We start from the raw sequence: 459,553 nt of genomic DNA, 5'->3' as shown, positions 1-459,553 counted from the left end.
ACAAAACCATAACTTCAGTGATCACTACATTGAAGAACCGTATGATCTATCGAAAGTTATGTTTGTAGCAACTGCGAATACACTTTCAAGTGTTCCAGGTCCGTTGCTTGACCGTATGGAAATTATTTCAATTGCTGGCTATACAGAACTTGAAAAAGTTCACATTGCCCGTGAACATTTATTGCCGAAACAATTAAAAGAGCATGGCTTACGAAAAGGTAATTTACAAGTACGTGATGAAGCGCTTCTTGAAATTATTCGTTATTATACACGTGAGGCCGGTGTTCGTACGCTAGAGCGTCAAATTGCAAAAGTTTGTCGTAAAGCAGCAAAAATTATCGTTACAGCAGAACGTAAGCGTATTGTAGTAACAGAGAAAAACATTGTTGATTTACTTGGTAAGCACATATTCCGTTATGGGCAAGCTGAAAAAACAGACCAAGTTGGTATGGCAACAGGGTTAGCGTATACAGCAGCAGGCGGTGATACACTTGCGATTGAAGTGTCTGTAGCGCCAGGTAAAGGGAAATTAATTTTAACAGGGAAACTTGGGGATGTTATGAAAGAATCCGCACAAGCAGCGTTTAGCTATATTCGTTCTCGTGCAGAAGAACTTCAGATTGATCCGAATTTCCATGAGAAAAATGATATTCATATTCATGTTCCAGAAGGAGCAGTTCCAAAAGATGGACCGTCAGCAGGTATTACGATGGCAACGGCACTTATTTCTGCACTAACAGGTATTCCTGTAAGTAAAGAAGTGGGGATGACAGGTGAAATTACACTTCGTGGTCGTGTATTACCAATTGGTGGTTTAAAAGAAAAAACATTAAGTGCTCACCGCGCAGGCTTAACAAAAATTATTTTGCCAGCAGAAAACGAGAAAGATTTAGATGATATTCCAGAAAGCGTAAAAGAAAACCTTACGTTTGTGCTTGCATCTCATTTAGATGAAGTATTGGAGCACGCATTAGTAGGAGTGAAACAATGAAAGTAACAAAAGCAGATATTGTAATTAGTGCTGTTAAACCAGAACAATATCCAGACAGTGATTTACCAGAAATTGCATTAGCAGGTCGTTCAAATGTCGGGAAGTCTTCCTTTATTAATAAAATTTTAAATCGTAAAAAGTTAGTACGTATTTCTTCTAAACCAGGGAAAACGCAAACGTTGAACTTTTTCTTGATCAATGAGATGATGCATTTTGTTGACGTTCCAGGTTATGGATATGCGAAAGTATCTAAAACAGAGCGCGCAGCATGGGGCAAGATGATTGAGACTTACTTTACAACACGTGAGCAATTAGACGCAGCTGTATTAGTAGTTGATTTACGTCATCAACCAACAAATGATGACGTGATGATGTATGATTTCTTAAAGCATTATGAAATCCCAACAATTATTATTGCGACGAAAGCCGATAAAATTCCGAAAGGGAAATGGCAAAAGCATTTAAAAGTTGTAAAAGAAACGCTTGCTGTTGAAATTGGCGATGAAATCGTTCTATTCTCTTCTGAAACAGGACTTGGAAAAGAAGAAGCGTGGAAGGCAATTCATAGAATGACAAAAACAAAAAACGCGTGACGAATGTCGCGCGTTTTTTTTATTTACTAAATTTTTTTATCGTACGTTTAATGTAACCTCAATATTACCTCTTGTTGCTTTTGAATAAGGACATACACCGTGAGCGGCTTCTACAAGTTCTTGTGCTTCGTCATGAGAGACGCCAGCAACATGTACATCAAGTACAGCAGATAGGCCGAAACCACCATCTGTATCTTTTCCGATAGAAACGTGAGCAGTTACTTCTGTACTTTCTACTTTCACACGTTTTGTACGAATGACAAGTTGTAATGCACTATCAAAACAAGCGGCATAGCCAGCAGCAAATAGTTGTTCTGGATTCGTTGCCTCTCCGCCTGCACCACCTAGTGCTTTCGGCATTTTTACATCAAGATTTAATATGCCATCATCTGAAATTACTTTTCCGTTTCTTCCACCTGTAGCAGTTACTGAAGCAGTATATAATTTATCCATGTTTATTCCCCTTTTCTATCATTAATTGTTTTCATTGTTTCAATTAGTTTATTTAATTGAATTAATAAAGAACGATATTCTTGTTCTGTAATTCCTAAATTTGTTGCCATTGTTGTCGGCAATGAACAAGCCTTTTCTTTTAAATCTTTACCTTGTTCTGTTAATTTAATATAAACTTTGCGCTCATCTTCTTTGGAACGAACGCGTTTTACAAGTTTTAATGATTCCATTCGTTTTAACATAGGTGTTAATGTACCGGAATCTAAAAATAGACGTTCTCCAATTTCTTTTACTGTTAGTCCATCTTGCTCCCATAGTACGAGTAAAGTAATGTACTGAGGGTACGTAATACCCATCTCTTCTAAATATGGTCGATAAAAGCGGGTAACTTCTTTAGAACAGGCGTAAATAGAAAAACAAAGTTGGTTATCTAGATGTAAAGAATTCTCTGTCATACATAACTCCTTTCTAATTAAGTTGTGCACAATTTAATTTTATAAAATCAATATAACGAAAAAGAAATACAATGTCAAATACATTGTATTGAGAAAGTTTGTGCTACAATTTGGAACAATCATACATATTTTTCTTCATGATGAAAGAAGATAGGAAAGATGATGTTATAATTCATATGGAATAGTTTCCATCACTTGATTATGAGTGCTTTTTTTGGTAACGTACAAATAGAGTTATTAATTTATAATCATTATAAAGTAGAAAGTCTTTATTAGTTTTACTGAATCTCCTTTATTACATACGGAGAATAAATAAAAAATAATCGGTTGTTCACACGATTGTCAGATTCATAAGAGGAAAGTTGTATTATGATAGTAGATAAAGTGATAAAACGGGTGAAGGGGGACATGCTGCGTGCATATTCTTGTTGTTAGTGTAAATTATCGAACAGCCCCTGTAGAATTTCGTGAGAAACTCACATTTCAGGCAGCAGAGCTAGAGCAAGCAATGACTACATTACAAAATCAAAAGAGCGTGTTAGAGAATGTCATTGTATCAACTTGTAATCGCACTGAGATTTACGCTGTTGTCGATCAATTACACACGGGACGGTATTATATTAAGAAGTTTTTAGCTGATTGGTTTCAGCTTGAAATAGAAGAAGTCGCACCATATTTAACTATTTTTGAACAAGACGGTGCAATAGATCATTTATTCCGCGTGACGTGCGGTTTAGATTCTATGGTAGTTGGAGAAACACAGATTTTAGGCCAAATAAAAGATAGCTTTTTAGAAGCGCAACAAGTAAAAGCGACAGGCACAATTTTTAATGAGTTGTTTAAGCAGGTGGTTACGTTAGCGAAACGTGCGCACTCAGAAACGACGATTGGTGAAAGTGCGATGTCTGTTAGCTATGCTGCTGTTGAGCTCGGAAAGAAAATATTTGGTGAGTTAACAGATTGTCATGTGCTTATTCTTGGTGCTGGTAAGATGGGTGAACTGGCACTGCAAAACTTATATGGAAGCGGTGCTCGAAAAGTAACCGTCATGAATAGGACGTTTACGAAAGCGGAAGTAATGGCTGAGAAATATATGGGACATGCAAAGCCTTTAAGTGAATTGCAATGTGCATTATTAGAAGCAGATATTTTAATTAGTTCAACTGGTGCATCTGAATATGTCATTACGAAAGAGATGATGACAAAGGTAGAGAGAATGCGCTCTGGTCGTCCGTTATTTATGGTGGATATTGCAGTGCCACGTGATATTGATCCAGCGATTGATGAACTAGAAGGTTCTTTCTTATATGACATTGATGATTTGCAAGGAGTAGTGGAAGCGAATCGTGCTGAGCGTTTGAAAGAAGCAGAGAAAATTCAATTTATGATTGAAGAGGAAATTGTTTTATTTAAAACGTGGTTAAGTACACTTGGTGTTGTTCCGTTAATAGCAGCTCTTCGTGATAAGGCACTTGCTATCCAAAGTGAAACGATGGAAAGCTTGGAACGAAAAATACCGAATCTTAGTGATCGTGAGAGAAAAGTAATTAGTAAGCATACGAAAAGTATTATTAATCAATTATTAAAAGACCCAATTTTAGTAGCGAAAGAAATTGCTGCTGAAGAGGGAGCAGACGAAAAATTAGCGTTATTTGCAAAGATTTTCGACTTAGAAATGGAAGATGTAGAGAGTTGTGCGGAAGAAGTAGAACATAAAAGAGCGTGGACACCATCCGTTCCATCTTTATAATTTGGAAGGATGATCGGATGAGTTTTTTAAATAACAGTATTATTTATCATATTGCAATTATTTTATATGCTTGTAGCATTAGTTTATATTTTATAGATTATTTCCAAAGTAACCGAAAGGCGAACCGATTTGCTTTTTGGTTACTTTCGATTGTATGGGTTCTGCAGTCTATCTTTATGTTACTTAGGGCTACAGATTCAGAAACGAACCCTATATTAACTTTATTATCAGGGATTTATTTTTATGTTTGGCTATTGATTACGATGTCGTTAGTCATTAATCGATTTATGAGAATTGACTTTCTAGTCTTTTTTACAAATGTTGTTGCATTTGGCGTAAGCGCTTTTTCTATTTTTACACCGCTCGGAAAGATGTCGCCGGTACTGGCAGAGCAATTAGTTTCAGAACTTGTATATGTACATGTCGGTATGGCTATTATTTCTTATGCAACTTTCACTGTATCGTTCATTTTTTCTATTATGTATTTATTGCAATATCGCCTATTAAAAAAGAAAAAATGGAATGCGAGATTAAGAAGGTTAGGGAATTTACCGAAGCTAGAATCGATGTCTTACGGATTAAATTTATTTTCTGTTCCATTTTTCTTATTAGCTATTTTATTAGGATGCATATGGGGATATACGAAATTGGACAATTTCCATTGGTATGATACGAAAGTGATTGGGTCTTTTGTCGTTCTATTTGTATATTGTGCTGGCCTATATTTACGAGTGGCAGATGTGTTGCAAGGGAAGAAAATCGTGCAGTGGAACATCGGAGCATTTCTCGTAATGCTAATCAATATTTTTCTATTAAGCAGTTTATCCAACTTCCACTTTTGGTATTTATAATGAGGAGAGAGAATTATGCGCAAAATTATTGTAGGGTCACGAAAGAGTAAATTAGCATTAACGCAAACAAACTGGTTTATTGATCAGTTAAAAGCACTAGGTTTACCATATGAATTTGAAGTGAAAGAAATCGTCACAAAAGGTGATGTTATTTTAGATGTTACTCTTTCAAAAGTAGGCGGAAAAGGCTTGTTTGTTAAAGAGATTGAACATGCGTTACTTACGAAAGAAATTGATATGGCTGTACATAGTATGAAAGATATGCCGGCCGTACTTCCAGAAGGATTAATGATTGGTTGTACACCGAAGCGTGTTGACCCTCGTGATGCTTTTATCTCAAAAAGCGGAGCAGCGTTTGAAGAGTTAGCAGAAGGCGCTATTTTAGGTACGAGTAGTTTAAGACGCAGTGCACAATTATTAGCTGCGAGACCAGATTTACAAGTGAAGTGGATTCGAGGAAATATCGATACACGTTTACGTAAATTACAAGAAGAGGATTACGATGCAATCATTTTAGCAACAGCTGGATTACAAAGAATGGGCTGGGATAATGAAGTTATTACAGAACATTTAGATGAGACGTTATGTGTACCTGCTGTAGGACAAGGTGCATTAGCGATTGAATGCCGTGAGGATGATAAGGATTTACTACAGTTGTTAGCGCATATGAATGATGCAGTAACAGAAAGAACAGTGGCGGCAGAACGAGTATTTCTTCATAAACTTGAAGGTGGCTGCCAAGTTCCGATCGCTGGATATGCAACTCTTACAGAAAATGATGCAATCGAATTAACAGCTCTTGTCGGTTCTATGGACGGTTCTATTTTATTGAAAGAGACAGTAGTAGGAACTAATCCAGAGGAAGTAGGATTAGAGGCTGCGGACCGCTTAATTAAACAAGGCGCCAAAGAACTCATTCTTGCTGCAAATAAGGGGCAACAATAAATATGAACGCTCTCGCTGGCAAAACGGTATTAATTACACGTGCCCAGCATCAAGCGAAACAAATGAGTGTAGCGGTGAAAGAAAAGAGCGGAATTCCATTGGAAATTCCGCTTTTGCGTATGGAAGGTATGTCTCATAGGCAAATTCAACATATAGCAGGGCAACTGCATTCGTATGACTGGGTTATTTTTACGAGTAAAAATGGAGTAGCTTTTTTTCTAGATAGTTTGAGAAAGAAGCTACCCGCAAAGACTAAAATTGCTGCAGTAGGCGTGAAAACAAGGTTAGAGTTAGAAAAGCGGGGCTATCAAGTGGACTTCGTTCCAACTGCATTTGTTGCAGAAGTATTTGCAGAAGAGTTTGTAAAAAGACTAAGTGGAAACGAGTGCATTTTATTTCCGAAAGGGAATTTAGCAAGAGATGTAATTCCAGTTGCACTTCGCGAAATTGGTGTTTCTCTAGATGAGCTAATCGTATATGGTACGAAAGAGAATGTAGGGAAAAGGCAAGAGCTTATAGTAGCGTTAGAAGTAGGGAAAGTAGACATTATTACATTTACAAGCCCTTCAACTGTTACTAGTTTTGTTCGTTTACTTGAGGGTACAAACTGGAGAGAATGGACAAAAAACTGTACAATTGCTTGTATAGGGCCTATTACGGAAAAAGAGGCGATCCTTTATTTTCCACATGTTATTATGCCGAAAGAGTACACTGTAGAAGCATTACTACAATGCATTTGTGAATCTATAAAATAAAAGAATGGGGATAGAAATCTATGAACTCTTTACAATTTAATCGTCATCGTCGCTTAAGACAAAGCGGTAATATGCGTGCGCTTGTGCGTGAAACGTTTTTACATACGGAAGATTTTATTTACCCTATTTTTGTATTAGAAGGAGAAAATGTTCGTAATGAAGTGCCTTCTATGCCAGGCGTATATCAAATATCTTTAGATTTATTGCAAGCTGAAATGCAAGAGGTTGTTGATTTAGGTATTCGTTCTGTTATTGTATTTGGTTTACCTGCTGAAAAAGATGAAGTTGGATCATCAGCATATTGTGATCATGGAATTGTGCAACGTGCAATTAAGCAAATTAAAGGTGAATTCCCTGAGCTAGTAGTAGTTGCAGATACATGTTTATGTCAATTCACAAGCCATGGTCATTGCGGTGTAATTGAAGATGGTATTATTTTAAATGACGAGTCTCTTGCAGTTCTTGCGAAAACAGCTGTAAGCCAAGCGAAAGCAGGAGCGGACATTATTGCGCCATCAAACATGATGGACGGATTCGTAACAGCAATTCGCCATGCATTAGATGAAAATGGTTTTGGACACGTACCAGTAATGTCGTACGCTGTGAAATATTCATCAGCATTTTACGGACCATTCCGTGATGCGGCGCACGGTGCTCCGCAATTTGGTGATCGTAAAACATATCAAATGGATCCAGCGAACCGTATGGAAGCATTCCGTGAAGCAGAATCAGATGTAATGGAAGGGGCAGATTTCTTAATTGTAAAGCCAGCTCTTTCTTACTTAGATATCATTCGTGATGTGAAAAATAACTTTAATTTACCAGTCGTTGCTTATAACGTAAGTGGTGAATATTCGATGATTAAAGCAGCAGCGCAAAATGGTTGGATTAATGAAAAAGAAGTTGTACTTGAAAAATTAATTAGCATGAAACGTGCAGGAGCAGATTTAATTATTACGTATCATGCAAAAGATGCAGCAAGATGGTTACAAGAAGGAGGCGCTAAATAATGAAAAAGTTTGATAAGTCGATTGCGGCGTTTGAAGAGGCGCAAGATTTAATGCCTGGTGGCGTAAATAGTCCCGTTCGTGCTTTTAAGTCTGTTGGTATGAATCCGTTGTTTATGGAGCGCGGAAAAGGCTCTAAAGTATATGATATCGATGGAAATGAATACATCGATTACGTATTATCATGGGGTCCTTTAATTCATGGTCATGCGAATGATCGTGTTGTTGAAGCTTTAAAATCTGTTGCTGAAAGAGGAACAAGCTTCGGTGCCCCAACGGAAATTGAGAATAAATTAGCGAAACTTGTTATTGAGCGCGTACCATCAATTGAGATTGTACGTATGGTTAACTCTGGAACAGAAGCGACAATGAGTGCGCTACGTTTAGCTCGTGGTTATACAGGACGTAATAAAATTTTGAAATTCATCGGTTGTTACCACGGTCATGGTGATTCGTTATTAATTAAAGCGGGTTCTGGTGTGGCGACGCTAGGTTTACCAGATAGCCCAGGTGTACCAGAAGGTGTAGCGAAAAATACGATTACCGTAGCGTATAACGATTTAGAAAGTGTGAAATACGCTTTCGAACAATTTGGTGATGATATTGCTTGTATAATTGTAGAACCAGTAGCAGGAAATATGGGTGTTGTTCCTCCGCAACCAGGATTTTTAGAAGGTCTTCGTGAAGTAACAGAGCAAAATGGTGCATTGCTTATTTTTGATGAAGTCATGACAGGATTCCGAGTTGCTTATAATTGCGGACAAGGTTATTACGGTGTAACACCTGATTTAACTTGTTTAGGTAAAGTAATCGGTGGTGGCTTACCAGTAGGAGCATACGGTGGTAAAGCAGAAATTATGCGCCAAGTTGCACCGAGCGGACCGATTTACCAAGCAGGTACTTTATCAGGTAACCCACTTGCAATGGCAGCAGGTTATGAAACGTTAGTACAGTTAACGCCAGAATCATATGTAGAATTTGAGCGTAAAGCTGAAATGTTAGAAGCTGGCTTACGTAAAGCGGCTGAAAAACATGGCATTCCGCATCATATTAACCGTGCGGGTTCTATGATTGGTATCTTCTTTACAGATGAACAAGTTATTAATTACGATGCAGCAAAATCTTCAAACTTAGAATTCTTTGCGGCTTACTATCGTGAAATGGTAGAACAAGGTGTATTCTTGCCACCATCTCAATTCGAAGGCCTATTCTTATCGACAGCACATAGTGATGCAGATATTGAAGCGACGATTGCAGCAGCTGAAATTGCAATGTCAAAATTAAAAGCTTAATTGTTGAAAGAAAATCGCTCTCCATAAGGGGAGCGATTTTTTTTATTCATAAAGTCAGCTTTCCATACATAAATCTGTAATGACATATAGTTTGGGAGGGGGAAAAGAAGTGGCAACAGATCATTCATTACGTTTTTCATTAAAAGAATCTGTTTGGTTCCAAAAAGGACAGGAAGTCGAAGAACTTTTGTCAATTTCGTTAGATCCAGACGTTGAGATAGAAGAGCTTGATCATGAAGTTATCGTGAGAGGGCAATTAGATTTAACGGGAGAGTACGTTGCGCGGCAAGATGATTCGGCTTATTCATTAAGAGATTTATCGCCAGCGAAGTCGATTGATTATGTAGAAACAAGGGAAGATGGGGTTAATGAACTTGTTCATTCCTTTCCGCTTGAAATATCAATTCCGAGAAACCGTGTGAAAGTAATTGAAGAACTATATGTATCTATTGAGGAGTTTGATTATGAATTAAAGGAAAATGGTTGCTTACAATTATTAGCGGATATATCTATCACTGGTTTATGTGATGAAGAAAGAATCGAGGATGAAGAGGAAGAAACAGCGTATGCTGAGTTAGAGGCTGATTCCGCACAAGAAGATGAAAATAGACCCGCCATGCACGTAGAAGAACCAGTCTATAAGGAATCAGATGAGTGGGAAGATTACGCATTTGAACCGTTTCAACTAGAGGAAAGAAAAGAGCAGGAAGTAGAGGAAGAGGAAATAGAAGAACATGAATTTGTGGAGCGTGAAGAGGAGAAAGAATCAACGCCACAATTTGAATTGTTCGGAAGAAAAGATTTCAAGAAAGAAAAAGCGAAAAAACAAGAAGAGCAAGAAGAAGAAACGTATTCACAGCGAGATGAAAATGCACTTTATTTAACGAAAATATTTACGAAAGAACCGGAAGAAGAATTTACAAAGTTAAGAATGTATTTCGTGCAAGAAGGGGATACAATCGAATCTGTTGCAGACCGTTATGAAACGTCTGTACAAAACTTATATCGTGTCAATCAAACAGAAGATATATATTTAACTGCGGGACAAATTATTTATATTCCTGTTTCAAGGGCAAAAGCGAAATAAGTGAGTGTTTTCACTCACTTATTTTCCTAAAGGCAATGTTTTGAATAGAAAGGGTTATTCGTATGGATATTGAATTACGAAATCGCTATGAACCCATTGTAAGGCAATATAGATTGGATACACAGCATATGGAAGAGCACGGAAGTGTAACGAAAATTTACACGAATCAAGGTCCGTATGCGCTCAAGAAAATAGAAGACGGGAAGTTAGAGCGGAATAACTTTTTGCACCATATTCAATATTTGAAGGAGAACGGTTTTTCAAATTATGTACCTATATACCATGCGACGGATGGAAATTATATTTTAAGTGACGGGACGTATAATTATTATTTAATGCCTTGGTTAGAACGTGCGGAAGGCAATGGCGAGGATAATGATCAATACCATAAAATGTTTCAAACTCTCGGGACGTTACATCAAAAAACGGTGAAAGAAGAAACGTATACAGAAGAAGATTTAGAAAAACATTATACAAATATATCCGATCGCTGGGAGAATGATGGTGAGATGTTAGAAGAGTTTCTCGTAGAATCTGAAGCGAAGTGGTATATGTCTCCGTTTGAATTGCAATATTGTACGTACTATCATCATGTAATGAGGGCGCGTGAGTTTGCAATGAAGCAATTAACTGAGTGGAACGATGCGATGAAAGAAAAAGAAAAAACACGTATTACTTTTGTACATGGTAACGTATCGCTTAATCATTTCTTATTTGATTATGAACGGAATGGCTATTTTATTAGTTTAGAAAAATCGAAGTTTGCCACACCGGTGCAAGATATAGTAGGGTTTTATTCTCGGTCTTTAAATACGTATCCAATTGCGCGAAGTGATCGGTTTGAATGGTATCAAATGTACCAAAAAAATTTCCCTTTTACGAAAGAAGAGCAACTACTCATGTTTGCGTATATGACGTATCCATCGCAATTTATTCGGCAAATCCAGTCTTATAAGAAAAGAAGAGGGAGTCGCAATAAGGAAAATGAACTTCTCGGAGTAAAGAGCTTACAACAATCGCATTGGCTCGTTAGCAATATAGAATATTTCCTTTCGCAATTACAAGCTGCCCAGCAAGGGAACGGATAAAGTGAAACTTTAATCAGTGGGGGTCTTACTGCCCGCAAATAGCGGGATAAAGAAGATAAGTAGAGGATGCTACTTATCTTCTTTTTTTGCCCAAAAAGCCGTAGTATTAAATTTATCTTGACGAATAGGGTTTCGTTTTTTACACTATTGTATATAATAATTAACAATCATATAAATGCCTTGAAGGGGAAGAGTATAACAAGAAACGTCTTCAGAGAGGAGAATCATTAGCTGGGAGATTCTCTAGATAGTTATGTTAGAAGGTAGCCCTGGAGCATCTTTTCTGAACGGAATAGTTCTTATTAGGAAAAGACGGATTTGTCCGTTATCAAATTAAGAGTATAAGCAAATTCCTGAATTTGTTTGTAAATAAAGGTGGTACCGCGATGTCCCTCGTCCTTTTTGGATGAGGGGCATTTTTTATTTTAAGGAGGGAAAATAATGTCAAATACGGAAAAGAATTTACCAACTAAATATGATCATATGTCCGTTGAAGAAGGCCTTTATCAATGGTGGCTTGAAGGCAAATATTTCGAAGCAACAGGAGATGAGAAGAAACAACCATACACAATTGTAATTCCACCTCCGAACGTAACTGGTAAGTTACACTTAGGTCATGCTTGGGATACAACTCTTCAAGATATTTTAACTCGTACGAAGCGTATGCAAGGTTACGATGTATTATGGCTTCCAGGAATGGACCATGCGGGTATCGCAACACAAGCGAAAGTAGAAGGAAAACTTCGTGAAGAAGGTATTTCACGTTACGATCTTGGCCGTGAGAAATTCCTTGAAAAAGCTTGGGAATGGAAAGAGGAATACGCGTCTCACATTCGTCAACAATGGGGGAAAGTTGGTTTAGGACTAGACTATTCTCGCGAACGTTTCACATTAGATGAAGGTTTATCTGATGCGGTTAATAAAGTATTCGTTCAATTATACGAAAAAGGCTTAATTTACCGCGGTGAATATATTATCAACTGGGACCCAGCGACACGCACAGCTCTTTCTGATATTGAAGTAATTCATAAAGAAGTTCAAGGTGCATTCTACCATATGAACTATCCGTTAACAGATGGTTCTGGTCATATTCGTCTTGCGACTACTCGTCCAGAAACGATGCTTGGTGATACAGCAGTAGCGGTTCATCCAGAAGACGATCGTTACAAACATTTAATCGGAAAAACAGTTACACTTCCAATCGTAGGCCGTGAGATTCCGATTATTGCTGATGAGTACGTAGAAAAAGATTTCGGAACAGGCGTTGTAAAAATTACACCAGCTCATGACCCGAATGACTTTGAAGTAGGTAACCGTCATGACTTACCACGTATCTTAGTAATGAACGAAGACGGATCAATGAACGAAAAAGCTGGTAAGTATAACGGTATGGATCGTTTCGAATGCCGTAAAGCGTTAGTGAAGGACTTACAAGAAGCGGGCGTATTAGTAGAAATTGAGCCTCATATGCATTCAGTAGGTCATAGTGAGCGTAGTGGTGCAGTTGTTGAGCCTTACTTATCAACACAATGGTTCGTAAAAATGGCTCCACTTGCTGAGAAGGCAGTAGAGCTTCAACAAAAAGAAGAAGAGAAAGTAACGTTCGTACCAGAGCGTTTCGAAAACACATATTTACGCTGGATGGAAAACATTCACGACTGGTGTATTTCTCGTCAATTATGGTGGGGACACCGCATTCCAGCTTGGTATCATAAAGAAACTGGTGAAGTATACGTAGGTACAGAAGAGCCAGCAGATATTGAAAACTGGAATCAAGATAACGACGTACTGGATACATGGTTCAGTTCAGCGTTATGGCCGTTCTCAACACTTGGCTGGCCGGATGAAGATTCAGCAGACTTCAAACGTTACTATTCAACAGATGCACTAGTAACGGGTTATGACATCATCTTCTTCTGGGTATCTCGTATGATTTTCCAAGGTTTAGAGTTTACAGGCGAGCGTCCGTTTAAAGATGTATTAATTCACGGTTTAGTTCGTGATGAGCAAGGACGTAAAATGAGTAAATCTCTTGGTAACGGTATTGATCCAATGGATGTTATCGAGAAGTACGGTGCAGATGCAATGCGCTATTTCTTATCAACAGGAAGCGCACCAGGTCAAGATTTACGTTTCAGTATGGAAAAAGTAGAGTCTACTTGGAACTTCATTAATAAAATTTGGAACGCATCACGTTTCGTATTAATGAACATGGATGATATGAAGTATGAAGAAATCGATTTAACTGGGGAAAAATCAGTTGCGGATAAGTGGATTTTAACTCGCTTAAACGAAACAATCGAAAGCGTAACGCGTAACATGGATAAATATGAGTTCGGTGAAGCTGGTCGTTCATTATACAACTTCATTTGGGACGATTTCTGTGACTGGTACATTGAAATGGCGAAACTGCCACTATATGGTGAAGATGAAGCAGCTAAGAAAACAACTCGTTCTATTTTAGCTTACGTATTAGACCAAACAATGCGTCTATTACACCCATTCATGCCATTCGTAACAGAGAAGATTTGGCAACATTTACCGCATGAAGGCGAATCTATTACAGTAGCAGCATGGCCAACAGTTCGCGAAGATTTACAAGATACAGAAGCTGCGGCAGAAATGCACCTTCTAGTTGATATCATTCGCTCTGTTCGTAACATCCGTGCAGAAGTTAATACGCCAATGAGCAAAAAAGTTCAAATGCAAATTAAAGCAAAAGATGAGGCTGTACTTGCTCAACTTACGAAAAACAGCTCTTACATTGAGCGTTTCTGTAACCCAAGCGAATTAATAATTCAAACGGATTTACAAGCACCAGAAAAAGCAATGACTGCAATCGTATCAGGTGCAGAGTTATTCTTACCGTTAGCTGATCTTATCAATCTTGATGAAGAGAGAGCACGTCTTGAGAAAGAATTTGAGAAGTTCGACAAAGAAGTAGAACGTGTACAGAAGAAACTTTCAAACCAAGGTTTCGTAGCGAAAGCTCCTGCAGCAGTTATTGACGGAGAGCGTGCGAAAGAGCAAGACTACCTAGAAAAACGTGAAGCAGTTCGCCAACGTCTAGCAGATCTTGAAAAGTAAAATATTTTTTAGAGACTCACTATATTGGTGAGTCTCTTTTCTTTGCGTATAATAGGAGTATGAAGGTTGTCTTTTGAAAGGGGAAAGCATACGTGATACATACATACGAAGAAGCGATAGGGTGGATTCATAGCCGATTGAAGTTTGGTATTAAACCAGGATTAGAAAGAATGAGATGGATGCTAGAAGAGCTCGGAAATCCAGAGCGTCACATAAAATGTGTTCATCTTGCTGGTACAAATGGAAAAGGTTCAACGTTAACATATATGCGCTACATGTTAGAAGATGCAAAATATAAGGTAGGAACATTTACTTCTCCATATATTGAAACATTTAACGAACGTATTAGTGTGAACGGGACACCAATTGCAGATGAAGAGATTACTGAACTTGTAAAGATGGTAAAGCCAGTCGTTGAAAAACTAGATGGGACAGATTTAGGGGAAGCGACTGAGTTTGAAATTATTACTGTTATGGCAATTTGTTATTTCGGTAAAGTTAATTTCTGTGATGTTGTTTTATTTGAAACAGGGCTTGGAGGGCGTTTTGATTCTACGAATGTTATTCATCCTGTTCTCACGATTATTACAAATATCGGCCACGATCATATGCATATTTTAGGGAATACACTAGGAGAAATTGCATATGAAAAGGCGGGGATTATTAAGTCTGGTGTTCCGGTTATTACTGGTGTACGAGATGAGGAAGCATTGCAAGTCATTCAAAAAGTTGCAAAGGAAAATCATGCAAACTTATACGAGATGGGCAAGCATTTTACAGTGTTACATAAACAGTCTGGCGAAGATGGAGAACAGTTCGATTTCATTTGTCCTTTCGCCACCTTTGAAGATGTGCGAATCTCAATGAAAGGTGTTCACCAAGTAGGAAACGCAGCACTTGCACTTATGGCAGTCATGTATGTCAAAACATACTTATCATTTTTAATTGAGGAAGAAGAAATAAGAACTGGATTACAGGAAGCGTATTGGATTGGGCGATTTGAAAAACTGCAAAGCAATCCGGATATTATTATAGATGGTGCCCATAACCCAGAAGGTATCGAAAGTCTTGTGAAAACAGTAGAATCACATTACAAAAATAAAAATGTAATAGTTTTATTTACTGCCCTAGGTGATAAACAATTGCATAATATGGTAGATCAATTAGAAACCATTGCCGATGAAATTATTTTTACAACATTCGCCTTTGATCGTGCTATTTCTGCTGATAAGCTTGCATCGTATTCAAAGAAAGAGTCAAAACTAGTTTTTGAAAATTGGAAAGAGGCAATTGATACGAAGGTTGAAATGATTGGAGAAAATGATGTTTTTATCATAACAGGTTCTCTTTATTTCATTTCGGAAGTTCGAAAATATATTTGCGAGAAAAACTAGATAGTCTTTGCTATCTAGTTTTTTTGTTCTACAAATGAAGTCAAATGCATACATATAAGATAAATATATAGGGTTATTTGGCGAATTCCTCTGACAAATATCTCGTTTTTTTGTGAAATGAATATGATATGATGCGGACAACGATAAGAGGTGAGGTGTGAGTGTATGGACAAGCAATCACGAACGATCTCAGTGAAAGTGAATGGAACCGAAGCGAAATATGAGGAGAAGAAGAAAGATGAATTTGAATGGATGGTAGTAGAAAGTGAAAGACCGAAAAACGTTGTTCCGTTTCAAAAAGCGAAATTGGTGTCTAAGGAAAAAAAACGAAAGAAGTGGAGCAATACGTTAATTGCAATCGTTGCAACTGCGATTGTTATTGGTACGGCTTTTGGGATGGGAATGCTACAGTTACTTAAAGGACAAGGTGCGACAGGGGGAAGCGAAGTAACAGCTTCGAAGCAGATGCGAAATGAAGAATCAAAGGTGGGCGGAACGGCAGAACAAACACCGGCACCAAAAGAGGAAAAACAAAAAGAACAGACAGGAACGTCATTAGATCCAATGAAATTATTTTTTGTGCAAGGAGGGGTTTATTCTTCCGAAGAAAAGGGACAGGCCGCTCTTGAAGAGTGGAAAGGTAATGGAGGCGTTGCAGCTTTAAAACTGAGCGGTGATAAGTATGCATTAGTTGTTGGTATTGCTAGCGATGAACAAGGCATAAATCAATTAATGATGCAGTATAAAAATGATAATGTCTCCGTATTGAAAAAGAACTGGGATATAACAGATAAAGCATTACTTAAAGATGATAAAGAAGTTGGGGCATTTTTAACAAAAGTACAGCCATTATATACTCATTTAGCAAAATATGCTTCCAGCGTACAAGCTAGTGGAAAAAGTAATGCAAAAGATATAGGTGCGATTGAAAAAGAGTGGAAAGCAATTGAAAAAGAAGGGAAAAGTATGAAGCAGGAAGAAGCAAAGAAATTGTATATGTATACGTCAATAGCTGTGCAAACAGTGAAGGATGGAAAAGGTGATAAGGAATCTTTGGCGAAATTAAATCAAGTTATTATTGATGGTATACTTTCATATGAAAAAATTGTTTCCCAAAAGGTGAAATAATAGGATAATGAAGTGACGAAGGAAGAAGTATAGGTACTTCTTTCTTTTCTTTTGAATTTAGAGCAAAGTGCTTTCTCTATGGTAGGAATATAATCGTATTTTAGTAAAAAGTATTATTTTATTTAGAGAAAATAATACTTCTTTCATTTGTGGACAAACTATTCCTTTGATACAATTGATGTAAATGATTCTGCTTCATGTGAGAAAGGAAGGAGAAAATATGAGAAAAATTATTTTAGCATCAGGATCACCTCGCAGGAAGGAACTGCTTGAGTTAGCGGATGTACCATTTGAAATCATTGTAAGTGAAGTAGAAGAGACGATTGGTGCGTACTCATCACCTTCTGATATTGTTATGTCCCTCGCCCTGCAAAAAGCATCTGCGGTAGCAGAAAAGAATAGTGATTACATTGTGTTAGGTGCAGACACAATTGTTACATATGAATCGCGTATTCTTGGAAAGCCTTCTAATGAGGCTGAGGCGAAAGAAATGTTGCAATTATTATCAGGGAAAACACATGAAGTGTATACTGGTGTTGCAATTATAGCAAAAGACAAAACAGTCACTTTTTACGAGCGTACAGAAGTTACGTTTTGGGAATTAACAGAAGAGGAAATTGACGTATATGTTGCATCAAAAGAACCTCTTGATAAAGCAGGAAGTTATGGAATTCAAGGTAAAGGATCTATTTTTGTTCAACATATTCAAGGGGACTACTATAGTGTAGTCGGGTTACCAATTTCACGTCTTGTTCGGGAATTAAAACAATTTAATATTGATGTAACCCATGCGTAAAATTGCATGGGATTTTCTTTGAGAGAACAAATAAAAGGGGTGGAGAAATGAACGGTATTCGTGATGTTGTCAAAGAAGAACAGCCACGGGAGCGTTTATTGTTAGAAGGAGCTGGAAGTTTATCGAATCGGGAGCTTCTTGCTGTGTTACTTAGAACAGGTTCTAAAGAAGAAACAGTTTTAAAGTTATCAGATAAAATTTTACATCACTTTGATGGTTTACGTATGTTGAAAGATGCAACGTTAGAAGAGCTTGTCAGTATACATGGTGTTGGGATTGCAAAGGCAGCCCAGCTTATAGCTGCTTTTGAACTTGGTAGAAGAATGGTACGTTTAGAATATCAAAATAGATACAGCATTCGAAGCCCAGAAGATTGTGCGAGATATATGATGGAAGAAATGCGCTTCCTGCAACAGGAGCATTTTGTATGTTTATATTTGAACACAAAAAATCAAGTTATACATAGGCAAACGGTTTTCATTGGAAGTTTAAACACATCAATTGTACATCCAAGAGAAGTTTTTAAAGAAGCGTTCCGCCGCGCAGCAGCCTCTATCATATGTCTTCATAACCACCCTTCAGGAGACCCCACGCCGAGCCGAGAGGATATTGAAGTAACGAAACGCTTAGTAGAATGCGGCCAGATTATCGGAATTGAAGTGCTTGACCATATTATAATAGGTGACCATAAATTCGTGAGTTTAAAGGAAAAAGGTCATATTTAAGACTATGCTTTTTACTTATTTTGTTTTATAATGTGATTTATGAGTTTTTTGTAGAAATTTATCTACAAAAAGGATAAAGATATAAAAAACGTACTGTTTTTATAATATAAAGTAAGAAAAAATGAGTCCGTGAAAACAAGAAAGGAAGATAAATAATATGTTTGGATTTGGTGGCTTTACTCGCGATCTTGGAATAGATTTAGGAACTGCGAACACGCTTGTATATGTAAAAGGAAAAGGTGTAGTTTTACGTGAACCCTCAGTAGTAGCGTTACAAACTGATACGAAACAAATCGTTGCTGTAGGTAGCGATGCAAAACAAATGATTGGTCGTACACCAGGAAACGTTGTGGCACTTCGCCCGATGAAAGACGGTGTAATTGCTGATTACGAAACGACAGCAACAATGATGAAATATTACATTCAACAAGCTCAAAAATCAAATGGATTCTTCTCACGTAAGCCTTACGTAATGGTATGTGTACCTTCTGGTATTACAGCTGTAGAAAGACGTGCAGTAATCGATGCGACTCGTCAAGCGGGTGCTCGTGATGCTTATCCAATCGAAGAACCATTTGCAGCAGCAATTGGTGCGAACTTACCTGTTTGGGAACCAACTGGTAGTATGGTTGTTGATATCGGTGGCGGTACAACAGAAGTTGCAATCATTTCTTTAGGTGGTATTGTAACAAGTCAATCAGTTCGTGTTGCTGGTGATGATATGGACGATTCAATCATTCAGTACATTAAGAAAAGCTATAACTTAATGATTGGTGAAAGAACGGCTGAAGCATTAAAATTAGAAATCGGTTCTGCAGGCGAGCCAGAAGGTATCGAGCCTATGGAAATTCGCGGTCGTGATTTAGTAAGTGGTTTACCAAAAACAGTACTAATTCAGCCAGAAGAAATTGCAGATGCATTAAAAGATACAGTAGATGCAATTGTAGAATCTGTTAAAAATACGTTAGAGAAAACTCCACCTGAATTAGCGGCAGACATTATGGACCGTGGTATCGTATTAACAGGCGGTGGAGCATTACTACGTAATTTAGATAAAGTGATTAGTGAAGAAACAAATATGCCAGTCCTTGTTGCAGAAGACCCATTAGATTGCGTAGCAATTGGAACGGGTAAAGCATTAGACAATATCGATCTTTTCAAAACTGCTGCTCGATAATATTGCAAAATAAAAATCAATGAAATTAAGAGGGTGTGAACGTGCCACAGTTTTTCTTAAACAAAAGATTAATTGTTTTGTTAGTTAGTATTATTCTTCTCGTGGCATTGATTGGAATCTCATTGAAAGAACGGAACAGTTTAACATGGCCAGAGCAGTTTGTTAAAGACACTGTCGGTGTTGTAGAACGTGTATTCCAAAAGCCAGCGAAATACGTAGCTGGATTCTTCGAAAATGTAGAGGATGTAAAGCGCACGTATGAAGAGAATAAAGAATTAAAAGCAAAATTAGATAATTATGCAGGTCTATCAGGGAAAGTAAAACAATTAGAAGATGATAAAAAGAAGTTACAAGAGTTAACGGGTAAAAAAGAGTTGCCTAGTGATTATACTGAAATTCCAGCTACTGTCGGTTCTCGTAACCCGGATAAATGGTACGATCTAGTTGGAATTGATAAAGGGGCACAGCAAGGAATTAAAAAAGATATGGCTGTAGTAACTTCACAAGGTTTAGTTGGACGAGTGAAAAGTGTATCTCAGTTTACATCATCAGTAGAATTGCTAAGCTCTATGAGCCGAACAAATCGTGTTTCTGCTATCGTACAAGGTGATGAGAAAATCTTCGGATTGATTGAAGGTTACGACAAAGAAAAGCACTTACTTCTTTTTACAAAGATCGGCTCTGATGCTCAGGTAGCGAAAGATCAATTAGTTGTAACATCTGGACTGGGTGATATTTTCCCGAAAGGTCTTGTAATTGGAACAATCGTTGATGTTCAGCCGGATCCATACGGTTTAACAAAAACAGCTTATGTAAAACCTGCCGCTGATTTGAATGACGTAGAGCATGTTATGGTTGCGAAACGTGCAATACCTTCAGCGCCATTAGAATAGGAGGGGGAGAAGAGATGATGAAGATTTTAAAAAGAGCAGCTCTTCCTCTTTTGCTCCTTTTTGTTTTTCTATTTGAAAATATGTTTGCTACTATTGTTCCGACAGAGGTTTTTTGGAAAGACGGTATAGCAGCACCTCATTTCTTTATAATTGTATTATGTTTTATTACTGTGTACTATAGTCCGGTTCAAGGGATTTATTACGGACTCTTATTTGGTTTCTTATTTGATACCGTATACACAGAACTTGTCGGTATATATATATTTGCGTATCCGATTTTAGCTTATTTAGTTTATAGTGTGATGAAGATACTACAATTGAATTTATTTATTGTTGCTTCTATTGTACTAGCTAGCATTGTAGCACTAGAGTATTATGTGTATGGATTTTTAACTTTGTTAGGACGTACTCATATGTCAGCGTATGTCTTTTTCACAGATCGTCTCCTGTCTACTTTATTGCTAAATGCAATTTTCTTATTGATAGTTTGTTTCCCACTGAGACGATATTTAGTGCGTCTTTCAAAAGCGATGGAAGAAAAAGAAAAAAGGATTTTCTAATTTTATGTCGAATTGAATCGGTGGGGTGAACTTTAGTGGAAGAAAAAAAGCAACAAAATGTAACAATAAAAGGGACAAAAGACGGAATAACGCTTCATTTAGATGATTGTTGTTCATTCTCTGAATTACTGGAGGAACTGGATGAAAAGCTTTCTACACATTACTATGATGGTGATGGGCGCTCTTTAATTGAAGTGCATGTGAAAGTGGGAAATCGTTATTTAACAGAAGTCCAACAAGAAGAGATTCGTACGTTAATTCGTAATAAAAAGAATCTTGTTGTGGATTCAATTGAAAGTGATGTTATAACGAAAGCAGAAGCAATAGCTTGGAAAGAAGAAACAGAAATTGTCCCTATTTCCAAAATTGTTCGCTCTGGACAAGTTTTACATGTAAAAGGAAATTTATTGTTAATTGGAGATGTTAATCCAGGCGGAACGGTTATCGCTGGGGGGAATATTTTTGTCGTAGGATCATTAAGAGGAATTGCGCATGCTGGGTATTATGGGGATTCGGATGCCGTAATCGCTGCATCTGATATGAACCCGATGCAACTTCGAATTAGTGATGTGGCAATGCGGGCTCCGGAAGAGAAAGAAGACGGAGCGGAGGCGGCAGAATGTGCGTATATTAATGAGAACAATCACATTGTTGTCGATCGACTGCAACTTCTCACTCATCTTAGACCTAATTTAACAAAGTTAGAAAGGGGAATTGTATAGCTGTGGGAGAGGCAATAGTAATTACATCTGGAAAAGGCGGAGTAGGTAAAACTACAACGTCTGCGAACATTGGTACAGCCCTGGCGTTATCTGGAAAGAAAGTGTGCTTAATTGACACAGATATCGGTCTTCGAAACTTAGACGTAGTAATGGGGCTGGAAAATCGTATTGTATTTGATCTTGTTGATGTCGTTGAAGGGCGTTGCCGTTTACCTCAGGCGCTTATTAAAGATAAGCGTTTTGATGATCTTTATTTATTACCTGCAGCACAAACGAGTGATAAATCAGCGGTAACACCTGAACAAATGGATGAATTAATACAAGTATTACGTCAAGATTATGATTACATATTAATTGATTGTCCTGCGGGGATTGAGCAGGGATTTAAAAATGCGGTAGCTGGTGCGGATAAAGCAATCGTTGTTACGACGCCAGAAGTATCCTCAATGCGCGATGCGGATCGTATTATCGGGCTTTTAGAAAAAGAGGATATTGAACCACCAAAACTTGTTATTAATCGTGTGCGTAGTCATATGCTTCATGAGCAGGATATGTTAGATGTTGATGAAATCGTACGTACATTGTCAATCGAGCTTCTTGGTGTTGTCGAGGATGATGATGAAGTTATTCGTGCTACAAATACAGGTGAACCTGTAGCGTTGCAACCGAGCGGAAAAGCAGCGTTAGCTTATCGTAATATTGCAAGACGCTTGTTGGGTGAGAATGTACCATTGCAAGCATTTGGACAAGAAAAGGTATCGGTATTTACAAAGATGAAAAACTTCTTTGGAATCCGTTAAAAGCACTTCGCACATATGCGAAGTGCTTTCTTTTTTCTTCACACGAATATCTTCCTTTCTTAGCTCATACATATGTACAAACTGTATACAACTGTTTCTATTTAAATTAGCTTAACGAAAGAAAGGAGACAGTATGAAGAATAGTCGTGTAGAAGAAATTAAAAAACGGATTGCGAAAAGGAAGGCAGAGCAGGAAAGGATGGAGGAAGAGCAGTATTTTGCTGGAGGGAATTTTGATAGTGAAACAGTATTTATTGAAGAAGGAGAAAAGGAAATTCATCCTTTATTTAGAAAAGAAGTATTTTTCTTCAAATTTTTGTTATCAGCAATATTAGTTCTTTCTGTCGCTATTTTATATAAGAATGCACCCTCTTCTTTCGACGGTGCTAAAGCTGTTACAGAAAAAGTGATGAAAGAAGAATTTCAGTTTGCTACTGTAGCGAAATGGTACGAAAAGCAGTTTGGAAAACCGCTCGTATTTTATTCACCTACTGAGAAAAAAGAAGGAACTATTCAGCAAAAAGATTATGCCATCCCTGCTTCTGGAAAGGTGATGCAAGGGTTTCAAAAAAATGGCCAAGGTGTATTTGTTCAAACAGCTATAAATGCAACTGTTGAGTCAGTGAATGAAGGGCTAGTTGTTTTTGCAGGCAAGAAAGAGGAACTTGGTAATACGGTTCAAATTCAGCATGCAGATGGAACAGAATCGTGGTATGCGAATTTAAATGACATGACAGTGAAATTATATGATTACGTTTCAAAGAAACAAAAAATTGGAACGGTGAATAATGATGCGAATAATAAAAATGGTAAGTTTTATTTCGCGATAAAAAAGAATGAAAAATTTATTGACCCGATTCAGGTGATTTCATTTGATTAAATATAGAGAAGTTTTAACGAAGATTTCAGTGCATCCGTTGTTTTGGGTTATTATTGTCATTGGTATTTTTACGGCACGTTTTAAAGAGTTACTACTGTTATTTTGTATCGTTCTTATCCATGAACTTGGGCATGCCTTTGCGGCGGCACACTACAATTGGCGTATTAAAAAGATTCAACTTTTACCGTTTGGTGGTGTGGCTGAGCTTGAGGAGCATGGGAATAAGTCATTGATAGAGGAGCTTGTTGTTGTAATTGCAGGGCCTATACAACATATTTGGATGATGGTGGTAGGTTATATAGTCTTTGAAGCTGGTTGGCTGGGTGCGGATTTATATTATTTCTTTATATGGAATAATATAATTATTTTAGCATTTAATTTACTACCTATTTGGCCGCTTGATGGTGGAAAAGTATTGTTTAACGTATTATCATATCGTTTTCCTTATTTACAAGCACATGAAAAGATGATGAAATTATCATGTGTTTTTTTTAGTGTAATACTAGTGTGGCAGTTACTTTGGAATAGTAACAATATTATGATGTGGGTACTACTCATATTTTTAGCGGTGTCGTTATATCAAGAGTGGAAACAAAGACAGTATGCCTTTATGCGTTTTTTATTAGAACGTTATTATGGGAACAAAAGAGGAATTGAAAAGATTGCACCTATTGAAGTGCAATCAGAAGATCATTTATATAAGATATTCACAAAATTTCGTAGAGGGTATAAGCACTCTATTATCGTCCATGGAAAATATAAAGAACATTACACATTGGATGAAAATGAATTACTCTATGCGTATTTTACTGAAAAACGAACAACTTCATCTGTTGAAGAATTAATCGGTTAGTGTTGACGATAGCACTAACCTTTTATTATTGTAAAAGCAAAGAAGATTATAAAGTGAGGAAAGAATTTTGAAAACGTTATATATGAACTATGCAGGATCGGAAAAACGCGTTGCAATTGAAGAGAAGAAAAAAATTGTTGAGTTTTTATGGAAACGAAATGAAGAACAAGAGATTGTTGGGCATATTTATGTTGGACGTATCGTAAGAACGATTGCTGGAATGAACGCAGCTTTTGTAAACATCGGTTTAGAAAAACATGCGTACCTTTCATACGATGATGTACCATCTTCTTATCGTATACATGAAGGGCAAGCAGTACTCGTGCAAGTTGTGAAAGAGGCAATTGATACGAAAGGGCCGAAATTGACGGCGAACGTAGAATTTACCGGGAAATATGTCGTTTATATGCCATATGATGAAATGCGTGCGGTTTCTCGGAAAATAAAAAACAATAAAAGAAGGCAACAGCTACTCCAAATTGAGGTAGAAGGGACAGGAGGTTATATTTTCCGCTCTGCTTCTGAAAAAGGAGAAATTGAAGAAATACAAGCTGAAATGCAAAGTTTACAGCAGTTATATGAAGAGCTAAAAAGAAAAGAGGGCCAAGGAAAGGCACCGTTACTACTTCATCGACCGGCGACCTTTTTAGATCGTGTATTCCAAGAGAATCCGATTGAAACGATTGAAAAAGTAGTTGTAGATACAAGAAGTATAGTAAAAGAATTAGAAGAAAAGGTCGGAAAAGAAAAAGTATCTTTTTATAATGAAAGATCTTCAATGTTTAACCATTTTGGAATAGAACGTGAGATCGAGAAAGCACTTCAAAAAATTGTGTGGCTCCCGAATGGTGCTTATTTAATTGTGGAACAAATGGAGACGATGACTGTAATTGATGTGAATACGGGCAAGTTTACTGGAAAACAGAATTTACAAGATACAGTCCTTCGTACAAATGAAGTGGCAGCTGAAGAGATTGCACGTCAATTAAGACTGCGTGATATCGGTGGTATGATATTAATTGATTTCATTAATATGAAAAGAAGAGAAGATAAAGAAAAGGTAAGAGAATGTCTGATGGCTGCTATGCAAAATGATCGCACATATACAAGAGTGCTCGGTTTTACAGAGTTAGGGATTTTGGAGATGACACGTAAACGTAAGAAACATTCTTTACGCGACGTATTACTAGAAGAGTGTGTACCTTGCAAAGCGACGGGGTATGTAATGTCATATGAAACAATTGCGTATGAGTTAGAGAGAGAGCTAATCACATATGGAAATATAGAGGATGAGGCAGTATTAATCGCTGCGCCTAAAAATTTGCAAAAACAATTTTTGCAAAAAGAATTACAAAAAAATATTCCATTTGAAATTTATTTCAAAGATGATATGATCGAAAAGTACGCAATTATTCGTTTTGGAAGTAAAACAGAAATTGTAGAACGGAAAAAATAGTTAGCAGAACATTTATTGACAACCGTCTATGATTCATGATAACATCTTTATGTTATAGTTTATAGCACCTAAACGGCTATATGCTACAACCGCACAAGACAGGTTCCCTAAAGACATTTATGTCTACCTCGTTTTTGGCGAGTCTTAGTAATTAAGAGGAGGTGCAAGTATGTACGCAATTATCGAAACAGGTGGAAAACAAATTAAAGTTGAAGCTGGTCAAGCAATCTACATTGAAAAATTAGATGTTGAAGCTGGTGAAACTGTTACTTTTGACAAAGTTCTTTTCGTTGGTGGCGAAAACGTTAAAGTTGGTAGCCCAGTTGTAGAAGGTGCAACAGTTACTGCGAAAGTTGAAAAACAAGGTCGCGCTAAGAAAATTATCGTTTTCAAATACAAAGCGAAAAAGAACAATCGTAAGAAACAAGGTCATCGTCAACCTTACACTAAGCTAGTTGTTGAAGCTATCAACGCTTAATCCAGGTTAACATGATTAAAATTACGATAAGTCGCACGAAATTAGGAAGTATCCAATCATTTAAAATGACTGGACATGCCGATTATGCGCCACATGGACAAGATCTTGTCTGTGCTGGAACTACAGCGGTTGTGTTTGGTTCTATAAATGCAGTGGAAGAACTTTGTAATGTGCAGGCAACTATTGAACTCGGAAGTGATGGCGGATTCTTAACGTATGAATTGCCTAATGATTTAGACGTTCATGCAGCAGAAAAAGCACAAACGCTTTTAGAAGGATTGGTTGTTTCGCTTAAGACGATCGAACTTGATTACGGAAAGTATATCCGTTTAATAGAAAAAGTGCAGGAGGTGTAACGTATGTTAAGATTAGATCTTCAGTTTTTCGCATCTAAGAAAGGTGTAGGTAGTACAAAGAACGGTCGTGACTCTCAGTCAAAACGTCTTGGTGCTAAACGCGCAGATGGTCAAACGGTTTCAGGTGGTTCAATTCTTTACCGTCAACGCGGTACAAAAATTTATCCAGGTGTTAACGTTGGTCGTGGTGGCGATGACACTTTATACGCGAAAGTTGACGGCGTAGTACGCTTTGAGCGTCTTGGCCGTGACCGCAAACAAGTGAGCGTATATCCTGTTGCTCAAGAAGCATAAGAACTCACGGAAAACTCTAACCTGAGTGCAGGTTAGAGTTTTTCTATATTAAGGGGTATCTAAATGAATGAAAAATGGACAATTATAGATGCATTGCGTCATTCAAGACATGATTGGCTCAATCGTATGCAGATGGTGAAAGGAAACCTTTCCCTTGGAAAAGTGGAAGAGATTCATAGTCTCATCGATCGTTTTGTCCAAGAAGCGAGACAAGAATCCAATCTGATAGGGCTATCAATGCCTTTATTTTCAGAGTGGATTTTAACATATAATTGGAAACAGCAGCCGTGCTTATTGGAGTACGAAGTATTAGGGAAATTACATAACTTATCTCACTTAGATGAGACTGTATGTATATGGACGAATCAATTTTTCTCAATACTTCAGCATAGTTTAGACGTATATGTTGAAAATTATGTTTGTATCACAATTGAATGTGACGCGGAGAATGCTCGTTTCTTTTTTGATTTTCGTGGTAAGCTAACGAGTGTAGAAGAACTACAGAATTGGCTTGCGAACCAAAACAATAAATGGTATTCCATTTCTTATACAGTACGAGACGAAGAAGTCTCAGTTATATTACAACCAATCGAAAAAAGTGTGGTGAAATAATGTTTGTAGATCAGGTCAAGATATATGTAAAAGGCGGCGACGGTGGTAACGGAATGGTTGCGTATCGTCGTGAGAAGTATGTACCTAAAGGTGGCCCAGCAGGTGGCGACGGTGGTAAAGGTGCAGATGTTGTTTTTGTTGTTGAGGAAGGCTTACGTACATTAATGGACTTCCGCTACCAACGTCATTTCAAAGCTGATCGTGGTCAGCATGGAATGAGTAAAGGTCAGCATGGTCGTAAATCTGAAGATTTAATCGTAAAGGTTCCACCGGGAACAATAGTAAAAGATGAAAAAACAGGTGAAATTCTTGCCGATTTAGTAACGCATGGACAAACAGCTGTAATCGCAAAGGGTGGCCGCGGTGGTCGTGGTAACTCACGTTTCGCAACACCGACGAACCCAGCGCCAGAAATCGCTGAGAACGGTGAACCAGGTCAAGAACGTGATGTCACGCTAGAACTTAAAGTGCTAGCAGATGTTGGACTTGTTGGATTCCCAAGTGTAGGTAAATCTACATTATTATCTGTTGTATCATCAGCGCGTCCGAAAATTGCAGAGTATCACTTTACAACAATCGTTCCGAATCTTGGTGTTGTTGAAACTGGTGATAACCGCAGCTTCGTTATGGCTGACCTTCCTGGACTAATTGAAGGTGCACATGCCGGCGTCGGACTTGGACACCAATTCTTACGTCATATTGAGCGTACGCGTGTAATCGTGCATGTTATCGATATGTCTGGTTTAGAAGGCCGTGAGCCATATGAAGATTATGTAACAATCAATAGTGAACTAAAAGAATACAATATGCGTTTAACTGAGCGTCCACAAGTTGTTGTTGCAAACAAAATGGATATGCCAGGTGCAGAAGAAAACTTACAAGCATTTAAAGCAAAATTGGGAGACGAAGTGAAAATTTTCCCAATCTCAGCTGTAACGAAACAAGGTGTTCGTGACTTACTATTTGAAGTAGCGAACTTATTAGAAACAACACCAGAATTCCCAATGTACGATGATGTAGAAGAATCTGAAGCAAGTGTAATGTACAAATTTGAATCTGAATCTAATTTTGAAATTACACGCGAAAGTGATGGCACATTTGTTATTTCTGGTTATGATATTGAGAAAACATTCAAAATGACAGACTTCTCACGTGATGAATCTGTACGCCGATTTGCTCGTCAAATGCGTGGAATGGGTATTGATGAAGCCCTTCGTGCACGTGGTGCAGTAGACGGAGATATTGTAAAAATTCTTGAATATCAATTTGAATTTATCGATTAAGACTGCCGAAATATGGCAGTTTTTTTTTATTGTAAATGTCTGATTCATATAGGGAAAAATACCCACTAATTAAATTTTCAATTTATAATAGAACAAGGAGTAGCTTTGGAAGAATTTTTTATGGGGAGAAAACGAACATGTATAAAATATTAATTGTAGAAGACGATGAAAAAATAGCGGGAATATTAGAGGAGCATTTAGAAAGGTATGGCTATCAATCATTTAGAGCAAGTGATTTACGTCATATAAAAGATGAGTTCGTGAAAATAAATCCTCATCTCGTATTACTGGATATTAATTTACCATATTTTGATGGTTTTTATTGGTGTCGTCAAATTCGTACTGTATCGAATGCGCCGATTATTTTTGTTTCTGCAAGAACAGGGGAAATGGATCAAGTAATGGCGATCGAGAATGGCGGAGATGATTACATTACGAAGCCATTCCATTTAGATATTGTAATGGCTAAGGTGAAAAGTGCACTTCGCCGTGGCTATGGTGAGTATGCCTCTGTTGCTGAGAGTGATTGTTTAGGTGTAAATGGACTGTTGTTATTTCCGTCCCAGCACATTGTTGAGTGGCAGGGGCAACAAACGGAGCTGACAAAAAATGAATTTTACTTATTAGAATGTTTAATGAAACAAGCAAATCAATATGTAACGCGTGAAGAACTGTTAGAAGCCCTGTGGGACGAGGTAGCTTTTGTTGATGATAATACATTAACCGTAAATGTAAAACGCGTAAGGAAGAAACTAGAGGAGCTAGGCATTCAAAATGCAATTGTAACGAAACGCGGATATGGTTATGCGCTTCTTACAGAGTGGGGCGAAGGGCATGAAGGTTAAAAATTACCTCATGGACCGTTTTTCTTTACTTCTTTCTTATATTATTAGCCTTTGTTTATTTGGGCTCGTTTTGCAGTTGCAAAGTTTTTTAGAAAAAAAATCCATTGATTGGAGTACGTGGTTATATGGGCTTTTATTAGGGACAGTTGTATTTACTGTATACCTCATTTACGATTATCGAAAAAGAAGTGTATTTTTAAAAAGAATCGAAAAATATGTTGCTAGCGGAAATACATTACACGACTCTTTACTTATTGATACTTCTTATACGTCAGAGCAAGAGATGGTTGTTGAATCGTTTACGCTATTAAGACAGCAATATATGAATGAAGTTCATAAACAACATGCGAAAGAACAACAGCAAATGATATTTATGAACCAATGGATTCATCAAATGAAAACACCAGTATCGGTTATAGAATTGCTATTACAAAAGTTTGGTAAAGAGCATCGTGAAGCAAGAGCAACAGTTGAAAGTATTCGTGAAGAAAATAACCGCATACTAAATGGTTTAGATTTAGCGTTACATATGGCAAGGTTAGAGCAGTTTGCGAAAGATTATAAAGTAGAAGTAGTAAATGTGATAGATATCATTAGGGGTATTATTAATGAAAATAGAAAATCTTTCATTCAATCGTCTGTATTTCCGAAAGTGATGTTTGAGGAAGATACTTGTATGGTTGCATCTGATAGAAAATGGCTCAGTATTGCTATAGGTCAAATTGTTGTAAATGCAATTAAGTATACGAAAATTTCAGAAGCAGAGAAAAAGGAAATCCAATTTCAAATTGAAGAGAAAGATCAAAAAGTGTTACTACATATTATGGACAATGGAATCGGTATTCCAGAGCAAGATGTAAAGCGTATATTTGATCCATTTTTTACGGGGATAAATGGCCGTAAAACGAGAGAAGCGACTGGAATGGGTTTATATATTACGAAGGAAATTTGCGATAATTTACATCATGGAATGTATGTGCAATCGGCTGAAGGGGAAGGTACAACATTCACGTTCCAATTTGCAAAAGATGAAGAATATCATACCTTAATGAGAAAAATGACAAAACTGTAAGATAACAAAACGTTTTGTAAGGGAAATCACTCGTTTCTTTTTCTTATTTTTCTTATAGTAAGTGTAAGAAGAAAACACATAGGGGGACTAGAAATGAGTGTTCTTGAAGTAAAAGGATTAACAAAAGTGTACCAATCAAAAGGTTCAGTAGCGACGACTGCTTTAAACGATATAAATTTTAAAATAGAAGAAGGCGAATTTGTAGGAATTATGGGGCCTTCAGGGAGCGGGAAAACAACGCTTTTAAACTTATTAGCAACAATTGATAAGCAAACTTCAGGTCATGTGCTTGTAAATGGTGAAGAAATTAATCAAATGCGTGCTGCAAAATTAGCGGAGTTTCGTCGTACACATTTAGGATTCATCTTCCAGGATTTTAACTTACTTGATACGTTATCGATTAAAGAAAATATCATTTTACCACTTGTAATGGCGAAGAAATCTGTAAATGAAATCGATGCGAAAGTGCTTGAGATTGCAAAGTTTTTAAACATCGAAGAAATTTTAAATAAAAAAGTATATGAAGTGTCAGGCGGACAACAACAACGTGCAGCAGCAGCGAGAGCGATCATTCATGAACCTACGCTAATTTTAGCGGATGAGCCAACTGGAAACTTAGATTCGAAGTCAGCAAAATCATTAATGAGTGCGTTGCAAGATTTACATGAACAAAAGAAAGTGACAATTGCAATGGTAACGCATGATCCAGTAGCGGCGAGTTATTGCGAACGTATTCTTTTCATTCGCGACGGAGAAATTTTCTCGGAAATACATAAAGGAAGAACGAAACAAGCCTTTTTCCAAGAAATTCTGGACGTACTTGCGATGCTAGGAGGAGAATATCATGAACTTTCGCCAGCTCGCGCTTAATAACGTAAAAGGAAATTGGCGTAATTATAAAGCTTTCCTTATTAGTAGCTGTTTATCGATTGTCGTATTTTTCATGTATGCTTCCTTTATTTATCATCCAGATGTCGTAAGTGGTAATATTAGTATGAGAGAGATGATTTCAAAAGGGCTAGAATCGATGAATTATATTGTAGTCATCTTCTCAGCGCTCTTTATTTTATATGCAAATTCAACATTTTTACGAGCAAGAAAAAAAGAGTTTGGTCTATTAACATTAATAGGTGGAACAAAATCTCAACTTGGCCGAATGATTATATTAGAACAGCTTATGTTAGGTAGCATTGCAATTGTAGTAGGTATTGGGCTTGGCATGCTTTGTTCAAAGTTATTTTTCCAAGCATTAAGCGTAATATTGAAAATAGATAAAACACTTCCACTCGTATGGAATAGTAAAGCAGTTTTGATTACAGTAGGTGTATACTTTATTCTATTTTTAATCCTATCATTGTTTAGTGTTTGGACAGTAGGGCGCTTGCAAATTATTGATTTATTAAGAGAAGCAAGAAAACAAAAAGTAGAACCTTTTGCATTTACATCGTTATGTGTAGTTGGTATAGGATGTATTATTGTTGCATATGTACTGAGCTTCCAAGTGACATTTATGAATTTTATCATTCTGTTTTTACCGATTGTAGGGCTGACGATAGGCGGAACTTATTTACTGTTTACACAAGGTAGTACAGTCGTATTAAAAGCATTGCAAAAAAGAAAAAGATCTTTTTATACATATCCAAATATGTTCGTACTTAGCAATCTTATTTATAAAATGAAAGATAATGCTCGTTTTCTATTTGTAATTTCTATCATTACGGCCGTTGTATCTTCAGCAGTTGGTACACTGTACGTATTTTTTGAGGATATGAGTTATAAGGCAGTAACTAGTACCCCGCATGCTATTTCGTATGAGGAAAAGGGAATAAATACGCATAATGTCATAAAAGAAGGAAAGGCAAAAGAATTAATAAAAAAACACGGATTTGAAGAAGCGCGAGAAGTAATGTACGTAAAACTTCCTGGAACTCAAAAAATCACGATGTTTAAGAGTGAACATGAAGTACCGATGGCGATTGTTTCAGAAAAAGAATATAATGCTGAAGTACGTAAACAAAAGAGAGAGCAAGTTAGAGAAGTTCATAATGCACCAGGTAGTGCAACGATGGTCGTAATGGATATGGCGAACGATATGATGAAGATAGATCGTACGAAACCGTATGAAATTAAAATTAACGGACAAACGCAGTCTGTTCAATTAAATGATCCAACTTCATTTTCTGTTTTTAATGATAGTGAATATCTCATTGTGAATGATCAAGATTTTGAGAAATACGCAAAGCTCGTACCAGATGAAGAAAAGACGAAATATTACGGTTATTATATAGAAGACTGGAAAAGTACGGAAGAACTTGTGTTAGATTTGAAAAAGGAAATTGCACCAGATAAGCAAGGGGAATTAAATAACTCGGTGTTTGCTTATAAAAATATAAGGGAATCAGGAGCAATTACGATGTTTATCGGTTTCTTCGTAGCTGTACTGTTCTTCTTTTTCGCTTGTAGTATGACATACTTTAAATGGTTTAACGATAAAGAACAAGATCGTATTCAATTTAAATCGTTAAAGAGAATCGGTATGACAGATAAAGAAATTCGTAAAATTGCGATTCGACAAATGGGCGTTATCTTCTTTATCCCAATTTTGATCGGTGCAATTCATAGTGGATTTGCTCTTCATACGTTAGGGAAAATGCTTTATATTGATTTATGGAAATCAGGTGCGATTGTAATTGGAGCATACATTGTAGCTTCTGCGATTTACTTTATGATCGCGCAAAGGGGATATTTGAAACACGTGCAAAGCTAGAGAAACCTCTAGCTTTTTGCCTATGTAGTAAGTTATAGGGGGACGATAGATGAACATTCGGCAACTAGCGCTGCAAAATATAAAAGGAAATTGGCGTAATTATAAAGTGTTTTTCTTAAGTAGTTGTTTTGCGATATTTGCGTCTTTTGCATACATGTCTGTCATTGTACATCCGTATATGCAAGAGACGATGTGGTATCAAAACGTACGCTGGGGACTTATCATATGTAATGTTATAATTATTTCTTTTTTCGTCATATTTATTTTGTACGCTACTTCTATTTTCATAGAGGCACGTAAGAAAGAATTAGGATTATATATGTTAATGGGAGCAACGAAATCTAACGTAATAGGAGTGATTATGACCGAGCAAATATTGATCGGGGTATTTGCTAATATTTTCGGTATTGGGCTTGGTATGATCTTTTTAAAGCTCTTTTTCATGGTGTTTAGTATGTTATTGGGGCTTCCGAAAGAACTCCCTGTCATATTTGATGTGAGAGCAATTGGGGGAACGTTTATTACGTATATGTTCGTATTTGTTGTCTTATCTTTTATAAGTGCTTTACGAATATGGAATATAAAAATCATTCGGTTATTGAAAGAATTTCGAGCAGATAAAAAAGAGAAGAAAACATCAATGTGGCTTTGTATATTCGGCTTTATTTGTTTAGGGATAGGATATGCGTTAGCGTTACAAGCGACGGTGACAACGATAGCATTCTATTTTTTCCCTGTGTCTATACTTGTCTTTTTCGGAACGTATTTTTCTTTTACACACGGCACTGCTCAAATATTAGAAATGATAAAACGAAATAAAAAGATTATGTATACATACCCGTATTTATTTATAGTGAATCAATTGTCACATCGAATGAAGGAAAATGGTCGTTTTTTCTTTCTAATGTCAATGGCAACGACGTTTGTAGTTACGGCAACAGGTACGGTATTTTTATATTTTTCTGGTATGCAAGATATGTGGCGGGGCGGGGGAGTACACTCATTTTCTTACATAGAAAAAGGTACTTCTTCTCATGAAGTCTTTGCGGAAGGTGCGGTTGAACAATTATTGCATCAATATGGGTATAATGATTTTCAAACTATGAGTTTTGTTGGAGTGTATGCATCTTTTCAGTCCAATAAGGGAGAAACAGAAGTAGCGCCGCTCATTAAAGAAAGTGAATACAATCAAGAGGCAAGAAAACAAAAACAAAAAACGTATCATCCTAAAAAAGGAACAGTTACACTCGTTTATTATAGTAAATACAATTATCCGTATATGTATGATCAAAAAGAAATCCAACTACAAGTAATAAATCAAACATATTCATTCGTATTTAACGGTCAGAAGGAAGGGGTTCAATTTAACCATCATCCTTCGCACATTAATGGTCTGTTCTTCGTCATGCATGATGAAGACTTTGACAGTATAGCAAATCAGGTTCCTGATTCTGAAAAAATGATATATAGAGGCTATACATTACCAAATATCGAAAATACGAAGAAATTAAATGAAGATTTACGGAAACATATGAAACAAGATAATAATGCATTTCGAAGCAATATGGAGTTATATGTAAATATGAAAGAAGGCGGCGATATTACTCTATTTTTAGGCTCATTTATTAGTATATTATTCTTTCTTACTTCATGTAGCATCGTATATTTTAAATGGTTTCATAACATTTCATCGGATCGTAAAGGGTACGGGGCGCTCTCTAAGCTTGGAATGACGAAAGAAGAAGTGTGGAAAATTTCCCGTTGGCAATTGTGTATGCTATTTTTTACGCCAATTATAGTAGGAAGTATGCATAGTGCAGTTGCGCTATATGCGTTTCATAATACGATCTTTATGGATGGTTCATTAAGAAAAGTAGGCTTGTTTATTCTGTGTTATATCGCTGCATGCATCGTTTATTTCTTTTTCGCTCAAAGAGAATATAGGAAACATTTAGACTAGCGAATGCTAGTCTTTTTTAAATATTCGAAATTTACATAGAAGAATATAAAAAAGTATGGTATAACAGTAAGAAAACGAAAAAGAGGGGAAAAGACGATGATTCGAGTAGGATATTTAGGACCGGAAGCAACATTTACAAATATGGCGGTGAGTCGTTTTTTTCCGGAAGCAGAGCATGTACCGTATCGCACGATTCCAGACTGTATTGATGCAGCTGCAAATGGAAATGTAGACTTCGCAGTTGTACCGTTAGAAAATGCGATAGAAGGTTCAGTGAATATAACGGTTGATTATCTTGTACATGAGCAGCCGCTCTCCATTGTAGGAGAAATTACAGTACCGATTCAGCAACATTTACTTGTACATCCGCAGTATGCAGAAGTGTGGGAAGAAGTATATGCAGTGCATTCTCATCCGCACGCTATTGCACAATGTCATAAGTTTTTAAATGAAGAATTAAAAGGGGTAACCGTCCGAGATATGACATCAACAAGTGCCGCTGCGCAATATGTGAAAGAACACCCTGAAGAAAAAATCGCTGCCATTGCAAATGAAGCAGCCGCAGAAAAATACGGATTAACGATCGTAAGAAGTAGCATTCATACGCATAAAAATAATCATACACGCTTCCTCGTTCTCCATAAGAAAAAGAGAGCAATACTCCCGGATAACGGAGAAAACCGAGGAGAGAAAACGACGCTTATGATAACGTTACCTGCTGATTATGCAGGGGCGCTATATCAAGTGTTATCAGCTTTCGCATGGAGAAAATTAAACTTATCAAAAATCGAATCGCGTCCGATGAAAACAGGTCTTGGAAATTACTTTTTCTTAATCGATGTAGATAAAGCATACGATGATGTATTATTACCAGGCGTAACGATGGAACTTGAAGCACTCGGCTTTTCTGTGACTGTGCTTGGGAGTTATTCTTCTTATTGGTTGTAAGAGAGGTGGATGAACTGTCGACATTTCCCTTCTAATTGCTGGTATAATTTCATCGGATAATACATTTTGTGATAGATAAATAGAATCCCACCTATAAATGGTGGGATTCTATTTATTTTAACTTCGCAAGACGATCCTCTAACTGCCCACGCCAAATATCGGCTAGTTCTGGAACAGCAAGAATCTTTTCGATGCCATCTTTATCTTTTCTATTATGAAAATAAATTTCGTTAGAGAACAATACAGAAACATTGCGCGGTTGACGTTCTAGTAATGTAATTTTAGAATCTTTACGTACAGTACCTTCTTGAAGAACGCGACATAGATAACCAGTAAATCCAGTTGCTACAATGCGCGGCAGTATGCCAGGAATACCAAGGCGTTTTGAAATTGTGCTACAAGGTACTCTCGCTTGTGTCACTTGAATGATTGCTTCACCTAGTTGATATGTATCTCCGATGCAAACATCACGTTCTAACATATTTGTTACGGTAATGTTTTCGCCAAATGTGGAAGCTGGAAGCGTAGTTTGAAATTCTTCTTCCCATAGTGCGTAATGTTCGTGTGGGTACACACAAACTGCGCGGTCAGGTCCTCCGTGGTGTTTTAAATCCGCCACATCATCACCACGAAATCCATCTTTTGAGAGAAAAGCTTCTTCTGCAAGTTCTTTACATATACCAGTAATCATTTCTTTATCTTCGCTATATTTCATTTGTTTTGGTTTGCCAATGCTAAAGTGAACGAGTTCAATTCCCATGTTTGATCCCCTTTACAATTGATTACAATATTATATCACTAAAAAAGCACAGAGAATGATAAAAACTCTGTGCTTTACATGAATTAATAAACGAGAAATCCTGCTTTATCTAGTGCCTCGCAAGCAGCGTCTAATTTCTCTTTTGAATCTGCCTCAATTGTATGTAAGTGAATACCATCTGTTAGTTGCGAAAGATAGGAAGCATTCGTGTTTTCAATTTTTTGTAAATATTGCTCTACATCAAAGCGATTACTTACCATGATGGACGCTGTTAAGTCACCGTATACAGGATGCTCAACTTTTACATCTTTAATCGTAACGCCGTGGTCAACAAGCATTGTAAGTTCTTGACGTACTTCCGCTGGTTTATGTTGGCATACAATTACGCGTTCGAAAGCTTGTTGTTTCTCTTGTGGTTTTAAATATAAATACCCTTGAGCAGTCGCAATAATTGGTTCGTTTCGTGCTTTAAGCAAGGAAATATCTTGCACGATAACTTGTCTACTTACATTTGTCTTTTTCGATAGTTCATTCCCAGATAACGGTTCATTTGCAGCGAGAAGCCACTGAAGGATAAGTTGTCGTCTTTCTTCACCTAAAATCTTTTTTTGTTCATTTTGTTTCATTATGATTTAACACCTCTATAAAATTGATTTCCAATTGTGTGTAGTGCATGAATAGTAGTATCAATTTGATCTTTCGTTGTTTGTTGTCCGAAAGAGAAGCGAACATATTGTTTTGCCTCTTCATACGTTTTTCCAATTGCAAGCATTGTTTTCGAAGGTTCTTGTTTACCGACTTGGCAAGCACTTCCAGTGGAAATGGCAATACCATGGCGATTACATTCTAGCATTGTATATTGACCTTCTATTCCTTTTATTGTAACCCCAACAATATGTGGTAAACAAGAAGTAGAATGACCTTCTACTTGAATTTCTAGAGGAAGCGCTTGTAAATGTCTTAAAAAGTAGGATCGTAACTCTTTAAAACGTAAGCTCTCTTCTTGTTGATTTTTTAATATATTCTCAGCAGCTGTTAAAAAAGATGCGATGCCAGGAACGTTTACTGTACCTGGGCGAAATCCTTTTTCGTGAGAAGTTCCCGGAAATATTTGTGCCCAGCGAACTTGGGGATTTATATAGCAAGCGCCAACACCCTTTGGTCCGTATATTTTATGTGCTGAAACAGAGAGACTATCAATTCCCATCTCAAAAACATTGATAGGAAGTTTACCAAATGTTTGTACACAATCTGAATGAAATAAAACGTTATGTTTTTTTAAAAGTGCCCCGATCTCTGTGATGTTTTGAACGGTTCCGATTTCAGAGTTTCCATGCTGTATGCTTGCTAGAACAGTATTTTCTGTAATGGCTGTTTCTAAATCATCTAAATGAATTAGCCCACCTTCATCAACAGGAATTTCAGTAATGGTATACCCTTCTGATTGTAAGGATTGAAAATAACTTCGAATGGATGCATGTTCCATAGGTGTCGTAATAATGTGCTTCTTATTTCGAGCATTGAGAAGGGATTGAATCGCAAGGTAGTTGGATTCCGAGCCGCCGCTTGTGAAGAATACCCCTTGTTCCTTTCCGCCAATCATTTCAGCAAATGTTTTTCGGCAAACTTGTAATAAAGAAGAGGCTGTTCCTCCAATATCATGTAAACTTTGTTCATTTCCGAAGTATTGCGATGCTGCTTTTATATATGTGTGTAATGCTTCTTCACTCATAGGTGTAGTAGCTGCATAGTCAAGATATATCATCATGTAAGTTCCTCTCCCTAGTAAGAGTTACATTTCTTGTATTTTTTAAATGGTAGTGAAAATAAGAATTATAAAAAACTCTTGTCATTATTTTAAAACTATGTAAATATAGGTGTCAAGACAGTTGAAAAGTGTAAAGTAGGAGGCAACAATTATGCCAAGTGCAGATGTCTTAATTATTGGAAGTGGCGTTGCGGCACTTCGTGTTGCGAAAGAGATTTGTCACGAAAAGAATGTGATTATTATCACAAAGGGAACAAATCGTAATAATAATACATATTTAGCGCAAGGTGGAATTGCCGCAGCAGTTGCAACATATGACAATCCAAATGATCATTTTGAAGATACGTTAGTAGCAGGATGTCATTATAACAATGAAGATGTGGTCCGTTATTTAGTCGAGGAAGGACCGAAAGAAATGAATAATCTCATTGAAAATGGAATGAAATTTGATGGAGATGAAATGGGTCCTCATCTTGGAAAAGAAGGCGCACATCGAAAGCGTCGTATTTTACATGCAGGTGGCGATGCAACAGGAAAGAATTTATTAGAGCATTTCATTCAAGAAGTAGCTCCGCACGTTACGGTAGTGGAACAGGAAATGGTGCTCGATTTTATTATAGAAAATGATAAATGTGTTGGAGTTTTAACAAGAACTAGTGAAGGGAAGTTGAAGCGTTACGTTGCAGATTATACGGTGTTAGCAACAGGTGGGATTGGCGGTTTATACGCCTTTACTTCTAACGATAAGACAATTACGGGTGATGGACTTGCGATGGTGTACCGCGCAGGCGGGGAGCTCGTAGATTTAGAGTTTGTACAGTTTCATCCAACAATGTTATACGCGAACGGGCGATGCTGCGGCCTCGTCTCTGAAGCTGTCCGTGGTGAAGGAGCTATCCTTATGAATGGAAAAGGGCAGCGTTTTATGATGAATATACACCCTGATCACGATCTCGCACCACGTGATGTAGTAGCAAGAGCGATTCATGAGCAGCTTTTGGCGGGTGAACAAGTGTATGTAAATATCGAGTCTATCCAAAATTTCGAAGAACGTTTTCCGACTGTATCATCATTGTGTAAAAAGAATGGTGTCGATATAAATGAAAAACGCATTCCAGTCGTACCCGGTGCTCATTTTCATATGGGCGGCGTGAAAACGAACTGTGATGGAGAGACGTCCATTCCAAATTTATATGCGGTCGGTGAAGTAGCTTGTAATGGTGTTCATGGAGCAAATAGATTAGCAAGTAATTCATTATTAGAAGGTCTTGTGTTTGGAAAAAGAATAGGACAACATATTTTAACGAAAGCGACAAAAGAAAGCTGGAACAACGTGGCTGAGAAGGAAAAGAAGTTTATCGTTCTGAATCATTTGCCGGCGAAAGAAGAAATACAAGAATGCATGATGAAATATGTTGGGATTGTGCGAACAGAGCAAAGTTTATCTTATGCAAAGAGATGGCTTAGTAAGTACGGTGTTCGAAATATGATATTACAACATAATGCTCTTACAAATGAAGAGATAACAATTATTAATATGTTAACAGCCTGTGAGCTTATAGTCGTGTCAGCTTTGCAAAGAGAAGAAAGTATTGGTGGCCATTATCGAAATGACTATCCAGATAGAAATAGCGTAAAAAAAGAGATCGTTCGAGTGAGAAGAAAACTACAACTTGTGTGATGAAGGGAAGAGGGGCTCTATGAACACGATAAAAGTGAAAGAAGCATTAAATCGATTTTTTCTAGAAGATATAGGAGAAAGAGATGTAACATCTCAGCTTATTTTTCCAGACAATTTACTTTCAAAAGGAACGTTTCTTGCGAAGGATACAGGTGTCTTTGCGGGGCGTTTAGTAATTGAAGAAGGATTTAAATTAATTGATGAAAGAATTGAAGTGGCGCTTCATAAAAAAGATGGAGATCTTGTAGAAAAAGGCGAAATAATAGCAACTGCGCAAGGACCAATTGCTTCGTTATTGACGGCAGAGCGCGTTATATTAAACGTTATCCAGCGTATGAGCGGGATAGCTACGATGACACATAAAGCTGTTCTTGCTTTAGATAGCGGCCATACACGTATTTGCGATACGCGAAAAACGATGCCAGGGCTACGCATGTTTGATAAGTATGCAGTTGTGTGCGGAGGCGGATTTAATCACCGTTTCGGTTTATATGACGGTGTCATGATTAAAGACAATCATATTGCTTTTGCTGGTTCTATTACGAAAGCTGTTACATCGGTGAAAGAAAAATTAGGACATATGGTGAAAGTAGAAGTGGAAACAGAAACGGAGGAGCAAGTGAGAGAGGCTGTAGCTGCTGGTGCAGATATTATTATGTTTGATAACCGTAAGCCAGATGAGATCCGGGAGTTTTCAAAGATTGTACCAAGTGCCATCGTTACGGAAGCATCAGGAGGCATTACAATTGAAGATTTATCGAAATATGGAAAAACAGGGGTCGATTATATTTCACTTGGAGCGTTAACACATTCAGTGAAAGCACTTGATATTAGTTTCAATATTGAGGCGTAAGGAAAGTGGCTTAGAGGGGGAGAAAGGAATATGAGTATTTTAGAAAAAGTGCAACCGATTGAAACGATGTTACCAGAGCGTTATTACACGATGACAACAGAAGAAATGGAAAAGCGTGTTCGTGAAATTAAAGAAAAAATGGGGGAAACATTATTTATTCCAGGACATCATTACCAAAAAGATGAAGTGGTACAATTTTCTGATGCAGCAGGAGATTCACTTCAGCTTGCACAAGTTGCAGCGAGCAATAAAGAAGCGAAATATATTGTATTTTGCGGTGTACACTTTATGGCAGAAACAGCAGATATGTTAACGACAGATAATCAAATCGTTATTTTGCCAGATATGCGTGCAGGTTGTTCGATGGCAGATATGGCAGATATTGAACAAACAGAAAGGGCATGGAAAGAGCTCGCAAAATTATTTGGAGATACGATGATTCCGTTAACATATGTTAACTCTACAGCTGCAATTAAAGCGTTTTGTGGTCGTAATGGCGGAGCAACAGTAACTTCTTCTAATGCAAAACAAATGGTGTCTTGGGCATTTACACAAAAAGAGCGTCTTGTCTTTTTACCGGATCAACATTTAGGAAGAAATACAGCATACGATTTAGGTATCCCATTAGATAAAATGGCAGTATGGGACCCACATACAGATTCATTAGAGTACGATGGAGATATAGAAGGAATTCAAGTGATTTTATGGAAAGGGCATTGTTCGGTTCATCAAAACTTTACAGTGAAAAACATTGAGAATGTACGGAAAAATCATCCGGATATGAATATTATTGTACATCCAGAATGTTGTTATGAGGTCGTTGATGCTTCGGATTACGCAGGATCAACGAAATATATTATTGATATGATTGAAGCAGCGCCACCTGGAAGTAAATGGGCAATTGGTACAGAGATGAATTTAGTGAACCGAATTATTCAGCAACATCCAGATAAAGAGATTGTTTCACTTAATCCATTTATGTGTCCGTGTTTAACGATGAACCGAATTGATCTGCCGCACTTATTATGGGTGCTTGAAACGGTAGAAAGAGGAGAAGAAATTAACGTTATTAGCGTAGATAAACAAGTGACTGAAGAAGCGGTTCTTGCATTAAATCGTATGTTAGAGCGTGTGTAAAGCAACGGTATTTCTGTTGCTTTTTTTCATGCATATAATCATAACGAGAACGAAATGGGCATACATTGTTTTGAAGAAATCAATGCGATTTTTTTATACTTATTCCACTTCGAACTATATTGGAAATAGAAGAAGTGTTAAAAGTGAAAAGAAGTTCATGTTATTTAGAAGGTGTTACTTCATGAGATTTGTTACTTATAGATAAGTTATACAGGAGGGGGAAAATTTGAAAATTCATATCGTGCAAAAAGGGGATACCCTTTGGAAAATTGCGAAAAAGTACGGAGTGGATTTTGATACGTTGAAAAATACAAATACACAACTTAGTAATCCAGATTTAATCATGCCAGGTATGAAAATTAAAGTACCATCAAACAGCGTTCACGTGAAACAACATGCTGGAGCAGGTTCATCACCTCCAAAACAATACGTAAAAGAAGTACAACAAAAAGAATTTGCAGCAACGCCAACTCCGCTTGGAATAGAGGATGAGGAAGAAGTTACGTATCAATCAGCGCCAATTACACAGCAACCTGCTATGCAACAAACACAAAAAGAATTGCAAGTAAAACCACAAAAAGAAGTACAGGTAAAACCACAGAAGGAAGTGCAAGTGAAACAGCAAAAAGAAGTACAGGTAAAGCCACAAAAAGAGGTGCAAAAAGAAAAGCCAATTCAAATAGAAAAACCAGTTGAAAAACCATCTGTTATTCAAAAACCACCTGTTATAGAAAAACAAAAACCAGCAGAAAAAGAAAACACGAAGTTTTCGATAAATGTATTACCACAGCCGCCGCAACCACCAATAAAAGCAAAAAAAGAATATAAAATTTCAGATGTAATTAAAAAAGGAAGCGAGTTAATTGCTCCTCAAATTACTAAAATGAAACCTAATAACATCATTTCTCCGCAAACGAAAAAAGATAACATAGTGTCACCACAAGTGAAGAAAGAGAACGTAGGAAATATAGTATCACCGCAAGTGAAGAAAGAGAATGTAGGAAATATAATATCACCGCAAGTAAAGAAAGAAAATATAGGAAACATAGTATCACCACAAGTAAAGAAAGAAAATGTAGGAAACATAGTATCACCACAAGTAAAGAAAGAAAATATAGGAAACATAGTATCACCACAAGTAAAGAAAGAAAATGTAGGAAATATAGTGTCACCACAAGTAAAGAAAGAAAATGTAGGAAATATAGTGTCACCAAATGTATCGAAAGAGAATGTAGTCATTCCGCAAGTAATACCGCCAAATATTCAAGTACCAAACATCATGCCAATGTTGGATAACAATCAGTCACCAAATATGATGCCAATGTTGGATAACAATCAACCACCAAATATGATGCCAATGTTGGATAATAATCAACCACCAAATATGATGCCAATCATGGATAATAACCCAATACCAAACATCATGCCAATGTTGGATAATAATCAACCACCAAATACGATGCCAATCATGGATAACAACCAAATGCCAAATACGATGCCAATCATGGATAACAACCAAATGCCAAATATGATGCCGATAATGGATAACAACCAAATGCCAAACATGATGCCAATCATGGATAATAATCAAATGCCAAACATGATGCCAATCATGGATAATAATCAAATGCCAAATATGATGCCGATAATGGATAATAATCAAATGCCGAATATGATGCCGATAATGGATAATAATCAAATGCCAAATATGATGCCGATAATGGATAACAATCAAATGCCAAATATGATGCCGATAATGGATAATAATCAACCACCGAATATGATGCCATATCAAATGCCATACCAACAGCCTATGATGCCACCTAATCCGTATTATCAACAACAAAATCCATATCAAATGCCATATCAGCAAGGAGCACCGTTTGGACCGCAATATACGTCTATGCCGAATCCAAATATGATGCCAATGGATAATAATATGCCGCCGCTCGTACAAGGTGAGGAAGATTGTGGATGCGGAGGAGAGAGTAGGTTATATAGTCCTCAACCTGGAGGACCGCAATACGCAAATCCTTTATATTATCAACCAACTCAATCGGCATATGCGCCACAGCCAGGAACGATGTATTATCAACCAGATCCACCAAATGTATTTGGAGATCCAGTTTCAGAAGAAGAGGACGAAGAGGAAGTTTAAAAAAGGTGGGATTATTCCCGCCTTTTTTTTTATGTAGAGTCGTTCTGAAAATGGAAGATTTACATCAAATGTTAGAAAATCCCCAGTGAAATATTAACAGTGTAAAAACCTTCTCTGTTACTCATCATAAGAGGGAGCTTTTCAGAAGAGAAGCTCATTCTAACAGAGGGGGTTTTTGTATTGAATACGAAAGTAAAAGTGATTGCTGCTTCTTTGTTAGTTACCAGTGCATTAGCTGCATGTGGTACACCAAAAGATAACAATGCAATGGATGGACGTAACTACAATTACGAGCGTACATCTTATAACGATACACACCAGTACCGTGATAATGTAACGCGTAATGATCGTTATACAGATTATGTAACATATAGAAATGGTCGTAACGATACAGGATATAACAATTATTACCGTGATGTAAATTACAACGGTCAAATTGCTAACCCGCATCCAACACGTAATATTACAATGAACAATTCATACATTAACAATGATGGTAAAACAGCAGAAAAAATAACAAATCGTGTAAAGCGTATGAATAACGTAGACCGCGTGTCTACAGTTGTATATGGAAACGATGTGGCGATTGCGGTAAAACCGCGTAATCCAGTATCGAATGAAACGGCACTTGCAAACGAAGTTCGTCAAGCCGTTGCAAATGAAGTTGGAAACAGAAATGTATATGTTTCTGTAAGAAATGACATGTTTACTCGTGTCGATGCAATGAGTACACGCCTACGTAATGGTACAGTTACAAACGATTTTAATCGTGATATAGGGAATATGTTCCGAGACATTCGTTACGGTTTAACTGGTACTACTGGTACTATGCGATAGCAAAATAAAAGAGGAAGGGGGAGCCCTTCCTCTTTATTCATCATTGTCTTGTAAACGACGTTTTTTAATGAAATAACTAATGGAATAAGAAATTAAAAAACATATAAAGAAAATACTACCTGTTAGAATAGCCTCAAAGAGAGGTCTTTCTGGACTGAAAATAATATAAATAATGGCTATAATAGTTCCTACAATAAGAGAGCGTAAAATAATTTTGTAATAAGGAGTTAACTTTATATCCTTTTCGCCTTCTTCTACATCGATAGAAACGCTTAACTGTAAATAACTAAGTACAATACTTGTAAGGATAAATAATAACCATAATGGAGATTTCGTAATTTGATCCATTCCTTCAGTGAATCCGATATATCCTAAAATGCCAATTATACCAAGCGATTGAAAAAGAAAAGCAATACGTATGTTTTTTAATGTTTTCAGAATGAGACGTTCATCCTTTATTTTTTTCACAATATCCATCTCCTGTTTATTATGATTTCGCTGTTATATTAATTGTAACATATATATTGCATTTATCAATTTATAATTTACATAAAGTTTGTTTGGTTGAAAGAGGAAATAAAATATTTTTATAAACATGTTGCACTTATACTTTATTAATGTTATATTAGCAAAGCGATGAGCTAATTTACGTAAGACGAGAGATATGCTTAAGTGCTAAACACGCGAATGTGGTCGCCTGGTCTCTCGCCGTAAACGCATCAAGACGCCTGCTTTGCAGGCGTCTTTCATTTTATATGAATGTAATGGGAAGAATGGAGGAATCCAATCTTCCCTTTTTTATTGAAATGAAAGTCGGAAAATAAAGTTATTTACAAGTGTATATGAAAGAGTTACTATTTGATGGTAATATATTACATGTTTTTTAGATATAAAAGGTTGGGATGAATAGGATATGGAGAATTTTGAATGTAGAAATACAGAAGTTGTATTAGAGAAATTTCAGGTCGTAACACCTATATTTCAGGCGTTAGGAGATGAGAATCGTCAGCAAATTATTATGTTTCTATTAGAAAACAAGCAGATGAATGTAACACAAATAACAGATAAAATGGGGATTTCTAGACCGGCTGTTTCACACCATTTGAAAATTTTAAAACAAGCAGAATTAATTGTAGCGGATCGAAATGGAAAAGAAATTTTTTATTCTATAATAGCAGGAGAATTTTTAAAACAGGTGAAGGATTTACTTCAAGTAATAGAGTCAAATTATTAATTTTTTTTAAATAACAAGTAAACAAGTTTAAACTTTTAAACCTATTTGCTTAAAAGGGGTAATAAAAATGAAAAGAATAAACCGTATGTATGTAATTATGTTACTTGTTCCTTTGTTTTGGGGTGGATCTTTTGCAACAGCAGAGCATGTTATTACTGAAATTCCACCGATTACTGCAGCAACAATTCGTTTTGGTTTAGCTAGTTTTATTTTAATAGGCATAATTTTTATGAAATCTGAGTGGAATACAAGTTTGTTATTAAAGAATTGGAAAGGGCTGTTATTTGTATCGCTAACAGGTATTTTTGGTTATAATGTTTTTTTCTTTATGGGACTTAACTATACTTCCAGCCTGAATGGCTCGCTTATTATTGCTACAATGCCCGTTTTTGTAACATTGGGAGCAATATTATTTTTTAAAGAGTCTTGGAGTATAAAAGTGGGAATAAGTTTAATGTTGTCCCTTATAGGTGTAATAGTTGTTATTACGAGTGGTTCAATGAATATACTTATGTCTTTGTCATTTAATAAGGGAGATCTTTTATTTATAGCTGCTTTAATCTGTGGGGTGTTATATAGCTTAACAGGGAAAAAAGTTATGAGTGGTGTATCACCTTTGTTAACTACAATGAGTATGACGGTATTAGGAACCGTTTTTTTAGCAGGATTTTCTCTATATGAAGATGGGTGGGGAAAGGTTTTAACGCTTTCTTTACAAGGATGGCTAGAAATGTTGTATATGGTCATATGCGGGACGTTAATTGGGTATATCGTGTTTAATAAAGGAGTAGAAGAGTTAGGTGCAAGTAAAGCGAGTATGTATTTGAATTTAACCCCCATCGTAGCTACTGGCATAGCAGTTATAGTATATGGAGCAGTTGTTACATGGCAACAAGTAGTCGGAATGATAATTGTACTAATCGGGGTTTATATAGCTACGGTACAATCAAATAAAGATATAAAAAAGCTTTCACATAATCAATACGTTTCGAAATAGGTAGAAATAATTGGACTCTATAAGTCTTAATGAGAACAATCTATGAATTAGGGATAAAACCCCCATTTCCGGAAAAACTACTAATGAAAGTTTGATCTTGCCTAAAAGAGGTGAACGGAAATGAAATGGATACTGATTGCGATGCAAGCTTTCGTTATGATGTTTTGTTTCGCTTATGAAACGAATGTGAAGGCGGAAGGACCAGTACCAGAAGTAACGGAAAAAGAGCCTGAAGTTACAATTTTATTAGAGCGAATGTATGTTGATGGAGAAGTAAGCGAGGAAATATTTACAGAAAAAGTAGCGGACTTAGAAAAGTTTTTACAGCAGTATAAAGAATGGCAGCTCGTTGATCGTGATGATGTACAAATTGTATTACAAAAGAAAGTTGATGATATTTCTCCGTTATTAAAGACGAGCGGTTATTTCGGTGTGTCAGAGGAAGGGATATTACAAATTTTCAAAGGTGTACCGAAAAGTGATAATGCGATTCATTCCTTCTTTCAAATTGATATGAAAAAGCTTGAGAGTTATGAGCGTGCGAAATTGAAGCGTGGTATTCGCATTAAATCAAAAGAAGGTTTTGTGAAGACGATTGAAAAAATGAAGCAATACGCAGTGCAAAGTAAGAAAAAAAGCAGCTCGTGGTGAGCTGCTTTTTTTCTTACTTGTTTTTATCTAAAATTTGTTTTGCGATTTCATCGATTAGCATATCTTTTCCAATTGGATTGAAAGCTTTCGTATTGAAGATTTCATTCGATACTTCATATACGTGATTGTTTTTAACTGCTTTATTGTCTTTCCAAACGGCACTGTTTTTATAGTCTTCGTAAACTTTATCAGCTTCGCCGCCGAAGTTTACAATAAACATTTGGTCAGGATGGAATGCAACAAGACCTTCTAACGATACTTGTGCCATCGTTTGTTTTAAATCTGTACCTTTTGTTGCTGGAAGTTTTAAGTCATTAAAGATGATGTCACCGTATCCGAAGCTACCGTATACACGGAAGTTTTGTGGTGTAACTGCGACGAACATAAAGTTCTCATCTTTTGTTTTTTCTTTAATTTTTTTAGATAAAGAGTCTGCTTTTTTATCGTAGTCTGCAATCCATTTGTCTGCTTTCTTTTCTTCGTCAAATAGTTTACCTACTTCTTTAAACTTACCGCGCCAGTCTTCTAAGTTTGTTTCTAAAACAACTGTTGGTGCAACCTTTTCTAATTGATCATAGATCTTCAATTGACGATTATTTAAAATAATTAAGTCTGGTTTTAATGCAGTAACAGCTTCCAGATCAACTTTAGGTGCCCAGTACCACCCTACTGCTTTTACTCCGTCTAATTTTTCTGTTAAATGATTTTGGATTTTATCTTTATATGTGTTTGCTGTACCAACAGGTTTGTGTCCAAGAAGTAATAATTCTTCTGTTGATCCAGAAAGGTCAACAATTCTCTTTGGATTTACTGGAATTGTAGCTTCTCCTTTAGCGTGTTTTACAACTTTTGTTTTCAGTTGTTCTTTCGCTTTCGATTCTTCTTTTTGAGAAGAACAGCCAACGATAGAAAGAACAACTAGCATAATAGTAAATAAAATAAATAGCTTCTGTTTCATCCTGATGTAACCCCTTTAATTAATATTGATAATCATTATCGACTTCTGTATATTAAGGTGCTTCATACTTTCTGTCAATGGAAAATAACAGAAGTTTCAAATAGGGAACATTTGTTGGGGTAGTCTCGCTTTTCTATCATTAAATATGTTAAAATGGAATACATGATTTAAGAGGGAGAGATCGTATTTTGTTTGAATATGTTACAGGTTACGTGGAGTATGTAGGACCGGAATATGTCGTAATTGACCATAATGGAATTGGTTATCAAATTTTCACACCAAATCCGTATGTATTTCAAAGAAGTAAGCAAGAAATCCGTGTCTATACATATCATTATGTGAGAGAAGATATTATGGCACTTTACGGGTTTAAAACACGTGAAGAGCGTTTATTATTTACAAAGTTGTTAGGTGTGTCTGGTATTGGACCAAAAGGCGCTCTTGCAATTTTAGCGTCTGGTCAAACAGGACAGGTCGTTCAAGCGATTGAACACGAAGACGAGAAGTTTTTAGTGAAGTTCCCGGGCGTCGGAAAGAAAACAGCACGCCAAATGATTTTAGATTTAAAAGGAAAACTAGCTGATGTCGTGCCAGATGCATTTGTTGATTTATTCTCAGACACAGAACGTTTTGATGAGAAGAAAGGTTCATCAGCTGAGCTTGATGAGGCGCTGGAAGCTCTGCGCGCACTTGGATACGCAGAACGAGAAGTTTCTCGCGTTGTACCAGAGTTATTAAAAGAATCATTAACGACGGATCAGTATATTAAAAAGGCACTTAGTCTTTTACTAAATGGTAAGAGGTGAGTATAATGGACGAACGTCTCCTTTCAGGGGAATCTGCATATGAAGATTCGGATTTAGAATATTCATTACGGCCACAGACGCTCCGTCAGTATATTGGCCAAGATAAAGCGAAACACAATTTAGAAGTGTTTATTGAAGCAGCGAAAATGCGTGAAGAAACGTTGGATCATGTGCTTCTATATGGACCACCAGGACTTGGTAAAACGACGCTTGCCAATATTATTGCCAATGAAATGGGCGTAAATGTTAGAACAACTTCAGGTCCAGCAATTGAAAGGCCGGGAGATTTAGCAGCTGTATTAACAGCACTTCAGCCGGGTGATGTATTATTTATTGATGAAATTCATCGTTTGCATAGGTCAATTGAAGAAGTGTTATATCCTGCGATGGAAGATTTTTGCCTTGATATCGTAATTGGAAAAGGGCCATCAGCACGGTCTGTACGTTTAGATTTACCGCCATTTACATTAGTTGGAGCAACGACCCGTGCGGGGGCATTATCAGCGCCGCTTCGTGACCGTTTCGGTGTACTTTCAAGATTAGAGTATTACACAGTAGATCAGCTTTCTGAGATTGTTGAACGTACAGCAGAAGTATTCGAAGTTGAAATTGATTCGTTAGCCGCACTAGAAATTGCAAGACGTGCTCGTGGTACACCTCGTATTGCGAATCGTTTATTACGACGTGTACGAGATTTCGCACAAGTTCGTGGTAACGGAACGGTTACGATGGAAATTACACAAATGGCGTTAGAACTACTGCAAGTAGATAAATTAGGTCTAGATCATATCGATCATAAATTATTGCTTGGTATTATTGAGAAATTCCGTGGTGGCCCAGTCGGATTAGAAACGGTTTCGGCAACGATTGGAGAAGAATCTCATACGATTGAAGATGTATATGAGCCATATTTATTACAAATTGGCTTTTTACAACGAACGCCAAGAGGCCGAATCGTAACGCCGCTTGCATATGAGCATTTCGGAATGGAGATGCCAAAAGTATGACGGAGATGCCAAAGCTGCTTATTACAGCTGGTATTTTGCTCATTGTTGTTGGATTAGCTTGGAAGTTCATAGGAAGGCTTCCAGGCGATATTTTTGTGAAAAAAGGTAACGTTACCTTTTATTTTCCTGTCATTACATGTATTGTGTTAAGTATTGTATTATCTTTTATTATGTATATAATAAATCGATTTAAATAAGAAATAGGTGGATATATTTATGGATATTAATCTGTTTGATTTTCATTTACCAGAAGAACTTATTGCACAAATCCCATTAGAAGATCGTGAAACATCAAGATTAATGGTGTTAGATCGTGAAACAGGCGATATTGAGCATAAACATTTTACAGACATTCTTTCTTACTTACATGAGGGGGATTGCTTAGTTTTAAATGAAACGAAAGTTATGCCTGCTCGTTTGCACGGTGTGAAAGAAGATACAGGCGCGCACATTGAAGTACTTCTTCTAAAACAAGAAGAAGGCGATAAGTGGGAAACGCTTGTTAAGCCAGCGAAACGTGTAAAAGAAGGAACTGTTATCTCTTTTGGCGAAGGGAAATTAAAAGCAACTTGCATAGGAACTGCAGATCAAGGTGGACGTCATCTTGAATTTTCATATGACGGCATCTTCTATGAAATTTTAGATGAACTTGGGGAAATGCCACTTCCTCCATATATTAAAGAGACGCTAGAAGATCGCGATCGCTATCAAACAGTATATGCGAAAGAAATCGGTTCAGCAGCAGCGCCGACTGCGGGACTTCACTTTACAGAAGAGTTACTGGAGAAGTTAAAACAAAAAGGCGTCGGGTTAGCTTTCATTACACTTCACGTAGGACTTGGAACATTTAGACCAGTTTCTGCAGATACGATTGAAGAACACCATATGCACGCAGAATATTACCATATGTCTGAAGAGACAGCGGCGTTATTAAATCGCGTGAAAGAGAATGGTGGACGTATTATTACGGTAGGTACGACTTCAACTCGTACGTTAGAAACAATTGCGACAGATCATAACGGTAAGCTTTGTGCTGCTTCTGGATGGACAGACATTTTTATGTACCCAGGTTATGAATTTAAAGCAATTGATGGTTTAATTACAAACTTCCATTTACCGAAATCAACATTAATTATGCTTGTAAGTGCATTTGCAAATAGAGATAATGTACTTCATGCTTATAATGAAGCAGTAAAAGAAAAATATCGTTTCTTTAGCTTCGGTGATGCAATGTTCGTTGCATCTCACGCTAAAATGGGAAACAAATAAAAGGAGTAAATTATGACAGCAATTCGTTATGAATTTATTAAAACTTGTAAACAAACAGGTGCCCGTTTAGGACGTGTACATACGCCGCACGGTTCATTTGATACACCAACATTTATGCCAGTTGGTACACTTGCAACAGTTAAGACAATGTCACCAGAAGAATTAAAAGCAATGGATTCTGGCATTATTTTAAGTAATACGTATCATTTATGGCTACGCCCAGGTCACGAAATTATTCGTGAAGCAGGTGGTTTGCATAAATTTATGAACTGGGATCGTGCGATCTTAACGGACTCTGGTGGTTTCCAAGTATTCAGTTTAAGTGACTTCCGTCGCATTGAAGAGGAAGGCGTTCACTTCCGTAACCACTTAAATGGAGATAAATTATTCTTATCACCAGAAAAAGCGATGGAAATTCAAAATGCATTAGGATCTGATATTATGATGGCATTTGATGAGTGTCCACCTTTCCCGGCTACTTTTGAATATATGAAGAAATCTGTAGAACGTACAAGCCGCTGGGCAGAACGTTGTTTAAAAGCGCATGAACGTCCACAAGATCAAGGTTTATTCGGTATTGTACAAGGCGGAGAGTTCGAAGAGCTTCGTCGTCAAAGTGCAAAAGACCTTGTTTCAATGGACTTCCCTGGTTACGCTGTAGGTGGTTTATCTGTAGGTGAACCGAAAGATATTATGAACCGTGTACTTGAGTTTACAACACCACTTCTTCCAGATAATAAGCCACGTTACTTAATGGGAGTAGGTTCTCCTGACTCGTTAATCGATGGTGCAATTCGTGGTATTGATATGTTTGACTGCGTACTTCCAACTCGTATCGCTCGAAATGGTACATGTATGACAAGTGAAGGCCGTCTAGTTGTAAAAAATGCGAAATTTGCAAGAGACTTCGGTCCGCTTGATCCAAATTGTGATTGCTATACATGTAAAAATTACTCTCGTGCGTACATTCGTCACTTAATGAAATGTGATGAAACGTTTGGAATTCGTTTAACGTCTTATCACAACCTTCATTTTCTGTTAAACTTAATGGAGCAGGTGAGACAAGCTATTCGTGAAGACCGTCTTGGCGATTTCCGCGAAGAATTCTTTGAACAGTATGGCTTTAATAAACCGAATGCTAAAAACTTCTAATACATAATTTAAAAGGAGGAACAAAAGATGAATCCAGGTATGATGAATATCGTTATGATCGTTGCGATGTTTGCGATTTTCTATTTCTTATTAATTCGCCCGCAACAAAAGCGTCAAAAAGCAGTTGCTCAAATGCAAAATGAGTTAGCAAAAGGTGATGCTATCGTAACAATCGGTGGCTTACACGGTACAATCGAATCAGTAGATGAGACGAAAATCGTTATTAAATCTGGTGGTTCACACTTAACTTTCGATCGTAATGCGATTCGTGAAGTTGTGAAAAACTAATGAGAAAGGCCCTGCATGAAATGTGCAGGGCCTTTTTTAGTTATTTTGTTTTGACATATTTACCCCGAAAATACCACCGAGTGTACTCGCGCCCATTAATGCTAATTGATAAAGTAACTGGGAGTTCGATAAAGTTTGAGAGAAGCCTAAATAGTTAACTAGAAAAACAAGTATAGCGAATGTAAGACCTGTTGTGAAACCTACTAGCCAACCTTTCCCTTGTGCTTTTTTGCCGGCAGTAAATCCGGATATAAGCATAGATAAAAGAGCTAGTATAAAAATAGTAACGGCTAATGTCTCTTCAGTCATATCTGTAAACTTTAATAAAAGAGCCATAACCATGCTAATAATTGATGCGAAAATTAATAAGGTAATGATACCAAAGCCAATTGCGGTTGATAATTTTTTCGTTCCATCCATTTATACATTCCCCCTTTTTAATACAAGCATATTTTCTTTTTGCCCAAGTTAGACTAGTTTATTTTTTATAGGGGAGTCTATACGTAAAAAAGGAGATGTAGAAATGGAATGGGTATCAATCATTGGCCGGACGATGCTTTTGTATATCATCATATTAATTATTTTTCGTCTTATGGGTAAACGTGAAATTGGAGAGTTAAGTGTATTAGATTTAGTCGTATTCATTATGCTTGGGGAAATGGCTGTAGTCGCAATTGAAAATACCGATAAATCACTTTGGCACCAATTAGTTCCGATGACTTTTCTTATGTGTATACAGATTATTTTGTCAGTCATTTCATTAAAGTTTCAACGATTTCGGCATTTAATAGAAGGTGAGCCGGCTATTCTTGTAAATGCGGGGAAAATTGATGAAAAGAAGATGAGAAAGCAGCGTTATAATATAGATGATTTATTGATGCAATTAAGGGAGCAAGGAGTTGGAGATATCCGAGATGTAGAATACGCTATTTTAGAACCATCTGGGAAGTTATCTGTCTTTCAAAAACAAAAAGGCGGGCAGGATACATTGCATTTTACTCTTCCTCTTATTATTGATGGAGAAATTCAATTGAATCATTTACAAATGATTGAACATACAGACGAATGGCTCATTGGAAAATTAAAAAACTTAGGTTATAACGATATCACACAAATTTTATACTGCAGCTTTCAAAACGGACAATTTTTTGTTGATTTGAAAGAAAACTAGAGGCTTACTATATGAAATAGTAAGCCCGTTTACTTCAAAAATGAAAGTTTTCGAATGATTGGAAGTCGACTTAACTCTTCTTTTCGAATGAGTTTGAAAGTGAAGAGGAGGATAATATAAACGATTGTTGTTAAAGTGATTTCCCATAATGTTTGTACGCCGAGTGAATGCGAGAAAATTATATATTTATGAAGGTAAAAACCGAAAGCGCCTGCAATACCGATAGCAAGTCCGCCAAAAATGTAGTCTTTTGCGTAAATGGTAAATGTAATTTTCTTTAAAACAGTAGCGTAATGAAGGAATGTTACCGTCACTATATTTGCTGCAATTGCAAGGGCAACCCCCATCATTTGAAAATCTGGCCTTGAAGCTAGTACAAAAATAACGATTAATTTCACGATGGCGCCAATAAATGTATTCATCATTGCAGCTCTTGCTAAGTTTAAAGCTTGTAAAACAGAGGTAAGTGGACTTTGAAAGTAATGAAATAAAAAGCAAGGTGCAAGAAGCTGGATAAATGCTGTTGCACTATCCGATCCATACATAAGAGTTAAAATAGGAGAAGCGAATACGTATAATATAACGACTGACCACCCACCAGTAATTAATGAGATTCGAAGAGCTTGTTGGAGGCGGTGTTCCACTAATTTATGCTGTCTTTTAGCCATCGCTTCACTAATAGATGGAACGAGTGCTGTAGAAAGAGCGTATGTAATAAAGGCTGGCAGTGATAGAAGTGGGAATGCATAACCGTTTAATATACCGTATTGCTGGGTTGCGACAGAGGCAGCAACTCCGGCAATCGCTAAGCTTTGCATAACAACGATAGGTTCAAAAAAATATGAAACGGAACCGATTAAACGACTTCCTGTAGTTGGAAGGGCAATATCCATAAGAGAATAAAATGTACCCTTGCTCTCCTTTACAGTAGTGAAAAATCCAGAGCGTATAGATAAATGTTTTTCGCGCTGGAATAAAGTGAGTAAAAATAATAACGATGCAACTTCACCGAGAACGGCTGATAACATAGCGCCAGCTGCAGCATATTCTACACCGTAAGGTAAAAATAACTGAATGCATATAGCGATAATTGTAATGCGGACAACTTGTTCTATAACTTGAGCATAAGCGCTAGGTTTCATATTTTGTTTCCCTTGGAAATAACCGCGTAAAACAGAAGAAACAGCAATAACAGGAACGACAGGTAAAATGGCCATTAATGGATAGTACGTTCGTTCATCAGTTAATAATGTTTTTGCTAAAATAGGTGTGAGGAGCATAATTCCGATTGTTAAAATGATACTAATAACGGATGTAACAGCTAATGATACTGTTAATATTTTTTTAACTCTTTGTTTATCGTTCACAGCTTCCGCTTCTGCTACAAATTTTGCGATTGCGACAGGAAGGCCGATTTGTGTTAATGTAATTGCTAGAATAAATGTAGGAACGGCCATCATATAAAGGCCAACACCTTCTTCCCCTAAAATACGTGCCATTACAATCCGGTTAATAAATCCAAGGATTTTGGTAATAAAGCCGGCTATCATTAAAATAAATGCACCTTTTAAAAAGCTTTGTCTCGTCATGGTCTTCTCCTACCTTCTCAAAATCAGTGGAATGATTTACAATAATTTATATGCACGTATGAGACAAGAATGACAAGCATTTAAGAGAGTGAAGTATGAGAGTGCTCTTGAAAGTAGTTATTGCTGTCCATTAGAGCGGGATTAAAAGCGACTTTTCGTGCTGAAATAAGAAGGAGATGTTTATGTATGTTAGAAAAAGAGGCTTTGGTAGAATCATACCGCGGACAGTTACAAGTCGTTTTAGAAAGCAAAGTAGAAGAGTTTCACATGTTCGGTTATGACCGAGTAACAGATGATGATATTTGGAAGTTTCTTAAAGTGAAGAAGTGGAAAAAAATAAACAGTGATGTTAGATTATATGAATTAGTAAATGATGTATTAAGAGTAAGTACTAATGAATATATGAATTATTTAACTGTTGAAGCATATCAAGCGCCACTTTGGTCATTTGATGAATATGAAAATAAATAACCGACTGCAATTGGTTTGTTCTTCCTTTTGCAGTATAATGATAGGTATTGATAATGAGGAAATAATTATGTCTAAGATTATATATAAAGGGGGTAGTGAAGAGAAAAAATAAATAATGAAAGTGTAGGTATTGTGAAAAACTTACCGACACAGCTAGTGAGGAACTAGCAAAATTATAGAAAGGAAGTCTACTAACTAGGCGTATGCACACGTGTAAAAGTGAATCGTAAGAGATTTATTTAAAATGTTAGTAGCAGAAAGAGGGTACATATGGCAAAGCGTGGTACGAGAATTGCCGCCTTTTTCCTCATCGTTTTATTAATCGGTGGAGTAATTGGTGCGGCAGGAAAAGACATAGCAAAAGGAATTAGTCTAGGACTAGACCTTCGCGGTGGTTTTGAAATTCTGTATGAAGTAAAACCAGCCAAAAAAGGTGATAAAATTGACCGAGAGGCACTTGTAAGTACAGTAGGTGCTCTTGAAAACCGTGTCAATGCACTCGGTGTAAGTGAGCCGAACATTCAAATTGAAGGGCAAGATCGAATTCGCGTACAGCTTGCTGGTGTACAAGATCAGCAAAAGGCACGTGAAATGTTATCAACACAAGCAAAATTAACATTCCGTGATGTAGATGACAATCTTCTTATGGATGGGGCGGATTTAAAAGGCGGCGGAGCGAAGCAAACATTTGATGATAAAGGTCGTCCAAGTGTTGGACTTACGTTAAAAAGCGCTGAAAAATTCCGTGGAGTAACAGAAAAGATTTCAAAAATGCCACCACCAACGAATTTAATGGTAATTTGGCTTGATTTTGAAGAAGGAAAAGATTCGTATAAAGCAGAATCAGCAAAACCGAATCCGAAGTTTTTATCAGCAGCAACAGTAGAACAAGTATTTAACCAAGCTGAAGTATCTATCGTAGGTGGAAACTTCACAGTTGAAAGTGCGAAAGAACTTTCATCTTTATTAAATGCAGGTGCACTTCCTGTTGATTTAAAAGAAATGTATTCAACATCTGTTGGAGCAAAATTTGGTCAACAAGCGTTAGAGCAAACGATTTTCGCTAGTGCGATTGGTATCGCTCTTATTTTCTTATTTATGCTTGTATTCTACCGTTTACCAGGACTTGTAGCGGTTATTATGTTAGGTTTATACATTTTCGTTACATTACTTGTCTTTAACTGGATGCATGCAGTTCTTACGTTGCCAGGTATTGCGGCGTTAGTGCTCGGGGTGGGTATCGCCGTTGATGCGAATATTATTACGTACGAGAGACTGAAAGAAGAGCTGAAAATTGGTAAGTCAATGATGTCAGCATTCCGTGCTGGTAACCATCGTTCATTAGCAACAATTTTAGATGCAAACGTTACGACTCTTGCAGCAGCTGGTGTATTATTCGTTTATGGTAATAGTTCTGTAAAAGGGTTCGCAACAAGTTTAATCGTAAGTATTTTAGTCGGTTTTATTACGAACGTATTCGGTACGCGTTTCTTACTAGGTTTACTTGTAAAGAGCCGTTACTTCGATAAAAAACCAGGATACTTTGGTGTTAAGGAAAAGGATATTATTCCATTAACAAAAGGTGTAGTACATCCACCGACAAGATTTGATCGTATTAACTTCGTAAATATCGGTCATAAATTCCTTGTTTTCTCGATTGTAGTTGTAATTGCAGGTGCAATTATACTACCAATTTTCAAATTGAATCTTGGTATTGACTTTGCGAGTGGTACACGTATCGACTTGCAATCAAAACAAACAGTTACTGTGTCTGATGTTCATAAAGATTTTAAAGAATTGAAAATTGATGTGAAGGAAGAAAATATTGTACCGACTGGAGATGACAATAAAGGATTCGCAGTTCGTACATTAGGTGTTCTATCAAAAGATGAAATTGCGAAAACAAAAACATTCTTCCATGATAAATACGGTACAGATCCAAACGTAAGTACAGTTTCACCGACAATCGGTAAAGAGATTGCACGAAATGCATTTATCGCAGTATTAATTGCTTCTGCGGTTATCATTTTATACGTAAGTATTCGATTCCGATTTACGTACGCATTATCTGCAGTACTTGCATTATTACATGATGCGTTCGTTATGATTGTTATATTTAGTATTTTCCAATTAGAGGTAGACTTAACGTTTATCGCTGCGGTATTAACAATCATCGGTTATTCTATTAATGACTCGATTGTTACATTTGATAGAAACCGTGAATTATACAAACAGAAAAAACGAGTTCGCGATATAAAAGACTTAGAAGAAATCGTAAATGCAAGTATTCGCCAAACGCTTGGTCGTTCAATTAACACCGTATTAACAGTGTTATTCCCAGTAATTGCGTTACTTATCTTCGGTAGTGAGTCATTACGTAACTTCTCGTTTGCGTTACTTGTTGGATTAGTTGTAGGTACGTACTCTTCTGTTTTCGTTGCTTCTCAAATTTGGTTAATGCTTGAAAACCGTCGTTTGAAAAAGGGAAAAAATAAGAAAAAGGTTGAGAAAGTAGAATCTGAACCGCAAGTATGAAAAAGATGATGTCTCTTTATGAGGCATCTCTTTTTTCGTTTGTGGATACAATAAGATAGCAACTTTTTAACAGAAGGGATATGGGAAAAACTGGTGTTTTTATCACTGTTTTTGTTACAATAAAAAGATAGGTTAAGAAAAGAAGGGATTTTAATTATGGAAAAAGATGAACGTTTTAAACAGGCCGAGTTTGGTGCTATTGTCGGGATCGTTGGTAATATTATATTAGCGATTGTAAAGGCGGTAATTGGTTATATTGGGAACAGTAAAGCGCTATTAGCGGATGCCGTGCATTCTGCATCAGATGTAATTGGTTCACTAGCTGTATTGTTTGGATTGCGAGCAGCGAAGCAACCGCCCGATGAAGATCACCCGTACGGTCATGGTAAAGCGGAATCGATTTCAGCGATTATTGTTGCAGTATTATTATTTATTGTGGGAATCGAGATAGCGATTTCGTCTATAAAAGCTTTTTCGCAGGAACTAGAACCACCGAAGGGAATTACGATTTTTGCTGTTGTTCTTTCAATTATCGTGAAAGAAGGAATGTTTCAATATAAATTCCGATTAGGGAAGAGGGTAAATAGTGATGCAATTATTGCAAATGCATATGAACATCGTTCGGATGTATTTTCTTCAATTGCAGCTTTAATCGGTATTTGTGCAGCGATTATTGGTGGTAAGCTCGGGTTAGATTGGCTTGTATATGCCGATCCAATTGCAGGATTATTTGTTTCACTTCTTGTTGCAAAAATGGCATGGAGTATTGGGGCAGAAGCAATTCATGCAACGCTTGATCATGTTCTTCATGAGGAAGATGTTGTTCCGCTTAGAGAAGCAGTACTTCAAATAGACGGTGTGAAAAAAATCGGTTCTTTATATGCAAGGGAGCATGGCCATTACGTTATTGTCGATATTAAAGTTTCTGTAGATCCATACATTACTGTAGAAGAAGGGCACCGCATTGGAAAGCATGTGAAAGAAACGCTTATGGAACAAGATAACGTACAAAATGTGTTTGTACATATAAATCCGTATTCTCCAAATTAAACATTATTAACATTTTAGTATATAGATATTGCAGCGTAGTTTGCATTATATTGTCACCCCTTAATCTGTCTTGTATAATGAACAGGTTAAGGGGTGATTTCGTGTTACAACCGAAGACGCGTTGGAAAGAAAAAGAATATAATGACGAGCGAGTGAGTGAATTAGCAAGTAAATTAAAATTATCACCACTTGTCGTTTCGTTATTCCTCGGTAGAGGACTAGATACAGAAGATAAGATTTTAGATTTTTTAAATACAGAAAATCAAGAATTTCATGATCCATTTTTATTAGAAGGAATGGATAGAACGGTAGAACGTGTCAAAAAGGCGATTCAAAATGGAGAGCAAATATTAATATTTGGTGACTACGATGCGGACGGAGTAAGTAGTACGACTGTGTTATATCTTGCTTTGCAAGAATTAGGTGCAAATGTAGAATTTTATATCCCAAACCGTTTCACAGAAGGTTATGGACCAAACGAAGAAGCATTTCGTTGGGCGCATAGCGCAGGATTCTCACTAATTATTACTGTCGATACTGGTATCGCAGCAGTACATGAAGCGAAGGTAGCGAAGGAGCTTGGAATAGATCTTATTATTACAGATCACCATGAGCCACCACCAGAATTGCCAGAAGCACTTGCGATTATTCATCCGAAATTAGATGGCGGTGTATATCCGTTTCACTATTTAGCTGGTGTAGGTGTTGCATTTAAAGTTGCACATGCACTACTAGGTCGTGTACCAGAACATTTATTAGAAATTGCAGTAATTGGTACAGTAGCCGATTTAGTGTCACTTCATGGTGAGAATAGATTGCTAGTGAAGCGCGGTTTAAAACATATGCGCATGACGAAAAATATCGGACTAAAGGCGCTATTTAAAGTTGCTAACGTTTCGCAAAGTGAAATTACAGAAGAGAGCATTGGATTCTCACTCGCACCACGTATTAATGCAGTTGGCCGTTTAGAAGATGCTACGCCGGCTGTACATCTTTTATTATCAGATGATCCAGAAGAAGCGAAAGAGCTAGCTGAAGAAATTGATGAGCTGAACAAACTGCGAAAAGATATTGTAAAGCAAATTACAGAAGAAGCTATCGCTGAAGTGGAAAATAATTTCCCGCCAGAAGACAATAAAGTACTAGTACTGGCAAAAGAAGGCTGGAATCCAGGTGTAATTGGAATTGTCGCATCTAAATTAGTGGAACGTTTTTATCGTCCAACGATTGTATTATGCATTGATCCTGTAAAAGAAACAGCAAAAGGTTCAGCACGTAGTATTGCAGGATTTGATTTGTTTGCAAACTTGTCAGATTGTAGAGAGTTATTGCCACACTTCGGAGGGCATCCGATGGCAGCGGGAATGACGCTACATATGAATGATGTAGATGAATTGCGCCGCCGCTTAAATGAACAAGCAGAGGTAATTTTAACAGAAGAAGATTTTATTCCAATTACAGCTGTTGATGTCTTTTGTAAAGTGGAGGATGTAACACTGGCAGCAATTGAAGACATGCAAAAGTTAGCGCCATTTGGTGTTGGGAATCCAAAACCGCGTATTGCAGTGAAGGATGCAGAGTTAGAAAGTATTCGTGCAATCGGATCAGATGGCTCTCATTTGAAAATGGCTCTTCGCGATGGACAAGCGACACTGGATACAATCGGATTTGGATTTGGTGCGTATGCGAAAGAAATTTCTCCAGTTGCAAAGGTATCTGTAATAGGAGAAGCATCTATCAATGAATGGAATAATTTTAAGAAGCCGCAATTAATGGTACAAGATATTGCTGTAGAGGCATGGCAATTATTTGATTGGCGTAGTATGCGTAACGTAGAAGCGAATGTATCAGAACTTCCGAAAGAAAAAATAACGATGGTGTATTTTTCTGAAGAGGTATTGAATAAATTTTCTTTAGAAGACTATAAAGAGCATATGATGCATGCATCAGAAGTGACTCATTTAGACGATCAATACATCGTGTTACTTGATTTGCCAAAAGGAACAGATGAATTACGAGATTTATTTAAAGTGGGGTTCCCGTCGCGAATTTATACGCTATTTTATCAAGAGAATAATCATTTATTTAGTACTGTTCCAACGAGGGAACATTTTAAATGGTACTATTCTTTCTTGAGCCAAAAAGCACCATTTTCTTTAAGACAATATGGAGAACAACTATGTCGACATAAAGGTTGGTCAAAAGATACAGTAAATTTCATGACACAGGTGTTTTTTGAGTTAGAATTTGTTACAATAAAAGATGGCGTCATTTTTATGGCAGACAAAAAACAAAAGCGTGATTTAATTGAATCGAACACATATCGTGAGAAAATGAACCACTTACAATTAGAAAAAGAATTGGTTTATAGCACATATCAGCAACTATATACATGGTTTGAAACGATTCGTAATCATAAAGAAGTAGAACAGTTAGGGTAAAGGATTTGTATTTACAAACCTTTTAGATCTGAGGAGGATTCAGAAATATGGATTTCAAGCAACATATCGCAATTGTACCGGATTATCCAAAAGAAGGTATTGTATTTAAAGACATTACACCGTTAATGAACGACGGTAAAGCATACAAAGCAGCAACAGATGCAATCGTTGAGTATGCAAAGAAAAGAGACATTGACGTTGTAGTAGGGCCAGAAGCACGTGGCTTTATTATCGGTTGCCCAGTTTCTTATGCGTTAGAAGTAGGTTTTGCACCAGTTCGTAAATTAGGGAAATTACCACGTGAAGTAATTACAGTTGACTACGGTAAAGAATATGGTAAAGATGTTTTAACAATCCATAAAGATGCAATTAAGCCAGGTCAACGCGTATTGATTACAGATGATCTATTAGCTACAGGTGGAACAATTGAAGCGACAATTAAGCTAGTTGAAGAACTTGGCGGAGTTGTAGCAGGAATTGCATTCTTAGTAGAGCTTACTTACTTAGATGGTCGTAAAATGTTAGATGGTTACGATGTATTAGTATTAGAAAAATACTAATCACTATATAGGTAAAACTACGGTGATAAAAAGTACCCGTGAATCTCTTGGAGAGGAGCGGGTACTTTTGTATAATTGCACAAAAAAATAAGGTGAAATGTCAGTAAAATCTTTTCCTTTTCACAATTCACAATCATTAGGTTATAATGATAGAATATAATTTATTCTACTTAATTAAGATAAAGTCAATTTTCAATAAAAGGTGATTCGATGGCAAATGAGCAGGTACTAACAGCTGAACAGGTACTCGAGAAAGCAAGTCAATATTTAGCAGATGAAGATATTGAGCTAGTGGCACGTGCCTATGAATATGCACGTGATGCGCATAGCGAACAATACAGAAAATCGGGTGAACCGTACATTATTCATCCAATTCAAGTTGCAGGTATTTTAGTTGATTTACACATGGATCCAGCTACAGTATCAGCAGGTTTCTTACATGATGTAGTGGAAGATACAGAAATTACATTAGAAGATATTGAACGGGAATTTAATAAAGAAATTGCTATGCTTGTCGATGGTGTAACAAAGCTCGGAAAGATTAAATATAAATCTCATGAGCAACAACAAGCAGAAAACCATCGCAAAATGTTTATTGCAATGGCTCAAGATATTCGAGTTATTTTAATTAAACTAGCTGATCGTCTTCATAACATGCGTACATTGAAACATTTGCCTCAAGAGAAGCAGCGTCGCATTGCAAATGAAACGTTAGAAATCTTTGCACCTTTAGCACATAGACTCGGAATTAGTACTATTAAATGGGAGCTAGAGGATACGTCACTTCGCTATTTAAATCCACAGCAATACTATCGTATCGTAAATTTAATGAAGCGTAAACGTGCAGAGCGTGAAGAATATTTAGACGAAGTAATGACTGGTATTCGTGAGAAATTAAAAGAAGTTGCAATTCAACCTGAGATTTCTGGAAGACCAAAGCATATTTACAGTATTTATCGTAAAATGGCACTGCAAAATAAACAGTTCAATGAAATTTACGATTTATTAGCTGTACGTGTCGTTGTAAATAGTATTAAAGATTGTTATGCAGTACTTGGAATTATTCATACGTGCTGGAAGCCGATGCCAGGTCGTTTTAAAGATTATATTGCGATGCCGAAAGCAAATCTATATCAATCTCTTCATACGACTGTAATTGGGCCGAAAGGTGATCCGCTTGAAGTGCAAATTCGTACGAAAGAAATGCATGAGATTGCAGAATTCGGGATCGCGGCGCACTGGGCGTATAAAGAAGGAAAAACAGCAGAAACAACAGGTACATTAGAGAAGAAACTTACATGGTTCCGTCAAATATTAGAATGGCAAAATGAAGCTTCTAATGCAGAAGAGTTTATGGAGTCATTAAAAATTGATTTATTCTCTGACATGGTATTCGTCTTTACACCGAAAGGCGACGTGATGGAATTGCCACTTGGATCTGTTCCGATTGACTTTTCGTATCGTGTCCATTCGGAGATTGGAAATAAAACAATTGGTGCAAAAGTAAACGGCAAAATGGTGACGCTTGATTATAAATTAAAAACTGGTGACATCATTGAAATTTTAACATCGAAACATTCGTATGGGCCAAGTCAAGACTGGGTGAAACTTGCTCAAACATCTCATGCGAAAAACAAAATACGTCAATTCTTTAAGAAGCAACGTAGAGATGAAAATATTGAAAAAGGCCGTGAACTTGTTGAAAAAGAAGTGCGTAGCCTAGAGTATGAGATGAAAGAAGTGTTAGCTCCTGACAATTTAAAACGTGTTGCCGAGAAGTTCAATTTTGCAAATGAAGAAGATATGTTTGCAGCAGTTGGATATAGCGGGATTACAGCGTCGCAAATTGTTACGCGACTAACGGACAAATTCCGTAAGCAACGTGAAGAAGAAGAAATCGTTGAAGTTAAAGAAGTTCGTAAACCGATGAAAATTCGAAAATGGGATTCTGGCGTTAAAGTAAGTGGTGCGGATAATTTGTTAATTCGTTTATCTAAATGCTGTAACCCGGTTCCAGGTGATGATATCGTTGGGTATATTACGAAAGGCCGAGGTGTATCGATTCACCGCCGTGATTGTGTAAATGTTCATACAGAAGAAGCTATAGAACGTTTATTGGAAGTAGAGTGGGAAGGTAGTCCTGAAAAAGAAATTGAGTATAACGTTGATATTGAAATTTCAGGTTACGATCGCCGTGGCTTATTAAATGAAGTATTACAAGCTGTTACAGAGACGAAAACGTATATTTCGGCAGTTTCTGGTAGAAGTGACCGTAATAAGATGGCGACAATTAATATGTCAATCTCTATTCGTAACTTACAGCACTTGAAAAAAGTAGTAGAACGCATTAAACGTGTTCCAGAAATTTATGCAGTACGACGCATGATGCATTAATAGGGAGTGTAGAAAAGATGAGAGTTGTTTTACAACGATCAAAAGAAGCGTCTGTCACAGTAGACGGTGAGATCGTAGGACAAATTCCGTTCGGTTTAACATTACTAGTTGGCATTACGCATGAAGATACAGAAAAAGATGCAACTTACATTGCAGAAAAAATTGCGAACTTACGTATTTTTGAAGATGAGAATGGAAAGATGAACCATTCTGTACTTGATGTAGAAGGACAAGTTCTATCAATTTCGCAATTCACATTATACGGAGATTGCCGCAAGGGAAGACGTCCCAACTTTATGGATGCTGCCAAACCTGATTATGCAGAGCGTTTATATGATTTCTTTAATGAGGAAGTTCGTAAGCAAGGATTGCATGTAGAAACAGGAAAGTTCGGAGCAATGATGGATGTTTCTTTAATCAATGATGGTCCGGTGACCTTAATTGTGGATAGTAAATAGTATTGCTTAAGAAGAGGGGATTACATAATCCCCTCTTTTTTATACATTGTTGTATGTTTTGTTCATTTATCTCGCTATTTGTGGGAGATCCACTGCCCGTCGAAGCCTGATAAGTGAGGGCTAATAATGAGTGGCAATGGACAAAACCCTTATTCATTAAAGTTTCACTTTATTTGGAATCAATAGCTGTTTCAGTTATGTATAACTCTTTCATCAATATGGAACAATAAAAAGTAAAACATCTATATTGAATGTGAGGGATATACGTATGCGTATGAATGAAAAAGGGCATTCTGTTACAAATGGTGCAAATCAACTGTTTAACGTAAATTTTCATGATTTTATTTCAAAAGAGCAAAACAATACTTCAATGGAACTTGCTTCTGAGTTTGGGATTTCTCTTCAAGATGTAAAGCGTCTAAAGAAGCAGATTGAACGCTCTTAGAGTACTTGACAATCCTACTCAACAAACGTATAGTAATTTTATATTTACATATGAATATAACCGTTGATAGAGAAGAGTAAATGAGACACACATGGAAAGAGAAGAAATGTCTTAGGCTGAAAACATTTCTGCATGATGACTGATTGAATGACACTCTAGAGGTTTCAACTTGAACGGCATATATGCTTAGTAGGGATGAACGCACATTTAAGCGTTATTAAAAAAGTGGAAGCATACGTGCTTCAATTAGGGTGGCACCACGGGTATAATACTCTCGTCCCTACTGTTCAAACAGTAGAGGCGGGAGTTTTTTTATTTTTATTAAGATTAAAACAATTTGAGGAGGAACTGAATATGTCTATTCAAATCCCACGCGGAACGCAAGATATTCTTCCAGGTAGCGTTGAGTTATGGCAGTATATCGAAGGGCAAGCACGCGAAATTTGCCGTCGTTACAACTATAAAGAAATTCGTACACCAATTTTTGAACACACTGAGCTATTTTTACGTGGTGTTGGTGATACGACAGATATCGTACAAAAAGAAATGTACTCATTCCAAGATCGTGGAGAGCGCAGTTTAACATTACGTCCAGAAGGTACTGCACCTGTTGTACGTTCTTACGTTGAAAACAAAATGTTCGGTGATGCAACACAACCAACGAAATTATACTATATTGGTCAAATGTTCCGTTACGAAAGACCACAAGCAGGTCGCTATCGTCAATTCGTACAATTCGGTATTGAAGCAATCGGTAGTAACGATCCTGCGATTGATGCAGAAGTAATTGCACTTGCTGTAGAGTTTTACCGCGGCATGGGCTTAAAAAATATTAAAGTTGTATTAAACAGTTTAGGTGATGCGGCGAGCCGTCAAGCGCACCGCGATGCGTTAATCGCACACTTTGAGCCACGTATCGGCGAGTTCTGTTCTGACTGTCAATCTCGTCTAGAAAAGAACCCTCTTCGTATTTTAGATTGTAAGAAGGACCGTAACCATGAATTAATGGGAACAGCACCATCTATTACAGAATACTTAAACGAAGATTCAGCAGTATACTACGACAAAGTTCAAGGACTATTAACGATGATGGATGTTCCGTTTGAAAAAGATCCGAACTTAGTACGTGGTTTAGACTACTATCAACACACTGTTTTTGAAATTATGAGTGAGGCAGAAGGTTTCGGTGCTATCACTACATTAAGCGGTGGTGGCCGTTACAACGGACTTGTACAAGAAATCGGTGGACCAGAAATGCCAGGTATCGGTTTTGCGATGAGTATCGAACGTTTAATTATGGCGCTAAAAGCTGAAAACATCGAATTACCAATTGAACATAGTATTGATTGTTATGTTGTAGCGCTTGGTGAAAAAGCGAAAGACCATGCTGCGAAAGTTGCGTTTGATCTTCGTAAAGCTGGATTATCAGTTGAAAAAGATTATTTAGACCGTAAAATGAAAGCACAATTTAAATCAGCAGATCGTCTAAAGGCGAAATTTGTAGCTGTATTAGGGGAAGATGAGCTAGATAAAGGCATCATTAACTTAAAAGATATGGCAACAGGCGAACAAGAAGAAGTAGCATTAGATGTATTTGCTTCATACGTAGCAGAGAAATTAATATAGGGGGAACTTACAGTGGCTGAAAGAACACATGCATGTGGAAAAGTAACAGTAGAAGCAGTTGGACAAACAGTTCAATTAAAAGGTTGGGTACAAAAACGCCGTGATTTAGGTGGATTAATCTTTATCGACTTACGTGACCGTACAGGCATCGTGCAAGTTGTATTTAATCCAGAAACATCAAAAGAAGCGTTAGAAATAGCAGAAACTATTCGTAGTGAATACGTATTGCACGTAGAAGGTACAGTTGTTGAGCGTGGTGAAGGCGCAATTAATGACAATATGGCAACGGGTCGTATTGAAGTACAAGCAACGAAAGTAAACGTATTAAATGCAGCAAAAACAACGCCAATCATTATTGCTGATGATACAGATGCATCAGAAGATGTGCGTTTAAAATATCGTTATTTAGACTTACGTCGTCCTGCAATGTTTAACACATTCAAAATGCGTCACGACGTAACGAAAACAATTCGTAACTTCTTAGACACAGAAGAGTTCTTAGAAGTGGAAACACCAATTTTAACGAAGAGTACACCAGAAGGAGCTCGTGACTATTTAGTACCAAGTCGTGTACATGATGGTGAATTCTATGCGTTACCACAGTCTCCACAATTATTTAAACAGCTTCTTATGGTCGGCGGATTTGAGCGTTATTATCAAGTAGCACGTTGTTTCCGTGACGAAGATTTACGTGCAGACCGTCAACCAGAATTCACGCAAATCGATATCGAAGCTTCATTCTTAACACAAGATGAAATTTTAGATATGATGGAGCGCATGATGACGAAAGTTATGAAGGATGCAAAAGGTGTAGAAGTGAGTGCGCCATTCCCTCGTATGAAATATGCTGATGCAATGGCTCGTTACGGTTCTGATAAGCCAGATACACGCTTTGAAATGGAACTAACAGATCTATCTGAATTTGCAGTAGGTTGTGGTTTTAAAGTATTTACAAGTGCTGTAGAAAGTGGCGGACAAGTAAAAGCAATTAATGCAAAAGGTGCTGCGAGCAAATACTCTCGTAAAGATATCGATGCATTAACTGAATTCGTAAAAGTATACGGTGCAAAAGGTCTAGCTTGGCTTAAAGTGGAAGAGGACGGCTTAAAAGGACCGATTGCGAAATTCTTCGGTGAAGAAGAAGCAAACGCGTTAATGGCTACATTAGAAGCTACTGCTGGCGACTTATTACTATTCGTAGCAGATAAGAAGAGCGTTGTCGCAGATAGCTTAGGTGCACTTCGTTTACGTCTAGGCAAAGAGCTTGAGTTAATCGATGAAAGTAAATTTAACTTCCTATGGGTAACGGATTGGCCACTTCTTGAGTACGATGAAGATGCAGATCGTTACTTCGCAGCTCACCACCCATTCACAATGCCATTCCGTGAAGATGTTGAGCTATTAGAAACAGCACCAGAAAAAGCACGTGCACAAGCATATGACCTTGTATTAAATGGTTATGAGCTTGGCGGTGGATCACTTCGTATTTACGAGCGTGACGTACAAGAAAAAATGTTCAAAGCACTTGGATTCTCACAAGAAGAAGCACAAGAGCAATTCGGATTCTTATTAGAAGCATTCGAATACGGTACTCCACCACATGGTGGTATCGCATTAGGTTTAGACCGTCTTGTTATGTTACTTGCAGGCCGTACGAACCTTCGTGATACAATTGCATTCCCGAAAACAGCAAGCGCAAGCTGCTTATTAACAGAAGCTCCAAGCCCAGTTGCAGAAGCACAGCTTGAAGAGTTAAACTTAAAATTAAGCTTAAAAGAAGAGAAGTAAGAATAAAGTCTAGATGGTTATACTATAGCCGTCTAGACTTTTTTTTGAGAGGTTGTTTAAAAAGTCCGGTTTAGATAACTGTCGCATCTCATCGTTACGTATGCTAGTCCGGTGCTCGAGTAGTACTTCTACACTGCGCTCCTCCTAGCACACGTGCCTCGATCTGCTCGGTTCTCTTAAGCGTATATTGAAAGGGTTGTTTAAAAAGTCCGGTTTACACTATGTTTTTATTCTCGAAATATGTATTTTTAGGAATTCTATAACTTTTTCTATACAAATAGTCGGAAAAACGCTAGAATACATGATAGACCATTTTTGTAATAGGAGTGTAGAGCTGAATGTTACATCAATTTTCACGTAATGAATTAGCCTTCGGTAAAGAAGGACTTGAAATATTAAAAAATAGTACAGTCGGTATTTTAGGAATTGGCGGCGTAGGGTCATTTTCGGCAGAGGCGTTAGCACGCTCTGGCGTAGGACGTCTCGTATTAGTCGATAAAGACGTTGTAGATATTACAAACGTAAACCGTCAAATTCACGCGTTAGTATCTACTGTAGGACGTTCAAAAGTAGAATTAATGAAAGAGCGTATCGCAGACATTAATCCAGAGTGTGAAGTAATTGGACTAGAAATGTTTTATACTGATGAAACATATGAAGAGTTCTTCAAACATGGATTGGATTTCGTAGTAGATGCATCTGATACGATTACGTTCAAAATTCATTTAATTAAACAATGCTTACGTCGAAAAATTAAAATTATCTCATGCATGGGTGCAGCAAATAAAATGGACCCAACTCGTTTCCGTATTGCGGACATCTCTAAAACACATACAGATCCAATTGCGAAAGTAATTCGTACGAAGCTTCGTAAAGATGGTATTAAAAAAGGTGTAAAAGTTGTCTTCTCTGACGAAAACCCAATCGTAATTCGTGAAGAAGTACGTAAAGAAATCGTACCAGACGAAAATGCAAAAATTCGTAAAGCGAAATTACCACCTTCATCAAATGCATTCGTACCATCTGTGGCAGGCCTAATTATGGCAAGTCACGTTGTACGTGAACGTATTAAAAACGTTGAAGTGAAGCGTGTAGGGCAAGAATAAAAAGAAAGCATATATCCGTCTAGGGTATATGCTTTTTCTAATTATGTTTTAAAGAATCGCAGATATTTGCAATACTAATAATTCGAATGTAAGTAATCCTAATAAAGAATAATCGTATTTATCCGACTTATAGGCGGAAGTCTTTTTTAAACTCTGAATGGTAAAAACTCCTAATGTTAGAACGAGAATACCGAGTGTTATTTTGAAGACTACTAATGAAATGGCAATCAGCTCCTTTCAATCGTATATGTTTATAGTAACATTTAAGTTAAATATATCTAATTAACCCTATAAATTTCCTTTTATGACAAATCGACTTGTTTTGTCAATATTTGTTGGTAAATCGATATCTCTTGTCGAATAGTTGATATAATTAAAAAAATCGTTGATATATTGTAAGTTACGATAGATATATTTGAAAAATCGTCGATATAATTTCATTTACCAATATATCATTCACAGAAAAAATAAACAGGGATGTCACTTAGTCAAAAAAGTGACATCCCTGTTTTTAATTCTCTGCAGAATAAATAATATCTAAATTTCCATTTTGATCTGTTTTGAAAATGGGAGCGATCTGTTCTTCTTGTTCTTCAACCGAAACGAGTTTTCGAGCACGGTCCATAATTCTAACAAGCATTGCATAATCTTCTTCGATTGCTTGTTGTTTTTTTGAGAGTACCGCTAATTTTGCTTCCAGTTCATGATTCGTTTTTTTCAAAGTCGTGAGCTGAGCTTGTAATACTTCATTTTCAGTTTGTAACTTTGCGAGTGAAGGGTTGGTATGCTCTAAGTTTTGCAAAAACGAGATGACATGTTGCATTGTAAGATCCTGTTTGTTTGGCATAATATCTTCTGAGAACTCGGCATCAATTACGAGTTGTTTCGTTTGCGTGAAATGCTCTTTTTCTATTTTAGCTTCAGAGCGTTTTAATTCTTTACGTTGTTTTTTTGCAAGTTGCACCGCATCTTCGTAATTCGGTCTTACTTCAGCATTCCATCTAAATCCGCAAGCTGCGGAAGTGCGGTTCAATGTATCGCCGACTTCATCGAATGCTTTTATTTGTGTGCTACCGCTGCGAATATGTCGTAAAACAGTTTCTGCTAAAAGGAGATCGTCTTCTTTTGTCCATGCATCTTGACGTGTTTTCATAAGCGAAGCCTCCATAATGGTGACGTTTTCGCTTAGGTTACCCTTTATTTTTCGTTTTATTCGAACTTTGTAATCTTTCATATACAGTAGAAAGTGCTTGCTCAAATTTTCCTGTCGTTTTCGGTTTATAATATTGTTTGTTTTTTATTTTATCAGGTAAGTATTGTTGTTGTACCCATCCATTTGGATGGTCGTGTGGATACAAGTATCCAATGCCTCTTCCAAGTGATTCTGCGCCTTTGTAATGACTATCTTTTAAATGACTTGGAATGTCGCCTGTTTGACCGTTACGTAAATCGTGTAATGCAGTATCAAGTGCTTTGTAAGCTGAGTTTGATTTTGGTGATAAGCAAAGCTCGATAACAGCATTTGCAAGTGGTATGCGTGCCTCCGGGAATCCAACTCGTTCAGCGGATTCTATAGCTGCTAGTGTACGAGGTCCGGCTTGCGGGCTAGCAAGTCCGATATCTTCATATGCCATAATAAGAAGACGTCTACCAATGCTTTGTAAATCACCAGCTTCAATAAGACGTGCTAAATAGTGAAGTGCTGCATTTACATCACTTCCGCGTACCGATTTTTGAAATGCCGATAATACGTCATAATGAGCATCACCGCCTTTGTCGTGAACGAAGCTCTTTTTTTGCAAGCATTCTTCTGCAATTTCTAGCGTAATTACCGCAGCTTTTTCGTCCGTTGTAAAGCTAGATAAAACAGCTAGTTCAAGTGCATTATAAGCAGAACGCATATCTCCACCAGATGCATTTGCAAAGTGATGTAATGCTTCCGGCGTAACCGTTACATCATATTCCCCAAGACCTTTTTCTTTATCTTCAAGTGCTCGTTTTAAGCCAATTAAAAGATCATCTTCTGTTAATGCGTGTAATTCGAAGATTTGACAACGACTTCGAATAGCAGAATTAATAGCATGGAACGGATTACTCGTTGTTGCACCGATTAAGGTAAGGAGTCCGCTTTCTAAATGAGGTAATAGAAAATCCTGTTTTGCTTTATCTAGACGGTGTACTTCATCTAAAATTAAAACGAGGTGTCGATGCATCTTTGCTTCTTGTACGACAACTTCCATATCTTTTTTATTATGAGTAACAGCGTTTAATAGGCGAAAAGGGGTTCCAGTACTTCCTGCAATTGCGCTCGCAATGGATGTTTTTCCTGTGCCTGGAGGGCCGTATAAAATCATAGATTGAAAATGATTTGCTTGGACCATTCGCCATAAAATTTTTCCTTCACCAACTAAATGTTGTTGTCCGATAATTTCTTGAATATTTGTAGGGCGCATTCGATGTGCGAGTGGTTGTTTCATTTTTACCGTCTCCCTTAATGTATAATCTCTTTCTATCGTATCATTTTTTTTAGTGGAATTTGAAATAGGATGCTGTTTTGTGGAAAAAATGAATATAAATATTTTCATTTTTCTTTCAATTGTAATAATTTCCGAGTTTTTCAATGTGATTTTATGTTATCATTTTGATACACAAGTTGAAATTTCTTATAATACTATATTATGCTATAATTTCATAGGATTTTAAATTGTGTTCTTTTATAAATAAGATATAACCAATAGAAGTGAAAATTTGAAAAGAGGTGCAAAATAGATGAAGATTTCAACGAAAGGCCGCTACGGCTTAACAATTATGATCGATCTTGCAAAAAAGTTTGGTGAAGGTCCAATTTCCTTAAAATCAATTGCGCAGGCACATGATTTATCGGAACATTACTTAGAGCAATTAATTTCACCACTTCGTAACGCTCGTCTAGTAAAGAGTACGCGCGGGGCATATGGCGGATATGTATTGTCTGATCAGCCAGCTAACATTACAGCTGGGGATGTAATCCGTGTATTAGAGGGTCCGATTAGTGTTGTAGAAATGATAGAAGAAGAGGAACCGGCACAACGCCAATTATGGATGCGTGTTCGTGATGCGGTGCAAGAAGTGTTAGATAGTACAACGTTAGAAGATTTAGTACGTTATGAGGAAGAAAATCACGGGGGCTATATGTTTTACATTTAATTCCTTGTGAAACGATTTGGAAAGAAGGAGATTTAATGGAACGCATTTACTTAGATCATGCTGCGACATCTCCGACTCACCCAGAAGTGGTCGAAAAGATGATTCCATATATGACAGAAACATTCGGAAATCCGTCTAGTATTCACTTTTATGGACGTCAAACGCGCCATGCAGTAGATGAGGCGAGACGCGCGTGTGCACGTAGCATTCATGCGAATCCGAATGAAATTATATTTACGAGCGGTGGTACAGAAGCTGATAATTTAGCACTTATCGGTGTAGCACGTGCAAACCGTCATAAAGGTAACCATATTATAACGACGCAAATTGAACATCATGCAATTTTGCATACGTGTGAACTGTTAGAGCGTGAAGGGTTTGAAGTGACATATTTACCTGTCGATGAAACAGGACGCGTTCAAGTTTCTGACATAAAAAAGGCATTAACAGAAGAGACAATTCTCGTATCTGTTATGTTTGGGAATAATGAAGTTGGGACGATGCAGCCAATTGCGGAAATAGGTAAGTTGTTAAAAGAGCATCAAGCTTATTTCCATACAGATGCGGTACAGGCATACGGTTTAGTAGAAATAGATGTGAAAGAGTTTGGTATTGATTTATTATCAATTTCAGCTCATAAAATTAACGGGCCAAAAGGTGTCGGGTTCCTATACGCTGGTGCAAATGTGAAATTTGAACCGTTATTAATAGGCGGGGAGCAAGAAAGAAAACGCCGTGCTGGTACTGAAAATGTACCGAGTATTGCCGGGCTTCAGCATGCGATTTTGTTAGCTGAAAAAACTCGTGAGCAAAAAAATGCCCAATATGAAGAGTTTAAAGATATAATGGTATCTGTCTTCAAAAATGAAGGCATTACTTTCGAGGTAAACGGAAACTTAGAATATCGCTTACCACATGTGTTTAATATTAGTTTTACAGGAATGAACATTGAACCGTTTCTTGTGAACTTAGATTTAGCTGGCATTGCAGTATCAAGTGGTTCGGCTTGTACAGCTGGTTCGATTGATCCATCACATGTATTAGTAGCGATGTTCGGAAAAGACTCCGATCAAATACGTTCATCCGTACGCTTTAGTTTCGGACTTGGAAATACGAAAGAGCAAATTGAGAAAGCGGCGTACGAAACAGTGAAAATCGTGAAGCGATTAACACAAAATTAGCATGGGAGGTGACATGATGAACAAACTACCTCAAGAAACACGCGTTGTCATCGGGATGTCCGGTGGCGTCGATTCATCTGTAGCAGCTCTTTTATTAAAAGAGCAAGGTTATGATGTAATCGGAATTTTTATGAAAAACTGGGATGATACAGATGAGAATGGTGTCTGCACAGCAACAGAAGATTACAATGATGTAATTGAAGTGTGTAACCAAATTGGCATTCCGTATTATGCAGTAAACTTTGAAAAACAATACTGGGATAAAGTATTTACGTACTTCTTAGATGAGTACCGAGCTGGTCGTACACCAAACCCAGATGTAATGTGTAACAAAGAAATTAAATTTAAAGCATTTTTAGAGCATGCGATTGCGCTTGGTGCTGATTATGTAGCGACAGGTCATTATGCACGCGTTGCTTATATGGACGGCGAATATAAAATGCTTCGCGGCGTTGATGATAATAAAGACCAAACGTATTTCTTGAATCAATTAAGCCAAGAGCAATTATCAAAAACAATGTTCCCATTAGGTGAATTAAAGAAACCGCAAATTCGTGAAATGGCGACAGAAGCTGGTTTAGCGACAGCGGCGAAGAAAGATAGTACTGGTATTTGCTTTATCGGTGAGCGTAACTTTAAAGATTTCTTAAGCAACTATTTACCAGCGCAACCAGGTGTGATGCAAACATTATCTGGTGAAGTGAAAGGGAAGCATGACGGTTTAATGTACTATACAATTGGACAACGTCATGGCCTTGGTATTGGTGGTAACGGTGATCCGTGGTTTGCTGTTGGGAAAAACTTGAAAGAAAACATTTTATATGTTGATCAAGGATTCCATAACGAGCTTCTATATGGTGATGAAGTTATTGCTACGAATATCGGCTGGGTAAGTAATGAAGCGAAAGAAAAAGAATTTAAGTGCACAGCGAAATTCCGTTATCGTCAAGAAGACAATAAAGTAACGGTTCAAATCGTTGATGAAAATACAGTTCGTATTCTTTGTGATGAGCCAATTCGTGCAATTACACCAGGACAAGCAGTTGTTTTCTATGATGGAGATGAGTGCTTAGGCGGTGCTACAATTGATGAAGTATATCGTAGTGGTAAGAAATTGGAATATTTAGGATAAAATGAGAAGCCTCTGCCGATTAGCGGTTAGAGGTTTCTTTTACATAAAGCGAATTTTCGTTCGCTTGGAAAATACATTCTTTGTTATAATTTGTTGTAGAGGTGAAGGACATGTCAAACAAACTTGAAACAGGTATTCAATATATGCAAGAAGGAAACTGGGAAGAAGCTGCTAAAAATTTCACAGAAGCAATCGAAGAAAATCCGAAAGATGCGCTTGGATACATTAATTTTGCGAACTTATTAGATGTACTAGGTGATAGTGAAAGAGCAATTTTATTTTATAAACGTGCATTAGAATTAGATGATAAATCTGCGGCTGCTTATTATGGATTAGGAAATGTATATTACGGTCAAGAGCAATTTGCGGAGGCAAAGGCTGTATTTGAACAAGCGATGCAAGCGGGATTACAATCAGCTGATGTAACATTTATGTTAGGTATTACACATGTGCAGCTTGGAAATGATCGTCTTGCACTTCCATTTTTACAAAGAGCAACAGAATTAGATGAAAACGATGTAGAAGCTGTGTTCCAGTGCGGACTTTGCTTTGCACGTTTAGAACATATTCAAGAGGCGAAACCTTATTTTGAAAAGGTATTAAAAATGGATGAAGAGCATGCAGATGCGTATTATAATTTAGGTGTTGCGTACGTATTTGAAGAAAATAACGAGAAGGCTCTTACTTTATTTAAGAAAGCAACTGAAATTCAGCCAGATCACTTTTTAGCTGGTAATGGTGTTCGTTTATTGGAGCAAGAAGCTGAATAAGATGAAAATATAGTTTAATGGGTAGTTATCCCTCATCTAAATAGGTGGGGGATGTACTGCTCATTAAAGTGAAACGAACCGGAAAGGAGAGGAAAGATGGGAAATCAACATGCAATGGATTTGTTTGAGGAAGATAAAAAGTTTATAAAAGCGCAAGTTCTTCATACCATTTTCCACAACGAAGAAAACCTCTATTCCGTTGTCAGTATGAAAGTCATTGAGACGAATGAAACGTACGACGAAAAAAAAGTGATGATAAACGGTCATTTTCCCCGCATGCATGAAGATGAAGTATTTACATTGACAGGGCATTTTAAAGACCATCCGAAGTATGGGAAACAATATTTAGTTGAAACATTTAAGAAAGAATTGCCGCAAACAAAAGCTGGTATGGTGCAATATTTAGCGAGTGATTTATTTAAAGGGATAGGAAAGCGTACAGCTGAAAAAATTGTGGATCATCTTGGGGAACATGCCATCTCTAAAATTATGGATGATCCGGATGCGTTAAATGGTGTTGTCAATAAGCAAAAAGCTCAAGAAATATATGAGACAATTGTTGAACATCAAGGACTAGAGAAAGTAATGAGTTTTTTAAATGGTTACGGTTTTGGAACGAAGCTTTCTATTAAGATTTACCAGCAATATAAAGAGATGACATTAGAAGTGATTCGTAATAATCCGTATAAGCTTATTGAAGAAGTGGACGGGATTGGATTTGGAAGAGCGGATGATATAGGACGTGCGTTAGGTATATCGGGTAATCATAATGACCGTGTACGTGCGGGTTGTTTTTATACGTTAGAGAATGTTTCATTGCAACTTGGTCATGTTTATATGGGGAAAAATCAACTTGTAAGAGAAACGATGTCACTTTTAAATAATCAAGAAGGAAGAGTGACCGAGGAAGACATTGTAGCTTGCGTTGAAATGATGCAAAGTGAAGGGAAAGTTATCATAGAAGAAGAACGAGTGTATTTAGCATCGTTATTCTACTCAGAAAAAGGTGTTGTAAAGTCTATTCGCAGGCTTATGAATCAGGAGGAAACACCCTCATTTCCTGAAGCAGAAGTGTTAAAGACGTTAGGTCAAATTGAAGAACAACTGAATGTACAGTATGCACCGTTTCAGCAAGAAGCGATTCAAACGGCACTTCATAAACCGATGATGTTATTGACAGGTGGACCAGGAACAGGGAAAACAACAGTTATTAAAGGAATTGTTGAAATGTATGCGTCACTTCACGGGCTATCGTTAAATCCGAATGAATACAGTGACGATAATCCATTTCCGATATTATTAACGGCCCCAACAGGAAGAGCAGCGAAGCGAATGAGTGAATCAACAGGGCTTCCAGCTTGTACAATTCACCGTTTACTTGGCTGGACCCCAGAAGGGTCTTTCCAGCGTAATGAAACGGATCCGGTACAAGGGAAATTGCTTATTATTGATGAATTTTCAATGGTTGATATTTGGCTTGCAAATCAGCTGTTTAAATCATTGCCGACTAACATTCAAGTTATCGTTGTAGGTGATGAAGATCAATTACCATCTGTAGGACCTGGACAAGTGTTGAAAGATTTATTGAATGCAGGTGCAGTTCCAACAGTGAAGCTTACTGAAATTTATCGTCAAGCGGAAGGCTCATCTGTTATTCAACTCGCCCATGCGATAAAAAATGGAACGCTCCCACCAGATTTAGCGCAAAATCAAAAAGATCGTTCATTTATCGGCTGTACAGGAGCTCAAATTGTTGAGGTTGTTAAGAAGGTTTGTGAAAATGCTAAGACAAAAGGGTTTAGCGCAAGAGATGTACAAGTACTGGCCCCGATGTATCGTGGCCCTGCCGGTATTAATGTACTAAACGAAGCGTTGCAAGAAGTGTTTAATCCGAAAAGGGAAAAGAGTAAAGAAATTGCTTACGGTGATGTTGTATACCGAAGAGGCGATAAAGTACTGCAACTCGTTAATCAACCGGAGAGTCAAGTGTTTAATGGTGATATCGGAGAAATTGTTTCGGTGTTTTATGCGAAAGAGAACGTTGAACAACAAGATATGATTATCGTTTCATTTGATGGAATTGAGGTAACGTATACAAAGCCAGACTTAAATCAAATTACACATGCCTATTGCTGTTCGATTCATAAATCGCAAGGTAGTGAGTTTCCGATTGTGATTATGCCGATAGTGAAAAGTTACAATCGTATGTTACGTCGTAATTTAATTTACACTGGTATTACAAGAAGTAAAAAGTTCCTCATTATTTGCGGGGAGGAAGCAGCTTTCCAATCTGGTGTAAATCGCCTTGATGATGCAATGCGTCAAACGACTTTAGCGAATCGTTTGCAAGAATCGCAAGGAGAAGTACAGATGGTAACAGTTAATGGCGAAGAAATGGACGTGGAAAACATTTCACCGTATGATTTCATGTAACAAGGTGAAATTATATAGTGAAACTTTCAAACGTATATCGTTGAAAGGCTCCAGTAATGTATAAATGAATGCGGTTTGGACATAATGGCGAATAGAATCTGGGAGACTGTAAGGAGATGAAAGCCATATGTTCATTTGTCCAAATTGCAAAGGGAAAGACATTGGAAAAATAGGTGTCAACCAATTTTATTGCTGGAATTGTTATATCGAATTATCGGTTTCAAAAGGGAAAATCCATACGCATCAAGTAGAGGAAGATGGTTCATTAAGCTCTCTTGATGATTTATTTGATGAGAACGAAAGAACGATCGGATAACGAAAAGGGGGATTTACTTTGAATCTACGCAATTCATTAATCGCATTAGGTGTTGGAGCGGCAGCATATCAATATGCTCGCAAGCAAGATGTATTTTCAAAACGCAATATGAAAAAAGCACGTAAGATGATTAAATCTTATTTATAAGCGCAAAAAACTCCCTTCATAATAAGGGAGTTTTTTTATGCACTTGTATGTAAATATAAAAGTCCAATTTCAGAGAAGAGATAAGATAGGCCGTAACATCCAACGCCAAGCATTCCGTAATGAAATAACTGCTTCGCCCTTTCTTTTCGCGAGGAACGAATAAAGAAACCTTTCCAAATCCCAAACCCGATACAAACCCATTCAAGAATCATAAAAAGTGCTGATAATACGAGCATAAATAAAACCATTGTTAGCCCTCCTGATTATATTGTTTCATGCTGCATTCTCAGGGGTGGTTGTCCTTGTTATGTTATGTATATGTATGTCTTTACAAAACAGTATGGTCTGCACGAAAAGATTTTAAAACTTTTGCACATAACCTACCCTGTTTATTTTCAAAATAAAGGTGGAGGAGGTTTTTCATGTGAAGAATCTTAAAATCATTTGGATATATCGTTTAGGGTTATTGTTACTTGTATTTCTTTGTTTACTTGTCTTTTTAAAAATTAAGCCGCTATGGGCACCGATTATTTTTGTATTTAAAGTGGCAATTACACCGTTTCTTATTGCATGCTTTATTGCGTATTTATTGCATCCTTTAATTGAAAAAATTCATAAAGAAGGGATGCCACGTACACTTGCTATCTTGCTTATTTACATCCTTTTCTTTGGCGGAATTGGTTATGGGATTTATAAAGGAACGCCAGTTGTTATTAAACAGTTACAAGAGATTAATGAACAATTTCCGCAGTTTACAAAAATGTATGATTCTTGGATGGATGGCGTCACAGAACAAACAGCAAATTTCCCATCATTTATTCATGAAAAGGTGAAACAAATTTTTGTTGGTGTAGAAACGAAGATACAATCACTTTTAAATAAAGTGATGAGTACGGCTCGTGGCGTACTGGATTCGTTGCTTATTATTTTCTTAATACCGTTCATTGTATTTTACATATTAAAAGATTACGGTGAATTTTATCACATCTTTTGGAAACTAGTCCCAAGTAAGTGGCGTAGTACAGGGCAAATGCTGGCGAAAGAAATTGATAAGTCACTCGGAAGTTATATTCGAGGACAGTTGTTTGTTTGCTTAGTATTAGGGGGAGTATCTGTTCTTTCCTTTTGGTTTATCGGTATGAAATATCCACTATTACTCGGCATTATTATTGGGGTAACGGATATAATCCCGTACTTCGGTCCTATTTTAGGGGCGATTCCGACATTGATGATTGCGGCAACGGTATCAACGAGTTTACTCATTAAGGCGGGAATTACGATTGCTATTTTGCAGTTTTTGGAAAGTAACATTTTATCACCTTACATCGTTGGTAAGTCACTTCGTATGCATCCTGTTATTATTATGCTTGCATTACTAGTTGGAGGAGAGATAGCTGGGATTGTAGGATTATTAATATCAGTTCCAATTTTAGCGGTTATTCGTACAGTGATTGTTCATGTAAGACCTCTTTGGAAAAAAGAAGATGTGTAATATGAAAGCCCTCTACTTATAAAAGTAGAGGGCTTTCATTATGTAGAGAGTTGCTCGTGTATTTGTTGAACGAGAGAGCTTACATCATTTGTTTGAATATGCTTTATTTTTTTCCATTCATTATCGTACATAAATATAATTTGATTGCTGAAAAGCCGCTTTTGCTCTTTTAGATTAGAAATGTTTGCAAAAGAGTACTCTTCAAATATTGGGTTCTTACTTACATCTGGTCCATAAAAGAAGAGCCGTTTGTTCGTTAAAATTAACAGTCCTGGTCTTGCAACGGAACGATAAATAAATATATCTAATGAACAGGCAGTGTAAAATAATATCGTTTCGTCAGTCGTTAATATGTTTTTAGCCTTGTTCAATAAAGTTGTCATTTTGCTCACTCCTTTATTATTGATAATTTAATTATAACAAAAAAATAATATTCTGAAAAAAATATAGAGGTAGTACAATTTATTAATAAATGCATAATATATTGAAAGGCTGTTAAGAATGAATAGTAGAATAACTATGGTTAATGCAATATAAATGATTATCTACATTGACAAACTTAAGAGAATTCTATTATATTTAGTCATATAATACATTAAATCAATGACGGAAAAAGTACGTTACAGTCCATTTATAGAGAGAAGCTTCCATATGGCTGAAAGAAGCTTTAAATGAAGGGTAACAGAAAGCTAATCCTGAGAGCAGCTAATCACTGCCGTCTTGCCACGTTACGGCACCATGAGGTGATGAATTGATTGTTATAATAATCAATTCATAATTAGGGTGGTATCGCGAGTTAACTCTCGTCCCTTTTATAGGGGCGGGAGTTTTTTATATTTAAGGAGGAAAATACAATGAAACAACTAACAGGCGCACAAATTCGTCAAATGTTTTTAGACTTTTTCCAAGAAAAAGGACATGCAGTAGAACCTAGTGCATCACTAGTTCCGCATGAAGATCCATCTCTGTTATGGATTAACAGTGGTGTAGCGACATTAAAAAAATATTTTGATGGACGTGTAATCCCGCAAAATCCACGTATTACAAATGCCCAAAAATCAATTCGTACAAACGATATTGAAAACGTAGGGAAAACAGCTCGTCACCATACATTCTTTGAAATGTTAGGAAACTTCTCAATCGGTGATTACTTTAAAGAAGAAGCAATTACTTGGGCTTGGGAATTCTTAACGAGCGACAAATGGATCGGATTCGATAAAGAATTACTATCAGTTACAATCCATCCAGAAGATGAAGAAGCATTCACAATTTGGAATGAAAAAATGGGTGTTCCAAAAGAGCGCATCATCCGTTTAGAAGAAAACTTCTGGGATATCGGTGAAGGACCAAGCGGACCGAATACAGAGATTTTCTATGACCGCGGAGAAGCTTATGGTAATGACTTTAGTGACCCAGAATTATATCCAGGCGGAGAAAACGAGCGTTACTTAGAAGTATGGAACCTTGTATTCTCTCAATTTAACCATAATCCAGACGGATCATATACACCGCTTCCTAAGAAAAACATCGATACAGGGATGGGTCTAGAGCGTATGACATCTATCGTTCAAGATGTGCCTACAAACTTTGATACAGACTTATTCATGCCGATGATTGGCGCAACAGAATCAATTTCTGGTGAGAAGTATCGTAATGGTGACTTAGAAAAAGATATGGCGTTTAAAGTAATTGCTGACCATATCCGTACAGTAACATTTGCTGTAGGTGACGGTGCTCTTCCATCTAACGAAGGCCGTGGTTATGTATTACGTCGTTTATTACGCCGCGCGGTTCGTTATTCGAAAAAATTAAACATCAACCGTCCATTCATGTTTGAATTAGTGCCGGTTGTTGGAGAGGTAATGAAAGACTTCTACCCAGAAGTACTTGAAAAGAAAGATTTCATAGCAAAAGTTGTGAAAAATGAAGAAGAGCGTTTCCATGAAACACTTCATGATGGGGAAGCAATTTTAGCTGAAGTTATCACAAAAGCAAAAGAAGAAAAAACAACTGTTATTTCTGGAGTAGATGCGTTCCGTCTATATGACACATATGGTTTCCCGATTGAATTAACAGAAGAATATGCAGAAGAAGCTGGTATGACAGTTGATCAGGAAGGCTTTGAAAGTGAAATGGAAAAACAACGTGAGCGCGCACGTGCTGCTCGTCAAGACGTTGATTCTATGCAAGTTCAAGGCGGTGTCCTTGGAGAAGTGAAAGTAGCGAGCGAGTTCGTTGGTTACGGTACAGTTGCAACAGAAAGTAACGTTGTTGCACTTGTGAAAAACGGCGAATACACAGATAGCTTACAAGCTGGTGAAGAAGGGCAATTAATGCTTGATGTAACACCATTCTATGCTGAGAGCGGTGGACAAATTGCAGACCGTGGTTACCTTCTTGCTGACGGCGTGAAAGTACTTGTAAAAGACGTACAAAAAGCACCAAATGGTCAAAACTTACACAAAGTTGTTGTTGAAGAAGGTACATTAACGAAAGATGCGGCTGTGAAAGCTATTATCGACACGAAAAACCGTAGTAGCGTTGTGAAAAACCATACAGCAACTCACTTACTACACCAAGCATTAAAAGACGTACTTGGAACGCATGTTAACCAAGCAGGTTCTCTTGTAACTTCTGAACGTTTACGCTTTGATTTCTCTCACTTCGGTCAAGTACAAGCTGACGAATTAGAAAAAATTGAGCGTATCGTAAACGAGAAAATTTGGGAAAGTATTGATGTTGAGATTTCTCAAAAAGCAATTGAAGAAGCGAAAGAAATGGGCGCAATGGCATTATTCGGTGAAAAATACGGTGATGTTGTACGCGTTGTACAAGTAGGCGATTATAGCTTAGAGCTTTGCGGTGGTTGTCACGTTGATAACACAGCTTCAATTGGTATTTTCAAAATCGTTGCTGAGTCTGGTATCGGTGCAGGAACGCGTCGTATTGAAGCAGTAACTGGTAAATCTGCATACGAATTAATGAACGATCAAGTAGGTTTATTAAAAGAAGCAGCAGGAAAAATGAAAACAAACCCGAAAGATATTTTAACAAGAGTGGATGGTTTATTTGCTGAAGTAAAACAACTTCAAAAAGAAAACGAATCTCTTGCTGCAAAATTAAGCAATATTGAAGCTGGAAACTTAACTGATTCAGTAATGACAGTTGATGGCGTAAACGTATTAGCAGCGAAAGTAAACGTTGCAGATATGAACAACTTACGTACGATGATGGATGACCTGAAAAATAAATTAGAGTCTGCAGTTGTCGTATTAGCGTCTGTAAATGATGATAAAGTAAACATCTTAGCTGGCGTAACGAAAGATTTAATTAGCCAAGGTTACCATGCTGGTAAACTTGTGAAAGAAGTAGCTTCTCGTTGTGGCGGCGGTGGTGGTGGCCGTCCTGACATGGCTCAAGCAGGCGGTAAAAACCCAGCGCAAGTTGAGGAAGCTTTAGCATTTGTACAAGAGTACGTTAAATCTGTTTCAAAATAAAGAGATAGTAGTGTACAATGGTAGGGAGAGGAGAAGTTCTTCTCCCTATACTTACTATATAAGTGAGGTGCTTGAAATGGACGGTTTTGATAAAACAATGAAGTTTAGCATTCAAGATGAAAAACAGAGTGTCCATGTAAATGATGTACTTTTAACTGTGTATGATGCACTTCAAGAAAAAGGCTATAATCCGATTAACCAAATCGTCGGTTATTTATTAAGTGGAGACCCAGCATACATACCTCGCCATAAAGATGCACGAAGCATCATTCGCAAGCTTGAACGTGATGAGTTAATTGAAGAGCTTGTGAAGTCGTACTTGAAACATCATCGTGAGGAGTAGTTTATGCGGATATTAGGTTTAGATGTAGGTACAAAAACAGTCGGAGTTGCAATGAGCGACGAAATGGGCTGGACAGCGCAAGGGCTGGAAACAATCAGGATTAACGAAGAACGAGGTCACTTTGGTTTTGATCGTATTTCTGAGTTAGTAAAGCAGTACAATGTGGACAAAATAGTAGTAGGTTTACCTAAAAATATGAATGGTACAATTGGCCCACGTGGTGAAGCGTGCCAGCAATTTGCAGAAAACCTGCGAAATCTGTTACAATTAGAAGTTGTAATGTGGGACGAGCGTTTGTCAACGATGGCAGCGGAACGTCTGCTCATTTCAGCTGATGTGAGTCGTAAGAAGCGAAAACAGGTAATTGATAAGATGGCTGCAGTCGTAATCTTACAAGGATTTTTAGATAGTAAATAAGAGGTGACCAAAATGGAAGAAAATCAAATTACAATTGTAGACGAAAAAGGTAACGAACATTTATGTGAAATTATTTTCACTTTTGATGCTGAAAAATTTGGCAAAAAATCATACGTAGTCTTCTCTCCAATCGGTGAAGTAGACGAAGATGGAGACCAAATTTATGATGCAATGGCTTATGAGCAAAATGAAGAAGAGGGCGGAAGTTTACTTCCAATCGAATCTGAAGAAGAGTGGGAAATGGTACAAGAAATGTTCAACACTCTAGCTGATGAGCAAGAAGCTGAATAATAAGTACTGAAAAGGTGGACGACATATAGTCCACCTTTTTTTATATGTAAAATGAAAGATTTTTTGTCGAAACCGTGTAATCCTTTGTAGTATAATGAGACGGATTGTAGAAAAATAAAATGTCTATCTAAAAAAAGATAAATAAATTTATTGTGTTTTTATATCGTGTTGTATAGAAAGATATACATACGGTCTACAATTTAATTAAGGAGGAAGAGTGTTGATAGAGAATCAAGTGAAAAAAAAGCGTAGACGTCTTTTTTTATTTTCGATTATTGCACTGCTTTTAGTTTGTGGTTCAGTCTATGCGTATATTTCATCCGCATTAGGACCAGTTGATAGCGGGAATAAAAAAGAGATTGAAGTAGAAATTCCAAAAGGATCATCTACTAGTAAAATTGGTGAGATTTTAGAAGAAAAAGGTACTGTGAAAAACGGTACAGTTTTTAGTTTTTATACAAAGGCTAAATCTAAAAATTTACAAGCGGGTACATATTTATTAAATCCTTCAATGAGTGCCTCAGATGTTATTGAACAAATGTCATCTGGTAATGTACATCGTCCAGCTCTTTATAAAGTGACGATAAAAGAAGGTGCACAAGTAACTGAAATTGCAGAAACGGTTGCAAACGAATTAAAGTGGAATAAAGATGATGTCGTACGTCAATTAAACGATAAGGCATTTATTCAAAAAATGCAGCAAAAGTATCCGAAGTTGTTAACGGATAAAATCTTTGATAGCAATATTAAATATCCATTAGAAGGTTATTTATATCCTGCGACGTACTCTTTCTATAAAAAAGATACGACGTTAGAAGAAATTGTAATTCCAATGCTTGAGAAAACGAATGCAATCATTGTTCAAAACGAGGCAAAAATGAAAGCGAAAAACTGGGATGTTCATCAGCTTTTAACATTGTCTTCACTTATTGAAGAAGAGGCAACAGGCTTTACAGATCGTCAAAAAATCTCTAGTGTCTTTTATAATCGTTTGGAAAAAGGTATGCCCCTGCAAACTGATCCAACGGTATTATATGCACTTGGAAAGCATAAACAACGTGTATTATACGAAGATTTAAAGGTAAACTCACCGTACAATACGTATGTTGTGAAAGGATTGCCGGTTGGTCCGATTGCAAACTCTGGTAAACATTCAGTGGAAGCGGCGTTAGAGCCTGCACAAACAGATTATTATTATTTCTTAGCTGCACCAACTGGTGAAGTGTACTATGCGAAAACATTGGAAGAGCATAATGCATTAAAGCAAAAATATATTACGAAAAAACAGTGAAATGGGGAGGGATAGCGAAAAATGTCGCACATCCCTCTTTTTTGTGGTAAAATATATCGGGTTAAAAACTGGCAGAAGAATCGTTTTTAATATCAAAACGGGACGTACAAGCTAAGGATGAAGCTGGCTTGTATTTTTATTGCATTCTATGTGTGAAAAGACGTCATAGAGGCACTTCTCCATGTAAATAAGGAGGACCATTATGGAGGATGCAGTTAACGAGTACCTATTATCATTTATTGATCCGAAAGATAAATTAATTCTTGAAATGGAAGATTATGCGAAAGAAAATCATGTGCCGATTATGGATCGACTTGGAATGGAATTTATGTTGCAATTTTTACGTTTAATTGGACCAAAAAGCATTTTAGAGCTTGGTACAGCAATTGGTTATTCTAGTATTCGTATGATGCAAGCTATTCCAAATTCTCGCATTGTGACAGTTGAACGCAATCGTGAGCGATATGAAAAAGCACTTGAATATATAGAACGTTCATCAGTTAAAGAGCGTATTTCTGTTATTTACGGTGATGCGTTAGAAACAGGTGAGCAAGTAGAAGAACATGGAACGTTTGACGTTATTTTTATTGATGCAGCAAAAGGACAATATCGTCGCTTTTTTGACTTATATGAACCGTTATTAAACCCTGGTGGCGTAATTATTTCAGATAATGTTATGTACCATGGCCTTGTAACGACAAAAGAGAAAATTGAAAACAGACGTACACGTGGTTTAATCCGTCGTATTAAGACGTACAATGAATGGCTTATGAACCATGAAGGATATGATACAACGATTTTCCCAATTGGTGATGGAGTAGCTGTTAGTAAAAAGAGAGGGTGACCAAGGTATGAAGAAACCTGAATTGTTAGTAACGCCAAAAGCAGTAGTGGATATCGAACCTCTTGCGAAAGCAGGAGCAGATGCGGTAATGATCGGTGAGCAAAAGTTCGGTTTACGTTTAGCAGGGGAATTTTCACGTGAAGATGTGAAACAAGCTGTGAAGATTGCGCATGAAAATGGTGTGAAAGTATACGTAGCAATGAACGCTATGTTCCACAATGATAAAGTAGACGAATTAACAGATTATGTTGCATTTTTAAACGAAGTAAGTGTAGATGCAATTGTTTTCGGAGACCCAGCAGTATTAATGGCGGTCCGAGAAGTAGCGCCAAATATGCAATTGCACTGGAATACAGAAACAACAGCAACAAACTGGTTTACTTGTAACTACTGGGGACAAAGAGGAGCAAAACGCGCTGTATTAGCTCGTGAGCTTAGCTTAGATGAGATTGTTGAATTAAAAGAAAATGCTGAAGTGGAACTTGAAGTACAAATTCACGGTATGACTTGTATGTTCCAATCGAAGCGTTCCTTAGTAGGAAACTACTTTGAGTATCAAGGACGTAATCTTGACATTGAAAAGAAAAAATATGAAGAGAATATGTTCTTATATGACCCAGAGCGTAACAATAAATATCCAATTTATGAAGATGAAAATGGTACTCACATTATGAGTCCAAACGATATTTGTTTCATCGATGAGTTAGAAGAACTAATTGACGCTGAAGTCGCTAGCTTAAAAGTTGATGGTGTACTAAAAAGCTCTGCATACATTATTGAGGTAACGAAGAAATATCGTAAAGCAATTGATTTATGTGTAGAAGATCGTGATGCGTATTATGACGTGAAAGACGATTTATATAAAGAGATAGAAGAAATGCAACCAGTAAATCGTCCGTTAGATACAGGATTCTTCTTTAAAGAGACGGTTTACTAAACGAGGAGGGTGTAGGAAATGACTGTACAAGAAATTTCACGAGTAATCGATGGCAAACGCGTTATTGTGAAGAAACCTGAACTGTTAATCCCTGCGGGTAACTTAGAAAAATTAAAAGTAGCTATCCATTATGGGGCAGATGCTGTATATTTAGGTGGACAAGAATTTGGTCTTCGTTCGAATGCAGGTAACTTTACACTGGAAGAAATGGCAGAAGGTGTTGAATTTGCAAAGAAATATGGAGCAAAAATATATGTAACAACAAATATCTTTGCACATAATGAAAATATGGACGGGCTAGAGGAATATTTAAAAGGGATTGAAAAAGCTGGCGTAACGGGAATTATCGTTGCTGATCCGCTTATTATTGAGACTTGTAAACGTGTAGCGCCTTCTGTTGAAGTGCATTTAAGTACACAACAATCACTATCCAACTGGAAAGCAGCACAGTATTGGAAAGAAGAAGGTTTACATCGTCTTGTATTAGCTCGTGAAGCAAGCTATGAAGAAATGAAAGAAATTAAAGAAAAAGTGGATATTGAAATTGAAGCATTCGTCCATGGTGCAATGTGTATCGCATATTCAGGCAGATGTACGTTAAGTAACCATATGACAGCACGTGACTCTAACCGTGGTGGTTGTTGTCAATCTTGCCGTTGGGACTATGATTTAGTTCAAACAGTATCACAACATAAAGATGCAAAAGAGCTTCCTCTATTCCAAGAAGAAGATGCTCACTTTGCAATGAGTCCAAAAGACTTAAATTTAATTTTATCAATTCCGAAAATGATTGAAATTGGAATTGATAGCTTAAAAGTTGAAGGACGTATGAAATCAATCCATTACGTAGCAACTGTAGCAACGGTATACCGTAAAGTAATTGATGCGTATTGTGCGGATCCGGATAATTTTGAGTTTAAACAAGAATGGTTAGATGAGCTTGATAAATGTGCAAATCGTGATACAGCTCCCGCATTCTTTGAAGGGGTTCCAGGACATCAAGAGCAAATGTTTGGAAATCATAGTAAGAAAACAACGTATGATTTCGCTGGTTTAGTGTTAGATTATAATGAAGAAACAGGCATCGTAACGATTGAGCAACGTAATCATTTCAAACCAGGACATGAAGTGGAGTTCTTTGGGCCAGAAATAGAAAACTTTACGCAGACGGTGGAGAAAATTTGGGATGAGGATGGAAACGAATTAGATGCAGCGAGACATCCGCTGCAAATCGTGAAATTCAAAGTGGATCAACCAGTGTATGTGAATAATATGATGCGCAAAAGCATACTTCAATAAGAAAGAGTTGATAGTCGAATGGGGACGAATAAGCCTGTTGTAATTGGAATTGCTGGTGGTTCGGGATCAGGTAAAACGAGTGTAACGAAAGCGATTTTTGACCATTTTAAAGGTCATTCTATTTTAATCTTAGAGCAAGATTATTATTACAAAGATCAAAGCCATTTACCAATGGAAGAGCGTTTAAAAACAAATTATGATCATCCGCTTGCGTTTGATAATGATCTGTTAATTGAACATTTGCAGCAGTTACTTGCATATGAGCAAATTGATAAGCCTGTATATGACTATACATTGCATACGCGTTCAGAAGAAGTTATTCCAGTTGAGCCGAAAGATGTAATCATTTTAGAAGGAATTCTTATTTTAGAAGACCCACGTCTTTGTGAGTTAATGGACATTAAGCTATTCGTTGATACAGATGCAGATCTTCGTATTTTACGCCGCATGCAGCGTGATATTAAGGAACGCGGCCGTACGATGGATTCAGTTATTGATCAATACGTAAGTGTTGTACGTCCAATGCACAATCAATTTATTGAGCCTTCTAAGAAATTTGCGGATATTATTATCCCTGAAGGTGGACAAAACCATGTTGCAATTGATATTATGGTGACAAAAATTGCAACAATTCTTGAACAAAAAGTAAATTTGTAATAGCATAGTAAAAGATATACGATAGGAAGGGATTTTTTCCCTTCCTATCGAATACAATGAAACATGCAACCTCATCTATATATAGGTGAGGGCATATTTATATCAACTTTCCATACATATCTTCTTTATATAAAGAGGAATTGGGAATACGGGGTTGTATGTGACAACTCCGCTAGTACAGGCGTGCTAGAAACCTCCGCTATACATATAAGTGGGGGAGTTTTCATATGGAACTCCTCTTTTTTTTCGGGGGATTGGTATATAAAAGGAGTGGAAAATATGGCAACAGAAAAAACATACCCTATGACGCAAGAGGGTAAGCAAAAGCTAGAGAACGAACTTGAAGATTTAAAAACGGTAAAACGTAAAGAGGTTGTAGAGCGAATTAAGATTGCACGTAGCTTCGGAGATCTTTCTGAGAACTCTGAGTACGATGCAGCGAAAGATGAGCAAGCGTTCGTAGAAGGACGTATTACACAATTAGAAAACATGATTCGTAACGCAGTTATCATCACAGATAACGGCGAAGAGTCTACAGTTGTTACATTAGGTAAAACAGTAACATTTAAAGAGTTACCAGGTGGAGATGAAGAATCTTACACAATCGTAGGTAGCGCAGAAGCAGATCCATTTGAAGGAAGAATTTCTAACGATTCTCCAATTGCAAAAAGCTTATTAGGTAAGCAAATTGGTGAGAAGGTAGCAATCCAAACTCCAGGTGGAGAAATGCAAGTAGAGATTATCTCTGTAAAATAATAAAAAATCACTCGTGTAAAAGCGAGTGATTTTTTTATTTGTATAAAAGATGAAACACTCCGTCCAAACTATAATAGACGAGGTGTTTTTTATGAAAATAAAACGGAGAATTACAATTGTTTTAATTTGTTTTATATGTATCATGTTTATTTTACTTTGTCGTTTAATTCAAATACAAATTATAGATACAGAATCATTTACAGATCGTAAGATAAATTTAATTGAAAAAAGTGTTACACAACGGACGCAGTCCATTACGGTAGATGATGGACGAGGCCATTTTATAGATCGGAACGGTAAGGAAATAGGTGAGAAAAAGTATCCTGTTTTAATTATTTTTCCATTTCTACAAATAAAAAATGACATGTTAGAGAAAATTGCGCATATCATTGGTGTGTCGAGACAAGAGATTGAAAGTCAAATGAAAGACAAGAAAAGTGCATTTATCATGCAAAGGGGAAATGGTCCATTTCGCTTGGCACGAGAGCAGATGGAGAAGGTAAATCAATTAAAGGTATTAGGTATTGTAGCAGCTGAAGTTCGTTTACGGCAAACTGGCAGGGTGAATCATTTAATTGGCGATGTGGGGGAGAATGAACGAGAATTTCAAAAACGATACGGAGAAGTAAGAAAAATTTCAAGGCAAACGCCAATTGGTATTTCAGGATTGCAGCAATCATTTGATGAATTTCTTTTGACCGATGGAGAGGCAAAAGTATTGTATCAAGTGGACCGACAAGGGGAACCGATTTTTGGAAAACAAGCAAAATATACTGCTCCTGGAAATCCGTTTTATCCAGTGACGATTCAAACAACTTTACATAACAGGTTACAGCAAAAAGCAGAAGAAGTGGTTGAAGCAAGCGAAATAAAGAAGGGGGGATTAGTATTACTTGATGTAAAGACAAATGAAATTTTAGCGATGGTCAGTAAACCATCTGTGCAGGTGAAGGATGCGCGTTTATATACAACTACACTTGAAAATCAAATGTTGACACCACATTTTCCCGGTTCTGTTTTTAAAACAATAGTTGCAGCGGCAGTGATTGATCAAAATGAAAATGTGTTTAATCGTACATTTAATTGTAATCAAGATTTATATGGTGAAGACCATCCACAAGTTATGATGGGTACACTTAGTTTTAAAGAGAGCTTTGCTAGAAGCTGTAATAGGACATTTTCGGAGTTAGGTAATGAGCTAATACAAAAGGATAAGATGGTGTTAGAAACTTACGTAGCAGCGTTAGGAGCCGCTAGTAAGGTTGGATGGAAAGGTTCTGTATTTCATACAACTCATTTTGAGCAAATGCCAGAGGAGAAGAGGGTTACGATTTGGGGTAGTGAAGGAAATAAGAATAGTAAAAAGGCGGTAGCGCAAACAGCAATTGGACAGAAAGATGTCCGCATGTCACCTCTAGCGATTGCAAATATAATGGCGACGATTGGTAGGGATGGAGAAAAGATGGAAGTGAAAGCTGTTGAAAAGATAATGTATAAAAATGGAACGGACTTTTATACATTTGAAGACCATACAATAGGCGGGAAACAGCTTTCGTATGAAACAGTGAAAACATTACAAGAGTTATTAAGGGGCGTTGTAACAACGGAGAAAGGAACAGGAGCAGCATTCAGGTCGTTACCACTAAGTGTCGCCGGAAAATCTGGGACAGCACAAACAGGAAAAGGGACGAAAGTGAATCGTTGGTTTGCAGGTTATTTTCCATATGAAAATCCAAGATATGCTTTAGTTGTCGTGGATATAGAAACGAATAGTAATGTAAATGAAGTTACACCTATTTTCAAAGCTATCGTAGAATCAATCTATCGATTAGAGAATGAAAAGTAATCTTGCAATTCATAGTGAAATGTTTTCATTTCGTGAAAATATTATTGTAAATGTTCAACCTTTCTAGATTTAATGTTACAATAGCAAGTATGAAAAACTGCATGGAGGTTTGAAGAATGGCAGGAGGATCTAGATTCCAACAGAAACAACAAAAACGTCGTCAAAACGGTGTTTTAAATATTGCAATTGCAATTGTATTAATATTAGTAGCTATTGTATCATATCAATTGTTTGTTCCTGAAAGAAAAGAACAAGCGTCTTCTAGTGATAAAAAAGTAGCTCAGCAAACAACAAAAGAGAATAAGTCTGAGAAAGCTAAAGGCAAAGAAGAGACGAAGAAGAACGAGCAAGATAAGGCAGAGGCTAAGAAGAAGGAAGAAGAAGAGAAGCAAAAGGCTGAGGAAGAACAGAAAAAAGCTGAAGAAGAAGCGAAAGCTAACGAGAAAGCACCAGCTGAAAAAACACAGTCACAGGCAACAGATGCTTATACGAAATCTTCTTGGAAGCCAGTAGGTACAGAGCAAGGTGCAACACCTGCGATGACGTTTAAAAAAGGTACAGCAGATTGGAATGAGATGAACCAAGCAATTTCAGCTGCAATTGACGTTCCAGTAGAGCAATTAGTTATTCATCGAATCGGAAATAACGGTAAAAATAAAGCTTACGGTAACGTACAAGATAAACAATCAGGTAAAAAATATTATGTGAATATTGATTGGGTAGAAAATGAGGGCTGGAAACCAGTACTTGTTCAAACTCTAAACTAAAAAAGAGAGGCTCCTTAGGAGCTTCTCTTTTTTAGTTAGCGTAATTTCTTTAATTTAAAATGAACAACCGCGCTATAATATGGTCTTTTGCTTTCGGGATCCATAACCATTTGATGCGAGATGTGATGAACTTCAAGCATAAGTGCTTTATTATTATCGATTTGTTCGCTAATTTTTCGTTCTAAAGAAGCTAAGTCTCCTGCTTCGAAAAACTCTACTTTATCTTCTAACATTTCAAAGGTAAATGACACGAAGACGACCCCTCTCCTATGTAATCAACTATAGTGTAACAAAGAAAAGAATGAAATACCATGTACATTTCAATTGACATTTTTAGCAAGAGGGCATATCATACTGATAAAACCGATAAGAAAAAGGGGAATTTTTATGGGGACAGAATTTAATGGTTTATTTGATGAGTGGGCTCATACGTACGACTCATTCGTACAAGGCGAAGATATACAATATAAAGAAGTTTTCGCTCGTTATGAGGATATTCTAGAGGATGTAGTTAACAAGTCATTTGGTAATGTATTAGAATTTGGTGTTGGTACTGGCAATTTAACAAATAAATTATTGTTTGCTGGACGCACAGTTTACGGTATAGAACCGTCACGTGAAATGCGCATGATTGCAAAAGAGAAATTGCCGCAAGAGTTTTCCATTACAGAAGGTGATTTTCTTTCGTTTGAAGTCCCAACTTCAATTGATACCATAGTAAGCACCTACGCATTTCATCATTTAACAGATGATGAAAAAAATGTAGCGATTGCGAAGTATAGTCAATTGCTAAACAAAGGTGGTAAAATAGTGTTTGCTGATACGATATTTGCAGATCAAGATGCATATGATAAAACTGTTGAAACAGCAAAACAAAGAGGTTTCCATCAGTTAGCAAACGATTTGCAAACGGAATACTATACACGTATTCCAGTCATGCAGTCTATTTTTGAAAACAATGGCTTCCATGTAACGTTTACGAGATTAAATCATTTCGTTTGGGTAATGGAAGCAACTAAGCAATAGAAAGAGGGATTAGATTGAGAATTGCTGTAATTGGAGCAATGGAAGAAGAAGTACGTATTTTACGTGACAAATTAGAACAAGCAGAGACAGAAACAGTTGCAGGTTGTGAATTTACGAAAGGGCTATTAGCAGGGCATGAAGTAATCTTGTTAAAGTCTGGTATTGGTAAAGTAAATGCAGCGATGTCAACGACAATTTTATTAGAAAGATATAAGCCAGAAAAAGTAATTAATACTGGTTCAGCTGGTGGCTTCCATCATTCTCTAAACGTTGGAGATGTAGTTATTTCAACAGAAGTTCGTCATCATGACGTAGATGTAACAGCATTTAACTATGAGTATGGTCAAGTACCAGGAATGCCTCCTGGATTCAAGGCTGATGAAGCATTAGTTGCATTAGCTGAGAAATGTATGCAGGCAGAAGAAAATATTCAAGTTGTAAAAGGTATGATTGCAACAGGTGATTCATTTATGAGTGATCCGAACCGCGTTGCAGCAATCCGTGATAAATTTGAAGACCTTTATGCAGTAGAAATGGAAGCAGCAGCTGTTGCACAAGTATGCCACCAATATGAAGTTCCGTTTGTTATTATTCGTGCACTTTCTGATATTGCTGGTAAAGAATCAAATGTTTCATTTGATCAATTTTTAGATCAAGCAGCTCTTCATTCTACAAACTTTATCGTAAAAGTACTAGAAGAGTTAAAGTAATGTAACAAAAAGGCAACTGTCTCATATAAAGAAAATACATACAGTTGCCTTTTCTTTATTGGCAAATAAGGGGGAGAACACGATGAATGTATATCGTGGAGTTCATGAGTTGATTGGTCATACACCAATTGTAGAAATTACTCGTTTTTCACTTCCAGAAGGGGTCCGTTTATTTGCAAAGCTTGAATTTTATAACCCAGGTGGAAGCGTTAAGGACCGTTTAGGAAGAGAATTAATCGAAGATGCGCTAGAAAAAGGGCTTGTTACCCAGGGTGGAACAATTATTGAACCAACTGCTGGAAATACTGGTATTGGACTGGCACTTGCAGCGTTACAACATGATTTACGCGTTATTGTTTGTGTACCAGAGAAATTTAGTATTGAAAAACAAGAATTAATGAAAGCACTAGGCGCAACGGTCGTGCATACACCGACTGAGCAAGGAATGACCGGCGCAATTGCAAAAGCAAAAGAATTAGTAAATGAAATACCGAATTCATACTCTCCAAGTCAGTTTGCGAATGAAGCAAACCCGCGTGCGTATTTCAAAACACTAGGTCCTGAACTTTGGTCGGCACTTAACGGAGAGATTAACATATTTGTTGCAGGAGCAGGAACTGGTGGTACATTCATGGGGACTGCATCTTATTTGAAAGAAAAAAATATAGATATAAAAACGGTTATTGTCGAACCAGAAGGATCTATTTTAAATGGTGGTAAAGCTGGTTCGCATGAAACAGAAGGGATCGGCCTTGAATTCATCCCGCCATTTTTGAAAACATCTTATTTTGATGAAATTCATACAATTTCTGATCGAAATGCATTTTTACGAGTAAAGGAATTAGCGCAAAAAGAAGGACTGCTTGTTGGGAGCTCTTCCGGAGCAGCATTTCATGCAAGTTTACTTGAAGCAGAGCAAGCGGCACCAGGTACAAATATTGTAACGATTTTTCCTGATAGTAGTGAGCGTTATTTAAGTAAAGACATATACAAAGGATGGGAATAAAAAATGAGAGCAAAGACAAAGTTAATTCATGGTATTCGCATAGGAGAACCTTCAACTGGATCTGTAAATGTACCGATTTATCAAACAAGTACGTACAAACAAGAAGCAGTTGGTAAGCATCAAGGATATGAATATTCACGTACAGGCAACCCAACACGTGCAGCTTTAGAAGAAATGATTGCAGTATTAGAAAACGGTCATGCTGGTTTTGCATTTGGTTCAGGAATGGCTGCTATTACAGCTACAATTATGTTGTTCTCAAAAGGTGACCACGTTATTTTAACAGATGATGTGTATGGTGGAACGTACCGCGTTATCACGAAAGTATTAAATCGCTTCGGTATTGAGCATACATTTGTAGATACAACCAACTTAGAGGAAGTTGTAGAAGCAATTCGTCCGAATACGAAAGCGATTTATGTGGAAACACCAACGAACCCATTACTGAAAATTACTGATATTAAGAAAATATCTACTCTTGCTAAAGAGAAAGATTTATTAACAATTATCGATAACACATTCATGACGCCATATTGGCAGTCGCCGATTACTTTAGGAGCAGACATTGTACTTCATAGTGCAACGAAATATTTAGGAGGTCATAGTGACGTAGTTGCAGGCCTAGTAGTTGTAAATAGCCCGCAATTAGCAGAAGACCTTCACTTTGTACAAAACTCAACAGGAGGCATTCTTGGCCCACAAGATAGCTTCTTACTACTTCGTGGTTTAAAAACATTAGGAATTCGAATGGAAGAGCATGAGACGAATTCACACGCAATTGCCGAGTTTTTAAATAACCATCCAAAAGTAAATAAAGTATATTACCCAGGTCTTGCATCACATCAAAACCATGAACTAGCGACAGAACAAGCAAATGGATTTGGTGCTATTATCTCATTTGATGTAGATAGTGAAGAAACATTAAATAAAGTACTAGAGAACTTACAATACTTTACACTTGCTGAAAGTTTAGGGGCAGTAGAAAGTTTAATTTCTATCCCATCTCAAATGACACATGCATCAATCCCAGCAGATCGTCGTAAAGAGCTAGGAATTACAGATACATTAATTCGTATTTCTGTCGGTATTGAAGACGGTGAAGATTTAATTGAAGATCTAGCACAAGCGTTAGCATAGTAAAAATGCACTGCTCAGGCAGTGCATTTTTACTACATCTATTTTGTGAAAAACTTCACAAAATAGACATACACAAATGAAATAATTTCATGTATATTAAGTTCATGAAGTGTTACTCACGAACATACTTGTGAAATATTTCACAAAGAATGAGGTTCATGTAGGAAAGCAACTCTATTTTTTTGCGCTAATCGGGACTCATTATGACCTATAGGGTCTTATTCAGTCCACGATAGCAGAATAGGAGGAATTTACATGGTAGTCAAAGAGAAAGTTGTAAATGAAATGCAGGAAGTAAAAGAGATGATTGATACGTTAGTGAATAACGGTCGAAAGGCTTTACAAGCATTAGAAAGTTTTACACAAGAGCAAATTGACAAAATTGTTCATGAAATGGCATTAGCAGGTGTTGATCAACATATGCCGCTTGCGAAGTTGGCTGTTGAAGAAACAGGTCGTGGTGTATATGAAGATAAATGTATTAAAAATATTTTTGCTACTGAATATATTTGGCATAGCATAAAAAAAGATAAAACAGTAGGGATTATTCACGAAGATCCTCATGAAGAAATAATAGAAATTGCGGAACCTGTCGGTGTAGTAGCTGGGGTAACGCCAGTAACGAATCCAACGTCGACAACAATGTTTAAAGCATTAATCGCGATGAAAACGAGAAATCCAATTATTTTCGCATTTCATCCTTCAGCACAAAACTGTTCCATTGCAGCGGCGAAAACAGTATATGATGCAGCGGTGAAGGCCGGGGCACCAAAACATTGTATTCAGTGGATTGAAAGACCTTCTGTCGAAGCAACGAAACAATTAATGAACCATGAAGGTGTTGCGCTTGTTTTGGCAACTGGAGGAGCAGGTATGGTGAAATCAGCTTATTCTACTGGAAAACCAGCGCTAGGTGTAGGTCCTGGTAATGTACCATGCTATATAGAGAAATCAGCGCATATAAAACGAGCTGTTAATGATTTAATTTTATCAAAAACATTTGATAACGGTATGATTTGTGCATCAGAACAAGCAATCATTGTAGACAAGGAAATTTATGATGATGTGAAAAAAGAAATGATTGCAAACAATTGTTACTTTGTAACAGAAGAAGAGAGAAGAAAATTAGAAAAGCTTGTTATTAATGAAAATACATGTGCAGTAAATAGTGATATTGTAGGGAAATCAGCACAGTACATCGCCGCATTAGTTGGAATTACTGTGCCTGAAAATACAAAAATGCTTGTAGCTGAAATACAAGGTATCGGAGGAGCATATCCACTATCACGTGAGAAACTGAGTCCAGTATTAGCTTGTGTAAAAGCAAATTCACTAGAAGAGGGACTTACATATTGCGAAGACATGTTAGACCTTGGTGGTTTAGGACATTCAGCAGTCATTCATTCCACAAATAAAGAAGTACAAAAACAATTTGGATTACGTATGAAAGCTTGCCGTCTTATTGTAAATGCCCCTTCATCACAAGGTGGAATCGGTGATATATATAATGGATTTATTCCATCACTTACGCTCGGTTGCGGCTCGTATGGGAAAAACTCAGTTTCTCAAAACGTAACAGCGACGCATTTATTAAATATAAAAAGGTTGGCAAATAGAAAAAAGAATATGCAGTGGTTCAAATTACCACCAAAAATTTATTTTGAAAAACATGCGACAGCATATTTAGCAAATATGCCTAACATTTCACGTGCATTTATTGTAACGGATCCAGGAATGGTTGAGCACGGATATGTAGATACGGTTACGCATTATTTACGTAAACATGCAAATGATGTAAAAGTCGAAGTTTTCTTTGAGGTCGAGCCAGATCCATCAGATGAAACTGTGTTTAAAGGTGCGGAAATGATGAGAAGTTTTAAGCCAGATGTAATTATCGCACTTGGTGGTGGTTCAGCTATGGATGCAGCGAAAGGGATGTGGCTTTTCTATGAGCATCCAGAAACAACATTCTATGAAATTAAACAGAAGTTTTTAGATATAAGAAAACGTACATGTAAATATCCGGAATTAGGAAGTAAGGCGCAGTTTGTTGCCATTCCAACAACATCAGGAACAGGATCAGAAGTAACACCATTTGCGGTTATTACAGATAAGAAAAATAATATAAAGTATCCGCTCGCGGATTATGAATTAACACCAGATGTAGCAATTGTTGATCCACAGTTTGTAATGACAGTACCACCACATGTAACAGCAGACACTGGTATGGACGTATTAACGCATGCAATCGAGGCGTATGTGTCTGTTCTAGCAAATGACTATACAGATGGATTAGCATTAAAGGCCATTGATCTCGTATTTAAATATTTACCAAGAGCATTTAAAGATGGAAATGACGAAGAAGCACGAGAAAAAATGCATAATGCTTCTGCAATCGCAGGGATGGCATTTGCAAATGCTTTCTTAGGTATTAATCACAGCTTAGCACATAAAATTGGACCGGAATTTCATATTCCGCATGGGCGTGCGAATGCAATTCTTATGCCGCACGTAGTTCGCTATAATGCTATTAAGCCAAGAAAACACGCATTGTTCGCAAAATATGAGCACTTTGTGGCTGATGAACGCTATGCACATATTGCGAGAATGCTCGGGCTTCCAGCAGGCTCGACAGCAGAAGGTGTGGAATCCCTCGTCCAAGCAATTATTGAGCTTGGAAAAAGCTTAAATATAAATATGAGTATTGCAGGACAAGGAGTTGCTAAAGACCAATTTGAAGAGGTTGTTGGATTATTAGCAGAAAGAGCTTTTGAAGATCAATGTACAACAGCTAATCCGAAATTACCTCTCATTTCAGAGTTGAAAGAAATTTATATGGAAGCATATAAAGGGGAGTAATGGGTATGAAAGAGTCGCAATAAAGCGGCTCTTTTTCATTTGGAAAACATCTCCCAGAATGGCTGTATTTACTGGTCTTTAAGTTTAATAGAATATGATACAGTGAAATAGAGGAGTGAGAATATAATGAAAGAATTACAAGGAAAAATAGAAGATTATACTCGGTTCGGACAAATCCTTCTCGCTGTAAGTACATTGTTAATGGTTGGCTTATTGATTCCGAATGGAGCAAAAGAAGCAATACAATCTTTTGTTATGATGGGGAGTACCGTTATATTTTTAAGTTTATCATTCTTTTTCTTTCAGCGTGTGAAAGTGATGCGAGAACAGTTAGAAGGAAACGAATGTGAGTAATATTATGAAATAGAGCACTACGAAAAGAACGAATCTTTTTGTAGTGCTTTTTGTTTTTGTAAAAAATGTATGCGGTTTATATTGACAATGATAATCCTTATCAATTAAAGTAGAATAGTAGTTAATGATTATCATTATCAGTTAGAGGTGAAAGAATGAAAAAATCTATTACGCTATTCACAGCGATTTTATCTATTTTTTTCTTGTTAATAGGTTGCAATGCAAAGGGAGACGAAAAAGCATCTGCAACAAAAACAGAAAAAGGAAAAGAGAAAATCGAAGTTACCGACCTATCAGGAAGAAAGGTAACATTCGATAAAGTGCCAGAGAGTTTTGCAACATTAAGTATGGGGGACATGAATATTATTCATGCTTTAGGCGGAAAAATAGTAGGTCGTCCGGATGCAAAAATAACTCTTCCAGAGGATGTAAAGAAAGTACAAGTAATCGGGAATGCACATCAACCGAATTTTGAGCAAATCGCTAGTTTAAAACCGGATGTACTTATTGCTAACAATGGGTTTCAAAAGAATGTTCCAACGGTTGAAGGACAAGGAACGAAAGTAATGATTTCTTCTGCGAATTCTGTACAAGATATTCAAAAGAATATTGAACTATATGGAACGATAATGAAGAAAGAAGATAAAGCAAAAGAACTTAATCAAAAAATTAATGATCAAATGAAGACATATGAGAAAAAGAGTGATGTGAAAGCACTGTTAGTATACGGAGCACCAGGTACTTATTTAGCAGCATTACCAACATCTTTATCAGGTAATATTTTAGAAAAAACAGGCGGAAAAAATATTGCAGCTGATTTTCCGGAAATGAAGGAATATCCGCAATATGCGCAGCTAAGTGTAGAACGTATTATTGAGGCAAATCCAGATGTGATTTATTTAATTACACATGGAGATCCAAATAGCGTTAAAAAAGCATTTGAAGGCGAAATGATGAAAAATGAAGCGTGGAAAAATTTAGATGCAGTAAAACAAAATCGTGTAGTTATTTTGCCACCAGACTTATTTGGATCAAATCCTGGAACAAAAGTTACAGAAGCAATGGACTTTATGTATAAAAGTATACAAGATGTAAGGAAATGATAAGTATGGAAAGTAGTGAAGTAGTAAGGGAAAAGGAACATCCTTTTGCGAAAAAAAGATGGATAATAGCAGTTACTTTAGTTGTATTAACGATTCTAGGTCTTTTTTACGGTCTTTTCGCAGGAAGCCTATCCTTTTCTTTACGAGAAATTCTAACAGGGATACAAGATGAAGGTTCGACGGTTCATCGAATTGTATGGGACCTTCGTATACCGAGAGTGCTCGTTGGATTTATAGTAGGAACATGTTTAGCAGCATCTGGTGCACTGCTGCAAGGGGTTATGAGAAATCCTCTTGCAGACCCTGGTATTATCGGGGTTTCATCTGGAGCAGGCCTTGTAGCAATTGTAATTATGATTTTATTCCCTCAGCATATGGCATTTTTACCGCTCGGGGCGTTTATAGGAGCTTTCATAACGGCGATGGTCATTTATGCTTTGTCATGGCAAAAAGGGGCGCCGCCTTCAAGGATTGTCTTAGTAGGTGTATCAATCAATGCATTAATTGGTGCAGCGACGTCAGCGTTAATGTTATTACATAGTGACAAAGTACAATCGGTGTTACCCTGGTTAGCAGGTGGCATTGGTGGTGTAAGTTGGGCACATTTAAACATGATTATTTATTATGCAATATTCGCTATTATATTAGCCTTCTTTGGTATAAAGCATATTCGAGTATTAATGCTTGGAGATGAAATGGCGAAATTATTAGGTCATAACGTGGAGAAAAGCCGGTTTTATTTAATAGTAGTAAGTACACTATTAGCTGGAATTGCAGTTAGTGTTTCTGGTCTTATTGGATTTGTCGGACTTGTTGTACCACATATGTTACGTTTATTAGTTGGAAATGACTATAAATATTTACTTCCATTATCATGCCTTGGCGGAGGTATATTACTTGTTTTCGCGGATGCGATAGCTCGAAGTTGGTTCGATCCAATTGAATTGCCTGTTGGTATTTTATTATCCTTCTTAGGCGGTCCGTTCTTCTTATATTTAATTCATAGAGGAGGAAGACAACGTGATTTCCGTTAATAAAGTGTTTTACGCACATTCTGAAAGATTTCAAATGCAAAATATGAATGTACATATTAAAGCTGGAGAGGTCGTTAGTTTAATTGGACCGAATGGATCGGGGAAATCTACTTTGCTTCGTTTAATGGCAAGACTACTTAAACAAAGCGAAGGGGATATCATTTTAGATGGAAAAAGTATTCATACGATGAAAAGTGCCGATGTAGCGAAGCAATTAGCGATGTTACCACAAATGCATGATCATAAATTAGATTTAACAGTGAAAGAATTAATCGAATTTGGAAGGGGACCTCATAAATCATGGAGAGATCGCTTAAATAAAGACGATGAAGAAATTGTTGATTGGGCATTGTCTGTTACAAATCTTGAAGGGTATGAATATCGTCTTTTACAATCTTTATCAGGAGGAGAAAGACAACGTGCCTGGATTGCAATGACGCTAGCACAACGTACAAATGTCTTATTATTAGATGAGCCAACAACCTTTTTAGATATCGTTCATCAGTTGGAAGTAATGGAACTTGTGAAACGGTTAAACGAGGAGTTTGGCATGACAATTGTAATGGTTTTACATGATATTAATCAAGCGGCTCAATATAGTGATCGTTTACTCGTATTAAAGCGAGGGCAGCTTCAGTATGACGGTATACCAGAAGAAGTGTTATGTCATGAAATGTTTCAACGTGTGTTCGGCATAGAGGTAGATATTTTTCAAGGAAGTGACAAGCCATTTTTTACACCAAAACGAATTTCTAAAAAAGGAGGAGCAAGATGCGAACAGAAGAATGTATTACCACTGAGTTAGTAAGAGAATTTGTTATGGCAGCTCACGGAGATTTAGAAAAAGTACAAGAACTGTTGGCTGAATCGCCAAGCTTACTTCATGCCTCTTACAATTGGGGCGGATCAGGTTGGGAAAGTGCGTTAGGAGCGGCGGCACATGTAGGTCGTAAAGATATTGCTCTCTATTTACTAGAAAAGGGTGCTCGAATGGACATTTTTGCGGCCGCGATGCTTGGAGAATTAGAAGTTGTACAAGCTATTTTAGTAGCACAACCAGAGGCATTGCGTGCATCGGGTCCACATGGTATTTCCCTTCTTCAACATGCACGAATGGGTGGAGAACAAGCACAGCGTGTATTTGAGTACTTAACGGTGATCTCTTAATGACCGCAAAGGTTCTTATGTGCGGTAAACTTTTCACTTTCATATAATTGAAAAGTTTACCGCCCGTTAGAGCGGGATAAGTATCTAGTATATTTGAAAATCCTACACCCCCTCAATTGTAGTTTTCTTTATGCTAGTTATGATATGGATGCAGTAGACAATATTTGTCTACTGCCTTTTTTAGATTCTTGAGAGATTGAATATTCTGTATTTTATTCTTGGTTCATTTATAATAGATAGTAACATTTTAGTATACATACAAAACATGATCGTGTAGTTAAGTACAAATTCGTGGGAAGGAGTGCAGAGATGTTTCATACAGATCATTTACAAATTCGCAAATATACAATGGATGACTTGCAGTTCTATGCTTCGCTATGGGGAAATGAGAAGGTAATGCGCTATATTGGAAATGGGACGTTAAAAACATATATGCAATGTAAAAAAAGTTTGGAGGAGTGGGTGATTCCTAGCTATAAAAATGGTCTTGGTTTATTTGTATTGATTGAAAAGGAAACGGGAATACGAATTGGTCATGCAGGGTTAGTAAAGCAGCAGATAGATGGAAAAGAAGAAATTGAAATTGGTTATTGGTTATTACCTCAGTATTGGGGAAAAGGGTATGCGAAAGAAGCAGCGGCAGCATTTCGAGACTATGGTTTCCAAGCGTTACGAATGAATAAATTAATTTCTCTTATTAATCCGGATCACCCCGCCTCAATCTTTGTTGCTAGAAAAACAGGGCTTAGTTATGAGAAAACAACTTCATTTCATGGGATGGACGTTCTTGTTTATTCCATTAAACGCGTTGGATGAAAAAAGGTAAATTTCATCTTTTGAAGAATGGTATATAAAAATAAAGGGGGGATTACATGTATATTTATCATAATGGCCTTATTATTCGTGAGGGAACGAATGGTGTGCCAGCATATGCAATTAAAACTTTATTCGAAGATGCTGGTTGGGGTAATGATGATATCCCTTCTTGGCAAATTGAAAAATTCACGATAGCATTTGAAAATTCAACATGGGCATTCACAATTTGGGATGAAGAAGAGATGATTGCGATGGTTAGAGTCATTTCTGATGGAATCATGATCGCGAACATAGTAAATTTAGTTGTGAAATGTGAATATAGAGGGAAGGGATTAGGTAAGAAACTTGTCGCTCTTTGTTTGCAAAAGTTGCCACATGGAGACTGGTTTGCACATACATCGGCGAGTAATTTTGATTTTTATAGAAGTTGTGGTTTTGAGGTGAGAGAGTTATCGAGAAATGGAACATGTGCGTACTACGGGTATCAAGTAGCAAAAAAAGATGGGCACCGATAAAAGTAAGATGGTGTAGAAAAAGGATCGCTATTTTAATAATAGAAACTGAACTGAGACTCATTTTATGATAAAATAAAAGAAAATTCTGTTTATTAAACGGGGGATAAAAATGAATGTAAAAGTTGGGGATGTATTTAAATACGAAAGAAGATTTACTGAGGAAGAGGTTTTTGAATTTGCAAATATTACAGGAGATAAAGGTAGGCATCATATGGAATATGATGAAAAAGGACGTTTAATGGTTCATGGTTTATTAACCGCTAGTATTGGAACGAAAGTAGGAGAAGAATTACATTACATAGCAAGAGAATTAGTAAGTGAGTTTATTAGACCGGTTTTTACAGGAGATACGATCACTTGTGAATTAACTTTAACAAATATTGAACAGATGGAAGGATATAAAAAGGTTTCAATCGAGTCAGTTTATCGCAATCAACATGAAAAGACTGTACTAGTTGGGACAAGTTATGGCGTTATAAGGGGATAAAAAAGAAGCCTGATTTACAGGCTTCTTTTTTATTTAATAAACACGTTTTCGATTTTCTGCATGACTAGAGATGAGTAATAATGCAGTTTCTTCTCCTATATTACGAACGATATGAGGAACACATGCATTCCAAGAGAAAGAATCACCCTCTTCTACAATTGCAATATCTTCTCCATGTTGAACTTCTAGTTTTCCGCGTAATACAAGGTGACATTCTTCCCCTTCATGGGCATTTGGTATATTTTCTTTCGGAAACCCAGCAGGAATTTCCACGAGGTTTAGGCGGAGGCCACCTTGCTCTGCAACATGTTCAATTCTTTGTTCATCTTTTCCGTATACACTGTATTTACGCTCTACCTTTTTGACAACTTTCAACCGATCTTTTTGTTCTAATAATAAATAGGGAAGGGGAACGTTTAAAAAATTGGAGATTGTTTCTAAAGTTGAGATAGATGGTGATGTTTTATTATTTTCAACCTGACTCATAAATCCTTTAGAAAGACCTGTTCCCTCACAAATTTGTGCGATTGTTATGCCTCTACGTTGACGAATTTCACGTATTGCAGAACCAATATTCATAAAATCAAGCTCCTTTTTGTAAACAACTATTTGTATCATAGCAAAAAAAATATATTTTTTCCCAGTGAAAATGAATTGACGAATAAAAAAATTTAGTGTATGTTTTGTATTATAAATAAAAGTTTTGTATAAGGAAACTATAAAGGAGAGAATGAAATGAATCAACATATCGGTAACTTAATTATTCGTATCGTGTTAGGGGTAACATTCTTTATGCACGGTTTAACAAAATTCCAATCGGGGATTGACAATATTGCAGGGTGGTTTACAAGCATTGGTTTACCAGGAGGTCTTGCATACGGTGTAGCAACAGCGGAAGTAGTTGGTGGTATATTGTTAATTCTAGGTTTAGGTGTAAGATATATTGGATTATTATTTGCACTTGTAATGGTTGGAGCAATTGTAAAAGTAAAATGGTCAGCTGGTTTATTAGGAGATGGAAAAAATCCTGGCTTCGAATTAGAACTTGCATTGTTAGCAATGGGTGCGTACTTATTTGTTGCGAAAGCAGACGGTTTTGTAGATAATTTCTTAAAAGAGAGAATGTTAAAGAAGAACTAAATTAAATGGGGGGCTAACAAGATGAGTTTTCAACTTCATCCCGACACAACACTTGATGTTGTTCATTTATATGTATCAAATATAAAGAAATCACTAGAGTTTTATACAGAAGTACTAAGTATGAAAGTACTAAAAGAAGATGAAATGGTTGTTACATTTGGGAATGAAAATAACGAACCACTCCTTATCATTGAAGAAAAGAAAGAAGCTCTACCAAAGCAAAGAGGGAGAACGGGGTTATATCATTACGCAATCTTATTACCAAGCAGACAGGATTTAGCGAATATTCTTCGTCATCTTGTAGAAATGGTATATCCACTGCACGGCGGAGCCGACCATTACTTTAGTGAGGCCCTTTATTTAGCTGATCCAGATGGAAACGGGATTGAAATTTATCATGATCGCCAAAAAGAAGTTTGGCGTGATGAGAATGGAGAACTACCATTTGTTAGTAACCCGTTAGCTGGTGAAGAACTATTACAGCAAGGAAGTACATGGAATGGATTTCCGGCGGGTACTGTGATGGGACATATTCATCTCCATGTAGCTGATTTGGAAGAAGCGAAACGTTTCTATGTGGATGGTCTTGGTTTTGAAGTAACAATCCCAGCTCGTAATGGAGCGTTGTTCGTATCGGCAGGTGGCTATCATCACCATATCGGTTTAAATACGTGGCAAGGTGAAGAAATACCGCCGCAAATGCCAAATTCCGTCGGCTTGAAATATTTCACAATTGTACTAGCGGATGAAAAACAAAAAGAGCAAGTATGTAAAAGCTTAAAAAATATTGGCAAAGTCGCTACGTACAAAGATGGAATATTACAAGCCCAGGATCCATTTGGACATTGTATTCATTTCAAAATAAAAGGAGAAGCCTAAAAAAGGCTTCTCTTTTTTTACTTTCTTATAATTGCTTTTTCGTTTTGTAAAAATAGTTCATCAAACTGCTTTGCAAGCTCAAAATCTAGTTTCGTTAAACCTTTTGCATTCCAAGATGACAAAGTAATAATGACTGCTTTATACTGGATAAGGATAAATGGATGGTGATTACGTTCTTCTGATAGTTTGGCGGCTTCAGAGACAAATTCGACTCCTTTTAAATAGTCGGAAAACATATATTTTCGTTCAATCCATTTTTCATCTTTTACTATCCATTTATCCACCTTGAATAATTCCCCTTGAACTTCTTCTTCAGTTAATCGCAGCATCATTTTTCACATCCTTTACATGCAGTAGTGCAAGACCATTGTTAATAAGGCGTGTTACAGCTTCGTCAGTTGTGAAAGTAGAAAGTTGTTGTAATAATGCTGCTGATGTTTCGTGCCCTTTGTTATGCTCTAAAAGTAATTCTAATATTTCAAGGCGAAGCAGCCATTCTTTCGGATAAAATTTATTTAATACCTCTTGAATTGCTACTAATTGATCGACATGTGCGTCGTGTAAAATACCTCCACCTCGAATATCACGAACTGTTTGATACATACGATCCAGCTCAGTTAATGCAAGAGGTGCTGGAGTTTCCTCTGTTTCTTCATCAATTGGGAAAAATGATGCTGCATCTGCGGCACCTGGGAATACGGAAGTAATTGTTGAACCAACAGCCATATCAAATGCGCCCCATGAAGCATCAAATAAAACACGGTCGTTATAAGTAACTGTGCAATTGATAAAGGAAATAAGCGCAATTTTCTTATTGTTTTTTATAATATCTGTTACTTTTCCTTTTACATGAATACCACTTGCAAAAGTGAATGCTGCTTCATTTCCGATTGTAATTCCTAATGATTGTAGTTGTTCATCTGTACAATTTTCTAATGCAATATTTTCAGTGAGTAATCCAATTGGTGTTCCAAAGCCGTCACTGTGTACAGACGTAGAATGATTCGCTAGCTGTTTATTGTGAATTGCTAATGCTGTTGGTGAATTTGTTCGCATGTAAATCACTTTACCTGCATCGTTTTCAATTGTCTCGCTGAATGTACCTGTAATCTGTAATCCACTAGTTAGTTCAGCAGTTGCATAGTTTTCAGAGCGAATCGCTTTTTCTAAACCTTCCTTTCCACCTGTTTTAAAGGCCATCGTTTCAGCAAATGTCTCAAGTGCTTCAGTCAGCTCTTCAAATGATTCACAAACAAATAGTTGAGGTTGCATTTTTGTTACGTCATAAGTTGTTCCAGTACATGCTTCTATAGAAAATGGAACCTTTTCTACAGCGTCTGTTAAGCAATGTTTGCTTTCGCCAACAGAGGAAAGGAGACCAGCGCCATATATTTTTGGAGCGTCTATACTTCCGATTAAGCCATATTCTACTGTCCACCAGAAAAGACGCGAAATTTGTTCCGCTTCTGATAAGCCAGAAACTAAGTTTTGTTTTTCAATTACATTATTTTCAGCAGTTGTAACTTCATCAGGCGTAGAAGTAGGGCTTTCTTTTACAATCGTTAATGTACGAACAGCTTCGAATGCATCATGTTCTTCTTTTGTAGAGAAAGCTTTTGCACCAATTTGCCCAAATCGTTTCACATATTTTGCATATGTAGGATCAAGTAAAATAGGTGCGTGTCCTGCTGCTTCGTGTACGATATCTGGAGCAGGTGTATACTCGATGTTTTCTACTTTGCGAATATCTGTTGCGATTGGTAATAATCCGTGTCCTTGAAAATCAAAGAAGGCTACGCCAGGAATAAGCCCGTCAATCGTTACAGCGCCCCAGCCGCTTGGTGCTAAACACTCATTCATTTCTTCTACCTTTGGAATTGCATCTATATTAATACCAGATGATTGTAATCCGTTCACATAGGCTGGATGAGCAACGTCTTTTAAGAAACTATGATTTTGTCTCATAATGTAACGCCACACAGCGTGATTCACCGGTGTGTATTGATCATAATGCTGCGTGGATACGAATGGTTTTAAATGTGATGGAATTTCTGTTTTCTTTGTCATTTAGACATCCTCCTTTTTTTTAATAAAATTAAGTATCGGTTTTGTATAGCTTGTATCACCCCCTTTCAAAATTGTAAGCGCTTATAAAATTTTATCATAAGATTCGGAATTATTTAATATTTGTTTCTGTGAGAAATAGAAAAAGCCCCTATCGGAAAATCCGATAGGGGCGAAAGAATCGCGGTACCACCCTATTTGTAAGTGAAAATATACTTACATCTCAATTAATGATAACGGAAAAACTCCGTCTTTTCCTTCATGCCTATAAGCACTACGAAAAAGAAGCTCCAGAATTGTAATTCATACTTATATATGTGCTAATTTCCACCGACCATTAGCTCTCTGTAACAGGGATATAAGATACTACTGCGATTCTTTCAACGCGTATATTATGAAATTATGTAAAAGGATGGACGCAAAAAAGTCCCTATCGGAAAATCCGATAGGGACGATAAAAATCGCGGTACCACCCTATTTGTAAACAAGTAATTGTTTACCACTCACTTTAAGATAACGGAAAAATCCGTCTTTCTCTTCATGCATAAAAAGCATTACGGGAAAGAAGCTCCAGAATTGTAATTCACGCTTGTATATGTACTGATTCGCACCAACCATCAGTTCTCTGAGACAGGGATATAAGTCGCTACTAGTATTCCTTCAAAGCCGATATATAATTCGTTCAACTAAACTATGTTTTGTATTATAAAACTATATTTAAAAAATTGTCAACAATAATTTTTTATTTTACATTTAAATCAACATTTAAATTAGATGTATTTCCAGCTGCATCTGTTGCTACAATGTGAATTGTATTCTTTCCTTGTTGTAATTGATTACGATCGAAATAAATTTCGTAGTTTTTCTCCCATGTGTTTAAGAATGCACTCTCCCATACACCATTTCCGTTAATCTCATATTGTATTCCCACTGGAATACCAGGTGCAATCCAACCAGATTCTGTCATCCAATCTAGTAGAATATCATCAACGTTTCCTCTAATAATAAGATTTTCTTGATCAATTTCGTGAGTTAACTTAGGGGCTGTTCGATCGATAAATACAGCTCCTGTTTGCTTTGTTTCTCCACCAGAGTTAGAAGCAACGGCTTCAATTTGGTATAAGCCATCAGGCAACGGAGATCCGTCTGCTCTTGTACCATTCCATTTGAAAGATTTATAACCTGGTGTTTCGTTTTTACCTTGATATACCTTACCTTGATATGTCACACGGTCTTTCGTGATTAAATTGGCATGAAACGCTATATCTTCAACTGGTGTAACTAAATAGTAATTGATTAGGTTGTCATCTAATATTTTGTCATTATTTGGACTGAAAGTAGAATTAACGATTTCAAGGCCATCAATACGCTTGTATTCTTTCGGATCGATACTAAATGTAAATGGAATACGCATTTCTTCCGTTTTCCCTTGCTCTTTTACATACAGATTCCCTGTATATACGCCTTGCGGTAAGGAGCTATCTACAGTAATAGTAAAAGGTTTTTCAATGTTACTATTCGGTTTCATACTAATAGAAGAAGGAAAAGAAGTTTGGATTTTTGTTTTTGTATCTAGTAATTCAATACGAGTTGAAAAGTTTTTCTTTTTGTTAGAAAGATTTTGTAACGTAATATTTTGTGTTAGTTTCACTTTGCCGCTATTCGGTTTAATAAGACCGAAACTTACATTGTTCGGTTTCACTAACGCATCCGTTTGAGCTGCTTTCGGAATGTTAATTAAACCTGATCCTTGTGCCATAACAGGATATGTATTTTCATTGACATCCTTTAATGTTTTTGCAGTGTTGGCAAGAGCAGATTTCAATTGTTCTGTCGTCCAATCAGGATGCATTTGACGTAGTAAGGCAACGGCTCCTGCTACTTGTGGCGCAGCCATACTTGTTCCGTTGTGAGATTCATAGCCACCCCTTGGTACCGTACTAGTAATTTGTACTCCAGGTGCAACAACATCAGGTTTTATGAGCCAACTTCCTTGTGATGGTCCTCTGGAACTAAAGTTACCAATAAGTTCTGTTTTGTTCGGTTGTCCAATTTTTATATTTTTCTTTCTTTTTGTAATTAAATTTTTCAACTCTTCACCATTTGTATTTGATAGTTGCATAACTGGAAGAGCTATCTCTTCACGGCCAAAATATTCAGGCATAATATTAATTTCTTTTTCATTAGAAATTAGTAGCACCCCGATAGCTCCAGCTTGTTTCGCTTGTTCTGCCTTTACTAACGTGCTTGAAGTTCCTTGTAAAACAAGGACGAACTTCCCTTTCACATCTTGTTTAGCGTAATCACTTGAATTACCGTAGCCAACATAGACAAGCTGAGCATCGTTTCCTACTTGGAAATCTGCTTTTGATAACGGTAATCCTTGGTAAGATTTATTAGAACCAGCTACTTGGAATGCTGGGAACGGAATAGAAACAGTTGATGCGCCAACAGAGATGACACTACTTGCGTTACCAGGAGCATCAACAGACCAAGGTTTTGGTCCATCATTTCCATTTGAAACAACTGCAGTAACACCAAGTTTTGCTGCGCGTTCTAACGTCATTGTTACAGGTTGATCAGGGACATTCAAATCTTGACCGAGAGATAAATTTAAAACGTCAGCACCATCTTGAATAGCGCGCTCAATACCTTGAATAATATCATCGGTCGTACCAGTTCCACCATCGTTCATGACACGGTAAGCGAGTATAGAAGCATTCGGAGCAACGCCTTTAATTTTTCCGTTACCAGCAATAATACCAGCTACATGAGTACCGTGTACGTTACCATCCATCGGATCGTTATCCTCATCGACTGTATCGTATCCACCGATATAGTTTGCTTGTAAGTCGGGGTGTGTGTAGTCTACGCCAGAATCAATAATAGCGACTTTCATACCTTTTCCATCAAGCGGTTTGCCAGATGGATCTTTTAAATTCCATGCTTCAGGTGCACCGATTGTCGGTCCGCCAATATTTGGCGCTTCTTCTTTAGTAGCGCTTTTTGCTGTTTCATGCAATTTATATGTTAAGTTCGGATAAACAGCTTTTACTTCGGGTAAAGAAGCTAAAGCAGCAACTTGATCTCCTGGGATAGAAATAGAGAATCCAGAAAATAATGTGCTATACGTTTCTTTTATCTTTGCTTTTGGTGCTTTTTCTCTAATTTTCTTTGTTGTATCCTCTTGCGCCTTTTTTAGTTGTGCATGGTATGATTGCACATTTCCATTTTTTAAATCTGGAGCATGCTGAATGTTACTTTGTGAAGCGAGCGGAGCATGTTGCAATTCTACAATGACTGAAATTTCTTTTGATGTTTTTGTTTCAACATTTTGCGCGATTTTGTTTTCTCCCCATTGCTCAATATTCGCTTTTAACTGTGGACTAAATTGCTTCTCCTTTTGCAGCGATTCAGCATGCGCGCTTAAAGCTCCAAAACTAGAAAAGACAAGCGCCATACTTAATAGTGCAGATGTAGTTTTTTTCATTGAAACTCCCCCTAATAAAAAGTGCTAATATTCCGAAAAGTTATCTTACATTTTTGTTCTGAAATATAAAATCGAATGTTGGCTAAACTATACTTTCGACATAATTCATACCAATCCTCTTTGAATTAAAAATTTTTCGGGAAATTTTTTGGGATTATGTCGAATGGCTAATATTCAGCGAGGAAAGCCCATTCTTATTGGGGATAAATCCACAATAATTCTGCAATTAATAAGGAGTGAAATTCGCATATAGTAAGTGGAATATGAGGAATGCTATAAGAAAATGGAGGAACGTATGAAAAAAATTATCGTGAGTAGTAGTGTGGTTTTTTTTATTTTTTTATCTTCAATTTTTAGTACTAGTGCGGAACATAATGGGGTGAAGGTTGCTTTTATTCGTCATCATGATCTTTGGGTTAAAATTGATGGAAAAGAAAAACAAATAACAAAAGGCGAGTACATAACAGGGCCGAAATGGTCTCATGATGGAGAATGGATTTCTTATGCTAAAGGAAAGAAGCAAAACACCTTGGAGTTGTACCGACTGGAAGATGGAAAAAAAGTTAGGCCATTGCAATCTGAGGTATCGAATTATCAATGGTCACCGAAAGAGAATATAATTGCATTTGTATTTGCAAATACATTAAATACGTTTGATGTCAAAAATAAGAATACAGATTTTGAAAATGTGTCAGCTGGTGTAGGTGATTATGCATGGTACCCTGATGGAAAGAAGTTTCTTGTATCTTCTGAAGCACACTTACTTCCAACAGGATGGACAGGAGCTCAGCTATATGAAGTGCAAAAAGATGCACATATGAATCCTCACAAAATGAAGCATTTGTATGCATTACCAAATGAACATGATGATTTTCTAGCGCTAGTTGCAAGTGGATTTGAGTGGTCACCGGATCAAAGGTGGATTTCATTTTTAGCGGTACCGACAGCTTCGTGGTCAGCTGATAGTAATACGCTTTGCTTAGTTCGAGCAGATGGCAGTCGCTTTGAAAAGGTAGATCAAATGTTATTAAACATGCAATGGTTCAAATGGGCGCCATCCAAGAATATTTTAGCTTATATTGAAGGAAGCGGAAGAGTTGCGTTAGAGAATAAACATTTAAAAGTAAAAGAGTTGCCGGCACTTCAGCAGAACACCTTTACGCCGAAAGGATATGTCGATTGGGATTTTGTATGGAAGAACGATAAAGTAATGATCGTTTCACGAGCAAAAGAGGCAGGGATAGAAACTCCGCCAGAAAAAAGGCCACTGCCATCCTTATATGAGATCGATAGTACAAGCGACGAACAACATCAAATCACAAAGCCACCCCATAAGCAAGGTGACTATCATCCCATCTTTATGAAGAAGAACAATCAATTAATATGGATACGTTCAGACCGTAAGAAAGCCAATGTATGGCTTTCCAGTAGTGATGGAAAACAGGAAAAGAAGTGGATTGAAAATATAGATGTACCAGAATGGTATTATGAGAAATGGAACTGGGAAAATGTCATATCGGTAAAAGAAGAATAAAAAACCTGCCTAAAAGATAATTTTAGGCAGGTTTTTTATTGTTATTTATGTGTTTTATTTGGCTTTTTTTTCGCGGGGTTTCCGTTTCCCTGACGCTTTCTATTTTGTTCATCTTTTGCTTGCTTTTCATGTAGTGTATCTAAAAAGTCATTCGAGTTACTCATTTTTATATCGCTCCTTTCATTTCGTCCTAATTACTATAACCATTTAGGAGGATAATCATGAGATAAAAGTTAAGCGCTTAATTTTCTTCGATAGTATACGTAAAATATGCCATACGTAATAAATAGCATAAGTAAAACTTGTAACTCTACATTTTCTTTTAAAATAGTTGCGACAGAAGATGGTAAGTAAGGTGATGTATTACTCGTTCCTAAACCTAACCATTTGTTTAAGAGGTTAATGATACAAAACATGAAAACACCAGACCAGCTTGCAATAATTGCCTTCTGCTTAATTTTTGTTTCACGTTCATCATCTGTAATCCAAGGATTAGCAGTTTTATCACTATTAAAAAATCCATTTATGTATCCCCATATGATCATTCCGATAAAGGCGATAATCCATTTCATATTTGTGATTCACCTCTCTCTTGTAAAAAGTATTTTACATATTATAATTGTAATGTTTTTCAATTAATTATGTCAAATGTTTTTTACACACCAGTTTTTCATATAGCAGGAATAAAGAATGAGATAGGGAAGAAATATGTAAGAAGATTTCATAGAGAGAGGAGGCTGGGTATGAAGCTTGTCTTTGTTCGGCACGGAGAAGGTGAACATACAAAGGATTTTCCTTCAAGTTTACAAGTGCTTCATCCTCCATTAACGGATGAGGGAAAGAATCAGGCTAAATTACTTCAATGCAATGTGCCATTACAAGAAACGGATATATTAATTGTTAGTCCTACACGTAGAACTTTACAAACAGCGGCAATATGGAGTGCGAAAGTAGTTTGTCAAAAAATCGTCCATCCATATGTATCCCCACGTATTTTTCCTTATCGAGAAGGAGCGAAAACATTACCATGTGATGACATAATAGATCAGGAAATGATAGCAAATTTATTTCCACATTTTTCGATAGAGAAAAGTACAAATAAGAAGTTATGGACGGAAGGTATAAATACTATTTCAGAAAATCGTTTTCAGCAAATAGTAGATGAATTTCTTCTTTGGTGTTATGAGCTAGGTGCTGAAAGAATTTGCATTGTATCTCACGACGGGACAATTACAGCGTATAGGCAATATGTACAGAAAGTCGTTTTAACTAGATCTGATTTTTTGCAAGAAACGGGTATATATGAAATGGATGTATCTTTTAAAAGTCTGATTGATGAGATCTAATTATAGGATGGAAGGTGTATGTTGAATGTTGCATTAGTAGTTGGTTTCAATTCGGATTTAGAGGCGCAATCAATCCGAGCATCGCTTGAATATTTTGGGGCAAAAGTTGTAACATACTGGATTGGTAGACCGAGAAAGTTCATTAATATTCTTTCTGGAAAGGGTTTATATAATGATATCAATTATGTTATTTTTTGCTTTCATGGTGAGGAAGGAGAGTTTGTCATGGAAGAGTTAGGTGAAGATATATATGAGCAAGATGAACCGAGGGGATACTTTGGTGCAGCAGAAATTTATCCCGCGTTAACGGACAGTAAAACTCCCACCTCAAAATTCAGTTGGAGCAAAGAAGTTAGGTGGGAGATCAACTGTCCGTTAACGTCCGATTGGTTCAACTAATAATCAGTGGGGGATGAACAAAACCCCCACTGATTAAAGTTTCACTTTATAAATATGCAAAATTGCATAATACACATATTGTAAATAGCGGGTGTACGTTAGGGGAGCGAAAACTAGCAGAATCTTTCTTACATAGTGGGGCGAAATCGTATATTGGATCGATAGATTATGTAGATGGGAATGCAGCACTTATGTTTACAATACGCTTATTTTATGGGCTTATTAGCCATGAAAAAACGTTAGAAGATGCTTTTCAAGAGGCGAAATTAATCGATGAGGAGACACGTACATTTCAATTCTATAAATAGTGAAAATGCATTTATTCTATATTTGAATAAATGCGTTTCACATTTAACTCACATTTTTTTTACATTTTCTTCAATGAAAATGATTATCACCTATGGTATGATATGTTCAAGTTTTTACAGGTAATAAAAGTTACTATATAAACGTTAGTTTTTAATGTTTCATACACATGTCACGAATTATTCATAATTAACGTTTGAAAAATAAGTAACTAATGTTATTATATTATCTGTAACTAACTTAATTACAACTTTAGGAGGAAGATATGGTTATTCAATTTTTAAGAGAAAACAAAGCAGTTTCTTTTGTGTTAGCAGTAATTCGAGTGTATCTTGGTTATACATGGTTAATGGCTGGAATCGGTAAACTACAAGGAAAAGGGTTCGATGCAACGGGTTATTTACAAGGTGCAATTGAAAAAGCTAAAGGAGCACAACCGGCTGTTCAATCTTGGTGGGCATCATTTTTACAAGATTTTGCAATTCCAAACGTTGATCTATTTAATACACTTGTAACGTGGGGAGAAATTTTAGTCGGAATTGGTTTAATTGTAGGCTGTTTAACAAAAACAGCGGTCTTTTTCGGTCTTGTAATGAACTTTTCCTATATGCTTAGTGGGTCAATTGGTGTAAATCCTGAAATGGTTATTCTATCAATGTTCGTTCTAGTCTCTGGTATGAATGCTGGTAAATTTGGAATAGATGGTTTCGTTATTCCGAAAGTATTAGGATCAAAAACTCAAAAGCGCCAAAAGCAAGCTGCTTAATATATGAAAGCGGGTATCTCAAAATGAGATACCCGCTTATGTTATTTTTCAACTTTATTGTTCTTAAAGAATTCTTTTACATAACCTACAAATTCTTGTGGCTCTTGACGAAATGGTGCATGATAACCTTTTTCGATAATATGGAAAGTACTATTTTTTAAGAATTGATGATACGTTTCTCCTTCTTTCCAAGAAACGCTACTATCATTTCTTCCCCATATAATTAAGGTTGGTTGTTTAATTTCATTTGCATTGATTTGAAGACGTCTAGGCCATAATTTCATTTTATTGTAATGCTCTTCATCATTACGCTTGGATTTAACTTTGTTTTCATCATAATCTGCAATAGTAGAAACAGTATTTAAATCAGTCGACAACTGTGGTTTTGGTGAACCTTGTTTATTAACGAATGTATGAGGACCGCCTGTAGCATCAGTTAAAATAAGGTGGGTAACGGCTTCAGGATATAAATACGTTAAATTAAGAGAAATTTCTCCGCCCATTGAGTGTCCTAGTATTGCAAACGAATCATAACCTAGTTTTTTCATTAATTTATAATACAAATTTGCATGGTTTGGGAAAGAATAGTAAAAATCCATTGGCTTAGATGAGCGCCCGAATCCTAAAGCATCTACAGAAATAATTGTATGATCTTTTGCTAAGTCTGAGTAAATCTTTTGAAAACCATCTGACGATCCTCCAAATCCATGGATCATAAGTAAAGGTGGTTTTTCATTACCAATCTTTTTAAAGTAAATGGTTTGACCATCTATTTCTACCATTTTTTCCTCGGTAGCTAGTTTCGCTGTAAGTGTATTTTTCACTTGTTTTACTTGCTCTACTGGCTTTTCTGCTGCACTACATCCTACTAATAGTGTAAGAGTAAGACAACCTACCATAAAATAGCTAAATCGCGTCAATTAGGTGTCCCCTTTCTAACATAAGGCTGTGTCTATCATAGCAAATAGCATATTACGATTTCCAGGAAGTTGGCTACCATTTTTCATCATAAGAGGTGAAAGGAGCGTTTCTTGGAAATTTTCTGTTTGAAGAAATTTACGAAATGAAAATTGTGAATGTGGGACATCAATCCTTACTGTGCCATTCCAACATTCACAGATTCTCTTGAATAATTGAATAGCATCCTTCTCTTGTTTTGCGATAAGTGGAGTGACGCATAATATATTCCCTTTTTGTATACATAAGGAAAAAGCTTCTATACAGTTATTTCTCTCAATTTTAAAAGAGTGGCTCGTTCTTGGTAATAGTAATGAATAAAGTAAAGAACGATCGGCACCAGTTGTAATTTGATCGAGAGAAATAAGTGAGATAAGGTCTTTTTCTTTTACTTGTTGTGTATGAGTGATATTTGTCTTAGTAGTTTGTTTTTCAAAACGATGAATCGTCGTTACTGTTTGAAATTTGCATGATGTATAAAGAGGCTCGCCAGCTTTTGTTGCAATAAGTGCAATTGGTTGCTTTGGATGAGTGTGTTCTAAGCAACAATTTAGCAAAATACGTCCGATGCCTTGGCCTTGAAAATTAGGATGGACGATTAACATGCCAATAGTAGAAAAACTATCTTTAAAAGGAAATACTCCTCCAGCTGCAATCAGTTTATTTTCATGCATATAACCGATAAGTGTGCCGAGAGAAAGATACATTTCGAATTGTTTTTTCATAAATTCTTTATCTTGTAACCATCCAATAGCTTTACAAAGGTCGAGTAAATCAAAAATAAAAGATTCATCTAGCTTTATTGTTTTCATAAATACGCCCCACATTTCTATTAATTTTCATAAAAGTAGATTGAAAATGTTAAATAAGAGATTTACGTTACATGAAATCCAACTTGTTTATATTTTAATTGTAAAGGGGAAGAAGGTTGATACGAACAGACAAACTTATACAAATTATAACTGATATTTACATAAGTTAACAAAAAATTTACATATAACTAATTTTCTCTTAATAGTCTTCTATTAAATTTGATAGTGGGAAATGAATAACCTAATTAGGGGGACAAGACAGTGAAAAAGTTTGTGAAAAAAGCATGGCCATTTGCAGTTGTGGCGTCGTTAGCAGTTACTTCGGTGGCAACATGGAATTTTACACGTTCTAGTGAAGTAAATGCAGATGAGAGCGGAAGCAATGCAAAGATTAAAAATGTTATTGTGTTAATTGGAGATGGTATGGGTCCTTCATACATGACGGCTCATCGTTATATGAAAGATAATCCAAAAACATTCGAGATGGAATCTACAGAGTTTGATAAGCATCTTGTAGGAACACAAAAAACATATCCGGAAGATGAACATGAAAATATCACAGACTCTGCATCAGCAGCAACAGCTATGTCAGCGGGAATTAAAACATATAACGCGGCAATTGCAGTTGATAATGATAAAGCAGAAGTGAAAACTGTTCTTGAACAAGCGAAAGAAAAAGGGAAATCAACGGGACTCGTTGCTACTTCTGAAATTACACATGCAACACCAGCTGCTTTCGGTGCGCATGACATTAGTCGTAAAAATATGGATGCAATTGCAAATGATTATTTTGATGAAAAAATTAAAGGGAAGCATAAAGTAGATGTTATGCTTGGCGGCGGTGTAAAAAACTTTGTTAGAAAAGATCGTAATCTTACAGAAGAGTTTAAGAAATCTGGTTATAGCTACGTAACAGATCGAGATCAATTGTTAAATGATAAAAACGATCAAATTTTAGGTTTATTTGCACCAGGCGGTTTAGATAAAATGATTGACCGTAATGAGAAGACACCTTCATTAGAAGAAATGACAAATGCAGCAATTGAGCGTTTGAACAAAAATAAAAATGGTTTCTTCTTAATGGTTGAAGGAAGTCAAATCGACTGGGCTGGACACGATAATGATATCGTAGGTGCAATGAGTGAAATGGAAGACTTTGAAAAAGCATTTAAAGCAGCGATTGAGTTTGCGAAAAAAGATAAAAATACGTTAGTCGTTGCAACGGCAGACCACGCTACTGGCGGATTATCTTTAGGTGCGAATGGTGAGTATAACTTTAAAGTAGATCCAATTAAAGCTGCAAAACGCACACCAGACTTCATGGCAAATGAGATTGCAAAAGGTGCAAATGTAGAAGAGACATTAAAAAAATATATTGATTTACAATTAACACCAGAAGAAATTAAAGCGGTAAATGATATTGCTCCTTCAAAAGATGTAACAAAGATTGATAATGCGATTGAGGATATTTTCAATAAGCGTTCGGTTACAGGATGGACAACAGGTGGACATACGGGGGAAGATGTAAACGTATATGCATTTGGCCCTGGTAAATACTTGTTCTCTGGCGTTCAAGAGAATACAAATATCGCTAAACGTGTCTTTGATATTGTTGGCGGTGGCGATCCGAATAAAGGAAGACGCTAATTATCAAGAAAAGTGAGGCGAAATGCCTCACTTTTCTTTTTAGGAGATGGGAATGATGAGGACTTTTTTCAGAGGGATAGGAGCCCTTCTAATAGGTGTATTATTGCTAGTTGGATGTCAATCCAAGGAGAATTATATAGAACAAAAATCTACTACTAAAAAAATTGAGGAGAAGGTACAAATAACGAAAGAAGAAGAAAAATCGATTCAAGATGTTATGGAGAAATTTGTACGGACGACAAATGAAAAAAATCTTGCTGAACATATGGAGTTATTCTCAAAGAAGCTGCCTAGTGCTGAAGACTTAAAAACACAAAAAGAAGCCGCTTTTCAAAAGGGGAATAAGAAAATTGAATTGGAACATATAGACATGAAAGCTAGTAAAGCAGGGTATGTTGTAGTTGAAACAAAGGAAAAGGAAATAGATGGGGAGGTCACTCTTCAGAAAAATGTACAGTATGCACTTGGAAAAGAAGAGGATGGATGGAAAATTGAAGAGGTTCGCACGATAGGGAAGAAATAAAGTGAAACTTTAATCAGGGAGTCTTACTGCCCATAAATAGCGAAATAAAAAAGGTTCTCATTGGAGAGAACCTTTTTATAGTGGTAATAGAATTTGATTTGAACATGCTTCGATATCATCAATATCTTGGCGAATTGTTGCCATTTTATTATCAAGATCTTCAGCCTTCATTGCCGCATCATGTAGTTCATCTTTTAAATACTCAGGTATTTTCCCTTCATATTTATAATAAAGTTTATGTTCTAAACTTGCCCAAAAGTCCATAGCAAGTGTACGTAACTGGATTTCTGCAAATACATCTTTTGTACCAGAATTCAGTGATAAAGGATACTTAATGATCATGTGTAAACTTTTATATCCGTTTCCCTTTGGATTAGCGATATAATCTTTTACTTCTATGATTTCCATATCCTCACGCTTTTGAATGACTTCTTTTAAATGATAAATATCTTCTACGAAGCAACATGTAATACGAATGCCGATGATATCTTGTAAATGTGTTTGTGCATTCTCAACTGTCGGTAATAAATTTTTACGTTCAAGCTTTTTAATAATACTTTCAGGTTGTTTTAATCTTGTTTTTATATGTTCAAACGGGTTGTAATCCTCTAAAAATTGAGCTTCCCGGTTCATAATTTCAAATTTAGTTTTTAACTCTTCTAAAGCAAATGTATATGGTAGTACAAAAGCTTTCCAGTAGTTAACTGTTGATTGGTTATATTCCATTTATATACACACCTTTTCCTATTTACAAGTGAGGTTGTTATTATACTAAATACCAAAGCATATAAGCGCAAGCAGCAAATGAGGAGATCATAAAACGATATTTAGTTTTCATACTTTCAACTCCTTTCGAGTAAGATTCTATATGAATAAACGTGATTGTTAATAAATTCACTATGTACAATTCTTATAGTAATAGATTCGTGTGAATTTCGTATGAACTAATTGTTTCAGATTTTTGTCTTTTTTTGTAAAGCATCATTATCCATAATTTAAAGTGTTTTCATTTGATTTATTTAATTATATAAATTAATGTATATTTGAATTTATGGTTATTAAGGAGGCTATACGGTGAACTTTGAAGAATTAGCAATTGCTAGACGTTCCGCAATGAAATTTGTACAAGGAATAGAAATCCCTGATGAGGATTTTAAAAAAATATTTGAGCTAACAAAGCTTTCGCCATCTTGTTACAATTTGCAACATACACATTATGTTGTAATTCGTGATCAAGAGCGAAAAGAAAGATTAAAAGAGTTAGCTTTCAGACAATATAAAGTTTCGAGTGCATCTGCGGTAATACTTGTTTGTGGTGATAAGAGAGCATACCCAAATGTCGAAAATATTTATTTTGGTATGAAGGTTTTAAAGATTATTGATGAATGTGAATATGAAGATACAATTAAGCAAACGAAAGGGCTATATGAAGGAAAAGGAGAACGCTTCATGGAAGAGGAAGCGATTAGAAATGCATCGTTAAGTGCGATGACTTTTATGTATGCAGCTAAATATTACGGCTATGATACGTGCCCAATGATCGGTTTCGATGAAAAAGCAATGCAAAGTGAATTAAATATGCCGGAGCATGTAGTACCTGTTTTAATGATTACGATAGGAAAAAGCGATACTACTAAAATTCGTCCACGAGGATATCGAAAGCCGATTAGTGAGTTTGTTACATATGAAACATTTTAAAAAAAGGTATAGATTACTTAAACAAAAGGGTTCTATTTAGATCCCTTTTGTTTTGTAATTGACAAATAGAATGAATTTATATAACATATAAATCGTAATCATTACGTTTTAGTTTGCGATCTTTGAAAGAAAGGAGAATTACATATGCGTGTAAATATTACATTGGCTTGTACAGAGTGCGGTGATCGTAATTATATTTCTAAAAAAAATAAACGAAACAATCCAGAGCGCATCGAACTAAAAAAATATTGTCCACGATTAAAGCGAGTAACGCTACATCGTGAGACGAAGTAGAAGACTAGAGATATCTCTAGTCTTTTTTGTTTATAGCCATTTAGTTTTATTTGTTATAATTACCTTAAATTGTAATGAAGGAGAGGTATGATGAATCAAAAAGATAAAGAAAGAAAAGAGCAAGTGGCTCATATGATTGATATTCCAGATGATTATAGGCTTGTCGTAGATGATCAAGAAGGTGTGGATGACCCATATCATCTATTATGGTGGGAACATAAAGAGGATGAGGAGAGAACGATACAAATTACGCTGAATAGACATACTGGTAATTTAATCGAATTTAGTATAGATGATAAAAAATATTTTTCGAGTGGTAAGGAAGCGCTAGAGGAGAATAAAGCAAGAGAGATTGCAAATGTATTTTTAAAAAAATATACAAAAGAAGGTTATGAATGTTATACATATGTAACGGTTAAGGACGACAGAAGTGGTTGGAAAGAAGTAAATTATATGCAAGAAGTGAATGGCTATCCACTGCCGAATACAGGATGTGTCGTGCAAGTTTGTCCTTCAGGTAATGTTGTGCATTTTCGTTATAATGGACAAAAAGCTATCGAGAAAAAAACGGTATGGCCAAGTGAAATTGTTGAGGAGAACGTCGTCTTAGAAAATTTGAAAGCTAGACAAGATATGAGACTTGTATTTGTGGATTTAACACACTCTTCATGTGAGTATGAAAATGGAGAGGAAGTAAAAGGGTACCATCTTGTATATGAACCAGAACCTAGCCATGCGTTTATTGATGCCAGTACGGGAGAAGATTTATTTGAACCGGAACACTATAAATTAGCTCCTACAGTACCTGTTGAAAAAACGGTAAAAAGTAGGCAGAAAAAAGATGTTTTCGATTTATTAGATTGGGACGTAGAAAAGTTTATAAAAGTAGATGAAAAAGAAGATGAGTATGAAGTCCAAATGAAATTTGCATTGAAAGAAGCAGTGCAAAAAGAAATAGAAGTGAAGGATCCATATTCAATGAATGAGTTCTATAAAAAGAATTTTCCTATGTTGCAGCATGATAAATTCGTTGTAATTACTGTAGATAAAAGAACAAATCAATTGATCTCCTGTTTAATGTGGACGGACGAGAAGGACAGGAAATCAATATTGTCAAGAGAGCAATGTTTAGAAAAAGCACTTCAATTTTTAGAGGTAATTATTCCAAACGCAACAAAGTATGTTCAGCTTTGGGATGATTATGAATCGGAAGAGGGGGTAGAGAGATTTTCCTTTTCGATATATGTAAATGGCTTTTGTGTAGCGGGAAAATATATCATGCTCAACATTAATACAGAAAATGGTGCTGTGATGCACTACTCTGGAGAATCTAGCAATTTTATAAAAGAATTGCTTACATATGAAACAACACCAAAAGTTACAAAAGAAAAAGCGTTACAAATATACAAAGAGGCCATCCGAGTTAATTTAGAATGGGACATAGATAATGATGCAGAAGAAACGGTATATAAATTATTGTATAAACAAACGACAGATGAAAATTGTAAAGAACCTTTCGAGTGTAGTCGAGAAATTCGTTATATTGATGCACATACTGGGGAGAAAATTTGGAGTGAGTATTAGTAAAAGCCAATCGATACGTATCGATTGGCTTTTACTATGTTCTTAGAATCATTTATTAATTGCCGTTAAGTGGTTGAAGAATACCATCTTGAGCTTTTGACCAATCATATAGGTTTCCATCAGATCCCACTGCAAAATTTAGCGTACGAGAGTTTTCAGGAGATTCGCGTCCGTATAATACGTCGTATAGCTTAATACCATTTATTGTGCCAATTAGTTTGTCTTCGCTGGAGCCGTAACGAATTTCATTTGAGCGAGCTCCCATTCTTTTTTCTAGAACTTTTATAGCATCTTCACTTGTGAATGTAATAGTATCAGTTTGTTTATTTGGTTGCTTAGATGGTTGTTGCTCTTTTTGTGTGTTTTTAGATTCTGCTTCAGGTTTCGTATTATTTTCAGTTTTTGTGTTGTTCTCAGTTTTTGCATTGTTTTTAGTTGTTGTGTTGTTATCAGCTTTTGCGTTGTTCTCAGTCTTTGCGTTGTTCTCGGTTTTTGCGTTGTTTTCAGCTTTTGTGTTGTTCTCAGTCTTTGCGTTGTTCTCGGTTTTTGCGTTGTTCTCAGCTTTTGCACTGTCTTCAGTTTTTTGGCTATCTTCAGTTTTTGTACTGTCTTTTGATACGGCAGTATCTTGTTTAGTAGCTTCAGTTTTTGTAGGAGACGTTTGTTGTCCACAAGCTGAAAGTAAGAAAAATGATGATGTGAGTATTACAAAGTTTCTGATTTGTGATGTAGCGTATCGCATGAAAACACCTCTTTCAAAATTTTGGAATCTTACATATTGTAATACATTGGAAAATTTATTCAAGATATGAAAGACGTATTTCGTTCGACAAAAAGCTAAGGATTCCATATTTATATCGTACAGACACAAACAACCTCACGCCCACATACACTTAGTAAAGACCACTATTTTGGCGGAGGTGAAAGGTTTGAGTCTATTCGCCGCAATTGGATATATGGTTCGAGAAGTGTTTGTCTTTGTTTCTTATGTAAAGAATAATGCGTTTCCGCAGCCGTTATCATCAGACGATGAGAGAAAGTACTTAGAGTTAATGGAGCAAGGTGATGCTCAAGCGAGGAATTTGTTAATTGAACATAATTTACGGCTTGTAGCTCATATCGTTAAGAAATTTGAAAACACAGGGGAAGATGCAGAAGATTTAATTTCAATTGGTACAATCGGGCTTATTAAAGCGATCGAGAGCTATTCGGCAGGAAAAGGCACAAAACTTGCGACGTATGCAGCACGCTGTATTGAAAATGAAATTTTGATGCATTTACGTGTACTAAAGAAAACGAAAAAGGACGTTTCACTTCATGACCCGATCGGGCAAGATAAAGAGGGGAATGAAATATCGCTTATTGATATATTAAAATCAGAGTCTGAAGATGTAATTGATATGATTCAGCTTAGTATGGAGTTAGAAAAGATTAAAGAGTATATCGATATTTTAGACGAACGGGAGAAAGAAGTAATCGTGAAGCGTTTTGGACTGGGGCTTGATAAGGAGAAAACGCAACGAGAGATCGCAAAGGCACTCGGTATTTCCAGAAGCTACGTATCAAGAATTGAAAAGCGTGCTTTAATGAAAATGTTCCATGAATTTGTAAGAGCAGAGAAAGAGAAAAAAGCGAAAGAATAATGTACATTGCAAGCAGCCATATTTTAAAATGGGCTGCTTTTCTTTTTGTAAATAAGGAAAGAAAAAGAGTTGTGTTCAGAAGAAATCTATGTTCACTGTTGAAAATGACGGATTCTATCTGTAATATTAGAGGGTGCTAAACAATTTAAGAATAATACCATACTTAGTTTTCCGCATGTATAATGAAACAGTTCTATATGATATGTGGGAATAAGAACCAATTTTACATATGATATAGAAGGAAAAGAAGGGGAAGCTAAAGTTATAGACTGATTAGGAGGTTTCGCAATTTGCGACGTACATTATATCGACTTATGATCGAACTTACAAATGGTCGTTTTACTTCTTATATATTACGTAAATTTGCACAATCTCGTTTGAGCTCTATCATTATTCCATCGTATGCGAAAGTTTTTCAAATTAACCAAGGTGAGATGGAAAAGGGTTTGAAGGAATATAGAACATTGCATGAATTATTTACGCGTAAGCTAAAAGAAGGAAAGCGTAGTGTTGATACAGATGCATCGAGTATCGTTAGTCCTGTTGATGGTGTTTTTGCTGATCACGGTCCTATTGAGGACACAAAAACATTTGATATTAAAGGTAAGCGTTATTCAATCGTGGATATGCTAGGTAATGAAGAACGTGCAAAGCGATATGCAGGTGGTACATACATGGTTATTTATTTAAGCCCAAGTCATTATCATCGTATTCATAGTCCGCTTTCTGGTTCTGTGACTGAAAGGTTTGTACTTGGTAGAAAGTCATATCCGGTAAATGCAGCTGGTATGGAATATGGGAAAGAGCCATTGTCAAAAAATTATCGCTCTGTTACAGAAGTAAATAGTGACGGTGAACATATGGCACTTGTAAAAGTAGGAGCTATGTTTGTTAATAGTATTGAGCTGTTGCATGAAAGAGACACTGTTCAAAAAGGTGAAGAAATGGCATACTTTACATTTGGCTCAACAGTTGTGTTATTGTTTGAAAAAGATATGATAGAAGTAGTGCAGGAATTGAAGAGTGGACAAGAGCTTCGTCTTGGTGAAAAAATTGCTACTCGTTCGGCTCATAAGTAAAGAAAACATTTTATAACTGTAAGCAAGAGTTATGGACAAAGATGCTTAATGATGAAATTCCCTAGATGGGAGTACTTGTTTATTCGAGAGCCATCGCAGGATGGCTCTTTTTACAAGTTAGCTCATTAAAATTTCACTTTATATGTAATCAAGACGATTTGACAAGCTTGTCCTCTAATGAGCGTCTAATCATTTCTTGTTTTATAAGTAAAATGAAGTCGGGATTTAATTTTAGTTCTTTTGCTTTATAATAAGACTCAGTGAGTAACTCAGTAGACAACTGTTCCATATATTTTGTTTTCAAGGTGAGTCACCTCCTAATAATTTAAGGGTTGATTCGTTGTTGCATTTAATGTACCAAAAAAATATGACAGTCACAAACGAGTGGTTATCCACATATCTAGGTGGATAAAATGTGTATAGATTGTTAGTAAATTCCAAATTAGCTGAAAAATTAATGTGGAAAATGTGTACAATTTTATCCACAGGTCATATATCGAAATATGTTGTCGAAAAATTTTTATGAAAACTCCTCAAAGAGGTGAAAGAAATTGAAGCTATTTTTACCAAATGAATATGTGAAAAATGTATATCATGTTCAACCAGAAGATTTGAAAAAACGTGGAATTAAAGGTGTCATTACTGATTTAGATAACACGTTAATTGAATGGGATCGTCCAAATGCAACGCCACAACTTGAAGAATGGTTTTTGAAAATGAAAGAGCAAGGTATTCAAGTAACGGTCGTTTCAAATAATAATGAGCAACGTGTGAAAGACTTTGCTGATCCATTAGGTATTCCATTTATTCATAGTGCGCGTAAACCATTTGTTCGCGCGTTTAAGCGTGCGATACAAGAGATGCACCTGCAACCAGATGAAGTTGTAGTAATTGGAGATCAGTTACTAACGGATGTTTTAGGTGGAAACCGAGTGGGGCTTCATACAATTTTAGTTGTACCGGTAGCACAAACCGACGGATTAGTAACGCGCTTTAATCGGAAAATTGAACGAAAAATTATGAGAAATATGAAGAAAAAAGGTTTAATTAACTGGGAGGAATAAAGTTTGACTGAAACAATTAAATGTATTGGTTGCGGTGTAGAAATTCAAACAGAAGATAAAAACGAAGTGGGATATGCTCCTACCTCATCTTTAGAGAAAGAACAAGTAATTTGTCAACGCTGTTTTCGCTTGAAACATTATAACGAAATTCAAGATGTATCATTAACAGATGATGACTTCCTACGCATTTTAAATGGAATTGGAAAATCGGATGCGTTAGTAGTTAAAATTGTAGATATTTTTGATTTTAATGGTAGCTGGTTACCTGGCCTACATCGTTTCGTGGGAAATAATAAAGTATTACTTGTTGGAAATAAAGCTGATTTAATTCCTAAGTCAGTAAAACATGATAAAGTAAAGCATTGGATGCGCTATAGTGCAAAGCAGCTAGGATTAAAGCCAGAAGATGTCTTTTTAATTAGTGCAGCAAAGGGACAAGGGATTGCTGAGTTGGCAGATGCTATTGAGTATTACCGCGGCGGAAAAGATGTTTACGTTGTTGGATGTACGAATGTAGGAAAATCAACATTTATTAATCGTATGATTAAAGAATTCAGTGATGAGACTGAAAATGTAATTACAACATCTCATTTCCCAGGAACAACACTTGATTTAATTGATATTCCGTTAGACGAAGAATCTTCTTTATATGATACGCCAGGTATTATTAACCACCATCAAATGGCTCATTATGTTGGAAAAGAAAGCTTAAAGCTTATTACACCAACAAAAGAAATTAAGCCAATGGTGTTCCAATTAAATGAAGAACAAACATTATTCTTCAGTGGATTGGCACGTTTTGATTATGTAAGTGGTGGTCGTCGTGCATTTACTTGTCACTTCTCGAATCGTTTAACAATCCATCGTACAAAGCTTGAGAAAGCAGATGAATTGTATAAAAATCATGCTGGGGATTTACTAAGCCCGCCAACACCAGAAGAATTAGAAAATATGCCAGAGTTAGTGAAATACGAATTTAATATTCGTGAACCAAAAACGGATGTTGTATTCTCTGGATTAGGATGGGTTACGGTAAACGAACCGGGAGCAAAAATTGTTGCACACGTACCAAAAGGAGTAAGTGTTTCGCTACGTAAATCTTTAATTTAATATGGAGAGGGATTTATGAAACAATTATATGGTGTAATCGGAAATCCAATTGGACATTCATTATCGCCTGTTATGCATAACGATGCATTTGAACACTTGAATATGGATGCCCATTATCATGCATTTCTTGTTAAAGAGGAAGTGCTAGGGGAAGCAGTAAGAGGTTTAAAAGCATTAGGTATTTCAGGATTTAATGTAACCACTCCGCACAAAGTTGCTATTATGGATTATTTGGATGAGATTGACCCGCTAGCAAAACAAATTGGTGCAGTAAATACAGTGGTTCATAAGGATGGGAAATTGATTGGCTACAATACAGATGGAATTGGTTTTGTCCGAGCGCTGCAGTCAATTAGTAGTGAACCACTTCAGGAGAAACGTATTTTATTGCTTGGCGCAGGTGGTGCTAGTCGAGCTATTTATTTTTCTCTTGCTGATGTAGGTGTGAAAGAGATTGATGTAGCTAATCGTACAGTAGATAAGGCGAAAGAACTTATTGCTGCATGTACAGCTACTGTTAATTCTGTTGCTTTATCACTAGAAAAAGCAACAGAAGAACAAGGGAATTATGATATTATCATTCAGACGACAACAATAGGTATGCATCCACGCGTCGAATATACGCCATTACAAATTTCTTCGTTAAAAAAAGGGACGATTGTATCAGATATAATTTATAATCCATTTGAAACGAAAATTTTATATGAGGCAAAAGAGCAAGGTGCAATGATTCAAAATGGTATTGATATGTTTGTTTATCAAGGTGCACTTGCATTTGAAATGTGGACAGGGCGTGTACCGAATATCGATAGAATGAAACAATTAGTTATAAGAAAGCTTGGAGGCTAACATATATGTTAACAGGAAAACAAAAAAGATTTTTACGTGCACAAGCACATCATTTAACACCAATTTTTCAAGTAGGAAAAGGCGGAGTAAATGAAAATATGATTAAACAAATCGCAGATACTTTAGAAGTTCGTGAACTATTTAAAGTAAGTGTGCTACAAAACTGTGAATTCGATCGTCGTGAAGTTGCAGAAGAACTTGCAAAAGGCGCACGTGCTGAAATCGTTCAAGTAATTGGAAGTACAATCGTTTTATACAAAGAATCTAGAGAAAATAAACAAATTAAACTTCCTCGATCAAAAGACTAGCATATGCTATTTTTTATCGTTAGTGCGTAATGATGTAGAGAGCGAAACCAATTGAACTTTTATTAACAGTGAACTCTCTTCGGATAGGAATGAAGAGAGTTACTGTAGGTAAAAGGAAGGGGCGTTTCTTTTGAGAAAAATTGGCATCATTGGCGGTACATTTGATCCGCCACATTATGGGCATTTGCTAATTGCAAATGAAGTATATCATGCTTTGAATTTAGAAGAAGTATGGTTCTTACCGAACCAAATTCCACCGCATAAACAAGGACGGAATATTACAAGTGTAGAAAATCGCTTACAAATGTTAGAGCTTGCGACTGAGGCGGAGGAACATTTTTCTATTTGTTTAGAAGAGCTAAGCAGGAAGGGCCCATCTTATACGTATGACACTATGTTACAATTGACGAAGAAGTATCCGGATGTGCAGTTTCACTTTATTATTGGTGGAGATATGGTTGAGTATTTACCGAAGTGGTATAACATTGAAGCGTTACTCGATCTTGTGACGTTTGTTGGGGTTGCAAGACCTGGTTATACATTGCGTACGCCTTATCCTATCACCACTGTGGAAATTCCGGAGTTTGCAGTTTCTTCATCTTTATTGCGTGATAGATATAAAGAGAAGCGAACATGTAAATATTTACTTCCTGAAAAAGTACAGGTGTATATCGAGAGGAATGGGTTGTATGAATCGTGAGAAAGCACTTCATATTGTCAAACAACAAATGCATGAAAAACGTTATATACACACAATAGGTGTAATGGAGACAGCAATTGAACTTGCTAAGTTATACGGTGTGGATGAAAAAAAGGCTGAAGTTGCAGCTATATTCCATGATTATGCGAAGTGTAGAGCGATTTCTGAGATGGAAGAGATTATTAAAAGTGAAGATTTGCCGAAAGATTTACTTTGTTATAACAAAGAGTTATGGCATGCGCCTGTTGGGGCATACTTAGTAGAAAAAGAAGTAGGCATTACGGATCATGAAATCCTGCAAGCTATTACATATCATACAAGTGGTCATGAGAAAATGACGATGTTAGATAAAGTAATTTATGTAGCTGATTACATTGAGCCTGGGCGAAAGTTTCCAGGGGTGGAGGAAGCTCGTAAACTCGCATATACGGATATAAATCAAGCTTTATTATTTGCGTTAAAGCGAACAATTCAATTTTTAATGGAAAAAAATCAAACGATTTATCCATTAACATTCCAAACATACAACGCAGTTATCAAGGAGGAAATTAGTAAATGAAAGATAAAGAGTTATTAGTATTAGCAGCAAAAGCAGCTGATGATAAGAGAGCAGAAGATATGGTTGTCCTAAATATGCAAGGTATTTCACCAATTGCAGATTATTTCATTATTTGTCACGGTAACTCAGATAAGCAAGTGCAAGCAATTGCGCGTGAAATTAAATCAAAAGCACATGAGTTCCAAATCGACGTACAACGTATGGAAGGTTTTGACGAAGCACGCTGGGTACTAGTTGACCTTGGAGATGTAGTTGCTCATGTATTCCATAAAGATGAGCGTAATCACTATAATTTAGAGCGTCTTTGGGGCGATGTGCCACGTGAGGATATTACAGACGAGCTAGACCAATGAAATACGAACAATTTGCATTGTTGTACGACGAACTAATGAATGATGTTCCTTATGATAAATGGGTGGAATTTACAGAGGAGAGTTTACAGCAAGCGGATATGAAAGAGGCGAAAATTCTTGATGTAGCATGCGGTACTGGTAATGTAACACTTCCGCTTGTACAAAAGGGTTACGATTTAATCGGTGTCGATCTTTCAGAAGAAATGTTAACGGTCGCTCAGCAAAAACTAGGCGGAGAAGGATACTTTATTCCTTTTTACCAACAAGACATGCGAGAGCTTGACGTTCCAGGTGAGTTTGACTGTGTAACGATCTTTTGTGATTCGTTAAACTATGTATTGCAAGAAGATGGAGTGCAAGAAACATTTCGAAGAGTGTTTCACCATTTACGTCAAGATGGTTTATTTTTATTTGATGTACATTCTTTATATAAAATACATCATGTATTTCAAAATGAAACATACACAGTGAATGGAGAAGAAATATCTCTTATTTGGAATTGCTTCCCTGGTGAAGAATCAAATAGTGTAGAACATGATTTAACATTCTTTGTTCAAGACCCAGAAGAAGATGTGTACCATCGTTTTGACGAATGTCACGTGCAACGTGCATATCAGGTCGAAGAGTTAACGAAATGGCTTGAAGAAGCTGGTTTTACCGTGCTTCGCGTCACTGGTGACTTTGAGCGACTTGAAGTTACAGAACAAACAGAGCGTATTTTCTTCATGGCGAAGAAAAACGGGTAAAACAAAAGCAACCGAGAAGGTTGCTTTTGTTTTGTAAAGAAGTTGTAATTTTAGTTCTAGCATAATAAGAAGATGATATACGTGAAGTGTGAAAATACTAGTTTAAGTGAAAATGTAATGTAAAAAAGTAAGTATTTATAAAAAGGATTTGGAATGACGATGACGTATTTATTATGTGTGTTTATTGAATTGTTGATCGACGCATTTTAAATCTTCATCAAATTTCTCATGTGTCCGCTCAATTAATTTATGAAACATATCCCCAACATGTTCTTCTAAAACACGAATGCCTTCTCCTGTAACGCCGCCTTTAACACATACTTTTTCTTGTAAAGTAGGCAATGTGAAAATCTCTTTTTCAAGTAGTTTCCCCATTCCAACGACCATTTCACTTACTAAAGTAGTGGCTTCTTCATGTGTAATATTTGTTTTATCTACAGCAGCGTTAATGAAACATTGTAATAAATAACTAAAGAATGCAGGGCCGCAGCTTGCTATATCAGATGAAACGCGCGTTATATCTTCTTCTATCATAAGGGGAGTAGAAATGTTTTTGAATAGGCGAAATAGCTTTTGTTGCCACTCTTCAGAGCATTTACTTCCAAATGTAAATAGTGATGCACCAGACAGGGCGCGGTTTGTAATGCTTGGAATGATACGTGCAACGTGGCAAGGTACAAGTGTCTCTAATTGTGACGGAGATATTGGACTTGTGATAGAAACTAAGCACTTTTCATCAGTAAAATGTTCAGCGTATTTTTGTAGGATCGGGTATATATCTATCGGCTTTACACAAATAAAAATAAGATGTGATCGTTCGATTACCTCATCGATAGTTTTGGCTATATGAACAGAAGGGTATTTTTCCTTTATATGATATGCTTTGGCGGGCGTTCGATTAATGATTGTAAGGCACGAAGGTTTGACAGCACGGGTTTCTAAAAATGCGTCGATTAGTATATTCCCCATGTTCCCTGTCCCTATAATTCCTATGTTCAATGTTTCATCCCTCCTTCGTAACAGCTTTCTCCTAAACAATATGAATGATGTTATAAATTTATGATTAGAGGTGTAAAATGATGTGGGATTTTCCAAAGAAATGGTTAGGGTTAGTAGCTATTATTGGAACTGTACTTTTTCTTCTTTTTTGGAAAACGAACCAGCATACAGAGCGAACGGTCGTTGCAACGGATGTGCAAGCGAAAGAGATAGAGAAAAAAAGTAAACCGAAAATATCGGATACAAAGCAGCAGAAAAAAATAATTGTAATTGATATGAAAGGGGCTGTTGTTAAAGAAGGGGTGTATGAAATGAAAGAAGGGGACCGGGTCAAGGATGCTATTGAAAAGGCAGGTGGTTTTTTACCCGAGGCAGATAGGAAGAAGGTGAATTTAGCACAAATGGTACAAGACCAAATGATCCTTTATGTACCGAATGAAAATGAACAAGTGCAAGAGGTAGCTGCTATTTTAAAGGGGGAGGGGAAAGTTCAAATAAATGCGGCTTCTAAAGAACAACTTGAAAAAATTACAGGCATTGGTTCTCGGAAAGCAGAAAGTATTTTGAAATATCGAGAAGAACATGGTCCTTTTCAGAAAATAGAAGATTTGTTAGAGATTGATGGGATTGGTGTGAAGTCATTGGAAAAAATAAAAGATCAAATTATTATTCCGTAAAAGATTGACGAAGTTTTTCTTCATTCGCTACACTACAAGTAGACAAAAAAGTAGGTGAAAAATATGGAACGAATTTCATGGGATCAATATTTTATGACGCAAAGCCATCTGCTATCTTTACGTAGTACATGTACAAGGCTTGCAGTAGGAGCGACAATCGTTCGTGATAAACGAATTATTGCTGGTGGATATAATGGTTCAATTAAAGGTGGCGTACATTGTATAGATGATGGATGCTACGTTATTGATAATCATTGTGTTCGTACAATTCACGCAGAAATGAATGCTTTATTACAGTGTGCAAAATTCGGTGTGAAAACGGAGGAAGCGGAAATTTATGTTACGCATTTCCCTTGTTTACAATGCTGTAAGGCGATTATTCAAAGTGGTATTACAGCAGTTTACTATGCGCAGGATTATAAAAATCATCCATATGCCGTAGAGTTATTTGAAAAAGCGAATGTAACAGTGAAACACGTTCCGCTAGAATATAATATTGCAGCATTAGAGGATCAAAAGCGTCATATGGAGTTAAAAGAACTATTTGCATCTTTAGAAAAAGAAAACTTATCAATGGAAGAATTACAGCATGTATTCACGAAAGCAAAAATGATGCTATAAGGAGTGAGTATGAGTTGTATGGACAATGGGGCTATGTTGCAATCTCGTTTATCATAGGGATTGCAAGTGCCTTTTCCACTTCAGTTTTATTGCTGACTTGTTGTCTCGTTTTGTATGTTTTCTATTGTTTATACCGTGCTTCGCGTAAAACCTTCTTTTTTTGTATGTTAGCGTGTTTTAGTGGCGCTATGTACACTACGTATATTCAAGGGCAAAACAAGCCTCTAGGAGGATCTTACGAAGTTACAAGGGGATTAATACAAAATACACCTCTTATTAACGGGGATCGCCTAACATTTCAAGTTGAAGATCAGAATAAAAATATAGTGCAGTTAAGTTATAAAATTAAATCGGCCTTGGAAAAGAAACAACTGCGACAATTACATGCAGGAGTATCATGTGTATTCGAAGGTGAGAGGAAAGAACCACCAATAGCTCGGAATTTTCATGGTTTTAATTATCGTGATTATTTGTATAAGCAAAATATTCATTTCATATTGGAGGCTACATATATTTCTGAATGCCAAAAAACATCGTTGTCACTCGTGCAATGGATTCTTCTTTTGAGACAGCAAGCAATCTTGGGCGTTACAGAAATGTTTCCAGCGCAATCAGGTGCTTTTATGAATGCATTAGTATTCGGTGATAGACAACAAATGACATTTGAAGTTGAAGAGCAATATCAGCAATTTGGTCTTGTACATTTGTTGGCGATTTCAGGATCGCATATCGTATTGTTAATGGTGATTGTGTATTTTATTTTGCTAAGAAGTGGTGTAACGAGGGAGGTAGCGACAGTATGTCTTATCTTTTGTATTCCTCTATATATGATTTTAGCAGGAGCATCACCGTCTGTTATAAGAGCTTCTATAACAGGAGTTTTGATGTTGATTGCTTTCATATGTTCTATTCGTTTATCTAGCTTAGATGCTTTAAGCGTTACAGCTATATGCATGCTTATATTTGATCCGTATCTTGTTTTTAATATTGGCTTTCAGTTTTCGTTCGTTGGTAGTTTCGCCTTGCTTTTGTCAGCCCCGCTTTTACTAGATAGTAGTAATGGAGTAATCCGAAATTCCATTTATATTTCTTTTATTTCACAACTCGTTAGTACTCCGATTTTGTTATATCACTTCGGTTATTTTTCTCCATATAGTATTTTTCTTAATATCCTATACGTTCCGTTTTTATCTCTTATTGTATTGCCGGGTAGTATTATCGTTTTGGTATGTATACCGATCGTCCCGTTTCTTGCAAAAGGACTTGCGAATGTACTATCAATAGGTTTGAATCTTTCTAATGATTTTCTAAGTTATTGTGAAAATTTACCGTTTATCCGCCTTGTTTTCGGGCAAACATCTATACTTCTTGTAGCTCTATATTACGCGAGTATTGTTAGTATATTGATGGTTTGGGAAAGGCGGGTGTCGAAGAAAATTATGTTCGTAGCTTCGGGTATATTTCTTTTTGTTTGTACATGTCATTATGTATATCCGTATTTTCGAGAAAGTGGGAGTGTTACATTTCTTGATGTTGGACAGGGAGACGCAATTTTAATTCGCCTCCCGTACGATAAAGGGATTTACCTCATTGATACCGGTGGCACAATGCGTGCAAATAAGGAAGAATGGCAACGGAAAAAGCATGAATTTTCTGTTGGAAATGATATTTTAATCCCTTATTTACAAAAGGAAGGGATTAAAACAATTGATAAATTAATTGTAACGCATGGAGATGCGGATCATATAGGTGCTGCGCAAGAGTTATTATCAAATATAATCGTAAAAGAAGTTGTATTTGGCCGAAAAGAACAAGATGCGGTATTAGAAAAATTATTAAAGAAACAGGCATTAGAAAAGGCAGTGAAAATAAGTGAAGTGGGGGAAGGAGAGAGTTGGAGCGTAAATGAAGCAGAATTTTTTGTGTTAGCTCCAACAGGAAAAGCAAGAAGTGAAAATAATGCTTCAATTGTAATATGGGCAAAATTAGGAGGGGCAACGTGGCTGTTTACAGGTGATTTAGAAGAAGAAGGAGAGAAATTTTTAATAGCTACGTATCCAGATTTACGGGCGGATGTTTTAAAGGTTGCTCATCATGGGAGTAATACGTCATCTATAGTGCCTTTTTTGAGCGCTGTACAGCCTGATGTAGCGATTATTTCTGTCGGTGAGCGTAATAGGTATGGGCATCCTCATAAGGAAGTGATAGAGCGTTTGGAGAAGATGGGGATTGAAATATGGCGTACGGATAAGCAAGGCGCTATTTCCTATGTGTTTAAAGTGGAACACGGAACCTTTCGTAGCAAAATCACATATGATGAAACACATGATAGATAAAAAAGAAGACTGCCAGTAAGCAGCAGTCTTTAAGAACCGATAAATTTAATAACAGTTGCAATGATGAAAAGTGTTGCGAAAAAACCAAATGAGACGATAAATCCTACCCCTGAATCAATAGCGTCATTGCGTTTACTTTGAACGTTCTGTTCAAAATCATTCATTTAGAATCCCTCCCCAACATTCCACTTTAGTATAAAATATTGTCAGAAAAAAATCTACAATTTCCATATGAAGAGAAATCGAGCGTTTTTACTACTTTAGATCATTAAGGAACGCGAGTTTTTTGTTTCCAAGCATGTTAACAGTTGGCACTTATACTCGAATTTTTATTGTGAATAATAAAGGGAAGGTGATTACCGCACACCAATAAGAAACCCGGGGCTTATTGCGTGGCGTTTAATATAAATAAAGGAACGGGTCATAAAGCCTGTTCCTTTGTACTTGTAAAACGAAAGCTAGGGCATTAGTATAAATATATATTGCCAAGTTAGGGAGTAGGAAAAAGTATGAGTGATATACATAAAAAGATTAAAAAGAAGCAGTTTGCTCCAGTGTATTTACTGTATGGAACGGAAGCGTTTTTTATAAATGAAACGATAAAGCTTATTACAACAGAAGCGCTTGAAGAGGAAGATCGCGAGTTTAATGTTGTGACATATGATTTAGAAGAAGCGTATTTAGAAGATGTGGTTGAGGATGCACGTACACTTCCTTTTTTCGGGGAACGTAAAGTGATATTAATAAAATCACCACTATTTTTAACTTCACAAAAAGAAAAATTAGAGCAAAATATAAAAATTTTAGAAGAATATATTGGGGAGCCTTCTCCATTTTCTATTCTTGTTTTTGTTGCGCCTTACGAAAAACTTGATGAACGAAAAAAAATTACAAAACTATTAAAGAAAACAGCGGATGTAGTAGAAGCGAATGCGATGCAAGTGCAGGATGTTCAGAAGTGGATTGTTGCTCGTGCAGATGAAGTACATGTGCATATAGATAATGCAGCTGTTAGTTTGTTGTTAGAGCTTGTGGGAAGTAATGTAACGATGTTGGCGAAGGAAATGGACAAGTTAACGTTATACGTCGGTATGGGCGGAGAGATTACACCGAAACTCGTTGGGGAGCTTGTACCAAAATCGGTTGAACAAAATGTGTTTGCTTTGACAGAAAAAGTGGTAAAAAAAGATATTGCGGGTGCGATGCAAATTTTGGATGGATTATTTACGCAGCAAGAGGAACCAATTAAACTGCTTGCGTTATTAGTAAGTCAATTCCGCTTGCTCTATCAAGTGAAAGAGTTACAGCAACGTGGTTATGGACAAAATCAAATTGCGTCTCATATTGGTGTGCATCCATATCGTGTAAAGTTAGCGATGAATCAAACGAAGTTTTTCTCTTTTGAAGAATTAAAAAAAGTGATTATAGAATTAGCGGAAGCTGATTATAGTATGAAGACCGGAAAAATGGATAAGAAACTTGTACTTGAGTTTTTCTTAATGCGGTTAAATCATATGTGATGAAACAAAAAGTTCACGTGCTTAGCACGTGAACTTTTTGTATATAAAAAAACGATCCAAATGGATCGTTTTTTAAACGCCTTACGCGTTTACTTGTTTCGCTAAGCGAGATTTTTGACGAGCTGCAGCGTTTTGGTGGATAAGACCTTTACGAGCTGCTTTGTCAAGTTTTTTAGAAGCAGTTTTGAAAGCTTCTTTAGCATTTTCAAGATCGTTATTAGTAACTAAAGCTTCTACAGTTTTAACAGCAGAACGCATGTCAGACTTGATAGAAGCGTTATGTGAACGACGCTCTTCGCTAAGTTTAGCGCGTTTGATAGCAGATTTGATGTTTGCCATACTTTTCACCTCCCTGGTGCAATCGAATGACTCGATTCTTAACATAGAACAAGTGATATTCTATCAAACGGTGAAGAGAATTGCAATAGTATATCAATGAAATTTCACGTAAAGGAAAGAATGACCTTATATAACTTTGGGAAATCTAACGATATTTACTATGAATTACGGAGGAGATACGATGAGAGAACCATTAGATTTAAGTAAATATAGTGTTAGAACGGACCTTGCTGTCGAGGCACATGAAATGCTGCAAGAGAGTCAAGAAGAGCAAAAAGGGATACAAGGAGTTATTGTCAAAGAGAGGGAAGAAGAAGGTATTACCATTACAAAAGTAACGATTGATGAAATTGCCTCTGAATCGATGGGTAAAAAACCTGGGAGTTATTTAACGCTTGAAGTACAAGGCATACGTCAACAAGATACGGAACTGCAACAAAAAGTAGAGCGCATTTTTGCAAAAGAATTTTCTTATTTCTTAGAAGAGGTTGGCGTTACGAAAGAAGCGAGTTGTTTAATTGTTGGTCTTGGGAATTGGAATGTAACGCCAGATGCGCTTGGACCAATCGTTGTAGAAAATGTATTGGTAACGAGACATTTGTTTCAATTGCAGCCTGAAAGTGTAGAAGAAGGGTTTAGGCCTGTTAGTGCAATTCGGCCGGGGGTAATGGGAATTACAGGAATCGAAACGAGCGATGTCATTTATGGAATCATTGAGAAGACGAAGCCAGACTTTGTCATTGCAATTGATGCATTAGCTGCCCGCTCTATTGAACGAGTAAATAGTACGATACAAATTTCTGATACGGGAATTCATCCTGGATCGGGTGTTGGGAATAAGCGTAAGGAACTTAGTAAAGAAACATTGGGTATTCCTGTTATCGCGATTGGTGTTCCGACTGTGGTTGATGCAGTTTCGATTACAAGCGATACAATTGATTTTATTTTGAAACATTTTGGAAGGGAGATGAAAGAAGGAAACAAACCTTCCCGTTCTTTGTTGCCAGCCGGTTTTACATTTGGAGAAAAGAAAAAATTAACAGAAGAAGATATGCCGGATGAAAAGAGTCGGAATATGTTTTTAGGTGCTGTAGGTACACTGGAAGATGAAGAGAAGAGAAAATTAATTTATGAAGTGTTATCTCCTCTTGGTCATAATTTAATGGTGACTCCGAAAGAAGTGGATGCTTTCATAGAGGATATGGCGAATGTAATAGCGAGTGGTTTAAATGCAGCCTTGCATCATCAAATTGACCAAGATAATACAGGAGCATATACACATTGATGGGAAGAGACGATAATCGTTTAAGCCGTTTTTCGCTTTTATGTATATGTAGTGCGGCCTTATGTTTACTTATGATAATAGCAGGGGTGGCACTTGCTAATCATGGTTTGAAAAGTATGAAAGGTTATCAGCAAATGTCGTATGAACAAATCGCTCATATGACAGGAACAGAGGGTGCGGGTGCTGAATCAGAAATTTTGGAGGGTTCATTTTCCGCTACTGAAAAACAAAAACAATTAGAAAGCTTAAAAAGCTTTAATGTTGTAGAAGGAATTGGTATGGCAATAGCAAGTGCTACTTATGAAGTAACAAAGTTCGGAACGGATATAGTTGTTGGGAAAGTGAGAGAGATTTTTAGTTAAGGGTAGCAGGAAGAACGGTTGTCTTACCATTTTGTACGACAGCCGTTTTTAAATTTGAAAAAAGTTTGTCTCTTATGGTTTGTTCGCATAAGATATAGATAGAATGATTTGTATTGTAAGCAGCACGAGTTTTCATTGAATCTTTGCTGCTCTATTGATATAATCAGTGCTAGTGTATATTGGCGAGACTATTAGGAGTTGAGAACATAGATGAACAAAGAAGAAAGAGCAAAAAGACAGTCCAAAATCCGTAATTTCTCTATCATTGCTCATATTGACCACGGAAAATCAACGTTAGCAGACCGTATTTTAGAGAAAACAAACGCGTTAACACAACGTGAAATGAAAGCTCAATTGCTTGACTCTATGGATTTAGAGCGTGAGCGCGGTATTACAATTAAATTAAATGCAGTACAACTAACGTATAAAGCGAAAGACGGTGAAGAGTATATTCTTCACTTAATCGATACTCCAGGACACGTCGACTTTACGTACGAAGTATCTCGTAGTTTAGCGGCTTGTGAAGGTGCGATTCTTGTTGTGGATGCAGCACAAGGGATTGAGGCGCAAACATTAGCGAACGTATATTTAGCGCTTGATAATAATTTAGAAATATTACCAGTTATTAATAAGATCGACTTACCAAGTGCGGACCCAGAACGTGTACGTCAAGAGGTAGAAGATGTAATTGGTTTAGATGCATCGGAAGCTGTACTTGCTTCAGCGAAAGCTGGTATTGGTATTGAAGATATTTTAGAACAAATCGTTGAAAAGGTACCAGCTCCAACAGGGGATTCAGAAGAGCCTTTACAATGTATGATTTTCGATTCTTTATATGACCCGTACCGCGGTGTAATTGCATATATCCGTGTTGTAAATGGAACGGTAAAAGTTGGCGATAAAGTACGTATGATGGCAACTGGAAAAGAATTTGAAGTAACAGAAGTAGGTGTGTTTACACCGAAAACAACGCAACGTGACGAGTTAACAGTAGGTGATGTAGGTTTCTTAGCAGCATCTATTAAAAACGTAGGTGATACACGCGTAGGTGATACAATCACACATGCAAAACGTCCGGCTGCAGAGGCGTTAGCAGGTTATCGTAAATTAAACCCGATGGTATTCTGTGGTTTATATCCAATCGATTCTGCACGTTACAACGACTTACGTGATGCGTTAGAAAAATTAGAGTTAAACGATTCTGCTCTTGAGTTTGAACCAGAAACATCTCAAGCGCTAGGATTTGGTTTCCGTTGTGGTTTCTTAGGACTTCTTCACATGGAAATCATTCAAGAACGTATTGAACGTGAATTTAAAATCGATTTAATTACAACAGCACCAAGTGTTATTTATAAAGTTTATTTAACGAACGGTGAAGATGTTATTGTTGATAATCCATCTAATATGCCGGATCCACAATCTATTGATCGTGTAGAAGAGCCGTTTGTGAAGGCTTCAATTATGGTTCCGAATGACTATGTTGGAGCTGTAATGGAAATTTGCCAAGGTAAACGTGGAACGTTTATTGATATGCAATATTTAGATGAAACACGTGTTACACTAACATACGAAATCCCGTTATCAGAAATCGTATATGACTTCTTCGATCAGTTGAAATCAAATACGAAAGGATATGCATCGTTTGACTACGAGTTAATTGGTTACAAACCATCGAAACTTGTGAAAATGGATATTCTTTTAAATAACGAACAAGTCGATGCTCTATCATTTATCGTACACCGTGATTCAGCGTATGATCGTGGTAAAGTAATCGTAGATAAATTAAAAGAATTAATTCCAAGACAACAGTTCGAAGTACCAATTCAGGCGACTATCGGAAACAAGGTTGTAGCACGTTCTACAATTAAGGCGATGCGTAAAAACGTACTTGCGAAATGTTACGGTGGTGACATTTCTCGTAAGCGTAAACTTCTTGATAAGCAAAAAGAAGGTAAAAAACGTATGAAGTCTGTTGGTTCTGTAGAAGTACCGCAAGAAGCATTCATGGCTGTACTGAAAATGGATGACAACTAATAATGGATTGTTATTTCATGCGGATTGAGATAAAAAAGAAGTCGTTTATACGGCTTCTTTTTTTATGTATAATTACTTTTTAGACAACGTAGCTTCTCTCATTTACAATAGTGAGGTGGCTATATTTATGAATGATTGATATAGAGTTAGGAGACTATTAATGTCCGAAAATATTCGAAAAGATATTCACGAAAAAATACAAAATGGCAATTTTAATTGTGAAAAGGAATTGACGCTTTCTATTATTAGCGGGAAGTGGAAAGTTGTGATACTGTGGCATCTTGGTGTGGAAGGGCCTCATCGTTTTAGTGAATTACAACGATTATTCCCAAGCATTTCTCATAAAGTTTTGTCGAACCAATTAAAAGAGTTAATGGAAGATGGGATTGTTGACCGAACGGTATACCCAGAAATTCCTCCGCGAGTAGAGTATTATATGACGGAATTAGGCATGTCGCTTTTACCGATCGTTGAAATGATGTATGATTGGGGAAAAATGCGAATGGAGCAAATTCGTAATACGTTAGAGAAGTGAAGATTCCTCCGGAGTGCGGAGGTTTTCTTTTTAGAAAGGTAGGAGTTATATTTGGTTCAAGCTGCATATATTCATATTCCATTTTGTCAGCATATTTGTCACTATTGTGATTTTAATAAAGTGTTTATTGAACGCCAACCGGTCGATCAATATTTAGAGTATTTAGAGAAAGAAATAATAAATACAGTTCAAAAAGTACCGTTTGATAGTATGAAAACGATTTTTGTTGGTGGAGGAACTCCGACAGCTTTAAATATGGAACAGACAAAAAAGTTGCTAGATATTATAAACCGTCGCTTACGTCCGTTTGCCCCAAATTGTGAATTAACATTTGAAGCGAATCCAGGTGATTTACCAAAAGAGAAGTTAAATGTATTGCTAGAAGGTGGAGTGAACCGAATTAGTTTTGGTGTGCAAACATTTCGGGATGAGTTGCTTGAGAAAATTGGGCGTAAGCATACGAGGAAAGATGCATTTGTAGCAATTAGAGAAGCGCAGGAAGTGGGCTTTAAAAATATAAATGTAGATATTATTTATGCTCTGCCAGGGCAGACGATAGAAGATGTAAAAGAAACATTAGACATTGCTTTTACGCTTGGTGTACAACATTTCTCAGCATATTCATTAATTGTGGAACCGAAAACTGTGTTTTATAACTTAATGAATAAAGGGAAATTAAGACTTCCAGGTGAAGATCATGAAGCGAAAATGTATGAAATGGTAATGGATGAAATGGAGAAACACGGCTATAGCCAGTATGAAATTAGCAATTTCTCAAAAGGTGATAATGAAAGTAGACACAATCTCACATACTGGAATAATGAGGAGTATTATGGATTTGGAGCTGGAGCGCATAGTTATGTAAATGGAGAACGTATCCAAAATGTAGGGCCGCTCAAGCAATATTTCAATAAAATCGATGAAACTGGATTTCCGTATTTAGATGTTCACGCGGTGACGGAGAAAGAAAGAATGGAAGAAGAGTTGTTCTTAGGACTTCGAAAAACACAAGGTGTATCTAAAATATTGTTTCAAAAGAAATTTAATATGGAGATGAATCAAGTTTTCGCGAAGCAGTTGCAAAAAAATCAAGAACAAGGATTGCTTGAAGAGAAAGATGGATATGTTCGTTTAACGCGAAAAGGAAAATTATTAGGGAATGAAGTATTCCAATCATTTTTGATTGACTAATTAAATGTTCCATAAACGTGAAAAAGTTTCATTATTTCGTGACGTTTCCGTTGACAATTGAATGTCAATTTTGGTAAGTTATTAATAGATTTAGCACTCGAAGACAAAGAGTGCTAACAGAGGTGATGATGAGATGCTTACGGAACGTCAGCTCTTAATTTTACAAACAATTATTGATGACTTTATTGGATCAGCGCAACCTGTTGGGTCGAGGACGTTGGCTAAGAAAGATGAAATTACGTTTAGTTCAGCTACTATTCGAAATGAAATGGCTGATTTAGAGGAACTAGGATTTATTGAGAAAACGCATAGTTCTTCAGGACGTGTTCCTTCTGAAAAAGGATATCGTTTTTATGTAGACCATCTTTTAGCGCCGCAAAACTTACCGAACGATGAAATTGTACAAATTAAAGATTTATTTGCTGAAAGAATTTTTGAAGCGGAAAAGATTGCACAGCAATCGGCTCAAATTTTATCAGAGCTTACGAATTATACGGCCATTGTTCTTGGACCTAAGTTAAGCACAAATAAACTTAAAAACGTACAAATTGTACCGCTTGATCGTCAAACTGCAGTCGCTATTATTGTAACGGATACAGGGCATGTACAAAGCAAAACGATTACCGTTCCGGAATCTGTTGATTTATCAGATTTAGAAAAAATGGTTAATATTTTAAATGAAAAGCTGTCGGGTGTACCAATGGCAGAACTGCATAACAAAATCTTTAAAGAGATTGTTACAGTTTTACGTGGATATGTTCATAATTACGATAGTGCAATAAAAATGTTAGATGGTACATTTCAAGTTCCTTTATCGGAAAAGATATACTTTGGAGGTAAAGCAAATATGCTTTCGCAACCAGAGTTCCATGACATTCACAAAGTAAGATCCTTGCTGACGATGATCGATAATGAAGCCGAATTTTATGACATTTTGCGTCATAAACAAGTAGGTATTCAAGTGAACATTGGTAGGGAAAACTCTGCGACGGCCATGGAAGATTGTAGTTTAATTTCTGCAACATATTCGATTGGAGAAGAACAGCTTGGAACAATTGCTATTTTAGGTCCGACAAGAATGCAATACTCTCGGGTAATTAGTTTGTTACAGTTATTTACGAGGCAATTTACTGATGGACTTAAAAAGTAAATGAGAGTAATACATTCGCTCAAGTAATGAAATTTTCATTGCTGTGTGTAATATATAATGCTTAAGGAATTGTGTTCAGCATAATACCTAATACCTTTTAAGGAGGTGAATATTGTGGAAGAGCGTAACGAACAAGTGGTAGAAGAAGTAAAAGAAGCGCAAGTTGAAGAAGCTGTCACGACAGAAAACAGTGAAAAAACTGTAGAAGAAAAAAGTGAGGCTGCTCTTTTACAAGAAAAAGTAGATGAGTTACAAGCGAAGCTAACGGAAACGGAAGGTCGCACATTACGTCTACAAGCTGATTTTGAAAATTATAAGCGTCGTGTCCAAATGGATAAACAGGCTGCTGAAAAATATAGAGCACAAAGTCTAGTTTCAGATATTTTGCCAGCTCTTGATAATTTTGAAAGAGCGATGCAAGTGGAAGCAACTGATGAGCAAACGAAATCCTTGTTACAAGGTATGGAAATGGTGCATCGTCAATTGCTAGAAGCGCTGACTAAAGAAGGCGTTGAAGCGATTGAAGCTGTTGGTAAACAGTTTGATCCTAATGAACACCAAGCTATTATGCAAGTGGAAGATAGTGAATTTGAATCAAACGCGGTAGTTGAAGAATTCCAAAAAGGTTATAAACTAAAAGACCGTGTGATTCGCCCATCAATGGTAAAAGTAAATCAATAATTTACATAAAAGTAGGAGGATTCGCCATGAGTAAAATTATCGGTATTGACTTAGGTACAACAAACTCTTGTGTAGCTGTTATGGAAGGTGGAGAACCAAAGGTTATCCCAAATCCAGAAGGAAACCGTACAACACCTTCTGTTGTAGCTTTCAAAAATGAAGAGCGTCAAGTTGGGGAAGTTGCAAAGCGTCAAGCAATTACAAACCCAAATACAATCATGTCTGTTAAACGTCATATGGGTACAGACTACAAAGTAGAAGTTGAAGGTAAAGATTATACACCTCAAGAAATTTCTGCAATCATTTTACAAAACTTAAAAGCTTCTGCTGAAGCATACTTAGGTGAAACAGTAACGAAAGCTGTTATTACAGTACCTGCATACTTCAACGATGCAGAACGTCAAGCAACAAAAGATGCTGGTCGTATCGCTGGTTTAGAAGTTGAGCGTATCATTAACGAACCAACAGCAGCAGCGCTTGCTTACGGTTTAGAAAAACAAGATGAAGAGCAAAAAATCTTAGTATATGACTTAGGTGGCGGTACATTTGACGTATCTATCCTTGAGTTAGCAGATGGAACATTCGAAGTTATTTCAACTGCTGGTGACAACCGTCTTGGTGGAGATGACTTTGACCAAGTTATTATTGACCACTTAGTAGCTGAGTTCAAAAAAGAAAATAACATTGATTTAAGCCAAGATAAAATGGCACTTCAACGTTTGAAAGATGCAGCTGAAAAAGCGAAAAAAGATCTTTCTGGCGTAACACAAACACAAATTTCATTACCATTCATTAGTGCTGGAGCTGCTGGTCCATTACACTTAGAATTAACGTTAACAAGAGCGAAATTCGAAGAGATTTCAGCAGGTCTTGTTGAAAGAACGTTAGAGCCAACTCGTCGTGCATTAAAAGACGCTGGTTTTGCTCCAAGCGAATTAGATAAAGTTATCCTTGTTGGTGGATCTACTCGTATCCCAGCTGTACAAGAAGCTATTAAACGTGAAACTGGTAAAGAACCATATAAAGGTGTAAACCCTGATGAAGTTGTAGCATTAGGTGCTGCAGTTCAAGGTGGCGTACTTACTGGTGATGTAGAAGGCGTACTATTATTAGACGTAACTCCACTTTCTTTAGGTATTGAAACTATGGGTGGTGTGTTCACGAAATTAATCGAGCGTAACACTACAATTCCAACAAGTAAGTCACAAGTATTCTCAACAGCTGCTGATAACCAACCGGCAGTAGACATTCACGTATTACAAGGTGAGCGTCCAATGTCAGCTGACAACAAAACATTAGGTCGTTTCCAATTAACAGACCTTCCACCAGCACCACGTGGTATTCCACAAATCGAAGTAACATTCGATATTGATGCGAACGGTATCGTTAACGTACGTGCAAAAGACTTAGGAACAAGCAAAGAGCAAACTATTACAATCCAATCTTCTTCAGGTCTTTCTGATGAAGAAGTAGATCGTATGGTACAAGAAGCGGAAGCAAATGCTGACGCTGACCAAAAACGTAAGGAAGAAGTTGAACTTCGTAACGAAGCTGACCAACTTGTATTCCAAACGGATAAAGTTGTAAAAGATTTAGAAGGTAAAGTGGATGCGGCTGAAGTTGCAAAAGCAACAGAAGCGAAAGAAGCATTACAAGCTGCGATCGAGAAGAACGAGCTTGAGGAAATCCGTGCGAAAAAAGACGCTTTACAAGAAATCGTACAACAATTAACTGTTAAATTATACGAGCAAGCTCAAGCAGCTGCAGGGCAAGCAGAAGGTGCACAAGGAGCACAAGATGCTGGCGCGAAGAAAGACAATGTAGTAGACGCTGAGTTCGAAGAAGTAAAAGAAGATAAGTAATATAAATAAGTAAGATGACAAAAAGTCAAAGTCAAGCGTGCCTTGACTTTGGCTTTTTTCACGAATGAAAAGAAAAGTGTGAGGTTCTTAAGTTTTTTACTTTGCATACTGTAAGTGAGGAAACTTTGTTGCAAAGCACTTTCTTTCGGTGTTAAAATTACGTTTATGTGAAAGATTCGGGGGTTGTAAATTTATGAGTAAACGAGACTATTATGAGGTCCTTGGACTTAGCCAGGGTGCTTCAAAAGATGAAATAAAAAAAGCGTATCGTCGTTTGGCTAAAAAATACCATCCAGACGTAAGTAAAGAAGAAAATGCAATTGAAAAGTTTAAAGAAGTACAAGAAGCATACGAAGTATTAAGCGACGATCAAAAGCGCGCGCAATATGATCAATTTGGTCATGCTGGTGCAAATCAAGGTTTCGGTGGCTTTGGCGGCGGAGGAGACTTCGGTGGTGGCTTCGGTTTCGAAGATATCTTTAGTTCGTTCTTTGGCGGCGGTGGCGGTAGACGTCGTGATCCAAATGCTCCGCGTCAAGGTGCTGACTTACAATATCAAGTTACTTTAGAGTTTGAGGAAGCTATTTTTGGTAAAGAATTAAATGTTGAGATTCCAGTAGAAGATCCATGTGATACTTGTAAAGGTAGCGGAGCGAAACCAGGAACTTCAAAAGAAACATGTAAACATTGTTCAGGATCAGGGCAAGTAAGTGTAGAACAAAATACACCATTTGGTCGTATTGTAAACCGTCAAGCTTGTGGTCATTGTTCAGGAACTGGTCAAATGATTAAAGAAAAATGTACGACATGTCACGGTTCTGGTAAAGTACGTAAACGTAAAAAAATCAATGTTAAAATTCCAGCAGGTATTGATAATGGTCAACAAATTCGTGTATCTGGAAAAGGTGAAGCGGGCGTAAATGGCGGACCGGCAGGAGATTTATATGTTGTTGTTCATGTGAGAAATCATGAATTCTTTGAGCGTGAAGGAGATCACATTATTTGTGAAATGCCATTAACATTTGCGCAAATGGCACTTGGTGCTGAAGTGGAAGTTCCTACTGTTCATGGGAAAGTGAAGCTGAAAATTCCAGCAGGAACACAAACAGGAACAGAATTCCGCTTAAAAGGAAAAGGTGCTCCGAACGTACGTGGATACGGTCAAGGAGATCAATATGTAGTCGTTCGTGTTGTTGTACCGACGAAATTAACTTCACATCAAAAAGAGTTATTACGTGAATTTGCGGGACAAGAAGAGCAGGATGATAGTTTATTTGGAAAGCTTAAACGTGCTTTCAAAGGGGAATAATGGAAATAAAAAATGGAGTTGGTAAATTGTGAAATGGTCAGAAGTTAGTATTCATACAACAGAAGAAGCAGTAGAAGCTGTCTCTCATATTTTACATGAAGCTGGTGCTAGTGGAGTTGCGATTGAGGATCCAGCGGAGTTGACGAAAGAGCGCGAGCAACAATATGGTGAAATTTATGCATTGAACCCAGATGAATATCCGGCGGAAGGTGTATTAATAAAAGCATATTTCCCACAAACGGATTCTTTACAGGAAACGATTGCGGGTGTAAAATCATCTATTGATATGCTTCCATCTTACGACATCGAAATTGGTACTGGAAATATTACCGTTAACGAAGTCAATGAAGAAGATTGGGCTACTGCTTGGAAAAAATATTACCATCCAGTACGAATTTCTGATACATTCACAATTGTGCCGACGTGGGAAGAATATACACCAGCTTCTCCGGAAGAAAAAATTATTGAATTAGATCCAGGTATGGCGTTTGGGACAGGAACTCACCCGACAACAACGATGTGTATTCGTGCTTTAGAAAAAACAGTTCAGCCAGGTGATACTGTCATTGATGTAGGAACAGGTTCTGGTGTACTTAGTATTGCAGCGGCAAAATTAGGTGCGTCTTCTGTTCAAGCGTATGATTTAGATCCGGTTGCAGTGGAAAGTGCAGAAATGAATGTACGTTTAAATAAAACAGATGATATCGTGTCTGTTGGGCAAAATAGTCTTTTAGAAGGTATTGAAGGTCCTGTTGATTTAATCGTAGCTAACTTATTAGCAGAAATTATTCTTTTATTCCCTGAGGATGCAGCAAGAGTTGTGAAGTCGGGCGGATTATTTATTACATCGGGCATTATTGCAGCGAAGGAAAAGATAATTTCTGAAGCGCTAGAAAAAGCTGGATTTACAATTGAAGAAGTATTACGAATGGAAGATTGGGTAGCAATTATTGCACGAAATGCGTAATATAGATTTTAGTTTATAATGAAAAGGGGGAGTCTCTCACTATAAGGTGAGGGACTTGCCGTTTGTTATATGAAAAAATGATAACGTTTCGTTCTTTTCGTAAGTGTTGACTTACGAAAGGAACGAAACTCTACTAAGGTGATTATATGCAACGTTATTTTGTAGAAGAGAAATATGTAAATGAGACAAGTATTCGCATTGTAGGTGATGACGTACATCATATTGCAAGAGTGATGCGTATGTCAGCTGGCGATCACATTTATTGCTGTGTAAACGGAAAAACAGCAGTATGTTCAATTGATGAAATTACCAGTGAATTTATTAATACGGCTATTGTAGAATGGGTAGAGGCGTCAAGTGAACTTCCTGTTTTCGTGACGATTGCAAGTGGACTGCCAAAAGGAGACAAGCTAGAGTTAATTTTCCAAAAAGGAACTGAGCTTGGGGCGGCCGCATTTTTACCATTTCAAGCATCTCGCTCTATTGTAAAATGGGATGCGAAAAAAGCTGATAAAAAAGTTGAGCGTTTAAGAAAAATTGTGAAAGAAGCTGCGGAACAATCGCATAGAAGCGAAATTCCAGAAGTGCATGCTCCGGCATCATTTAAGCAATTGCTTTCAATGAGTAATGAGTATGATGTATGTCTTGTTGCGTACGAAGAGGAAGCAAAACAAGGTGAGAAATCCAATTTTGCTAAAGCTTTAACGACGATGAAACCAGGCCAAAAACTATTGATTGTATTTGGACCAGAAGGTGGTTTAGCGGAGGAAGAGATTACTACGCTTCGTGAACATAAATTTGTACCATGTAGTTTAGGACCAAGAATTTTAAGAACAGAAACGGCGCCGTTATATGCGTTAAGTGCTGCTTCGTATCATTTTGAATTGATGGGGTGATGATCAATGTCAACTGTTGCGTTCCATACGTTAGGTTGTAAAGTAAACCACTATGAAACAGAGGCCATTTGGCAATTGTTTAAACAAGGTGGATATGAAAGAACTGAATATGAAAAGAAAGCTGATGTATATGTTATTAATACGTGTACAGTAACGAATACGGGGGATAAGAAAAGCCGTCAAGTTATTAGACGTGCTGTTCGTCAAAATCCGGATGCGGTTATTTGTGTAACGGGATGTTATGCACAAACATCTCCAGCGGAAATTATGGCGATTCCAGGTGTAGATATTGTAGTTGGTACACAGGATCGTGAAAAGATGTTAGGATACATTGAAGAATTCCGCAAAGAGCGTCAACCAATTAATGCGGTCCGCAACATTATGAAAACACGTGTATACGAAGAACTGGATGTACCTTATTTCACGGATCGTACACGTGCATCTTTAAAAATACAAGAAGGTTGTAATAATTTCTGTACATTCTGTATTATTCCTTGGGCACGTGGTTTAATGCGTTCTCGTGATGGAAAAGAAGTTATTAAACAAGCACAGCAATTAGTAGATGCAGGTTATAAAGAAATCGTATTAACAGGTATTCATACAGGTGGGTACGGTGAAGATATTAAAGATTATAACTTAGCTGGATTACTTCGTGATATGGAAGCGGAAGTAGGCGGATTAAAACGTCTTCGTATTTCTTCTATTGAAGCGAGTCAGATTTCAGATGAAGTAATTGAAGTGTTAGATAAGTCTGAAGTTGTTGTACGTCACTTGCACATTCCATTGCAATCTGGATCTAATACTGTATTAAAGCGTATGCGTCGTAAGTATACGATGGAATTTTTCCAAGAGCGTTTAGATCGATTGAAAGAAGCGTTACCAGGCCTTGCGATTACATCGGATGTAATTGTTGGTTTCCCAGGTGAAACAGAAGAAGAATTCATGGAAACATACAATTTCATTAAAGAGAATCGCTTCTCTGAGTTACACGTATTCCCGTACTCAAAGCGTACAGGAACACCTGCAGCGCGTATGGAAGATCAAGTTCCTGAAGATGTGAAGAATGATCGTGTTCATCGTTTAATTGAACTATCTAACCAATTAGCGAAAGAGTATGCGTCACAGTTTGAAGGGGAAGTGCTTGAAATCATTCCGGAAGAGCAATTTAAAGAGGGCGACCGTAAAGGGTTATATGTAGGCTATACGGATAACTACTTAAAAATTGTATTTGAAGGATCAGAAGAGTTAATTGGTAAGCTAGTGAAAGTGAAAATTACGAAAGCTGGTTATCCATATAACGAAGCGCAATTTGTTCGTGTTCTTGAAGATGATGTAAAAAAAGAATCAGCAAGCGCATAAAACGAAACTTTAATCAGTGGGGTTTTTGTTCCTCCCCACTAATTATCAGCCGGATTCCTACCTAAGTTCTTTGCTTGTGCTGAATTTTGAGGTGGGGGGTCTTACTGCCCGGCAAATAGCGGGATAAAAAAAGCATGCAAACGGAAACGATTTGCATGCTTTCTTTTTTTTCGTGGAGAAGTTAAGTACTGAAAAAGGCAGGTACGTCGAATGAGTAGTCGTTTCGTACATTCCTGCATTAAAAAAGATGTAATGATAAAAATATAGTTGTCTTCAGGGAAAAGGATAATAGCTATCTACGTAGCTTTTGAACAGGAAAGGGCATCTATTCTTCTTTTATTCTGCCAAATAGTTGACCTGAAGTGATAAAATGTATTATAATCGTAAAAGACATGCTGAAGAAGGGTTTCTTTTTGCATGCTGAAATTAGTATGTAAGTGTGATGTTTCGGAGGGAGGGAAAGAGAATGTCAAAAACAGTCGTTCGTAAAAACGAGTCTTTGGAGGATGCACTTCGCCGTTTTAAAAGATCGGTTTCTAAAACTGGTACACTTGCTGAAGCAAGAAAGCGCGAGTTTTATGAAAAACCAAGTGTAAAACGTAAGAAGAAATCTGAAGCGGCAAGAAAGCGTAAATTCTAAGAGAGGGTGTAAGTGATGAGTCTTCTCGGTCGTTTAAACGATGATATGAAACAAGCGATGAAGAATAAACAAAAAGAAAAATTAACCGTTATTCGTATGGTTAAGGCTGCTTTACAAAATGAAGGTATTAAACTGCAACATACTCTTACTGAAGAAGAGGAATTAACAGTTTTAGCTCGTGAAGTAAAACAGTATAAGGACTCCCTCCTTGAATTTAAAAAAGCTGGTCGTGAAGACCTTGTTAATAAACTGCAAAGTGAAATTCAGATTTTAAGCGCATATTTGCCGGAGCAATTAACAGAAGAAGAACTAGCGAATGTAATTAAGCAAGTTATTTCTGAAGTTGGTGCAACTTCTAAAGCAGATATGGGTAAGGTGATGACTGCTGTTATGCCGAAAGTAAAAGGTAAAACAGACGGATCACTTGTGAATAAGTTGGTTATCCAGCTATTAGCATAAAAAAACGTCTCATTTCGTATGAGACGTTTTTTTATGCTTTTTTTCAGTTTGGACGTGATATTACAAGCTCTTTTTTCATACATATGGGATGAGAGGGGGTCTTTTGAGATGAAAAAATTAGAACAAATGAAGAATTGGTTAACAAAGCAAATAGACCTGCCAGTGGATGTGCTAATGGATCTACCTCGGATCACGCTTGTTGGGCAAGTGCATATCTATATAGAAAATCATCGGGGTTTATTAGTGTTTTCAGATAAAGAAGTAAGATTGTTATTAAAGCACGGTCAATTATTAATTAAAGGGCAATCCTTTATTATTAAAACAATCCTTCCAGAAGAACTTTTGCTTGAAGGAATAATTGAGCAAGTGACGTTTTTAGAAAACGAAAAAAAAGAGGAGTGAGGGAAACTTCCATATGTGAAGTTTTTCTTCGTTATTTTCGTGATTTAACCTTACTATTCAGTTTATCTCGCTATTTATGGGTGGTAGAACTCTTTATTTTATTTTCGTACGAGCTATTTTGCTAATTAAAGTGAAAAAAGTAGTGTGTATACTTTTGGAAAGGTAGTGGAGATAGTAGATGAAAAATAAATGGTTTATAAAATGGCTTGGATATGTAAAAGTACGAATTGAAGGTAGAGGAGCGGAACGGTTCGTTAACGAATGTGTACGTAGAAAATTATTAGTTTGGGATGTTAAGAAGATTGCTGATGAAACGTTAGTTTTTTGTATGTTATTACGAGATGTGAAGAAAATAAAACCAATTTATAGAAAAAATGAATGTAAACTATATTTTATTGGGCGTTACGGTTTTCCCTTTTTGAATAAGCGTTTAATTAAAAATAGTGGATTCTTAATTGGTTTTTTAATTTTCTTTTTTGGCATGATTGCATTATCCAATATGGTTTGGAAAATTGAAATTACAGGGGCGAAACCTGAAACAGAATATATATTGATGAAAGAATTGGACAAAATGGGTATTAAAAAAGGGAAATTACAATTCCAAATGCCTAATGTAGAAGATGTACAACGTCATTTGACAGACAATATTAATGCGATTACTTGGGCGGGACTAGAAATAAGAGGAACGACGTATCATTTTAAAATTGTTGAAAAAAACGAGCCGAAAAAAGAAAAGGAACAAAGGCCGCAAAATTTAGTAGCAAAAAAAGAAGCGATTGTGACAAAAACATTTGTTGAAGTAGGAAAACCAGTCGTCTTGAAAAATGACCATGTCGAAAAAGGGCAGCTTCTCGTATCAGGGGTATACGGTAATGAGGAGAGTCCGACGATTGTTTCGGCGAAAGGTATTGTATATGGAGAAACGTGGTATACATCTGAGGTGAATGTACCACTGAAGACGCAATTTCAAGTATATACTGGCAATGCATATAATGAGCATTACCTTACATTTGGGAGTGCGAAAATAAAAATATGGGGATTTCAACATGATAAGTATAAACGCTCTCGTACTGAAAGTGTAAAACACGATGTGAAACTATTTGGTTTTACACTGCCGATCGCGTATGAAAAAGATATTGTACGAGAAGAGGAAGAAGCGAATCGGGAATATACTGAAAAACAGGCAATGAAAGTAGCGAAAGAGATGGCTGAAAAAGAACTAAAGAAAAAATTGGATGAACATGCTATGATTGTAAGTGATAAGATTTTGAGTAAAGAGGTTGAGGCGGATCAACTAAAAGTCACATTGCATTATACTGTGATCGAAAATATTGCAGAGCCACAACCAATATCCGAATCCGATATTCAAGGAGACTGAGTAATGGCAGAACAATTAGTAGAAATGAACCAACAATTGGAAAATGCTAACGAAGCAATCGCTCTTTTTGGAGTCAATGATGCTCATTTGAAAGTAATTGAACGGGAATTGAATGTATCGATTGTAACTAGAGGTGAAACTGTTCATGCATCTGGAGCAGTTGAAACTGTGACACTCGTAGAAAAAATCTTACAGCAATTACTTGTTGTTATTCGAAAAGGTATATCAATTACAGAAAGAGATGTTGCGTATGCAATTCAGCTCGCACAACAAGGGAAAATTGCTCAATTTGAAGAGTTATATGAAGAAGAAATCTTTAAAACGGCAAAAGGTAAATCCATTCGTGTAAAAACAATGGGGCAAAGAAGATATATTCATGCAATGAAGAAGAATGATATTGTATTTGGAATGGGACCTGCTGGGACTGGGAAAACATACTTAGCTGTAGTAATGGCTGTGAGAGCTTTAAAGCAAGGGTATGTAAAGAAAATCATTTTAACGAGACCGGCTGTAGAAGCTGGAGAAAGTTTAGGTTTTTTACCAGGAGATTTGAAAGAGAAGGTAGATCCGTATTTACGTCCATTGTATGATGCTTTGCACGATATTCTTGGACAAGAATATACGCAACGTATGATGGAGCGAGGGGTAATTGAAATTGCACCTCTTGCTTATATGAGAGGGCGTACGCTCGATGATTCATTTGTTATTTTAGATGAAGCGCAAAATACAACGGGTGCACAAATAAAAATGTTTTTAACTAGATTAGGTTTTAGTTCTAAAATGGTTATTACGGGGGACCCTTCACAAGTAGACTTACCAAAAGGGGTAAAATCAGGGCTTTCGCTAGCTTCTAACATTTTATCTGGTGTATCAGGTCTTTCATTCATTACATTAGAACAAACGGACGTTGTGAGGCATCCGCTGGTGCAACGTATTATTGAGGCATATGATAAAATGGAATGATCCTATTTGTCAGGATCATTTCTTTTTGTATTAAGGTTGGCGAACGGCATATTTTTTACTATCATAAAAGATAAGAGAAATAAACTATAGGTGCTGGTGTATCAAAATGTTACTTAAAAGTATTGTTGGTTAGAAGAAATGAAAGCTATAAATAGTTTCACTTTATTTCTGGAGAGGAGAAGGTATTGAAATCATGTTAAGATCTGAAGAAATTTCTAAGTGGTTTCGTAATTTACAACATTCGAAAAAACTAAGTTGGATTTCTTACGTTTTATTAGGAGCAGTGCTGTTTTTTGCACTTATGAATAATGTAAAACCAGAGCAATTAGATGTTGATATGTATTCTATTGCAAAAAAAACAATTCATTCTCCTATTAAAATTGAAGATAAGGTTATAACGGACAGAAAAAAACAAGAGGCCGCTCAAAAAGTTGGAGATCAATATACATATAGAAGTGAATATAAACAAAATAGAGTAGATATTGTAAATGATGTTTTTGCTAAGGTAAATGAAGCAATTCAAGAGATGAAAGCTGCTGGACCTGAAGAGCAAAAAAAGATGACCGATGCAAATAAATTAGAAAAATTGAAGAAGAAGTTGCCATCTAATTTAACAAAGGAATTATCTGATGAGAATTTATTATATTTTATTAATGCAGAACCGGATCAATTAGAATTAGCAAAGAACGCGGCTCTAACGTCTATTAGTGTTATTATGGGTGGAAATATTAAAATGTCCGAAGAAATAGCAGCAAAAGAGCGATTTGTTAATGAAATGAAAAGCCTTAATGTGAATAGTGGATTGAAGGAAGCTGTGAACGCGCTAGGATCATATGCGATTACAGCAAATTATTTTTATGATCCGGCTGTAACGAAAGAGAAGAAGAAAGCGGAAGAAGATTTAATTCCACCTGTTTATATTCTTCAAGGACAAGTTATTGTTAGAGAAGGTGAAACAATTTCAAGTGATATGTATAATCAGTTGAAATTAGTCGGTTTATTAGAGAAAGGTAATAGTTTTCAGCCTTATGTTGGATTAGCAGTGCTCATTGGTGTGTTACTGTACTTTATGCATAAGCAGTTTGAAGTATTTTTACAGCGTAAAAGAGAAGATAGACCGTATATTTTAGCGTATATTACAATTTTATCTATCACGATTGTTTTAATGAAAACGATTAGTTTGTTTCAAAAGCTTGAATATGCAGGAATTGCGTATGTTGTCCCGGTTGCGATGGGAACAATACTTGTAAAACTAATGATTGGCGACCGATTTGTATTTTTAACAAGTATGATTTTTTCTGTGTGCGGAAGTATTATGTTTAATGAAGGGGTAACAAGTACACTGAATTATAGTGTAGGTATTTATGTGTTGTTAAGTTCATTATCAGTAAGTATTTTCTTAAGAGAAAAAAATCGTCGTACGATGATTTTGCAAGCTGGTATACTCGTTTCTATCTTAAATGTGGTCGTCTTAGCAGCGTTATTATTATTACGTAATGGGAATTTTTCACCTCTTGAAATTGGAACGCAATTATTGATGGCTTCCGTTTCAGGAATTATCTCATCCGTTTTGGCTATGGGGATATTACCGTATTTAGAGAGTGGACTTGGAATTGTATCAAGCATGAAGCTTATGGAACTATCAAGTCCGAATCATCCGCTTTTACGTAGAATTTTGTTAGAAGCGCCAGGAACGTATCACCACAGTGTAATGGTAGCGAATCTTTCTGAGGCAGCGTGTGAAGCGGTTGGAGCAAATGGTGTATTAGCACGTGTAGGGGCGTATTATCATGATGTAGGAAAAACAGTACAACCGCAATTTTTTATTGAAAACCAGATGGGAATTGAAAATCCACATGATAAATTAGATCCTGTGACGAGTAAAGATATTATCATTGCTCATGTAACAGATGGAGTCAGAATGCTCGAAGAATATCATATTCCGCAAGAAATTATCGATATTGCTGGACAACACCATGGTACAACATTACTTAAATATTTTTATTATAAGGCGATTAAAGAAGATAAAGAAAAATATACAGAAGAGATGTTTCGCTATCCGGGATCAAAAGCAACTTCTAAAGAGTCGGCAATTGTTGGTATTGCTGATAGTGTTGAGGCGGCGGTACGTTCTATGAATCACCCAACGCCAGATCAAATTAATAATTTAGTACAAAGTATTATTAAAGATCGCCTGCAAGATGGTCAATTTAGTGAATGTGATTTGACGTTTAAGGAACTACAAATCGTTGGAAAAACGTTATGTGAAACGTTAAATGGTATTTTCCATTCGCGTATTACATATCCGGAACCACCGGAAGAGAAGGAGAAAGAATGAGTTTATTAATTGATTTCATTGATGAAACAGAAGAAGTGAAAGAAGAATATGTGAATTTAATTCGTGAGATATTAGAAAAAGCAGCTCAAATGGAAAAAATAGAGGATGGTGCGGAGTTATCAGTGACATTTGTAGATAACGAACGCATTCGCGAGATTAATCGTGATTACCGAGATAAGGATCAGCCTACTGATGTCATTTCCTTTGCTATGGAAGAAATGGGAGAAGGAGAAATGGAAATTGTAGGTGCAGAGATGCCTCGTATGTTAGGTGACCTTATTATTTCTATTCCGAGAGCGAAAGAACAAGCTGAAGAGTATGGACATTCTTTTGATCGTGAACTTGGCTTTTTAGCGTTACATGGCTTTTTACATTTACTTGGTTATGACCACATGACAGAAGAGGATGAAAAAGAAATGTTTGGAAGACAAAAAGAAATTTTAGAGGCATTTGGATTAGGTCGATGAAAAAAGGAAAACTTATAAATAGTTTTGGATATGCTATAGCAGGTATATTCTTTTGTCTTCGTCATGAACGCAATATGAAAATTCATTATGTAGCCGCAGTCATTGTTATATGCTGCGGCTTTTATTTCCATATTACGAAAGTAGAGTGGATGGTATTACTTATTGTAATAGGAATTGTAATGAGTTTAGAGATGGTAAATACGGCTGTGGAAAAAACAGTAGATTTAGCGACTACCGATATACATCCGTTTGCGAAAATTGCAAAGGATGTCGCAGCCGGATCGGTTTTATTGTTTGCGATAATAGCCGTTATAATTGGTGCTATTATCTTTTTGCCGTATGTGGTATAGTTGCATTCCAAAGCTTTTATGAAGCTTTGAAAGTGCCGTAAAGGCCTTTAATGAGAGAGTGTATCTATTCACAGCTGTGGACAGGAAGGATGCGGGAATATGAATAGTAAACAATTAATTCAAGAAGCAATCGAAGCGCGTAAACAAGCGTACGTACCATATTCTAAATTTCAAGTAGGTGCAGCATTATTAACACAGGATGGAAAAGTATATCGTGGATGTAATGTTGAGAATGCATCATATGGCTTATGTAATTGTGCAGAAAGAACAGCTTTATTTAAGGCGGTTTCTGAAGGAGATAAAGAGTTTTTAGCTATCGCGATTGTGGCGGATACAAAGCGTCCAGTACCTCCTTGTGGAGCATGTCGACAAGTTATGGTAGAATTATGTAAACAGGATACGAAAGTATACCTATCAAATTTACATGGTGACGTTCAAGAGACGACAGTCGGAGAATTGTTACCAGGAGCATTTTTAGCGGAGGATTTACATGAATAGAAAAGGTTATAAATCAGGTTTTGTCTCTATTATTGGCAGACCGAATGTTGGGAAATCTACATTTTTAAATCGTATTATCGGCCAGAAAATTGCCATTATGAGTGATAAGCCACAAACAACTCGTAATAAAATTCAAGGCGTATATACAGAAAATGATTCACAAGTAATTTTCATTGATACACCAGGAATACATAAACCTAAACATAAATTAGGCGACTTCATGGTGAAGATGGCTCAAACGACATTAAAAGAAGTTGATATTGTTCTGTTTATGGTCAATGCAGTTGAAGGATTTGGTCGCGGTGAGGAATTCATTATTGAGAAATTAAAAGAAACGAAACAACCAGTATTTTTAGTAATTAATAAAATTGACCAACTTCATCCAGAGCAATTATTAGAGTTAATTGATCAATACCGTAAACTATATGAGTTTGCAGAGATTGTACCAATTTCTGCATTAGACGGCAATAATGTGGATGCTTTAATTGGAACAATTAAAAAGTATTTACCAGAAGGACCGCAATACTATCCAGATAATCAAGTAACGGATCATCCAGAGCGATTTATTATTTCAGAGCTTATTCGTGAAAAAGTATTACATTTAACACGTGAAGAAGTGCCGCACTCTGTAGCGGTTGTTATTGATGCAATTCAAAAACGTGAGGGAGGAGCGGTTTATATAAACGCAACGATTGTTGTTGAACGTGCATCACAAAAAGGAATTATTATAGGTAAGCAAGGAAAGATGTTAAAAGAAGTCGGTAAGCGAGCTCGTTTTGACATTGAAGCATTACTTGGTTCTAAAGTATTTTTAGAAGTATGGGTAAAAGTGCAAAAAGATTGGCGTAATAAAATGTCTCAGCTTCGTGACCTTGGTTTCCGCGAAGACGAGTACTAAAATAGAGTAAAGCTGTAATCAGCGGATGTTTTGTTCATCCGCTGATTATTGGTTTTTATGAGTTTTGATAAATTAGGAAAAATTTTTCTCACATGAAAATGGACAAAATGGGTCAATTTAATAACAACAAAGGAAATTGGTTTATAGGCTACGCTTATTGAGAAAGGTGGATTCTTATGCTAGATTTTACCTGGAAGTTTTTCTCCAAAACAGGAAGCATTGAAACGTACTTGCTTTTGAAAGAAATGGAAAAAGACGTAAACGATGAGATGGATCAACATGAAGAGGAGCTAGCGCATCTAGACTCTCCAATTTCTTGACCCGTTTTGTTCAAACCTTGGATGGTGACGAACATGTTTCAAAAAGTTGAGGGCATCGTTATCCGTACGACAGATTACGGAGAAACGAACAAGATTGTTACAATATTCTCAAGAGAATTGGGTAAGGTAAGTGCAATGGCAAGAGGAGCGAAAAAACCGAAAAGCCGGTTAGCATCTGTTTCGCAACTTATGACCCATGGTAATTTTCTTATTCAAATGGGATCTGGACTTGGAACTTTGCAACAAGGCGAGATTATTTCAACTATGAAAGAAATTCGCGAGGATATATTTTTAACTGCTTATGCATCATTTATTGTTGAGTTAACTGATAAAGCAACAGAAGATAAAAAACATAATCCATATTTATTTGAAATGTTATATCAAACGTTGCATTATATGTGTGAGGGTGTTGATTCAGAAGTATTATCATTAATTTATCAAACGAAAATGCTTCCGGTATTAGGGATGCGCCCGTACTTTGATACATGTGCGATTTGTCATCAAGAAACAGATTTTGTCGCCTTCTCTGTCCGGGAAGGCGGTTTTCTGTGCTCGCGTCATGCTGAGCAAGACCAGTATCGTATACCAGTGGGGGAAGCTGTTCATAAATTATTACGTCTTTTCTACCACTTCGATTTACATAGACTTGGCAATGTATCGGTGAAGGATAGCACAAAAAAACAAATGCGTTTAGTATTGAATACATATTATGATGAATATTGCGGGATTTATTTAAAGTCAAGACGTTTCTTAGAACAACTTGATAAGTTTCAAATATAATTTGGGGCCGTATACGGTCCTTTTTACATCCTATCTTTTTCAAATAGCATATTTAGTATATAATATTTAAGAGATAGTATAACTTTTTTCGTTGTGCATTAAAGGTGGTGATTATCATAGAGCTGAATAAACGGCAAGAACATATCATTCAGATTGTAAAAGATCACGGTCCTATTACAGGGGAGTCAATTGCTGCGCAATTAGGATTAACACGTGCAACACTAAGACCAGACTTAGCAATTTTAACGATGGCTGGTTATTTAGAAGCGCGTCCACGCGTAGGTTATTTTTATACGGGTAAAACCGGGGGGCAGCTATTATCTGAGGCTGTTAAGAAAATTAAAGTACAAGATTATCAATCTAGACCAGCTGTAATTGATAAAAATGTATCAGTATACGATGCGATTTGTACAATGTTTTTAGAGGACGTAGGTACCTTATTTGTTGTAGATCAGGCGATTCTATTAGTTGGTGTTGTGTCTCGTAAAGATTTATTAAGAGCTAGCCTTGGAAAGCAGGATTTAACCTCTCTTCCGGTTAATATTATCATGACAAGGATGCCAAACATTGCGATGTGTCGTAGAGAGGATTCTTTATATGATATTGCGATGGAATTAATAGAAAGACAGATTGATGCGATGCCGGTTGTGAAAGATACGAAGCAAGGTTTAGAAGTGATTGGACGAATTACAAAAACAAATATTACACGTGCGTTTGTAAACTTAGTAAATAACGAATAAGTGTAATTTGTTTAAAGTGAGGTAATATAATGGATAATAAAATCGTATATGTCGTATCTGACTCTGTTGGAGAAACGGCTGATTTGGTTGTTCGAGCAGCGATGGGGCAATTCCCATTTGCTCCTGATATTAGACGTGTACCGTATGTAGAAGATACAGGGACATTAAAAGAAGTGATTTCGATTGCTAAGAGCAATCAAGCGCTTATTTGTTTTACGTTAGTAAAGCCTGACATGCGTCAGTATTTAGTGACAGAGGCTGCGAAAGAAGGCGTAGAGGCATATGATATTATCGGGCCTCTTATCGATCAAATTGAAGAAATTACTGGGCAAGTACCAAGATATGAGCCGGGTGTTGTTCGTAGATTAGATGAAGAATACTTTAAAAAGATTGAAGCGATTGAGTTTGCTGTAAAGTATGATGATGGTAGAGACGCGCGTGGTATTTTAAAAGCAGATATCGTGTTGATTGGGATTTCGCGCACATCAAAAACACCGCTTTCTCAATATTTAGCTCATAACAAACGTTTGAAAGTTGCTAATGTACCGCTCGTACCAGAAGTAGATCCGCCTGAAGAGTTATATCAAGTGGCTAAAGAAAAATGCTTCGGTTTGAAAATTACGCCAGAGAAGTTGAATCATATTCGAAAAGAGCGATTGAAATCACTTGGACTAAGTGATGGTGCAACATATGCCAATATTAATCGTATTAAAGAAGAAATTGATCACTTTGAGAATGTAGTTGGTAAAATAAATTGTCAAGTAATTGATGTATCGAATAAAGCGATTGAAGAAACAGCCAACATTATTGTGAATGCAGTGCAAAACCAAAAATTGTTTTAGCACATTTACCAAAGGTGAATGTGCTTTTTTCGCTCGTGAGAAACACAATACCTGTTGATTTCGTAATAGATTATAGCGGAGTGGTTATACTTATATTCTTCTGTCTTTTTATTATGCTAAAGGCAGGGTTTCGTTATCCTGAAATAGAAGATGAAAAAATAAAGGGATATGTAGCGTAGTTGAAGAAAATATATTATAATAAAAAATTGTGATAAAAACCTATATTTTACGTTTAGACTTTAATTTTTCAGAATAAACTAGGGATAGGATTTACGAAAAGACATGTAATTACGTTAAATCGACAAAATCTATACAAGAAAACGCACATTATGGAAGGATTCGCAGAAGGGATGTAGAATACAGAAATATGCAAAACATCAATATCGTATTAGTTGATGCAGATGCATAGCCTGTGAATGCTGAAAATTGTGCAAGTTGGAACGAAAGTTCATGTCGAAATTTTGTTTGTCACATCGTATGCTCATCGTTTAAGGAAGTAGCAAGGAAAATTGGATCTATGTAGATACTGAATAAGCTACAGTTGATTTTTTATATGTATCAACATGCAAAAAACAGATCTCTTGATCACATAGGATATGGTGCTTGCTAGTCTTCTTGTAAAAAAATTGTATATGTATTGTCTCCAGGAGGTACATTTGTAACAGGTGAGCAAATGGATACAATTTTATATAGTAGGTACGTATCTGCGAAATTACGCAGAAAAGGGCCTACAAAATCGTTTGATAACGTGATCGACAACACTTTCTAATAAGTTTAGAAAAAATATTGTCGAATTATAAAGGAATTTTTTAATTTTTATCGAATACAAAATACGACACGGAGATGGATTTATGGGGAACAGAATTCCCGAAGAAGTTGTTGAACAGATTCGGACGTCATCGGATATTGTAGAAGTGATTGGTGAATACGTTCAACTTAGAAAACAGGGGCGTAACTATTTTGGCCTTTGTCCATTTCATGGTGAGAATTCTCCTTCATTCTCTGTTTCATCTGATAAGCAAATTTTTCATTGCTTCGGATGTGGAGAAGGTGGAAATGTATTTTCCTTTCTAATGAAAATGGAAGGATTGGCTTTTACCGAGGCTGTTCAAAAGCTAGGTGAAAGAAATGGAATGGCGGTTGCAGAGTATACATCAGGGCAAGGACAACAAGAAGACATATCTGATGACACTGTCATCATGCAACAGGCTCATGAACTTTTGAAAAAGTATTATCATCATTTATTAGTAAATACAGAAGAAGGAAATGAAGCACTTTCGTATTTGTTAAAACGTGGTATTACGAAAGAGATGATTGAGAAGTTTGAAATTGGTTATGCGTCACCTGCTTGGGATGCAGCAACGAAAATTTTACAAAAAAGAGGTTTATCGCTGTCTAGTATGGAACAAGCTGGTCTTCTCATAAGAAGCGAGAAGGATGGTAGTCATTATGATCGCTTCCGTGGAAGAGTTATGTTTCCAATCTATACGTTACAAGGTAAAGTGATAGCGTTTAGTGGAAGGGCATTAGGAGATGACACTCCGAAATATTTAAATAGCCCTGAAACACCGATTTTTCATAAAAGTAAATTGTTGTATAACTTCCACCAAGCGAGGCCTTTTATTAGAAAACGTGGGCAAGTGGTCCTTTTTGAAGGGTATGCTGACGTAATGGCTGCGGTAAAAAGTGGTGTGGAAGAAGCTGTCGCGACAATGGGAACAGCTTTAACTGAAGAACAAGCAAAACTTCTGCGACGTAACGTTGAAACTGTTGTTCTTTGCTATGATGGTGATAAAGCAGGGCGAGAAGCAACGATGAAAGCAGGGCAATTATTGCTAAAAGTTGGTTGCCAAGTGAAAGTTACATCCTTGCCAGATAAGCTTGATCCTGATGAATATGTGCAACAATATGGGACAACTGCTTTTGAAAATCTTGTGAAATCAAGTATAAGTTTTGTTGGTTTTAAAATAAATTATTTGCGTTTAGGGAAAAATTTGCAAGATGAGTCTGGCAAAGAAGAATATGTGAAAAGTGTTTTAAAAGAGTTATCGTTGCTACAGGATGCGATGCAGGCAGAATCATATTTGAAGTCATTATCGCAAGAATTTTCGTATTCAATGGAAACTCTTTTGAATCAATTGCACCAATATCGCAAAGAACAAAAGGTACAGCAAAAACAAGTAAAGCAGGTTTCTAAGCCGTCTCAAATTGTTCAAACAAAACCGAAGTTAACAGGTTTTGAAAGGGCAGAAAGAGAAATTATTTATCATATGTTGCAAAGTCCAGAAGTGGCTGTTCGTATGGAATCCCACATAGAAGATTTTCATACAGAAGAACATAAAGGGATTTTATATGAACTATACGCATATTATGAAAAGGGAAATGAACCTTCAGTCGGAACATTTTTAAGTTGGCTCTCTGATGAAAAGTTGAAAAATATTATCACTGATATTTCGACGGATGAATTTATTAATCCAGAATACACAGAAGAAGTGTTACAAGGCCATTTGGAGACGCTCACCCGTCATCAAGAAAAACTTGAAAAGATGGAAATCATCTTTAAGGTAAAACAAATGGAAAAAACAGATCCTGTAGAGGCTGCTAAGTATTATGTAGCATATTTACAAAATCAAAAAGCGAGAAAATAGCTTTTTTGATAAATTTTTAGTATAATGAATGTTTGTATCTCGCGTAAGGAGGGGAACAGATGGCTGACAAACCAGCTCGTTCTAAACAAATTGAAACTGAAATGACCCTTGAGCAAGTGAAAGAACAACTCACTGAGCTCGGAAAAAAACGTGGCGTTCTTACATATGAAGAGATTGCAGAACGCATGAATGGATTTGAAATTGAATCCGATCAAATGGATGAATACTATGAATATTTAGGTGAACAAGGGATTGACTTAGTTGGTGATAATGATAACGACGAAGGTCCTAATAATCGCCAAATTACAAAAGCGGAAGAAGAATTTGACCTTAATGATTTAAGTGTACCACCTGGGGTTAAAATCAATGATCCCGTTCGTATGTATTTAAAAGAAATTGGTCGTGTAGATTTACTATCTGCAGAAGAAGAAATTCGACTTGCAACGCGTATTGAAGAAGGCGATGAAGAAGCGAAACGTCGTCTTGCAGAAGCAAACTTACGTCTTGTAGTAAGTATTGCAAAGCGCTACGTGGGCCGTGGTATGCTTTTCTTAGACTTAATCCAAGAAGGGAATATGGGTCTAATTAAAGCGGTTGAAAAGTTCGATTATCGTAAAGGTTTCAAATTTAGTACGTATGCAACTTGGTGGATTCGCCAAGCGATTACACGTGCGATTGCAGACCAAGCACGAACAATTCGTATCCCAGTTCATATGGTTGAAACGATTAATAAGTTAATTCGTGTACAACGTCAATTACTACAAGATTTAGGACGCGAACCATCTCCAGAAGAGATTGGTGAAGAAATGGATCTTGCTCCAGAAAAAGTACGCGAAATCTTAAAAATTGCACAGGAGCCAGTTTCTCTTGAAACACCGATCGGTGAAGAAGATGACTCCCATTTAGGTGATTTTATTGAAGACCAAGAAGCAACATCGCCTGCGGACCATGCAGCGTATGAATTGCTAAAAGAACAATTAGAAGATGTGTTAGATACACTAACAGATCGTGAAGAAAATGTTCTACGTCTTCGTTTTGGTTTAGATGATGGACGAACTCGTACGCTTGAAGAAGTTGGGAAAGTATTCGGCGTAACGAGAGAACGTATCCGTCAAATTGAAGCAAAAGCACTTCGTAAATTAAGACATCCAAGCCGTAGTAAGCGTCTTAAGGATTTCTTAGAATAGGCTACCTTTAAGTTTACTTCACCTTTGTGAAGTAAACTTTTTTATTTTGTTAACTTTTGTTAAACTTTAGCTATCAGCAACGATTACAATTTCTTGTAATTTATTTTACAGAATTGTCTTTTGATTTGCAAATGCTCATTTTTCGATTTTTCGATTAATTTTGTGTATTCTATACAAAAATATATGTAGAAAAGTGAAAAATATGATGAGAAACGTTAATAATTATCGAAATAATAAGCGATATAACAATAAAAAACAATAAACTGAATTTATGGAATATTTTTAACGATTAGTAGTTTACTCTTTTCTGATAGAGCGTTTTCAAGTACAATAGAAATGACTGAATCATCTAACTATTTAGGGGGATAGAGGGGGGAGAAGAGATATGAAACGTAATCCGCTGATTCCGTTCGCTCTTATTGCAGCATTAGGTATTATCGTTATGTTTGTATTTTCATTTCAGGGGCTAAATAAATCTAAAGAGTTAGCTGATGCAAAAAATGGCGGGAAGCCAGCACAAACAGCATCAAAGCCAGAGGATATTGTGAAACAAAGCTGTACGAGCTGCCACGGTGATCAATTACAAGGGGCAGTAGGACCTAATTTGCAAAAAATTGGTGGGAAACTTTCAAAAGATGAAATTAAAGAAATTCTTTCGAAAGGTAAAGGGAACATGCCACCAAATATAGTCCCAGCTGATCAAGCTGCTAAAGTAGCTGATTGGTTATCGAAGAAAAAATAAAGTTCCGTATGACAAGCCTTTTGCTTAAGCAAAAGGCTTGTTTTTCTATATTTTCTAAAATACGATGAATGATAGAGAAGTGAATTGTTGTTATAGGCTTGCAACAACTACTATAAATTCATTATCATGGAGACAGACTGACAAGAGAAGGAGTAATGGAAATACATGAATGAAGTAAAGCTTTCAAAACGATTAGAAGAAGTTGTGCGTGAAATACCGGTAGGATCTACAGTTGCTGATATTGGATCAGATCATGCGTATTTACCGTGTTATGCAATTATAAATAATATTGCTACAAAAGCAGTTGCAGGAGAGGTTGTAGAGGGGCCATTTCGCTCTGCGCAAGCAACTGTAGCTGAAAGTGGCTTACAAGATAAAGTAGATGTGCGTAAAGGGAATGGATTAGCTGTTATCGCGCCAGGAGAAGTAGATGTAATTACGGTTGCCGGAATGGGCGGGGCGTTAATTCGTGACATTTTAGAAAGTGGTAAAGAAAAATTAGAAGGTGTAACGCGTTTAATTTTACAGCCGAATATTGCAGCGCATCACATTCGTGAATGGTTTATTGAGAATGGATGGGAACTTATCCATGAAAAAATCGTAAAAGAAGATGGGAAAATTTACGAGATTTTAGTAGGAGAGCGAGGAAACATCGCGTCGCCTTATTCTGAAAATAAACAAGCTGAATTGTTTATGGGACCATTTTTAATAAAAGAAAAAAGTGAAGCTTTCGTTGAAAAATGGGAAGGAGAATTGAAAAACTTCCAAAATATTTTAAAGCAGTTAGAACGTGCGGCTGATTCTGAAGAAACAAAAGTGAAGCGTGCGGAAGTAGAAGCGAAAATGAAAATGATAGGGGAGGTTTTATCATGAGTAAAATTCCAAATGGCCATGAAATTATTTCTTTATTTGAAAGTATGTATCCGAAGCATTTGGCGATGGAAGGAGATAAGATTGGCCTGCAAATTGGAGCGCTTAATAAACCCGTACAACACGTATTGATTGCGTTAGATGTAACGGAGGAAGTTGTGGATGAAGCAATTCAATTAGGGGCGAATGTCATTATTGCACATCACCCTTTAATTTTTAATCCGTTAAAAGCGATTCATACAGATAAAGCGTACGGAAGAATTATTGAAATGTGTATTAAAAATGATATCGCCATTTATGCAGCACATACAAATGTGGATGTTGCTAAGGGCGGGGTAAATGATTTACTTGCTGAGGCGTTAGGATTGCAAAATACAGAAGTTTTGGCACCGACATATGCAGAAGAAATGAAAAAAGTTGTTGTGTTTGTGCCAGTAACTCATGCAGAAGAAGTACGAAAAGCATTAGGAGACGCAGGTGCTGGTCATATCGGCAATTATAGCCACTGTACGTTTAATAGCGAGGGTACAGGCACGTTTGTACCTCAAGAGGGAACAAATCCTTATATCGGGGAAACTGGGCAGTTAGAACGCGTAGAAGAAGTGCGAATCGAAACGATAATTCCAGCTTCACTACAACGAAAAGTGATTAAAGCAATGGTAACTGCACATCCATATGAAGAAGTAGCATATGATGTGTATCCACTTGATAACAAAGGTGAAACATTAGGGCTTGGAAAAATAGGATATTTACAAGAAGAAATGACACTTGGACAGTTTGCGGAACATGTAAAGCAATCATTAGATGTGAAGGGCGCAAGAGTTGTTGGGAAATTAGATGATAAAGTGCGCAAAGTAGCTGTACTTGGTGGCGATGGTAACAAATACATCAATCAAGCTAAATTTAAAGGAGCGGATGTATATGTAACGGGTGACATGTATTATCATGTTGCTCATGATGCTATGATGCTCGGTTTAAATATAGTTGACCCAGGACATAACGTTGAAAAAGTAATGAAGCAAGGTGTACAAAAGCAATTACAAGAAAAAGTGGATGCAAAGAAATTCAATGTACACATTCATGCTTCGCAATTACATACGGATCCATTTACATTTGTATAAGAAAAATAAAAACCGTTGCTCATATAGGCAACGGTTTTTATTATTGTTCTTTTTTCACTTTTACACGAGGTAATATTTTTTGTAATGGTACTTTTCGAACTCTCTCCCATGTAGCGGGATTCATTGGATCATATTGATCTAAGAAAGCGATAACTTCTTTTGTAATTGGAGTTGGAGTAGAAGCACCTGCTGTAACAGCTACGTTTTCTACACCTTGTAGCCACTCTAATTTAATCTCACTTACGTCTGCAACGCGATATGCTTTCGTACCAGCGATTTCTTGTGATACTTGTGCTAAACGGTTTGAGTTGTTACTTTTCGGATCACCGACAACAATTGTTAAGTCTGCAACATCAGCTTGTTTAGCGACAGCTTCTTGGCGAACTTGAGTTGCTAAACAAATTTCCTTATGGAATTCTGCTGTTGGGAATTTTTTCTGAATGTCCTCCATTAAATGTTGAACATCCCATTGGCTCATCGTTGTTTGATTTGTAACTAAAATTTTATCTGTTGGAATTTCTAATGTTTTTAAATCATCAGCTCTTTCGATAAGGTGAACGATGTCAGGTGCAATACCAACTGCGCCTTCTGGTTCTGGATGATTTTTTTTGCCGATATAAATGACATGGTAACCTTCAGCTTTCTTTGCTTCAATAAGGTCATGTGTTTTTGTAACATCTGGACAAGTGGCATCGATTGTCGTTAAACCTTTTTCTTTTGCACGTTGTTTAACTTCTGGAGAAACACCGTGTGCAGTGAAAATAACAGTACCAGATTCGATTTTATCTAAAATTTCTAATCGACTTGGACCGTCTAATGTAATGATGCCATCTTCTTCGAATGCATCTGTTACATGTTTGTTGTGAACAATCATACCTAAAATATAAATAGGTCTTGGTAATGATGTATCTAATGCGGCGTTACGTGCAATAACCATCGCGTCCACAACACCGTAGCAATAACCACGAGGGGAAATTTTAACAATTTTCATATGAGTAATCCTCTCCTTCTAAACAAGGGATACTTTTGTGCATAGTCTTTTACATTATAAAGGAGGAATGGATAGAAAACAAAGGATTGTTACACATATAGTTTTGGTTTTGTTGCTATTTTTTGAACAGGCTCCTCTCGTAATTCTTTTTCTATGACAGGCTCAATCACTATTTTTTTTCTTTTTCTTTTTTTTTGTGGAGGAGGCGGAGTTGCTACCTCAACCTTTTCTGTTATGTCTTCAGTTGGATTTTTAGTTGGATTTTCTTCCGTACTTTTTCCAGAGGTGAGGATTTTAACAATGCTTGGTAGGTTACGCATAATAGGACCGTACTGTTCGACGACAGGGCTTACAGATTGAACGACTTGGGATACTTTTTCAATATTGTTTATCATATTAGTTGGATTCGAAATTAAATTTGCAAAAAAACTGCCGATGCCGCTACTTGATGCTGCTGTAGTTGCTGCACCGCCGCGCGTTTCATTTGATTCATACATTTGAGGGGGAATCATTTGCTCTGGATGTTGTTGCATGTATGGTTGATATTGTTGTGAGTATTGCTGCGGGTATTGTTGTTGGTATTGGTATTGTTGTTGATATTGGGGCGGCGGTTGCTGGTGCATCATTGGCGGCGGTCCATCCATTTGTCGATAAGGTGGAACCATTTGCATGAAAGGCTCGGTTGGATCGTGTTTTTTAAAGAGTTTAGCAAGGAAACCTTTCTTTTTTTGCGCCATCGGTGGTAGTTGTGGAATTGGATATGGTGTATAAGGTTGCTGTCCTTGATTCGGATACATTTGCCTTGTGTGGGATTTGGGAAACATGTGAGAAATCCTCCTTTCTTCAGTTAGGTATATACACATACAATATGCAATAAGAGGGAAGAAGGTTAGTTTTTGAAGTAAAAACCTAAACTAAAGATGGATTTTACTTGTAGATTTCGATATAATGTAGACTTGGCTGATTTGTGCGCGCAGTAGAAATTTAGAAAGAAGGTGTAACTTATGACACAACAAACTTTTACACAGTATGATTTTAAACCATTTTTAATAGATGCAGTTCGTGAACTACGCTTTACAGAGCCGACAGGAATTCAAAAGAAAATTTTCCCGGTCGTGAAAAAAGGTGTAAGTGTAATTGGACAATCCCAAACAGGTTCTGGGAAAACACATGCATACTTACTTCCTACATTGAACAGAATTAATGCAAGTCGTGAAGAAGTACAACTTGTTATTACAGCGCCTACTCGTGAGTTAGCACAACAAATTTACGAAGAAATCGTGAAATTAACAAAGTTTTGTGCGGAAGATCAAATGATTACAGCACGTTGTTTAATTGGTGGAACTGATAAACAACGATCAATTGAAAAGTTGAAAAAACAACCTCATATTGTAGTTGGAACACCAGGACGTATTAAAGATTTAGTAGAAGCACAAGCATTATTTGTTCATAAAGCAAATACTATTATTGTCGATGAAGCAGACTTAATGCTTGATATGGGATTCATTCATGATGTAGACAAAATTGCATCACGCATGCCTAGAAACTTGCAAATGCTAGTTTTCTCTGCAACAATTCCTCAAAAACTAAAACCGTTTCTGAAGAAATATATGGAGAATCCAGAGCATATTCATATCAATCCAAAACAAGTTGCAGCTGGAAATATTGAGCATTACTTAGTACCTTCTAAACATCGTAACAAAATCGATTTAGTGAACAAAATGTTGCTACAATTTAAACCGTATTTAGCAGTTGTTTTCACGAATACGAAGAAGATGGCGGATCAGGTTGCTGACGGATTAATGGAACGTGGCTTAAAAGTTGGACGAATTCACGGAGATTTATCACCGCGTGATCGTAAAAAAATGATGAAACAAATTCGTGATCTTGAATTCCAATATATTGTTGCAACTGATTTAGCAGCACGTGGTATTGATATTGAAGGAATTAGTCATGTTATTAACTACGAACTTCCATCAGATTTAGATTTCTTCGTTCACCGCGTTGGAAGAACAGCACGTGCGGGGCATTCAGGTATTGCAGTGACGATTTATGATCCAGCAAACGAAGAAGCGTTAGATAGTTTAGAAAAACAACGTCATATTGAGTTCAAGCATGTAGAGTTACGCGGAGATGAGTGGGCGGATTTAGGTGAACGTCGTCGTCGTAAGAGCCGTAAAAAACCAAATGATGAACTTGATGTTATGGCAACGAAAGTTATTAAAAAGCCGAAAAAAGTAAAACCAAACTATAAACGTAAACTTGCAACAGAACGTGATAAAGTGAAGAAAAAATATAGCAATAAAAAAAGATAAGGGGAGCCCCCTTATCTTTTTTTATCCGGATATTTGCGGGATAATAATTGGTGGGGAATGAAAAAACACTGATTAAAGTTTCGGTGTAGCCAGTTACAATTTGCGTAGTGTTTTAGGAACAAACAATTCGCTACATATTTCTACAAATTATGCTATCATTATATCTATTGTATATTGAAGAGGTGATTGTATGTTAAAGATTGGATCTCATGTTTCTATGAGTGGTAAGAAAATGTTATTAGCAGCAAGTGAAGAGGCTGTTTCATACGGTGCAACGACGTTTATGATTTATACAGGTGCACCGCAAAATACACGAAGAAAACCAATTGAAGAATTGAACATAGAAGCAGGAAGAAAACATATGGAACTAAACGGTATTGAGGAAATTATCGTACATGCGCCATATATTATTAATCTTGGGAATACGACGAAGCCAGAAACATTCCAATTAGGTGTAGACTTCCTTCGCATGGAAATTGAAAGAACATCGGCATTAGGTGTAGCGAAACAAATCGTTCTTCACCCAGGTGCGCACGTTGGTGCAGGAGCGGATGCTGGTATTCAACAAATTATTAAAGGGCTTAATGAAGTATTAATGCCAGAGCAGACGGTTAACATTGCGTTAGAAACGATGGCAGGAAAAGGAACAGAATGCGGTCGTAGCTTTGAAGAAATTGCAAAGATTATTGATGGTGTAAAATATAATGAAAAATTATCAGTATGCTTTGATACGTGTCATACGCACGATGCAGGATATGATATTGTAAATGATTTTGACGGCGTATTAAATGAATTTGATAAGATTGTTGGTATGGATCGTTTGCAAGTACTTCATATTAATGATAGTAAAAATGTATGCGGCGCAGGAAAGGACCGTCATGAAAATATCGGCTTCGGTCATATCGGTTATAAAGCGTTACATCATATTGTGCATCATCCGCAGTTAATGCACGTACCAAAAATTCTTGAAACGCCATATGTAGGTGAAGATAAAAAAGATAAGAAGCCGCCATATAAATTAGAAATCGAAATGCTGAAAAATGGTACATTTGATGAAGGGATTCTTGAGAAAATTAAAGCGCAATAAGCAATAAGGAGGGGATTTTCCCCTCCTTATTTTAGTAGTTGCTGAAATAAAGTATTTACTTGTTGGGCAGTAGCAGGGGAGGTTACTTTTGCTATTTGTTTTAAGAGCTCTAGCCGTTCGTCATTATCGTAAATGTTAATATTTTTTCCTTTCATAAGTAAAACAATTTGATCGGCTTGTGCAGTCGTAATAGAAACTTCATACTCTTTACTATATTTCAATAACTCTTTTGTAGAAATATGATTTAATTTTTTATTTACAAGTTGTTTAATGAGGTTCATTGAGTTATCCTCCTTCACACGTTCTTCTATCGAAATATATGAGTACGTAGCTTGTACATATTCGTATAGAGTTTCTTTTTTCATGAGAAAAAGAAGCGTATGTTATAATATAAGGACAAAACTATAGAAAAAGAGTATAAGGAGGACTTATGGAACAAAAGCAACATCGAAAAGAAAGTGTTATCCATCTTATTTATCGTTTAGTTATGATTATTTTTGGGGCAGCATGCGCAGCGGTAGCGATTGAACTATTTTTAATGCCAAATAAAATTATTGATGGTGGAATTATTGGTATTTCTCTTATATTAGATTATCTTACTCCTAATATTTGGTGGTTAAGTTTCTCTACTTTAGTCGTTATTCTCAATATCCCATTTATGTATTCAGGTTATAAGCAAATCGGAAAAACGTTCATGTTATCTTCGGCGTTCGGTATTGTAGCTTTAGCGTTTATTGAATCAACGTTACATGCTGTTCCACCATTTACAACAGAGCCGATTTTAGCAACAGTGTTTGGTGGTCTTATTTTAGGTATTGGTGTAGGGCTCGTTATTCGCCATGGTGGATCAATGGACGGAACAGAAATTATGGGTATTTTATTAACGAAGAAATTACCTTTCTCTGTTGGCGAATTTGTAATGTTTGTGAACTTATTCATTTTTGCATGGGCAGCATTTGTATTTGGTGTTGAACAAGCTATGTATTCTGTTATGACGTACTATATTGCATTCAAAACAATTGATACAGTCATTCAAGGTTTAGATGAAACGAAAGCAGTTTTAATTGTATCAGATCAATATGAGGAAGTATCAAATGCGATTTTGCATCGTCTTGGTCGTGGAACTACAAAGCTTGTAGCGAAAGGCGGTTACACGGATAAAGAAAAAGAAGTTATTTATGCAGTTGTAACGCGTCTGGAAGTGACGAAGTTAAAATCAATTGTGTATGAAATTGATGCGAATGCGTTTGTTACGATTATGAATACACAAGAGACAAATGGTGGCAAGTTTAAATCGGCTATCCACTAGAAAATTTATCCAGTAAAAATCCTCGCCAATCGTTAGGGGATGGCCTCATCTGATTAAGGTTTCATTTTATCCCGCGTTAACGGACAGTAAACTCCCACCTCAAAATTCAGTTGGAGCAAAGAAGTTAGGTGGGAGATCAACTGTCCGTAAACGTCCGATTGGTTCAACTAATAATCAGTGGGGGATGAAGAAAACCCCCACTGATTAAAGTTTCACTTTATAGGAATATTTTTCGAAAGCAGAGAATTTTTCTCTGCTTTTTGTTATAATAGTAAGGTTTCTTGAAAAAATTGATATATTTTAGGCAGATTGGTTTACAACTATAATAAGCTGTACTATAATTCAAATAGATATAAATCGGAATCATTCTGAATTAAAATAGGTGAGATGCTATGAATAATATATTAGAAATAGAAGGATTGTCATTTCGATATGAAGATCGAAATGTGTTAGAAGATATTAATTTGCAAGTTCCGAAGGGAGCTTTTTTAGGTTTAGTTGGACCAAATGGTTCTGGGAAATCAACCTTGCTAAAATGTTTATTAGGCGTTTTAAAGCCAAAACAGGGAAGTATTCGTTTGTTTGGTGTTGACAGTAAGAAGTTTAAAGAATGGAACAAAGTTGGTTATGTGTCGCAAAAGGCAAATAGCTTTAATTCTGGTTTTCCGGCCACTGTTTTTGAAGTGGTATCAATGGGACTCGTTTCGAAAAAAGGGCTGTTTCGCTTTTTCACGAAAAACGATAAGGAAAAGGTAGAAAAAGCGATTGCTGATGTAGGGATGAGTGCGTTTCAAGGGCGCAATATCGGAGAACTTTCTGGTGGACAACAACAGCGTGTATTTATTGCTCGTGCGCTCGTTAGTGATCCTGAATTACTTATTTTGGACGAGCCCACTGTTGGAATCGATGTGAAGAATGTAGAAAGTTTTTATGAGATATTAGAGGATTTAAACAAAAGGTTAGGAATCACATTAATTCTCGTTACTCATGATATGGGAGCTGTTACAGAGAAGGTAACACATGTTGCATGCTTAAACCAACATCTACATTTCCATGGAAATGTAGAGAAGTTCCGAGAGTTAGAAGATGCAGAAATGTCCGTCTTATATGGACATCATGTTCATCGTTTAGAACACGAGCATGAGCATCACGGGAGGATATAATGATACAAGATTTTTTACAATATGACTTTTTACGGAATTCTTTATATGCAGGGATTTTAATAGGACTTGTTGCGCCGCTTATCGGTGTATTTGTTGTCATTCGCCGAATGTCGCTTATTGCGGATGCTTTAAGTCACGTGACATTATCGGGTATTGCTGCAAGTTTACTACTAGAAAAAACAATTTTCACAGGAGGATTTTTAAATCCATTATATATGGGAATGATTTTTTCTATTGGTGGGGCGTTACTAATTGAAAAATTACGTACTGTATATAAACATTATCAAGAATTAGCAATTCCGATTATTCTTTCAGCAGGAATGGGAATTGGGGTTATTTTTATATCACTTGCAAATGGATTTAACACTGATTTATTTAGTTATTTATTTGGGAGTGTAAGTGCTGTAACAAGTACGGATTTAATAATCATCGGCATTGTAGCAATTGTTGTTATTGTAACGATCACTTTATTATACAAAGAGTTATTTTTACTATCGTTTGATGAGGAATATGCTGTATCAACCGGTTTGAGTGCAAAGTGGATTCACTTTATTTTCATTATATTGGTTGCTCTTGTTATTGCAGTATCAATGCGTGTAGTAGGGGTTCTCCTCGTATCATCATTAATGACGTTACCAGTTGCAGCAAGTATTCGTATTGCGAATGGATTTAAACAAACAATTTTCTTTTCCATTTTATTTGGTGAAATTGCAGTAATTGGTGGAATGTTTGCTTCATATCAACTTGATCTAGCACCAGGTGGTACAATTGTTATGATAGCAGTTCTTATTTTAATTGGTGCGATTTTATGGAAAAAGAAAAAAACTGCATAAAGTAGGGATAGATATGAATCTAACAGAAGCTTTACGCCTAATGAAAGATAAAGGATACAAACATACTGGGAAAAGGGAAGAAATGCTCAGGTTATTTGCAGCTCACAATCGTTATTTAACGGCGAAAGACGTTTTAGAGCATATGAAGGATGATTATCCAGGTCTTAGCTTTGATACGATTTATCGTAACTTAACGGTGTTTGCTGAAATCGGTGTTTTAGAACAAACGGAATTAAATGGTGAAAAACATTTTCGTTTTACATGTTCTATTATGGAACATCATCATCATTTTATTTGTTTAGATTGCGGGGGGACGAAAGAGATTACTTCCTGCCCGATGGATTTTATGAATAAAGATTTTAACGGTTATGAAGTAACCGGTCATAAGTTTGAAATATATGGCCGTTGTCCAAAATGTGCAAAATAAGAACTCGTCGGTTACATAACTGACGAGCTTTTTTACGTAAAAAAGAAGGTTGCCCACAAATATTGTGGCAACCTTCTTTTTATTGTTCTTGTGTTTCTTTTTCTTTTTCTTTTTCTTTTTCTCGTTCAGCAGCCATTTCAGCAGCAATTACATCGATTTCTTTTTTCAGTTCTTCTACCATTATTTCTTCTGGTACTTTACGAACAACTTGCCCTTTACGGAATAATAATCCTTCTCCACGTGCACCGGCAATACCGATATCAGCTTCACGAGCTTCACCAGGACCGTTTACAGCGCAACCAAGTACTGCAACTTTAATTGGTACTTTTAGTGTAGAGATGTATTCTTCCACCTCGTTAGCGATGCTAATTAAATCAATTTCAATACGACCACAAGTTGGGCAAGAAATAAGTGTTGCTGCATTAGATGCAAGACCGAATGACTTTAATAGTTCACGCGCAACTTTTACTTCTTCAACTGGGTCAGCACTTAATGAAATACGTAGTGTATTTCCGATGCCTTTATTTAAGATTGCGCCAAGACCAGCGGCACTTTTTACAGTTCCGGCAAATAATGTTCCGGATTCTGTAATACCTAAATGTAATGGGTAATCAAAAGCACGAGCAGCTTTTTCGTATGCTTCAATTGCTAAGTTAACATCAGAGGCTTTCATAGACACGATAATATCGTGGAAATCTAAGTCCTCTAAAATTTTAATGTGATGTAGGGCGCTCTCGACCATACCATCTGCAGTTGGGTATCCGTACTTTTCTAAAATGTGACGTTCTAATGAACCTGCGTTTACACCGATACGGATTGGAATACCGCGTTCTTTTGCTGCATTTACAACAGCTTCTACTTTATGGCGACGACCAATGTTACCTGGATTGATACGTACTTTATCAATGCCACCTTCAATTGCTTTTAAAGCAAGACGATAATCAAAATGAATATCAGCAACAAGTGGAATGTTGATTTGTTTTTTAATATCAGCAATAGCATTTGCTGCGCGTTCGTCTGGAACAGCAACACGGACGACTTGACAGCCAGCTTCTTCTAAACGTTTAATTTCAGCAACTGTTGCTTCAACATCATGTGTTTTTGTTGTTGTCATACTTTGTATAATTAATTCATTATTACCGCCAATTGTTAAATTACCGACTTTAACTGGACGTGTTTTTGTACGATGAGTCATTTCATTCACGAATAGATCGCTCTCCTTATAAAAGAAGTTTCTTATTTAGTCCCTCATATCAATGAAAGTATACGTGATACAGGGCTATAGAAACCGAAGTGCTCGGTTTCACTTTTACTATTGTATCAGCGCCTTTATGTAATTGACAAGGATTAAGTGATTGCTCATTGATATAACGGGAATTTATAAGACTTTCCAATTTGTATTTTTGTAGCAGATGTACTTTTGTTTAGTTGTTTAAAGTCATCAATTACCTTTTCAATGGAAGGGATTTTTTTCTTATTAATTTGTTCGGTAATAGAAAGAACTGTCTCACCTGTTTTGACTTCGATTGTTTTATAAGTTACATCTGTTTCTTTTTCTGCTTTGTTCTCTTTCTTTTGTTTTGTATCTGTATTTTCTTGCTTTATCGTTTGGGCAGCGGTTGTTTTTTTATATGAACTTAACATCGGTAAGGTGCCGATTTTTATATCGTAATAAAATATATAACCAAGAACAAGCACGAATAAGAATATACCTAATCTTTTCATATTCTTCACTCCTTTGCTAGGAATATATGCTTGTCCAAAAAAAAAATGCCTATTTAGGCATTTTTTTTTCGTTCTTATTTTTCTTTCGGTTTTGGAACTTCTTTAATCGTTAAGTAAAGAACAATTAAAACAACTGCGATATAAATGAATGTTGAACCAGGTACAACAATTTTGAATAGATCCATAATCATAAAGAAGATTGTTGGGATTGTGTAGCTGTATGCAGTTAACGTCCATACTTGCTTATAAGATAATTTACGTTGACCACTCATAGCAGAACCTATAAACGCAAGTAAAGTAATTCCTAAGAAAGTAATAAACAATTGGAATAGGTACACTAACACTCCAATAACGGCTAGTAAAATTGGATAAATACTATCGAATACAGAAATGAAATCTTGCAAATCTTTCTTCTCAAGAGATGTCCCTAATAAATCATTATAGGAGTATGTTTGTGTTTGACCATTTCCTATAGAAACTACTTTATCTTTTAAAATAAATAAACCAGTTTTGTTTTGATATGTTTCTATATCTGTTGTATTGGGATCAAATACGAAAAGAGCATCTCCCTCTTCCTTTAGAATAGGTTGTTCAATATCTGCTTTTAGTTCACCGTTTTCGATTTTAAAATCAGGTAAATCTTTTTCAATTGCTTGATTTACCATGCTGACACTATCTTGGATAAAGCTGCCGTAAAAGAATGTTCTTGGAATAGTAGTGATTAGACAAAGTAGCATAATATACAAAATGGTTTTTCCGATTTTTTGAAAACGGAATAGCGCCATATCTTTAGGCGAATATACGCTTTTTGCTAATTGGGTAAATATGGACATAGATTCACTTCCTTTATGTATGTATAAAATCATTGTAACGTAGGAATCTAGAGAATCTCAAGATATATTATATTTACATATAGTGGAGATAACTAAATTTCTTTTTATTAATTTTCTTCTTTTATATGAGAAAAATACAATTGACACTTTTCTTTGTCATATGGTAAATTTATCTTACATTTCTTAAAGGATATATCCGATAGGAATTCCTTTATTTGATATGTTGTTACATACATAATTGTGGACCCTTAGCTCAGCTGGTTAGAGCAGACGGCTCATAACCGTCCGGTCGTAGGTTCGAGTCCTACAGGGTCCATATCCATTTCGCATGTTTATTATGTCAGTGGGAAGCTTCCTTGTAGAAGGGAGCTTTTTTTACGGAATATATGAGCATTTTAATTGAAAAGAAGTGGGATTTTTGCTACGTTAATGATAGCAAGACAATGTGATTTATTTGTTTGCACCCTATGGCAATTAGGGTAGAATGAAGTTGTATGTCACTTAAGTGGCAATACATAAACTGGGAGGAATATAACAATGGCAAAACACGAATTACCAAATTTACCTTATGCGTATGATGCTTTAGAGCCTCACTTTGACAAAGAAACAATGAACATCCATCATACAAAACATCATAACACTTACATTACAAACTTAAACGCTGCTTTAGAAGGTCATGCAGAATTAGCTGACAAAAGCGTAGAAGAATTAGTTGCAAACTTAAACGAAGTACCAGAAGCAATCCGTACAGCAGTACGTAACAATGGTGGCGGACATGCTAACCATACATTCTTCTGGACAATCTTATCTCCAAACGGCGGCGGACAACCAGTAGGCGAACTTGCAACTGCAATTGAAGCGAAATTCGGTAGCTTCGATGCATTCAAAGAAGAATTCGCAAAAGCTGGCGCAACTCGTTTCGGTTCTGGTTGGGCTTGGTTAGTAGTAAACAATGGTGAGTTAGAAGTAACAAGCACGCCAAACCAAGATTCTCCTCTAACTGAAGGTAAAACTCCAGTTGTAGGTTTAGATGTTTGGGAACATGCTTACTACCTAAATTACCAAAACCGTCGTCCTGACTACATCGGTGCATTCTGGAACGTTGTAGATTGGAACGCTGCTGAAAAACGTTACCAAGAAGCAAAATAATTGTAATAACGATAGAAAAAGCTAGGAGAATGCTCCTAGCTTTTTTCTATGCTTTCCTTTTACATAATTGGGCTTGTCTTTGGAAGACTAGAACATGAAGTAAAGGAGAGTTGTGTATGAAGTGGAAACATATAATTGGTGACGTTGAAGTGAATCGGGATTTAGTGTTGTTGCTCCTTATTGGAGGTTTATACACGCTCGCAATTTCTTTATCGAATACGTTTGTTAACATTTATTTATGGAAACAAACACAAAATTATGTGAATCTTGGCTTGTATAATTTGGCCAGCGTTGTATTGCAGCCTCTCACATTTCTTATAGGTGGGAAATTAGCGAAGCGTATTGATCGCTCAATCTTGTTACGAATAGGCGTAGGCACGTTAGCTATTTTTTTTATCGTTGTTTTAGTAGCGGGAAAAAGCGCTTCTCACTATATTTTATTAATGGGGGCTCTTTTAGGAGTCGGATATGGTTTTTACTGGCTCGCGTTTAACTTATTAACATTTGAGATTACAGAACCAGAAACAAGAGATTTCTTTAATGGGTTTCTTGGACTTCTTACATCCTTCTCTGGCATGATTGGACCGATAGCAGCTGGATACACAATTTCACGTATGGAAAAATGGAGTGGCTATACGGTCATATTCTTTCTTTCGTTAGTGTTATTTGCAATTGCTGTTATTTTAAGCTTTTTTGTATCTAAGAGAGAATGTGAAGGACGGTATGAAATTGTACAAGTATTGAAAGAGCGGCAGATTGATAAAAATTGGGGAAGAATTACACGTGCTCATTTTTTCCAAGGATTGAGAGAGGGAACGTTTATTTTTGTGATTTCCGTGTACGTGTATTTAGCGACGGATAGTGAACTCGCCTTAGGAAAATATAGCTTAGTAAATTCTGCTGTATCATTTGTATGTTACTACTTAGTCACTCGTATGTTAAAGAAAGAGTGGCGGAAAAAAGCAATTTTACTTGGAGGCATTATTTTATATGCTGTCGTATTTTTAGTTATATTCAACGTTACATACGCAAAATTACTTATTTATGCAGCGTGTATTGCGGTTGCATACCCTATTTTGCTTGTTCCGTACGGGTCCATGACATATGATGTAATTGGCAGAGCGAAAAATGCGAGAGAGTGGCGTGTAGAGTATGTAGTTGTCCGAGAATTATGGTTAAATGCAGGAAGAATTTGCTCGATTTTAAGTTTTTTATGCGCTGTACTATTCTTTCCGCCCGAAAAAAGTTTACCTTACTTATTATGTATTTTAGGTGCAGGACATTTTCTTATTTATTTTGCAGTTAAAAATGTCAAATATGATGAGGGAAATGCAAGTAAAACAAGTGTTGTAACGCAAGCAAATGCGCAGAATCAAACAGAACCAGAAGGTTAACTTCTCGGTTGTTTTATGCTAGAATAGAAAAAGATGTAAGACAGCAGTGAGGACACCTGTATGAAGGTGTCCCTTTCACATTACATAGCTGTTGGTAGAGGAGGTTTGTATGAGCAAGAAGCAGAAACAACAAAAGAAAAAGACTCACGTTCCTTTTCGGTTAAACGTGCTGTTTTTCTGCGTGTTTTTAATGTTCTCCGCGGTTATTGTAAGGCTAGGATATGTACAAATTGTTCGCGGTGAGGAATATAAGAATGAAGTGGAGAGGAAAGAGAACTCGACGATAAGTAATCCTGTACCACGTGGGAAAATATTTGACCGTTATGGGCGAGCTGTAGTAGATAATGCAGCTGTACGTACGATTACATTTACAAAAATGAAAGGATCAACTGCAGAGGCTCGCTTAGAAACAGCGAAAAAGCTAGCAGATTTGATTGAAGTACCGACAGATAAATTAACAGATCGTGATAAAAAAGATTATTGGCTTGCTATTCATAAAGAGGAAGCGAAAGAAAAAATTACGAATAAAGATCGTCAAGAGTTTAAAGATAAAAAAATTGACGATAAAGAATTAGACGAGCGTCAACGAGGTCGCGTGACGGAAGAAGAAGTGAATCAATTATCTGCAAAAGATTTAGAAATACTAGCAATTAAAAGCAAAATGGACGGCGGATATGCAATGACACCACAAGTCATTAAGAAGGATGCCACAGAAAAAGAATATGCGATTATTAGTGAAAAATTAGCGGAATTGCCAGGAGTAGATACGAGTGTCGATTGGGAACGAAAATATGCATATGATGGTGATTTATTCCGAAGTGTACTTGGTGGGGTGTCAACGTCTGATGAAGGTTTACCGAGAGAAAGACTAGATTACTATCTTGTTCGTGATTATAATCGAAATGAACGAGTAGGAAAAAGTTATCTTGAACAGCAATATGAAGATAGCCTACATGGTACGAAAGCGGAAGTGAAAAATATTACAGATAAAAATGGTAATATTTTAGAAACGATTAATGTATCAAAAGGGCAAAGTGGTAATGATCTGAATTTAACAATTGATATGGAATTACAAAAGCGTGTAGAAGAAATTATCACTAAAAGTTTATTGAAATATAAAGGTGGGCAACCACTTTTAGATCGTGCATTCGTTGTAATGATGAATCCGAAAAATGGTGAAGTTTTATCTATGGCAGGGAAACAGTTAGTGAATGAAAATGGTGAAACGAAAGTACAAGATTTCGCATTAGGAACGATGACAAGTTCTTATCCGATGGGATCGACTGTAAAAGGCGCTACAATACTTACTGGATATCAAACAGGCGCTATTCAACCAGGTTCGGTTCAACTTGATGAACCAATTGTATTAAAAGGACCGCTAAAAAAATCGTCTTGGAAGACGATGGGATATATTGATGACCTTACAGCGTTAAAAATGTCTTCAAACGTTTATATGTTTAAAACAGCGATGAATATTGCTGGTGTTCCCTATGTACGAGGCGGTACGTTAGATATAAAACAAAAATCATATGATACGATGCGTTACTATTTCGGTCAATTTGGACTTGGTGTAAAAACTGGCATTGATTTACCGAATGAAACGGCTGGACAAAGAGGTAGAACAGATCATATGCCAGGTTTCTTATTGGATTTATCAATTGGACAGTATGATACGTATACACCACTTCAATTAGCACAATATGTTTCAACAATTGCAAATGGTGGTTACCGTATGCAGCCGCAAGTTGTAAAAGAAATTCGTCAACCGGCAGTGAAACCAGATGAAGTTGGAAAAGTGGTTCATTCAATGGAACCGAAAGTACTAAACCGTGTAGATATGCCTGAATCACAAATTAAACGTGTTCAGGAAGGATTTAAGCAAGTGTTTAACAGTCCGGGTGGTACGGCTTTAAACTATTTTTCGACTGCAAAATATACAGCTGCTGGTAAAACAGGTACAGCTCAAACTGTGTATGGCGGAGATAAAGAGATTGGTAGAAATGCAAAAGGTGAGCGCAAAGAGACATATAACTTAACGTTAGTAGGTTATGCGCCATTTGAAGACCCTGAAGTAGCATTTTCTGTTGTTGTACCTTGGGTAGATGATAAATCAGGTATTAATGGATATATTAGCCGTGACATTATGGACGCGTACTTTGATTTGAAAAAGGTGGAAAATGGCGAAGCTACAAAAGATGAAATAGATAAGAAAAATAAAGAGCAAGATGATGAATAAAAAAGTTGTAAAAAAAGCACACTATCTGAAAAGATAGTGTGCTTTTTTTTATGGTTCATGCATACGTTTTAATAAAGTGGACAAGCATATCATATCGGGAAATTAAGGGACCTCGCAAATGATACGTATGCATTTCCCTATGGAGGATAAGGATTTTATGGACCAATCATTAGTGAAGATGAATGGTGGCTACGGATTAGAATTTCACCTAATGTTGATTCTTGTGGAACTTTACAAAACTTTTACAAACAATTAAAACCGAATTAATAGTTTAGCAGTATTCTTATATCTGTAATCCTGTTATTTCCGGTTACTTCTAGGAGGAAGAACACGTGAAATGGATAAGTGCATCGATTAAAGTTTTCGTATTGTCGACATGTTTCTTTTATGTTGGCACGTCTACTGCATTTGCTGTGAATGAAATGGGAGAAGTGAGAGTTGATGGATCCTCAACAGTTTTTCCTATTATAGAAGCGGTAGCGGAGGAATATACAAAGGTGCATCCAAACGTGAAAATTTCCATCAGTGTTTCTGGAACAGGAGGAGGATTTAATCGTTTCAGTAAAGGAGAAGTAGATATAAATAATGCTTCGAGAGCAATGAAACAAGTGGAAGAAAATGAGATGAAAAAAAACTCCATTCAGTTTACACCGTTTGAAGTCGCTTACGATGGCCTTACGATCGTTGTGAGTCGCCAAAATACTTGGGTAGACAATATGACGGTAGACGAGTTACGTCTATTATGGAGTGAAGATGGAAGCGAAAAGCGATGGTCACAAATTCATTCATCATGGCCACGTGAACAGGTGAAGTTTTATGCGCCAGGTGTAGACTCTGGTACGTATGATTATTTTCAAAATGTCATCTTACAAAATAGTCGCATTGTAAAAAAAGTCTCTTTGTCTGAAGATGATCAAGTTATTATGCAAGGGGTAATGAATGATAAAAATGCCATTGCTTTTGTAGGATATGCTTATTATATGGCCAATCGAGATAAGGTGAGAGCAATAAAAATGAATGGTGTACTTCCGACGAAAGATACCATTCAATCAGGTAAGTATAAGCCATTATCTAGGCCGTTATTTGCTTATGTAAATGATGCATCTATCCGAAATAAAATGAATGTAGCAAATTATATTGAGTTTATGATTCAGCATGTAGGTAATCTTGCTGAAGAGGTTGGATATGTAAAATTACCAAAAGAAAAATACAATGAACAGCTGCGGATGTTAACAGAAATAAAAAGGTAATGTCAGGGTGGAAAGGGGTTTTCATCTTTGGCTCATAATGACAAAAGTCAAATTACATTTTCTGTACAACATTTGATTGAAAGAAATACAAAACAAAGAAAAAAAACGCAGCGAATCAATCGAATCGTTCCATTATTACTAAAAATAATGGCTAGCGTGTCTATTGTAACGACACTTGGAATTATTTTCACATTGGCAAATGAAACGTTGATGTTTTTTCAAAAAATACCATTACACTCCTTTTTGACGGGAAAAGAATGGTTACCTTTTTTTGAAGATCCTAAATTCGGTATATTACCACTTATATGTGGAACGTTCCTTGTAACAGCAATTGCCATGTTCGTAGCAATTCCTATCGGTTTAGCGTGTGCTGTATTTTTAAGCGAATATGCTTCAAACGGTGCAAGGAAAGTATTAAAACCGATGTTAGAACTATTAGCAGGTATTCCGACAATTGTATATGGTTTTTTTGCATTAACAGTTGTCACACCACTTTTACAACGGATTATACCAGATTTACAGTTTTTTAATGCGATTAGTCCAGGTATTGTTATTGGCTTTATGATGATACCTACAATTGCATCTCTATCTGAAGACGCGATGAGAGTTGTAGCGAAAGGAACGAAAGAAGCTTCGTTAGCACTTGGAGCAACTCGGTTTGAGATGGTAAAACAAGTCGTGTTTCCTTCGGCTTTTACAGGGATTATGGCAGCAATCCTATTAGCTGCTTCCAGAGCAATTGGCGAAACGATGATAGTTGTAATTGCAGCGGGATCTACACCGAATGTATCGCTCGATCCGACACACTCTATTCAAACGCTAACAGCCTATATTGTGCAAGTGAGCTTAGGTGATGCTCCGCATGGAACAATTACGTATTACAGCATGTATGCTGTAGGCGCAACGTTATTCTTGTTTACTCTTATAATGAACATCATTTCACACTCTATTATGCGCCGCTTTAGGAGGGTGACATAATATGCGAATGTTGAATCATAAAAAAATACAAGAAAATATGGCATCACGTTTTTTAAAAGACCGAGTTTACAAGTTGTTATTTTATATGGCAATTTTGTTTTCAATAGTAATACTGCTTATTTTGCTTTTTCAAATTTTTGAAAAAGGTATAAGTTACCTTTCGTTAGATTTCTTTACAAACTTCGCTTCGCGTAATCCGAAAGAAGCTGGGATTGCTGCAGCTTTGTCAGGAACAATATTATTTATGAGTATTGTTATACCAGTCTCCTTTATATTTGGAGTTGGAACGGCTCTTTATTTGGAGCAATATGCGAAGGAATCTATATTTAAAAAGGTAATAGAAATTAATAATCAAACGTTAGCAGGAGTACCTTCCGTTGTATTTGGATTACTCGGCTTAACTATTTTTGTATATGCTCTTCATTTAGGAGAGAGTATTATTGCGGCGGCACTGACGATGAGTTTACTCGTTTTACCGGCAGTTGTTGTAGCGAGTCAAGAAGCGATACGATCTGTACCAAGTTCATTATTAGAAGCTTCTTACGGATTAGGTGCTACGAAGTGGCAAACGATGTATCAAATTGTATTGCCATCTGCTTTCCAAGGAATTATAACGGGTTGTATGTTAGCGATATCAAGGGCGATTGGAGAAGCGGCACCGCTATTAGTTATCGGGGCACTTGTATTTGCAAATTATGTTCCATTTAGTATGTTTGATAGATTTACAGTTTTACCAATTCAAATTTTTAATTGGATGAGTAGACCGCAAGAAGAATTTCAGTATGTAGCAGCTGCTGGGATGATTGTTTTGTTAGGTTTATTACTCTTTATCAATATATTTGTCTTATGGTTACGAAATCGAAAATAAGTTGGAAATGGATGAAAGGGGAATTCAAATGGTAGCAACAGTAGTAAATGTACAGGTGAAAAACGAGGAGAAAATCGAGACTGCACCAAAGAAAGTAGTATTTGATACGAAAAACTTAAATTTATGGTACGGAGAAGACCATGCTTTAAAAGATATTAACTTAAGCATTCATGAGAATGAAGTTACAGCAATTATCGGGCCAAGTGGTTGTGGTAAATCAACGTACTTAAAAACATTAAATCGTATGGTAGAGTTAGTACCAATCGTGCGAACTACAGGTGTAATTGAATATAGAGAGCGCAATATATTTGAAAAATCATACCCAGTTGAAGAATTAAGAACTCATGTGGGAATGGTGTTCCAAAAGCCAAACCCATTTCCGAAATCTATTTATGAAAATGTAGCATATGGCCCGAAAATTCATGGTATTCGTGATAAAAAAACATTGGATGAAATTGTTGAAAAAAGTTTACGTGGAGCAGCGATTTGGGATGAGTTAAAAGATCGTTTGCATGATAATGCATACGGTTTATCTGGTGGACAGCAACAGCGTCTATGTATCGCACGTTGTTTAGCAATTGAACCAGACGTTATTTTAATGGATGAGCCAACATCGGCACTAGATCCAATTTCAACATTAAAAGTAGAAGAATTAATTCAAGAGTTAAAGAAAGACTTTAGTATTGTGATCGTAACGCATAACATGCAACAAGCAGCACGTATTTCAGACAAAACTGCTTTCTTCTTAAGTGGAGAAGTTGTGGAATATACAGATACAAATAAATTATTTACGACACCTTCAGATAAGCGTACAGAAGACTATATTACAGGCCGATTCGGTTGATATCGTTGCAAGGCTAAGAGCAAATACCCTCTTAACAGAGGGTATTTCTTATTTTTACCTCATTTAATTAGAGAAGTAATACTTCTCCTATCTTAAGGCTTATTACAAGTAGGCTAGGTAGGAGATCTATATATAATGGCACATAATATTGAGGGGGAAGAAACAATGGTAAGAGAACAGTTTCAATGTGATTTAAAAATGTTGCAGCAAAAGGTGATTGAGCTTGGAGAGCTAGCGAGGGAAGCTTTATTGCTTGCTATGGAAGGTCTTCATAAAAGGGATGTAGAGAAAGCGTTAGAGGTAATAGATGGTGATTATCGTATGGATAATTTAGAAGAGGAAATAAATGATCTTGCGCTTATGCTTATTACGAAGCAGCAACCTGTAGCAAGTGATTTAAGAAGGATTTTCATTTCAATTAAAACAGCGACAGATTTAGAGCGTATTGCAGATCATGCTGTTAATATTGCGAAATCAACAATTCGTCTTGGGGAAAAAGAGGTGGTTGTTAGTTTGCACAATCTTGATGAAATGTTTGCAATTGCAAATAAGATGCTACAGTTAGCGCTAGAAGCATATGAGCAAGAAAATTTAACTTTGGCGAAACAAATTGCTGAAATGGATGATTCAGTTGATGAAATATATGGGAAAGCGATTCGTGAATTTATATCTTCAGTTCCAGAACAACCAGAAGCAATTACACAAATTACACAATTATCCTTTGTGGCGAGATATATCGAGCGTGTAGCAGATCATATTACAAATATTGCTGAAAATGTTTTTTATTTAGTAAAAGGAAAGCATTACTTATTAAATGAATAAAGAAAAAGGCAGGTGAAACATCACCTGCTTTTTTTAGTCAAAACATGACAAAAAAAGCTCGTTGTTTCCTTTAGTTTATGATGATAAGATGTATCATAATATAATGGAAAAAATAGGACATATATGTTGTTCACTTATTAAGAGATATTTTACTAAGTTAATAGTAAGCGCTTTCTTTCGTGGCGTTGAAAAGGTACATGTATATAGACAGTTTTACCGCCTGTAAAAGCCCGAGTGGTCAGGGCTAATAATCAGTGGGAGATGCACAAAATCCCTACTAATTAAAGTTTCATTTTATACTGCTAGTTAATGCGGGGTAGATAATATACATATCGTATATGAAGTTACTGATCATTATATAAGTGGAGGCTGAAGTATATGAAGGGGGTTATTTTAGCTGGAGGAAAAGGACGACGCCTTAGACCATTAACATGTAATACTCCAAAGCCGATGTTACCATTATTAGAAAAGCCAGTTTTGGAATACAATATTGAATTATTACGTCAGCATGGTATTCGTGAAATTGCAATTACTGTTCAGTATATGAGTACAGCCATTAAACAATATTTTGGTGACGGTAGCAAATGGGGAGTTAACTTGTACTACTTTGAAGATTCTCCCCCGCTTGGAACCGCAGGGAGTATTAAACAAGCGGAAACATTTTTAGATGAAACGTTTGTTGTGATAAGCGGGGATGCGTTAACTGATTTTCAATTATCAGAAGGAATTATGTTTCATGAACAAAAGAAAAGAATGGTAACTATGTTTGTAAAGGAAGTAGAAAACCCACTCTCATTCGGTTTAGTTGTAATGAATAAAGAACAAGAGGTTACACGATATATAGAAAAACCGAGCTGGAATGAAGTAGTCTCTAATATTGTGAATACAGGTATATATATTATGGAGCCAGAAATTTTTTCTTACATACCGCCCCGAGAGTTTTTTGATTTCAGTCAAGATGTGTTTCCGCTATTGGCAAATAAGAACGCGTTATTTGCATATTTGTCAGAAGGTTATTGGTTAGATATCGGTACATTTGATCAATATCGACAAGCACAATTTGATTTGTTAACGAAAAAATTGCAAGTACCTATTCCTTACACGGAAGTATTGCCGATGGTATGGATGGGGGAAGGTGTGACGATTGGAAAAGGAACGAAAATTCACGGTCCTTCTTTTATTGGAGAAGGAGCAAAGATTGGTGCTGGAGCTGTAATTGAGCCATACTCTATTATCGGGAAAAATAGTGTGGTTTCAAGTTATTCTCATCTTCAAAAAAGTATTGTTTTTGCAAATGCGCACATTGGTCAGTATTGCGAGCTATTAGAAACGATCATAGGAGAGCATACAATGGTGGAAGATGACGTTACACTGTTTCAAAAAAGCATTGTAGCGGATCATTGTCATATAGGGAAAAGTACGGTAATTAAGCAAAAGGGAAAACTATGGCCATATAAGGCAATTGACAGCTATTCAGTAGTAGGATCGGCTGGTGTTCAAGAAAGCGAAAAGAGTGCAGGATGGTTGCAAAAAAGCCGCATTGTAGGAAGAGGCAATGTTGAAATCACTCCTCAATTTATTGTGAAAGTTGCGATGGCGTATGGATCTCTTTTTGCCAAAGGAGAAAGTATATTAATTGGGAGTCAAGAACATATAGAAACGACTTCTTATAAAAATCTCTTTCTTCATGCGATTCATGGTATCGGGGTTCATACGATGGAATGCAAAGAAATGAACGAATCGCTTTTTCAGTATAGCATTCAGGATTTACAATGTGCTGGTGGGGTTTTCATTCAAGTGGAAAATGAAAAAGAGGTTGTTATAAAGTTATATGGTAAGGATGGGGTACAATTAACGTATAAGCAGCAAAAAGCGATAGAACAAGTATATATGTCCGAGTCGTTTTATTACGTATGTGAGAAAGAAATGGGGCGGAATAAGCTAGTCCACGTTTCTTTACATGATTATATAGAGGCTGTATTAGAGCGCGTTGATATTGAGAAAATACAAAAACAAAAGTTTCATCTTCTTATTAATAAGAGGAATGATATGTTACAACATTTACTGATGCTCTTTTTACAAAGGCTCGGATGCACAGTTACATGGATTTATGCGGGCGAACAAAAGGATCATGTGAAAGCTTTGATGAAATCAAGCAAAGCAAATATGGCACTTATGTTTTCAGAGCAAGGAAATTATTTCGAGTTATATGATAATCATAGTAATATTTACCAAGGAACAAATTTTGAAGAGGTAGATATTCCAGATTTATTACTTGAATCAGCAGGAAATATTTACCCGATGTCTTTGAAATTAGGAGAATGTTACCTTCTATTTTATACGCAGGATGAAAAAAAGTCGTTTCAAGCGAGATGGAAGCGAGATATTTTATATCGAATTGGAAAATTATTCGAGTTAATAGCATTGCAGGGGAAAACATTTCTCAGCATAGTAGAGCAATCACCGCCGCTTTATCTACTTTGTGATGAAGTTGTATGTTCATGGAATGAAAAAGGAAAAGTAATGAGGAAATTATTGGCTGATATGGAAAGAAAGGAAGAAGGTATATTTGAAGGAGTACAGTTCAAATACACCGAAAAAGAGTGGTCTTATATCGTTTCTGACACAAAACAACCGAAATTTTTAGTGTATTCGCATGCCAGAAACCCAGTAATAGCAAGGGAAAACATGAAAAATCTTATAGAAAAAATTAGACAATATCAAAAGGTGTAGAATTTTTATTTTAAAAGTGGTATTATAGTATAGTCTGATTTAAGTTATTAGTACTGGAGGGAATAAGAATGCGTGTGAATATTACTCTAGCATGTACAGAATGCGGAGATCGTAACTATATCTCAAAGAAAAACAAACGTAACAACGCTGAGCGTATCGAGCTTAAAAAGTATTGCAAGCGTGACAAGAAGTCTACGTTACACCGTGAAACAAAGTAAGCAGTAGGAATATTTTCCTACTGTTTCTTTTTTTATTCGATTCCTCTGTTAAAAGTGATACACTATCATCGTAGAGCAAAGTATCACTGTGAGGGGGAAAGTGTGTGAGAGAAGAGAAAGTACGTTTACGTAAACAAATAATAGAGCACATGAATTCTTTATCAGAAGAACGGTATACAACTTTATCAGAGCAAATTGCATTTTCGTTGTATGCGCAAAAAGAGTGGGCTGAAGCTAAAACAGTTGGAATCACTCTCTCAATGGAAAATGAAGTGAATACATATGCTATTATCGAAAAAGCTTGGGAAGAAGGAAAGAAAGTTGTTGTTCCAAAGTGTAACAAAGAAACACGAACAATGTCTTTCCGGCAAATTAGTAATTTTGATCAATTAGAAATAGTGTATATGAATTTACGTGAACCAATTCCAGCGCGTACGGAAGAAGTGAATGCAGATGACATTGATCTTCAAATCGTGCCAGGTGTAGCTTATACAGAGCGAGGAGAACGGATTGGATATGGCGGTGGGTATTATGATCGTTATCTCTTACATTATAAAGGGAAAACGCTATCATTAGCTTATAGTTTTCAAATAGTAGAACATATTCCAGTAGAGCCGTTTGATAAAAACGTAGAAAAAATTATTACAGAAAAAGGAACAATGGTTAAAAATGGGCTTGTATAGACAAATAAAAATTGACGAGACTTTTTCTTCTTGATTATAATAAAATATGTGAACGTTTTCTTATTATAATTTTTTATAGTAAGTGAGCATAGAGGGTGATAAAATGGTATCTATTTATGATATTCAGCAATTGCTAAAGAAATTTGGTACGATTATTTATACGGGTGATCGAATTGCAGATTTACAATTAATGCAAGATGAATTGCGTGAATTAAATCAATCACAGTTAATCGATCCACAAGACTATCAAACAGCTTTATTTTTATTGAAGCAAGAAATTCAAAAAGAGCTAAATAAGAATTAGATAAAGGTAGGTAAGCAACATGGAAGAGAAATGGTTAGTTGGGGTTGACCTTGGTGGTACAACAATTAAATTAGCATTTATTAATGTGTACGGTGAAATTTTACATAAGTGGGAAATCCCTACGAATACAAATGAGCAAGGAAAACATATTACGCTTGATGTAGCGAAAGCTATTGATAAAAAGTTAGAAGAGTTAGGTGAATTGAAAAGCAAGTTAATCGGTATTGGTATGGGAGCTCCTGGTCCTGTACACGTGGCGTCTGGAATGATTTATGAAGCGGTCAATTTAGGATGGAAAAACTATCCGTTAAAAGATTTATTAGAAGTAGAAACAGGATTACCTGTTGTTATTGATAATGATGCAAACTTAGCAGCGCTTGGTGAAATGTGGAAAGGTGCTGGTGAAGGAGCAAAAGATTTAATCTGTATGACACTTGGCACTGGTGTTGGTGGTGGTGTAATCGCCAATGGTGAGATTGTACACGGCGTAAGCGGAGCTGCTGGTGAGATTGGACATATTACAGTAGTTACAGAGAATGCTTTCCCATGTAATTGCGGGAAGTCTGGTTGCTTAGAAACTGTAGCATCTGCAACGGGTATTGTGCGTGTTGCTATGCAAAAAATACAAGAGACTAATAAAGAGAGTGTTCTACGTTCTATGTTAGCAGAAGAAGGGCGTATTACATCAAAAGATGTGTTTGAAGCACTTGGACAAGGTGATGAGCTAGCAGGCGAAGTAGTAGAAAAAGTAGCTTCTTATTTAGGGTTAGCTGTAGCGAACCTTGCTAGTACGTTGAACCCAGAGAAAATTGTTATTGGCGGGGGCGTGTCTAAAGCTGGAGATGCACTATTAGAGCCAATTCAACGTTATTTCGAGCAATATGCTTTCTCACGTGCTGTAAAGAGCACAAAGTTAGCGATTGCAATACTTGGTAATGATGCAGGTGTTATCGGAGGAGCTTGGCTTGTAAAAAAGCACAAATACGAAGCGAAGATGGTATAAGTTGTGAAATATGAAAAGAGGAAGGGGAAACCCTTCCTCTTTTTGTGTGAAATCTTGATGAAGAATAACATGTAAATGAATTAAGCTGCTGGTGGGTACCCGTTATATAGAACAGTCATGATCGTAAACCATCCGAAAACGAGTACAGTTGCAATTGCAAAGCCGCCCGCGAATAAGTTTTTTTCGCGAAGAGTTCTAAGCGTAGCGAATACAGCTAACAGAGTGACTAGCGCAAAAATAATAACAAGGCCCATACAATATCCTCCTCTGTCTACCCATTCCTCAATATGAGTTTTTAGAATATTAACTCTTTTATATTGTACATGTTTTAAAAATGATTGTCGAGATAGCATCCTTTCTTTTCCTAAGAGAAAAAAATGTTGTATCATTGAAAGTAAGTTTAATAATTGGAGGAGATTTTCATATGAAATGGATACAAATGCCGTTAGGCCCATTACAAACGAATGCTTATATTTTAACGAATGATCAAAATGAGTGTATTATCTTTGATCCTGGTCACGAAGGAGAGAAGCTCGTTACATATTTACAAGAAGAACAATTAAAGCCACTTGCTGTTTTATTAACACATGCTCACTTTGATCATATTGGTGCTGTTGACGCGGTAAGAGACGCTTTTCATATTCCTGTGTACGTACATAGAGAAGAAGCAGATTGGTTAGGCGATGCAACTGTAAATGGCTCTCAAATTTTTATGATGAATCGCAGTATTACAGCAAAACCAGCAGATCATATTATTGATGCAGAAGGTGCATTAGCAATTGGTTCATTTAATTTTGAGATTTTTGAGACGCCAGGACATTCTCCAGGCAGTATTTCTTATTATTGTAAAGAGGCGAATGCTGTATTTTCTGGTGATGTATTGTTCCAAATGAGCATCGGAAGAACAGATTTACCCGGTGGAAGTTTTGCTGAATTGATTGGAAGTATTGAAGAAAAATTATTTGTATTACCAGATGAAACAGCGGTGCTATGTGGACATGGTCCAGAAACAAGCATTGGTTTTGAAAAAGAAAATAATCCATTTTTACAGTAAGGAGCTAGTATGGAGATGGAGCTCATTTTAAAAGAATGGATGGAGAAAGAGAAGGATTATTCAATTTCATATAGTACGTATATGAACCTCGTATTGTACACAGAGGGACATGGCTATTATATGAAGGAACGTGAAAAAATTGGAAGACAAGGGGATTTTTTTACAAGTAGCAACGTATCCTCTGTTTTTGCAAAAACATTTGCTAAATTTTTTATTCGTCTTGTTGAAAATGGTGAAGTTGCTCCGAATATTTGTGAGATTGGTGGGGGAACAGGAAGGTTTGCCTATGATGTTTTACAAGAGTGGAAGCAAGTATCTCCTGAAACCTTTATTGATTTAAACTATTCAATAATTGAAATGAGCCCTTTTCATAGAAACTTACAGCAGAAAAATCTTTGTTCGTTTTCTAATGTGTCGTATTATACGTCGCATAGTGAAATGGGAGAATCGTTCGAAGGGATTCTTTTTTCGAATGAGTTATTTGATGCATTTCCTGTTGAAGTAATTGAGAAGAGAAATGGAATATTGTATGAAGTACGTGTGACGTACACAGAGGAAGGGAAACTCGCAGAAGTATGTAGACCGCTACAGAAAAATATTGGTCGATACTTATTGAAATATAATATTCATCTTGCTGAAGGTCAGCGTTTTGAAGTGCCACTTGCGATGGAAGAATATATAGAAGAAATTGCGAAATGGTTTCAACGAGGTGTATGTATTACCGTTGATTATGGATACACAAAAGAAGAATGGATGCATCCTGCACATCAAGAAGGAAGTTTACGAGGATATTACGAGCATAAGTTAATCCGTAATCCTTTAGAGCATCCAGGTGAAATGGATCTTACTACTCATATTCATTGGGACGAACTGAAAGAGATGTTTAGCCTGCAAGGCATGAATATAGTATGGCATAAGAAGCAATCTGAGTTTTTGTTAGCAGCAGGAATATTAGATCAGCTTACGGGTCACCAAGATCGAAATCCTTTTTCTGAAACTCAAAAACAAAATCGTGCAGTTCGTTCTATGATTTTGAGCGGAGGATTAGGGAGTGCATTTGATGTTGTGATACATACGAAACATATGCAACAGTTACACTTGGATCAGCATTTGAAAATATAAAAAAACAAGACACAGCATATTTCTGTGTCTTGTTTTTTAATACGACTTTTTAATTATGTAGCATCATATATTTTCTCTCATGATATATATTTATATTAAAGATATGAGATAAAAAATATAAAATACGCCCTTTTTCTCTGTTTATGAGCTCTTAACCTAATAATACGCGAACGAGTTGAATAATTGTCTCGTTTTCTACTTTGTAATAAATTTCCAATCCTTTTCTTTCACTGGAAACGATTTTAGCACTTTTTAATTTTGCTAAATGCTGTGAAATTGTAGATTGTGGCATGTTTAAGCCAGTGTACATTGTAGAAACGTTGCTTGGACCACGTTCAATTAATCCTTTTACAATACATAAGCGAACAGGATGAGCAAGTACTTTCAATAATTCTGCATTGCTTTCATATAGTTCTATTTCTTTTTGAAAGGTTTCTAACATGTTCTTTTCCACCTCCGTGTGAGCTGTTATACCATACTATACATACCAAAAAATTAAAGAAAAGAAAACAGTTGTTGCAGAAAAAAAGTCCTAAAGTAAAGAAATTGTAAGAAAAGAGACCCTGATGTAAATAAAGTAGATAAATTTGCATGGTTTTGTAAAATGACATTTTTGGGCGAAAATTTCGATGCGTTTTAAAAATTGAAAGATATAGATATATTTGTAACACAATTTTATCATGATTTTCTTATTCTTTCAAATGAATATACAAAATTTTTAAAATAATAAGAAAAAGGAATTATAATGTTATATATAGAATATAAAACAGGTTAAAAGAAAGGAAGCTGAATATAGTCAGCTTCTTTATGGTGATAACAAAATATTTGAGTATAGCTGATAAATTTTAGAATTACCAAGACATTAGTTATATATTCTAGAGTTCATCTTTTATCAGCTTTAAAAATCTGCGGTTCCATATGTTCTCATAAAAATCAATCGTCTCTTTTGCGGACATAAATGGATTATTTAACGTAGAGGTTGCTTTCTGTACCATGAAGTTTTCGTATTCTAGTCCATGGGAAAATCTAATCGTAGCATCCATACAGTACTCTGTTTGGGCACCACAAAATTCAATACGGTGTACAGATAATTGTTCTAAAATCTCTTTCAAGTTTGTTTTATAAAATGAATTGGCATGTGTTTTTCTTACAAAAAAATCTTGTTCCTGAACATCTAGATCAGCATGAATAGCCCAAAGTTCTTTTTCGGGTACTAAATCATCGTCACAATGTTGAATAAAAATGATGGGTTTATTTGATTTTCTGTATGAAGAAATTCTTTTATTTACTTTTGTAAGTAAATTTTGTAAATCGAATAAATGCTCTTCGCTATAACATACTCCATTTTGTAAATCGATAACGATTAAAACATCTGCACAAATATCCATTATTTTTGCCCCCTTTTTTACTTCTTAATATATCAATTAATTCATTATTTAGAAATAGATGGTGCTCTTTTGCTTTTTTATGGACTATACGAAAAGTAAAAAATATACTTAACGGTATAAAAAAGAAGATATGAAAACTTAATTTCATATCTTCTGTTCGTTCTATGCATTTACAGGTTCTTCTACATAAGAAAGGGCATTTTCAAAATCGGATATTAAATCGTCAACATTTTCAAGGCCGACGGATAACCGAAGTAATGAATTAGAAATCCCTCTTTCATCACGAGCTTCTTGCGACAATGCTGCATGTGACATTTTAGCTGGGTAGGAAAGAATCGATTCGACAGCTCCTAAACTAACTGCAAAGACAGGTAATTTTACTTTTGATAAAAATTGGCGGAGTGCGTCTTCTGATTGTAAAGTGAAAGATAGGACAGCTCCGGCTGATGTAGCTTGAGATTGTTGAATATCAAATCCAAGATGTGTTTGTAAGCCAGGATAATAGACATTTTTAACTTTAGCGTGCTCTTGTAAATAATGTGCAATTTTATTGGCGTTTGCAGCTGAATGCTCAAGACGTACATGCAATGTTTTTAGACCGCGAAGTACGAGAGAACAATCTTGAGGACCTAAAATAGCGCCGAATGCATTTTGTAAAAATCCAAGTTTTTGAGCGAGTTCGGCATCTTTTACAACCGCTAATCCGGCAGTAACATCACTATGACCGGCAATGAATTTTGTGGCACTATGAAGAACGACATCGGCGCCAAGATCAAGTGGTTTCTGGAATAGTGGTGTCAAAAATGTATTATCAACAAAAGTAAGGGCGTCAATAGATTTTGCAAGTTTAGAAACAGCACGAATATCTGTCACTTTTAAAAGTGGATTAGAGGGTGTTTCCACATAAAAGAGTTTTGTGTTTGGCTTAATGTTTTGCTTTATTTCTTCTACATTTGTCATATCAACAAATGTATGTGACACACCGTAACGGGAGAGCACTTCAGTTATAATTCGGTAAGTTCCTCCGTATACGTCTTCTGAAATGAGTACGTGATCGCCTTGTGAAAGAAGGAGGAATGCAGTAGAAATCGCTGCAATTCCTGATGCGAAGGCAAATCCCTTTGTTCCTCCTTCTAATAAAGCAATGATATCTTCAAGAGCTTCACGAGTTGGATTACCAGAGCGACTATAGTCATATTTTCCGAACGTATCTACATCAAACTGATGGAATGTTGATGTATTATAGATGGGAACGTTAACAGCTCCTGTTTGTGAGTCATGTTTATATTGGTTGTGCAGTAAGAGTGTATCTATAGAATAACTCATATTCTTACCCCTTCTTTTACAAGTTTAATGGCTTGCTTTAAGTCTTGAATTAAATCGTTACTATTTTCAATGCCAACGGAAAATCGCAGAAGACGATTACATACACCGTTTGCTGTTCTGATTTCTTCAGGAATATCAGCGTGTGTTTGCGTTGCTGGATACGTCATTAAACTTTCAACACCACCAAGACTTTCAGCAAATGTAATTAAGGATAAAGATTGTAAGAATGGATTAATCCATGTTTCATCTTTCAGACGAAATGAGATCATGCCACCTCTTCCAGGATAAAATACATCTGTCACCCCGTCTTCATCATTTAAATAAGCAACAACTGCTTTTGCATTTTCTTCATGTTGTCTCATGCGAAGCGCTAACGTTTTCATACCACGAATTAATAGCCATGAGTCAAATGGACTTAAGACCGCACCAGAGGCATTATGATAATGAGCGATTTCCTCACAAAGTTCCTTTCCTTTTGCAACGACAAGTCCGCTTAGGACATCGTTATGTCCTCCTAAATATTTCGTTGCGCTATGAAGTACAATGTCGGCACCTTCTGTTAATGGCTGCTGTATATAAGGCGTATAGAATGTGTTGTCTACAATAAGAAGTAGTCCGTGTCTTTTCGCTACAGTTGCGACAGCGGCAATATCAGTAACTTGCATTAACGGATTAGTTGGAGTTTCTATGAAAATAGCTTTCGTTTCAGTTGTGATAGCTTGCTCAATTTGTTTAATGGATTGTGTATTTACGTATCTACATCGAACATTCCACTTTTTTTCGTGCTCAGAAAATAATCGATAAGTGCCCCCGTATAAATCTTCAGATACAATAAGTTCGTCTCCAGAACGGAATAGGGAGAGGACGAGGAGAACAGCTGCCATCCCTGAACTACAGGCATAACCTTGTTCACCATATTCTAAGTCTGCGATTGCCTGCTCTAAAAGACCACGAGTTGGATTGCCAGTTCGTGAATAGTCAAAGCCAGTAGAGTTACCAATTCCGTCATGACGATAAGCAGTTGAAAAATAAACAGGTGGGTTAACAGTTCCTGTTGTAGTTTCGCTCCGGTTTCCGATTTGTGCTAGTTTTGTTTCAATAGTTGACATGTGAAAATTCCTCCTTTTTAAATTAACAATTAAGTGAATGTAAAGTGAAACTTTAATCAGTGAGGGATTCATCCCCACTGATTATCAGCCCTCACCAATCGAGCTTTTACGGGCAGTTGATTCCCACCTAACTTCTTTGTTCCAGCTGAATTTTGAGTTGGGAATCTTACTGCCCTCAAATAGCGGGGGAAAATAAAAAAAGCCTTCTAAAGAAGAAGGCTTTCGGTTTGAATAGAGTCTTCTTCTCATCTGTCAAATCTTTCACAATTTGCTGGAATTAGCACCTTATTAACAAATGTTAATGGTTGCTGAGGCGTCAAAGGGCCAGTCCCTCTACCTCTCTAGATAAGAATGTTCGTATGAAATTTTATTATGTTTTTAACTTTACAACAAAAGATAATTGAATTGCAACTTTATTTTAAATAATTTTTATTTTTCCGCAAGTGTCATTGACTTTTGCATTTGTGCATGCTAAATTTATTAAAAAATTAACAAACATTGTTAAAAGGGGAACGTATTTCCTTTTAGCTACATAAATAAAATAATAAAGACAAACTCTTATTGAGAGCGGTGGAGGGAAAGGCCCTGTGAAACCCAGCAACCTTCAAACGAAATGTTTGAAACGGTGCTAATACCTGCAAAACGAATGTTTTGCATAATAAGAGGAGGAACAATTATGTCCCCCTCTTCAAAGTGAAGAGGGGGTTTTTATATTGATAGAAATGAGGGAGATTTGTGAAATTACTAGATTTATTATCAAAAGGAATTGTAATAGGTGATGGTGCGGTTGGGACGTTATTACATTCACATGGTTTGCAAAGTAGTTTTGAAGAATTGAATATATCTGATCCAGATTTAATTATATCGATTCATAAGCAATATGTAGCTGCTGGGGCTGATGTGATTCAAACAAATACGTACGGAGCAAATGAAGCGAAATTACGTATGTATGGTTTAGAAAATCAAGTTACTGAAATTAATAGAGCCGCAGTAAAACTGGCGAAAGCATCTGTTACAGACAGAAATGCAATTTTAGGAACAATTGGTGGTATGAAACATATCGGAGCTGTTACGACAACTGATATGGAAAGAGAATTTATGTTACTGGAACAGGCAAGTGCATTACTAGAAGAACAGGTTGATGGACTGCTATTAGAAACTTTTTATGATGAGTTTGAATTACTTCATGCTGTTCAGGTGTTACGAAAACAAACGAATATTCCAATTGTAGCTCAATTAGCATTGCATGAGGCAGGTACAACTCAAAATGGAAATGATGTAAATGAAATATTAAAACAGCTTTTAGATTACGGTGCAAATGTTGTTGGATTGAACTGTCAACTAGGGCCACTTCACATGACGGAAGCTTTTAAAATGATATCGATTCCGCAAAATGGCTACTTGTCAGCATATCCAAATGCAGGTCTCCCGAATTATGTGGAGGGACGCTACGTATATGAGGGAAGTCCGGCTTATTTCGAAGCGATGACACCGAAATTTATTGAGCAAGGTATCCGATTATTGGGTGGTTGTTGTGGCACGACTCCAGAACATATTGAAAGTATGAAACGTGCAATTGCAAATGTTACACCTGTAATAGAAAAGGATACGATTCAAAGACCGAAAGTAGTTCATACACATGAGAAACGTTCGAAAGCTCATGTCACTTTAGCAGAGAAAGCAAAAAAACAAACGACAGTAGTAGTGGAATTAGATCCACCGAAAACGTTAGATACGCAGCGATTTTTTGAAGGCGCAAGAGCATTGAAAAGAGCTGGGGCAGATGCTATTACTCTAGCAGATAATTCATTAGCATCGCCTCGCATCTCGAATATGGCAATGGGGGCATTATTAACGAAGCACGATATTCCGGTATTGACGCACTTAACGTGTAGAGACCATAACGTCATCGGACTACAATCTCATTTACTAGGCCTATCAGCGTTAGGTATGGAAGAAGTGTTAGCTTTAACTGGGGATCCAGCACGCGTTGGTGATTTTCCAGGTGCCACTTCTGTATATGATTTGTCCTCTATTGAGCTCATTAAAATGATTAAAGAAATGAACGACGGGCGCTCGATTTTAGGGAAATCAATTGGTCCAGCAACAAGGTTTTCAGTGGGAGGTGCGTTTAATCCGCATGTAAGACATTTAAAAGCAGCGGTTAAGCGAATGGAACGGAAAATAGATGCTGGAGCGGAATATTTCTTAACGCAGCCAATTTATGATATCGCGTTAATTGAAGAAGTGTATGAAGCGACAAAGCATTTGGAACAACCTATTTTTATTGGGATTATGCCATTAATAAGTAAAAGGAATGCAGATTTCCTTCATTTTGAGGTACCGGGTATTACACTACCTGAAGAAATAAGGGAGAGAATGGATGGACATGAAACGAAAGAGGCAGCAATTGAGGAAGGAATTCTCATTTCACAAGAATTAATCGATGCGGCGATGAAGTATTTTAACGGCATTTATCTTATTACACCATTTCTAAAATATGAAATTACAGAACATCTTGTTAAATATGTGAGAGAAAAGCAAGAAGTGAAAGAAGGTATTAATTGATGAAATGTATAGAAGAAAAATTACAAAATAACATCTTAATATTAGATGGTGCAATGGGAACAATGATCCAGCAAGAGGACTTAACTGCGGAAGATTTCGGAGGAGAAGAGTACGAAGGCTGTAATGAATATTTAGTAGAAACAAGGCCTGATGTCATTTTAAAGATTCATAAAGCTTATATTGAAGCTGGAGCAGATATTATTGAAACAAATACATTTGGGGCGACAAATATTGTATTAAGTGATTATGAGTTGTCTCATTTAGATGAGGAATTAAATGAGACGGCAGCGCGTTTAGCGAAGCAAGCGGTCAAAGAAAGCGGGAAGGAAGTATATGTTGCGGGAGCAATGGGACCAACAACGAAAGCGATTAGTGTTACAGGTGGTGTGACGTTTGAAGAATTAATTGAAGCCTATACACGGCAGGCTAGAGGCTTATTGAATGGCGACGTAGATGTATTACTCGTTGAGACGAGTCAAGATATGCGTAACGTGAAGGCTGCTTATATTGGAATTCAAGCAGCTTTTGATGAGCTAAATAAAATTGTACCTATTATGATTTCAGGAACGATTGAACCGATGGGAACGACTCTGGCCGGGCAAACAATTGAGGCTTTTTACTTATCAGTAGAACATATGAAGCCATTATCTGTTGGGTTAAACTGTGCGACCGGTCCGGAGTTTATGAGAGACCATATTCGTTCACTATCTGAGTTGTCGGAGTGTTACATTTCTTGTTATCCAAATGCAGGTCTTCCTGATGAAGATGGACATTATCATGAATCGCCATCTTCTCTCGCTGAAAAAGTGAAGCGATTTGCTGAAGAAGGATGGGTTAATATTATCGGTGGTTGTTGTGGCACAACACCAGAACATATAAAAGCAATGAAATCCGCGTTAGCCTCTCTTAAGCCGCGTGAACACCACGAAAGAGCTGGACACGGGGTTAGTGGATTAGAGGCACTTCAATATGATGACTCTATGAGACCATTATTTGTTGGTGAAAGAACAAACGTTATTGGGTCACGTAAATTTAAACGATTAGTAGCAGAAGGGAAATTTGAAGAGGCTGCTGAAGTCGCAAGAGCGCAAGTGAAGAAAAATGCTCATATTATTGATATTTGTATGGCAGATCCTGATCGCGATGAAATAGAAGATATGGAAAACTTCTTGGCAGAAGTTACGAAAGTGTTAAAAGTACCAATTATGATTGATTCAACAGATGAAAATGTGATGGAGCGAGCTCTTACTTATATACAAGGAAAAGCTGTTATTAATTCAATTAATTTAGAAGATGGAGAAGAACGATTTAAAAAAGTGACGCCGCTTCTTCAAAAATATGGTGCTGCTATTGTTGTAGGAACAATTGATGAAGATGGTATGGCGGTTAGTGCAGAACGAAAACTCGAAATCGCAAAAAGAAGTTATGAGTTATTGACGACGAAATATGGTATACGCCCGTCAGATATTATTTTTGATGCACTTGTATTTCCTGTAGGGACAGGTGATGAAGAATATATCGGCTCGGCGGCAGCGACGATAGAAGGAATTCGTCTTATTAAAGAAGCCTTACCAGAATGTTTAACGATTTTAGGTGTAAGTAACATATCTTTTGGTTTACCACCAGCTGGCCGAGAAGTATTAAATTCCGTCTTTTTATATCATGCAACGAAAGCAGGATTAGATTACGCAATTGTGAATACGGAAAAATTAGAACGGTATGCGTCAATTCCAGAGGAAGAAAAACGTCTTGCTGATGCACTACTTTTTGAAACGACGCAAGAGACGTTAGAAGAATTTACAAATTTTTATCGCGCGGCAAAAAAGAAAGATGTCGTTACCCAAGAAACATTAACTCTTGATGAAAGGCTGGCAAATTACATTGTAGAAGGTACGAAACAAGGACTACAAGAAGATTTAAGCCGTGCACTTACAGAAGGAAGAAAACCTTTGGATATTATTAATGGCCCACTTATGACAGGAATGGATGAGGTGGGACGATTATTTAATAATAATGAGCTTATCGTTGCCGAAGTATTGCAAAGTGCTGAAAGTATGAAAGCTGCCGTAAGCTATTTAGAGCCACATATGGAATCTAGCGAGAGTGCGAAAAAGGGGAAAGTATTATTAGCAACTGTTAAAGGTGACGTACATGATATTGGGAAAAACCTCGTTGAAATTATTTTATCGAATAACGGATATGAGATTATTAATTTAGGAATCAATGTTCGTTCGGATCGAATTGTTCAAGAAGTACAAGAAAAGAAGCCTGACATTATTGGTCTTTCTGGTTTATTAGTAAAATCAGCGCAACAAATGGTAACGACTGCTGAAGATTTAAAAGCTGCAAATATTGATGTTCCAATCGTTGTAGGCGGGGCAGCGTTAACGAGAAAATTTACAGAAAATCGTATTTCACCATCATATAAAGGGCTCGTATGTTATGCGAGTGATGCGATGACTGGTCTTGATATTATTAATAAGCTTCAAAAGGAAGAAGAGCGTGAGAAGATGAAACAAGATAAAAAAGAGCGTCATCTTCATATCGTAAAAAAAGAGGAGAAGAAAGTAGAAATTCCAGCAGTAATTGAGCCATTAGCGAAGGCAGAGGTTATGATACCTGATTCAACAAAACGAATTGTATTACGTGATATTCCAGCCCTTCATCTCGCTCCATTTTTAAATAGACAAATGCTACTTGGACATCACCTTGGATTAAAAGGAAATGTGAAGAAGCTTTTGCGAGAGGGAGATAAGAGAGCACACGAATTAAATGATTTAATAGATGAATTATTGCAGGAAGGACAATCTTGGTTAAAACCGAAAGCGGTGTATCAATTTTTCCCAGCGCAAAGTGATGGACAAAACATTGTAATATATGATCCAGAAGATCATACGCGTGTTATAGAGCGTTTTACATTCCCAAGACAAGGAAAAGCACCATATCGTACTTTAGGTGATTATTTACGACCAGTTGGAGATGAGATGGACTATGTTGCTTTCCTATCTGTTACGGTTGGGGAAGGCGTTCGGAACATTGCTGAAGAGTGGAAGGCGAAGGGTGATTATTTACGCAGCCATGCGATCCAATCGTTAGCGCTTGAACTAGCAGAAGGTCTTGCTGAAAAAACACATATGCTCATTCGTGATCGCTGGGGTATTCCAGATTCACTAGAACTGACGATGGAAGAACGTTTCCGTACGAAATATAGAGGGATACGAGTGTCTTTCGGTTATCCAGCATGTCCAGAACTTGCGGATCAAGAAAAGTTATTTCGCCTTATTCATCCAGAAGAAATAGGTATTTCATTAACAGAAGGATTTATGATGGAGCCAGAAGCGTCTGTAACGGCTATGGTATTTTCTCACCCTGAGGCAAGATATTTTAGTGTATTATAGTGTAGAAGGGGGAGACGTATGAAGAAAATAGTCTTTACAGGTGGCGGTTCGGCAGGGCATGTAACACCTAATTTAGCCATCATTCCACATTTACAAGAACAGAATTGGGATATCTCGTATATTGGTTCTCATCAAGGGATTGAGAAAACGATTATAGAAAAGGAAGGCATTCCGTACTATAGTATTTCAAGTGGAAAGCTACGTCGTTATTTTGATTTAAAAAATATAAAAGATCCTTTTCTTGTAATGAAGGGTGTTATGGATGCGTATGTAAGGATTCGAAAACTAAAACCGGATGTGATTTTTTCAAAAGGTGGTTTCGTATCTGTACCAGTCGTAATTGGAGGCTGGCTAAATAGAGTCCCTGTTTTATTACATGAATCTGATATGACGCCAGGACTAGCAAACAAAATTGCGCTCCGTTTTGCTTCGAAAATATTTGTTACATTTGAAGAAGCTGCGAAACATTTACCGAAAGAAAAAGTAATCTATACAGGATCTCCTGTACGTGAAGAAGTGCTAAAGGGAAATCGTGAAAAAGGTTTAGTGTTTTTAGGTTTTTCACGTAAAAAGCCAGTTATTACAATCATGGGAGGAAGTTTGGGCGCAAAGAAAATTAATGAAACGGTTCGAGAAGCGTTACCAGAACTTTTGAAAAAATATCAAATTGTTCATCTTTGCGGAAAAGGTAATCTTGATGAAAGCTTACAAAATAAAGAAGGATATAAACAATTTGAATATGTACATGGAGAACTGCCAGACATATTAGCGATAACAGATTTTGTTATTTCACGTGCGGGCTCTAATGCAATTTTTGAGTTTTTAACATTGCAAAAGCCGATGGTTTTAATTCCGCTATCGAAATTTGCAAGTCGTGGAGATCAAATACTAAATGCAGAGTCTTTTGAAAGACAAGGATATGCTTCCGTATTGTATGAGGAAGATGTGACTGTGAAATCACTTATAAAGCATGTCGAAGAATTAAATCAAAATAATGAAATGTATAAAACAGCACTAAAAAAATATAATGGAAAAGAAGCAATTCAAACAATCATTCAACATATTTCAGAGGCATGATGAAACAATCATGTCTTTTTTAGTAGGATGAAAGATTCCAAGGATTGATATTTTTATGTTACAATAACAAATGGATTAGTAGGGAAATTCCAAGTAATGAAGCGTGAAAATACGAATGGATTAGGAGTGACTGTGTTGGAGCTAAGTCTCTATGAAAATACTGCACTTATTATATGCTTTGTGTTGTACGTTGGTAGTGTTATTGTTTATATTTCAAGGAAATTTTCGCAAGAAAGAGAGCTTGAAAAATCAGAAATAACAGCTGAACTAGAAATGTTAGCTGATGAAAGTTATAAAAAGAAGAAAATAAAAGAAGAGCATGAAGAATCCCATCATTTAAACGCAAATAAGTTTTAAAGATGGGGATTTTTTTTTGAAGTCGTTCTTTAGTTCTTTATTATGTTTATAGCAAGTAACGCTAAAAGGAGTTTCCCGTACATAATGAAGGAGTGTATATAAATGAATTTTTATGTCGCCTCAGGATTCCAAAATAAACATCTTGTACGTTCTATAGCAAATGAACTGAAACATGCAGGATGGCACCATACATATGATTGGACAAGAAACGAAAGAGCAGTGAATCAAGATCAATTAAGAGAAATTGGTCAGGCAGAAAAGAATGCTATTAAAGAAGCGGATGTCTTTTTACTTATATTAGATGGCGGAAACGGGAGCCATACAGAGTTTGGAATGGCGATTGCGCTAGAGAAAAAGATATATGTATATCATGAAAGAAACCCGCTTCAAACAACGTTCTATCATTTGCCAGAAATAAATATTTTTGAAGGAGATGCAACTGAATTTGCATCTTATGTTATGAATCATGTGAAATAATAGTAACGACCTAAAAGGTTATAAAAGTGATCTTTTGGGAACAGTGATGATAAGAAACGTATATAAAGGAGTATATAATATGAAATTAGAAAATGGATGGGAAACGAGCTTTTTAGAAGTCGTACAAAATAGTGAATTTAAGAAAGAGGCCGTTCTTAGTCAATTGCTTTGTGGGGATAGTGAAGAAGTAGAAGAGCTTGTGGATGATTACGGATATGAAGAGATTATTGAACGCGAACATGATGATGAATTAGCAGAAGTTTTAGGTGAAGAACTTTTCGGTGAGATGGAACGACACGTATTCTTATCTTCACAGCCAGAAGAAAAACTTATTTCATTCGTAAATGGATTAGGTTTTCATGTGTTAGATTGGATCGTTCTTCTTGAAACAGAATTTGGCATTGATAGTGTACACTTTACGTCGGACGCCGTGAAAATGTTAGAAAAACGCTTTAGACAATTTCCATACATAGAAGATAAGACAATTTTTGATATGACATTTGGAGAAGCAATGGATGTATTAGAATCCATTACAGGATTACAACTGAAGGAAAAGATGAACGTATAATGTAAAAAAAGAACGTGATATCCTCACGTTCTTTTTTTACATTATAATAATTTTGTCATCTAGTTTTGTTTGTCCGCTAAGAAGTGCGTTTAAATATTCCACTTTTCTTATACAGGCCTGTATATGTCTTTCAACCTCTTGCAACTCTGCTTGGTGATGTGTTTCAATCGGATGAATTTGTACGTTGAATTTTTCAAATTGACTACTATATGTTATTTCTGCATAGCCGCTCATAATATCCATTTCGTTATGAAATAAAAATTGTTTCGTTTTGTCACAGAATGATACATTCTGAAAGCCATATACTTTTAATGCGTCAATTACTTTTTTAATCATTTTTGTATTCATTTTTTAACCCTCTTTGCGAAGTTCTACTTATATATTATAACATAAAAAATTACATAGAAAGCGCTTCCAAGTGTATTTTATTATAAACTTTACGTTTCAATCACAAAAATGAAACAAAGAAAAAATAATTGTAAAGAAGGGAGGACTCTTTTATTGTTTCGTCATATATATAGAGAAATAGTGCAAGGAAAGGAAAATTTCCGAATTTGAGTTCGTATTTCAAATTTAAGCGCAATAAAAGAGGTGAGAGACTTGAACTTTGATATTGTAGGACAAAAAGCATATATAAAAGATGGACCGCATCGGAACCGAATTGGAATTGTAAAGAACAGCGAGACAAAATTAGAATCGCAGTTTGCTATTGTAATTGGAGAACAAATCATTGATGTAGAGCTAAAGGATATCGTGTTAGTTGGAGTAGACGTAGGACAATTTCATAAATGGTGCGAACAAAATGGTTATTTGTGAAAAGGACGGGCTGTGAGATAATAAAAATAATTGTAGCAGCATAAGAATGAGAGAATACGAGATTGGTATTCTCTTTTTCAGTGTTTTAGGAGGCGAGAATGAAGTATAAAGAACAAGATTTTACATTGGAGTTAAAAGAGAAAATTCAGTGTATGGAGAAGGAAACAGAGAGAATATCATTTAAACTTTTTAAAGATTATTCACATTTGTACATAGAAAAAAACATGGAATTATTTATAGAACTCATCAGAGATAAAGAAGATCCTTTTGAAACAGGATATTATTCATCCATTTCGATAGCTGTATTAGATGAAGAAGGAGAGATGACTGAATTTTATACAGTTCCTATCTGGGAATGTTGTAATTATTTTTTAGGAGTACCGCTTCAAATAAGGTTTTGGGGAAGTAAGTTAAGTGGTGAACTTGTTGATGAAACTTATTGTGAGATAGAGGAGGAGTTAAAGGAGCGGTTGGAAGAGTTTTTACAGTTTGCAGATGAGGAATAATAGTTAGTCTTTAGTTTATAATTAATAGTTATTAAAAAAATGAAAAGTAGCATAATTTAGTTATATCTATACGTAATGATATATAAGTGGTGTTCTTATCATGGCTGAAGTAATTGGTAGAGCTTTATACATAGTGTTTGAAACAATATGTTATGCCTTATGTATAAAAGACAAAGAGGAAGATGAAAAGAACTAAAAAAGGACGCTAACAGTTTTTGTTAGCATCCTTTTTATTATGAAGCAATTTCACCAGTTTTTGTATCATCTTGATTGTACGTATCTTGATCTAATTCACCAAGCCATTTACTAGAAATAAGACCTGCTGTCATAGAACCACTTACGTTAAGAGCTGTACGACCCATATCGATTAATGGTTCAACTGAGATAACAAGAGCGACAATACCGATTGGTAAGTTCATTGTAGATAGTACGATTAACGCTGCGAATGTTGCACCACCACCAACACCGGCAACACCGAATGAGCTAATAGCAACGACAGCGATTAAAGTTAAAATAAATTGTGGTTGTAATGGATCGATTCCTACAGTTGGAGCGACCATCATTGCAAGCATTGCTGGATAAATACCTGCGCAACCGTTTTGTCCGATAGATACTCCGAATGATGCTGCGAAGTTTGCAATCCCTTCGGAAATACCAAGCTTTTCTTTTTGCGCTTCAATATTTAATGGCATTGCACCAGCACTAGAGCGAGATGTGAATGCAAATGTTAATACAGGGAACACCTTTTTTAAATATTGAATTGGATTTAAACCAGATAGAGCAATTAATAATAAGTGGATAACGAACATTATGATAAGTGCCACGTAAGACGCTAACACGAAGTTACCAAGTTTTAAAATAGCATTTATATCGCTACCAGCAACTGTTTTTGCCATAAGAGCTAATACGCCGTATGGAGTAAGACGTAAAATTAATGTTACCATACGCATTACGATTGCATATACAGCATCAAGCATTTTCTTAAATAGTTCTGCTTGTTCTGGATATTTTCGTTTTACCCCTATAAAGGCGATACCGATAAAGGCTGCAAATATTACAACAGAAATTGTTGATGTTGGACGAGCACCTGTTAAATCAAGAAACGGATTTGTAGGTAACAGCTCTAATAATTTATCTGGAATTGTTGTTTTTTCAATAGAAGTAAATCTTTCTTCAACTAGTTTCAGACGAGCAGATTCTGCATCACCTTGTTGCAGGCCTGTTGCAGATACATCAAATCCTGCACTTGCGGCGATACCGACAGCTGCAGCAATTCCTGTAGTAAGAATTAAAATTCCGATAATAAGACCACTAATTTTACCAAGGTTTTTCGTTAACTGTAATTTTGTAAATGCGGAAATAATAGATACTAAAATAAGTGGCATAACGATCATTTGAAGTAATTTCACATAACCGTTACCGATCAAGCCAAACCAAGTATTTGATTCAATAATTACTTTAGAAGTTGGCTCATAAATAAATTGTAATATAAGACCGAATATAATTCCGACTCCTAAAGCAGTAAATACACGTTTATTAAAAGATACATGCTTACGTTGCATATAATATAATACGCCAACTAAGATGAGCATGACTGCAACGTTAATTCCGACAAGCAGTGTATTCATGTTGATTCCCCCTAATTCCAATCTGTTATATAGAATATAAGGTAATAAAACCTATAAGTCAACTAGGGAATTGCGGAATTAAAAAAAAGATGGCAAAATGCCATCTTTAATGTCCAGCTCCAGGGACAAGTAAAAACGTCGTGTAGTATGTAAATCCTATGAAGAAAACAGTTAAATATGCCCCGAATACGTATATATACATACGCTCTGTTAAATTTAAATAGCTTAAAAGTACGAAGAAACCTGTTTGTCCTAAAAATAGTAGTGCGGCCTGTTGCATATCCCCTACGTAAAACATAACCGAGAAAATTCCAGTCCAAAAGCCGAGAACGCGAAACATGCGCTCCATGCCATCTCCCTCCTTTTCTAAAAAAAGTAAACCTCTCCTCATTATAGTTTATTTTTCTTACTATTGTAAATATTCATTCATATAAAAAGAAGCCAATTATAATTGGCTTCTTTTTATATGAGAAATTAAATTGTTAGTTTATAATTACAAGATTTACATCCATCTAGTAGACTATCGTTTCGAGTTAATTCCGTGTTAGGGAATAGGATTTCAAAAATCCCTTTCATCATATCTCCGTGCATATTACAAATTTCAGTTGGGTGATGAACAGCAACCTCTTTAAATGGACAATTGTGTACATCGTAGAAAATTTTCGTTCCATCTGCACTTAATTCAAATGCAGGTGATAAACCAGCTGTTGAGAAAGCTTCTTTTGCAATTTGGACTTTTTGCTCTACTGTTAAAGCATCTTCATTCACATGTAAACGCTGCATATGTTGTTGCATTAACTCGGCCCCGAATTGTTTTCCTGTTTCGTATAGCGCTTTTTCACCAGCGGCGCCAAGGCTAAGTAAAGAATTAAATGCTATTCTTGCTAACAATTGATAATCGCGGAATGGAAATTGTAATTGAATCACATCTTCAGATAATACATATAATCTGCTTGGTCTTCCGCCTTTTCCAGTTTTTTTCGTTTCCGATTTCAGCATATGAACATCTTCTAATTTAGATAAATGTAAACGTGCTACGTTTGGATGAATGGCAAACTCATCTGCAATTTCTTGTACAGTTACGTAACTATGTTTTTGAGAAATATATTTATAAATGTAATAACGAGTTGGGTCAGATAATACACCAGTAATTTTTAAAGCTTGTTCCATGAGGATCTCCACCTTTATCACTTTATCCAAGATAATAACATTATAATACAGATAAACTTCCATATAGGTAATTTCAGACAATAATTCGGAAATTGTTCATAATTTCACAAACATATTTTCCCTTTTTGCTCTAGTGAAAATACAAAAATACCGATTTTTCTGATGGTTTTTTTCATGCTATATACATAGTGGGGAGGGAAAAATGATGAATGGAATTGAAAGCTTCGCGAATATGATTTTGAAAGAGGCGTGTAGGGTACAAGCTTCGGATTTACACATTGTGCCCCGGAAGAAGGATGTAGCGGTTCAACTACGTATAGGAAAAGATTTAATGACGAAACAATACATTGAAAAGGAATTTGGAGAAAAACTTGTTTCACACTTTAAATTTTTAGCATCCATGGATATAGGGGAGAGGCGGAAGCCACAAAATGGTTCATTGTATTTACAAATGGATGGACAAGAAGTATATTTGCGCCTTTCCACGCTTCCAACCGTATATCAAGAAAGTCTCGTTATTCGTCTTCATTTACAAGCATCTATTCAGCCGTTATCTCATCTTTCGTTATTTCCAAGTACAGCGAAGAAACTACTTTCTTTTTTGTATTATTCACATGGGTTACTCGTCTTTACGGGACCGACTGGTTCAGGAAAGACAACAACAATGTATGCATTATTAGAGGTAATTAGAAAAAAGAAAACACGTCGCATCGTTACACTAGAAGATCCAGTTGAAAAAAGAAATGACGATGTATTACAAATTCAAATAAATGAAAAAGCAGGTATCACATATGAGGCGGGACTGAAGGCTATTTTACGCCATGATCCAGATATTATTTTAGTCGGTGAAATTCGTGATGAAGAAACAGCGAAAATTGCTATAAGAGCAAGTTTGACTGGACATTTAGTAATGACGACATTGCATACGAATGATGCGAAAGGAGCGATACTTCGGTTTATGGACTTTGGCATAACAAGGCAAGAGATTGAACAATCTTTATTGGCTATAGCTGCACAGCGACTTGTCGAATTGAAGTGTCCGTTTTGCCAAAGAAAGTGCTCAACTTTATGTAAATCAATGAGGCAAGTAAGACAAGCGAGTATTTATGAGTTGTTATATGGATATGAGTTAAAACAAGCGATTAAAGAAGCAAACGGGGAATGTGTCACATACGAGCATGAGACATTAGAATCTTCGCTACGAAAAGGATACGCTTTAGGATTTTTAGAAGAGGATGTGTATGTTTAAGAAAATATGGAGTTTAAGTGATCAAGTAGTATTACTGAAACGATTAGGAGAACTATTAGAAAAAGGATACTCCCTTTTGCAGGCATTAGAATTTTTACAGTTTCAATTACCTTTAGAAAAGAAAGTACAATTGCAGCGTATGATTGATGGGTTAAAAGATGGAAAAAGTCTACACGATTCTTTTCATCAATTAAAGTTTCATCAGGAGATGTTAAGCTATTTATTTTATGCCGAGCAACATGGTGATATTTCTTTTGCGTTGCAACAAGGGAGCTCACTTCTTTATAAAAAGGATAAGTATAGGAAAGATATGATGAAAATAATGCAGTATCCTATGTTTTTGGCGTTCTTTTTAATAATCATGATTTTTGTTTTTAACCGCATTTTATTACCGCAGGTTGACATGGTATATAGTTCGTTTGGTTCTACAGCACCTTTACTTACAGAACAAATATTAAGTGCAATTAAGCTGCTACCCTATCTTATTATGAGCACTATTTTTATCGTCTTAATTGGCTGTAGTGTATATATAGTTTACTTTCGGAAACTCCCGCATATGAAGCAGATAAAAATTATGCTTCGTATTCCCCTCATAAAAACATTTCTTATTTTAAAGCATTCGCATTATTTGGCTACTCAATTGAACGGCTTATTACACGGAGGACTATCGGTACTTGAGGCTATAACAATAATGATGGAGCAAAAGTATCATCCATTCTTTCAGTATGAAGCGGGCCGAATTAAACACCAATTAATTGCGGGAGAACCGTTGCAAGCTATTATTGCAAAAAGTGGATATTACGAGGAAGAGCTATCTTATATTATTACGCATGGACAAGCAAATGGTAATTTGGCAATTGAATTAGGTGACTATAGCGATCTTATCATGGAGAAGATGGAGCAAAAAGTTAAACGTATGTTAGTGATCATTCAACCAATTTTATTTACGTGTATTGGAGGAATAGTCGTTCTTATGTATTTAGCGATGATTATGCCAATGTTTCAAATGATGAATTCTATTTAGGAGGCATTTACATGCAAAATGAGGAGGGATTTACCCTTTTAGAAATGTTATTAGTTATGGTCGTAATAACTGTACTATTACTATTAATTATTCCGAATGTAGTTACACAGCGTTCATCCGTCGAAGGAAAAGGATGTAAAGCCTATGTGAAATCTATAGAAGCGCAAATACAAGTATACCAATTACAACATAATAAAATTCCTTCGCTAAAAGAGCTAAGGGATGAAAAATATATTACATCTGATAAGTGTCCGAATGGTGAATCCATTCATATTTCAAATGATGGCACAGTAACAACTGGGAAACTGTGAAACAAAAAGGTTTTACTCTTTTAGAAATGCTACTCGTCCTCTTTGCAATTTCTGTGCTAAGTATGGTCATGTATTACAATGTACATTCGTTATATGAAAAACGGAAAATCGAACAATTTTTGAGGCAGTTTTCAAATGATATTTTGTATATGCAACAATTAGCGATAAACCGTCAAAAACATTATACATTACGATGGTATAAAGATAGACATATGTACTATATAGGGGAATCGAGTACGAATCTTGCTATCATTAAAAGAGAATATGATAGCGATATACAAATTGATTTGAATACTTTTCCCAATCCGATGACATATAATCCGAGTGGAAATATTAATAGAGGTGGTACAATTTTACTTTCGTATCGAAGTTATAAATATGAGGTTGTATTTCAGCTTGGAAGAGGGAGATTTACGTATCGTGAAATGTCAAAAAGGGTCAGTGATGGCTGAGATGCTTGTAGCATTAAGTATAGTAATGATGGCGGTATCTTTACTACTTCCGCAAACAGTATTAATTATGCAAGAACGAAAGAATATACAGATGCGTTATAATGCATTTGTATTATTAAAAAGGGAAGCAGCTTTATATATGTATGAAAATGAGGCGAAACAACAGAAAGAAAAAGTCATAAATGGAAATGTATATTACACATATTGGGGAGGAAATGAAGTTTGTGCTATGTGGAAAGATGTGAAAGGAAGAATGATGGAACAATGCTTTTATGCAGGAGAAAAAACAAATTAGAAGTTGGATTTACATTAATAGAAATGATAGTATGTTTTTTTCTGTTATCACTGTTCTTTTTACTCTTGCCACGTTTAAACTTTATCGGAATAGAAAACAAACAATCGAAAGGATTAAATAATTGGGAATGGGATGTGTTTATAGGACAAGTACAGTTAGAGTTTCGTGAAGTATCTTTTGTAGAAAAAATAGTCCCTGAAAATAAAGATAATCTTTTGCGCTTCCGTCTTCGTACTGGAGATGAAGTGACGTATGAAAAATTGAATAATCATCTTATAAGAAAAGTGAATATGCGCGGAAGAGAAGTTATATTACAAAATGTTGAAATGGTTTCGTATGAAGTAACACCTCATTTGCTCTTTATAAATGTGAAAGATATGAGTGGGAAAATATATGAAGGTGTAGCTGTCAGTTATAGCGAAATGGAAATAAATACATGAGAAAACAAGCTGGATTTACGATGCCAGGAACAATCATTTTTCTTGTATTATTAACTTCGTTCTTTGTATACGAAACGAATATGTTGCTTATAGATAAAAAATTTTATATTGAAATAGAGCAAAAGTTTGTACTGGAAGAACTACTAAATCGATCAATTACAAATATAAAAAAAGACTTACAGCAAAAAGAAAAGGAAGATACTTTTTTCTTTCAATATGAAAAAGGCGAAGCAAGTGGAAATTACGTCTTTGAAAACGATGATATACTCGTTTCGTTGCAGTGCAAAATTAAACAGGAAATTTTGTATAAAGTAAGTTTTCGGTATAGAAAAAAGGATGAAAAAATATTCGATTGGATAGAAGGATAGTCTGTGAAATATACGGACTAAAACCATAATTTCTCATTTTGTAATAGGTTGTTTTTTAAAAGGAAATGGATAAATAAAACAATTGAAAGTTTAAATTTTCTCAAAAAAGAGAAAGGTAGAAAGAATATGATATATTCAAGCTATCCAAACATATTTTTTTAGGGAGAATAGGGAAATGATAAATAACAATCAAATAGGTGAAAATAAGGAACAAACTATTTTTGATCATAAAGGAAATGCAATTATGACAGAAGATAGGGAAATACACATTATTTCAAAATTCGAAGAACCTCTTATTGTCGTGTTAGGAAATGTATTAAGTGATGAAGAATGCGGAGAATTGATTGAATTGTCTAAAAGTAAAATAAAGCGTTCTAAAGTTGGTTCATCACGTGATGTAAATGATATTCGAACGAGTAGTGGTGCATTTTTGGACGATAATGAACTTACTGCGAAGATTGAAAAACGAATTTCATCTATCATGAATGTTCCTGTGTCGCATGGAGAAGGATTGCACATTTTAAATTATGAAGTGGATCAACAGTATAAAGCGCATTATGATTATTTTGCAGAACATAGTAGATCAGCTGCTAATAATCGTATTAGTACGCTTGTCATGTATTTAAATGATGTAGAAGAAGGCGGAGAAACGTTCTTTCCGAAATTAAATCTTTCTGTACACCCTAGAAAGGGAATGGCAGTATACTTTGAGTATTTTTATCAAGACCAATCATTAAATGAGCTGACGTTACATGGAGGGGCACCTGTAACGAAAGGTGAAAAATGGATTGCAACGCAGTGGGTGAGAAGAGGCGCTTATAAGTAAAAGCGTGTATGAGACGTTTTGTTCTTCATTGTATAAGAAGAACAAAACGTTTTTTTATTAAATAATAGAATCATTCGTTATAATAACAAATAATAACGAATGATTGAGAGGAACGAACATGAAATCTATATACATAACCGGTTATATGGGAGCAGGGAAAACAACAATTGGAAAAGCATTAAGTAAAGAACTTCATATGGATGTTGTCGATACAGATCAAAAAATTGAAGAGAAGCAGGAGAAGGCAATTCGTGATATTTTTGCCGAAGAAGGCGAAATCGCTTTTCGGGAATATGAAAGTGAAATGTTACGTTCACTACCGAGTTGTAATGTAATTATTACAACTGGTGGTGGAATCATCGAGCGAGAGGAAAACCGAAATTGGATGAAGGAAAATGGAACTGTCGTGTATTTATATTGTGATCCACATGTAATTGCAGAAAGGCTTCGTGAAGATACGACACGTCCACTATTTCAGAAGAAAGATATAGAGGCATTTGTGGCAAAATTTGAATCGCGCCGAGCTCATTATGAAGAGGCTCATATACATATTGATACGACGAATAAATCGGTAAAACAGATTATGAATGAGTTAAAAGAAAAGATTAATGAATAAAAAAGTGGACATACTAATCAAGTAGAGGTGATGATAATATGTCTACTAATGATTATGTTCGCTTTGTGACGCAGCAGTTTGTGTCGTATATGGATGCTCCAAAAGAAGATCGTAAACAAAAGAAAGAACAACGTCGTGCTGAAAAAGAGCCATTTATGAATAAATGGTTTGGTGTTATGCCGCTTAGTGCTGCTTTGTTTTATCGAAACGTAAAAGATAAAAGAAAAAAATCAAGTTAACGATTTCGTAATATGTGTAGCAAAATGAAAATCCCCTAGTAGCATCATACTACTAGGGGATTTTTTATTTACTGTACAGATTCTTTTTCTTCTGTAACGGCATGTATTTTATTGTTAACCCATACGAATCCTATTCCGATACAAATGGAAATGCCCCACCCAACAGCGGTCATAATCGCTCTCATTTCACCATAGCCATCTACACCGAAAACAGAGATGAAATAAATTTTTAAGAAGCTTTTTAATATAAATTGTAGCCCGAAAAATAGCGTTAAATATTGTAGTGCTGGATAGATCCGACTATCACGATACAGTTCACGACTTTTATCACGGTCATGGCCTTGCAATGCGGCAATGTCTGCTGCGAAATATAACATAAGTGGTTTTTTTGTAAAAATGGTACATATGACGATAATACCGAGTACGATGTGATAATACGCATCGTTCCACAACATTCGTTCAGCTGATCCAGATAATAGGTCTACTGTTGTATTAGAAATGAGTGTAATTAAAATAAAGAATCCTGTTACGTTAAACTGTTTTTCTTTTTTAAAGGTATACAGTGTATAAATAATCCCCGGAACAGAGGAAAGTAACATCGCGTAATAAGGATCGATATAAGGTTTTGCAAATTTCCAAATGAGGAATGGGATTACGAGATAAAAGACAAGATCTAATATAGCTTTTTTATTTTGATTCATATAAATCCTCCTTAAGTCATACATATATTTTATAATATAATTTCTGAAAATTGTATAAAGTTTAATAGGAAAAGAAAAAATATATTAATTTTTGAGGGATTAGTAGATTAAAAAAATTGCCCCTAGCGTAGTAAGTTTTTTTAGTATATAATAAAGGAAACGCTTTCATTTTTTGGTTTGTTCACAAAATGGACGGAAAATCACATATTTACTATCGATATGTTGCTTTATAATGAAACTAATTAAATATACATGCATAAAATATTGTGAAATAAATAACATAAATAATCTATATAAATGTAAACGTTATCAAAATAGAGAGGTGGAGACAATGAGTAAATTTTTCTTCAATCATAATCCAGCAACAGTAGAGGATGGAAGGCTTGTTAAGTATGCTGAAATTATTTATGGAGAAGGTGGCCGTTCTGTATTAGAAAATTTAATGGTGAAGGCATCTATCAGATTGCGTGATCGTTATCCGAATAAATCTGACGAGCAGATCTCGAACCTTGTAAATAAAGGCATCCATGATATGTTTCAAAAATATGTGAGTGAGTAAGAGTAGCCAATGGCTGCTCTTACTTTTTTGTATAAGGATTGTATCTCTAGCTGAAAATAAGGATGTATTTTGAAAGATATAAAAAGGAGTGATAAAGATGAGCAATGGAATTGGTCGTTCAAAAGAAAATCTTCCAACTGATGCTAATCATGTGAGCGCAAAGGATCGTGCGCATCAAAAACGTATGGCAAAGCAAAAACAACAAGAGCGTAATGGCGATAGAGGATAACTCAAAAAAAGCTCCTTCTAAAACAGAAGGGGCTTTTTAAGATAGAAAATGATTTGCGGTAACATAAAAAAGTCCACCGTTAATAATTTGCACTGTAATACGTGGCTCGTATTGTTCTTGTAGTGCTTGTTTTTCAATTTCATAGCTTTCGGGAAGTTCATCACTTTCTTCATAAAAACGATTTAAAAGGTCTAAATCATGATTCCAGCGCACTCTTGCTTCTTTCGCCCACGTATGGTCATCTTCTGCAATAATATTTTTTAAAGCGTCCTCTATACGTTGTAAACCGCTTTGCGGTTTAATGATGGGTGAGAGCGTAAAACAAAAGTCAGGTATTTTCGGTGTAAGTTTAATTTTCGTTAATGTTTCATGAAAGTTTGCAATCATTGTGCCAGAAATGAGATGAATACCAATCGAGTGAAGGATGTCCTTTTTTCGATCACATTGATAGGAAACTTTAATATTTACACCGAGCCACGGATGGAGCGGTGTATGTGTCGCTCCGCTATGCCGTACTTCCTCATATAAACGTATGTAAGAGCCTAATTCTTTTGTCGTTTGGAAAATTTGATGAAGGCGTGGGGAACCGTAGTGAATCAGTTCACCATCGCTTTCTTCATTTTCTGGATTCGTAACAAGAGTAAGGCGCATCGGATTCGGTACGCCTCCTGTTTTCTCAAGATAGTGCCAATAAAAAGGGCGATTCATTAATAATTTATCCATCTCAATTGTTAACTGCACATCTAATAAATGAGGAGAACGTTCTAAAATTTCACAGTTATTCGCCTCAAAAAAATTGTATAAGTAATTATGAATTTCATGTTGCTGCATAGCCTTGCACCTCAGCTTCATTTCGTTTCGCAAAGTCGATAATAGATGTTAAGTTTTCCATCTTAATTCGGATTTCTCCTTCGCTTTTTGATTGCGCAAATATTTCTTGAATGTGCGCGTCGATGTTTTTCATATTAATTCTCGTTAAAATTTCATCAAGCTCGCCGATAACACGCTCAAATAAATTGATTTTTTCATATAACAGTTTCAAAATATGTTCTTCAACAGTATGTTTTGTAGCTAAGTTATAAATATGAACATCATTCTTTTGACCAAGACGGTGAATACGTCCGATTCTTTGTTCAAGACGCATTGGATTCCATGGCAAGTCATAATTGATCATATGGCTACAAAACTGTAAGTTAATCCCTTCGCCACCAGCTTCCGTTGCAATTAATACTTGTGCGTGGTTTTGGAAAAGCTCCTTCATCCAATCTTTCTTCCCGCGTTTAAACCCGCCGCGGAATGGAACGGAAGAAATACCGTGTTGTTGTAAAAACCATTGTAAATACATTTGTGAAGCTCTATATTCAGTGAAGATAATGACTTTATCGTCAATTTCTTTTATAAGCTCAAGAGCTTTATTCGCTTTTGAGTTGAAAGGAATATGATTAATTTTGTCCATTAGCACATCAATATGTGGGTCCTTTATGTAATGCTCATTTTCTTTCTGCCTTTTTTCCACATGTTTTTTTAATGAGTAGTAAACAGCTTCACGACTACTACACGCTTCCCGTTTTAAAGTTAACGATGAGAAAGCAGATGTGAAGGCATCTTGTCCTCGCCAATTTTCAATACCATTATACAAAGCTTGCTCTTCTTCATTAAACTCAACAAAAATTGTACGTACATGTCTTTTTGGCCAATCAATTCCGGTATTATGACGTCGATTTCGGACCATCACTTTGTTAATAAGAGCTTTTAAATCTTCATCAGATTCGGCGGAACGATTTTTTGAAGCGTAATATTCTTCAAAGTTGGATTGATTGCCTAAATGTCCTGGCTTTAATAAAGATACAAGGTTAAAAATTTCATCGATCTTATTTTGAACAGGCGTAGCGGTTAATAATAAACAAAATTTCTTTTTTAATCGTTGTGCAAATTCATAGTTTTTTGTTTTATTATTTTTAAGTTTATGTGCTTCATCGATAATAATAAGGTCATATTCTAGGTTCAAAACGATATCGCGATGCGGTGAACGTTTTGCAGTATCAATTGATGATACAATCACATCGGCTTGTTCCCACGAGTAGCTTTTCTTTTGGGCTACAGCTGGAATAAAAAACTTTGTATTTAATTCGTATGCCCATTGTGATACGAGAGAGGCAGGGACGAGTATAAGTACTTTTTTCACAAGACCGCGGACCATATATTCTTTTAAAATAAGCCCAGCTTCAATCGTTTTCCCAAGTCCCACTTCATCTGCTAGTATCGCTTTACCATTCATTTGTTCAATGACATTTTGAGCGACTTCTAATTGATGAGGAAGTGGTGTGAAATGAGATAAATGCTTCGGTGCTTGTAATCCATCGAAAGTAGGAACAAGTAACGATTTTTCTGTTTTATAAGCTAAATGATATAAATCCCAGTTTGTCCAAGGACCATCTTCGTTAATTCTATTTAAAAAATTGTTTTGCCACGTTCGATCTACGGAAATATCGACATTCATTACGACTCTCCCACCTTTTATAAACTAAAGTAATTATTAAAAAAATCTTTATTATATAAGCCTTGTAATAAGGCTCTATTACACTTGCTGAAAGTTAAAGAATAGGAAAAGATAAAGGGCTAAATTTTGAAAATTGTATTTAATAAGATTAAGAATGAAAAATTCTAAATTATTTTTTATGCTAGAATATTGATGAAATATAGCGAATAATGTTAGGATAATGGTGTGAAATGTGTGGAATCTTTCGTATTTTATCCAAGAAAGTGATTTTTTATTTACGCTTTCATAAAAAAATATAATGAGATTCCGTATATCCTATCTTTTCAGAGTGAAAATGTTTAGATATGGCGAGCAACTTTTATTGATTTGTCAAAGCATAAGGGGGAGAGAGCATGATTACATTACAACGTACACCGTTATTTGATGTATACGCGAAGTATGGTGGAAAAACAATCGACTTCGGTGGTTGGGAATTACCAGTTCAATTTTCAAGCATTAAAGAAGAACATGAAGCTGTACGTACGGCTGCAGGTTTGTTCGATGTGTCTCATATGGGAGAAGTTGAGGTAAAAGGTGTAGATAGTTTAGCATTTTTACAACGTGTTGTTACAAATGACGTTTCTACCTTAAAGGTAGGAGGCGCACAATATACAGCTATGTGCTACGAAAATGGTGGTACAGTAGATGATTTATTAATCTACAAACGTGGTGAAGAAGACTATTTATTAGTAATCAATGCATCAAATATCGAGAAAGATTACGAATGGTTAGCTAGCCATGTAATTGGCGATGCAACAGTAGTCAATGTTTCTAGTGAAGTTGCACAGCTTGCAATTCAAGGTCCAAAAGCAGAAGGCATTTTACAAAAAGTTGTGTCAGAAGATTTGAAAGAAATTAAGTTCTTTAAATTTAAAAACGATATTCTTGTAGATGGAATTCCAGCACTTGTATCTCGTACAGGTTACACAGGTGAAGATGGATTTGAAATTTACTGTAAGAGTGAAGATGCTGCAAAACTTTGGGAGAAACTTCTTGAAGTTGGAGCAGAAGAAGGCTTAAAAGCATGTGGTTTAGGTGCTCGAGATACACTTCGCTTCGAAGCAACATTACCACTTTATGGTCAAGAATTATCAAAAGATATTACACCGATTGAAGCTGGCATCGGCTTTGCGGTAAAACCAAATAAAGAAGCAGACTTCTTTGGAAAAGAAACGTTAAAAGAGCAAAAAGAAAACGGTGCGCCTCGTAAATTAGTCGGCATCGAAGTAATCGAACGTGGAATTCCTCGTACACATTACCCTGTATTTATTGGAGAAGAAAAAATCGGGGAAGTAACGAGTGGTACACAATCTCCAACGTTAAAGAAAAGCATTGGTTTAGCACTAATTGATGTAAAATACGCAGCAGTTGATACAGAAGTAGAAATTGAAATTCGTAATAAACGCGTCAAAGCAGTAGTTGTTCCAACACCATTTTATAAACGTTCAAAGTAACGGGGAGAGGGGTAGATTTCATGTTGCATCGTTATCTTCCAATGACAGAAGAAGACAAAAAAGAAATGTTACAAACGATCGGCGTTCAAACGGTCGATGAGTTATTCTCTGATATTCCAGAGAGTGTTCGTTTTAAAGGGGATTTAAAAATTAAAGAAGCAAAATCAGAGCCAGAGCTTTTAAAAGAGTTAACTCAAATGGCTAGTAAAAATGCTAACTTAAAAGAATACGCTTCTTTCTTAGGAGCAGGTGTATACGATCATTACGCTCCAGTAATTGTAGATCACGTTATCTCTCGCTCAGAATTTTATACAGCTTACACGCCATACCAACCAGAAATTTCACAAGGGGAATTACAAGCGATCTTTGAATTCCAAACAATGATTTGTGAATTAACAGGAATGGATGTAGCAAACTCTTCTATGTACGACGGAGGTACAGCTTTAGCTGAAGCGGCAATGCTAGCAGCTGGCCATACTCGCAAAAAGAAAATTCTTGTATCTAGTGCAGTTCATCCAGAATCAAGAGCAGTACTTGAAACGTATGCAAAAGGTCAACATCTTGAAGTTGTTGAAATTAATCATAAAGATGGTGTAACAGATTTAGACGTATTACAAAGTGAAGTAGATGATACAGTTGCTTGTGTAATCGTTCAATATCCAAATTTCTTCGGGCAAGTTGAAAAATTAGCTGATATTGAAAAAATCGTTCATCAACAAAAATCATTATTTATCGTTTCTTCAAATCCATTATCATTAGGCGCATTAACACCACCAGGAAAGTTTGGTGCTGATGTTGTAATCGGTGATGCACAACCATTTGGTATTCCAACGCAGTTTGGTGGACCACACTGTGGTTACTTTGCAACAACGAAAGCATTTATGCGTAAAATTCCAGGACGTCTTGTTGGACAAACTGTAGATTCAGATGGTAAACGTGGATTTGTATTAACGTTACAAGCACGTGAACAGCATATTCGCCGTGATAAAGCGACGTCTAACATTTGTTCAAACCAAGCGTTAAATGCATTAGCAGCATCAGTTGCAATGACGGCACTTGGTAAACAAGGTGTGAAAGAAATGGCACGTCAAAACATTTCTAAAGCACAATATGCAAAACGTCAATTTGAAGCGAAAGGCTTCACTGTAACATTTGCTGGACCATTCTTCAATGAGTTTGTTGTAGATTGCAAGCGTCCAGTGAAAGAAGTAAACGATGCATTATTACAAAAGAATATTATCGGCGGTTACGACCTAGGCCGTGATTATAAAGAGCATGAGAACCATATGCTTGTAGCAGTAACTGAGCTTCGTACAAAAGAGGAAATTGACACACTTGTAAACGAAATGGGGGCTATCCAATGAAGAACCAAGACCAAGCACTTATCTTTGAAGTGAGTAAAGAAGGACGCATAGGATATAGCCTACCAAAATTAGATGTAGAAGAAGTGAAACTAGAAGATGTGTTTGAGAGCGATTATATTCGAGTAGAAGATGCAGAGCTACCAGAAGTATCTGAACTTGACATTATGCGCCACTATACAGCACTTTCAAACCGTAACCACGGTGTAGATTCTGGATTCTATCCACTTGGATCTTGTACGATGAAATATAATCCGAAAATTAATGAGAATGTAGCTCGTTTCGCAGGATTTGCAAATATTCATCCATTACAAGATGAAAAGACAGTACAAGGTGCAATGGAATTAATGTACGACTTACAAGAGCACTTAATTGAGATTACAGGTATGGATACTGTTACATTGCAACCAGCAGCGGGTGCACACGGAGAATGGACAGGTTTAATGTTAATTCGTGCATACCATGAAGCAAATGGTGACTTTAACCGTACGAAAGTAATTGTTCCTGACTCTGCTCACGGAACGAATCCAGCATCTGCAACTGTAGCTGGTTTTGAAACAATTACAGTAAAATCAAATGAACATGGTCTTGTTGACTTAGAAGATTTAAAACGTGTTGTAAACGAAGAAACAGCAGCACTTATGTTAACAAATCCTAATACATTAGGTCTATTCGAAGAAAATATTTTAGAAATGGCAGAAATCGTCCATAACGCAGGCGGTAAATTATACTATGATGGTGCAAACTTAAATGCGGTATTAAGCCAAGCGCGCCCAGGAGATATGGGATTTGACGTTGTGCATTTAAACCTTCATAAAACATTTACAGGTCCTCACGGCGGCGGTGGCCCAGGTTCGGGTCCAGTAGGTGTGAAAGCTGATTTAATTCCGTACTTACCAAAACCAATTTTAGAGAAAACGGAAAATGGCTATCACTTTAACTATGATCGTCCAGAAGCAATTGGACGCGTAAAACCATTCTATGGTAACTTCGGAATTAACGTTCGTGCATACACATACATTCGTTCTATGGGTCCAGATGGACTACGTGCAGTAACGGAGTATGCTGTATTAAATGCGAACTATATGATGAGAAGATTAGCACCATTCTATGATCTTCCGTTCGATAGACATTGTAAGCATGAGTTTGTATTATCAGGTCGTCGCCAAAAGAAACTTGGTGTACGTACATTAGATATCGCAAAACGCCTGCTTGATTTCGGTTACCATCCACCGACAATTTACTTCCCATTAAATGTGGAAGAATGTATTATGATTGAGCCGACAGAAACAGAATCAAAAGAAACATTAGATGGTTTCATTGATAAGATGATTCAAATAGCTAAAGAAGTAGAAGAAAATCCAGAAGTTGTACAAGAAGCGCCACATACAACGGTAATTAAACGTTTGGATGAAACATTGGCTGCTCGTAAACCAGTTTTACGTTATGAAAAGCTAGCTCCTGTACAAGTTTGATTAGCATAACAAAGGAAGAACTCGCTATATGCGGGTTCTTTTTTTGTATGGAGAATTTGTCCCACGATTTGTGGGCTGATTAAAGTTTCACTTTATGCAGAACTAGTGAAGAAAATGTTAAAATTTTATATTTTTTGTTTCATAATGGTGTAAAGAAGTAGTTTCATAGGTGATTTTGTTGAAAAAGTCGGTTTGATAAAAGTATTTATTTTTGTTAGAATTTTATTGAAATTAAGAAGATGCAATGAGATAGGAATGACTCATTTTTATGTATATGTGAAAAAACGAGCAAGTTGGGGGTGAAAATGTGGGATATCGGTGTTATAGAATGATATACCATTTAGAAAACGGAAAAACGATTAAAGATGTAAAAGAATTTTGTTATCGAGATCAAGGAAAAGTATTAGACAGAGTAGCACATCGTGTAATGGATAATAGAGAAGTGACTGCAATTGATAAGCAAGGAACAATCATTTCAATAGCATGTGAGGACATTGTAAAGGTGGAACTTGATTACATAACAGAAAGTTAACCTTGAGTCATATCGAATTATTCGATACAATATACTGTTGAATGGTGACGAGAGAAGAGAGGAGTTTATTATGGGTAGTACAAGACACTTTTATATGTTTATCTTAGCGTTTGTTCTTGTTGTAGCATTAACGATTTATTTAATTGTTGATAGCACTTGGTACAACACAGTTCATCCAGCGTTCCTTCTGTTTATGTATGTAGGAATTGCGGTAGTGAGTTTCGGAATGAGAGATGAGATGTTAGATCGCTTTGAAAAGTGATACATATACGAAAGACCAACAGGAAAATGTTGGTCTTTTTTTCTTGCCAAAAATAGGATGGTGTGTATATACTGTATATATAAGGTATACACAGTATATACACACTGGAGGAAAACATGAATATTATTATTTCGAATTCTTCCCAAGACCCTATTTATGTACAAATAAGAAAACAATTAAGCCAGCTTATTTTAAATGGTGGTTTAAAGGGTGGAGACCAATTACCGTCTATTCGTAGCTTAGCGAAGGAATTACAAATTAGTGTAATTACAACGAAGCGTGCGTACGAGGAGCTTGAAAAAGAAGGATATATAGAAACTGTTGCTGGGAAGGGGACTTATGTTTCACGTAAAAATAATGAACTGCTAAAAGAACAAAGGCTGCGTCTATTGGAAAGTAAAGCGGAAGAGATTGTAAATGAAAGTAAAGCGTTGCAGCTTTCACTTGAAGATTTACAGCAGATGATTGCGTGTTTATATGAGGGGGAATAAGAGATGTTAGAGCTAAAAAATGTTTGTAAAAGTTATCAAGATTTTGCAGTGAAAAATATAAGTTTTACACTGCCACGCGGATATATTATGGGATTTGTCGGACCGAATGGCGCAGGGAAAAGTACGACGATTAAAATGATTATGAACTTAATTCGAAAAGATAGCGGCGATATAAAAATTTTTGGCAAGGACAATAAGAAAGCTGAAAAGGAGATAAAACAAAATATTGGTTTTGTATATGATGAAAATCATTATTACGAAGATTTAACGTGTGAACAAATGAAACGTATTATTGCACCGTTATATAAAAAGTGGGACGAAGAGCAGTATCAATCGTATATGCATAGACTGCAAGTTCCGAAGTATAAAAAAATTAAAGAACTATCAAAAGGGATGAAAATGAAATTTGCGATTGCTATCGCACTTTCACATCACGCAGAGTTTATCATTATGGATGAACCGACAGCAGGATTAGATCCAGTTGTTCGAAGTGAATTACTTGATATTTTGCAAGAAATTGTAATGGAAGATGAAGTATCCGTATTATTCTCAACGCACATTACAACAGATTTAGAGCGCATCGCAGATTATATTACGTTTATCAACGATGGCGAAATTATATTTACTGGTGAAAAAGAAGACTTAATGGAGAACTACGTAATCGTAAAAGGAAGTAATGATTTATTAGACCGAGAAGGAAAAGAACTATTTGTTGGATTACGAAAAAATAAATTTGGTTTCGAAGGTCTAGCGAAGGATAAACAAGCAATTATCGACTGGTTTGGAAATGAGGTTGTAATAGAAAAGCCTACATTAGATGATATTATCGTTTACACCGCGAAAGGGAGAGGTGCCTATGCGTCAGCTCATATATAAAGATTTGTTCTTTTTTCGGGTAACGTGGTTAGTGAATTTTGTTATGCCCCTTGTGTTATTTATGTTAGACCCAAGTGGTGAAGGGTTATTTCCGATGAGTTGTCTATTTATAACACTTTCCTCGGTTATGACGTTAATCTTTATGGATGAAAGGAATAAAAGTGACATTGTTATAAATAGTTTACCGGTAAGTCGAAAGGATATCGTCATTGCTAGATATATTTCCTGTGCAATATTCATTGTAGGTGGCATGCTCTCTACGATGTTAGTTGTTTTTCTTATAAGAGGCATTGTGGTCATTGGTGATATCGGTGCCTATCATCCTAATCTATACATTGAAATTCCATGGTATGAAGTAATAAATGGAGCTATTTACGCCTTGTTTTTTGTTGTGATACTTTTCCCTAGTTATTACGGTACAAAATCGAAGGTAGTAAGAAGTATAGTATCGGCAGCATCAATGGGAGTGGGTGTAATTTTTTGGATGTTTATTAGTGATGGGCTGAATGAAACAGCACCTTCGTTCATTGAGTGGATTATGAATCCTATGCATGTTGGTGTGTTTATAGTTGGAATTATTACATTAGTTAGTATTTATATCGCTTCTATGCTTCTTACAATTAAAATTTATGAAACGCGTGATTTATAGAGAGGAGAATTCATATGCAACAGTTGATTTTGAAGGAGTTTGTCTTACAGAAGAAGATGTTTCCTTTCTATTTTTTAATACCTATTTTATCTGTTTTTAGAAATTCCGTAGAACCGATGGGGATTGCAATAGGATTATTTATAACATGTAGTACGATTATATATATTTCTTTTTATTATGACGAGAAAAGTAAAACAGAAAAAGTATTAGTGAGTTTGCCTATAATGAGAAAGGAGATAGTTATAGCTAAATATATTTCAAGCGCATTATTTATTATAGCCGGTTTGAGCATAACTTCTATAGTCGTAATACTAGGAAATATTTTGTTGAACAGAGATATAGTTATTCCTGGATATGCTATATTTTCAGCAATAGTAGCAACTTTGATTTATTGTGTAGTAACGATACCGACTAATTACATTGGGGGATATAAAGTTATTACTGTCTTGAATTTGATTATGCTTTTTCCTTTAATGGGTATGATTGGTCTTATGTGCAATATTTTTGGTGATAAAACAATTATGTTAAAAGTACTTCACTCTCAAGAGGCTACACAAGCAATGGGTGTTCTTGGTATTGGAGTATTAGTGAGTATATTCATATCAATGTACCTCTCAATGAAAATGTTTCAGGAGGCAGAGTTATAGAAGGGACATTTTCATATTAGGAGGTGTAATACGTGATCAAGCAATTAGTTTTAAAAGATATGATGATGCAAAGAAAGTTAGGGTTTGTTTATCTTATATGTTTCTTGTTTCTGCTCATTGTTGATTTTCGTAGTGATAGTTTTTTGATGACGTTTAGCATGTTTGTACCTGCTCTTGGCATGATACTGTCAATGAGTTATGAGGGGAAAAATAAAAGTGAACTGATAGTAAATAGTTTACCGTTTGACCGTAAAGATATTGTCATAGGAAAATACATATTTGTAAGTATTTTAGTTGTTTTAGGTGGGATTTTCTCACTTGTAGTTGGTTTAATTCAGTTACAAAATGAACATATAACTGTATTTATGCTATGGGGAGAGATTCTTGGCGGAATAACGGGAGGATTGGTTTATAGCATGATTGTACTCCCAATCGAATTTTCAGTAGGATATAGTAGTGCAAAACAAATTGCTCCTTTCATCGGAATTGCATTTGGGTATTTAAGTGGATTGATTGTAAGTAACGTATGGTTAGATGTAGAGAATGCTTGGAACATGAGTCTAGTCGTAAATATTTGTTTTATAGCAGGACTCCTTCTTTTATATGTTATGTCTATGTTTTTCTCAATTCATTTGTACAATGAACGTGATTTATAAGGAGGGAGCAATTGTGAAGCAACTTATAATAAAAGACTTTATCGTGCAATGGAAATTTTTAATTTGGTACATACTGTATCCTGTTTTCTTTTATATGGCCGTAACAGATACGGAAAATCTGTTCATAATTATGTCAGTAATTTTTACAATTGGGGCAACAGTAAAAACATTTGAAGCAGATAGTAAAAATGAGAGTGAAGTTATAGTAAATAGTTTACCAATATTGAGAAAACAAATTGTGTATGCGAAATATATAGTAGCAATTATTATTCTTTTTATAAGCGTAACGGTCGGTTGTTTCACGATGGGAATGAAGAATGGGGTTAACCTATTTGGATTTATTGAAACGACAATGGTTGCTAGTATTAGCTTTATTTTAATGTATTTAAGCTTTGTTTTACCAATATCGTTTTGGTTAGCATATAAAAAAACTATTTTTATTGCGATTTTTATACTAATAGCACCTATGGCTATTTCTTCTATTTTCTTTGGAATCAACCTAGAACAAATTCAACTATATAACAGTGTGTTATTTGTTAGTTCAATATGCATGTTCATAGTATCTGTCTTCGTTTCAGTGAAGTTGTATGAGAAGAGAGAATTTTAAAAGGTGCCTTATATAAGGCACCTTCTTCAATAACGACAATATGAAAGTAAGAGTTTATAAACAGAGAGGCTGTTTGGTACAACATCTTTTGGAGTATGTAATATAAAGCTGAAAATGATAACGAGAATGAGAAAGAGGAAAAATAAAAATAGGATCTGCTTATGTATAGAATTTTGCATATTATCCACTCCTTTTTTAGGTAGTATGTCCAAAAGAAAGGAGTGTATGAAAAATGTTAGGGGGAGAATGATGAATAAAAGAAAATGGTTATATAGAATAGGGATATTTCTATTTTCAATCGGTCTCATATTAGCAAATTTTTACTCAGATATACCATCACCATTTCCTAATTTACATAAAGGAATTGGTATAAGTATTGTCATAGTTGGTCTACTTTGTCTTATCGTATCAAACTTCTACAGAAAGTCTGAATGAATATAAAAAAGGACAGTTACTCTTTTTCAGAGTAACTGTCCTTTTTAAATAATTTATTCCATAGCTTGGCGATACTCCATATAATGACGATTGCAATGGAGGCAATGATGGACCAAACAATTGATATCATTTCAAGTGTCATGTTAGGAAGGAATGTGATAATGGATACTATTTTATGAAACAACCATTCTATTATATGAAAACTAATTTGCAGTAGAATGACAGTCCCAAGCGTAATCCATGCTAACAGTTGCTTCCCTTTTTCTTTCCACATGACATTCACCTCACGTTAGCTTAATAGTTTTAAGCCAACAGCGCCGCATAGAATGCAACTTAAGAAGGCAAGACGACGCCAATCCGCTGATTCGCGGAAAATAAGAATGCCTAGAAGCGCGCTTCCGGCAGTTCCGATTCCAGTCCAAATCGCGTAAGCAGTTCCCATCGGTAACGTGTTCATCGCAAGGGATAAGAAGAAGAAGCTTACGCCGAAGTTAGCGATCAAAATAACTTTTGGTGCCCAGCCTTTCTTTTCAGTGGCTACTTTCATAAAGAGTACACCAATAATTTCACAAATACCAGCTAGAATTAAAAATACCCAAGCCATTTTATGCGGCCTCCTTCGCTTCTTTTTCTTCTGTTACTCGTTTTAAACCAATTACGCCGAAGAAGATTAAGCCGATTAATAAAACTTTTACAATAGAGAAAGGTTCTCCGAAGATGAAAATTTCTGTAAGAACGATCCCACCAGCTCCAATTCCTGTGAAGACGGCGTATACAGTGCCGACAGGTAAATCTTTATAAGCTCTAAATAATAAAACGAAACTAATTGTAATTAATAACGCAACACCAGCCCATTCAAGTGGTGCCTCCGCGTGTTTTAGTCCAATTACCCAAAAGATTTCAATAATACCAGCTAAGATTACATAAATCCATGCCATATGTCATTTCTCCTTCCTACCAGTCGTTAGGTAAAGGGCTTAAAAACGACGCATTGCAAAGGAGCAATCCGTCAGTTTGAAAGGCCTCGCCAAAATACTTGCCAAGAGGCGTTTAAACGAGTCTCAAAGCGATTTAAACCTGCGAATAGTAGTTCAACCATAAGTCCGTCTAGTAAGCATAGAAAAGCTTCTAGAGCGTCTTCTACTTCAATGTTATGCAGCTCACTTTGCTCGTTTGCCTGTTTAAATATAGGGAATAAAAGTTTTCCGACGTTTTCAATGTGTGCATTCGCTTTTTCGATAATTTGTACGCGGAATGCATCAGGCGGAAAATAAGAAGTTCGTAACCAAAACATTGATTCTTCACTTTCACCAAATCGTTTTGCGTAGCCCTTTAGTAACTGTAAGAGCAATTCTTCAGTAGACGAATTTGAAAATTTTTCGATATCGTCTGTGAAGCTCTGTAAATCTTTTTGAAGAGCAGATTCTAAACATATAAAATATAGCTCTTCTTTTCCTTTAAAGTGTGCGTAAATCGATGGTTTTTTAATCCCAACTTCTTGAGCAATATTTGCCAATGAAGTTCCTTCATAGCCGTAGCGTGCGAAATGAGAAAGTGCTACAGCTTTAATGCGGTTTGCTGTCATTTTCATCCCCTACCTACCGTTCGTTAGGTTCATTATATGCGAGTAAAAATATAAAGTCAATAGGTGAAGAGCTGAAAAAGAGCGCTACAGGTAACGCTCTTTTTTTAGACAGTATCTCGCTCAATTAAATGGAATGAAAGCTCTTCTGCCTTCCCGGCAATTTGCTCGCTTTGGATTTGTTTATGGAATAAAGAAAAAGCATGTGAGCCCATTGCGAGACCGGGGTGTTCAATTGTGGAAATTTCTAACGCCTTTGAAATTTCATGATTATCAAATCCAAGGATAGCAAGTTCTTCAGGAACGCGAATGCCATGTTTTCGCGCCTCTGTTAATAAACCAGCTGCAACTTGATCGTTCGCTGTAAAAATAGCGGTTGGACGATTTTTCATATTTAAAATGCGATGGAGTATTTGTGCTCCGTCCTGCATTGTATAGCATTGATGAAAAATCCATTCGGGATGTAACGTTTTGCTTTCATTACGAAGTGTATCAGCAAACGCTTTTTCGCGCTCCATAGAATTTGCACTCGTTTTTCTTGCTAAACAGATTCCGATTTTTTCATGGCCTTTACTGAGTAAATAGGCAGTGCCGAGACGGAAGCCTTCATAGTGATCTACGTAGACGGATGAAATGAGGGGATGCTTTATCTTTTCACATGAAATAATAGGGGCAAATTTTGCGAAAGGTTCAATTTGTTCCCAAGAACTCGTTCGAGAGCAAATAATCATTCCATCGAATTGTTTCATTTTCATCATTTCAAGAACACGAATCTCTTCGAGGCTATCGTAATTTGTTTGACATAAATTAATGTGATATCCAGCTGCTAACGCTTCGTTTCCGATTCCTTCAATAATGGTACTGAAGTATGGAAGATTAATGAAAGGGAGCATAACCCCGATTGTATATGTTTTTCCCTTTATTAAATGAATAGCATTTATATTTTTTGCATAGTTCAATTCTTCAACAGCATCTAGAACACGCTTACGCTTTTCTTCTTTTACGTAAGGGTGATTATTAAGAACGCGGGAAACAGTTGATATGGATACACCAGCAGTTTTTGCAATTTGTTTTATATTGGCCATATGTATCACCTCTTCCACTTATTATAAAGGGAAAATAATAAGAATGAAAAAATCTTGACCTGAAAAGCTTTTCACAAACTATGGTATGAATAAGGCTTCTTTTTATTCGCGTAACCTTTTTATTTGGGCGTGAGAATGATAGAGGTCTTTTTTGCGTCTATAAAAGAAGTTTTGTCAAAATGTGTGAGAATAACGTGGAAAGTTTTCAAAGGTGGAGTTTCGTAGCGAAGCGAATATGAAGAGCATATAAACGCTTCGTTCGTTAAGAGAGCGGTATGAAAGGGCGGAAACAAATTGAAAAAAAGAATCATTTGTTTCGTGTTTTCTAGTTTCGTGCTTAGTTCGTGTTCGTTTCAGCAAACGATGCAAGAAGAAAAGAACTTTGTGGGAACAACAGGAGGAACTATAGATCGTGTTACGGATCCAATTCCGCTGAAGGAACTTCCAAAATATTTTCCAGTGAAATTTAAAGTTCCGGCGTTTTTACCGTATGACATTACGAGTGATGTAAAGGGAGAAGTCAGAAGACTTGGAAAAAAGAACGCTGTCTTAATGATTAAATATAAACAGCGGGAGCCGGGGAGAAATGAGTATATTGAGTTAAATGTTGCCAACTTTCCTTATAGTTTTCCAGATCTCGTGGAAGAGAAGCGATTTCAAGAACAAATGAAATTGAATAATGGAGCATTCGCTTATTTTAAAAATAAGGATGACTCCGGGAAAGGAGATGAATTTGCTACGCTTATATGGAAAGAGGGAGGACTTGAATATCAGCTCTTGTATCGTAATGCACAAGAGAATGATCAAGATGTGATTAAGAAAAATTTATTATACATTGCAAATAATATGAAATGAAAAAACTAGCTGAATCATTCAGCTAGTTTTTATATGTTATTATTTCTTTTTAATTTTTCCAGTCCACGTTTTGAATCCACCTTGTAATTGGTAGAAATCTTTGTAGCCTTGTTTCTTTAAGTATTGAGCCGCACGACCAGTACGGAATCCGCTTTGGCAGTATAAGTAAACTGGTTGATCTTTACGAAGTTCTTTATGACGAAGGCGAATTTGTGATAACGGAATGTTACGTGCGCCTAAAATATGCCCTGCAGTATATTCGTCTGCTTCGCGAATATCGATAAGCTGTGCTTTACGGTAGCCAGCGCGAAACTCTTCTTCTGAAAGTGTTTTAATTAATTTTTTCTGATAGAAATACATCCATACAGTGTAACCGATGAACGCTACGATTACGGCTAATAAAATAATCCAAGTTGTTGACACGATTCTATCGCTCCCTTTTTTCTTATCCTACTTTCAATATTATAATGCCCGTATGTATTTATGCAACAGATTCATTTGTATATAAGAAGAAATTTCGTATTCTTTCACAAATTTTGTCGAATTTGATAGACTAGAGAATGTGAAAAATAATTGGTTATATGAGGTGCAGGATGGGAAAAGAAAAATGGTGTTATATTAACTCTGGTCAATGTTCACCGGCATTTAATATGGCGTTAGATGAATGTTTATTAAATTGGCAAAGTGAAAAGAAAATGCCACCAACTATTCGTTTTTACGAATGGGAAGTACCAACATTAACAGTCGGATATTTCCAGCGTGTTGAAAAAGATATTAATATGGATGTAGTTAACGAAAAGAAATATGGATTCGTTCGTCGTCAAACAGGCGGCAGGGGTGTACTACATGATAAAGAATTAACGTACAGTGTTATTGTGTCTGAAGATCATCCGAATATGCCAAAAACAGTTACAGAAGCGTATCGTGTTATTTCGCAAGGTTTATTAGATGGTTTTAAAGCATTAGGATTAGAAGCGTATTATGCAGTTCCAAAAACAGAAGCAGATCGTGAAAATTTGAAAAATCCACGCTCAGGCGTATGTTTTGATGCGCCGTCTTGGTATGAAATTGTAGTAGAAGGAAGAAAAATCGCAGGTAGTGCGCAAACACGTCAAAAAGGTGTTATTTTACAGCACGGATCGATTCCATTAGAAATAGATTTAGATGAGTTATATGATCTGTTTTTATTCCCGAATGAACGTGTGAAAGAACGTATGAAGAGTATGTTCTCTTCTAAAGCGGTAGCAATTAATGAATTAACAGACCGTACGTTTACAATCGAGCAGTTAATTAGAGCGTTTGAGGTTGGGTTTGAAAAAGGATTAGATGTAGAGCTTGTTCCGTATGAATTAACAGAAGAACAATTACATGAAGTGCAAACATTAGCAAAAGAAAAGTATGAAAGTAAAGAATGGAATTATAAAAAATAAGAGGTGGCAATTGCCGCCTCTTATTTTTTTATAGTAAATTAAGTACTTTTTCTACTTTGATTCCTTTATCTTGTAAAGAACGAAGGCGATTGACAACGTCCATAATTTCTTTGTCAAATGTAACGCTAATACCTTGGCTTTGTAGTTCTTCTTTTAAGCTTTCAATAGAATCATCTATGTCGATGCCAAGCTCGTAATCTTGACAAACTTCAATTGTCTTTTTCACGAGTTTCACATAATTTTCTTGTAGTTTTGTATTTGTTTCAGTCAAAGCAGGTTGCTTCGGTTTTGCAGGCGCGACCGGTGCTGTCTCTTGCTTTGTAACTGGAGTTGGTACTGCTTTTTTCACAGGTGCTGGAGTAGATAATTCCACAGCTGCTTCTACACTTACTGGCTTCGGTGTTGGTACCGGAGTAGGTTTAGGTACTGCAGGTGTTTCTACTCGCGTAACAGGTTTTGGAGCCGGTGTAACTGCTTTTTGGGCTTCTATAACTACTTCTTTTTTTGGAGTAGCTTCTACAACAGTTTCTTCTTGCTCAGCAGCTTCTTTATTTTCTTTACTCCACATAACGCGTTCAATTTCTAGAGAAACATTGTTTTTATTCATCGCTGTTAATGTAACTTTACCAACTTCAGCGTTCCCAGTGAAATCAACAATTTTATAAATAACACTCTTGTTCCAATCCACGTTTCCGCTCAAAAATAATTCTTCGTTACATTTTGGCGTTAAGCCCTCGATTTTAATTTCTGCGTTTACACCGTTTTCACTATATACCATAATTAGCGAAGCATTTACATCTTCGTCTGCTAACATTAGTTCACGTACCATTTTGCCGGTGCGTACTTGCGTTTTCTTCTTAACTGACATTTAATTTCTCCTCTCAAAAATTCAGTAATAATAAAAAAATCGTATAACGAAAAATAATTGCTCACGAAGATTTATGATACCGATAATAAAAGCATCACGTCAACAATTAACTTTAATTATTTTGCATTTTTCTTATTTTCTTTATGAAATTTTTCAATTTGTAAAATTAGACAGAAGAAAAACAGCCTTTTGAAAGGCTGTTAAAAATTTGATTTTTTGTATAGTAATTTATATAAAACAAAAAATAAGAGAGCGATTAAGGCGTTTTGCCAAAAAGTTAGATGATAAATGAGATAAGGTTGTTTTCTAAAATAAATATTTACGAATATAGCTGAGCAAAATGGAGTAGCAAAAGCGAGCCCGAATAGAATTCGTCTTTTCTAATTTATTTTTTGATCAAAGGAGTAATGCTTTAATAAATATAAAATGAATAGTATACCTAGTATAATTATTGAAACCGACAAAGTAGTTCCAAGGATACTAAAAGGTGGACTTATTATTTCGGTGTTCTTTTCAAAAAAGAAAATGAAAAGAGAAGCAATGGTGTCCATTCCAAACTGTATAGCGAGAAGTAAGCTAATAACAAAGCCGATTAAAGAAGTTTTTTCTAACATTGTTTGAACCGGCAAAGCCGATATGAGTTCATCACAATAAGATTGTAAGTCATCACCAAAAATGTCATAAGCATTTTTATTTTCTGTTTGTGCTTCGATGAGATGGTCTAATATTTCTAGTAATAGTTCTTCTACTTGTTGTTCTGGCACGTTAGATAAACGAAGATAAACTAACATATCGCTATAAACAACTTCATTTTCAGGTGTTAGAAGTTCGCGTTTTTTGTTGTTCAATTTAATCATGTCTTGCGCATTCATCCTCATCACTCTCCCTGTAATAAATTGTTCACCGTTGTTGAAACCATTCCCCAGCTTTGTTTAAATTCTTCAAGCTGTTCTAATCCTTTCTCGGTTACGTGATAATATTTACGTTTTGGACCAAGTGAGGAGGCTTTTAATGTTCCTTCAATCAATTTTTCTTTTTGCATACGTAACAATAACGGATATATGCTTCCTTCGCTTACGAATGTAAATCCTTGTTTATTTAATTTTGTACTCAGTTCATATCCGTACACTTCTTCTTGTGAAATGATGTATAGGATGCAACCTTCGAGCACACCTTTTAACATTTGGCTGTGCATGATTTCACCACCTTTTACTCAGGTAACTTGCGTTGCAAGGTAGCTGATATCCAAATTATAACATTCAGTAACTTGCAACGCAAGTTACTGAAGTGGAAAACTTTAATGCGTGTTAAATTTTCAGTGTTTCCCATACTAACGAGAGGAGGGAAGTATATGAAACCATTTATGCCAAAACTCGTTTACTTTGAACCGAAGGCACTCGAATATCCGCTTGGAAAAGAGCTGTATGAGAAGTTTACGAAGATGGGATTAGAAATTCGTGAAACGACATCCCATAATCAAATTAGAAATTTGCCAGGTGAAAATGACTTGCAAAAGTATCGTAATGCAAAGGCAACACTTGTCGTTGGGGTGAGGAAAACATTAAAGTTTGATACGTCAAAACCGTCAGCTGAATATGCAATCCCGCTCGCAACGGGGTGTATGGGACATTGTCATTATTGCTATTTGCAAACGACACTTGGGAGTAAGCCTTACGTTCGCGTGTATGTCAATCTTGATGAAATATTTGAGAAGGCAAAGCAGTATATGGATGAAAGAGCACCTGAAATAACACGATTTGAAGCGGCTTGTACATCAGATATTGTTGGAATTGATCATTTAACACATGCATTAAAGCGGGCGATTGAATTCATTGGAGAAAGTGAGCATGGGCGTTTACGTTTCGTTACGAAATATTCGCACGTTGATCATTTATTAGATGCAAAACATAATGGGAAAACTCGTTTTCGATTTAGTATTAATTCACGGTATGTAATCAAAAATTTTGAGCCGGGGACATCACCTTTTGAAGAACGAATTGAAGCAGCTCGTAAAGTAGCAGGTGCGGGTTATCCACTTGGGTTTATAGTTGCGCCACTTTATATGCATGAAGGATGGGAAGAAGGATACCGTGAACTATTTGAGCGACTGTACAATGCGCTAAAAGATTTGACGATACCGAATTTAACATTTGAATTAATTCAACATCGCTTTACAAAACCAGCAAAAAAGGTCATTCAAGAGCGTTATCCGAATACGAAACTTGAAATGGATGAAGAAAAGCGTAAATATAAATGGGGACGATACGGCATCGGGAAATACGTATATAAAAAAGATGATGCGGAAGTATTGGAAGAAACGATTAGAGGATATATTCATCACTTTTTTCCTAACGCAGAAATTCAATATTTTACATGAAAAGAACTTGTATTGGAATGCAAGTTCTTTTTTCTTTTAAATATTTAGGCTTGTTTTCAACTTGTCACGTTATTCTTTCTGGTGTATCATTTTATTGATTGCTTCGTACGGAATGAGCAAAATGAAATTGGATGGAGGAAACCGATGCCTACCCCTAGTATGGAAGATTATATTGAACAAATTTATTTGTTGATTGATGAAAAGGGTTATGCCCGCGTATCTGATATTGCTGAAGCGCTGAGTGTACATCCATCCTCTGTAACAAAAATGGTGCAAAAATTAGACAAAGATGAATATCTAATTTATGAAAAATATAGAGGGCTTGTATTAACATCAAAAGGTAAAAAAATCGGAGAGCGTCTCGTATACCGTCATGACTTGCTAGAGCAATTTATGCGTATTATCGGTTTGGATGAAAGTAAAATTTACAATGATGTAGAAGGAATTGAACATCATTTAAGTTGGGAAGCAATTGACCGTATTGGTGATCTAGTGCAATATTTTGAACAAGATGAGATTCGAGTGGAAACACTTCGTGGCGTTCAAAAAGCAAATGAAGAGAAAAGTAATTAAGGGGGAACGTATGTCGTTTCCTTTTTTATTTCAACCGAAAAGGATGGGGAAATTATGAAAGCAATTATTTTTGATTTTGATGGATTAATTGTGGACACAGAAACAATATGGTTTCACTCTTTCAGAGACGCCGTTCGTGAGTACGGTGGGGAGTTACCTTTAGAGGAATTTGCAAAATGTATTGGAACGACAGATGATGTACTATATGCATATTTAAATGAGCAATTAAAAGAGAAGTTTAACAAGGATGCATTAAAAGAAAAAGTGAAAACTTTACATAAAGAGAAAATGAAAATACCAGAAGCTCGTGACGGGGTAAAAGAATATTTAGAGGAAGCGAAAGAAATGGGATTGAAAATCGCATTAGCTTCCAGTTCATCTAGAGAATGGGTTACTTCTTTTTTGGAAGAGCTACAAATTCGAGATTATTTTGAAGTCATTAAAACAAGGGAAGATGTTGAGAAGGTAAAACCGGATCCAGCACTTTATCGAATTGCGATAGAAGATTTAGGGATTGATCCGTCTGAAGCTGTTGTATTTGAAGACTCGTTAAACGGATTAAAAGCAGCGATTGCAGCAGGATTAAAGTGCGTTGTTGTACCTAATGATGTGACACGGAATTTACCATTTGAAAATCATCACCTTCGAATTGAAAGTATGAAAGATAAAAGTTTGAAAGAAGTACTGCAAAATATAAAAAAAGACCGTATTTCCTAAAAGGAAGCACGGTCTTTCTTTTTGTTTTTTTTACCTTCAATAACAGTTAAATGAGATTGTTTTCTTTTTCGCTTCAAAGTGGAAGGAGCGCCTTTTTTCCCTTTGTCATTAGAAGCGTTTGATTTAAATAAAGAATTGCTTAGGGGTGCTACATTTTGTTTCCCATGTTTGCGGTTCGATTGTTTCGCTGCACGCTTATAAGAGCTTTGCGAATTTGCAGAACCACTAGAATTTGTAAACATCTTGTATAGCAAATAAAAGATACCGACAACAAGTAACATGTACCCGATATTTCTTAATACACCCATTGGATTTGTAATGACAGATGAGACAAGGCCGAATATTGCTAATCCGATAATAAGCATAACTATAGCGAATGTAAACGAACGACCGTTCATAAGGGACACCTCCTAAAAACATATATTAAAATTAGTATATTAACGATGAGGAAAGGAGTTGAACACCAATTTTAAATAATTATTGTTTGTTTTCTAAACGTAATAATTCTTCAAACGATGCAATGGCTACTTCCACTTGATCATCTGTTGGTTCTTTCGTTGTTAATAGTTGCAGCCATAGTCCGGGATATCCAAGTATGCGTAATACTGGAATATCGCGTAATCGATTTGTAAATTGTAACACTTCAAAAGAAATGCCGAGTACGACTGGAATTAATAAAATTCGGTTTACGACTCTGGCCCAAAGTGGATCTGTAGGGACAAGGAAATAAACAAACATTCCAATAATGACTGTAAATATAATAAAGCTACTGCCACAGCGATAATGAAGGCGAGTTTGTTTTTGAACATTTTCTACAGTCATTAGAAGATTATTCTCATAGGCATTAATTACTTTATGCTCCGCACCATGGTACTGAAATACCCGCTTAATAAGTGGGGTTAAAGAAATAAAGTATATATAGCTCAATAATAGCATGAGCTTAATGACACTTTCGACAATGATTTGCCCTGTATGAGAAGGGAAAATCGGTCTCGTTAATTCAGCTAGTAGTGCAGGAACTGCTGTGAAAATGACTTTACCGAATATGAAAGATAAAACGCCAACTGCTGCAACTCCTAATACCATCGTTAATTTCGATTGTTCTTCTTTGTTATTTGCAATTTGTTCGTCTTCTTCTGGGTGGACATCAAATCGTTCTGAAGCAAAGTTTAAATGTTTTGCTCCATTCGCACTTGCATCCACAATAGCGGCAATCCCTCGTAAAAATGGAATTTTTTTCAGGATAGATAATGCTCTATTACGAACGCGTGGTAATCGATAAAATTCAATCGATTTGTCTTTACGACGAACGGCTGTAACAGTATATTCTCTACCGCCAAACATAACTCCTTCTATGACTGCTTGCCCGCCATATATTTGTTTTGACTCTTCTGCCATGTTAACACCAACCTGTATTTGTTTCTCTCTTATGTAGAAAAAGAGGCAATTGTCATACTGGGTTCTGTCATTTTGAAATAAGACAATCACCGAGTTTCCTTTATTTTATCGACAAATACAAGTATATGACAAGGAAAAATGTTAAGAGAGTCGGACATTTCTTATTCTTTTTATAGACAAATTTCGCAGTATTTAAACATGGTTCAAAATAGTTTCGGGCATACTATTGAGCGGAGGTGTCGATGTGAGTCAAGAACAATTAGGAACAAGGAATTTTGTACAAATTGGTTTATTTGGTGGAATCTTTTGGGGGGGGATATGGTATTTCCTTCATATATTTTCATTTACGGAAGCAGGACCGAACTATTTACTTTTACCATTTGCCTTTGGAAGCTGGAAAGAAGGGGTATGGGGCAATGTGTCAGGAATTGTTTGTATGGGACTACTTTCGATTTTAATTGCCTTTTTGTATAAAGCGTTTTTGGCAAAGTTTGAAGGAATTATTCCAGGGATGATTTATGGGCTATTTTGGTGGGCGTTACTATTTTTCGGAATGGGATTAATAGCGCCTGCCATTAAAAGTGCACTCCATTTACCGAAAGAAACAATTGTGACGACGATATGTATTTTTATATTGTATGGTGTGTTTATAGCATACTCTGTTTCCTACGCAGTAAATACTAATAAAGCTGAGCGAGAAGGGGAAGAGAAGACAAACTATTCAAATAAGTGACTCCTATGTTAAAATGTTGTATAGATATTTAATATTAAGGAGTTTTAAACATATGAAAAAGGTACTCCTCGTAAACGGTCCTAACCTAAATCGCCTCGGTGTCAGGGAGGTAAATGTATATGGAAAGGGCACGCTAGCGACACTTGAAGCAGATATGAAGCAAGAAGCAGAAACAATGGGAGTGGAGTTAGAATGTTTCCAATCGAATCATGAAGGTGCGATTATCGATCGTATTCATGAGGCGGAAGATATATATGAAGGGATCATTTTAAATCCTGGAGCATTTACGCATTATAGCTATGCGATTCGAGATGCAATTGCGAGCATTTCGATTCCTGTTATTGAAGTACATATTTCTAACATTCACCAGCGTGAGTCGTTCCGTCACGAATCTGTGACGGCAGCTGTTTGTGCGGGACAAATTGTTGGATTTGGTTTTTATGGCTATAAGTTAGCGTTATTTGCATTAATGGAGAAATTGAGGGAGGCATAAAGTAATGGAGAAAATCGAAAGAGTAAGAAGTGCATTTGATGAGGCTGGTATTGACGGTATTTTGTTAACAAATGAACATAGTCGTAGATATATGGCTAACTTCACAGGAACAGCTGGTGTTGTACTGATTTCGAAAAATCGTGCTCAATTTATTACAGATTTCCGTTATGTAGAGCAGGCTAGTAAACAAGCGGTTGGATACGAGATTGTGCAGCATGCAGGATTAATCATTGATGAAGTTGCAAAGCAAGTGAAGGAACTGGGAATTCAAAAGCTTGGCTTTGAGCAAGATACTCTTACATATAGTTCTTATTTAGCGCATAAAGAAGTAATCGATGCTGAATTTATCCCAACTTCTGGGCTTGTAGAAAAGTTACGCTTGATAAAGACTGATTCAGAGATTAAGATATTAAAGGAAGCTGCACAGATTGCAGATGCTGCCTTTGAACATATTCTATCATTCATTCGCCCGGGAGTATCTGAAATTGAAGTGTCAAATGAACTTGAATTTTTCATGAGAAAACAAGGAGCAACATCTTCTTCGTTTGATATTATCGTTGCTTCAGGTCTTCGTTCGGCATTACCGCACGGCGTGGCATCTGAAAAAGTGATAGAAACAGGAGATTTCGTTACATTAGACTTCGGCGCTTATTACAAAGGGTATTGCTCTGATATTACTCGTACGATCGCAGTTGGTGAACCATCTGATAAATTGAAAGAAATTTATAATATCGTTTTAGAAGCACAATTACGTGGTGTGAACGGTATTAAAGCTGGTTTAACAGGCCGTGAAGCGGATGCGTTAACGCGCGATTACATAACGGAAAAAGGATACGGTGAATACTTCGGACACTCTACTGGTCATGGAATCGGTCTTGAAATCCATGAAGCACCAGGTTTAGCGTTCCGTTCTGATACAGTACTTGAACCAGGAATGGCTGTAACAGTAGAACCAGGTATTTATATTCCAGGTATTGGCGGCGTACGTATTGAAGATGATATCATTGTAACAAGTGAAGGTAATGAAGTAATTACGAAATCACCAAAAGAACTTATTATTTTGTAATATACAGGAGGATTTTTTTACATGATTTCAGTAAACGATTTTCGTACAGGTTTAACAATTTCAGTGGACAATGCCCTTTGGCAAGTAATGGATTTCCAACACGTAAAGCCAGGTAAAGGTGCTGCATTCGTTCGCTCTAAACTACGTAACCTTCGCACAGGATCTGTTCAAGAGAAAACATTCCGTGCAGGTGAAAAAGTAGAAAAAGCACACATCGAAAACCGTCGTATGCAATACTTATACGCGAGCGGTGAGTCTCACGTATTTATGGATAACGGAACTTACGAGCAAATCGAACTTGGTGAAAACCAAATCGAGCGCGAACTTAAATTCCTAAAAGAAAACATGGAAGTATCTATTATGACATATCAAGATGAAGTACTTGGTGTTGAACTTCCGAACACAGTTGAATTAAAAGTGTCAGAAACAGAGCCTGGTATTAAAGGCGATACAGCTTCTAACGTAACAAAACCAGCTACATTAGAAACTGGTCTTGTTGTACAAGTACCAATCTTCATTAACGAAGGCGAAATGCTTATCATCAACACTGGTGAAGGTAAATACGTTTCTCGTGCATAGTAGAAAAGCACTCGTGATCATCACGAGTGCTTTTTTTATAGGAAATAGGGTAGATAGTAAATAGCAGTGATAATAAAACTAACTAAAACAAGTGAAAGAGTACCCGCAATATATGGAGTGAAAACAATTTGAAATGGTTTTATTTCGCCAGTCTCAACGCCAGTCAGTGTTTTACTTATTGCGTGATCCGTAATGTTGTTTCTATGAGTATCCATAATAATTAACCACGTAATTGCAAATATCGCTAAACTACCAAGGAAAAAGGTCTCCATAAATGACCAACCGACCAATTTTGAAAAAAGATAAATAAGAGCCAATTCTACTACGACTGTTAAACTAATTTTTACTACCTTCATATTTTTCCTTCTCCTTTTGTAGGTCTAGCCAATTTAGAAATTTTTCACGTGACACGACATGTAGTACACAAGAAGATTTTACTTCATTCTCTAAGGCAGAATGTTCACCAGGGAATCTATCTTCCACATGCAATGAAATATAAGGCAGTTTTTCTTGTGCTTTTAACGAACGGACATTATTCGTTTTAGCTCCAGCAAATACGTAGGAAAGTTGTAAGTCCAAAAAAGCAATTTTAAAGATTTCTTTTTTAGCAGCCTCATTATATCCTTTTCCCCAGTATGGATAGCCGAGCCAACTACCAATGTGAGATTGTTTCTTCTCATAATTAATATGTTTAAGTGTGGTGAGACCAATTATTTCGTTTTCTTCATTTACAATCATTCTCGATAAAGACCTCTTTTGGCGCTCTTCTTCTATTGCGAAAAGAAGAAATGCTTTCGTGTCTTCGATCTTTTCTACTTTTATTCCTAATGCATTTTTTACGTGTGGATCACTTGATAGCTTGAAAATCACATTTACATAGCGTAAATCGAGTGGTACTAAAGTAACGTGTTGCATCGTCTATATCCCTTTTAAATTAAATATACCATGAAATAATAGGAATATTCAGATTTAATAAAAGTGTTAGAGAAAAGTTATGTTTTTAATTCTGAAATAGACAACCCCTGCATATGGTTGTACAAATATATTCTTTTTTGGAATGTAGCAATAGTAACCGTTATGGGAGAAGGTGGGAGAATGAAACAGTGGCTAGCGGCAATGGAAACATCCGTGCTTGTAATGGGGTTACTTCGGTTGTTTTCAGGTAGCGCGGAAATATTCGCCGCTTTGCTTATGCTTTATGTGAATGATGCGAAGAAAGCATTGTTTATAAATGGTATGTTGGCGTTTGTTGGACCGACCGTATTAATTTTAACAATGACAATAGGCATAGCGAGTGTGGCAAGTGAGATTTCTTTCTTGAAACTCTTTTTTCTAGCGCTTGGAATTGGCTGCATTTTTATCGCGTTGTTGAAATAGTAAGTCGAGTATAGTGGGGAGAAGCTGATGAAAGAAGTATTAGAAGTTTTACCGAAAACGATGAAGCAGCTAGTGGAAAGTTGTAAGTGGTGCGATGCTCTAGAGGAAATTCGTGTTCGAATTGGAAGACCGCTAGAGTGTATTGCTCATGGCGAAGTGTTTTTTTATGACTATGTCGTTACAGCAGAGGATGCCATTTACTTATTGAATAAGTTAAGTCAATTCTCAATTTATACGATGGAAGAGGAATTAAAACGTGGGTATGTGACACTTCGAGGAGGACATAGAATCGGCTTAGCTGGAAAAGTCATTACAGAAAAAAGCGCAGTGAAAATGATTCGAGATGTCTCTTCCTTTAATATTCGTATTGCTCGTCAAAAAATAGGAATTGCTGAACCACTTTTGCCGTATTTGTATGAGTCAAGATGGTTAAACACGATGGTAATTGGCCCGCCGCAAACGGGAAAAACAACACTTTTAAGAGATGTAGCACGTTGTATGAGTCAAGGTGTAAGTGCTTCGAAAATTCCTTCTTGTAAAGTGGGGATTGTTGATGAGCGGTCAGAAATTGCAGGCTGCGTGAAAGGTATTCCGCAATATGACTTTGGAGCGCGAGTAGATGTGTTAGACGCATGTCCAAAAGCTGAAGGAATGATGATGATGATTCGTTCTATGAGTCCAGATGTTTTGATTGTAGATGAAATTGGGCGTAAAGAAGATAGTGAAGCAATTATGGAGGCGGTGCATGCAGGGGTTCAGCTTTTTATAAGCGCACATGGATTTTCTTATGATGATGTTGTGAAACGTCCATCACTAAAAGCGGTGCTGGAGCTCGGTATATTTGATAGGTTTGTGGAGCTATCAAAAGCAAGAGGACCAGGAACAGTTATGCAAGTGAAAGATAAATATGGAAAATCGGTATTACCTCATAGAAAGGCTGAGGGCGTATGGTAAAAATATTTGGTGCAGTGTTAATCGTTGCGGTCAGCACCTTTTTCGGGTTTTCATACGCTAAAAGATACAGTGAGAGACCAAGGCAACTTAGATTATTAAAAGCGGCACTTCAATCATTAGAGGCAGAAATTATGTATGGGCATACACCTTTATCTGAAGCCGCTGAGCGATTAGTGAAACAAATGCCGAAGCCGTTAAATTGGATATTTCAAAGTTTCGCTAGAAGGCTAGAAAGTGGAGACCAAACAGTAAGAGAAGCTTGGATAGATAGTTTGAAAGAAAATTGGAAGCTAACAGCATTTCAACAAACTGAGTACGAGATTTTGCAGCAATTTGGCGAAACGCTCGGACAGCATGATCGTGAATCACAACAAAAACATATTCGCTTATGCATTACACATTTAGAGAGAGAAGAAGAAGAAGCGAAAGCATTACAACTGCAATACGAAAAAATGATCAAGAGCTTAGGGGTACTAGCGGGGCTACTTATCGTAATTTTACTGCTATAGGAGGGAGAAAGGCGATGTCCATTGATGTTGGATTAATATTTCAAATCGCCGGAATCGGCATTGTTTTAGCTTTTATTCATACCGTACTAAAAGAATTAAAGCGAGAGGATATTGCAAATTGGGTTATCCTTGTCGGTTTTGTCGTTATTTTATTTCATGTGGCATTTTTAATTAATACGCTATTCGACAAGATTAAGAGTGTCTTTCTCTTCCAGTAAAGGAGGCGGTTCGAATCGAAATTATACAAATTGTCGGATTAGGCCTCGTTGCTACGTTTTTAGCAGCTGTATTGAATCAGCATAAATCTAGCATTACGTCGTTATTTATTGTGTTCGTAGGTAGCGTGATGTTTCTTCTTTTAATTGATCAAATTCACTCTATTTTACAAATGATTGAGAGAGTAGCGAGTGAAGCGAAAGTTAGCAACGTATATGTAGAAACGTTGCTAAAAATTATTGGGATTGCTTATATTGCTGAGTTTGGAGCGCAAATTACAAAAGATGCAGGGCAGGGGGCAATCGCTTCGAAAATTGAATTAGCTGGAAAAATCCTAATTCTAGTAATGGCGATTCCGATTTTGACGGTTGTCATTGAAACTATTCTCGGATTTTTACCGACGGGATAAGGGGGAGTGAATGTTGAGGGGGTTTGGAGCTAAGCTGCTATTTGCTTGCTTCCTTTTCTTTTCTTTACCGGTTGTTGTACAAGCTTCTCCTGTAGAAACAAACGTCGTTGATCAACAATTGGATAAGCTCGGAATTGAAGATGTGAAGCAATTTTGGGACGGGCTTGTTACAAAATATGGAGGTTATTTACCAGAGAGTCAAAAAGGTAGCTTTATGGAGTTTGTAAAGGGAGAAAAAGAAATTTCTGTAAAAGAGTGGATGCTAGGTTTATTAAAGTATTTATTTCACGAGCTTGTTGCAAATGGGAAGCTGCTTGGAACGCTCATTATGCTTACAATTTTTAGTGCATTGTTGCAATCACTGCAATCTGCATTTTCAAAGAGTAGTGTAAGTAAAATTGCCGATGCTGTTGTATATATGGTACTGATTATTTTCGCATTAAATAGTTTTTATGTCGTCATGACATATGCAAGAGAAACGATACAAACAATGGTAGATTTCATATTAGCGCTATTGCCAATCTTGCTTGCACTCATAGCAACTGGAGGTGGTGTTGTATCTGTATCGTTTTTTCATCCGATTATCATTTTCTTAATGAACACGAGCGGGCTTTTGATGAATTATATCGTTCTACCACTTTTATTACTTGCAACGATATTAAGTATTGTAAGTACGATGAGTGATCAATATAAAGTTACGAAATTGTCCAAGCTTCTGCAAAACGTTAGCGTTGGGATTATCGGTATTTTTTTAACGATTTTTTTAGGGGTATTATCTGTACAAGGAACAGCGACAGCTGTTGCTGATGGAATCGCTGTGAAAACTGCTAAATTTGTAACAGGGAACTTTATTCCCGTAGTAGGAAGAATGTTTACAGAGGCGGCGGATACCGTTATTAGTGCATCGGGATTATTAAAAAACACAGTCGGAATTATTGGGCTCGTCATTCTATGCTTAATTGTTGCTTTTCCAGCGATTCAAATTTTTTGTATCGCGTTTATTTATAAATTTGCAGCAGCAGTATTACAGCCAGTTGGCAGCGGAGCAATTATTCAATGTTTAGATATTATCGGGCGAAGCATTATTTATGTATTTGCTTGCTTAGCTATCGTATCATTTATGTTCTTTTTAAGTATCACAATTATTATTGCTGCGGGGAACATTACACTTATGATGCGGTAGGAGGTGAAGGGTATGCAATTTGTTACAGAGTGGATTAGAAATATTATCGTTTTTTTACTCTTAGCGACAATGCTGCATCTTATTCTTCCAAATTCTAATTTGCAAAAGTACGTCAAATTCGTTGTAAGTCTATTATTAGTTGTTTTAATCTTAACGCCTCTTTTTAAACTATTGCAAACAGATGTGAATGAAGTAATCGCAAATTTTAATGAAGAGAAGTATGTAGCAGAAGGATCTGTAAAAAATTCAATAGATTCGAAGAAAAAAGAAATACAAGCTCTAACACGTGCATATAGTTTAGAAGAGATGGCTACCAAAATGAAAAAAGAAGTAGGAAAAGAATTCGAGAAAAAGTATGGTATGACAGTCTCTGAAATACAAATAGTCGCAGCGGAAAGTACAGCGGAAGTAAAGTCAGCGAAAGATATTCAAACTGTTGTTGTGACGCTGAAAGAAAAAGAACGTAGTAAAAATGATGCAATCGAAACAGTAAAACCAGTTGAAATTAACACGAAAGAACCACCGAAAAAAGTAGAAGAAACGAATGTGGAAATGAAAGACTTCTTTTCAAGCAGGTGGCAACTAGAGAATAAACAAATCCAAGTTCAAATGGAAGGGAGGACAGGTAGAGTAAATGGACAATAAAGATAAAAATTCGAAGTTCTCATTTTTTCGAAACTTATTGAATGGGGATGAAAAAGAAAGCAATGAGAAGGGAAAAAAGGTAACACCTAAGTTTTTACTTGTCCTACTCATACTTGGGATTTTGCTTATGTTTTCTAGTAATTTCTTTTCAGGAAAAAAAGAAGAAGTACCTGTATTTAAAGAACAAAAAACGCAAAACCAAGAAAAAGACGTACCAACTTTTGGACAAAAAAATAACGATAATATGTCAAATGTAGAAAAATATGAAAAAGCGTATGAACAAGAATTAAAAGCAGCCTTAGAAGAAATAGCGGGAGTAAAAGATGTAACGATTAAAGTGAATTTAGATTCATCAGAAGAAAAAATATTAGAAAAAAATACAGTGAAACGTTCACAAACAACAGGTGAAACAGATAAGACAGGTGGTAAGAGGGAAGTAGAAGATGAGTCCCTTGATGAAAAGACAGTTATTATACGTGAAGGTGATAAAGAAACTCCCGTTGTTTTGCGAACAGAGAAACCGAAAGTGCGAGGTGTCCTTGTCGTAGCAAAGGGAGTGGATAATATACAAGTTAAAGCGATGGTAAAAGAAGCTGTAATACGGCTGCTAGATGTACCAGCTCATCGTGTTTCAGTTTCGCCGAAAAATTGATAGGGAGGAAATCAAGTGTTAAAAAAACAAACGGTTTGGCTATTAACGATGTTAAGTTTAGTTGTTGTACTATCTGTTTATTACGTAACAACTCCTGACAAAATGAATACTGCATCGCCGGCAACAGGTGAAAAGATTGGACAAGAAAAACAAGGTACTGATAAAGCGGTAACAAACGAAGCACCGAAAGAAACGCCAAAAAAAGAAACTACAAGCAAAGAAACATCAAATAAAGAAACAGACAAAAAAGAGAGTGCTCAAAAAGAAACAAGTAAAAAAGATGCTAACGTAACAGTTCAATCAAGTGATGAAAATTTCACAGCGTTACGTATGCAAATGGAAGATCAGCTGAGTGAACAAAAATCAAGATTACAAGAAGTGATGAATTCAGCAAAATCTTCAGCAACAGAAAAGAGTAAAGCGAAAGATAATTTTGATGCAATTACTACAATGGAAACGAAGCAAGAATTACTTGAGACAGTGATTAAGTCTCAAGGAGGATATAAAGATGCCCTTGTAAGAGCTGATGGAACTGACATTAAAGTAACTGTGAAAGCAGCAAAGCATTCACAAAAAGAAGCGAATAAAATTATACAGCTTGTAAGAAGTGAAGGCGGATCAAAAGATGTAGGTGTGAAATTTGATCCACCAACAAAATAAAAACTAATAATCCGCGGGGGAATCCCTCGCGGATTATTAGTTTTTACGAATCGGGTTGTTTGAAAATAGTTATAGAAAAAAAGCTATCATTTTCGATAGCTTTTTTCTGTTTCGTCTTTGTAGTTGTTTTTATTATGTTCAACTCGGAACGGAGAAATACGTTGTGAGTAAAAGATTAGCGGTTCATGGTAATGATGATTACTTTTTCCGGATTTGACGTGGATGAAGAGAACGAATGCCCAGACCATTACGGCAGGTAAGAAGAGAATGAGCCATATCATATGTCCACACCTCGATACGATATATTTTCTACACTTTGAACATACTATTCTTATATGAAGGAATGATGAACGGTGTGTAAACAAAAAATAATATTTGGTAAAAATATGTTGTTGACTATAGATGAGGTGAAGAGTGGAGCGGTAATGATTTGTTTATTGTGTAGCATTGTGAAAAAAGTAAGGAATGTTTTTTTAGAAGTGGTCTTGCCAATTTTGTGTGAAACTTGGTATTATTACTAGGTAATAAATTTTTATTGGAATAATATTTTTACAGGAGTTTCGATTTATTATAAAGAAATATAAATTGGAATGTTTAAAAAATTTATCGTAAGATGGAAATAGCAATTATTTCTATTAGTAAATGAAATGCATTTTCTAATAGAGTACATCGTATTTTTACAGTCAATCTAGTTTTAGTGACGATAATCTGTAAAAACGGGACAAACAAGAGTATGGGAGTGGATTTTACATGTTTAAAATTCAAGAAGTTCGTGAATTAATTAAATTAATTGATAGCTCTAATATTGATGAATTTGAATACAAAAAAGATGGTACGACAATCAAAATGAAAAAGCGTGGTAATGAAGTTGTTGCGGTGCAAGCACCTGTAGCAAAACAAGTCGTGCAACCAGTAGCACCTGTTGAAGTTGAAACAACAGTAGCGGCAGCACAAGTGGAAGTACCAAAACAAGAAGAGCAAAAAGTGGTTCAAAATGAAAACCTACATAAAATTACATCACCGATGGTAGGTACATTCTATTCTTCATCTTCGCCTGATACACCTGCATATGTAAGTGTAGGAGACAGAGTATCAAAAGATTCTATCGTATGCATTGTTGAGGCTATGAAGTTATTTAACGAAATCGATGCAGATGTAGATGGTGAAATTGTTGAGATTCTTGTTAATAATGGACAGCTTGTTGAGTATGGACAACCGCTATTTCTTGTAAAAGCGTAATAAGGGAGTCTTTGTGATGATAAAAAAAGTATTAATAGCCAATCGTGGGGAAATTGCTGTACGAATTATTCGTGCTTGTAAAGAAATGGATATTGAAACAGTCGCAATTTATTCAGAAGCAGATAAAGAGTCACTTCACGTACAAATTGCTGATGAGGCGTATTGTGTAGGACCAACGATTTCGAAAGAAAGCTATTTAAATTTGACGAACATTATTAGTGTTGCGAAGTTAACAGGCTGCGATGCTATTCATCCAGGATACGGATTTTTAGCAGAGAATGCAGATTTTGCAGAGCTATGCCGTGAATGTAACTTGATTTTTATCGGTCCAAGTCCAGAAGCTATTTCAAAGATGGGCACAAAAGACGTTGCTCGTGATACAATGAAAGAAGCAGGGGTTCCGATTGTACCAGGTTCACAAGGGATTATTAAAAATACCGAAGAAGCGATCGAGCTTGCTAATCAAATTGGATATCCAGTTATTATTAAAGCGACTGCAGGTGGCGGCGGAAAAGGTATTCGTGTTGCACGCCATGAAGAAGAGCTTGTAAAAGGAATTCAAATTACACAGCAAGAAGCTAGTACCGCTTTTGGGAACCCTGGTGTATACTTAGAAAAGTACGTTGAAGATTTCCGCCATGTTGAGATTCAAATAATGGCAGATACACATGGAAATGCCATTCATTTAGGAGAGCGTGATTGTACAATTCAGCGCCGCTTGCAAAAACTACTAGAAGAAAGTCCATCACCTGCACTTGATGAAAATGTTCGCAAGCAGATGGGTGATGCGGCAGTTAAAGCGGCGGTAGCGGTTGATTATACAGGTGCTGGTACGGTTGAGTTTATTTATGAATATAGAACGAAAAGCTTTTATTTCATGGAGATGAATACGAGAATTCAAGTTGAGCATCCAGTTACTGAAATGGTAACAGGGATGGATTTAATTAAAGAACAAATTCGTGTTGCTTCTGGAGAAAAGTTATCGTTACAGCAAGAAGAAGTACAATTTAATGGTTGGGCAATTGAATGCCGAATTAATGCGGAAAACCCTGCCAAAAAATTTATGCCATCCCCAGGTAAAGTAGAAATGTACTTGCCACCAGGCGGATTTGGTATTCGCGTCGATTCAGCTGTATATCCGGGATATTCAATCCCACCTTTCTATGATTCGATGGTTGCTAAATTAATTGTTCACGGAAAAACACGTGAAGAGGCAATTGCAAAAATGAAGCGTGCACTCAGTGAGTTTGTCATTGAAGGCGTACATACGACAATCCCGTTCCATTTGCAATTGCTAGATCATCCTGATTTTGTAAAAGGTGAGTTTAATACGAAGTTTTTGGAAGAGCATGAACTTGTGACGCAGTGATACATTAAAGGAGGTTTTTTTTCATGGCTGAACATATGTTAGATATGGGTCAAGATACAACTCTTGGTAAAGTAGAAATTGCACCAGAAGTAATTGAAGTAATCGCAGGTATTGCAGCTGCTGAAGTAGAAGGTGTAGCGGCAATGCGTGGTAATTTTGCTACAGATGTTGTTGAGAAGTTAGGTAAGAAAAATCATGGTAAAGGTGTAAAGGTTGAATTAGCAAACGAAGATATTATCGTTGACCTTTATGTTGTAATGTATTTTGGCGTAGCAATTCCAGTTGTTGCACAAAAGATTCAAGACAACATTCGCCAGGCACTCTTTACAATGACAGGGCTTGAGCCAAAAGAAGTGAATGTTCACATCGTTGGCGTAACATTCGAAACACAAAAAACAGAAATCGAACCAGTGTAAGAATGAAAAGGTGCCTAGTAACATAGGCACCTTTTTTATCGTTTCATTTCTTCACAAATTAAAACCCTCTAATTATTATACTATTTCAAAAAAAAAGAAATCAAAAAGAAAATGTTTCGTTTTTCCAAAAAACGCACATTGTGATAAGATATGGAACTTGAAGTTAATCTTTTTATTATTTTTCAGCCTTGTAACCCGTGTGTGAAACGATAAATTGTGTTATTATCATTGTATTATAAGGTTGGAAAATCAATGAAAACTGTAAGAGTAAGTGAATTGACGGCTTATAAATTATAATAATATAACAAAGCATAAGGAAAGACTTGAAGCATAAAGGAGAGTTACAATGAAACGTAGGACGGCTAGAGAAAGAGCTATGCAAGCATTATACCAAATGGATATTACAGGTGAATTAGAACCGAAAGTAGCGGTGGAAAACACGCTAGATGAAGGTGAAGAAACAAATGAGTTTCTAGAATCACTTGTAGTAGGTTTTGTAGAAAATAAAGAAGTAATTGATGAAGCGATTCGTCAAAACTTAAAAAAATGGAAGCTGGAGCGTATTAGTATTGTTGATCGCAGTATTTTACGTGTAGCTGTTTATGAAATGAAATACATGGAAGAAATTCCACACAACGTAACAATTAACGAGGCAATTGAAATTGCTAAAACATTTGGGGATGAGGAATCTCGTCGTTTTATTAACGGCGTTTTATCTAATATAAAAGATACACTGTAATTTCTTTAAGGGGGAATCTTAAAATGGTAGCAGTAATCATCAAAGGAAATGAAGTTGCGGAGAAAAAACGAGCACAATTAACAGAAGAAGTTGTGAAGTTGAAAGAGCAAGGGATTGTACCAGGATTAGCAGTTATTCTAGTTGGAGAAGATCCAGCATCTCGTTCTTATGTAAAAGGAAAAGAAAAGGGCTGTGAACAAGTAGGAATCTATTCAGAGCTAATTGAACTTCCTGAAACAATTACTGAGGAGCGTTTGCTTGCTGAAATCGATCGCTTAAATGGCGATGACCGTATTAATGGCATTTTAGTGCAATTACCTTTACCAAAACATATTGAAGAAAAAGCTATCATTGAAAGAATTTCACCAGAAAAAGATGTAGATGGATTTCACCCAATCAGCGTGGGACGTATGATGACGGGACAAGATACATTTCTTCCATGTACACCGCACGGTATTGTAGAATTAGTAAAAGAAACAAATCTTGATATCTCGGGAAAACATGTTGTAGTAATTGGAAGAAGTAATATTGTCGGCAAGCCAGTGGGGCAATTGTTCTTAAATGAAAATGCAACTGTCACATATTGTCATTCTAAAACGCAAAATATGAAAGAGTTAACGAAGTTAGCTGATATTTTAATCGTAGCTGTTGGACGACCTAAAATGGTAACAGCTGATTATATTAAAGAAGGAGCGGTTGTAATCGACGTTGGTGTGAACCGTTTAGAAACAGGTAAACTTTGTGGTGATGTTGATTTTGACAACGTGTTAGATGTTGCAGGTTACATTACACCTGTGCCAAAGGGTGTTGGTCCAATGACGATCACAATGCTTCTTCATAATACTGTTGAATCTGCTAAGCGTGCAGGTGTCGTTTGTAAATAATTTGAGTCGGCTATGAGGAGAGAGAAATGGAAAAACAATATTTAACCGTTACAGCGTTAACACGCTATATAAAAACAAAAATAGAATATGATCCGCATTTGCAGTCTGTTTGGTTAAAAGGTGAAATTTCCAACTTTAAAAATCATAGTCGTGGCCACATGTACTTTACATTGAAAGATGAAAATGCAAGAATCGCAGCGGTTATGTTTGCGGGTCATAATCGTAATATTAAATTCAGACCTGAAAATGGGATGAAGGTACTTGTGAAAGGGAAAATTTCCGTTTACGAGGCGAGTGGTTCTTATCAAATTTATATTCAAGACATGCAGCCTGACGGAGTCGGAAACCTGCATTTAGCTTACGAACAATTAAAGGTTCGTTTAGAGGAAGAAGGTTTGTTTTCTCAAGTTTATAAAAAAACAATTCCTCCTTATGCTAAAACAATAGGTGTGATTACGTCGCCAACAGGGGCAGCGATTCGTGATGTTATAACAACGATTAAACGTCGTTATCCAATTGGAAATGTTATTGTGTTTCCGGTACTTGTACAGGGGGAGTCAGCAGCTCCCTCAATTGTACAAGCGATTCGTACAGCGAATGAAATGGGAGAGATAGATGTCCTAATCGTTGGGCGAGGGGGAGGCTCTATTGAAGAGTTATGGGCTTTCAATGAAGAAATGGTAGCAAGGGCAATCTTTAAGAGTGAGATCCCTATTATTTCGGCAGTAGGCCATGAAACGGACTTTACAATTGCGGATTTTGTTGCCGATTTACGTGCGCCAACACCGACTGCAGCAGCTGAGCTGGCAGCGCCTAACATTATAGAGTTACAAGAAAAGGTATTACAAAGAACTCTAAGATTGCAAAGAGCAATGAGAGAGTTAGTACATAAAAAAGAAGAAAAACTACAAGTATTGCAAAAATCTTATGCGTTCCGTTATCCAAGGCAAGTATATGAGCAAAAAGAAGAGCAATTAGATAGAGCGTTAGAACAGCTTGTTTTAGCGAAAGAGCGCTATATTGATAAAAAGGTAAATCAGTTAAAACAGCTTTCATTTTATTTAGAGAAGCACCACCCAGCTCAAAAAATTATGCAAACGAAGGTAGCGGTTGAAACATTGCAAAAGCAATTGCAACGTGAAATGCAAACATTACTTCAAACGAAAGAATTTGCCTTTGTAAGAGCTGCTCAAAAACTTGAAGCGTTAAGTCCGCTTAAAGTAATGATGAGAGGGTACGGGCTTGTATATGATGAAGAGAAGCAAGTGTTAAAAAGTGTGAAAGATGTCAGCCTTGGAGATGCTGTTTCAGTTCAATTACAAGATGGAATACTAGATTGTAGCGTATCAGGCATAGAGGAGCGTGAATTGAATAATGGAAAATAAATTAAGCTTTGAAGAGGCAATTTCGCAACTTGAGCACCTCGTTTCTAAGCTAGAGCAAGGTGACGTACCTTTAGAAGAAGCAATTTCTTATTTTAAAGAGGGTATGGAATTATCTAAGCTTTGTGATGAGAAGTTGAAGAACGTACAAGAACAAATGGCAGTTATTCTTGGGGAAGATGGAGAGCTTGAACCGTTTACTGCTTTAGGAGATGAAGCATAGTGACTATTGCTTTTGATACTTTTTTGAAAGAAAGTAAAACTTTCGTAGAAGAGAAGCTTGTAAGCTATGCAAATGAATTACAATGTCCAAATGTACTTCGTGAAGCGATGGCATATTCTTTGGAAGCGGGTGGAAAGCGTCTCCGCCCGTTACTTTTATTTGCGACATTACAAGCGTTTGGTAAAGAAAGAAATCTTGGAATAGGTGCAGCTTGTGCTCTTGAAATGATACATACATACTCGTTAGTTCATGATGATTTACCTTGTATGGATGATGATGATTTAAGAAGAGGTAAGCCCACAAATCATAAAGTATTTGGTGAAGCGATGGCAGTTTTAGCAGGCGATGGTTTGTTGACGTATGCTTTTCAAGTTATTATGGCATATGAACAAAAGGAAATCTCTGCTGAAAAAAAAGTAAGACTTGTACTTGAGCTTGCAAAAGCGGCAGGACCAGAAGGAATGGTTGGCGGACAAGTGGCAGATATGGAAGCTGAAGGGAACCAGCTTACGATTGATGAGTTGGAGTATATTCATAAGCATAAGACTGGGAAACTACTTGAATTTGCTGTACTTGCAGGATCGATACTTTCTGATGCCACAGAAGAACAAGAAGAAAAGTTACTTGCATTTGCAAAATATATCGGCCTAGCTTTCCAAATTCGAGATGATATTTTAGATGTGGAAGGAACCGAAGAAGAGATTGGAAAACCGATTGGTAGTGATGTTTCCAACGAAAAGAGCACATATACGACGTTATTTACTGTAGATAGAGCAAAGGATATTTTAGAAGAAACAATTGCAAAAGCAAAAGGTGCTATTGGTTCCTTGCAATTACAAGATGAATATTTACTATCTATTTGCGATTTGATTGCAAAACGTAATAACTAATATAACAGCGTTTCCATTTGTTGAGTCATTCATCATTTTATGATATAAATGTAGGAAAAGGTTTTTCTTTTCTTGTTATTGGCAAAAATATATGTAGATTACATTGCCGTTATCACTTCGTGTTAGCGGCTATTTTTTTCATCGCCTAAAGAAATATGGTTTATAATAGGATTAGGGCGCAATAGACTGGTTAATTGCAGGACAAGGTGAAAAATAAAAAAAGATAATTTCTTGTTTTGTGTAAATGTTTTTTATAATATTTGACATGTTGACAGATTATGAAATGAAAGTGAGTGATCCATGTGGATCTAACGCAAATTCAAAACCCTAGTTTTTTGAAAGATATGTCTATCGGTGAACTAGAGGGATTGAGTGAGGATATTCGTAAGTTTTTAATTGAAGAGCTCTCTCAAACAGGTGGACATATTGCACCTAATTTAGGTGTAGTAGAACTCACAATTGCTCTGCATAAATTATTTGATAGTCCGAAAGATAAATTTTTATGGGACGTAGGACATCAATCCTATGTACATAAAATTTTAACAGGACGTGCAAAGGAATTCGGTACATTAAGGCAATATCAAGGTCTATGTGGTTTCCCAAAACGTTGCGAGAGTGAGCATGATGTATGGGAAACTGGCCATAGTTCGACATCATTATCTGCTGCAATGGGAATGGCTCTAGCACGTGATTTAAAGAAAACGAAAGAATATGTTATACCAATCATTGGAGATGGTGCTCTAACCGGCGGAATGGCTTTAGAGGCATTGAACCATATTGGACATGAAAAAACAGACATGATTGTTATTTTGAATGATAATGAAATGTCAATTGCACCAAACGTTGGTGCGCTTCATAATGTACTGGGACGTCTACGTACCGCAGGGAAATACCATTGGGTAAAAGATGAACTAGAGTATATATTAAAGAAAATCCCAGCAGTCGGTGGGAAAGTTGCTGCGACAGCAGAGAAAATAAAAGATAGTCTTAAATATTTACTAGTATCCGGTGTCTTTTTCGAAGAATTAGGCTTTACATATTTAGGTCCAGTTGATGGGCACGATTATGAAAAGTTATTCGAAACGTTGCAATATGCAAAGAAAACAAAAGGCCCAGTGCTTGTTCATGTTATTACGAAAAAAGGAAAAGGTTTTAAACCAGCTGAGAGTGATGTTATTGGAACTTGGCATGGAACAGGACCTTATAAAATTGAATCAGGTGACTTCGTTAAACCGAAAGAAGTTGCACCAGCATGGAGTGCTGTTGTTAGTGATACAGTACTTAAGCTAGCGAGAACGGATGAGCGTATCGTTGCAATTACACCTGCAATGCCTGTTGGATCGAAACTTGAGAAATTCCAAAAAGAATTCCCGGATCGTATGATTGATGTAGGTATTGCAGAACAGCATGCTACAACAATGGCGGCGGGTATGGCAACGCAAGGAATGAAGCCATTCTTAGCGATTTATTCAACATTTTTACAAAGAGCATATGATCAAGTTGTTCATGATATATGCCGCCAAAATTTAAATGTCTTCATCGGAATCGATCGCTCTGGTTTAGTAGGAGCAGATGGTGAAACGCATCAAGGTGTATTTGACATCTCATTCTTACGTCATTTGCCGAATATGGTACTTATGATGCCGAAAGATGAAAATGAAGGGCAACATTTAGTATATACGGCGATGCAATATGAAGATGGACCAATCGCATTACGTTATGCGCGCGGTAATGGACTTGGTGTTCATATGGATGAAGAATTAAAGGCGATTCCAATCGGTACTTGGGAAACGTTAAAAGAAGGTACACAAGCGGCTATTTTAACATTTGGTACGACAATACCAATGGCAATGGAAGCAGCTGAGCGTCTTGAAAAGGCTGGAGTTTCAGTGAAAGTAGTGAATGCTCGCTTTATTAAACCGATGGATGAAGCATATTTACATGATCTCTTAGGGAAAAATATACCGATTTTAACGATTGAAGAAGCTTGCTTAATTGGTGGTTTTGGAACGGGAGTAGTTGAATTTGCGTCTGAGAACGGGTACCATAGTGCGTTAATTGAACGAATGGGTATTCCAGACCGTTTCATAGAGCACGGTAGTGTAACAAAATTATTAGAAGAAATTGGTTTAACGACAGATGCTGTTGTAGACCGTATTCATACAATGATTCCATCAAAACAAAAAAGGGCGTAACAAATGAGTGCAAAAAAAGAAAGAGTAGATGTACTATTAGTAGAGCGAGGACTTATAGAAACACGTGAGAAAGCAAAACGCGCCGTTATGGCCGGACTTGTATATGCGAATGAGATGAGACTTGATAAGCCAGGAGAGAAGATCCCACAAGATACAGAGATTACGGTGAAGGGACAAGTTATGCCGTATGTAAGCCGTGGTGGTTATAAACTTGAAAAGGCATTGGGGACATTTCACCTGGATTTACAAGATAAAGTTATGATAGATATTGGTTCATCAACTGGTGGCTTTACAGATTGTGCGCTTCAAAACGGAGCGAAATTATCTTATGCATTAGATGTAGGATACAATCAACTTGCGTGGAAATTGCGTCAAGATGAGCGTGTTGTCGTAATGGAACGGACAAACTTCCGTTACGTGACACCAGCAGACTTAGAACGTGGTTTACCGCAATTTGCTAGTATCGATGTTTCATTTATATCATTAAAGCTTATACTGCCGGTTTTAAAAACAATGCTTATGCCTAATGGGGATGTAGCAGCGTTAATTAAACCACAGTTTGAAGCTGGAAGAGAGCAAGTTGGGAAAAAAGGTATCGTTCGTGATCGAAAAGTACATGAGGCTGTCGTAGAAATGATTGTCGACTTTGCTATAAAAGAAGGATACGACGTAGAAGGTTTAACATTCTCACCAATTACGGGTGGGGATGGTAATATTGAATTTTTAATTCATCTGAAATGGCATGGTGAACGTGAGAATGGCGAAAATCATTCTCCAGTTTCTGTTGAGCAAGTAGTTACAGAGGCGCATGATGTCCTAAAACAAAAAGGAAAAGGGGAATAACATATGTTGTTCCTCTTTTTGTTGTAATTGTATAATGATTGTAAAAACAATTGTGTACAAGCAACGAATTATAAGTTAACATAAATAAGTGAAGTATACCAATGTTTAAACTATGGTAAGAGATAGTGTGAGGTGCAAATGTATGAATAAAGGTCAGCGCCATATTAAAATCAGGGAAATTATTGCGAACAAAGAAATTGAAACACAAGATGAATTAGTTGATATTTTACGTAATGAGGGATTTAATGTAACGCAAGCAACAGTATCGCGCGATATTAAAGAACTGCACTTAGTGAAAGTGCCATTACATGATGGGCGCTATAAATATAGCTTGCCAGCAGATCAACGATTTAACCCGTTACAAAAATTAAAACGCAATCTAGTGGATTCATTTGTAAAATTAGACACGGCAGGACATATGCTTGTGCTAAAAACACTGCCTGGTAACGCTCATTCACTTGGAGCACTTATTGATCATTTAGAGTGGGATGAGATCATCGGAACCATCTGTGGTGATGATACTTGCTTAATTATTTGCCGTACACCTGAAGATACAGGTGTTGTCTCTGATCGTTTCTTAAATATGTTGTAAAAAAAGATCTTGTTTGCTTTCCTCTGTAAAGTGGAAAGTGAACAGGATTTTTTTATTGGTTAAAAATGTTAATTCTTAATTGTAATATAATATTTTCTTTGAATAAAATTAGAAAATAGGTGGATTGACCCGTAAAACGAATGTTTGGTACAATGGAGCGGTTAGAAAAGTAATTTATACATACAAACATATAGTTTGACTATTTGAATGAAGAACTGAGAAAAGCCCTTAATAGGGGATTAGTTTATAACGAGGTGAATGGGGCATTGTTATCGGAATTATCGATTAGAAACTTTGCTATTATTGAGGCATTAAATATTTCTTTTCAAAAAGGGTTAACGGTTTTAAGTGGTGAAACAGGGGCCGGAAAATCGATTATTATTGATGCGATTAGTTTACTTGTAGGTGGCCGTGGTTCAGCGGAATTTGTTCGATACGGAACAGAAAAAGCTGAGATAGAAGGGCTATTTTATGTAGAAGATGATAAGCATCCGTGTATTGAAAAGGCAGAAGAGTTGGATATAGAAATAGAAGACGGCATGATTATTTTGAAGCGTGATATCGCTGCAAACGGAAAAAGTGTATGTCGTGTAAATGGGAAACTGGTCACCCTTAGTATATTAAAGGAAATTGGAAAAACACTTGTTGATATTCATGGGCAGCACGAAACACAAGATTTAATGAATGAAGAGCGTCATATGTTTATGCTTGATCATTTTGATGGAGATCGCATTGTCAAACAATTGGGTATATATCAAAATGTATACGCTGACTATGAGAAATTAAAAAAACAGTTAAAATCGTTAAGTGAAAATGAACAACAAATGGCGCATCGCTTAGATTTAATTCAATTCCAGCATGAAGAAATCAGTAAGGCGGATTTAAAGATGGATGAAGAAATTGAATTAACTGAAGAACGATTGCAAATTTCTAATTTCGAAAAAATTTACAAAGCATTAGGCGATGCATATCGCTCATTAAGCGCTGACGGACAAGGGTTAGATAATGTACGAAGCGCAATGGGACAAATGGAGAGTATTACACATTTAGATGAAGTTTATCAAGAAAATCATGATTCAATTGCAAATAGCTACTACTTATTAGAAGAAGTTGCATATCAACTTAGAGAAAAGCTCGATATGATGGAATATGATCCGAAGCGTTTAGACGAAATTGAAACGCGTTTAAATGAAATTCGTATGCTAAAGAGAAAATATGGAAATACTGTAGAAGAGATTTTAGCGTATGCTGATAAAATTGAACAAGAAATTTTTACGATTGAAAATAAAGACGTTCATATTGAAACGACGAAGAAGCAATTAAAGGAATTAGAAAGTGTTATTCTGCAAGAAGCAACGTCGTTAAGTAATATGCGTCATGAGCTTGCAGAGCATCTTACAAATGCCATTCATCAGGAATTAAAAGAATTATATATGGAGAAAACAAAATTTGAAGTGAGAATCATGAAGAGAGAAGGAAATGCTGAAGAGCCTCTTGTTGAGGGTGCCCCGGTAAGACTTACGGCGGATGGCTACGATCATGTGGAATTTTATATTTCAACAAATCCAGGTGAGCCGCTAAAACCACTTTCAAAGGTCGCTTCTGGCGGAGAGTTATCTCGTATTATTTTAGCTTTAAAAAGCATTTTTTCTAAGCATCAAGGTGTTGCATCTGTTATTTTTGATGAAGTGGATACTGGTGTAAGTGGTCGGGTTGCACAGGCTATTGCGGAAAAAATTTATCGTGTATCAGTAAACTCGCAAGTACTTTGTATTACGCACTTACCTCAAGTAGCTTCAATGGCGGATTCACATTTATTTATTCGAAAACAAGTAGCGAATGATCGGACAATTACATCAGTTACCGTTTTAACTATGGAGGATAAAGTAACAGAAATAGCTCGAATGATTTCTGGTGTGGAAATTACAGATTTAACGACAGAACATGCGAAAGAATTACTTACGCAAGCGCATCATTTTAAACAGACAGCAGAGGCTATCCAGTAATGGATAGCTTTTTTTCTCAAATAATGATTTCTTAATTCTTCCGGTTATAAATAAAGCACTGCAAGGAGAGATTAAAAAGTGAAGCCAAGAGGCTGAATGTGGGGTAGGAGCGAGGAGAGTGAACAAATTGAGATTAGAAAGATTTCGCAAAATAATAGGTCTTTGTCTCCTTGTTTCTTTAGTTTTTATTGGGTGTTTTAAACCGCTTCGGACGTTTATTTCATCCCCGAAGCAACTTGTTGTTTTTGAAGGGCAACAATCAGAAATAGCTTCATTACCAGTTTTTCACGCTTCATCTACAGATCGTCATGTGTTTACAGTAAGTTCCAATGAACAAAAACAAGGACTTATGGTAAATCCTCATCAAAATGGTGAAGCAGATATGGTGTTTCAGCTTGCTGGTTTTCCAGTGAAAAAAGTAAATGTGAAAGTATTGAAAGATTTTAAAGTTATTCCAGGTGGACAATCAATTGGTGTGAAGTTAAATACAAAAGGGGTACTTGTTGTAGGCCATCATTTAATTCAAACTGAAAAAGGGAAAGTATCTCCTGGTGAAACAGCTGGTGTGCAAATTGGAGATATGATTACTGAAATTAATGGTAAAACAATTGAAAGAATGAGTGATGTAGCACCATTTATTCATAATAGTGGTGAAACAGGTGAACCGCTTAATCTTGTTTTGTTAAGAGATGGAAAACATATCCGCACTAAGTTAACACCACAAAAAGACAGTGGAGAATCGTCTTATCGTATTGGTTTATATATTCGTGATTCGGCAGCTGGAATCGGAACAATGACATTTGTTCATCCTGATTCTATGAAATATGGGGCACTTGGTCATGTCATTTCTGATAACGATACGAAAAAGCCGATTCAAGTCGAAGATGGACAAATTATGCGTTCGACAGTTACATCAATTGAAAGAGGTAGTCATGGGAATCCAGGAGAGAAATTAGCGAGGTTCTCACCAGATCGTGAAGTGATTGGTAATATTACAATAAATAGTCCATTTGGTATATTCGGGAAATTGAATACAAATATACCAAATGGCGTAATGGATAAAGCGATGCCTATTGCACTATCTCATCAAGTAAAAGAGGGACCGGCAAAAATATTAACAGTTATTGATAAAGATAAAGTGGAAGCGTTTGATATTGAAGTTGTAAGTACAGTACCGCAAAAGTTTCCAGCTACAAAAGGCATGGTAATAAAAGTAACAGACAAACGTTTATTAGCGAAAACGGGTGGTATCGTACAAGGCATGAGCGGAAGTCCAATTGTACAAAACGGGAAAGTAATTGGTGCTGTTACACATGTATTTGTAAATGATCCAACGTCAGGATATGGTGTTCATATTGAATGGATGTTACATGAGGCTGGAATTAACATTTATGAACAAGAAAGAAAAGCGAGCTAATTATTAATTAGCTCGCTTTTCTTTTGAAAAATTCGTTGAAATTTTGTAAAAGCTCCGCAAGAGGTGTTTTTTGTTGTAAAATAAAAGAAAAGGGTTGAACGTTTCGTTGTATTTCTATGATGGAATGTGTTGCGAAAGGGAATAAATGAACGATAAACATATTTTTTTGTGATTTTATCGGAAAGTAACAAACTTTAAAAGGGAATTTTCACACAATTGTCGAACAATTCATGTAGCCTAGAAGGATACACATGTCGGAGAATCGATTCGGTAAGGGAGGAAAAGCTGTGGAGAAAATTAAAGTCTGTCTTGTAGATGATAATAAAGAATTAGTATCAATGCTAGAGAGTTACGTAGCTGCTCAAGATGATATGGAAGTAATCGGTACTGCTTATAATGGTCAAGAGTGTTTAAATTTATTAAATGATAAGCAGCCGGATGTACTTGTTTTAGACATTATTATGCCACATTTAGATGGTTTAGCTGTACTAGAGAAAATGCGAAATATTGAAAGGCTAAGACAGCCTAGCGTAATTATGTTGACAGCATTTGGACAAGAAGATGTGACGACAAAAGCTGTTGACTTAGGTGCTTCATATTTCATATTAAAACCATTTGATATGGAGAATTTAACGAGTCATATTCGTCAAGTGAGCGGTAAGGCGAACGCTACCATTAAACGTCCACTTCCATCTTTCCGTTCAGCAACTACAATAGATGGAAAACCGAAAAACTTAGACGCGAGCATTACGAGTATCATTCATGAAATCGGTGTGCCTGCTCATATTAAAGGGTATATGTACTTAAGGGAAGCAATCTCTATGGTGTATAATGATATCGAATTACTTGGATCTATTACGAAAGTATTGTATCCAGATATCGCGAAGAAATATAATACAACAGCAAGCCGCGTCGAGCGTGCAATCCGTCACGCAATTGAGGTAGCATGGAGTCGTGGGAATATTGATTCTATTTCGTCCTTATTCGGTTATACAGTATCCATGTCAAAAGCAAAACCTACGAATTCCGAGTTTATCGCAATGGTTGCGGATAAGTTGAGACTTGAACATAAGGCTAGCTGAGAGTAAAGATAGTAAGGGATTTAAGTTTTAGTAAAGCTTAATCATTCTTTAAATTTATACTCGATATTAAATGTAAAACCAATGAACTTTTTATTTAATGACCAATGAATTTTAGAATTCGTTGGTCTTTTTATTTTATTGAGAACAAGAGATCATTTGATATCATGGAAGATAAATCCTGTTTTTAGTAATATTACATATAAGTGAGTTTTTTTAAAGATAATTAAAAATGAAAAAATAACTAGAGAATGGGTATCAAGTCAGTTCTCCATGTACCGTATTGGGCAATGGTTTGAGCAGAAGAACGACACGATAACTAATTACGTATCGAACTATAGTACAACGAAGTATAAAATCGTTACTGTATATTCGTATGTTATCAAATTATTTGTTTATGTAGCTGTTCTGGCGGCTGTTATACTTTATAAAAAGAAAGATGAAAATGAATCGGAAGTTATACGAATTGCGATGATTAGTACGTTAGGGGTGTTTACTTTCTTATTACTATGGGAAACAGCTCCTCATTATACTTATGAAGTATTTGTATTTATGAATATTCCAGCTTCTTTAGGGTTGTATAAATTGTTTATGATTTTTAATAAAGAAAAGAAACATGCATAATTTGAGTAACTGAAATGAGTAGTAAGAAACCCCTCTTTTATTAAAAGAGGGGGTTTAATTTATTGATTATAAATGTTTGAAAAAAAGATTAAATGGAATCATAGTATATCTGTCAAAGGATTTTAGTAGGGAAGTCATCCGTGATATAATAGAAAATAATAAAAAGCCCTGCAAAACAGGACTGTATTATTCCTCGTCTTTATTTTGTTTTTCTAATTCAACTAACTTTTGAATTAGAATGTGCTGCGGCATATGCATAAGTTGTTCAAGTGGAACACCTAATGCTTTTGATAGGCGGACTGCAGTGTCTGGAGAAATTTGTAATGGTTTCATAGAAGTACCTCCTTTTTCGTATAGTATAGCATAAGATTGGGGGAGTGAGGATGACTCTTATATTTGCACATCGTGGTGCAGCGGGAACGTACCCAGAAAATACAATGATTTCATTTGAAGCAGCTGAATCTTTTAGAGCAGATGGAATTGAGCTTGATGTTCAATTAACGAAAGATGGAAAAGTTGTCGTCATTCATGATGAAACAGTGGACCGGACAACAAATGGAAAAGGTGCGGTTCGTAATTATTTATATGAGGATTTATGTAAATTAGATGCGAGCTATAAATTCGGTGATAAAGTAGGCTTTTGTAAAATACCTCTTTTAGAAGAGGTATTAGAATGGATTGATAAAACAGAGTTGCTACTTAATATTGAACTGAAAAATAATAAAATTCCATACAGAGGTTTAGAGGAAGAAGTTATAACGCTTGTACGGAAATGTAATCTAGAAGATCGTGTTATATTTTCTTCATTTAATCACTACAGTATGAAAAGGTGTCATATGATGGCTCCTGATATTCAAACAGCGATTTTATATCGTGAAGGTTTGCATAGTCCGTGGGCGTATGCGAAAAAAATGGGCGCTACAGCAGTGCACCCTAATTATCGTTATCTTCAAGATGCTGTTGCTGAATTAACGATGGAAAGTGGTGTAGAGGTTCGGCCCTATACAATAAATGAAGAAACGCTTATGCGTAAATATTTTGATATGAATATTTCGGCAATTATTACTGATTACCCCGAAACAGCAAGAATGTTATTGCCAATAAAAAAATGAGACCGCGTGTAACGGTCTCATTTTTTATTTATAAATAGTGGGGCTTTCCTACCTTCTAAAGCGAGCTTGTACTTTATTTCGTTTACGGTCTCGGTGTAAGACGAAGCCTCCGAAGATATAAAACCCGAGCCCGAAGCAGAGAGCGCCGATTAAAAATTGTAACCATAGTATAGAGAGTGGAGGAAATAGAATCCCGAATACAGTATCTCTCATTAACTTAATGCCAAACACAGCTAATGAAATAGGGATGAGTGCTAATGATAGAGCAAGGTAACGCTGCATATAAACGCTCCTTTTCAGATTATTTTGTTTATTTTAATGATGTTATATGAAAAGGGGGTTTGTCAAGAGGGGGCTGAACGAGTAAGATAAGGGTGTGAAAAATTTTGCAGAGATACTTCGAGAGGAAGTGTAATATATGAAACAAAAAGTTTTAATTGTTGGTGCAGGTGAAGGTGGTAGTACACTGCTGAATCTGTTACAAAGTTCAAATATATTTCAAATTATAGGGATTATTGATATAAATCCGATAGCAAAGGGATTACAAATGGCTAAGGAATATGGGGTTACAATTGGAGAGAGTGTAACGCCGTTTCTTTCTATGCATATTGATGTAATGTTTGATATGACGGGTGACGATGATTTACATAAAGATTTAATAAAGAAAAAGCATAAAGATACTCTTCTTATACCAGGTGATATTGCGAAAATTGTTACGAGATTAGCACATGAGAAGGAAAGTTTAATTGGAAAATTAGAAGAACAGACGCAGCAAGGGGATTTAATTTTAAATTCTACGCATGACGGTATGATTGTGATTGATCGAGAGGGACAAGTACGCCTATTTAATAAAAGTGCAGAGCGTATTATCGGATATAAAAAAGAAGATGCGGTAGGGAAATATATTTTAGAAGTTATTCCGACTAGTAAGTTGCTTCGTATTATACGTACGAAACAAATAGAAGTAAATTATGAACTGACATTAGAGAATGAAAAGAAAATTATTACAACCCGTATTCCAATATTAAAAGAGGGAGGAGAGGTACAAGGAGCATTTGCGATTTTTAAAGATATAACAGAGGTTGTAGATCTTGCGGAAGAAGTTACAGATTTAAAGGAGATTCAAACGTTACTTGAGGCGATTATCAACTCGTCTGAGGAAGCAATTTCGGTCGTGGATGAAAAGGGAAGAGGATTAGTAATTAACCCTGCGTATACGAAATTAACAGGTTTAACAGAAGAGGACATTATTGGGAAACCGGCTACAACTGATATTGTAGAAGGTGAAAGTATGCATATGAAAGTACTTCGAACGCGTAGGGCGGTACGCGGAATACATATGAAGATTGGACAAAAGAAGCGTGATGTAATTGTAAACGTAGCGCCAGTTATAGTGGATGGGATATTGAAAGGAAGCGTTGGTGTAATTCGTGACGTATCAGAAATTCAAAAGTTAACAAATGAATTGAATAGAGCAAGGCAAATTATTCGAACGTTAGAAGCGAAATATTCATTTGATGACATTGTCGGAAATTCAGATGAAACAACGGCCGCTATTGAACAAGCGAAACTTGGAGCGAATACACCGGCAACAGTATTACTACGCGGAGAATCTGGAACGGGTAAAGAATTGTTTGCACATGCAATTCATAATGGAAGTAATCGAAAATATAATAAATTCGTCCGGGTAAACTGTGCTGCTATTTCCGAGACTTTATTAGAAAGTGAATTATTCGGTTATGAGGAAGGTGCATTTTCAGGAGCAAAAAGAGGCGGAAAACGAGGTTTTTTTGAGGAAGCGAATAACGGTAGTATCTTTTTAGATGAAATAGGAGAATTGTCTGCAAATACGCAAGCGAAACTCCTTCGCGTGTTGCAAGAAAAAGAAATTGTAAAAGTTGGTGGAACGAAAGCGATACCTATAAATGTCCGGGTAATTGCAGCGACACATGTGAATTTAGAAAAGGGCATTCTAGAAGGAGAGTTTAGAGAAGATTTATATTATCGATTAAATAAAATTCCAATTCAAATTCCGTCTCTTCGTCAGCGAAAAGGAGATATACCGGCAATTGCAGACAGATTGATTCAAAAAATTAACCAAGATTATGGTCGGAATGTAGAGGGGCTCACTGATTCGGCTATTTCATATTTACAATCATATGAATGGCCAGGAAATGTGAGGGAGCTTGAAAACATTTTAGGACGAGCTATTATCTTTATGAATTATAACGAAATATATATTGATGTCCACCATTTACCACCTTTACATACAGAGGAGCAGACTGAGGTAAAACAAAATAACTTATTACCTGAATTAGAAGAAAAGCCACTTGAACAATTAGTGACAGAGTTTGAAGGGCATATCATTCATGAATGTTTAGAGAGGTTTGATGGAAATAAAACAAAAACTGCAAGAGCATTAGGAATTTCGGTTCGAAATTTATATTACAAGCTAGAAAAGTATGAGTGTGCAAAAAATAGCATGCAATAAATTGCGTACCGTGCAATTTATTGCATGGTATACAAAAAGCGACAAAATAAGACAGAATGTTTTGTTATTTTCCAAAGTATTGATTTTACTGCATTTTGAATGCGTTTTCATTATTGGTAAGACCACTTTTGAAAGTTGGCACGGTATTTGCTTTATAAATAGACGAGGGACGACGGAAAGGGTTGATTACAAAATATGAAGTTAGAACACTTAATTGATCAAGCAGCAGGACAGCCTAAAAAAACTGTGGCTGTAGCAGTAGCTGAAGATCATGAAGTAATTGAAGCTGTAGCGAAAGCAATTAAATTACAGCTAGCTCAATTTCGTCTATATGGAAATCAAGAAAAAATAATGGGGATGCTACAAGAACATGGTTTACAAACTTCAGAACACATTGAAGTGATTGCAGCAGCGTCAAGTGCTGAGGCTGCAGAACTTTCTGTTAAAGCTGTAAGAAATGGCGAAGCAGATGTGCTTATGAAGGGAAACATCCCGACAGCAAATATTTTGAAAGCTGTATTAAATAAAGAGTGGGGACTTCGTAAAGGTAGCGTACTTTCACACGTTGCAGCATTTGAAGTTCCAAATTACGATCGTCTTATCTTTGTTACAGATGCAGCGATGAACATTGCACCTGATGTAACACAAAAAGCTGCTATTATACAGAATACTGTAGAAGTTGCCCAGGCAATAGGAATAGATTTGCCAAAGGTAGCACCAATTGCAGCGGTAGAGGTTGTGAATCCTGCGATGCAAGCGACAATTGATGCAGCGATGTTAACTCAAATGAATCGCCGCGGACAAATTAAAAATTGTGTCGTTGATGGACCACTTGCTTTAGATAATGCAGTATCACAAATTGCAGCAGAACATAAAGGCATAGTAAGTGATGTAGCAGGTAAAGCAGACATTTTACTCGTCCCAACGATTGAAGCTGGAAATGTGCTATACAAATCACTCGTATACTTTGCGGATGCAAAAGTAGGAGCTATGATTGCTGGCGCAAAAGCACCGATTGTTTTAACATCTCGTGCTGATTCAGCAGAAACAAAAGTATATTCATTAGCATTGGCAGTTACGACTGCTTCAAAATAAACCAAACAGGGTAAAACACTAGGGGGAAACGACAATGACATTAGAAATCTTCGAATACTTAGAAAAATATGATTATGAGCAAGTAGTATTTTGTCAAGATAAAGAATCTGGTTTAAAAGCAATCATCGCAATTCATGATACAACACTTGGACCAGCTCTTGGTGGAACAAGAATGTGGACATATGATTCTGAAGAAGCGGCGATTGAAGATGCATTGCGTCTTGCAAAAGGGATGACATACAAAAACGCAGCAGCTGGCTTAAACTTAGGTGGTGCGAAAACAGTAATTATCGGTGATCCACGTAAAGATAAGAGCGAAGCGATGTTCCGTGCATTAGGACGATACATTCAAGGATTAAACGGACGTTACATTACAGCTGAAGATGTTGGTACAACAGTAGATGATATGGATATTATTCACGAAGAAACTGATTTTGTAACAGGTATTTCACCATCATTCGGTTCTTCTGGTAACCCATCTCCAGTAACTGCATACGGTGTTTATCGTGGTATGAAAGCAGCTGCGAAAGAGGCTTTCGGTACTGATAATTTAGAAGGAAAAGTAATTGCTGTTCAAGGTGTTGGTAACGTAGCGTACCACCTATGCAAACATTTACATGCTGAAGGAGCAAAATTAATCGTTACAGATATTAATAAAGAAGCTGTACAACGCGCGGTAGAAGAATTCGGTGCATCAGCAGTTGAGCCAAATGAAATTTACGGTGTTGAATGTGATATTTACGCACCATGTGCATTAGGCGCAACAGTTAATGACGAAACTATTCCACAACTTAAAGCAAAAGTAATCGCAGGCTCTGCAAATAACCAATTAAAAGAAAATCGTCACGGCGACATGATTCATGAAATGGGTATTGTATACGCACCAGACTATGTTATTAATGCTGGTGGTGTAATTAACGTAGCAGACGAATTATATGGATACAATAGAGAACGTGCACTAAAACGTGTTGAGTCTATTTATGACACAATTGCAAAAGTAATCGAAATTTCAAAACGCGATGGCATTGCAACTTATGTAGCAGCAGATCGTTTAGCTGAAGAGCGCATTGCAAGCTTGAAAAACTCTCGTAGCACATACTTACGCAACGGTCACGACATTATTAGCCGTCGCTAATCATTCATATATTACTTTTACAAAAGGTGTGGTTACCTCTTATGAGGTTTCCACCTCCTTTTGAATTTATTAGTGGAGGTAGCAACAGTGTCTTTAAATCGAATTCTTGTTATTAATCCGGGTAGTACATCCACAAAAATTGGTGTTTTTGATAATGAAAGGCCCGTTTTAGAAGAAACTATTCGTCATGACGAAGAACAAATTGGAAAATATAAAAGAATTATCGATCAATATGAGTTTCGCAAAGAAACGATTTTAGAAGTTCTACATTCTCACGGTATTAACATTTCAAAGTTAAACGCAGTTTGTGGGCGTGGGGGATTACTTCGTCCAATCGAAGGCGGAACATACACAGTAAACGATTCGATGTTAGAAGATTTGAAAAATGGGTTTAGCGGTCATCATGCTTCAAACCTTGGAGGCATTTTAGCATATGAAATCGCTTCTGGATTAAATATTCCGGCATTCATAGTAGATCCTGTCGTTGTAGATGAAATGGAGCCGGTTGCTCGTATAAGCGGTATTGCTGGTATGGAACGTAAAAGTATTTTCCATGCATTAAACCAAAAAGCGGTTGCTCGTAAAGTGGCTGAAGAATTAAATCACAAATACGAGGATTTAAATTTATTAGTTACACATATGGGTGGCGGTATTACAGTTGGTGCTCATAAAAAAGGAAAAGTTATTGATGTGAATAACGGCTTAAACGGAGAAGGCCCATTTAGTCCAGAGCGTGCGGGTACAGTACCGGTAGGGCAATTAGTGGAGATGTGTTTCTCTGGTGAGTATTACCGTGACGAAATGGTTAAAAAACTTGTTGGACAAGGTGGACTTGTAAGCCTAATCGGTACAAATGATGCGATCAAAGTGGAACAAATGGTTGAAAAAGGTGATCCAGAAGCAACTCTTATTTATAAAGCAATGGCATATCAAGTTGCAAAAGAGATTGGCGGAGCTAGCGCTGTACTTCACGGGAAAATTGATGCAATCGTTTTAACTGGTGGACTTGCGTACAGTAAAATTCTTGTTGATGAAATAAAAGAACGTGTTGACTGGATTGCAGATGTTATCGTACATCCAGGGGAAGATGAATTACAAGCATTAGCAGAAGGAGCACTTCGTGTATTACGTGAAGAAGAAGCGCCGAAAGAGTATGTTGTACGAGAAAAACAAACAGTAGCTAGGGGTTGAGATAATGGCAAGAGAATATGATTTAGTCATCGTTGGCGGCGGTACTGGTGGATATGTTGCTGCTATTCGAGCATCACAACTAGGTTTAAAAACTGCACTTGTTGAAAAAGAAAATCTTGGTGGTACTTGTTTGCACAAAGGATGTATTCCTAGTAAAGCTCTTTTACGTAGTGCGGAAGTATACGCAACTGCTAAAAAAAGCGAAGAGTTCGGAGTTATTGCAAGTAATGTAGAACTAAACTTTGCGAAAGTGCAAGAGCGCAAAGAGAAGATTGTAACGCAACTTCATAAAGGTGTTCAACACTTAATGAAACAAGGTAAAATTGATGTGTTTGAAGGTATCGGCCGTATTCTTGGCCCATCTATTTTCTCTCCAATGCCAGGGACAATTTCAGTTGAACTTGCAAGTGGAGAAGAGAATGAAATGTTAATTCCAAAAAATGTACTTGTTGCAACAGGTTCTCGTCCGAATTCATTACCAGGTTTAGAATTAGACGGAGAGTATGTAATGTCTTCTGATCATGCTCTAAAAATGGAAACGCTTCCTAGCTCAATTATTATCGTTGGTGGCGGTGTAATCGGTATTGAGTGGGCATCTATGCTTGCTGACTTCGGTGTAGAAGTTACAGTATTAGAGTATGCGAAAACGATATTACCACTAGAAGATCAGGACGTTTCAAAAGAAATGCAACGTCTATTCAAGAAAAAAGGTATTAAAGTGGTAACTGGTGCAAAAGTATTACCAGAAACATTGGTAAAAGATAACGGAGTAACAATTCAAGCTGAACATAACGGTGAGAATAAAGAATTTAAAGCAGAAAAAATGCTTGTATCTGTAGGAAGACAAGCCAATACGCAAAATATTGGTTTAGAGAATACGGATATCGTTGTGGAAAAAGGATACATTCAAACAAATGAGTTTTATCAAACGAAAGAATCTCATATTTACGCAATCGGAGATGTAATCGGCGGCTTACAACTTGCTCACGTTGCTTCTCATGAAGGAATTGTTGCAGTAGAACATATTGCTGGTAAAGAAGTTACACCAATTGATTACTCTATGGTATCAAAATGCGTATATAGCAGTCCAGAAGTTGCTTCTGTCGGTTTAACAGAACAAGAAGCGAAAGAAAAAGGCTATAAGTTAAAAGTAGGTAAGTTCTCATTCCGTGCAATCGGAAAAGCACTTGTATACGGCGAATCAGATGGTTTCGTAAAACTTGTAGTTGATGAAGAAACAAATGACATTCTTGGTGTTCATATGATTGGACCACATGTAACAGATATGATTTCTGAAGCTGGTCTTGCAAGAGTACTTGATGCAACACCGTGGGAAGTAGCACATACAATTCATCCGCATCCATCATTATCTGAGGCGATTGGTGAAGCAGCATTAGCTGTAGATGGAAAAGCGTTACACGCATAAAAATGTGGATTTAGGAGGTTATGAAAAATGGCAGAAGTAAAAGAAAAGCGCCATGAAGAGCTTGGCTTAAGTGATGAGCAAGTATTAGAAATGTTCCGTACGATGTTACTTGCACGTAAAATCGACGAACGTATGTGGTTATTAAACCGTGCGGGTAAAATTCCATTCGTAATTTCTTGTCAAGGACAAGAGGCTGCACAAGTCGGAGCAGCATTCGCTCTTGATAGAGAGAAAGATTATGCATTACCATACTACCGTGATATGGGTGTTGTACTAGCGTTCGGTATGACAGCTAAAGAGCTTATGTTGTCTGCTTTCGCGAAAGCTGGAGATCCAAACTCTGGTGGTCGTCAAATGCCTGGTCACTTCGGTCAAAAGAAAAATCGTATTGTGACAGGATCATCTCCAGTAACAACGCAAGTACCACATGCAGTTGGTATTGCATTAGCTGGAAAAATGGAAAAGAAAGATTTAGTAACGTTTGTTACATTTGGAGAAGGTTCTTCAAACCAAGGTGACTTCCATGAAGGGGCAAACTTTGCTGGTGTACACAAACTACCTGTTATTTTCATGTGTGAAAATAATAAATACGCAATCTCTATTCCAGTTGAAAAACAATTAGCATGTAAAAACGTATCAGACCGTGCAATTGGTTACGGTATGCCTGGATATACAATAGACGGAAACGATCCGCTTGCAGTATATAAAGCTGTAAAAGAGGCAGCAGACCGCGGTCGTCGTGGTGAAGGCCCAACTTTAATTGAAACAGTATCATATCGTTTAACAGCACATTCTAGTGACGACGATGATCGTGTTTATCGTGATAAAGAAGAAGTAGAAGAAGCAAAGAAAAAAGATTCAATTATAACATTTGCAGCTTATTTGAAAGAAGCTGGCGTGTTAACTGAGGAATTTGAAAAACAAATGTTAGACGAAATTATGCATATCGTAAATGAAGCAACAGAATATGCAGAAAATGCTCCGTATGCAGCACCTGAAGATGCATTGAAGCACGTATACGCAGAATAGGGGGGAACGTTTCATGGCTGTAATGTCTTATATTGATGCTATTACATTAGCAATGCGCGAAGAAATGGAACGCGATGAGAAAGTATTTGTTTTAGGTGAAGATGTTGGTAAAAAAGGTGGCGTATTTAAAGCGACACACGGATTATATGATCAATTTGGTGAAGATCGTGCGCTTGATGCACCGCTTGCAGAATCTGCAATTGCTGGGGTAGCAATTGGTGCGGCAATGTATGGTATGCGTCCAATCGCTGAAATGCAGTTTGCCGATTTCATCATGCCAGCAGTAAACCAAATTGTTTCTGAGGCAGCAAAAATTCGTTATCGTTCTAATAACGATTGGACTTGTCCAGTTACAATTCGTGCGCCATTTGGCGGCGGTGTTCACGGTGCATTGTATCATTCGCAATCTGTGGAAGCGATGTTTGCGAACCAACCAGGTTTGAAAATTGTTATTCCTTCTACACCATATGATGCAAAAGGTTTATTAAAAGCAGCAATTCGTGATGAAGATCCAGTATTATTCTTTGAGCATAAGCGTGCATATCGCTTAATTAAAGGTGAAGTGCCAGAGGATGATTACGTATTACCAATTGGAAAAGCAGATGTAAAACGCGAAGGTGACGATATTACTGTTATCACGTACGGATTATGTGTTCACTTTGCTCTTCAAGCAGCTGAGAAGTTAGCGCAAGATGGCATCTCTGCACATGTCCTTGATTTACGTACTGTATATCCATTAGATAAAGAAGCAATCATTGAAGCAGCTTCTAAAACAGGTAAAGTTCTTCTTGTAACAGAAGACAATAAAGAAGGAAGTATTATAAGTGAAGTGGCAGCAATTATTGCTGAAAACTGTCTGTTTGATTTAGATGCGCCAATCGCACGTCTTGCAGGTCCAGACGTTCCAGCAATGCCATATGCACCAACAATGGAAAAATTCTTTATGGTAAATCCAGATAAAGTTGAAAAAGCAATGCGTGAACTTGCGGAATTTTAATCGGGGGGACTATACATGGCTGTAGAAAACATCACAATGCCTCAGCTCGGAGAGAGCGTTACAGAGGGTACAATTAGTAAATGGCTCGTTAATGTTGGCGATCACGTAAATAAGTATGATCCGCTTGCAGAAGTAATGACTGATAAAGTAAATGCTGAAGTACCATCTTCTTTCACTGGTATTGTGAAAGAATTAATCGCTGGTGAAGGTGAGACGTTAGCTGTAGGTGAAGTAGTTTGTGTTATTCAAGTAGAAGGCGCAGATGAAGTAGCAGCGACAGCTGTTGAGGAAAAAACAAAAGAAGAACCAAAGGCAGAAGTAGCTACGCCTGAAAAAGCACCGAAAGCAAAACAACCAACTGATGGAAAACCACGTTTTTCACCAGCTGTTTTAAAACTTGCAGGTGAGCATAATGTTGATTTAGATTTAGTAGAAGGTACGGGAGCAAATGGCCGTATCACTCGTAAAGATATTTTAAATCTAGTGGAATCTGGAAATATTCCGCAAGCAGGTGCGAAGAAAGAGGAAGCGGTAGCAGCAGTAGTAGAAGTGCGTCCAGAAGCACCAAAAGCAGCGCCAGTAGCACAAAAAGTAGAAGCTGCAAAACCAGTTTCTGTACCAACAATGCCTGGCGATATCGAAATTCCAGTAACAGGTGTGCGTAAAGCAATTGCAGCGAACATGTTACGTAGTAAACACGAAGCGCCACATGCTTGGATGATGATTGAAGTAGATGTGACAAACCTTGTGTCATACCGTAATTCAATTAAAGGTGATTTCAAAAAGCGCGAAGGCTTTAATTTAACGTTCTTTGCTTTCTTCGTAAAAGCAGTAGCGCAGGCGTTAAAAGAGTATCCTCAAATCAATTCAATGTGGGCTGGCGATAAGATCGTTCAGAAGAAAGATATTAACCTTTCTATCGCTGTTGCAACAGAGGACGAACTATTTGTACCAGTAATTAAACACGCGGATGAGAAGACGATTAAAGGTATCGCTCGTGAAATTACAGAGCTTGCAGGAAAAGTACGTACGAAATCGTTAAAAGCGGACGAAATGCAAGGTGGAACATTTACAATTAATAACACAGGATCATTTGGTTCTGTTCAATCTATGGGTATTATTAATTATCCACAAGCGGCTATTTTGCAAGTTGAATCAATTGTAAAACGCCCAGTAATTATGGATAATGGTATGTTCGGTGCTCGCGACATGGTTAACTTATGTTTATCACTTGATCACCGTGTACTAGATGGCTTAATTTGTGGTAAGTTCTTAGGACGTGTAAAAGAAATTTTAGAAAATACGTCAGAAAATAATACATCTGTATATTAATAAAAAGCTCGCTTATGCGAGCTTTTTATCATCTTATTTCTTCATTTACATTCTACTATATGTATAATATCTTCCCCAGTAATCTTACAATGAACGATTATGTATTAGGAATTTATGAAAATACATTGCTGATATATGGTATATGGATATAAAATAAGAAAAGAATAATTTTTTTGGCAAATCTTACTGACGAAACTGTAGTATAATATATTGTATTGTATGAAAAAGAGAGTTATTCTATATAAGTGTTTTATAGATAATGTGTAATCAGTCGTCAAAACATGAAGAATGTTGACTCCTGGTTTTTTATTTTGCTGTAACAATGTTTCAGGAGGATGTCATGAAAAGAAGTACCGAGTTTCTAAAAAGTTTAGATGTAAAATTAATATTAATTTTGTTAGCATTATGTGTTACGAGTATAGCTGCTATATATAGCAGTCAGCAAACTGGCCAATATGGAGAGGCAAACTTTGCGATGAAACAGGGTTTGAACTACATAATTGGAGTTGTATTGTTATTGCTTGTTGCAAGCATCGACTTAGATCAATTACAAAAATTGTCTTGGCCACTTTATATCGTCGGATTTGGTTCACTTATTCTTTTGAAAATACTACCGGTTTCCACTTTCACACCTGAAAAATTAGGTGCAAAAAGATGGTTTGTATTTCCGTTAGTTGGACAAATTCAACCATCTGAGTTTTTCAAAATTTCATTGCTTCTCGTAGTAGCAAGTATAGCAGTGAAACATAATGCACAGTATATGGCAAGGACATTCCAAACGGATTTACAATTAGTAGGTAAAATTGTGCTTGTATCCCTTCCGCCTATGGCTGTTGTATATAGCCAACCAGATACAGGGATGGTGTTCTTATATGCTGCTGCAATTGCATGTATTTTATTTATGTCAGGTATTCAGAAGAAATTGATAGCGTTATGTACAGTTATTCCAGTCACCATACTATCGGCGTTAATATTTATTTACGTAAGGTATGAGGATTTCTTCTTTAATAAGTTAGTTACGTTACTAAAACCTCACCAACAATCACGTATTTTAGGTTGGTTAGATCCATTTGAACATACAGATCAAGGTTATCAAACACAGCAATCGATCTTAGCTGTAGGTAGTGGCGGTATGGAAGGGAAAGGATTTGGCGAAGGGAACGTCTATATCCCTGAGAAGCATACTGACTTTATTTTTGCTACAATTGCCGAAGAAGGTGGATTTATCGTAGCAGCGTTAGTTGTATTCTTGTTCCTATTACTACTATATCGAACAATTATTATCGGTTATTCTGCTGATAATTTATTCGGTACATTATTATGTGCTGGATCAATCGGAATATTAACGGTTCAAATATTCCAAAATATCGGTATGATCGTTGGATTAATGCCTGTAAAAGGGATTGCATTACCGTTCTTATCATATGGGGGGAGTTCCTTGTTCTCTAATATGATTATGATGGGTCTCATATTATCCGTACGAAAAACGTATAAAAAGTATATGTTTTCCGTCAAGTAAGAAAAGCTGATTCGTTTAAAAACGAATCAGCTTTTTTACATATATGCTCTTAAACGTTGCAAACTAAAACAAAGTAGCAGTTTGAGACGGGTAAGGAGTGCAAAGTGATGCATATGCATATTTTTGAAGGGGCACGGCATCTTTCCAATAGTGAATGGGTTATTCGGGCTATTATAGCATACATATTTTTAATATTAGTTGCGAAAGCGATGGGGCAAAGATCCATCGCGCAACTTCGTTTTTTAGATGTCGTATTAGTATTATTGCTTGGTGGAAATATTTCTAACGCATTATCTGATGAAAAAGTAGGATTACTCGGATCAATGATTACAACGTTCATACTCGTTGTACTTCACATTATAAGCTCAGTCTTAATGTTGAAATGGGATAGATGGAGACGCTTTTTAGAGCCAGCACCTATTATTCTTATACACAATGGTTCCATTGATTTTAGCAATTTGAAAAAAGCGAGAATTACGGTGGAATATTTATTTTCGGAACTTCGTATGCGAAATGTGAGTGATATTCAAAAGATTAAATTAGCATTATGGGAAGCGAACGGTGTCGTTTCTATATTTCAGTATCCAGAATATGAAGCGGTTTCGCGGCTTGATCTGAAAGTGGCGGGAAAAAAATCTCCAGTTTCATTTGTATTAGTAAAGGATGGGAGCATTCAGAAAGATGTTCTTGCTTTATTAGGGAAAACAGAAGAATGGGCGAGAGAATTTCTAGAGAAAAACGCAGAAGTTGAATCCATTATGTTAGCTACAGTAGATGAAGCACATAAAATAAATATTTTGTTAAAAAAATGAAAAATATACGCATTTTGTCGTTTCATACATATGATACAATAGTGTGGACAACGAAAAAGGAGGCGATACGATGGGATATGTAGAAGAATTACGAAAAATAGTTGGTCATCGCCCTTTAATTTTAGTTGGTGCTGTTGTACTCGTTATAAATGAAAATGGGGATGTTTTATTACAGCAAAGAACAGAGCCTTACGGAAAATGGGGATTGCCTGGCGGATTAATGGAGCTTGGCGAATCACCAGAAGAAACAGCTTGCCGTGAAGTATATGAAGAGACAGGAATAGAAGTGAAGAACTTGCGATTAATTAATGTATTTTCGGGAGCGAATTATTTTACAAAACTAGCAAATGGTGATGAATTTCAATCCGTAACGACAGCCTATTATACGGATGAATATGAAGGGGAGTTTGTTATGAATAAAGAAGAAGCGGTTCAGCTTACATTCTTCCCACTAACAGAACTACCTGATTATATTGTAGGATCGCATAAAAAAATGATTGGTGAATATATGAAGATTATGGAAAAAAAGATATAATAATAGTGAAAGAAATACAAAAACACAGTTCTGGTTGGTAGTCCAGACGCATGATTTCATGTCAGTAACCTTCCCCTCCGGGATGTCCCGTATTTCTAATTTTTTTAAGGAGGGGCTGTCAGTGGATTTGACAGTATATCACGATGGTCAATTTTTTGTTGGAATCATTACATGTAAAGAAAAAGGGAAGTTGTATGGAGCGAGGTATATCTTTGGAACGGAACCTTCAGACGAAGAAGTGCTTATATTTGTGAACGGTTCAATGTTAGCGTATTTTCAGCACTTTGCAAAATGTGGCGTGGAAGTGAAAGAAAAACAGCGTCCCAAAAATATAAAGCGGATCATACGACAAGCAGTAAAAGAAGTAAATGTAAACCGCTTTACTAAGGCGCAAGAGGCAATTAGCTTATCTTATGAACTGCATAAACAAGAAAAGAAAGTGCAATCTAAGGAGAAGCGAGAGGCTGAAAAACAAAGAAGACGTTTAATTAAAGTACAAAAAGCAAAGCAAAAACATCGTGGTCATTAAGAAAAGGTGTTAGAGCAGGGCTCTAACACCTTTTCTATACCCAAATACAAGTAAACTTACTTGTATTTCATAAACATTAACTGGTAAGATACAAATAGGTAGTTTTAGAGGAGGGAAAAGATTGATTAATTTTAACTTTTTTATGAATGATGTTGTCCGCCAAGCACGTGAAGAGATTGTTTCTGCTGGATATACAGAATTGACGACGCCAGAAGCAGTAGATGAAGCGTTTAAAAGAAATGGAACAACACTTGTAATGGTAAACTCTGTATGTGGTTGTGCAGGTGGCATTGCTCGTCCTGCTGCTGCGCATTCTGTACATTATGATAAACGTCCTAACCACCTTGTAACGGTGTTTGCAGGGCAAGATAAAGAAGCAACAGCAAGAGCTCGTGAATATTTCGAAGGGTATCCACCTTCTTCTCCATCATTTGCTTTATTAAAAGATGGAAAAATTGTAACGATGGTAGAACGTCATGAAATTGAAGGTCATGAACCAATGCAAGTTATTGCAAAACTACAATCTTATTTCGAAGAGAATTGTGAAGAACTATAAATATAAGCGAAAAGGCGGTACGTCCACAATGAAGTGGATGTACCGCCTTTTTTTATTTAGTATTAAAATTTATGGGATATGCATAGTTATGTTGTTTTATGCAATATTTTATACATAACAAACGTTGTTTGTATTGAAATTTTATTTATTTTTATTTTATATATTGCATAAAAATTAAAGTGCTGATACAATACAAACATCGAATAAATATTCTATTAAACTTTTAAATATACATTATTAGGGGGAAGAAAGATGAAGAAGTTATTATCAATATCGTTTGCACTTATTTTAATTGTAAGTATGTTCAGTGCTTGTAGTAATGGGGAAGAAAAGGCTACTGGAAAAAATAAGAAAGTACTGGTTATGGGGACTTCAGCAGATTATAAACCATATGAATACGTAGAAGCTTCAAAAAGTGATGAAATTATCGGCTTTGATGTTGATGTTGCTAAATATATCGGAAAAGAACTTGGTTATGAAGTGAAAGTGAAAGATATGGATTTTGGTGGTTTATTAGCATCCCTTAGCTCAGGAAAAGTTGATTTCGTAATGGCAGGTATGACGCCAACGGCAGAGCGTAAAAATAATGTTGATTTCACAGATATATATTTTGTTGCGAAAAACATGGTCGTTTCTAAAAAGGATTCTAATATTCAATCTGTAGAGGATTTAAAAGGGAAAAAAGTAGGGGTACAAACAGGATCTATCCAAGAAGAGAAAGCAGCAGAATTTAAAAAACAAGTAGATTTCAAAGTTGAGGGACGTGACCGTATACCAGAAATCGTACAAGAAATTAAAGCTGGTCGTTTTGACGCTGCAATTATAGAAGACACAGTTGCTAAAAATTATTTAGAAAAAATGAAAGAATTACAAGGAATTGAAATTAAAGAAGCACCAGAAGAAGTAGGAGCAGCAATTGCCCTTCCGAAAAATAGTGATAAAACAGCAGAATTTAATAAAGTAATTAAAAAAATGCAAGAAAATGGAGAAATGGATAAATTAGTGAAGAAATGGTTTGGCAGCGAAAAATAAGCTGCCTTTCACTTTTCTGTGAGGGGAATGAAAAGAATGAACTTAGATTTTTCGGCGATTACGCCTTCGATACCATATATACTAAAAGGGCTAGAAGTTACTTTAAAAATTGTAGCAGTATCAGCGTTAGTTGGGTTTATTTTAGGAACGTTATTAGCGCTTTGCAAAATTGCTAGAATACGAGCATTAAATATAGCGGCAGATTTTTATACATCAATTTTCCGTGGTACACCACTTGTATTGCAATTAATGATTATTTATTTCGGTGTCCCGCAAATAATTGGTTATGAAATACCAGCATTCTTGGCGGCTGTACTAGCATTTAGTTTGAATTCAGGTGCATACATGTCAGAAGTAATCCGTGCCGGCATTCAAGCGGTTGATAAAGGACAAACAGAAGCGGCGATGGCATTAGGAATTCCATACGGAAAAATGATGCGAAATATCATTTTTCCTCAAGCTTTAAAAAATATATTACCGGCACTTGTAAACGAGTTTGCGACACTTACGAAAGAATCGGCTGTAGTAACAGTAATAGGAGCGACCGATTTAATGCGCCGTGCTTACATTGTAGGCGGTGAGACGTTTAAATATCTTGAACCATTACTTTTTGTTGGACTCATTTATTATATGCTAGTCATTATTCTTACATTAGTCGGGAAGGCAATTGAAGGGAGAATGAAGAAAAGTGATTAAAATTGAAAACCTTCATAAATCATTTGGAAAAAATGAAGTATTAAAAGGGATTACAACAACGATTGAAAAAGGGGAAGTAGTAGCAATTATTGGACCGTCTGGATCAGGGAAATCAACATTTTTACGTTGTATGAATGTGCTAGAAGCACCTACAAATGGTCACATTTGGATTGGAACGGAAGAAGTAACGAATCCGAAAACGAATATTATGCACGTTCGTGAAAATGTTGGAATGGTATTTCAGCATTTTCACCTATTTCCTCATATGACTGTATTAGAAAATATTACGTATGCTCCTATCAATGTAAAAGGAGCAACGAAACAAGAAGCTGACAAGAAAGCCGAGAAACTTTTAGAAAAGGTCGGTTTATTAGATAAAAAAGATACGTATCCGAATCGTCTTTCGGGAGGACAAAAGCAACGTGTAGCAATTGCGAGAGCGTTAGCGATGGAACCAGAAGTTATGTTATTTGATGAACCAACATCAGCACTAGATCCAGAGATGGTAAAAGAAGTGTTAGAAGTTATGAAATCATTAGTTACGACAGGAATGACAATGGCGATTGTTACACATGAAATGGGATTTGCAAAAGAAGTAGCAGATCGTGTTCTCTTTTTAGATGGTGGAAAGCTTGTAGAAGATAGTGTGCCAGCAGAATTTTTTGCAGCACCGAAAAGTGAACGTGCGCAACAATTTTTACAAAAAATATTGTAATCTGTAAAAGTTACGTGAATAATAAGTAGAAAAGGATGACATTGTGTCATCCTTTTTTTATACTAGCTGTAAATACGTTTATACATATAGGAGCAATGATATGTTCAAAATTGGATACCGTACAGTAAAAACAGCAATAGGGACAGGCGCAGCCGTTTTTATTGCGCAGTTATTAGGATTAGAATTTTATAGTTCAGCGGGCATTTTAGTTATATTATGTGTACAAAATACGAAACGTAAATCACTTCAAGTATCGCTACATCGTTTTTTAGCTTGTGTATTATCAATGGTATTCGCGTTTTGTATTTTTGAAACAATTGGATATACACCACTTGCAATTAGTATATTATTACTTACATTTATTCCGACTGCAGTTATGCTCAAAATTCAAGAAGGTATTGTCACGAGTTCAGTTATTGTGATGCATCTATATTCATTGAAACAAATTACATGGCTTGTTGTTGGGAATGAAATTGCGATATTAACGATAGGAATTAGCGTGGCTTTATTAGTGAATATGTATATGCCAAGTAGTGAAAATAAGCTAAAAGAGTATCAGGATACAATAGAAAGTAACTTTAAAACAATTTTGTTTGAAATGGTCGTGTATTTACGAAACAGAGAAAGTAGCTGGAGCGGGGCAGAACTTATTGAAACTGAAAATATGCTAAATGAAGCTAGAGATTTATCGTTTAAGAAACTTGAGAATGCATTTATGCGAGAAGATGACTATTACTATCGTTATTTTAATATGCGTATGCAACAATTCGAAATTTTAGAGCGAATGATTCCGTTAGCAGCTTCTTTATCGTGGACATATGAACAAGCTGACATGATTGCGGATGTGGTTGAAAACATTAGTAATGCTATTAGCCCTCAGAGTACCGGGGTTATTTCTTTAAGACAGCTTCAAGAAATGAGAGAATTATTTAGAGATATGCCATTGCCCGTTACACGTGAAGAATTTGAGATACGTGCGAAACTTGTTCAACTTGTATACGAAATGGAACAATATTTACTCATTAAAAGTCGCTTTAAGGGAAAGGATAATATAAAAGAACTTATATAGAAGGTAGGAATTATCTATGCCGTATCTTCTCTCTTTCATATTATGTCTTTCTTTATCGCCTATTTGGCCTCTTGGTGATAATCCACGTGCCGGAGATCCTTTCATTATTGTAAATAAAGCGACGAATAAACTAGCTTATATTGACGATGGGAAGATTCAAAAGGTTTTTCCAGTCGCGACAGGGAAAACAAATGAATTAACTCCAGAGGGAACTTTTGATGTTGTAATGAAAGCGAAGGATCCGTATTATATTGCGAAGGATATTCCAGGTGGGTCACCGAAAAATCCACTTGGGTCAAGGTGGATTGGATTTAATGCAAGAGGAACTGATGGAAGTAAATATGGAATACATGGAACAAACCAACCTAGTTCAATTGGAAAGTATATTTCACAAGGATGTATACGAATGAAGAAAAACGATGTGGAGTATTTATTTGATCGCATTCCAATTGGAACGAAAGTATGGATTGTGAAGTCGAAAAAATCATTTCAGCAATTGGCAAAAGAAAAAGGAGCCATTGCATATGAAAAAGCCAACAAAGGTTGGCTTTTTCTATTGTAATAAGTTGTCTTGACATGTGTACATAACCATGAGTTAATGAGAGTATAGAAAGATAAAGTGAAACTTTAATCAGTGGGATGTTTTTTACCTGCGGATTATCAGCCCTCACCGATCAGGATAAAAATTAGATAAAGGGGTTGCTCATATGTACTTGAATCCAAAAATTTCGTATATGCAATTTTTTATGGGATTTCTATTTGTTATTACATTCATATTGGCAACTTTTAATATATGTTCTTATCTTGTAGCAATTGTATGTATGGCATTACTCAATCTTACTTTTGTTATTGGAGCATTTCAGCAGAAACAATATACAAGTTTTATAACAGCACTTGTAATGTCATTCTCCTTTAGTATTGTAGCGATTGTGCTTTATATAAAATAAACCATCTCGATATCGAGATGGTTTATTTTATTGTGTTATGTGTAAAAAGTAAAAAAAGGACGAACACATCGTCCTTTTTACCAAAACATACTTGCGCCAGCAAGTAATGTTGTTACAAGCATAGAAATTAGCATTACATAAATCATAACTTTTTGAGCTTTTTTATGCATCGTTAAACCTCCTTGCAAATCAGTACAATATCATTGTAACGAGAAATGATATTGTGGACAAGGGGAGAGAAGTGACAAAATTCGAGAAGTGCGTGTAAAGTATAACAGGAAATTTGTATGTATGTAGAGAATATATAATTAATGATAGAGTATAAGTTTTTTGTTATGCAAGCTGAAGAATGGAGATACGATGATGAAAATATATGAAACAAATCGTTTACATTTAAGGGAAATTGATGAGTCGTATGCTGAAAAAGTTCTTCAATATTACGACAGAAATCGTGAATTTTTAAAAGCTTGGGAAGAGTATAGACCGGATGATTTTTTTACGTTAGATTATCAGAAGAAAAAGTTACAAAAGGATAGAAAAGAGTTTGCAGAAGGTAAAATCATCAGGCTTTGGATTTTTAAAAAGGGTGATGATACGAAAATAATTGGATGTATTTCATTTAATTTAATTGTTCGCGGAATTTATCAATCTTGTGTACTCGGCTATAAATTAGATAAGGCAGAGTTAAACAAAGGTTATACGACAGAAGCGCTTAGAAAAGCGATTCAAGTTGCTTTTGAAGAATTTCAGTTACATCGTATAGAAGCACCGATTATGCCACGAAATTTAGCATCTATACAAGTAGTGACGAAGATAGGCTTTCAATATGAGGGCGTGTCTAGGAAAATGTTAATGGTTAATGGAGTATGGGAAGATCATATGCGCTGGGTATTGTTAAATGAGTAATAGAAAGCAGATGGTTATCTAGACATATAAACCGTCTGTTTTTTGTCTTGTATTTCGAAACTTTTGCGAAATTCTGTTATAATTAATAGTGTTACATACATAATGGTAGTGCAGGAGGCGCAGTCTTATGATTAATCAAGAACGTTTAGTAAATGAATTTATGGAATTAGTACAAGTAGATTCTGAAACGAAATTTGAAGCAGAAATTTGTAAAGTATTAACAAAGAAGTTTACAGATTTAGGTGTAGAAGTATTTGAAGATGACACAATGGCTGTTACTGGGCATGGTGCAGGTAATTTAATTTGTACTTTACCAGCAACAAAAGATGGTGTTGATACAATTTACTTTACTTCTCATATGGATACAGTAGTTCCTGGTAATGGAATTAAGCCTTCTATTAAAGATGGATATATCGTATCAGATGGTACTACGATTTTAGGTGCGGATGATAAAGCTGGATTAGCATCAATGTTCGAAGCAATTCGTGTTTTAAAAGAGAAAAACATCCCTCATGGTAAAATTGAATTTATTATTACAGTTGGAGAAGAATCTGGTCTTGTTGGTGCAAAAGCATTAGATCGTGAGCGCATTACAGCGAAATACGGTTACGCATTAGATAGCGATGGAAAAGTTGGTGAAATCGTTGTTGCAGCTCCAACACAAGCGAAAGTGAATGCAATTATTCGTGGGAAAACAGCTCATGCTGGTGTAGCACCAGAAAAAGGTGTATCTGCAATTACTATCGCAGCGAAAGCAATTGCGAAGATGCCACTTGGTCGTATTGATTCTGAAACAACTGCAAATATTGGACGTTTTGAAGGTGGTACACAAACAAATATCGTTTGCGATCATGTACAAATCTTTGCAGAAGCGCGTTCTTTAATCAATGAAAAAATGGAAGCACAAGTTGCAAAAATGAAAGAAGCATTTGAAACAACTGCAAAAGAAATGGGTGGTCATGCAGACGTTGAAGTAAACGTTATGTACCCAGGATTTAAATTTGCTGAGGGCGATCACGTTGTAGAAGTTGCAAAACGTGCAGCTGAAAACATTGGTCGTACACCTTCTCTTCACCAAAGTGGTGGCGGAAGTGATGCAAACGTAATTGCAGGACACGGTATTCCAACAGTTAACTTAGCGGTTGGTTATGAAGAAATTCATACAACAAACGAAAAGATTCCTGTTGAAGAATTAGCGAAAACAGCAGAATTAGTTATAGCAATTATTGAAGAAGTAGCGAAGTAATGGAATAGAAAAAGCGTGTAAATCACAATTGATTTACACGCTTTTTATTTGGATTCGATTGCTTTTACAAGGCGGATCAGCCAATATAAGAAAATCCATGGCAATATATAAGTTGTTGCTATATGTACTAGGCGAGGGAAGAACCCAAACGTATTAATATTAAAAATAGGAAGCAGTAAATAATTAATGGCTATGATTAATATAATCACAAGGAACGTATAGTTGAGTTTATTAGTTGATTTCATCATAATCACCCCTTTTTGTGATTTTATACATTTTATGTAAATTATATCAAATGTATGAAAGGAAAAGAACAAGCAATTATTATAACTATTATGCAAAATTTGATATAATGAAAGAACGAACGTTCTGATTAGGGAGTGAGTACTGTGCGAGAAATGTATCCGAAAAATGGTCGTGTTATTTTGCATGTAGATATGAATTGTTTTTTCGCATCTGTTGAAATTGCTCATGACCCATCATTACAAGGGAAGCCGTTAGCAGTTGCTGGAAATGAAAAAGAAAGAAAAGGAATTATTATAACATGTAGTTATGAGGCAAGAGACTATGGAATACGTACAACGATGCCTCTTTGGGAAGCAAAAAGGTTATGCCCGCAATTAGTTGTAATGCGTCCTAATTTTACATTATATCGTGAAGCTTCATTTCAAATGTTTCAAATTCTTTCCCGTTTTACGGAAAAAATACAACCAGTCTCTATAGATGAGGGGTATTTAGATATTACAGATTGCTACGCACTCGGTTCACCTCTTGAAATAGCAAAGATGATTCAGCAGGCGTTATTAACAGAGTTACAGCTTCCGTGTAGCATCGGAATTGCTCCTAACCTTTTCCTAGCAAAAACAGCTTCTGATATGAAAAAGCCTCTCGGTATTACGGTGCTTCGAAAACGAGATATTCCAGAAATGATTTGGCCACTTCCAGTTGAAGCAATGCATGGAATTGGAGAAAAAACAGCTGAAAAATTAAATGATATTCATATACAAACAATTGAGCAGTTAGCAAAAGGAAACGAACATATCATTCGCGCTAAAATTGGAAAGCATGGCGTTGATTTACAACAGCGGGCAAAAGGTATGGATGATAGGGAAGTTGATCCGAGTCAAATGGGACAACATAAAAGTGTCGGTAATTCGATGACTTTTTCAAAGGATATGGATGAAGAGAAAGAATTACTTGATATGTTAGAACGGCTATCAAAATCAGTGAGTAAAAGATTACAAAAGCGAACGCTTGTCAGCTATAATATTCAAATTATGATTAAATATCATGATAGGCGGACAGTAACGCGGAGTAAGCAATTGAAAAATGCGATTTGGGAAGAACGAGATATTTTTCAGGCAGCATCTCGTTTATGGAAGCAACATTGGGACGGTGATTCCGTTCGTTTACTAGGTGTTACAGCTACTGAAATAGAGTGGAAGACAGAATCGGTGAAACAATTAGATTTGTTTTCATTTGAAGAAGATGCGAAAGAAGAGCCGCTACTTGCTGTCATCGATCAAATTAATGATAAGTATGGAATGCCGATTTTACAACGAGGTAGTCAATTATTACGTAAGCAAGAAAAGTCTTTTCAGCAAAAGTTAGAAAATAAGTTTATGTAGAAGGTTTCATGAAGCTGTAAATATCATGACACCTTTCATTTTTAACTTACCTCTAAATCTAATGAAGTTTTCCAACCAGCTGCAGTAACTTCAGATTCTAATAGCATTCTACCTACTACTTTTTCAATTAGGACTGCTGCATTTGTACTGCAATGTAATGTAGCTTGTATACACACTTTTTGATTAGAATCTACGTCTTCGCTATACAATTCTTTTAAACCGATGCCTTCAGAACTTACCATGTGCATAAGTAAAAAACGAATATGGGATTCATGTTCCTCTGAACAAGTAAGAGAAAGTAAGTAATTCGTTTGTTCAGGTGATTCTTCTTTTGATTTCTGATTCATAAAGAGAGCGATTGGGCGAAGTAGTATATTTGCTAGTAAAACGCCGGCTGCACCTAATATAGCTGCAACGAGGAAACCAGCACCTGTAAGAGTACCAACAGCAGCTGCGCACCATAGAGTAGCTGCTGTATTAAGCCCTCTAATACTAAAACCATCGCGGATTATAACGCCGCCTCCTAAAAAACCAATCCCGCTAACGACTTGAGCAGCAATACGTGAGGGGCTAGCATCGTGATCAAGCATGACGGATAATAAAACAAATATACAGGCACCAAGTGATACGAGAGCATTTGTCCGTAATCCAGCCATCCTGTGTCTCCATTGCCGTTCCATTCCGATGCAAGCACCTACAATAATTGCGATAAATAATCTTAATACAATGTCATACCATACCATCATGGTCACCTCCATACATATAAGTCCATGTTATATTTTTGAGAATGAGTGGGGAGTACCTGCTCATTCTCATTTTTATCCCGCTATTTGCGGGCTGATGAAAGCTTCACTTTATAACCAGCTATGAAACTTTTTAATATAAACTTTTTTTAGGAACTGTGTTAAGAGAGCATAGCCTAATAGTATTCCTATTAACCAAGGGAAGTAGCTAAGTGGTAATGCTTGTAATCCAACGGCTGCTCCAAGTGGCGAGAATGGAATATAAATTCCGATTGCCATAATACAAGCGGTTAATAAAAGAACCGGTATTGATGCAGCACTTTGAATAAACGGAATCTTCTGTGTTCTTATCATGTGAACAATTAAAGTTTGTGTTAGCAATCCAACGACAAACCAACCAGATTGGAATAATGATTGTTCGCTAGCTGTATTTGCACCGAAGACGTTCCACATGACTACGTATGTGATAATATCAAATATGGAACTAATTGGACCGATGCAAATAATGAAGTTTCGTAAGTTGGCAGTATCCCATTTTCTTGGTTTGTCTAAAAACTCTTTATCCATTTTGTCCCATGGGATAGACAGTTGTGAAATATCATAAAGTAAGTTTTGAATTAAAAGGTGAATGGCAAGCATCGGCAAGAAGGGGATGAAAGCACTTGCTACTAATACACTAAATACATTTCCGAAGTTAGAGCTAGCTGTCATTTTAATATATTTTAAAATATTTCCGAATGTAGTACGTCCTTCTAAAATACCTGCTTCTAATATTGTTAAACTTTTTTCGAGTAAAATAATGTCGGAAGATTCTTTTGCAATATCAGTAGCAGTATCAACACATATGCCAACATCAGCTTCACGTAACGCTACGGCATCGTTAATGCCATCTCCCATATAACCTACAGTGTGTCCGTTTCCTTGTAATACTCGTATAATGCGAGATTTTTGCATTGGATTTAGTTTAGCAAATACAGTTGTTTCTTCGGCTAATTTTGCTAATGCTTTATCAGGTAAAGAATCGATTTCGTAACCAAGGACAGGCTCACCGATATTTAATCCAACTTCTTTGCAAACTTTTCTTGTCACGATTTCGTTATCGCCAGTTAAAATTTTTACTTGTACACCATGTTTCTGCAATGCTTGAATGGCAGTAGCTGCAGATGGTTTCGGTGGATCTAAAAAGCCAATATATCCAGCGAGAATCATATCATTTTCATTTTGTACCGCGTACTCTGTATCATTTATTGGTCTATCTTTTTTATAAGCTACAGCAATAACACGCATACCTTCACTATTTAATGTCTCACTTAGTTGTTTTACATTTGAACGCATGTCATCGGTAAGAGAAACAACTTTTCCATCTACTTCAGTGTAGTTACAAATAGATAAAATTTCTTCTACTGCTCCTTTACAAACCATTGTATGTTCACCTGAAATATCTTTCACGATGACAGACATACGCCGGCGAGCAAAATCAAATGGAATTTCATCTAGTTTTTGAAAAATGGATGGATTAAACTTCTGGTTTTCTTCTGTATGCTTCATAACGGCTTTATCTATTAAATTTTTCAATCCTGTTTGATAGAAGCTATTTAAATAGGCGAAGTGTAATACACGATTACATGTATTACCGTTAGGATCTAAATGGCGGACAAGTACAACTTTATCTTCTGTTAAAGTTCCTGTTTTATCGGTACAAAGAATGTTCATAGCACCTAAGTTTTGAATAGAATTCAGTTGTTTTACAATTACTTTTTGTTTAGACATGTTAACGGCACCTTTTGCTAAATTAGCAGTTACAATCATTGGTAACATTTCAGGTGTGAGACCAACAGCAATTGCGATAGCGAAGAAGAAAGCCTCTTGCCAATCCCCTTTTGTGAATCCATTAATGAGAAGAACGATAGGCGCCATAATAAGCATGAATGTAATTAAGAGCCAGCTTACTTTGTTTACACCTTTATCAAAGCTTGTTTCTACTCGTTTGCCGATAACCCTTTTTGCTAAAGATCCGAAATACGTATCGGTACTTGTGGAGATGACAACAGCTTTTGCACTACCACTTACAATATTTGTACCCATAAAACAAAGGTTTTCCATATCGAGTGGATTGTAATTTTTTTTCATGTTTTTCGGTAAGATATGTTTATTCTCTGTATGATAGCAGTTTTCGTACTTTTCCACAGGCAGTGCTTCCCCAGTTAAAGAAGACTGATTCACAAATAAATCTTTAGCTGATAGAATACGCACATCAGCCGGAACGATATCACCGGCTGAAAGTGAAATAATATCGCCAGGTACAAGTTCTTCAATTGGAATTTCCATTGTATAATTTTGCTTTAAATTTGTTACTTTTTTTGTTTCGTGTACAAATCCATCTATTCTAAAGACGCTCGCCGTTGTTCGAACCATAGCTTTTAACTGATCCGCAGCTTTTTGAGAACGAAATTCTTGTAAAAAACGAATCGTTGCACTTAGCATTACCATTACAGATACGACAAGGGTTCCTTGTATGTCATCTGTGAAAAAAGAGAGTGCGCCGAGAGCTAATAAAACAAAAATAAACGGATTTTTAAATGCCAGTAGAAATTGAATGTACCACGGTGATGTTTTATTATGAGCTATTTCATTCGGGCCATATAAAGTAAGTCTAAGAGCCGCTTCTTGTTTAGAGAGTCCATCTTTTGTTGTTTCTAAAAGTTGTAACGCCTTGTTTGCATCTTGTGTTGCGACTTCCACCAATAATTCATTATTTGTTTTCATACGATCTTGATCGTATGAATGTTTTGTTTCTTGTCTTTGTAAATTTAACATCGGTAGTTCCTCCTTTTTCATGAAGGAGGAAACAATCTGTTACTCGACTATTTAAAATTAGGAGGAACAGCTTCTTTCCTACCTACATGATGAAATATTAACGTAAAACATATGGGTATCTGGGCCGAATCATCAATTGCCAACTGTTCCTCACCTCCGTACAATTTAGTAGTTTCTGAATATGCTATGTTTGTTTCATAGTAAGGTGCATATATAAAAAGACCTTTACTCAAAACGAGTAAAGGTCTGAATTCGCAGTTAAAAGAGTCCACAACAAAGACTGTTAATAAACATAGATAAAAACAGTTTTTGTGCATGACAAAAATAGATGCACCTCTCCCTCGTTGAGTTTTAGCACTGTATAGCATAGGTACTGAAACCAGCTACGTTAAGAAAGGCCTTCATTCCGACCTTTCCTGTTGACCCATTGGCGTCTCTCGACATTTTTGGGCAGCAGCGTTTCTCTATACAGGAGCCTCACCTAACAGAGACCATATTCAATTACAATTTGAATGTTAGCACTGTAAATTTATAGTGTCAATATCTTTTTTTTGAAAAATCAAATAGGTTTATGATGGCTATATAGTAGGAAATAAGAGGAGTTTTGTTGAAATAAGGATGGAAAATAAATACTGTAATGAATATAAATAAAAAGCACTGATTACAGTGCTTTTTATTTATAGATTATGAGATTGTAGCATTTTCAAAAATAACAATTTCTGAACTGTTTGTTGTTGAAACACGTTGTGCGTAATATGTTAAAGCTGAAGAAATATATGTTGGTAATGAATCATTTGTATGTGTTGTTGTATATTCATGGATTAATTCTTTCAAAGTCGTCCATTCTAATTGTGCTGGGTGATCAGAAACGAAAGAACTTACCCAGCGATCAAATGAAGATGAAAAATCAGTTTGTAAACGAAATGCTTCTTTCATAATAAAACGCTCCCTTAAAATGTAGTATAATCATTTTAACATAAAACACGAACGATTACTAAGTTTTTTGAGTATAATGTTCGTGATATATAGTTGTCTAGATGATTGGTTATGTAAATTCGATTTGCCATTTGAAATAACATTCCGTAAGATGAAAGGTAGATTATATAAAGAGCTGGAGGAAAGAAAGTGGAATTTGTATTTTTAGGAACTGGTGCAGGTGTTCCTTCGAAAGGAAGGAACGTTTCGGCAATTGCTTTGCAATTGTTAGAAGAACGAGGACAGACTTGGTTATTTGATTGTGGCGAGGCGACGCAACATCAAATATTACATACATCAGTACGCCCACGCCGCATTGAAAAAATATTTATTACGCATTTACATGGTGATCATATTTTTGGCTTGCCTGGTTTATTAGGAAGCCGTTCATTTCAAGGAGGGAATACACCTTTAACAGTGTATGGACCAAAAGGAATTAAACAATTTATTGAAGTGGCATTATCAGTAAGTACGACACATGTAAAATATCCACTTGAAATTGTGGAGATAACAGAAGAAGGTACTGTATTTGAAGATAATGAATTTCACGTGGAAACGAAAAGATTGTCACACGGTATTGAATGTTTTGGGTATCGTATTGTAGAGAAAGATATACAAGGTGCTCTTTTAGTCGATAAATTGCTGGAGATGGGTGTGAAACCGGGCCCGCTCTTTAAACGTTTAAAAGATGGAGAAGTAGTTGAATTAGAAAATGGTACGATATTAAATGGAAAAGACTTTATTGGTCCACCTCAAAAGGGAAGAATTATTACCATTTTAGGCGATACAAGATATTGTGAAGCGAGTAGAGAGCTGGCACAAGACGCTGACGTACTTGTTCATGAAGCAACTTTTGCAGCAGAAGATGAACAACAAGCGTATGATTATTTTCATTCCACATCTAAGCAAGCTGCGAGTATTGCACTTCAGGCAAATGCAAAACGATTAATATTGACTCATATTAGTTCTCGTTATCAAGGGGATACATATAAGGAATTATGGAAAGAGGCAAGAGAGCTATTTTCTAATACAGAAATAGCTACGGACTTGAAAATTTTTCCGGTAGAAAGATAATAATGGTGTGAAAAAATGGTGACGAAAGGTTGCCATTTTTTTATTTCTAAAAAAAATTAAAATAAAACTGTTATCATTTTATGTTTATATTGGATGGAACAGAAAGTTTTAATGATGTGAAGAAATAGGATAAAAATGCATAGTACCGATTGTTTAGAAAAACTGTTATATAAGTCAGACGACATACGAGTGGTACAAATAGCAAAAACAGATCGTTATTCAGAACTTTTAAAATTCATTAAAAGTAAGCGTTTTATTAAAAACGAGCTATAATGAGGGCAGATCAAAATTTATTGTAGGCTACATGCATTTTAGCTATTTGTCGTAATAAGTGAAGTTGACTAAATCGTGAGAGAGCAACATGGAATTTATAATAGGAAAGATATTACTATTATTTGTACTAAGTCTTTTTTCATTTTTTAGCTTTAAAGCACTAAAAGGTATGAAAGCAATGGGAGTTTCACTTGTTTATCCGACAGTAACGGGCAGTAAAACTCCCACCTCAAAATTCGGCTGGGGCAAAGAAGTTAGGTGGGAGTCGGGCTGTCCGTAAACGTCCGATTGGTGAGGGCTGATAATCAGTGGGGGATGAACAAAACCCCCACTGATTATAGGTTCACTTTATGCTATGCTTGTAAGGGGTTCTGTGTTAAACTTTGGATTGCTACAAGACTTTATTGTGGATTAGCTTATATGATTAGTAAATGAAGATAATGCTAAGTTTCTTATTTATTATGATAATTGGTATTATTTCAGGATATATTGTTTCACTGTTATTCAAAAACTATCCAATTCGTATAGCGGAACAAATTCGTCGTACAACTGGAAAAGCAACCGATTCGGTAGCTTAATAGAATAGTAAAATTTTTTTCATAGAGGTTTAGGGGGAGTTATGATGAAGTATCGCTCAGTATTTGATATTATTGGTCCAGTTATGATTGGTCCATCAAGTTCACATACAGCAGGCGCAGCAAGAATGGGGCAAGTTGCTCGCCAGCTGTTTCGTCATGAACCAGAAAGAGTAAGCATTTCATTATATGGATCATTTGCAAAGACGTATCGTGGGCATGGTACAGATGTAGCGTTAATAGGTGGGATATTAGGGTTTGAAACAGATGACTTACGTATTCCAGAAGCGCTAGACATAGCAAAAGAGCGCAAAATCGAAGTAGAATTTATTGAAGAAGATGCAAATGCACCTCACCCAAATACAGCGAGAATTCGTTTGTATAAAGGTGAAGAAGAAATTGAAGTTGTTGCTTGCTCAATTGGTGGCGGTAAAATTGAAGTTGTAGAATTAAACGGATTCGATCTTCAATTAACAGGCACGAGTCCAGCACTACTTATTGTAAATAACGATCGCTTCGGTGCTATTGCAGCAGTAGCTTCAATCCTTGCGAAACATGAAATTAACATTAGTACAATGAGTGTTTCTCGTAAAGAAAAAGGAAGAAGAGCGCTTATGGTTATCGAAACAGATGAATTATTAGCAGATGAAGTGATTGAAGAAATAAACGCGCAACAAAATATTTGTCAAGTAACTATTATGGAATAATTGCAGGGGGGACACACCATGTTTCGGAACGCAGCGGAACTAGTGGCGCAAGCTAAAGAACAAAATGTAAAAATCGCAGAAATTATGATTCAATGTGAAATGAAAACAAGAAGTATTTCACGTGAAGAAGTAATTGCTGGTATGGAAAAGAACTTAGTCGTGATGGAGCAAGCAGTAGAACGTGGTATTCGCGGAGTGAAATCACCAACTGGTTTAACTGGCGGAGATGCTGTAAAAGTTCAGGCGTATATGAATAGCGGAAAAGGCTTATCTGGAGATACGATTTTGGACGCGGTGAGTAAAGCTGTTGCAACAAATGAAGTAAACGCAGCGATGGGAATTATTTGTGCAACACCAACAGCAGGGTCTGCTGGAACAGTGCCAGGTGTACTGTTTGCACTGCAAGAAAAATTACAGCCGACACGCGAAGAGATGATCGAATTTTTATTTACAGCAGGAGCTTTCGGTATGGTTGTTGCGAATAATGCTTGTATTTCCGGCGCGGCAGGAGGTTGCCAAGCTGAAGTAGGTTCAGCAAGTGGAATGGCAGCAGCAGCAGCAGTTGAGATGGCTGGTGGAACACAAGATCAAGCAGCTACAGCGATGGCGATTTCATTAAAGAATATGCTTGGTTTAGTATGTGATCCTGTTGCAGGGCTTGTAGAAGTACCTTGTGTAAAACGTAATGCAGCAGGAGCTGCGAATGCGATGATTTCAGCTGATTTAGCATTAGCTGGCGTAACGAGTACAATTCCATGTGATGAAGTGATTGAGGCGATGTTTAGAATCGGACAAACGATGCCAGTAGCACTTCGTGAAACAGCTGAAGGTGGACTTGCAGCAACACCAACTGGTCGCCGTCTGCAAGAAGAGATTTTTGGGAAGACTAATAACTAAACAATATATGTTAATAAAAAAATGGAGCTCAAGTAAGATTGAGCTCCATTTTTATTTTTCTTTTGTTAGTTGTTCTAATGTTTTCCCAAGATTATGTGATCGTTGCGCTGCCTGTGTAATACAAGAAATAAGTGCTTGTTGAAATTTATGTTCTTGTAATACTTCAATGCCTGCTTCGGTCGTTCCGCCAGGAGAAGTAATTTCCTTTCGCAAAACAGAAGGGTGTTTTTCACTTGCTTTTAGCATTTCAGCAGCACCAATCATCGTCTGAAGAATAAGTGACTTTGCAACATCTTCTTTTAAACCAATTGTTTTTGCGGCTTCTTCCATCGCTTCCACTACGTAATAAATATAAGCAGGCCCACTTCCAGATAATGCAGTGACAGCATGCATATCTTCTTCCTCTACAACAGAGACGAGACCGATCGTTTCAAATAAAGCTATGGCAGTCTGAATATGTTCCGCTGTTGCATGTTTTGAAGGCGAGATAGCAGTAGCTGATTTTAAAATAGCTGCAGATGTATTTGGCATCGCACGAATAATCGGAACATCTTTTTGAAGTAGGTTTCTAATCGATTGAGTAGAAACACCTGCTAATAAGGAAATAATAAGCAAGTTATTATGTATATCTTCTTTAAAAGGAGTAAGCGCTTCTGCAACATCCTTTGGTTTCATTGCTAGAAAAAGAATAGTTGTATCAGTAAGTAGCTCTTTTTTATTATGCGTACCTTTTACGCCATATTTTTTATGTAGCTCCTGCAATCTTGTCTCGTTAGAACGATTACTTACGGTAATTTGTTCGCCTTTCACAACATTTGCATGTAACAAGCCACCAATAATCGCTTCAGCAATAGAGCCTGCACCGAGAAAGGAAATGTTTTGAATAGACATGATGTTCCCCCTTTAAATTTGGTTAGAAATTCTTATAAATGTACATACATTCGTTTTTTTACAGGCAACACCTCTTTTTATCTGAAAATAATGACAAATATATATAGAAGTTGTAAACTGAAGAAGTATTCATTTTTGAACCGGAAAGAGACAGGGGGGGCTAAGCATGACGGCGATTCACCGAATGGAGATTCCTGTGCCATTTGCAGTTGAAACTGTGAATGTGTTTTTAGTTGAGGGAGAGACATTAACATTAATTGATACAGGGACGAATACAGAAGAAGCAAGAAGTGCTTTAGAAAGGCAATTAGGTACATTAGGATATGCGATAGAAGATATTAAAACAGTAGTCATTACGCATCATCATGCGGATCATTGTGGGCTTTTAAATATATTTTCTGAGAAAACGAACATTATTGGACATCCTTGGAATGAGCCTTGGATCACGCAAAATCCAGAATTTTTAAAGCGGTATCATGAGTTTTTTAGAGAGACAGCTTTGCAATTTGGTGTTCCAGCGGCATTTTTAAAAGACGAGGCGTTATTGACGACGAAGACACTTAAATATTCTTGTAATAGATCGTTAACGCATACTGTGAGAGAGGGAGATCGTATTGATTCTTTACCTGGGTTTACAGTAATCGAAACACCAGGTCATGCTTCCACTCATATTTCATTATATAGAGAATCTGATGGAATATTAATTGGCGGGGATGCTCTCATTAGCCATATTTCTTCGAATCCCATATTAGAACCACCATATGAAGGACAAACAGAAAGGGCGCGCCCGTTATTACAATATAATCAAACATTAAAGCGTTTAAGTGAAATGAATATTTCGCGCATTTTATCAGGACATGGAGAAGATGTTCTAAATGTGAAACAACTTATTGAAACGAGATTACAAAAGCAAGAAACACGTGCGTTTAAAGTGCTTGAGTTATTAAAGGAAAAACCAATGACAGCATTTGAAGTATGTGTAAAACTATTTCCGGTATTATATAAGGAGCAATTGCCACTTACTATTTCAGAAACTGTTGGACAATTGGACTTTTTAGCATATAATCAACAAGTGATGATTGATGAATCTTCGCAACAATTGATTTATTATGCAAAGTAGGTGACAGCAATGACGGGACGTTTACAAAATAAAGTAATCGTCATTACAGGTGCTTCTAGTGGAATTGGAGAGCAAGTTGCAATGCAAGTTGCAGAGCAGGGGGCGACTCCAGTATTAATGGCTAGAACAGAAGAGAAATTAAAAGCGTTAGCAGAGAAAATTAAAGAAACTTATAATACGCCTTGCTATTATTATGTATTAGATGTAAGTGAAGAGATGGAAGTACAATCTGTTTTTTCAAAGGTATTACAAGAAGTGGGACGTATTGATATATTAGTAAACAATGCGGGATTTGGTATTTTTAAAACATTTGAAGATGCGTCAATGGATGAAGTGAAAGATATGTTCCAAGTAAATGTATTTGGATTAGTAGCTTGTACGAAAGCGGTACTACCCTATATGGTGAAAAGGAACGAAGGACATATTATTAATATTGCTTCACTTGCTGGGAAAATTGCAACTCCAAAATCGAGTGCGTATGCAGCGACGAAACATGCAGTATTAGGATTTACGAATAGTTTACGCATGGAGTTGTCTAGTACAAATATTTTCGTAACAGCGATTAATCCAGGTCCGATAGATACAAACTTTTTTGAAATAGCGGATCAATCCGGTACATATGTGAAAAATATGGGACGGTACATGTTAAAACCAACATATGTAGCAGAGCAGATCGTAAAATCGATGCAAACGAAAAAGCGTGAAGTAAACTTACCGAAGTGGATGGGCATTGGTCCGAAACTTTATGCACTATTCCCTGGTTTATTTGAGCGTGTTGCAGGTAAATCATTAAATAAAAAATAGGAGATTTCCATATGGAAATCTCCTATTTTTTATTTTCCAGTCACATAATCGTAAACGATATCCTCAACTGCCTCGTATACATCAATTTCAGTATTTGAATGAATTATCGTTTGAATATGTTTAATTAGCATTTCCTGATCCTCATTTGACATAGGATTACATTGATATTGTTGAAAACTTTTTATGATCATTTTCTCAATTAATTTTTCATTCATGTTTTTCCCTGCCTGTATGTACGTATGTATTGTTTTATTGTACTTGAAGTGAAATGAAAAAACTACTATACATTGTTTTTGTATAAAAATCCGGTTGGGTATATTATTTTTCTAGTAAAATTAAGTTTTTTAAGTTTGCAAAATTTATAAATATTTAATTGACTCTATAAATATACAATATTATAATCATACTTAATTTAAAGAATCGATATGAGGAGGAGCATATGAAAGTCGCGATTATTGGAGCAACTGGGTATGGAGGTATTGAGTTAATTCGGTTATTAGAGCAACATCCATATTTTTCGATAGCATCTCTTCATTCTTTTTCGCAAGTTGGCGAGTCTATAACAAATGTATATCCGCATTTTCAAAATGTTCTTGTTCATACGTTACAAGAAATTAATGCGGAGGAAATAAAGAAGAAAGCGGAAATTGTATTTTTAGCAACCCCAGCAGGAGTATCAGCAGAGTTAACTCCAAAATTATTAGCAGTAGGTTTAAAAGTAATTGACCTATCTGGAGACTTTCGTATGAAAGATCCTTTCATATATGAACAGTGGTATAAAAGGGCAGCTGCAAAAGAAGAAGTTCTTAGTGAAGCTGTATATGGGTTAAGTGAATGGAAAAGGTCCGAGATTCAAAATACAAATTTAATTGCAAACCCAGGATGTTTTGCTACAGCCGCATTATTAGCGATATTGCCGTTAGTGCGTAGCGGCATGGTTGAAGAAGATTCCATTATTATTGATGCGAAATCAGGAGTATCTGGAGCTGGCAAAACGCCAACAACAATGACTCACTTTCCTGAGTTATACGATAACTTGCACATTTATAAAGTAAATGAGCATCAACACGTTCCTGAGATTGAGCAAATGCTTGCAGAGTGGAATAGGAATACGAAGCCAATCACGTTTAGTACACATTTAATACCGATATCACGGGGGATTATGGTTACCCTTTATGCGAAAGTAAAACGAGAAATGGAAATAGAACAACTTCAAAAATTATATGAAGAAACGTATGAACAATCGGCTTTTATTCGAATTCGCATGCAAGGAGAGTTTCCAAGTCCGAAAGAAGTGAGGGGCTCAAATTATTGTGATATGGGGGTAGCTTACGATGAAAGAACAGGAAGAGTGACAGTCGTTTCTGTTATAGACAATATGATGAAAGGTGCGGCTGGGCAAGCGATTCAAAATGCAAACATAGTTGCGGGACTAGAAGAAACAACAGGCTTACAACATATGCCGCTTTATCTATAAGGGGGACATGATGATTAAAGTAGAGCCTATAACAAAATTGGAAAATGGTTCAATTGTAACGCCAAAAGGCTTTTTGGCAATCGGTACTGCAAATGGTTTAAAAAAAGAACAAAGAGATTTAGGTGTGATCATTTGTGAAGTACCAGCATCATGTGCCGCTGTCTATACAACGAATCAAATACAAGCAGCCCCGCTGCAAGTAACGAAAGACAGTATAGCAGCTGAGGGGAAATTACAAGCGATTATCGTCAATAGTGGAAATGCAAATGCTTGTACAGGAATGAAAGGCTTACAAGATGCCTACGAGATGCGTGCATTAGGGGCGGAACATTTTGGAGTGAAAGAAAATTACGTTGCAGTAGCTTCAACAGGTGTAATTGGTGTTCCTTTACCGATGGATATAATCCGAAAGGGAGTTGTAAATCTTATCCCGACGAAGGAAGTAAGTGAAGCTCATTCTTTTTCTGAAGCGATTTTAACGACGGATCTTATAACGAAAGAAACGTGCTATGAGATGATGATTGATGGGAAGAAAGTGGTGCTTGCTGGTGTTGCTAAAGGTTCAGGGATGATTCATCCGAATATGGCAACGATGCTGAGTTTTATTACGACAGACGCTCATATAGAGCATGATGTATTGCAAATAGCATTATCACAAATAACGAATCATACATTTAATCAAATTACGGTGGATGGAGATACTTCTACGAATGATATGGTCATCGTTATGGCAAGTGGATTATCAGAAACGAAACCAATCAATACGGAACATGCAGATTGGGAAACTTTCGTATTTGCTTTACAGAAGGTATGTGAAGATTTAGCAAAAAAAATTGCACAAGATGGTGAAGGTGCTACGAAGTTAATAGAAGTAAATGTGCTAGGAGCTCGAACGAATGAAGAGGCAAAGAAAATTGCAAAGCAAATAGTCGGTTCGAGTCTTGTGAAAACAGCAATACATGGTGAAGACCCAAATTGGGGGCGAATTATTAGCAGTATGGGACAAAGTGAAGTAGCGATTAATCCAAATACAATTGATATTACTCTTCAATCTATCGCTGTGTTAAAAAATAGTGAACCTCAAATGTTTTCTGAAGAGGAAATGAAAAAGAAATTAAAAGAACATGAAATTATGATTGATGTGAATTTACATTTAGGAGAAGAAACCGGATCAGCTTGGGGCTGTGACTTAAGCTATGAATATGTGAAAATAAACGCTTGTTATCGTACATAAGGAGAGGGAAGATGAGCGATTATATTGTAGTGAAATGCGGCGGTAGTATGTTGGATCAATTAAATGATGTGTTTTTTGATTGTATAAAGAAATTGCAACAGAAGTATAAAGTAGTGATTGTCCATGGTGGCGGCCCAGAAATTGATGCGCAATTAAAAGATTGTAACATCAAAGTAGAAAAAAGAGATGGGTTACGAGTAACACCAAAAGAAGTTATGGATATTGTTCAAATGGTGCTATGCGGAAGTACGAATAAAAAATTTGTAATGAAGTTGCAAAGGCATAATTTACTTGCGGTAGGTTGTTCAGGGTGTGACGGCAATTTACTTCAAGTTCAACCTGTCAGTGAAGAAATAGGATATGTGGGAGAAGTAAGTTATGTCGAAACAGCCTTACTAAAAGGATTGATAAATTTGAATTATATTCCTGTCATTGCTCCAATCGGGATAAATGATAATGAGATTTATAACATAAATGCGGATACCGCTGCAGCTGGAATTGCGTCTGCGTTATCCGCAAAAGAACTCATTTTTATTACGGATGTAGATGGGATATTACATGAAGGAAAATTAGTAAAGAAAACGGATGAATTTGAAATTATTACTTTAATAGAAAAAGGAGTTATTACAGGCGGGATGATTCCGAAAGTACAGGCGGCACTAGCGTCATTAAAAATGGGAGTGCAAAAGATAAGTATTGTGAACGGTACAAAAGATTTTGCTGAAGTTACGGGAGAGTGTATCGGAACGACGGTAACGAAAGGGGGAAGTATCGTATGACAAGTCATCTTTTTCAAACATATGGGAGAAGAAACATTGAGTTTGTAAAGGGAAGTGGAACGAAAGTTATTGATAAAAATGGTAAGCAATATTTAGATTTTACATCAGGAATTGGCGTATGTAATTTAGGGCATTGTCACCCTACTGTTATGAAAGCTGTACAAGAGCAACTTCATGATATATGGCATATATCTAACCTGTTTACAAACAGCTTACAAGAAGAAGTAGCGTCATTATTAACAGAAAATACAGCGTTAGATTCTGTTTTTTTCTGTAATAGCGGGGCAGAGGCGAATGAAGCTGCTTTGAAGTTAGCCCGTAAGCATACTGGAAAATCTCTCGTCGTAACATGTGAGCAGTCTTTTCACGGTAGAACATTCGCAACGATGAGTGCGACGGGGCAAGATAAAGTGAAAGAAGGATTTGGTTCGCTCCTTCCGTCTTTTTTACATATCCCTTTTAACGATATAAAGGCGTTAGAGAAAGTAATGAATGAAGAAGTTGCGGCAGTAATGGTAGAAGTTGTTCAAGGAGAGGGAGGAGTCATACCTGCTGATCTATCTTTTTTGAAAGCGATTGAAACAGTATGTAATAAGTTCGGTTCTTTATTTATTATAGACGAAGTACAAACAGGGATCGGAAGAACAGGGACACTATTCGCTTACGAACAAATGGGAATAGATCCTCATATCGTTACTACCGCTAAGGCTCTTGGAAATGGCATTCCTGTTGGAGCGATGATTGGCCGAAAAGAACTTGGAACATCGTTTACTGCAGGATCACACGGTTCAACTTTCGGCGGGAATTATATTGCGATGGCTGCAGCGAAAAAAGTATTGCAAGTAAGTAAGAAACCATCGTTTTTAAAAGAAGTACAGGAAAAGGGCGAGTACGTATTAGAGAAATTGCAAGAGGAATTACAACATGTCGAATGTATTCAAAATATTCGTGGTAAGGGGCTTATGATTGGAATTGAGTGTAAGCATGAAGTTGCAAGTTTTATAGAACAACTAGAAGAAGAGGGACTTCTCGTATTACAAGCAGGGCCTAATGTTATAAGACTGTTACCACCACTTATTGTGACGAATGAAGAGTTAGAACAGGCAGTATATATGATAAAAAAAGTAATTTGTACAAAAAACGTATCAATCATATAAGGGGGAAATTCCATGTCAACTGTACAAGTACCGAAATTAAATACGAAAGATCTTTTAACACTAGAAGAATTGACGCAAGAAGAAATTATTTCTTTAATTGAGTTCGCTATATATTTAAAAAAGAATAAGCAGGAGCCTTTATTACAAGGAAAAATATTAGGCCTTATCTTTGATAAACATTCAACTCGTACTCGCGTATCTTTTGAAGCAGGAATGGTACAGCTCGGAGGACATGGCATGTTTTTAAGTGGGAAAGAGATGCAGATTGGAAGAGGAGAAACTGTTTCAGATACTGCGAAAGTATTATCTCATTATATTGACGGGATCATGATACGTACATTCTCACATGCTGATGTAGAAGAGCTTGCAAAAGAATCGAGCATTCCTGTTATTAATGGATTAACGGACGATCACCATCCTTGTCAAGCGTTGGCAGATTTAATGACAATATATGAAGAAGTAAATACATTTAAAGGAATAAAATTGGCTTATGTAGGTGACGGGAATAACGTATGTCATTCATTGTTGTTAGCGAGTGCGAAAGTTGGAATGAATATGACTGTTGCAACGCCTGTAGGGTATGAACCGAATGAGAAAATTGTAAAAAAAGCGTTAGCGATTGCTGAAGAAACAGGAGCTGAAATTGAAATTTTGCATAACGCTGAATTAGCAGTGAGTAAAGCAGATTTTATTTATACTGACGTTTGGATGAGCATGGGGCAAGAGGGAGAAGAAGAGAAATATACTTTATTTCAACCGTACCAAATTAATACCGAACTTGTTATGCATGCAAAGCAAACGTATCGTTTCTTACACTGTTTACCTGCCCATCGTGAAGAGGAAGTAACAGGAGAAATTATAGATGGACCGCAGTCTATCGTATTTGAGCAAGCGGGTAATCGATTGCATGCGCAAAAAGCATTATTAGTAAGTTTATTTAAAAATGTAGAAGAGCTTTCCTAAATGATGTGCGCCCCAATTGTTAAGCACGAATAACAATTGGAGGTGTGCTTTTTAGATTGAAATGTCGTATGTATATTTGGTTAACCATCTCTAAATCATTTATAATAAAAAGAGTAAACTAAATTTGTTTTTCATATCATGTAGGGACATACTAGATAGAAAAAATATAGTTAAAGAGATGATGAATTTGAAAACAACTAAGAAAACATATTCGTTTTTTCAGCGGATGTGGAGAATATTAAAGTTTCAATATTATAAGTTGCTTCGATCACCAGAAGGAGCAAAGAAAGTATCATTAGGTTTTGCGATTGGTTTTGGTTTAGAGATGTTGGTTATATATACGGCATCGCTCGTATATGTAATATTTTATCCGATCGTCCGATTAGCAAAGGGGTCTTTTCCTGCTGCGGTTATTGGCAATATTATTGGGAAGATATCATTTTTACCGGTATTGTTATTTCCATTTGCTTATGCGTTAGGAAAAATGATTTATCCATTTCATGTGAAAAAAATACACCATGAACCATTTACAATGTCTGACTTGTTCTCAAGCCACATTTTTACGATGTTAAAGAGCTTGTTACAGAGTGAAGTGTATGTATTAATCGGAATGACAATTTTAGGAGTTGCGTTTGGTGTAGTTTCATATTTCGTGGTGCATTATTTATATGAAAAGAACCGTAAGTTACGTTTGAAGAACAGAAAGAAACGAGTGAGAGAACCACTCGTGCAAATATAAAGAGTGTCACATTCATTTTCTCCTTTGAATATGTTTAAGAAAAAGGGGGAGAGAATGAATGTATTATTATTACGTACCGCAAGTATACCCATATGTAAATTATTATCCGGTTTATGATATGAGTAGACAATACGAATTATATCGACAACAACAATTACAGCAATTACCACAAATACCACAACAACAGCCTACGCAAGAACAAAAACCATATTTAACGACATGGCCATATTCAAATGTGTACTATGGTAATTATTACGAATCATAAAGCTGCTTCTATGTAGAAGCAGCTTTATGCGTTTGTTTTCAAAATTAAATTTTGAATGGTTTGAAGAGAGTGAATGAGCTTTTCGCGCTCTTCCTCAGATAATGTTTGGAAATTTTCTTTTAATTTGTCTAAAATGAATTGTTGATACTGATTTACTAACAATTTCCCTTCAACTGTTAGGGAAATTAAAATGACCCGTCGATCTTTTTCGCTATAATGACGCTCTATTAGTTCTTCTTGAATCAGTTTGTTTAATAGAGGTGTCATGTTAGGCCGTGAAATCGCTAGCCGCTTGCCGATTTCGGAAACTGCTAATGTGCCATTTTCATGCAGAAGCAGCAATACTTGTGTATGTGATGGCGGCATATGTCTTTGAGAAGAAAATTCTCCAGGAAGCATAAATTTGCGATAAAAAAGAGGCACTAGCGAAAGAAGATGATCAACAATACGTTCCCACTCGCGTGATTCCATATAAAGGCCCCCTTCCACTATCATTGTAACAAAAAAGACATGTTATAAAAATAGAATTGTTTCATGGAAATTTTAATATTTGTAGGCCAACACTTTTTTTGTAAATGAATCGGCAATAATTGCGTAGCCATCATCATTTGGGTGCACTTGGTCAAAGAGTAAATCTTTTTTATCATTTGATATTAATTTACGAATTGGTAAAACGATAGATGGTTGATTTGCTTTTGAAATGGAATAAACGGATTCATTCCATCCATCTAAAAACATATCTGCATAACTGGCGATGGAGTCATCGAGTTGTAACGGATTATAGAGTTCTGAGAGAATGAGTAAAGCGTTCGGATTTTGATCTCGAACTGTCTTTACGATATTTTTTATATCCGCTTCAAAATGAGCTTTTTCTTTATTTAACATTTTAATACCATCTATAACACCGACATCACGATTTAAACGGAATAAATTATTTCCTCCAATATTAATTGTAATGATATTTGCTGCTCTAATTTTTTGCTTTACATCTTCTAATTGCACTTTTTTAGCGAGACGATCTGTTGTAAGACCGTTTATCCCAAGGTTTTCTACTGTAATTGGCTTATGAATTTGTGCTTCTATTTGTCTAGAAGCTAATTCAGCAAATCCCCCTTGTGTCGATCCATATCCTTTGGCGAGTGAATCACCTAGTACGAGATGATAAAAGGAATCGTTTGTTTGCTTATCAATCCAACTTGGAGTAGATATTTTTTCTGTGTTTTCTTCGGGTTCATTTTGTTTTGTCTCATCGTTCTTTTCAAAATAAGAATAAGAAATGATTAGAAGGAGGAGACAAACAATTGTTAAGATGACTTTTTTCATATATTCATCCTCCTTGTAATTGGTAATTGTATCATATTCAGCAGTATTAACAATGTAAGGGCATATTATATATTTATGAAAAGTTTACAACAACTTTACAGAAAATTTGTAGAAGTATGTCAAAAAATATTGACGATATGAAAGTACATTATATATGATAATGTCAGATAAGGTGAAATTTTAATGAGTAGGGCTTTATTTCCCACTAATTAAAGTTTCACTAATCGGGCGTTTAAGGGGACTACTCATTAGCGCAGGATGAAATGAAAATCTTGTCTCTAATAGAAGAAAAAAGGTATGTGGTTAGAGGGAAATAGAGGTTTATTTCATTATTTTTGGTAATTGTATAAGGGGGATTTTTTGTGAAAAAGTCAAAAAAAATGCTAGCTGGAGCAACTCTTGCGATTGGTGTAATGGCACCACAGGTGTTGTCAACAACAGCTCATGCGGATGAGAATACTGGGGAGAGTACAGTTAAGTTACGAATTCTAGAAACATCAGATATTCACGTTAACTTAATGAATTATGATTATTATCAAACGAAAACAGATAATAAAGTAGGTCTCGTGCAAACGGCAACACTTGTTAATAAAGCACGTGAAGAAGCGAAGAACTCTGTCCTATTTGATGATGGGGATGCATTGCAAGGGACACCACTTGGAGATTATGTAGCGAATAAAATAAATGATCCGAAGAAGCCTGTGGATCCTAGTTATACACATCCATTATATCGTTTAATGAATTTAATGAAGTATGACGTCATCTCTCTTGGGAATCATGAATTTAACTACGGTTTAGACTATTTAAACAAAGTAATTAGTAAAACAGAGTTCCCGGTTATTAACTCCAACGTCTATAAAGATGATAAGGATACTAATGAAGAGAACGACCAAAATTACTTTAAACCATATCATGTTTTTGAAAAAGAAGTAGAAGATGAATCAGGACAAAAACAAAAAGTGAAAATTGGCGTAATGGGATTTGTTCCACCTCAAGTTATGAACTGGGATAAAGCAAATTTAGAAGGAAAAGTGAAAGCGAAAGATATAGTTGAAACAGCGAAGAAAATGGTGCCAAAAATGAAAGCAGAAGGTGCAGATGTTATCGTTGCACTAGCGCATTCGGGCGTTGATAAGAGTGGGTACAACGTTGGCATGGAAAACGCTTCGTATTATTTAACAGAAGTTCCTGGTGTAGATGCAGTATTAATGGGACATGCACATACTGAAGTGAAGGATGTATTTAATGGTGTTCCAGTTGTAATGCCTGGTGTCTTTGGAAGTAACTTAGGTATTATTGATATGCAATTGAAAAAGGTAAACGGAAAATGGGAAATACAAAAAGAGCAATCGAAGCCGCAACTTCGTCCGATTGCTGATAGTAAAGGGAACCCATTAGTACAATCTGATCAAGAATTAGTTAATGAAATTAAAGATGATCATCAAGCGACAATTGATTATGTGAATACACCTGTAGGTAAAACGAAAGCACCAATTAATAGTTATTTTTCATTAGTACAAGATGATCCTTCCGTACAAATTGTGACAAATGCGCAAAAGTGGTATGTAGAACAAGAACTTAAAAAACCAGAGTACGAAAAGATTAAAGATATTCCGGTTTTATCTGCAGGTGCACCATTTAAAGCAGGTGGCCGAAACGGTGCTGCATATTATACTGATATTCCAGCTGGAACGTTAGCAATTAAAAACGTTGCAGATTTATATGTATATCCGAATACGTTATATGCTGTAAAAGTAAACGGAGCGCAAGTGAAAGAATGGCTTGAAATGTCGGCAGGTCAGTTTAATCAAATTAATCCTAAACCAAAAGAAAAAATTGAACAGCAATTGGTGAATACAGGATATCCTACATATAACTTTGATATTATAGATGGTTTAAAATATGAAATTGATGTAACACAACCGGCGAAATACGATAAAGATGGAAAAGTTGTAAATGCAAATACGAATCGTATTGTAAATATGACATATGAAGGTAAGCCAGTAGCTGATGATCAAGAGTTTATCGTTGCTACAAATAATTATCGCGGTAGCAGTAAAACGTTCCCTGGTGTAAGTGAAGGAGAAGTTATTTACCAATCGCAAGATGAAACACGTCAAATCATAGTGAAATATATGCAAGAAACACCGGCTATTAATCCGACAGCCGATCAAAATTGGACATTTAAACCGATTGTTGCAGATAAATTAATTACAACATTTGATTCTTCACCAAAAGCAAAAGAGTATATAAAGAAAGATGGAAAGATATCATATGTTGGACCATCTGAAAATGAATTTGCTAAATATGCAATTGATATAACGAAGAAGAACGATGATGATAAGGAAACTGGTGGAGAGAATCCAACGACACCGCCAACAGGTGAAGGTAATAATGGAGGAAATCCAACGACACCACCAACAGGTGAAGGGAATAATGGAGGAAATCCAACGACACCACCAACAGATGAAGGTAGTAATGGAGAAAATCCAACGACACCACCAACAAATGAAGCAAATAATGCAGGATCTGGACAAACTACAACGGATAATCAAAACTCAAAAGAAACAACAACTGTAAGTGAAAATAAAGAAGACCGTGATTTACCGAAAACGGGTACAAGTGTTGCTTCTACAATTGGAGCAGGCTTGGCGTTTGTTGGAGCGGGATTACTTCTGTTATTTAGAAGAAAGAAAGCAAATAGATAGTCGAGAAATATAAAAAAGGATTACCGATTCAGGTAATCCTTTTTAGTATATTATGAAATTGTTACTGCTTTTTCTTTCTTCCATGAAAGACCAAATCCAGTGAAACCAACAATAATTGTTAAGACTGGGCAAGCTAAACAGAAAATTGCGAATGGAAGGTAATCGAATGTCGGAACGCCAAGGACGTTTGACAAGAATACACCACTTACTCCCCATGGTACGAGCGGGTTAATAACTGTACCTGCATCTTCTAATACACGTGATAAATTACGACGTTCTAAACCAACTTCATCGTATTTATTAGCAAATGCTTGTCCTGTTAAAACGATTGATAAGTACTGCTCACCAAGTAAGAAGTTTACACCAATTGCAGTTGAAGCCGTAGAAATAATTAAACGTGTGCTATTTTTTACGAAGCTAGAGATGATATTCATGAGCTGCGTAATAATACCCATTCCTTGTAATAATCCTCCCATACAAAGAGCCAGGAAAATAAGTGCAATCGACATCATCATACTTTGTAGACCACCGCGAGATAGTAAGCTATCAATGTCTTTAATACCAGTTTTAGAAACGTATCCGTCTTGCATAATTTTCATTAAATCAGCTAAAGAAGTGCTAGGTTTAAAAATAAAGAGAATAATAATTCCTACCACAATTCCTGCAAGTAATGTTGGAACTGCTGGAACTTTTTTAAATGCGAATAGGAACAGTAATAAAATTGGAATTAGTGTAACGATAGAAATCGTTGTATTTTTCTCTAAAGTGCTAATAAAGTTTGTGAAGTCAACGTCTCCGCTAGTACCGCCTCCTAAAATGAAAAATGCGATAAAAGCAATAATGAAAGCTGGAACTGTTGTCCAAAGCATGTTACGAATATGCTCAAATAAATCTACACCCGTTACAGCAGGAGCTAAGTTTGTTGTATCAGATAAAGGAGACATTTTATCTCCAAAGAATGCACCAGAAATAATTGCACCAGCGATTAGAGCTGGATCGTATCCGAGAGCACTACCCATACCCATAAAGGCAAGTCCTACAGTTGCGGCAGTTGTAAAGGCACTACCGATACTTGTTCCAACAATTGCACAAACAACAAAAACAGTTGGAACGAAAATCTTTGGAGATACAAGCTGGAAGCCGTATACCATTAAAGTTGGAATTGTTCCAGCAGCGATCCAAACACTAATTAATACGCCTACAAGCAAGAAAATAAAAATAGATGGAATACCAGCTGAAATACTACTGATCATCCCTTTTTCCATAGTAGACCAAGAGATTTTTTTCATAAATCCAAATGCTAATAAAAGAACGATACCAAATAAAATTGGGATGTGTGGTGAAACTTCTAATTGAATAACACTAAAGCCAATACAGAAAAAAATAAATAATGTTAAAAGAACAGATTCGATTTTTGAAACCATTGTTTTCCCCTCCTAAGTAATTTAAAATAGCTCTTTTTTATATAAAATTCGCCAATATTGTGTATTTCCTTCTAAAATTTAGAATTTTGTGACAAATTATCGGTAATTGTTGGTCCTTCAATATGATACGGAAATGATTGGATAAAAAAACGTCCCTGCATATAATTATGCAGGGACGAAGATATCGCGGTACCACCCTAGCTTGTGAAATGAATGTATCACAAAATAAAGGGTCGTATGATATGCGCTAATAAAATAAAAACGCCCCTGCAATATATGCAGGGACGAAAAATTCGCGGTACCACCCTAAATTGTGAAACAGTTTCGTTTCACCACTCTTTAGATATAACGGTCTATAACCGTCTTTCACTACTCCTTACGTTTCGCAAAAGAAGCTCCAGGGGGTAATTCATAATTCGCTCTGTACTGGTTCGCACCGACCACCAGCTCTCTGAAATCAGAAATCGAAATACTACTCAATCCTATCAATGCCGATTCATATGATGTTAGTTAAATTTTTATCACATTTTCATCTTATATGTCAATAAAAATGTTCAATATTTTTTTAGGGAAATAAAGGTTAAATGTTTTTAATGTTCTAAATTTGTACGTTATAATGAATTTGAAAGGGGAGGAAAGAGTGAAGAAAAAAATAATTCTTTTTACCACCTTACTAGTCATTGGCGGAAGTGCTGGAATTTACACAGCTTTTGCAGCTGAATCAGAGCAGGCGAAACAAAAGCAAATACAGCAGTCAGAAGTGAAGAAAGCGAAAGAAACGGAAGAGAAGAAGTCGATGGAAAAAGCAGCTGAGAAACTAGGAGTTTCTACTGAAGGGAAAACAAAAGAAGAGGTTACGAAAGAAGTAAATACTGCAAGATTTGAGAAGCGCCATGATTTATTAATTGAACATGCAAAACAACTTGGAATTGATACAGAAGGAAAAAAAGATGAAGAGATTATTTTAGAAATTGGAAAGGTACAACACGGAAAGTAGAACAACTTATCGTATGATAAGTTGTTCTTTTTTAAGAACTATTTGATTTAAAAATAATTGACAGTCATTTAAATTTAATGTTAACTTTATTTATAAAATAGTTAACATTAGGGGTGGCAATTGTGACTGTTAATAGTAATACGACTGAAAAATCGTCTTATACATATGAAGAATTATCGGAGAAAAATAAAGCTTATGTATGGCATCCGTTTACACAAATGAAAGATTATTTAGAAGAAGACCCTGTCATTATTGAACGTGGAGAGGGAAGAAAGCTATACGATGTAAATGGAAATGAATATTGGGATGGTGTTTCATCTATTTGGTTAAATGTTCACGGACATCAAGTACCAGAATTAGATGAAGCAATTCGTGAGCAATTAAATAAAATTGCCCATTCTACTATGTTAGGACTTGCTAACGTTCCATCTATTTTATTAGCAGAAAAAATAATTGAAGTTGTGCCAGAAGGTTTGAAGAAAGTATTTTATTCAGACTCCGGTTCTAGCGCCGTTGAAATTGCAATTAAGATGGCCTTTCAATATTGGCAGCATAAAGGAAAACCGAAGAAACAAAGATTTGTTACATTAAAAGAAGCTTATCACGGTGATACAATTGGAGCTGTTTCAGTAGGAGCGATAGACTTGTTTCACCAAGTGTATAGTTCACTTTTATTTGAGGCAATTAAAATGCCGTATCCATATACATATCGTTCTCCTTATGGAAATAATAAGGAGGAAATTGTGAAAAAACATTTAGAAGAAATGGAAGAGCTGCTGAAAGAAAAGCATGAAGAAATTGCGGCGATTATTGTAGAGCCTTTAATGCAAGGTGCTGGCGGTATGATTACAATGCCAAAAGGATACTTAAGAGGGCTCCGTAATTTATGTACAAAATATAATGTTTTATTTATTACAGATGAGGTAGCGACTGGATTTGGGCGTACGGGGAAAATGTTTGCATGTGAACATGAAAATGTAACGCCGGACATTTTAACAGCCGGAAAAGGTTTAACAGGTGGATATTTACCAGTTGCAATCACCGTAACGACAGATGAAATTTATAATGCCTTTTTAGGAGACTATGAAGAACAAAAAACATTTTTCCACGGTCATAGTTATACAGGGAATCCGTTAGGGTGTGCGGTAGCCATTGCGAATCTAGAGCTATACGAGAAAACAAATTTAATAGAAGAAGTGGCAAGTAAGACAGAATATGTAGCGATGCAATTAGAATCGCTCTTTGCGTATAAACATGTAGGCGATATTCGTCAGTGCGGGTTAATGGTTGGAATTGAACTTGTGAAGAATAAAGAAACGAAAGAAGCGTTTGAATGGACAGAGAGAGTCGGTGTTCAAGTATGTAAACGTTCAAGAGAGCTGGGCATGATTTTGCGACCACTCGGTAATACGATTGTATTTATGCCTCCTCTTGCTTCTACAATTGATGAGATTGATGATATGTTACGTATTTTGTATAAAGCAATCTCGGATGTTACGGAGGGAGAATAATGGGCGGTTTTTTTGTTACAGCAACGGATACTGAAGTGGGGAAAACTGTAGTTGCGGGTGCATTAGCAGGTGTATTTAGAGAATTGGGATATAACATCGGGGTATATAAACCGTTGCAAAGTGGACATGTTGCATCAAATCCAGAGGGAGATGCAGCAAGGTTAAAAGCATTATCGGGTGTACCAACAAAAGAAGATGAAATTTGCCCTTATTCTATTGAAGAACCTCTTGCTCCGAGACTTTCCATGAAAAGAGCTGGAAGAGTAGTACATTTAAAAGACATTATGGATCATTATAATGAACTATTGAAAGAGTTTAATAGCCTATTTGTAGAAGGAGCAGGTGGACTGGCTGTTCCATATACAGAAGACGCTTTAGTAATTGATTTCGCAAAGGAATTACAGCTTCCTCTTATTATAGTCGCACGCCCTACATTAGGAACAGTAAATCATACAGTTTTAACGATTGCTTATGCAAAGGCACAGGGCTTAACAGTAGCAGGTGTAATTTTATCCGGCTGCAAAGAATGTGAAATGGAAAGAGTACAAGAAAATAAAGAAATGATTGAAGAGCTAAGTGGGGTACCGGTTTTAGGTTTATTACCATTCTTTGAAGGGGCGTTTACAAAAGAAGAAGTCTTGGAATCTGCAAAAGAGTATATAATGATTTCAAAATTAGAGGAGTTCATCCGAAATGAATCAAACGTGGCGCACACATCTTCAATCTAAATTGCAACAATTAAATAAGCAAGGGCAGTATCGCAATTTGCATGTAACAGAACAAGCAGAAGAGACATGGCTTATTCGAGATGAAAAAAGGATGCTAAATTTAGCGTCAAATAATTATTTAGGGTTAGCTGGAGATGAGAGGTTAAAAGAAGCTGCTATTGCATGCACAAGAAAATATGGAACTGGAGCGACAGCATCAAGGCTCGTTGTAGGAAATTATTCACTGTATGAAGAGGTTGAGAGAAGTATATGCGATTGGAAAGGCACTGAAAAAGCCTTAGTTGTAAATAGTGGATATACCGCAAATGTTGGAGTCATTTCTTCATTAGCCTGTCGTCACGATATTGTGTTTAGTGACAAATTAAATCACGCAAGCATCGTTGATGGGATTATATTAAGCGGAGCAGAGCATAAAAGGTATCGTCATAATGATTTAGATCATTTAGAGAAGCTGTTGCAAGTAGCACCGCCCAAAAAGAAGAAATTAATCGTAACGGATACTGTTTTTAGTATGGATGGTGATACTGCGTATTTGAGAGAGTTAGTGGAGCTGAAAGAGAAATACGGGGCAATCATTATAGTCGATGAAGCACATGCGAGTGGAATATATGGAATTGATGGAGCAGGGTTGTCTCATATAGAAAAAGATATTGCTCAAAAAATTGATATACATATGGGGACGTTTAGCAAAGCTCTAGGGTGTTATGGTGCGTATTTAACAGGTGATGCAATGTATATAGAGTATTTACAAAATATGATGAGAAGCTTTATTTTTACAACAGCTTTACCACCAGGAACGTTAGGAGCAGTGCAAAAAGCAATTGAAATTGTGAAAGAAGATAATGAAAGAAGAGAGAGACTTATTGAGAATGGAGCATATTTTAGGACACATTTACAAGAAGCTAGTTTTGATATTGGGAATAGCTCAACTCATATTGTACCGATTGTAGTCGGTTCAAATGAAGCAGCTTTACGGTTTAGTAGAAGGCTGCAAGAGGTAGGTATTGCAGCAATTGCAATTCGTCCACCAACGGTTCCAGTTAATAGTTCACGGGTCCGTTTTGCAGTTACGTCCCAACATACAATAGCTGATTTGAAATGGGCTATTCAGCATATTATACGCATTGGTAAAGAAGAGGGGTTTTTCGTATGAAAGAGCTAAAGGTTATTTTTATTCCTGGATGGGGAATGGAAGAAGGTGTTTGGACTTTAGTTCTGCCGTATTTTAAAGGATATTCTGTTCAATGTATCAATTGGCGTAATGTGAAAGAACAAAGTGAATTTGCAGGGCGAATAATAGATGTAGCAAAAGATGAAAATGTAATTTTAGTTGGATGGTCACTAGGAGCGTTAGCAGCAGTTCAAGCTCATAAAAAGGTTAAGGCAAAAGGTATCGTACTAATTGGTGGTACTGTCAAATTTACAAATACGAGCGATTATACGAGTGGATGGAATACTCTGCATGTAGAACGGCTGAAAAAGAATTTAGCGAGAAAGAAAGAAGATACGCTCAAGCGGTTTTATGAAAATATGTTTACAAAAGATGAGCTGAAAGAGAATAAAAGGTTTGAAAATATGATAAAACGCTTTAAAGGTGACTCTATTCAGTCTTTGCAATTAGGTTTGGAGTATTTAATAGAAGCAGATATGAGAGAAGAACTGAAAGAAATTAAAGTCCCTATACTACTTATTCATGGAGAGCAGGATGTAATTTGTCCATTGTCTGCAGCGCGTAGTATGGCTGAAAATGAGACTGCCACGCTCAAGGTAGTAAGTGAGGCTGGACATGCATTATGCGTAACGAATTTCGAATATTGCGGAAATGAGATAATTCAATTTGTAGAGGGGATACGACATGATCAACAAAACGTTACTTCAAAAACGGTTTAACGCGGCATCTGTATCCTACGATCAATATGCAAATGTACAAAAAAAGATGGCACATTCATTACTTTCTACATTGAATCGGCGATATAGTGCAAATTCATCGATACGTATTTTAGAACTTGGATGCGGAACAGGATATGTTACAGAGCAATTATCAAACTTATTTCCGAAAGCACATATTACAGCCATTGATTTTGCTGAAAGTATGATTGCAGTAGCGAAAACTAGACAAAATGTGAAAAATGTAACGTTTTACTGTGAGGATATCGAAAGATTACGACTAGAAGAAACATATGATGTTATTATTTCAAATGCCACATTTCAATGGCTAAATGATTTAAAACGAGTGATAAGAAATTTATTTCATTATTTGTCGATAGATGGGATATTACTCTTTTCAACGTTTGGACAGGAAACATTTCAAGAATTGCATGCTTCGTTCCAGCGGGCGAAAGAAGAAAAAAATATACAAAATGAAACATCGATTGGGCAACGTTTTTATTCGAAAAATCAGTTGCGCCATATGTGTGAAATAGAAACAGGGGATGTGCATGTTTCTGAAACATGTTACATAGAGAGATTTACAGAAGTTAGGGAGTTTCTACACTCTATTCGAAAAGTAGGAGCGACCAATAGTAATGAAGAATCATATTGTCAAAGTCCCTCACTCTTTCGTGCGATGCTTCGCATATACGAAAGAGACTTCACGGAAAATGAAGGGATAATGGCGACGTATCACGCTTTATTTATGCATATAACAAAAAGAGGGGAAGAGATGAAATGAAACAAGTACAAACAAAAAGGGATTGGAAAAAACTTGCACATGACGTAGTAGAAGAGAAAATGATTACGAAAGAGGATGCAATTGCAATATTAGAAGCTGATGATACAGAAGTGTTAGAAATTATGAATGCAGCTTACATCATTCGCCATCATCACTTTGGTAAGAAAGTAAAATTGAATATGATTATTAATACGAAATCTGGATTATGTCCTGAAGATTGCGGATATTGTTCACAGTCTATTATTTCAGAGGCGCCGATTGATAAATATGCATGGCTAACGCAGGAAAAGATTGTAGAAGGAGCACACGAAGCAATTCGCCGTAAAGCGGGTACATATTGTATTGTAGCATCTGGTCGTCGCCCGACGGATAAAGAGGTGAATCACGTAATTGGAGCAGTTAAGGAGATTTGTGAAACGACAGATTTGAAGATTTGTTGTTGTTTAGGTTTCTTAAACGAAGATCAAGCAGGACGTTTAGCAGAAGCGGGTGTACATCGTTATAACCACAACTTAAATACACATGCAAATAATTACGAAAGTATTTGCTCCACTCATACGTATGACGATCGTGTTGATACAGTTCAAAAAGCGAAACAAGCAGGCATTTCACCATGCTCTGGGGCAATTTTTGGAATGGGGGAGACAATAGAAGAACGTGCTGAAATTGCATTTGAATTACAACGTATAGATGCAGATTCAATTCCATGTAATTTCCTTGTTGCTGTAAAGGGTACGCCGCTTGAAGGACAAAAAGAATTAACGCCGATAGAATGTTTAAAAGTACTGGCGATGATGCGTTTTGTAAACCCAACGAAAGAAATTCGTATTTCAGGAGGACGTGAAATCAATTTACGCTCTGTGCAGCCAATCGGTTTATTTGCAGCAAATTCTATTTTTGTTGGAGATTACTTAACGACAGCTGGACAAGAACCGACTGCAGACTGGGGTATGATTGAAGATTTAGGGTTTGAGATTGAAGAATGTGCATTATAAGATAGATAAAAAGCAAACTTGTAAAAGAGTTTGCTTTTTTTGTAAATAAAATGTAATAAATAGTTGTGAAAGCTTGATACTATTGGTTTTTGAGCGAAAAAAAGAATTTTGGTGGACGAATTTTCCAAGCCCCAATTGTACATAGTAAATATGTAATTTATATTGGGTTGGAGGATTTTACATGCACAAATATATATTAGCGATTATGACTTGTCTAATTTTACTAAAAGCAATAAGTGCTGATCCAGTTAAGGCTGCCGAAAATCCTGAACAAAAAGAAATGCAACAACGAATTGAACAACATTTTCGAACGAAAGCTGAACATTTTGGATTGAAAACAGAAGGGAAAGATTTAAAGGAAGTGCGAAAAGAAATTACTATTATAGAAGAAGCGAAGAAAAGAGAGAATGTATGGAGAACAGCACAAACGCTTCGTATACAAACAGAAGGAAAAACAATGGATGAATTAATAAAAGATGTACGGAAAAAAGTGAAAAAATAAAAAAGAGGCCGCAGCCTCTTTTTTATTTTTTATGCCCATTGTTTTGATAAATGAGCCATTTCAATCGCAGCAACGGCGGATTCATAGCCTTTATTACCTGCTTTCGTGCCCGCGCGTTCAATCGCTTGCTCGATCGTTTCAGTCGTTAATACACCGAAAATAACTGGGATGTCTGTTTGTAGTGATAAAGATGCAACTCCTTTTGCTACTTCATTACAAACGTAATCGTAATGTGTTGTAGCACCACGAATTACAGTACCTAACGTAATTACAGCATCATACTTTCCGCTATTAGCCATCTTTTTAGCGATTAAAGGAATTTCGAATGCGCCAGGAACCCAAGCAACATCGATATCAGTTTCTTCTACACCGTGACGCTTTAATCCATCTAAAGCTCCGCCGAGTAACTTACTTGTAATAAATTCATTAAAACGTCCAACAACAACCCCAACTTTTAATCCTGTACCAACTAAATGACCTTCGAATACCATAATAAATCTCTCCCTTAATTATAAGTTTAGTAAATGTCCTAATTTGTTTACTTTCGTTTGTAAATACGTTTTATTCTCTTCTTTTGTTGGCATTTGCAATGGTACACGCTCGATTACTTCTAAATCGTAACCTTGTAAGCCAGCAATTTTTCGTGGATTATTCGTTAATAATCGTAAATGTTGTAAACCTAAATCTTTTAAAATTTGAGCGCCAATACCGTAATCACGCAAATCAGCTGGGAACCCAAGTTTTTCGTTTGCTTCTACAGTATCGAATCCTTCTTCTTGTAACTTATAAGCGCGAAGCTTATTAAGAAGGCCGATGCCTCGTCCTTCTTGTCTCATATAAAGAAGAACGCCTTTTCCTTCACGTTCAATTTGAGCAAGTGCAGCATGGAGTTGTGGTCCGCAATCACAGCGACATGAGCCAAATACATCTCCTGTTAAGCACTCTGAATGAACGCGTACAAGTACAGGCTCTCCTGTTGAAATATCACCTTTTACGAGTGCGATATGCTCTTTCGTATCTAATGAATTAGAATAGCCAATTGCATGGAAAGTACCGAAATCTGTAGGTAATGTAATTTCCACTTCTCGCGTCACTAGTGTTTCATGGTGGCGGCGATAAGCAATTAAATCTTCTATTGTAATCATTTTTATATCAAATTGTTTTGCGCACTGTAGTAAATCAGGTACGCGAGCCATCGTACCGTCCTCATTAATAATCTCACAAATGACTCCAGCTGGTTCTGCTCCGCAAAGCTGTGCTAAATCGACGGCAGCCTCTGTATGACCAGCTCGGCGTAGGACACCGCCTTCTTTCGCGATTAATGGAAAGATATGTCCAGGACGATTGAAATCAGCACCTTTTGATGCAGGGTTTAATAATTCTTGTATCGTAGTCGCCCGTTCGTGAGCGCTAATCCCTGTTGTTGTAGAAACATGATCAATACTCACTGTAAATGCAGTATGATGCGAATCTGTATTATGAGCTACCATTGGTTCTAATTGTAGACGTTCTGCGTATACTTCCGTAATCGGTACACAAACGAGACCACGCCCATGTGTAATCATAAAGTTAATCGTTTCTGGCTTAATATACTCTGCTAAAGCGATAAAGTCGCCTTCATTTTCACGGTTTTCATCATCGCATACGATAACGACTTTTCCTTGTTTTAAATCTTCTAGAGCTTCTTCAATACGATGAAACATAATGCTTCCCCCTTATAGAAATCCGTTTTCTTGTAAAAAGCTTTCGCTCATTGAACCTGTTTGTTTTACAGGTTTAGAAATAAAGCGTTCGATATATTTACCGATCATGTCACACTCAATGTTTACGATGTCACCGGCATTCTTTTCTCCGATAACAGATTCACTTACTGTGTGCGGGATGAGTGAGATTGTGATGGAAGATTCGTCTATATCAAATATTGTTAAACTCGTTCCATCAACAGCAACGGATCCTTTATGCAAACAATAGCGCAGCAATTCATCAGCAATAGCTATTTTGTAATAGACGGCATTATAGTGTTGTTTTTTGTTTAATATCGTTCCGATGCCATCAATATGTCCTGAAACGAAATGTCCACCGAATCGTCCGTTTGCAGCTATCGCCCGCTCTAAATTTACTTTAGAGTGTTGTTTAAGCATGCGAAGTGATGTTGATTGCATCGTTTCAGGCATTGCGTCCACTGTGAATGAAGTTGTTGTGAAACTCGTTACAGTTAAGCAAATACCGTTAACCGCGATACTATCACCTAAGTGAGCATCTGATAAAATATTATTTGCATGGATCGTTAACTTCATCGCTTCTCCTCTTTGTTGCATGTTTGCAATCGTTCCTAATTCTTCTACAATTCCTGTAAACATTCCGTCACCTCACTTTGGGCATTCGCAACGATTTTTATATCATCACCAATTTGTTTCATCTCTTGAATTTCCAAGGAAAGTGCATCTTGCAATGCTGCGAAACCATTTCCCCCAAATAAAGTAGGGGCATCTTTCCCGCCAATTAATTTGGGGCTTATATAAGTTACAATTTCATTGAGATGCTTTGTTTGTAAGAAGCTTGCGTGAACTGTTTGGCCACCTTCAACGAATAGAGAAAGAATTTGCTTCTCTCCAAGAAAGAAAAGGAGGTCCTTGATTTCTATATGTTTTGTTTTCATTTGGAATATAGCTATATTTTCAGATTCATAAGAAGCTATTTTCTCTTTATTTACATCCTTACCGACAATAATCCATGTCGGTGCTAAACCATCTGTTATGACATGAGAAGATGGTGGCGTTCGTAAATGGGTATCTAAAATAACACGAATAGGATTTTTACCCCCGTTAGGAATTCTTGTCGTTAAATGCGGATTATCAGCTATAACTGTATTCACTCCAACGAGAATCGCATCATGTGTATGACGATATTGGTGAACATCAGCTCGTGCTTCTTCACCTGTAATCCACTTACTTTCACCCGTGACAGTTGCTGTTTTTCCATCTAAGCTCATCGCTGTTTTTATTGTTACAAATGGACGTTTCGTTCTCATGTAGTGAAAAAAGAAACGATTTAATAAGGTGGCTTCTGTTTCAAGAACACCGGTAGTTACTTCGATGCCAGCTTCTTCTAATCTCTTTTTTCCAGTACCAGAAACGAGAGGATTGCAATCAAGAGTAGCAATTACAACCCGTTTGACTCCTTTTTTGATGAGCAATTCACAACAAGGTGGTGTTTTTCCAAAATGGCTACACGGTTCAAGTGTTACATAAACGGTAGCTCCTTTTGCTTTTTCACCAGCCATATGAAGAGCGTGAACTTCTGCATGTTCTTCACTGGCACGTAAATGAGCGCCAATACCGACGATGTTTCCTTCTTTTACAACAACAGCACCAACCATAGGATTTGGACTTGTTTGTCCAGATGTCCTTTCTGCTAACTGCAGGGCAATCCTCATATATTCTTGATCTGTCATTCTCTTCACCTCTCCTGAAAAAATCAAAAAACCCCAAGGATTTTATATCCTTGGGGTTTGGGAGACGTGATTTCTAGAAATATAGTTCGAATACGAAAGTACAGGAAAGAAACCTAACGATGATTGGTATTTTTGCATAAGGAAAAAACCTAGCAAAAATATCGAATTTTTCAAACGCTAGTCGTATCTTTTTATTTCAGTATAGAAACATAAGTATACAAAATAAAACATATATAAAGATTCAAAACGAAACTTTAAAAATATGCATACTGAAATAAAAGTGTATTCGCTATATAAAATTACTAGAAAACATATCCTTCTCCCATCCAGACTATACTGTCGGCCCTAGAGTTTCACTAGATCCACCGTTTTCGAGTTGAAAACGGGTCACGGACTTAGAAGTTTGCACTTCATCACCGCCGGTTGGGAATTTCACCCGACCCCGAAGGATGTTGTTTGCTCAAATTATAGCACAAAAAAAATAAAAGGCTAGAAAAAAATATTCGAATGTGAAGAATTGTGTGAAAATATATGTAAGTTGGAATGAGGACAAAAGTACGAGGAATGTTGTAAGGAAGAGGAATGTTGTAAGGAAAAGGGGGACGAGAGTTAATGAAAAGAAAAAACATGCACAAAAAAATGTGCATGTCACATGTAAAATTATTCTGCCTCTGGTGCTCTAACGACAGACTCGAATTTCCCTTTATGCGAAGCATCGCAATAAGGCATATTTTTTGATAAACCACAACGGCATAAAGAAAATGCCGGTTTTGCTGGGAATACATTCCCTTGTGAATCGACTAATTCCACGTCCCCTGTAACGCGAAAAGAGCCATTATCATTTACTTTAATTTGTACTTTCGCCAACGCTATCCCTCCTTCCCAAACGCTTAATTTCATCATATAATTAAGAGAAGTACTTGACAATATAAAGTGAAACTTTAATTAGTGGGGGAGGTATCCCCCCACTAATTATTAGTTGAATCAATCGGGCTTTTAGGGGCAGTAAATCTCCCACCTAACTTCTTTGTTTTAGTTGAGTTTTGAGGTGGGAGTTTTACTGCCCGCAAATAGCGGGGTAAAATGAGCACTTTCTTTGGGAGAGAAGAGAGTGTTATAATGTTTTTTATAACTGAATAGAGTTAGGTGACGAGAGATGGATAAACAATTACATACATTACGAAACATTGCAAATGAGCGCACGTGGGCATCATTTTTGAATGATAATCATCCATATAGTTTGTTACATTGGTCCATTGCAGGTGTAGGGCAAGAGGCAAAGGATGTTTGGTTACTTCAAGATGAAGTAACATTTCAAACGACAGAATTTCCAACGTTAGATGATGCAATGCAATGGATTTCTGAAAATATGGAACAAGTTACAGACGTTTTAGCGCAATAAAAAAACAGGCTTATGCAAGCCTGTTTTTTGTTTCTTTTACATATGAGTTTAAAAATTGATCAACGGCTGCTTCATACTCTTCTTTATTTTCGTTATAAGAGCAAGCGTGTGCACCGCGTTCTGCAATATAAAGTTGTTTATTGTTTTCTTTTGCTTCATATAGTGCTTTCGTCATATCAGCTAAAATATAATCATCATCTTTACTATGAATAAAGAGGACGGGATTGTTAATATTTTTTATACAATCGATTGGTGAAACTTCGCGAATCGTATAACCGTCACGCACTTTTAAAAAAGCATTTGCTAAAGGTAATAAGGGCCATTTAGGTAAATGGAATTCAACCTTTAAACGGTGTTGTAATTGTCCGTAGAAATCAGAAAAAGGACAATCTGCAATATAGAAATCAGCACCATCTTCTACAAGTCCTGCGTATTGAAGAAGTGTTGCAGCTCCCATAGATTCACCATGAATACCGAGTGTTATATTTGTTCCAAAGCGACTTTTTAGCCAGTCAACTACAGATTTTAAATCATGTTTTTCATAGTATCCATAGCTTGTTGTTTTTCCGCCAGTTTTACCATGACGACGATGATCATAAATAACGACATTATACCCTCTGTTTAAAAATAACCTTGCATATTTTACAGAGTTCATTTTATTTACAGTTACGCCGTGACAAAAAATCATAAACTTATTGGAATGACCAGCAGGAATGTAATATCCGTGAAGATCATATCCGAATTGCGAGGGAATATGAATTTCTTCTTTATGAAGAGCATCAAAATCCTCTATACGAAAATGTTTTTTCGTTTCTCTTTCGAGTACTTCTTCCTCTGTTTTTTTCTTTAAGTACATCACTTTATTTGTAAAGAAAATCCCAAGGGCAGTTATCGCACCTAGTATAGTAAACAATGCTGCAAAAAAACGTTTCATACTTTACCTCATCCTCCAAATACCGTTACATGTGATACACTTACATTGTATCACAATGATAGAAAAGGGGAGAAATAGGAAATGGTGTATATACAAAAAATTACGCCAGCGATGAAAGAAACAATCCGAATGTTCATGTGTGAGAACTGGGGGAGTTCATTGATGGTTTCACGTGGGAAGGGGCATCAGTTAGAAGAGTTGCCAGGATTTATTGCGCTCTCAGATGACAGAATAATCGGAATTATAACATATGAAGTGACCGGAAATATGTGTGAAATTGTGTCGTTAGATAGCTTTGAAGAAAGAAAAGGAATAGGGACGAAACTTGTAGATTGTGTATTACAAGTTGCAGAAGAAGAACGGTGCGGGCGGGTTTGGCTCATAACAACAAATGATAATATGAATGCGTTACGATTTTACCAAAAACGTAAATTTGTGATGACTCATTTATATGTGAATGCAGTGGAAAAAGCACGAGAAATAAAGAAAGAAATTCCACGTATTGGGTATGATAATATCCTAATTCTACATGAAATTCAGTTAGAATATCGTTTAGTGTAATGATGTAACAATTTTCAGAAATATAAGTTATTAACCTTGACGAATATTGTAATTTAGGTTACCGTAAAATTGTAATCTATTACCATATTAAGGGGTGACGATGTGGCAACTATACGTGATGTTGCAAAATTAGCAGGTGTTTCAGTCGCAACCGTTTCACGAGTTATTAACGAAAAAGGATACGTTCATGAGGACACAGTTAAACAAGTAAAGGAAGCAATTGAGGAATTACGTTATAGGCCAAATAGTACAACAAAGCCATTGTTTAAAGAGAATTCAACGATAATTGCATTACTTGTAGATAATGTATATAACCCATCAAACATCACTTTGCTACATTGTATTGAGGAAATAGCATATAAAGAAGGATATCAAATCATTGTTTGTAATATAGAGAATAAAGATAGATACATACATATGTTGAAGGAAAATAACGTTGCAGGTGTTATTTTGACAAAATCTGTTTTTAAAAGTATAGGAGAAATTCCACTTCCCTTTGTTGTGATTGATGAAAAAAAATCCCATGCAAATTATTATGAAAATGGACAAAGAGCGGTTTCTTTATTAAAAGAAAAAGGCTGTCACTTCCTTGCTTATTTCAATGAGGGAGAAGATAGTGAAGAAATGGAAGATCACATATCAGGATTTTTAGACGCTGTTTGGGAGGAAGGAATCTCTTATCGAGAAGTATGTGTACAAGGGTATACGAATAAACAGTTTATTACATTCTTGCAAACTTCTCCGTATATAGATGGAATTGTAACTTCAAGTGAAAAGGTTACTTTTGAGTTAATTCAAGCAGCGAAAAATTTAAATATCCGTATACCGGATAAGTTAAAAATTATTGGACTGAACGGGAGTATAGACAGTGAGTGGACAGGTCCGTCATTCATGCAAATGGAGAGTTGTGTCGAAGAAAATGGGAAAATAGCGTTGCAACAATTAAAAGGAAAAATAAAAAAGTAAAAGGTGCGTATAAAACGCACCTTTTATAATGTAATGGCGGCAATAAAGCCAAATATGAGTAACGGTATATTATAATGCAGAAAAGTTGGTACACATGTATCCCATATATGATGGTGTTGACCATCAGCATTTAAACCGGATGTTGGTCCAAGTGTACTATCTGATGCTGGTGATCCTGCATCGCCTAGCGCTCCGGCTGTACCGATAATTGCAATTGTAGCCATTGGACTAAATCCAAGCTGTATGCAAAGAGGTACAAAAATTGTTGTTAAGATAGGGATGGTTGAAAAGGATGAACCAATTCCCATCGTAACGAGAAGCCCAATCACAAGCATAAGAAATGCAGCGAGTGGTTTATTATTTCCAATTATATGTGCACTCGTTTGCACAAGAGATTCAACATGTCCTGTTTTTCGAAGAACAGCGCCAAATCCAGCGGCAGCGATCATAACAAAACCGATAAAGGACATCATGCGCATTCCGCTTGTTAATATCGCATCTGCTTCTTTAAGAGGTAGACTACCACTTACTGATAAGACGATAATCCCTGCTAAAGCACCGAAAATCATCGATTCTGTTGCTAATTGAACAGTTAATGTGGCCATGATAGATAATAATCCGAAAGTAATACTACGTTTTGTATAGGGAACGATTTCATTGGCGGTAGTATGAACTTGTTCTATTTCATACGTACGAGGTTTCCGGTACGTAATGAATACGGCTACACATAATCCAATAATCATACCAATTGCTGGAATAGTCATTGCTTTTGGAATAAGTGCGACATCAAATGTAAGACCGCTTTGCGCAGCATTTGTTTGCAATACGTCATGATAAATTTTTCCGAACCCTGCTGGAATCCACATATAAGGAGTAATCAATCCGAATGTAATAATACATGTAACAAGTCTGCGATCCACTTTCAGCTCATTTAATACTTTTAAAAGTGCTGGAATTAAGATGGGGATGAAAGCGATATGAACAGGAATCACATTTTGTGAGAAACAAGCCATCGTTAAAATGATGAATAAAATAAGTATTTTAGAATAAACTTGTTTTTTCGTGTCTTGTTCATTGCCAATCCATTTTAGTGCAGTTTGAATCATAGCATCTGGAAGTCCTGTTTTGGAAAGGGAAATAGCGAAACCGCCAAGCATTGCATAACTTAAAGCGATTGGAGCACTGTTTCCAAGGCCAGTTGTAAAAGTATTAATAGTTTCTGAAATACCGAGTCCACCGATAATTCCGCCTGTTAAAGCTCCAACAATGATGGCGACAATGACCTGGACACGTAACAAACTAAGCAATAGCATAACTGCTACTGCGACGAGTACAGCATTCATAATAAATGTAATCTCCCTAAAATTTTATTGTGCTAAGGCAAGTAAATATGAAGCACTTTGCTATATTTATACATAGTTGCGACATATTATTATAAATTGTTTTCTATGAAATGTAAAAGAGCCTTTTGTTACTAATGTTGAAAAGCTAGCTCTTGTTTAATTGATTGTAAAGAATTAGCGAATAATTCTGGTTCTTCTAAATCAGGAGAATGTGCTGAATTTGGGAACCAAATCATTTTTTTTATGGGGGCTTCTATCACATCACAATATTCCTGAACGAGAGCATAAGGAGTTTGATAATCATAGCGACCAGAACAAAAATAAACCGGAATAGATAAGCTTGAAATAGAAGAAAAGAAATCGATTGTCAACATTTCTTCCCATAAAACGCCAGATTTTAAATTTCCTGCGAGAAACTTGAACCAATCTAATAGCGTATATTCAGGGGAAAAGAAGCCTTTTCGTATGAAAGAAAAGGAAGATCCGTTTTGGATTGCTCCACCGAATGTGCCAAGCCACTTTCTTTGAATAATAAGGCGTCTCGTATCTAAAAATGGTGGTTTGCCTAATTTTAAAAGGGACGCTAATGCTTTTTTATGATCATGTTTTTTTGCAGAACGAATTAAATGCTGATATAGCAATTCTTCGTTTTGTTTCATATGTACAATCTGCCCAATACCGATGTAAGCCTCGATATACTGTGGATATTGATGTGCTATGTTAAGCCCAATAATGCTTCCCCAAGAATGACCAGCGAGAAATAGTTTCTGTTTATTGAACTTTTTAAGTACATATTGAATCACTTCTTTTGCATCGGAAACGAATTGTTCGATTGTAAAATTTGCTCCGAAATCTTTCATTGAAAAGGATTTACCTGCCCCGCGCTGATCCCAATTAATAACGATGAAGTGTTTCTCCAATTCTTTTTGAAAATGACGAATAAATCCAATTTGTGCCATGCCAGGTCCGCCATGACAGCATAATAAAATTGGCTGCTCTATGTTTTGCCCGCGCATAAGGAGAGTTTGTTTTCGATTATGGATCATAACGCTTTCCATCGTAGCAATACTATTAGGAATGAGTTGTTTATTTTCATTATAAAACTGTGGGGTATAGCTACGAAAAAGCATATGGAAATCCTCCTTTTCTGAAATCGTATGAATCGCACAGGCTATTCGTTTTGCATATACTGTTAGAAAATCATTGTAACATACCATACTAGTGTCATTTCAACACGGGAGGAGGGAAATTGTGACGATTGGAGAAATTATAGATTGCTTAAATAGACGTGAATCCATCGCTATTATAGCAAAACGTCTTGAAATAAGCCCATATACATTATCAAAGAAATTAAGATTGATTGGATACGAATATGATGGAGAACAGAAGAAACGTATTTTTGTAGGAGATGGAGAAGAACCGCGTCACTTACAACTCCAAGAAGCGACAGCCCTTCAATATGCGAAAACGGATTATCAATTATTAATTTATGAGCAATTACAAAGTATTTATGAGTTATTAAGAAAGAGAGAAGAAGTAATTGTGCCCATTATGAGTATAAGTACAGAGAAAAAGAAACGTACCTTTTCTATTAATAAAGAAATATTAGCAAAATTAGACGTTATATCAGAAGTGAAAGGAATTCAAAAATCTAAACTTGTAGAAGAGGCGTTACAACAATTTTTACAACAATATGATTTTAACAAAACATCACATTTTGATAACTAAAGAAAAGGATACTATGTTCATTGTAAGAACGAGTATCCTTTTTAGGTTTTGCTAATATTGTGGATTAAGTATAAGTGCGTATCCTTTACAATAAAAATCTGGATCGCATATGAGGGAAATACTTAATTTATCTTTTGAATTCTTCCATCAATAACTGGCTGAATTGGTTCTTTTAATTGTTTTACATAATCGACGAGCGCTTCAAAGTCGTTTGGACCAGTTTCTGAATTCTTCCCATTTTTAAATGATACGAATCCGTCACCGCCAGAAGCTAAGAAAGCATTCGCAACTACGCTATACGTTTTAGATGGAGATAACTCTTCGCCATTTGTTAAGCGTATATTCGTAACCTTTTCACCGCTTGGTTTATTTGCATCCCACGTATATTGAATACCTGAAATTTGAAGCATTCTTGTTGTTCCTTTTTGCCATTGTTGATTTAAAATGTCGCGAATATCTTGACCTGTTAAATCTACTTTAATCAATTGGTTTCCAAAAGGCTGAACGCCATATAATTCGCCCCAAGTAATATCGCCAGCATCTAAGTCATTACGAATGCCACCAGGATTCATAAGCGCGATTTGAGCTTGCATCGTTTGACGCTGTGCGTCGGCAATTACATTCCCAAGAGTAGATTCACCAGCATCATTTTGTTTACGGTCGATAGGTGCTGTAGATTTTCCTACAACTTCATTTACAAGTGGTGCGATTGTTTCTTTATATTGATCTATTTTTTGTTTTACTTGTTTATCAGGTTCCACACCTTCATGATATGTTGTAATCACTTCAGCTTTTTTCTTTACAATATCTTTTGTTTTACGATCAATTGTTACATCTACGTCTGAGAAAGCTGTTCCATAAGAGTTCGCTTGGACGATTAGTTTATTATTTACAGTACCATTTACATACGTGTGACTATGTCCACCGAAAATAACATCAACTTCCGAGTCTGTTTCATTTGCAATTCGAGTAAGGTCTCCATTTGTCACGCCAGACTCATCAGTTGTTCCGCCGACATGGGCAAGGACGACGATGGATTTAACACCGAGACGCTTTAATTGTTGCGCTGATTTATTAATTGCTTCTACTTCGTCAGTGATCTGTACATTTTTAAGCATAGTAGGCATCACGACATTTGGCGTATCAGTTGTAACAACGCCAATGAATCCTACAGGAACACCATCTACCATTTTTACAGTAAATGGTGGTAAAAATAAGCGACCAGTTGATTTGTTATAGAAGTTAGCAGCGACATAAGGGAAGTTAGCACCTTTGAAATTACCTGTTTTCTCGTGATATCCACCGTAAATGAGGCGTTTCATTTCATCGATACCTTCATCAAATTCATGGTTTCCGATTGTACCAACATCGAATTTTAAGTCATTTAAAAATTCAATTGTTGGTTCATCTTGTAACAACGCTGAAACTGGTGGACTAGCTCCGACAATATCGCCAGCATGTACGAGAAGTGTATTAGGGTTTTGCTTTTTACGTTCTTTTAAATAAGTAGCTAAGTAATCAGCGCCACCAGCTTCTTTGTTATTAATTTTTTTAACAGTATCTAGTTGTCCATGGAAATCATTAATACCAAGCATTTGTACGTCTACGTAGCGATTTTGTTCAGCTGGAATCTGGGATGGGGGAGCGGCAAATACGCTTGAAAAAGTTATGGTGCTTAAAACGGCAACAGCAGGAATGATTTTTTTCCACATAATTCATTTCTCCTTTTTTTTATAATCTGACATCATACGACATAATTTTAATAGATTCATAGGATTATATCTATATAAAAATTTAGTTTTTTCGAAAAATTAACATATTTACAAAAGGTGAATAATAGAGTAAAGAACCTTTTTTATTGTCGAGTTCATTGTGTATCTACTATAATGGAGAAAAAAGTAAAAGGTGAGTAGCATGAAGAAAAAGAAACAAAGACAAATGCAAAGACAATCGCAAGTGAATAGACCAGAGAAAGAGTCGCTTACATTAGGCGATCAATTAAATGATTCACTCATGCAGCAATTAAAGAATAAGAAGAAAGAATTGCAAGTGAGAGAAGAGAAAAAAGAGGCAGCTGAACTGGAAAGAAAGCGCCAAGAACAAAAAGAACGTGAAAAGAATAAATCATTTGAAGAACTGTTAAGTGAAAGTAGCCTTACTTGGAAAGACTTTAAATAATATAAAAAAATGATCAGTGCATACCGCTGATCATTTTTTTGACGAGCTTGTAAGAAAAGGGGAGTTTAAAATGAGAAAAATTGTAGTCGTTCCGCATGAAGATCATTGGAACGAAAAATTTCAAATAGAGGCTGAACGATTAAAATCGGCGATGCCAGAAATGGTGAAAGTCCATCATATTGGAAGTACATCAGTGCCAGGACTGGCAGCTAAACCAATTATAGATATGATTATGGAAGTAGAGAGTATCGACAGAGTAGATCATTGGAATGAACGTTTTGAAGAGCTTGGTTACATCGTAAAAGGGGAAAATGGTATTTCAAGACGTCGTTATTTTATTCATGGAACGGAGGAAAAACGCTCGTATCACTTACACGTTTTTGAAAAAGGAAATCCTGAGATAGTAAGGCATTTAGCGTTTCGTGATTATATGATGGCTCATTGTGAAGAAGCAGAGGCATATGCAACCTTAAAGAAAGAATTAGCCGAAAAATATACATATGATGGCACGTTATATACGGAAGGAAAAAATGAGTTTGTACGTAGTGTTGATGAAAAAGCGAAAGAATGGAGAGAAGGGAATATGAATAATTGAGTTTGCGTTTTAGTGTATAAAATTATTATGTAAACTGTACGTATGTTTTGACTTTTTGGTTGAATCTTGTTGAAATAAAGTGGTGGCTTATAAAAAATGTAAGAATGAGAGGGAGACGACTGTGCACATTCCAACAACTACACTTCATAATGGCGTAAAAATGCCGATGATTGGTCTAGGCGTTTATAAAGCGAAAGAAGGCGATGAAGTAAAACAAGCAGTAAAAACAGCGTTAGAGGTTGGATACCGTTCGATTGATACAGCAACTGTATATGAAAATGAAAGCGGTGTCGGAGAAGCGGTTCGTGAATCAGGAATTCCGAGAGAAGACATATTTATTACAACAAAAGTTTGGAACGATGATCAAGGATACGAGGAAACACTTGAGGCGTTTGAAAAAAGCTTAAAGAAATTACAAATGGACTATGTAGATTTATATTTAATACATTGGCCAATAAGAGGGAAGTATGTCGATACGTACCGAGCGCTAGAAAAACTGTATGAAGAAGGTAAAGTGCGCGCGATTGGTGTTTCAAATTTTCATAAACATCATTTAGAACTGTTATTACCAAATTGTAAAGTGAAGCCGATGGTCAACCAAGTGGAACTTCATCCGATGTTAGCGCAATTTGAATTGCGTAATTTCTGTCAAGGTGAGCAAATTCAAATGGAAGCATGGAGCCCATTAATGAGAGGCGGGGAAGTATTCGAGAACCCGATTATTCAGGCCATTGCTACGAAATATGAAAAAACACCTGCGCAAGTTATATTAAGATGGGATATTCAGAGCGGGGTAGTGACGATTCCTAAATCTGTTACACCATCTCGCATTAAGGAGAATTTTTCTATCTTTGATTTTTCACTAACAGAAGAAGAGATGACTCAAATTAATACGTTAAATCGTAATTTACATGTAGGAACGAATCCGGATAAATATGATACGCTATAAAAAGACGCTACCAGTATGGTAGCGTCTTTTTAACGATGTAAAGCGTAAGTATCACATTTAGCAATTTGCTGAAGTTGTATATATTGAGCTGTTGTTAACTGTGTTTGTTTACTAGCCTGGGCATTTTCTTTCAATTGCCCAATAGAGCTTGCACCAGGTATAACAGCTGCAACAGTTTCGTTATATAAGCAATATTGAATAGCTGTTCCTGTTAAAGAGCTTTCTCCGATTATTTCTTTTACATTCGCAAGTGTCGCATATAATTCATCGTAAGAATAAGAAAGATAATTCTTTTCTTTTACTCTTTCTATCTTTCTTGCATTATTATCAGTTAAAATTCCTTTTGCAAGTGGCCCACGAGCAATAATGCTAATTTGATGTTCACTTAGAAGTGGGAACCATTCTTCAGGGCGACGATTTAAAAGGCTATATTCCATTAGCACACTAACGATATTGGAACGTTTAGCATATTCACGGATCACATTTGGACGTATAGAAGAAATACCGTAATGACGAATAATACCTTCTTTTTTTAATTCTTCAAAGGCTTCAATTGTTTCATCTATTGGATCTTCAATCGTCCCGCCGTGAAGTTGATAAAGATCAATATAATCAGTTTGAAGTCTACGTAAACTTTCTTTCACTTCAGCCTTTATGTAATTTTTAGAAGGATCCCAAGACCACCCGTTTTTTTCTTCTGTCCATCGATTTCCAACTTTTGTTGTAAGAACAATTTGGTCTCGTTTCCCTTTTAAGGCTTTTCCAACAAATTCTTCGTTTAATCCATAATCATATAAATCCGCTGTATCAAAAAAATTGATTCCTAAATCGATTGCTTCATCGATAATATGCATAGCTTCTGTTTCAGATGTACCGAGAGACATACAGCCAAGTCCCATTTCTGTCACAAACAAATCTGAGTTTCCTAATTGACGTTTTTTCATAGGTCAACCTCCTTACCTTTATTGTACGCAAGGGAAAAGAGGTTGACAAACGTTTACTTTTTACCCCGCTTTAACGGGCAGTAAGACCCCCACTTTAAAATTCGGCTCATACGAGGAAGTTAGGTGGGAGATTAACTGCCCGTAAAAGCCCGATTCGTTCAACTAATAATCAGAGGGGATGAACAAAACCCCCTCTGATTAAAGTTTCACTTTATTTGCTGCAATCCACTCTTGTACAGTTGTATACTCTTTTCCATATTGTTTTAGCTTATGGCGAATTTGCCATGCTTTTCCGACTAAAGTGACGCGATTTGGTAAAATATAAACTTTCATTTCTATCACGCTCCTTTCAATGTGGTAAAATGTATGAGGAAAGAATAGGAAATAGAACAGGGAGATGAAGTAGTATGAGTAATCTTGCAGAGAGAACAGTAAAAACTGAACCGATTTTTGATGGTAGAGTTATAAAAGTTCGTGTTGATGATGTAGTATTACCAAATGGAGCAATGAGTAAACGTGAAATTGTAAATCACCCTGGTGCAGTTGCTATTATTGCTATTACTGATGAGGGGAAAATTGTGCTTGTCGAGCAGTATCGTAAAGCGCTTGAAAAGGCGATTATAGAAATTCCGGCCGGCAAGTTAGAACCTGGTGAAAAACCTGAGGTGACAGCAGTTCGTGAATTAGAAGAGGAAACAGGATATGTATGTGAAAATATGGAGCTTATTACTTCTTTCTATACATCTCCAGGATTTGCAGATGAAATTTTATATGTATATAAAGCGACAGGTTTGACGAAAAAAGAAAATAAAGCCGAGTTAGATGAAGATGAATTCGTGGAATTGATGGAAGTATCGTTAGAAGAAGCGATTATTCTTATGAAAGATCTTCGTATTCATGATGCGAAGACGATGTTTGCAGTACAATATTTACAACTACAAAAATAAACACTCGCCAAAGGCGAGTGTTTTTTAATTGATTTTTGCGTATACGCGTGCATCACGTAAGCTACCATCTGGTGCTATGAAATCATTTTCCATTGTACCTTCTAGAATAAATTCTAAACGTTCTGCTAGGTGACATGCATTTGCATTTGTTGCATCAGTACGAATTTCAATTCTTCTAGCACTTAGCTTATCAAAGGCAAATTGAATGGCACCTTTAATGGCTTCAGTCATATAGCCTTGTTTTGTATAAGCACTATGCAGCCAGAAGTGAAGTGAAAACTTTGGAATATCCCAGTTTTCAGGCTTGAGCGTTATAGCTCCGATGAATGTACCAGATACTTTATCGTATAAGTGAAAATCAAGTGTTTCACGAAGTAAAAACTGCCCGTGAGCGTTACGAACGATTTCTTCAGCACTTTCTTCTGTTTCAGCGTTAATTGGCATCCACGGTACTAAGTCTTCTAGAGAAGCTTGGATTGCTTCATACACTTCTGCACCATCACCTGGAAATGGCTTACGAACTTGTAAGCGTTCAGTTTGAAATAATGTTGGAAAATCTAATAATAATGGTTTCAAGAGAAATCCCTCCTATTCTCTACTTTTTAGTTTAGCAAAGTAGAGCGGAATTTCAATGTTAATTCGTCATACTTTTTTCTTTCTTTCATACATTTTTAATAAGAGTGTGAACGGAGGGAAGAAAAATGTGGAGAAAAACTTGGCAAGACCGTGTAATGTCTCACATACAGGAAAACTCTTCATTATATATATTTAACGCTGTTTTATTATTGATGGGAGTAATATTTGGGGCCATTCTTGTAAATAGTTTACAATTGAATCAAAAACAAGATTTATCATTTTACTTACAACGTTTTTTTGGACAAGTTTCTAAAGGAGAATTTGCTGTTGCGAGCGAAATGTTTCGAGAAAGTTACTTTTCGCAATTAAAATACATTGGATTTATTTGGATTTTGGGGATTTCAATTATTGGATTGCCACTTATTTTTATTTTATTATTTGTAAAAGGAGTAGTTGTCGGATTTACAGTAGGTTTTTTAGTAAGTCAGCATGGATGGAATGGATTATTATTAGCATTCGTTTCTGTATTGCCACAAAATCTCATTATTATTCCAGTATTTCTCGTTATGACAACAATTGCCGCAAGCTTTTCCTTACGCATGATTAGACATCAATTTATTCGGAAAATAACCGAACCGCTATTACCATTATTAATTCGTTATACATGCTTCTTTCTTGTAATCGGAGTAGTGTTAGCTCTTGCTTCTAGTGTAGAAGCTTACGCATCACCAGTTTTAATGAAAGAAGTCGTTGAGGCTATTAATAAACAATAAATACTTTTTGAGAATAATTATCAATTTGTTTTTATTGTTTTTCTTTTGACAGAAGCCCTTCTTCTGATATAATGGTGTAAGAGTGGCGAGGAGGGAGTAGTACCGAATGGAAGAAAGAATTGAACGAATTAAGAAGCAATTACATGCAGCGAGCTACAAATTAACACCGCAACGTGAAGCAACAGTTCGTGTGCTGCTAGAAAATGAAGAAGATCATTTAAGCGCAGAAGATGTTTACCTCCTTGTAAAAGAAAAGTCGCCAGAGATCGGATTAGCAACCGTCTATCGAACTTTAGAACTATTATCTGAGTTAAAAGTTGTCGATAAGATTAACTTCGGAGACGGTGTTTCACGCTATGACTTACGCCAAGAAGGTGCGCAGCGTTTCCACCATCATTTGATTTGTACACAATGTGGTGCTGTACAAGAAATACAAGAAGATTTACTTGGTGAAGTGGAAAGGAAAGTAGAACATGACTGGAGCTTTAAGGTGAAGGATCATCGTTTAACATTCCATGGGATTTGTAAAAATTGTCAAGAAAATGAAACGGATGAAAAATAACCTTTTCCTATTTAACTAGGAAGAGGTTTTTTATTTGAATAAGGTATAAATTGGTGAAAGCTTGGCATATGTTGTAATAACTTATATTTTGGAGGAATTTACAATGCGCCGAGTTTTAAAATTAACTTTTGATGGGATAAAAGTATTTTTATTATTTACAAGTTGTACGATTTTGTTTTATTTCGCTATACTATGGATAAATGAAGAATATGAAAGCTATCATCGTTATGAAAAGCCAAAAGAAGAGACTGTAGAAAAAGTATCAGGGAATGAAGAGCCGGCAAAGGATGCTTTCGTAAATAGAATGATGTTTTTCTATGAAAATGGGGAGTAGTGTAGATTGGAAGATCAATTAAAAGATTTTATTCATTATATGGTTGTCGAAAAAGGGCTAGCGAAAAATACAGTAGTATCTTATGAACGTGATTTAAAAAGTTATGTAAAGTATTTGCAAAATGTAGAACAGGCGAAAAGCTTTCATGAAGTAACACGCTTGCACATTGTTAATTTTCTGCAGCACTTAAAAGAAAACGGAAAATCTTCGAAAACATTAGCACGTCATATTGCATCGATTCGTTCGTTTCACCAATTTTTACTTCGTGAACGGGCGGTAGAGCACGACCCATCCGTACATATTGAAACGCCGCAAGGAGAACGGAAATTACCGAAAGTACTATCAATCGATGAAGTAGAGGCGTTACTTCAGACACCAAAAATGACGAGTGCTTTTGGGGTTCGTGACAAAGCGATGCTAGAGTTATTGTATGCAACAGGACTTCGTGTTTCGGAATTAATTGCCTTAAATTTAGAAGATGTACATTTAACGATGGGATTTGTTCGTTGCATAGGGAAAGGGAATAAAGAAAGAATTATTCCACTAGGAAGTTTAGCGACGGAAGCGATTCAAAAGTATATTGAAAAGGGAAGAAGAGAATTGATGGGTAAAAAAGTAGTAGATGCACTCTTTTTAAACCATCATGGGAATCGATTATCAAGACAAGGATTTTGGAAAATTTTAAAACGATTGGCGAAAGAAGCAAATATTGAAAAAGAGCTTACACCGCATACGTTGCGCCATTCTTTTGCTACGCATTTATTAGAAAATGGAGCAGACTTGCGTGCTGTGCAAGAAATGCTTGGACATGCAGATATTTCAACGACGCAAATTTATACGCATGTTTCAAAAGCTAGATTAAAAGATGTATATAAACAGTTTCATCCGAGAGCATAGTTACTATGCTCTTTTTTCATAGATTCAAAAGGCTACAGTACTTCACAAAAACTTCACAAATATTTCGTACATTGTTTTCAGCAGAAGACTAGAATATTACAATGTATTTCCTCTATACTAAATAAGGTATGAAGGAGGAAATGATGATGAAAAAACTTATTATGACTTTATTTATCGCGATGCTAGCATTGGTTGGCTGTAATACAAACAAAGAAGAACCGAAAAAAGAACAGAAACTAGAAGCTGTAAAAGTAGCAGTTCAAACAAATCCGAAAGAAATTAAACCTGGTGAAAAAACAGAAGTACAAGCACTTGTTACACAAGGAAAAGAAAAAGTAACAGATGCTGAAGATGTAAAGTTTGAAATTTGGAAAGCTGGCGACGAAAAGCACGAGATGTTAGATGGTAAGCATAAAGGAAAAGGTGTTTATGCAGTAGAGAAAACGTTCGAGACGGATGGAGTATACCATATTATCGCTCACACAAATGCACGTGAAATGCATGTTATGCCAGAAGTAAAAGTGGCTGTAGGAAATGCGAAAGTAGAAGATGCGAAAAAAGAAAATAGTGATCACGGTGCAGGGCATGGCGATCATAAAAGCGATACAATGATCCATCTTATGGCTGGTGATATAAAAGCAAATGCTGAATCGACTATGAAAGTTCATTTAAAACAAAAAGAAGAAGCGTTAACTGGTGCTGAAGTACAACTTGAGATTTGGAAAGATGGTGTTGAAAAACACGAATTTATTCCAGCGAAAGAAGGAAATAAAGGAGAGTATGAAACGAAACATACTTTCAAAGAAAACGGTTCTTACAAAGTGAAAGTTCATGTTAAAAAAGGCGAACTACATGAACATAAAGAAGAAACAGTAGAAGTAAAATAAAAAGTAGCTCTTTAGAGCTGCTTTTTATTTTTATTCCGTAAACGTCCAATTGATGAGGGCTTATAATCAGTGGAGAAGAACTAAACTCCTACTAATCAAAGTTTCACTTTATATGAAGAAATAAATCATAAAATAATTAGCACTTATTTGCATAATGGATTACAATAGAAGTGTGAAGAAAATGAGAAATTCTACGAAAATGTATTAAAAAGAAAGCGTAAACATGTTATGATATCTGTATCAGATGTCTGACATCTGACTTAGAAAAAACTAGAAATGTTTTTGAGTCGTTTCGAAGTAAACGAAATAGGTTAGAGAATCAATTAAAGAAGTACTGTTTGACAATGAGAACGAAAGAGAATTCTTATGGAGAACAGTTTCACTTTATAGCGTTTTGAACATACTACAAGAAGTAGAACTGAACTTATAGGAGGTCGCAGTTATGAATAAATATAAACGTATATTCCTAGTCGTAATGGATTCTGTTGGAATCGGTGAAGCACCAGATGCTGAGCAATTTGGTGATTTAGGATCTGACACAATTGGTCACATTGCTGAACATATGAATGGGTTACAAATGCCTAACATGGTGAAATTAGGTCTTGGTAACATTCGTGAAATGAAAGGTATCTCTAAAGTAGAAAAACCACTTGGATATTATACAAAAATGGAAGAGAAATCTACTGGTAAAGATACAATGACAGGTCACTGGGAAATTATGGGTCTTTACATTGATACACCATTCCAAGTTTTCCCTGAAGGCTTCCCGAAAGAATTACTTGATGAATTAGAAGAAAAAACAGGTCGTAAAATCATCGGTAATAAACCAGCTTCTGGAACTGAGATTCTTGATGAGCTTGGTCAAGAGCAAATGGAAACAGGATCTTTAATCGTTTACACTTCTGCTGATAGCGTATTACAAATCGCAGCACACGAAGAAGTAGTGCCGCTTGATGAGTTATATAAAATTTGTAAAATTGCACGTGAATTAACATTAGATGAGAAATACATGGTAGGTCGCGTTATCGCTCGTCCATTCGTTGGTGAGCCTGGAAACTTTACACGTACACCAAACCGTCATGATTATGCATTAAAACCATTCGGCCGTACGGTAATGAATGAATTAAAAGATAGTGACTACGATGTTATTGCTATCGGTAAAATCTCTGACATATATGATGGTGAAGGTGTAACTGAGTCACTTCGTACGAAGTCTAATATGGATGGAATGGATAAGCTTGTAGATACATTAAATATGGACTTTACAGGTCTTAGCTTCTTGAACTTAGTTGACTTTGATGCATTATTTGGACACCGCCGTGATCCACAAGGGTACGGAGAAGCTCTGCAAGAGTATGATGCTCGTCTTCCAGAAGTATTCGAAAAACTAAAAGAAGATGATTTATTATTAATTACAGCAGACCACGGTAATGATCCAGTTCACCACGGTACTGATCATACACGTGAATATGTACCGTTATTAGCATATAGCCCAAGCATGAAAGATGGCGGACAAGAATTATCAATTCGCCAAACATTTGCTGATATTGGTGCAACGGTAGCAGAAAACTTCGGCGTGAAAATGCCAGAACACGGAACAAGCTTCTTAAACGAGCTAAAGAAATAGGGGGATAAACAAATGAATCGTGAACTTATTACAAAATCAGCTTCATACTTAAAAGAGAAATTTCAAGAAACGCCACAAGTAGGACTAATCCTTGGATCTGGACTAGGTGTATTAGCAGATGAAATCGAGAACGCAGTAACAGTACCTTACAGTGAAATCCCTGAATTCCCAGTATCAACTGTAGAAGGTCATGCAGGTCAACTCGTATTCGGTACACTTCAAGGTGTAACAGTAGTAGCAATGCAAGGACGTTTCCACTTCTATGAAGGATACGACATGCAAAAAGTAACATTCCCAGTTCGTGTTATGAAAGAACTAGGTGTAGAAACAGTTGTTGTAACAAATGCAGCTGGTGGTGTAAATACATCATTTGAGCCAGGCGATCTTATGTTAATTTCAGATCACATTAACTTCATGGGTACAAATCCATTAATCGGACCGAATGATTCTGAAATGGGCGTACGTTTCCCTGATATGTCTACATCATATACGACAGAACTTCGTGAAATGGCGAAACAAGTTGCAGCGGACTTAAATATTAAAGTACAAGAAGGTGTATACGTTGGAATGACAGGTCCTGTATATGAAACACCTGCTGAAATTCGTATGCTTCGTACACTTGGCGGAGATGCAGTTGGTATGTCAACAGTACCTGAAGTAATTGTAGCGCGTCATGCTGGTATGAAAGTACTTGGTATTTCTTGTATTTCAAATATGGCAGCTGGTATTTTAGATCAGCCACTTCATCACGATGAAGTAATCGAAACGACAGAACGTGTTAAAGCTAACTTCTTAGCATTAGTAAAAGCAATCGTAAAACAAATGAAGGGGTGACCTCACAATGAGAATGGTGGACCTAATTGCAAAAAAACGTGACGGACATGCATTAACGACAGAAGAAATTAACTTTATTGTTGAAGGATATACGAATGGTGATATTCCTGATTACCAAGTAAGTTCACTTGCAATGGCAATTTTCTTCCAAGATATGAACGATCAAGAACGTGCTGATTTAACTATGGCAATGGTAAATAGCGGTGATACAATCGACTTATCAGCTATTGAAGGGGTAAAAGTAGATAAGCACTCAACAGGTGGTGTTGGTGATACAACAACACTTGTGTTAGGTCCATTAGTAGCCGCTTTAGGTGTACCGGTTGCAAAAATGTCTGGACGTGGGTTAGGACATACTGGTGGTACAATTGATAAATTAGAAGCAGTTCCAGGATTCCATGTTGAAATCGAAAATGATGAATTCATGCGACTTGTAAATGAAAACAAAATCGCAGTTATTGGTCAAAGTGGAAACTTAACACCTGCGGATAAAAAGTTATATGCACTTCGTGATGTAACGGCAACTGTAAACTCAATTCCGCTTATTGCAAGTTCGATTATGAGTAAAAAAATTGCTGCTGGTGCAGATGCAATTGTTCTTGATGTAAAAACTGGAGCAGGTGCATTTATGAAAACAGATGAAGATGCAAAACGTTTAGCAGAAGCAATGGTGCGCATTGGTAATAACGTTGGTCGTAATACGATGGCTGTTATTTCTGATATGAGTCAACCACTTGGTGAGGCGATTGGTAACGCACTTGAAGTACAAGAAGCAATTGATACATTACAAGGTAAGGGGCCGAAAGATTTAGAAGAGTTATGTTTAACACTTGGAAGTCAAATGGTATACCTTGCTGGACAAGCTTCATCTTTAGAAGATGCACGTGAGAAATTAATTGAAGTAATGAACAACGGTAAAGCGCTAGAATCATTTAAAACGTTCTTATCAGCGCAAGGCGGCGATGCTTCTGTTGTTGATGATCCTTCTAAATTACCACAAGCACAGTTTAAAATTGAAGTAGAAGCGAAGGAAGATGGTTATGTATCAGAAATCGTTGCAGATGAAATCGGAACAGCAGCAATGCTTTTAGGAGCAGGACGTGCGACGAAGGAATCTGAAATTGATTTAGCAGTTGGCTTAATGCTTCGCAAAAAAGTAGGGGACAGCGTGAAAAAAGGTGAATCCCTTGTTACAATTTACGCAAACCGTGAAAATGTGGAAGATGTAAAAGCAAAAATTTATGAGAACATGAAGATTGCTAACGAACATGTAGATGCACCAACGTTAGTGCACGGCATCGTTACTGAATAATAAAAAAGGGCCAAGGAGTATTTCTCCTTGGCTTTTTTTGCTATTTTTTGTTTATAATAATAATGGGTGAAATTATGATTAGAATTTGTGCAATAACAAAAACAGATGAAGTATTATATGATGTTTCGCTAGAAGAAACAACGAAAGACCATATTGTATGGTATTGGCTAGATTTATATAAGCCAACGAAAGAAGAGTATACATACATTTTGCAAGATCATTTTAAGTTCCATCCCCTTGCAATTGAAGACTGTATAGAATATGTACAGAGGCCAAAAGTTGATTTTTATGATGGATATAACTTTTTAGTTCTTCATGCATTTGGTGAGGATGGATTAGAACCGCACGAGATCGATTTATTTATTAGTGATCGTTTTATTGTTTCTTTCCACTTTTCTCATAACAATGCAATCGAAAGAGTATGGAAAACACTTGGAGAAAAGAAGCGTATTAAAAATAGTCCTTTACACGTAGCGCATACAATTATCGACCAAATTGTAGATGACTATTTTGCGCCTGTATATTACATTGAGGATCATTTAAATGCAATTGATGATAATTTAACGGGTGAGACAGCAGGAAGTGTATTAGAAGAAGTATTTGATATACGTGCAGATTTATCGAAGCTAAGGCGCACAATCATTCCGATGCGTGATTTATTGTATCGTATTTTAAATTCGACTCGTTTTTACGGTATAAGTGATCATGAGATTTACTTTAAAGATATACATGACCATTTGCTTAAACTAACAGAAATGATTGAGGCAAGCCGCGAGTTAACGGCAGATATTCGGGATAGCTATTTTTCATTAAACTCACATCATATGAATAACATTATGAAAACATTAACTGTATTCTCGACTATTTTCATGCCATTAACATTTATTGCGGGAGTATACGGAATGAACTTTACGCATATGCCAGAGCTTGGTGGGCAATATAGTTATTTTATTTGTCTACTTCTAATGGCGCTAATTGGCGGTGGGATGATGGCTTGGTTTTATAAAAAAGGGTGGTTTAAGTAAAAAAACACCGAGGAAAATTCCTCGGTGTTTTTACTTAACCAATAGCATGTAATACAAACATGGCTAAGAATAAGCATGTAACGATATACATAGACGGTGCGACTTCTTTACGCTTTCCAAGAGCAATTTTTAAGATAGGATAAGCAATAAATCCGAACGCAATGCCATCAGCGATACTATATGTGAGCGGGATCATGACGATAATTAAGAACGCTGGAAATCCTTCTGAAAAATCGTTCAGAGGAATTTGTTGAATGCTTGTAATCATCAGGCCGCCAATAATAATTAAGATTGGTGCAATGGCACTATCAGGAATTAGTTTCACAAACGGAAGTGCAAACAGTGATGCGAAGAATAGCAACCCTGTAACGATAGACGTCAGACCTGTCTTTCCGCCTGCAGTAATACCTGCAGCACTCTCTACTGTTGATACGGTAGGGCTTGTGCCAAATAGACCACATGTCATTGCTGAAATTGCATTGGCTTGGTAAGCACGTGGGAATTTACGGTCATCTTCTAATAAACCGTGCAGAAGTCCCATGTTCTCAAAAATAAGCACCATGCTTAAGGAGAATGTTGCAATCCAAAACGGTAAGGAAGAAAGTTTGCCAAATGACATAGCTCCAAACACATCGCCGTAATTAGCGAATGAGAATGAACTATTCCCGATTTGACTTGTATCAACAAGACCAAATAGCCATGCAATACCAGTTCCTATTGCAATCGTCCATAAAAAGCTTCCACGTACGTTACGAATAAATAGTACAAGTGCAACGATAAGAGTAAGTAGTGTCGCAAGAACGACAGGGTTACTTAATTTACCCATTGCAACAGCAGTATTTGGATTCGAAACGACTAAACCACCTTTTTGCAATCCGATAAATGCTAAAAATAATCCGATGCCGACAGTAATAGCTTCCTTTAATGACTTTGGAATCGATACTGAAAGCACGCGAGCGATTGGTGTAAACGCAGCAATTGCAAAAATAATACCAGAGATGAAGACAGCTGCTAATGCTTCCTGCCAAGCTAATCCGAGCGTATGCACAGCAGTGTACGTGAAGAATGCATTTACGCCCATACCAGGGACAAGAATAGCAGGTGCATTTGCCCAAAATGCCATGAGCAGACATCCGACAAATGAACTGAAAACAGTTGCTAAAATTCCAGCTTCAAGAGGAATGCCAGCATCGGATAAAATGGATGCATTTACAATCATAATATATACGATTGTGAAAAATGACGTAACCCCAGCTAAAACCTCTTGTTTTGGTGATGTTTCGTGTAAACCTAATTTAAATGTTCTTTCAAGTATTCCTTTCATGTTAAACCTTCTTTTTCATATCCCTCTCCCACCCGTGATATCTCTTTTGTAAGAGCTCACCGTCCTTTATTATATCAGAACATCATGTTTTTACAACAAGGAAAATGATAACGTTTACTTATAAATGAAATTATTTATAAATACGTAAAAATCGCCCTTATTGTAGAAATGATTTCTAATTCTCCCGATTGAATGGGAGGAGCTGCTTGTGCATGTAAAGTAGCATAGGACGCAACTTCCCGTGGTAATTGAGCAGATTCTTCAACGAATGAGAGTGGAACAGGATTAATGTTTAAATTGTATGTACTCGCAATAGCACGAGCTTTTTCTACCGCTTGTTGCAGAGCTTGAATGAGAGCTTGCTCATAATATTTATTTGGGTGAGATATTCGAAAACGTAATCCTTTTGCTACGTTTGCTCCATTTGAAACGGCTATATCATATACTTCCCCTGCTTTTTGTACATTTAAAACGGTAATTTCATACAAATGTTCCACACGATATCCTTGTAGTAATGCTTTATCATTTATATATTCGTATTGGGGAGTGATTGTATAAGAAATCGTTTCTATGTTTTTATCAGAAATACCAAGCTGTTTAAGTGCATCCAGCAATTGTTTTGATTGCACTGCATTTTCTTCTTGCGCTTGTTTCACATTTTTACTATCAGTTCGAATGCCAAGTGTTAATATAACAACATTTGGTTTTGCTTTTACAACGCCTTCACCTTGCACCGTAATGGTAGCTTCTTTACCAGTATTAGCTGTACGTACGTTGTGTAAATAAGGATTCATTCCACCTTGCATCTTCCATCACCATCCTTATTTATATGTATATGTGTGAACAAAAAAGAAATTTGTATGAAAAAGTTACATAAATGAGAATGTTAAAGGAAGAAAGCATATACAACGAGGGTATTTATAGATTATAATATGTGTAAATATGATAAAAAAGGGACGAGGCTAGTGAACGAAAAAAGAGAAACACTGATTTTAGAGTTATCCGGATCATTTCGAAAGATGATACGTTTATTACAAAATGATATTAATACACGTTTTGCAGAACATATGCCATACAATGAATTTTCTGTATTACGCGCGTTATTTTTAAACAGTCCACAGATGGCTTCGCAAATTGCGAGTGAAGTAAACGTAACCTCTAGTCATATTACAGCTGTTACTGATCGTCTCGTACGAAAAGGGTTTGTAGAAAGAAAGCGTTCAAATTCAGACCGTCGTATCGTGTACCTAGAAATTACAGAACACGGAAGAGAAGTAACTGAAAAACTTGAAGCTGTGCGTAAAGAATATTATAAAGAGAAATTTAAAGGTTGGAGCGACCAAGAAATCGAAATGGTTTTAGAGCTATTTGGCCGCGTATTATAATAAATGAGGATAGGAAGCGAAAGCTTTCCTATCCTTTTTCTTTTGAATAAAAACATTTTGAAACTCCAATACTTTAATTAAAAAGAATCGGAGTGAAAAATTATGAAACGTATTTGTACGCTTTTCATTATGATTGGAAGTTTTTTCTGCTTTCATCAATTCGTGGACGCTGCAACGCCTCTTCAAGTCGTTCAGAAAGAATTACAACATATTTCAAATAAGCAACCTGTTTTATATTCAAAACTATGGATTCGCTCTATGCAGAATGCTATTTTATTTCATCATAGTGATAACATTCGGCATGAAGATACAATAAGTAATGTAACAAAGTCTTCTCTTATAAAAGTAAAACAACTTCCATTTCAGAAAGCATCACAGTACATCCCGAGATTATCGCAATATATTTCTAAGTTTGAAGCTGAGAATGTGCAAGTGTATTATGTTGCAGCGCGTTATGAAGTGAAAAAAGAAAATCCGTATCAGTTAAATGGCATGAATTATTTTATGCAAGTGTTTATTCAACAAGGAGGAGAATGGAGAATTGCTGAAAGCATAGTTGCTCCAACAGATCAAATCGTCGCAAATGGTGACGGGTTTGGAATGAAGCAAGAAAAAGAGTATGGGAAAAGAAGAGAGAATGTGAAATAACCTCCTTTTGAAGGAGGTTATTTCGTGCGAAGTAAAAATTTTTTATTTATGAAATAGTTAAGTACTACATAGCTAAATACTCCTATTATTATGAATCCAGCGTAATAACTTAATATTGGATCATTTTTTTCACCTGTTAACCAGCCTCCTAATAGTGCGAAACATATCGTGACACACGGTATAAATAGACGTTGTAGTTTAGTGAATAATAATAGTTTACCGTTATTTTCATTTTTTGTCCGATTATAGAAAAATACTCCTAATGGTAAAAGAAAAAGAATATATAGAATCGGAGTGATAAGTTTCCAGATGGGCTGGAATTGGTGTTGCACCGTAACGGATTCTTTTAGATTATTAATGTTTACTTCTTTTACTTTTGGATTAAATGTATAAGATATATAAGTATTATTAGTAGGTGCAAAAACTTCAATGTTCTCTACATATGATGTGTAATTCGCTTTCTTAAGGAAAAATTCAGTTGTAGATATATTTGTGTGAATCCAAGTGAAATGAAACAGCAACATGCTTAGTCCAGATGGTAATATAATAAAAACTAAGCTTAATATACTATGTGAAATGACATTACCAGCAATTGTTCCTATAAAAATTGCTATTGTAAAAATCGCAATCCATGTAATGGTAACATAACATAATAATGTAAGTATTGGCCAGAAGGATTGATATTGGTTAAACAGATTAACCGTTAGGATAAAATACATTAAGATGATATTAAGGCTCATTATGAATATAATTACAATTGTCCCGAACAGCCATTTAGAAAGAAAAAGTTCTTTTCTCGTGAATGGCATTGCGAATAACAGATGATCTGTTTGATTTCGTTTTTCCCAACTTATTAATGAACAAGCGAGTAATATGAAAGTTGGAATGAAGGGGATGATAAGAGTATCCCCATTTAAACTATAGCTGAAATAGTTATCTTGGTTTGCTGAAAGACTTGTTAGTTGAATCTGTAAATCATTAAAATAGCTAATAGGTAAAAACCAAAAACTACTACAAGCAAAGAGTAAAAGAATGTACTTACTTTGCTTGTAATGATGTAACCATAAAGCCTTATAAAACATGTTATTCCTCCAATGCCCAACATGTGATTATGTTGAATTTAGTTAATATTCCAAGTAAACTTCCATTTTAATATTTTTGGCAGGAAGAAATACATAATTAAACTAGTAACTAAAAATCCGATGTAAAAGCTGCCCAATGACTGCGCGCGACTTAGTATTAAGCCTCCAACGATCCCACCAAAGAAAATAGCACAAGCCGATACTACTTTTTGTAGTTTTGGATATAATAAGTAGTTACCGTTTCGCTCATTGGCTGAACGAGCATATAAATATATACCGAGTGGTAATAAAACAATGATATGTACGATAGGTCCAATCAATGTTTTTACCGGTGGAATCTTTGTAAAGTTTGGTTCGTTATGACGTACTCCGTTTCGATCGGTATAAGCATTTTGTGGATCATAATTAAAGTGAATATTGAAATCTTCTGCTGCACTAGAAATACGTATGTTTTCCATCACATTATATATAAGGCCACTGTTCTCATGAAATTCAGTGTTTGAGTGAACAGCAATGACGCCTGAAATAAGTGTTGGAAGTAATAATGGGAACATGAATAGAGCGGCAGTGAGAACTCCTTGCGATATAACATTCCCTGCGATTGTTCCTATACATAAGGCAAGTGTATAAATAGCAATTAATACAATTAACATGTATATAAAATAACTATGAAAGGGGGAGAATACTTGATATTTATTATGAAAAGTTAACTTTTTCATAATAGCAAATAGCCCCCAGTTTAAAACGACAACAGCGGTGATGTTGCAGATTCCAAACAACCACTTTGTTATATAGAGGTGTGAACGTTTAAAGGGCATAGACCATAGCAAGTCGCTAGAGTTATCTTGTCTTTCCCATCCAATTAACGTACAAGCTAGAACGATAAGCACAATACCTAACAGCATGACAGAATCTAGAAGTGTTAAATTAAAGGTGTAATGATATACAGAGTTCCACTTTTTGTTGTCATTTAGAAATTGTTGCTGTTGAATAGAAGTCATATAGTAGTAATATGACAAAGTATAGAGACTGGCAAGCCAAAATAACCATACAACATATTTACTTTGGTGATACGTTCTTAGCCATAGTGCTTTTTGAAACATAGGATCTCTCCTTTAAAAAACTTTATAATTTGTTAAGCGTGATAATACAACATAAGTAATAATTCCAGCGAAAAACAAAGCGATATAGTAGTTAAGTAAGAAATGAAATTGGTTTAGTTTATAGCCACCTAGTAATGCAAAGTAAATGGTTGTCCCCCATATACATATTCGTAAATGCTTTTGGAAAATAAATATCTTTTGACTGTTTTCATTTGGCGATCGTTTATATAAATATGTTCCAAGTAGTAAGTAAACTATTGTATAAAAAATAGGGACTAACATCGATTTAGCTGAATAATAGTGATAAGATGCTGGATTTCTTAAAGTAGTTGAGTCATTTTCTTTTTTACGTGATTCAGGATTATAATGGTAATAAATCGTGAAGTTATATATTGGTGCAACTATATTTGTTTTTTTATTGATTTCATAAAGTTGTTGATCTAATTTATTATTTTTAGTATTGGTAGCCTCTAAATGGTTTAGCGTAAAAGTGTATACTAGTGGAATAAATGTAAGTCCCATTAATAGCCACGGAATACAAAAAACAACCTGGGAAACAATGCTTCCAGTAAAAGTACCGATGCATAGTGCAGCTGTATATACTGCAACATAAGAAACAATTGCATAAAGAAAGTATCGATGAAATGGACTAAAAGATTGATAATCAAAATGAATGGTTGTTCTATAAATAACATACATAAGGATCCAATTTATAAGTAACGAGCCCAAAATACAAAATGAACCAAAAGCCCATTTAGATAAGAAAACATCTTTTCTTTTAAACGGCATCGTCATAAGTAGTGTATTCGATTGGTTGCTACGTTCCCACCCTATCAATAAACAGGCTAAAGCAATAATAAGAACTGTTAACAAAAAACTATTACCTTCTCCCGAAGAAAAGGCATAAAAATAATAATACTGCTTCCCTTTTTCTTGTAATTCGTAATACGCATCAAGTTCTTTCTGCGCAATTCTATAGTAGCTGAAAGATAATAAGTAAAGCGAACTAAAGAAGAATAGTAACACAGCATATTTCCCGCGTTTCCAATTCCACATCCACAACGCCTTATGAAACATACCCATCCTCCTCCAGTGTCGTAACGAAGACATCTTCAAGTGACATTGTTAATTCTTCAATGAGTATAGGTTGTTCTTTATAAAACTTCTCCAGTGTTGTAGCCACATTTCCCTCAATTAAGATTGTATATACTTTTCCTGTTTGATTTAATATTTTAATATTGCTTAAGTTTTCTAGTTTTTGAGGTAATGAACGTTCGTAAGCTACTTGTATTTTTGCAAATCGTGATTTGGCATCGTCTAGTGATGTAATAGACGAGATAGTATGGCCTTTTAATATAATGATTGTATCTGCAATTTGTTCCACTTCATCTAAATGGTGAGTTGAGATGAAAATGGTAATCTCTTTTTCTGCAACTTCTCCAACGAGAAACTGTAAAATTTGCCTTTTCACGATAGGATCAAGTCCGTTTGTCGGTTCATCTAAAATGATATATTCTGCCTTTGTAGAAACGGCTAAAATGATGGCAAGCAGTGCTTTCATTCCTTTTGAATAGCTACGAATTCGTTTGTTAGGTAAGTTAAAACGTTCTAACAGTTCATAGAAATATGCTTCATCAAATGCGGTATAAACTTCTTTATAAAACTTTACAATTTCTTTTACCGTATATCCGTTCAATATGTTAGTAGAATCCGGAACATATACGATTTTTTGCTTTATTTCAGGACACTGATGAATGTTTGTCTCTTCATATGTAACAGTCCCTGCATCAGGGTCTAAAATGCCGACCATCGTTCGTAATAAAGTTGTTTTCCCCGCACCGTTTCTTCCGAGTAATCCGATGATACTTCCTCTTTGTAATGTGAAAGAAACATCATCTAAAATCGTTTGATTATCAATTGTTTTCTTCAAGTTTGTCACTTTCAGCATCCGCATTTCCTCCAATCTCTTTATAGTATGAATCTATCCAATCATGAATTTTATCTTTCGTAACACCAAGATAAGAGGCTTCTAATAGTAATTGATGAAATTGCTTTTCAACCATAGCGATTTTCCTTTCGTCTAATGTTGGGGTAATCGATTGAGATACAAATGTTCCTTTTCCTCGTAATGTTTCAATAATCCCTTGTCGTTCTAACTCTTGGTACGCTTTACTCACTGTATTTGGATTTATAACGAGTAAAGAAGCGAGTTCGCGTACAGAAGGTAGTTTGTCACTTGGAGCTAACATGTTCTTCAATACGAGTTCTTTTATATTTTGAACGATTTGTTCCCATATCGGAGTGTTGCTTCTTGGATCAAGTTGAATATGCAAGAGCAATGTCTCCTTTCTGACTTGTATTAAGTGTACTACTGTGTGTAATACACTTAATACAATATAGGTGATGAATATATTTGTCAACTGAAAATATTAGAAAAATATGGTATTAAAAAATAACAAATTGGAAAAAATAGGTTTGATATAGAATGGAGGGTTAGTCATGAAGCGAGTTTTTGGAATACTTGTTTGTTTCATGTTATTGCTTTCTGGTACTTCAGTTAGTTTCGCACAATCTGAGAAGACGAAGCAGGAAAAAACAGAAGAAACAACGCCGAAGTTAGCGGAACAAGCGTCATCAGCAATTGTAATTGAACAAGATACAGGTAAAGTTTTGTTTGATAAAAATCCAAATGAGAAGTTACCACCTGCTAGTATGACGAAGATTATGACAATGCTATTAATTATGGAACAAGTTGAAAAAGGAAAACTAAAACTGACCGATAAAGTTAGAGCAAGTGAGCATGCAGCTTCAATGGGTGGATCACAAATCTTTTTAGAGCCTGGAGAAGAGATGACTGTAAATGAAATGCTAAAAGGTATTGCTATTGCATCTGGAAATGATGCGTCTGTTGCAGTAGCGGAGCATATCGCGGGTTCAGAAGAAGGTTTTGTAAATATGATGAACAAAAAAGCGAAAGATTTAGGACTGAAAAATACTCATTTTCAAAATCCAACAGGTCTTCCGGCTAAAGACCATTATTCCACAGCAAATGATATGGCTATAATGGCAAAAGAATTGATGAAGTACCCACTTATTCGCAAATATACAGGTAAATACGAAGACTATTTACGAGAAGATACGGATAAGAAGTTTTGGCTCGTGAATACGAATAAGTTAGTACGTTTTTATCCTGGAGTAGATGGTGTGAAAACGGGCTTTACGACAGAAGCAAAATATTGTTTAACAGCATCAGCTGAAAAAAATGGCATGCGTGTTATTTCAGTTGTTATGGGAGCACCTACATCGAAAGAACGGAATAATCAAGTAACAAAGCTTCTTGACTATGCATTTGGACAATATATGACAAAGAAATTGTATACACGTGGCGAAAAAATTAAGACTGTACAAGTAGGAAAAGGGAAAAAAGAAAAAGTAGATTTAGTTGCGTCAGACAATGTGTCTCTTCTTATGAAGAAGGGCGAAAATATGGACAAAGTAAAGCAAGAAGTAATTGCTGAAAAGAAAGTGAAAGCGCCGATTAAAAAAGGTGACGCGCTTGGTACACTTGTTATTAAAAAAGATAAAGATGTTTTATTAAAACAAACAATTGTAGCAAAAGAAGATGTTGCTGCAGCGAGCTGGTGGGAGTTATTTAAAAGAAGTTTTGGGATGTTTTCAACATCAAAATAGCGGCAAACATTTTGCCGCTTTTCTATTCGTATGAAAGTAAATAATTGCCGAATGTTTTCACTTTATGGCGAAATAGTTCTTCTTTTGTCAGCAGGAAGGATTCTTATGTTGTATCACGAAAATCTTTATGTATGTAAATGAGTAAAGTTTGAGCATAAGGAGGAAATCGTGTGAGTCTTTCCATGCAATTAGAAGTAAAGCGTGACGTCCTATGTGTGAGACTAGCGGGTGAATTAGATCATCATACTGCTGAAGAGTTGCGAACGAAAGTAACAGATATGATTGAGACACATGGTGTTCATCATATTGTTTTGAGCCTAGAGAACTTATCGTTTATGGATAGTTCTGGTTTAGGTGTTATATTAGGCCGATATAAGCATGTAAAGGGATTAGGTGGAGAAATGGTTGTTTGTGCAATTTCACCGCCTGTTAAGCGTTTATTTGAAATGTCGGGCTTATTTAAAATTGTTCGCTTAGAAGAAAGTGAAGCGCATGCGCTCGCGACGCTGGGGGTGGCATAAATGAGAAATGAAATGAACCTTCAATTTTCAGCATTAAGTCAAAATGAATCATTCGCTCGCGTTACAGTAGCTGCTTTCATTGCGCAACTAGATCCAACGATGGAAGAACTTACGGAGATTAAAACAGTTGTGTCAGAAGCAGTTACGAATGCAATTATTCATGGATACGATGGAAATGCAGAAGGTGTTGTTTATATTTCTGTAATTTTGGAAGAAGCAATGGTGAAACTCACGATTCGAGATGAAGGGATTGGCATCTTTGATTTAGATGAAGCAAGACAACCCCTTTTTACAACTAAACCTGAATTAGAGCGTTCCGGAATGGGATTTACTATCATGGAAAATTTTATGGATGAAGTAGAAGTTATTTCAAACGAATCTTTCGGGACAACAATCCATTTGACAAAATACTTATCAAATAGTAACGCTCTATGCAATTAAGGAGAATAGCCTATGGACATAGAGGTCAAAAATGAGAAGAAGAAACCTCAGTTAAAGGACCACGAGCTAAAAGCGTTAATTCAACAAAGTCAAGATGGAGATCAACAAGCGAGAGATACAATCGTTCAAAGTAATATGCGTCTCGTATGGTCGGTTGTGCAGCGTTTTCTTAATCGAGGATACGAACCAGACGATTTATTTCAAATTGGATGTATTGGGCTCTTAAAATCGGTAGATAAATTTGATTTATCTTTCGACGTGAAATTTTCAACATATGCAGTTCCAATGATTATTGGAGAAATACAACGATTTTTACGTGATGATGGATCAGTGAAAGTAAGTAGATCTTTAAAAGAAACAGGAAATAAAATTCGAAAGATGAGAGACGAGCTTTCGAAAGAATTCGGAAGGGCACCAACGATTAACGAAGTAGCTGAAGCGTTAGAACTAACGCCAGAAGAAGTGGTTCTGGCGCAAGAAGCGAGTCGTGCTCCTTCATCCATACATGAAACGGTGTATGAAAACGATGGAGATCCAATCACTATTTTAGATCAAATTGCTGATCAATCTGAAACGAAATGGTTTGATAAAATTGCTTTAAAAGAAGCAATTAGAGAATTAGATGATCGAGAACGTTTAATTGTATATTTACGCTACTATAAAGACCAAACCCAATCAGAAGTAGCGGAGCGCATAGGTATTTCGCAAGTACAAGTTTCAAGACTTGAAAAGAAAATATTAAAACAGATGAAAGATCGAATAGATGAGTAGCTATCTATTCGATTTTTTTTATGACTTTAATTTAGTAGGGATTGTAAACTTTCGTGAAAATTAACAGAATTTATTGATAATTTAGTAAATTTAAAATATAATCCAAGTATGAACTTGTCACAAAGGGGGAAGGAAGTATGGAAACGAGGCAACAATGGGGAACGAGGGCCGGATTCATTTTCGCAGCGGTCGGCTCTGCCGTTGGATTAGGAAACATATGGCGTTTTCCTTATACAGCGTATGAAAATGGGGGAGGCGCATTCTTTTTACCGTACTTATTCGCATTATTAACGACTGGTATTTCATTATTGGCGTTTGAATTTGCTCTTGGGCATCGTCATCGTGGTTCAGCGCCACTTACATTCTTCCGTATTAGTCCGCGTGCTGAATTTATCGGATGGTGGCAAATGTGTGTAACGTTTATCGTTTCAACATATTATGCAGTAATTATTGCTTGGTCTATTTCCTATACGTATTTTGCAATTACTGGAGCATGGGGGAAAGACACGCAATCATTTTTATTTAAAGAGTATTTGCATGTTGCAGATAAGCCTGGACAGTTTGGAGGGCTCGTACCGGAAGTATTAATTCCATTAGCTCTCGTTTGGATTATCGTGCTCGGTGTAGCATTTAAAGGAGTTAAAAAAGGAATCGAAGTTGTTAATCGTATTTTCATCCCTTTATTAGTTGTTATGTTCCTTATTATCGTAGTTCGTGCAGTGACGATGGAAGGTGCAATGCAAGGGTTGGATGCATTCTTCAAACCAGATTGGAGTCGTATTTTTGATGGGAAAGTATGGCTTGCTGCTTATGGTCAAATTTTCTTTAGCTTATCTTTAGCATTTGGAATTATGATTACGTATTCTAGTTATTTACCGAAAAACTCAGATACAACAAATAATGCCTTTATTACTGGCTTTGCAAACTCAGGATTTGAATTGTTAGCTGGGATTGGGGTCTTTGCAGCTCTTGGATTTATGGCAAATAATATGGGAGTACCAGTTGATAAAGTAGCAAGTGCCGGTGTAGGACTTGCGTTCGTAGTATTCCCGCAAATCATTAATGAGTTACCGATGTCACCGTTATTTGGCGTATTATTTTTCTTATCATTAACGGTTGCTGGAATTACATCCCTCATTTCACTTGCGGAAGTATGTTTTGCTGCCGTATCTGAAAAGTTCAGCTTAAGTCGCCAAAAAACAATTGGAATTATGGGGATGCTTCTCGTACTAGTTTCTCTTGTTTTTGCAACACGTGGCGGGCTTATGTTCCTAGATGTTGTTGATTATTTCGCTAATAACTTCGGATTAATTTCAATTGCATTAGCGGAAGTGGTTACGATAGGGCTCATTCTACGCCGTTTACCAGTTTACCAAAATCATGCAAACTTCGTATCTGATATTAAGTTAGGGACGTTTTGGAGAGTAAGTTTACTCGTTATTACCCCGCTTATGTTAGGGTACATGTTAATTGATGGCACAATCCAAAATATTAAAAAGAACTACGGAGATTATCCAACGGAGTTTGTCGTAACATATGGTTGGTCAATTGCAGCAGCTTTCCTTATCGTTGCATTAATCATTAGTATAAAGAAATGGAATGCACAAATACATTCAGATTCTGCTAAGCTTGAAAAAGAATGGAAAGATCGGGGTGTTTCATAATGAGCGGATCAGCGATTATGATGATGGTGATTGGTATGGTAGTCATTTGGGGAGGACTCGCATTAAGTATTGCAAATTTATTTAAGAAAAAGGCATAAACTAAAAAACATCTGTACCGAAACGGTACAGATGTTTTTTTATGAAAAAATTGTATTAGAAAAAAAATCAATAACCATACTACAACTACGAGGAAGAGTGAAGAGGTGAATAGAAATTGGAACAAACAATTTATATTAAAATGCGTAATCGATTAAAAGTTTCTCCTACGTATGAAGTGAAACTACGTGATGTCGCTCAACTTGCCGGAGATACTGTGGTAGTTGAGTCGTTACAGGATGAGGTAGTTTACAAAATAACAGCGCATGATAAGACGCATGTTGTAATTGATGTTATGAAAATTATTGAGATTATTAGGCGAAAAGCGGCTCATATACAAATTAATTTACTCGGTTCTGGACAAACTCTTGTTGAAATTATATATGAAAAAAAGAAAGTACATCCGGTTTTCTTCGGACTTGTATGGTTGTTACTTTTTATTGGAGCTGCTCTTGCGATCATTTATTTCCATGAAGATGTAAGCATGCAACAAGTGCACCAGCGGTTATATTACATGATTACGGGAGAATTTAAGGCGCAGCCATTGCTATTTCAAATTCCTTATTCAGTAGGTCTTGGGTTAGGTATGGTCTTATTTTTTAATCATGTATTTCAAAAGCGAATTAATGAAGAGCCGAGTCCGTTAGAAGTGGAGATGTTCCAATATCAGCAGTCACTTGACCAATATGTAATTGTTCATGAAAACAAGGACAATATGAAACAACTTGCCGATGATTGAGTCTGGGCTTGTTATTTTAATTGGTTTAGCGGGAGGAATTGCAGTGGGTAGCGGATATGTCGCATTTTTAGCTGTACTTGGTATAATCCCCCGTCTAGCTCAATTAACGAGAAGTGGAAAGCATATTCAATATTTTGAGTGGGCAGTTATTGCAGGTACGTTAACAGGAGCTTGGTGTAGTTTGAAAAACATTACATTTCAAACGTCGCAATATTGGCTTGTTATATTAGGAATATTTTGTGGCACATTCATTGGAATGCTTGCAGCCGCATTAACAGAAGTGTTAAATGTTTTACCTATTTTAGCGAAACGAGTAGGGATAGAAGGGAAAATCGTTGTTTTACTCGTTGCTCTTGTACTTGGCAAAGTAATAGGCTCATTGTTTCACTGGATTTATTTCGTAAAGTAGGAGGCAGTATATAAATGACAGGGCGAAAACTAAAGGATGATTACATAAATAAAGTGAAGGAGTACCATCCAAAACCAAACTATTTCCTAAATTGTGTCAAGGCATTTCTTGTAGGTGGATTCATTTGTACTGTCGGAGAAGTATTGATGAAATTTTATATACATTATTTTCATTTCAGTGAACAAGAGGCAGGAAATCCGACAGTTGCAACGCTTGTATTATTATCGGCGATTTTAACAGGTTGTGGTGTATATGATAAAATCGGTCAATTTGCTGGAGCGGGATCGGCCGTACCTGTTACGGGATTTGCGAATTCTATGGCGAGCGCTGCGCTAGAACATAAGAGTGAAGGAATTGTGCTTGGGGTTGCTACAAATATGTTTAAGCTAGCGGGAAGTGTTATCGTTTTTGGGGTCGTTGGTGCATACGTTATTGGATTAATAAGATATACTTTTAACATTTTTATGTCTTAAAGGAGGGGCTAGTATGAGGTTGACCGGAAAACAAACGTGGGTATTTCAAAATGATATTTATGTGAATGCAACCGGTACTGCTGTCGGTCCAAAAGAAGCTGAGGGCCCTCTTGGGAAGGATTTTGATATTTCATATGATGATTTACATTGCGGAGAGGAAAACTGGGAACTTGCTGAACGAAGATTAATGTCAGATTCAATTCAACAAGTCTTGCAAAAAGGAAATGTAAAAACATCACAAATTGATTTCTTTTTAGCGGGTGATTTATTAAATCAAACAGTGACAGCAAATTATGTTGCGCGTAAGTGGGGGATTCCCTTTTTAGGGATGTTTAGCGCTTGTGCAACCTCGATGGAGACTTTAGCTGTTGGATCAGCCTTTATAGATGGTGGATTCGCAAATCGTGTTTTAGCGACGGTAAGTAGTCATAATGCAACGGCTGAAAGACAGTTCCGTTATCCAACAGAGTATGGGGGACAAAAACCAGGAACAGCAAATTCCACTGTTACAGGTGCGGGATCCATATTAATTAGTAAAGAAAAAAGTGCTATTAAAATTACGGCAGCTACGATTGGAAAAGTGCAAGATTTAGGGATTGCGAATCCTTTAGATATGGGGTCGGCGATGGCACCTGCTGCTGCTCATACAATTCAACAACACTTTGAAGATTTGAAGAGAAGTACAGCAGATTATGATTTGATTGTTACCGGTGATTTATCAGCTATTGGGACACCAATAGCAAAACAACTGTTACTGGAAGAAGGTTATGATCTTGGGCATATATATAATGATTGCGGATTAATGATTTATGATCCCGGTCAAGAAGAAGTATTTGCCGGTGGTAGTGGTTGTGCTTGTTCAGCTGTTGTCACATATGGTCATTTATTAAGCGAGATGCAAAAAGGGAACTTACAACGAATTTTTGTCGTTGCTACTGGTGCGTTATTAAGTCCGACGATGATGCAGCAGAAAGAAACCATTCCAACAATTGCACATGGTGTCGTATTTGAGAGAGTGAAGGGAGAGTGAATTGTGGATTTTATATATGCATTTCTTGTAGGAGGCGCCATTTGTGTAATTGGACAGGTATTGTTAGATTTCGCAAAGTTAACACCAGCCCATTTAATGGCTACCTTTGTAGTTATAGGAGCAGTTTTAGATGGATTCGGATTGTACGATAAGCTTATAAAGTTTGCTGGTGCTGGGGCGACAGTTCCTATTACAAGTTTTGGACATTCACTATTACATGGGGCAATGCATGCGGCAGAAAAACACGGATATATTGGGATTGGTATGGGTATGTTTAGTTTAACATCTGCAGGCATTTCTGCAGCGATATTATTTTCATTTTTTGTAGCACTTATATGTAAACCGAAAGGATAAATTAAATGAGACGAAGGGTTGTTTTGGTCACAGATGGAGATGAATATGCAAAGCGAACAATTGAGCTTTTAACGAAGGAATTTGGGGGAAGGTGTATTTCAGCATCACAAAGTAATCCAACCAAATTGACAGGGAAGAAAGTTGTTGAGCTTATTATGCAAACGCCATATGACCCTGTATTTGTCATGTTTGATGACAGTGGATTTATTGGAGAAGGATCTGGTGAAAAGGCTTTAAAATATGTAGCCACACATAAACAAATTGATGTGCTGGGGATTTTGGCAGTAGCGTCTAATACACATCATTGGGAATGGGCACGTGTAGATGTCAGTGTAGATCGAAACGGGAATTTAACCGAATACGGTGTTGATAAATTTGGACTTCCAGATGGTGAAATTGGCAGAATTAGCGGAGATACAATTTATTGTTTAGATGATCTGAATGTTCCTGTCATTGTGGGAGTTGGTGATATCGGTAAGATGTGTGGAAACGATGAATGGGAGAGAGGATCACCTATTACTAGAAAAGCGATTCAATTAATTTTGGAAAGGAGTGGTTTTTATGACGAAGCCTAAAAAAGTGGATATCCCTATTTCATCTTTCATAAGTGATAATGAAAATTACTTAAAGCAAACAGCTGGACTGGGTGTTACATACGACGTTGGCATTCGTAAATTTCAAATTTTAAATAAAGAAATTGGTGTGTTATTTGTAAACGGGCTTTGTGATACAAATTATATTATCCCTATTTTAGAAGAAGCGGTGGATACAAATGAGATAAGGGATGTAGAAGAAGATACAGTGAAGCTTTTAGAGAATCGTTTAATCCATCAACAAGTAAGCAAAGTGAAAACGATGGATGAGGTAATGCTCCAAGTATTATCAGGACTTATCGTTATATTTGTAGAAGGTGAAACGGAAGCGTTCGCAATAGATGTTCGCAGCTATCCAGGACGAACACCGACAGAACCTGATACTGAAAAAGTAGTACGCGGTGCGAGGGATGGATTTGTTGAAAATATCGTTGTAAATACAGCGTTAATTCGTAGGAGAATTCGAGATCCACGTCTTCGAAATGAAATGATTCGAGTAGGAGATAGGTCTCAAACTGATATTTGTATTACATATGTTCAAGATGTTGCAAATCCAGATTTAGTAAAGATTATAAAGCAAGAATTAAATAACATTGATGTCGATGGAATTACGATGGCGGATAAAACAGTGGAAGAATTTGTTGTAAAGCAAAGCTATAATCCATTCCCGCTTATTCGATATACAGAAAGACCGGATGTAGCGGCGAATCATTTATTAGAAGGACATGTGTTAGTACTAGTTGATACATCACCGAGTGCTATGATTACTCCAACAACATATTTCCACCATTTACAGCATGCGGAAGAGTTTAGACAAAATCCAGCTGTCGGTACATTTTTACGTTGGGTACGCTTTTTAGGTGTCTTATTCTCCTTATTTTTACTACCATTTTGGTTAGTGTTTGTATTTGATCCAACTCTTTTACCAGAAAACCTTGCTTTCATTGGACCGACTAAGATGACACATTTACCAATTCTATTACAGGTGTTGATGGCCGAAATCGGACTTGAGTTTTTAAGGATGGCAGCCATTCATACGCCAACGCCGTTATCTTCTGCTGCAGGGTTAATTTCCGCTATATTAATTGGTCAAATAGCAATCGATGTAGGTTTGTTTGTACCAGAAGTTATTTTGTATGTAGCAGTTTCTATGATCGGTGCATATGCAACACCGAGTTATGAATTAGGATTAGGAAATAAAGTTGGAAAATTGTTTGTTATTATTTTAACAGGTCTCTTCCATGAGATGGGATTTGTAATTGGTATGACGATATTGATTTTATTTTTAACGTCTATAAAAAGTTTACAAACGCCTTATTTATGGCCGTTTTTACCATTTGATTGGGGTGCATTAACAAAAATTCTACTTCGCCCGACGATGTCTAGTTTAAAAGTACGACCAAGTATTGTAAGACCTCAAAATGTAAAAAGACAAAAATAAACGGGATTATACACCCGTTTATTTTTTTAGCAAAAATTTATTGTTTTTTAACAAAAATCAAACATTTTTTGTGTACACTTAGAGTAGATATTGTGTATGGAAGGGGAAGAGGACATGATTAAATTATTTGTAAGTGATTTAGATGATACGCTCGTTTACAATGTGAATCATATGCAAAAAGAAGATGAACGTGCACTTTGTTGGTTAGCTGAAAAAGGGACAAATATTTGTTTTGCCTCTGGCCGCTTTACTCATCGAATTGATGAAGTCGTAAATAGGTTTGCATTCCCGTATTACACAACTAGTTTAAATGGAGCAACGATGTTACTGCCGGATGGAAAAATATTTCATGAATCAAGTTTTGAAGATGGGATTGCCCAGGAAATATATCGATATATCCATAAAAAGGGACTAGCAGATATTGTTTGTGCAAATGAGCAACGGTATACAAAAAGAAAGAATGAACATCATCATACTTTTGAAACGTATATGGGCGTGCATATTGCTGAGATAGAAGCATTAGAAGAGGAATTTGGTAAGACTGTACATCCTGCGAAATTGTTTGTTTTTGGGGAAGAAGAGACAATTGCAGCATTAGATCAAGAGTTACGAGATACATTTCAGAGCGAAGCGGAAGTTTTTATGTCTGGTAAACGCTATGTTGACATTATGCCAAGGGGAGTAAGTAAAGGGAGTGCTTTAAGGCGACTAATGGAACATTTACAAATTGAAGCAAATGAAGTTGCATGCATTGGAGATTCTTTCAATGATATTTCTATGTTTGAAGTAACTCCGCATTCATTTACTCTACATCATGCTCATCCATATGTGAAGAATAAGGCAAATTATATTGTTCGTTCGGTCGAAGAAGCTGTTATGAAATTGCCATTACTTGTATAAAAAAAGAAGCTCGTCACTGACGAGCTTCTTTTTACTTGAATAACGATTTAACAAAATCAATGATACTTGAGAAGAAATCTTTAACTTTATCTAGGAAACCTTGCCCTTCTTCAGATCCTAAAAAGGCAGAAACATGTTCTTTTGCTTTATTTAACTGACTGCCAACTTGATTCCAATCGATATTAAGATTTTTCATTTTATCAAATAGCGCAACTAAGTTATCTAACTGTTCATCCGTTAATGTAATACCAAGTTGATCCGCAATTTTTTTAATTAATGAACGTAAATCTTCAGTCGTTTTTGGCTGTTCTTTGGCAATTTCTTCTTTAATTTTTGCAACAAGTTGAACTGCTTTTTCTTCACCAATTTTATCGCCGAGCTGGGCTGTTTGCACCATTTCTTCATTGGCTACTTTTTTTACTTCCTCAGGAATTGCTTTGTTCGATGTTGTTTCATAGGCTTTCATTAAACCGGTTAAAGCAGCAGTTCCTGAAACTTTAAATGGTGCAGTAATTTGAATTTCTGCATCTTTCACACCTGCTGTAATAAGTGCGTTTGTGTACATTGCATCTGTTATCGAATTAATGTTTTTTGAACGTACAATGAGACCAGAACCTGGCTTTGTGTATGTAATCATAGAAGAGGAAATTGCTCTCGTACCAATTTGGGCTTTTGGAACAATCCCTTCTAGAAATTTATGTTCTTCCGCATTAGACACAGTAATGATTGTAGCATCTTTTGGTGCTTTCATTTCTTTTAACAGATCTTGTTTTTGTTGTTCAGACAAGTTTTCTCCTAGTGTAACAATTGATTCTCCTTCGATGATGTCTGCAAACGAAGCTGTTGGCATCATAAATACCGTTACAGCCAATAGCAGAGCTAGTAATTTCGTTTTCACGAAAAATCGCTCCCTTTCTCTTTCTAAAATTTTCGGGCAACACAGTTATTATAGTATATATTTCTTATTTGTCACCTAGCTTTTTCCACATTTCGAAAAAGAAGTATCTAGATTGTCGGATTCTTTTTGTTTCTAGTCATGAATGTGGTAATATAGTGCTGAGATAGTTGAAAGGAGACATATACGTATGAAAACTTTAGGATACATATTAATGGAAAATGGTGAAAAAATCGAGTTAGAATTTTTCCCAGAAGAGGCACCAAAAACAGTAGAAAACTTTAAAAAACTAGCAGAGCAAGGATTTTATGATGGTGTGACATTCCACCGCGTTATTCCTGGCTTCGTAAGCCAAGGTGGAGATCCAACAGGAACAGGTGCAGGTGGCCCAGGTTACTCTATCCCATGTGAAACTGATGGAAATCCTCATAGACACCTTGTAGGTTCACTTTCTATGGCTCATGCTGGCCGTAATACAGGCGGTAGCCAATTCTTTGTTGTTCATGAGCCACAACCGCATTTAGATGGTGTACATACTGTATTCGGTAAAGCAACAAGCGGTATTGAAACAGTATTAAACATGCGTCAAGGCGATGTAATGAAAGAAGTTAAAGTTTGGGAAGAATAAGTTAATGGGAAAAGAGAGCTATGGCTCTCTTTTTTGTTTTTTAATAGGAATGGGTATTTCGTTTGCAGTACATGATACAAGTAGTACTGTTATTGTAGCGAAAATATGGCGCTTATAAGAACAAAATTTTAACAAATTACATAGAATACATTAGATTTCATGTTTCAATAAATATTTTTATTACATTAATTTTGCTAGAATTCATTTGCTCTCAGGTGATGAATATTGAAGTGGTAATGAGCGGTGGATGTTTCTTTTTACTTTCATATAACAGCGTTTCTTTGTTAATCTACTTAGAAAAAATAGTACTGAAACATATATTTGACTTTCTTCTTTTCGCTTTGTATGATTATCAAGTTGTTTTAGGCCCTTCTCACTCTGTTGAAAATATTGTAAAATGAATGTGATATGAAAAGAGTGGTTGAGGGGATTAATAGTTTGTAACTTTTGTAAGAAGGGATAAGGGTTATGTTAATTCGTTTTAAAAAAAGTTATGAAAAGATTGCAATGGGGCTTCTTTCATTTATGCCAACTGAAAAAGATGTGAAAACATTACAATTGACTATGAAAGATTATGAAGCAAAGGATGATTGGCAATTGTATTTGTGGAAACAAAACGAAGATTTTGTTGGGATAATGGGGATTGTAAAAAAAGAGAATCAAGTGTTGGAAATTCAGCATTTGAGTGTGAACCCGTCTCATCGTCATATGGGTATTGGGACGAAGATGGTTCAAGAGTTAAAGAGTAAATTTCTTGAGTTTACAATTTGCGGAAATGAGCAAACAGCAAGTTTTTGCAAAAAGTGTAAAGGGCTAGAACAAAATATACATTCGTAAAAGCAGAGATAAGTGGTTTATTATCTCTGCTTTCTTTTTTGTAATTGTTCGTTTCGTTCAGCGATGACCTCTGTTCGATCACGTAATGTGTGCTTATGTATTATATATTCATTAGAAGTAGCATTCACGTCTTTCCAAGGAAGGTTTTGTTTCTGACATAATTCCATGCAGTGCTGTTCTAATGCTGTATCCGATAACGGTAAAAATAACGGTGTAAAACTCTCTTCTTTCTGTATAGATTGCAATCTATCCTGGAGTAAGTATAGAAGTTGTGTCTGATTTATTCCTAAACGTAGTAAAGGTGCACTGTTTTTTTCTAAAATCGTTATGGCGCTTTTCATCATCTTCTCTGCGCCATTCCAGTTAGAGCGTCTTTGATGGTATAAAGAAACTGCAATTTGAATAAGACCGACTAAATAATTATCACGATTTCCTCTCGGTTTTGTTTTCCAATATTCTTCCAGTGTTTCGTGGCATTCAAAATAATCATAATCTCCGTGAAAATGAATTAAAAATTGTATGTATTCGGTAGGATACATTTTCTTCACCCCTGTTTAACGGTTATAAATACAAGTGTATCATAGAAATATAAACAATAAACGACTAGGGAATTGTCCCTAGTCGTTATTGTTCATATTAGCAGAAGCAAGCTGCCCCTACAATAATTAGTAAAATAAACAATACAACAAGTAATGCGAACCCACCGCTAAAACCGCAATCAACGTGACCCATAGTTTTTTGACCTCCTACATTGTTCTTACTACACTGTTATCATATGAAGTGGTGGGCATGATGATATAGGCATAGGTCTATTTTTAATTAAATTTCTTAAAAAGGTTGGATAGAACATGAGTATGCTCTATACTTATGTTGTTATAGAAAAAATGTGGTGGGATGCTTTGTGCAGTATAATTTTAAAGTAGAGGCTTTTGAAGGGCCTTTAGATTTATTGTTACATCTAATACATCGTTATGAAATTGACATATATAATATTCCTGTAGCGGAAATTACAGAGCAATATTTATCTTATGTTCATACGATGAAAGAACTACAATTAGATGTTGCAAGTGAGTATTTAGTAATGGCTGCGACTTTATTACAAATTAAAAGTAAAATGTTGTTGCCGAAACATGAAGAAGATGTACTTGATAACGGTGATGACTTTATAGATGATCCTCGTCAAGAATTGATGGAGAGGTTAATTGAATATAAGAAATATAAGCAAGTTGCTACTGAGCTAAAAGAAAGAGAACAAGAAAGAGCACAGCTATATACACGTCCGCCAATTGATTTTACATCGTTACAACAAGAAGAGGAGACAAACTTGCCTCTTGATGTTACGTTATATGATATGCTAGCGGCATTTCAAAAGTTAATGCGCCGTAAAAAAGCAAAGAAACCTGTAACAACACGTATTACTCGTCAAGAAATACCAATTGAAAAGCGCATGATTGATATTTTAAAACAGTTAGAAATACAAGGTGGTCGTCAAAGTTTTTATGATTTGTTTGTTGATGATGAACGGGAAATAATGGTTGTAACATTTTTAGCGGTTCTTGAGCTTATGAAAAATCAACAAATCATAATTGAACAAGAACATAATTTTGATGAAATTTTCGTATCAAGCTCTACTAAATCTGCATAGATTTAGTATGGAAAATGGGATGGAAATAATATATCTCATGCTAGGTTTGAATGTATCGTTTGGAACAAGAGAAAAAATATTGAACCGAACGCATTGATTGTGATTCGGTTTTTTGATGTGTATTTTTATGGAGAAAATTGGAGGAAGGAGCTCGTAAAATGGATAGAAAAGAACAGAAATCAATCATTGAAGGGCTTTTGTTTGTTTCTGGTGATGAAGGGATTTATCCAGAACAAATAGCGAAAGTGCTTGAGATTGAAGGAAATGAAGTAATCGATATTTTAGAAGAAATGCAAAAAGAATGTGAAGGTGCACACCGCGGTTTGCAAATTGTACAGTATGCAAAAGTATATCGTTTTGCTACAAAGAAAGAACATGCTTCGTACTATCAAAAATTAATAGATATCCCAACAGCTGCTTCACTTTCTCAAGCTGCTTTAGAAACGTTAGCGATTGTGGCATATCGTCAACCTATTACAAGGACTGAAATGGAAGAGATTAGAGGGGTGAAAACTGATAAGGCGTTACAAACGTTAGTTTCACACTTACTTATAAAAGAAATGGGAAGAGCAGAAGGGCCAGGGCGTCCTATTTTATATGGAACAACGAAAGAATTTTTGGATACATTTGGATTGAAAACATTAGATGATTTACCGGCACTTTCTGAAGAGAATGAACAAATGAATGAAGCAGATTTATTCTTTGGTTCTTTACAGGAGATATCGAAATAAAAGCTTAGCATTTTGCTAAGCTTTTTTTGTATATCAATTATATACCGTGCCATACTAATTGAAAAAAGGAGACGAGTTATGAGAAGTATGCGAGGTATATTATTGTTAGTTTCTGTTTTGTTATGCTTTTCTTTAAATAGTGCATCGGCTAAAAGATATATGATGTCTATTCATACCGCGTCTCCTTTACATATGCAGCGGCAACATTTTGGTAAAATGAAAGTGAGTTTTTTAAAAGTTGGACAAGGTGATGCGACACTTATTACATTGCCAAATGGACAAACGATGTTAATTGACGGGGGACCTTATGAAGCCGGAGAGGTTATCATTCAAAAACTAATCGAAAAAGGGATTAACCATTTAGATGCTATCGTCAGTACGCATCCTGATATGGATCACATTGGAGGACTTATTCCGATTGTAGAGCAAATGCCGGTATCGCTTATATTAGATAGTGGAAAAACATATAGTTCTTTTACGTATCACACATACCGGAATCATATTAAAAAAAGAGGAATTCCTTTCGTTTCAGTAAAAGAGGGACAATACATACCGCTAGATCCGCATGTTTCCATACAAGTATTAAACAATGGGAAATCAAAAGATGAAAATAATGAATCTTCGATTGTGTTGAAGGTACGATACGGAAAAGCGGATTTTTTACTAATGGGTGATGCTGATGTGCGGACGGAAACTGAAATATTAAAGCAATTTGATGTACATGCAGATGTGTTAAAGGTGGGACATCATGGCTCCTATACTTCAACAAGTGAAATGTTTATAAAAAAAGTAGAACCACAGTTTGCGATTCTTTCATATGGAAGCAGAAATCCATATGGACATCCGCATCAAAGTGTAGTGAGACGCTTAAAACAGCATGGTATAATGATATATGGAACAAATAAACGTACAGTAGAAATGGAAACAGACGGCGAGCATATTACAATAGGCTCTAGTGGATTAATGCCATTACTTAAGTGAGTAATATGATAGGGGATATTCTCCCTTTTTGGAAAACTGAATAACATATATTATAATTGCAAGAGACGTACTAAGTTTCCTTTTTGTTAAACAAAGAGGAAATTTCATTCGAATGTCTAGACAACTACTCGTGCATATATTAAGATGGAATTAGGCGAATAAGGTAATAATAACAAGTAGGTATTTCATGGGAAAGGATCGATGAAAATGAAAACGCAAGTTGTCATCAATGCCAAAATTTATACAGGTCAAGAAGTAGTGGAAAACGGATTTATTCGTTACGCAGAAACAATTAAAGAAATTGGTTTGATGGCTCAATATGTATCACAAGAAAATGAAGCGGTTTTAGATGCAGCAGGGAAGATTGTGATTCCAGGTATGATTGATGTTCATATTCATGGTGGATACGATATTGATGCGATGGATGCAAATAGCGATGGATTAGTAACTCTAGGTAAAGAAATGTTAAAAGAAGGAGTTACAACTTACTTTCCAACAACAATGACACAAGCTCCAGAAGCAATCGAAGCGGCACTACATGCTGCGAAGGAAGCAAAAGAAAAAGGAGCACATTTCGAATATATTCACTTAGAAGGACCGTATGTTTCAAAAAAACGTGCAGGTGCACAACCACTTGAACATATTGTTCCTGCGAATATTGAACAATTTAAACAATGGCAGGAAGCAAGCGGGAATCTAATTAAATTAGTAACATATGCACCTGAAGAAGAAGGTGCGTTAGAGTTTGAGCAGTATCTTGCTGAAACTGGTGTTGTTGGCACAATGGGGCATACAGATGCAATTGATGCGCAACTAAAAAATAGAAACATTACACATGCAACGCATTTATACAATCAAATGCGTGGATTACATCATCGAGAACCAGGAGTTGTTGGTCATGTGTTATTAAATCCAGATGTAATGGTTGAAGTAATTACAGATGGTATTCATATTCACCCTGATATGGTGAAATTAGCATATAAATTAAAAGGACCGAAAAAAGTAAGTGTTATTACTGACGCAATGCGTGCAAAAGGTCTTGAAGATGGATTATATGAGCTTGGCGGACAGCCAGTACATGTAAAGGATGGTAGTGCTCGATTAGAAGATGGAACGTTAGCTGGTAGTATTCTAAAAATGGATCAAGCTTTCCGAAATGTAATTGAATTTACAGGTTGTTCAATCGAAGATGCAGTACTGATGACATCAGTTAACCAAGCAGAAGAGTTTGGGTTAAATCATAAAGGTGCATTAGCGGTAGGAAAAGATGCAGACTTTGTTGTGATGAATGAAGATTTACATGTATATGATACGGTTCGTTTAGGAATTCATATGAAGGAAGGGAAGTAATTAAATGAATATTCTTGTTGTAAAAACTCCAGAAGAACTAGCAGAAGCAGGATATAAATTAATTGAAGAAGTTGTAAAAACAAAAGAAAATCCAACATTAGGAATGGCTACAGGAAGCTCTCCATTAGGTATTTATGCAGAAATGCGAAAAAATAAACTTGATACAAGCCGTGTAACCACTGTAAACTTAGATGAGTACGTAAATTTACCACATGAAGATAAAAACAGCTATCACTATTTCATGCAAGAACAGTTGTTTGATCATCTTCCATTTAAACAAACTTATGTACCAAACGGGATGGCAAGTGATTTAGAGGAAGAGTGCAAACGTTACGAGGGCATTCTAGCTGCTAACCCAGTTGACCTACAGATTCTTGGAATCGGTGAAAACGGTCACATCGGATTTAATGAACCAGGAACACTGTTTAATTCTCCAACAAACATTGTTGAATTAACAGAGTCTACACGCCAAGCAAACCTTCGCTTCTTCGAAAAAGAAGAAGATGTGCCAACGCATGCGATTACAATGGGAATTGGAAGCATTATGAAAGCGAAACAAATTCTACTTGTTGCTATGGGTTCTAAAAAGGCAGAAGCTGTGAAAGAATTATTGCAAGGTGAATATAGCGAAGCGTGTCCTGCTACAGTTTTACAACGTCATCCGAATGTAACCGTAATCGCTGATCAAGAAGCTCTATCTTTATGCAGTGAGGCGATTGCTGATGAACATCGACAAGTATTCACCATTTCCGATCTATTATCAGATTCAAGAGTGGGTGAAACAGCTAATTGAGGACGGCGAATGGAAGCCGGGAGATAAAATCCCATCTGAGAATGAACTTTGCGATAAGTTCGAAGTAAGTCGTATGACAATCAGACAGGCGATTAATAATTTAGTGGAACAAGGTTATTTATATCGGAAACGTGGAATCGGTACGTTTGTCCAACTTCCGAAAGTGGAACAAAAATTGCAAGGAATGACGGGATTCACAGAAGATATGATTTCTCGTGGGATGAACCCAAGTAGTCAATTACTTAGTTTCCGCCTAGTTCCAGCTACTGCGAAAATAGCAGACCGGTTGAGAATACAGGAGGGAGAGTCGGTTTATGAAGTGAGGCGTATACGTTTAGCTGATGATGAACCGATTGCTTTTGAGACGACATATTTGTCGCCAGCTCTTGTAAAAGATATTAACGAAGAAATATTGCAACAATCTTTATATGAACATTTAGAGAAAAAACTGGGCTTTAAACTTGTTAGCGCTACTCAATCAATTGAAGCTTCAATTGCAACGGATAATGAAGCTGAACATCTGCATATTCCTAAAAAGGCGCCAGTGCTTGTAATGCGTCAATGGTCATATTCAGAAGGTGAAGTACCGTTAGAGTATGTGAAATGTATTTATCGTGGGGATCGTTATAAGTTTATTACAAACATCGCACGTAACAAATAATATATTTCAGTTTGTGAAGTACAGTTAATGTCAAATTGTTTAACATGTAAAGAAAAAATACGACTCATCCTTATAAGGAGTGAGTCGTATTTTTATTATGAGCAATTACGTGGTTAACAGCATCTTTAACTGTATTTACTACATAGTGAGCGTGTTCTTTTACTGCGTCATCTGCTTGAGACATAGCAAAACTGTGAGGAGTTAAAGAAAACATCGGGATATCATTATAAGAATCCCCTATGCAAGCAACTTCCTCTGGTTGTAGTTGAAACTCTTTTAATAAAACAGAAATAGCAGCCCCTTTACTAATATTAGGTGGCATTACATCTAAACATTGTTCTGCTGAAATGAATGTACTAACTTTTCCGTGGAATTGTTCATCAATTTTTTTCTGAAGGAGTTGTAAGCTTTCCTTTGTTCCACCGACAGAGATTTTATTTGGAAAAATTGTATCATCAATTTTCTGTAATAGATGCGGTTCTTCAACAGAAGTCATCGCTACTTGTTGTTCAAGCTCATGAATGAACGGTGTTTTCTCTTCAATGTAATAATTATGCTCATCACTTACATAACGAAAATAAGGATCTTTATTTGTCATTGCTAACAGATCAGGTAGAATACTCGAATCGAATGTTGCGGATAATAGTTGCTTGTTTTCATGTGTGTACACGAAAACACCATTTACACTAATACGATGGAAATTTGTATTTACAGCTTTCATTAAGTCTGCAATTTCATTATCCAGTCGGCCAGAAGCGAAACAAAGAATAACATTTTGCTCAGCAAGACTACGAAGTGCTACAATATCCTGTTCGTCAATTAACCCTCCGTGTTGCATCATTGTACCATCGATATCACTTACAAACATTTTAATCATGTTGTTATCCCCTTTCTATGTACAGTTGCTCTTACATTATACGCATCATATATAAACATGTCTAAAAAACGAATTTTTATGAAATGGTAGATGTTTTATATTGACGACAAAGAAGAATGTTCTGTAACATAAAAGCAGGCTATTTAAGTACGAGGGTGGTGTTATATGAGTAATTATCTAGAAATTAAAAAAGTTTTAAATAATAATGTCATCATTGCTAGCCATCCTGAACATGAGGAAGTAGTAGTGATCGGTAAAGGAATTGGATTTGGGAAAAAAGCGAAAGACATATTGGAGCAAGAACAAATTGAAAAAATGTTTGTTTTAAAAAATGAACGTGATCGTGAACAATACAAACTGTTAGTGCCGCATGTGAGTGAAAAATTAATCGAATTAATGAATGATATTATGTTCTACATTCAAGAAAAAGCAAAATCACCATTGAATGAACATATTCATATCGCTTTAACAGATCATATTTCTTTTGCGATTAAGCGGTTAAAACAAGGACTTACAATTGATAATCCTTTTTTAGTTGAAACGAAAATGCTCTATCCAGAGGAATATGAAATTGCTGAAGGTGTTGTAGACCTTTTAAATTCTCGTTTGCAAATTACATTGCCAGAAGGAGAAATTGGTTTTATTGCACTCCATATTTACAGTTCACTTACAAATTCAGATTTATCTTCAGTTAATCAAAACTCCCGTCTCATTGCACATCTTGTATCTTTAATTGAGACAAACTTACAAATTACATTAGACCAAGAAAGTATCCACTACTTACGCCTTATTCGTCATTTACAATATGCTATTGAACGGGTGAAAAAAGGGGAGAAAGTAGAGGAATCACAAAGTTTTGCTGATTTATTAAAGGCGGAATATCCCGTCTGTTATAATTTAGCTTGGAAGCTAGTTAAGGTCATGCAAAAAGAATTGCAACTTCCTGTGTATGAAGCAGAGAGCATATATTTAACGATGCACCTGCAGCGCTTAGTGAAAGCAGAGCATGTGTAAAAAGACATATATTTTTGTCTAAAATGAAAACGTTAAAAAAAATCATTGAATCGCTTACAATAGTTATGTATAATAACTATTGCAAAGTTATACAAATTTCGACAAACACATTAAGGTAAGTAACGAAAACGTTTGCCTTAATTATAGTGAACTTATACGTAAACCTATTTTTGACACGTGTTACTGATTCGATCAGGCATGAGTGGAGAAAAGCAAGGAATGTAAGCTAGAGAAAGGGATATACTACCCTTTGTATAGCTATCGTTCTATCTTTTTTTCCTCATGTCTTTTTGGCGTTTGTCGGAAGGTATCAATATAGATAAGAGAGGAAGGGTTTCCATGTTTAAGAAGATCTTTGGTGTTCTTCAAAAAGTCGGAAAAGCGTTAATGCTTCCAGTAGCGATTTTACCGGCAGCAGGTATTTTACTTGGATTTGGTAATGCATTTCAAAATCCACAGTTAACAAATGTTATTCCTGCTTTAAAAGCAGATTGGTTCGTAATGGTAGCAAAAATTATGGAACAATCTGGTGATATTATTTTCGCTAACCTTGCATTATTATTCGCAGTTGGGGTAGCAATTGGTTTAGCTGGTGGAGACGGAGTAGCTGGATTAGCAGCGTTCGTCGGCTACTTAATTATGAACAAAACGATGAGTGTGTTCTTAGAAGTAGATAAGCTAGTGAAAGTAACAAGTTCTGGAGCAGACCCAGTAAAAATTGGATTTACAGATCCAGCATATGCAAACGTATTAGGAATTCCAACGCTACAAACGGGAGTGTTTGGTGGTATTATCGTCGGTATAGTAGCCGCATATTGCTACAATAAATACTTCAACATTGAATTACCATCATACTTAGGTTTCTTCGCAGGTAAGCGTTTCGTACCGATCGCAACTGCAACATTCTCTTTAGTAGTAGGTATAATCATGTGTTTCATTTGGCCATACATTCAAGGTGGCTTAAATACGTTCTCACATCAAATGATTGATGCAAATAGAACATTAGCAGCATTCATATTCGGTTTAATTGAACGTTCATTAATTCCATTTGGATTACATCACATTTTCTATTCACCGTTCTGGTTCGAATTCGGTCAGTATACAAATGCAGCTGGCGAATTAATCCGTGGTGACCAAAAAATCTTTATGGCACAGTTAAAAGACGGTGTAGAATTAACAGCAGGTACATTTACAACTGGTAAGTATCCGTTCATGATGTTCGGTCTTCCAGCAGCAGCATTAGCAATGTACCATGAAGCACGTCCTGAAAATAAAAAATTAGCAGCGGGTATTTTAGGCTCTGCTGCATTAACATCTTTCTTAACAGGTATTACAGAACCACTTGAATTTTCATTCTTATTCGTAGCACCAGTACTGTTCGGAATTCACGCAGTATTCGCTGGTCTATCATTTATGACAATGCAAATTTTAGGTGTTAAAATTGGTATGACATTCTCTGGTGGTTTAATCGACTTTATGTTATTCGGTGTACTACCAGGCCGTACAGCATGGTGGTGGGTAATTATTGTTGGTCTTGTACTAGCAGTTATTTACTACTTCGGATTCCGCTTTGCAATCCGTAAATGGGATTTAAAAACACCTGGTCGTGAAGTAGCAAATGCGAATGACGGCGCAGGTAAAACAGAAGCAGGAGAACTTCCACGTGAAGTATTAGTAGCACTTGGTGGTAAAGAAAACATTGCTTCTTTAGACGCTTGTATTACTCGTTTACGTGTTCAAGTTAACGAACAAAAGAATGTAAACAAAGATCGCTTAAAAGAGCTTGGAGCAGCTGGTGTACTTGAAGTTGGAAATAACATTCAAGCTATTTTTGGACCGAAATCTGACACATTAAAATCACAAATTCATGATATTATGTCAGGTCGTACACCTCATGTTGAAAAAGAAGAGCCTGTAAAGGTAGAAGAAACTCCTAAACAAGTTGATGAAAACGAAACAATCGTATCACCAATTGAAGGGAAAATCTTATCGATTACAGAAGTACCTGATCAAGTATTCTCAGGAAAAATGATGGGAGACGGATTTGCAATCGAGCCAACAGAAGGAACAGTAGTTTCTCCAGTTAACGGTGAGATCGTCAACGTATTCCCTACAAAGCATGCAATTGGTATTCAATCTGAAGGCGGAAAAGAAATTTTAATCCACTTCGGTATTGATACTGTAAAATTAAATGGTGAAGGTTTTGAAGCACTTGTAGCACAAGGCGACAAAGTGAAACAAGGACAACCATTATTAAAAGTAGATCTTGCATTTGTAAAAGAAAATGCACCATCTATCATTACACCAATTGTCTTTACGAATTTACAACAAGGACAACAAGTCGAATTGAAAAAAGATGGAAATGTTAAGAAGGGCGAAAACGCTATTATTGACATTCAGTAGGAATTTGACGCAAAATGTTTATAATTATAATAGGCGATGTGGTTGACCGAACATCGCCTATTATATACAATAGATGATGTAGTACTCACGTCTATACAACTAAAAAAATACTGTAATTTAAAGGAGATAAATTATCATGGAAAAAATCTTTAAAGTAACTAGCGACTCAGGAATTCATGCTCGTCCAGCAACTCTACTTGTAAACACTGCAAGCAAATTTGGTTCTGACATTAACTTAGAGTATAACGGAAAAAACGTTAACTTAAAATCAATCATGGGCGTTATGTCTTTAGGCATTCAACAAAACGCAGAAATTAAAATCACTGCAAATGGTGATGATGCAGCTCAAGCACTAGCAGCTATCGAAGAAACTATGAAAAACGAAGGATTAGGAGAATAATGACTCTTAACATTCAAGGGATCGCTGCATCAAGTGGGATTGCTATTGCAAAGGCTTTCAGACTTGAGAATCCTGAATTTAACATCGAAAAGAAATCAATTACAAACGAAGCTGCTGAAATTGCACGCTTAGACGCTGCGCTTGAGAAAGCAAAAACTGAATTAGAAGCAATTAAGGACCATGCTTTTGCTGAGCTGGGTGCTGATAAAGCTGCGATCTTTGAAGCACATTTATTAGTGTTAAATGATCCAGAACTAGTAAACCCAGTAAAAGATAAAGTAAATAGTGAAAAAGTAAATGCTGAATTTGCAATGGATGAAGTTGCATCAATGTTTATTTCTATGTTTGAAAACATGGATAACGAATATATGAAAGAACGTGCTGCGGACATTCGTGACGTAACAAAACGCGTTCTTGCACATTTACTAGGAATTAACTTCTCAAACCCTGGTACAATTTCTGAAGAAGTAATCATCATTGCTGAAGATTTAACACCATCTGATACAGCTCAGTTAAACCGTAAGTATGCAAAAGGTTTTACAACTGATATCGGTGGACGTACATCTCACTCTGCAATTATGGCTCGTTCTATGGAAATTCCTGCAGTTGTTGGTACGAAAGTTGTTATGGAGAAAATCCAAAACGGCGATATCGTAATCATCGACGGTTTAGATGGAGAAGTAATTGTAAATCCATCAGAAGAAACTCTTCGTTCTTTTGAAGAAAAGAAAGCGAAATTTGAAGAGCAAAAAACTGAATGGGCAAAATTAAAAGACCAAGCTACTGTAACAAGTGATGGACATCACGTTGAGCTTGTTGCAAATATCGGAACACCAAATGATGTACAAGGTATTATTGATAATGGCGGAGAAGGCGTTGGTTTATACCGTACAGAATTCTTATACATGGGCCGTGACAATCTTCCAACAGAAGAAGAGCAGTTCGAAGCGTATAAAGCAGTTCTTGAAGGTGTAAAAGAAGGTCAACCTGTTGTTGTTCGTACACTTGACATCGGTGGAGATAAAGAGCTTCCATACTTACATTTACCAAAAGAAATGAACCCATTCTTAGGATACCGTGCAATTCGCTTATGTCTTGATGAGCAAGATGTGTTCCGTACACAACTTCGTGCATTACTTCGTGCTAGCGTATACGGTAACTTAAAAATTATGTTCCCAATGATTGCAACTCTTGATGAGTTCCGTCAAGCGAAAGCAATCTTATTAGAAGAGAAAGCGAAACTTGTAGAAGCGGGTACAACTGTTTCTGATTCAATTGAAGTCGGTATGATGGTTGAAATCCCAGCTTCAGCAGTATTAGCAGATCAATTCGCAAAAGAAGTTGATTTCTTCTCTATCGGAACAAACGACTTAATCCAATACACAATGGCTGCAGACCGTATGAATGAACAAGTATCTTACTTATACCAACCATATAACCCATCTATTTTACGTCTTGTAAAAATGGTTATCGATGCTGCTCATAAAGAAGGCAAATGGGCTGGTATGTGTGGTGAGATGGCGGGAGATTCACTTGCTATCCCATTATTATTAGGATTAGGTTTAGATGAGTTCAGTATGAGTGCAACATCTATTCTTCCTGCAAGAACACAACTAAGCAAGTTGTCAAAAGCAGAAATGGAAACATTAGCAGAAAAAGCATTAATGATGTCAACTGCTGAAGAAGTTGTTGAACTAGTTAAAAGCATATAATCAATAAAAAAACCTGAGTCGATTTGAAATCGGTCTCAGGTTTTTTCTATGAGAAAAGTAAATCTTATTTTCTTACTATAGAGGATAAGGAACAGAATTAGATAGCGATAGCAACGATATCAGTTGGGCATACACGTAAAATACCAGTAAAAGTATTTCGATTTTGATTGTTCTTATCGTCTTTGTTATTATCTTTATCGTCTTTGTTATTACGAGCTAAAGCAGAGAAAAGAGCAACGCCATTAGCGAAACCTTCAAAAATTACATTGTTGAATGTGCCGTTACCTCTAATGCTTAAAAGAGAAAGCTCTGTTCCAACTGAAATGTTAGCAAGTACGTTACATACAGCAGGTCGTTGTGGTCTAACTTCTTCTCTCTCTTTCTCGCGATGTTCGCGATGGTCACACTCTCTTTCACGATGATGACAGTCTCTAAAGTTATCACAGCATCCAAATGATCCAAACATAATCCTCATCACCCCCTTCACACTTATAATCTATGTAAGTTCGGTAGTGAGTGACTGGACAGAGAGTGGAATTTTTTCTGGGGGATTTTCTCATTTTAAAAGACTAGCTGGGTGTTTAGTACGGAATGATGTTTAAAATAGGGGAAATATCACAAAAAAGTGTAAAGACCACCGAAATGAATGAAATAGGTAGGCTTTACACTTTTTTACTTTTATATAAAACGATGATATATACAGGGAGAGCTAAGAGTAGTGGTGCAATGGATCTTGCAGTATGTTTTTCTGTGTCTAATTGGAACGCTTCTTCTTTTGGGAATTGTAACACTGATATGTTTGTAGCATCGCCAATAAAATATAAAAGCAGTACAGTTACTATGTAACTTAAAAGTGCGATAAAGCTTCCGTATGAACTCAATGAAAATCCCTCTCTTGTTATCTATTTGTTATCATTGTATCATAATTGTAACAAAAACACACGGTTATATTTCGATACTTTAACAAAATTCGACATGAAATGCCATTTATGTGTATGGGAATAGCATAAAGTTTACTGTTTTTTTATGTATAGATGTCGAATAGTACATTGTAATATTACGGGTGTGTGACAGGATAAAAAGAAACGAAGGTAATGAAATTACCTTCGTTTCTTTTTATCCTGTATTAAAGAGCAGTAAGACCCCCCACCTCAAAATTCAGCGAAAGCAAAGAAGTTAGGCGGAGGATTAACTGTCCATAAAAACCGATTATAGTTTCACTTTATTATTTTGCCCATTCACTCACTTGTTCTACGCTCATTCGTGGTGCAGGATGACCTTTTAAAGTTGATTCACCAATTGTAATAAGCATAATTGGTACGTAACGAGATGAAACATTGAATTCTTCTGTAAGTGCTTGTGGGTTGAAACCACCAATAGCACAAGTATCCCAGCCAGTTGCTTTAGCCGCAAGCATAAGTTGCATTGCTGCTAAAGATGCATTTGAAAAGGCTGCATCTCTTGGGAATTGCTCACGAGCATATGCAGACTCAATATTTTTAGCTAAGCGCTCTTTTGCTTCTTCTTTCATAAATCCTTGTTCTACAATTGGACCATAAACTGGTTCAACGTTTTTATAAGCTTCTAAATCACCTAAAATAGCGACTACAGCAGAAGCATCAAGTATTTGTTGCTGGTTATAAGCAATTGGATGCAATCGTTTCTGTACATCTTCACCTTGGAATACAAGGAATTTCCAGTGCTGCAAGTTCCAAGCAGAAGGTGCTTGAGCAGCTCCCTTTAAAATCTCGTGTAACTCTGTAGATGAAATTTCTTTCTCTGGGTTGAATGCACGTGTAGATGTGCGTTCGTATAGAACATTAAAAAAGTTGTCGTTTGTCATTATATATCCTCCAAGTAACATATCAAATTATAAAAAAATACATGTAATACATTCTACTTACATTTTGTAAGTTGTCGAATTTAAGAATATAATATCTTTATTTTAATTGTCAAGTTTTAAAGAGGAAGCTAGGGCATTCATACAAACGATACAATTCCTATAATCATACACTAGAAAAGGAATTTGTAGAGAAAAAGCGAAAAAAGCATTCTCAATTAGCTTGTTAATATGTATCCCTCACTTATTAAAGTATTTAGAGAACAGTCTTTTTATAAAATGTTTGTGAGGAATGCAGTAGAACAAGATATATGAAGTGAGTGAAGACTAGTGATGAACATACTACATTTTTTATTAGAGAATACGGTTTTCCAAAATGTATTACAAGATCTTCAGTTAAATGTCCTTTATATAGAAAATGGATGTACACATCAACAAACGATAGAAAATATTCATCCAAAATGTATGTTTATAGCAAATAGTTTTGAAGAAGGAGAATTATTGTTTCAGAGAACAAAACCACATATTGTAATTATGTATGTAACAGATTTTTCTCAAATAAAATATATAAAGAATATGTATAATCCACAGAGTACATTTATTGTCATTTGGGATCAACAGATAACAAGCGAGTTTGCAGAGGTGCTTACGTTAGGAATACGTAATATTGTGATAGCTCCTGTGACTCCACAAATGGTGTTAGAGGAAGTGAATAAGAGTTTGTATCAGCTTTCTTTAGTGCGGCAAGTAAGTTTGCAACAAGAATTACTTCAAACGATGTTTGATTTTCAAAATGATCTATTATTTATAGTAGAAGACGATGAGATTGTTGATTGTAATACAAATTTTTTAGAGTTTTTCGGATATGAAAATTTATTTGCCTATCGTGAGCAACATTTAGTATTTGCTGAACATTTTATTAGAGAAAACGGATACTATTCAACAACTCACGATATAACATGGTTAGATGATACATTATCATATGATAGAAGAATTAAGATGTCCAATTATGAAGGGGAAGTGTCAACTTTTTTATTGCGCGCGACACCACTGCCAGAAGATTTATCAAGATTTATTGTGAAGTGTACAGAGATTACAGAATTAGATGAAATCTATCAAGAACAAGAAAGGCTTGCTATGATAGATTCGTTAACAGAGATTTATAATCGTTTGAAGTTCCAACAAATACTAGAGGCAGAATGGGATAATGCAATGCGTAACGATGAAAAAATAGCACTTATTTTATTTGACATAGATAATTTTAAAACAGTAAATGACACGTATGGCCATGATTTTGGTGACTTAGCATTAATTCAGCTTGCAGAGCTTATGAAATCTAAAGTGGAGCAGCAACATGTATTTGCAAGGTGGGGAGGAGAAGAATTTATTATATTAGTAACTAACACAGTAGAAAAAGAAGCATTTCAGGTTGCGGAATCATTACGATTTTTCATTGAAACGAAGCAGTTCTCCGGAATTTCGAAATTAACAGCGAGTTTTGGAGTCGCGTTATATGAACAAGGGATTACAAGAGAAGAATTAATGCAACGAGCGGATATTGCATTATATGAAGCGAAAAAAAATGGAAAAAATCAAGTGTGTGTATATAGAAAAGAAAAAAAGTGATTTTTCGCAACAAATTGTTGCGATTTTTTTTTATTGTTTGATAATAGAATGTAGGGGGGATTTTGAACGAAGGAATTATGGAGGAACAACATGATAAAAAAAATAATGACGATGGCTTCGCTGTCTGCTGTAGTTTGTGGTGGAGTATACTATTTTTTCTATAACCCCAATATAAAGGGAAGCACTGTATTGACAACTAAGGTGAATCCTACTATTGAATCAGAAGTACAGGAGAATATAGAAGAAAAAAAAGAACAACAAATTGATTATGCTAGTATATCTCAAAAGTTAGATCAATATTTAATAGGAAAGCAATTTAATGGGACAGTTTTAGTAACAGATAAAGAGCATGTTATATTGAATAAAGGATATGGATATGCTGATGTTCAATATAAGATAGAGAATACGCCTCAAACAAAATATCGTGTCGGTTCTATTACGAAAACCGTTGTGGCAACATCTATTTTACAGCTGCAGGAACAAGGGAAGTTAAATATTCAAGATAATGTAAATAAATATATTCCCTCTTTTCCAGTAGATAAAAATATTACTTTATATCATTTGTTAACACATACATCAGGTTTACCGGAAAGTGGAAAAGGGAAAGTGAATGCCGCTTCTCGTATAAATTTAGTAAATTGGATTGGAAGTCAAAAATTAGAATTTCCACCAGGCTCAGGTTGGAGATATACAGATTATAATTATATGGTGCTTGCCTATATTATAGAAAGTATATCAAAAAAAACTTTAGGAGATTACATAAAAGAAAATATATTTACTAAAGCAGAAATGCATGAATCTGGTATGGGAAATATGGTTCAGGGAGATCAGCATTTTACTAAAGGATATGTAAAGAAAGAGAATGTACTTGAACCTGCACAAAAATTGTTAATGGAGTGGTTATACGGGTGCGGTGAGATGTATACGACAGTTGGTGATATGAAGAAGTTAGACGAAGCGATTATAAATGGGAAACTTCTTTCTGAACAAAGTAGACAAGCGATGTTTTCACCTTCAACAGAACGAAAATATGCATATAGTTTTTACATATATCCGGATTATTTTCATAATCATGGTGTACTATCTGGTTGGAACACTTTCAATAATTTTAATAAAGAAAAAGGCACTTTTGTTATATTATTTTCAAATGTGAAAAATAGTATAGATGATGATTTTAATAATGAGTTTCGAAAGATGGTAAGTGATTTATTAGAACAAAGGGGATGAGAAAATGGAACGTAAAAATGTATCAATAGGTTTCATCGGTATTGGTGTAATGGGAAAAAGTATGGTGCGTCATTTAATGCAAGACGGCTATAAAGTATATGTATATAATAGAACGAAAACGAAGACAGACTCTTTAGTGCAAGATGGTGCGAATTGGTGTGATACACCGAAAGAGTTAGTGAAGCAAGTTGATGTTGTAATGACTATGGTTGGATATCCACATGATGTAGAAGAAGTGTATTTTGGGATAGATGGAATTTTGGAGAATGCAAATGAAGGTACGATAGCAATTGATTTCACGACATCTACACCAACATTGGCAAAACGTATTAACGAAACCGGTAAAAGTAAGAATGTATATACGTTAGATGCGCCTGTATCTGGAGGAGACGTTGGTGCGAAAGAAGCAAGGCTCGCAATTATGGTCGGTGGCGAAAAAGAAATATATGAAAAATGTTTACCGTTATTTGAAAAACTAGGGACAAATATTCAGTTGCAAGGACCAGCTGGAAGTGGACAACATACAAAAATGTGCAATCAAATTGCGATTGCTTCTAACATGATTGGAGTATGTGAAGCTGTTGCTTATGCGAAAAAAGCTGGACTAGACCCAGATAAAGTATTAGAGAGTATTTCAACGGGAGCAGCAGGTAGCTGGTCATTGAGTAACTTAGCTCCCCGAATGTTAAAGGGAGATTTTGAACCAGGGTTTTATGTAAAGCATTTTATGAAAGATATGAAGATAGCTTTAGATGAGGCTGAAAAATTGCAATTGCCAGTGCCAGGTTTAAGTTTGGCGAAGGAATTGTATGAAGAGTTAATGAAAGATGGGGAAGAGAATAGCGGAACACAAGTTTTATACAAAAAATACATAAGGGGGTAAATGAGATGGATCTTCAAAAATTTGATGAGATGATTGATACTGTTCAGCGAGCAACTTGTATACAAATTAGTGCAAAACAAAAAGAAGCTTTTAAACAAAAATATGATTTTGAGCCGGAATTCGAATATGGAAGAGATGAGAAGGGGCATTATGTTATTCGAGCTTCAAAAAAGATGTTAGAAGAAATGGAGTTTTATTTGGCATTGAAATATGATCGAGATGGAGTTGACCTTTATATGCAAGCAGAGATTGACGGTATATGTCACGTATCTGTTAGCTATAGTGAAGACGCCTTGCACTTACAAGAATTGTTTCAATTTCTAGAAGAAAATAAATAAAAGTCCTCATTTGAGGACTTTTATTTATTTAGGTATATATAATTTTTATAATTATAAGCTAGAAGCTCTGCGGCATCGTTCAATTGGGAATGGAATAACTTGCGCGATGTGATTAGGACCGAATTGTTTTGCACGAGCATGGCGTACTATATAAAATGCACACAGAATTGAAACAGGAATAGCACCGAATAAGCCAAAAAATAAAGCGCTTACACAAGATGCGACAAAACCTAAAACACCAACTTCCAACTCTTCCATAATAGCTCCTAGAATAACAGGAAGTGCTCCACACGTAACCCCTAGTATAAGTGCGATAAGTAAACTCATGATTATCCCCCTCTGTTTGCGATATTCTTTTCCTTTTTATTTAATTGTAGTATATCATATACAAAACAGAATTTTCAGAAAAAATTCAAAAAAAGTTCAATAAATGTTCAAAAAGTTTTAAAAAATTTGCTTGAAAAATAGAAGGGGAGATTGTTTTGGAATAGAAGGACTCATATGTTTGAGAAAATAAAAAATCAGGCTTATTTCATTTTTTGAAATAAGCCTGTTCCATAGGAGGATGTATATATGTAGAGTGAATAAAAGGTTGGAAAAGGGGATCCAAGTCCTTTTATTCAACTAACTACCTTAATAAATTGGAACCCAGCCTTCAGTTGTAACAAAAATACGAATAGCTACAACTTGACGATCATCTTGCAAGGTAAAATAGTGTCTTGCATTTTCTGGAACAGATATGAGATCGCCTGGCTCAAGTTCAACGTCAAAGAATTTGCCATCTTTTCCTTCAATGGCAAAGATGCCATGTCCACTAACAATAAAGCGAACTTCATCATCGGTATGATGGTGTTCTTTTTGGAAATTAATTAATAATTCGTCAAGGTTAGGTGTGCTATTTGAAAGTGAAATTACATCATGTGCTTTATAACCTCGGCGCGCTGAAACATCAGCGATTTCTTTTGAAAACACAGCTAATATTTCAGCCTTGTTTTCATCTGTTAACGAATAATTTTCATTTAAATAAGTAGGAAGTTTAGAGATGTTCCATTTCTCATATAAAACGCCTTCCTCTTGTAGAAATTTAGATACTTCTACTTCATTTTCTATGCGAGTATTTACTTCATGAATACGAATTTGCGCCATTAGAAACGCCTCCTTGAATTGATAATAGTTTTATATGAAATTGGAATAAAAACTCATAAGCTTCTAATCTTTTCTTTGCATCAAAGCTATCTCGGCCCCATACGGTAATACCGTGGTTACGAATTAATACTGCTCCCGAATCTCCTTGTATGTGCTTTCGGAAGTTTTCTCCAAGCGTTGGGATATGGGCATGGTTTTCGATAATAGGAATGTGAATTGTTGCACCTTCTTCCCAAATATCGAGAGCTTTAATAATTTCTTGATTTTGAAGGGTGACTGCATCACTATATAAATTTGTGATGACATTATTATCAGTTGTATGAACATGAAGTACGCACCCAGCATTCGTATTGTTATAAATATGTGTATGCAATATTGTTTCTGCTGAAGGGCGTAATTCAGTCTCTAATACGGGAACCCCTAGATGATCTACTAATAGAAAATCATCTGGAGTAGTTTTTGTTTTATCTTTACCACTTGCTGTAATAAGAAAAGTAAGTGGCTCATGACTAACCTTTATAGAAATATTACCACTCGTTGCTGGAAACCAATTTCGTGTTGTTAATTCTTTTTTTATCTCGCTTAAGTCATACCATTGACGAAAAAGTTGTTTCATGATTTCACCTCCAACAAATGTTTTAATTGGGTTTGAACATCGTGAAATGTTTCAAACGGTGTATAAGCAATATAATTCTCTTCACACTTTGTAATAAGGAAGTCGCGAGCGAATACTTTATCTGCTTGTTTCGCAGCTTGTAAATCAGTAATTGAATCTCCAATCACAATATGGAAGTCATTCGTATCACTTAATTTACGGATTAAAGATGATTTGCATAATCCGCAATGATTTTGACAATGATGATCACAAGGATGAGGCCACTTAACTGTAATGAATTCACTTGAAAAGTCTGTTTCATTACAGTAAATTTGCTCTTTTGGAATGATTCCTTGTAAGAGTGGATAGACGAAGAAATCCATTCCACCTGATATAACGTAAAAAGAAATGTTATTTTCATTTACAAATTGTATAAATTCATGAAAACCACTACGGATTTCAGCAGTTTTTATTAAAAATTGAATCATATCATCGTGTAGACTAGTAGGTATTAATTGAAATAATTGAGAAACACCTTCTTGAATAGACAGCTCTTGTGATAAAATTCTATTCTTTACTTCTTCGGCTTCTGGTGGTGCGAATTTTTCCATAATGGACATAATGTTATCATTATTTGTAATCGTGCCATCGAAATCACAAAATACTTGAATACTCATAATTTCACCCCATGAGAGGGATTTCCCCATATTTGTAGTGCACTATGCAAATTTATGTCATCTACTTCATGGAGTGGTGTATTTTGCAAAGTAGCATTAATTGCAGTACGGAAAGCTTTACCGCCCCCTTGCGCCCCACTTGGATGTCCATGTATCCCGCCGCCAGCATTAATAACAACATCTTTACCGAAATCTCGTAGAATAAAGGGAACGAAACCAGGGTGAATACCAGCAGACGGAACAGAAAAACTCTTCTTGAAAAATGCATCGTCTTCAATTAAATGTTTTGAGATGGCAAGAGCCTCCTCTTTTTCTAGTGCAACACTTCCGTACGGAGATGGGAATAATGAAAAGTCAGCCCCAGCATAACGTAGTAGCTTTCCTAGTAATAATGGAGAGGAAACTCCATATAACTTGGATGATGAATAAGCACCACTTACAGCAGGGTGTGCCATAATAGGAACTGGGATTTCATCATCTTCTGCAAGTGATTGTAGTACATCTAGTCCGTAAGCAAATACATTAAATAATAGAATATCTGCCCCAGCTTGCACTGCGCGTTTCGCATTTTCTTTTAAATCAAAAGTTCGTCCTGTTAAATTTACGGCATATAACGTTTTATGTCCGTATGTTTCATATACGGATTGTAAAACTTCTTTTCCAGATACAATGCGTTTCGTAAGTGGTGTTAATGTATTCTCAAATAATATTTCATCATCTTTTACTATATCTACACCACCAATTGCTTGATCGCGTAATTGCGTTTTTAAATACCCAATATTTCGTCCAATCATTCCTTTAAAAATACTCATTAAAAGGGGACGCTCATGCACTTGTAAAAGATTTCGAATACCATCTATCCCGAATTTTGGACCAGGGAAATATTGTTTTAACTCGTCTGAAAATGTTAAGTCAATTAATTTCACTTCACCATCAAGTGATAGCTTCCCGAATGTAGTTGTTAAAATTGCTGGTAAGTCCGGACTGAAGTTTAATAACGGATATTCGATTTTAATAATCCCGCGTTTAACTTTTTTACGTAAATACGAATTGGTATGTTCTTGTTCAGCTAGTTCCTCAACATGAATGACGTTGCCTTTATGCTGTTTTAATTGTTCTTGCAATAAGTGCGGCAAATGAGTCCAAGAGCCAATTGTTAAACCGAGTGCAATTTGCTCGGCTTTTTTTTCTAAGTTATGTGAATCATCATGGATTAAATACGTTGCTATAATTCCGCTCATTGTTAAAACCTCCTAGTTAAATAAAAAAACCTCTCAGCTAAGGAGAGGTTTTTTTACAACCAGCTCCTTATCTGTCAGCATAATGCTGCGAGAATTAGCACCGTGTCTACAATTGTAGATCGGTTGCCGGGTTTCGTCGGGCTCGTCCCTCCACCTGCTCTTGATAAGAAGTATTTAGAAATGTTTAAAATTTTAAGATAACTGAATTTTGTCAGATATTTTTCATGTTGTCAATTACTTTTTGAAAAAATTTAATTTATCAATTCGATTAATGGCTTCTCTTAATCTATCTTCTGTATGCAAGAGACCAACACGGACATACCCTTCGCCATGTTCACCAAATCCAACACCAGGAGCAACTGCAACGTGTGCTTTTTCTAGTAAAATATTAGAAAATTGCTCAGATGTATATCCTTTCGGAACAGGAAGCCATGCAAAGAATGAGCCTGTTGGAATGTCTACATTCCAACCAATTGAGTGACAAGCTGAAACAAGAGCGTTTCTTCGAGATTCGTAACTATTTACAAGGTCTATTACGCAAGACTGTGAACTTAATAGTGCTTCGCGGGCAGCATCTTGAACTGCACCAAAAATACTAACATACATATGATCTTGTAATAAGTTAATTGTCTCAATCACACTTTCATTCCCCACAGCAAAAGCGATGCGCCATCCAGCCATATTGAAAGTTTTCGATAGAGTGTAAATTTCAATACCTGTATTTTTAGCACCGTCTGCTTGCAAGAAACTAACAGGTTTTTGACCATCGAATCCAATAGCACCGTAAGCAAAATCATGAACGACTAATATATTATGTTCATTAGCAAAATGAATGGTTTCATCAAAGAAACCTTTTGATGCAGTAGCACCGGTAGGATTATTTGGATAGTTTAAAAACATTAACTTTGCACGCTCAGCGGTAGTGGCATCAATTTTTGTATAATCTGGTAAAAAATTATTTTCTGCAATAAGCGGCATTGTTTCAAATTGTGCTTTTGCTAAAGCAACTCCTGATAAATAATCTGGATAGCCTGGATCTGGAACGAGAATAGTATCACCAGGGTTTGTAAAACAAAGTGGTAATTCTACTAATCCAGCTTTTCCACCAAACAAAATAGCAACTTCTGTTTTTGGATTTACTACTACATCATATTCGCGTTGATAGAATGTTGCCACGGCTTCTTTTAAACTTTCGTGTCCGCGAAATGGCGGATATTTATGATGAATGGTCTTTTCAGCAGCATCTTGTAAAGCTTTTACGATATGCTGCGGTGTTGGTTGATCTGGATTACCTTGACCTAGATTAATAACATCGTGACCAGCTGCAACGACTTTGTTAACTTTTGCAACAAGTGAAGCAAAAAATTGTGTAGGCAATGATGTTACTATCTCAGAAGGTTGAAATAATTTCATACTTTCCACCTCTTTTGAAAGTTGTTACAATTCTAGTGACAAATGATATAATCTTTCCAGTATTTTGTAAAGAAAAAATTAAGAATGGGGCTGACAAAATGAAAGTCGCATGTATTCAAATGGATATTGTCTTTGGAGATGTAGAAAAGAATATTGAGAATGCTAAAAATAAAATAAGCGAAGCGATGAAGGAAAGACCAGATGTGATTGTCTTACCAGAACTATGGACAACGGGATATGATTTAACGAGGCTTATTGAAATTGCAGATAGGGATGGATTGCAAACGAAAGAAAAGCTGAAAGAATGGTCGAAGCAATATGGTGTACATATTGTCGGTGGGTCTATAGCGAAGCAAACAGAACAAGGTGTTACAAATACAATGTATGTGGTAAACAAGGAAGGAGAACTGGTCAATGAATATAGTAAAGTGCATTTATTTCAGCTTATGGATGAACATAAATATTTAATCGCTGGAAATAGTACAGGTGAATTTAAGTTAGATGATGTAGAGTGCGCCGGCACAATTTGTTATGATATTCGTTTTCCAGAGTGGATGCGCGTTCATACTGCGAAAGGTGCAAAAGTTTTATTTGTTGTAGCAGAATGGCCATTGGTTCGTTTAGCGCATTGGCGTTTGTTATTGCAAGCAAGAGCAGTTGAAAATCAGTGTTATGTTGTTGCATGTAATAGGGCAGGAAAGGATCCGAATAATGAGTTTGCCGGTCATTCTTTAATTGTCGATCCTTGGGGCGAAGTTGTTGTAGAAGCGAATGAAGAAGAATCAATTTTATTTGGAGAGCTTCATTTTGAGAAAATTAAAGAAGTACGCAAAGGAATTCCAGTTTTTGCAGATCGTCGTCCAGAATTATACAAATAAAATGTTGACAAGTGATTTTTATTCTTGGTATAGTCTTCAACATAAAGTTAAAAATTCAAAAAATTATACAACTCTTATCAAGAGCAGGTGGAGGGATTTGGCCCGATGAAGCCCAGCAACCGACCGTAATACCATTGTGAAATGGGGCGTTTATTTACGCCAAAAGGCACGGTGCTAATTCCAGCAGAAAGTAAACCTTTCTGGCAGATAAGAGGGGAGAAGATAAACTTCAAACCTCTTTCTTTGTGGAAAGAGGTTTTTCTACGTCAGAAAAACCTCTGAATTAAAAAAGGGGGAGAAGACGATGGGATATTATTCATTAACTGAAACGACAGCTATACAATATGCGAAAGAACACGGTTATTTTGAAAGGAAAGCAAATGTAGTTTGTCATGAAATTGGAGATGGAAATTTAAATTACGTGTTCAAATTAGATGATGGAGAGAAGTCTATTATAATAAAACAAGCACTGCCATATGCGAAAGTAGTTGGTGAGAGCTGGCCACTGTCTATAAAAAGAGCGACGATTGAAAGTAAAGCATTACAAATTTTTGCGAAGTATGTGCCGGAATATGTGCCGGTAGTGTACAGTCATGATGAAGAGTTAGCAGTAACAGTCATAGAAGATCTATCAAGGCTAACAATTGCAAGAAAAGGATTAATAGATGGAGAGGAGTACCCGCTTTTATCCCAACATATTGGTCGCTTTCTAGCACATGTGTTGTTTTATACTTCAGATTTCGGTTTACAATCAGAAGAGAAAAGGGTACTAGAAGGTGCATTTGTAAACCCAGATCTTAGTAAAATCACGGAAGATTTAGTGTTTACAGATCCGTTTAGTCATTATGATACGAATGATTATGAACCAGAGTTACAACTAGCGGTGGATGAACTGTGGAGTGACAAAAATTTAAAATTAAAAGTAGCACAGTATAAATATAAGTTCTTAACAAGAAAAGAAGCGCTTATTCATGGTGATTTACATACTGGTAGTATTTTTTCATCACCTGCTGAAACGAAAGTAATTGATCCAGAATTTGCAACATATGGTCCATTTGGATTTGATCTTGGCCAATTTATTGCAAATTTATTATTAAATGCACTATCCCGTGAAGAGGAAAAAAGAAGTGTGCTATTTTTCCATATTGAGAAAACATGGAGTTATTTTGTAGAAGCTTTTACGAAGTTATGGATTGGAGAAGGTGTAGAAGCATATACGAAAGAGAAACAATGGTTGCCAATTATTTTGCAAAATATTTTTACAGATGCCATTGGATTTGCCGGATGTGAGCTTATCCGTAGAACAATTGGCTTAGCGCATGTAGCTGATTTAGATGGAATAGCAAATAAAGAAACGAGAATTCAAGCTAAGAAACAAGCGTTATCCTTAGGTAAAGAACTAATAAAATATGAATCTAAGAGTGCTGATATTCAACTGTTCCGAACATTATTTCAACAGACAGTTTCTGGAGGGATAAAAGCATGAGTACAATTGTTACTGTTCCGAGATCTGTCAGTTGGAAAGGTGATGCCATTGCAGTATTAAATCAAACAAAGTTGCCGCATAGTACAGAATACAAAACATTAACGACGATTGAAGAGGTATGGAAAAGTATTGTCATGCTAGAAGTACGAGGAGCACCTGCAATTGGAATTGTAGCTGCATTTAGCTTGGCACTTGCATCAAAAAAATATAATACTGTACATATGGAAGAATTTCAAAAGAAGTTTAATAGAGATTGTAATTATTTAGGAACGTCACGCCCAACAGCAGTCAATTTATTTTGGGCAATCGATCGCATGAGAGAATCAATTCGAGAAATTACTACAATAAAAGAAACACAAAAAAAATTAGAAGAAGAAGCGCTTCTCATTCAGCAAGAAGATGAAGCAGTATGCCGGAGTATTGGAGAACATGCATTAACATGTTTTAAAGATGGTGATCACATTTTAACAATTTGTAACGCTGGAAGCATTGCAACTGCTAGATATGGTACTGCATTAGCACCGTTTTATATTGGGAAAGAAAAAGGTGTACGTTTACATGCGTATGCGTGTGAAACGAGACCGGTTTTACAAGGCGGGCGTTTAACGACCTGGGAATTAAAACAGGCAAATATTGATGTAACACTTATTACCGATAATACGGCAGCTCATGCTATTCAAACGAAAGAAATAAACGCGATTATTGTAGGAGCGGACCGAATTGTCGCAAATGGAGATACAGCAAATAAAATCGGAACAATGAATTTAGCTATATTAGCAAATTATTTCGATATTCCATTTTACGTTGCAGCTCCGTTATCTACGTTTGATATTACGAAACAAACAGGTACAGAAATTGTTATTGAAGAAAGAGATGAAACCGAAGTTACGAAAATTTTTGGAAAACAAGTGGCGCCAATTGGAACTGATGTTTATAATCCTGCATTTGACGTAACACCGAATGAATTAATTACAGGTATTATTACTGAAAAAGGCATCATACACGGAGATTATAAACGGGAAATTGCATCGTTATTTGAAAGACAAGCTAATACATAATAGCTTGTTTTTTTATCCCGCATTAACGGGCGGTAAGACCCCCACCTCAAAATTCAGCGGAAGCAAAGAAGTTAGGTGGGGGTCAACTGCCCGTAAAAGCCCGATTGGTTCAACTAATAATCAGTGGGGGATGAAGAAAACCCCCACTGATTAAAGTTTCACTTTATGCCTAAATGTTTTCTTTTCCCTTATTTATATAATGGAAGGAGGCGGAAAAGATGGAAGAGTGGATCAGGATAGTAGGTAATGTAGGGTTTCCGATTGTTGTAACATTATATTTACTCCATCGTATTGAAAGTAAATTAGATGGGGTAATTGTTGCAATCGAGAAACTCCCTAAACAATTACTAAAGTAGGAAGGTCCTCGCGATACAAAGTAAAATAAAGTTTGCTCTTCTTGAGCAAACTTTATTTTTTACCCCGTATTAATGGGCAGTAAAAGCCGTCACTTTATTGAGCAGTATAACCACCATCGATAACAACGGCTTGCCCAGTTATACCCTTTGCCTTTTCACTCGCTAAAAACATAGCATAATCCACAATTTCTTGTACTTGCAATAAGCGTTTTTGTGGTACAAGTGGATAAATAACATCTTCTAAAACATTTTCAAGTGGTACATTTCGTGTAGTAGCTAAATCTTGTAGTTGATTACGTACAAGTGGGGTATCGACATAACCAGGACAAAGCGCATTAACGGTAATTCCGTGAGTAGCGCCTTCTAAAGCGGCAACTTTTGTTAATCCGATTACGCCATGCTTCGCGCTATTGTAGGCGGATTTTCCTGCAAATCCAACGAGGCCATTAATGGAGGCTACATTAATAATTCGGCCATACTTTTGTTTTTTCATGATTGGGAAGGCATGCTTAATTGCGATAAAAGGAGCGATTTGCATAATTTTAATAAGTAGTTCAAACTTTTCAGTTGGAAAATCTTCAATTGGTGAAACGTGTTGCATTCCTGCGTTGTTAATTAATATATGTAATGAACCGAAATGAGTAACGGTTTGAGAAATTGCAGCGGTAATTTCTTCTTCAGATGTAACATCACATTTTAAACCGATAGCTTGATAGCCTTCTTTTTGTAAATGTTCAGCAGCTTCTTTTGCACGTTCTTCAAGACGATCAGTAATGACAACTTTTGCACCTTCTTTTGCAAAAGCGTTTCCCATTTCATAACCAATACCACTTGCAGCGCCTGTTAAAAAAACAACTCGATTTGTAACCATGATGAAAAACATCCCTTCCTAATAAAGTTCTCATATTGCTCTATTTAGAGAGGGGATAATAAAAATCCTGCAAAGATTTGGAAAAATATTGTTAGCTATCTTGTTTTGCAAAATAGTCTCTGCTATACTATTTTGTAAAGCAAGATACTTACGCTTATCTATCTTGTAAAACAAGATAGTGGGAGGATTTGAGTTATGTCGACAAGTCAAATGCTGAAAGGGATTTTAGAAGGATGCTTACTTGCTATTATTTCTGAAGGTGAAATATACGGTTATGAAATGAGTGAAAAACTAGCAAAGTATGGCTTTACTATGGCGAGTGAGGGAAGTATTTATCCGTTATTAATACGAATGCAAAAGGAAGGATTAATAACAAGTGTAATGAAGGAATCTCCATCTGGCCCAAAGCGAAAATATTATACATTAACAGAAAAAGGCGAGGAAGCACTTAATGAATTTATGGATCGCTGGGAAGCGATGCAAAGTAGTGTAGAGCGTCTACTTGAGGGGAAGGGGAGAAAAAAATAATGTTATCAAGTGAAGCACGAAAGTTTTTATTAGAAATGAGATTATTTTTAGCAGCAAAGGGTGTGAAAGAAAGCGATATTGAAAATTTTATAGAAGATGCAGAACTTCATTTAATCGAGGGTGAGAGTGATGGGAAAAGTGTAGAAGATATTTTCGGAAGTTCACCGAAAGAATATGCAAATGAACTTGTAAAAGTGATGGAAAAGGATAGACAGGAAACGTGGAAGCAAATTGGTTTTACAGTAATGAATATCGTATCGTTTTGGATTATTGCTTCTATCCTAATAGTGAATAACGGATTATTACAGATGTCGCTTATTCAGTGCGTTGGGTATAGTTTGTCATTGATTTTAGTTGTTATAGGTCCTAATTTTTTACTTCGCAAAATGACCTTCGTAACAAGCTTTACAAAAACGTGGTTTTCTATGTGGTTTTTAGTTATGGTAGCGCCAATGTTTTTAATGGGGGCTGTTACGATATTAGATGTAATCTATCCTACCAAAACGTTTACATTCACCCAAACGCAAAGTTATATATTAGCCGGAGCTATTTTTATGATCACAGTAGCGATAAATATATATTTTGAAGGATGGTTTAAAAACTTATATTTAATTATTCCACTTTCGATTATGTTACTGTTTAAAACATTTACATCAGAAGATCTCGTGCCAATGTTATTTCAAATTATATGTTTATACGGAAGTTTGTTTATTTTAATTTTCCTTGAAATTATGATGAAGACGAATAGAAGAGAAGTGGTTAAATAAGGGAGGGGTTATCATGCAAATTTCTAAAGAAGGAGAAAAGTTTTTAATCGATACGAAAGTATATTTAATAACAAAAGGAATGAAAGAAGAAGATGTGGATGCTTTTCTAGAAGATGCAGAACTTCATTTAATAGAAGGTGAGAAAGAGGGAAAGACGGTAACGGATATATTTGGTGATTCACCAAAAGAGTATGCGGAAGAATTGGCGAAAGAGATGGAGAAGGATAAAGGTGGGAGTATAAAGAGTATTTTAGGGATGATAATTGGGATAGGCGGATATTGGTTACTTACAAATATCTTATTTCAAAGTCCAAATCATGAATTTACATTAACAAATGTACAATTGATTGGATACCCAATTGTTTTAATGATTACGATTGTAGGAATTATATTTGCTTTTAAAATGTCATCATTTAAGAGCAAAATAAAAGAATTTAGCATTCTTTATGTAGCATCTTTGTTACCAATTTTATTACTAGTATTATTAATGTTTCTGAATAAATGGTACGGGACACCTGTATTACAATTAACGACTATACAAAGTTATATACTAGCTGGAGTTATCCTGTTAGTACTGTTAATTGGGGAAGCGTACATACTTGGCTGGATTGGGATATTAGCTGTTATTGTCCCGCTATTCATTATGTTTGTATTTAAAGGATTGGGAGAGAAAAATCCATACTGGGGAATGTTAGAACCTTTACTTCTGTACGGTAGTTTATATGTATTAATGCGATGGTCTTTGAAAAATGAGGAGAAAAAGACTATAAGTTAGTTTTATATTACTAGTGAACGAGCTGAATTTTTTATTAAGGAGGAACAAACATGCAAAGTATATTTCTAGGTATATTGTCTACTATATTTTTAGGTTTAACGATTTTGGGGCTATATACTGCATTTTCGAAAAAGGTACACGATGATTATTTCGATACTTTATTAGATGACACATCGGGTTATGTTTTTTTCTTCGGTTTAATAGGAAAAGGGCTGCTTTGGATATGCAAAAAATTATTTCCAAAGAAATATTATATAGGGATTTTTAGAGGTATTACATTTATGTTTAGTTGCTTCTTTTTATTTCTAGCAGCCGGTATATCGTTTGTTAATTGGAATAAATTATTTTAAACAGTAACATGACAGTTACTGTTTTTTTCTTTGCAATAAAGAGCTTTGTAAAGAGAGTGCTTTTTGTTCGTTCGTCAATAGAGACTGAATATGAACATTTTCAGGACGAGGTACGATAGGGTACATAAGATTTGTTGGAGAAGGATGGTGCTCCGAGCCAGTTAGGGAATGAGGATCTGCGTGAGTAAGTTTTCCGTGAACACGTCTTGTAAATAAAATATGACCGACTTCGTGAGCGAGCGTATATATATTTTTCATGGGAGCAGCCGAATTTGTTAAAACGATATAACCAGTAAGTTGCTGTTGTTTGGCTAAAGAGTACGCGCAGGCAATTACGGCTGTTTCTTTGAAATAATCACTGCCAATATAACAAATGTAAAGGTCGCATTCAGGAGCTTCATTTACACATGTTTGGAAAAAGGATGCTAATTTTTCCTGACTTTGAATAGAATTTTTATAACTAATTTCACGGTCAGAAAAACGAAAAAGTTCATTTAAAATAATTACGTCTTTAATTTGAAATGTAATGGGGTGCCAAATTGATTCTGCAACTGCTAAATCTTTTGCGATACGGTCATCAGAAATATCGGCGCCTGGAGTAATGCAAATACATATATTGACGTATGGATCCATAAGGAACACCTCAACTGAAAAAATTCTTTCTATAATATATGTTGGGAAAAGACCCTATGTATGGATAAAAGCCTTGTTTATTACAAGTCGAAAAAATTTCATAGTTCTATAACATGGTGTGGTCATCTTTTTGATATAGTAAAGAAAAGGGGGAGAATATATGTATACATTAAAAATCGTTTCAGACAGAGAGGCACTTTATCAATTTGCGAGTTACGTAAGAGTTGTACAAGGGGTTGAAGATGTATATGTAGAGGTGGGAGAACCTTTATATGAACATCCATTAATGAAGTTTTATGTACATATTAAGCTGGAGGAAACATATGAGCAACATAAAGCGTTACAAGAAATAGCAAGATTAGTAGAATTAGGGCGTTTTACATACGTTCATTATCGTAATGATGAAATTGAAGAAGCTTTTGAAGCTGTAAAATATGAAAGTTTTAAGAAATAAAAATGGAAAAAAGGAAGCGAAAGCTTCCTTTTTTTCTTGGAAATTACATCAACAAAAGGAGAAGAATTTTGTTATGATAAGGGAGGGTGAGGAAAGGAGAATTTACATAATGGGGTATATTGAAGAGTTACGCAAAGTTGTTGGGACAAGACCACTTATTCTCGTTGGATCAGCAATAATTATACTAAATGATAATCAGGAAGTATTGCTTCAATATCGTTCAGATACATATGATTGGGGTGTACCTGGCGGCGCGATGGAACTAGGAGAAACGACGGAAGAAACTGCTCGCCGAGAATTATTCGAGGAGACGGGATTAACTGCAAAAATAATGCAATTTCTAGGTGTCTTATCAGGAAAGGAAGTATATTTCCGTTATCCTAATGGGGATGAAATTTTTAATGTTATTCATCTGTATCAGGGGCATCATGTGAGTGGAGAATTAAGGCTTGATCATGAGGGATTGAAGCTTCAATATTTTCCGGTAGATAAGTTACCAAAATTGAATGAAACGACAGAGAAAATTTTACAAAAATTTCTATATGCATTAACAGAATAGAAGGTTAATTCCTTCTATTTTTATTATATTAAATATTTTGATTTTTTAGTATGTTTATAGTATGATAGATGTAGACATACATCTTATGGAATTTCACCTAAAAACTGACTAGGGTACATAAGAGAGGGGCAAGTGCAAAATGCATAATGTTGTTATTACAGCTGCAGTTCGTTCGCCAATTGGAACTTTTGGAGGAGCGCTAAAAAATGTAACGCCAGTAGAATTAGCGGTTCCTGTACTTCAGGAAGCTGTAAAACGAGGCGGGGTAGAACCACACGAAGTTGATGAAGTAATTTTAGGTCATTGTATTCAAAGAACTGATGAAGCAAATACTGCAAGAACAGCTGCATTAGCGGCAGGATTTCCTGACACAGTTACGGGTTATACAATCCAACGCCAATGTTCTTCAGGTATGCAAGCAATTATGTCAGCTGCAATGCAAATTCAATTAGGTGTAAGTGATGTTGTTATTGCAGGTGGAGTAGAAGCAATGAGTTCAAGCCCTTATGCATTAAAACAGCACCGCTGGGGACAACGTCTACAGCACGGAGAAATTCGTGATACGGTGTGGGAAGTACTAGAAGATCCGATTCACCATATTATGATGGGTGAAACGGCTGAAAATTTAGTTGACCAATATGAAATTACAAGAGAGGAACAAGATGAAGTTGCGCTTCGTAGTCATACATTGGCACTGCAAGCAATCGAGTCTGGATATTTTGACGAGCAAATTGTTCCTATTACGATAAAAGAACGTAGAAAAGAAATAGTATTTTCGAAGGATGAACATCCACGTGCAGATATTACAGCGGAAAAATTAGCAGGATTAAAACCAGCTTTCCGTAAAGATGGATCTGTAACGGCAGGGAATGCATCTGGCCTTAATGATGGAAGTGCGGTTCTAGTATTAATGAGCGAAGAAAAAGCGAAAGAAAAAGGCTTACAACCGTTAGCTAGAATTGTTGGATATTCAGTAGCTGGAGTAGATCCGAAAATTATGGGTATTGGACCAGCACCAGCAATTCGTAAAGGGTTAGAAAAAGTAGATTGGTCATTAGAAGATGCTGATTTACTGGAAATTAATGAAGCTTTCGCGGCTCAATACCTAGCTGTAGAGAAAGAATTAGGTTTAGACCGTGAAAAAGTGAATGTAAACGGTAGCGGTGTAGGACTTGGACATCCAATCGGTTGTACAGGAGCTCGTATTACTGTAAGTTTAATTCATGAATTGAAGAGACGCGGTTTAGAAAAAGGAATTGCTTCTCTATGCGTCGGTGGCGGTATTGGGGTAGCATTATTTATAGAAGCACTATAAAAAAGAAGCAGCAATCGCTGCTTCTTTTTTATTAAGAATCAAATAAATGATGAAATAATCGATCACGATTTTCAAAGAAAAGTTTTGTCGTTTGGTAATGCTCGGTTTCTTCTAATGTGGATTCATGAATCCCTTCTTGTGTTAAAGAATATATAGTGGATTCAGGATAAGCCATTAAAATAGGAGAGTGCGTCGCGATAACAAATTGTGAACCTTGTTTCGCTAGTTCGTGCATTCGAATAAGCATGGAAAGTTGCCTCATTGGTGATAGAGCGGCCTCAGGCTCATCTAAAATGTATAAACCTTGTCCTGAAAAACGGTTCATAAATAAGGAAAAGAATGATTCGCCGTGTGATTGTTTGTGTAGTGAGATACCACCATATGAGTCAATAACTGGATTCCCGCGTGCTTCTAGATCAGCATCCATCTCATCAATATAAGAAGCAACGTTATAAAATGATTCAGCACGAAGAAAGAAACCGTCGTTTGGTGTATTGAAACTTTTAGAAATTCGAAGGTATTCATGTAAAGATGAATGTGAATCGTTTGTGCTAAAGCGGAAATTCTTCGTTCCACCTTCTGCATTAAATCCTAAAGCGATTGCAATTGCTTCGAGTAATGTTGATTTTCCCGTTCCGTTTTCTCCAATAATGAATGTTACATTTGGATGGAAGGCAAGTGATTGTAAAGTTCGGATAGCGGGTAGACAGTAAGGATATGTGGAAAAACTAGGGATATTTTCTTTTTTTAATGTGACATTTTTTAAAAAGGGTACGTCAATCAATATATAAACCTCAATTCATAACGGATTTTGATTCTAAAAAAGCAGCAAATACAAGGGTAAGACAGCTTGCAAATAGTATTGTATATTGAAGTGCGCCAAAGCCAAGACCTTCCCAGCCTAAAGTCATTCTCTTCCATATGAAAATAAAAAGAACGCTTATAAAACCAACGAGAGCAGGCATATATTTTATAATTTTTAAGTGCTTCCACAGAAAAAAGCCGATGTATGTAAGTACAAAGAAGATAAGCAGAATGAGAAAAAAGGCAAGTGTTAATGACACGTGAACCTCTCCTTATTTTCTGAATATTTATGTGGATTATAACATGTAAACTATCATATTCCAATGTGAAAATAAATATTGCATCAAGATCAATTCTCTCGTTATGATAGATGGTATTCTATTGAAGATATGAAAAGGAGTTAAAACATGCCGTTTACATTTGCGCATCCAGCAGCAGTTCTTCCTTTTGTGAAAAAGCGTTCTCAATATATTTCAGTAACGGCTCTTATATTAGGCAGTATGGCGCCTGATTTTGAATATTTTTTACACTTTAGACCGTATGGTGTTATTGGGCATACATGGCTTGGATTCTTATATTTAAATTTGCCACTTGTATTTCTGTTAGCATATATGTATCATTACATTTTAAAAAAGCCGTTTATAACACATTTACCTAAACCATTTGCTGGCTATTTTGCATATGCAGTAGATGAGAGGTGGGGGCTTCATACATGGAAGGATTTCTTTGTATTTTGCTATTCTGCTTTATTTGGTATGCTCACGCATGTCGTTTGGGATGCATTTACTCATAATACAGGCTATTTTGTTACGAAGATACCATTGTTACAAAGAGGATTACATAGTATCCCGGTGTATAAATATATGCAACACGGGAGTACATGTGTTGGTTTCTTATTACTATTATACGTACTATGGAAGTATAAAGATGAAACAGGGAAAGATATTATGATAGCTTCAGAAAAAAGGAAGTATTGGGTTTCGGCAATCATTTTCGCAGCTCTAGTATTTATCGTTCACGCATTCGTAGATCCCTATTTTCATATTTTTCAAATAGGGGGTATAATAGTATCTGGACTGACAAGTTCCTTTTGTGGAATTCTCATTGTTTCTATAGTCTACAAAGCAAAGGACTAATTTATATTAATGAATGATAGTGTTAGGAGAAATTATATGATGAAAGCATGGAAAAATATTTTTGTTTTATGTAGTTTTCTTCTTATGTTAAGTGGTTGCTTCCATCAAGAAGAAAAGAAAGTTGAACCGAAGAAGAAAGAATCTATTCCTGAAACAAAAGAATATGGTGGGCGTGAGCTGAAAAAAGTAGGACAAAAAGTGAAAGAAACAGGGTGGGGTACTTTTAAGTTAGAACAGATTCAATCTGTAAATCAAACATTTGAAGTAGCACCAATGAAAATTCACATACAAGATGTAAAAGTAATCTCTTTATCGCAGATGAGTAAAGATGCAAAAAATGCATTAAAAGTATTTACGGCATTAACTCCTGAAGAAGTAAAGCGTAGATTAGGAGATAAAGTAAGTCAAGAAGATGCGGAGTTATATGCATCGATAAGTGGTACAGAGATTAGTGATACGATTCGTTACGTTGAAATTACATATAAGGTGGAAAATAGCGGGAATAAAAATATGCAATTTTTCTCTATGAATGATGTTACGATTAATGATAAGCAACATTTTAAAGTAGCAACTCAAAACTTTTTATATGATGAAGATACGCTCGTTGGTACAAAAAATGTATCAAGGGAAGACTATAAGCCTGGTGAAACAAGAGATGGTATTATCGGCTTAATACTTGATGATGGAAAAGAAAAGGTAAAGGATATTAAGTTTACAACAGATAATGTAGTCGCAGCAGATACAGAAACGCAAGATGTTGTAAAAGAGGCACAAACTTTTAATATCTCACTTTCTGAGTAGGGGATTTTTAAAAACATAAAAGAAAAAACAGTCAGCATTAAAAATATTATGCTGACTGTTTTTTCTTTTCTTTTATGTATGAATCTACATTTTGAAAAGGTACCTTAATTTTAAATGCATCTTTTTGTTCATTAAATTGCTTTTCATTATAAGGACCAAAACGTTTATTATGCTTTACGTCAATAATCCAATAATGCTCACTTTTTTTATTTGCAATTGCTCCGTCAGGGTTATTCGGATCTGACTTTTCCTCAATTTGTTTTGCAATAATGTATTTATCATCCCAAGCTATGTCTGTAATTTTTGCAGGAATGTATTGTGTGGCATATACAGCATCTTGCGATGGGAAAAGTTCAAATGCATTTCCAGAAGTACGTATGAGTTCGTATTCATCGTTAATCGTATAAGTTATATGATTTGTATTTCCAGCACAACCGGCTAATAGGAATGCGACGAATAGGATTATCCATTTTTTCAATATGGGAACCTCCTTTACAATGCTGTTGTAACACATTGTACAAGAAAAGTAAGAGAAACGCTAGTTTACAATGTTTTTTAGAAGTGGTACGATGAGACGGGTAAAGAAGGATATGAAGGAGTCGACATAAAATGAAGTTAAAGATGCATCGTCCAGCGCTTGTAATGAATCGCATAGGTGCTTCCCTAATTGACATGTTTTTAATCTCGGTTATGTATGGTGCAGTAGTAGCTATTATGACCGGAAATTATAGTGCTATTTTTAATCGCTTTAATATTAGTTTTGGTGATTATAGATATGATCTCGCAGTAGTTTTTATATTAATGGCGATATATTTTATTTTGGTACCCTTTATTTGGAACGGTGTTACACTTGGTAAAAAGGTAACGAGAATAAAATTAATTTCATTGAAGAGTGAAAAGTTAACATTACAAACATTAATTATAAGATTTTTTGTATTGTTATTACCGAACATATTGCTACTTGGAATTCCGATATTATGTAACGTATATATGATGTTATTCCGCAAAGATAATTGTGGTTTTCAAGATTTAATTACAAAAACAAAAGTGATAAGTCTTGTATAATAAAACAGAGACCTTTTTATACATAAAATAAGAAGGTCTTTTTTTATTATATAAATATATTTTAAAGGATATATAATAAGAAAAAGTTAATCCATATCATTTTTGATTTTAATAGATTGAAAATTAAGAAAATGTTATAATGATTAAAATAATATCTTTATCCCGCGTTAACGGACAGTAAAACTCCCACCTCAAAATTCAGTTGAAGCAAAGAAGTTAGGTGGGAGATCAACTGTCCGTAAACGTCCGATTGGTTCAACTAATAATCAGTGGGGGATGAACAAAACCCCCACTGATTAAAGTTTCACTTTATATAATAAGGGGGAAATTGAAATGACTGGGGGTAGCGTAATCTTTTGGGGGATTTTAATTTTTATCGGTTTAGTTTTCGATCAGCGTAATAGTAAGAAAAAAGAAGGAGTAAAAAAGTAATCGCTTACAAGTTAATGAGAAACTTTTCTTGCTTGCAGACTAATCTCATAAAGGAGTATACTGAATGACGGTAAGACTTATAGAAGGGGTAATGAAAATGAAGCTTGCAGGAAAAGTTGCTATCGTAACTGGCGGTGGCATCGGTATTGGACGTAATACAGCTCTTTTGTTGGCTAAACAAGGCGCAAAAGTAATTGTGACGGACATTGATCAAGAAAGTGGACAGGCAACAGTGGAGGAAATTACGGATCTAGGCGGAGAAGCACTTTTTGTATCCTATGATATGGGAAAGCAAGGAGATTGGCAACGCGTTATCAGTATTACTTTGAATGCATTTAGTCGCATTGATATGCTTTTTCAAAATGCTGGTTTATATAAAATAGATTCTATTTTTTCTCGCCAACAAGAGAACGATTCCAATGTACTTTGTATTAATGACGTTTGGATAGAGATAAAACAATTAACGTCATCTTTTATGAAACAGCAAGAAGAAGTGGTGCTGAGTGACTTACCGATTTTCGGTATTATTGGCACGAAAGGACAATCATTTCATACAGTAGAAGCCCTCGTATAATAATGAAAACCGCCCTCAAAGTATGTGGACGGTTTTTTTGTATGTTATACAGAGGGAAATTATTTTTTAACGAATACGTTGTTCAGTTTGACTATCAAAGAAATGTGCTTTATTCATATCAAATGCTAGTTTAATTTGATCTCCAGGTGAAAATGTATGTCTTGCATCAACACGTGCTGCAAAATCTTGATCTCCAAGTTTCATATATAAAATAGATTCAGCACCTAGTAACTCAGCAACTTCGATTTTTGTTGTGAAGGCAGTAGATTGTGAAGCTTCTAAAAATAATAGTTCATCATGAATGTCTTCAGGACGAATACCTAAAACAATTTCCTTATTTACATAGCCTTGTTCACGTAACATCTTCATTTTTCCTTCAGTTACTTTGACTTTTAATGAATTATCTATAACGAAATCGGTTTCAGTCAATTTACCACGGAAGAAATTCATTGCTGGAGAGCCAATAAATCCACCAACGAAAATATTTTCAGGTGTTTCATATACTTCTTTTGGAGTTCCGATTTGTTGAATCTTTCCGTCTTTCATAACAACGAGACGTGAAGCCATTGTCATTGCTTCTGTTTGATCATGTGTTACGTAAATTGTTGTCGTTCCAAGACGGTGATGTAATTTAGAAATTTCTGAGCGCATTGCAACACGTAATTTAGCGTCTAAGTTGGATAAAGGCTCATCCATTAAGAACACTTTCGCGTCTCGAACAATTGCTCTCCCTAACGCAACACGTTGACGTTGTCCACCAGATAACGCTTTCGGTTTTCTATCTAAATATTGTTCCAGTCCTAAAATTTTTGCTGCATCTTTCACACGACGATCGATTTCATCTTTTGGTATTTTTCTAAGTTTTAATCCAAATGCCATATTATCATACACACTCATATGTGGATATAAAGCATAGTTTTGGAAGACCATTGCGATATCGCGATCTTTTGGAGGGACATCATTCATTAGCTTACCATCAATTGAAAACTCTCCTTTTGAAATATCTTCAAGTCCAGCCACCATTCGTAATGTTGTAGATTTTCCGCATCCAGAAGGACCGACAAATACGATAAACTCTTTATCTTGAATGTGTAAATTAAAATCTGTTACAGCTGTTACATTATTATCATATATTTTATAAATGTTTTCTAATTTCAATTCTGCCATGGTATTGCCCCCTAGAAAAAATTATGCAAACGTTTTCTTTGAGTTCATTATAAACTAATAGATTCAAAAAATAAACAAAAAAATAAAACGTTTTCATTTATTAGAGGGATATTAGTAATTTGCGTATGTTTTCTTAGAAAAATAAGAATAAAAGTTGTAAGCGCTATTTTAAATTAAGATAGAATCTGTTATCATTCATTAATGAAAACGTTTGCGCCTTAAAAAAGAGAAAATCGAATTATTAATGAAATGGGGTAGCATAATGGAAAAACAGTGGTGGAAAGAAAGTGTAGTATATCAAATTTATCCTCGTAGCTTTATGGATAGTAACGGTGATGGTATTGGGGATCTTCGTGGGATTATTTCAAAGCTAGATTACTTAAAAGAATTAGGGGTTGATGTCATTTGGTTATCACCGGTCTATGAATCTCCAAATGATGATAATGGTTATGATATAAGTGATTATTGTAAAATTATGAATGAGTTCGGAACGATGGAAGATTGGGATGAGCTATTACATGAAATGCATGAACGTAATATGAAACTTATGATGGACTTAGTTGTTAACCATACTTCTGATGAACATAATTGGTTTATTGAATCACGTAAATCAAAAGATAATAAATATAGAGATTACTATATATGGCGTCCTGGAAAAGAAGGAAAAGAGCCGAACAACTGGGGAGCAGCTTTTAGTGGATCTGCATGGAAATATGATGAAATGACAGATGAATATTATTTACATCTGTTTTCTAAAAAACAGCCAGATTTAAATTGGGATAATGAAAAGGTAAGACAAGATGTTTATGAAATGATGAAGTTTTGGTTAGAAAAAGGAATTGATGGCTTCCGTATGGATGTTATTAATTTTATTTCTAAAGAAGAGGGATTACCAGCTGTTGAAACCGAAGAAGAGGGGTATGTTTCAGGTCATAAGCATTTTATGAATGGTCCAAACATTCATAAATATTTACATGAAATGAATGAAGAAGTATTATCTCATTATGATATTATGACGGTTGGTGAAATGCCTGGTGTAACGACAGAAGAAGCGAAAATGTATACTGGGGAAGAACGAAAAGAACTGCAGATGGTATTCCAATTTGAACATATGGATTTAGATTCGGGAGAAGGCGGAAAATGGGATGTAAAACCATGCTCACTCCTTACTTTAAAAGAGAATTTAACGAAGTGGCAAAAAGCATTAGAGCATACAGGGTGGAATAGCCTGTATTGGAATAACCATGATCAGCCACGCGTTGTATCTCGTTTTGGTAATGATGGAATGTATCGCATTGAATCTGCGAAAATGTTAGCGACGGTGCTTCATATGATGAAAGGAACACCATATATTTATCAAGGAGAAGAAATCGGAATGACGAACGTTCGATTTGAATCGATTGATGAATATCGAGATATTGAAACATTAAATATGTATAAGGAAAAAGTGATAGAGCACGGTGAAGATATAGATAAAGTAATGCAGTCTATTTATATAAAAGGCCGAGATAATGCTAGAACACCGATGCAGTGGGATGATAAAGATCATGCTGGATTCACAACAGGTGAGCCTTGGATTACGGTAAACCCTAATTACAAAGAAATCAATGTGAAACAAGCGATCCAAAATAAAGATTCAATTTTTTATTACTATAAAAAATTAATTGACCTACGCAAAAATAATGAAATAGTTGTGTACGGATCATATGATTTAATATTAGATAATAATCCTTCTATTTTTGCATACGTAAGAACATATGAAGAAGAAAAACTTCTTGTTATTGCAAACTTTACGGCGGAAGAATGTGTATTTGAATTGCCTAAGGACATTAGTTATAGTGAATCAAAGTTATTAATACACAATTACGACGTAGAGAGTGGATCGATAGATAACATTGTATTACGTCCATATGAAGCGATGGTATTTAAATTAAAATAAGAAAAATCCTTATGCCACACCTTGGCATAAGGATTTTTTATTACCATTTTAAGATTGAGAATCCATATGGAGGAAGTGTAACTTGTAATACACTTGCTTCCGCTGAAAATTCTTCGTTTGTATAAATGTTAATAATTTTCTTTCCAGTAACATGGAGAGGGAGTGAAGCTGTAACATCACTGTTAGTCGGATTTAAAACGAAAAAGATAGTTTCATCTTCATATGTTTTCGTATAAGAAATATAATTATGTTCATCATTTGCTTCGATGAATTGGAAAGTACCATGTCCTCCAAATGCTTTATATTGCTTTCGTAATGAAATTAATGTTTGTATATGTGTAAATAATAGATGATCTTGTTCTTTCGTATCCCAAACCATACATTTGCGACAATCTGGGTCCATACAACCGTCCATACCAATTTCGTCTCCATAATAAATACAAGGAGAGCCGATGAAGGAAAGATGGAATACATAAAGTAACTGTAACTTATTTTTATCTCCGTTACATGTTGTCAATATTCTTGGTGTATCATGACTGTCTAATAAATGAAACGCTGCTTCATTTACATTCATAGAGTAGGAATGTAGAGATTCTGTAATTTGTTTCATAAATTCATTTGCTTTAATGGAATCATTAGCAAAGTAAGACAGTAGAGCGTTTGTAACAGGGTAGCTCATTACAGCATCAAATTGATCTCCTTGTAGCCATGGAAGTGCATCGTGCCAAATTTCTCCTAAAATATATACTTCAGGATTTAATGCCTTTATCTCACTTCGGAATTCTCTCCAAAAGCTGTGGTCTACTTCATTTGCTACATCAAGGCGCCAACCGTCTATATTGAATTCTCTTACCCAATAACGCCCTACTTCAAGTAAGTATTCTTTTACATCTGGGTGTGCTGTATTTAATTTAGGCATATACGGTGTAAACGCGAAAGTATCATAATTCGGGAGTGGCTCCGTTACAATTGGAAATTCATGAATATGGAACCACTCTTTATAAGCAGACTTCTCACCGTTTTCTAGTACGTCTTGGAATTTATCGAAAAAGTATCCACTATGATTAAACACGGCATCGAGCATTACTTTTATACCGTGTGTATGACATGCCTGAACGAGTTCTTTGAACGTTTCTTTCGTCCCGAATTGCGGATCGATTTCCATGTAGTCAATTGTGTCATATTTATGGTTTGAATGTGCTTTGAAAATAGGTGTGAAGTATATTCCCGAAATTCCAAGCTTAACAAGGTAATCGAGGTTTTGAATAATACCAGCAAAATCTCCGCCGAAAAAATTAGTTGGAGTTGGCTCAGCGCTTCCCCAAGGAAGAGTGTTTTCTGGATTTAGTGCACGATCTCCATTAGCGAACCGTTCTGGGAAAATTTGATACCAAACGGTGTCTTTAATCCAAGAAGGTGCTTGAAACACATCATTTGCATGAATAAATGGCAAACAGAAAAAGTTACCAACGTCATCATTTGGAATACTGGAAAAAAATCCTCGCTCTGCATAAATAAGCGTTTCTGTATCATTTTTTAATTCGAATCCATAACGTAAGCGCTTAAATTTAGGCTCGATGGAAATGGACCAATAATCAAACAATGCAGTAGAACCAGTTTTTTTCATCGGTGTGCTTGATGTAATCCATTTCCCGTCTTTCCATTCATAAGGATCACCGTAAATAAGAGTGGCGCTTTGAACATCTTCTCTTTTCGTACGTATTCGGATATGAATCGTTTTTTTATCGTAAGCGTATGCGTAATTATCTTTTGGCCTATGATAAATAGCTTCTTTAAGCATATAGAAAATCCCCCTTTAATATCTCCATGCATATTGTTCCCTTAAGTATAATAATAAAGTATATGTTGCAAACGATTGCTTTTTGCATAGCTTTAATATTGCTTATAAGAGTAGTATTCATTTCATATAAAGTCAATGTATAAGGAGTGTAGTAATAATATTTTAAAATTAATATTTGCAAAATGAATAAAAGAATGTATAATGATAGACAAATAGCGCAAACGTTTTCATAGATTGAGATATTGTTTGTGCTTCTATTAAACCATTTAATGCAAACGTTTTCAATTAGTAAGGTACATATACAATTTAGGGAGGTTTTTGGGATGAAGAAAGCATTATCATTATTAACGGTTTCAGCATTATCAATTGGTATGTTATCTGCATGTGGACCGAAAGATTCAGGGAAGAAAGAAGAAAGTAAAGCGAAGAAAGATTACGACCTTCTCGTTTGGGAAGATGATAAAAAAGGTGTTGGTTTAGAACCAGCAGTGAAAAGTTTTGAGGAAAAATATAAAGTAAAAGTAAAAGTCGTTGAAATGCAAATGACAGATCAAGTGAAGAAGTTACGCCTTGATGGACCAGCGGGGACGGGACCAGATGTTGTAACATTGCCACATGATCAAATTGGAAACGCAGTAACAGAAGGTTTACTTTCTGAAGTGAAAGCTGATGATGCTGTGAAGAGCAGATTTACTGAATCATCAATAGAAGCACAGACATATAACGGGAAATTATATGGTTTACCAAAAGCAATTGAGACACCAGTCTTTATTTACAATAAAAAATTAATGCCAAAAGCACCAGAAACGATGGACGAGCTGTTTAACTTCTCAAAAGAATTTACGAAGGATGGCAAGTATGGATTTTTAACACTAGGAGATAACTTCTACTTTGCTAATGCATTCATGGCAGGTATGGGTGGTTATGTGTTTGGTGAAAAAGATGGAAAGCCAAATGCAAGTGATGTTGGATTAAATAATAGTGGGGCAGTACAAGGTGCTGAATATCTTCAAAAATGGTACAAAGAAAAGTTATTCCCGAAAGGTATTATCGGTGAATCGGGTGGACCTGCTGCTGATGGACTATTTAACGAAGGAAAAGCAGCATCTATCATGAATGGTCCATGGGCGTTCCAAGCAATGGAAAAGAACGGAATTGATTATGGCGTTGCTCCAATGCCAAAATTACCAAACGGTCAACCAATGAAAACATTTGTTGGGGTTAAAGGGTGGCATGTAACAAGTTTCTCTAAACAAAATGATTTAGCTACAAAGTTCACTGAATGGGTAACAAATGAAGAGAACGCAAAAATTCGATTTGAGAAAACAAAAGAAATTCCTCCAGTAAAAGCAGTAATGGAAGATCCAATCATTAAAGATAATGAAGCTGCAAAAGCAGTTGCAACACAATCTGAAAATGGAATTCCAATGCCGAACATTCCAGAAATGCAAGAAGTATGGAAACCAGCTGGAGATGCGCTTCAATTAGTTGTTACGGAAAAAGAGGCACCAAAAGCAGCACTTGACAATGCAGTGAAGCAAATTAAAGGTAATATTGAGGCAAATCATAGTAAGAAAAAATAAGGTGAAATTCGTGCCTCTCATATGAGGGGCATGAATTCTCTCCCAAAAAAAAGGGGGAAGGAACATGCAAACATCTATGGAACCAGCAAACGGTTTAAACGGTTCAAAGTATAGGAAAATGGCAACCATGTTATCTATCATTCCAGGCGTGGGCCAAATGTATAATAAGCAATTTGTAAAAGGGCTTATTTTTCTAGTATTAACAGGTTCATTTATTGTAGCCTTTGCTGATTTATTAAATATGGGATTATGGGGAATTGTAACGCTAGGTACAGAAGTTCCACGTGATCATTCTGTCTTTCTATTAGTAGAAGGAATCTTGGCACTCATCGTCATCGTTTTTGGACTCGGAATATATGCATTTAATTTATATGATGCATACCAAAACGGGAAGAAACGTGATATAGGAACACCTTTAAACTCTGTAAAAGAGCAATACCGTAATTTACTAGATCAAGGTTTTCCATATTTAATGGTTTCACCAGGTTTTCTATTACTTATCTTTGTAGTTGTATTTCCAATCATCTTCGTAATTTTAATTGGATTTACGAATTATGATTTATACCACTCTCCTCCAGCTAAATTAGTAGATTGGGTGGGCTTCAAAAACTTTATTGATATCTTTACATTACCGATGTGGAGAGAGACATTTTTAAGCGTATTTTCTTGGACTGTCATTTGGACATTCGTTGCAACGACATTACAAGTTGCGCTTGGTATTTTCTTAGCGATTATCGTAAATCAGCCTGGTATTAAAGGGAAGGCAATTATTCGAACAATCTTCATTTTACCGTGGGCGGTTCCAGCATTCGTATCTATTCTTGTTTTCTCTGGTATGTTTAATGAGACATTTGGAGCAATTAACAATCAAGTATTAGCTTTATTTGGAATTGAAAAGATTGCTTGGATGACAGATCCATTTTGGGCAAAAATTGCTTTAATTATGATTCAAACGTGGCTTGGATTCCCGTTCGTCTTTGCAATGACAACAGGTATACTGCAATCGATTCCAGGGGAGTTATATGAAGCTGCTACAGTAGATGGAGCTACAGCTTGGCAACAGTTTCGTAAAATTACATTGCCACTTGTTCTATATGCAACAGCACCAATATTAATTACGCAATATACGTTTAACTTTAATAACTTTAGTATCATCTATCTATTTAACGGCGGAGGTCCTGCTGTAGCTGGACAAGACGCAGGTGGAACAGATATTTTAATTTCATGGATTTATAAGTTAACGATGACTTCGGCGCAGTACGGGAAAGCGGCAGCTCTTACAATGATCTTATCGTTAATCGTTATTACAGTTGCGTTATGGCAATTTAAGAGAACAAAATCATTCCAAGAAGAGGATATGATGTAAATGAATATTAAAAGACAAAAGATGTTACGTCTCTCATTAAGTTATCTCGTTATTTTCGTAATGTGTGCCATCATTTTCTATCCATTATTATGGATTATTGGCTCATCGTTTAATCCGGGTGATAGTTTATCTGGATCAAGTATTATTCCGCAAAATGCAACGTTAGATCATTATCGTAAGTTATTAGATTTAGAGAATAGTAATTATTTACTATGGTATAAAAACACATTAAAAGTAAGTGTTATAACGATGATTTTCTCAGTGTTAGCAATTAGTTTTACTGCTTATGCATTTTCAAGATACCGTTTTGTTGGAAGAAAAAATGGTTTATTAACATTTTTAATTCTGCAAATGATTCCAAACTTTGCGGCGCTAATCGCTCTATACGTATTAGCACAGTTAACAGGGTTAATCGATACGCACCTTGCATTAATTTTAATTTATGTAGGCGGGGCAATTCCAATGAATACATGGCTTATGAAAGGATATTTTGATACGATTCCGAAAGAATTGGATGAGTCAGCTCGTATGGATGGGGCAGGACATTTCCGTATTTTTTGGCAAATCATTATGCCACTTGCAAAGCCAATCGTAGCGGTTGTGGCGTTATTCACTTTCATCGGTCCATTTACAGATTTCATTTTAGCGAGTGTTATTTTGCGCACACCAGAAAATTATACGTTAGCAGTTGGGTTATATGAAATGGTAGCGAAGAAATTTGGTAATGAATTTACAACGTTCGCAGCGGGTTCAGTATTGATTGCAATCCCAATTTCAATTTTATTCCTATCACTACAAAAATACTTTATCTCTGGTTTAACTGCTGGAGGTACGAAAGGATGAAAAATGGGACGTTACGTCCCATTTTTCTTTTCATCTCCCTATAAAAAATTTTATAGGGAGATGAAAAGAGATTTGACATCACATATGAAAAGAAGTGAAATAAATAGTATATTATAGTATAGGAAAAAAGAGCTATATCCCTTACAATACATGGAGAGGGAGAATATGATAGGTATTACAAGATAGAATCAATGAAAGTTTATGACTTCTCCTATTACTTGCAACGGGTGCAAGATTAAAATATATAACAAAATGGCAGAGAAGTGAGAGGAGGGGGATTTTTATGACAGTTACAATTAAAGATGTGGCGAAGAAGGCGAATGTAGCACCATCTACCGTTTCTCGTGTAATTGCTGATAATCCAAGTATAAGTGAAAAAACAAAGCGTCGTGTTCGGAAAGTAATGAGTGAACTAGGGTATCATCCCAATTTAAACGCAAGAAACCTAGCTAACCAAACAACAAAAACACTTGGTCTTGTTATGCCAAGTTCTGCAAGTAAAGCTTTTCAAAATCCGTTTTTCCCAGAAGTTATAAGAGGAATTAGTTCATTTGCACATGTAGAAGGGTATGCGCTTTATATGTCGACAGGTGAAACGGAAGATGAAATTTTTAATGGTGTTGTAAAGATGGTACAGGGGCGCCAAATTGGTGGCATTATTCTTTTATATTCAAGAGAGAATGATCGGATTATTCAATATTTGCATAAACAAAATTTCCCGTTTGTTTTAATTGGGAAACCGTATGATCGAAAAGATGAAATTACATATGTAGATAATGACAATTATACAGCTGCAAGAGAAGTAGCAGAATATTTGATTTCATTAGGTCATAAACAAATCGCGTTCATCGGCGGTGGATCCGATTTACTTGTAACGAGAGATCGTTTGGCTGGTATGAGTGATGCTTTAAAATTAGCGGACATTGTATTACCAAAAGAGTATATTTTACATTTTGATTTTTCGAGGGAAAGTGGTCAACAAGCCGTTGAGGAGTTAATGGGACTACAGCAACCACCGACAGCAATTGTGGCAACGGATGATTTAATTGGACTTGGTGTGTTAAGTGCTCTTTCTAAAAAAGGATTCGTTGTACCAAAGGATGTTTCCATTATAAGCTTTAACAATGCTTTATTATCAGAAATTGCGAGTCCGCCACTTTCGACAGTTGATGTGAATATTTATCAACTAGGATATGAAGCAGCAAAAGCTTTAGTGGATAAAGTAGAGAATGCAGAGTCTACCGCAAAGTGTATTATTATTCCTCATAAATTACTAAAGCGCCAAACTTGCGATCATTATGCAACAAAAAGCTAAGAGTTTAACTCTTAGCTTTTTGTTGTAGAAAGGCCTCTAATCGATCACAGCCTTCTTTTAAAGTTTCAATACTATACGCATAGGACAAGCGAAGATAGCCTTCACCATATTCAGAAAATGCAGTTCCAGGAACGACAGCTAGTCCAGCTTCTTTGACAAGGTCAAGTGCAAAATCAAATGATGAAGATGTTAAATGACCAACATATGGGAATAAGTAAAATGCACCTGTTGGCTTTTCAATTGTTAAGCCCATTTGAATGAGTCGATTATATACATAATCGCGGCGTTTCTTGTATTGATGACGCATCATTTTTGGTGCATCTTTAGCAGCTGTTAATGCTTCAATTGCAGCATATTGAGCGATTGAAGTAGCACACGTTACGTTATATTGATGAACTTTTAGTATATGTCCTGCTAAATAGCTTGGTGCGAATAATAGACCGATACGCCAGCCAGTCATAGAATGAGATTTTGATAAACCGTTAATGACGATAGTCTTTTCACGCATTTCTGGGAAATGAGCGATAGATGTATGCTTTTGTTCATATACAAGTTCGCTATAAATTTCATCAGAAAGGACGAAAATATTTTTATCTTTTAAAACAGTTACAATATCCTGTAATTCTTCTTTTGATAAAGTTACACCAGTTGGATTAGAAGGATACGGCAGTACGACGCATCTTGTTTTTTCTGTAATAGCATTTTCTAGCGCTTCGGCTGTTAAACGGAAGCCAGTTTCACGAACATCGATAAAAATAGGTGTAGCACCGCATAATCGAATAATTGGTTCGTATCCTGGATAAATAGGGGCAGGTAAAATAACTTCTGTTCCTGGCTCTAAAATCGTTCGGAATGCAATATCAATTGCTTCACTAGCACCGATTGTAACGATGGTTTCGTTTTCAGGTGAATACTGTAAATCGTAGTTATCTTTTACAAAGTTACAAGCTGCCTTGCGTAATTCTAGTAAACCAGCGTTATGTGTATAGCTTGTATAATTTTCTGTAATAGCCCGTTTTGCCGCTTCTTTTACGAGAGAAGGCGTAGGGAAATCGGGTTGTCCAATTGTTAAAGAGATAAGATTATCATAGTTTTGAATCATGTTAGAGAATTGACGGATTCCAGAAATTTGGATGTCCTTCACTCTAGGGTTAATGAATTGTTCCATTGTATCTCCCTTTCTTCCGTTTGAAAATTAAGTTCATTTTAACATATTTTCTATGATTTCGCTTGCGTATATGTTATGTAGAAAGAGAGGGATAATAGAAAAAAAGCCGCTGTAAGCGACTTTTTAATATCCGTACTCCCAATCTATTTCATCTTCATTCCAAAGTACAGAGGATACTTTGCCAAGGTGAACAACTGATTCATTCACAGCACATGTGCAATTTTCTTCTCCGGTTTTATGCTGTAACTCTTCATATACTGATTTTTCAACATTTTCTAGAACGACCAAATTTTCTTCTTTTAAAACAAGCGTAGTACCCGCCATATTTATCTTCCTCCTACTAAAATAATGATCACTTATTTGTAAACATAGATAGTATGGATTATATGCTGTATTTTGCTATAGTTGTCCGTCTCATGAAGTATTTTTTATTTTCTTTGTAATCCGTATTCATTGTATACTGTCAGGCAGAAATTTGGTACAGGGTTTACATTCATTTCGAAAATCTGTAACAATTATTATGTGCTGTTAACAAAGAATTAACAAATACGTTAAGAAAAATCAAAATTTTAAAACAAATGAACCCGTAAAATGATATAATCATATCAAAATACATATAGGGGATGAGAGGCTATGGAGCTGATCCGTGATTTAATGATCCAAATTGCCATCATTATTTTGCCACTATTTTTATATGAAGCGATTCGTTTAAATCGTTATCAAGAAATGCCTCCGAAGCCGAACCGCTACTTTATTATGTTTTTATCCAGTATTACACTCATTCTCTCCATGACATACTCTATTTGTTTTGGTGACATTTGTGGGTATAATTTTCACCCAATCCCGATTGTTAGTGGTTTTTTATATGGTGGAATTGTTGGTTTAATCCCGGCCGTTATTTTTGTTGCATATGAATGGGCGCTAAAGGGAATGAGCCTTCTTCCGGTAATAGAAGTAATATTTCTATTAATAGTTCCATTATTTTTATCAAAGAAATGGTCTCTATTTTCAAGGGATAAGAAGCTAATTTTAGCATTTATGATTTCATCATTGTACGTACTTGTTTCTTTAGTGATTGGTATGATTAACGTTCTGTTAGAAACGGGGTTTACACCACACATTTCACACTTATATAGCGGATATATATTTGCTTCGCTTATTATGGTTATGACTATGGTATTTCAAGTGTACTTAACAGAATATTTAAACGAAAATGCAATATTACGTACAGAGATGCAAAAGTCAGAAAAGCTTAATATTGTAAGTGAATTGGCAGCAAGTGTTGCACATGAGGTTCGAAATCCGCTCACTGTTGTTCGTGGTTTTATTCAATTGTTAGAAAGTACGGAAGATGTGAAGAATAAGGATTATATGCGTCTCGTATTAGCCGAATTGGATCGGGCAGAACAAATTATTTCAGATTATTTGAATTTAGCAAGGCCGCAAATTGAGAAAAAAGAACACATTTGCTTATCCGCTCAATTAATTGAAATGACAACTCTTATGTCATCATTTGCAGCGATGCAAGGTGTATATTTGCAAGTTGAGATTTCTGAAAGTCTTTATACGATCGGTGATAAGACGAAATTGAAGCAAGCTATTATGAATGTTGTTAAAAATGGTATTGAAGCAATCCAAGGAAATAAAGGATATTTAAAAGTAACGGCTATGCAAAAAGATGAAACGATAGTAATAAGAGTTAAAGATAGTGGTGTTGGAATGACGAAAGAACAGTTAGTAAGACTGGGACAACCGTATTATTCTTTAAAAGAAAAAGGGACAGGATTAGGACTTATGGTAACATTTAGTATTTTACAAGCGCATAATGGTACGCTGGAATATAAAAGCGAAAGTGGGAAAGGAACTGAAGCGATTATTATATTGCCAGCTGTAAGAAATAAGGAATAAAAGTTACCGATGGAAGGTAACTTTTTATTTTATATAGGAAAAAAATATTATTTTATTCAGATGTTTTTTCTTGTTTTGATCGGCTAAATAAACTTCTAAATGATTGAAAAAAACTTTGTTCTTTCGAAGCTGCGACTAATCTTTTTGTTTCTTGAATTTCGCGAATCACTTGCATAAGTTGTGCATCCCGGTTGCTGTCTTTATTATAAATTTGATTTACGAGTTTATTCATTTTTTCTTCTTGCTTGGATTCTCGTTTATACATATGATTCATTAATAAGTCCATCTTTTCTTTTTGCAGGGCATCTGTTTGAGCGGCATGATCTACTAACTCTTGTAGCATTTTTTCTTGAGAGCCTTCTTTTACATAAACTTGTTGCATCAATTCATCTAGCTTTTCATCTTTTAAACGATTTTGGGTAATAAGGGTAGAATTTTGATGAATAATTGCTTCATTTAATTGAGCGAGCATTTCAAGTTTTAACATGAACTCCTCAAAGTTACGCCCATCTTCTTTTTCTTTCGTTTGTATTTCTTGCTTATCTTGTATAGCGGGTACAGGCGGGGCCTCTTTTTCTTTTAAAATAATAGGTATCGTTTCTGAAATATCTTCTTGCAGTTTAGCAGCTCTTTCATGTATAGATTTCAATAGTTTTAAATCATCCAGTTTATAAATACGAGCATCAGCTGTTTTTGAAATGATATAACCATGTTCCTCTAACAGTTGGCTATATTTACGGACTATATGTTTTGGGATGCCTGTTTTATTCGTGACATCTTTCGTTTTATAGATAGCTTCCATGTTATTTCCTCCCCAAAAAGTATCGTATATATCATTTCAATCTTTTATGAGGACTTCCTTTAAAAAAGAATGTCGGAAGGTTATTAGTTTTCTACAGCATTAGTGAAAAGATGAAGAAAAATGAGAGTTTTTGGCGGAATGGCGAAGAAGAGCTAAAATAATGTCTGAAAACATATACAGGAGAAGTTTGTTATAATAACTGAGGAAAAGAAACTGGTAGAAGCATGGAGGTATACATGAAGCAATTAAAAGGTATTATCATTTCAATTATTGCAATTCTTTCTATTGTAGTAGCGGTTTATGAAGTACTTGTTCCAGAGGAAACAAGTATCAAAAAAACGAATGCATATGATCAAGTTCTAGAATTTCCGAAAGAGCGATATCCAGAGACAGGGAAACATATTACGGATGCTATAAAAGAAGGACATTCAGAAGTTTGTACAATCGACCGTGGTGGTGCTGCGGATAGAAGAAAATTATCGTTAGCTCCATACCCATCAAAAAAAGGGTATGATCGTGATGAATGGCCAATGGCGATGTGTAAAGAAGGCGGAAAAGGAGCACATATTGAATATATAAGTCCAGCAGATAACCGCGGAGCAGGGTCTTGGGTAGGAAATAAGTTAGATAAATACCCAGATGGTACGCGTGTGAAATTTGACGTAAAGTAGTAGTTGCATATTTCATAATGAAGGAGAAGGGGAACGATGGAGTTAACAATTTCTTATTCGCAATTAATGTTGATGAACTATGACGGTGATCAGCCTTACGTAGACTGGACGGATGAAGATTTTGAAAGAGGTTATGCGAAGGTGGATGGAACTGTTATTTTTGAAGCACTCTCTGATTATACTTGTGAAGTAAAAGTGACCCCTGGGAAACATATTGAGAAAGAAGAGGTGATTAGAACGGTTACAGTTCCTTTTACAGTTAAAAATGAATGTATCGTTGTAACAAGTATTCTTTCGAATAAATTCCAAATCCCTATTCCGAATGGTGAGTATACGGTTGTATTACAGGCAACTCCTCTTGAAGAACCAACGGATGATGAATTATATAAAATACAATACGAATTCTTTTTTGAAAGTAAAGAATAAAAAATGGGTTATCCTTTTTGAGGATAACCCATTTTTGTTATGCGTTTGTTTTTAGCAGGGAACGAGCATCTTTTGCTGCTTGCACCATGTGTTCTAAAGCCGGGATAACTTCTTCCGTTCTTCTCGTTTTTAAACCACAATCAGGATTAATCCAGAAATATTTAGGATCACATACTTCTAAAGATTGTTCTACGATTTTATACATTTCATCTTTACTCGGTACACGTGGGCTATGAATATCATATACACCTAGACCGATGCCTTTTTCGTATGTTGTATGTTTTAATGTGTCAATAAATTCACCGTGACTTCTTGATGTTTCGATAGAAATCACATCTGCATCTAATGCGCGAATCGCATCAACAATATCTTCGAAGTTACTGTAACACATATGCGTATGAATTTGTGTTTCATTTGCTACAGAAGAAGTTGCTAAAAGGAAGGATTGTACTGCCCATGTAATATAAGCATCCCAATCTTTTTCTTTTAGTGGCATTCCTTCACGAAGTGCTGGCTCATCGACTTGGATTACTCGAATTCCAGAAGATTCAAGTAGTTCAATTTCGTGACGAAGAGCTAATGCAATTTGATACGAAACTTCTTTTCTTGGAATGTCATTTCGAACGAAGGACCAATTTAAAATCGTAACAGGTCCAGTTAACATTCCTTTTACAACTTTCTCTGTTAAGCTTTGTGCATAAACCGTTTCCTTAATAGTCATTCCGTTAATAAAGGCAACATCGCCATAAATAACAGGTGGTTTTACGCAGCGAGAACCGTATGATTGTACCCAACCGTTTTTAGTGAATGAGAAACCAGCAAGGCGCTCACCAAAATATTCGACCATGTCAGTTCTTTCGAATTCACCATGTACAAGAACATCAAGACCAATTTCTTCTTGGTAACGAATCCATTTTTCTGTCTCTTTTTCAATAAATTGTTCATATTCTTCATTTGAAATAACACCGTTACGCCATTCTTTTCGAGTTTGACGAACTTCAGTTGTTTGCGGGAAGCTACCAATAGTCGTTGTTGGTAATAACGGTAACTCCAGGGCAACTTGTTGTAATTCGTATCGTTTTTCAAATGGAAGAGGACGTGAAAAATCTTCTTCTTTTAGTGCTGTTCGTGCTGTTCTAACATCTTCTCGGTTACGTGCAGCAGATGAACGAATTGTATGATGTACATTTCGGTATGTTTCCAGCTCATTACTAATGCTTTCTGTACCTTGAGTAAGAGCGGAATGAATAAGAACTAACTCTTCTAATTTTTGATTTGCAAATGCTAACGCATCGAATAGCTCAGTTGATAAGTGAGTTTCTTCTGTTTTATCAATTGGCGTATGCAATAAGCTACAAGAAGGCTGAACGATGAAATCTTTCGTTTGGACTTGTTTTTGTAACGTTGTAAATAACGTAATAACTTCATCAAGGTCAGCTCTCCAAATGTTACGGCCATCTATACAACCGACAGCTAAAGTTTTATCAGCTGGGAATCCATATTTTGAAATAGCATTTAGATTACCTTCTTTACCATGAACGAAATCTAATCCAATACCCGATACAGGGAATGTAATAATTTCTTCATAGTTTTCTTCTACACTATCAAAATATGTTTGTAAAAGAAGATTCGCATTTGGAACTTCTTTACGAATAGCTTCATAAATTTCTTTTGCTTGTTGAACTTCTTCTTTCGTTAAAGAAGCAAAAATCGGTTCATCAACTTGAATGACTTGTGCACCAGCTGCATGTAGTTCTGAAATCAGTTGTACGTAAGGTGCAACTAACTGTTTTAAAATCGTAGCAAATTGCTCTTGTGTGTAGCCTTTAGCTAATTTTAAGAAAGTATATGGTCCTAAAATAACAGGTTTTCCATCTACTCCTAATTCTTGTTTTGCCTCTTCGTATAAGCGAAGTGGACGATTATCTTTTAAAGAGATTTGTAATCCCTCTTCATATTCAGGAACGATATAATGATAGTTTGTGTTAAACCATTTTGTCATTTCAGAAGCTACGTGATCTTTAGAGCCACGCGCCATTGCGAAATATACATCAAGGTAAGATGTAAACTCAGAAAAACGTGATGGGATAAATCCTAGCATATAAGCAGTATCCAAAACGTGATCATAATATGTAAAGTCGCCAATTGGAATGAGTTCAATCCCTTTTTCTTGCTGTACTTTTACGTGTTGAAGGCGAATTGTTTTCATCTTTGTTAAAAATTGTTCTTCATCGATTTTATTGGACCAAAAAGCTTCCAATGTCTTTTTCCACTCTCGTTGTAGTCCGATACGTGGATAACCTAAGTTACTTGTTTGAATTGCCATTTTAAATTCCTCCCTAATTGAAAGTAAGCATTTCCGTTTACTAGGAAATACCTATAACAAAAAGCATAAAGGCATAGAAAATAAGCCTTCCTTTTTGTTTTAACACCTCATCATCATCCGTGAATCTATCAGTGTTGTTAAAACAGGCAGGTCTCCTGACTTATGCTTCATATAATCTCTTTTACCTTCCCGTTTTCACAGTGGCATAGAAAAGAAATCTCAGCATTTACAGTGGCGGGACCGTGTTGGAGTTTCACCAAGCTTCCCTTTTAAACACGAATCGAAATTTTCGTGTACCTATTTTCCTTTTGAAAGGAAGTTAACAAGCGATATGATATTGAAACAAATTCTAACACAATTTTTGGAATTTTGTCTACTGTTTTAAAATAAGAAAATTCTAAAGTTTTTTATTTTTATAATTCAGATTATTCTGGTTTTTCAGGGCGAAGAAAAGTAAGAGGAATTGAAAGTAAGTACGATTAAACATACAAAGAAGTATGTACTTGTACAGAGATAAGATGCTAGTTATGTTATTTGAAAATTCATCCATATTCTAGAATGAGGAAGGGGATTGAATGGTTCATTTTGAAATAGTAAGTTATCACAAGAAAGAAAAAGGTTTCGGTATAAAGATACATATACTAAGTTTATAGAAATGGGGAATTTCAATTGGAACAAAGTACACAAAATATTTATTCACCACCAAAACATATAGTTTCAGCAGCGACAATTGTAATTAATGAACAAAAAGAAATCTTATTAATTAAGGGACCTAGAAGAGGATGGGAAATGCCAGGTGGACAAGTTGAAGAAGGAGAGTCTTTGAAAGATGCTGCAATAAGGGAGACTAAAGAGGAGACAGGTGTTGATATTGAAGTTTTAAAATTTTGTGGAGTATTCCAAAATGTGAACCATTCAATATGTAATACGTTGTTTTTAGCTAGACCAGTTGGAGGTAAATTAACGACTACACCAGAAAGTTTGGAAGTAGGGTTCTATCCTATTGAGCAGGCGTTAGAGATGGTGAATTTTATGAATTTCAGACAAAGAATTGAATACAGTTTGGATGAAAATCAACAACCTTTTTATATAGAATTTTAAGAAATAATCTTCTATTATGGAATACCGGTGATAAATAAATCTTTGTTATATTTTTGAGTGCAGTGAAATAAGTATCTTATAGCGAAAATAAAACAAGCATCCCCCGTCCTAAATTAGAACGGGGCTATGCTTGTTTTAGGTTTTAAAATGAAATAACTTTATCGCCTTTTTACAGTTTCTTCTTTATAAGTTTAACCTTCATCTATATCAATTTCTGAAAGTCGCCCTGCAACTGCATCTGTAAGGAGGGTGTTTAACCATTGTAATTCAACTGAGATATGTTCAATAACACTTTGCAAAATATATAGTTGTGCACGTGGAATTTGTCCTTTGCTACAATCATAAATAGCTTGCATTTTATGTAAATATTGAACGGTATCATTTTTCTTTTTTTCTAAAATAGGAACTAACTCTTGGTCATCACCAAAATGAGCGAAAGAGAGTGCCGAATAAATTGGTTTATATATTTGATTTTTTGCCTCGAATTGTTTTAATAGCAACTTGTGAAATAATTGTTTACCTTCTTTTGTTATATGAAAGATTGTTTTATCTGGTCTATTCGTATCTCGAACAATAGTTGTAATACGAATTGCACCGTGCTTTTCTAATTGCTCGAAGGCGTAGTAAAGTGATCCTTTTGCATATTTAATATAACAATCCATTTGTCTTTCTTTCATGATGTGTTGCACTTCATATGGATGTTTATCCCCTTCGAGTAGCAAACCGAGAATGACTAATTTCATGCTCATTCTGTCTCAACTGCTACTAAAAATATAGACAAATGTATATTCTTAGAGTATTCCTGCTTCTACGTGCCCTGCCTCGCTAATCACTTGCTACTACAGTTTGCTGTGATACTTCACAGGCGTAAATTCCGATGTAGCCCACCGTACATATATACAATCTATTTACGTTAGTATTGTATATTCTTTTGCTTGTAAAAGGTTGATTGCTGCGTTCAAATCTCTATCCATTACATTGCCACATTCACATGTATATACTCGGTCAGATAGCTTTAAATCCACTTTCTTTTGACTGCAACATGAGCATAACTTTGACGATGGATAAAACCGGTCTACTTGACGTAATTCAATTCCATATTCCTCACATTTCGTCAAAAGCCACGTTTTAAAAGCAAAAAAAGACTGCTTGGCAATTGTTTTAGATAAATGTTTATTCTTCATCATACCTTTCACATTCAAATCTTCCACTGTAATAAACGTTGGCTTGTTTTTCACCACATTCGTTACAATAGACTTTACATACTCTATTCGAATATTCGCTAATCGAGCATGCAACTTTTGCACTCTAAGAACATTTTTATCTATATTCACTCTTTTATTAGTAACAGATTTTTCACCTCTCTTTTTTAGATTTTCAAATTTACGTGCTAAAGAGCGTTGTTCACGTTTTAACCGTTTTTCTATCTTTTTTACTTTTATTGTTTTGTTGATGTTTTCATGAACGATACCATCGCTACGTGTAGCAAAATCCTTCACTCCTAAATCAATCCCTAGACCTATTTTATTGAGTGCTAACTTTGTTGCCATTTCTTCCAATTCGCAAAGTACAGATACAAAATATCTTCCTGCTTTTTGATATACTGTGCCACTTTTTACAGTTGCATTTTTAGGGATATATCCATATTCTTTTAACCTTACCCAACCAATTGTAGGAACTTTGAATCTATGTCTTTCTACTGTCCAATCTGTTTTGTTGTTTTTCGGAAAGTAGCACTTCACATCTTGCTTTCTCTTTTTTTTATATCGTGGAAACTGAGATAAACCTTAAAAAAACCGCTTAAAAGCTTTATCTCCATTCATAATCGCTTGTTTTACCGCTTTGCTCGACACTTCTTTAATCCACTGGTCACACTCTTTTGTATGAATATTGTTCAGCCATTTGGAAAAGTCATAGCCACTAAGAAATTTCCCCTCCGACTCATATGCCTCTTTATTTTTAGAGATATACAGGTTATATACATATCGACACACCCCAATAGTTTGACGGATTTTACTAATTTGTTCAGTTGTCGGTTTGATTTCTATTAAATATGCTCTTTTCATAAGTCTCCATCCTCCGACATTTTCTTTTTGTATTTTCTCAACCCATATATTCTACAGCTAAATACATGAATGATAGATATTAAATCCTGAACAAGTTCTTCTTGAATACCCATATATTCCTTATACTGTTCTTCTGTAGAATATCTTCTTCCTTTTTGGTTTCGGTAAGCAGTTAAAACACCTTGATTGTCCCACCTTTGTAATGTCTTAACAGAGACATTAAGCATTTCTGAAAATTCTTTTGGTTTATATTGTTTCATAATTACTTTTTTGCTATATATGCACACTTTTGTCTATGTTTTTGTTTACTGTTTCTTTCTCCTGTATATAGAAACTTTATCCCGATTGGTGAGGGATAATAACCAGTGGGAATGGTTCCTTACTGATCAAAAATTTACTTTATATATTATAAGCGGCATACCCTTTTTCATAAAGGGTATGCCGCTTCTTTTTTCTATACTAACTTACTTGCTTTTGTTTTTGTTTCGTTTTTGGACCTGTAAAGAGTCGTTCATTTCCCATAAGTAAAATACAAATAATACTTAGTACAGCCGGGATAAGTGCCCAGAAGAATGTGCTGGCAATAGAGGTAGCTAGAGCCTCTTTAATACCAGTTAATATTTCAGCTGGAATCTTCTCGGTAGCACCTTGTGATAATAAGAAACTTGTGTCTCCGCCTTGTGGAGCTAATTTAGCTAGTTCAGGAGGGAACACCGTGCTTAATTTATCTGTAAAAATATGATTTTGAATGGTACCGAAAATTGTTACACCAAGAGTCATACCGAGTGAACGGAAGAATGAGTTTGTTGATGTAGCAGAACCACGATCTCGCATTTCTAACTTGTGGATAGAAGACATACTTAAAACTGAGAACGAGAAACCAACTCCAAGTCCAGTGAGAACCATAAATAGTGTTACAAGTAGACGAGGTGTATCCATCGTTAAAGTACTTAGTAAATAAATACCAATTACAAAGAAAACGCCAGATACGATCATGATGTTACGATAACTTGTTCGTGAAGCTAACTGTCCACCTGTTTGACTTCCAATTACAGAGCCAACCATCATAGGTGTTAAAATTAATCCAGCATTGGAGGCTGAACCGCCGAGAACACCTTGAACGAAGATTGGAATATAAACTGTACAGATAATAAAAGCGGCACCATAGAAAAAGGCAACGCCTTGGCTAGCTGCGAATAAAGGTTTTTTAAAAAGATGGAAAGAAATGATAGGCTCCGTTGCTTTTCGTTCTATGAAGAAGAAAATAATGAGCATAATAACAACTGTTGTAAATAAACCGATAATTACAGTGGAATTCCATGCGTGTTCTTTACCACCAAGTTCTAAGGCGAACATTAAGCAAACGATACTAATAACAAGTGTAATGGCACCAGCCCAATCAATTTTTTGTTTTCTAAATTCTAGAGATTCACTGTAGTATTTAGTAATGAAGAAGAAGGAGATAATTCCTAATGGAATATTAATATAGAAGACCCAATGCCAACTTATATAGTCTGTAATATAAGCACCTAATAAAGGGCCAAATACACTAGATGTTCCGAAAACCGCACCAAATAGCCCTGTCATTTTTCCGCGCTTTTCTGGTGGGAATATATCGTACATAATCGTGAAGGCGATAGGCATAAGAGCACCGCCACCGATCCCTTGAATTGCTCTATAAATACTTAGTTGCTCAATACTAGATGCTGTCCCGCAAAGTGCAGAACCGAATAAGAAAAGAATGAGACCACCAATATAAAAGCGTTTCCGTCCGTACATATCAGAAAGTTTTCCGAAGATAGGCATCCCTGCCATTGTTGCTACCATATATGCAGACGTGACCCAAACGAACTTGTCAAATCCTCCTAGGTCTCCAACAATCGTTGCCATTGCTGTTGCAACGATTGTATTATCCATTGCCGCCATTAAAATACCAAGTAATAAACCTGCAACAACAAACTTTGTATTGTTGGAGTCTTTTTTTGATAATTGAGATTCCAAATATAACCCTCCTTTAATAATAAGTAAACTATATGAAGTTTTGAGTGCAGCGCATAAAAATTTGAAATATAGTTTTTTAAATTAATTTACATAAGTGCACTGACAAAGCCATAAAGAATATTATAGTCAAATTTGACTAAAAGGCAAACTTTTTCTTCCGCCAAAATATTCAGTTGTATGGACAGAGAAAGAGTGAGCAATACTTAGTATTGGTGTAAAGTCAATGAAGGAAATTGTAAAAAAATATTTCAGTAAGAATACCTTCTGTTAACAGAGGAAAAATGGTTTTTTCTTTATATTGTCGAATAGGATAAAAGAAAGAGTAATAACTATATATCGTTTGTAACAAGCTTTATTAATATTGTGTGGAGAGGCAGAATAAGGTCGTATGGATATGATGCATCTGAAATGGGGTGAATATTATTATGAAAATATGGAAACGAATTTCAGATCAAGGTAGGCGTTCAATACCGCTACAACCGGTGTTATGGATTGATGGCTCAAAAAAAGAAAACGAATGTCCTAATGTAGCAGTTACATTGCAAATCCGTAGTATGTATAAAGAAAAATTTTCATATGAACTGACCTATGATGTAAATGACATACTTATTATTCGAATTGAAGTTGAAAATAAAGGAATGGAAATGATTTCACGAGTTGTAGTAAGTCATATGATTCGAGATTATTTTGCCTATATTCCAAACTCATTAAAGGCTGATAAGGGGATGAGTGAGTTCCTGTTCCAGCTTGTAAGGTGGCGGATTGATAATTTATTACCGAATGAGAAGGTAGAACTAATTTGTAAAATAAAAGCAAATAAAGATAAAGCACTTAAAAACGCATTATTTCAGGCTACATATACATTTCAATATAAAGGAGTATCATATGGTCCACTGCAAACAAATGAAGTTGTTGTGCGGCAATGATAAAAAGGAACCTGTAAGAAAGGTTCCTTTTTTAATGAAGGTTGTGTTTTTTGAGTACTTTTTTTTGCTCCATTCCTTTTTTTCCTACATAATTATTTTTATAACCAAAATATAAAATGAAAAGAAAGGAAGCAACATTTACAATAGCATCAATTTGATCGTTTGTAATAAAGTTCACTCCGAAAGAATTAAACAGTAATTTTAATGATAATAGAAAACCTGCTAGTAAACGTATAATATCTGATAGATTCTCTTTTTGTAGCATATAAGTCACCTCTTTCTAAAACGATATATAGTATATATATGAAATAGAATAGAAATGGTAGACAAGCTTAAGCGGAAATGTACACTCAATATGTACATTTTTTATTTTGTAGAAAAACATAATTGTTATAGAAACATATATTGGTATAGAAAGGAGGAGAAGTATGAAACATAAAGGGAAAATTAGTGGGTTATTACTTGGGAATACAGTGGCAGTTACAGAATGGATTGCGCTTCAGGATGTAATTACAAAACTGGATTCGCGATCATTTTATACCGTCTTTATTATTTATATATTGCAAATGATACTCAGCTATTATTTTGGACATTGGTATGATAAAAGAGCGAGTGGGCGTATGGATACGGAAGTAGGGGGAATGGCAAGTAATGATTTTGTAGTTGATTTCTTTGAGAAAGTAGCTGCTTTATCAGAACGGGATTCTCATAATATTACAGTGTACATTCTTTCTGTGAAAGAATGGAAAGAACTAAAAGAAACAGTGCAAGAAAAAAAATTGGAGGTGTTAGTACAAAAATTGGAGAGTACGATTGTAAAGACAATTCGTAAAGGAGATGTCGTTACTAGGTGGGATGAAAATAAGTATGTTATTGTGGCGATTGATAACGGACATGAAAAGTCGACAATAACAAATCGATTAATGAAAAATATTGAAAGTGAAATAGAAAATGGTTTGTTAAGTATGACGCTATTATTTGGAGCTGCTAGTTATCCAATAGGAGGAAAAACTTTTGAAGAATTGTTAAGAAAGGCACAAAATCAATTGTACCAGCATAGGGGTTTGTAAGAAAATGAGTGAAACTTTGATTTAAAGAAATATGATATGAAGAAGTTTTTAATGTAACATTTTTTTGACTTTTATTACAAAAAGAACTTTTATTGTAATAAAAGTCTTTAAAAATATATGGAATAAGCATATAATTATGATGGATGTGTCAATGCATTTGCACAATGTGTTTCATTTTAAAAGTGTAGAGGGAAGCATGCTCTACACTTTTCCTTTTTAGGGAATGACAAGAATAATTGTAAGTTGTTGCAAGTTAGCATTTAAACTGTGTAAAATGAACAAAGAAATTATTTGATAGAAAGCGGAAAGGGAATGATAGAATGATAGACGTGAGAGAACAACGAACATCTTTTATCAGGTGAATTATTACTGTTGTTCTTCAAATTATTATGGCTGTGATGAATTCCGTTGTACTTTTATGTAATACATAGTATGAACAAGTTTTAAAAAGTACCAAGTAAAAGTATATGTAAAGATGGATACGAAATTGCTATTGAGTTCAAAGACGTAAAATGTAATTTCAAGTAATACAATTTGACAAGTATAATACATAATATCAATGATTTTCGTAAAAAAGGTGCGAGTGTGGAGTTTATAGAAGGGTATATAATTTTCATAGCTTTTTACACGATGATCGTATATAAGTAGGAGGAAAAAGATGTTGAAGTATAGTAAATTAGCAATTGTAACTGCATTATCAATGACTTTATTAGCCGGTTGTTTCGGGCCGAAACCAGAAGAGGAATTATATGTTGCGTTTGAAAATGCTGCAAAGCAAGAAAAAACAATGTTTGAAGATGCAAAGAAACTTGAAACTTTAGAGAAAGAAGGACAAGAATTATATAACCAGATTGTTCAAGAAGGAAAAGATAATAATCAAGCTGTTAAGGAAAAACTGAACCAAGCAGTGAAAAATACAGATGAACGAGAAAAAGTGCTAAAAAAAGAAAAAGAATCTTTAAATAAGGCACAAGAAGAAGTGAAATCAGTAGATAAATATGTGAAGAAAATTGAAGATAAGAAATTGAAAGATCAAGCAAGTAAAGTGAAAAGCACATATGAGAAACGACAAGATTCATTTAACAAGATGTATGATAGCTATAATAAATCGTTAAAACAAGAAAAAGAATTATATACAATGTTACAAGATAAAGGTACAAAATTAAAAGATATTAGTGAAAAGGTAAAAGTAGTAAATCAATCTTATAAGGATATTGAATCAGAAAAAGACAAGTTTAATGAATTTACGAAATCTTATAATACAGAAAAAATAGCTTTTTATAAACAAGCAAATATTAAAATTAAAGAAGAGAAAAAATAAAACAGTTTGGCCTACAATTGGCCAAACTGTTTTATTTTTTTGTATAAGTACGACTATACCATGGAACAGGTTCACTTAATTTTTTTTCTTGTTTCAATGCTTCAGGACCAATATAATCTTGAAGTATTTTTTTTGCTACTGTTAAAGATAAGGTTGTTTTCGGATTTCGATAGGAGGATTCAAGATGACCAAGATGTGGTAGGATTCGAAAATCTTCTTTGGTAGGAGGAATATGGAAAAAATAATCACCTAAACGTATAAGAACATCAGATTGTTGTTGGCTAAAACGTGGATTTCTAGAAAAATGTAATCCTTCTTTAATAGCTTTTTTTTCAGCAATTAAGCGTTCTAAAGCCGTCTTTTTTAACCAGTATAAATACTTCGGATTAGTTGCAGCTTTAGCATGACGATTCACAACGAAAATAGATTGAGCTAGTCGATTAATAGAATGTTGGTTTTGTAATTGAGATTGTGGTTGTGAAGGTTTCATATTGAATCTCCTTTCAATTTTTCATTATTATAACATAAATAAAAGAGGTTTTTATTATATGCAAAAAGTGATTGTATATATTTTCAATATTAAAGCAATATTGTTACAAAAAACAACTATTTTGTATAATAGTAATAGAATGTGTTTTAGAAATTTGATAATGAAAGAGTGAGAAGTTTGAAAGAAATATTAAAACAGCAATATGCCATTATAGATATTGGATCTAATACAATGCGTTTAGTTATTTATGAAAAGCAAAACGGAGGTTTTTATAAGGAGATTGAAAATACGAAAGTGGTTGCTCGGCTAAGGAATTACTTAATTGATGGTGTGTTGAATGAAGAAGGAATAGAGGTATTGTTACAAACGTTATTTCAATTTCAAGAAAGTACACGATTCCACCAGTTGCATCATGTGCTTTGTGTTGCAACTGCAACAATTAGACAGGCTGAGAATCAAGAGGCAATTAAAAAACTGGTTGAAGGACAAACAGACTTTACTCTTAGAGTCTTATCAGAATATGAAGAAGCACGTTACGGCTATTTAGCGGTTATGAATTCAACTTCGTTCTCTGAAGGAATTACAGTAGATATTGGTGGAGGAAGTACAGAAGTTACATATTTTCGAAATAGAGAGATTCTAGAGTACCATAGCTTTCCTTTTGGAGCACTTTCTTTAAAGCAACAATTTATTAAAGGGGATATACCTACTGAAGACGAGTTGGAAAAGATTCAAACGTACTTAGAATATCAATTTCGAACATTACCATGGTTAATTGATAAGAAATTGCCTCTTATTGCAATTGGTGGTAGTGCGAGGAACTTAGTGAAAATCCATCAAAATTTAATTTGTTATCCTATAGCAGGGGTACATTTATATAAAATGAAAGAAGAAGATATTAAAAATGTGAAAGAAGAATTGGAAGCATTGTCGTTCATAGAACTTCAAAAATTGGAAGGATTGGCAAAAGATCGAGCAGATACAATTATTCCAGCAGTCGAAGTTTTTCATACGCTTGTTAATGTTATAGAGGCACCAGCATTTGTGTTAAGTAGAAAAGGGTTACGAGAAGGTGTTTTCTATGAAGAGTTGACAAAAGATTTGGGGATTTCATATTATCCGAACGTAGTCGAAGAAAGTTTGTATTTATTATCACATGAATATGAAATGGATATGGAATTTGTAATGCAGCTTATTAAACACGGAAGACTCATTTGTCAACAACTTGAAGAAACAGGGCTGATTTCTATGTCAGTAAAAGACTGGGAAGTATTTCATCAAGCAGCGAAAGTATTTAATATAGGTAAATATATAGACGAAGAAGCGAGCCGCTTACATACGTTTTATTTATTAGCGAATAAAACAATTGATGGGATGATGCATAAAGAGCGAGTTAGATTAGCGCTTATTGCGTCTTATAAATCAAAAATGTTATTCAAACAACATTTGTCCCCATTTGAAGGATGGTTTGATAAAAATGAACAAAAAAAAATCCGCCTATTAGGGGCTGTTTTACAGTTTTCAGCAGCTCTGAATATAAGACAAAGATCACTTGTTGAATCGATATCTATAACAGAAAGTAAAGAAGGATTAACATTTAAAATTGTATGTGAGCAATCGGCATTAGCGGAAAAAGTGCAAGCTGAAAAACAAAAAAAGCAGCTGGAAAGAGTGTTGAAAACGACTATTAATTTATCCTTCGAATCAACACGTTAAGTTGTACGGATGTCTTTACAAAAAATTAACACCTTGGAATATTGTAATTTGCTAAAATAAAAGTAACTAAATTATAGTAAAAAAGTTTCAGGGGAAGTGTGAAGAGGATGGAAATGTTGATGGGGAATATAGTAAATTTAAATGATACAGCTTATTACAATAATCGAGAATTAAGTTGGTTAGCATTTAATGAACGTGTACTACAAGAAGCGCAGGATGAAACAAATCCGCTCTTGGAAAGATTAAAGTTTATTAGCATTTTCAGTTCCAATTTAGATGAATTCTTTATGGTACGCGTAGCAGGATTGAAGGATCAAGTGAGTGCTGGGTTTAATCAACCAGAAAATAAGGCTGGCTTAACACCAAAAAAGCAATTAAATAAAATTGCGATAAAGGCCCATGAATTAATGACTGTACAATACGATACGTTTAAAAATTATGTGTTGCCAGCGCTGGAGTTAGAGGGGATTGAACGTTTAACATTCCACGATTTGACGAAAGAACAGAGGGAATTTATAGAAGAGTATTTTGATGAGCAGATTTTTCCAGTGTTAACACCTGTAGCTATTGATGCATATCGTCCATTTCCGATGTTATTAAATAAAAGTTTGAATTTAGCTACTCTTTTATATGATGAGAAACAAGTGGAGGAAGAAAACCGCACGAAGTTAGGAATTGTACAAGTTCCTTCATTACTTGAACGTTTCATATTTTTACCGAGTGAGGGGCAAAAGCATAAATTTATTTTATTAGAAGATGTAATTAGTGGTTTTACTCATAAATTATTTACAGGATATAAAGTATCGTCTGTTACTCGTTTCCGTATTACACGCAATGCGGATTTAACGATTCATGAAGAAGGTGCGAGGGATTTATTAAAGGTAATTGAAAAAGAATTAAAAAAGCGTAAGTGGGGAGCTGCTGTACGTTTAGAAGTTGGCAAAGAGCATATTGATGAAAGAGTATTAGCATTATTATATGAGGTGTTGGAAGTAAAAGATGAAGATGTGTATATAATGGATGGACCATTAGATTTAACATGTCTATTTTCTTTATATAAAAAACTAGCTCCTTTATATGAACATCTAGTATATCCGGCTCTTATTCCGCAACGGCCTCAAGACTTGGGGGATGCGGAAGATGTATTCGAAAAAGCAATTGAGCATGATATTTTATTACATCATCCTTTTGAATCATTTCAGCCAGTAGTTGATTTTGTCCGTGATGCGGCAGACGATCCGAATGTACTTGCAATCAAACAAACATTATATCGAGTAAGTGGGGATTCGCCGATTATTCAGGCGCTAAAGGTAGCAGCTGAAAAAGGGAAGCAAGTTACGGTATTAGTTGAATTGAAGGCAAGATTTGATGAAGAAAATAATGTGCATTGGGCTAAAGAATTAGAAAAGGCAGGCTGTCACGTTATTTACGGTGTCAGTCATTTGAAAACACATAGTAAAATTACGCTAGTTGTAAGGAGAAAAAACGGAAAAATCGAAAGGTTCGTACATCTCGGGACTGGAAATTATAATGATGCAACAGCAAAGTTATATACTGATTTTGGGTATATTACATCACGAAAAGACTTTGGGGTCGATGCAACAAATTTCTTTAATTATTTGAGTGGTTATACAACCAAGCCACATTTTCATCATTTATCGGTTGCACCATTTGATATAAGAGAGCAATTTATGGATTTAATAGATGAAGAAATCCGTTATCATAGGCAATATGGAAATGGATATATTATCGCTAAGATGAATTCATTAACAGATAAACCATTAATCAAAAAAATGTATGAAGCATCACAAGCTGGAGTAAAGGTAGAGCTTATCGTTCGAGGAACGTGTTGTTTAAGGCCTGGTATTCCAAATGTAAGTGAAAATATTCGGGTAGTTAGTGTTGTCGGGAGATATTTAGAACATAGCCGAATTTATTATTTCCATCATAATGGCGAAGAGAAAATATACTTATCTTCAGCTGACTGGATGACGCGGAATATGGAGAAGCGGGTAGAAATATCTTTCCCGATATTAGATATTGAAATGAAGGCGAGAATTAAGGCGATTTTACAACTTATATTAGCTGATAATGTGAAAACACGTGAACAGAATAAATCTGGTGAGTACTACTATGTTATTAATAGTAGTACAGAAGAAATTGATAGCCAAGTGAAGTTGTTTAAGATGGCGTATCAAAACACGGATGCTGAATAATGAGAACAAAGTAAAAAAACCTCTTTTTTTAAGAGGTTTTTTTACTTTGTTCTCTACTTATTATACATTCTCTAAATAGAAGGATGCGTAGAGAGAATAGTTTTTATTGTAAGCATGTTAATGGATCAGTTAAGAGAGGGAATAACATTGGTAGAATTGTTGGAGTACATTAATAATAGAATGGTTGTTGACAAGGTCCGCCATAACAAGGATAAGGTGTTGGCGGTGGGAAAGGTGGTGGATATGGTGGGTAATACGGTCTAGGACCGAAAGCTAATGCTCCACCGAGCAGTCCACCAGCAATCCCAGCTAGAAATGGAACACCAAAAAACGGAAAGAAGCGTGAGTCGCCTACTGGACCAATAGGTGCTGAACGGACTGGGATTGGTTGATAATATGGATACATGAACAAACCTCCTTTATTGGACTCATTTTTATCATATGGTAAATGAAACGTGGATGAGCGCGTACAAGAAAGGATATGTAAGAAAATAGGCGAATTATTACGAATGTTGGAGCGTAATAATTGTAATTTCAGGTTTTGCCATAAATCGGAATGGGACGCGTGTTCTGCCGAGACCTCGATTGACATAGAGAGCTAAATCTTGAATCGTATAGAAACCTTCAACATAGTTTTTAGCAAGTGATGGGGTAATAATAGCACCTAAAAAGGGAATTTGTACTTGTCCGCCATGGCTATGACCAGAAAGTTGTAAGTTAACTGGATATTTAGCGATTTGTGGTGCAATATCTGGCTCGTGAACAAGAACAATGTTATAAGTGTTTTGCCTCGCGTGCTGTAGTGTCTTCTCTATTTTGGGTTTGCCTAGTAGTATATCATCAAGACCGAAAATTGAAATTTCACTATTATCCAGTAGACGAATTCTCTTTTCGCTATTTAATAGTAGTTCAAATCCAGATTCACGCATGATGTGCTCGTAGTATTCCGTTCCATATCCGCCGTGATCATGGTTACCATAAATAGAAAATTTACCGAAGGGTGCTTGTATATTTTTTAAAATAGATGGAACGAAAGGAGTGTCAGTATATGTTTGATAATTATCAATGAGATCACCAGTGAAAAGAACAATGTCAGGTTTTACAGCATTAATTTTAGAAACGATTTGAGATAAATGTTGGAGAGAGAAATAGTATCCGAGATGTAAATCGCTAAATTGAAGAATCTTCATACCATGAAAACTTTTGGGTATGAGTTGTGATTTAAGTGTATGCTCTGTAAAAGAGAGTAAATGAGGCTCAATATATTTAGCGTAATAGTATCCGATGCTAGTGGTTATAAATGAATATAGACAAGTGCGCATTCCAGCTTTAAAAAAATCTCTTCTTGTAATTTTCTTCATAAAAATATGAGTATACCTATTTAAATTATATCACATGTTTTTGTTACATTTATAGGTTACTCAAATCTCCTTTCAGTTTATTTGAAATATATTTTAAATAATAAAAAAGTAGTATAGATTACGAAAAAAATGAATAAAAAGAAACCTCTTTACGTTAAAATATCAGAAAAGTTTAAAAATATAAAGATTTCTATTAAATAAAATGATAAAATGAATGTGTATTCATTTTTGGGAGGGGATGTATGTGAAAGAAAAGGTAGTTATTATAACAGGTGGATCGAGCGGAATGGGAAAAGGAATGGCGACCCGTTTTGCAAAAGAAGGGGCACGAGTTGTTATTACAGGACGCACAAAGGAAAAACTAGAGGAAACAAAGTTGGAAATTGAACAATTTCCGGGGCAAGTATTACCCGTACAAATGGATGTAAGAAATACTGATGACATTCAGAAAATGATTGAAGAGATTGATGAGAAGTTTGGACGAATTGATGTTTTAATAAACAATGCAGCTGGAAACTTTATTTGTCCAGCAGAAGATTTATCCGTGAATGGCTGGAATTCAGTCATTAATATTGTATTAAACGGTACATTTTACTGCAGCCATGCTGTCGGAAAATATTGGATTGAAAAAGGTATAAAAGGGAATATCATTAACATGGTAGCAACATATGCATGGGATGCAGGTCCGGGAGTTATTCATTCGGCTGCTGCGAAGGCTGGAGTATTAGCAATGACGAAGACACTCGCTGTTGAGTGGGGCCGTAAATATGGAATACGAGTTAACGCTATCGCGCCAGGACCAATTGAACGTACGGGCGGTGCTGATAAATTGTGGATTTCAGAAGAAATGGCTAAGCGTACGATACAAAGTGTTCCGCTTGGAAGACTGGGCACGCCAGAAGAAATTGCAGGTCTAGCTTATTATTTATGTTCAGATGAAGCTGCGTACATAAATGGAACTTGCATGACAATGGATGGAGGACAACATTTACATCAATATCCATTTTAAAAGGGATAAGAAAATGAATGTTTGATTCATATTCTCACGGTTAAATGTGACGGAATTGTGACATGTGAAAGAAAAGTATTTACAAGAGGTCATATATACGTTATATTTAAGACCTCTTTTTTCTTCATAGTAGAATTGCTAATTCCCCTTAGCATTTTACCCCTCTAATCCCTTCAGGAAAACTGAAGGGATTTTTTATTATTTTTCCGTAAATATCATGTTATAATTTTTGAAAAGTAAAGGGAGGGAAGCACATTGATAGATGCATTAGATGTAATGAGTAACTTGGATAAAGTCCTTCCTTATTATCAAGCTATTTTTAGTGCTGATGAGCATACTGTAATTGGATATGAGGTAGTAGGACGTATTCAAACAGAAGAGGGCATACAAAGTTTAGCGTCTTTCTTTCATGATGATTCTATTCCGAGTGAGTTTCAACTGGAAGCGGATAACATTATAGTAGAAAAAGCTTTAAATCGTTATTTAGAAAGTGATCAAAAACTATTATTATTTATACATCGGAATGCTAACGTATTAATGAACGATGATGATGAAAGTTTACTTCAACTTTTATTGATGTATGAAGAGCAAGGTTTAAATTTGAAACACATTGTTTTAGAAATTACAGAACATGAATGTAAAGAAGATATAGAGCAATTTAATCATTTGCTTATGTATTATCGTACATATGGTCTTCAAATTTCGATTAATAAAGTCGGAACGGGTACAAGTAATTTAGAACGTATTAGCGTGTTAGCACCGGATATTTTAAAAGTAGATTTAACAAACTTAAGGCAAACTGCACTTTTACAATCTTATCAAGATATTTTATATTCTTTATCATTACTTGCTAGAAGAATTGGTGCAACATTGTTATATGAAGAAATAGATGCTTTTTATCAACTACAATATGCTTGGAAAAACGGTGGTAGATATTATCAAGGGAATTATTTGAAAGAGTGCTTACCTGATTTTATTGAAACGAATGTTTTGAAAGAACGACTTGGTAATGAGTGTCATCAATTTATTCAACATGAGAAGAAGAAATTACAAAAAATTTATAATTTAACAGAAATGTTACGTGATCGAATTGGTGATGTTCTAGCCAAACAGAAAAAGAATGAAGATATAAATGATTGGTTATTACAATTTAGCCAAAGTGTATCACAGTGTAGTTTCCGCATATTTATTTGTAACGAAGATGGTTTCCAACAATCAGGAAACGTTATGAAAAAAGATGGGGAATGGATTGTGATGCCTGAGTATTATATGAAGAACTGGAGTTGGCGTCCGTATTTTCTAGAAAATATTATGAAAATGCGTTTTGAGAATAAGGCAAGACTTTCAGATTTATATGCTGATATTGAAACCGGTGAGATGGTACGAACATTTTCCTTCCCAATTGATGATGAAAACTTTTTATTTATAGATTTATCGTATGAATATTTATATGAAGAAGATGTTTTATTTTAATGCACGAAGAGATTCGTGCATTTTTTGTTTGTTTTTATCATAAATTGGTAATAGTGAAAATGGTGATGAAAATGCTGTCTATCGTTGTAAAGATTTTACGAACGAAACCATCCCTGTCTTTGCATAATCATTGTTACAATGAATACTACAAAGACAAGTTTTCTTAAAAGGAAGGTGAAAAAATGAGGAAATATGGAATATGGTTAGTTCTATTTGTATGCGTTGCCTTTCTAGTTGGTTATAGTGTCACAACTGTTTTAGGAAAAGAGGAAGTGAAAGTCGATCGGGAAGAAGTGTTTACAACGATACAAAAAGGCTATGAAACCCAATTTTCAATTCGTGGGAAGCATTTGCCGATGAATAAGATGATAGAAACGTTATCACCATATTTTACAGAGAATTTCCTTCAAGTATTTACAGATGAAAATAGTAGAAGTGATAAACAAAGTGGTGAATATTTACTTCCAGCAAAAGAAGCGCCGTTTTCTTTTCATTCAGAAACGAAAATGTCATATGATGAAGAGCATAAAATTTTATATGTATATGAGCGGGCGAAAAGTGGACAATATCAAATTGTAACATTGCAAAGAGATCAAGGGAAATGGAAATTGGCCGGATATCATGAAAGCCAAGAACTTTTAACTGAAATAAAACGATTACAACAATTATAAAGTGAAACTGTAATTGGTGGAGGATGTTCATCTCTCACTCATTAATAGCTCGCACCAATCGGGCTATTACTGCCCACAAATAGTGGGATAAAAATAAGAATAGGTCTTTACCTATTCTTATTCAATATTGAGTAGCTGTTGTAATTTTTCAATTTGAAAACCAGCAACAACTTCTCCATCAATTACAACTGTTGGAGTTGAATACGAATCATAGTCGTATAAAAGACGATTGCGTGCAGCAGCGTCTTTTTTTACGTCAAATTCTTCATATACAACGTTATTATGCTTTAAAAATTCTTTCACAATGACACATGGCGGACAATCAGGTTGTGTGTAAACCTCAATTTTTCTCATTGTAATTCCTCCTTTTTTCTGTTTTTTATTATATTCTTCCAGTATAAAAATCGCAATAAAGAAGGGAAAAGATGTTCTTTCTGTTTTTTCCTTCGCATTTCGACAAATTTTTAGTTGAGTTTCTGGCCAATAACCTTTATCCTAGACTGTGGAACATTTTTTCTGTTATGACGGATAGAATGAGTATAGCTGTAAAACCTATTGGTAGGAAGATCAGAGAAAGGAGAGATTTCATGTCTCTACTCCAAGGAATTTTAACTCGACTTGTTAGTCTACAAGAACAAGCTGAAAGCGGTGAAGTAGCACAACGCTATTTTGAAGTGAACGGTGAGCGCAAATGTAGCGTGAAATTTTTCGATAAAAGTGAAATGTATGAGTTAGAAGTGTATCAACAAGGTGAAAAACCTCAAGTGTATCAATTCGATAATATCGATATGGTTGCAATTGAGATTTACGATATCATTTCTTGATACATATAAAAAAGGTGTTGCCATATGGCAACACCTTTTTTAGTTCTATTACTTTTTAGCATATATGTATAGGAAGTTTTCATTTTTCCTACAATGATAATAAAGTGAAATTGTAATCAGTGGGGATTCTTCGTCCTATACTGAATATTAGTCATCACCAATTGGGTGTTTACAGATAGCAAAAGCGAGATAAAAATAACGAGGAGGTGTGTTGTATGGAACGTTTACCAGTTGTGATTTGTCCTAAATGTCACAATTCTGCTGAGATTATTCATGTATTAACAGCTCAATCGAATCAAAATGTAATTTATACGTGCCAAGTTTGCCATTATGTAATTCGAAATATTGAAACGAATAAAGGATAGGGAGTTATAATTTTTATTTTTGTCCAATACAATGAGAATACGAAAAGTCTGTCTAATTGAAAGGACGTGACTATGTGGCCGGTGAACATACATTTTATAATGTTTCAGAGAGACATTTAAATTTTGATATGGTCTTTAGCCGTATTTGTAGTTTCATTGAAAAGGATCCACGAAATTTATATCGCTTATCCATTGGGACAGACTCACAAGCACATCAAAAGGATACGAGGTTTATTACGGCAATTCATATTCATCGCGTTGGAAAAGGTGCCTGGGGGTGTTTACACCATAAATCAGTGAAAGATAAGCCAGCAACTTTACGTGAGAAAATATATTTAGAAACGCAGTTTAGCCAAGAGATCGCATGCCTATTTACTCCAAATCATATACAAACAATATGGGATTTATTGCATCCATATGCTCAAGAGGGAGCAGGATTTATAATGGAAATTCACTTGGATATCGGAAATGATGGTTTAACAAAAGAATTTATTCTAGATATGACAGCGAAAATTCAAGCGATGGGATTAACGGCAAAAATTAAGCCAGATGCTTATGCGGCGTTTAGTTATGCAAATCGATATACGAAATAAAAAACAATTTTTATATATCCTTCGTTAAAAACTGAATATTACATCTATTAAATAGGTTGGAAATTATATATAATAAGAGTAACGATGCGAGTATAAGGAGAGGGGTATATGAAAAGGGAATTTGTTTTAACAGAAGAAGAAGAGAGTTTGTTACTAGATATTCTATTTCAGCAAAATTATGCGAGTGAAATTTTAGCTGTGGAAATTACAGATATTGAGAATGGTTTAAAGCAGACAGATGTGACACAATATAAAAAAATCACAAGGTTATTTTACAGATTAAAAAATAAGGGGTATTAAGCGCTACCGGGATGGTAGTCTTTTTTTTGTGTTGTATGCTAAAATAGCTGTGTAATTTTGTTTTTATTGAAATAAAGTAAGGACAAAATAATAATATGAAAACGCTGTCATAAAATATGAATAGATTCGGTGATTAAAAGTAGGAAAATGGGGGATGTAATATGATTAGTATTCCGAAAGACGAGTTTCAACAAATTTTTGTGAAAGATTTAATGATTTCATCAGAAAAAGTAGCACATGTCCAAATGGGGAATGGTTTAGAGCATGCTTTACTCGTTCTTGTGAAATCTGGATATTCGGCGATACCTGTTTTGGACCCGATGTATAAATTGCATGGGTTAATTAGTACTGCTATGATTTTAGATGGTATGTTAGGGTTAGAACGTATTGAGTTTGAAAGACTTGACGAAATGAAAGTAGAACAGGTGATGAAGGAAGACATTCCGGTTCTTAAGTTAGAAGATTCGTTTGCAAAAGCTTTAGAAATGACAATTGATCATCCTTTTATTTGCGCTGTCAATGAAGATGGGTATTTTGAGGGGATTTTAACACGTCGGGCTATTTTAAAATTGTTGAATAAAAAAGTAAGGCAACATAATCGATAATGTGAGAAAAGTGACTTCATAGAAGCGGAGAAGTCACTTTTTTTTCGTGCATATCAGTTGTGTATGTATTATATTTAAAAAGATAAAAAATATAAGAGTATATAGTTAAATTAAGGATGAAAAGCTTATTGAGATAAGGTGTATGGAAGCTAAGGAAAGAGGGAGAAAGTTGCAAATTGATGATTTTCAAATGATGGTTGTGTTAGCTCAGGAATCAAATATGAGAAAAGCGGCGGAACGTTTATTTGTTTCACAACCTGCGCTTAGTCAACGATTACAATCTATGGAGAAACAATGGGGAATGAAGTTTTTTATTCGCTCACAAAAAGGATTGACAATTACACCTGAAGGGGAAAAAGTCGCAAATTATGCAAAAGAAATGCTGCAAAAGGAAGAGGATATTAAAAGTGAGCTAGCTGTTTTTAGAACAGAAACTCACGGAACGTTAAAAATAGCTGTTGCATCAGTTATTGGTCAATATTGGCTTCCTCCTGTTTTGAAGAAGTTTGTACATAAATACCCTTCTGTGAAAATATCGCTGTTTACTGGCTGGAGTAGTGAAGTACAAAAGCAATTTTATGAAGGGGACGTTCATGTTGCTATATTGAGAGGAACACAAGAATATAAAGGTCAGAAGCAACAATTATTTGAAGATGAACTTTATTTAGTGGATAAAGAAATAAAAGATATTACGATGTTAAAAGAAACAAATAGACCATTTATTCAATTTAAAAGTGATTCGACTTATTATGGACAAATACAAAATTGGTGGTATGGTTTATTTTCTAATCCACCTAAGAGAACAATTGTGGTTGATCAAATTGAGACTTGCAAACAACTCGTTTTAAATGGTATAGGTTATGCTCTTTTACCTTCTACTGTTTTAAAAGAAGTACAGGAAAATATGTATAAAACACCTGTTCAATTAACGAGAGAAACATGGTTATTGACGAGTGAATCGGCCAGACAATTGAAGCAAGTAAGGGCATTTTTAGAAATTATAGAAGAAATTCAAATGGAAAAATAGGATTATTATCTTGCTACTCGCTCTATCGTTTGGTAGAGTAACATTATAAATGGATTTAGGAGGCAACAAGAATGAAAATGATGGACGCTAACGAAATTATTTCGTTTATTCAAAAAAGTGAAAAGAAAACTCCTGTAAAGGTATACATAAAAGGGTATTTAAAAGAAGTAACATTCCCTGAAACGGTACAAGCATTTGTAAATAAAAAGTCTGGTGTATTATTTGGAGAATGGTCTGATATTAAGACAATTCTTGATGAAAATAGCAAGCACATTGCTGATTACGTTGTTGAAAATGACCGTCGTAATTCTGCAATTCCAATGCTTGATTTAAAAGGTATTAAAGCTCGTATTGAGCCAGGCGCGATTATTCGTGATCACGTTGAAATCGGCGACAACGCTGTTATTATGATGAATGCAACAATTAATATCGGTGCTGTAATTGGTGAAGGTACTATGATTGACATGAACGCGGTACTTGGTGGACGTGCAACTGTTGGTAAGAACTGTCACGTAGGTGCAGGTGCAGTACTTGCAGGTGTTATTGAGCCGCCTTCAGCAAAACCAGTTATCGTTGAAGATGATGTTGTAATTGGTGCAAACGTAGTTGTGTTAGAGGGAGTTACAGTAGGTAAGGGTGCAGTTGTAGCAGCAGGAGCTGTTGTAACAGAAGATGTACCTCCATATACAGTTGTTGCTGGTACTCCAGCACGTGTAATTAAAGAGATTGATGAGAAGACAAAAGCAAAAACTGAAATTAAACAAGAGCTTCGTCAATTAAACCCAGAGAAATAAACACAAAAAAAGCGTAAGAGCATAACAGGCTCTTGCGCTTTTTATAGATAGAGGTGCAAAAATGGCAGTAAGCAAATTCGTTCAAATTCGTAGAGACTTACACAAAATACCGGAAATTGGATTTAAAGAGTGGAAAACACAACAGTATATTTTAGATTACATCGGAACGCTTTCGAATGAATATGTGGAAGTGAAAGTATGGAAAACGGGTGTCATTGTTAAAGTAAATGGAAAAAATCCAGAAAAAATTATCGGTTATCGCGCAGATATAGACGGTTTACCAATTACTGAAGAAACTGGATATGAGTTTGCTTCTATTCATGAAGGAATGATGCATGCATGTGGACACGATTTGCATACAACAATCGGTTTAGGCCTTCTAACAGCAGCTGTAACAGAAAGAATAGATGATGACCTTGTGTTTCTATTCCAACCAGCTGAAGAAGGGCCAGGAGGGGCTCTTCCTATGTTAGAGAGTGAAGAGTTAAAAGAATGGAAGCCGAATATCATTCTTGGTCTTCATATTGCACCTGAATACGCTGTAGGAACAATTGCCACAAAAGAGGGGCTATTATTTGCAAATACATCAGAGTTATATGTTGATTTGAAAGGGAAAGGTGGACATGCAGCCTACCCGCATACTGCAAATGATATGATTGTAGCGGCAAGTCACCTTGTTACACAACTTCAATCCGTTATTAGTCGTAATGTGAATCCTCTTGATAGTGCAGTGATTACAATCGGAAAAATAACAGGTGGTACAGTTCAAAATATCATAGCAGAAAAGTCTCGGTTAGAAGGAACGATTCGAACTTTATCAGTGGAATCAATGAGGCGTGTTAAAAGTAGGATTGAGGCAATTGTTGCAGGTATAGAAGCTTCCTTCCAATGTGAAGCTGTTATTGACTATGGAGCGATGTATCATCAAGTATATAACCATGAAGTATTAACGAGAGAGTTTATGCAGTTTGTAAGTGAACAAACTGATATGAATGTAATTACATGTACTGAGGCAATGACAGGGGAAGATTTTGGTTATATGCTTCAAGAGATTCCTGGATTTATGTTTTGGCTTGGGGTAAATTCAGAATATGGTTTACACCATGCAAAATTAAAACCAGATGAAGAGGTTATTGAGAAAGCTATCGCATTTTTAGATCAATATGTAAAGTGGAAAGGAACTAGAAAGTAAACTCGCTCGCCAACTTTGAAAAAACTTACAGTGGGTACTTGTTAGTTCCAAGACGAAAACATCTTTCATATTTGTTTTGGATACACATTGGCATACAAATGGATAAAGTAATGAGCAGCGGTTTTGAGCCGCTGCTCATTATTCATTATCGGTTATTGAGAAGATGATTAGTTAACTAGCTTATATATGTTTACATTTCGTGTAGAAAGTGTGTAAAATCAAGGTGAAACATAGAAAAAAGGGTGGGGAATTACGTGCAAATTAGCAGTGCAATGTTGTGTTTCGTCTTATATGCGTATGTTATTATTGCGGCGGTGTATTTTGGGATAAGTTTTTATGCCTACCGTTTAGTAGATAATCACGAATATGACGAAACATATAAATGGGTGAAAAGATATTTATCACCTGTATTAGAAATTATGAATGGGTTTGTGCTCTTTTTATTTATTGGATTAATTGCTTTCTCGACGAGTTTAGTAGGGAATAAAACGACATTATTTGTACTAGGTATCATTATTTTTATGTTGTTAGGGATACGGATTGGTAACACAGTGTTTTGGAATGAAAGAAAAGTAGATGGTTGGACTGGAATGTTAATCCCGTGTATGTTAGCGGCTATCGTGACAAACATAGAGCATGAGTATTATCAATTACATTTTTGGCTTATTATCGTTTTAACAATTCTTTCAGTTTTGTACATAAGTACGGTAGTACTCACATACATTGCACATGAAAAAGGTGATGTTAAAGGAACACGCTTCTTTAGAGGGCGAGCATTATTTTGGAGTGTGCCAACGATGGCTGTTATAGGAATTATTGCGATATTAGTAAATGGATATCAATTTACTAATTGGCAACTGTTTTTAGAAAATTGGTGGATTTTCATTATTTCGTTTATCGCTTTTTTAGGTGCAACACATTATTTATTCCATCAACATCATTATATATTGGCATTGCTATTCGCATTTACACAACTATTATTTGCTTTCTTCGGACAAGAAACGTTATTATTCGTTTTTGAAACATTTAGTTCATTTGGAAATATATTTGTATTTGGTATGTTAATTTTCAGTATCGCATTTTATTTACAACAGTATTTTTATATGCAAAAACAAAAATAAGAATGATATACAGGTTTTTGTAGCAAATCTAAAGTATGTTACAATAAAAATACATAGTATTCGATGTTATTGGAGGAATTCCTGTGGGTGAAAAAGAGAAAGAATTTGCTGTCATTGGCCTTGGACGTTTTGGTGGAAGTATTTGCCGAGAACTCGCTCAATTAGGTATGGAAGTAATGGCAATTGATTCAGATGAGGATAAAATTAATGAGTTTGCAAATATAGCTTCACATGCTGTAATTGCAGATTCAACAGATGAGATGGTATTAAAAAGTCTTGGTATTCGTAATTTTGATCATGTAGTCGTTGCTATTGGAGACAATTTAAATTCAAGTATTTTAACAACATTAATTTTAAAAGAGTTAGGTGTAAAAAATATTACTGTAAAAGCTCAAAATGATTACCATGAAAAAGTGTTAAGTAAAATAGGGGCAGATCACATTGTGCACCCCGAGCGTGATATGGGAAAAAGGATTGCTAATAATATTGCATCAAGTAATGTATTAGACTATCTTGAGCTTTCAGATGAGCATAGTATTGTAGAGATTATTGCAAATAAAAAAATTGATGGTCATTCTTTAATCGAATTAGATATTCGTGCGAAGTTTGGATTGAATATTGTAGCGATTAAACGTGGTAAAGAAGTTATTGTATCTCCTCGAGCTACGGAAAATATTCAAGCGGGAGATATATTAATTGTAATTGGTCATGACGATGAAGTAGATCGTTTTAAACACTTTTTAAGATAAGAGAAAAGGACAATACCATGAAGGTATTGTCCTTTTTCTTATATTTCCATAATGATTGGTAAAATCATTGGGCGACGTTTCGTTTTCTCATATAGGAATGGTGCTAATGTGTCTGTAATTTCATTTTTAATTTCAGACCATTGTGTTGTTTTACGCTCCATTACTTTTTCTAAATGAGTTGTAATTAATGTTTGAGCATCATTAATTAAATCACTACTTTCGCGCATATACACGAAACCACGTGAGATAATATCAGGTCCTGCTGCAACTTTAAACTCTTTCATATCAATGCTTACAACTACAATAACAAGTCCTTCTTCAGAAAGAATACGACGATCGCGTAACACGATATTACCGATATCTCCAATACCATTTCCGTCAATATAGACAGATCCAGATGGTATTTTACCAGCTACGCTTGCTTCATCAGAACGAAGAGCAAGAACATCTCCATTATCCATGATGAAACAGTTTTCTTCTGGAATACCACAATCGTTTGCTAACTTCATATGCATACGTTGCATGCGGTATTCACCATGAATTGGCATGAAATACTTCGGTTTAATTAGACGAAGCATTAGTTTTTGTTCTTCTTGTCCACCGTGTCCACTCGTATGAATGTTTGACAGTTTTCCGTGGATTACATCAGCACCAGCACGATACAACATGTTAATTGTACGGCTTACACTAATTGTATTACCAGGGATTGGTGAAGAAGAGAAAACAACTGTGTCGCCAGGAATAATTTGAATTTGACGATGAGTACCATTAGCAATACGTGAAAGTGCTGCCATTGGCTCACCTTGACTACCTGTACATAAAATAACAACTTTATTAGCCGGTAGTCGGTTTAGTTGAGCTGTATCTATGAATGTATCCTTCGGACAGCGAATATAACCAAGGTTTTGTCCGATTTCAATCGCCGCTTCCATACTGCGACCGAACACAGCCACTTTACGATTGTTTTCAACAGCCGCTTCAACAACTTGTTGCAAGCGATGGATATTTGATGCAAAGGTTGCAAAGATAATACGACCTTCTACTTTGCGGAAAATATCTTGAATACTATCACCAACACGGCGCTCAGACATTGTAAAGTTTGGAACTTCACTGTTTGTACTGTCAGATAAGAGACAAAGTACGCCGTCTTTTCCGATTTCAGCCATTTTTGTTAAGTCCGCTGGTTCACCGACTGGTGTGAAATCAAATTTGAAATCGCCAGTATGAACAACTTGTCCTTGAGGTGTTTTCACAACAACTCCGTATGAATCTGGGATACTGTGAGTTGTACGGAAGAAGGAAACAGATGTCTTTTTAAATTTAATAACATCATCTTCTTGAATTTCATAAAGTTTTGCTTTACGAAGTAATCCGTGCTCTTCTAATTTGTTTTTGATTAGTGCAATTGCTAATTTTCCGCCATAAATCGGGATGTTTACTTGACGTAATAAGTAAGGAATTCCACCGATATGATCTTCGTGACCATGTGTAATGAATAATCCTTTAATTTTATCTTCGTTTCGCACAAAATAAGTGTAATCTGGTATTACATAATCGATTCCGAGGAGTTCGTCTTCTGGAAATTTAATTCCAGCATCAATAATAATAATTTCATCTTGAAATTGAACAGCATATGTATTTTTACCGATTTCACCAAGTCCACCTAAAGCAAAAACGGCAGCTTGATCATTCTTTAGAAATTTCATATGACTATACGATTTCCGCTAATATTAAATCAGCGTTTTCTTTTTCATATTCAAGATGAGCACCAGTAACAGACTGAACGAACTCGATATTATATGCGAACTTATTTAATTTCTTACGAACATCCTTTTCAGACGTAGCCTCTAAATATAAAACTTTTGTATTTTCACGTACTGGAACCTCAGTCAATTTTACTTGATAAAATACTTTAAAAATCATTTGGAAAACCTCTCCTTGTCTATGTTTTGCATTATCTGTTACTTATTATAAAGCAAACAGTCACGATTTTCATGTTTTTTCGAATGAGAATGAAGAAAAAGCCCGAAATGGGCACAATTTAAGCGATTGTCTTTTTACGGACTAGATCTTTTAAATAACGCTTGAGCTTTTTCTTCAGCTTCTTCAGCATGATTACTCCTTCCTTTCCTTATTTAAAACATGCATATTACTAGTGAAAACTCCGTCTCTGATATAAGAAAGAAGACAAAAGTGAATGTTGAATCTTGTCCTTTCTCATACAGGGAAAGTTATTCTATAGTAACGATTAGTAGCCGTTAGTTATAGGTATAGTATGAGAAAGAATAGAAAAGAAAATTCATACGAACAAGTATCCACATTTTTTACTAACATATATATGCAGGTTTCATAAATAAGGTCAGAAAGTGAACGCTTTCTTCACAGATGTTTAATATGTTATACTTTTTTTTAGAATTTGAAAAGCGATAATCAAAATAGGAATATAGAGTAACAGAAAGGATTTTGACAAATGAATGATAAAATTGTCTTTTTTGATATTGATGGAACATTATTAGATCATGATAAGAAGATTCCGCAATCTACACGAGATGCAGTAAGACATTTACAAGAGAAAGGTGTGCATGTAGCAATTGCGACAGGACGTGCGCCATTTATGTTTGAAGATATTCGTGAGGAACTCAATATACATAATTATGTTAGCTTTAATGGACAGTACGTTGTATTTGAAGATGAGGTAATATTTAATAACCCGTTACATCCAGCTGCCTTACATAAGTTTACTCAGTTTGCAAAACAAGAAGAGTATCCACTTGTATATCTTGATCATCAAGAAATGAGAGCATCAGTGGAATATCATGATTATGTGAAAGAAGGTTTTGGAAGCTTAAATTTTGAGCATCCGGCATATGAACCTGATTTCTATGAGAAACGTAATATTTATCAAACACTTCTTTTCTGTGAAGTGAATGAAGAAGAAAAGTTTATTAATCATTACCCAGACTTTCATTTTATTCGCTGGCATGCATATTCCATGGATATTATTCCGAATGGTGGTTCGAAGGCAAAAGGAATTGAGAAATTCATTGAAAAATTAGGATTTAACCGTGAACAAGTGTATGCATTTGGAGATGGTTTAAATGATTTAGAAATGATCGAAGCAGTTGGGACAGGTATTGTGATGGGTAATGGTCATGAAGACTTGAAAAAACTTGCAAATCACGTGACAAAGGATGTTAGTGAAGACGGCATATATCATGGATTAAAATGGGCTGGATTGCTATAAGTGAATATGGAACCCATTTCATATAAAAAAGGCGGAAGATTAACTTCCGCCTTTTTTATTATCGCTCTAAAGGTTTTGAATCGTCAGGAGCAGCAAATGGATTTTCTTTATTAATGTGGTCATAGAACATAACACCATTTAAATGGTCAATTTCATGCTGAAATACGATTGCTGGTAAACCTTTTAAACGCAATTTTACTTCTTCGCCGTTGATAGATGTTGCTTTCACTGTAATTCTTGTGTAACGAGGGACATAACCAGGTACTTCACGGTCTACTGATAGACAGCCTTCACCACTTTGTAAATATGTACGCTCAACAGAATGACTAATGATTTTTGGATTGAATAATGCATGACTATATAACGTACCGTCTGTATCTGTTACATGAACCGCAATCATTTTCTTTGAAATACCGATTTGCGGAGCCGCTAATCCGATTCCAGGGCGTAAATTATATTTTTCAGCCATTTCAGGATCTTGGCTATTTATTACAAATTCAATCATTTCTTTAAGTGTATTTGTATCTTCTTCGCTCGCTGGTATTACTACCTCTTCTGCAACATTTCGCAAAATAGGATCTCCTTCGCGAATTACATCTTTCATTGTAAGCATATGTAATCTCTCCTTTCCCTTTTAGTCTACCAAAGGAGCCGAAAAAAGTCATCGACAAGTAGGGAGAAGCGCTTTGGAAAGAGTTCTATTGTATGTAATAAAAAGAAACAGACGGCAAAGCCGTCTGTTTCTTTCCATAGTTGTTTCATTTTACATTAGCGAATGCAAGCAGCACCAACGATAATTAAAAGAATAAACAACACAACGATTAAGGCGAAGCCGCGTCCAGACCCGCCACAAGAACCGCCATAACCGTAGGAAGGATATGAACAAGTTGGATAGCAATATGAGTATCCGTACATGAGATGACCTCCTTTATCATTTCCCGCTAATACTGCGGTTACTATAATGTATGGAGGAAAGAGTAGAAATGTATGGGTAATTACCTATAAAAGGAAGAAGAGTTTGTATATTTTTGCTAAGAAGAGAGAAAAACTAAAGAGAATTAAATCGTTTACATATTATTCTAAGAGAAAAAATAAGTTGAAAAGGGAATAATATAACAGTAGGTTAATGCTTACTAATACAGATGTGAAAAATAAAAACACGTTTGTGTAGAAGAAACCTGCAGATTATTTATAAAAAAACGTAACCAAAGTAATTGACATCGTAATTAGAATAGTTGTAAACTAAAAAACGTGATCAAGATTGTATTAATATGTTTCTGAAAAAACATTAGTACAGATTGTTAGGTACACAAAATTATTCTCAACCGACAAATAAATTTGTTGGTTTACATTGTTGCGTTTTCAGTCTAGCCAATAGATAGTGAAAGCGTTTCAGAATATGGTTCAAGAGAGGAAGAGGTGAACGGAATGGGTACTAAAACAAAAAAGACCCTATTTAATGTTGATGAGCAAATGAAAGCTATCGCAGCTCAATTTGAAACATTACAAATTTTAAATGAAAAAGGCGAAGTTGTGAATGAAGCGGCTATGCCTGAATTATCTGATGATCAATTAAAAGAATTAATGCGCCGTATGGTGTATACTCGCGTACTAGATCAACGTTCTATTTCTTTAAACCGTCAAGGACGTTTAGGTTTCTACGCACCAACAGCTGGACAAGAGGCTTCTCAATTAGCAAGTCATTTCGCACTTGAAGCAGAAGATTTCATCTTACCAGGATATCGTGATGTGCCACAATTAGTATGGCACGGTTTACCATTATACCAAGCATTCTTATTCTCTCGTGGACATTTCATGGGTAACCAAATGCCTGAGAATGTAAATGCACTTGCTCCACAAATCATCATCGGTGCGCAAATCATCCAAACTGCTGGTGTTGCGTTAGGTATGAAACTACGTGGTAAAAAATCTGTTGCAATTACTTACACTGGTGACGGTGGTGCTTCACAAGGTGACTTCTACGAAGGTATGAACTTTGCGGGTGCATTCAAGGCTCCAGCAATCTTCGTTGTACAAAACAACCGTTATGCAATCTCTACTCCAGTAGAAAAGCAATCTGCAGCTAAAACTGTAGCACAAAAAGCAGTAGCAGCAGGTATTTACGGAATTCAAGTAGACGGTATGGATCCATTAGCTGTATACGCAGCAACTGCTTTCGCTCGTGAGCGTGCAGTAAACGGAGAAGGCCCTACTTTAATCGAGACTTTAACATTCCGTTACGGTCCACATACAATGGCTGGTGATGACCCAACTCGTTACCGTACAAAAGATATCGAGAACGAATGGGAACAAAAAGATCCAATCGTACGCTTCCGTGCATTCTTAGAAAACAAAGGCCTATGGTCTCAAGAAGTTGAAGAGAAAGTAATCGAAGAAGCAAAAGAAGATATCAAACAAGCAATTGCTAAGGCTGACCAAGCTCCAAAACAAAAAGTTACTGATTTAATGGAAATCATGTACGAAAAAATGCCTTACAACTTAGCTGAACAATATGAAATTTACAAAGAAAAGGAGTCGAAGTAAGCCATGGCTCAAATGACAATGATTCAAGCAATCACTGATGCTTTACGCGTTGAAATGAAAAATGACCCTAACGTACTTGTGTTTGGTGAAGACGTTGGTGTAAACGGCGGTGTATTCCGTGCTACTGAAGGTTTACAAGCTGAATTCGGTGAAGATCGTGTAATGGATACTCCACTTGCAGAGTCTGGTATTGGTGGACTTGCAGTTGGACTTGCATTAGAAGGCTTCCGTCCAGTTCCAGAAATCCAATTCTTCGGTTTCATTTATGAAGTAATGGATTCAGTTTCTGGTCAATTAGCTCGTATGCGTTACCGTTCTGGTGGACGTTGGACTGCTCCAGTAACAATTCGTTCTCCATTCGGTGGCGGTGTTCATACTCCTGAACTACATGCTGATAGCTTAGAAGGATTAGTGGCTCAACAACCTGGTCTAAAAGTTGTTATTCCATCTACTCCATACGATGCAAAAGGTCTTTTAATCTCTGCGATTCGTGACAACGATCCAGTTATCTACTTAGAGCATATGAAATTGTACCGTTCATTCCGTCAAGATGTACCAGAAGGCGATTACACAATTGATTTAGGTAAAGCTGATATCAAACGTGAAGGT

The 459,553-nt window shown here is 36.0% G+C and carries 500 protein-coding genes, 1 tRNA gene, 7 pseudogenes, 7 riboswitches and 7 other annotated features (2 of these 522 running past the window's edge); of the genes and pseudogenes, 379 read left to right on the top strand and 129 right to left on the bottom strand.

The features are described from left to right. A protein-coding gene (gene lon, locus ACLBWW_RS03940; protein WP_098131725.1) for an endopeptidase La crosses the window boundary here: on the top strand, positions 1–991 show its 3' portion. Its footprint begins 1,340 nt before the window's first position; 991 of the gene's 2,331 nt are visible here — the last part of the coding sequence; the start codon falls outside the window, past its left edge; its stop codon occupies positions 989–991. Then, on the top strand, positions 988–1,584 hold the full coding sequence (gene ysxC / locus ACLBWW_RS03935; protein WP_000869124.1) for a ribosome biogenesis GTP-binding protein YsxC: 597 nt from the start codon (positions 988–990) through the stop codon (positions 1,582–1,584). Before lon ends, ysxC begins: the two co-directional genes overlap by 4 nt. A 36-nt stretch (positions 1,585–1,620) precedes the next feature. On the opposite strand, the gene ACLBWW_RS03930 is transcribed toward ysxC, so the two are convergent. Together ACLBWW_RS03930 and ACLBWW_RS03925 are read right to left on the bottom strand one after the other, a co-directional pair. Beyond that, positions 1,621–2,037 (bottom strand): organic hydroperoxide resistance protein, encoded by a 417-nt coding sequence (locus ACLBWW_RS03930; protein ID WP_048541345.1) that lies wholly within the window; start codon positions 2,035–2,037, stop codon positions 1,621–1,623. A 2-nt stretch (positions 2,038–2,039) separates the two neighbouring features. Then, positions 2,040–2,492 (bottom strand): MarR family winged helix-turn-helix transcriptional regulator, encoded by a 453-nt coding sequence (locus ACLBWW_RS03925; protein ID WP_048541346.1) that lies wholly within the window; start codon positions 2,490–2,492, stop codon positions 2,040–2,042. A 415-nt stretch (positions 2,493–2,907) separates the two neighbouring features. Between ACLBWW_RS03925 and hemA the strand changes: the two genes are divergently transcribed. The 32 genes from hemA to pheA all read left to right on the top strand — a co-directional run bounded on the left by hemA (position 2,908) and on the right by pheA (position 36,353). Beyond that, complete coding sequence (gene hemA / locus ACLBWW_RS03920; protein ID WP_048541348.1) at positions 2,908–4,242, top strand: glutamyl-tRNA reductase; 1,335 nt, start codon at positions 2,908–2,910, stop codon at positions 4,240–4,242. Positions 4,243–4,259: 17 nt separating this feature from the next. After that, a complete protein-coding gene (locus tag ACLBWW_RS03915; RefSeq protein WP_000008998.1) occupies positions 4,260–5,093 on the top strand; it encodes a cytochrome c biogenesis protein in 834 nt (277 codons plus the stop codon). A 15-nt stretch (positions 5,094–5,108) separates the two neighbouring features. Beyond that, positions 5,109–6,038, top strand: a complete 930-nt coding sequence (hemC, locus tag ACLBWW_RS03910; RefSeq protein WP_048541350.1) for a hydroxymethylbilane synthase — start codon at positions 5,109–5,111, stop codon at positions 6,036–6,038. Positions 6,039–6,040: 2 nt separating this feature from the next. Further along, a complete protein-coding gene (gene hemD, locus ACLBWW_RS03905; protein ID WP_048541352.1) occupies positions 6,041–6,793 on the top strand; it encodes a uroporphyrinogen-III synthase in 753 nt (250 codons plus the stop codon). 20 nt (positions 6,794–6,813) lie between these two features. Then, positions 6,814–7,803 (top strand): porphobilinogen synthase, encoded by a 990-nt coding sequence (gene hemB, locus ACLBWW_RS03900; protein ID WP_046958800.1) that lies wholly within the window; start codon positions 6,814–6,816, stop codon positions 7,801–7,803. Beyond that, complete coding sequence (gene hemL, locus ACLBWW_RS03895; protein WP_048541355.1) at positions 7,803–9,092, top strand: glutamate-1-semialdehyde 2,1-aminomutase; 1,290 nt, start codon at positions 7,803–7,805, stop codon at positions 9,090–9,092. Before hemB ends, hemL begins: the two co-directional genes overlap by 1 nt. A 109-nt stretch (positions 9,093–9,201) precedes the next feature. Beyond that, positions 9,202–10,179 carry a stage VI sporulation protein D gene (gene spoVID, locus ACLBWW_RS03890; RefSeq protein ID WP_048541357.1) on the top strand — a complete coding sequence of 326 codons (978 nt, stop codon included), beginning with the start codon at positions 9,202–9,204 and terminating at the stop codon, positions 10,177–10,179. 62 nt (positions 10,180–10,241) lie between these two features. Next, positions 10,242–11,267 (top strand): spore coat protein YsxE, encoded by a 1,026-nt coding sequence (gene ysxE, locus ACLBWW_RS03885; protein ID WP_048541358.1) that lies wholly within the window; start codon positions 10,242–10,244, stop codon positions 11,265–11,267. 171 nt (positions 11,268–11,438) lie between these two features. Next, positions 11,439–11,671 (top strand) — a binding site (T-box leader). A gap of 37 nt (positions 11,672–11,708) precedes the next feature. Further along, positions 11,709–14,354: a valine--tRNA ligase gene (locus tag ACLBWW_RS03880; RefSeq protein WP_046956279.1), complete on the top strand. Its 2,646-nt coding sequence runs from the start codon at positions 11,709–11,711 to the stop codon at positions 14,352–14,354. A gap of 92 nt (positions 14,355–14,446) precedes the next feature. Continuing rightward, positions 14,447–15,748 (top strand): bifunctional folylpolyglutamate synthase/dihydrofolate synthase, encoded by a 1,302-nt coding sequence (locus ACLBWW_RS03875; RefSeq protein ID WP_048541360.1) that lies wholly within the window; start codon positions 14,447–14,449, stop codon positions 15,746–15,748. 165 nt (positions 15,749–15,913) lie between these two features. Next, positions 15,914–16,876 (top strand): hypothetical protein, encoded by a 963-nt coding sequence (locus tag ACLBWW_RS03870; protein ID WP_048541363.1) that lies wholly within the window; start codon positions 15,914–15,916, stop codon positions 16,874–16,876. Positions 16,877–17,096: 220 nt separating this feature from the next. Further along, complete coding sequence (locus ACLBWW_RS03865) at positions 17,097–17,672, top strand: Maf family protein (RefSeq protein WP_048541366.1); 576 nt, start codon at positions 17,097–17,099, stop codon at positions 17,670–17,672. Between the two features lie 47 nt (positions 17,673–17,719). Continuing rightward, on the top strand, positions 17,720–18,397 hold the full coding sequence (gene radC / locus ACLBWW_RS03860; RefSeq protein WP_046958808.1) for a DNA repair protein RadC: 678 nt from the start codon (positions 17,720–17,722) through the stop codon (positions 18,395–18,397). A 157-nt stretch (positions 18,398–18,554) separates the two neighbouring features. After that, entirely contained in the window at positions 18,555–19,574 is a 1,020-nt protein-coding gene (gene mreB, locus ACLBWW_RS03855) for a cell shape-determining protein MreB (RefSeq protein WP_000466737.1), read from the top strand. 41 nt (positions 19,575–19,615) lie between these two features. Next, positions 19,616–20,467: a rod shape-determining protein MreC gene (gene mreC / locus ACLBWW_RS03850; RefSeq protein ID WP_048541368.1), complete on the top strand. Its 852-nt coding sequence runs from the start codon at positions 19,616–19,618 to the stop codon at positions 20,465–20,467. Between the two features lie 14 nt (positions 20,468–20,481). After that, positions 20,482–21,027, top strand: a complete 546-nt coding sequence (gene mreD / locus ACLBWW_RS03845; RefSeq protein ID WP_000975755.1) for a rod shape-determining protein MreD — start codon at positions 20,482–20,484, stop codon at positions 21,025–21,027. A 35-nt stretch (positions 21,028–21,062) separates the two neighbouring features. After that, entirely contained in the window at positions 21,063–21,749 is a 687-nt protein-coding gene (gene minC, locus ACLBWW_RS03840; RefSeq protein ID WP_000391511.1) for a septum site-determining protein MinC, read from the top strand. Positions 21,750–21,751: 2 nt separating this feature from the next. After that, entirely contained in the window at positions 21,752–22,549 is a 798-nt protein-coding gene (gene minD / locus ACLBWW_RS03835; protein ID WP_000503312.1) for a septum site-determining protein MinD, read from the top strand. Between the two features lie 133 nt (positions 22,550–22,682). Then, a complete protein-coding gene (gene spoIVFA / locus ACLBWW_RS03830) occupies positions 22,683–23,429 on the top strand; it encodes a stage IV sporulation protein SpoIVFA (RefSeq protein WP_048541370.1) in 747 nt (248 codons plus the stop codon). Continuing rightward, entirely contained in the window at positions 23,422–24,282 is an 861-nt protein-coding gene (gene spoIVFB, locus ACLBWW_RS03825) for a stage IV sporulation intramembrane metalloprotease SpoIVFB (protein WP_447613908.1), read from the top strand. Before spoIVFA ends, spoIVFB begins: the two co-directional genes overlap by 8 nt. A gap of 67 nt (positions 24,283–24,349) precedes the next feature. Continuing rightward, the gene (locus ACLBWW_RS03820; RefSeq protein ID WP_048541372.1) at positions 24,350–25,738 is read left to right on the top strand and encodes an Rne/Rng family ribonuclease; all 1,389 of its coding nucleotides are present in this window, start codon (positions 24,350–24,352) and stop codon (positions 25,736–25,738) included. A 77-nt stretch (positions 25,739–25,815) separates the two neighbouring features. Next, positions 25,816–25,893, top strand: a sequence feature (ribosomal protein L21 leader region). A gap of 14 nt (positions 25,894–25,907) precedes the next feature. Next, positions 25,908–26,216, top strand: coding sequence for a 50S ribosomal protein L21 (rplU, locus tag ACLBWW_RS03815; protein WP_000270907.1), 309 nt, complete (start codon positions 25,908–25,910; stop codon positions 26,214–26,216). An 11-nt stretch (positions 26,217–26,227) separates the two neighbouring features. Further along, positions 26,228–26,572, top strand: a complete 345-nt coding sequence (locus tag ACLBWW_RS03810) for a ribosomal-processing cysteine protease Prp (protein WP_001973720.1) — start codon at positions 26,228–26,230, stop codon at positions 26,570–26,572. A gap of 3 nt (positions 26,573–26,575) precedes the next feature. Beyond that, complete coding sequence (gene rpmA / locus ACLBWW_RS03805) at positions 26,576–26,866, top strand: 50S ribosomal protein L27 (RefSeq protein WP_000944957.1); 291 nt, start codon at positions 26,576–26,578, stop codon at positions 26,864–26,866. 63 nt (positions 26,867–26,929) lie between these two features. Beyond that, positions 26,930–27,478: a sporulation initiation phosphotransferase B gene (locus ACLBWW_RS03800; RefSeq protein ID WP_001003578.1), complete on the top strand. Its 549-nt coding sequence runs from the start codon at positions 26,930–26,932 to the stop codon at positions 27,476–27,478. Beyond that, positions 27,478–28,761 (top strand): GTPase ObgE, encoded by a 1,284-nt coding sequence (obgE, locus tag ACLBWW_RS03795; protein ID WP_048541374.1) that lies wholly within the window; start codon positions 27,478–27,480, stop codon positions 28,759–28,761. The genes ACLBWW_RS03800 and obgE overlap by 1 nt, the downstream gene beginning before the upstream one ends. 137 nt (positions 28,762–28,898) lie before the next feature. Next, complete coding sequence (locus tag ACLBWW_RS03790) at positions 28,899–29,606, top strand: response regulator transcription factor (RefSeq protein WP_000276710.1); 708 nt, start codon at positions 28,899–28,901, stop codon at positions 29,604–29,606. Then, positions 29,596–30,678, top strand: a complete 1,083-nt coding sequence (locus ACLBWW_RS03785; RefSeq protein ID WP_098633564.1) for a HAMP domain-containing histidine kinase — start codon at positions 29,596–29,598, stop codon at positions 30,676–30,678. The genes ACLBWW_RS03790 and ACLBWW_RS03785 overlap by 11 nt, the downstream gene beginning before the upstream one ends. A 93-nt stretch (positions 30,679–30,771) precedes the next feature. Then, on the top strand, positions 30,772–31,548 hold the full coding sequence (locus tag ACLBWW_RS03780) for an ABC transporter ATP-binding protein (RefSeq protein WP_000114530.1): 777 nt from the start codon (positions 30,772–30,774) through the stop codon (positions 31,546–31,548). Beyond that, on the top strand, positions 31,523–33,445 hold the full coding sequence (locus tag ACLBWW_RS03775) for an ABC transporter permease (protein WP_431124757.1): 1,923 nt from the start codon (positions 31,523–31,525) through the stop codon (positions 33,443–33,445). The genes ACLBWW_RS03780 and ACLBWW_RS03775 overlap by 26 nt, the downstream gene beginning before the upstream one ends. A gap of 49 nt (positions 33,446–33,494) precedes the next feature. Then, positions 33,495–35,405: an ABC transporter permease gene (locus ACLBWW_RS03770; protein ID WP_098136670.1), complete on the top strand. Its 1,911-nt coding sequence runs from the start codon at positions 33,495–33,497 to the stop codon at positions 35,403–35,405. 96 nt (positions 35,406–35,501) lie between these two features. Next, positions 35,502–36,353: a prephenate dehydratase gene (gene pheA / locus ACLBWW_RS03765; RefSeq protein WP_048541381.1), complete on the top strand. Its 852-nt coding sequence runs from the start codon at positions 35,502–35,504 to the stop codon at positions 36,351–36,353. 112 nt (positions 36,354–36,465) lie between these two features. Here pheA and ACLBWW_RS03760 read toward each other — a convergent pair whose 3' ends face one another. From ACLBWW_RS03760 to ACLBWW_RS03750, 3 genes are all read right to left on the bottom strand, one after another. Beyond that, complete coding sequence (locus ACLBWW_RS03760; RefSeq protein ID WP_048541383.1) at positions 36,466–37,113, bottom strand: MOSC domain-containing protein; 648 nt, start codon at positions 37,111–37,113, stop codon at positions 36,466–36,468. 83 nt (positions 37,114–37,196) lie between these two features. Beyond that, complete coding sequence (locus ACLBWW_RS03755) at positions 37,197–37,739, bottom strand: transcription repressor NadR (RefSeq protein ID WP_000812272.1); 543 nt, start codon at positions 37,737–37,739, stop codon at positions 37,197–37,199. Then, positions 37,739–38,881, bottom strand: coding sequence for an IscS subfamily cysteine desulfurase (locus ACLBWW_RS03750; RefSeq protein WP_048541385.1), 1,143 nt, complete (start codon positions 38,879–38,881; stop codon positions 37,739–37,741). The genes ACLBWW_RS03755 and ACLBWW_RS03750 overlap by 1 nt, the downstream gene beginning before the upstream one ends. A gap of 151 nt (positions 38,882–39,032) precedes the next feature. Here ACLBWW_RS03750 and nadB point away from each other — a divergent pair, with 151 nt between their 5' ends. The 5 genes and pseudogenes from nadB (at position 39,033) to ACLBWW_RS03725 (ending at position 45,547) form a co-directional block, all read left to right on the top strand. Further along, positions 39,033–40,562, top strand: coding sequence for an L-aspartate oxidase (gene nadB, locus ACLBWW_RS03745; protein ID WP_098633565.1), 1,530 nt, complete (start codon positions 39,033–39,035; stop codon positions 40,560–40,562). A gap of 19 nt (positions 40,563–40,581) precedes the next feature. Beyond that, complete coding sequence (gene nadC / locus ACLBWW_RS03740) at positions 40,582–41,415, top strand: carboxylating nicotinate-nucleotide diphosphorylase (RefSeq protein WP_048541389.1); 834 nt, start codon at positions 40,582–40,584, stop codon at positions 41,413–41,415. Positions 41,416–41,445: 30 nt separating this feature from the next. Next, a complete protein-coding gene (gene nadA / locus ACLBWW_RS03735; protein WP_048541391.1) occupies positions 41,446–42,552 on the top strand; it encodes a quinolinate synthase NadA in 1,107 nt (368 codons plus the stop codon). Between the two features lie 226 nt (positions 42,553–42,778). Next, a pseudogene (gene safA, locus ACLBWW_RS03730) lies at positions 42,779–42,935 on the top strand (SafA/ExsA family spore coat assembly protein); the annotation flags it as partial. Positions 42,936–44,890: 1,955 nt separating this feature from the next. Continuing rightward, positions 44,891–45,547: a YhcN/YlaJ family sporulation lipoprotein gene (locus ACLBWW_RS03725; protein WP_048541394.1), complete on the top strand. Its 657-nt coding sequence runs from the start codon at positions 44,891–44,893 to the stop codon at positions 45,545–45,547. 33 nt (positions 45,548–45,580) lie between these two features. On the opposite strand, the gene ACLBWW_RS03720 is transcribed toward ACLBWW_RS03725, so the two are convergent. Further along, a complete protein-coding gene (locus ACLBWW_RS03720) occupies positions 45,581–46,024 on the bottom strand; it encodes a branched-chain amino acid ABC transporter substrate-binding protein (RefSeq protein WP_081257175.1) in 444 nt (147 codons plus the stop codon). Between the two features lie 436 nt (positions 46,025–46,460). Here ACLBWW_RS03720 and ACLBWW_RS03715 point away from each other — a divergent pair, with 436 nt between their 5' ends. The 3 genes from ACLBWW_RS03715 to ACLBWW_RS03705 all read left to right on the top strand — a co-directional run bounded on the left by ACLBWW_RS03715 (position 46,461) and on the right by ACLBWW_RS03705 (position 48,429). Then, a complete protein-coding gene (locus ACLBWW_RS03715; protein ID WP_372469775.1) occupies positions 46,461–46,781 on the top strand; it encodes an ArsR/SmtB family transcription factor in 321 nt (106 codons plus the stop codon). Positions 46,782–46,848: 67 nt separating this feature from the next. Next, on the top strand, positions 46,849–47,778 hold the full coding sequence (locus tag ACLBWW_RS03710) for a DMT family transporter (protein WP_098067698.1): 930 nt from the start codon (positions 46,849–46,851) through the stop codon (positions 47,776–47,778). Positions 47,779–47,898: 120 nt separating this feature from the next. After that, positions 47,899–48,429 (top strand): BofC C-terminal domain-containing protein, encoded by a 531-nt coding sequence (locus ACLBWW_RS03705; protein ID WP_372469774.1) that lies wholly within the window; start codon positions 47,899–47,901, stop codon positions 48,427–48,429. 13 nt (positions 48,430–48,442) lie between these two features. Here the strand turns inward: ACLBWW_RS03705 and ACLBWW_RS03700 are convergent, their stop codons facing one another. After that, positions 48,443–49,387, bottom strand: coding sequence for an iron-hydroxamate ABC transporter substrate-binding protein (locus ACLBWW_RS03700; RefSeq protein WP_048541402.1), 945 nt, complete (start codon positions 49,385–49,387; stop codon positions 48,443–48,445). 188 nt (positions 49,388–49,575) lie between these two features. On the opposite strand from ACLBWW_RS03700, the gene ruvA reads away from it, so the two are divergent. The 6 genes from ruvA to yajC are packed head-to-tail and all read left to right on the top strand — an operon-like array spanning position 49,576 to position 53,909. Then, entirely contained in the window at positions 49,576–50,193 is a 618-nt protein-coding gene (ruvA, locus tag ACLBWW_RS03695) for a Holliday junction DNA helicase RuvA (protein WP_000464511.1), read from the top strand. 5 nt (positions 50,194–50,198) lie between these two features. After that, positions 50,199–51,200: a Holliday junction branch migration DNA helicase RuvB gene (ruvB, locus tag ACLBWW_RS03690; protein ID WP_000344467.1), complete on the top strand. Its 1,002-nt coding sequence runs from the start codon at positions 50,199–50,201 to the stop codon at positions 51,198–51,200. Beyond that, entirely contained in the window at positions 51,197–51,397 is a 201-nt protein-coding gene (locus tag ACLBWW_RS03685) for a DUF2905 domain-containing protein (protein ID WP_000138163.1), read from the top strand. The genes ruvB and ACLBWW_RS03685 overlap by 4 nt, the downstream gene beginning before the upstream one ends. A gap of 19 nt (positions 51,398–51,416) precedes the next feature. After that, a complete protein-coding gene (queA, locus tag ACLBWW_RS03680; protein ID WP_048541404.1) occupies positions 51,417–52,469 on the top strand; it encodes a tRNA preQ1(34) S-adenosylmethionine ribosyltransferase-isomerase QueA in 1,053 nt (350 codons plus the stop codon). A gap of 12 nt (positions 52,470–52,481) precedes the next feature. Continuing rightward, positions 52,482–53,621, top strand: a complete 1,140-nt coding sequence (tgt, locus tag ACLBWW_RS03675; RefSeq protein ID WP_000125362.1) for a tRNA guanosine(34) transglycosylase Tgt — start codon at positions 52,482–52,484, stop codon at positions 53,619–53,621. A 27-nt stretch (positions 53,622–53,648) separates the two neighbouring features. After that, complete coding sequence (gene yajC, locus ACLBWW_RS03670) at positions 53,649–53,909, top strand: preprotein translocase subunit YajC (RefSeq protein ID WP_001068064.1); 261 nt, start codon at positions 53,649–53,651, stop codon at positions 53,907–53,909. Positions 53,910–53,945: 36 nt separating this feature from the next. Here yajC and ACLBWW_RS03665 read toward each other — a convergent pair whose 3' ends face one another. Beyond that, complete coding sequence (locus tag ACLBWW_RS03665) at positions 53,946–54,329, bottom strand: TIGR04086 family membrane protein (RefSeq protein WP_000349129.1); 384 nt, start codon at positions 54,327–54,329, stop codon at positions 53,946–53,948. Between the two features lie 103 nt (positions 54,330–54,432). Between ACLBWW_RS03665 and ACLBWW_RS03660 the strand changes: the two genes are divergently transcribed. Continuing rightward, complete coding sequence (locus ACLBWW_RS03660; protein WP_048541407.1) at positions 54,433–55,080, top strand: DUF421 domain-containing protein; 648 nt, start codon at positions 54,433–54,435, stop codon at positions 55,078–55,080. A 29-nt stretch (positions 55,081–55,109) separates the two neighbouring features. On the opposite strand, the gene spoVB is transcribed toward ACLBWW_RS03660, so the two are convergent. Further along, a complete protein-coding gene (spoVB, locus tag ACLBWW_RS03655) occupies positions 55,110–56,669 on the bottom strand; it encodes a stage V sporulation protein B (RefSeq protein WP_048541409.1) in 1,560 nt (519 codons plus the stop codon). A gap of 186 nt (positions 56,670–56,855) precedes the next feature. Between spoVB and ACLBWW_RS03650 the strand changes: the two genes are divergently transcribed. From ACLBWW_RS03650 to ACLBWW_RS03600, 11 genes are all read left to right on the top strand, one after another. Further along, positions 56,856–57,140 (top strand): post-transcriptional regulator, encoded by a 285-nt coding sequence (locus ACLBWW_RS03650; protein ID WP_048541411.1) that lies wholly within the window; start codon positions 56,856–56,858, stop codon positions 57,138–57,140. Between the two features lie 270 nt (positions 57,141–57,410). Next, entirely contained in the window at positions 57,411–59,675 is a 2,265-nt protein-coding gene (gene secDF, locus ACLBWW_RS03645) for a protein translocase subunit SecDF (RefSeq protein ID WP_048541412.1), read from the top strand. A 156-nt stretch (positions 59,676–59,831) separates the two neighbouring features. Continuing rightward, positions 59,832–60,725, top strand: a complete 894-nt coding sequence (locus ACLBWW_RS03640) for a cation diffusion facilitator family transporter (protein WP_048541414.1) — start codon at positions 59,832–59,834, stop codon at positions 60,723–60,725. A gap of 101 nt (positions 60,726–60,826) precedes the next feature. Further along, a complete protein-coding gene (recJ, locus tag ACLBWW_RS03635) occupies positions 60,827–63,166 on the top strand; it encodes a single-stranded-DNA-specific exonuclease RecJ (RefSeq protein WP_048541416.1) in 2,340 nt (779 codons plus the stop codon). A gap of 47 nt (positions 63,167–63,213) precedes the next feature. Beyond that, complete coding sequence (locus tag ACLBWW_RS03630; protein ID WP_000346221.1) at positions 63,214–63,726, top strand: adenine phosphoribosyltransferase; 513 nt, start codon at positions 63,214–63,216, stop codon at positions 63,724–63,726. Between the two features lie 210 nt (positions 63,727–63,936). Further along, a complete protein-coding gene (gene relA / locus ACLBWW_RS03625; protein ID WP_001262796.1) occupies positions 63,937–66,120 on the top strand; it encodes a GTP diphosphokinase in 2,184 nt (727 codons plus the stop codon). 17 nt (positions 66,121–66,137) lie between these two features. Next, complete coding sequence (locus ACLBWW_RS03620) at positions 66,138–66,578, top strand: D-tyrosyl-tRNA(Tyr) deacylase (RefSeq protein ID WP_048541418.1); 441 nt, start codon at positions 66,138–66,140, stop codon at positions 66,576–66,578. Positions 66,579–66,846: 268 nt separating this feature from the next. After that, the gene (locus ACLBWW_RS03615; protein ID WP_001242605.1) at positions 66,847–67,023 is read left to right on the top strand and encodes a hypothetical protein; all 177 of its coding nucleotides are present in this window, start codon (positions 66,847–66,849) and stop codon (positions 67,021–67,023) included. Positions 67,024–67,077: 54 nt separating this feature from the next. Next, positions 67,078–67,308 (top strand) — a binding site (T-box leader). Between the two features lie 69 nt (positions 67,309–67,377). Next, positions 67,378–68,649 (top strand): histidine--tRNA ligase, encoded by a 1,272-nt coding sequence (gene hisS / locus ACLBWW_RS03610; protein ID WP_048541569.1) that lies wholly within the window; start codon positions 67,378–67,380, stop codon positions 68,647–68,649. Between the two features lie 12 nt (positions 68,650–68,661). After that, positions 68,662–70,437, top strand: a complete 1,776-nt coding sequence (aspS, locus tag ACLBWW_RS03605; protein ID WP_046958824.1) for an aspartate--tRNA ligase — start codon at positions 68,662–68,664, stop codon at positions 70,435–70,437. Positions 70,438–70,775: 338 nt separating this feature from the next. Beyond that, positions 70,776–71,543: a tRNA threonylcarbamoyladenosine dehydratase gene (locus tag ACLBWW_RS03600; RefSeq protein ID WP_000903181.1), complete on the top strand. Its 768-nt coding sequence runs from the start codon at positions 70,776–70,778 to the stop codon at positions 71,541–71,543. Positions 71,544–72,054: 511 nt separating this feature from the next. Here the strand turns inward: ACLBWW_RS03600 and ACLBWW_RS03595 are convergent. Together ACLBWW_RS03595 and ACLBWW_RS03590 are read right to left on the bottom strand one after the other, a co-directional pair. Beyond that, the gene (locus ACLBWW_RS03595) at positions 72,055–72,696 is read right to left on the bottom strand and encodes an RsfA family transcriptional regulator (RefSeq protein ID WP_048541421.1); all 642 of its coding nucleotides are present in this window, start codon (positions 72,694–72,696) and stop codon (positions 72,055–72,057) included. A 37-nt stretch (positions 72,697–72,733) separates the two neighbouring features. Continuing rightward, on the bottom strand, positions 72,734–74,020 hold the full coding sequence (locus ACLBWW_RS03590) for a replication-associated recombination protein A (protein WP_000812941.1): 1,287 nt from the start codon (positions 74,018–74,020) through the stop codon (positions 72,734–72,736). A gap of 292 nt (positions 74,021–74,312) precedes the next feature. Here ACLBWW_RS03590 and cymR point away from each other — a divergent pair, with 292 nt between their 5' ends. The 7 genes from cymR to ACLBWW_RS03555 all read left to right on the top strand — a co-directional run bounded on the left by cymR (position 74,313) and on the right by ACLBWW_RS03555 (position 80,708). Then, positions 74,313–74,729 (top strand): cysteine metabolism transcriptional regulator CymR, encoded by a 417-nt coding sequence (cymR, locus tag ACLBWW_RS03585; RefSeq protein ID WP_000704116.1) that lies wholly within the window; start codon positions 74,313–74,315, stop codon positions 74,727–74,729. 35 nt (positions 74,730–74,764) lie between these two features. Continuing rightward, the gene (locus tag ACLBWW_RS03580; protein WP_048541423.1) at positions 74,765–75,910 is read left to right on the top strand and encodes a cysteine desulfurase family protein; all 1,146 of its coding nucleotides are present in this window, start codon (positions 74,765–74,767) and stop codon (positions 75,908–75,910) included. Between the two features lie 16 nt (positions 75,911–75,926). Continuing rightward, positions 75,927–77,042: a tRNA 2-thiouridine(34) synthase MnmA gene (gene mnmA, locus ACLBWW_RS03575; protein ID WP_048541425.1), complete on the top strand. Its 1,116-nt coding sequence runs from the start codon at positions 75,927–75,929 to the stop codon at positions 77,040–77,042. A gap of 110 nt (positions 77,043–77,152) precedes the next feature. Continuing rightward, entirely contained in the window at positions 77,153–77,812 is a 660-nt protein-coding gene (locus ACLBWW_RS03570; RefSeq protein WP_000066397.1) for a tetratricopeptide repeat protein, read from the top strand. A 96-nt stretch (positions 77,813–77,908) separates the two neighbouring features. Next, entirely contained in the window at positions 77,909–80,245 is a 2,337-nt protein-coding gene (recD2, locus tag ACLBWW_RS03565) for an SF1B family DNA helicase RecD2 (RefSeq protein ID WP_048541427.1), read from the top strand. A 127-nt stretch (positions 80,246–80,372) separates the two neighbouring features. Then, positions 80,373–80,561: a hypothetical protein gene (locus ACLBWW_RS03560; protein ID WP_000469281.1), complete on the top strand. Its 189-nt coding sequence runs from the start codon at positions 80,373–80,375 to the stop codon at positions 80,559–80,561. An 18-nt stretch (positions 80,562–80,579) separates the two neighbouring features. Next, positions 80,580–80,708 carry a YrzQ family protein gene (locus ACLBWW_RS03555; RefSeq protein WP_001053553.1) on the top strand — a complete coding sequence of 43 codons (129 nt, stop codon included), beginning with the start codon at positions 80,580–80,582 and terminating at the stop codon, positions 80,706–80,708. Positions 80,709–80,743: 35 nt separating this feature from the next. On the opposite strand, the gene ACLBWW_RS03550 is transcribed toward ACLBWW_RS03555, so the two are convergent. Beyond that, a complete protein-coding gene (locus ACLBWW_RS03550; RefSeq protein WP_000242555.1) occupies positions 80,744–80,956 on the bottom strand; it encodes a hypothetical protein in 213 nt (70 codons plus the stop codon). 176 nt (positions 80,957–81,132) lie between these two features. Here ACLBWW_RS03550 and ACLBWW_RS03545 point away from each other — a divergent pair, with 176 nt between their 5' ends. After that, the gene (locus ACLBWW_RS03545; protein WP_048541428.1) at positions 81,133–82,200 is read left to right on the top strand and encodes an AI-2E family transporter; all 1,068 of its coding nucleotides are present in this window, start codon (positions 81,133–81,135) and stop codon (positions 82,198–82,200) included. 38 nt (positions 82,201–82,238) lie between these two features. Here the strand turns inward: ACLBWW_RS03545 and ACLBWW_RS03540 are convergent, their stop codons facing one another. Next, complete coding sequence (locus ACLBWW_RS03540) at positions 82,239–82,583, bottom strand: PH domain-containing protein (RefSeq protein WP_048541430.1); 345 nt, start codon at positions 82,581–82,583, stop codon at positions 82,239–82,241. 211 nt (positions 82,584–82,794) lie between these two features. After that, positions 82,795–83,014, top strand: a binding site (T-box leader). A 40-nt stretch (positions 83,015–83,054) separates the two neighbouring features. Here ACLBWW_RS03540 and alaS point away from each other — a divergent pair. From alaS to ACLBWW_RS03480, 12 genes are all read left to right on the top strand, one after another. Then, positions 83,055–85,697, top strand: coding sequence for an alanine--tRNA ligase (gene alaS, locus ACLBWW_RS03535; protein ID WP_048541432.1), 2,643 nt, complete (start codon positions 83,055–83,057; stop codon positions 85,695–85,697). 76 nt (positions 85,698–85,773) lie between these two features. Then, on the top strand, positions 85,774–86,040 hold the full coding sequence (locus tag ACLBWW_RS03530) for an IreB family regulatory phosphoprotein (protein ID WP_000348590.1): 267 nt from the start codon (positions 85,774–85,776) through the stop codon (positions 86,038–86,040). A gap of 3 nt (positions 86,041–86,043) precedes the next feature. After that, a complete protein-coding gene (ruvX, locus tag ACLBWW_RS03525) occupies positions 86,044–86,457 on the top strand; it encodes a Holliday junction resolvase RuvX (protein WP_001221204.1) in 414 nt (137 codons plus the stop codon). Between the two features lie 12 nt (positions 86,458–86,469). After that, positions 86,470–86,748, top strand: coding sequence for a DUF1292 domain-containing protein (locus tag ACLBWW_RS03520; protein ID WP_000392246.1), 279 nt, complete (start codon positions 86,470–86,472; stop codon positions 86,746–86,748). Positions 86,749–86,968: 220 nt separating this feature from the next. Continuing rightward, a complete protein-coding gene (gene mltG / locus ACLBWW_RS03515) occupies positions 86,969–88,039 on the top strand; it encodes an endolytic transglycosylase MltG (RefSeq protein ID WP_048541434.1) in 1,071 nt (356 codons plus the stop codon). Between the two features lie 202 nt (positions 88,040–88,241). Further along, complete coding sequence (locus ACLBWW_RS03510) at positions 88,242–88,883, top strand: O-methyltransferase (protein ID WP_046956307.1); 642 nt, start codon at positions 88,242–88,244, stop codon at positions 88,881–88,883. A 7-nt stretch (positions 88,884–88,890) separates the two neighbouring features. Continuing rightward, positions 88,891–89,820: a peptidase U32 family protein gene (locus ACLBWW_RS03505; protein ID WP_000742789.1), complete on the top strand. Its 930-nt coding sequence runs from the start codon at positions 88,891–88,893 to the stop codon at positions 89,818–89,820. Between the two features lie 18 nt (positions 89,821–89,838). Beyond that, complete coding sequence (locus ACLBWW_RS03500) at positions 89,839–91,119, top strand: peptidase U32 family protein (protein WP_000217969.1); 1,281 nt, start codon at positions 89,839–89,841, stop codon at positions 91,117–91,119. A gap of 18 nt (positions 91,120–91,137) precedes the next feature. After that, positions 91,138–91,776: a uridine kinase gene (gene udk, locus ACLBWW_RS03495; protein WP_000537082.1), complete on the top strand. Its 639-nt coding sequence runs from the start codon at positions 91,138–91,140 to the stop codon at positions 91,774–91,776. A 279-nt stretch (positions 91,777–92,055) separates the two neighbouring features. After that, entirely contained in the window at positions 92,056–92,532 is a 477-nt protein-coding gene (gene greA / locus ACLBWW_RS03490; protein WP_000179964.1) for a transcription elongation factor GreA, read from the top strand. Positions 92,533–92,623: 91 nt separating this feature from the next. After that, entirely contained in the window at positions 92,624–94,378 is a 1,755-nt protein-coding gene (locus tag ACLBWW_RS03485; RefSeq protein ID WP_048541438.1) for a peptidoglycan D,D-transpeptidase FtsI family protein, read from the top strand. A gap of 116 nt (positions 94,379–94,494) precedes the next feature. Beyond that, entirely contained in the window at positions 94,495–95,145 is a 651-nt protein-coding gene (locus ACLBWW_RS03480; RefSeq protein ID WP_048541440.1) for a YrrS family protein, read from the top strand. Positions 95,146–95,180: 35 nt separating this feature from the next. Here ACLBWW_RS03480 and ACLBWW_RS03475 read toward each other — a convergent pair whose 3' ends face one another. Further along, the gene (locus tag ACLBWW_RS03475) at positions 95,181–95,396 is read right to left on the bottom strand and encodes a YrzA family protein (RefSeq protein ID WP_000010984.1); all 216 of its coding nucleotides are present in this window, start codon (positions 95,394–95,396) and stop codon (positions 95,181–95,183) included. A gap of 136 nt (positions 95,397–95,532) precedes the next feature. Here ACLBWW_RS03475 and ACLBWW_RS03470 point away from each other — a divergent pair, with 136 nt between their 5' ends. The 13 genes from ACLBWW_RS03470 to ACLBWW_RS03410 all read left to right on the top strand — a co-directional run bounded on the left by ACLBWW_RS03470 (position 95,533) and on the right by ACLBWW_RS03410 (position 107,359). After that, the gene (locus ACLBWW_RS03470) at positions 95,533–96,171 is read left to right on the top strand and encodes a class I SAM-dependent DNA methyltransferase (RefSeq protein WP_048541442.1); all 639 of its coding nucleotides are present in this window, start codon (positions 95,533–95,535) and stop codon (positions 96,169–96,171) included. A gap of 14 nt (positions 96,172–96,185) precedes the next feature. Further along, entirely contained in the window at positions 96,186–96,881 is a 696-nt protein-coding gene (mtnN, locus tag ACLBWW_RS03465; protein ID WP_002088741.1) for a 5'-methylthioadenosine/S-adenosylhomocysteine nucleosidase, read from the top strand. A gap of 82 nt (positions 96,882–96,963) precedes the next feature. Next, positions 96,964–97,887 (top strand): O-acetylserine dependent cystathionine beta-synthase, encoded by a 924-nt coding sequence (locus tag ACLBWW_RS03460; RefSeq protein ID WP_048541445.1) that lies wholly within the window; start codon positions 96,964–96,966, stop codon positions 97,885–97,887. Positions 97,888–97,890: 3 nt separating this feature from the next. Then, entirely contained in the window at positions 97,891–99,024 is a 1,134-nt protein-coding gene (locus ACLBWW_RS03455) for a bifunctional cystathionine gamma-lyase/homocysteine desulfhydrase (protein WP_048541447.1), read from the top strand. Positions 99,025–99,279: 255 nt separating this feature from the next. Then, positions 99,280–101,883: a bifunctional acetaldehyde-CoA/alcohol dehydrogenase gene (adhE, locus tag ACLBWW_RS03450; protein ID WP_447613907.1), complete on the top strand. Its 2,604-nt coding sequence runs from the start codon at positions 99,280–99,282 to the stop codon at positions 101,881–101,883. A 126-nt stretch (positions 101,884–102,009) separates the two neighbouring features. Continuing rightward, positions 102,010–102,237 carry a YrhC family protein gene (locus ACLBWW_RS03445; protein ID WP_048541451.1) on the top strand — a complete coding sequence of 76 codons (228 nt, stop codon included), beginning with the start codon at positions 102,010–102,012 and terminating at the stop codon, positions 102,235–102,237. Between the two features lie 155 nt (positions 102,238–102,392). After that, positions 102,393–103,340: an ABC transporter substrate-binding protein gene (locus tag ACLBWW_RS03440; RefSeq protein ID WP_048541454.1), complete on the top strand. Its 948-nt coding sequence runs from the start codon at positions 102,393–102,395 to the stop codon at positions 103,338–103,340. Between the two features lie 5 nt (positions 103,341–103,345). After that, complete coding sequence (locus ACLBWW_RS03435; protein WP_048541456.1) at positions 103,346–104,374, top strand: FecCD family ABC transporter permease; 1,029 nt, start codon at positions 103,346–103,348, stop codon at positions 104,372–104,374. Then, the gene (locus ACLBWW_RS03430) at positions 104,361–105,179 is read left to right on the top strand and encodes an ABC transporter ATP-binding protein (protein ID WP_098079975.1); all 819 of its coding nucleotides are present in this window, start codon (positions 104,361–104,363) and stop codon (positions 105,177–105,179) included. Before ACLBWW_RS03435 ends, ACLBWW_RS03430 begins: the two co-directional genes overlap by 14 nt. Continuing rightward, the gene (locus ACLBWW_RS03425) at positions 105,146–105,541 is read left to right on the top strand and encodes an ankyrin repeat domain-containing protein (RefSeq protein WP_048541571.1); all 396 of its coding nucleotides are present in this window, start codon (positions 105,146–105,148) and stop codon (positions 105,539–105,541) included. The genes ACLBWW_RS03430 and ACLBWW_RS03425 overlap by 34 nt, the downstream gene beginning before the upstream one ends. A 309-nt stretch (positions 105,542–105,850) precedes the next feature. Further along, a complete protein-coding gene (locus tag ACLBWW_RS03420; protein ID WP_048541460.1) occupies positions 105,851–106,357 on the top strand; it encodes a GNAT family N-acetyltransferase in 507 nt (168 codons plus the stop codon). Between the two features lie 56 nt (positions 106,358–106,413). After that, positions 106,414–106,872 carry a GNAT family N-acetyltransferase gene (locus tag ACLBWW_RS03415; protein WP_048541462.1) on the top strand — a complete coding sequence of 153 codons (459 nt, stop codon included), beginning with the start codon at positions 106,414–106,416 and terminating at the stop codon, positions 106,870–106,872. Positions 106,873–106,981: 109 nt separating this feature from the next. Then, complete coding sequence (locus ACLBWW_RS03410) at positions 106,982–107,359, top strand: MaoC/PaaZ C-terminal domain-containing protein (protein ID WP_001101451.1); 378 nt, start codon at positions 106,982–106,984, stop codon at positions 107,357–107,359. 33 nt (positions 107,360–107,392) lie between these two features. On the opposite strand, the gene ACLBWW_RS03405 is transcribed toward ACLBWW_RS03410, so the two are convergent. After that, the gene (locus ACLBWW_RS03405) at positions 107,393–107,938 is read right to left on the bottom strand and encodes a helix-turn-helix domain-containing protein (protein WP_001020697.1); all 546 of its coding nucleotides are present in this window, start codon (positions 107,936–107,938) and stop codon (positions 107,393–107,395) included. Positions 107,939–108,094: 156 nt separating this feature from the next. Here ACLBWW_RS03405 and ACLBWW_RS03400 point away from each other — a divergent pair, with 156 nt between their 5' ends. Then, positions 108,095–108,499, top strand: coding sequence for a DoxX family protein (locus ACLBWW_RS03400; protein ID WP_001071551.1), 405 nt, complete (start codon positions 108,095–108,097; stop codon positions 108,497–108,499). 21 nt (positions 108,500–108,520) lie between these two features. Then, on the top strand, positions 108,521–109,378 hold the full coding sequence (locus ACLBWW_RS03395) for a VOC family protein (protein ID WP_048541465.1): 858 nt from the start codon (positions 108,521–108,523) through the stop codon (positions 109,376–109,378). A gap of 17 nt (positions 109,379–109,395) precedes the next feature. Here the strand turns inward: ACLBWW_RS03395 and ACLBWW_RS03390 are convergent, their stop codons facing one another. From ACLBWW_RS03390 to ACLBWW_RS03380, 3 genes are all read right to left on the bottom strand, one after another. After that, positions 109,396–109,710 (bottom strand): 4a-hydroxytetrahydrobiopterin dehydratase, encoded by a 315-nt coding sequence (locus ACLBWW_RS03390; protein ID WP_000979547.1) that lies wholly within the window; start codon positions 109,708–109,710, stop codon positions 109,396–109,398. Further along, the gene (locus ACLBWW_RS03385; RefSeq protein WP_048541466.1) at positions 109,691–111,445 is read right to left on the bottom strand and encodes an aromatic amino acid hydroxylase; all 1,755 of its coding nucleotides are present in this window, start codon (positions 111,443–111,445) and stop codon (positions 109,691–109,693) included. The genes ACLBWW_RS03390 and ACLBWW_RS03385 overlap by 20 nt, the downstream gene beginning before the upstream one ends. A gap of 162 nt (positions 111,446–111,607) precedes the next feature. Beyond that, positions 111,608–111,835 (bottom strand) — a binding site (T-box leader). A 51-nt stretch (positions 111,836–111,886) separates the two neighbouring features. Next, positions 111,887–112,115: a binding site (T-box leader), on the bottom strand. Between the two features lie 69 nt (positions 112,116–112,184). Then, a complete protein-coding gene (locus ACLBWW_RS03380) occupies positions 112,185–114,932 on the bottom strand; it encodes a S8 family serine peptidase (RefSeq protein ID WP_048541468.1) in 2,748 nt (915 codons plus the stop codon). Positions 114,933–115,227: 295 nt separating this feature from the next. Between ACLBWW_RS03380 and ACLBWW_RS03375 the strand changes: the two genes are divergently transcribed. After that, positions 115,228–116,466, top strand: a complete 1,239-nt coding sequence (locus ACLBWW_RS03375) for a TolB family protein (protein ID WP_447613906.1) — start codon at positions 115,228–115,230, stop codon at positions 116,464–116,466. Between the two features lie 41 nt (positions 116,467–116,507). Here ACLBWW_RS03375 and ACLBWW_RS03370 read toward each other — a convergent pair whose 3' ends face one another. Further along, a complete protein-coding gene (locus ACLBWW_RS03370; RefSeq protein ID WP_000071861.1) occupies positions 116,508–116,630 on the bottom strand; it encodes a DUF4023 domain-containing protein in 123 nt (40 codons plus the stop codon). A 69-nt stretch (positions 116,631–116,699) separates the two neighbouring features. Then, complete coding sequence (locus ACLBWW_RS03365) at positions 116,700–117,038, bottom strand: hypothetical protein (protein WP_000871130.1); 339 nt, start codon at positions 117,036–117,038, stop codon at positions 116,700–116,702. 69 nt (positions 117,039–117,107) lie between these two features. Here ACLBWW_RS03365 and ACLBWW_RS03360 point away from each other — a divergent pair, with 69 nt between their 5' ends. The 4 genes and pseudogenes from ACLBWW_RS03360 to ACLBWW_RS03345 all read left to right on the top strand — a co-directional run bounded on the left by ACLBWW_RS03360 (position 117,108) and on the right by ACLBWW_RS03345 (position 119,283). Next, entirely contained in the window at positions 117,108–117,812 is a 705-nt protein-coding gene (locus tag ACLBWW_RS03360; RefSeq protein ID WP_095205677.1) for a histidine phosphatase family protein, read from the top strand. Between the two features lie 18 nt (positions 117,813–117,830). Next, positions 117,831–118,103, top strand: a pseudogene (locus ACLBWW_RS03355) (delta-aminolevulinic acid dehydratase); the annotation flags it as partial. A 155-nt stretch (positions 118,104–118,258) separates the two neighbouring features. Then, a pseudogene (locus ACLBWW_RS03350) lies at positions 118,259–118,519 on the top strand (delta-aminolevulinic acid dehydratase); the annotation flags it as partial. A 263-nt stretch (positions 118,520–118,782) separates the two neighbouring features. After that, positions 118,783–119,283, top strand: a complete 501-nt coding sequence (locus ACLBWW_RS03345; RefSeq protein WP_048541475.1) for a DoxX family protein — start codon at positions 118,783–118,785, stop codon at positions 119,281–119,283. Between the two features lie 41 nt (positions 119,284–119,324). Here the strand turns inward: ACLBWW_RS03345 and ACLBWW_RS03340 are convergent, their stop codons facing one another. Both ACLBWW_RS03340 and ACLBWW_RS03335 read right to left on the bottom strand, forming a co-directional pair. After that, the gene (locus ACLBWW_RS03340; RefSeq protein WP_048541477.1) at positions 119,325–120,203 is read right to left on the bottom strand and encodes an alpha/beta fold hydrolase; all 879 of its coding nucleotides are present in this window, start codon (positions 120,201–120,203) and stop codon (positions 119,325–119,327) included. Between the two features lie 15 nt (positions 120,204–120,218). Next, positions 120,219–121,052: a GNAT family N-acetyltransferase gene (locus ACLBWW_RS03335; protein ID WP_048541479.1), complete on the bottom strand. Its 834-nt coding sequence runs from the start codon at positions 121,050–121,052 to the stop codon at positions 120,219–120,221. Positions 121,053–121,313: 261 nt separating this feature from the next. Here ACLBWW_RS03335 and ACLBWW_RS03330 point away from each other — a divergent pair, with 261 nt between their 5' ends. Continuing rightward, positions 121,314–122,699 (top strand): alkaline phosphatase, encoded by a 1,386-nt coding sequence (locus ACLBWW_RS03330; protein WP_000714921.1) that lies wholly within the window; start codon positions 121,314–121,316, stop codon positions 122,697–122,699. Positions 122,700–122,754: 55 nt separating this feature from the next. Further along, entirely contained in the window at positions 122,755–123,222 is a 468-nt protein-coding gene (locus ACLBWW_RS03325) for a hypothetical protein (protein WP_048541481.1), read from the top strand. 75 nt (positions 123,223–123,297) lie between these two features. Here the strand turns inward: ACLBWW_RS03325 and ACLBWW_RS03320 are convergent, their stop codons facing one another. Next, positions 123,298–123,948, bottom strand: coding sequence for a GTP pyrophosphokinase (locus tag ACLBWW_RS03320; protein WP_000456212.1), 651 nt, complete (start codon positions 123,946–123,948; stop codon positions 123,298–123,300). A 387-nt stretch (positions 123,949–124,335) separates the two neighbouring features. Between ACLBWW_RS03320 and ACLBWW_RS03315 the strand changes: the two genes are divergently transcribed. The 3 genes from ACLBWW_RS03315 (at position 124,336) to ACLBWW_RS03305 (ending at position 126,798) form a co-directional block, all read left to right on the top strand. Then, positions 124,336–124,920 carry a nitroreductase family protein gene (locus ACLBWW_RS03315; RefSeq protein ID WP_447613938.1) on the top strand — a complete coding sequence of 195 codons (585 nt, stop codon included), beginning with the start codon at positions 124,336–124,338 and terminating at the stop codon, positions 124,918–124,920. 144 nt (positions 124,921–125,064) lie between these two features. Further along, positions 125,065–125,214: a 50S ribosomal protein L33 gene (rpmG, locus tag ACLBWW_RS03310; RefSeq protein WP_001265617.1), complete on the top strand. Its 150-nt coding sequence runs from the start codon at positions 125,065–125,067 to the stop codon at positions 125,212–125,214. An 87-nt stretch (positions 125,215–125,301) separates the two neighbouring features. Further along, the gene (locus ACLBWW_RS03305; RefSeq protein ID WP_053078501.1) at positions 125,302–126,798 is read left to right on the top strand and encodes a YcdB/YcdC domain-containing protein; all 1,497 of its coding nucleotides are present in this window, start codon (positions 125,302–125,304) and stop codon (positions 126,796–126,798) included. Positions 126,799–126,853: 55 nt separating this feature from the next. On the opposite strand, the gene ACLBWW_RS03300 is transcribed toward ACLBWW_RS03305, so the two are convergent. Then, positions 126,854–127,540 (bottom strand): hypothetical protein, encoded by a 687-nt coding sequence (locus ACLBWW_RS03300; RefSeq protein ID WP_048541486.1) that lies wholly within the window; start codon positions 127,538–127,540, stop codon positions 126,854–126,856. Positions 127,541–127,727: 187 nt separating this feature from the next. Here ACLBWW_RS03300 and sigK point away from each other — a divergent pair, with 187 nt between their 5' ends. After that, entirely contained in the window at positions 127,728–128,441 is a 714-nt protein-coding gene (gene sigK, locus ACLBWW_RS03295) for an RNA polymerase sporulation sigma factor SigK (protein ID WP_000051382.1), read from the top strand. Between the two features lie 290 nt (positions 128,442–128,731). Beyond that, positions 128,732–129,520: a phosphatidylserine decarboxylase gene (locus ACLBWW_RS03290; protein WP_048541488.1), complete on the top strand. Its 789-nt coding sequence runs from the start codon at positions 128,732–128,734 to the stop codon at positions 129,518–129,520. A gap of 148 nt (positions 129,521–129,668) precedes the next feature. Here the strand turns inward: ACLBWW_RS03290 and sda are convergent, their stop codons facing one another. After that, positions 129,669–129,824 (bottom strand): sporulation histidine kinase inhibitor Sda, encoded by a 156-nt coding sequence (sda, locus tag ACLBWW_RS03285; protein ID WP_000853283.1) that lies wholly within the window; start codon positions 129,822–129,824, stop codon positions 129,669–129,671. A 247-nt stretch (positions 129,825–130,071) separates the two neighbouring features. Here sda and ACLBWW_RS03280 point away from each other — a divergent pair, with 247 nt between their 5' ends. From ACLBWW_RS03280 to ACLBWW_RS03245, 8 genes are all read left to right on the top strand, one after another. After that, positions 130,072–130,584, top strand: coding sequence for a YqeG family HAD IIIA-type phosphatase (locus ACLBWW_RS03280; protein WP_048541490.1), 513 nt, complete (start codon positions 130,072–130,074; stop codon positions 130,582–130,584). 3 nt (positions 130,585–130,587) lie between these two features. Beyond that, positions 130,588–131,694, top strand: a complete 1,107-nt coding sequence (yqeH, locus tag ACLBWW_RS03275) for a ribosome biogenesis GTPase YqeH (protein ID WP_048541493.1) — start codon at positions 130,588–130,590, stop codon at positions 131,692–131,694. Positions 131,695–131,709: 15 nt separating this feature from the next. Further along, positions 131,710–132,543 (top strand): shikimate dehydrogenase, encoded by an 834-nt coding sequence (gene aroE, locus ACLBWW_RS03270; RefSeq protein WP_048541495.1) that lies wholly within the window; start codon positions 131,710–131,712, stop codon positions 132,541–132,543. Between the two features lie 5 nt (positions 132,544–132,548). Beyond that, positions 132,549–132,851 carry a ribosome assembly RNA-binding protein YhbY gene (gene yhbY / locus ACLBWW_RS03265; RefSeq protein WP_048541496.1) on the top strand — a complete coding sequence of 101 codons (303 nt, stop codon included), beginning with the start codon at positions 132,549–132,551 and terminating at the stop codon, positions 132,849–132,851. 130 nt (positions 132,852–132,981) lie between these two features. Continuing rightward, positions 132,982–133,551, top strand: coding sequence for a nicotinate-nucleotide adenylyltransferase (nadD, locus tag ACLBWW_RS03260; RefSeq protein WP_098124008.1), 570 nt, complete (start codon positions 132,982–132,984; stop codon positions 133,549–133,551). Next, complete coding sequence (yqeK, locus tag ACLBWW_RS03255) at positions 133,541–134,110, top strand: bis(5'-nucleosyl)-tetraphosphatase (symmetrical) YqeK (protein WP_048541499.1); 570 nt, start codon at positions 133,541–133,543, stop codon at positions 134,108–134,110. Before nadD ends, yqeK begins: the two co-directional genes overlap by 11 nt. Next, a complete protein-coding gene (gene rsfS / locus ACLBWW_RS03250; protein WP_000653210.1) occupies positions 134,107–134,463 on the top strand; it encodes a ribosome silencing factor in 357 nt (118 codons plus the stop codon). Before yqeK ends, rsfS begins: the two co-directional genes overlap by 4 nt. Next, complete coding sequence (locus ACLBWW_RS03245) at positions 134,460–135,209, top strand: class I SAM-dependent methyltransferase (RefSeq protein ID WP_000873069.1); 750 nt, start codon at positions 134,460–134,462, stop codon at positions 135,207–135,209. Before rsfS ends, ACLBWW_RS03245 begins: the two co-directional genes overlap by 4 nt. 171 nt (positions 135,210–135,380) lie before the next feature. Here ACLBWW_RS03245 and comER read toward each other — a convergent pair whose 3' ends face one another. Next, on the bottom strand, positions 135,381–136,208 hold the full coding sequence (gene comER, locus ACLBWW_RS03240; protein WP_048541501.1) for a late competence protein ComER: 828 nt from the start codon (positions 136,206–136,208) through the stop codon (positions 135,381–135,383). 77 nt (positions 136,209–136,285) lie between these two features. On the opposite strand from comER, the gene ACLBWW_RS03235 reads away from it, so the two are divergent. The 3 genes from ACLBWW_RS03235 to ACLBWW_RS03225 all read left to right on the top strand — a co-directional run bounded on the left by ACLBWW_RS03235 (position 136,286) and on the right by ACLBWW_RS03225 (position 139,842). After that, positions 136,286–136,885: a helix-hairpin-helix domain-containing protein gene (locus ACLBWW_RS03235; RefSeq protein ID WP_048541503.1), complete on the top strand. Its 600-nt coding sequence runs from the start codon at positions 136,286–136,288 to the stop codon at positions 136,883–136,885. A gap of 63 nt (positions 136,886–136,948) precedes the next feature. Further along, positions 136,949–137,506 (top strand): ComE operon protein 2, encoded by a 558-nt coding sequence (locus ACLBWW_RS03230; RefSeq protein WP_000439786.1) that lies wholly within the window; start codon positions 136,949–136,951, stop codon positions 137,504–137,506. 14 nt (positions 137,507–137,520) lie between these two features. Next, positions 137,521–139,842: a DNA internalization-related competence protein ComEC/Rec2 gene (locus tag ACLBWW_RS03225; protein WP_048541505.1), complete on the top strand. Its 2,322-nt coding sequence runs from the start codon at positions 137,521–137,523 to the stop codon at positions 139,840–139,842. 29 nt (positions 139,843–139,871) lie between these two features. Here the strand turns inward: ACLBWW_RS03225 and ACLBWW_RS03220 are convergent, their stop codons facing one another. Beyond that, on the bottom strand, positions 139,872–140,006 hold the full coding sequence (locus ACLBWW_RS03220) for a YqzM family protein (protein ID WP_000997609.1): 135 nt from the start codon (positions 140,004–140,006) through the stop codon (positions 139,872–139,874). 345 nt (positions 140,007–140,351) lie between these two features. Between ACLBWW_RS03220 and holA the strand changes: the two genes are divergently transcribed. Further along, positions 140,352–141,362 (top strand): DNA polymerase III subunit delta, encoded by a 1,011-nt coding sequence (gene holA / locus ACLBWW_RS03215; RefSeq protein WP_001279932.1) that lies wholly within the window; start codon positions 140,352–140,354, stop codon positions 141,360–141,362. Positions 141,363–141,443: 81 nt separating this feature from the next. Here the strand turns inward: holA and rpsT are convergent, their stop codons facing one another. After that, positions 141,444–141,701, bottom strand: coding sequence for a 30S ribosomal protein S20 (rpsT, locus tag ACLBWW_RS03210; protein ID WP_001274014.1), 258 nt, complete (start codon positions 141,699–141,701; stop codon positions 141,444–141,446). Positions 141,702–141,882: 181 nt separating this feature from the next. On the opposite strand from rpsT, the gene gpr reads away from it, so the two are divergent. The 31 genes from gpr to ACLBWW_RS03055 all read left to right on the top strand — a co-directional run bounded on the left by gpr (position 141,883) and on the right by ACLBWW_RS03055 (position 172,975). Further along, positions 141,883–142,986, top strand: a complete 1,104-nt coding sequence (gene gpr, locus ACLBWW_RS03205) for a GPR endopeptidase (RefSeq protein ID WP_048541507.1) — start codon at positions 141,883–141,885, stop codon at positions 142,984–142,986. Beyond that, entirely contained in the window at positions 142,986–143,348 is a 363-nt protein-coding gene (locus ACLBWW_RS03200) for a YqxA family protein (RefSeq protein WP_048541509.1), read from the top strand. The genes gpr and ACLBWW_RS03200 overlap by 1 nt, the downstream gene beginning before the upstream one ends. Before the next feature lie 210 nt (positions 143,349–143,558). Further along, positions 143,559–145,382 (top strand): elongation factor 4, encoded by a 1,824-nt coding sequence (gene lepA, locus ACLBWW_RS03195; protein ID WP_048541511.1) that lies wholly within the window; start codon positions 143,559–143,561, stop codon positions 145,380–145,382. Between the two features lie 160 nt (positions 145,383–145,542). Next, positions 145,543–145,917 (top strand): winged helix-turn-helix transcriptional regulator, encoded by a 375-nt coding sequence (locus ACLBWW_RS03190; protein WP_001293536.1) that lies wholly within the window; start codon positions 145,543–145,545, stop codon positions 145,915–145,917. A gap of 51 nt (positions 145,918–145,968) precedes the next feature. Continuing rightward, positions 145,969–147,108 carry a radical SAM family heme chaperone HemW gene (hemW, locus tag ACLBWW_RS03185; protein ID WP_098630316.1) on the top strand — a complete coding sequence of 380 codons (1,140 nt, stop codon included), beginning with the start codon at positions 145,969–145,971 and terminating at the stop codon, positions 147,106–147,108. A 133-nt stretch (positions 147,109–147,241) separates the two neighbouring features. After that, the gene (gene hrcA / locus ACLBWW_RS03180; protein ID WP_000954947.1) at positions 147,242–148,258 is read left to right on the top strand and encodes a heat-inducible transcriptional repressor HrcA; all 1,017 of its coding nucleotides are present in this window, start codon (positions 147,242–147,244) and stop codon (positions 148,256–148,258) included. Positions 148,259–148,372: 114 nt separating this feature from the next. Beyond that, positions 148,373–148,939, top strand: a complete 567-nt coding sequence (grpE, locus tag ACLBWW_RS03175; RefSeq protein ID WP_000392716.1) for a nucleotide exchange factor GrpE — start codon at positions 148,373–148,375, stop codon at positions 148,937–148,939. 26 nt (positions 148,940–148,965) lie between these two features. After that, positions 148,966–150,801, top strand: coding sequence for a chaperone protein DnaK (dnaK, locus tag ACLBWW_RS03170; protein WP_000034697.1), 1,836 nt, complete (start codon positions 148,966–148,968; stop codon positions 150,799–150,801). Between the two features lie 193 nt (positions 150,802–150,994). Then, positions 150,995–152,110 carry a chaperone protein DnaJ gene (dnaJ, locus tag ACLBWW_RS03165; protein WP_000043954.1) on the top strand — a complete coding sequence of 372 codons (1,116 nt, stop codon included), beginning with the start codon at positions 150,995–150,997 and terminating at the stop codon, positions 152,108–152,110. Between the two features lie 28 nt (positions 152,111–152,138). Next, positions 152,139–153,077, top strand: coding sequence for a 50S ribosomal protein L11 methyltransferase (prmA, locus tag ACLBWW_RS03160; protein WP_048541517.1), 939 nt, complete (start codon positions 152,139–152,141; stop codon positions 153,075–153,077). 146 nt (positions 153,078–153,223) lie between these two features. Beyond that, positions 153,224–153,973 (top strand): 16S rRNA (uracil(1498)-N(3))-methyltransferase, encoded by a 750-nt coding sequence (locus ACLBWW_RS03155; RefSeq protein WP_064474770.1) that lies wholly within the window; start codon positions 153,224–153,226, stop codon positions 153,971–153,973. A gap of 6 nt (positions 153,974–153,979) precedes the next feature. Beyond that, positions 153,980–155,332 carry a tRNA (N(6)-L-threonylcarbamoyladenosine(37)-C(2))-methylthiotransferase MtaB gene (mtaB, locus tag ACLBWW_RS03150; protein WP_000108688.1) on the top strand — a complete coding sequence of 451 codons (1,353 nt, stop codon included), beginning with the start codon at positions 153,980–153,982 and terminating at the stop codon, positions 155,330–155,332. A gap of 466 nt (positions 155,333–155,798) precedes the next feature. Further along, complete coding sequence (rpsU, locus tag ACLBWW_RS03145; protein ID WP_000048061.1) at positions 155,799–155,972, top strand: 30S ribosomal protein S21; 174 nt, start codon at positions 155,799–155,801, stop codon at positions 155,970–155,972. Positions 155,973–155,987: 15 nt separating this feature from the next. After that, positions 155,988–156,431, top strand: coding sequence for a GatB/YqeY domain-containing protein (locus ACLBWW_RS03140; protein WP_000054579.1), 444 nt, complete (start codon positions 155,988–155,990; stop codon positions 156,429–156,431). 108 nt (positions 156,432–156,539) lie between these two features. Then, positions 156,540–156,833, top strand: a complete 294-nt coding sequence (yqfC, locus tag ACLBWW_RS03135; RefSeq protein WP_000732264.1) for a sporulation protein YqfC — start codon at positions 156,540–156,542, stop codon at positions 156,831–156,833. Positions 156,834–157,011: 178 nt separating this feature from the next. Then, complete coding sequence (gene yqfD, locus ACLBWW_RS03130; protein WP_048541519.1) at positions 157,012–158,211, top strand: sporulation protein YqfD; 1,200 nt, start codon at positions 157,012–157,014, stop codon at positions 158,209–158,211. A 3-nt stretch (positions 158,212–158,214) separates the two neighbouring features. Continuing rightward, a complete protein-coding gene (locus ACLBWW_RS03125) occupies positions 158,215–159,174 on the top strand; it encodes a PhoH family protein (RefSeq protein ID WP_000840500.1) in 960 nt (319 codons plus the stop codon). Positions 159,175–159,367: 193 nt separating this feature from the next. Continuing rightward, complete coding sequence (locus ACLBWW_RS03120) at positions 159,368–161,512, top strand: HD family phosphohydrolase (protein ID WP_048541521.1); 2,145 nt, start codon at positions 159,368–159,370, stop codon at positions 161,510–161,512. Then, the gene (gene ybeY / locus ACLBWW_RS03115; protein ID WP_000054689.1) at positions 161,509–161,979 is read left to right on the top strand and encodes an rRNA maturation RNase YbeY; all 471 of its coding nucleotides are present in this window, start codon (positions 161,509–161,511) and stop codon (positions 161,977–161,979) included. The genes ACLBWW_RS03120 and ybeY overlap by 4 nt, the downstream gene beginning before the upstream one ends. Beyond that, positions 161,976–162,329, top strand: coding sequence for a diacylglycerol kinase family protein (locus ACLBWW_RS03110; protein WP_000715485.1), 354 nt, complete (start codon positions 161,976–161,978; stop codon positions 162,327–162,329). The genes ybeY and ACLBWW_RS03110 overlap by 4 nt, the downstream gene beginning before the upstream one ends. 99 nt (positions 162,330–162,428) lie before the next feature. Next, entirely contained in the window at positions 162,429–162,827 is a 399-nt protein-coding gene (locus ACLBWW_RS03105; protein WP_048541523.1) for a cytidine deaminase, read from the top strand. Next, positions 162,820–163,725 carry a GTPase Era gene (era, locus tag ACLBWW_RS03100; RefSeq protein ID WP_001080239.1) on the top strand — a complete coding sequence of 302 codons (906 nt, stop codon included), beginning with the start codon at positions 162,820–162,822 and terminating at the stop codon, positions 163,723–163,725. Before ACLBWW_RS03105 ends, era begins: the two co-directional genes overlap by 8 nt. A gap of 176 nt (positions 163,726–163,901) precedes the next feature. Next, on the top strand, positions 163,902–164,045 hold the full coding sequence (locus ACLBWW_RS03095; RefSeq protein ID WP_000883924.1) for a YqzL family protein: 144 nt from the start codon (positions 163,902–163,904) through the stop codon (positions 164,043–164,045). 33 nt (positions 164,046–164,078) lie between these two features. Further along, positions 164,079–164,825: a DNA repair protein RecO gene (recO, locus tag ACLBWW_RS03090; protein ID WP_000487012.1), complete on the top strand. Its 747-nt coding sequence runs from the start codon at positions 164,079–164,081 to the stop codon at positions 164,823–164,825. A gap of 107 nt (positions 164,826–164,932) precedes the next feature. Continuing rightward, positions 164,933–165,565: a helix-turn-helix transcriptional regulator gene (locus tag ACLBWW_RS03085; protein ID WP_002077328.1), complete on the top strand. Its 633-nt coding sequence runs from the start codon at positions 164,933–164,935 to the stop codon at positions 165,563–165,565. A 29-nt stretch (positions 165,566–165,594) separates the two neighbouring features. Next, on the top strand, positions 165,595–166,407 hold the full coding sequence (locus tag ACLBWW_RS03080) for a pyruvate, water dikinase regulatory protein (RefSeq protein WP_000368941.1): 813 nt from the start codon (positions 165,595–165,597) through the stop codon (positions 166,405–166,407). A gap of 851 nt (positions 166,408–167,258) precedes the next feature. Beyond that, on the top strand, positions 167,259–169,055 hold the full coding sequence (gene dnaG, locus ACLBWW_RS03075) for a DNA primase (RefSeq protein WP_048541525.1): 1,797 nt from the start codon (positions 167,259–167,261) through the stop codon (positions 169,053–169,055). Between the two features lie 59 nt (positions 169,056–169,114). Beyond that, positions 169,115–170,242, top strand: a complete 1,128-nt coding sequence (rpoD, locus tag ACLBWW_RS03070; protein ID WP_000764061.1) for an RNA polymerase sigma factor RpoD — start codon at positions 169,115–169,117, stop codon at positions 170,240–170,242. Positions 170,243–170,627: 385 nt separating this feature from the next. After that, a complete protein-coding gene (gene cccA / locus ACLBWW_RS03065; protein ID WP_000828145.1) occupies positions 170,628–170,984 on the top strand; it encodes a cytochrome c550 in 357 nt (118 codons plus the stop codon). Between the two features lie 165 nt (positions 170,985–171,149). After that, positions 171,150–171,857 (top strand): tRNA (adenine(22)-N(1))-methyltransferase, encoded by a 708-nt coding sequence (locus ACLBWW_RS03060; RefSeq protein WP_098047955.1) that lies wholly within the window; start codon positions 171,150–171,152, stop codon positions 171,855–171,857. Further along, entirely contained in the window at positions 171,854–172,975 is a 1,122-nt protein-coding gene (locus ACLBWW_RS03055) for a Nif3-like dinuclear metal center hexameric protein (protein ID WP_098047954.1), read from the top strand. The genes ACLBWW_RS03060 and ACLBWW_RS03055 overlap by 4 nt, the downstream gene beginning before the upstream one ends. Positions 172,976–173,015: 40 nt before the next feature. On the opposite strand, the gene ACLBWW_RS03050 is transcribed toward ACLBWW_RS03055, so the two are convergent. Beyond that, a complete protein-coding gene (locus tag ACLBWW_RS03050; protein WP_000706674.1) occupies positions 173,016–173,966 on the bottom strand; it encodes a 4-hydroxy-3-methylbut-2-enyl diphosphate reductase in 951 nt (316 codons plus the stop codon). Positions 173,967–174,055: 89 nt separating this feature from the next. Beyond that, entirely contained in the window at positions 174,056–174,790 is a 735-nt protein-coding gene (vrrA, locus tag ACLBWW_RS03045; protein WP_048541532.1) for a VrrA/YqfQ family protein, read from the bottom strand. Between the two features lie 180 nt (positions 174,791–174,970). On the opposite strand from vrrA, the gene ACLBWW_RS03040 reads away from it, so the two are divergent. Next, positions 174,971–176,281 (top strand): DEAD/DEAH box helicase, encoded by a 1,311-nt coding sequence (locus tag ACLBWW_RS03040; RefSeq protein WP_000194012.1) that lies wholly within the window; start codon positions 174,971–174,973, stop codon positions 176,279–176,281. Between the two features lie 190 nt (positions 176,282–176,471). Further along, positions 176,472–177,368 carry a deoxyribonuclease IV gene (locus ACLBWW_RS03035; protein ID WP_048541534.1) on the top strand — a complete coding sequence of 299 codons (897 nt, stop codon included), beginning with the start codon at positions 176,472–176,474 and terminating at the stop codon, positions 177,366–177,368. A gap of 26 nt (positions 177,369–177,394) precedes the next feature. Here ACLBWW_RS03035 and ACLBWW_RS03030 read toward each other — a convergent pair whose 3' ends face one another. After that, the gene (locus ACLBWW_RS03030; protein ID WP_001048965.1) at positions 177,395–177,649 is read right to left on the bottom strand and encodes a DUF2624 domain-containing protein; all 255 of its coding nucleotides are present in this window, start codon (positions 177,647–177,649) and stop codon (positions 177,395–177,397) included. 149 nt (positions 177,650–177,798) lie between these two features. On the opposite strand from ACLBWW_RS03030, the gene ACLBWW_RS03025 reads away from it, so the two are divergent. The 4 genes from ACLBWW_RS03025 to ACLBWW_RS03010 all read left to right on the top strand — a co-directional run bounded on the left by ACLBWW_RS03025 (position 177,799) and on the right by ACLBWW_RS03010 (position 181,100). Continuing rightward, on the top strand, positions 177,799–178,677 hold the full coding sequence (locus ACLBWW_RS03025; RefSeq protein WP_000435955.1) for a YitT family protein: 879 nt from the start codon (positions 177,799–177,801) through the stop codon (positions 178,675–178,677). Positions 178,678–179,069: 392 nt separating this feature from the next. Next, complete coding sequence (locus ACLBWW_RS03020; protein ID WP_001059648.1) at positions 179,070–179,840, top strand: metal ABC transporter ATP-binding protein; 771 nt, start codon at positions 179,070–179,072, stop codon at positions 179,838–179,840. Next, positions 179,840–180,673 carry a metal ABC transporter permease gene (locus ACLBWW_RS03015; protein WP_000613823.1) on the top strand — a complete coding sequence of 278 codons (834 nt, stop codon included), beginning with the start codon at positions 179,840–179,842 and terminating at the stop codon, positions 180,671–180,673. Before ACLBWW_RS03020 ends, ACLBWW_RS03015 begins: the two co-directional genes overlap by 1 nt. A 13-nt stretch (positions 180,674–180,686) precedes the next feature. Next, positions 180,687–181,100: a Fur family transcriptional regulator gene (locus tag ACLBWW_RS03010; RefSeq protein WP_001054512.1), complete on the top strand. Its 414-nt coding sequence runs from the start codon at positions 180,687–180,689 to the stop codon at positions 181,098–181,100. 79 nt (positions 181,101–181,179) lie between these two features. Here the strand turns inward: ACLBWW_RS03010 and ispG are convergent, their stop codons facing one another. From ispG to ACLBWW_RS02995, 3 genes are all read right to left on the bottom strand, one after another. Beyond that, complete coding sequence (gene ispG / locus ACLBWW_RS03005; protein WP_131934101.1) at positions 181,180–182,295, bottom strand: flavodoxin-dependent (E)-4-hydroxy-3-methylbut-2-enyl-diphosphate synthase; 1,116 nt, start codon at positions 182,293–182,295, stop codon at positions 181,180–181,182. A 164-nt stretch (positions 182,296–182,459) separates the two neighbouring features. Beyond that, positions 182,460–182,825 carry a protein YqfZ gene (gene yqfZ / locus ACLBWW_RS03000; protein ID WP_048541536.1) on the bottom strand — a complete coding sequence of 122 codons (366 nt, stop codon included), beginning with the start codon at positions 182,823–182,825 and terminating at the stop codon, positions 182,460–182,462. A 74-nt stretch (positions 182,826–182,899) separates the two neighbouring features. Next, positions 182,900–183,658, bottom strand: a complete 759-nt coding sequence (locus ACLBWW_RS02995; RefSeq protein WP_048541538.1) for a DUF1189 domain-containing protein — start codon at positions 183,656–183,658, stop codon at positions 182,900–182,902. A gap of 242 nt (positions 183,659–183,900) precedes the next feature. Here ACLBWW_RS02995 and ACLBWW_RS02990 point away from each other — a divergent pair. From ACLBWW_RS02990 to glcK, 14 genes are all read left to right on the top strand, one after another. Next, positions 183,901–183,974, top strand: a tRNA-Ile gene (locus tag ACLBWW_RS02990). Positions 183,975–184,195: 221 nt separating this feature from the next. Continuing rightward, positions 184,196–184,807: a superoxide dismutase [Mn] gene (sodA, locus tag ACLBWW_RS02985; protein WP_001052034.1), complete on the top strand. Its 612-nt coding sequence runs from the start codon at positions 184,196–184,198 to the stop codon at positions 184,805–184,807. Between the two features lie 116 nt (positions 184,808–184,923). Continuing rightward, positions 184,924–186,201: an MFS transporter gene (locus ACLBWW_RS02980; RefSeq protein WP_000871369.1), complete on the top strand. Its 1,278-nt coding sequence runs from the start codon at positions 184,924–184,926 to the stop codon at positions 186,199–186,201. Positions 186,202–186,310: 109 nt separating this feature from the next. Further along, positions 186,311–188,437 (top strand): peptidoglycan D,D-transpeptidase FtsI family protein, encoded by a 2,127-nt coding sequence (locus ACLBWW_RS02975; protein ID WP_048541541.1) that lies wholly within the window; start codon positions 186,311–186,313, stop codon positions 188,435–188,437. 332 nt (positions 188,438–188,769) lie between these two features. After that, the gene (gene phoX, locus ACLBWW_RS02970) at positions 188,770–189,687 is read left to right on the top strand and encodes a phosphate ABC transporter substrate-binding protein PhoX (RefSeq protein ID WP_048541543.1); all 918 of its coding nucleotides are present in this window, start codon (positions 188,770–188,772) and stop codon (positions 189,685–189,687) included. 27 nt (positions 189,688–189,714) lie between these two features. Continuing rightward, on the top strand, positions 189,715–190,665 hold the full coding sequence (gene pstC, locus ACLBWW_RS02965) for a phosphate ABC transporter permease subunit PstC (RefSeq protein WP_048541544.1): 951 nt from the start codon (positions 189,715–189,717) through the stop codon (positions 190,663–190,665). A gap of 1 nt (position 190,666) precedes the next feature. Further along, a complete protein-coding gene (pstA, locus tag ACLBWW_RS02960; RefSeq protein ID WP_048541547.1) occupies positions 190,667–191,533 on the top strand; it encodes a phosphate ABC transporter permease PstA in 867 nt (288 codons plus the stop codon). Between the two features lie 28 nt (positions 191,534–191,561). Continuing rightward, positions 191,562–192,377 carry a phosphate ABC transporter ATP-binding protein gene (gene pstB / locus ACLBWW_RS02955; RefSeq protein WP_000226689.1) on the top strand — a complete coding sequence of 272 codons (816 nt, stop codon included), beginning with the start codon at positions 191,562–191,564 and terminating at the stop codon, positions 192,375–192,377. A 165-nt stretch (positions 192,378–192,542) separates the two neighbouring features. After that, positions 192,543–193,199 carry a phosphate signaling complex protein PhoU gene (phoU, locus tag ACLBWW_RS02950; RefSeq protein ID WP_048541577.1) on the top strand — a complete coding sequence of 219 codons (657 nt, stop codon included), beginning with the start codon at positions 192,543–192,545 and terminating at the stop codon, positions 193,197–193,199. Between the two features lie 378 nt (positions 193,200–193,577). Next, positions 193,578–195,932, top strand: a complete 2,355-nt coding sequence (locus ACLBWW_RS02945) for a sugar phosphate nucleotidyltransferase (RefSeq protein ID WP_098221242.1) — start codon at positions 193,578–193,580, stop codon at positions 195,930–195,932. A gap of 68 nt (positions 195,933–196,000) precedes the next feature. Further along, positions 196,001–196,150, top strand: coding sequence for a 50S ribosomal protein L33 (rpmG, locus tag ACLBWW_RS02940; protein WP_001265616.1), 150 nt, complete (start codon positions 196,001–196,003; stop codon positions 196,148–196,150). A gap of 104 nt (positions 196,151–196,254) precedes the next feature. Continuing rightward, the gene (locus ACLBWW_RS02935) at positions 196,255–196,833 is read left to right on the top strand and encodes a 5-formyltetrahydrofolate cyclo-ligase (RefSeq protein WP_001206435.1); all 579 of its coding nucleotides are present in this window, start codon (positions 196,255–196,257) and stop codon (positions 196,831–196,833) included. Between the two features lie 103 nt (positions 196,834–196,936). Further along, positions 196,937–197,137, top strand: a complete 201-nt coding sequence (locus ACLBWW_RS02930) for a YqgQ family protein (RefSeq protein ID WP_000253699.1) — start codon at positions 196,937–196,939, stop codon at positions 197,135–197,137. A gap of 19 nt (positions 197,138–197,156) precedes the next feature. Further along, positions 197,157–198,140: a glucokinase gene (gene glcK / locus ACLBWW_RS02925; RefSeq protein WP_000391711.1), complete on the top strand. Its 984-nt coding sequence runs from the start codon at positions 197,157–197,159 to the stop codon at positions 198,138–198,140. Positions 198,141–198,220: 80 nt separating this feature from the next. On the opposite strand, the gene ACLBWW_RS02920 is transcribed toward glcK, so the two are convergent. Continuing rightward, the gene (locus ACLBWW_RS02920; protein ID WP_000524847.1) at positions 198,221–198,394 is read right to left on the bottom strand and encodes a DUF2759 domain-containing protein; all 174 of its coding nucleotides are present in this window, start codon (positions 198,392–198,394) and stop codon (positions 198,221–198,223) included. 170 nt (positions 198,395–198,564) lie between these two features. Here ACLBWW_RS02920 and ACLBWW_RS02915 point away from each other — a divergent pair, with 170 nt between their 5' ends. Continuing rightward, positions 198,565–199,194: an MBL fold metallo-hydrolase gene (locus ACLBWW_RS02915; protein WP_048541550.1), complete on the top strand. Its 630-nt coding sequence runs from the start codon at positions 198,565–198,567 to the stop codon at positions 199,192–199,194. A gap of 9 nt (positions 199,195–199,203) precedes the next feature. Then, positions 199,204–200,316 (top strand): class I SAM-dependent methyltransferase, encoded by a 1,113-nt coding sequence (locus ACLBWW_RS02910; protein ID WP_447613904.1) that lies wholly within the window; start codon positions 199,204–199,206, stop codon positions 200,314–200,316. A gap of 151 nt (positions 200,317–200,467) precedes the next feature. On the opposite strand, the gene ACLBWW_RS02905 is transcribed toward ACLBWW_RS02910, so the two are convergent. The 4 genes from ACLBWW_RS02905 to metI form a co-directional block, all read right to left on the bottom strand. Beyond that, positions 200,468–200,758, bottom strand: coding sequence for an ArsR/SmtB family transcription factor (locus tag ACLBWW_RS02905; protein WP_000894375.1), 291 nt, complete (start codon positions 200,756–200,758; stop codon positions 200,468–200,470). A 433-nt stretch (positions 200,759–201,191) separates the two neighbouring features. After that, on the bottom strand, positions 201,192–201,704 hold the full coding sequence (locus tag ACLBWW_RS02900) for a cysteine hydrolase family protein (RefSeq protein ID WP_447613903.1): 513 nt from the start codon (positions 201,702–201,704) through the stop codon (positions 201,192–201,194). 162 nt (positions 201,705–201,866) lie between these two features. Further along, on the bottom strand, positions 201,867–203,030 hold the full coding sequence (gene metC, locus ACLBWW_RS02895) for a cystathionine beta-lyase (protein ID WP_000122285.1): 1,164 nt from the start codon (positions 203,028–203,030) through the stop codon (positions 201,867–201,869). Beyond that, entirely contained in the window at positions 203,027–204,139 is a 1,113-nt protein-coding gene (gene metI, locus ACLBWW_RS02890) for a cystathionine gamma-synthase/O-acetylhomoserine thiolyase (RefSeq protein ID WP_048541556.1), read from the bottom strand. Before metI ends, metC begins: the two co-directional genes overlap by 4 nt. A 242-nt stretch (positions 204,140–204,381) precedes the next feature. After that, positions 204,382–204,491, bottom strand: a riboswitch (SAM riboswitch). Positions 204,492–204,694: 203 nt separating this feature from the next. Next, positions 204,695–204,804: riboswitch (SAM riboswitch) on the top strand. A gap of 70 nt (positions 204,805–204,874) precedes the next feature. Here metI and ACLBWW_RS02885 point away from each other — a divergent pair. The 6 genes from ACLBWW_RS02885 (at position 204,875) to ACLBWW_RS02860 (ending at position 212,584) form a co-directional block, all read left to right on the top strand. Next, positions 204,875–206,707 carry a bifunctional homocysteine S-methyltransferase/methylenetetrahydrofolate reductase gene (locus tag ACLBWW_RS02885; protein ID WP_048541557.1) on the top strand — a complete coding sequence of 611 codons (1,833 nt, stop codon included), beginning with the start codon at positions 204,875–204,877 and terminating at the stop codon, positions 206,705–206,707. Further along, the gene (gene metH / locus ACLBWW_RS02880; protein ID WP_098076712.1) at positions 206,707–210,105 is read left to right on the top strand and encodes a methionine synthase; all 3,399 of its coding nucleotides are present in this window, start codon (positions 206,707–206,709) and stop codon (positions 210,103–210,105) included. The genes ACLBWW_RS02885 and metH overlap by 1 nt, the downstream gene beginning before the upstream one ends. Before the next feature lie 18 nt (positions 210,106–210,123). Further along, complete coding sequence (murG, locus tag ACLBWW_RS02875) at positions 210,124–211,182, top strand: undecaprenyldiphospho-muramoylpentapeptide beta-N-acetylglucosaminyltransferase (protein WP_447613901.1); 1,059 nt, start codon at positions 210,124–210,126, stop codon at positions 211,180–211,182. A 96-nt stretch (positions 211,183–211,278) separates the two neighbouring features. Beyond that, positions 211,279–211,539, top strand: a complete 261-nt coding sequence (locus ACLBWW_RS02870; RefSeq protein WP_000817963.1) for a DUF3966 domain-containing protein — start codon at positions 211,279–211,281, stop codon at positions 211,537–211,539. 102 nt (positions 211,540–211,641) lie between these two features. After that, positions 211,642–212,016, top strand: a complete 375-nt coding sequence (locus tag ACLBWW_RS02865) for a nucleoside 2-deoxyribosyltransferase (protein ID WP_001012499.1) — start codon at positions 211,642–211,644, stop codon at positions 212,014–212,016. Positions 212,017–212,095: 79 nt separating this feature from the next. Continuing rightward, entirely contained in the window at positions 212,096–212,584 is a 489-nt protein-coding gene (locus ACLBWW_RS02860) for a hypothetical protein (RefSeq protein ID WP_141497593.1), read from the top strand. A gap of 36 nt (positions 212,585–212,620) precedes the next feature. On the opposite strand, the gene ACLBWW_RS02855 is transcribed toward ACLBWW_RS02860, so the two are convergent. After that, on the bottom strand, positions 212,621–212,932 hold the full coding sequence (locus ACLBWW_RS02855; protein ID WP_001093232.1) for a hypothetical protein: 312 nt from the start codon (positions 212,930–212,932) through the stop codon (positions 212,621–212,623). A 252-nt stretch (positions 212,933–213,184) separates the two neighbouring features. On the opposite strand from ACLBWW_RS02855, the gene ACLBWW_RS02850 reads away from it, so the two are divergent. Further along, positions 213,185–213,400 carry a DUF3912 family protein gene (locus ACLBWW_RS02850; RefSeq protein WP_001008334.1) on the top strand — a complete coding sequence of 72 codons (216 nt, stop codon included), beginning with the start codon at positions 213,185–213,187 and terminating at the stop codon, positions 213,398–213,400. A gap of 98 nt (positions 213,401–213,498) precedes the next feature. Next, the gene (locus ACLBWW_RS02845; RefSeq protein ID WP_048546457.1) at positions 213,499–213,906 is read left to right on the top strand and encodes a hypothetical protein; all 408 of its coding nucleotides are present in this window, start codon (positions 213,499–213,501) and stop codon (positions 213,904–213,906) included. A 233-nt stretch (positions 213,907–214,139) separates the two neighbouring features. Here ACLBWW_RS02845 and ACLBWW_RS02840 read toward each other — a convergent pair whose 3' ends face one another. From ACLBWW_RS02840 to ACLBWW_RS02830, 3 genes are all read right to left on the bottom strand, one after another. Beyond that, positions 214,140–215,534, bottom strand: coding sequence for an L-cystine transporter (locus tag ACLBWW_RS02840; protein WP_048546455.1), 1,395 nt, complete (start codon positions 215,532–215,534; stop codon positions 214,140–214,142). A 106-nt stretch (positions 215,535–215,640) separates the two neighbouring features. Then, positions 215,641–215,883 (bottom strand): DUF2626 domain-containing protein, encoded by a 243-nt coding sequence (locus ACLBWW_RS02835; RefSeq protein WP_000440719.1) that lies wholly within the window; start codon positions 215,881–215,883, stop codon positions 215,641–215,643. Between the two features lie 125 nt (positions 215,884–216,008). Then, positions 216,009–216,704 (bottom strand): helix-turn-helix transcriptional regulator, encoded by a 696-nt coding sequence (locus ACLBWW_RS02830; RefSeq protein ID WP_048546453.1) that lies wholly within the window; start codon positions 216,702–216,704, stop codon positions 216,009–216,011. A gap of 205 nt (positions 216,705–216,909) precedes the next feature. Here ACLBWW_RS02830 and comGA point away from each other — a divergent pair, with 205 nt between their 5' ends. From comGA to ACLBWW_RS02780, 10 genes are all read left to right on the top strand, one after another. Then, positions 216,910–217,953: a competence protein ComGA gene (comGA, locus tag ACLBWW_RS02825; RefSeq protein WP_098131754.1), complete on the top strand. Its 1,044-nt coding sequence runs from the start codon at positions 216,910–216,912 to the stop codon at positions 217,951–217,953. Beyond that, a complete protein-coding gene (gene comGB, locus ACLBWW_RS02820; protein ID WP_098124023.1) occupies positions 217,946–218,977 on the top strand; it encodes a competence type IV pilus assembly protein ComGB in 1,032 nt (343 codons plus the stop codon). The genes comGA and comGB overlap by 8 nt, the downstream gene beginning before the upstream one ends. Positions 218,978–218,988: 11 nt before the next feature. Beyond that, positions 218,989–219,288: a competence type IV pilus major pilin ComGC gene (comGC, locus tag ACLBWW_RS02815; RefSeq protein WP_098047945.1), complete on the top strand. Its 300-nt coding sequence runs from the start codon at positions 218,989–218,991 to the stop codon at positions 219,286–219,288. Continuing rightward, positions 219,285–219,740, top strand: a complete 456-nt coding sequence (gene comGD / locus ACLBWW_RS02810; protein ID WP_098047944.1) for a comG operon protein ComGD — start codon at positions 219,285–219,287, stop codon at positions 219,738–219,740. Before comGC ends, comGD begins: the two co-directional genes overlap by 4 nt. Then, the gene (gene comGE, locus ACLBWW_RS02805; protein ID WP_098088696.1) at positions 219,733–220,035 is read left to right on the top strand and encodes a competence type IV pilus minor pilin ComGE; all 303 of its coding nucleotides are present in this window, start codon (positions 219,733–219,735) and stop codon (positions 220,033–220,035) included. Before comGD ends, comGE begins: the two co-directional genes overlap by 8 nt. Beyond that, entirely contained in the window at positions 220,005–220,475 is a 471-nt protein-coding gene (comGF, locus tag ACLBWW_RS02800) for a competence type IV pilus minor pilin ComGF (RefSeq protein WP_447613900.1), read from the top strand. Before comGE ends, comGF begins: the two co-directional genes overlap by 31 nt. After that, the gene (gene comGG / locus ACLBWW_RS02795; protein WP_098047941.1) at positions 220,472–220,843 is read left to right on the top strand and encodes a competence type IV pilus minor pilin ComGG; all 372 of its coding nucleotides are present in this window, start codon (positions 220,472–220,474) and stop codon (positions 220,841–220,843) included. The genes comGF and comGG overlap by 4 nt, the downstream gene beginning before the upstream one ends. Before the next feature lie 175 nt (positions 220,844–221,018). Next, positions 221,019–221,669 (top strand): 2OG-Fe(II) oxygenase, encoded by a 651-nt coding sequence (locus ACLBWW_RS02790; protein ID WP_048546438.1) that lies wholly within the window; start codon positions 221,019–221,021, stop codon positions 221,667–221,669. Between the two features lie 118 nt (positions 221,670–221,787). Continuing rightward, the gene (locus tag ACLBWW_RS02785) at positions 221,788–222,285 is read left to right on the top strand and encodes a shikimate kinase (RefSeq protein WP_098221248.1); all 498 of its coding nucleotides are present in this window, start codon (positions 221,788–221,790) and stop codon (positions 222,283–222,285) included. Between the two features lie 38 nt (positions 222,286–222,323). Next, entirely contained in the window at positions 222,324–222,524 is a 201-nt protein-coding gene (locus ACLBWW_RS02780; RefSeq protein ID WP_000106080.1) for a YqzE family protein, read from the top strand. Between the two features lie 68 nt (positions 222,525–222,592). Here the strand turns inward: ACLBWW_RS02780 and ACLBWW_RS02775 are convergent, their stop codons facing one another. Next, on the bottom strand, positions 222,593–223,225 hold the full coding sequence (locus ACLBWW_RS02775) for a VC0807 family protein (RefSeq protein ID WP_447613899.1): 633 nt from the start codon (positions 223,223–223,225) through the stop codon (positions 222,593–222,595). 140 nt (positions 223,226–223,365) lie between these two features. Next, positions 223,366–223,483, bottom strand: a pseudogene (locus ACLBWW_RS02770) (GTP pyrophosphokinase). Positions 223,484–223,556: 73 nt separating this feature from the next. On the opposite strand from ACLBWW_RS02770, the gene ACLBWW_RS02765 reads away from it, so the two are divergent. Beyond that, the gene (locus ACLBWW_RS02765; RefSeq protein WP_000032702.1) at positions 223,557–223,784 is read left to right on the top strand and encodes a hypothetical protein; all 228 of its coding nucleotides are present in this window, start codon (positions 223,557–223,559) and stop codon (positions 223,782–223,784) included. A gap of 97 nt (positions 223,785–223,881) precedes the next feature. Beyond that, positions 223,882–224,013, top strand: a complete 132-nt coding sequence (locus ACLBWW_RS02760) for a hypothetical protein (RefSeq protein WP_000064661.1) — start codon at positions 223,882–223,884, stop codon at positions 224,011–224,013. A 36-nt stretch (positions 224,014–224,049) separates the two neighbouring features. On the opposite strand, the gene ACLBWW_RS02755 is transcribed toward ACLBWW_RS02760, so the two are convergent. Together ACLBWW_RS02755 and ACLBWW_RS02750 are read right to left on the bottom strand one after the other, a co-directional pair. Beyond that, the gene (locus tag ACLBWW_RS02755; RefSeq protein ID WP_048546433.1) at positions 224,050–224,844 is read right to left on the bottom strand and encodes a YqhG family protein; all 795 of its coding nucleotides are present in this window, start codon (positions 224,842–224,844) and stop codon (positions 224,050–224,052) included. After that, positions 224,831–226,513 (bottom strand): DEAD/DEAH box helicase, encoded by a 1,683-nt coding sequence (locus ACLBWW_RS02750; RefSeq protein WP_001100048.1) that lies wholly within the window; start codon positions 226,511–226,513, stop codon positions 224,831–224,833. The genes ACLBWW_RS02755 and ACLBWW_RS02750 overlap by 14 nt, the downstream gene beginning before the upstream one ends. A 392-nt stretch (positions 226,514–226,905) precedes the next feature. Between ACLBWW_RS02750 and gcvT the strand changes: the two genes are divergently transcribed. From gcvT to ACLBWW_RS02690, 12 genes are all read left to right on the top strand, one after another. Continuing rightward, positions 226,906–228,006, top strand: a complete 1,101-nt coding sequence (gene gcvT, locus ACLBWW_RS02745) for a glycine cleavage system aminomethyltransferase GcvT (RefSeq protein ID WP_000631766.1) — start codon at positions 226,906–226,908, stop codon at positions 228,004–228,006. A gap of 20 nt (positions 228,007–228,026) precedes the next feature. After that, complete coding sequence (gcvPA, locus tag ACLBWW_RS02740; RefSeq protein ID WP_048546431.1) at positions 228,027–229,370, top strand: aminomethyl-transferring glycine dehydrogenase subunit 1; 1,344 nt, start codon at positions 228,027–228,029, stop codon at positions 229,368–229,370. Next, a complete protein-coding gene (gcvPB, locus tag ACLBWW_RS02735; RefSeq protein WP_000795689.1) occupies positions 229,367–230,842 on the top strand; it encodes an aminomethyl-transferring glycine dehydrogenase subunit 2 in 1,476 nt (491 codons plus the stop codon). Before gcvPA ends, gcvPB begins: the two co-directional genes overlap by 4 nt. 328 nt (positions 230,843–231,170) lie before the next feature. Beyond that, positions 231,171–231,374 (top strand): DUF3929 family protein, encoded by a 204-nt coding sequence (locus ACLBWW_RS02730; RefSeq protein WP_447613937.1) that lies wholly within the window; start codon positions 231,171–231,173, stop codon positions 231,372–231,374. Positions 231,375–231,444: 70 nt separating this feature from the next. Then, complete coding sequence (locus ACLBWW_RS02725; RefSeq protein WP_000535935.1) at positions 231,445–231,636, top strand: hypothetical protein; 192 nt, start codon at positions 231,445–231,447, stop codon at positions 231,634–231,636. A gap of 116 nt (positions 231,637–231,752) precedes the next feature. After that, entirely contained in the window at positions 231,753–232,127 is a 375-nt protein-coding gene (locus tag ACLBWW_RS02720) for a GntR family transcriptional regulator (protein ID WP_001021351.1), read from the top strand. Between the two features lie 3 nt (positions 232,128–232,130). After that, on the top strand, positions 232,131–233,003 hold the full coding sequence (locus ACLBWW_RS02715; protein ID WP_048546429.1) for an ABC transporter ATP-binding protein: 873 nt from the start codon (positions 232,131–232,133) through the stop codon (positions 233,001–233,003). Next, positions 232,984–233,652 carry an ABC-2 transporter permease gene (locus ACLBWW_RS02710; RefSeq protein ID WP_048546427.1) on the top strand — a complete coding sequence of 223 codons (669 nt, stop codon included), beginning with the start codon at positions 232,984–232,986 and terminating at the stop codon, positions 233,650–233,652. Before ACLBWW_RS02715 ends, ACLBWW_RS02710 begins: the two co-directional genes overlap by 20 nt. Positions 233,653–233,666: 14 nt before the next feature. Then, positions 233,667–234,299, top strand: coding sequence for an ABC-2 transporter permease (locus ACLBWW_RS02705; RefSeq protein WP_048546425.1), 633 nt, complete (start codon positions 233,667–233,669; stop codon positions 234,297–234,299). 32 nt (positions 234,300–234,331) lie between these two features. After that, positions 234,332–234,955 (top strand): ABC-2 transporter permease, encoded by a 624-nt coding sequence (locus tag ACLBWW_RS02700; protein WP_048546423.1) that lies wholly within the window; start codon positions 234,332–234,334, stop codon positions 234,953–234,955. Between the two features lie 10 nt (positions 234,956–234,965). Beyond that, complete coding sequence (locus ACLBWW_RS02695; protein ID WP_048546478.1) at positions 234,966–235,562, top strand: ABC-2 transporter permease; 597 nt, start codon at positions 234,966–234,968, stop codon at positions 235,560–235,562. Positions 235,563–235,811: 249 nt separating this feature from the next. After that, positions 235,812–235,997 carry a hypothetical protein gene (locus tag ACLBWW_RS02690; protein ID WP_048546419.1) on the top strand — a complete coding sequence of 62 codons (186 nt, stop codon included), beginning with the start codon at positions 235,812–235,814 and terminating at the stop codon, positions 235,995–235,997. 16 nt (positions 235,998–236,013) lie between these two features. On the opposite strand, the gene ACLBWW_RS02685 is transcribed toward ACLBWW_RS02690, so the two are convergent. The 5 genes from ACLBWW_RS02685 to ACLBWW_RS02665 form a co-directional block, all read right to left on the bottom strand. Then, complete coding sequence (locus ACLBWW_RS02685) at positions 236,014–236,271, bottom strand: DUF3975 family protein (protein WP_048546417.1); 258 nt, start codon at positions 236,269–236,271, stop codon at positions 236,014–236,016. Positions 236,272–236,286: 15 nt separating this feature from the next. Further along, positions 236,287–236,601 carry a DMT family transporter gene (locus tag ACLBWW_RS02680; RefSeq protein WP_000312623.1) on the bottom strand — a complete coding sequence of 105 codons (315 nt, stop codon included), beginning with the start codon at positions 236,599–236,601 and terminating at the stop codon, positions 236,287–236,289. 1 nt (position 236,602) lies between these two features. Continuing rightward, positions 236,603–236,935 carry a DMT family transporter gene (locus ACLBWW_RS02675; protein WP_000312348.1) on the bottom strand — a complete coding sequence of 111 codons (333 nt, stop codon included), beginning with the start codon at positions 236,933–236,935 and terminating at the stop codon, positions 236,603–236,605. Positions 236,936–237,006: 71 nt separating this feature from the next. Then, the gene (locus ACLBWW_RS02670; RefSeq protein WP_048546415.1) at positions 237,007–237,588 is read right to left on the bottom strand and encodes a TetR/AcrR family transcriptional regulator; all 582 of its coding nucleotides are present in this window, start codon (positions 237,586–237,588) and stop codon (positions 237,007–237,009) included. A gap of 98 nt (positions 237,589–237,686) precedes the next feature. Beyond that, positions 237,687–238,664, bottom strand: coding sequence for a LacI family DNA-binding transcriptional regulator (locus ACLBWW_RS02665; protein ID WP_048546413.1), 978 nt, complete (start codon positions 238,662–238,664; stop codon positions 237,687–237,689). A gap of 318 nt (positions 238,665–238,982) precedes the next feature. On the opposite strand from ACLBWW_RS02665, the gene ACLBWW_RS02660 reads away from it, so the two are divergent. After that, positions 238,983–239,519 (top strand): DNA polymerase III subunit delta, encoded by a 537-nt coding sequence (locus tag ACLBWW_RS02660; protein WP_447613936.1) that lies wholly within the window; start codon positions 238,983–238,985, stop codon positions 239,517–239,519. 39 nt (positions 239,520–239,558) lie between these two features. Here ACLBWW_RS02660 and ACLBWW_RS02655 read toward each other — a convergent pair whose 3' ends face one another. Then, positions 239,559–239,942: a rhodanese-like domain-containing protein gene (locus ACLBWW_RS02655; RefSeq protein WP_048531103.1), complete on the bottom strand. Its 384-nt coding sequence runs from the start codon at positions 239,940–239,942 to the stop codon at positions 239,559–239,561. Positions 239,943–240,112: 170 nt separating this feature from the next. On the opposite strand from ACLBWW_RS02655, the gene ACLBWW_RS02650 reads away from it, so the two are divergent. Further along, a complete protein-coding gene (locus ACLBWW_RS02650; RefSeq protein WP_048546411.1) occupies positions 240,113–240,949 on the top strand; it encodes a lipoate--protein ligase family protein in 837 nt (278 codons plus the stop codon). A 28-nt stretch (positions 240,950–240,977) separates the two neighbouring features. Here ACLBWW_RS02650 and ACLBWW_RS02645 read toward each other — a convergent pair whose 3' ends face one another. The 3 genes and pseudogenes from ACLBWW_RS02645 to ACLBWW_RS02635 all read right to left on the bottom strand — a co-directional run bounded on the left by ACLBWW_RS02645 (position 240,978) and on the right by ACLBWW_RS02635 (position 243,012). Then, the gene (locus tag ACLBWW_RS02645) at positions 240,978–241,817 is read right to left on the bottom strand and encodes a hypothetical protein (protein ID WP_048546409.1); all 840 of its coding nucleotides are present in this window, start codon (positions 241,815–241,817) and stop codon (positions 240,978–240,980) included. A gap of 200 nt (positions 241,818–242,017) precedes the next feature. Further along, a pseudogene (locus tag ACLBWW_RS02640) lies at positions 242,018–242,689 on the bottom strand (hypothetical protein). 5 nt (positions 242,690–242,694) lie between these two features. Then, positions 242,695–243,012, bottom strand: coding sequence for a PadR family transcriptional regulator (locus ACLBWW_RS02635; protein WP_048546407.1), 318 nt, complete (start codon positions 243,010–243,012; stop codon positions 242,695–242,697). A gap of 156 nt (positions 243,013–243,168) precedes the next feature. Between ACLBWW_RS02635 and splB the strand changes: the two genes are divergently transcribed. The 3 genes from splB (at position 243,169) to ACLBWW_RS02620 (ending at position 245,484) form a co-directional block, all read left to right on the top strand. Next, positions 243,169–244,194 carry a spore photoproduct lyase gene (splB, locus tag ACLBWW_RS02630; protein ID WP_048546404.1) on the top strand — a complete coding sequence of 342 codons (1,026 nt, stop codon included), beginning with the start codon at positions 243,169–243,171 and terminating at the stop codon, positions 244,192–244,194. Between the two features lie 144 nt (positions 244,195–244,338). Further along, on the top strand, positions 244,339–244,767 hold the full coding sequence (gene mntR, locus ACLBWW_RS02625) for a transcriptional regulator MntR (protein ID WP_001143070.1): 429 nt from the start codon (positions 244,339–244,341) through the stop codon (positions 244,765–244,767). A 54-nt stretch (positions 244,768–244,821) separates the two neighbouring features. Beyond that, positions 244,822–245,484 (top strand): HAD family hydrolase, encoded by a 663-nt coding sequence (locus tag ACLBWW_RS02620; RefSeq protein ID WP_048546402.1) that lies wholly within the window; start codon positions 244,822–244,824, stop codon positions 245,482–245,484. On the opposite strand, the gene ACLBWW_RS02615 is transcribed toward ACLBWW_RS02620, so the two are convergent. Together ACLBWW_RS02615 and ACLBWW_RS02610 are read right to left on the bottom strand one after the other, a co-directional pair. Beyond that, positions 245,481–245,882, bottom strand: a complete 402-nt coding sequence (locus ACLBWW_RS02615; RefSeq protein ID WP_048546401.1) for an SA1362 family protein — start codon at positions 245,880–245,882, stop codon at positions 245,481–245,483. The genes ACLBWW_RS02620 and ACLBWW_RS02615 overlap by 4 nt on opposite strands. Positions 245,883–245,961: 79 nt before the next feature. Next, positions 245,962–246,882: a DUF1385 domain-containing protein gene (locus ACLBWW_RS02610; RefSeq protein ID WP_048546400.1), complete on the bottom strand. Its 921-nt coding sequence runs from the start codon at positions 246,880–246,882 to the stop codon at positions 245,962–245,964. A gap of 244 nt (positions 246,883–247,126) precedes the next feature. Between ACLBWW_RS02610 and ACLBWW_RS02605 the strand changes: the two genes are divergently transcribed. The 4 genes from ACLBWW_RS02605 to efp are packed head-to-tail and all read left to right on the top strand — an operon-like array spanning position 247,127 to position 249,753. After that, entirely contained in the window at positions 247,127–247,615 is a 489-nt protein-coding gene (locus tag ACLBWW_RS02605; RefSeq protein WP_000076890.1) for a YqhR family membrane protein, read from the top strand. A 52-nt stretch (positions 247,616–247,667) separates the two neighbouring features. After that, positions 247,668–248,108: a type II 3-dehydroquinate dehydratase gene (gene aroQ / locus ACLBWW_RS02600; RefSeq protein WP_000757087.1), complete on the top strand. Its 441-nt coding sequence runs from the start codon at positions 247,668–247,670 to the stop codon at positions 248,106–248,108. A 4-nt stretch (positions 248,109–248,112) separates the two neighbouring features. Further along, on the top strand, positions 248,113–249,174 hold the full coding sequence (gene pepQ / locus ACLBWW_RS02595) for a Xaa-Pro dipeptidase (protein WP_048546398.1): 1,062 nt from the start codon (positions 248,113–248,115) through the stop codon (positions 249,172–249,174). A 21-nt stretch (positions 249,175–249,195) separates the two neighbouring features. Beyond that, on the top strand, positions 249,196–249,753 hold the full coding sequence (gene efp, locus ACLBWW_RS02590; RefSeq protein ID WP_000626521.1) for an elongation factor P: 558 nt from the start codon (positions 249,196–249,198) through the stop codon (positions 249,751–249,753). A 35-nt stretch (positions 249,754–249,788) separates the two neighbouring features. Here efp and ACLBWW_RS02585 read toward each other — a convergent pair whose 3' ends face one another. Both ACLBWW_RS02585 and ACLBWW_RS02580 read right to left on the bottom strand, forming a co-directional pair. Then, positions 249,789–250,109, bottom strand: coding sequence for a hypothetical protein (locus ACLBWW_RS02585; protein ID WP_098124035.1), 321 nt, complete (start codon positions 250,107–250,109; stop codon positions 249,789–249,791). After that, complete coding sequence (locus tag ACLBWW_RS02580; RefSeq protein WP_098068054.1) at positions 250,090–250,668, bottom strand: GNAT family N-acetyltransferase; 579 nt, start codon at positions 250,666–250,668, stop codon at positions 250,090–250,092. The genes ACLBWW_RS02585 and ACLBWW_RS02580 overlap by 20 nt, the downstream gene beginning before the upstream one ends. Before the next feature lie 180 nt (positions 250,669–250,848). Between ACLBWW_RS02580 and ACLBWW_RS02575 the strand changes: the two genes are divergently transcribed. The 9 genes from ACLBWW_RS02575 to ACLBWW_RS02535 are packed head-to-tail and all read left to right on the top strand — an operon-like array spanning position 250,849 to position 256,358. Further along, the gene (locus ACLBWW_RS02575) at positions 250,849–251,130 is read left to right on the top strand and encodes a YqhV family protein (protein ID WP_000816054.1); all 282 of its coding nucleotides are present in this window, start codon (positions 250,849–250,851) and stop codon (positions 251,128–251,130) included. 27 nt (positions 251,131–251,157) lie between these two features. After that, complete coding sequence (gene spoIIIAA, locus ACLBWW_RS02570; RefSeq protein ID WP_048546394.1) at positions 251,158–252,084, top strand: stage III sporulation protein AA; 927 nt, start codon at positions 251,158–251,160, stop codon at positions 252,082–252,084. Then, the gene (gene spoIIIAB / locus ACLBWW_RS02565; protein WP_000238694.1) at positions 252,078–252,593 is read left to right on the top strand and encodes a stage III sporulation protein SpoIIIAB; all 516 of its coding nucleotides are present in this window, start codon (positions 252,078–252,080) and stop codon (positions 252,591–252,593) included. The genes spoIIIAA and spoIIIAB overlap by 7 nt, the downstream gene beginning before the upstream one ends. A gap of 14 nt (positions 252,594–252,607) precedes the next feature. Continuing rightward, positions 252,608–252,811, top strand: coding sequence for a stage III sporulation protein AC (spoIIIAC, locus tag ACLBWW_RS02560; protein WP_000020914.1), 204 nt, complete (start codon positions 252,608–252,610; stop codon positions 252,809–252,811). Positions 252,812–252,834: 23 nt separating this feature from the next. Continuing rightward, the gene (gene spoIIIAD / locus ACLBWW_RS02555) at positions 252,835–253,218 is read left to right on the top strand and encodes a stage III sporulation protein AD (RefSeq protein ID WP_079998460.1); all 384 of its coding nucleotides are present in this window, start codon (positions 252,835–252,837) and stop codon (positions 253,216–253,218) included. 10 nt (positions 253,219–253,228) lie between these two features. Then, positions 253,229–254,401 carry a stage III sporulation protein AE gene (gene spoIIIAE, locus ACLBWW_RS02550; RefSeq protein ID WP_048546392.1) on the top strand — a complete coding sequence of 391 codons (1,173 nt, stop codon included), beginning with the start codon at positions 253,229–253,231 and terminating at the stop codon, positions 254,399–254,401. 12 nt (positions 254,402–254,413) lie between these two features. After that, positions 254,414–255,046: a stage III sporulation protein AF gene (spoIIIAF, locus tag ACLBWW_RS02545; protein ID WP_001161039.1), complete on the top strand. Its 633-nt coding sequence runs from the start codon at positions 254,414–254,416 to the stop codon at positions 255,044–255,046. Continuing rightward, on the top strand, positions 255,036–255,698 hold the full coding sequence (gene spoIIIAG / locus ACLBWW_RS02540) for a stage III sporulation protein AG (RefSeq protein ID WP_048546389.1): 663 nt from the start codon (positions 255,036–255,038) through the stop codon (positions 255,696–255,698). The genes spoIIIAF and spoIIIAG overlap by 11 nt, the downstream gene beginning before the upstream one ends. 15 nt (positions 255,699–255,713) lie before the next feature. Further along, positions 255,714–256,358: a SpoIIIAH-like family protein gene (locus ACLBWW_RS02535; protein WP_048546387.1), complete on the top strand. Its 645-nt coding sequence runs from the start codon at positions 255,714–255,716 to the stop codon at positions 256,356–256,358. A gap of 86 nt (positions 256,359–256,444) precedes the next feature. On the opposite strand, the gene ACLBWW_RS02530 is transcribed toward ACLBWW_RS02535, so the two are convergent. Further along, positions 256,445–256,639 (bottom strand): hypothetical protein, encoded by a 195-nt coding sequence (locus ACLBWW_RS02530; protein ID WP_002107729.1) that lies wholly within the window; start codon positions 256,637–256,639, stop codon positions 256,445–256,447. A 469-nt stretch (positions 256,640–257,108) separates the two neighbouring features. Here ACLBWW_RS02530 and accB point away from each other — a divergent pair, with 469 nt between their 5' ends. The 15 genes and pseudogenes from accB to ACLBWW_RS02455 all read left to right on the top strand — a co-directional run. Further along, complete coding sequence (gene accB, locus ACLBWW_RS02525) at positions 257,109–257,597, top strand: acetyl-CoA carboxylase biotin carboxyl carrier protein (protein WP_000472875.1); 489 nt, start codon at positions 257,109–257,111, stop codon at positions 257,595–257,597. Positions 257,598–257,613: 16 nt separating this feature from the next. After that, positions 257,614–258,966, top strand: coding sequence for an acetyl-CoA carboxylase biotin carboxylase subunit (accC, locus tag ACLBWW_RS02520; protein WP_000592872.1), 1,353 nt, complete (start codon positions 257,614–257,616; stop codon positions 258,964–258,966). A gap of 23 nt (positions 258,967–258,989) precedes the next feature. Beyond that, positions 258,990–259,382 (top strand): Asp23/Gls24 family envelope stress response protein, encoded by a 393-nt coding sequence (locus tag ACLBWW_RS02515; RefSeq protein ID WP_000807630.1) that lies wholly within the window; start codon positions 258,990–258,992, stop codon positions 259,380–259,382. A 346-nt stretch (positions 259,383–259,728) separates the two neighbouring features. Further along, entirely contained in the window at positions 259,729–260,121 is a 393-nt protein-coding gene (nusB, locus tag ACLBWW_RS02510; RefSeq protein WP_000830249.1) for a N utilization substance protein NusB, read from the top strand. A gap of 23 nt (positions 260,122–260,144) precedes the next feature. Beyond that, positions 260,145–261,005, top strand: a complete 861-nt coding sequence (gene folD / locus ACLBWW_RS02505) for a bifunctional methylenetetrahydrofolate dehydrogenase/methenyltetrahydrofolate cyclohydrolase FolD (protein WP_000226735.1) — start codon at positions 260,145–260,147, stop codon at positions 261,003–261,005. Positions 261,006–261,031: 26 nt separating this feature from the next. Continuing rightward, a complete protein-coding gene (gene xseA, locus ACLBWW_RS02500; protein WP_000415269.1) occupies positions 261,032–262,390 on the top strand; it encodes an exodeoxyribonuclease VII large subunit in 1,359 nt (452 codons plus the stop codon). After that, positions 262,380–262,610, top strand: coding sequence for an exodeoxyribonuclease VII small subunit (xseB, locus tag ACLBWW_RS02495; RefSeq protein ID WP_000428423.1), 231 nt, complete (start codon positions 262,380–262,382; stop codon positions 262,608–262,610). Before xseA ends, xseB begins: the two co-directional genes overlap by 11 nt. Next, positions 262,610–263,500, top strand: coding sequence for a (2E,6E)-farnesyl diphosphate synthase (gene ispA / locus ACLBWW_RS02490; protein WP_048546384.1), 891 nt, complete (start codon positions 262,610–262,612; stop codon positions 263,498–263,500). Before xseB ends, ispA begins: the two co-directional genes overlap by 1 nt. A gap of 302 nt (positions 263,501–263,802) precedes the next feature. Continuing rightward, complete coding sequence (dxs, locus tag ACLBWW_RS02485; protein WP_000366437.1) at positions 263,803–265,695, top strand: 1-deoxy-D-xylulose-5-phosphate synthase; 1,893 nt, start codon at positions 263,803–263,805, stop codon at positions 265,693–265,695. Between the two features lie 3 nt (positions 265,696–265,698). Then, the gene (locus ACLBWW_RS02480; RefSeq protein WP_098143895.1) at positions 265,699–266,538 is read left to right on the top strand and encodes a TlyA family RNA methyltransferase; all 840 of its coding nucleotides are present in this window, start codon (positions 265,699–265,701) and stop codon (positions 266,536–266,538) included. Between the two features lie 142 nt (positions 266,539–266,680). After that, positions 266,681–267,130 (top strand): arginine repressor ArgR, encoded by a 450-nt coding sequence (gene argR / locus ACLBWW_RS02475; RefSeq protein WP_001032581.1) that lies wholly within the window; start codon positions 266,681–266,683, stop codon positions 267,128–267,130. 266 nt (positions 267,131–267,396) lie between these two features. Further along, entirely contained in the window at positions 267,397–269,136 is a 1,740-nt protein-coding gene (gene recN, locus ACLBWW_RS02470; RefSeq protein WP_000947743.1) for a DNA repair protein RecN, read from the top strand. A 118-nt stretch (positions 269,137–269,254) separates the two neighbouring features. Beyond that, positions 269,255–270,553 (top strand): SpoIVB peptidase, encoded by a 1,299-nt coding sequence (gene spoIVB, locus ACLBWW_RS02465; RefSeq protein ID WP_048546381.1) that lies wholly within the window; start codon positions 269,255–269,257, stop codon positions 270,551–270,553. A gap of 287 nt (positions 270,554–270,840) precedes the next feature. Continuing rightward, positions 270,841–271,635: a sporulation transcription factor Spo0A gene (spo0A, locus tag ACLBWW_RS02460; protein WP_033658812.1), complete on the top strand. Its 795-nt coding sequence runs from the start codon at positions 270,841–270,843 to the stop codon at positions 271,633–271,635. A 228-nt stretch (positions 271,636–271,863) separates the two neighbouring features. Further along, positions 271,864–272,256, top strand: a pseudogene (locus tag ACLBWW_RS02455) (hypothetical protein); the annotation flags it as partial. A 186-nt stretch (positions 272,257–272,442) separates the two neighbouring features. Here the strand turns inward: ACLBWW_RS02455 and ACLBWW_RS02450 are convergent. Then, positions 272,443–272,589 (bottom strand): YycC family protein, encoded by a 147-nt coding sequence (locus ACLBWW_RS02450; RefSeq protein WP_000803575.1) that lies wholly within the window; start codon positions 272,587–272,589, stop codon positions 272,443–272,445. A 50-nt stretch (positions 272,590–272,639) separates the two neighbouring features. Here ACLBWW_RS02450 and ACLBWW_RS02445 point away from each other — a divergent pair, with 50 nt between their 5' ends. Beyond that, complete coding sequence (locus ACLBWW_RS02445; RefSeq protein ID WP_048546379.1) at positions 272,640–273,368, top strand: glycerophosphodiester phosphodiesterase; 729 nt, start codon at positions 272,640–272,642, stop codon at positions 273,366–273,368. A gap of 48 nt (positions 273,369–273,416) precedes the next feature. Here ACLBWW_RS02445 and ACLBWW_RS02440 read toward each other — a convergent pair whose 3' ends face one another. Continuing rightward, entirely contained in the window at positions 273,417–273,650 is a 234-nt protein-coding gene (locus ACLBWW_RS02440) for a DUF2627 domain-containing protein (protein ID WP_001190198.1), read from the bottom strand. 136 nt (positions 273,651–273,786) lie between these two features. On the opposite strand from ACLBWW_RS02440, the gene ACLBWW_RS02435 reads away from it, so the two are divergent. The 19 genes from ACLBWW_RS02435 (at position 273,787) to ACLBWW_RS02345 (ending at position 292,474) form a co-directional block, all read left to right on the top strand. Further along, on the top strand, positions 273,787–275,859 hold the full coding sequence (locus tag ACLBWW_RS02435; RefSeq protein WP_048546377.1) for a sigma-54 interaction domain-containing protein: 2,073 nt from the start codon (positions 273,787–273,789) through the stop codon (positions 275,857–275,859). Positions 275,860–276,054: 195 nt separating this feature from the next. Continuing rightward, on the top strand, positions 276,055–276,954 hold the full coding sequence (yqiS, locus tag ACLBWW_RS02430) for a phosphate butyryltransferase (RefSeq protein WP_088048131.1): 900 nt from the start codon (positions 276,055–276,057) through the stop codon (positions 276,952–276,954). A 34-nt stretch (positions 276,955–276,988) separates the two neighbouring features. Further along, positions 276,989–278,089 (top strand): leucine dehydrogenase, encoded by a 1,101-nt coding sequence (locus ACLBWW_RS02425; RefSeq protein WP_000171359.1) that lies wholly within the window; start codon positions 276,989–276,991, stop codon positions 278,087–278,089. 87 nt (positions 278,090–278,176) lie between these two features. After that, on the top strand, positions 278,177–279,280 hold the full coding sequence (buk, locus tag ACLBWW_RS02420; protein WP_000056197.1) for a butyrate kinase: 1,104 nt from the start codon (positions 278,177–278,179) through the stop codon (positions 279,278–279,280). 4 nt (positions 279,281–279,284) lie between these two features. Then, positions 279,285–280,706, top strand: a complete 1,422-nt coding sequence (lpdA, locus tag ACLBWW_RS02415) for a dihydrolipoyl dehydrogenase (RefSeq protein WP_000090438.1) — start codon at positions 279,285–279,287, stop codon at positions 280,704–280,706. Positions 280,707–280,733: 27 nt separating this feature from the next. Beyond that, positions 280,734–281,735 carry a 3-methyl-2-oxobutanoate dehydrogenase subunit alpha gene (gene bfmBAA / locus ACLBWW_RS02410; RefSeq protein ID WP_000852549.1) on the top strand — a complete coding sequence of 334 codons (1,002 nt, stop codon included), beginning with the start codon at positions 280,734–280,736 and terminating at the stop codon, positions 281,733–281,735. Positions 281,736–281,748: 13 nt separating this feature from the next. After that, positions 281,749–282,732 carry a 3-methyl-2-oxobutanoate dehydrogenase subunit beta gene (bfmBAB, locus tag ACLBWW_RS02405; protein ID WP_000290073.1) on the top strand — a complete coding sequence of 328 codons (984 nt, stop codon included), beginning with the start codon at positions 281,749–281,751 and terminating at the stop codon, positions 282,730–282,732. Positions 282,733–282,747: 15 nt separating this feature from the next. Continuing rightward, entirely contained in the window at positions 282,748–284,064 is a 1,317-nt protein-coding gene (locus ACLBWW_RS02400) for a dihydrolipoamide acetyltransferase family protein (protein ID WP_048546373.1), read from the top strand. A gap of 340 nt (positions 284,065–284,404) precedes the next feature. Then, positions 284,405–285,583 (top strand): FtsW/RodA/SpoVE family cell cycle protein, encoded by a 1,179-nt coding sequence (locus ACLBWW_RS02395; RefSeq protein ID WP_000831201.1) that lies wholly within the window; start codon positions 284,405–284,407, stop codon positions 285,581–285,583. A 107-nt stretch (positions 285,584–285,690) separates the two neighbouring features. Next, entirely contained in the window at positions 285,691–286,395 is a 705-nt protein-coding gene (locus ACLBWW_RS02390) for a DUF421 domain-containing protein (RefSeq protein ID WP_048546371.1), read from the top strand. 70 nt (positions 286,396–286,465) lie between these two features. After that, on the top strand, positions 286,466–286,930 hold the full coding sequence (locus ACLBWW_RS02385) for an NUDIX hydrolase (protein ID WP_048546369.1): 465 nt from the start codon (positions 286,466–286,468) through the stop codon (positions 286,928–286,930). 121 nt (positions 286,931–287,051) lie between these two features. Next, positions 287,052–287,459: a YjdF family protein gene (locus tag ACLBWW_RS02380; RefSeq protein ID WP_048546368.1), complete on the top strand. Its 408-nt coding sequence runs from the start codon at positions 287,052–287,054 to the stop codon at positions 287,457–287,459. 142 nt (positions 287,460–287,601) lie between these two features. Next, positions 287,602–288,015, top strand: a complete 414-nt coding sequence (locus ACLBWW_RS02375) for a BrxA/BrxB family bacilliredoxin (protein WP_001998211.1) — start codon at positions 287,602–287,604, stop codon at positions 288,013–288,015. Between the two features lie 252 nt (positions 288,016–288,267). Next, positions 288,268–289,047 carry a transporter substrate-binding domain-containing protein gene (locus tag ACLBWW_RS02370; protein ID WP_000735475.1) on the top strand — a complete coding sequence of 260 codons (780 nt, stop codon included), beginning with the start codon at positions 288,268–288,270 and terminating at the stop codon, positions 289,045–289,047. Positions 289,048–289,083: 36 nt separating this feature from the next. Beyond that, entirely contained in the window at positions 289,084–289,743 is a 660-nt protein-coding gene (locus tag ACLBWW_RS02365) for an amino acid ABC transporter permease (RefSeq protein WP_048546366.1), read from the top strand. Beyond that, on the top strand, positions 289,736–290,458 hold the full coding sequence (locus ACLBWW_RS02360) for an amino acid ABC transporter ATP-binding protein (protein ID WP_048546362.1): 723 nt from the start codon (positions 289,736–289,738) through the stop codon (positions 290,456–290,458). The genes ACLBWW_RS02365 and ACLBWW_RS02360 overlap by 8 nt, the downstream gene beginning before the upstream one ends. Before the next feature lie 100 nt (positions 290,459–290,558). After that, positions 290,559–291,527, top strand: a complete 969-nt coding sequence (locus ACLBWW_RS02355) for an aromatic acid exporter family protein (protein ID WP_048546360.1) — start codon at positions 290,559–290,561, stop codon at positions 291,525–291,527. Positions 291,528–291,543: 16 nt separating this feature from the next. Then, positions 291,544–292,089: a L,D-transpeptidase gene (locus ACLBWW_RS02350; protein WP_107134759.1), complete on the top strand. Its 546-nt coding sequence runs from the start codon at positions 291,544–291,546 to the stop codon at positions 292,087–292,089. Positions 292,090–292,234: 145 nt separating this feature from the next. After that, entirely contained in the window at positions 292,235–292,474 is a 240-nt protein-coding gene (locus ACLBWW_RS02345) for a DUF3894 domain-containing protein (protein WP_000281162.1), read from the top strand. A gap of 77 nt (positions 292,475–292,551) precedes the next feature. Here ACLBWW_RS02345 and prli42 read toward each other — a convergent pair whose 3' ends face one another. Beyond that, a complete protein-coding gene (prli42, locus tag ACLBWW_RS02340; RefSeq protein WP_000549038.1) occupies positions 292,552–292,644 on the bottom strand; it encodes a stressosome-associated protein Prli42 in 93 nt (30 codons plus the stop codon). Positions 292,645–292,834: 190 nt separating this feature from the next. Between prli42 and ACLBWW_RS02335 the strand changes: the two genes are divergently transcribed. Together ACLBWW_RS02335 and ACLBWW_RS02330 are read left to right on the top strand one after the other, a co-directional pair. After that, positions 292,835–293,380, top strand: a complete 546-nt coding sequence (locus ACLBWW_RS02335) for a GNAT family N-acetyltransferase (protein WP_002008488.1) — start codon at positions 292,835–292,837, stop codon at positions 293,378–293,380. Between the two features lie 127 nt (positions 293,381–293,507). After that, entirely contained in the window at positions 293,508–294,626 is a 1,119-nt protein-coding gene (locus ACLBWW_RS02330; protein ID WP_048546358.1) for a tripeptidase T, read from the top strand. Positions 294,627–294,670: 44 nt separating this feature from the next. On the opposite strand, the gene ACLBWW_RS02325 is transcribed toward ACLBWW_RS02330, so the two are convergent. Next, positions 294,671–294,871 carry a hypothetical protein gene (locus tag ACLBWW_RS02325; protein ID WP_046957503.1) on the bottom strand — a complete coding sequence of 67 codons (201 nt, stop codon included), beginning with the start codon at positions 294,869–294,871 and terminating at the stop codon, positions 294,671–294,673. Between the two features lie 144 nt (positions 294,872–295,015). Here ACLBWW_RS02325 and ACLBWW_RS02320 point away from each other — a divergent pair, with 144 nt between their 5' ends. Beyond that, positions 295,016–296,254, top strand: coding sequence for a DNA polymerase IV (locus tag ACLBWW_RS02320; RefSeq protein WP_048546356.1), 1,239 nt, complete (start codon positions 295,016–295,018; stop codon positions 296,252–296,254). Between the two features lie 41 nt (positions 296,255–296,295). Here ACLBWW_RS02320 and ACLBWW_RS02315 read toward each other — a convergent pair whose 3' ends face one another. The 3 genes from ACLBWW_RS02315 to ACLBWW_RS02305 all read right to left on the bottom strand — a co-directional run bounded on the left by ACLBWW_RS02315 (position 296,296) and on the right by ACLBWW_RS02305 (position 300,750). Continuing rightward, positions 296,296–296,997 carry an MgtC/SapB family protein gene (locus ACLBWW_RS02315; RefSeq protein ID WP_048546354.1) on the bottom strand — a complete coding sequence of 234 codons (702 nt, stop codon included), beginning with the start codon at positions 296,995–296,997 and terminating at the stop codon, positions 296,296–296,298. A 111-nt stretch (positions 296,998–297,108) separates the two neighbouring features. Next, a complete protein-coding gene (gene mgtA, locus ACLBWW_RS02310) occupies positions 297,109–299,814 on the bottom strand; it encodes a magnesium-translocating P-type ATPase (RefSeq protein WP_447613898.1) in 2,706 nt (901 codons plus the stop codon). 328 nt (positions 299,815–300,142) lie between these two features. Next, positions 300,143–300,310, bottom strand: a riboswitch (M-box (ykoK) riboswitch). Positions 300,311–300,498: 188 nt separating this feature from the next. Continuing rightward, on the bottom strand, positions 300,499–300,750 hold the full coding sequence (locus ACLBWW_RS02305; protein WP_000656495.1) for a DUF3932 family protein: 252 nt from the start codon (positions 300,748–300,750) through the stop codon (positions 300,499–300,501). A gap of 189 nt (positions 300,751–300,939) precedes the next feature. Here ACLBWW_RS02305 and rnz point away from each other — a divergent pair, with 189 nt between their 5' ends. The 5 genes from rnz to sdaAA all read left to right on the top strand — a co-directional run bounded on the left by rnz (position 300,940) and on the right by sdaAA (position 304,315). After that, a complete protein-coding gene (rnz, locus tag ACLBWW_RS02300) occupies positions 300,940–301,863 on the top strand; it encodes a ribonuclease Z (protein ID WP_048546350.1) in 924 nt (307 codons plus the stop codon). A gap of 361 nt (positions 301,864–302,224) precedes the next feature. Further along, a complete protein-coding gene (locus ACLBWW_RS02295; protein ID WP_048546347.1) occupies positions 302,225–302,416 on the top strand; it encodes a hypothetical protein in 192 nt (63 codons plus the stop codon). 151 nt (positions 302,417–302,567) lie between these two features. Further along, complete coding sequence (locus ACLBWW_RS02290) at positions 302,568–302,714, top strand: hypothetical protein (RefSeq protein WP_194145321.1); 147 nt, start codon at positions 302,568–302,570, stop codon at positions 302,712–302,714. A 44-nt stretch (positions 302,715–302,758) separates the two neighbouring features. Further along, positions 302,759–303,418 (top strand): L-serine ammonia-lyase, iron-sulfur-dependent subunit beta, encoded by a 660-nt coding sequence (gene sdaAB / locus ACLBWW_RS02285; RefSeq protein ID WP_000877441.1) that lies wholly within the window; start codon positions 302,759–302,761, stop codon positions 303,416–303,418. 18 nt (positions 303,419–303,436) lie between these two features. Then, on the top strand, positions 303,437–304,315 hold the full coding sequence (gene sdaAA / locus ACLBWW_RS02280; protein ID WP_000489470.1) for an L-serine ammonia-lyase, iron-sulfur-dependent, subunit alpha: 879 nt from the start codon (positions 303,437–303,439) through the stop codon (positions 304,313–304,315). Positions 304,316–304,366: 51 nt separating this feature from the next. On the opposite strand, the gene proI is transcribed toward sdaAA, so the two are convergent. After that, complete coding sequence (proI, locus tag ACLBWW_RS02275) at positions 304,367–305,206, bottom strand: pyrroline-5-carboxylate reductase ProI (RefSeq protein ID WP_048546345.1); 840 nt, start codon at positions 305,204–305,206, stop codon at positions 304,367–304,369. Positions 305,207–305,372: 166 nt separating this feature from the next. On the opposite strand from proI, the gene ACLBWW_RS02270 reads away from it, so the two are divergent. After that, a complete protein-coding gene (locus ACLBWW_RS02270) occupies positions 305,373–306,326 on the top strand; it encodes an MBL fold metallo-hydrolase (protein WP_000125142.1) in 954 nt (317 codons plus the stop codon). A 9-nt stretch (positions 306,327–306,335) separates the two neighbouring features. Then, on the top strand, positions 306,336–307,130 hold the full coding sequence (locus ACLBWW_RS02265) for an SDR family oxidoreductase (RefSeq protein WP_048546343.1): 795 nt from the start codon (positions 306,336–306,338) through the stop codon (positions 307,128–307,130). A gap of 29 nt (positions 307,131–307,159) precedes the next feature. On the opposite strand, the gene ACLBWW_RS02260 is transcribed toward ACLBWW_RS02265, so the two are convergent. After that, positions 307,160–307,345, bottom strand: a complete 186-nt coding sequence (locus ACLBWW_RS02260) for a YqzH family protein (protein WP_001003210.1) — start codon at positions 307,343–307,345, stop codon at positions 307,160–307,162. Positions 307,346–307,569: 224 nt separating this feature from the next. Between ACLBWW_RS02260 and argC the strand changes: the two genes are divergently transcribed. From argC to ACLBWW_RS02225, 7 genes are all read left to right on the top strand, one after another. Beyond that, complete coding sequence (gene argC, locus ACLBWW_RS02255; RefSeq protein ID WP_048546340.1) at positions 307,570–308,607, top strand: N-acetyl-gamma-glutamyl-phosphate reductase; 1,038 nt, start codon at positions 307,570–307,572, stop codon at positions 308,605–308,607. A 10-nt stretch (positions 308,608–308,617) separates the two neighbouring features. Then, positions 308,618–309,841 (top strand): bifunctional glutamate N-acetyltransferase/amino-acid acetyltransferase ArgJ, encoded by a 1,224-nt coding sequence (gene argJ, locus ACLBWW_RS02250; RefSeq protein WP_447613897.1) that lies wholly within the window; start codon positions 308,618–308,620, stop codon positions 309,839–309,841. Positions 309,842–309,852: 11 nt separating this feature from the next. Then, positions 309,853–310,620: an acetylglutamate kinase gene (argB, locus tag ACLBWW_RS02245; RefSeq protein WP_098221258.1), complete on the top strand. Its 768-nt coding sequence runs from the start codon at positions 309,853–309,855 to the stop codon at positions 310,618–310,620. Next, a complete protein-coding gene (locus ACLBWW_RS02240) occupies positions 310,617–311,777 on the top strand; it encodes an acetylornithine transaminase (protein WP_048546334.1) in 1,161 nt (386 codons plus the stop codon). Before argB ends, ACLBWW_RS02240 begins: the two co-directional genes overlap by 4 nt. Before the next feature lie 12 nt (positions 311,778–311,789). Then, the gene (gene argF, locus ACLBWW_RS02235) at positions 311,790–312,740 is read left to right on the top strand and encodes an ornithine carbamoyltransferase (protein WP_048546332.1); all 951 of its coding nucleotides are present in this window, start codon (positions 311,790–311,792) and stop codon (positions 312,738–312,740) included. A 178-nt stretch (positions 312,741–312,918) separates the two neighbouring features. Then, positions 312,919–313,479, top strand: a complete 561-nt coding sequence (locus tag ACLBWW_RS02230; RefSeq protein ID WP_048546330.1) for a DUF2062 domain-containing protein — start codon at positions 312,919–312,921, stop codon at positions 313,477–313,479. A 58-nt stretch (positions 313,480–313,537) separates the two neighbouring features. Beyond that, positions 313,538–313,744, top strand: a complete 207-nt coding sequence (locus tag ACLBWW_RS02225; protein ID WP_000291951.1) for a hypothetical protein — start codon at positions 313,538–313,540, stop codon at positions 313,742–313,744. 24 nt (positions 313,745–313,768) lie between these two features. Here the strand turns inward: ACLBWW_RS02225 and ACLBWW_RS02220 are convergent, their stop codons facing one another. Continuing rightward, on the bottom strand, positions 313,769–314,215 hold the full coding sequence (locus ACLBWW_RS02220; protein ID WP_000445824.1) for a MarR family winged helix-turn-helix transcriptional regulator: 447 nt from the start codon (positions 314,213–314,215) through the stop codon (positions 313,769–313,771). A gap of 72 nt (positions 314,216–314,287) precedes the next feature. Continuing rightward, positions 314,288–315,067, bottom strand: coding sequence for a GDSL-type esterase/lipase family protein (locus tag ACLBWW_RS02215; protein ID WP_447613896.1), 780 nt, complete (start codon positions 315,065–315,067; stop codon positions 314,288–314,290). Between the two features lie 362 nt (positions 315,068–315,429). On the opposite strand from ACLBWW_RS02215, the gene cpdB reads away from it, so the two are divergent. Beyond that, entirely contained in the window at positions 315,430–317,775 is a 2,346-nt protein-coding gene (gene cpdB, locus ACLBWW_RS02210) for a bifunctional 2',3'-cyclic-nucleotide 2'-phosphodiesterase/3'-nucleotidase (RefSeq protein WP_098131783.1), read from the top strand. 50 nt (positions 317,776–317,825) lie between these two features. Here cpdB and nhaC read toward each other — a convergent pair whose 3' ends face one another. After that, on the bottom strand, positions 317,826–319,199 hold the full coding sequence (nhaC, locus tag ACLBWW_RS02205; RefSeq protein WP_048546316.1) for a Na+/H+ antiporter NhaC: 1,374 nt from the start codon (positions 319,197–319,199) through the stop codon (positions 317,826–317,828). 277 nt (positions 319,200–319,476) lie between these two features. Then, positions 319,477–319,697, bottom strand: a binding site (T-box leader). A 142-nt stretch (positions 319,698–319,839) separates the two neighbouring features. Between nhaC and ACLBWW_RS02200 the strand changes: the two genes are divergently transcribed. The 8 genes from ACLBWW_RS02200 to ACLBWW_RS02165 all read left to right on the top strand — a co-directional run bounded on the left by ACLBWW_RS02200 (position 319,840) and on the right by ACLBWW_RS02165 (position 326,603). Next, positions 319,840–320,196: a hypothetical protein gene (locus ACLBWW_RS02200; RefSeq protein WP_048546314.1), complete on the top strand. Its 357-nt coding sequence runs from the start codon at positions 319,840–319,842 to the stop codon at positions 320,194–320,196. Between the two features lie 122 nt (positions 320,197–320,318). Then, positions 320,319–321,707, top strand: coding sequence for an adenosylmethionine--8-amino-7-oxononanoate transaminase (gene bioA, locus ACLBWW_RS02195; protein WP_098047911.1), 1,389 nt, complete (start codon positions 320,319–320,321; stop codon positions 321,705–321,707). Continuing rightward, on the top strand, positions 321,707–322,435 hold the full coding sequence (gene bioD / locus ACLBWW_RS02190) for a dethiobiotin synthase (protein WP_048546309.1): 729 nt from the start codon (positions 321,707–321,709) through the stop codon (positions 322,433–322,435). Before bioA ends, bioD begins: the two co-directional genes overlap by 1 nt. Next, entirely contained in the window at positions 322,401–323,588 is a 1,188-nt protein-coding gene (bioF, locus tag ACLBWW_RS02185) for an 8-amino-7-oxononanoate synthase (protein WP_048546307.1), read from the top strand. Before bioD ends, bioF begins: the two co-directional genes overlap by 35 nt. Further along, entirely contained in the window at positions 323,585–324,325 is a 741-nt protein-coding gene (locus ACLBWW_RS02180; protein ID WP_048546305.1) for an alpha/beta fold hydrolase, read from the top strand. The genes bioF and ACLBWW_RS02180 overlap by 4 nt, the downstream gene beginning before the upstream one ends. Next, positions 324,291–325,106 (top strand): malonyl-ACP O-methyltransferase BioC, encoded by an 816-nt coding sequence (gene bioC, locus ACLBWW_RS02175; RefSeq protein WP_098124040.1) that lies wholly within the window; start codon positions 324,291–324,293, stop codon positions 325,104–325,106. Before ACLBWW_RS02180 ends, bioC begins: the two co-directional genes overlap by 35 nt. Further along, on the top strand, positions 325,103–326,101 hold the full coding sequence (gene bioB / locus ACLBWW_RS02170; protein ID WP_048546301.1) for a biotin synthase: 999 nt from the start codon (positions 325,103–325,105) through the stop codon (positions 326,099–326,101). The genes bioC and bioB overlap by 4 nt, the downstream gene beginning before the upstream one ends. 181 nt (positions 326,102–326,282) lie before the next feature. Further along, positions 326,283–326,603 (top strand): hypothetical protein, encoded by a 321-nt coding sequence (locus tag ACLBWW_RS02165; protein ID WP_000549778.1) that lies wholly within the window; start codon positions 326,283–326,285, stop codon positions 326,601–326,603. A 29-nt stretch (positions 326,604–326,632) separates the two neighbouring features. On the opposite strand, the gene ribH is transcribed toward ACLBWW_RS02165, so the two are convergent. The 5 genes from ribH to ACLBWW_RS02140 all read right to left on the bottom strand — a co-directional run bounded on the left by ribH (position 326,633) and on the right by ACLBWW_RS02140 (position 330,924). Then, entirely contained in the window at positions 326,633–327,094 is a 462-nt protein-coding gene (gene ribH, locus ACLBWW_RS02160; protein ID WP_000230900.1) for a 6,7-dimethyl-8-ribityllumazine synthase, read from the bottom strand. 18 nt (positions 327,095–327,112) lie between these two features. Beyond that, positions 327,113–328,306, bottom strand: a complete 1,194-nt coding sequence (ribBA, locus tag ACLBWW_RS02155) for a bifunctional 3,4-dihydroxy-2-butanone 4-phosphate synthase/GTP cyclohydrolase II (protein WP_447613895.1) — start codon at positions 328,304–328,306, stop codon at positions 327,113–327,115. Positions 328,307–328,318: 12 nt separating this feature from the next. Continuing rightward, positions 328,319–328,963 (bottom strand): riboflavin synthase, encoded by a 645-nt coding sequence (gene ribE / locus ACLBWW_RS02150; protein ID WP_048546295.1) that lies wholly within the window; start codon positions 328,961–328,963, stop codon positions 328,319–328,321. Beyond that, positions 328,945–330,057 (bottom strand): bifunctional diaminohydroxyphosphoribosylaminopyrimidine deaminase/5-amino-6-(5-phosphoribosylamino)uracil reductase RibD, encoded by a 1,113-nt coding sequence (ribD, locus tag ACLBWW_RS02145; protein ID WP_048546293.1) that lies wholly within the window; start codon positions 330,055–330,057, stop codon positions 328,945–328,947. The genes ribE and ribD overlap by 19 nt, the downstream gene beginning before the upstream one ends. 310 nt (positions 330,058–330,367) lie before the next feature. Then, positions 330,368–330,511, bottom strand: a riboswitch (FMN riboswitch). Positions 330,512–330,717: 206 nt separating this feature from the next. Continuing rightward, positions 330,718–330,924, bottom strand: a complete 207-nt coding sequence (locus tag ACLBWW_RS02140; RefSeq protein ID WP_001151582.1) for a CDGSH iron-sulfur domain-containing protein — start codon at positions 330,922–330,924, stop codon at positions 330,718–330,720. A gap of 289 nt (positions 330,925–331,213) precedes the next feature. On the opposite strand from ACLBWW_RS02140, the gene ACLBWW_RS02135 reads away from it, so the two are divergent. Then, positions 331,214–331,459 carry a DUF2552 family protein gene (locus ACLBWW_RS02135; protein WP_000360793.1) on the top strand — a complete coding sequence of 82 codons (246 nt, stop codon included), beginning with the start codon at positions 331,214–331,216 and terminating at the stop codon, positions 331,457–331,459. Between the two features lie 10 nt (positions 331,460–331,469). Here the strand turns inward: ACLBWW_RS02135 and ACLBWW_RS02130 are convergent, their stop codons facing one another. Then, complete coding sequence (locus ACLBWW_RS02130) at positions 331,470–332,393, bottom strand: alpha/beta hydrolase (protein ID WP_048546291.1); 924 nt, start codon at positions 332,391–332,393, stop codon at positions 331,470–331,472. A gap of 81 nt (positions 332,394–332,474) precedes the next feature. Here ACLBWW_RS02130 and ACLBWW_RS02125 point away from each other — a divergent pair, with 81 nt between their 5' ends. Both ACLBWW_RS02125 and ACLBWW_RS02120 read left to right on the top strand, forming a co-directional pair. Then, a complete protein-coding gene (locus ACLBWW_RS02125; RefSeq protein ID WP_048546290.1) occupies positions 332,475–332,954 on the top strand; it encodes a GNAT family N-acetyltransferase in 480 nt (159 codons plus the stop codon). Between the two features lie 102 nt (positions 332,955–333,056). Further along, positions 333,057–333,920: a LacI family DNA-binding transcriptional regulator gene (locus ACLBWW_RS02120; RefSeq protein ID WP_048546289.1), complete on the top strand. Its 864-nt coding sequence runs from the start codon at positions 333,057–333,059 to the stop codon at positions 333,918–333,920. Positions 333,921–333,943: 23 nt separating this feature from the next. Here the strand turns inward: ACLBWW_RS02120 and ACLBWW_RS02115 are convergent, their stop codons facing one another. Next, positions 333,944–335,263 (bottom strand): Na+/H+ antiporter family protein, encoded by a 1,320-nt coding sequence (locus ACLBWW_RS02115; protein WP_048546287.1) that lies wholly within the window; start codon positions 335,261–335,263, stop codon positions 333,944–333,946. Between the two features lie 131 nt (positions 335,264–335,394). Next, the gene (locus ACLBWW_RS02110; RefSeq protein WP_048546285.1) at positions 335,395–336,393 is read right to left on the bottom strand and encodes an alpha/beta fold hydrolase; all 999 of its coding nucleotides are present in this window, start codon (positions 336,391–336,393) and stop codon (positions 335,395–335,397) included. A 121-nt stretch (positions 336,394–336,514) separates the two neighbouring features. Between ACLBWW_RS02110 and ACLBWW_RS02105 the strand changes: the two genes are divergently transcribed. Beyond that, positions 336,515–336,991 carry a ribbon-helix-helix domain-containing protein gene (locus ACLBWW_RS02105; protein WP_262720792.1) on the top strand — a complete coding sequence of 159 codons (477 nt, stop codon included), beginning with the start codon at positions 336,515–336,517 and terminating at the stop codon, positions 336,989–336,991. Between the two features lie 122 nt (positions 336,992–337,113). On the opposite strand, the gene ACLBWW_RS02100 is transcribed toward ACLBWW_RS02105, so the two are convergent. Next, positions 337,114–338,703 carry a bifunctional metallophosphatase/5'-nucleotidase gene (locus ACLBWW_RS02100; RefSeq protein WP_048546282.1) on the bottom strand — a complete coding sequence of 530 codons (1,590 nt, stop codon included), beginning with the start codon at positions 338,701–338,703 and terminating at the stop codon, positions 337,114–337,116. 202 nt (positions 338,704–338,905) lie between these two features. Here ACLBWW_RS02100 and ACLBWW_RS02095 point away from each other — a divergent pair, with 202 nt between their 5' ends. The 3 genes from ACLBWW_RS02095 to ACLBWW_RS02085 all read left to right on the top strand — a co-directional run bounded on the left by ACLBWW_RS02095 (position 338,906) and on the right by ACLBWW_RS02085 (position 340,713). After that, positions 338,906–339,169: a YqkE family protein gene (locus ACLBWW_RS02095; RefSeq protein WP_000727565.1), complete on the top strand. Its 264-nt coding sequence runs from the start codon at positions 338,906–338,908 to the stop codon at positions 339,167–339,169. Positions 339,170–339,239: 70 nt separating this feature from the next. Continuing rightward, a complete protein-coding gene (locus ACLBWW_RS02090) occupies positions 339,240–339,764 on the top strand; it encodes a GrpB family protein (RefSeq protein WP_048546280.1) in 525 nt (174 codons plus the stop codon). A 121-nt stretch (positions 339,765–339,885) separates the two neighbouring features. Continuing rightward, positions 339,886–340,713, top strand: coding sequence for an aldo/keto reductase (locus ACLBWW_RS02085; protein WP_048546278.1), 828 nt, complete (start codon positions 339,886–339,888; stop codon positions 340,711–340,713). A gap of 29 nt (positions 340,714–340,742) precedes the next feature. On the opposite strand, the gene lolS is transcribed toward ACLBWW_RS02085, so the two are convergent. Beyond that, positions 340,743–341,657, bottom strand: a complete 915-nt coding sequence (gene lolS, locus ACLBWW_RS02080; RefSeq protein ID WP_048546275.1) for an aldo/keto reductase — start codon at positions 341,655–341,657, stop codon at positions 340,743–340,745. Positions 341,658–341,855: 198 nt separating this feature from the next. Continuing rightward, the gene (gene mciZ, locus ACLBWW_RS02075) at positions 341,856–341,990 is read right to left on the bottom strand and encodes a Z-ring formation inhibitor MciZ (protein ID WP_048546274.1); all 135 of its coding nucleotides are present in this window, start codon (positions 341,988–341,990) and stop codon (positions 341,856–341,858) included. A gap of 74 nt (positions 341,991–342,064) precedes the next feature. Here mciZ and ACLBWW_RS02070 point away from each other — a divergent pair, with 74 nt between their 5' ends. After that, the gene (locus tag ACLBWW_RS02070) at positions 342,065–342,604 is read left to right on the top strand and encodes an NUDIX domain-containing protein (protein WP_000067040.1); all 540 of its coding nucleotides are present in this window, start codon (positions 342,065–342,067) and stop codon (positions 342,602–342,604) included. A 24-nt stretch (positions 342,605–342,628) separates the two neighbouring features. Here the strand turns inward: ACLBWW_RS02070 and ACLBWW_RS02065 are convergent, their stop codons facing one another. Further along, positions 342,629–343,180: a GNAT family N-acetyltransferase gene (locus tag ACLBWW_RS02065; RefSeq protein WP_048546272.1), complete on the bottom strand. Its 552-nt coding sequence runs from the start codon at positions 343,178–343,180 to the stop codon at positions 342,629–342,631. A 155-nt stretch (positions 343,181–343,335) separates the two neighbouring features. On the opposite strand from ACLBWW_RS02065, the gene spoIIM reads away from it, so the two are divergent. The 9 genes from spoIIM to corA all read left to right on the top strand — a co-directional run bounded on the left by spoIIM (position 343,336) and on the right by corA (position 351,431). Next, positions 343,336–343,953, top strand: coding sequence for a stage II sporulation protein M (gene spoIIM / locus ACLBWW_RS02060; RefSeq protein ID WP_223261357.1), 618 nt, complete (start codon positions 343,336–343,338; stop codon positions 343,951–343,953). 106 nt (positions 343,954–344,059) lie between these two features. Further along, positions 344,060–344,515, top strand: a complete 456-nt coding sequence (gene fur, locus ACLBWW_RS02055; RefSeq protein ID WP_000392655.1) for a ferric iron uptake transcriptional regulator — start codon at positions 344,060–344,062, stop codon at positions 344,513–344,515. A gap of 103 nt (positions 344,516–344,618) precedes the next feature. Further along, on the top strand, positions 344,619–344,849 hold the full coding sequence (locus ACLBWW_RS02050) for a YqzK family protein (protein WP_001255255.1): 231 nt from the start codon (positions 344,619–344,621) through the stop codon (positions 344,847–344,849). Positions 344,850–344,855: 6 nt separating this feature from the next. After that, positions 344,856–345,746 carry a site-specific tyrosine recombinase XerD gene (gene xerD / locus ACLBWW_RS02045; protein WP_000390083.1) on the top strand — a complete coding sequence of 297 codons (891 nt, stop codon included), beginning with the start codon at positions 344,856–344,858 and terminating at the stop codon, positions 345,744–345,746. 143 nt (positions 345,747–345,889) lie between these two features. Next, the gene (locus ACLBWW_RS02040) at positions 345,890–346,633 is read left to right on the top strand and encodes a FixH family protein (protein WP_053078532.1); all 744 of its coding nucleotides are present in this window, start codon (positions 345,890–345,892) and stop codon (positions 346,631–346,633) included. Positions 346,634–347,075: 442 nt separating this feature from the next. After that, on the top strand, positions 347,076–348,260 hold the full coding sequence (gene deoB / locus ACLBWW_RS02035) for a phosphopentomutase (protein WP_048546267.1): 1,185 nt from the start codon (positions 347,076–347,078) through the stop codon (positions 348,258–348,260). A gap of 12 nt (positions 348,261–348,272) precedes the next feature. Beyond that, on the top strand, positions 348,273–349,094 hold the full coding sequence (locus tag ACLBWW_RS02030; protein WP_001078444.1) for a purine-nucleoside phosphorylase: 822 nt from the start codon (positions 348,273–348,275) through the stop codon (positions 349,092–349,094). Positions 349,095–349,101: 7 nt separating this feature from the next. Next, entirely contained in the window at positions 349,102–350,406 is a 1,305-nt protein-coding gene (locus ACLBWW_RS02025; RefSeq protein WP_001243077.1) for a pyrimidine-nucleoside phosphorylase, read from the top strand. A gap of 62 nt (positions 350,407–350,468) precedes the next feature. Then, positions 350,469–351,431 (top strand): magnesium/cobalt transporter CorA, encoded by a 963-nt coding sequence (gene corA / locus ACLBWW_RS02020; RefSeq protein ID WP_002008459.1) that lies wholly within the window; start codon positions 350,469–350,471, stop codon positions 351,429–351,431. Positions 351,432–351,465: 34 nt separating this feature from the next. On the opposite strand, the gene ACLBWW_RS02015 is transcribed toward corA, so the two are convergent. Together ACLBWW_RS02015 and ACLBWW_RS02010 are read right to left on the bottom strand one after the other, a co-directional pair. After that, the gene (locus ACLBWW_RS02015; RefSeq protein WP_000676236.1) at positions 351,466–352,755 is read right to left on the bottom strand and encodes an NCS2 family permease; all 1,290 of its coding nucleotides are present in this window, start codon (positions 352,753–352,755) and stop codon (positions 351,466–351,468) included. A gap of 134 nt (positions 352,756–352,889) precedes the next feature. Further along, the gene (locus ACLBWW_RS02010) at positions 352,890–353,561 is read right to left on the bottom strand and encodes an SIMPL domain-containing protein (RefSeq protein WP_048546264.1); all 672 of its coding nucleotides are present in this window, start codon (positions 353,559–353,561) and stop codon (positions 352,890–352,892) included. 159 nt (positions 353,562–353,720) lie between these two features. Here ACLBWW_RS02010 and ACLBWW_RS02005 point away from each other — a divergent pair, with 159 nt between their 5' ends. Both ACLBWW_RS02005 and ACLBWW_RS02000 read left to right on the top strand, forming a co-directional pair. Continuing rightward, on the top strand, positions 353,721–354,140 hold the full coding sequence (locus ACLBWW_RS02005; RefSeq protein WP_001003311.1) for a MarR family winged helix-turn-helix transcriptional regulator: 420 nt from the start codon (positions 353,721–353,723) through the stop codon (positions 354,138–354,140). Between the two features lie 102 nt (positions 354,141–354,242). After that, positions 354,243–354,788 carry a hypothetical protein gene (locus ACLBWW_RS02000; RefSeq protein ID WP_048546262.1) on the top strand — a complete coding sequence of 182 codons (546 nt, stop codon included), beginning with the start codon at positions 354,243–354,245 and terminating at the stop codon, positions 354,786–354,788. 17 nt (positions 354,789–354,805) lie between these two features. On the opposite strand, the gene ACLBWW_RS01995 is transcribed toward ACLBWW_RS02000, so the two are convergent. From ACLBWW_RS01995 to ACLBWW_RS01975, 5 genes are read right to left on the bottom strand one after another with little or no spacing between them, the layout of a single operon-like run. Next, positions 354,806–355,870, bottom strand: coding sequence for an ABC-2 transporter permease (locus ACLBWW_RS01995; protein WP_048546260.1), 1,065 nt, complete (start codon positions 355,868–355,870; stop codon positions 354,806–354,808). Positions 355,871–355,908: 38 nt separating this feature from the next. Further along, on the bottom strand, positions 355,909–356,973 hold the full coding sequence (locus ACLBWW_RS01990; protein ID WP_048546258.1) for an ABC transporter permease subunit: 1,065 nt from the start codon (positions 356,971–356,973) through the stop codon (positions 355,909–355,911). Positions 356,974–356,985: 12 nt separating this feature from the next. After that, on the bottom strand, positions 356,986–358,050 hold the full coding sequence (locus tag ACLBWW_RS01985) for an ABC transporter permease (RefSeq protein WP_048546256.1): 1,065 nt from the start codon (positions 358,048–358,050) through the stop codon (positions 356,986–356,988). Beyond that, positions 358,040–358,921 (bottom strand): ABC transporter ATP-binding protein, encoded by an 882-nt coding sequence (locus ACLBWW_RS01980; protein ID WP_048546251.1) that lies wholly within the window; start codon positions 358,919–358,921, stop codon positions 358,040–358,042. Before ACLBWW_RS01980 ends, ACLBWW_RS01985 begins: the two co-directional genes overlap by 11 nt. Continuing rightward, positions 358,887–359,306 carry a GntR family transcriptional regulator gene (locus tag ACLBWW_RS01975; protein ID WP_000548033.1) on the bottom strand — a complete coding sequence of 140 codons (420 nt, stop codon included), beginning with the start codon at positions 359,304–359,306 and terminating at the stop codon, positions 358,887–358,889. The genes ACLBWW_RS01980 and ACLBWW_RS01975 overlap by 35 nt, the downstream gene beginning before the upstream one ends. A 166-nt stretch (positions 359,307–359,472) precedes the next feature. Here ACLBWW_RS01975 and dacF point away from each other — a divergent pair, with 166 nt between their 5' ends. The 14 genes from dacF to ACLBWW_RS01905 all read left to right on the top strand — a co-directional run bounded on the left by dacF (position 359,473) and on the right by ACLBWW_RS01905 (position 370,095). Further along, entirely contained in the window at positions 359,473–360,663 is a 1,191-nt protein-coding gene (dacF, locus tag ACLBWW_RS01970) for a serine-type D-Ala-D-Ala carboxypeptidase DacF (RefSeq protein ID WP_000831992.1), read from the top strand. Positions 360,664–360,833: 170 nt separating this feature from the next. After that, on the top strand, positions 360,834–361,184 hold the full coding sequence (gene spoIIAA / locus ACLBWW_RS01965) for an anti-sigma F factor antagonist (RefSeq protein ID WP_000059133.1): 351 nt from the start codon (positions 360,834–360,836) through the stop codon (positions 361,182–361,184). Then, entirely contained in the window at positions 361,185–361,625 is a 441-nt protein-coding gene (spoIIAB, locus tag ACLBWW_RS01960; protein ID WP_048546248.1) for an anti-sigma F factor, read from the top strand. 12 nt (positions 361,626–361,637) lie between these two features. Continuing rightward, positions 361,638–362,396 (top strand): RNA polymerase sporulation sigma factor SigF, encoded by a 759-nt coding sequence (sigF, locus tag ACLBWW_RS01955; protein ID WP_000350733.1) that lies wholly within the window; start codon positions 361,638–361,640, stop codon positions 362,394–362,396. 137 nt (positions 362,397–362,533) lie between these two features. Further along, the gene (locus ACLBWW_RS01950) at positions 362,534–364,060 is read left to right on the top strand and encodes a sodium-dependent transporter (RefSeq protein WP_048546247.1); all 1,527 of its coding nucleotides are present in this window, start codon (positions 362,534–362,536) and stop codon (positions 364,058–364,060) included. After that, on the top strand, positions 364,060–364,158 hold the full coding sequence (locus ACLBWW_RS01945; protein WP_000016829.1) for a methionine/alanine import family NSS transporter small subunit: 99 nt from the start codon (positions 364,060–364,062) through the stop codon (positions 364,156–364,158). Before ACLBWW_RS01950 ends, ACLBWW_RS01945 begins: the two co-directional genes overlap by 1 nt. A 116-nt stretch (positions 364,159–364,274) precedes the next feature. After that, positions 364,275–364,895: a stage V sporulation protein SpoVAA gene (gene spoVAA, locus ACLBWW_RS01940; RefSeq protein ID WP_048546245.1), complete on the top strand. Its 621-nt coding sequence runs from the start codon at positions 364,275–364,277 to the stop codon at positions 364,893–364,895. Continuing rightward, complete coding sequence (gene spoVAB / locus ACLBWW_RS01935; protein WP_048546243.1) at positions 364,888–365,304, top strand: stage V sporulation protein SpoVAB; 417 nt, start codon at positions 364,888–364,890, stop codon at positions 365,302–365,304. Before spoVAA ends, spoVAB begins: the two co-directional genes overlap by 8 nt. A 14-nt stretch (positions 365,305–365,318) precedes the next feature. Then, positions 365,319–365,777 (top strand): stage V sporulation protein AC, encoded by a 459-nt coding sequence (gene spoVAC, locus ACLBWW_RS01930; protein ID WP_000147730.1) that lies wholly within the window; start codon positions 365,319–365,321, stop codon positions 365,775–365,777. Positions 365,778–365,790: 13 nt separating this feature from the next. After that, a complete protein-coding gene (gene spoVAD / locus ACLBWW_RS01925) occupies positions 365,791–366,807 on the top strand; it encodes a stage V sporulation protein AD (protein WP_048546242.1) in 1,017 nt (338 codons plus the stop codon). A gap of 3 nt (positions 366,808–366,810) precedes the next feature. Next, complete coding sequence (gene spoVAE, locus ACLBWW_RS01920) at positions 366,811–367,161, top strand: stage V sporulation protein AE (protein WP_000345909.1); 351 nt, start codon at positions 366,811–366,813, stop codon at positions 367,159–367,161. 5 nt (positions 367,162–367,166) lie between these two features. Beyond that, complete coding sequence (locus tag ACLBWW_RS01915; protein ID WP_001254416.1) at positions 367,167–367,736, top strand: stage V sporulation protein AE; 570 nt, start codon at positions 367,167–367,169, stop codon at positions 367,734–367,736. After that, positions 367,723–369,195, top strand: a complete 1,473-nt coding sequence (spoVAF, locus tag ACLBWW_RS01910) for a spore germination protein SpoVAF (RefSeq protein ID WP_048546238.1) — start codon at positions 367,723–367,725, stop codon at positions 369,193–369,195. Before ACLBWW_RS01915 ends, spoVAF begins: the two co-directional genes overlap by 14 nt. Positions 369,196–369,291: 96 nt before the next feature. Further along, complete coding sequence (locus ACLBWW_RS01905; protein WP_048546236.1) at positions 369,292–370,095, top strand: Cof-type HAD-IIB family hydrolase; 804 nt, start codon at positions 369,292–369,294, stop codon at positions 370,093–370,095. A 31-nt stretch (positions 370,096–370,126) separates the two neighbouring features. On the opposite strand, the gene ACLBWW_RS01900 is transcribed toward ACLBWW_RS01905, so the two are convergent. Further along, positions 370,127–370,993: a DUF1002 domain-containing protein gene (locus ACLBWW_RS01900; RefSeq protein WP_000850509.1), complete on the bottom strand. Its 867-nt coding sequence runs from the start codon at positions 370,991–370,993 to the stop codon at positions 370,127–370,129. Between the two features lie 187 nt (positions 370,994–371,180). On the opposite strand from ACLBWW_RS01900, the gene ACLBWW_RS01895 reads away from it, so the two are divergent. From ACLBWW_RS01895 to ribT, 3 genes are all read left to right on the top strand, one after another. After that, positions 371,181–371,618 carry a peptidylprolyl isomerase gene (locus ACLBWW_RS01895; RefSeq protein ID WP_000853789.1) on the top strand — a complete coding sequence of 146 codons (438 nt, stop codon included), beginning with the start codon at positions 371,181–371,183 and terminating at the stop codon, positions 371,616–371,618. A 218-nt stretch (positions 371,619–371,836) separates the two neighbouring features. Further along, positions 371,837–372,019: a hypothetical protein gene (locus tag ACLBWW_RS01890; RefSeq protein ID WP_002008447.1), complete on the top strand. Its 183-nt coding sequence runs from the start codon at positions 371,837–371,839 to the stop codon at positions 372,017–372,019. A gap of 67 nt (positions 372,020–372,086) precedes the next feature. Beyond that, the gene (gene ribT / locus ACLBWW_RS01885) at positions 372,087–372,455 is read left to right on the top strand and encodes a GNAT family N-acetyltransferase RibT (protein WP_000908397.1); all 369 of its coding nucleotides are present in this window, start codon (positions 372,087–372,089) and stop codon (positions 372,453–372,455) included. A 20-nt stretch (positions 372,456–372,475) separates the two neighbouring features. Here the strand turns inward: ribT and ACLBWW_RS01880 are convergent, their stop codons facing one another. Then, positions 372,476–372,994, bottom strand: coding sequence for a DUF309 domain-containing protein (locus ACLBWW_RS01880; protein ID WP_048546235.1), 519 nt, complete (start codon positions 372,992–372,994; stop codon positions 372,476–372,478). A 97-nt stretch (positions 372,995–373,091) separates the two neighbouring features. Further along, positions 373,092–373,187, bottom strand: a complete 96-nt coding sequence (locus ACLBWW_RS01875; protein WP_000510194.1) for a YjcZ family sporulation protein — start codon at positions 373,185–373,187, stop codon at positions 373,092–373,094. 169 nt (positions 373,188–373,356) lie between these two features. Between ACLBWW_RS01875 and scpA the strand changes: the two genes are divergently transcribed. The 6 genes from scpA to phnF all read left to right on the top strand — a co-directional run bounded on the left by scpA (position 373,357) and on the right by phnF (position 378,616). Next, complete coding sequence (scpA, locus tag ACLBWW_RS01870) at positions 373,357–374,100, top strand: segregation/condensation protein A (RefSeq protein WP_001199757.1); 744 nt, start codon at positions 373,357–373,359, stop codon at positions 374,098–374,100. A 158-nt stretch (positions 374,101–374,258) separates the two neighbouring features. Continuing rightward, positions 374,259–374,831, top strand: a complete 573-nt coding sequence (gene scpB, locus ACLBWW_RS01865) for a segregation/condensation protein ScpB (RefSeq protein WP_000375162.1) — start codon at positions 374,259–374,261, stop codon at positions 374,829–374,831. Positions 374,832–374,909: 78 nt separating this feature from the next. Then, complete coding sequence (locus ACLBWW_RS01860; RefSeq protein WP_001257286.1) at positions 374,910–375,812, top strand: ComEC/Rec2 family competence protein; 903 nt, start codon at positions 374,910–374,912, stop codon at positions 375,810–375,812. Positions 375,813–376,019: 207 nt separating this feature from the next. Next, on the top strand, positions 376,020–377,162 hold the full coding sequence (gene nagA, locus ACLBWW_RS01855; RefSeq protein ID WP_002107769.1) for an N-acetylglucosamine-6-phosphate deacetylase: 1,143 nt from the start codon (positions 376,020–376,022) through the stop codon (positions 377,160–377,162). Positions 377,163–377,166: 4 nt separating this feature from the next. Continuing rightward, a complete protein-coding gene (gene nagB, locus ACLBWW_RS01850; protein ID WP_001024205.1) occupies positions 377,167–377,955 on the top strand; it encodes a glucosamine-6-phosphate deaminase in 789 nt (262 codons plus the stop codon). After that, a complete protein-coding gene (gene phnF / locus ACLBWW_RS01845) occupies positions 377,885–378,616 on the top strand; it encodes a phosphonate metabolism transcriptional regulator PhnF (protein ID WP_002194085.1) in 732 nt (243 codons plus the stop codon). The genes nagB and phnF overlap by 71 nt, the downstream gene beginning before the upstream one ends. Positions 378,617–378,686: 70 nt before the next feature. On the opposite strand, the gene ACLBWW_RS01840 is transcribed toward phnF, so the two are convergent. Further along, the gene (locus ACLBWW_RS01840) at positions 378,687–379,493 is read right to left on the bottom strand and encodes a Cof-type HAD-IIB family hydrolase (protein ID WP_048546232.1); all 807 of its coding nucleotides are present in this window, start codon (positions 379,491–379,493) and stop codon (positions 378,687–378,689) included. Positions 379,494–379,658: 165 nt separating this feature from the next. On the opposite strand from ACLBWW_RS01840, the gene glcT reads away from it, so the two are divergent. From glcT to ptsP, 4 genes are all read left to right on the top strand, one after another. Further along, complete coding sequence (glcT, locus tag ACLBWW_RS01835; RefSeq protein WP_048546230.1) at positions 379,659–380,507, top strand: glucose PTS transporter transcription antiterminator GlcT; 849 nt, start codon at positions 379,659–379,661, stop codon at positions 380,505–380,507. Positions 380,508–380,846: 339 nt separating this feature from the next. Further along, positions 380,847–382,910, top strand: a complete 2,064-nt coding sequence (ptsG, locus tag ACLBWW_RS01830) for a PTS glucose transporter subunit IIABC (RefSeq protein WP_048546228.1) — start codon at positions 380,847–380,849, stop codon at positions 382,908–382,910. Positions 382,911–383,046: 136 nt separating this feature from the next. Then, a complete protein-coding gene (gene ptsH / locus ACLBWW_RS01825) occupies positions 383,047–383,310 on the top strand; it encodes a phosphocarrier protein HPr (RefSeq protein ID WP_000411080.1) in 264 nt (87 codons plus the stop codon). Continuing rightward, positions 383,310–385,022, top strand: a complete 1,713-nt coding sequence (ptsP, locus tag ACLBWW_RS01820; RefSeq protein WP_000174216.1) for a phosphoenolpyruvate--protein phosphotransferase — start codon at positions 383,310–383,312, stop codon at positions 385,020–385,022. Before ptsH ends, ptsP begins: the two co-directional genes overlap by 1 nt. A gap of 97 nt (positions 385,023–385,119) precedes the next feature. Here ptsP and ACLBWW_RS01815 read toward each other — a convergent pair whose 3' ends face one another. The 3 genes from ACLBWW_RS01815 to ACLBWW_RS01805 form a co-directional block, all read right to left on the bottom strand. After that, the gene (locus ACLBWW_RS01815) at positions 385,120–385,488 is read right to left on the bottom strand and encodes a DUF3915 domain-containing protein (protein WP_141522805.1); all 369 of its coding nucleotides are present in this window, start codon (positions 385,486–385,488) and stop codon (positions 385,120–385,122) included. A 196-nt stretch (positions 385,489–385,684) separates the two neighbouring features. Next, complete coding sequence (locus ACLBWW_RS01810; protein ID WP_048546226.1) at positions 385,685–385,903, bottom strand: hypothetical protein; 219 nt, start codon at positions 385,901–385,903, stop codon at positions 385,685–385,687. Between the two features lie 344 nt (positions 385,904–386,247). Next, positions 386,248–386,865, bottom strand: a complete 618-nt coding sequence (locus ACLBWW_RS01805; protein ID WP_000180385.1) for a nitroreductase family protein — start codon at positions 386,863–386,865, stop codon at positions 386,248–386,250. Positions 386,866–387,195: 330 nt separating this feature from the next. Between ACLBWW_RS01805 and ACLBWW_RS01800 the strand changes: the two genes are divergently transcribed. From ACLBWW_RS01800 to ACLBWW_RS01785, 4 genes are all read left to right on the top strand, one after another. Then, entirely contained in the window at positions 387,196–388,488 is a 1,293-nt protein-coding gene (locus tag ACLBWW_RS01800) for a GGDEF domain-containing protein (protein ID WP_048546224.1), read from the top strand. A 90-nt stretch (positions 388,489–388,578) separates the two neighbouring features. Beyond that, positions 388,579–389,715, top strand: coding sequence for a serine hydrolase domain-containing protein (locus tag ACLBWW_RS01795; RefSeq protein ID WP_048546222.1), 1,137 nt, complete (start codon positions 388,579–388,581; stop codon positions 389,713–389,715). Between the two features lie 4 nt (positions 389,716–389,719). Then, on the top strand, positions 389,720–390,598 hold the full coding sequence (locus ACLBWW_RS01790) for an NAD(P)-dependent oxidoreductase (protein ID WP_048546219.1): 879 nt from the start codon (positions 389,720–389,722) through the stop codon (positions 390,596–390,598). Positions 390,599–390,603: 5 nt separating this feature from the next. Next, on the top strand, positions 390,604–390,936 hold the full coding sequence (locus ACLBWW_RS01785) for a DUF3909 family protein (protein WP_048546217.1): 333 nt from the start codon (positions 390,604–390,606) through the stop codon (positions 390,934–390,936). A gap of 51 nt (positions 390,937–390,987) precedes the next feature. Here ACLBWW_RS01785 and ACLBWW_RS01780 read toward each other — a convergent pair whose 3' ends face one another. From ACLBWW_RS01780 to ACLBWW_RS01755, 6 genes are all read right to left on the bottom strand, one after another. After that, positions 390,988–391,263, bottom strand: a complete 276-nt coding sequence (locus ACLBWW_RS01780; protein ID WP_000054671.1) for a hypothetical protein — start codon at positions 391,261–391,263, stop codon at positions 390,988–390,990. A gap of 306 nt (positions 391,264–391,569) precedes the next feature. Next, positions 391,570–392,082 carry a 1,2-dihydroxy-3-keto-5-methylthiopentene dioxygenase gene (locus ACLBWW_RS01775; RefSeq protein ID WP_000057324.1) on the bottom strand — a complete coding sequence of 171 codons (513 nt, stop codon included), beginning with the start codon at positions 392,080–392,082 and terminating at the stop codon, positions 391,570–391,572. After that, positions 392,060–392,698, bottom strand: a complete 639-nt coding sequence (locus ACLBWW_RS01770; protein ID WP_000811328.1) for a methylthioribulose 1-phosphate dehydratase — start codon at positions 392,696–392,698, stop codon at positions 392,060–392,062. The genes ACLBWW_RS01775 and ACLBWW_RS01770 overlap by 23 nt, the downstream gene beginning before the upstream one ends. Next, entirely contained in the window at positions 392,695–393,354 is a 660-nt protein-coding gene (locus ACLBWW_RS01765) for a 2-hydroxy-3-keto-5-methylthiopentenyl-1-phosphate phosphatase (RefSeq protein WP_000027484.1), read from the bottom strand. The genes ACLBWW_RS01770 and ACLBWW_RS01765 overlap by 4 nt, the downstream gene beginning before the upstream one ends. Next, a complete protein-coding gene (mtnW, locus tag ACLBWW_RS01760) occupies positions 393,351–394,595 on the bottom strand; it encodes a 2,3-diketo-5-methylthiopentyl-1-phosphate enolase (protein WP_447613892.1) in 1,245 nt (414 codons plus the stop codon). Before mtnW ends, ACLBWW_RS01765 begins: the two co-directional genes overlap by 4 nt. Before the next feature lie 64 nt (positions 394,596–394,659). Then, positions 394,660–394,765: riboswitch (SAM riboswitch) on the bottom strand. 64 nt (positions 394,766–394,829) lie between these two features. After that, positions 394,830–396,008 carry a pyridoxal phosphate-dependent aminotransferase gene (locus tag ACLBWW_RS01755; protein ID WP_048546212.1) on the bottom strand — a complete coding sequence of 393 codons (1,179 nt, stop codon included), beginning with the start codon at positions 396,006–396,008 and terminating at the stop codon, positions 394,830–394,832. A gap of 14 nt (positions 396,009–396,022) precedes the next feature. Here ACLBWW_RS01755 and ACLBWW_RS01750 point away from each other — a divergent pair, with 14 nt between their 5' ends. From ACLBWW_RS01750 to ACLBWW_RS01735, 4 genes are all read left to right on the top strand, one after another. Further along, positions 396,023–396,886: a carbon-nitrogen family hydrolase gene (locus ACLBWW_RS01750; RefSeq protein WP_048546211.1), complete on the top strand. Its 864-nt coding sequence runs from the start codon at positions 396,023–396,025 to the stop codon at positions 396,884–396,886. A gap of 71 nt (positions 396,887–396,957) precedes the next feature. Beyond that, a riboswitch (SAM riboswitch) is annotated at positions 396,958–397,100 on the top strand. A 90-nt stretch (positions 397,101–397,190) separates the two neighbouring features. Beyond that, positions 397,191–398,372, top strand: a complete 1,182-nt coding sequence (gene mtnK / locus ACLBWW_RS01745) for an S-methyl-5-thioribose kinase (protein ID WP_048546209.1) — start codon at positions 397,191–397,193, stop codon at positions 398,370–398,372. Further along, on the top strand, positions 398,369–399,430 hold the full coding sequence (mtnA, locus tag ACLBWW_RS01740) for an S-methyl-5-thioribose-1-phosphate isomerase (RefSeq protein WP_048546204.1): 1,062 nt from the start codon (positions 398,369–398,371) through the stop codon (positions 399,428–399,430). Before mtnK ends, mtnA begins: the two co-directional genes overlap by 4 nt. Positions 399,431–399,648: 218 nt before the next feature. Continuing rightward, positions 399,649–399,786, top strand: a complete 138-nt coding sequence (locus ACLBWW_RS01735) for a YvrJ family protein (RefSeq protein ID WP_088110387.1) — start codon at positions 399,649–399,651, stop codon at positions 399,784–399,786. A 94-nt stretch (positions 399,787–399,880) separates the two neighbouring features. On the opposite strand, the gene ACLBWW_RS01730 is transcribed toward ACLBWW_RS01735, so the two are convergent. Then, positions 399,881–400,657 (bottom strand): 3-hydroxybutyrate dehydrogenase, encoded by a 777-nt coding sequence (locus ACLBWW_RS01730; RefSeq protein ID WP_048546202.1) that lies wholly within the window; start codon positions 400,655–400,657, stop codon positions 399,881–399,883. Positions 400,658–400,852: 195 nt separating this feature from the next. Here ACLBWW_RS01730 and ACLBWW_RS01725 point away from each other — a divergent pair, with 195 nt between their 5' ends. The 4 genes from ACLBWW_RS01725 to ACLBWW_RS01710 are packed head-to-tail and all read left to right on the top strand — an operon-like array spanning position 400,853 to position 403,077. Continuing rightward, positions 400,853–401,185 (top strand): PadR family transcriptional regulator, encoded by a 333-nt coding sequence (locus ACLBWW_RS01725; RefSeq protein ID WP_000107987.1) that lies wholly within the window; start codon positions 400,853–400,855, stop codon positions 401,183–401,185. After that, positions 401,185–401,952 (top strand): DUF1129 domain-containing protein, encoded by a 768-nt coding sequence (locus ACLBWW_RS01720; RefSeq protein WP_048546200.1) that lies wholly within the window; start codon positions 401,185–401,187, stop codon positions 401,950–401,952. The genes ACLBWW_RS01725 and ACLBWW_RS01720 overlap by 1 nt, the downstream gene beginning before the upstream one ends. 13 nt (positions 401,953–401,965) lie before the next feature. Further along, entirely contained in the window at positions 401,966–402,727 is a 762-nt protein-coding gene (locus ACLBWW_RS01715) for a DUF1129 domain-containing protein (protein ID WP_048546198.1), read from the top strand. A 50-nt stretch (positions 402,728–402,777) separates the two neighbouring features. Next, on the top strand, positions 402,778–403,077 hold the full coding sequence (locus ACLBWW_RS01710; protein ID WP_048546196.1) for a hypothetical protein: 300 nt from the start codon (positions 402,778–402,780) through the stop codon (positions 403,075–403,077). Positions 403,078–403,092: 15 nt separating this feature from the next. On the opposite strand, the gene ACLBWW_RS01705 is transcribed toward ACLBWW_RS01710, so the two are convergent. Further along, positions 403,093–403,710, bottom strand: coding sequence for a hypothetical protein (locus ACLBWW_RS01705; protein ID WP_048546188.1), 618 nt, complete (start codon positions 403,708–403,710; stop codon positions 403,093–403,095). A gap of 160 nt (positions 403,711–403,870) precedes the next feature. Here ACLBWW_RS01705 and ACLBWW_RS01700 point away from each other — a divergent pair, with 160 nt between their 5' ends. The 3 genes from ACLBWW_RS01700 to ACLBWW_RS01690 all read left to right on the top strand — a co-directional run bounded on the left by ACLBWW_RS01700 (position 403,871) and on the right by ACLBWW_RS01690 (position 406,038). Continuing rightward, positions 403,871–404,164: a DUF3928 family protein gene (locus tag ACLBWW_RS01700; RefSeq protein WP_000288327.1), complete on the top strand. Its 294-nt coding sequence runs from the start codon at positions 403,871–403,873 to the stop codon at positions 404,162–404,164. 109 nt (positions 404,165–404,273) lie between these two features. Next, the gene (locus ACLBWW_RS01695) at positions 404,274–404,723 is read left to right on the top strand and encodes an NUDIX hydrolase (protein WP_000540530.1); all 450 of its coding nucleotides are present in this window, start codon (positions 404,274–404,276) and stop codon (positions 404,721–404,723) included. Positions 404,724–404,862: 139 nt separating this feature from the next. After that, positions 404,863–406,038, top strand: a complete 1,176-nt coding sequence (locus ACLBWW_RS01690) for an acetyl-CoA C-acetyltransferase (RefSeq protein ID WP_000552069.1) — start codon at positions 404,863–404,865, stop codon at positions 406,036–406,038. A gap of 31 nt (positions 406,039–406,069) precedes the next feature. On the opposite strand, the gene ACLBWW_RS01685 is transcribed toward ACLBWW_RS01690, so the two are convergent. Both ACLBWW_RS01685 and ACLBWW_RS01680 read right to left on the bottom strand, forming a co-directional pair. Beyond that, entirely contained in the window at positions 406,070–406,822 is a 753-nt protein-coding gene (locus ACLBWW_RS01685) for an AAA family ATPase (RefSeq protein WP_048546185.1), read from the bottom strand. Between the two features lie 10 nt (positions 406,823–406,832). After that, the gene (locus tag ACLBWW_RS01680; RefSeq protein ID WP_000059857.1) at positions 406,833–407,102 is read right to left on the bottom strand and encodes a hypothetical protein; all 270 of its coding nucleotides are present in this window, start codon (positions 407,100–407,102) and stop codon (positions 406,833–406,835) included. Positions 407,103–407,249: 147 nt separating this feature from the next. Here ACLBWW_RS01680 and ACLBWW_RS01675 point away from each other — a divergent pair, with 147 nt between their 5' ends. Both ACLBWW_RS01675 and ACLBWW_RS01670 read left to right on the top strand, forming a co-directional pair. Continuing rightward, positions 407,250–407,978: a DUF4184 family protein gene (locus ACLBWW_RS01675; protein ID WP_048546183.1), complete on the top strand. Its 729-nt coding sequence runs from the start codon at positions 407,250–407,252 to the stop codon at positions 407,976–407,978. A gap of 36 nt (positions 407,979–408,014) precedes the next feature. Then, on the top strand, positions 408,015–408,779 hold the full coding sequence (locus ACLBWW_RS01670) for a hypothetical protein (protein ID WP_048546181.1): 765 nt from the start codon (positions 408,015–408,017) through the stop codon (positions 408,777–408,779). Positions 408,780–408,825: 46 nt separating this feature from the next. Here the strand turns inward: ACLBWW_RS01670 and ACLBWW_RS01665 are convergent, their stop codons facing one another. Further along, positions 408,826–409,257, bottom strand: coding sequence for a DUF3997 domain-containing protein (locus ACLBWW_RS01665; protein ID WP_000758773.1), 432 nt, complete (start codon positions 409,255–409,257; stop codon positions 408,826–408,828). Between the two features lie 131 nt (positions 409,258–409,388). On the opposite strand from ACLBWW_RS01665, the gene ACLBWW_RS01660 reads away from it, so the two are divergent. The 3 genes from ACLBWW_RS01660 (at position 409,389) to ACLBWW_RS01650 (ending at position 410,850) form a co-directional block, all read left to right on the top strand. Beyond that, positions 409,389–409,844, top strand: a complete 456-nt coding sequence (locus tag ACLBWW_RS01660; protein ID WP_000769076.1) for an RDD family protein — start codon at positions 409,389–409,391, stop codon at positions 409,842–409,844. A 333-nt stretch (positions 409,845–410,177) separates the two neighbouring features. Beyond that, positions 410,178–410,276, top strand: coding sequence for a hypothetical protein (locus ACLBWW_RS01655; protein ID WP_000145657.1), 99 nt, complete (start codon positions 410,178–410,180; stop codon positions 410,274–410,276). 64 nt (positions 410,277–410,340) lie between these two features. Further along, a complete protein-coding gene (locus ACLBWW_RS01650; RefSeq protein WP_048546179.1) occupies positions 410,341–410,850 on the top strand; it encodes an SDR family NAD(P)-dependent oxidoreductase in 510 nt (169 codons plus the stop codon). Between the two features lie 66 nt (positions 410,851–410,916). On the opposite strand, the gene ACLBWW_RS01645 is transcribed toward ACLBWW_RS01650, so the two are convergent. Beyond that, positions 410,917–412,017: an ABC transporter ATP-binding protein gene (locus tag ACLBWW_RS01645; protein ID WP_000818929.1), complete on the bottom strand. Its 1,101-nt coding sequence runs from the start codon at positions 412,015–412,017 to the stop codon at positions 410,917–410,919. 262 nt (positions 412,018–412,279) lie between these two features. Here ACLBWW_RS01645 and malL point away from each other — a divergent pair, with 262 nt between their 5' ends. Next, positions 412,280–413,956 (top strand): oligo-1,6-glucosidase, encoded by a 1,677-nt coding sequence (gene malL, locus ACLBWW_RS01640; protein WP_098047885.1) that lies wholly within the window; start codon positions 412,280–412,282, stop codon positions 413,954–413,956. Positions 413,957–413,996: 40 nt separating this feature from the next. Here malL and ACLBWW_RS01635 read toward each other — a convergent pair whose 3' ends face one another. Then, on the bottom strand, positions 413,997–415,757 hold the full coding sequence (locus ACLBWW_RS01635; RefSeq protein ID WP_048546174.1) for an alpha-glycosidase: 1,761 nt from the start codon (positions 415,755–415,757) through the stop codon (positions 413,997–413,999). Between the two features lie 323 nt (positions 415,758–416,080). Between ACLBWW_RS01635 and ACLBWW_RS01630 the strand changes: the two genes are divergently transcribed. The 4 genes from ACLBWW_RS01630 (at position 416,081) to malR (ending at position 420,864) form a co-directional block, all read left to right on the top strand. Beyond that, a complete protein-coding gene (locus ACLBWW_RS01630; protein WP_000709925.1) occupies positions 416,081–417,340 on the top strand; it encodes an extracellular solute-binding protein in 1,260 nt (419 codons plus the stop codon). Between the two features lie 64 nt (positions 417,341–417,404). After that, positions 417,405–418,706, top strand: coding sequence for a maltosaccharide ABC transporter permease MalC (malC, locus tag ACLBWW_RS01625; RefSeq protein WP_048546172.1), 1,302 nt, complete (start codon positions 417,405–417,407; stop codon positions 418,704–418,706). Beyond that, positions 418,707–419,549 (top strand): maltosaccharide ABC transporter permease MalD, encoded by an 843-nt coding sequence (gene malD / locus ACLBWW_RS01620; protein ID WP_001022607.1) that lies wholly within the window; start codon positions 418,707–418,709, stop codon positions 419,547–419,549. 283 nt (positions 419,550–419,832) lie between these two features. Next, positions 419,833–420,864 (top strand): maltose operon transcriptional repressor MalR, encoded by a 1,032-nt coding sequence (malR, locus tag ACLBWW_RS01615; RefSeq protein WP_048546170.1) that lies wholly within the window; start codon positions 419,833–419,835, stop codon positions 420,862–420,864. A 4-nt stretch (positions 420,865–420,868) separates the two neighbouring features. On the opposite strand, the gene ACLBWW_RS01610 is transcribed toward malR, so the two are convergent. Beyond that, entirely contained in the window at positions 420,869–422,032 is a 1,164-nt protein-coding gene (locus ACLBWW_RS01610; protein WP_048546166.1) for an aminotransferase A, read from the bottom strand. A 123-nt stretch (positions 422,033–422,155) separates the two neighbouring features. Further along, positions 422,156–422,356, bottom strand: a complete 201-nt coding sequence (locus ACLBWW_RS01605) for a hypothetical protein (protein ID WP_000929285.1) — start codon at positions 422,354–422,356, stop codon at positions 422,156–422,158. A 309-nt stretch (positions 422,357–422,665) separates the two neighbouring features. Here ACLBWW_RS01605 and kinB point away from each other — a divergent pair, with 309 nt between their 5' ends. Then, a complete protein-coding gene (gene kinB, locus ACLBWW_RS01600) occupies positions 422,666–423,940 on the top strand; it encodes a sporulation sensor histidine kinase KinB (protein ID WP_000420378.1) in 1,275 nt (424 codons plus the stop codon). A 52-nt stretch (positions 423,941–423,992) separates the two neighbouring features. On the opposite strand, the gene ACLBWW_RS01595 is transcribed toward kinB, so the two are convergent. After that, positions 423,993–424,742, bottom strand: coding sequence for a DUF3967 domain-containing protein (locus tag ACLBWW_RS01595; protein ID WP_000387495.1), 750 nt, complete (start codon positions 424,740–424,742; stop codon positions 423,993–423,995). Positions 424,743–424,978: 236 nt separating this feature from the next. Between ACLBWW_RS01595 and nucA the strand changes: the two genes are divergently transcribed. Next, on the top strand, positions 424,979–425,413 hold the full coding sequence (gene nucA / locus ACLBWW_RS01590; protein WP_000811502.1) for a DNA-entry nuclease: 435 nt from the start codon (positions 424,979–424,981) through the stop codon (positions 425,411–425,413). A 36-nt stretch (positions 425,414–425,449) separates the two neighbouring features. Next, entirely contained in the window at positions 425,450–425,839 is a 390-nt protein-coding gene (gene comJ, locus ACLBWW_RS01585; protein WP_048546163.1) for a competence protein ComJ, read from the top strand. Between the two features lie 37 nt (positions 425,840–425,876). On the opposite strand, the gene metE is transcribed toward comJ, so the two are convergent. Continuing rightward, complete coding sequence (gene metE / locus ACLBWW_RS01580; RefSeq protein WP_048546162.1) at positions 425,877–428,165, bottom strand: 5-methyltetrahydropteroyltriglutamate--homocysteine S-methyltransferase; 2,289 nt, start codon at positions 428,163–428,165, stop codon at positions 425,877–425,879. Positions 428,166–428,293: 128 nt separating this feature from the next. Next, positions 428,294–428,481: riboswitch (cobalamin riboswitch) on the bottom strand. A 353-nt stretch (positions 428,482–428,834) separates the two neighbouring features. On the opposite strand from metE, the gene ACLBWW_RS01575 reads away from it, so the two are divergent. Next, positions 428,835–429,266, top strand: coding sequence for an NUDIX hydrolase (locus ACLBWW_RS01575; RefSeq protein WP_046957439.1), 432 nt, complete (start codon positions 428,835–428,837; stop codon positions 429,264–429,266). A 191-nt stretch (positions 429,267–429,457) separates the two neighbouring features. Here ACLBWW_RS01575 and ACLBWW_RS01570 read toward each other — a convergent pair whose 3' ends face one another. The 4 genes and pseudogenes from ACLBWW_RS01570 to ACLBWW_RS01555 form a co-directional block, all read right to left on the bottom strand. Then, on the bottom strand, positions 429,458–430,015 hold the full coding sequence (locus ACLBWW_RS01570) for a PadR family transcriptional regulator (RefSeq protein WP_048546160.1): 558 nt from the start codon (positions 430,013–430,015) through the stop codon (positions 429,458–429,460). A gap of 159 nt (positions 430,016–430,174) precedes the next feature. Further along, a pseudogene (locus tag ACLBWW_RS01565) lies at positions 430,175–431,332 on the bottom strand (RNA-guided endonuclease InsQ/TnpB family protein). Beyond that, positions 431,329–431,592 (bottom strand): MerR family transcriptional regulator, encoded by a 264-nt coding sequence (locus ACLBWW_RS01560; RefSeq protein ID WP_048546471.1) that lies wholly within the window; start codon positions 431,590–431,592, stop codon positions 431,329–431,331. Before ACLBWW_RS01560 ends, ACLBWW_RS01565 begins: the two are co-directional and overlap by 4 nt. A gap of 199 nt (positions 431,593–431,791) precedes the next feature. Then, positions 431,792–433,333: an MDR family MFS transporter gene (locus tag ACLBWW_RS01555; protein WP_447613891.1), complete on the bottom strand. Its 1,542-nt coding sequence runs from the start codon at positions 433,331–433,333 to the stop codon at positions 431,792–431,794. Between the two features lie 425 nt (positions 433,334–433,758). On the opposite strand from ACLBWW_RS01555, the gene ACLBWW_RS01550 reads away from it, so the two are divergent. Further along, complete coding sequence (locus tag ACLBWW_RS01550) at positions 433,759–434,259, top strand: hypothetical protein (protein WP_048546157.1); 501 nt, start codon at positions 433,759–433,761, stop codon at positions 434,257–434,259. 31 nt (positions 434,260–434,290) lie between these two features. Here the strand turns inward: ACLBWW_RS01550 and ACLBWW_RS01545 are convergent, their stop codons facing one another. Next, positions 434,291–434,524, bottom strand: a complete 234-nt coding sequence (locus ACLBWW_RS01545) for an SPP1 phage holin family protein (RefSeq protein WP_048546155.1) — start codon at positions 434,522–434,524, stop codon at positions 434,291–434,293. 163 nt (positions 434,525–434,687) lie between these two features. On the opposite strand from ACLBWW_RS01545, the gene ACLBWW_RS01540 reads away from it, so the two are divergent. Both ACLBWW_RS01540 and ACLBWW_RS01535 read left to right on the top strand, forming a co-directional pair. Next, positions 434,688–435,329: a diguanylate cyclase domain-containing protein gene (locus ACLBWW_RS01540; protein ID WP_048546153.1), complete on the top strand. Its 642-nt coding sequence runs from the start codon at positions 434,688–434,690 to the stop codon at positions 435,327–435,329. 658 nt (positions 435,330–435,987) lie between these two features. Further along, positions 435,988–436,650 carry a YkyA family protein gene (locus ACLBWW_RS01535; protein ID WP_048546152.1) on the top strand — a complete coding sequence of 221 codons (663 nt, stop codon included), beginning with the start codon at positions 435,988–435,990 and terminating at the stop codon, positions 436,648–436,650. Positions 436,651–436,681: 31 nt separating this feature from the next. Here the strand turns inward: ACLBWW_RS01535 and ACLBWW_RS01530 are convergent, their stop codons facing one another. Beyond that, positions 436,682–437,140: a YkyB family protein gene (locus tag ACLBWW_RS01530; protein WP_048546151.1), complete on the bottom strand. Its 459-nt coding sequence runs from the start codon at positions 437,138–437,140 to the stop codon at positions 436,682–436,684. Between the two features lie 168 nt (positions 437,141–437,308). Between ACLBWW_RS01530 and ppx the strand changes: the two genes are divergently transcribed. Together ppx and ACLBWW_RS01520 are read left to right on the top strand one after the other, a co-directional pair. Then, positions 437,309–438,856, top strand: a complete 1,548-nt coding sequence (gene ppx / locus ACLBWW_RS01525) for an exopolyphosphatase (protein WP_303740896.1) — start codon at positions 437,309–437,311, stop codon at positions 438,854–438,856. Between the two features lie 107 nt (positions 438,857–438,963). Then, positions 438,964–441,072 carry a polyphosphate kinase gene (locus ACLBWW_RS01520; protein WP_000425559.1) on the top strand — a complete coding sequence of 703 codons (2,109 nt, stop codon included), beginning with the start codon at positions 438,964–438,966 and terminating at the stop codon, positions 441,070–441,072. A 169-nt stretch (positions 441,073–441,241) separates the two neighbouring features. Here the strand turns inward: ACLBWW_RS01520 and ACLBWW_RS01515 are convergent, their stop codons facing one another. Together ACLBWW_RS01515 and ACLBWW_RS01510 are read right to left on the bottom strand one after the other, a co-directional pair. Further along, positions 441,242–441,478, bottom strand: a complete 237-nt coding sequence (locus ACLBWW_RS01515; protein WP_000283744.1) for a hypothetical protein — start codon at positions 441,476–441,478, stop codon at positions 441,242–441,244. Between the two features lie 97 nt (positions 441,479–441,575). Beyond that, a complete protein-coding gene (locus ACLBWW_RS01510) occupies positions 441,576–442,433 on the bottom strand; it encodes a metallophosphoesterase (protein WP_447613890.1) in 858 nt (285 codons plus the stop codon). A gap of 244 nt (positions 442,434–442,677) precedes the next feature. Between ACLBWW_RS01510 and fadH the strand changes: the two genes are divergently transcribed. The 3 genes from fadH to ACLBWW_RS01495 all read left to right on the top strand — a co-directional run bounded on the left by fadH (position 442,678) and on the right by ACLBWW_RS01495 (position 445,586). Then, a complete protein-coding gene (gene fadH, locus ACLBWW_RS01505; RefSeq protein ID WP_000660912.1) occupies positions 442,678–443,442 on the top strand; it encodes a 2,4-dienoyl-CoA reductase in 765 nt (254 codons plus the stop codon). A gap of 255 nt (positions 443,443–443,697) precedes the next feature. Further along, positions 443,698–444,915, top strand: a complete 1,218-nt coding sequence (locus tag ACLBWW_RS01500; protein ID WP_048546144.1) for an EAL domain-containing protein — start codon at positions 443,698–443,700, stop codon at positions 444,913–444,915. Positions 444,916–445,097: 182 nt separating this feature from the next. Beyond that, positions 445,098–445,586 (top strand): DUF3993 domain-containing protein, encoded by a 489-nt coding sequence (locus tag ACLBWW_RS01495; protein WP_001233813.1) that lies wholly within the window; start codon positions 445,098–445,100, stop codon positions 445,584–445,586. A gap of 117 nt (positions 445,587–445,703) precedes the next feature. Here the strand turns inward: ACLBWW_RS01495 and ACLBWW_RS01490 are convergent, their stop codons facing one another. Continuing rightward, positions 445,704–445,940 carry a glutaredoxin family protein gene (locus tag ACLBWW_RS01490; RefSeq protein WP_001225788.1) on the bottom strand — a complete coding sequence of 79 codons (237 nt, stop codon included), beginning with the start codon at positions 445,938–445,940 and terminating at the stop codon, positions 445,704–445,706. 233 nt (positions 445,941–446,173) lie between these two features. On the opposite strand from ACLBWW_RS01490, the gene ACLBWW_RS01485 reads away from it, so the two are divergent. From ACLBWW_RS01485 to ACLBWW_RS01440, 10 genes are all read left to right on the top strand, one after another. Beyond that, positions 446,174–446,410, top strand: a complete 237-nt coding sequence (locus tag ACLBWW_RS01485; RefSeq protein ID WP_000055151.1) for a YkuJ family protein — start codon at positions 446,174–446,176, stop codon at positions 446,408–446,410. A 215-nt stretch (positions 446,411–446,625) separates the two neighbouring features. Beyond that, positions 446,626–446,775 (top strand): hypothetical protein, encoded by a 150-nt coding sequence (locus ACLBWW_RS01480; protein ID WP_000440533.1) that lies wholly within the window; start codon positions 446,626–446,628, stop codon positions 446,773–446,775. 74 nt (positions 446,776–446,849) lie between these two features. Continuing rightward, the gene (locus tag ACLBWW_RS01475) at positions 446,850–447,368 is read left to right on the top strand and encodes a ribonuclease H-like YkuK family protein (protein WP_000896655.1); all 519 of its coding nucleotides are present in this window, start codon (positions 446,850–446,852) and stop codon (positions 447,366–447,368) included. A 108-nt stretch (positions 447,369–447,476) separates the two neighbouring features. Continuing rightward, positions 447,477–447,668: an antirepressor AbbA gene (gene abbA, locus ACLBWW_RS01470; RefSeq protein WP_048546142.1), complete on the top strand. Its 192-nt coding sequence runs from the start codon at positions 447,477–447,479 to the stop codon at positions 447,666–447,668. A 161-nt stretch (positions 447,669–447,829) separates the two neighbouring features. Then, positions 447,830–448,273: a cyclic-di-AMP-binding protein CbpB gene (gene cbpB, locus ACLBWW_RS01465; RefSeq protein ID WP_000623572.1), complete on the top strand. Its 444-nt coding sequence runs from the start codon at positions 447,830–447,832 to the stop codon at positions 448,271–448,273. Positions 448,274–448,415: 142 nt separating this feature from the next. Further along, the gene (locus ACLBWW_RS01460; protein ID WP_002008407.1) at positions 448,416–449,300 is read left to right on the top strand and encodes a LysR family transcriptional regulator; all 885 of its coding nucleotides are present in this window, start codon (positions 448,416–448,418) and stop codon (positions 449,298–449,300) included. Positions 449,301–449,371: 71 nt separating this feature from the next. Next, entirely contained in the window at positions 449,372–450,094 is a 723-nt protein-coding gene (gene dapD / locus ACLBWW_RS01455) for a 2,3,4,5-tetrahydropyridine-2,6-dicarboxylate N-acetyltransferase (RefSeq protein WP_447613889.1), read from the top strand. Positions 450,095–450,155: 61 nt separating this feature from the next. Further along, a complete protein-coding gene (locus tag ACLBWW_RS01450; protein ID WP_000301171.1) occupies positions 450,156–451,286 on the top strand; it encodes an N-acetyldiaminopimelate deacetylase in 1,131 nt (376 codons plus the stop codon). 254 nt (positions 451,287–451,540) lie between these two features. Continuing rightward, a complete protein-coding gene (locus tag ACLBWW_RS01445) occupies positions 451,541–452,407 on the top strand; it encodes a hypothetical protein (RefSeq protein WP_046956446.1) in 867 nt (288 codons plus the stop codon). An 83-nt stretch (positions 452,408–452,490) separates the two neighbouring features. Further along, on the top strand, positions 452,491–453,156 hold the full coding sequence (locus tag ACLBWW_RS01440; RefSeq protein WP_000504032.1) for a potassium channel family protein: 666 nt from the start codon (positions 452,491–452,493) through the stop codon (positions 453,154–453,156). Positions 453,157–453,194: 38 nt separating this feature from the next. On the opposite strand, the gene rnjA is transcribed toward ACLBWW_RS01440, so the two are convergent. Together rnjA and ACLBWW_RS01430 are read right to left on the bottom strand one after the other, a co-directional pair. Further along, positions 453,195–454,862, bottom strand: coding sequence for a ribonuclease J1 (gene rnjA / locus ACLBWW_RS01435; RefSeq protein ID WP_000670370.1), 1,668 nt, complete (start codon positions 454,860–454,862; stop codon positions 453,195–453,197). Between the two features lie 4 nt (positions 454,863–454,866). Beyond that, positions 454,867–455,079, bottom strand: coding sequence for a DNA-dependent RNA polymerase subunit epsilon (locus tag ACLBWW_RS01430; protein ID WP_048546139.1), 213 nt, complete (start codon positions 455,077–455,079; stop codon positions 454,867–454,869). Positions 455,080–455,626: 547 nt separating this feature from the next. Here ACLBWW_RS01430 and ACLBWW_RS01425 point away from each other — a divergent pair. After that, positions 455,627–456,400 (top strand): Cof-type HAD-IIB family hydrolase, encoded by a 774-nt coding sequence (locus ACLBWW_RS01425; protein ID WP_048546137.1) that lies wholly within the window; start codon positions 455,627–455,629, stop codon positions 456,398–456,400. A gap of 58 nt (positions 456,401–456,458) precedes the next feature. Here ACLBWW_RS01425 and def read toward each other — a convergent pair whose 3' ends face one another. Further along, positions 456,459–457,013, bottom strand: coding sequence for a peptide deformylase (gene def, locus ACLBWW_RS01420; protein WP_048546135.1), 555 nt, complete (start codon positions 457,011–457,013; stop codon positions 456,459–456,461). Between the two features lie 155 nt (positions 457,014–457,168). Beyond that, positions 457,169–457,315, bottom strand: coding sequence for a YjcZ family sporulation protein (locus ACLBWW_RS01415; RefSeq protein ID WP_000274562.1), 147 nt, complete (start codon positions 457,313–457,315; stop codon positions 457,169–457,171). A 513-nt stretch (positions 457,316–457,828) separates the two neighbouring features. On the opposite strand from ACLBWW_RS01415, the gene pdhA reads away from it, so the two are divergent. Together pdhA and pdhB are read left to right on the top strand one after the other, a co-directional pair. After that, the gene (gene pdhA / locus ACLBWW_RS01410) at positions 457,829–458,944 is read left to right on the top strand and encodes a pyruvate dehydrogenase E1 component subunit alpha (RefSeq protein ID WP_000536893.1); all 1,116 of its coding nucleotides are present in this window, start codon (positions 457,829–457,831) and stop codon (positions 458,942–458,944) included. A 3-nt stretch (positions 458,945–458,947) separates the two neighbouring features. Next, positions 458,948–459,553: the 5' portion of a pyruvate dehydrogenase complex E1 component subunit beta gene (gene pdhB, locus ACLBWW_RS01405; protein ID WP_000068162.1), read on the top strand. 372 nt of this gene lie beyond the right edge of the window; the window shows 606 of its 978 coding nt (coding positions 1–606); it begins with the start codon at positions 458,948–458,950; the stop codon falls past the right edge of the window.

The sequence above is a fragment of the Bacillus sp. M5A3_1b genome, from assembly GCF_053345335.1.
Note: the sequence above shows the minus strand (reverse complement) of the source record. Positions and strands in the feature narration are given on the sequence as shown.

Bases quoted from the DNA above. Each gene is read 5' to 3' on its own strand.
- ysxC (WP_000869124.1), top strand. From the start codon at position 988: ATGAAAGTAACAAAAGCAGATATTGTAATTAGTGCTGTTAAACCAGAA.
- ACLBWW_RS03930 (WP_048541345.1), bottom strand. From the start codon at position 2,037: ATGGATAAATTATATACTGCTTCAGTAACTGCTACAGGTGGAAGAAAC.
- ACLBWW_RS03925 (WP_048541346.1), bottom strand. From the start codon at position 2,492: ATGACAGAGAATTCTTTACATCTAGATAACCAACTTTGTTTTTCTATT.
- ACLBWW_RS03915 (WP_000008998.1), top strand. From the start codon at position 4,260: ATGAGTTTTTTAAATAACAGTATTATTTATCATATTGCAATTATTTTA.
- hemC (WP_048541350.1), top strand. From the start codon at position 5,109: ATGCGCAAAATTATTGTAGGGTCACGAAAGAGTAAATTAGCATTAACG.
- hemD (WP_048541352.1), top strand. From the start codon at position 6,041: ATGAACGCTCTCGCTGGCAAAACGGTATTAATTACACGTGCCCAGCAT.
- hemB (WP_046958800.1), top strand. From the start codon at position 6,814: ATGAACTCTTTACAATTTAATCGTCATCGTCGCTTAAGACAAAGCGGT.
- hemL (WP_048541355.1), top strand. From the start codon at position 7,803: ATGAAAAAGTTTGATAAGTCGATTGCGGCGTTTGAAGAGGCGCAAGAT.
- ysxE (WP_048541358.1), top strand. From the start codon at position 10,242: ATGGATATTGAATTACGAAATCGCTATGAACCCATTGTAAGGCAATAT.
- ACLBWW_RS03880 (WP_046956279.1), top strand. From the start codon at position 11,709: ATGTCAAATACGGAAAAGAATTTACCAACTAAATATGATCATATGTCC.
- ACLBWW_RS03870 (WP_048541363.1), top strand. From the start codon at position 15,914: ATGGACAAGCAATCACGAACGATCTCAGTGAAAGTGAATGGAACCGAA.
- ACLBWW_RS03865 (WP_048541366.1), top strand. From the start codon at position 17,097: ATGAGAAAAATTATTTTAGCATCAGGATCACCTCGCAGGAAGGAACTG.
- radC (WP_046958808.1), top strand. From the start codon at position 17,720: ATGAACGGTATTCGTGATGTTGTCAAAGAAGAACAGCCACGGGAGCGT.
- mreB (WP_000466737.1), top strand. From the start codon at position 18,555: ATGTTTGGATTTGGTGGCTTTACTCGCGATCTTGGAATAGATTTAGGA.
- mreD (WP_000975755.1), top strand. From the start codon at position 20,482: ATGATGAAGATTTTAAAAAGAGCAGCTCTTCCTCTTTTGCTCCTTTTT.
- spoIVFA (WP_048541370.1), top strand. From the start codon at position 22,683: ATGAAGAATAGTCGTGTAGAAGAAATTAAAAAACGGATTGCGAAAAGG.
- rplU (WP_000270907.1), top strand. From the start codon at position 25,908: ATGTACGCAATTATCGAAACAGGTGGAAAACAAATTAAAGTTGAAGCT.
- ACLBWW_RS03810 (WP_001973720.1), top strand. From the start codon at position 26,228: ATGATTAAAATTACGATAAGTCGCACGAAATTAGGAAGTATCCAATCA.
- rpmA (WP_000944957.1), top strand. From the start codon at position 26,576: ATGTTAAGATTAGATCTTCAGTTTTTCGCATCTAAGAAAGGTGTAGGT.
- ACLBWW_RS03800 (WP_001003578.1), top strand. From the start codon at position 26,930: ATGAATGAAAAATGGACAATTATAGATGCATTGCGTCATTCAAGACAT.
- obgE (WP_048541374.1), top strand. From the start codon at position 27,478: ATGTTTGTAGATCAGGTCAAGATATATGTAAAAGGCGGCGACGGTGGT.
- ACLBWW_RS03790 (WP_000276710.1), top strand. From the start codon at position 28,899: ATGTATAAAATATTAATTGTAGAAGACGATGAAAAAATAGCGGGAATA.
- ACLBWW_RS03785 (WP_098633564.1), top strand. From the start codon at position 29,596: ATGAAGGTTAAAAATTACCTCATGGACCGTTTTTCTTTACTTCTTTCT.
- ACLBWW_RS03780 (WP_000114530.1), top strand. From the start codon at position 30,772: ATGAGTGTTCTTGAAGTAAAAGGATTAACAAAAGTGTACCAATCAAAA.
- ACLBWW_RS03775 (WP_431124757.1), top strand. From the start codon at position 31,523: ATGAACTTTCGCCAGCTCGCGCTTAATAACGTAAAAGGAAATTGGCGT.
- ACLBWW_RS03770 (WP_098136670.1), top strand. From the start codon at position 33,495: ATGAACATTCGGCAACTAGCGCTGCAAAATATAAAAGGAAATTGGCGT.
- pheA (WP_048541381.1), top strand. From the start codon at position 35,502: ATGATTCGAGTAGGATATTTAGGACCGGAAGCAACATTTACAAATATG.
- ACLBWW_RS03760 (WP_048541383.1), bottom strand. From the start codon at position 37,113: ATGGGAATTGAACTCGTTCACTTTAGCATTGGCAAACCAAAACAAATG.
- ACLBWW_RS03755 (WP_000812272.1), bottom strand. From the start codon at position 37,739: ATGAAACAAAATGAACAAAAAAAGATTTTAGGTGAAGAAAGACGACAA.
- ACLBWW_RS03750 (WP_048541385.1), bottom strand. From the start codon at position 38,881: ATGATGATATATCTTGACTATGCAGCTACTACACCTATGAGTGAAGAA.
- nadB (WP_098633565.1), top strand. From the start codon at position 39,033: ATGCCAAGTGCAGATGTCTTAATTATTGGAAGTGGCGTTGCGGCACTT.
- nadC (WP_048541389.1), top strand. From the start codon at position 40,582: ATGAACACGATAAAAGTGAAAGAAGCATTAAATCGATTTTTTCTAGAA.
- nadA (WP_048541391.1), top strand. From the start codon at position 41,446: ATGAGTATTTTAGAAAAAGTGCAACCGATTGAAACGATGTTACCAGAG.
- ACLBWW_RS03720 (WP_081257175.1), bottom strand. From the start codon at position 46,024: ATGGATATTGTGAAAAAAATAAAGGATGAACGTCTCATTCTGAAAACA.
- ACLBWW_RS03715 (WP_372469775.1), top strand. From the start codon at position 46,461: ATGGAGAATTTTGAATGTAGAAATACAGAAGTTGTATTAGAGAAATTT.
- ACLBWW_RS03710 (WP_098067698.1), top strand. From the start codon at position 46,849: ATGAAAAGAATAAACCGTATGTATGTAATTATGTTACTTGTTCCTTTG.
- ACLBWW_RS03705 (WP_372469774.1), top strand. From the start codon at position 47,899: ATGAAATGGATACTGATTGCGATGCAAGCTTTCGTTATGATGTTTTGT.
- ACLBWW_RS03700 (WP_048541402.1), bottom strand. From the start codon at position 49,387: ATGAAACAGAAGCTATTTATTTTATTTACTATTATGCTAGTTGTTCTT.
- ruvB (WP_000344467.1), top strand. From the start codon at position 50,199: ATGGACGAACGTCTCCTTTCAGGGGAATCTGCATATGAAGATTCGGAT.
- ACLBWW_RS03685 (WP_000138163.1), top strand. From the start codon at position 51,197: ATGACGGAGATGCCAAAGCTGCTTATTACAGCTGGTATTTTGCTCATT.
- queA (WP_048541404.1), top strand. From the start codon at position 51,417: ATGGATATTAATCTGTTTGATTTTCATTTACCAGAAGAACTTATTGCA.
- tgt (WP_000125362.1), top strand. From the start codon at position 52,482: ATGACAGCAATTCGTTATGAATTTATTAAAACTTGTAAACAAACAGGT.
- yajC (WP_001068064.1), top strand. From the start codon at position 53,649: ATGAATCCAGGTATGATGAATATCGTTATGATCGTTGCGATGTTTGCG.
- ACLBWW_RS03665 (WP_000349129.1), bottom strand. From the start codon at position 54,329: ATGGATGGAACGAAAAAATTATCAACCGCAATTGGCTTTGGTATCATT.
- ACLBWW_RS03660 (WP_048541407.1), top strand. From the start codon at position 54,433: ATGGAATGGGTATCAATCATTGGCCGGACGATGCTTTTGTATATCATC.
- spoVB (WP_048541409.1), bottom strand. From the start codon at position 56,669: ATGACGAGACAAAGCTTTTTAAAAGGTGCATTTATTTTAATGATAGCC.
- ACLBWW_RS03650 (WP_048541411.1), top strand. From the start codon at position 56,856: ATGTTAGAAAAAGAGGCTTTGGTAGAATCATACCGCGGACAGTTACAA.
- secDF (WP_048541412.1), top strand. From the start codon at position 57,411: ATGGCAAAGCGTGGTACGAGAATTGCCGCCTTTTTCCTCATCGTTTTA.
- ACLBWW_RS03640 (WP_048541414.1), top strand. From the start codon at position 59,832: ATGGAAAAAGATGAACGTTTTAAACAGGCCGAGTTTGGTGCTATTGTC.
- ACLBWW_RS03630 (WP_000346221.1), top strand. From the start codon at position 63,214: ATGGATTTCAAGCAACATATCGCAATTGTACCGGATTATCCAAAAGAA.
- relA (WP_001262796.1), top strand. From the start codon at position 63,937: ATGGCAAATGAGCAGGTACTAACAGCTGAACAGGTACTCGAGAAAGCA.
- ACLBWW_RS03620 (WP_048541418.1), top strand. From the start codon at position 66,138: ATGAGAGTTGTTTTACAACGATCAAAAGAAGCGTCTGTCACAGTAGAC.
- ACLBWW_RS03615 (WP_001242605.1), top strand. From the start codon at position 66,847: ATGCGTATGAATGAAAAAGGGCATTCTGTTACAAATGGTGCAAATCAA.
- hisS (WP_048541569.1), top strand. From the start codon at position 67,378: ATGTCTATTCAAATCCCACGCGGAACGCAAGATATTCTTCCAGGTAGC.
- ACLBWW_RS03600 (WP_000903181.1), top strand. From the start codon at position 70,776: ATGTTACATCAATTTTCACGTAATGAATTAGCCTTCGGTAAAGAAGGA.
- ACLBWW_RS03595 (WP_048541421.1), bottom strand. From the start codon at position 72,696: ATGAAAACACGTCAAGATGCATGGACAAAAGAAGACGATCTCCTTTTA.
- ACLBWW_RS03590 (WP_000812941.1), bottom strand. From the start codon at position 74,020: ATGAAACAACCACTCGCACATCGAATGCGCCCTACAAATATTCAAGAA.
- cymR (WP_000704116.1), top strand. From the start codon at position 74,313: ATGAAGATTTCAACGAAAGGCCGCTACGGCTTAACAATTATGATCGAT.
- ACLBWW_RS03580 (WP_048541423.1), top strand. From the start codon at position 74,765: ATGGAACGCATTTACTTAGATCATGCTGCGACATCTCCGACTCACCCA.
- mnmA (WP_048541425.1), top strand. From the start codon at position 75,927: ATGAACAAACTACCTCAAGAAACACGCGTTGTCATCGGGATGTCCGGT.
- ACLBWW_RS03570 (WP_000066397.1), top strand. From the start codon at position 77,153: ATGTCAAACAAACTTGAAACAGGTATTCAATATATGCAAGAAGGAAAC.
- recD2 (WP_048541427.1), top strand. From the start codon at position 77,909: ATGGGAAATCAACATGCAATGGATTTGTTTGAGGAAGATAAAAAGTTT.
- ACLBWW_RS03560 (WP_000469281.1), top strand. From the start codon at position 80,373: ATGTTCATTTGTCCAAATTGCAAAGGGAAAGACATTGGAAAAATAGGT.
- ACLBWW_RS03550 (WP_000242555.1), bottom strand. From the start codon at position 80,956: ATGGTTTTATTTATGCTCGTATTATCAGCACTTTTTATGATTCTTGAA.
- ACLBWW_RS03540 (WP_048541430.1), bottom strand. From the start codon at position 82,583: ATGACAACTTTATTGAACAAGGCTAAAAACATATTAACGACTGACGAA.
- alaS (WP_048541432.1), top strand. From the start codon at position 83,055: ATGAAACAACTAACAGGCGCACAAATTCGTCAAATGTTTTTAGACTTT.
- ACLBWW_RS03530 (WP_000348590.1), top strand. From the start codon at position 85,774: ATGGACGGTTTTGATAAAACAATGAAGTTTAGCATTCAAGATGAAAAA.
- ruvX (WP_001221204.1), top strand. From the start codon at position 86,044: ATGCGGATATTAGGTTTAGATGTAGGTACAAAAACAGTCGGAGTTGCA.
- ACLBWW_RS03520 (WP_000392246.1), top strand. From the start codon at position 86,470: ATGGAAGAAAATCAAATTACAATTGTAGACGAAAAAGGTAACGAACAT.
- ACLBWW_RS03510 (WP_046956307.1), top strand. From the start codon at position 88,242: ATGGAGGATGCAGTTAACGAGTACCTATTATCATTTATTGATCCGAAA.
- ACLBWW_RS03505 (WP_000742789.1), top strand. From the start codon at position 88,891: ATGAAGAAACCTGAATTGTTAGTAACGCCAAAAGCAGTAGTGGATATC.
- ACLBWW_RS03500 (WP_000217969.1), top strand. From the start codon at position 89,839: ATGACTGTACAAGAAATTTCACGAGTAATCGATGGCAAACGCGTTATT.
- udk (WP_000537082.1), top strand. From the start codon at position 91,138: ATGGGGACGAATAAGCCTGTTGTAATTGGAATTGCTGGTGGTTCGGGA.
- greA (WP_000179964.1), top strand. From the start codon at position 92,056: ATGGCAACAGAAAAAACATACCCTATGACGCAAGAGGGTAAGCAAAAG.
- ACLBWW_RS03485 (WP_048541438.1), top strand. From the start codon at position 92,624: ATGAAAATAAAACGGAGAATTACAATTGTTTTAATTTGTTTTATATGT.
- ACLBWW_RS03480 (WP_048541440.1), top strand. From the start codon at position 94,495: ATGGCAGGAGGATCTAGATTCCAACAGAAACAACAAAAACGTCGTCAA.
- ACLBWW_RS03470 (WP_048541442.1), top strand. From the start codon at position 95,533: ATGGGGACAGAATTTAATGGTTTATTTGATGAGTGGGCTCATACGTAC.
- ACLBWW_RS03460 (WP_048541445.1), top strand. From the start codon at position 96,964: ATGAATGTATATCGTGGAGTTCATGAGTTGATTGGTCATACACCAATT.
- ACLBWW_RS03455 (WP_048541447.1), top strand. From the start codon at position 97,891: ATGAGAGCAAAGACAAAGTTAATTCATGGTATTCGCATAGGAGAACCT.
- adhE (WP_447613907.1), top strand. From the start codon at position 99,280: ATGGTAGTCAAAGAGAAAGTTGTAAATGAAATGCAGGAAGTAAAAGAG.
- ACLBWW_RS03445 (WP_048541451.1), top strand. From the start codon at position 102,010: ATGAAAGAATTACAAGGAAAAATAGAAGATTATACTCGGTTCGGACAA.
- ACLBWW_RS03440 (WP_048541454.1), top strand. From the start codon at position 102,393: ATGAAAAAATCTATTACGCTATTCACAGCGATTTTATCTATTTTTTTC.
- ACLBWW_RS03435 (WP_048541456.1), top strand. From the start codon at position 103,346: ATGGAAAGTAGTGAAGTAGTAAGGGAAAAGGAACATCCTTTTGCGAAA.
- ACLBWW_RS03425 (WP_048541571.1), top strand. From the start codon at position 105,146: ATGCGAACAGAAGAATGTATTACCACTGAGTTAGTAAGAGAATTTGTT.
- ACLBWW_RS03420 (WP_048541460.1), top strand. From the start codon at position 105,851: ATGTTTCATACAGATCATTTACAAATTCGCAAATATACAATGGATGAC.
- ACLBWW_RS03415 (WP_048541462.1), top strand. From the start codon at position 106,414: ATGTATATTTATCATAATGGCCTTATTATTCGTGAGGGAACGAATGGT.
- ACLBWW_RS03410 (WP_001101451.1), top strand. From the start codon at position 106,982: ATGAATGTAAAAGTTGGGGATGTATTTAAATACGAAAGAAGATTTACT.
- ACLBWW_RS03405 (WP_001020697.1), bottom strand. From the start codon at position 107,938: ATGAATATTGGTTCTGCAATACGTGAAATTCGTCAACGTAGAGGCATA.
- ACLBWW_RS03400 (WP_001071551.1), top strand. From the start codon at position 108,095: ATGAATCAACATATCGGTAACTTAATTATTCGTATCGTGTTAGGGGTA.
- ACLBWW_RS03395 (WP_048541465.1), top strand. From the start codon at position 108,521: ATGAGTTTTCAACTTCATCCCGACACAACACTTGATGTTGTTCATTTA.
- ACLBWW_RS03390 (WP_000979547.1), bottom strand. From the start codon at position 109,710: ATGATGCTGCGATTAACTGAAGAAGAAGTTCAAGGGGAATTATTCAAG.
- ACLBWW_RS03385 (WP_048541466.1), bottom strand. From the start codon at position 111,445: ATGACAAAGAAAACAGAAATTCCATCACATTTAAAACCATTCGTATCC.
- ACLBWW_RS03380 (WP_048541468.1), bottom strand. From the start codon at position 114,932: ATGAAAAAAACTACATCTGCACTATTAAGTATGGCGCTTGTCTTTTCT.
- ACLBWW_RS03375 (WP_447613906.1), top strand. From the start codon at position 115,228: ATGAAAAAAATTATCGTGAGTAGTAGTGTGGTTTTTTTTATTTTTTTA.
- ACLBWW_RS03370 (WP_000071861.1), bottom strand. From the start codon at position 116,630: ATGAGTAACTCGAATGACTTTTTAGATACACTACATGAAAAGCAAGCA.
- ACLBWW_RS03365 (WP_000871130.1), bottom strand. From the start codon at position 117,038: ATGAAATGGATTATCGCCTTTATCGGAATGATCATATGGGGATACATA.
- ACLBWW_RS03360 (WP_095205677.1), top strand. From the start codon at position 117,108: ATGTCAAATGTTTTTTACACACCAGTTTTTCATATAGCAGGAATAAAG.
- ACLBWW_RS03345 (WP_048541475.1), top strand. From the start codon at position 118,783: ATGGTTATTCAATTTTTAAGAGAAAACAAAGCAGTTTCTTTTGTGTTA.
- ACLBWW_RS03335 (WP_048541479.1), bottom strand. From the start codon at position 121,052: ATGAAAACAATAAAGCTAGATGAATCTTTTATTTTTGATTTACTCGAC.
- ACLBWW_RS03325 (WP_048541481.1), top strand. From the start codon at position 122,755: ATGAGGACTTTTTTCAGAGGGATAGGAGCCCTTCTAATAGGTGTATTA.
- ACLBWW_RS03320 (WP_000456212.1), bottom strand. From the start codon at position 123,948: ATGGAATATAACCAATCAACAGTTAACTACTGGAAAGCTTTTGTACTA.
- ACLBWW_RS03315 (WP_447613938.1), top strand. From the start codon at position 124,336: ATGAAATTTGTACAAGGAATAGAAATCCCTGATGAGGATTTTAAAAAA.
- rpmG (WP_001265617.1), top strand. From the start codon at position 125,065: ATGCGTGTAAATATTACATTGGCTTGTACAGAGTGCGGTGATCGTAAT.
- ACLBWW_RS03305 (WP_053078501.1), top strand. From the start codon at position 125,302: ATGATGAATCAAAAAGATAAAGAAAGAAAAGAGCAAGTGGCTCATATG.
- ACLBWW_RS03300 (WP_048541486.1), bottom strand. From the start codon at position 127,540: ATGCGATACGCTACATCACAAATCAGAAACTTTGTAATACTCACATCA.
- aroE (WP_048541495.1), top strand. From the start codon at position 131,710: ATGAAACAATTATATGGTGTAATCGGAAATCCAATTGGACATTCATTA.
- yhbY (WP_048541496.1), top strand. From the start codon at position 132,549: ATGTTAACAGGAAAACAAAAAAGATTTTTACGTGCACAAGCACATCAT.
- yqeK (WP_048541499.1), top strand. From the start codon at position 133,541: ATGAATCGTGAGAAAGCACTTCATATTGTCAAACAACAAATGCATGAA.
- rsfS (WP_000653210.1), top strand. From the start codon at position 134,107: ATGAAAGATAAAGAGTTATTAGTATTAGCAGCAAAAGCAGCTGATGAT.
- ACLBWW_RS03245 (WP_000873069.1), top strand. From the start codon at position 134,460: ATGAAATACGAACAATTTGCATTGTTGTACGACGAACTAATGAATGAT.
- ACLBWW_RS03235 (WP_048541503.1), top strand. From the start codon at position 136,286: ATGATGTGGGATTTTCCAAAGAAATGGTTAGGGTTAGTAGCTATTATT.
- ACLBWW_RS03230 (WP_000439786.1), top strand. From the start codon at position 136,949: ATGGAACGAATTTCATGGGATCAATATTTTATGACGCAAAGCCATCTG.
- ACLBWW_RS03220 (WP_000997609.1), bottom strand. From the start codon at position 140,006: ATGAATGATTTTGAACAGAACGTTCAAAGTAAACGCAATGACGCTATT.
- holA (WP_001279932.1), top strand. From the start codon at position 140,352: ATGAGTGATATACATAAAAAGATTAAAAAGAAGCAGTTTGCTCCAGTG.
- rpsT (WP_001274014.1), bottom strand. From the start codon at position 141,701: ATGGCAAACATCAAATCTGCTATCAAACGCGCTAAACTTAGCGAAGAG.
- gpr (WP_048541507.1), top strand. From the start codon at position 141,883: ATGAGAGAACCATTAGATTTAAGTAAATATAGTGTTAGAACGGACCTT.
- ACLBWW_RS03200 (WP_048541509.1), top strand. From the start codon at position 142,986: ATGGGAAGAGACGATAATCGTTTAAGCCGTTTTTCGCTTTTATGTATA.
- lepA (WP_048541511.1), top strand. From the start codon at position 143,559: ATGAACAAAGAAGAAAGAGCAAAAAGACAGTCCAAAATCCGTAATTTC.
- ACLBWW_RS03190 (WP_001293536.1), top strand. From the start codon at position 145,543: ATGTCCGAAAATATTCGAAAAGATATTCACGAAAAAATACAAAATGGC.
- hrcA (WP_000954947.1), top strand. From the start codon at position 147,242: ATGCTTACGGAACGTCAGCTCTTAATTTTACAAACAATTATTGATGAC.
- dnaK (WP_000034697.1), top strand. From the start codon at position 148,966: ATGAGTAAAATTATCGGTATTGACTTAGGTACAACAAACTCTTGTGTA.
- dnaJ (WP_000043954.1), top strand. From the start codon at position 150,995: ATGAGTAAACGAGACTATTATGAGGTCCTTGGACTTAGCCAGGGTGCT.
- ACLBWW_RS03155 (WP_064474770.1), top strand. From the start codon at position 153,224: ATGCAACGTTATTTTGTAGAAGAGAAATATGTAAATGAGACAAGTATT.
- mtaB (WP_000108688.1), top strand. From the start codon at position 153,980: ATGTCAACTGTTGCGTTCCATACGTTAGGTTGTAAAGTAAACCACTAT.
- rpsU (WP_000048061.1), top strand. From the start codon at position 155,799: ATGTCAAAAACAGTCGTTCGTAAAAACGAGTCTTTGGAGGATGCACTT.
- ACLBWW_RS03140 (WP_000054579.1), top strand. From the start codon at position 155,988: ATGAGTCTTCTCGGTCGTTTAAACGATGATATGAAACAAGCGATGAAG.
- yqfC (WP_000732264.1), top strand. From the start codon at position 156,540: ATGAAAAAATTAGAACAAATGAAGAATTGGTTAACAAAGCAAATAGAC.
- yqfD (WP_048541519.1), top strand. From the start codon at position 157,012: ATGAAAAATAAATGGTTTATAAAATGGCTTGGATATGTAAAAGTACGA.
- ACLBWW_RS03125 (WP_000840500.1), top strand. From the start codon at position 158,215: ATGGCAGAACAATTAGTAGAAATGAACCAACAATTGGAAAATGCTAAC.
- ACLBWW_RS03120 (WP_048541521.1), top strand. From the start codon at position 159,368: ATGTTAAGATCTGAAGAAATTTCTAAGTGGTTTCGTAATTTACAACAT.
- ybeY (WP_000054689.1), top strand. From the start codon at position 161,509: ATGAGTTTATTAATTGATTTCATTGATGAAACAGAAGAAGTGAAAGAA.
- ACLBWW_RS03110 (WP_000715485.1), top strand. From the start codon at position 161,976: ATGAAAAAAGGAAAACTTATAAATAGTTTTGGATATGCTATAGCAGGT.
- ACLBWW_RS03105 (WP_048541523.1), top strand. From the start codon at position 162,429: ATGAATAGTAAACAATTAATTCAAGAAGCAATCGAAGCGCGTAAACAA.
- era (WP_001080239.1), top strand. From the start codon at position 162,820: ATGAATAGAAAAGGTTATAAATCAGGTTTTGTCTCTATTATTGGCAGA.
- ACLBWW_RS03095 (WP_000883924.1), top strand. From the start codon at position 163,902: ATGCTAGATTTTACCTGGAAGTTTTTCTCCAAAACAGGAAGCATTGAA.
- recO (WP_000487012.1), top strand. From the start codon at position 164,079: ATGTTTCAAAAAGTTGAGGGCATCGTTATCCGTACGACAGATTACGGA.
- ACLBWW_RS03080 (WP_000368941.1), top strand. From the start codon at position 165,595: ATGGATAATAAAATCGTATATGTCGTATCTGACTCTGTTGGAGAAACG.
- dnaG (WP_048541525.1), top strand. From the start codon at position 167,259: ATGGGGAACAGAATTCCCGAAGAAGTTGTTGAACAGATTCGGACGTCA.
- rpoD (WP_000764061.1), top strand. From the start codon at position 169,115: ATGGCTGACAAACCAGCTCGTTCTAAACAAATTGAAACTGAAATGACC.
- cccA (WP_000828145.1), top strand. From the start codon at position 170,628: ATGAAACGTAATCCGCTGATTCCGTTCGCTCTTATTGCAGCATTAGGT.
- ACLBWW_RS03060 (WP_098047955.1), top strand. From the start codon at position 171,150: ATGAATGAAGTAAAGCTTTCAAAACGATTAGAAGAAGTTGTGCGTGAA.
- ACLBWW_RS03055 (WP_098047954.1), top strand. From the start codon at position 171,854: ATGAGTAAAATTCCAAATGGCCATGAAATTATTTCTTTATTTGAAAGT.
- ACLBWW_RS03050 (WP_000706674.1), bottom strand. From the start codon at position 173,966: ATGAAAATTGTTAAAATTTCCCCTCGTGGTTATTGCTACGGTGTTGTG.
- vrrA (WP_048541532.1), bottom strand. From the start codon at position 174,790: ATGTTTCCCAAATCCCACACAAGGCAAATGTATCCGAATCAAGGACAG.
- ACLBWW_RS03040 (WP_000194012.1), top strand. From the start codon at position 174,971: ATGACACAACAAACTTTTACACAGTATGATTTTAAACCATTTTTAATA.
- ACLBWW_RS03035 (WP_048541534.1), top strand. From the start codon at position 176,472: ATGTTAAAGATTGGATCTCATGTTTCTATGAGTGGTAAGAAAATGTTA.
- ACLBWW_RS03030 (WP_001048965.1), bottom strand. From the start codon at position 177,649: ATGAACCTCATTAAACAACTTGTAAATAAAAAATTAAATCATATTTCT.
- ACLBWW_RS03025 (WP_000435955.1), top strand. From the start codon at position 177,799: ATGGAACAAAAGCAACATCGAAAAGAAAGTGTTATCCATCTTATTTAT.
- ACLBWW_RS03020 (WP_001059648.1), top strand. From the start codon at position 179,070: ATGAATAATATATTAGAAATAGAAGGATTGTCATTTCGATATGAAGAT.
- ACLBWW_RS03015 (WP_000613823.1), top strand. From the start codon at position 179,840: ATGATACAAGATTTTTTACAATATGACTTTTTACGGAATTCTTTATAT.
- ACLBWW_RS03010 (WP_001054512.1), top strand. From the start codon at position 180,687: ATGAATCTAACAGAAGCTTTACGCCTAATGAAAGATAAAGGATACAAA.
- ispG (WP_131934101.1), bottom strand. From the start codon at position 182,295: ATGACTCATCGTACAAAAACACGTCCAGTTAAAGTCGGTAATTTAACA.
- yqfZ (WP_048541536.1), bottom strand. From the start codon at position 182,825: ATGAAAAGATTAGGTATATTCTTATTCGTGCTTGTTCTTGGTTATATA.
- ACLBWW_RS02995 (WP_048541538.1), bottom strand. From the start codon at position 183,658: ATGTCCATATTTACCCAATTAGCAAAAAGCGTATATTCGCCTAAAGAT.
- sodA (WP_001052034.1), top strand. From the start codon at position 184,196: ATGGCAAAACACGAATTACCAAATTTACCTTATGCGTATGATGCTTTA.
- ACLBWW_RS02980 (WP_000871369.1), top strand. From the start codon at position 184,924: ATGAAGTGGAAACATATAATTGGTGACGTTGAAGTGAATCGGGATTTA.
- ACLBWW_RS02975 (WP_048541541.1), top strand. From the start codon at position 186,311: ATGAGCAAGAAGCAGAAACAACAAAAGAAAAAGACTCACGTTCCTTTT.
- pstA (WP_048541547.1), top strand. From the start codon at position 190,667: ATGCGAATGTTGAATCATAAAAAAATACAAGAAAATATGGCATCACGT.
- pstB (WP_000226689.1), top strand. From the start codon at position 191,562: ATGGTAGCAACAGTAGTAAATGTACAGGTGAAAAACGAGGAGAAAATC.
- phoU (WP_048541577.1), top strand. From the start codon at position 192,543: ATGGTAAGAGAACAGTTTCAATGTGATTTAAAAATGTTGCAGCAAAAG.
- ACLBWW_RS02945 (WP_098221242.1), top strand. From the start codon at position 193,578: ATGAAGGGGGTTATTTTAGCTGGAGGAAAAGGACGACGCCTTAGACCA.
- rpmG (WP_001265616.1), top strand. From the start codon at position 196,001: ATGCGTGTGAATATTACTCTAGCATGTACAGAATGCGGAGATCGTAAC.
- ACLBWW_RS02930 (WP_000253699.1), top strand. From the start codon at position 196,937: ATGGTATCTATTTATGATATTCAGCAATTGCTAAAGAAATTTGGTACG.
- glcK (WP_000391711.1), top strand. From the start codon at position 197,157: ATGGAAGAGAAATGGTTAGTTGGGGTTGACCTTGGTGGTACAACAATT.
- ACLBWW_RS02920 (WP_000524847.1), bottom strand. From the start codon at position 198,394: ATGGGCCTTGTTATTATTTTTGCGCTAGTCACTCTGTTAGCTGTATTC.
- ACLBWW_RS02915 (WP_048541550.1), top strand. From the start codon at position 198,565: ATGAAATGGATACAAATGCCGTTAGGCCCATTACAAACGAATGCTTAT.
- ACLBWW_RS02910 (WP_447613904.1), top strand. From the start codon at position 199,204: ATGGAGATGGAGCTCATTTTAAAAGAATGGATGGAGAAAGAGAAGGAT.
- ACLBWW_RS02905 (WP_000894375.1), bottom strand. From the start codon at position 200,758: ATGTTAGAAACCTTTCAAAAAGAAATAGAACTATATGAAAGCAATGCA.
- ACLBWW_RS02900 (WP_447613903.1), bottom strand. From the start codon at position 201,704: ATGGATATTTGTGCAGATGTTTTAATCGTTATCGATTTACAAAATGGA.
- metC (WP_000122285.1), bottom strand. From the start codon at position 203,030: ATGAGTTATTCTATAGATACACTCTTACTGCACAACCAATATAAACAT.
- metI (WP_048541556.1), bottom strand. From the start codon at position 204,139: ATGTCAACTATTGAAACAAAACTAGCACAAATCGGAAACCGGAGCGAA.
- metH (WP_098076712.1), top strand. From the start codon at position 206,707: ATGAAATGTATAGAAGAAAAATTACAAAATAACATCTTAATATTAGAT.
- murG (WP_447613901.1), top strand. From the start codon at position 210,124: ATGAAGAAAATAGTCTTTACAGGTGGCGGTTCGGCAGGGCATGTAACA.
- ACLBWW_RS02870 (WP_000817963.1), top strand. From the start codon at position 211,279: ATGAAGCGTGAAAATACGAATGGATTAGGAGTGACTGTGTTGGAGCTA.
- ACLBWW_RS02865 (WP_001012499.1), top strand. From the start codon at position 211,642: ATGAATTTTTATGTCGCCTCAGGATTCCAAAATAAACATCTTGTACGT.
- ACLBWW_RS02860 (WP_141497593.1), top strand. From the start codon at position 212,096: ATGAAATTAGAAAATGGATGGGAAACGAGCTTTTTAGAAGTCGTACAA.
- ACLBWW_RS02855 (WP_001093232.1), bottom strand. From the start codon at position 212,932: ATGAATACAAAAATGATTAAAAAAGTAATTGACGCATTAAAAGTATAT.
- ACLBWW_RS02845 (WP_048546457.1), top strand. From the start codon at position 213,499: ATGAAGTATAAAGAACAAGATTTTACATTGGAGTTAAAAGAGAAAATT.
- ACLBWW_RS02840 (WP_048546455.1), bottom strand. From the start codon at position 215,534: ATGAATACACTGCTTGTCGGAATTAACGTTGCAGTCATGCTCATCTTA.
- ACLBWW_RS02835 (WP_000440719.1), bottom strand. From the start codon at position 215,883: ATGGAGCGCATGTTTCGCGTTCTCGGCTTTTGGACTGGAATTTTCTCG.
- ACLBWW_RS02830 (WP_048546453.1), bottom strand. From the start codon at position 216,704: ATGGAACAAGCTTTAAAAATTACTGGTGTATTATCTGACCCAACTCGT.
- comGA (WP_098131754.1), top strand. From the start codon at position 216,910: ATGAATGGAATTGAAAGCTTCGCGAATATGATTTTGAAAGAGGCGTGT.
- comGB (WP_098124023.1), top strand. From the start codon at position 217,946: ATGTTTAAGAAAATATGGAGTTTAAGTGATCAAGTAGTATTACTGAAA.
- comGC (WP_098047945.1), top strand. From the start codon at position 218,989: ATGCAAAATGAGGAGGGATTTACCCTTTTAGAAATGTTATTAGTTATG.
- comGE (WP_098088696.1), top strand. From the start codon at position 219,733: ATGGCTGAGATGCTTGTAGCATTAAGTATAGTAATGATGGCGGTATCT.
- comGF (WP_447613900.1), top strand. From the start codon at position 220,005: ATGCTTTTATGCAGGAGAAAAAACAAATTAGAAGTTGGATTTACATTA.
- comGG (WP_098047941.1), top strand. From the start codon at position 220,472: ATGAGAAAACAAGCTGGATTTACGATGCCAGGAACAATCATTTTTCTT.
- ACLBWW_RS02790 (WP_048546438.1), top strand. From the start codon at position 221,019: ATGATAAATAACAATCAAATAGGTGAAAATAAGGAACAAACTATTTTT.
- ACLBWW_RS02785 (WP_098221248.1), top strand. From the start codon at position 221,788: ATGAAATCTATATACATAACCGGTTATATGGGAGCAGGGAAAACAACA.
- ACLBWW_RS02780 (WP_000106080.1), top strand. From the start codon at position 222,324: ATGTCTACTAATGATTATGTTCGCTTTGTGACGCAGCAGTTTGTGTCG.
- ACLBWW_RS02775 (WP_447613899.1), bottom strand. From the start codon at position 223,225: ATGAATCAAAATAAAAAAGCTATATTAGATCTTGTCTTTTATCTCGTA.
- ACLBWW_RS02765 (WP_000032702.1), top strand. From the start codon at position 223,557: ATGAGTAAATTTTTCTTCAATCATAATCCAGCAACAGTAGAGGATGGA.
- ACLBWW_RS02760 (WP_000064661.1), top strand. From the start codon at position 223,882: ATGAGCAATGGAATTGGTCGTTCAAAAGAAAATCTTCCAACTGATGCT.
- ACLBWW_RS02755 (WP_048546433.1), bottom strand. From the start codon at position 224,844: ATGCAGCAACATGAAATTCATAATTACTTATACAATTTTTTTGAGGCG.
- ACLBWW_RS02750 (WP_001100048.1), bottom strand. From the start codon at position 226,513: ATGAATGTCGATATTTCCGTAGATCGAACGTGGCAAAACAATTTTTTA.
- gcvT (WP_000631766.1), top strand. From the start codon at position 226,906: ATGATTACATTACAACGTACACCGTTATTTGATGTATACGCGAAGTAT.
- gcvPA (WP_048546431.1), top strand. From the start codon at position 228,027: ATGTTGCATCGTTATCTTCCAATGACAGAAGAAGACAAAAAAGAAATG.
- gcvPB (WP_000795689.1), top strand. From the start codon at position 229,367: ATGAAGAACCAAGACCAAGCACTTATCTTTGAAGTGAGTAAAGAAGGA.
- ACLBWW_RS02730 (WP_447613937.1), top strand. From the start codon at position 231,171: ATGATATACCATTTAGAAAACGGAAAAACGATTAAAGATGTAAAAGAA.
- ACLBWW_RS02725 (WP_000535935.1), top strand. From the start codon at position 231,445: ATGGGTAGTACAAGACACTTTTATATGTTTATCTTAGCGTTTGTTCTT.
- ACLBWW_RS02720 (WP_001021351.1), top strand. From the start codon at position 231,753: ATGAATATTATTATTTCGAATTCTTCCCAAGACCCTATTTATGTACAA.
- ACLBWW_RS02715 (WP_048546429.1), top strand. From the start codon at position 232,131: ATGTTAGAGCTAAAAAATGTTTGTAAAAGTTATCAAGATTTTGCAGTG.
- ACLBWW_RS02710 (WP_048546427.1), top strand. From the start codon at position 232,984: ATGCGTCAGCTCATATATAAAGATTTGTTCTTTTTTCGGGTAACGTGG.
- ACLBWW_RS02705 (WP_048546425.1), top strand. From the start codon at position 233,667: ATGCAACAGTTGATTTTGAAGGAGTTTGTCTTACAGAAGAAGATGTTT.
- ACLBWW_RS02690 (WP_048546419.1), top strand. From the start codon at position 235,812: ATGAATAAAAGAAAATGGTTATATAGAATAGGGATATTTCTATTTTCA.
- ACLBWW_RS02685 (WP_048546417.1), bottom strand. From the start codon at position 236,271: ATGTGGAAAGAAAAAGGGAAGCAACTGTTAGCATGGATTACGCTTGGG.
- ACLBWW_RS02680 (WP_000312623.1), bottom strand. From the start codon at position 236,601: ATGGCTTGGGTATTTTTAATTCTAGCTGGTATTTGTGAAATTATTGGT.
- ACLBWW_RS02675 (WP_000312348.1), bottom strand. From the start codon at position 236,935: ATGGCATGGATTTATGTAATCTTAGCTGGTATTATTGAAATCTTTTGG.
- ACLBWW_RS02670 (WP_048546415.1), bottom strand. From the start codon at position 237,588: ATGAAAATGACAGCAAACCGCATTAAAGCTGTAGCACTTTCTCATTTC.
- ACLBWW_RS02665 (WP_048546413.1), bottom strand. From the start codon at position 238,664: ATGGCCAATATAAAACAAATTGCAAAAACTGCTGGTGTATCCATATCA.
- ACLBWW_RS02650 (WP_048546411.1), top strand. From the start codon at position 240,113: ATGGGAAAAGAAAAATGGTGTTATATTAACTCTGGTCAATGTTCACCG.
- ACLBWW_RS02645 (WP_048546409.1), bottom strand. From the start codon at position 241,817: ATGTCAGTTAAGAAGAAAACGCAAGTACGCACCGGCAAAATGGTACGT.
- ACLBWW_RS02635 (WP_048546407.1), bottom strand. From the start codon at position 243,012: ATGCACAGCCAAATGTTAAAAGGTGTGCTCGAAGGTTGCATCCTATAC.
- splB (WP_048546404.1), top strand. From the start codon at position 243,169: ATGAAACCATTTATGCCAAAACTCGTTTACTTTGAACCGAAGGCACTC.
- mntR (WP_001143070.1), top strand. From the start codon at position 244,339: ATGCCTACCCCTAGTATGGAAGATTATATTGAACAAATTTATTTGTTG.
- ACLBWW_RS02620 (WP_048546402.1), top strand. From the start codon at position 244,822: ATGAAAGCAATTATTTTTGATTTTGATGGATTAATTGTGGACACAGAA.
- ACLBWW_RS02615 (WP_048546401.1), bottom strand. From the start codon at position 245,882: ATGAACGGTCGTTCGTTTACATTCGCTATAGTTATGCTTATTATCGGA.
- ACLBWW_RS02610 (WP_048546400.1), bottom strand. From the start codon at position 246,882: ATGGCAGAAGAGTCAAAACAAATATATGGCGGGCAAGCAGTCATAGAA.
- aroQ (WP_000757087.1), top strand. From the start codon at position 247,668: ATGAAAAAGGTACTCCTCGTAAACGGTCCTAACCTAAATCGCCTCGGT.
- pepQ (WP_048546398.1), top strand. From the start codon at position 248,113: ATGGAGAAAATCGAAAGAGTAAGAAGTGCATTTGATGAGGCTGGTATT.
- efp (WP_000626521.1), top strand. From the start codon at position 249,196: ATGATTTCAGTAAACGATTTTCGTACAGGTTTAACAATTTCAGTGGAC.
- ACLBWW_RS02585 (WP_098124035.1), bottom strand. From the start codon at position 250,109: ATGAAGGTAGTAAAAATTAGTTTAACAGTCGTAGTAGAATTGGCTCTT.
- ACLBWW_RS02580 (WP_098068054.1), bottom strand. From the start codon at position 250,668: ATGCAACACGTTACTTTAGTACCACTCGATTTACGCTATGTAAATGTG.
- ACLBWW_RS02575 (WP_000816054.1), top strand. From the start codon at position 250,849: ATGAAACAGTGGCTAGCGGCAATGGAAACATCCGTGCTTGTAATGGGG.
- spoIIIAA (WP_048546394.1), top strand. From the start codon at position 251,158: ATGAAAGAAGTATTAGAAGTTTTACCGAAAACGATGAAGCAGCTAGTG.
- spoIIIAB (WP_000238694.1), top strand. From the start codon at position 252,078: ATGGTAAAAATATTTGGTGCAGTGTTAATCGTTGCGGTCAGCACCTTT.
- spoIIIAC (WP_000020914.1), top strand. From the start codon at position 252,608: ATGTCCATTGATGTTGGATTAATATTTCAAATCGCCGGAATCGGCATT.
- spoIIIAE (WP_048546392.1), top strand. From the start codon at position 253,229: ATGTTGAGGGGGTTTGGAGCTAAGCTGCTATTTGCTTGCTTCCTTTTC.
- spoIIIAF (WP_001161039.1), top strand. From the start codon at position 254,414: ATGCAATTTGTTACAGAGTGGATTAGAAATATTATCGTTTTTTTACTC.
- spoIIIAG (WP_048546389.1), top strand. From the start codon at position 255,036: ATGGACAATAAAGATAAAAATTCGAAGTTCTCATTTTTTCGAAACTTA.
- ACLBWW_RS02530 (WP_002107729.1), bottom strand. From the start codon at position 256,639: ATGATATGGCTCATTCTCTTCTTACCTGCCGTAATGGTCTGGGCATTC.
- accB (WP_000472875.1), top strand. From the start codon at position 257,109: ATGTTTAAAATTCAAGAAGTTCGTGAATTAATTAAATTAATTGATAGC.
- accC (WP_000592872.1), top strand. From the start codon at position 257,614: ATGATAAAAAAAGTATTAATAGCCAATCGTGGGGAAATTGCTGTACGA.
- ACLBWW_RS02515 (WP_000807630.1), top strand. From the start codon at position 258,990: ATGGCTGAACATATGTTAGATATGGGTCAAGATACAACTCTTGGTAAA.
- nusB (WP_000830249.1), top strand. From the start codon at position 259,729: ATGAAACGTAGGACGGCTAGAGAAAGAGCTATGCAAGCATTATACCAA.
- folD (WP_000226735.1), top strand. From the start codon at position 260,145: ATGGTAGCAGTAATCATCAAAGGAAATGAAGTTGCGGAGAAAAAACGA.
- xseA (WP_000415269.1), top strand. From the start codon at position 261,032: ATGGAAAAACAATATTTAACCGTTACAGCGTTAACACGCTATATAAAA.
- xseB (WP_000428423.1), top strand. From the start codon at position 262,380: ATGGAAAATAAATTAAGCTTTGAAGAGGCAATTTCGCAACTTGAGCAC.
- ACLBWW_RS02480 (WP_098143895.1), top strand. From the start codon at position 265,699: ATGAGTGCAAAAAAAGAAAGAGTAGATGTACTATTAGTAGAGCGAGGA.
- argR (WP_001032581.1), top strand. From the start codon at position 266,681: ATGAATAAAGGTCAGCGCCATATTAAAATCAGGGAAATTATTGCGAAC.
- ACLBWW_RS02450 (WP_000803575.1), bottom strand. From the start codon at position 272,589: ATGAAACCATTACAAATTTCTCCAGACACTGCAGTCCGCCTATCAAAA.
- ACLBWW_RS02445 (WP_048546379.1), top strand. From the start codon at position 272,640: ATGACTCTTATATTTGCACATCGTGGTGCAGCGGGAACGTACCCAGAA.
- ACLBWW_RS02440 (WP_001190198.1), bottom strand. From the start codon at position 273,650: ATGCAGCGTTACCTTGCTCTATCATTAGCACTCATCCCTATTTCATTA.
- ACLBWW_RS02435 (WP_048546377.1), top strand. From the start codon at position 273,787: ATGAAACAAAAAGTTTTAATTGTTGGTGCAGGTGAAGGTGGTAGTACA.
- yqiS (WP_088048131.1), top strand. From the start codon at position 276,055: ATGAAGTTAGAACACTTAATTGATCAAGCAGCAGGACAGCCTAAAAAA.
- ACLBWW_RS02425 (WP_000171359.1), top strand. From the start codon at position 276,989: ATGACATTAGAAATCTTCGAATACTTAGAAAAATATGATTATGAGCAA.
- lpdA (WP_000090438.1), top strand. From the start codon at position 279,285: ATGGCAAGAGAATATGATTTAGTCATCGTTGGCGGCGGTACTGGTGGA.
- bfmBAA (WP_000852549.1), top strand. From the start codon at position 280,734: ATGGCAGAAGTAAAAGAAAAGCGCCATGAAGAGCTTGGCTTAAGTGAT.
- bfmBAB (WP_000290073.1), top strand. From the start codon at position 281,749: ATGGCTGTAATGTCTTATATTGATGCTATTACATTAGCAATGCGCGAA.
- ACLBWW_RS02400 (WP_048546373.1), top strand. From the start codon at position 282,748: ATGGCTGTAGAAAACATCACAATGCCTCAGCTCGGAGAGAGCGTTACA.
- ACLBWW_RS02395 (WP_000831201.1), top strand. From the start codon at position 284,405: ATGAAAAGAAGTACCGAGTTTCTAAAAAGTTTAGATGTAAAATTAATA.
- ACLBWW_RS02390 (WP_048546371.1), top strand. From the start codon at position 285,691: ATGCATATGCATATTTTTGAAGGGGCACGGCATCTTTCCAATAGTGAA.
- ACLBWW_RS02385 (WP_048546369.1), top strand. From the start codon at position 286,466: ATGGGATATGTAGAAGAATTACGAAAAATAGTTGGTCATCGCCCTTTA.
- ACLBWW_RS02375 (WP_001998211.1), top strand. From the start codon at position 287,602: ATGAATGATGTTGTCCGCCAAGCACGTGAAGAGATTGTTTCTGCTGGA.
- ACLBWW_RS02370 (WP_000735475.1), top strand. From the start codon at position 288,268: ATGAAGAAGTTATTATCAATATCGTTTGCACTTATTTTAATTGTAAGT.
- ACLBWW_RS02365 (WP_048546366.1), top strand. From the start codon at position 289,084: ATGAACTTAGATTTTTCGGCGATTACGCCTTCGATACCATATATACTA.
- ACLBWW_RS02355 (WP_048546360.1), top strand. From the start codon at position 290,559: ATGTTCAAAATTGGATACCGTACAGTAAAAACAGCAATAGGGACAGGC.
- ACLBWW_RS02350 (WP_107134759.1), top strand. From the start codon at position 291,544: ATGCCGTATCTTCTCTCTTTCATATTATGTCTTTCTTTATCGCCTATT.
- ACLBWW_RS02345 (WP_000281162.1), top strand. From the start codon at position 292,235: ATGTACTTGAATCCAAAAATTTCGTATATGCAATTTTTTATGGGATTT.
- prli42 (WP_000549038.1), bottom strand. From the start codon at position 292,644: ATGCATAAAAAAGCTCAAAAAGTTATGATTTATGTAATGCTAATTTCT.
- ACLBWW_RS02335 (WP_002008488.1), top strand. From the start codon at position 292,835: ATGATGAAAATATATGAAACAAATCGTTTACATTTAAGGGAAATTGAT.
- ACLBWW_RS02330 (WP_048546358.1), top strand. From the start codon at position 293,508: ATGATTAATCAAGAACGTTTAGTAAATGAATTTATGGAATTAGTACAA.
- ACLBWW_RS02325 (WP_046957503.1), bottom strand. From the start codon at position 294,871: ATGAAATCAACTAATAAACTCAACTATACGTTCCTTGTGATTATATTA.
- ACLBWW_RS02315 (WP_048546354.1), bottom strand. From the start codon at position 296,997: ATGGTATGGTATGACATTGTATTAAGATTATTTATCGCAATTATTGTA.
- mgtA (WP_447613898.1), bottom strand. From the start codon at position 299,814: ATGTTAAATTTACAAAGACAAGAAACAAAACATTCATACGATCAAGAT.
- ACLBWW_RS02305 (WP_000656495.1), bottom strand. From the start codon at position 300,750: ATGAAAGAAGCATTTCGTTTACAAACTGATTTTTCATCTTCATTTGAT.
- ACLBWW_RS02295 (WP_048546347.1), top strand. From the start codon at position 302,225: ATGGAATTTATAATAGGAAAGATATTACTATTATTTGTACTAAGTCTT.
- ACLBWW_RS02290 (WP_194145321.1), top strand. From the start codon at position 302,568: ATGAAGATAATGCTAAGTTTCTTATTTATTATGATAATTGGTATTATT.
- sdaAB (WP_000877441.1), top strand. From the start codon at position 302,759: ATGAAGTATCGCTCAGTATTTGATATTATTGGTCCAGTTATGATTGGT.
- sdaAA (WP_000489470.1), top strand. From the start codon at position 303,437: ATGTTTCGGAACGCAGCGGAACTAGTGGCGCAAGCTAAAGAACAAAAT.
- proI (WP_048546345.1), bottom strand. From the start codon at position 305,206: ATGTCTATTCAAAACATTTCCTTTCTCGGTGCAGGCTCTATTGCTGAA.
- ACLBWW_RS02270 (WP_000125142.1), top strand. From the start codon at position 305,373: ATGACGGCGATTCACCGAATGGAGATTCCTGTGCCATTTGCAGTTGAA.
- ACLBWW_RS02265 (WP_048546343.1), top strand. From the start codon at position 306,336: ATGACGGGACGTTTACAAAATAAAGTAATCGTCATTACAGGTGCTTCT.
- ACLBWW_RS02260 (WP_001003210.1), bottom strand. From the start codon at position 307,345: ATGAATGAAAAATTAATTGAGAAAATGATCATAAAAAGTTTTCAACAA.
- argC (WP_048546340.1), top strand. From the start codon at position 307,570: ATGAAAGTCGCGATTATTGGAGCAACTGGGTATGGAGGTATTGAGTTA.
- argJ (WP_447613897.1), top strand. From the start codon at position 308,618: ATGATTAAAGTAGAGCCTATAACAAAATTGGAAAATGGTTCAATTGTA.
- argB (WP_098221258.1), top strand. From the start codon at position 309,853: ATGAGCGATTATATTGTAGTGAAATGCGGCGGTAGTATGTTGGATCAA.
- ACLBWW_RS02240 (WP_048546334.1), top strand. From the start codon at position 310,617: ATGACAAGTCATCTTTTTCAAACATATGGGAGAAGAAACATTGAGTTT.
- argF (WP_048546332.1), top strand. From the start codon at position 311,790: ATGTCAACTGTACAAGTACCGAAATTAAATACGAAAGATCTTTTAACA.
- ACLBWW_RS02230 (WP_048546330.1), top strand. From the start codon at position 312,919: ATGATGAATTTGAAAACAACTAAGAAAACATATTCGTTTTTTCAGCGG.
- ACLBWW_RS02225 (WP_000291951.1), top strand. From the start codon at position 313,538: ATGTATTATTATTACGTACCGCAAGTATACCCATATGTAAATTATTAT.
- ACLBWW_RS02220 (WP_000445824.1), bottom strand. From the start codon at position 314,215: ATGGAATCACGCGAGTGGGAACGTATTGTTGATCATCTTCTTTCGCTA.
- ACLBWW_RS02215 (WP_447613896.1), bottom strand. From the start codon at position 315,067: ATGAAAAAAGTCATCTTAACAATTGTTTGTCTCCTCCTTCTAATCATT.
- nhaC (WP_048546316.1), bottom strand. From the start codon at position 319,199: ATGGTTTCAAAAATCGAATCTGTTCTTTTAACATTATTTATTTTTTTC.
- bioD (WP_048546309.1), top strand. From the start codon at position 321,707: ATGGGCGGTTTTTTTGTTACAGCAACGGATACTGAAGTGGGGAAAACT.
- bioF (WP_048546307.1), top strand. From the start codon at position 322,401: ATGAATCAAACGTGGCGCACACATCTTCAATCTAAATTGCAACAATTA.
- ACLBWW_RS02180 (WP_048546305.1), top strand. From the start codon at position 323,585: ATGAAAGAGCTAAAGGTTATTTTTATTCCTGGATGGGGAATGGAAGAA.
- bioC (WP_098124040.1), top strand. From the start codon at position 324,291: ATGATCAACAAAACGTTACTTCAAAAACGGTTTAACGCGGCATCTGTA.
- bioB (WP_048546301.1), top strand. From the start codon at position 325,103: ATGAAACAAGTACAAACAAAAAGGGATTGGAAAAAACTTGCACATGAC.
- ACLBWW_RS02165 (WP_000549778.1), top strand. From the start codon at position 326,283: ATGCACAAATATATATTAGCGATTATGACTTGTCTAATTTTACTAAAA.
- ribH (WP_000230900.1), bottom strand. From the start codon at position 327,094: ATGGTATTCGAAGGTCATTTAGTTGGTACAGGATTAAAAGTTGGGGTT.
- ribBA (WP_447613895.1), bottom strand. From the start codon at position 328,306: ATGTTTCATCGTATTGAAGAAGCTCTAGAAGATTTAAAACAAGGAAAA.
- ribE (WP_048546295.1), bottom strand. From the start codon at position 328,963: ATGTTTACAGGAATTGTAGAAGAATTAGGAACGATTGCAAACATGCAA.
- ribD (WP_048546293.1), bottom strand. From the start codon at position 330,057: ATGACAGATCAAGAATATATGAGGATTGCCCTGCAGTTAGCAGAAAGG.
- ACLBWW_RS02135 (WP_000360793.1), top strand. From the start codon at position 331,214: ATGGATAAACAATTACATACATTACGAAACATTGCAAATGAGCGCACG.
- ACLBWW_RS02130 (WP_048546291.1), bottom strand. From the start codon at position 332,393: ATGAAACGTTTTTTTGCAGCATTGTTTACTATACTAGGTGCGATAACT.
- ACLBWW_RS02125 (WP_048546290.1), top strand. From the start codon at position 332,475: ATGGTGTATATACAAAAAATTACGCCAGCGATGAAAGAAACAATCCGA.
- ACLBWW_RS02115 (WP_048546287.1), bottom strand. From the start codon at position 335,263: ATGAATGCTGTACTCGTCGCAGTAGCAGTTATGCTATTGCTTAGTTTG.
- ACLBWW_RS02110 (WP_048546285.1), bottom strand. From the start codon at position 336,393: ATGCTTTTTCGTAGCTATACCCCACAGTTTTATAATGAAAATAAACAA.
- ACLBWW_RS02100 (WP_048546282.1), bottom strand. From the start codon at position 338,703: ATGTGGAAAAAAATCATTCCTGCTGTTGCCGTTTTAAGCACCATAACT.
- ACLBWW_RS02095 (WP_000727565.1), top strand. From the start codon at position 338,906: ATGAAGAAAAAGAAACAAAGACAAATGCAAAGACAATCGCAAGTGAAT.
- ACLBWW_RS02090 (WP_048546280.1), top strand. From the start codon at position 339,240: ATGAGAAAAATTGTAGTCGTTCCGCATGAAGATCATTGGAACGAAAAA.
- lolS (WP_048546275.1), bottom strand. From the start codon at position 341,657: ATGAAAAAACGTCAATTAGGAAACTCAGATTTGTTTGTGACAGAAATG.
- mciZ (WP_048546274.1), bottom strand. From the start codon at position 341,990: ATGAAAGTTTATATTTTACCAAATCGCGTCACTTTAGTCGGAAAAGCA.
- ACLBWW_RS02070 (WP_000067040.1), top strand. From the start codon at position 342,065: ATGAGTAATCTTGCAGAGAGAACAGTAAAAACTGAACCGATTTTTGAT.
- spoIIM (WP_223261357.1), top strand. From the start codon at position 343,336: ATGTCTCACATACAGGAAAACTCTTCATTATATATATTTAACGCTGTT.
- fur (WP_000392655.1), top strand. From the start codon at position 344,060: ATGGAAGAAAGAATTGAACGAATTAAGAAGCAATTACATGCAGCGAGC.
- ACLBWW_RS02050 (WP_001255255.1), top strand. From the start codon at position 344,619: ATGCGCCGAGTTTTAAAATTAACTTTTGATGGGATAAAAGTATTTTTA.
- ACLBWW_RS02040 (WP_053078532.1), top strand. From the start codon at position 345,890: ATGATGAAAAAACTTATTATGACTTTATTTATCGCGATGCTAGCATTG.
- deoB (WP_048546267.1), top strand. From the start codon at position 347,076: ATGAATAAATATAAACGTATATTCCTAGTCGTAATGGATTCTGTTGGA.
- ACLBWW_RS02030 (WP_001078444.1), top strand. From the start codon at position 348,273: ATGAATCGTGAACTTATTACAAAATCAGCTTCATACTTAAAAGAGAAA.
- ACLBWW_RS02025 (WP_001243077.1), top strand. From the start codon at position 349,102: ATGAGAATGGTGGACCTAATTGCAAAAAAACGTGACGGACATGCATTA.
- corA (WP_002008459.1), top strand. From the start codon at position 350,469: ATGGGTGAAATTATGATTAGAATTTGTGCAATAACAAAAACAGATGAA.
- ACLBWW_RS02015 (WP_000676236.1), bottom strand. From the start codon at position 352,755: ATGAAAGGAATACTTGAAAGAACATTTAAATTAGGTTTACACGAAACA.
- ACLBWW_RS02010 (WP_048546264.1), bottom strand. From the start codon at position 353,561: ATGCAAGGTGGAATGAATCCTTATTTACACAACGTACGTACAGCTAAT.
- ACLBWW_RS02000 (WP_048546262.1), top strand. From the start codon at position 354,243: ATGAAACGTATTTGTACGCTTTTCATTATGATTGGAAGTTTTTTCTGC.
- ACLBWW_RS01995 (WP_048546260.1), bottom strand. From the start codon at position 355,870: ATGTTTTATAAGGCTTTATGGTTACATCATTACAAGCAAAGTAAGTAC.
- ACLBWW_RS01990 (WP_048546258.1), bottom strand. From the start codon at position 356,973: ATGTTTCAAAAAGCACTATGGCTAAGAACGTATCACCAAAGTAAATAT.
- ACLBWW_RS01985 (WP_048546256.1), bottom strand. From the start codon at position 358,050: ATGTTTCATAAGGCGTTGTGGATGTGGAATTGGAAACGCGGGAAATAT.
- ACLBWW_RS01980 (WP_048546251.1), bottom strand. From the start codon at position 358,921: ATGCTGAAAGTGACAAACTTGAAGAAAACAATTGATAATCAAACGATT.
- dacF (WP_000831992.1), top strand. From the start codon at position 359,473: ATGAAGCGAGTTTTTGGAATACTTGTTTGTTTCATGTTATTGCTTTCT.
- spoIIAB (WP_048546248.1), top strand. From the start codon at position 361,185: ATGAGAAATGAAATGAACCTTCAATTTTCAGCATTAAGTCAAAATGAA.
- sigF (WP_000350733.1), top strand. From the start codon at position 361,638: ATGGACATAGAGGTCAAAAATGAGAAGAAGAAACCTCAGTTAAAGGAC.
- ACLBWW_RS01950 (WP_048546247.1), top strand. From the start codon at position 362,534: ATGGAAACGAGGCAACAATGGGGAACGAGGGCCGGATTCATTTTCGCA.
- ACLBWW_RS01945 (WP_000016829.1), top strand. From the start codon at position 364,060: ATGAGCGGATCAGCGATTATGATGATGGTGATTGGTATGGTAGTCATT.
- spoVAB (WP_048546243.1), top strand. From the start codon at position 364,888: ATGATTGAGTCTGGGCTTGTTATTTTAATTGGTTTAGCGGGAGGAATT.
- spoVAC (WP_000147730.1), top strand. From the start codon at position 365,319: ATGACAGGGCGAAAACTAAAGGATGATTACATAAATAAAGTGAAGGAG.
- spoVAD (WP_048546242.1), top strand. From the start codon at position 365,791: ATGAGGTTGACCGGAAAACAAACGTGGGTATTTCAAAATGATATTTAT.
- ACLBWW_RS01915 (WP_001254416.1), top strand. From the start codon at position 367,167: ATGAGACGAAGGGTTGTTTTGGTCACAGATGGAGATGAATATGCAAAG.
- spoVAF (WP_048546238.1), top strand. From the start codon at position 367,723: ATGACGAAGCCTAAAAAAGTGGATATCCCTATTTCATCTTTCATAAGT.
- ACLBWW_RS01905 (WP_048546236.1), top strand. From the start codon at position 369,292: ATGGAAGGGGAAGAGGACATGATTAAATTATTTGTAAGTGATTTAGAT.
- ACLBWW_RS01895 (WP_000853789.1), top strand. From the start codon at position 371,181: ATGAAAACTTTAGGATACATATTAATGGAAAATGGTGAAAAAATCGAG.
- ACLBWW_RS01890 (WP_002008447.1), top strand. From the start codon at position 371,837: ATGAATATTGAAGTGGTAATGAGCGGTGGATGTTTCTTTTTACTTTCA.
- ribT (WP_000908397.1), top strand. From the start codon at position 372,087: ATGTTAATTCGTTTTAAAAAAAGTTATGAAAAGATTGCAATGGGGCTT.
- ACLBWW_RS01880 (WP_048546235.1), bottom strand. From the start codon at position 372,994: ATGTATCCTACCGAATACATACAATTTTTAATTCATTTTCACGGAGAT.
- ACLBWW_RS01875 (WP_000510194.1), bottom strand. From the start codon at position 373,187: ATGGGTCACGTTGATTGCGGTTTTAGCGGTGGGTTCGCATTACTTGTT.
- scpB (WP_000375162.1), top strand. From the start codon at position 374,259: ATGGATAGAAAAGAACAGAAATCAATCATTGAAGGGCTTTTGTTTGTT.
- ACLBWW_RS01860 (WP_001257286.1), top strand. From the start codon at position 374,910: ATGAGAAGTATGCGAGGTATATTATTGTTAGTTTCTGTTTTGTTATGC.
- nagA (WP_002107769.1), top strand. From the start codon at position 376,020: ATGAAAACGCAAGTTGTCATCAATGCCAAAATTTATACAGGTCAAGAA.
- nagB (WP_001024205.1), top strand. From the start codon at position 377,167: ATGAATATTCTTGTTGTAAAAACTCCAGAAGAACTAGCAGAAGCAGGA.
- phnF (WP_002194085.1), top strand. From the start codon at position 377,885: ATGAACATCGACAAGTATTCACCATTTCCGATCTATTATCAGATTCAA.
- ACLBWW_RS01840 (WP_048546232.1), bottom strand. From the start codon at position 379,493: ATGATTAAAATGTTTGTAAGTGATATCGATGGTACAATGATGCAACAC.
- glcT (WP_048546230.1), top strand. From the start codon at position 379,659: ATGAGTAATTATCTAGAAATTAAAAAAGTTTTAAATAATAATGTCATC.
- ptsG (WP_048546228.1), top strand. From the start codon at position 380,847: ATGTTTAAGAAGATCTTTGGTGTTCTTCAAAAAGTCGGAAAAGCGTTA.
- ptsH (WP_000411080.1), top strand. From the start codon at position 383,047: ATGGAAAAAATCTTTAAAGTAACTAGCGACTCAGGAATTCATGCTCGT.
- ptsP (WP_000174216.1), top strand. From the start codon at position 383,310: ATGACTCTTAACATTCAAGGGATCGCTGCATCAAGTGGGATTGCTATT.
- ACLBWW_RS01815 (WP_141522805.1), bottom strand. From the start codon at position 385,488: ATGTTTGGATCATTTGGATGCTGTGATAACTTTAGAGACTGTCATCAT.
- ACLBWW_RS01805 (WP_000180385.1), bottom strand. From the start codon at position 386,865: ATGACAAACGACAACTTTTTTAATGTTCTATACGAACGCACATCTACA.
- ACLBWW_RS01800 (WP_048546224.1), top strand. From the start codon at position 387,196: ATGAACATACTACATTTTTTATTAGAGAATACGGTTTTCCAAAATGTA.
- ACLBWW_RS01795 (WP_048546222.1), top strand. From the start codon at position 388,579: ATGATAAAAAAAATAATGACGATGGCTTCGCTGTCTGCTGTAGTTTGT.
- ACLBWW_RS01790 (WP_048546219.1), top strand. From the start codon at position 389,720: ATGGAACGTAAAAATGTATCAATAGGTTTCATCGGTATTGGTGTAATG.
- ACLBWW_RS01785 (WP_048546217.1), top strand. From the start codon at position 390,604: ATGGATCTTCAAAAATTTGATGAGATGATTGATACTGTTCAGCGAGCA.
- ACLBWW_RS01780 (WP_000054671.1), bottom strand. From the start codon at position 391,263: ATGAGTTTACTTATCGCACTTATACTAGGGGTTACGTGTGGAGCACTT.
- ACLBWW_RS01775 (WP_000057324.1), bottom strand. From the start codon at position 392,082: ATGGCGCAAATTCGTATTCATGAAGTAAATACTCGCATAGAAAATGAA.
- ACLBWW_RS01770 (WP_000811328.1), bottom strand. From the start codon at position 392,698: ATGAAACAACTTTTTCGTCAATGGTATGACTTAAGCGAGATAAAAAAA.
- ACLBWW_RS01765 (WP_000027484.1), bottom strand. From the start codon at position 393,354: ATGAGTATTCAAGTATTTTGTGATTTCGATGGCACGATTACAAATAAT.
- mtnW (WP_447613892.1), bottom strand. From the start codon at position 394,595: ATGAGCGGAATTATAGCAACGTATTTAATCCATGATGATTCACATAAC.
- ACLBWW_RS01755 (WP_048546212.1), bottom strand. From the start codon at position 396,008: ATGAAATTATTTCAACCTTCTGAGATAGTAACATCATTGCCTACACAA.
- mtnK (WP_048546209.1), top strand. From the start codon at position 397,191: ATGGGATATTATTCATTAACTGAAACGACAGCTATACAATATGCGAAA.
- mtnA (WP_048546204.1), top strand. From the start codon at position 398,369: ATGAGTACAATTGTTACTGTTCCGAGATCTGTCAGTTGGAAAGGTGAT.
- ACLBWW_RS01735 (WP_088110387.1), top strand. From the start codon at position 399,649: ATGGAAGAGTGGATCAGGATAGTAGGTAATGTAGGGTTTCCGATTGTT.
- ACLBWW_RS01730 (WP_048546202.1), bottom strand. From the start codon at position 400,657: ATGGTTACAAATCGAGTTGTTTTTTTAACAGGCGCTGCAAGTGGTATT.
- ACLBWW_RS01725 (WP_000107987.1), top strand. From the start codon at position 400,853: ATGTCGACAAGTCAAATGCTGAAAGGGATTTTAGAAGGATGCTTACTT.
- ACLBWW_RS01720 (WP_048546200.1), top strand. From the start codon at position 401,185: ATGTTATCAAGTGAAGCACGAAAGTTTTTATTAGAAATGAGATTATTT.
- ACLBWW_RS01715 (WP_048546198.1), top strand. From the start codon at position 401,966: ATGCAAATTTCTAAAGAAGGAGAAAAGTTTTTAATCGATACGAAAGTA.
- ACLBWW_RS01710 (WP_048546196.1), top strand. From the start codon at position 402,778: ATGCAAAGTATATTTCTAGGTATATTGTCTACTATATTTTTAGGTTTA.
- ACLBWW_RS01705 (WP_048546188.1), bottom strand. From the start codon at position 403,710: ATGGATCCATACGTCAATATATGTATTTGCATTACTCCAGGCGCCGAT.
- ACLBWW_RS01700 (WP_000288327.1), top strand. From the start codon at position 403,871: ATGTATACATTAAAAATCGTTTCAGACAGAGAGGCACTTTATCAATTT.
- ACLBWW_RS01695 (WP_000540530.1), top strand. From the start codon at position 404,274: ATGGGGTATATTGAAGAGTTACGCAAAGTTGTTGGGACAAGACCACTT.
- ACLBWW_RS01690 (WP_000552069.1), top strand. From the start codon at position 404,863: ATGCATAATGTTGTTATTACAGCTGCAGTTCGTTCGCCAATTGGAACT.
- ACLBWW_RS01675 (WP_048546183.1), top strand. From the start codon at position 407,250: ATGCCGTTTACATTTGCGCATCCAGCAGCAGTTCTTCCTTTTGTGAAA.
- ACLBWW_RS01670 (WP_048546181.1), top strand. From the start codon at position 408,015: ATGATGAAAGCATGGAAAAATATTTTTGTTTTATGTAGTTTTCTTCTT.
- ACLBWW_RS01660 (WP_000769076.1), top strand. From the start codon at position 409,389: ATGAAGTTAAAGATGCATCGTCCAGCGCTTGTAATGAATCGCATAGGT.
- ACLBWW_RS01655 (WP_000145657.1), top strand. From the start codon at position 410,178: ATGACTGGGGGTAGCGTAATCTTTTGGGGGATTTTAATTTTTATCGGT.
- ACLBWW_RS01650 (WP_048546179.1), top strand. From the start codon at position 410,341: ATGACGGTAAGACTTATAGAAGGGGTAATGAAAATGAAGCTTGCAGGA.
- ACLBWW_RS01645 (WP_000818929.1), bottom strand. From the start codon at position 412,017: ATGGCAGAATTGAAATTAGAAAACATTTATAAAATATATGATAATAAT.
- malL (WP_098047885.1), top strand. From the start codon at position 412,280: ATGGAAAAACAGTGGTGGAAAGAAAGTGTAGTATATCAAATTTATCCT.
- ACLBWW_RS01635 (WP_048546174.1), bottom strand. From the start codon at position 415,757: ATGCTTAAAGAAGCTATTTATCATAGGCCAAAAGATAATTACGCATAC.
- ACLBWW_RS01630 (WP_000709925.1), top strand. From the start codon at position 416,081: ATGAAGAAAGCATTATCATTATTAACGGTTTCAGCATTATCAATTGGT.
- malC (WP_048546172.1), top strand. From the start codon at position 417,405: ATGCAAACATCTATGGAACCAGCAAACGGTTTAAACGGTTCAAAGTAT.
- malD (WP_001022607.1), top strand. From the start codon at position 418,707: ATGAATATTAAAAGACAAAAGATGTTACGTCTCTCATTAAGTTATCTC.
- malR (WP_048546170.1), top strand. From the start codon at position 419,833: ATGACAGTTACAATTAAAGATGTGGCGAAGAAGGCGAATGTAGCACCA.
- ACLBWW_RS01610 (WP_048546166.1), bottom strand. From the start codon at position 422,032: ATGGAACAATTCATTAACCCTAGAGTGAAGGACATCCAAATTTCTGGA.
- ACLBWW_RS01605 (WP_000929285.1), bottom strand. From the start codon at position 422,356: ATGGCGGGTACTACGCTTGTTTTAAAAGAAGAAAATTTGGTCGTTCTA.
- kinB (WP_000420378.1), top strand. From the start codon at position 422,666: ATGGAGCTGATCCGTGATTTAATGATCCAAATTGCCATCATTATTTTG.
- ACLBWW_RS01595 (WP_000387495.1), bottom strand. From the start codon at position 424,742: ATGGAAGCTATCTATAAAACGAAAGATGTCACGAATAAAACAGGCATC.
- nucA (WP_000811502.1), top strand. From the start codon at position 424,979: ATGAAGCAATTAAAAGGTATTATCATTTCAATTATTGCAATTCTTTCT.
- comJ (WP_048546163.1), top strand. From the start codon at position 425,450: ATGGAGTTAACAATTTCTTATTCGCAATTAATGTTGATGAACTATGAC.
- metE (WP_048546162.1), bottom strand. From the start codon at position 428,165: ATGGCAATTCAAACAAGTAACTTAGGTTATCCACGTATCGGACTACAA.
- ACLBWW_RS01570 (WP_048546160.1), bottom strand. From the start codon at position 430,015: ATGAGCATGAAATTAGTCATTCTCGGTTTGCTACTCGAAGGGGATAAA.
- ACLBWW_RS01560 (WP_048546471.1), bottom strand. From the start codon at position 431,592: ATGAAACAATATAAACCAAAAGAATTTTCAGAAATGCTTAATGTCTCT.
- ACLBWW_RS01550 (WP_048546157.1), top strand. From the start codon at position 433,759: ATGAAAATATGGAAACGAATTTCAGATCAAGGTAGGCGTTCAATACCG.
- ACLBWW_RS01545 (WP_048546155.1), bottom strand. From the start codon at position 434,524: ATGCTACAAAAAGAGAATCTATCAGATATTATACGTTTACTAGCAGGT.
- ACLBWW_RS01540 (WP_048546153.1), top strand. From the start codon at position 434,688: ATGAAACATAAAGGGAAAATTAGTGGGTTATTACTTGGGAATACAGTG.
- ACLBWW_RS01535 (WP_048546152.1), top strand. From the start codon at position 435,988: ATGTTGAAGTATAGTAAATTAGCAATTGTAACTGCATTATCAATGACT.
- ACLBWW_RS01530 (WP_048546151.1), bottom strand. From the start codon at position 437,140: ATGAAACCTTCACAACCACAATCTCAATTACAAAACCAACATTCTATT.
- ACLBWW_RS01520 (WP_000425559.1), top strand. From the start codon at position 438,964: ATGGAAATGTTGATGGGGAATATAGTAAATTTAAATGATACAGCTTAT.
- ACLBWW_RS01515 (WP_000283744.1), bottom strand. From the start codon at position 441,478: ATGTATCCATATTATCAACCAATCCCAGTCCGTTCAGCACCTATTGGT.
- ACLBWW_RS01510 (WP_447613890.1), bottom strand. From the start codon at position 442,433: ATGAAGAAAATTACAAGAAGAGATTTTTTTAAAGCTGGAATGCGCACT.
- ACLBWW_RS01495 (WP_001233813.1), top strand. From the start codon at position 445,098: ATGAGGAAATATGGAATATGGTTAGTTCTATTTGTATGCGTTGCCTTT.
- ACLBWW_RS01490 (WP_001225788.1), bottom strand. From the start codon at position 445,940: ATGAGAAAAATTGAGGTTTACACACAACCTGATTGTCCGCCATGTGTC.
- ACLBWW_RS01485 (WP_000055151.1), top strand. From the start codon at position 446,174: ATGTCTCTACTCCAAGGAATTTTAACTCGACTTGTTAGTCTACAAGAA.
- ACLBWW_RS01480 (WP_000440533.1), top strand. From the start codon at position 446,626: ATGGAACGTTTACCAGTTGTGATTTGTCCTAAATGTCACAATTCTGCT.
- abbA (WP_048546142.1), top strand. From the start codon at position 447,477: ATGAAAAGGGAATTTGTTTTAACAGAAGAAGAAGAGAGTTTGTTACTA.
- cbpB (WP_000623572.1), top strand. From the start codon at position 447,830: ATGATTAGTATTCCGAAAGACGAGTTTCAACAAATTTTTGTGAAAGAT.
- ACLBWW_RS01460 (WP_002008407.1), top strand. From the start codon at position 448,416: ATGGAAGCTAAGGAAAGAGGGAGAAAGTTGCAAATTGATGATTTTCAA.
- dapD (WP_447613889.1), top strand. From the start codon at position 449,372: ATGAAAATGATGGACGCTAACGAAATTATTTCGTTTATTCAAAAAAGT.
- ACLBWW_RS01450 (WP_000301171.1), top strand. From the start codon at position 450,156: ATGGCAGTAAGCAAATTCGTTCAAATTCGTAGAGACTTACACAAAATA.
- rnjA (WP_000670370.1), bottom strand. From the start codon at position 454,862: ATGAAATTTCTAAAGAATGATCAAGCTGCCGTTTTTGCTTTAGGTGGA.
- ACLBWW_RS01430 (WP_048546139.1), bottom strand. From the start codon at position 455,079: ATGATTTTTAAAGTATTTTATCAAGTAAAATTGACTGAGGTTCCAGTA.
- ACLBWW_RS01425 (WP_048546137.1), top strand. From the start codon at position 455,627: ATGAATGATAAAATTGTCTTTTTTGATATTGATGGAACATTATTAGAT.
- def (WP_048546135.1), bottom strand. From the start codon at position 457,013: ATGCTTACAATGAAAGATGTAATTCGCGAAGGAGATCCTATTTTGCGA.
- ACLBWW_RS01415 (WP_000274562.1), bottom strand. From the start codon at position 457,315: ATGTACGGATACTCATATTGCTATCCAACTTGTTCATATCCTTCCTAC.
- pdhA (WP_000536893.1), top strand. From the start codon at position 457,829: ATGGGTACTAAAACAAAAAAGACCCTATTTAATGTTGATGAGCAAATG.